Here is a 461,373-nt window from a genome sequence, read left to right as displayed (position 1 = left end):
CTTAACCCGGTGGACCTGGGCCGCATTATCGTGTTGCTGAACCTGGATGTGTCGGCGCTGATGGGCTACACCGGGGCGCTGTACAAAAGTATACTGGGCAGTTTGTGGGGGGTAGGTCTGGCCTTTGGCCTGCTGTTGCTATGGGTCGTGGTACCTTTCCTGAGCTCCAGAAGAATTTTCTCCAGGCGGGATCTATAGTATAAAGTGCCTGCCCCGGCGGGTGTTTCGCATTGGTGTTTTGTGATTTTAGCGCGTAGGGCAGCTGCCCTACGCGTTTTTTTGTCTATTTATACTTTGCGGTACATGGTTTAACTGCCCCTGCCCCTCACGGAGCGAGTCCGGGAGCCGAGACTTAGCTTTTTCGAGGGCCCCTACCCCCAGGCGGGGAGCCTGTAATTATATAGGTTGCATAGCTGCTGCCGTTGCGTGGACAGGTCGCGACCTGTCCCTACAAGTATAAACCCACCCCTGAGAGCTACGCTCGCTAGCTCAAAACTCACGTTTTGGCTAGTCCGGAGGAGGGGAATTGCACAGCAAGCGACTACATCCCCCTGCCCCCTTCCAAGGGGGACTTGGTTCAAGTTGCAAAGCAGCGGCTATCGAACTGATACCCAGTCCTTGGGTTGAGCGCCTTCTAGATTTCTGGTGCCCGCCAAGGGCATTGCGACGTAGGAGCAAAGGAAATGTAGACAGCGCGATGCCAAAGGACGCGGCCCCCCGGCCTGGAGGGAGCCAAAGTATACTATGAAACGAGCAGGTTGTAAAGCCGTGGATGAGCAGCAGCTAGCAAGTATAGCTTGTTTCCAGTTTCGGGAAGCAGTGGCTAAGAGAGGCACAAGCGGACCCTTGCGCCAAGTAAGTGGAAAGTATAAAGTATAGCACCAAAAGTATAAACCGGTAAATATCCGTAGCTATACCTGCAGTAGCCATAAAATTCTCGTGATGAGTACTAATATCAAACATTACCCCCGAAAAATACATCTTTTCCTTGCTAAATTCAGTATGTATGGGTTAGCGGCCACCGCACTGTAAGCTGCTGCTCTTTAAATCGTTAAAGGGCTTTTGTGTCATCTAACCTTTCCAGCCTATGGCCACCACCGACATTACCACCAGCGGGGTGCATCCTGTACACGAGGAGCACGAGCATCATGAGCAGAACTTTTTTGAGAAATACATCTTTAGCCAAGATCATAAGGTAATTGCCAAGCAGTACCTGTTCATGGGTATTTTCTGGGCATTTGTTGGCGGCTTTTTATCGATCCTTTTCCGATTGCAGCTGGGCTGGCCGGAGGCCACGTTCACCTTCCTGGAGCCCATCCTGGGCGGCTGGATCGAGAATGGCAAGTTGAACCCGGAGTTCTACCTGGCCCTGGTGACCATGCACGGTACCATCATGGTATTCTTTGTGCTGACGGCGGGCCTGAGCGGCACGTTCAGTAACTTCCTGATCCCGCTGCAGGTGGGAGCCCGTGACATGGCCTCTGGCTTTATGAACATGCTCTCGTTCTGGATCTTCTTCATCGCCAGCGTTATCATGTTCTGGTCGCTCTTCATCGAGACAGGCCCTGCTGCCGGTGGCTGGACGGTGTATCCGCCGTTAAGTGCGCTGCCTGAGGCTATCCAAGGCTCCGCAGCTGGTATGACGATGTGGCTGATCTCTATGGCCCTGTTTATTGCATCGCAGTTGCTGGGTGGCATCAACTATATCACGACCGTGATTAACCTGCGTACAAAAGGTATGTCGATGACTAAAATGCCCCTTACCATATGGGCGTTTTTTTTTACTGCTGTTCTAGGCCTACTGGCCTTCCCGGTGCTGCTTTCTGCAGCGTTGCTGCTCATCTTCGACCGTAGCTTCGGCACCAGCTTCTTCCTTTCCGACATCTACATCGCAGGACAGGCACTGGCCAACTCAGGCGGTAGCCCGATCCTGTTCCAGCACCTGTTCTGGTTCCTGGGCCACCCGGAGGTGTACATCGTGATCATGCCTGCTTTCGGTATCACCTCTGAGGTTATTGCCACAAACGCACGTAAGCCCATCTTCGGCTACCGCGCCATGATCGGCTCGCTTATGGGCATCGCCGTGCTCTCGTTCGTGGTATGGGGGCACCACATGTTCGTGACAGGGATGAACCCGTTCCTGGGCTCGGTGTTCATGTTCCTGACGCTGATCATTGCCGTACCATCCGCTGTGAAGGTGTTTAACTGGCTGGCCACGCTCTGGAGAGGTAACATACGCTTTACAACGGCAATGATGTTTGCCATCGGATTCGTTTCGCTCTTCATCTCCGGTGGTCTGACGGGCATCATCCTGGGTAACTCTGCCCTGGACATCCAGTTGCACGACACCTACTTTGTGGTGGCCCACTTCCACCTGGTGATGGGTGCTGCCGCCTTCTTCGGCATGTTTGCAGGCGTTTACCACTGGTTCCCGAAGATGTTTGGCCGCATGATGGATGAGAAGCTGGGCTTCGTTCACTTCTGGCTCACCTTTCTGGCGGTTTACCTGGTGTTCATGCCAATGCACTACATCGGCATCGCCGGCTTCCCAAGAAGATACTACAACTGGACAGGATTTGAGACGTTCAACATCTTCACGGATATGAACACATTCATCAGTATTGCCGCTATCATGGGCCTTACGGCGCAGTTCATCTTCCTGTTCAACTTCATCTACAGCATTTTTTGGGGGCGCCGGTCATCTCCTAACCCATGGCACTCCAACACACTGGAGTGGACCACGCCGGTACTACCGGGACATGGCAACTGGCCGGGGCCGCTTCCCACTGTATACCGCTGGCCCTACGATTACAGCAAGCCGGGTGCGCCGGAGGATTATATCCCGCAAACAGTGCCGTACTCGCAAACGGCCTCGTCGAACCTGCCCCACGATAAGGACACTGACTAAGTTATAAGTAATAAGAACACAAGCCGGCCAAAGTATACTTTTATATTTTGGCCGGCTTGTGTTAAAGGGTTTTTATACTTTGGAACCTAGAGCTTACGCCTGCGCATTTCCTTTTGCAGCAATGCCAGCTCGCGGCCCATCTGCCCGGCAATGGAGGTGTTTTCCTCCGCTCGCCGGATAAGGTAAGGCACGGCGGTGGCCACCTCGCCATAGGGCAGGTATTTGGAGGCGTTGTAACCGGCGGCAGCCAGGTTGTAGGTCAGGTTGTCGCTCATGCCGTAGAGCTGCGAGAAATGTATGCGGCTGCGGTGGCTGCTAATGCGCTCCCGCTGTATTCGCTCGGTGAGGTACGTAATACTCTGCTCGTTGTGGGTGGCGGCGCAGAGTTCCACGCGGTGCAGGTTCTCCAGGCAAATGTCGATGGCGTCATTAAAGCTTTTGTCCGTGTCCGCTTTCCGTAGGAACACGGGGCAGGGGTAGTCCTGCGCTTTTGCCCGCAGCTGCTCCTTCTCCAGGTAGGCGCCCCGCACGATCTTGATTCCAAGTATAACAGGCTCGCTTTCGAAGCGGCGCAGGCAGGCCTTCAGGTAAGCCACCCGGTCGGTGCGGTACATTTGCAGCGTGTTAAAGACCACGGCCCGCTCTTGGTTGTAGCGGCGCATCATCTCCTCGGCCAGTTCATCCATCGGGTTTTGCAGCCAGCTTTCCTCAGCATCAATGTACACGGTCACGTCAGCCGCCGCCGCCGCCTGGCAAATCGTATCTAGGCGTGTGGCTGTTCTTTCAAAAGCGCCCTGCTCGTCAGGCGACAGGGTTCGCCTCAGGTGCAGTTTGTTGAAGATGCTGTTGTGGCCGATGCCCGTCAGTTTCACGCTGATGTGGGAGAAGCTCCTGGTGTCGCGGGCCAGGGCAAGGTTACGCAGCACCTCATCCCGCACGGCGTCAAAACCGGCCTCCGTGTTCTGGGCCTCGGCGGCATAGTCCAGCACGGTCTGCACGTGCGCGGCCGACAGCCGCTGCACGGCCTTCTGTGTCTCCTGCACGGTTTCGCCGCCACAGAAATGCTTGTATATCGTGTTTCGTATCAGTCCCTTTATCGGCAGGCCGAGGCGCAGCGCCAGGGTAGTTACCGCACCACCGGCCTTTACGAGGGCGGGCTTGCCCATCATGCTGAACAGGAAGTAGGCCAGCTTCATTTCGCTGTCTGTTTTATTGCAGAAGGTTACCTGCAGGTTCTCCGGGTCGAAACGCCCGGGTAAGAGTTGGGTGGCAGCAGCTTGCTCCATAATATTAAAAGTTAAATCGTTCTTAATCCCAGACTTTAGGTACTACTGTGTCAGTTCGCCTCCCGGGTAAGCTTTGCTGACGAGAAGACGGCCCTGCCGCACGCTGTCGTACGGAGCCAGCAGCCTCAAGTTTGGTAGAAAGGTAGGCAAAGAAATACGGCAGGCGGATGAGGTTGGTCAGCTGCAGAAGTGACTTGCGTCACTTTCAACCAATGGCCCGAGATAGCCGGGCACAGGGATGGACGTAAAGCGTCAGGAGTGATGAATATCATTTTATGCGGGAGGATTTTAGCCTACGTTTGTATTGTCAAATAATAGCCTTATGAACACCCTAACCATAGCCAGGCAGGAACTGGTAAACCCCATGACGTACCCGGAATTTAAGGCGCTTACAGACGAGCTGGTGGCCCGCAACAAGACCACAGGCGAAGAGCAGAGCGAGCAGCGGATCGGCTTTACCAAACTGAACCAGCAGCGTATGAAGCGCGTGGAAAAACAGTTCGTCCTGCAGCCCGAGCTGAAAGCGTTGCTGGACCAGCACCAGCGCCACCTGGAGTGGCTGGTGCTGGTGGAGGCCTGGTGCGGCGACGGCGCCCAGCTTTTGCCTGCCATTGCGGCCATAGCCGGGGAGGCCCCCAGCGTAACGCTGACCGTTTTGCTGCGCGACGAGAACCCGGGCCTGATGGATACCTGCCTCACCAACGGAAGCCGCGCCATCCCGAAACTAATTTGTGTGGATGCGGAAACTGGCGAGCGCCTGTTTACCTGGGGCCCACGGCCAACCGCCATCCAACAGCAGGTAAGGCAGCTGAAAGCCGACAAACCGGACGTGAGCCATGACGAGCTGGTGCAGCAGGTACAGCTGTGGTACGCCAAAGACCGCAGCCAGTCGCTGCAGCAGGACCTGGTGCAGCTGCTGCAGGAGGCCCTGGCCCTGAACGTATAAAGCAGTAAATTATACTTTGCTTGCTGATGTATCCACCTTAACCTTTGTACCATGAAATACGCTTTTATACTTGTGGCTGTGGCGGGCATGCTGTTTTCCTGCTCGCACAGCCACCGCGACCAGGCCAGCCACAGTAAAGCACACGCCACGCTCCCCGCCCTTGCCCTGAATGGCGGGGAGCGCTGGCAGGCCGATGAGCCCACCAACGCCAACCTGCGGCAGCTCCAGCAACTGATGGAGGACTACCTGAACCAACCTGAGGCAGACTCTATAGATGCCATTCATGAGCTGGGGCGCAGCATGCAGCTTGGTTTCCAGGAAGTATTTAAGGAGTGCCGCATGCAGGGCGCCGAGCACGACATGCTGCACGCCTACCTGATGCCGATGCTGAAGGATGTAAAGGCCCTTGAGACGGACAACCCGGCCACGGCGCTTGCCGCCCGCCACCGCCTGGCCGAAAGGCTGGGTGAGTATCAGACATACTTTAAATGATGCCCCAAACCGGAGGAGAAATAGCGGGAGCAAGTATAAACCGGTGGCGGCTTCCGCTACTGTCGGCTTTGCTGAGTCTGGTGGTGATTGCCCTGCTGGGCCTGCTGCTGCGCGGGATGCTGGTGGTCCCAATGACAGGGCTCAACTACAAGTACCTGCTGCATGCCCACTCGCATGCGGCGCTGCTGGGCTGGCTGTACCCGGCGCTTTTTATCGCTTTGCTGCATGCTTACGTGCCCCCGGAGGTGCGCTGCCAGAAAGTATACTTCCGGCAGTTTTGGCTGGCGCAGGCGGCGGTGCTGGGTATGCTGCTTAGTTTCCCGGTGCAGGGCTACGGCGCAGTTTCCATCACGTTCTCCACGGCGCACATCCTGCTGAGCTACTGGTTTATACTTCGTTTCCTGAAAGATGCCAAAGCAGCGCGTGTTAGCCAGGGAGTACACAGGCTGTCATTCAAGTTTGTAAAGGCGTCCCTGTCTTTCCTGGCCCTCTCGTCGCTGGGGCCGTGGGCGATGGGGCCGATCATGGCCACAGGGCACAGCGGCTCGGAGCTCTACTACAACGCCATCTACTTTTACCTCCACTTCCTCTACAACGGCTGGTTTACGTTCGCGGTGCTGGGGCTACTGTTCTGGTTGCTCGAGAAGTATGAGATCGGCTTTAGCCAAAAGTATGGCCTGCTTTTTTTCAGGCTGATGTTCTGGGCCTGTCTGCCGGCTTACCTGCTCTCGGTGCTCTGGATTAAGCCCGATGCTATGGTATACTTGGTAGGAGGGCTGGCCGCGCTGGTGCAGGTGCTGGCGCTGGGTCTGCTGGTGCGGGGGCTGTGGCCGGTGCGCAGGCAGCTCGATACCTTGTTCCCGGGCTGGGGCAGGGGTATGCTGATACTTGCCGCGCTGGCGTTTATACTGAAGACGCTGATGCAGTTCTCCACCGCCTTCCCCTACATGGCCGACCTGGCTTATAACCTGCGCTTCTTCATTATTGGGTACCTGCACCTGGTGCTCATCGGGTTTGTGAGCTTCTTTACACTTGCTTTTTTCGCGCAGCGGGGTTGGGTGAGCTTTGAGCCAGGTATAAGCCGCTGGGGCATGGGCCTGTTCATACTTGCCTTTATAGGCAGTGAGGCACTCCTTTTTGGGCAGGGACTATTCCTGTGGCTGGGGCTGGGCGCTGTGCCAAACTACAATGAGCTGCTTTTCGGGGTAAGCATCCTTTTACCGTCAGGCATCGGGCTGTTCTTCCTTTCCCAACTTCGGCAAAAGCCCCATCTCGCCCCGCTCCAGGCAATTGAGGATGTGGGTAGCCAGGCTGCAACGACAGCAGCACGCGGCTAGGTGATCGCAGCAGCGCAGCAAGTATAAACTGCTTTTACAGCATACTGATTCCGAAGCTAACCAGGAGCGCTATTTTGAGCACCTCGGCACCCATGTAGTAGAAATGAAGCACCGACTTGGGGAGTTCTGCCCCTGAGATAGCCAGCGCAGCCCGCTTGTTCATGGCGGGTAACAGCCAGGCGGGCAGCAGCAGCAACGGGATGTAGAGCAAGTATGAATTGCTGCCGCCCAGGCCACCTCCCGGGAAAAGCAACAGGAAAGAAGCCAGGCCAAGACCCACTCCACGCTGTTTAATGCCTTAAAGACCAGGCGGCCAATACTCAGGCTAATAGGGAAAGTTACGCCCGGCGCCCGGAACTTCAGCCAGGCCTCCATAAAACTGATGGCGCTCACGAATCCCACCCACACAAAGGGGATGGGGATCACACAGGATTCGTAATGCAGGTGCAGGTATGGTTTACAGAATCGACCTGCCGCTGTGTTGCTTGTAGTACTCGATCTTGGAGGCAAACATATCGGCCATTTTCTGTGCGCGCCATTTCGCCTCCTCTGCCTTTTCGCCGGAAAACAGTTCGTCCAACGTGGCATAGAAGATCGAGATCCATCTGTCGAAGTGCTCGGCACCCACAGGCAGCGTGATGTGCTTTGCGCCGGGGCTGCCCTGGTAGGTAAGTTCCTCCAGCAGCACCGTTTGCCAGAAGCGGTACATGATGTCGAGGTGGCGCGCCCAGCGGTCCTGTATCCGCTCGTCGAAGATCGGCCCCAGCAGCGCATCAGCCCGCACGCGGGTATAAAAGGTGTCTACCAGCAGCTTCACGTCATCCAGGGTAAGAATGTCTTGTTTTTGCGTCATCGTATAAAGTTAACGTATAAAAATCGTTTGAAGCAGGATTGGCGGGATGCTCCAGCCTGGCTCTTTCCTAAAAACAGGGGCGAGCAATTAAAAAGTGCCCCCTCCTGTTTCTAGGAGGGGGTGGGGAAGGTAATACCTAGCTGCAACCGAGGCTATTGCCGCAGTTGAGGCATTTGTAGCAGGTGCCGGAGCGGATGGTGATGTGGCCGCAGACGTTGCAGGCCGGCGCGTCGCCCATCATGTTGGCGAGCACCTGCTGCGTTTGTTCCATCAGCACGGTCCGGCTCTGGGATACTACCTTGTAGCTTTTACCATTGCTGGCCGGTGCTGCTACCGGGGGCTCACTTACAGTTTGGGGCAGTGCCTCAGCAGCCATGATCTCCCGCTCTTCCGGCTTCACATGCACCAGGTCGGTGCGGTTGAGATATTCGTAGCCCAGCAGCCGGAACACGTAGTCGAACACCGAGGTGGCCGATTTGATGTTGGGGTGCTCTACGCGGCCGGCCGGCTCGAAGCGGGTAAAGGTAAAGCGGTTCACGAACTCCTCCAGCGGCACGCCATACTGCAACCCCAGCGACACCGAGATGGCAAAGCAGTTGAGGATGGATCGGAACGAGGCGCCCTCCTTATACATGTCGATAAACAGCTCCCCCAGCGAGCCATCGGGGTACTCTCCGGTTCGCACGTACACGGTATGGCCGTCAATCTTGGCTTTTTGCGTGAAACCGGTGCGCTTGTCAGGCATTTTGCGGCGCTCCACCATGCGCGCCAGCTCTTGCCGGAAAACTTCGTTGGCAGAATCGGCCAGGATGGATTGGGCTGCCTGCAGCACCTGCTCGGCGTTATACTTCTCGTCGGCGGATACAGGGGCGCTCGTCTCCTCAGGCTCACCCTTCTCCTCCGTTTGGCTGCTTTTGGAGGTAAGCGGCTGCGAGAGCTTGCTGCCGTCGCGGTAAAGAGAGCAGGCCTTCAGCCCCAGCTCCCACGACAGCTCGTAGCAGCGGGCCACGTCCTCCACGCTCACCTCGTTTGGCAGGTTGATGGTTTTGGAGATAGCCCCGGAGATAAAGGACTGCACGGCCGCCATCATGTAAATATGGCCCTCGGCCTTGATAAAGCGCGTGCCCTTGTTGCCGCAGCGGTTGGCGCAGTCGAACACCGGGTAATGCTCCGGCTTCAGGAAAGGGGCGCCCTCCACGGTCATGGTGCCGCACACGTAGCTGTTGGCTTCGTCTATCTGCCGGGCCGTGAAGCCAAGCGCCTGCAGCAGGTTAAACTGCGGATGGTTATACTTTGCCGACGTATAGCCCAACCTTTCCAGACAATCCGCCCCCAAGGTGTACACACTGAACAGCGAGGCCACATCGTAGGCTTTCGGCAGGGCCGCCTCCAATTGCGCGACCTCCTCCGGCAGGAAGCCTTTTTTCAGCAAGGTCTCCGGGTTGATGTGCGGGGCACCGGCAAAGGTGCCGTGGCCTTTGGCGTAATTCACGATCGCTTCGCGCTGCTCCAACGTATAGCCCAGCTTCTGCAGCGCCACTGGTATGGATTGGTTGATGATCTTGAAATAACCGCCCCCGGACAGCTTTTTATACTTTACCAGCGCGTAGTCGGGCTCCACGCCGGTGGTGTCGCAGTCCATCAGCAGGCCAATGGTGCCGGTAGGCGCGATCACGGTGGCCTGCGCGTTGCGGTAGCCGTACTTCTCGCCCTGCGCCAGGGCCTCGTCCCAGGCGTGCTGCGCAGCCTGTAGCAGGTGTGGCGGGCAAAGCTGCTGGTTCAGCCCAACAGGTTTTATACTTAGGTTTTCATACTTGCCGGCTTCATTATAGCTGGCGTGGCGGTGGTTGCGGATCACGCGCAGCATACTTTCCTTGTTCTGCTCATACTTGGCAAAGGCACCCAGTACGGCGGCCATCTCGGCGGAAGTCTTATAGGCAACGCCCGTCATCAGAGAAGTGATGCCGGCGGCCATGGCACGGGCGGCGTCGCTGTCGTAAGGCAGGCCCTGTACCATCAGCAAAGCGCCCAGGTTGGCATAACCCAGCCCGATGGTGCGGTAGTCGTAGGAGCGCTGCGCCACAACCTCGGAGGGGAACTGCGCCATCAGCACCGAAATCTCCAGCACCACCGTCCAGAGGCGACAGGCGTGGGCAAAGGCGGCCACGTCAAACTCCTGCTTTTCGGTATCAAAAAAGCGCATCAGGTTCAGCGAGGCCAGGTTGCAGGCGGTATTGTCGAGGAACATGTACTCCGAGCAGGGGTTGGAGCCCTGGATCTTTCCCTCGGCCGGGGAGGTGTGCCACTCGTTGATGGTGGTGTCAAACTGCACGCCCGGGTCGGCGCAGGCCCAGGCAGCCTCGGCCACTTGCCGCCACAGCTGGCGTGCAGGTATGGATTTGAGGACGCTTCCGTCGGTGCGGGCGGTCAGGTGCCAGTCTGCGTTTTTATCCAACGCAGCGAAAAAGGAGTTGGGCACGCGTACCGAGTTGTTGGAATTCTGGCCCGACACGGTCTGGTACGCCTCGCCCTCGTAATCGGAGGCGTAGCCGCCGGCAATCAGCGCTGCCACCTTTTTCTCCTCGTCCTTTTTCCAGTTGATGAACTCCTCTATCTCCGGGTGGTCCAGGTCCAGGCTTACCATTTTGGCTGCCCGGCGTGTGGTACCGCCCGACTTGATGGCCCCGGCCGCGCGGTCGCTCACCTTCAGGAATGACATCAGGCCTGAGGAGCTGCCGCCACCGGATAGCGGCTCATTTTTACCCCGGATGCTGGAGAAGTTCGTGCCCACGCCCGAGCCATACTTGAAAATGCGCGCCTCCTGCACCAGCAGGTCCATAATGCCGCCTTTCTGGGCCAGGTCGTCCTCCACCGAAAGTATAAAGCAGGCATGCGGCTGCGGGTGCTCAAACGCCGAGTCCGACTCGCGCAGCTCGCCGGTGGCTGGGTCCACGTAAAAGTGGCCCTGCGCTTTTCCTGCTATCCCATAAGAGGCATAGAGGCCCGTGTTAAACCACTGCGGCGAGTTGGGCGCGGTGTACTGGCCCAGCAGCATGTATACCAGCTCATCATAGAACACCTGTGCATCGTCCTGCTTTCTAAAGTAGCCATACTTCAGGCCCCACTGCTGCCAGCAGTTTACCAGGCGGTGCACCACCTGCTTCACCGACTTCTCGGAGCCGGTGCTGCCATCGGGTTGCGGCACGCCGGCGCGGCGCAGGTATTTCTGGGCCAGGATGTCGGTGGCTATCTGCGACCATTGCGCCGGTACTTCCACGCCCTGCAGCTCGGCCACCACATCGCCGGATGGGTTACGGATAGTGGAGGAGCGGAGCTCGTAGTCGAACTGCTCGTAGGCGCTTTGGCCTTGCTTGGTGAAGTGGCGGGAGAAAGGGAGGCCGGTGCCTGTGGCTGGTTTTTTCATTTGAATATCTGCTGTTTAAGGGTAAAAGGATATATCTATATAGGGATAAGAATGCTAAGCTAAAGGTTACTGCAAGGCGAAAGGATGAGCAAGGTCACCGGTGAATATGACTTCGGTCATTTTCATCGGCTGCCCATAAGGGTATACTTGTACATGCTTTCAAAATAGCTGTAAGCCATGCTTGCAAGGGTTAATTTGAGGTAGCCGCTTAAAAGACGAGCGTTTTTTGAACCCGGGGTAAAGGTAATACGAAAATAAAATAATAAAATACCTTTAACTCTTTTATTTCTGAAAACCGTCTTCTACCTTTACAGCGGTGATTGATTAGAAACCCAAGAGAAACCCAAAAAAATTTACCACAATGGCAATGACACAAACAATAGAAACACTGGACGTAACCGTACTGGAGCCACGCATGAAGCATCCAACCATTTTTCAGTGGTTTGATAACCTGAAAGGGGGAGAGGCCTTCATCATTCACAACGACCACGACCCGAAGCCGCTGTACTACCAGCTGCTGGGCGAGCGCGGCAACGTGTTTAAGTGGGAGTACCTGGAGCAGGGTCCGGAGGTATGGGAGGTACGGATCTCCAAGCTGACGCCGGAGGAAGGAGAGACCGTGGGCGAGCTGGTGGCCAAAGACTTCCGTAAGGCGCAGGTGTTCAAGAAGTATGGCATCGACTTCTGCTGCGGCGGTAAGAAATCCGTGAAGCAGGTGTGCGCCGAGAAGGGCATCAGCCAGGATGAGCTGGAGGCAGAGCTGCTGGCCATGGATGAGGCCGAGAAGGCGCGCGAAGCAGAGTATGATAAGTGGGACCTGGGCTTTCTGGCCGACTACATCGTGAACATGCACCATACCTACGTGCGGGAGTCCATCCCCGCCCTCTATGAGTACACCACCAAGATTGCCCGCGTGCACGGCAGCCGCCACCCGGAGCTGCTGGAGGTGGTAAAACACTTCACCAACGTGGCCAACGAGCTGGAGGCCCACCTGCCGAAGGAGGAGCGTGTGCTGTTCCCATACATCAAGCAGCTGGAAGAAGCCAAGAAGAATGGCGTGAAGCTGGATACGGCGGCTTTCGGTTCTGTTCAGAACCCGATCAATATGATGGAAATGGAGCACGAGAACGCCGGCTCTGAGCTGGAAAAGATCCGTGAGCTGACCAATGGCTATACCTTGCCTGCCGATGCCTGCGCTACCTACACGGTTGCTTTCAAGAAGCTGAAGGAATTCGAGGATGACCTCTTCCGCCACATCCACCTGGAGAACAATATCCTGTTTCCGAAGGCGATTGAGATGGAGAAGGAAGTGTTGAAATAATTAGAGGTTTCACCTCCCCCAACCCCCTCCTAAAAACAGGAGGGGGCACTTTCCTAAACACCCTCCCCTGTTTTTAGGGGAGGGCCGGGGAGGGGTCCTGCAATAACTAATAATACCACGATCATGAAAAAGACGATGGCACCCCAGAAAAGGGACAAAAGCCTGGTTCCGCTGTCACGGGAGCACCACTTTGGGCTGCTGTTTTGTTGGAAGCTGCGCCAGGGGCTGAAGAACGGGACGGACCTGGAGGTGATGCGCACTTACGTGCTTTACTTCTGGAACAACATCCTCAGGGAGCACTGCCAGGAGGAAGAGTGGCTGCTGGAGAGGCTGCTGCCCCACGACGATACGCAACGGGCAAGACTGCAGGAGGAGCACCGCCTGATTCAGGCACTCGTGGAGTTGATAGAGCAGGGTAGCCGCATGAACAGGGACCTGTTTAAAGTGCTGGAGCAGGACCTGGTAGATCACATCCGCTGGGAAGAACGCGACCTGTTCCCCTACCTGCAGGCCGTGGCGCATTCGGATGACCTGGAGCTGGCCGGGCAGCTGCTGAGCCACAAGCACGACCCGCGCGTGGACACGTTTACACCGGAATTCTGGATAAATAAAGCCGGGAAAGAATAGCCATGCAGATAGCAGCCAACACCAAGATATCAGCCCTGATAAAAGAGAACCCGGCTGCCATTGAAGCCATTGCCAGTATAAACCGGCATTTCGAGAAGCTGCGCAATCCGCTGCTGCGCAAGGTGCTGGCCTCCAGGGTAACCATTGCGGATGCCGCCCGCATCGGAGGCTGCGACGTGGAGCGTTTTTATGACAAACTGAGGCCGCTGGGCTTTGCCGTAAGCGAGGAGACAACAAACAAAGGCATGAAAGTGACACCCCCCATACCCGCTACTACCGAAATGCCGGCTTTCCTGGCTCAGCTGCCCGAAGAGCGCCTGCTGCAGCTGGACGTGCGCGCGGATATCGCCTCCGGCAGCGACCCGTTTCGGAAGATAATGGACGCCGTGGATGGAATAGACGAAAACAACGCGCTGCAGATCATCAACACGTTTGAGCCCACACCGCTCATCGCTATCCTTCAAAAGAAAGGCTACGACTACTTTACCGATACAAAGTCGGCAGACTTGATTTATACTTATTTCTGGCTCGGGAACGCAGCTGAGGCTACGGCAGGGGAAAGTATAAAGCCTGCCGGAAACAACTTTGAGGAGGCCCTGGCCGGGTTTGCCGGCAAGGTGAAACGCGTGGATGTGCGCCACCTCGAAATGCCGCAGCCCATGATCACCATTTTGGGCGAGCTGGAAAATCTGCCGGCCGACGAGGCGCTGTATGTGGTGCACAAGCGGGTGCCGCAGTTCCTATTGCCGCAGCTGCAGGAGCGTGGTTGTAAGGTGGCCATAAACGAAGTCGGACCGAACGAAGTATACTTGCTTATTTCCAGAGCGCTGGAAAGAGATGCTTAGGATTTGCACGGCTTCAGGAAGTCTTTTGTCCCTTTGTCGATAGTTCTTTTGTCAATTTTAATAGAATGTAAGCCATGAGCGCTGCCACTACATCTAACTCGCCAGGAAAATGGGTTGTGCTGCCGCACTACGCGTTTGCCGCCCTGGCATTTGTGGCCCTGAGCGTGCTGCTGCTTTTCTCCACCGATGCCTTTGGCGGCCATTATTTCCATCCCAAACTGCTCACGCTGACACATGTGGCGGCGCTGGGCTGGGCGACCATGCTCATCTTCGGGGCGCTGTACCAACTGCTGCCGGTGGTGCTGGAGTGTAGGCTGTACTCTGAGAAACTGGCCGTAGCCGCCTTCGCCTTCCTGGGCGTGGGGTCCATCCTCCTGGCCTGGGCCTTCTGGAACTTTGAGCTGGGCTGGGTGCTGCACGTGGCGGCCTGCAGCCTGGTCATCGCCTTTATACTTTTTAACATCAACGTGGCGCAAACCGCCCGCAAGGCCCCCAAATGGACCGTGGAGTCCGACTTTATCGTTACCTCGGCTATCTGGCTGCTGGTAACCGGGCTGGTGGGGCTGCTGATGGCGGTGAACTTCACGACGCCCTTCCTGCCGGTGGAGCACACGCACTACCTCCAGCTGCACGCCCACATCGGTATGGCCGGCTGGTTTCTGCTGCTCATCATCGGGGTGGGGGCCAAACTGATCCCGATGTTTCTGCTGGCGCACCACGAGGACACTAAAAAACTTAACTGGTCCTACAACCTCATTAACGCGGGGCTGGTCCTCTTTATCATCGATCACCTGCTCTTTCATACATTGCTGCTGCCGGTATATGCGGCGTTGGTGGTGGCTGGCGTGGCGCTCTTCCTTTTATACTTGCGAGAGGCCGCCAAAACCCGCCAGCGCCAGGACATTGACCTGGGCATGAAGCAGACCTTTGTGGCACTGGCCCTGCTTTTGCTGCCGCTTATACTGGTGCAGGTGGTGAGCTCGAGGCTGGCGCTTCCGCAGGCGCTGCTATCATCCGTCTACCTGGTCTATGGTATCTCGGTCTTCCTGGGGTTCATCTCCGCGCTCATACTGGGGCAAACCTTTAAAACACTGCCCTTCATTGTATGGATGCACGCGTACGAGGATTATGTGGGCCGCTTTAAAACGCCGCTCCCCAAAGATATTTACAGCCATGCCCTGCTGCGTTGGCAAAACATCAGCTACCTGCTCGGGTTTATACTTTTAGTGGCGGGTGTGCTGCTCGGCAACGAGCAGGTGATACTTGCCGGGGCCATCGGTTTTACCATTACCTCCCTGCTGTACACGGCCAACGTGTTCCATCTGCTGCTGCATAAAGCTCACGATTTAAAACCTTTTACCTATGGAAACACAAAAGCTGCCTGAGGATTTCGACCTGGAGGTATACGAAGCCCTGAAATATATCATCGACCCTGAAGTGGGCATCAACATCGTGGACCTGGGACTGGTGTACGAGGTGAGCCTGACGGAGGAGGGTGTACTGGCCGTAGATCTGACGCTGACCACGCCGGGTTGCCCCATGAGCGGCACCATCTTAACGGCCACCGAGCAGATCCTTTTAAAGCGTTTTCCGAGCCTCGATGTAAAAGTAAACCTGGTGTGGTCGCCGCCGTGGAGCACCGAGATGATCACCGAGGAAGGCATGCGGCAGCTGGAGGCAAAATCGTAACTTGCGGCCAGGTTAGCGTCAGACGAACAGAGAGATTAAGAAATGCTACTATCAAAGACAACAGAGTATGCCCTGCGCGCCATTGTGTACATCGCCCTGAACGATGCACAGGGGCTTAAAGTGGGGATAAAAGACATTGCCAAGGAGCTGGAGCTGCCGGCGCACTTTATGGGCAAGATCCTGCAGGACCTGGTTCGGAAAGGCGTTATCGCCTCGACGAAAGGCCCCGGAGGCGGGTTCTTCCTGCACAGGCCGGCCAGCGAGATCAGCATATTGGAAGTGGTGCGCACTATTGATGGCCTGGAGGCTTTCAGGAAGTGCGGCATGGGCATGAAGGAGTGTTCCGATACGCACCCCTGCCCGCTGCACGACGACATAAAGGCCTACCGCGAGCAGCTGCTGCAGGTGTTCAGCTCCAAAACCATCCAAACGCTGGTAAATGGTATCAACTCCGGCGAGTACTTTATCACCAACATACAGGAAGTGGAAAACCAGAGCCAGAAACCTTAGGTTGAATGAACAGCAGGATTCGGTTTGAGTCTGCTGTTCTGCGGTCCTTTCCATGTCATAGCAGCTTATAAAGCTTCATCTTTTCGTCTAATAGATAACACCGGTTCAGGAGCGTTTTATACTTCCTGAGCCTCAACAATCTTTGTCATGCTAACTACCCAAACCCGAGGCGCGTTCCTGGAGAAACTCAGCGCCATGAATCCTGGTGCCTTTTCTGAACGGCAGGAGGCCGAACTGCTGGCTGCCGTGGAGGAGATCCGCGAACTGAAGCGCCAGAAAAATGCTGTTATACTTTCGCACTTTTACATGCCCGCTGAGCTGCAGGTAGCGCACACGGACGGCGGCATCGCCGACTTCGTGGGCGACTCGCTGGGCCTGAGTGTGGCTGCCAAAAGCGTGGAGGCGGATCACATCATCTTCTGCGGCGTGAAGTTTATGGCCGAGACCGCCAAGGTGCTGAACCCTGTGAAGCAGGTGTTGCTGCCCAGCTTCGATGCCGGCTGCTCGCTGGCTGAAAGTATAACCGGAGCCGATGTGCGCAAGCTGAAAGAACAGTATCCGGGTGTGCCGGTGGTAGCTTACATCAACACCTACGCCGAGACCAAGGCCGAGGCCGACATCTGCTGCACCTCCCGCAACGCCCTGGACATTGCCCGCTCGCTGGGCGGCGACAGGCTCATCTTTTTGCCCGACCTGTTCATGGGCCGCAACCTGCAAACCAGGATAAAAGCCGAGACCGGCAAGGAGCTTATACTTTGGGAAGGCAAGTGCGAGGTGCACGAGCAGTTCACGCCGCAGCGCATTAATGGACTGAAGCTGATGTACCCCGAGGCGCAGGTGCTGGTGCATTGGGAGGTGCCCGACAATACCGTGGCCGATGCGCTGACCGGTGCCGGCGGCGTGGTAGGCAGCACCTCCGACATCATCCGGTTTGTGGGCGAGAGTAAAACGCGCCAGTTTATACTTGGCTCGGAGTGCGATCTGGGCGCCACGCTGCGCGGCATGTACCCTGAGAAAGAGTTCATCGTTCCCTGCATCAAGTGTCCGCACATGAAGCAGATAACCATTCAGCGTACGTTAGAGGCGCTGCGCTCCATCGGCACAGAAAAAGAGGTGCTGTTCGAGGTAACGCTGGAGGAGGAGATCAGCCGCCGCGCCCTGGCACCGATCGAGCGGATGCTGGCCTTTGCGTAACAATGCTATACTTCGATTACATAGTGCTGGGCAGCGGCATAGCGGGTTTAACCTTTGCCCTGCAGGCGGCCGCACATGGCCGCGTAGCCGTGGTCTGCAAAGCGTCCCTATCCGAAACGAATACCATGTACGCGCAGGGCGGCATTGCTGCGGTGCTGAGCGAAATGGATTCGTTCGAGCAGCACGTGCAGGATACACTGGTTGCCGGAGCGGGCCTGTGTGACGAGGCGGCCGTGCGGTTTATGGTGGAGCGGGCGCCCGAAAGTATAAACTGGCTGCAGCAGCAGGGTGTTTGCTTTGATGGGCATGAAGACAAAAGTATAGCCCTGGGGCTGGAAGGCGGCCACTGCCAGCACCGGATCGTGCATGTAAAAGATCACACCGGCCTAAGCGTGCAGCAGGTGCTGGGCAAGGCCGCCCGGCAACATGCAAACGTCTCTGTGCTGGAGCACCACGTGGCCTTCGAGCTGCTCATGCAGCATAATGCCTGCCAGGGTGTGCAGCTGCTGGACCTGAAGGCCAAAGAAGCCAAAACCGTGCTTGCCAAAGCTGTTGTACTGGCTACGGGGGGCTCCGGACAGATCTACCAGCACACCACCAACCCCTCCATCGCCACCGGCGACGGGCTGGCCATGGCGTACAGAGCAGGGGCTGAGATCAGCAACATGGAGTTCTTCCAGTTCCACCCGACGGCGCTCTACAACCCTGCCTCCAAAGATACTTTCCTGATCAGTGAGGCGCTGCGGGGGGCGGGGGCGGAGCTGGTGCTGCCGGATGGTACGCCGTTTATGCACCGTTACCACCCGCAGGGCTCGCTGGCGCCGCGCGATGTGGTGGCGCGTGCCGTTTACCACGAAATGCAGCAGCATAGCTCGCCCTGCCTCTACCTGGATGCGCGCCAGTTGCCGGAAGGACATGTGCAGCGGCATTTCCCGCTCATCTATAACACGTGTAAAAGGATAGGCATCCTGGCTGAGCGAGACCTTATACCGGTGGTGCCTGCCGCGCATTACCAGTGCGGCGGTGTGGCGGTAGACCTGCATGGGCAAACATCGGTGCCGGGTCTGTATGCCGTGGGGGAGGTGGCCTGCACCGGCGTGCATGGGGCCAACCGGCTGGCCAGCAACTCGCTGCTGGAGGGCGTGGTGTTTGGCAAGGCCGCGGCTGCGCATGCGGTAGCGCAAAAGTATGAGCAGCCGGAAAGTATAACGGCTCCGGAGCTTACCTGCCAGGCGGCTGTGCCACCTGTCTTAGCAAGTATAAAAGAGGAACTGCGGCGCCTGATGTGGGAGAAAGCAGGCATTGAGCGCACTTACGAAAATCTGCTGCAGGCGAAGGAGCAGGTCGAGCAGCTGAGGCTGAAGCTGCAGGAGTGTGCGGCGGCAGGCTCTCCACCTCCGGTAGGGGAGCTGGAGAACCTGCTCACGGTGGCTGCTATCACCATAAACGCCTGCCTGGGCAGAAAGCAGAGCATTGGGGGCCATTACCTTGTGCAGAAACCGGTGCCGGCCGAGGGGCTTGAAATATCTTGGTAAAAATAAAGTTATAATAGTTATATTGATGCGTTACGCCAATTTTCCAGCCGGTTGGTGGGTATATAGGCGCCTTGTGCCTCAGATTAGGAATTGAGTAAAATATTGCTGTATATTAGCAGCGGCTACACTGCCTGTAGTCTCAGATAATTCCTAAAATCAAATTTGATGAAGTATACTTTTGTAAAAGTACTGATGGTGCTGCTGGCAGTGGTTACCATGTCTTCGTGCCATATATCCCGTAAGAAGACGGACAAGAACGGAAAAGTAGTGGTGGTGAGTAAGAGCAAATCTGCTACCCGTAAGGACAACGGCCTGCACAAGGGCTGGTACAAAAATCCGAACAACCCGCATCACCCCAATACTACGAATCCTGGCCATACCAAGCATAAGGGTAACGGCAAAGGCAATACCACCGTGGTAGTAGTAAAAGGCCATAACGCTACAGCCACAAAGGCGAAACCGGGCGCAAAGGGAGGCCAGGGCGGCAAAGGCGCTAAGGCCAAAGGAGGAAACCAAGGCAAAGGTAACAAGGGAAAGAATTAGACAACCGTTACTCCATCCGGTAAAAAGGAGCAGCAGAAACTGTCATAAAGGTTTCTGCTGCTCCTTTTTACGTTAACAAATCGCACTTTTTTAGCAGGATTAAACGTTTAAGGAATAGGCTATCCCTCTAAACTTAACCCTGCTCCTATGGTCAGAGTATTTGCGATGGCGCTGCTGTTGGCAGGCAGCGTTTTTTACAGTGTTCCGGCAGAGGCTTCTGCGGCAGGTGGCCCGGGGCTGAAGAAGCTCTTTCATAAGAAGGGTAAAGCCGGAAAAGCGTTCAAGAAGAATAAGAAGAACACCAAATATTACCACGCCGCAGCCAAAAAGCAGCGTAGGGCCCAGTGGCAGCAGCAGCGCCACCCCATGGTGCCATAGCCGCGTACCTTTGCCTGCCTGGCACCGTATAAGCGCGTATGGCAACAGAAAACACGCACTACACCCGCACCCCGCGCTCCGAGAAGCTGAAGTGGGTAGACCACATCGCTTACCTGATGGACAACCAGTTCCGGTTTCCGGGCACGAACTTCCGTTTCGGTTTAGATCCTATCCTGGGCCTGTTGCCCTTCGCCGGCGATATTGCCTCTTTTGGCGTATCGGCTGTGCTTATACTTACCATGGCGCGCCACGGGGCCAGCGGCAAGCTGGTAGCCCTGATGATGCTCAACATCGGGCTGGATGTGCTCATTGGCAGCATTCCTATCCTTGGCAATATCTTCGATTTCGCCTTTAAGGCCAATGAGCGCAACGTGCGCCTGCTGCGCCGCCACTACGAGGAAGGCAAGTACCAGGGCAGCGGCAAGGGTATTATTATCAGCGTACTGATCGGGCTGGTTTTGCTGGCGGTGTTGCTGGTTTGGGTGCTCTGGCAGGTAGCTGAGTGGCTCTGGCAGCTGGTGGCCTCATACTTCTAAACGACCCAGGCTTCGGGCCATAGCACGGGCTTTCAGGGCGCTTTCCTGCTTGTCCTTTATTTCCAGCATAATGTCCATGTCCAGCCCTTCTGTCTCGGCCAGGAAATCGTGAAAAAGTTGCTCCTCTATACTTTGCACGTGCTTGCCGCGCCGCTCGTTGGGGGCCTGTGAGCTGTAGTCCACCATCAGGATGCCGTCTTTTTCGGGTTGCCAGGTGGTAGCGGCCATCTGCACCGCCTCGCGCATCGGCTCGCCGTTGTTCACGCACTCGTGGTGCAGGTTATCGAAGATCACAGGCATGCCCGTTAGCTCGTGCAGCTGCAGGCAGTCCTGCAGGGTGTAGGTACGGTCGTCGTTCTCCACGCAGAGACGGGCCTTCACGGCATCGGGCAGCAGGGTGTGGTATACTTCAGTAAAGCGTTGTATCGCGGAGGGCTTATCGCCGTAGGCGCCGCCGCCGTGTATCTGCAGCTTGGCGGTGGTGTCCAGTTCCATCAAATCCAGTATACTTCCCTGGTACACCAGCTCGGCTATGCTGTTGCGCACGGTCTTCTCGTTGGGCGAGTTGAGCACCACAAACTGGTCAGGGTGCATGGAGATGCGCATGTGGTTGTTCTTGATGTAGCTGCCCAGCCGCCGGAAGGTCATCTTAAAATGCTCCTGCCAGTTATATTGGTTTACCTCGTGGGAGGCGAAGGGCACCAGGTCGGAGGTGAGGCGGAAGAACAGCAGCCCGTGCTGCACGTTGTACTCCAGGATGCGGCGGAGGCAGGCCAGATTCTGCTCCACCGTCTCGATCAGGCGCTCCTCAGAATAGGAGGCCAGCCGGAAAGTACGGGAAGAGCGGCAATCGAGCGCCTCGTTGATGCAGGGATATCCGATTTTCATGGTGTCAGGGAAACGTATACTCTGAACCTACGAAGCGGCCGATTGTTTGGCTGGTTTACTGATACCCGGTGTTGTCTTTAAAGAAGCGGTTGTAGTCTTGTTTTGCTTTCTCCTGTTCTTCCTTAAGCCGCTCTGCCTCCTGTAACTGACGCTTTGCTGCTTCCTTCGCTAAATATTTCCGAAGCTTTCGTCGCTGCTTGCCTTCCTTGGAAAAGTAGGAGACGGGGTTAGAAAGTAAGGAGGGGGGAGGGGCTGGAACCGGAGGAGGAGGCGTAAGGGCAGGCTTGTTCTCGGGAGGGCGCTTTACCAAGAGAGGTTCGCTGCTTACCTCTACCTCCCGGAGCTGTTGCACATCTTCCTGCAAAACAAAAATAAGCTCCTGCTCTATGCCTTGCTCCTGCTTTACATGATACACCACCGGCTTGAAGCCAACGGCGCGGATAAGGATAGAGTCCTGCGGGACTACCCAGAAACCAAAGCGGCCCCTTGCATCGGTTGTCGTAAGTATGCCGGATCCCAGCCTGGTGACGCCTGCCCCAACGATCGGCGTTTTTTTATCAGGGTGTAAGACGATGCCACTAATTTTGATCTGCTGTCCGTGGGTAGGGAAGGCATGCAGCACGAGCAGGTAAAGCAGGACTATACTTAAGCGTTGGTAGCCGTGCATGAGTCGTTTGTTTTCAGTTGGAGGAGGCGTTTCTATTCATACGAAGGTGATAATGTTTTTATTATATATAGATTGATTTATACTTGAGGGGATGGTGCAAGCGGGCAACCACAGGATGGGAGATCCTCTTTAAAGGACCTATGATGAAGACCAGCCCCAGGTATAAATAAAAGAGGCGCCATACGTGGCGCCTCTTTCTGTCTAGCAGCAGCTCTCTACTGATAGCCGGTATTTTCTTTAAAAAAGCGGTTGTAGTCCTCGCGCTCTTTCTGTCTTTGCTCTGCCGCCTGCTTGTCCAGGTACTCCTGCAGTGCGCGCTTTTGCTTGCCTTCGCTGGAGAACAGGTCGTACATCAGGCTCATGGGGCTGAGGATGGTGGGCGCCGGGGCAGGGGCGGGAGGGGGCGGCTCCAGGCCGGGTATAAAGTTGGGGTTCTTGGTCTGGCTGCTCTGCTCGCGCTTCATGTTGCGCAGGGCGCGGTCGATCATCTCTTGGGAAGGACGGCTGGTTACCTCCACCTCGCCCAGCATTACGCTATCCTCCTGCAGCACTATGTTCACGCGCAGTTCCGACACGGGCAGGACCTTGGGCAAGTATAAAAGCGGCTTAAAGCCGAGCGCCCGGATCATTAGCGTATCCGTCTGGGCCACGTCGATCAGGAATTTGCCCTCCTCATCCGATACCACGCCCATGTTGGTGTTTACCTTCACGATGGTGGCGCCGGGGATCGGCGTGGTGCGATCGGGCTGCAGCACCGTGCCACTTATCCGGATGCTCTTCTGGGCCAGGGAGGGCAGGCTGCAGAGCAGGAGCATCAGCGTAAGAAGGTATAACAGCGGGTGTCTGTGCATGGGGTTCTGGTTGTGCTGCGGGCGTTTGTACTTCACCATGATCAGCCAAAATAATGCCGGCCTCAGGTATAACGGGAGGGGCTACGTAAAATTACAGAATAAATCGGAGAAGGGCTAAAAAAGCAAAAGCCTGCAGCGCAGGTGGCGGCAGGCTTCCGTAAATCATACGTTGTCAGCGGGTTTAGTTCTGATCGTTGCCACTGCCAGTTTCCGAAACATCGCCCGAGCTACTATTTCCGGAGCTGCTGTTGCTATTTCCATTTCCGGAGTTGCCAGTGCCATTACCCGAGCCGGTGTTGCCGCTTTCCGTGCTGCCATTACCTCCTCCTCCTGTGTCTGAGGGGCTATTGGTGGTGTTGCCCACCTCTCCGGATGGGTTAAACTCCTCTGCCAGGTCCCGCAGGCTCCCGTTTGGCGAGTAGTAGATCGTTACCATGCGCACCGCTATGTTGTTTCCCTCCAACTGCTGGCGTACGTCCGCAGGCAATGTTTTGGTGCTGAAAGGATAGTACTGGTTCGGGACCTTGGGGGCGCCGAACATGCCTGGTGCCTCCGTGTGGTACCCGCGTATATGCGCCGGGTTCACCGATTCGTCGTTGTTTGCATCCTGCACCTCAAAAGAGGTGCCTTTCGTGTCTTCTCCGCAAGAGGTGGTGAGCAGCAAGGTGGCCACCGCCGCTACCGGGAATAATATCTTGTTCATGGTTTGTTGATGGTTTTGGTTGTACACGCCCCTTTCCAGCTAAGCTCAGAGGGTGCAATTGGGCTCAGCACTTAAGTACGCTGGCATTGTCTGTAATGTTCAGCAGGCCACCGGGCACAAAAAAAGCGCAGCCGTTGCGGTGCGCTTCTCTGTCAGGTATGGTTTATCTTTTTATCAGGCTTTCTTCAGCTCAAACACGGTGATCTCCGGCAAGAAGCCCACCCGGCCGGGGTAGCCGATAAAGCCCAGGCCGGTGTTCACGTACAGGTGCTGACGCCCTTTTTTGTAGAGGCCCGCCCACTGCTCGTACACATACTGCACCGGGCTCCACTTCAGGCCGGGCACGTTTACGCCAAATTGCATGCCGTGGGTATGGCCCGAGAGCGTCAGGTCGATGTCGTTATACTTTTGGTTGACCTCACCATCCCAATGCGACGGGTCGTGGGAGAGCAGCACCTTGAACGGCACCTCCTCGGTGCCCTGGTAGGCGTTCTGCAGGCGACCATACTTCGGAAAGCCGGCCCGGTTGCCCCAGTTTTCTACCCCCAGCACAGCTATCTGCTCACCGTCCTTCTCAATGATGCGGTTCTCGTTCATCAGCAGCTGCCAGCCCATTTGGCTATGGGTGTCAATCATCTTGCGGAGGTTCTCCGCCTTCGCGTTCTCGTGCGGCCACTCGCGCACATAATCGGCGTAATCATGGTTGCCGAGCACTGAGAACACCCCTTCCTTGGCCCGGATCTCCCGCAAGGTAGGAATATGCGCCTCCACCTCCGAGGCGAGGTTGTTTACCAGGTCACCGGTAAAAAATACGAGGTCCGCCTCCTGCTTGTTAATGAGGCGCACCGCCTCTTTCAAGGGATCGGTGGAGGTGAAGCTGCCGGTGTGCAGGTCCGATATCTGGAGCATCTTATACCCCTCAAAAGCCTTCGGCAGGTTCGGGAAGCGCAGCGTTACGCGCTTTACGCGGTAATCGTAGGCGCCCTTCACCATGCCATAAATAAAAGCCGTGAATGGCACCGCAGCCACCAGCAGGCCCATTTGGTTGAGGAACTTGTGGCGCGAAGGGTCAAAGGCATCGTCTCCACTGGCCGTGTTGATGACGATTTTCCCCAGGCGCAACGCATCATCCATGAGCAGGAAAAGCACCACCACCAGCTTGGAGGCGAAGATGATGAAGAGCGTGCTGGCCAGGTAGGTCTTAAACGTATCGGGCGGCGTACCGCGCGTGGCGGAGGCAAGTATAAATGTGCCTGCCGTGATGACAAAAACTGCCCAATGTATGAAATAGATGGTTTTCTGCGCCGTACCACTCAGGTTGTCGGTAACAGTTTTGATCGCCTGGAATACATAGAGGTCTACCAGAAAAAGGAGTAGGATAATAAGGGCAAATGTTAACATACGTTGCATATCGTGGTAAAACCGCCAGGGGCCGGTAATGTTTGGCGCAGGCGGGCAATCTTCATAGTATAAAAAAAGATAGATGCAGCTTGAACTATTTCAGGATGAAAGTAATTCCTCATGCATCTCCATAAACATCAAATTCTGTACCGTAAGTGAAAGAGAACGAAGCTTCTGCCATACTGCCATACCTGCAGCCGCTCAACATCAAAACCTGGGCCGAGGAAGACCGCCCGCGCGAGAAACTTCTGCTGAAAGGAAAGGCCGCCCTGAGCGATGCCGAGCTCATTGCCATCCTGATCGGCTCCGGCACCACTAAACTGACAGCCGTGGATGTAGGCAAGATCATACTTTCGGCGGTAGGCAACGACCTGAACGAGCTGGCACGGCTATCGGTAAAAGACCTGACAAAGCACCCGGGCATTGGGGAGGCAAAGGCAATCTCCATTGTAAGTGCCCTGGAACTGGGCCGACGCCGCAAGGAGGCCACCGTGGCTGCTAAAACACGCATTACCTGTTCCACCGACATCTACAACTACATAAAGCCGCAGCTGCTGGACCTGCCGCACGAGGAGTTCTGGGTAATCCTGCTGAACCGCGCCAACGTGGTGATGCGGAAAGAAAGCATCAGTATGGGCGGTGTGGCCGGCACCGTGGCTGACCCCAAGATCATCTTTAAAAAGGCCCTGGAGCAGCTGGCAAGCTCTGTTATTCTGGTGCATAACCACCCCAGCGGCAACACCAAACCCAGCGCCGCCGACATCGCTCTTACCAAGAAAATGAAGGAGGCCGGCCAGTTCCTCGACCTGCCCATCCTCGACCACATCATCTTCACCGACACCGACTACTACAGCTTTGCCGACGAAGGACTTTTGTGAGTTAGAAAGTTAGAGAGTTTAGGAGTTAGAGAGTTTGGAAAGTTAAAAAGTCATGATTGAACAGAGACTAAGTAATTTTGAGTTTGCTGAGGCTTTTAAAAGCCGCACAAAGGCTTTTGCTCTGCGCACAATTAAGTTGTATCAGGCGCTGCCGTATAAGCCGGAGGCACAAGTAGTAGGCAAACAACTGATACGTTCGGCAACGGCTGTGGCTGCTAATTACAGGGCAGCTTGTAGAGCAAGATCAGGAGCTGAGTTTTCTGCCAAGATCGGAGTAGTGCTGGAAGAGGCGGATGAATCTTTATTTTGGCTTGAGATATTGGAAGAAGCAGAGATTGTCGCAGCTAATCGTCTAATAGAGTTAAAAAAGGAAGCAGATGAACTAACAGCCATCCTTACTAAAATAAGAAAATCAGCAGCTTTAAAAAAATAACTCTCTAACTCCTAAACCCTCTAACTCTCTAACTCAGAAAGTATTTCCTTTACCCTTCCCACTTCCCCCGTCTCCAGCCTTACCTTGATGCCGTGCGGGTGGGTGGGGGAGTTGGTGAGGATGTCCTGCACGTAGCCTTCGGTGAGTTCGCCGGTGCGCTGGTCCTGCTTCTGTACAATGTTTACGTGGGTGCCAGGTTTGATATTGGCGCGCTTTCTGCCGTCCATGGTCTAAGTATAAAGTATGGTTCCGGCCGCAAGGTACGCAGAAAACCTAAAGGTATTAAGGCCGCGGCTTGGTGATGATGTTCAGATACTGTTCGTCGGAGCTCCAGCGCGTTGGGGTGGTTACCTCAAACTCAGTTACTGCTACTTTCTCTATCTGGCGGAGGTCGGCCAGTAGCAGGGCAGGATCTTTTACATGCTTGCCATTGATGGCGACCGTTAGTTTCTGCTGCTGCTTCGGTACATCGAAGGCGCTGTATACTTCCTCCAGCCGCACCAAGAGCAGTTCCTGCTTCAGCGAGATAATCACAGCGCCGTCTGTGGCTTTCTCCCCGAAGCGCTCCAAAGCCTGCCGGCCTTTCACCACCTCCACGTTTTCTATATCGCCTGGGTTCAGGATAACGGCGCTGGCCGCTGTCTCCTGCTTATTGACCAGTACCAGGGGCTGAGGCGCCGGGTCGTGTAACTGCACAGAGGCCTGGTGTTTTTGCTCAAACTGCTGCGCCTGCGCGCTAAAGCTGAGCCCTAGCACGAACAAGGCCAAAAGGAGATATGATTTCATAGGAAGAGGTTACTTTTTCTGCATCTGCTGAACGGGTTCCTGCATGGTTTTCTGCTCCTGCTCTATCTCAGTAGCATACTTCATATACATCAGGATGCCCGCCACGCCCAGGATGTGGCCTGCAAGTATAAGGTATAGACCCAGGTAGTTGTCAGAAGGTTGCAGCAGGCGCAGTACAATGCCGACAACCGCCAGCAGCGCGGCAAACTTATACAGCATCTTTTCGATAGTCCTGTTTCTCATCTGGCCATGGTTTAAGTAAAACAAGCACACGATACCTGCTGCCATTGCGCAGGAAGTAGGGTGCACTACAGGCACTCTGCCGCCACGGATACTGCAGGCGGCCTACCCAGTTTCTTTCAGCGTAAAGAACCAGCACCCACTCAACGGCTACAAACCAGCTGAGTTACGCTCCTCCTAGTAAGGCTTTTGAAGCAGCTAAGCCGGAAAAGGAGCCGCAGCCATGTATACGTGGCTGCGGGAGTTTGGTACTTTAACATGATAAAGATATATAAAATATTTTTTAAAGTACAAGTTTATCTTCTCCTTTATTCAAAATTGCCGGGTACAAGGTGCTGGTTGTGATGGGCTTACTCCTGCACCAGGTTGCCCAGGTCTGAAATGTGCAACATCCGCAGCATGGATGTCTTTTTGTGCTGATGTTCCTGCATGCGCACCAGTATGTCGTGCAGCAGTTCGATGGCCTGTATGATATGCGGTCCCTTGTTGAGCATCACACAGTCGGCCCGCTGCGACATGGCGGCATCCGTAATCTCGGCCCGCGACGGGCGGCCCTTCTTGGCCAGTGTCTCGAGCACCTGCGTGGCCCACACCACCGGCATGTGCGCTGCCTCGCAAAGCCACAGAATCTCTTCCTGCGCCTCTGCCAGTCGCTGCCAACCACATTCCACCGCCAGGTCGCCGCGTGCGATCATGATGCTGGTGGGGTGCGTCTTCATGGCTGTCAGGAGCAGGTGCGGCAGGTTCCGGAAGCCCTCCTTGGTTTCTATCTTAAGCATGACGCCCAGGTTCCTGGCGTTGAGTCTGCGGAGCTCCTCATGCAGCGCCTCCACGGTGTCGGCATGGTTCACGAAAGACAGGTTTACGATATCGGCGTACCGGGCCACAAATTTCAGGTCATGGCGGTCTTTTCCGGTCAGCCCTTTCATGTGAATCTGGCTGTCGGGCAGGTTGATGCCCTGGTCGGCGCGCAGCCTGCTGCCTTTGTCGCTGGCGTAAGTGATTTTTACCAGCAGCCGGTCCGGGTTTACCTCTTCCAGCACCCCCTCAATTTTGCCATCGTTAAAAAGGATGGGTTGCCCCACCTTGGTCTGCGTAAAGGCCTCTGGCAGGGTGCAGGAGATATGCGCCGGTTGCACCACGTGCCCGTGCTCGTCAAAGGTGGCGGGCTCTCCCGGAATCGGCTCCCGGTCTAACACCAGGAAACTGTCCTTCCTCAGGACGATGGGCAACTCCAGGGCCCTCAGATTCCCGACCTGCGTGGAGCGATCCGTAACGTTTTTGCCTTTCAGGACCAGCTCGGTGCCGGTGTTGATGTAGGAGGTTTTGAGCAGGTGCGCCAGCACCCCCTTTTCCTCCCTCCGGATCACGGTCATGGACCGGTTGCGGCCGCGGGTGTCCTTAAAAGATAGCTTGTCGCCCTCCTGCAGTTGTGCCTGCCAGTTGGAGTCCACCGGCAGCCAGGCATCAGCATCTTTGGGCAGCGGCGCCTCCTGCGGGGCCAGCCATACTTTGGCGGCCTCTGTTATCTGGCCCAGGTTGTCCTGCACCGGGCTTATTACCAGCAGCCTTGGTCCTTCCTTCAGCGGACCAGTGCGCAGCTTGGGGCCCATCAGGTCCATAAGTATCTTACAGGAGATGCCGGTTTCTTTTTCGGCCTTTCGGACGTTCTCCACCATCTTCAGCCATTCCTTCTCCGTATCGTGGGCACAGTTGATGCGGGCGCAGTTCATCCCCGCCTTCAGCAGGCGCGGCAGCAGCTCATACTGGTCGGCCGCCTCAGGGGGGAGCGTAACCATAATGCGGGTAGAGCGCTTATCGGGCTTTGGCCCCAGCAGGGCCTCGGTATGCCTTGCGAGCAGCTCTTTGTTCTCAAAGAACGTTACCGCGAGTTCTCTTTGGGTATCCTGACATTCCCCGATGCGGCACAGGTGCTGGCGTACTGCCTGCAGGCTGGCCAGCACATGCCCCTCAGACCGCCCCAACGACGACAGGCCCAGCTGCGCCAACTGCTCCTGCAGATCCCGGATGTCGTGCTGGCGCAGGGCCAGGTAGTGCAACAGGTTTTTGGAGCTCTTTTTAAACTTTGGATGGACAGCCTCCACGGCAGTGGCAAACTTCTCCTCCAGCGTAACGGCATCATGATGCAGCTGGTCCAACTGGTGTATCAGGTCCTGATAGTGTTCTTTCGTTTTTAGCATGGCTGTGGTTGTGTATAAGGGCATACGACCAGGCATGGAAGGGAGATGATATTGCGAAAGGGCTGCCTGCCGGGCGATAAAGTATACATCCATCTGCTCCATCCATTGAATGGCACCCCAGATGATGAACAGGGGGGAAGGGATAAGGTTTATGCGCCCGCTGCGTAGCCTGGGCAGCAGCTACAAGCCGCCGATGTTGCAGGCAATGTAACGCTTTGCACTACCGGGCTCAACCACCCCAGCCCCTCCTTGTTTAAGGAGGGGAGCCTGTCATTGCTGCTGTAAAGTATAAGTTTCGTGGCAGCTGGTATCGCGCGGACAGGTCGGGACTTGTCCCTACAAAGTATGAAACCGCTCCTCCCAAGAGGGAAATTTTCAGCAGACGATTACATCCCCCTGCCTCCTTCAAAGGGGGGCTACCCCGCCCCAACCCTCCCCTAAGAACAGGGGAGGGAGCTCTGTTCAAGCTCCGTCAGCAGCAGCTATCGAAACTATACCCAGTCTTTGGGTTGAGCGCCTATGCGAGTTTTTCCGGTGTCGAACGCCAGTGAGGCAGCCCGAGGTACGAGGGCAGGAAAAGCTCCCAGCGCGATGCCCGAAGGCGAGCCCTCTCGGGCTGGAGAGCACCAAAGCCAGAAATGAAACGAGCAGGCTGTAAAGCCGTGGATGAACAGGAGCTAATAAGGATAGCTTGGTTAAGGTTGAAGGAAGCAGCGGCTATGGAAGTATAAAGTACAGCCCGCTTCTGAATCAGCAAGTATAAAATTATGGCTCTGTGCGCCAGTTGGGTTGAAAACCCAACGAATAGAAGGACACGGGCTGCAAGCCCGCGCCAGCGGAAGTATGGGCAAAGTACAGCTGAACTATGAAGCTTAGCTCAAGTACAAGTATGGCTCTGCGAGCCAAGTTACAAACTTGACCTCATCGTAGGATACAAGTCTGAAGACTTGCACCATGGAAAAAGGCAAGTATAAAAGTATAACTAAAGTATAACTCGAAGAGGAAAGTATAACCCAGGTATAAAAGTATGGCTTACCCGGACGTGGAAATCTGCAGCAGATGGGAATAGGGGGCCTCTTTTAGGTTCCGGACAAGAACGTCCGAAACAGCGGGAATAGCCAAAGTATAATCCAAGGCTACTGCTGATACAGCATCAGAAGGGGAGAAAGTATAAAACGGCCGCAGCTAAAGTATATTTCAACTGCGGCCGCCGTTATCTTACTTCTTGCCAAGCGGGGCGCCCACGGGCAATCCGCAATCGTGGCCGGGCTCGCCGTGCGGCGGATTAGTGCCGGGAGCCACCGTGGCCTTAGCCGGAATTGGCGACAGGTTCGGCTTCACCAGGTTGGGTTGCGGCGAACCATCCAACGGAGCACCTACCGGGAGGGCGCAGTTATGGCCCGGCTCGCCGTGCGGCGGGTTCAGGGCTACCGCTTGCCCCGGTGCCTGAGCTGGCTGTGCCTGGTTTACGCCGGTTGCCGGTGTTGTGGCAGTGGTGGTGTTCCCGCTGTCGCTATCGGAGCAGCCTGCAAATAAAAGCGCCGAAACTATCAGAAAAGTATAGGGTGCGTTCTTCATGGTGGATGATTTGTTGAGGTATAGTTGTCTGAACATGGACTTATCCCATATAAGTTTCCACGTCGGGCGGAAACTCGTAAAGGCTGTACTATTTATACATTCCGGCGCTAAAGTGCAACAATATCCCGTGCTTCTGCCCAAGTACTTATACTTTGCCGCTACTTTCCTCCCCAAAAATTTACGATCTTTGCACAAACTATAGCCACTAAGTTTTATGCAGAGACCGCTGAGACTTGTTGTCATGGCCGGCCTGGCGCTGGTAATTTTTTACTTCCTCCAGGATGCCCTCTTCAACGACGATAATTACATTAAGCCGCTGCTGAAGGAGCGGGAGGAGAAAGACCTCTCGTTCAGGAGCCGCACCAACAGCCCTTTCGATGCCGCCGGGCGGCAGGCTTTCAAGAACCTGATATACTACGAGCCGAACCTGGACTACCGGGTAAGCGCGAGGGTGGAGCAACTGGCCAGGCAGGATACCCTGCTCATGCCCCTGACCAACGGCAGCTACGAGCCTTACCTGCGCTACGGTACGGCTACCTTCGAACTAGAGGGAGGGGAGCACAAACTGACGCTCTACCGGAAGCTCAGCGGCGAGAACGAGGAGCTTTTTGTACCCTTCACCGATAAGACCAACGGGTTCGAGACCTATGGCGGCGGCCGCTTCCTGGACGTGCCTTTCGAGGAGGGCGATAAGAAGGTGGTGCTGGACTTTAACCGCGCCTACAGCCCCTTCTGCGCCTTTAACCCCGATTACGTGTGCCCGCTTCCTCCCAAGGAGAACCGCCTGGCCATCGCTATCCCGGCAGGGGAGAAAACCTACGAGGCGCCGGAGTAAGGGAAGTATAAGTGGAAATATGAAAGACCAGAGCAGGAGAGGCCGGTGTACTTTCATGACACACGTTCCACGCTTACTGTAGACCTAGGGGCGCTGGAGAAAGGATCACGCTCCTGTAGGCGAACAACACCTGTCAGGTGACCCTATATGCGTTACGTAGCCAGTGCGAATCACACGAATTCGTGATACTTGATACATGCTTCGTAATACGAAAAGAAATTATCCTTAATTTTGGAAAAGATTGGTTTCCGGATTGGAAGCCGACGCAAAACAACAACAGAATAACATGCTGATTTCATTCGACTGGCTGAAACAACTCATACATACTGACAAGACTGCTGAAGAGATAGGAGTGCTGCTGACCAATACCGGGCTGGAGGTAGAGGGGATCTATACCTTTGATCTGGTGCAGGGCGGTCTGGAGGGCATTGTGATCGGGGAGGTGCTGACATGCGAAGCGCACCCGGACGCCGATCGCCTGCGCATCACCACCGTGGACATTGGCGCAGGTGAGCCAAGCCAGATCGTGTGCGGCGCGCCAAACGTGGCCGCCGGGCAGAAAGTGGTGGTGGCCACCGTTAACAGCACGCTCTACCCAGCCGGAGGCGAGCCCTTCAAGATCAAGAAATCTAAGATCCGTGGGGCCGTGTCGGAGGGGATGATCTGTGCCGAGGATGAGATCGGTATCGGGGCTTCGCATGCCGGTATTATGGTGCTGGACACCGATCTGCCGAACGGTACGCCTGCTGCTGAGTTCTTTGGCCTTGGCTCCGATAAGGTTTTCGAGATCGGCCTGACGCCCAACCGCGCCGACGCCGCCTCGCACTACGGTGTGGCCCGCGACCTGCAGGCCCTGCTGGATGCCAAGGCGCAGCTGCCAAGTGTAGAGGCTTTTAACGTAAACAACAGCTCCCGCCCGATTGCAGTGGAGGTGGAGAACACGGAGGCCTGCTCACGCTATGCGGGGATAACAGTCTCAGGGATAAAGGTTGGCCCGTCGCCGGAATGGATGCAGAAGCGCCTGCGTGCCATCGGCCTTTCGCCGATCAACAACGTGGTGGATGTAACCAATTACGTGCTGCACGAGCTGGGCCAGCCGCTGCACGCCTTCGATGCCGATAAGATCAAAGGCGATAAGATTGTGGTGAAAACTGTGGAGGCGGGCACTATTTTCAAAACACTGGATGGCGTGGAGCGCAAGCTGAATACCACCGACCTGATGATCTGCAATGCCGAGGAGCCGATGGCCATCGGAGGTGTTTTCGGTGGCGAGGAATCAGGTGTGACAGACGCAACCACGAGCATCTTCCTTGAGAGCGCCTACTTCTCTCCGGACTCTGTTCGCCGTACCGGGATGGCACATGGCCTGAAGACGGATGCCTCTTTCCGCTTTGAGCGTGGCACCGATCCGAATATGGTGATCACAGCCCTGAAGCGTGCAGTCCTGCTGGTGCAGGAGGTGGCCGGTGGCCAGGTAAGCTCTGAGATTGTGGACGTATACCCGCAACCCATCCAGAACCATGAGGTGAGGCTGAACATTGCCCGTGCGCATACCTTAATCGGGCAGCACATTGGCATAGAGCGCATCAAAACCATTCTTACCGATCTGGGCATCGAGATCACCAGCGAAACCGAAACGGACCTGGTGCTGTCGGTGCCGCCGTTTAAGGTGGATGTTACCCGCGAGGCCGATGTGGTGGAAGAGATCCTGCGCATCTATGGTTTCAACAACATTGCGATGAGCGAGAACCTGGCCACCTCCTACCTGGCCAAGTTCCCGAACCCATACGCCGAGGACGTGACGGAGACGATCATGAGCTACATCGCGGCCAACGGCTTCCATGAGATCATTACCAACTCCATCACCAACTCTAACTACTACAACCCGGCTGGAGAGGCAGAGACGGCTACGCTGGTGAACGTGGTAAACTATAACTCCGAGGACCTGGACGTGCTGCGCAAGAGCATGGTATTCTCGGGCCTGGAGGTGCTGCGCCGCAACATCAACCGCCGCCAGCGCGACCTGAAGCTATTTGAACTGGGCAAAGTATACGAGCAGCAGGACGGAGCCTACAACGAGAGCCGCAGGCTATCCTTGTACATGACGGGCAGCGTGACGGCCGAAAGCTGGAAGCAGCCAAGTATAAAAGCCGCCTTCCACGACTTGGCAGGTGTGGTGCAGAATGTGCTGCGCAAACTCAACGCCGGTGATTTTGAGGTGCAGAACCTGCAGGAGCACAAGTACATGCGTCAGGGGATCGCCTACGTGAAGAATGGAACGGTAGTAGCCGAACTAGGCGTGCTGGATGCCGGTGTAACCCGCTTTATGGAGGTGAAGGAGCAGGTATGGTACGCCGAACTGAACTGGGATTACCTCCTGAAGAAGTATAAAGACAAACTGGTGGCCGGCGAGTTGCCGAAATTCCCGGAAGTGCGCCGCGACCTGTCGCTGGTGCTGGACAAGCATGTGACCTTCGACGAACTGAAGAAGGTAGCCTTTAGAGTGGAGCGCAAGCTGCTGCAGGATGTGAATGTGTTTGACGTGTACGAGGGCGATAAGATAGAGGCCGGCAAGAAAGCCTACGCCCTGAGCTTTACCCTGCAGGATAGACAGCAGACCCTGACCGACAAGGTGATCGACAGCACCATGAGCCGCCTGATGCAGCAATTTGAGAAACAATTGGGAGCTTTTATCCGCAAATAACGTTATGCCCAAGGAAAAGCAAGTACAACAACTCCGGCATATTGAAGATAAGCTGCGAAAACTAATCCAGCGCCATACCGAGGTGCAGCAACGCCTTCTACGCGCGCAGGAACAGGTAAAGCAGCTGGAAGGCTTGCTGGATGATAAAGACCAGCAGATAAAAAATTTTCAAAATCAGGAGAATATTGTTAAAATTGTAGACGCGATAGCAGGAAACGCTGCAAATTCGACAGAGTTGAAGCTTAGGCTGAACGAATATATCAGAGAAATTGATAAGTGTATTGCTTACCTACAAGACTAAGTATGAGCCGCTAAGGCGCTCAGAAAGGCCGGTAAGCATAACCATAAACCAGGCAACGGATGAGTGAATTATCGATCAAGATTCGCATCGCAGAACGCGAGTATCCGATGCGGGTGAAGGAAGAGGAAGAAGAGAGAATCAGAGCAGTCGGAAAGATCCTGAACGAGCGCCTGCGCTTTTACAAGGATCAGTTTGGCATACAGGACAAGCAGGATCTGCTGGCCATGGTGGCGTTTGAGACCATGGCTGAGAAGATGAAGCTGGAGGACGAGCACTCCTCGCATGTATCCCAGGTAGACCAGCAGCTCGACCTTCTGGACGATCTCTTATCAGCAGTGAATAAATAAACGGGAAAGGCCTTTTTAACCTTAGCCTCCGTTTATACTTCGTTTGGGCCCGAAAGCCACACCCAGTCCCCCTTTGCAGGTGCTTGCTATGCGTGATAAACAAACATAAACGCTATAGTTATGCCCGATATCCTTTATATTTTAATTACCGCCCTAGTGGCGCTCGTTGTGGGCGTACTGATAGGGCGCATGATGCTGCAGAAAGTATTTAAGCAGCAGGAGGAGGAGGCTCGCCAGAGAGCCAAGAACATCATCCGCGAAGCGGAGATCAACGCGGAGGCGCTGAAGAAGGACCGCATCCTGGAGGCCAAGGAGAAATACCTGAAGATGAAAGCCGAGTTCGAGGAAGAGTCAAACAAGAAGAAGAACATCATCATCCAGAACGAGAACAAGGTAAAGCAGCGCGAGCAGCAGGTACAGAAGCAGATGGAGCAGGCCAAGCGCCTGGAGTCCGACTTGCAGAAGGAGAAGGAGCAGCTGCACGCGGAGCTGGAGAAGGAAAGAAACCACCTGCATGTGCAGCAGGAGCAGCTGAAGAAGCGCAAGGAAGAAGTGGAGCAGCAGCACGGGGAGGTTGTGGGCCAACTGGAGAGGATAGCAGGGCTGACCGCCGCCGAGGCACGCGAGCAACTGGTGGAGGCCCTGAAGAGCGAGGCTCAGTCCCACGCCTCATCTCACATTAAGGACATTGTGGCGCAGGCCAAGCTTACCGCCACCAAGGAAGCCAAGAAGATCGTTATCGAGACCATTCAGCGTACCGCCGCCGAGCATGCCATTGAGAACTGCGTATCGGTGTTTAACATCGAGAGCGACGACATCAAAGGCAAGATCATCGGCCGCGAGGGACGCAACATCCGTGCCCTGGAAGCTGCCACCGGCGTGGAGATCATCGTAGACGATACGCCTGAGGCAATCATTATCTCGGGTTTTGACCCGGTTCGCCGCGAGATCGCGCGCCTGTCGCTGCACCGCCTGGTGGCCGACGGCCGTATTCACCCTGCCCGTATTGAGGAGGTGGTGACCAAAACACGCAAGAACATTGAGGAGGAGATCGTGGAGATCGGGGAGCGCACGGCCATTGACCTGGGCATCCACGGCCTGCACCCGGAGCTGATCAAGATGGTGGGCCGCATGCGCTTCCGCTCGTCTTACGGCCAGAACCTGCTGCAGCACTCGCGTGAGGTAGCCAACCTTTGCGCCACCATGGCCGCCGAGCTTGGCCTGAACGTGAAGCACGCCAAACGCGCCGGCCTGCTGCACGATATCGGCAAGGTAACGCCGGACGAGCCGGAACTGCCGCACGCCATCATTGGTATGGAGCTGGCCAAGAAGTATAAAGAGCATCCGGACGTATGCAACGCCATTGGTGCCCACCACGACGAGGTGGAGATGACCGCGATGGTATCGCCGCTGGTGCAGGCCTGCGACGCCATCTCTGGCTCCAGACCAGGTGCCCGCCGCGAGATCATGGAGTCCTACATCAAGCGCCTGAAAGAGCTGGAAGAGGCAGCGGTGTCTTTTGAAGGAGTGAACCAATGCTACGCCATCCAGGCCGGCCGTGAGCTGCGCGTGATGGTGGATGCCGACAACGTGTCGGATGAGAAAGCCTCGCAGCTGTCGTACGACATCTCCCAGAAGATCGAGAAAGAGATGCAGTACCCGGGCCAGATCAAGATCACGGTTATCCGCGAGATGCGCGCCATCAGCTACGCTAAGTAAGTTTTCGTATTTGATATTAATAAGGTTGAACCGCCTGCTGCATCTGTGGCAGGCGGTTTTGTTTTACCTGTACTTGCCCCCTGATAACAGGTGGTGGTGAACCTCTATTTCTAAATTTATAACAATGTTAGTATATTCAGTATGCGGTTCGGTTTGGTCACCGGATTGGAGGTTAAACGGAATAAGTCCTTATATACTATAGTTGTAAAAGCAAACACTTAGCCTAAAGGTTGTTCTCAAACCCAAACAAGCGAATCAGACTGAATGAGAAAGGTAGTGTTAGATCTGGCAGTAAGCCTGGACGGCTTTATTGAAGGGCCAAACGGAGAAGTCGACTGGTGTATCATGGACGATGACATGGATTTTGAAGGCTTCCTGTCGGGTATGGACACGATCTTCTACGGCAGGGTGAGCTACGATATGTGGGGCAACTACCAGCCTGACGCAGACGCAAGCGAAGCAGAGAAGGCACTGTGGACAGGCGTTCATGCTAAAAGGAAAGTTGTGTTCTCCAGCCAGGAGCGGCAGGACAGCAATGCTACCTTTATCACCTCGGACGTACCCGCTAAGGTTGCTGAAATCAAACAACAAGACGGTAAGGATATCTGGTTGTATGGTGGAGCAAAACTGATTACTACTTTCATCCATCACGGGCTAATTGATGTTTACCGGATTTCCGTTCATCCAACTGTATTAGGAGCAGGCAAGCCCCTCTTTGTTAACCTGAGAGAAAGAATAAACCTTCAGCTAACAGAAGTTAATAGATTCAGGTCTGGGGTAGTTCAGCTCATTTACGAGCTCAAGGGTAAAGAAGAGCAGGGTTGAGGTTTCATTTTGCCCTGTAGTGTCCCTCCATACTTGCATAAAGTATAAAGCCCCTGCAGAAACTGCAGGGGCTTTATACTTAACTTAGCTTTAGGGATATTATTTGATAATCTTGCTCAGGCCCACCACCACGGCAGCTACACGGATGGCATCGAAAATGCGCGGCTCGGTGGTACCCAATTGCATCACAGAGGCCTCGTGGGAAGTAACGCAGCGCTCGCAGCCGTTGATGGCCGAGATGGCCAAGCTCATCAGCTCGAAGAACTCCTTGCCTAGCACCGGCTTCATCATGATGTTCATTTTAATGCGGGCAGGTTGCTGCTCATATTCCTCCTTGCCGGCGAAGTGGCGGAAGCGGTAGAGGATATTGTTGGTGGCCAGCAGGGAAGCGCAGGCAATGGCCTCGGCTACCTCGCCTTGCTCGGCACCGTTCTCCAGTGCCTTCTCCTCAAAAGCCTTTGCCAGCACATCATTTTCTTCGTTGGCCGCAGCAGCTAGGGCCAGCAAATAAGCCTCTTTAGTACTTAGGGCTTCGCCGCCCAGGGCGCTTTTCAGGTTCACGCGCAGGTCGCGGAGGTAGCGCGACTCGGTTTCGGTCAGTTTTTCCAGGGCAGCGAAGGTGCTCTCCTCTGGCAGGCCCAGGTCTTTTAGTAAATCTATCTTGGTTTCTTGTGTTGCAGTCAGCATGATAAGGGTGATTACAGTTTGGTTGGATTCAAAACTAATTACAAGTATGGCAGCGGGCGGCCAGGCAACAGGAGATCATTCCGGCCGCCGCGCCATACATCAGTCTAAATAAACTATATGAAAAGTGCGCCTAGGGCGCGTGAAGATTAGGCTTCGATGGTTTCCTCGCCTTTCTGCCAGTTGCAAGGGCATAGCTCATCGGTCTGCAGGGCGTCCAGCACGCGCAGCACCTCGGCCACGTTACGGCCCACGTTCAAATCGTTCAGGCTCACCCAGCGGATGATGCCCTGCGGGTCCACGATGTAGGTGGCGCGGTAAGCCACTTTCTCCTCGGCCTGCAGAATGCCCAGCTCCTCCGCCAGCGACTTTGACGTGTCGGCCAGCATCGGGAAGCGCAGGTTGCGCAGGTCTTCGTGGTCGCGGCGCCAGGCGGCGTGCACAAACTCCGAGTCGGTAGAGGCACCGATCAGGATGGCGTCACGGTCGCGGAACTCATCGTAGTTCTTGTTGAACTCGGCGATCTCAGTGGGACATACAAACGTGAAATCCTTCGGCCACCAGAACATCACCATCCACTGCTCGTTGTGGCGGTGGGTTTCGCTGGAGATCTCGAAAAACTCCTTGCCTTTCTCTATGGATACAACAGCCTGCTTTTTAAACTCCGGGAAAACCGAACCAACGGATAAAATTCTATTTTGAGTCATTTTTAAAGTATAAAGGGTGAATTATGTATGAGTTAATGTATAGCTGCCAGTGCAGCTTATACTTTGATGAAATCTTATGTCCTTTGTCAGGTTGTTAGCTCAGGAAGGCGCTCAGCATCCAGAGGGTTTTTTCGTTTTCGTGGATGTCCTCGCTGATGAGGCTCACGGTGCCCTCATCGCCTGTCTCGGCGGCTAGCGTCAGGATCTCGCGCTCCAGGTCGAGTAGGGTGCTCAGGTTCTGGTGCGTGACCTGAACGGTTTCTTTGCCGTCGCTCAGGTTGGCGGCCTCTTGTATGCTGGACACGCGCAGGTACTCCGAGAACGTATGGAGCGGCTGCTGGCCAATCGTCAGGATGCGCTCGGCAATGGCGTCTATCCTGCCGAGGGCAGTGTTGTAGAGCTCCTCAAACTTGTCGTGCAGCTGGAAGAAGTACACGCCTTTGATGTTCCAGTGGAAACCGCGCAGGTTCTGGTAGTATAGGTGGTAATTCGCCAGCAGCTCGTTCAGTTTCTCTGCCACCTGCTTGCTGTCTTTCTTCTGTAGTCCGATGTTCGAAAGTTTTTCCATGTCTTATTTTTTCTGTTATTCTGCGTTCTTGTTGTGACAAAGGTCCTGTTAAAGGCTATATATATCAAATCGATTGTATTTATACTTTGATAGATTGAGTTTATGATGTAGCTTTGTGTAGCCTGAAGTAGAAAGTATAGGCGCTGGATTTTGCATTGAGTACCTTATGACCTTAGTACAATTAGAATACCTGGTGGCCGTAGACACGCACCGCCACTTTGCCACCGCTGCCGAGCATTGCTTTGTAACCCAGCCCACGCTAAGCATGCAGCTGCAGAAGCTGGAGGAAGAGCTGGGCGTGCAGTTGTTCGATCGCAGCCGCGTGCCGGTGCGGCCCACCGAGCTAGGCAAGGATATTATTGCCCAGGCGCGCGTGGTGCTGGCCGAGAGCAAAAAGATACAGGAGCTGGTGCAAAACCAGAAGCTGGAGCTGAGCGGGGAGCTTCGCATCGGCGTTATCCCGACGCTGGCCCCGTACCTGATCCCGCTCTTTATTACCAGCTTTTTGGAGAAGCACCCGCAGGTGCGCGTGGTGGTGCAGGAGCTGCTCACCGACGAGATTGTGGAGAAGCTGAACCACGAGTTGCTGGATGTGGGCCTGCTGGTAACGCCGCTGGCAACGAAAAGCATAAAGGAGCTGCCGCTGTTCTACGAGGCCTTCGTGGCTTACATCAACCCGAAACACCCGCTGGCGCAGCAGTCGCGCATTGCCGCCGATGAGCTGGATCTGAGCTCGCTTTGGGTGCTGAATGAGGGCCACTGCTTCCGGAGCCAGGTACTCAATATCTGCAACCGCGGCGGCAGCGCAGACCCTGGTAGCCACCTTGACTACAAGAGCGGCTCACTGGAGACACTGAAACGCATCGTGGAGACGCAGCACGGCCTGACGCTATTGCCGGAGCTGTCGGTGCTGGAGATGCCGGAGGAGAAGCAGAAGCTGGTGCGCGCCTTTGAGGAGCCGCAGCCGCTGCGTGAAGTGAGCCTGGTGGTGCACCGCAGCTTCCTGAAGAAAAAACTGATCGAGGCGCTACGGAAGGAGATCCTTGACTGCATCCCGGAAAGTATAAAAAACCGCGAGAAGGCGAAGGTGGTGGCGATAAAGTAAAGTTTGTAGGGACAGGTCGCGGCCTGTCCGAAATTCAAGAAACCAAGCTATTGGCACAGCGCGGTGTTAACATCACAGAGCCTAAAAGTATAGAACTATGAAAAAAGTACGCTGGGGAATTATCGGCTGCGGCGACGTGACGGAAGTGAAAAGCGGTCCGGCCTTTAACAAGATCGAGAATTCCGAACTGGTGGCCGTGATGCGCCGCGATGGCGCCAAGGCACGCGACTACGCCGAGCGGCACGGCGTACCCAAGTGGTATGACAAGGCCGAAGATCTTATCCACGACGCGGAGGTAGACGCCGTCTACATTGCCACGCCTCCCGACTCGCATGCTGCTTATACTTTGCAGGTGGCCGCCGCCGGTAAACCGGTGTATGTAGAGAAGCCCATGGCGCTGAACCATGCGCAGTGCCAGGAGATGATAGCGGCCTGCGAGCAGGCGCAGGTGCCGCTTTTCGTGGCCTTTTACCGCCGTAGCCAGGCCCCATTCCTAAAGGTAAAAGAGCTGCTGGAGCGTCAGGCGATAGGAGAGGTTCGGTTCGTAAACATCAAGCTGTACCAGCCTTTGCAGCCGCACCTTTACCAAGAAAACCCGCCCTGGCGCGTAAAGCCGGAGATCTCCGGCGGTGGCTTGTTCCATGATCTGGCCCCGCACCAGCTCGACATCCTTGATTTTATGCTAGGACCAATCGTTTCGGCGTCCGGACAGGCAATTAATCAGGCAGCGTTGTACGAGGCAGAGGACCTGGTGACAGCGCAGTTGAGATTCGAAAACGGGGTGCTGGGCAGCGGTGTGTGGTGCTTTAGCGTGGCCGAACAGCAGCGGGCCGATCGCATAGAGATAATTGGGAGTGCAGGCCGCATCTCCTTTCCGGCATTCGCCCGGGAACCTATACTTCTGGAGACAGCAGCCGGCACCGACGAGTTTCTGCTTCCGTTACCGCAGCATGTGCAGCAGCCTTTTATCCAATCTATTGTAGAGGAGCTGACTGGTAAAGGGAAATGCCCCGGTTCCGCTGCCTCAGCCGCGCGTACTTCGTGGGTGATGGATCAGATTGTGGGGCGGGGAAAGTAAATCAAAAGACCTCGCAGCGTCCGGAGGTCCTGCGAGCGTCTGTTGGGATACTAATTTAAAAGAATTGTCCCCTTGAGGGGACCACAGGGGTGTAAAGCTAGGGAGCAAGTTAACTAAGACAGTGTTGAGGCGCAATCTCCGCAAGTATAAACACCCCTATAGTGCCCTCATGCTCCCCTTATACTTTATAATCCTGCCGAACCATAAACAAAACAGGCTGCCTTTTCGGGCAGCCTGTTCTTATACTTTAAAGTATACTTTCAGAAGTATAACTAAGCGTTGATGCCAGCCTCTTGCAGGGCTTTTACCATTGCGTCACCGATCTCAGCAGGAGACTCCACTACGTGAATGCCATTCTCACGCATGATCTTCATTTTAGCAGCGGCAGTATCGTCTGCACCACCCACGATGGCACCCGCATGGCCCATACGACGACCAGCCGGAGCCGTCTGTCCGGCGATGAAACCAACTACCGGCTTCTTGTTACCGGTTTCGCTGATGTACTTGGCAGCCATAGCCTCGTAGTTACCGCCAATCTCACCGATCATCACGATCGCGTCTGTCTCCGGGTCGTTCATCAGCAGCTCTACAGCGTCTTTGGTAGGCGTTCCGATGATCGGGTCACCACCGATACCGATAGCGGTAGAAATGCCCAGGCCAGCTTTTACGATCTGGTCAGCGGCCTCATACGTTAGTGTACCAGACTTGGAAACGATACCAATACGGCCTGACTTAAACACGAATCCTGGCATGATACCAACCTTCGCTTCGCCTGGCGTAATCACACCCGGGCAGTTAGGTCCGATCAGGGTCACCTCTTTACCTTTCAGGTAGTTTTTAGCAGCTACCATGTCTTTCACAGGAATACCTTCTGTAATGCACACGATAACTTTTATACCGGCAGCGGCAGCCTCCATAATGGCGTCGGCAGCAAAAGCCGGTGGAACGAAGATGATAGATACATCGGCTCCGGTCTTCTTTACAGCCTCTTCCACTGTGTTGAAAACCGGCAGGTCCAGGTGGTTGTTGCCGCCTTTGCCCGGGGTAACACCACCAACTACGTTTGTGCCGTACTCAATCATCTGTGATGCGTGGAAAGAGCCCTCCGAGCCGGTGAAGCCCTGCACAATCACTTTCGAATCTTTATTTACTAAAACACTCATGTGTATCTTATTTTAGGTTGTGTATAGACGGTACTACGATAAGGTTGTGCAAAAATAGGCTTTTTTGCGGCGCTTGCAAAAAATTGTTGCCGCTAATATAGGCCTCGCGCCGGAACCTCAGACCCTTCTGCGGGGTTATGAGGTGGCGATGTCCGGCGGCGCGAAAACGTGTTTTTTCGGGAGTCGCGCAGCCTGCCGCCGCGCCTGTCCTTATGTGCGCAGGGCAATGGTATGGCTTATTTTCTTTATATTTGCACCTAAATCCAAAAAACAGAACAGATGGCATATCTGAATCATATTACCGAAGCGATCGGTAACACCCCGCTTGTAAAGCTGAACAAAGTAACAGACGGTATAAAAGGCACCGTGCTCGCTAAGGTAGAGTACGCCAACCCGGGCAACTCGGTTAAGGACCGCATGGCGATCAGAATGATCGAGGACGCGGAGAAGGCCGGTATCCTGAAGCCAGGAGGTACCATCATTGAGGGCACCTCGGGAAACACCGGTATGGGCCTGGCGCTGGCGGCTATTGCCAAAGGCTATAAATGCATTTTTACGCTTTCCGATAAGCAGAGCAAGGAGAAGATGGACGTGCTGCGCGCCATGGGCGCCGAGGTGGTAGTTTGCCCTACCAACGTAGCCCCCGATCATCCGGACTCATACTACTCGGTGGCCAGGCGCCTGAACGAGGAGATTCCGAACTCTTTTTACCCCAACCAGTACGACAACATGTCTAACACGGTGGCGCACTACGAAACCACCGGACCTGAGATCTGGGAGCAGACCGAGGGCAAAATCACGCACTGGGCAGCAGGTGTGGGCACGGGAGGTACCATCTCCGGCGCCTCAAAGTACCTGAAGGAGAAAAACCCGGACATCGTAACAGTGGGCATTGATACCTATGGCTCGGTGTTTAAGAAGTATAAGGAAACCGGCGAGTTCGACGAGAACGAGATCTATGCTTATGCCACAGAGGGTATAGGGGAGGACATCCTGCCAAAGAACGTGAACTTCGACCTGATCGATACCTTTATCAAAGTTACGGATAAGGATGGCGCCGTAATGACGCGCCGCCTGGCCCGTGAGGAAGGCCTGTTCGTGGGCTGGTCGAGCGGATCGGCAGTGTACGGTGCCCTGGAATATGCCAAGGAGCACCTGAAAGAGGGAGATGTGATGGTGGTATTGCTGCCAGACCACGGCACCCGCTACCTGGGCAAGATCTACAACGACGACTGGATGCGCCAGCAAGGCTACATCGACTAAATTATTGCATGCTAAAGTATAACGGAGGCCCGGCACTTTGTCGGGCCTTTCCCTTTACTACGGCAACATCGGGCGCCTTTTAGAGTATAAGTCTTTCGTCGAGCACGGATTACCGGCTGTGCCGCTAAACAAACAGGCACCTAAAGTGCTTATAGTTTAGCTGTCGGCTTTTTGCTTAAGTATCAGGGGGTAAAGCAGGAAAGAGTTGGATAAATAGCGCGCTTTTAATTGCTCAGATAATTAAAGTTTACATACATTTGCAATAGACCCCAGGATCTTATCCTGGCCCCTGCGCTTACGAGTGATTATAATACTATGAGAAAATTGTCAGGAATCTTACTTATTGATGACGATGACACGACTAACTTCCTGAACCAGCGGCTGCTCGACAGGATGGAAGTTGCAAAGCATATCCGTACTTTTGTGAACGGCAAGCAGGCATTTGATTACCTGTACAATGTGAGTAACAACAACTATGAGGAAGAAAGCGACGAGTACTTCAAGCCCGAACTGATCTTCCTGGACATCAACATGCCGGTGATGGACGGTTTCGAGATGCTGGACCTCTACGAGCGCCTGAACCCGGAGTTCAGGCAAAGGATTATGATGGTGGTGCTGACTACCTCCACGCACCCGCAGGATACGGCCAACTCGCAGAAGTATAATGCCGAGTACCTCATCAAACCCCTGACCGCCGAAAAAGTGAACAACCTGCTGAAGAAGCATTCTGATAGGAATAAGAAGGAAGCTTAACCAAGTATAAAGTATAAAAAAGGCGGGCACTCCCATGGGAGTGCCCGCCTTTTTTATACTTTATACCTTACGTTGCGATGTTTGCGGAAATATAAACTTATCCCTGGTCCCAAGCCTTTTCATCTGGCGCAAGTCTTCAGACTTGTGTCCTATTATGGCGTCGGGTTTGCAACCCGGCTGGCTTGAAAAGCCATACTTATACTTGACTATACTTTACACTTAAGTTGTACTTTGCTCATCCTTCCGCTGGCGCGGGCTTGCAGCCCGTGTCTATTTATTCGTTGGATTGTCAACCCGCCTGGCTTGCTGAGCCATACTTTATACTTCCATAGCCCCTGCTTTCTACAACTTGACACAAGCTATCCTTGCTAGCTACCGCTGATCCTGTAGTTCCCACAAACGTATCGTTGCATTTCCTGCTTTGGCTCCCTCTAGCCCGGGAGGGCTCGTCCTTGGGCATCGCACTGTCTACATTCCCTTTGCTCCTACGTCGCAATGCCTCGCTTGCGCTCGTCACCGGAAATCTAGAAGGCGCTCAACCCAAGGACTGGGGTAGCATTTCGATAGCTCCTGCTATTGCTGTCATCGCGTCCTTGGGGAGAGATCTCTTTAGATTTTCCAGATAGATCTCTCGCCCTGCTCGAGATGACAACAGAAATAGCAGAGCTCCCTCCCCTGTTCTTAGGGGAGGGCTGGGGTGGGGTGAAGCAGAGGGGCAGATGTAGTTTTATACTCTGTCTTTGGCAGATAGTCTTCCGCCCGGAATCCCCCTGATAGCTCCCTTCAGGGCAGGGGTGGTTAATTGCGACTTGGGTTTATATTTATACTTATACTTATACTTATACTTATACTTATAGCGGAACGCTACCGGCTGCCGCACATCCGGCAGAGGCGAGCGAGGGCATACTACTTTACAACCCTCTAACTCCTAAACCCCCTAACTCTCTAACCCTCTAACTTTTCAGCCACCGGCACGAATTGGAAGGTATCGCCGTTGAAAAGCCCCTGATCGCTGAGCTTGAGCGAGGGGATAACGAGCAGCGCCATGAACGAGAGGGTCATGAAGGGCGAGGCCAGCGTGCTGCCCATCTCCTTGCTCATGCGGTCTATGGCCGCGTAGGCCTCCGCTACTTCATACCCATCTTTGGCCGACATGATGCCAGCCACCGGCAGTGGCAGCAGTTGCTCTTTGCCCATGCCCACGGCAGCCACGCCGCCTTTCGCCCCGATGATCAGGTTCACGGCCCGGGCCATACTTTCATCATCCACCCCCACGGCAATAATGTTATGCGAGTCGTGGCCAACGGAGGAAGCGATGGCGCCCTCTTTTAAGCCCACATTTTTGATAAAGGCCACGGCCGGGATCGTGTTCTGGTAGCGGTTCACGACGGCGATCTTGAGCACGTCCTGCGCCACATCCGAAAGTATAAAACCGTTCTCTACGCGCGGCGTTGCCCATACTTGCTTGGTGATCAGCTGCCCGTCAAAGGCCTCAATTACGCGGATTCTGTCCGCATCGCCCACCGGTACCTCAAACTGCTGTGCTACCTTCACGTCGGTATCAAAGTTGTTGATTTCCTCGCTCGGCGTAAACGGTATTTTTGATCTACCACTCTCTGCCACCAGTTCGCCATTAATGTAAGTGGCCAGCACGTTGAAGCTTTCCGGGTTGTCGATAAGTATAAAGTCGGCCGCATCGCCCTCGCGCAGCAAGCCTACTTCCAGCTTGTAATGCTCCACCGGGTTAACGCAAGCCGCCTGCAGCACATGGAACAAGTCGTTGCCCTTGGCCAGCGCACGCTTCACCAGCAGGTTAATATGGCCCTCTACCAGGTTGTCGGGGTGCTTGTCGTCAGAGCAGAACATGATGTTGGGGTAGTGCTCCGGCAGCAAAGGTATGAGCGCCTCAAAGTTCTTGGCGGCACTGCCCTCGCGTATCAGGATCTTCATGCCCACGGCCAGTTTGTCCAGGGCCTCCTCAGCGGTAAAGCACTCGTGGTCGGTGGTGATGCCGGCGGAGGCATAGAGTTTTGCCTGCTCGCCCATGAGCCCGGGGGCGTGGCCATCCACGGCTTTGCCATACTTTTTGGCCAGGTCGATCTTCTCCATCACCTGCGGGTCGCGGCTGAGCACGCCGGGCCAGTTCATCATCTCAGCCAGGTACTTGATCTCCTCGCGCTGGAATAATTTCTCGATGTCGGCGGCCGTTATCTCTGCGCCGGCGGTCTCGAAGGGCGTGGCCGGAACACAGGACGGAGCGCCGAAGTAAAACTTAAATGGTACTTTTTTTCCGTTCTCCACCATGTACTCCACGCCTTTTATACCCAGTACGTTACCAATCTCGTGCGGGTCCGACACGGTGGCCACGGTGCCGTGGGGCACGGCCAGCCGGGCAAACTCGCAGGGTACCAGCATAGAGCTCTCTACATGCACGTGGGCATCCACAAATCCCGGCAAAATGTAATTCGTGCTGTCGGTAGCCTCACGAACTATTTTAGAAATGCGGCCGTTTGACACATGAACCGTGCCTTGGTAAATCTCCTGGTGATGGATGTCGATGATGTGTCCGGAAACAGTATGGTGGGTTTGCATGGGTTGTATCGTTTAGAACTTAAAATTGCCCGTCGGTAGGTGGGCTTAAACCGGCAAATTACCTTATATTTGCATCAAATTCAGTTGCTTTGAGAAAGTTAATTTCATACATCGTTTTAGCGGGCTTCCTGGCCACCGGTACGCTGGCGGGTTGCTCCGGCAAAACCCCGCAGCAGAAAAAAACGGCTAAATACCTGAAGAAAAGCAAGAGCGGCAACGTGCCCTGCCCCTGCGACTCCAACTAATCCCCCTTTTTGATTTCCCTGTTATGAAGAAAATAGTAATCGCGCTCGACGGATACTCCTCATGCGGCAAAAGCACCACGGCCAAACTTGTAGCCGCCGAACTTGGCTATGCTTACATAGATACCGGAGCCATGTACCGAGCGGTTACACTATACTTCCTGAACCATCATATTTCACTTACCAACCCGAAGGAGATAAAGGAGGCGCTCCATAACATCGAAATTGAATTTCATTACAACCCAAAGACAAAACGCAACGAAATATACCTGAATGGCCTGAATGTTGAAGATGAGATCCGTAAGATGTATATCTCCAACATGGTGAGCGAGGTGAGCGTGATACCGGAGGTGCGCCGCGCCATGGTGGCCCAGCAGCAGCGGATGGGGCGCAAGCGCGGGGTGGTGATGGATGGCCGCGATATCGGCACGGCCGTTTTCCCGGACGCGGAGGTGAAGATCTTTATGACCGCTGACGTGGAAACCCGCACCAAGCGCCGCCAGGACGAACTGCTGGCCAAGAAGCAGCTGGTGAACTTCGACGAGATACGCGAGAACCTACTGAAGCGCGACCACATCGACTCGACACGCACTGAGAGCCCGCTTCGCCAGGCAGAGGACGCGCACCTGCTCGACACCTCGCACATGACGATAGATGAGCAGGTGGAGTTTGTAATGGAACATGCAACGGCGCAACTGCTCCGAAACGAGTATGCTGCGCAACAAAACTGAAGGTAGAGAAATGAACGTAACCATAGACAAGAATTCCGGCTACTGCTTTGGCGTAGAGTTCGCCATACAGATGGCCGAGGATGAAATGGAGACCTGCGAGGAATTGTACTGTCTCGGCGATATTGTGCATAACAGCATGGAGGTGCAGCGCCTCTACCAAAAAGGGCTTCGGATCATAGACCGCGACCAGCTGAAAGAGCTGCGCGACTGCAAGGTGCTGATCCGTGCCCACGGCGAGCCGCCGGAGACCTACAAACTGGCACTGGAGAATAACATCGAGCTGATCGATGCCTCCTGCCCGGTGGTGCTGAAACTGCAGAACCGCGTGAAACACGCCTTCGACGCCGGCAAGCCCAGCGATGCGCAGGTGGTGATCTACGGCCAGGTGGGCCACGCCGAGGTGATCGGCCTGGCCGGCCAGACCCGCGACGAGGCCATTATCGTAACCACGGAGGAGGACCTGGAGAAGATCGACTTCACGCGCCCGGTAACACTCTTCAGCCAAACCACCAAGAGCACCAAAGGCTTTTACCATATTAAATCGCTGATAGAGGAGCGCCTGCAGCAGGCTAACCAAGACAGCACCGTTGTGCCAGCTTTTGATGCCAACGACAGCATTTGCCGCCAGGTGTCGAACCGGGAGCCGCAACTGGCCAGGTTCTCTACCGAGCACGACGTAATCGTATTCGTGAGCGGCAAGAAAAGCTCCAACGGAAAGGCGCTATATAGCGTATGTAAGCAGCATAACCCCAACAGCTACTTTGTCGAGAATGAGGAGGAACTGCAGCGCGAGTGGTTTGACGCAGCAGGTAGCGTAGGTATTTGCGGGGCTACCTCCACGCCCATGTGGCTGATGGAGCAGGTGGCAGCCAGTATAAGCACCTTTGAGGCAGAGCAGGTATAAATATTAGCAATTCACTATAAAAGCTTTTTGCTAATTTAGGCTTTGCTTCGGCAAAGCCTTTTTTTATGCATAGAACAACATGAGAACCCTTTTTCGCTATTTCTTAAATGGCCTGCTGATTATCGCCCCCATTGCCATCACCGTGTTCATTGTGGTCGGGATTATAGATTGGCTGAATAGTATTTTCGACCTGGGCATACCGGGCCTGGGCATCCTGCTGATGGTGGTGCTGCTGACGGTAGTGGGCTTTATCGGGTCGTCGTTTTTTGTAAGGCCTTTCCTGGTGGCAGTGGAGACGCTGGTGCACAAGGTGCCGCTGGTAAGCATCATCTACTCCAGTATAAAAGACCTCTTCGATGCCTTTGTGGGCGATAACCAGAAGTTTAACCGCCCCGTGATGGTGAAGATGACCGAAGACTCCGAAAACCACAAACTCGGTTTCGTAACCCAGGATGTGCTGCTGCAGCTTAATGTGGAAGATAAAGTAGCCGTATACTTTCCGCACTCCTACAACTTCTCCGGCGAGTTGTTCCTGGTGCCCAAGCGCAACGTCACCTACCTCGACCTGCCCAGCTCCGAAGTGATGAAGTTTATCGTGTCCGGTGGCGTGTCGAAACTGTAGGGAGTTGGGGAGTTAGAGAGTTTAGGAGTTAGAGAGTTTAGGAGTTAGAGAGTTAAAAAGTGAAGAAAAACGTAGATTATACTTCGCCACATTTTACGGTTTATACTTCCTTATTTACGCTGCGTATTTTATACTTTAAATGAGGGGCATCTTATACTTTGACTCCCAACTTTCTAACTCCCAAACTCTCTAACTCTCTAACTCAAATTGCCTTACCTCATCCAGGATAAATCGAAGCTGCATTACCGTGTGATCGGGCACGGGCGCCGCGTGATGCTGGCCTTTCATGGCTATGGGCAGAGCAGCGGCTATTACCTGCCGATGGAGAAGGCGCTGGGGGGGGATTACACGATTTACGCTTTCGACCTGTTCTTTCATGGGCGCAGCCACCTGCACAAGCACAACATGCCGCTCACGAAGGATTTTCTAAAGGATTTTATAGCGCGTTTCCTGGAGAAGCAGGGGATAGAGGAGTTTTCGCTGATGGGCTTCAGCATGGGCGGCAAGTTTGCCCTTACACTGGTGGAGTGCATGCCGCAGCGCATCCGGGAGCTTTTCCTCATCGCGCCGGATGGCATCAAAACAAGCTTCTGGTATAATATTGCCACCTATCCTGGCTGGCTGCAGCAGCTCTTTAAGCGCACCGTAGTAAAGCCGGAGTTCTTTTTTAAGATGCTGCGGATGCTGCACCGCTACAACCTGGTGCACAAAAGCCTGCTCCGCTTCGCGCATTACCAGATGGACAGCACCCCTAAGCGCCTGCGCGTGTACCGCAGCTGGATCGGCTTCCGCGACCTTAACTTCGACATCCGCAGAATCGTGCAGCTGCTGAACAGGAATAAAGTGCCCGTTACCATGTTCCTGGGGGAGTATGACGAGATCATCTCGCCGAAGCGGGTGGCCGTGTTTATGGAAGCCCTGCACGATGGCGAACTGGTGATCCTTAAAACCGGCCACTCGCACCTGCTGCAGGAGGTGGCGGAGCTGCTGCACAAAAAGCGCACCTCAGATCCGGACTAAGGGTTGATACTGTACTTGCAGGTCTTCAGCGCTTTTCCTGCCGCCTGTCTCAGGTTAAAGCTCTTCTGAGAGGCGTAGTGGTGGCAGCAAATAATAGCGGCCGTCGAGGCGGGCGGTGGTAAAATGCACCTGGAACGGCAGGCCCGAACCTGAGTTCAGGTGCAGCTGCGCCGGAAAAATGATTGCGTTGCGGGTAGGGGGAGTATCGGCGACGATGGTTTCTTTGATGGAGGTTGTCGGCCAGTCCACCTCCAGCGTCGCGCCATTCTGTATCACCTGCCCGAAATCCTTCTGGAAATCCAGGAGCATATCGGTGGGGGAGTAGAGCAGGAGCGACTCCCGCACTGTGGCGGTGCCGAGCTGCATCATTTTGTCATATACCCGCTTATCAGCCAGGTGCTGGCGCAGCAGCTCAAAGTTGTTTTCCTGCAGCGCCTGGTGCAGCAGCAGCGCCAGTACCTCCACACTTTCGGCGCCTGCCTGCTGGTTGAACTCCTGCCGCTGCACAGCCAGCGTATCCGGGTCCTGCGCTGCGGCTGGTGTGGCTACAACTAAAGCTCCTGCTACCATCCCCAAAAATATTTTATCCTTTGCCATTTACCTGCCCTGCCTGTTGCTTAAACATTGTGCCTTTACAGGAGTATACGTACCGTATAAGTTGCCTGGCCTGTGCCACAGCTTGCAAATCCTTCAAATAAAACCTGCGACACATGAAAAAAACACTACGCCTGTTCTGCCTGGGCATCGCCCTGAGTGCTGTAAGTATGGGCTGCGATTCCGACAGCGGAAACAACGACACCACCAAAACAGGGCCAACCGAAAACGAGCAAGCCGAGGATGAGGGTGGCGGTATAAGCCTGCCTACCGGACCTATCGACAAAGACCTGGAGCGCATTAAGCTGCCCGAGGGTTTCCGGATCGATTATTACGCCAAGGATGTGGATAATGCCCGCTCCATGGTGATGAGCGAGTCGGGGATACTGTTTGTGGGCACGCGCGGCGATGACAAAGTATACGCGGTGGTGGACGAGAACAAGGACGGCAAGGCGGACGAGGTCGTGGTGGTGGCGTCGGGGCTGAACATGCCCAACGGGGTGGCACTCCGCAACGGGGAGCTGTATGTGGCCGAGGTTAGCCGCGTGATCAAATTCCCGAACATTGAGCAGACCTTCCGCGACAAGCCAAAGTATGAAGTGGTGAACGATGCGTTCCCGTCCGACACGCACCACGGCTGGAAGTACATTGCTTTTGGCCCGGATGATAAGCTGTACGTGCCGGTGGGTGCGCCCTGCAACATCTGCAAGTCCGAAAAGCCGATCTATGCCTCCATCGCGCGCATGAACCCCGACGGCTCCGGACTGGAAGTATATGCTGAGGGTGTGCGCAACACCGTGGGCTTCGACTGGCACCCGCAAACCAGGCATTTATACTTTACTGACAACGGCCGCGACATGATGGGCGATAACCTACCACCCGACGAGCTGAACCGCGCCACCGAAAAAGGCCAGCACTTTGGCTACCCCTACTGCCACGCCGGCAAAATATCCGACCCTGATTTCGGCAGCCAGGGCAACTGCGCCGATTTCGTGGCACCCGTGCAGAACCTGAGCCCGCATGGCGCGGCGCTGGGCATGAAATTCTACACCGGCAGCATGTTTCCGGCCGAGTATAAGAACCGCATTTTTATAGCCGAGCACGGCTCCTGGAACCGCTCCCAGAAAATAGGCTACCGTGTGATGCAGGCTGTGATGGATGGCAGCGGCAACGTAACCGGCTACGAGCCCTTTGCCGAGGGCTGGCTGGAAGGCGAAGACGATTGGGGGCGCCCGGTGGATGTGCTGGTGATGAAAGACGGCTCGCTGCTGGTGTCGGACGATAAGCAGGGGGCTATCTACCGTATCACGTACGCCAAGTAACCCCTCCCCAACCCTAAGAACAGGGGAGGGGGGGCAGTACTTGTTCCAGCCACCCCTACCCCTCCTTAGCCAAGGAGGGGAGTCTGAAATTACTGCTGTCAAAGTATAAGTTTCATAGGCGCTGTTCTCGCGCGGACAGGTCGCGACCTGTCCGCGCGAGAAGTATGAACCCACCCCTACCCCTCCGAGGAGGGGAATTGTCCGGCAGTCGATTAACATCCCCCTGCCCTTCAAAGGGGGACTTATACTTGTTCCATAGCAAAGGCAGCAGCTATCGAACTTGATCCCAGTTTTTCTGTGAGGCGCCTATGCGAGTTTTTCCGGTGGCGAGCGTGAGCGAGGCATTGCGACGTAGGAGCAAAGGAAAAGCTCCCAGCGCCGAGCAGGAAAACGAGCCCTCTCGGGCTTGAGAGCACCAAAGCCGAAAATGAAACGGTAGGCTTGTGGGAACTAGAGGGTCAGCGGTGGTTTGGAAAGGTTAGCTTGGATCAAGTTGCAGGAAGCAGCGGCTCATGGAAGTATGGCCTAAGCACAAAAGGCACAAGCGGACGCTTGCGCCAGCAGAAGTAAAAAGTATAGCTTTTCAAGCCACCCGGGTTGCAAACCCGACTCCATAATAGGATACTAGTCAGAAGACTTGCACCATGAAAGGGATAAAGTATAAAAGTATAGATGAAGTATAAAATCCTGCTCATTCCTGCATTCTGAAAATCCTGATGCAGACAAGTACAAAGTATGACCTAAGCATAAATCAGATAGCCCAAGTATAAAGCATGGCCTAGCAAGCGAATGAAATTGCAAACCCGACCGGAAAGTAATTCGCAAGTATAAAGACCTGCGCCAGCAGAGGAGGGAAATTAAACAAAGTATAAAACAACAACATCCATGAACCAAAAAGCCAGTTTTATACTTTGTTTAATTTCACCACGGGTAATGCGTAAATCCTGATTATCGCACTATCTTTAACCGCTGATGAGAGAGGAAAAACACAACAAACCCAAGCCGGAAAAAAAGCTGATCGGGCGGCGCGAGCTGGTCTCCTTCCCGGGCCTTGATATCGAAGAGATAGAGGCCAAGGTGGATACCGGTGCCTATACCTCGGCTATCCACTGTTCCGACATACACGAGGAAGTGCGTCCGGACGGCACCAAAGTCATTGCCCTGGACCTGCTGGACCCCTCGCACCCGCAGTACAACCACAAAAAGCTGGAGTTTACCGAGTATGACCTGCGGGAAATAAAAAGCTCGATAGGAGAGCGACAGGAACGCTACGTGATCCGTACCAAGATCAAGATTTTTGAGGAGGAGATAGAAGCTGAATTCTCGCTCTCAGACCGCAGCGACATGAAGTACCCGGTGCTGATAGGCAGAAAGCTGCTGCAGGGCCGTTTTATAGTAGATGTAGCCAAAAAGAACCTGGCCCACAAGTATAAGATCAAACACAAACAGAAATAAAGAGCATTTATGAAAATTGCTATTCTCTCCCGCAACCCAAAGTTGTACTCTACCCGCCGTTTGGTGGAGGCAGCGGAACAGCGGGGGCACCAGGCCGTTGTACTCGACCACCTGCGCTGCGACCTGGTGATAGAGCAGGGTGATCCGCACATCCTCTACAAAGGGGAGCGCCTGACGGATATTGATGCTGTTATCCCGCGCATCGGGGCCTCGGTTACCTTCTACGGCACGGCCGTGGTGCGCCAGTTTGAGATGATGAAGGTGAAAAGCGCCGTGGACTCCCAGGCCATCGTGCGCTCCCGCGACAAGCTCCGCTCGATGCAGATATTGGGCCGTGCCGGCCTGGGGCTGCCCAAGACTGCCTTTACCAACTACTCCAAGGAAACTTCGGGGTTGGTGAAGGAAGTAGGCGGCGCACCGCTGGTGATCAAGCTGCTGGAGGGCACTCAGGGACTGGGGGTAGTGCTGGCCGAGACGCGCAAAGCCGCTGAATCCGTTATTGAGGCATTCCATAACCTGAAGGCGCGCATTATCGTGCAGGAGTTCATCTCCGAGGCCGGCGGCGCCGACATTCGTGCCTTTATCGTGAACGGAGAGGTAGTGGGGGCCATGAAACGCCAGGGCAAGGAGGGCGAGTTCCGCTCGAACCTGCACCGGGGAGGCAAGGCCCAACTCATCAGGCTGAGTCGCCAGGAGAAAGCCGCCGCCTTGCTGGCTGCCAAATCGCTGGGCCTGGGCATAGCCGGTGTGGATATGTTGCAGTCTAAGCGCGGGCCGCTTATTCTGGAGGTAAACTCTTCGCCCGGGCTAGAGGGCATCGAGAAGGCCACCAGCAAAGATATAGCAGGCAAAATTATAGAGTACGTGGAGAAGCTGCCCATCAAGCGATCCAAAAAGAAAGTAAGTGAGTAGCATGCCCGAGACGATTGTTATCAATGGTAGAAGTATAGACCGTGGGGAAAAGGTGCTGACCAAGCTGGTGATCAGCAAGCTGCCCAGCGGTACCGTTATTGAGATCCCTGTTTATGTTTTCCGCTCGGTGCACGATGGGCCGGTGGTACTCTTGATGGCCGGCATGCACGGCGACGAGGTGAACGGCACGGAGATTATCCGGCGCATGCTTGCCAAAAAGATGCTCTATCCGCTTAAAGGCACGATCATCGCCGTGCCGGTGCTCAACATCTACGGCTTCCTGAACTTCTCGCGGGAGGTGCCCGATGGCAAGGACGTGAACCGTAGCTTCCCGGGAAACCGCGACGGCTCGCTGGCCAGCCGGGTAGCGCACCGTTTCATGAAGGAGGTGATGCCCTACGTAGACTATGGCCTCGATTTCCATACCGGTGGCCGCAGCCGCGCCAACTACCCGCAGGTTCGCTGCGTGCTCAGCGACCACAGGAACCAGGAGCTGGCCAATGCCTTTGCCCCGCCGTTCATCATGAACGCCTCTTACCGCCAGGGTTCCCTGCGCAAAGAGGCCGGGAAACTAGGCAAGTCTATCTTGGTGTACGAGACCGGCGAGAGCCTGCGCTTTGATGAGAAAGGTATAAACATGGGCATTGAGGGCTCCTGCCGGGTGCTGCACCACCTAGGCATGACGGCCAGTTGCCCAGAGCCCTCGGAGCCAACGGTCACCTGTATGAAAGACATCTGGCTGCGGGCAAAGAACGCTGGCCTTTGGCGCACCTTCATCAACATTGGCGATTTCGTGAAGAAGAACCAGCACATCGGAAGTATAACCGACCCCTACGGCGAGATGGAGGTACGCCTGAACGCCCCGGCCACGGGCTACGTGGTGGGCCTAAACAACATGCCGGTGGTGAACCAGGGCGATGCGCTGCTGCATATTGCGTTTTAGCCTGCTGAGTTGGATTAAGCAAAAGGAAAAGAAGGAGGCAGCCACGTTTGGCTGCCTCCTTCTTTTTGTATATAGTATGAAATTGGTATAGTTATACTTATCTGTTTTATCTGATTTGATTGCTTGATAATCAAATCAGATAAAAGCCAAAAACTAAACTTAATGCTGATGTTGGAGAAAATTAAAAACTGTAAAACCAGCCCTCCTTTGCTCGTGATTGCAGCAGCGCTTGTTGTCGTGTTTTGTGCAGGGCTGATGGTAGGAGAGTCTATTGGTGAGTTGATCTATAACTTAACACACTAAAACAGCAAGTATAAAAACGGCCCCGCTAAAGTATAGTGGGGCCGTTTTTATACTTGCTGTTTCACTTTACACCCAACGCTTTCGCTCACTGAAGTGGTTACAGCCAAACTGGGCACCGGTTATCATTTCAAACTTTTTAGGCTTCAGGTCGCTTGATGCCTCGTGCACCAGAGGCAGCACGTAGGATGGCTCCAGCGCATGCTGTCCGGTTAGTTCATCGCATACCCCAAAGTCGTTGCTTTGGAGCTGTACTTTATTGGGATCCTGCTCCCAGTGGGTGCAGTGGTTACATGTTGCTTCCATAGGTCTATTGGTTTGTTTATAGTATAGCTATACTTTCCTTTCGCAGCGCTTGTTTGCGGTAAACTCGTATTTCAGCGAAATTTAGAATCAGACTAAACAAGGGACCAGGCTGCGGGCGCAGCTTTGATAAGCAAAGAGGCCCCGCTATACGTTAGCGGGGCCTCTTTTATACTTTGATCGTATGATTTACTAGAACACGTAGCGCACGTGCAGGGCTGTGTCCCAGAAACCACCGCCGCTCGGGATGTTGATGTAGGGCTTGATGTCGGCACCGATGGTGAAGGGGATGTCACGGATGTAGTACTCCAGACCCAGCACGCCGTCTATACCCACGCCCACCACGTCGTCGTGGTAGTGCTTGTGGTGGCGGTCGTAGTAGTGGCGGCCTTCCCAAAAACCGATGTGGCCCCCGATGCCATAGTACCACTGCAGGCCGCTGGCGTTAAAAGCCTGGGCGTGCTTTTCGTACAGCACGGTAAGCACGGTGCCTCTGTACTTAAAGCTTGTGCTCAGGATGCCCTCAATAGCCGCATCGCTCTTGATGAAGTGCTTCACGGTAAGGCCCGAGGCAGCACCACCTCTCAGGCCTATGCCTGTAGAGTAGCCGCTCTGTGCTTGTGCGCCCATGGCGGCGAAAAGTACAAACGCCAGCGCAAGTGTCAGTTTCGTAATAGATCTCATTGCTTTGGTTAAGTTGAAATGTTGCAGTTACTGCGGCAGGCAAGCCCGGCACAGCGACCGCAAAATTACAAGTTCTATTGACTGTTGCACTATATTTATCAGGGAGGGGCTATGTTTTCTCTTCGCTTTTGTAATCCTGCAGGTAAGCAGTTTTCTTGGTGCGGAGCCCAATGAGTTTGAAAAACGAGATAAAGTTCTCTTTGTCAAGCTGAAGCGCTTTGGCAAACGGGTCTTCCTCTTCGGACTCCTCGAAGTCTTTAATATAATGCTCCCGTACCAGCCCCGCTTCCTTCAGCTCTTCGGCAGCCTCTATGTGCACCAGCCCGGTTTTCTCCCAGAGCCTGCGCCACCAGCCCAGCGTATGTATAAAGTACCAGTAATGCTGATAGTCCGCGCGCAAAAATCCAGGTACCTGATCCAGTGATTCAATCTCTTTGGTAAAGCATACATCTACAATGGCAATGCAGCCGCCGGGCTTTATAAAGCGGGCAATGTAGGGCAGGTACTTCTCATCGGTGCCGAAGTAAGTATAGGAGTCCACCACAATCACGGCGTCGAAATATTCCTGGGCAAAGGGCAGGGCGCGGGCATCGGCCTCCAGCGGTATCACCTTATCCTGGCAGTTTTCATGGCAGATGCGCTGGTAGTTGTCGCTGGCAGACACGGCCTCATCCACCGCATACACCGTAACACCAAACTCCCTGGCCAGAAAGATAGAGCTGATGGCTTTGCCGCAGCCCAGGTCCAGCACGCGCATGCCCGGCTTGAGTTGCAGCGATTTGGTGAGGCTTTCGAGGTTAAAGAGCACGTTCTCGCCCATGGAGTGGCGGCGCACCCAGTCAGGGTCGTAGCGCATCGCCTTCGGGAATACGCGTTGCAGGCTTTTGCTGGGCATAGGCATAGTTTTATACTTGCTAAAAGGGCGCTTACGCGGGGAGTGCGGCCAAAGTTAGGAGCCCATACGGGCTATCTCGTCTGATGGGTGTGTATACTTGCCGGCTTGCTCGGCTTTGGCGGCAGCCAGCATGGCACGGGCCACCGTTTCGCCTTCTATAGGTTTATACTTTTCCAGTGGCCCGATCATCAGCCCACTCAGCGGCTTCATCAGCTTGCTTGCCAGATCCTCGCCCTTGCGTTTTTCCTCCCGCTCGCCCAGCAGCAAGGCGGGTCGGAAAATATGGACGGTGTTGAAGGGCTGCTGCTGCACATCACGCTCCATCTCGCCCTTCACCTTGTTGTAGAAGATCATGGAACCGGCATCAGCCCCCATGGCCGATACTACTAAAAACTGTATGGCGCCCTTGCGGGCCGTAATCTCCGCCAGCTGGGTGACATAGGTATGGTCTACCTTATAGAAGTTTTCCTTGGAGCCAGCCTTTTTGATGGTGGTGCCGAGGCAGCAAAAAATATCGTCGGCCACCATATCCGCCGCATAGTCTTTCATCCTGTCGAAGTTGATGACCTGCTGGTCCAGCTTGGGGTGGATGAGCGGCAGTTCGTGGCGGCCAATGGAGATGACCTGGCTATAGCGTTCGCTTCTGAGCAGCAGGGAGAGCAGGTGCCCGCCAACCAGTCCGCTGGCTCCGGCTATCAATGCGGTTCTTACTTTTTGCATGAGGTTCTTTGCTTATGCAGAAAGTACGTTCTTAAGCGCTATATAGTCTATAAAGTATAGCAGTTTCACCGAGAAATTGTTGTTTTGCGGCACAGCAAAGGTATTGGACATGTTATCGAAATAGCGGTTCTCTATCGTATTGGCCCTGTCCTCAATAAAATTCTTCCAAACCACGCGTAGTTCGCTGCCTGGCGCAAAGCGCCAACTATACACCAAATCCATGGTAAAGGTATTGTAGTTGATATCGCTGATGGCGGAAGTATACACATCCTGTTCGGCGGTGGTTGGCTGCAGCAGGCCCTGCTTTGTCAGCTCAAAAAACTCCTTGTACGCCGCCCTGGACCAGTAGTGGCGCATGTTGAGCGTAAGCCCCGAGCGCTCGTTGAAAATATAGGCGCTGCTGATGGTGGTGCTGACGGTGGTGAGGGTGCGGTCGCCGAACAGGATGTGCGTGTTTTGCCCGGCGTCCTCATACTTATCGGCAAAGCCAATGTTGCGCTTGTCTATACTATAGCTGTTGCCGTTCACGATGGAGAGCTTGTCGTTTACGCGGAAGCGCGGGGACAGGCTGAAGGACCAGCTGTTCTGCTCGTAGCGGCGGGAGCGCCAGTAATTGGTGCTGGCATCGAGGGCAAAGCGCCTGCGGTAGTCGCTGCTGAAGCCAATGTTGGAGCTAACCGCCGGCGGCTGCACGAATACCTGCGGAAACGTGCGTGCCTCAAAGTAATTGTACCTTTCGCCGGGGCGCACCGACAGGCCTCCCCACAGGCTGGTAAAGTTGCGGAAGCGCACGCTGCTGCTGGCGCTCAGATCCAGGGAGATAAACTTGCTGGGGTCGTACAGCATGCTGTGTCCTACGCTAAAGCTGTTGTTCCACGAGAGGAACTTCCAAACGGGCTGATAGAAGTTGTAGCTGATACTGGCGCTGGTGTATACTTCGTTGTTGTTGCTCAGGAAGCCCAGGTCGTTTATATCATAGGTGTCCGACTCTACATTATGGTTGATGCCGTAGCGCAGGTTGCCGCTTATCTTGCTCACGTTGACCGAGTACTGGTGTCCCAGCCTTACGCTGTTCCCTTCGTCCTTGCCATACTGCTGGCTCAGGTTGCCGCCGGTGGTCAGGGCAAACATGTTGTTCTTATCGGCAAAGCGCATGCGCAGGCCCGTTACGTTGGCATCGTAGAAGCCGCTGGCGCGGGTCACGTTCGTGTTGGTAAAGGTTACGTAGGAGTTGCGCGGCAGTGTCTGGTCCAGCACAAACACGTTGTAATTGGTAAACGGGTCGGTGAGTACCTGGCGGGTGTTGCCCAGCGAGTCCTCCACGGTGGCGTAGGTGGTGCCGGTAAAGGCGTTAAACAGGCCGATGCCTAGCCCGCGGCGCGTCCGGCCCGATACTTTGGCGGCGTTCAGCAACTGCGTCTCCACCGGGTTGCGGGTGATCTCCTCGCCCTCTCTTAGCTGGTCGGCCACCTGCCCGCGGCCTACGGGAGCGGCCCCGATGCGGCGGGAGTAAAATAATCCTGCCTTGTTGAACAGCTCGGTGCCCTCGGTAAAGAACTGGCGGTTCTCGCTGTATTTCACCTCAAACGGCCCCAGGTTCAGCACCTGGTTATCCGACTGTGTCTGCCCGAAGTCCGGGATCAGGGTTACATCCAGCGTAAAAGCATCGTTGATCCCATACTTCACGTCCATGCCGCCGTTTACCGAGTGGGTAAAGTTTTTGGCGTCGCTCTCGCTGTCTTTAGAAGAATAGTGGTTCACGTAGCCCGATACATAGGGCATAAACTGCAGCCGCACCGGCGCCTTCACGCCTTCGATACCGATCACGCGGCCTGCCTGGTTTATCAAACCGCTCACAGAGTTGTCCACATGGCTCCAGTAGGATTTCTCGCGGTTGCGGCGAATCACGCGCATAAAGTTCACGCCCCAGGTCTGCACCTCGGCCTCCGGAAAACGAATGGCGCTGTAGGGGATGCGCATCTCCACGGTCCAGCCCTCCTCGTGTGTTCTTACGCTGCTTTCCCACACAGCATCCCAGTTCCAGTCCTCGCTCCCCTGCGAGTGCTTGATATCGGTTTGCACACCGGCCGCAGACACCAGAAAGGCAAAGGCGTTTTGCTTGTCGTTATACGTATCGAGGTACACGCCGAACATATCGGAGTTGTTCTCGCCGGAGTCGCGCTGGCCGAGTTGGGTAAGTACAGAGTCGGGGGCGGTGTCGCGCAGCAGGGCACCGATGTACACAGCGTCGTTGTCGTAGAGCATGTATACCTCCGTTTCTTGCGAGGAGGGTTTGCCGTTGAGCGGGTCGTACCGGTAAAAGTTGCGGGCGGGGTTTACCTGTTGCCATACTTCAGGCTCCAGGTGCCCGTCCAGTACGGGCGCCACCTGCGTGCGCATGACCTTGGAGGTTTTGCTGGCTTTGGTTGTTTCTGCTTCTGTGTCGTCGTTGTTGCCGTGGGCGCGCGCGCCACCTGCGCACAGGCTAAGTATAAGCGCGAAAGGTAAAAGTTTAGTAAGCATACGTCAGGGCCACGCCTTGTCAGGGCGGGGTAGGTTTTAAAGTGAGAACGTCAGGTACTGTATGGTAGCGCGTATGCGGGTGGCGGAGAGGCGGGTATTAATCCTTCCGCAGCCGTATACTGTCAGGTTCAATGGTAATCTTTCCGGCCTTGTACAAACTGCCGATAGCGCGCTTAAAAGTTTTCTTGCTCATGCCCAGCGTCTGGTAAATATCCTCCGGCGAGCTGTTGTCGGAGATAGGCATCCAGCCGCTGCCCTGCTCCAAAGAGCGCATGATTTTGTCGGCGGCCTCGTCCTTCTCCTCTTTCTGGTTCACACCCGGCTTGCGCAGCGTCACGTCTATTTTATTATCAGGGCGGATGAGCTTGATGTAGCCGGTGGTCTTGTCGCCGATGCGCAGGTCCTGGAATACCTCATTTTTATAAAGAATGCCCATGTAGGCGCTGTTGATGATCACCTTGATACCGATGTCGGTGAGGCCGGCCACCAGCAGCTGCACCTCGTCGCCCTCACTGAGCTGGATGTCCTCGTTGTGGAGGTACTTGCCGAGTTTGGAGGTGGCCACCACGCGGTCGGAGCTTTCGTCCAGGTACACGTACACGCAGTACTTGCGGCCCACCTGCATCTTGTTTTTCTGGTTGTTGAGCGGCACCAGCAGGTCCTTCTCCAGTCCCCAGTCCAGGAAGGCGCCAAACGGGGTTTCGTCGGTGCAGGTGAGGCAGGCAAATTCGTTTATAGTAGCATAAGGCTCCAGGGTGGTGGCAATCATACGGTCCTCGGAGTCACGGTACACAAACACGCGCAGCTTGTCGCCTACTTTTGCGCCTTCCGGCAGGTACTTGCCCGGCAGCAGAATGTCTCCGTCGTCGGAGGAGAGGTATACGCCAAAGTCCACTTCACGCGCTATCTCCAGCTCGTTGTAATTACCTAAATCAACCATGTTATTATTGCTTACGAGGTGTTTGGTGCAGCGGCTGCACTCCCTTTACAAATCTACTAAAAAGCAGGCGGGCTTAAAAGTTGCAACAATAGATATTAGGGATAAAGTATGCTTGTTGTTGATAAGTCTACGTTTGAGCAGGGTGTTTTATGAATTAAGGGATGAAGCAGGCATTGCTTATACTTGTCTATACTTTTATACTTCCAGCTTCTGGCGCAAGTCTTCAGACTTGTGTCCTGCTGTGGTGTCGAGTCTCTGACTCGGCTGGCTTGGGAAAGCCAACTTTATACTTAGGCTATACTTTTATACTTGTATACTTGCTTCTTACTTTCGCTGGCGCAAGCATCCGCTTGTGTCTCTTTATACTTGAGTTATACTTTTTATACTTGCTGTTCCGGACATCCTTCTGCTGGCGCGAGTTTGCAACTCGTGTCCTACTATGATGTTGGGTTTGTAACCCGACTGGCTCGCAGAGCCATACATTTATACTTCGGCCTTACTTTCCTAGCCGCTGCTTCCCGCAACGTGACACAAGCTATACTTTCTAGCGACCGCTGATCCTGTAGTTCCCACAAGCCTACTGTTGCACCTCTAACTTTGGTGCTCTCCAGCCCGAGAGGGCTCGTCCTTGGGCATCGCGCGGTGTACATTTCCTTTGCTTGACCTGCGGTCTCCGCAATTTCGCTGAAGCGAAACCGGAAATCTACAAGGCGCTCAACCCAAGGACTGGGAATCGTTCAATAGCCACAGCTTTTTTGTCATCTCGAATGAAATGAGAGATCTCTTTAGAATTCCCAATTGATCCCTCACTTCAATCGGGATGACAGGGAAAGTATAGCAAGTACAGAATTCCCCTCCTAGGGGGGGAGGGGTGAGTTTATACGCGACCTGTTCGCGCGATACCAGCGAAATGAAACTTATGCTTCAGCAGCAGCATTTACACAGCTCCCTCTCCTGTTCTTAGGAGAGGGCCGGGGTGAGGTGAATACATGCCCGGAGTTTAGCACCACTTGCTTCAGGGTAAGAGTTGCAAGTGTAAACAGAAACCACCAGTGCAACGGCTGGTAAAGGCAAGTATAAAACCCAAGTTGCGATCTACTCAATGAAGTGCAGGGGTGGGTTAATCGCAACTTGAGTTATAAAGTATAAACCCCGGCAGCTCTCGCCACCGGGGTTTATACTTTATACTTGCTCGGGCCATGTTAAGCCTTCGCTTTCTTCTTAGGCTTGGATTTAGACTCCTCGGCCTCGCCATCCTCCATAATATCGCCAGGGCGGGCAATCAGGCCAATGGAAAGGCTGTCTTCGCCCAAAAAGTGCTCGATGTGGTGGCAGCGGTCCTCGGTCGTCAGCAGAATGCCCTCCAGCAGCGACTTGGTGGCAAAGTCCTCTAGCTCAAATGCCTTCTTGATAGACTTGCGCAGCTCCACGGCAATGGTTTTCTCATCATCCATGTCCTTGTTGAGCATCTCGCGGATACGGAACTCGCCTTCTTCCTCGTGCTCCAGGTAAGCGATCTTCAGCTGGTTGGCCGGGTGGCAGGTAGGGCAGTAGCCCATCACGGTCAGGCGCTCGGCAATGGCGTCGTACTGCTCGTGTATCTGAGTATAATGCTCTTCAAAAAACAGGTGCAGGTCGCGGAACTGCGGGCCCTCCACCAGCCAGTGGTGCTTGTGGTATTGGTTGTATAATACAATAAAGGAAGCCAGGTGGCGGTCCAGCTCTTTGGCCATGGCCGTAGCCGTTTCTTTCGACAGTCCTACCGGGTTTCCTTCATACTCGTTCTTCTCTCTAACTTTTTTCATAGTTGCGTAATTTCTGTTTAGGGTTTACCACCCTATAAACCGGCAAACGCGCCAAAAGGATACGAAAAGCTAGTAAAATTCGGCCACGCCGGGGCGGTCGAACTGGAAGTTGCGGAAGTCGTAGAAGGGCGCCGAAGATTCATACAGCCTGAAATCGCGCATGTTACTGTTGGGCGGCAGCTGCGGGTAATAACCCAGTGTGATTTGTATGGTGCTGAAGGAGGTAAATTCATTCCGGAGCCTGAAGCCGATGCCGTAGCTGCTGTAGGGCTTCTGGCTGAAAGGGGAGCTTTGGTTGCCGTAGGAGAGCCAGGCCAGGTCGGCGTAAACAAAGGTGGCGAGGCGGAAACCCAGCAGCGAGAGCGGCGTGTAGAGGTTGGCCTCGTAGTTAAAGGAGGCCCTGCGGGTGCCGCGCACCAGGTCGGAGCGGAAGCCCCGGATGCCGCTTTCGTTGTTGATGGAGAGCAGCTCCTCGGGGTGACGGTTGATGCCGAAAGTGCCGCGGCCGAGCAGGTAGTGCCGCAGTTTCCAGTTGCCCCACTCAGCCAACCTCGTAATATACATGGTCTCCAGGTCCAGTACACCCTGCTCCCAGCGGTCATCCCGGATAAAAGTGCCGTAGCCAACCCGGCTGTAGAGATAGCCAAAGCTGGTGCCGTACCTGGCAAAGGAGAGCGAGGTGCCAAAATAACGCCGGTCCCACACAGTGCCATCCTGGTAACCGCCCGTAACGGAGAAAAGCGTGCCCACGGGTATGTCCTCTGTCCTGCCGAAACCAAAGATAAAGCGGTCTTTGTAATACTTCCGGATGCTGTAGCCCACGCTGCCCAGCAGCAGGATGTTGTCCTGGAAGTTATCCGTGGGGGTGGTGTTGTAATTGGTGTTGATGACGCGGGTACCAAGTATGATCCGGCCGCGGGGCTCATAGCCCAGGTTGTAGGACTTAAACTTGAGGGTGCGGCCCAGCCAGGCATCCTGCCGGTTATAGCCTACAAAGCCGAAGCGCGCCACCGAGTCGTCGGGCTGGGCTGGCAGCAGGATGCGCTCATCTATCCAACTGGCCCCCACGGCACCCGCATACTTGGTATTGAGCGAGTAAAAATCGCGGTGCAGGAAAAAGCTCTTCTCCTGATAGTAGTTCTCATCCACGTAGGCCACATCGGCGGTGATGTAAGTTCTGCCGATGTTTTCTATGGTATAAAAGCCGGCAGCCTCCCAGGGGCGCGGCCGGTCCAGGTTAAATTTATAAGTGCCCTCTATCTGGTGGCCTTGGCCTAGGAAGTTAAGCTCGCGGAGCGTGATGCGGCCCTTGCCGGAGGAGGGGGTGTAGGAGCCGGATCCGCCCAAGCTAAAGATGTCCCGGGTGATCACGAACACGTCTACGCTGTCGTTGGTGGTGGTCTCTTCATTCACGATAATACGGGCGTCGAGGATGTGGCGCGTCTGGCGCAGCAAACGCTCCGACTCTACCAGCGCCAGCGGCTCCAGCGGCTCCATTTTCCGGAAAAGCAGTTTGTTGCGCACCTCGCCCCGGCCCGTCTTCATGTGCAGCGAGTTGCCGGCCTTCTCAAAGAAGTTGCGGGGGGCCCGCGAGGTGTCGTTGATTGAGTAGCCGAAGGGGTCCAGTGTCAGGATATCGATGTGGCGGACGATCTTATAGTTGTGCAGCTCATACTCTTTCTGGATCAGCTCGGCATCCAGGCCATACACTTCCTCCTCGTTCCGGTCAAAGTCGAGCAGGGCCTTCAGCAGCTTGCCCATAATGGTCTTCCGCTCCGACATCTGCTTCAGGTTTTGGATGATGCGGTCGTTGAAGTTCTGCCTGGTGGTGTCTTGCGGGGGGAGCTGTTGCTGCACCGTATCCTGCGGCTGCACCTGTGCCTGGCACACGCTGACGCAGAGCAGCAGCATGCACAGCAGGCATGCCAGCGACAGCGGCTTTAATGTAGGGTGCAGGTAAGGCATAAGTCGTATGCGCGTGGTGGTCCGGTTTACTTCAACCTCCTAATATAACGCTTTCCGCCGCCGGAAGTAGCTGCAAAGGCCTATAAAATAGCTATACAAGCATGTTTAAGCTTATTTGAGGGAGACTAAGTTATACTTAGGTGTGCTAATAAAATTAGTTTATGAACACTTGTAGATAAGTATGTGGATAAAATATTGCTAAGAATATTGGTTTTATACCAGCAGGGCTGGTATCTTTAACCCGTTGAAAGTACAGAAGCCCAGTGGAATGGAAAACAGATTGATAGAGAAGCTAACAATTTTAGCAGATGCTGCCAAGTATGATGTTTCCTGCTCCTCCAGCGGCGGAAAGCGCAGGAACGAGAACAAGGGGCTGGGCAACGCCGAGGGAATGGGTATCTGCCACAGCTACACCGAGGACGGGCGCTGCGTGTCGCTGCTGAAGCTACTGCTGACCAACCACTGCATTTACGACTGTGCCTATTGTGTCACCAGGCGAAGCAACGATGTGAAACGTGCCGCCTTCACAGTGCAGGAGGTGGTAGACCTGACGATCAACTTTTACCGCCGCAACTACATCGAGGGCTTGTTCCTGAGCTCGGGCATCTTCAAAAATGCGGATTATACGATGGAGCGGCTGGTGCGGGTGGCCAAAAAGCTGCGGCAGGAGCACAGGTTCAACGGCTACATCCATCTGAAAACCATACCGGGTGCCAGCGAGGAGCTGATAAAGGAGGCGGGGCTGTACGCAGACAGACTGAGCGTGAACATTGAGCTGCCCTCAGAAGTGAGCCTGCAGCAACTGGCCCCGGAGAAGAGCTATAAGGAAGTGCTGGAACCTATGGGCAGCATAAAGCGGCAACTGGTGCAGGCCAACGAGGAGAAGAAGCTGTTTAAGTCGGCACCGGGCTTTGCGCCGGCGGGGCAGAGCACGCAGCTGATTGTGGGCGCCTCGGCCGAGAACGACCACCAGATCCTGCAGCTCTCGAGCCAGCTCTACAAAGACTACAGCCTGAAGCGCGTGTACTACTCCGGCTACGTGCCTATCAGCAGCGACAACCGCCTGCCGATCACCACGGAGCCGCCCATTATACGCGAGAATCGCATTTACCAGGCCGATTGGCTGATGCGCTTCTACGGCTTTGAGGCCAGGGAGATTGTGGATGAGCAGCATCCGCACCTGGATCTGGACATAGACCCGAAGCTGGGCTGGGCGCTGCGCAACCGCCACGCGTTTCCGGTGGAGCTGAATACGGCAGACTATGAGCTGATCCTGCGGGTGCCGGGCATTGGGGTAAAAAGCGCACAGAAGATCGTGTCGGCCAGAAGGTTTACGCCGCTCCACTTTGAGCACTTGCGGCAGATGGGCGTGGTGCTGAAGCGGGCGAAGTATTTTATCACCTGCCAGACCAAAAGCCTACAGCGTCAGGAGTATGCGTCGGAGCTTATCCGCAGAAAGATATTGTTTGGCGAGGGATCGGTGCGCAGCACCCTGCTCACCCAACAACTGGACCTGTTTAAGCAGGTAGGTTAACAAACAAAGGGAAAGGAAAGCGGCATGAAAGAGCGAAAGAAGAGATCATCTATACCAAGTTATACTTCCAAATCAATCCAACCGAAGAACGTATTAGTCATGAGAAAGAACCAGAAAGTAGCCCGCGTATCTCTGTACTGCAAACTGAACATGCTAGTGCCGCAGCTGCAGAGCCTCTCGGCGCGCGCCAAGGCCGATGCCGCCGACAAAAGCCGCAACACAGGCAAATAACACCGCCTGCTTTTCTGCCCGGTTTATACTTGAGACATGCACTTTTATACCTACGACGGCACTTTTGAGGGCCTGCTGACGGTGGTGTTCGAGGCGTTTGAGCGCAAGGCCTGGCCCACCAGCATACAGCAGGAGCACCTGGCGCAGCCCAGCATGTTCGGGGAGCATATTACCGTGGTGACGGATGAGGAGAAGGCCGGGCGGGTGTGGCAGGGGCTGCAGAAAAAGCTAAGTATAAACGCGCAGCAGGTGCTTTACCACACCTTCCTGTGGGAGCAGCCTGGCTTTGAGCAAATCCTCTTCGACTACATCAAATTGGTGTTTGGCTCCGCGCAAAGTATAGAAGGTAACTACGCGGCACCCTGTGTGCTGCAGGTGCAGCAGGCGGCCAAACAGGTGCACCGCGAGAAGCACCGCATGGAGGCTTTTGTGCGTTTTCAGAAAACGGCCGACGGTTTATACTTTGCCACCATCTCCCCCGACTTCAATGTGCTGCCGCTGATCGTGCGCCACTTCGAGAAGCGCTACGCCGACCAGCGCTGGGCCATTTACGACACCAACCGCCGCTATGGCGCCTACTACGACCTGAGCCAGGTCTCGTTCATAAACCTGGAGCTGCCCCCGCACCAGCGCCATACTTCCCTGGCGGCGGAAGCCAAAGACGCAGAGGAGGATGTGTACCAGCAGCTCTGGCAGGTATACTTTGATAACGTGAACATTCCAGAGCGCAGGAACCCGAAGCTGCACCTGCGCCACATTCCCCGGCGCTACTGGAAATACCTCTCCGAGAAACAGCCCCGGCAGCTGCGCTAAGTATGGCCTGCAAGATGTATGCCTTCTTTTGCACTAAAGTGAGAGTCAAATTGCACTTACTATGAAACCTTTTTCGACTTCTATGCGTTTATAAGTATATATTATAGTTTAAAAGTAGTGCAGGAACCAAGCCTCGGTGTTCTTTACAACGCTCCGGAGTGCTGCCTGTGTAACCTCATTTTATATTCCACAGATGAATTCACGCGTACGAAAGAAACTCATTCAAGTAGCTCGCGGCAGAGCACACCTCATGTCTTTTCAGAACCTTATTTACGAAGCAGAACTCGGCCTGAACCTCGAAAACCCGCACGAAAAGTCCATGCTGACCGAAGTGATAGATGAGATCTCGGAGCGGGAGTATCGGGAGGGCCGCCCGCTGCTCAGTTCGCTAGTACGGGTAAAAGGGCAGAAGAACCAGGGCGATAGCTTTTTCAGGATGTGTGAGCGCCTGGGCTACGGCAACTGGAAAGACCTCAAGAAGAACTCTCAGTTTATAGAAGAGCAGCGCGAAGCCTGCCGGGAGTTCTGGTCCGACAAAAAGAATTTCACGGAGTACCTGTAAGTATAACTCTGTATAACGCATAAAGCAGTGCGGCAGCCTTATTCTATCTGGCTGCCGCACTGCTTTTTTGTTTGCCCGGTTTCCCCCCGTTCATACTTTCCCGCACCGTACCACACTCCTTCACCACCCTGATTTTACGGCCCGTCTTCCGCCAAAATTATAGCAGCTATGCTATGGGTCGCTGTGTTCTGTTTAAGACTTATACAAGGTAAGCCGGCGCCAAAGTATAAAGGAACTACCACAATAGGATAGGCTTTTTCAAAGTGCCCGGAATGCCGGGCCTGTCTTAATTCTCTTCAGGCATTGCTACAAAAGCGTGCCGCAGCCTCCGTAAGTCCTGTTTTGTAACATTCCGTGAAGATCATAGTGAAAAACTGTTCTAAAAAATTTATTGCCTATTTTGAATATATATAAAAATATGGCTTTCTTTATAGGGAATTATAGTGCTCTCCATTTATATAATGCTAACGAGGTAAGCATTATGGCAGGGCGGCTATAAGTTGACAGGTTCCATGAATTGCACAGCCAACACAGTTATCAACTCTTTTAGCATTGCCTATGAAAGCAAATTTTACAAAACTATTTGTACTGGCCCTTGTTCTGGCCGGTTTTTCCCACCAGGCCACCGCACAGGCCGTTAAATTCGGAAAAGTATCCGAAGATGAGCTCAGGATGAGCGCCTACGACAAAGACACCTCCGCCGCTGCCGTTATCCTTTCGGACTATGGCTTCACCCGTATCGAGTACATCGGGGAACTGAAGGTGGTCTTTGAGCGCCAGATGCGCATCAAGATCTTCAAAAAGTCGGGTTATGATTGGGCCGATGTGGTGGTGCCCTACTTCCAGAAGGGCTCTGCCAAAGAGCGGGTAGGCTCGATAAAAGGGTTTACCTATAACCTGGAGAACGGCAAGGTAACGAAGGACAAGCTGGAGAGCAAAAGCATATTCGACGAGCAGGCGTCAGAGTATAGGCACACTAAGAAGTTTACCATGCCGAACGTAAAGGAGGGCTCGGTGATCGACATCAGCTATACCATTACCTCCGACTCAGAGTTTATCTACACCCTCCGCGACTGGGAGTTTCAGCACAGCATTCCGGTGGCCTGGAGCGAGTACCGCGCCCGCATACCGGGGTACTTCGATTACAAGTTCCTGATGCAGGGATACCACAGTTTGTACAAGAATGAGAGCCTGAAGGAAGCCGCCACCGGCTCCGCCAAGGCATCGCCGGATATGCTTAACAACGCCTACGTGTGGATTATGAAGGACGTGCCGGCGCTAAAAGAGGAGAAGTATATCACCACCATCCGCGACTACCAGTCTAAGATAGAGTTTGAACTGCAGCGCGTGCAGTTCCCAGGCGAGGCCCCCCGCACCATGACCGGCGACTGGCAGAAAGTAACCTCAGACCTTATGACGGCAGATAAGTTTGGCGTGCAGCTAAACCGCAGCAGCTTCTTCAAGAGCGAGCTGGCTGCCATCCAGGGCAAGTATAAAAGCCAGCCGGAGCAACTGGAGGCCATTTTCGACCTGGTGAAAAACCGGATGAAATGGAACGGCAATTACGGGGTCTACGCTAATACCACCATCCGCAAAGCCTGGGACGAGCGCACCGGCACCGCGGCAGACATAAACCTGCTGCTAACCTCTATGTTGCTGGAGGCCGGCTTTGACGCCTCTCCTGTCCTGGTAAGCACCCGCAACCATGGGCGCATCAATACGGCCATGTCGCCGATGGTGAGCAAGTTCAACTACGTGATTTCGCAGGTGCAGGTGGGCGATAAAGAGTACCTGCTGGATGCCACTGATCCGCTGGTAACCGTTGGCGTACTGCCGGCCCGCTGCCTGAACGGGGAGGGCCGCCTGATCAAAAAAGAGGCGGGCCGCTGGGTGAGCCTCACGCCGGGCGCAAACCATACCCGGCTTATCAGCGCCAACCTGACCATGAACAGCCAGGGTGAGATCGTGGGTACCGGCCGCGAGTCTGCCGGGGGCTACCGTGCCATAAGCCTGCGCCGAACGATACTGGAGGAAGGCGAGAGCAAGTATGTCGAGCGCCTGGCCAAGGAGGTGGGCGACTTTAAGCTCCTCACCCCGGAGATCAAGAACCTGAACGACCTGCAAAGCCCGGTGGATATCACCTACGGCATCAACGTAAACGGCAGTGGCCGCTCCAACGACATTATCTACCTGAACCCGATGCTGGGCCGTGGCGAGAAGGAGAACCCGTTTAAGCTACAGGAGCGCCTCTACCCGGTAGACTTCGGCACCCCGATAGACGAGACCTATATCTGTAACTTTACCATACCGGAAGGCTACGAGGTAGAGGAGGCGCCGCAAAATATAGCTCTGAGCCTGCCGGAGAACGGCGGCCGCTTTATGTACATGGTGCAGCAGCAGGGCAATACGCTGCAGGTAATGAGCAGGCTGAACATTAACAAGCCGGTGTTCTACGCTGAGGAGTACCCTATCCTGAAGGAGCTCTACAATCGCATCATCGCCAAGCACGCCGAGCAGATCGTCTTAAAGAAAATAGCAGCAAATTAACCTGACGTATGGCTGAAAGGCTGAAGCTTGCCAGGCTATGTGCCGCCGCAGGCTTCGGCCCGCCGCCTTTTACTAGTTTTATAGATGATCGGCTATGCTACGAACGAACAGAAAGTATAACTGGCTCAGCGCCCTGGTGTGCTGGCTGCTGCTGGCCCCGCAGGTGTTTGCCGGCGGCAATGCAACGCTGACTGAGCTAAGCAAGGAGGCCAATGTGGTTATCCGCTCGGAGGAGACGGTGTTCACCGTAAACTCCGTCAGCAGCGGCACCCGGCGCTTCAAGACCACCATTACCATCCTGAACGAGAACGGCGACCACCGCGCCACGCTCTACGTGCCTTACAACAAAATGAGCAAGGTGAGCAGCATCAGCGGCACCTCGTACGACCGGTTTGGCAATCGTATAAAGAAGCTCAAGAACAGCGATATAAAAGACATAAGCGCCATCAGCAGCATCTCAGTGTATGAGGACAGCCGCGTGAAGATTGCCAGCCTGGAGTACAGCGTGTACCCCTACACCGTAGAGTTTGAGTACGAGGTGGCGCAATCGAACATGATGTTTTACCCGCGCTGGCTCCCGCAGAACGAGGAAAACCTGTCGGTGGAGAAAGCCAGCCTGCAGGTGCAGGTGCCAATAAACACCAAGCTGCGCTACCTGGAGCGCAACCTGCCCGAGAAGGCGAAACTGAGCCAAAGCGCCACCCACCAGATCTACACCTGGCAGGTAAGCAACCTGAAGCCGGTGAGCCGCGAGCCCTATGGGCCAGGCTTCAGCGAGTTGGTGCCGATGGTGCTTACTGCTCCTAGCGAGTTCGAGGTGGATGGCTACAGAGGAAGTATGGAGACCTGGAAGGATTTCGGCCTTTGGCAAAATAAACTGAACGAGGGGCGCGGCAAGCTGCCTGCTGAAACGGTAGCCAAACTGCAGCAACTGACGGCAAACGCCAAAACCACAGAGGAGAAGGTGCGGCTGGTGTATGCGTACATGCAGGGCAAAACCCGCTACGTATCCATACAACTAGGCATTGGCGGCTGGCAGCCATTCGAGGCAAGCTTTGTCGACAGCAAGGGCTACGGCGACTGCAAGGCGCTCTCTAATTATACCCAGGCCATGCTGCAGGCCGTGGGGGTGGAGTCTTACTACGCGCTGATAAACGCCGGGGAGGGCACACCGGATATAAGAACCGACTTCCCGAGCAGCCAGTTTAACCACGTCATCCTTAGCGTGCCGATGGCGCAGGATACCATGTGGCTGGAGTGCACCAGCCAGACCGAGGCAGCCGGCTACAACGGCAGCTTCACCGGCGACCGCCACGCGCTGCTCATCACACCGGAGGGAGGAAAACTGGTGAAGACCACCGCGTACGGCGCCACCGATAACCAGCAGATCAGAAGAATACACGTGAAACTGGCCGAGACCGGCAGCGGCACCGCCACCGTGCGCACCCACTACACCGGCATACAGCAGGAAACCCGCGACAAGGTTATTACCTACCGCAAACCAGAAGACCAACGCAAGTGGCTCTACGAGAACACCTCGGCCCCGCCTTTTGAGATCAGCAAGTATAGCTTTACCCAGAAAAAGGAGCGCGTGCCAAGCGTAACCGAGGAACTAGAGCTGAGCCTGCGCCAGTGCGCCACCCTGAGCGGCAAGCGTATGTTCATTAGCCCGAACCTGATGAGCAAGTGGACGCATGTGCCTAACCAGAAGGAGAAGCGCCTGACCGATGTGGTGCGTACGCTGGCGTACCTGGATGTGGACACGGTGGAAATAGAAGTACCGGCTGGCTACTCGGTGGAGTACCTGCCGCGCGCAATACAGCATACATCCGTGTTTGGCGAGTACAGTGCCTCCGTGAAGGTAGACGGCCAGCGCATAACTTACATGCGCCGCATGCAGATGCACAAAGGCCGTTTCACACCCGAAACGTACACCCAACTGGTGGAGTTTTATAACAATGTGATCAAAGCTGACGCGGAGCAGGTGGTATTCGTGAAGAACCTGCAGTAAGCTGGACCCTCTGAGGTGAAGAAGATGAGAAAGATCATACTTGCAATGCTTGTTATCGGGTTGTGTGCCGGCTGTATGCACCAGAACAAGTTCGGGGAGTTTGGGGAAAAAAGCGGGCGCCTGGAACTGAGCATAAGAGACAATCCTGAACAGGATTTCCGGTTTGGCGACTGCTTTCTGTACCGGGAGGGCGAGGAGCGGTATATGCTGATCGTGACGGGGATGCATCCGGGGGAGTTTACTACTTTTATGCCGGTTGCCGTACCAGCCGTGGATAGTATAGATGAGTTCTCGGTGGGCAAGTTTATGGTAAACTATTACTCCCGCGAACCCGGAATGTTCGACAGGCTGCTGGGTGGGGAGGCACAATATGGCGGCTTCGGCTTCTCCGTTTTTCCGGAGGATCTGCCCCAGATAGCCCGAAACCTGAACTACCTTTTCACGGTGAACCTGAGCCCGGGGAAGATAAAGGAGTTTGGCAGCACGGCCCTCACCACAGATTACCCGCTGGGTTATACCATCCGGTTTTGCCTCGACTTCGAAAGCATGCAGCGTAATGCGCCCGACAGACCCATGGTAGCAAAGCTACCGTTAGAGAACTTGTGTATGTAGGCCTTGCTACAGAATGGTTTCCCTGCCCGGGAGGCCAGGTTTATACTTTAGGAGGCAAAGGAACCTTAATCCCGCTAGTGCGCACTGGCGGGATTTTTTAGCGGTACCAGAAAATATTTCTCAGAAAGCTGCGTCTTTTCAGAAGTGGCTCCGTCATCAGGGTGTAACAAGAACAAAACATCTTAAGAGACAGAGCCATGAAAAGATTTCACGTAAACGTAAGAGTAAAAAACCTGGAGGAATCTACCGCCTTCTATATTGCTTTGTTCGGCACTGAGCCGACCGTGCTGAAACCCGACTACGCCAAGTGGATGCTGGAAGACCCGCGCGTAAACTTCGCTATCTCGCATCACCCGGAAAACGCCGGCATTGAACACCTGGGCATACAGGCTGAGAGCGAGGAGGAACTGGGCGAAGTATACGGTCGCCTGAAAGAAGCCAAAGGGGCCATCCGGGAGGAAGGAAAGTGTACCTGCTGCTATGCCAAGTCGGAGAAGTCGTGGATCACGGACCCGCAGGGTGTGGACTGGGAAGCGTTTTATACTTTCGGAGAGTCCACAGTGTATGGTGAGCCAGTAACAAAATGCTGCCCAGAAACCTCCGATGCCATTTAGTACAGAATAGACTACGGAAAACAAAACCAGCAGCAGGTATACTTTCATACTTGCTGCTGGTTTATATTTACTCCTGCTATAGGATCGATCTATGAAAACCGCAACTCAACATGCTGTGCTGCTAACAGAGATGCTGTCGGAGCACTACCCGCAGGTAAGGGAAATTTACGTACTAGGAATTGCCACCAACAACGCTACCCTGGAGACCAAGGCCCCGGCATGGGAAGAATGGGACAGCAAGTACATGAAGAGCTGTCGCTTGGTGGCCCTGGCTGAAGATGGAATTGTGGCAGGCTGGGGTGCGCTTACGCCGGTTTCGGGCAGGTGCGTGTACAGCGGCGTGGCCGAGGACAGTGTGTACATCCACCCGGAGTATAAAGGCAGAGGCATTGGCAGACTGCTGTTGCAGCGGCTGGTGCAGGAGTCGGAGCTGGCGGGCATCTGGACCCTGCAGGCAGGTATACTTAAAGAGAACGAGGCAAGTATAAAGCTGCATGAGCAGTGCGGGTTCAGGATAGTAGGTTTACGGGAGCGGCTGGGGCAACTGCACGGCCAGTGGCGCGACGTTTGCCTGATGGAAAGAAGAAGTAAGATCGTAGGTGTATAAAATATGGAGAATTGCTGCATCAACCCCACCACCCATTTGCTGCAGGATAGCTGCGCGTCTGTGGCTCCTGTGTTTTTAGCGTACGAGGCGCAGCTGCGAGGTTTTGTGCAGAAGCGTGTAAAGGATAAGGAGGAAACGAACGAGATTTTACAGCAGCTCTACCTGAAACTACACAAGAACTGCGTGCAGTTGCAGGAGGTGCATCACCTGAAAGCCTGGCTTTACCAGGTCACACGTAATACTGTGCACGACTTTTTCAGGGAGAATGGCCGAAGACAACCCTTGGAAGATGAGGCAGAATTGTTCGAACCGGAGGACCTAACGGAGCGAAACCGGCAGGAAGTGGAGGCGTTGGTGGAGCCGCTGATAAACCTGCTGCCCGTAGAGTATGCGGAGGCGCTGCGCCTGAGCGAGCTGGAGGGCGTGAGCCAAAAAGAGATTGCCGAGCGCCTGGGGATATCCTATTCCGGTGCCAAGTCCAGGGTACAGCGGGGGCGCGAGAAGCTGAAGCAGCTGTTCCTGGAGTGCTGCCACCTCGAGCTCAGCCATGACGGCCAGCTGCTTGAAGCAGAAGTAAAGGCTGACTGTAAGGCGCTGCAGGAGCCGGAGAGTTGCTGTGGGAAGTAATCCAGTTATACTTTATTATGGCGCCAGCGTCCGCTTGTGTCGCCTATACTTTCAGAAAAGCTACCGGCAAGGATTAGTTGCGAACTGTTCCTACGAGAGGTATAAATTCCCCCTACAAGTATAAACCCACCCCTGAGAGCTACGCTCGCTAGCTCAAAACTCGCGTTATGGCTAGTCCAGAGGAGGGGAATTGTTCAGTATGCTATTATCATCCCCCTACCCCCTTCCAAGGGGGACTTTTGTTCCTACTCCGTCAGCAGCGGCTATCGAATCTGATCCCAGCCTTTGGGTTGAGCGCCTTGTGAGATCCGGTGCCCGTTAAGGGCATGCCGAGCGAGAGCGAGGCAAGGAGGGAACACAGCGCGATGCCCTTATCGAGGGCCCCTACCCCCAAGACGAGCCCGCTCGGGCTGGAGAGCTCCAAAGCCAGAGGTGAAACAAGTCGGTTGTAAAGCCGTGGATGAACAGCAGCTAGCAAGGATAGCTTGGTTCAAGCAGAAGGAAGCTGTGGCTGTGGAAGTATAAAGTGTAGTTTAAATTTAATACATTCATCATGGCGTAAGCGTCCGCTTGTACCTTTTGCACTTACAGGATGCAACTGTTTCCAGAGTAGTAGGGTCTCATCTTTAAAAGTTTATACTAATGAAATTCAGCAAGTCACTTTTTGTTGGTTTGCTCCTCTTGCTCTGCGGCTGTCGCGATGAGACTTTCGACCAGGAGCCTAGGGAGGGTTGTGAAATGGACAAGGTTATAAAATCAAAAGCGCCTGCAAAGGCAGCAATTGTTGGGAAGTGGGAGTGGGTGGAAACGACTTATAGTTCCAGAGGTGCCGAAAAGGTTACAGAGAATCCACTGACAACGAACAAGACTGTTGTTTATGAATTCGAGCGCGATACGCTGAGTGTTTACGAGAATGATACCCTCGCTGAGAAGCTGGCATATGAAATAAGGCATTGGGGCGAAGGGACCAACACAGTGGATGAGCAGCTAGTAATCATACTTAGACGTGCAAAGACAGGAGAGCACCTGGGAACAAGCATCATGTTCCTGAGCACCGCCTCGACATGCCTGAGACTGGTGAACTCTTACGATGATGCTGGGGGAGACATGCTTTTTAAGAGAGCAGATTAAAAGCCCCCTGACAGCTGCACGAGTAGGGAAGAGCACTATCACACCAAGTTATACTTGTTTCCGTTTATACTTACGTCTGGCGCAAGCGCCTACTTGCGTCTCAATTGCCTAGCATGGAGCAGAAGGCTCGTAACTAGTAACCAACAATCAACAACTAAAACTTATACCGCACCTGCACCTTCACATCCGATCTTCTCGGCCCCTCAATCGTCTCCAGACCGCTGCCTATACTTTCCTGATCACGGTAATGCGTGAGGCCATACTTTACCCATACATCCAGGTCGCGGAGCGGGCGCAGCTGCAGCAAGGTATAAAACCTGGTGCCGCGGCCGCTGAAGGCAGGTATGGAGAAGGCGTAAAGCACGTCGCGCTCATAGGCGTATTGGCGGGTATCATAGCTGTCGGTGTCGAAGAGGGCGTAGCGGGTGCTGAGGCGGATCCTGTCGAACGTAAAATTCAGATCCTGCGAGACAAAGTAGCCCGTTTGCTGCGGCGATTCCTGCTCGTAGGTGCCAAACTGCACCCGTGTTTTCAGGTTGAGCGTGCGGGTGGGCGAGGTTTCGAAGTATAACAGGTAATTCCGCCGCGCGGCCTGCGCCACATAGTCCATGGCAGTGGTATTGCCGCTCAGGTTGCGGCCCTTGCTTTCGTGCCGCATCTGCGCGTAAAGGCTGCTCTGGCGGTTGGGGCGAAAGTATAGCCGCACCAAATACTCCTCCCCATGGGAGGGGGCATCCACCAGGTAGCGCAGCCACGGAAACCTGAACCGATCGTAGTAAGCGGTAATTTCCCACCTGGAAAACGGCTTTATCTTGATGCCGGTGTAAAAGCCCTGCTCGTTGATGTTGCGAGTACCCTCGCCGAAGGCACTGCCATAAAACGTATGGAAGTCGCGGGCGTAGTAGCGGTACAGCATCGACATCTCTACTTGCCTGGACAAATTAGCCACCAGCCCATTTATGCTTCCGAGGCCGCCGCTCTTGCTCATGGCTGTCTCGCCAAACAAGTATACATTTTGCCAGGTGTAGCTGTAGTTGGTGCCCAGGTTGTAGTTGTGGGTGCCGCCAAACTCGAAGCGCTGGTAAGGTGCCCCGGCTTTCCGAATAGCAGAGTTATACTGTGTACCCAGTGCCGTAATGCCTAGAGATAACGTTTTGTCTGCGGACCGGTACTGGGCGCTGCTGCCGTAGACCTGCTCCCGCACGGCGTCTTTGTTAGCCAGCTCGGTGGGGGTGCGGTGGAAACCGGTGGTCTGGATGCCGGTGAAAAACTGCTGTTCCGTGTCCAGCGTGTCGGGCTGCGCCTGCAGGTTGGCGTCTACCAATTTGTTCGAGTAGAAGGCTGTTACATCCACCTTGCCCAACGAATAGGTTACCGCGCCGCCGCGCATGAAGGCGTACTCCAGCACGGAACTGTATGGCCGAATACCCAGGTTTGGCCTGCTCACGGTGGTAATGGTCTCGCCGCCCTTGCCCACGCTGTAGCCTGAAGACAGCAGCAGCCCCTGCCCGAACTGCAGCTGGTAATCGCCCAAGGCAATGGTTTTGAAGCGGCCTTTGTTGTAGAGCTGCAGGTGCAGGGTATAAAAGTCGAAGCCATAGCGGCGGGTGGCGGGGCTCCAGGTAAAAGCTTCGCCGGCGTCCTTCTCGGCGGTGATGCCAAAGCTGTAGTCGCGGGCGTGGCTGATGCGGTAGCGCAAGTATAATTTCTCCGGCGAGCCCAGGTAGCGGGTGGTGGAGCGGCTGCTGGTGTCCACCGAAGTATAGCCGCGGCGCTCCTGCAGCGTGCGCTCATAGCGAAGTATAAGCGCGTTATTATCCTCCCCGACCATGCGCTGCCACAGCGGTCTTGCGTCAGCCTGCAGCCCCGCATCACGCACCTGCACGAAGGGCAACAGGCGGTAAATAGTGGGCAGGTCGAAGCCCGGGATGGCCTGCAGCTCGTAAATGCTCAGCAACTCCCCGTTCTCCTGCAGGTAGTTAAAGTATGATACGATTTGCGGGCGCGAGAGCAAGTATAATGAGGCCAACTCCTCGGGCGTGGTGCGGTTTAAATTGATGGGGCGCTGGTAATACTGGAAAAGCGTTTCGTAGAGGTCTTCGTAGCTGATGTTCTCATCGTCCTGCTCGGCAAAAAGCTCCTGCACCAGCAGGTCCAGGTCGATGTTCTGGCGCGGGTAGTCTTGCGCCAGCAGCGGAGGCAGGCAAGGCAGCACACAGCAAAGTATAAGGAAGCCTTTTCTCATAAGCTCTTATTGCGTATCACGACAGAGGACTATTGTACAGATAAAGCATAAAGTCCCCTCACTCCTCAACTCTCTAGCTATCTCCCCTCCCTCTTAAAAGTATAGCCTATCGAAAGGTGATGGCTGTTGCCGATGGGCGTGGTGGAACCGAAGGCGTAATCTACCTGCAGTTGCCGCGCTTTGAAACCCGCGCCGAAACTGAGGCTGCCGGTAAGGGCACTGAAGCCGGAGCGAAGTATAAACTTCTGCTGCAGCAGCGCGTATTCGGCGCCGGCCTTAAAGTCAGCGTCATGGTCTATGCTTTTCTCTGTTTCGGCGGCTAACAGCAGGTGGGTGGTGGGGCGGTAGGAGAGACCGGCTTTCATCACGGTGGGCAGGCGCTCATCCTCGAAAGAGGCCATCCTTGCCTGGTTCAGGTTATAAGCAAAGGCGCCAACGTATAGCCCGGGCACCACCTCGCCCTGCATTCCTGCCGAAAGCGCCACCGTTTTCTGGCTGCCATACCCCTGCACGGCTACCTGCCACACATCGGCTTTCGCTCCCAGACTGAACTGCCCCAGCTTGTGAGCCACCCCCAACCCGGCATGCTGCTGGCTAAAGAGCGCATCCCCGAACCGGCTCAGACTCAGCCCATAGGTGCCATACTTTTGCGTGGGGAGAACGGCCTGCAGGGCCACTGTGGTGAAGGCGCGCTCCCCAAATCTGTTCTCCGCGTATCCGCCAATGGCCGGTACGGCCATGCTGGCGATACCCGCCGTGTTATTGGCCACTGCCCACACATCCGACACCGTTACCGAAGCGTTGCCCATGCCAGCCGCGCGTGCCCCGAAATTGCACAGTTGTTGCGCCTGTGCCCCAGCTTCCCAAAGTATAAATACCACAAAAAGTATAAGCGTAAGGTGTTGCCTCATAGCTTCAGGTTTGGAGTTCGCTACCTGCTGTAGTACCGCTATAGAATACTATTTAAAGTATAAGATATTGAGTTATAGTGATTTTTGATGATTTACCAGTGTACGGAAGCAGCGCCTTAAATGATGTATTATGTCAATGCAACCTTTAAGTACTTCTATTTAATCGTGCCTAAAGAATTCTGTGTGTTAACATTCATTTAAGGTGTATTGGTACTACTTTATTGTAAAATTGTATTATTGAGATGGAGTTCCCCGAGGTGTAGTACGTAGAATTAAGCTGTAACAGATTGTTCAACAGCTAAAAACGTGCTTATGAAAAAGGTTCTACTACTTAGTCTGATGCTGGTGTTGCTTCTGCCCCTGTCAGGCTATTCGCAAGGAGCCAGAACGGTGTCGGGGCAGGTAACGGACCAGGAGTCTGGGCAGGCGTTGCCAGGTGTGGCGGTAATTGTACAGGGCACTACTGTCGGTACTACAACCGGCGCCAATGGCGAGTATTCGCTCAATGTGCCAGCGGATGCAACTACGCTGGTATTTCGCTTTTTGGGCTACTCCCAGGTGGAAAGGCAGATAGGCAATGCCTCCACCATAAACGTGGCCATGGGCTTAGACTCAGAGCAGCTGCAGGAGGTGGTTGTAACCGCCCTGGGTCGTGAGGAAGAGGAAAGGACCTTAGGGTATGCCACGCAGCAGGTAGGCTCTGAACAGCTAACTCAGGGCCGGGAGCGCAGCGTTGCCAACGCCCTGCAGGGGAAAGTAGCCGGTGTGAACATACAGAGCCAGGGCGGCGGGCCGGGTGCCTCTACCCGCGTGGTTATCCGTGGTGCTAAATCCATCTCCCAAAGTAACCAGGCGTTGTTTGTGATAGACGGCATCCCGATCGATAACGGCAGTGCCGGAACAGGAGACGACCTGAACGCCGGGGTGGACGTGGGCAACCGCGCCAACGATATAAACCCCGACGACATCGAGTCCATCAACATCCTGAAAGGCCCGGCAGCAGCGGCGCTTTACGGTGCCCGCGCCGCCAACGGGGTGATCATGATCACGACCAAGTCAGGCCGAGGGGCCACCAAGAAGGCCGAGATCACCTTCTTGACTTCTTATATGTTTGAGGATATTCTGCGCTACCCAGAGCTGCAGAACCGCTACGGACAGGGCTTCTTTGGAGAGCCGGACCTGCTGGAGAACACCAGCTGGGGGCCTATCTTTACGGGCGAGCTGCTGCCATGGGGCCAGGTAATAGATAACCAGCAGCGTGTAAAGCCATACGTTGCCCTGGAGGACAACATCAAAGAGTTCTTCGAATACGGCTATAACTGGACCAACACCGTGTCGCTGTCCGGCGCCGCCGATAACGCTACCTACTACGCCTCTTATTCCAATACACAGCAGGAGGGTGTAGTGCCCACAACAGAGTACAGCCGCCACTCGCTTGCCCTCAAGGGTACCACGAAGCTTCTCAACAGGTTCAACTCCACAGCCTCCCTGACCTATACCAAGTCGGGCGGCGACTTTGCCCTGACAGGGCAGGGCAACTCGGTTTTCAACCAGATCATCCAGACGCCGCGCGACATTCCTGTCCGGGAGCTGGAAGACCTGGAAAGTCCTTTTAATGACGAGGCGGGTTTCTACTCCCCTTACACGATCAACCCCTACTGGTCGCTGAGGAACCAGACCTATGAAAATGAGGTGGACCGCCTGTTCGGTAATATCACCATAGGGTATGATATTATGGAAGGGCTGAATCTGACCTACCGCATTGGCACGGACTTCTACACCGACCGACGCAAGCAATTTATGGCGATCCGGGATGTGGAGGGGCAGAATGCTGCCAACAACGACAACGGCATGTACCTGGAGCGCCAGATTTATTACAGGGAGGTTAACTCCGACCTGATCCTATCCTACAACAGGGACCTGTCGGAGCTGCTGACGCTGGATCTTTTAATAGGCAACAACATCAATCAGCGGGAGAATGATGACCTGACAGCCATTGCCGACGCGCTGGCCAACAACGAGTTCAGGTCGCTGAGCAACATCATCGGTACGCCGCTCACCACCAGTTTCAGGGATAAGCGAAGGCTGGTGGGGATATACGGGTCGGCAAAGGTGGGCTACAGGAACTTTCTGTGGCTCGAGGTTACCGGCCGTAACGACTGGTCCTCTACTTTGCCTATTGCTGACAACAGCTTCTTCTACCCATCGGTGAACCTGGCATTCGACGCGGCCGAGGCCTTTGGCCTGGCAGAGACCACCCCGATCAACTTTGCCAAGATCCGGGCGAACTACGCCAACGTGGGCAACGACGCGCTGCCTTACAGCACGCGGTCTGTGTTTGTCTCCGGTAACATCAGCGATGGCTTTGCCGGCACTGATCTGAACTTCCCCTTTGCCGGCCTGCCTGGCTTTGAGGTAAGCAACGTGATCGGTAACGAGAACCTGGAGCCGGAGAACACGAGTTCCTGGGAGGTGGGAGCCGACATGCGCTTCTTCAACGAGCGCCTGCGCCTGGATGCGGCCTACTACAACTCTAAGTCCACTGACCAGATCATCAACGTGCCGCTCTCCTTTGCCACGGGCTTCGGCTCCGCCTTTCTCAACGCGGCCACCATCCGGAACGAGGGGATTGAGCTGCTGGTGGGAGGTATCCCCATTGAGGTAGGCGACTTCAGTTGGGACATCAGCGTGAACTTTACCAAAAATGAGAACACGGTGGAGGATGTCGCCGGGGATAACGAGATCTCGCTGGGTGGTTTGGCCTCGGCGGCACTCGTCATCTCAGAGGGGCGGCCCTACGGAACGTTCCTGGCAGAGGACTACCTGCGCGACCCGCAGGGCCGTATCGTGGTGAACGCCTCTACCGGCCGGCCACGCCTGTCTACGGAGCAGACCTACCAGGGCACTATTCAGCCGGATTGGCAAGCGGGCCTGGTGAACACGATCAAGTACAAAGGCCTGCGCATGTCGGTGGTGTTCGATACGCGCCAAGGCGGCAAGATCTACTCCAGAACAAGGGGCACGCAACGCTTTGCCGGCACGGCCCCCGAAACGCTCTTCAACGACCGCCAGCCATTCATTATCCCGAACTCTGTGGTGCAGGTAGGTACCAGCGATGAGTACATCGAGAACACCACACCGCTTACTAACACCAACCTGTACGAATATTGGGGCAACCTGCCTGAGGGCACCAACATCATAGACGCCTCCTTTACCAAGCTCAGGGAGGTAAGCATTTCTTACCAACTGCCCACTACCATCACAGAGAAGACTTTCTTTGGCAACATAGAAGTGGGCCTCTCTGGCCGTAACCTGGTGCTGTGGACTCCGGACGAGAACACCTACATCGACCCGGAAGTGAACAGCTTTGGCAACGGCAACCTGCAGGGCTATGAGTTCAGCAGCTACCCAAGCACCCGCTCCTGGGGGGCCAACCTCAGGGTTACTTTCTAACGAACCGAAGACGAGAAAACCATGAAAAAGCTATCTATAAAAGTGCTTGCTGTACTCTTTGCCCTCTCTCTCGGCTCTACAGCTTGCGATGACTACCTCGATATCAACGTGGACCCCAACAACCCGCCTACTTCCACGCCGGCGCTAACCTTGCCGGCGGCACAGGGCGAGCTGGCCTATGTGCTGGGCAACCAGTTTCAGTTCCTGGGCAATTTCTTCGCCCAGCACTGGACCCAGGCCGGCGCCGCCAACCAGTACTGCGACCTGGAGCTCTATCAGATCACCTCTTCCGATTACGATGCCCGCGTGTGGGGCGAGCTGTACGCGGGCGCCCTGCAGGACTTCCGGTTTGTGAGCGAACAGGCCCAGGAGGATGGCGACCTGAGTGCGGCGGCGATCGGGCGGATCATGGAGGTGTACACCATGCAGGTTATTACGGATGCCTGGGGCGATGTGCCTTACACAACTGCGCTGGGAGGCCTGGAGAATTCCAATCCGGAGTACCAGTCGCAGCAGGAGATATACGACCTGCTTGTCGTCCAACTCGACTCGGCCATGATGCTGATAGATGAGGGAAGCGCCAGCGAGGTCGGAAATGCGGACCTGGTGTATGGGGGAGACATGGACCTGTGGCGCAGGTTTGCCAATACGCTGAAGCTCAAGATATACCTGCGTCAGGCCTACGTGAGACCCGACGTTGCCCAGAGCGGCATACAAGCCTTGTACGCCAGCGGCGCGGAGTTTCTCCAGATGGGAGAGACAGGCGATGTGGAGTTTGCCGACCAGACCCAGAACCGCAACCCCTTCTACCAGACCCAGGTGGTGTTTAGGGGCGGCGTGGACGTGGTAGCCAGCAACACCTCCCTCAATTACCTGCAGGAGACAAACGACCCGCGCATTAACGAGTTTTATGCCCCGGCACAAACGGGCGCGGCAGCCGGCAACTTCGTGGGGGTGGACCAGGGAGTAGAGTGTACCCCTGAGAGGACGGGCGATCAGTCCAATACGGTATCCAAGCCGGGGCCTGCCGTAGCAAGCCCGGCCACAGCGGTTCCTTTTATCTCGGCGGCCGAAAGTTTCTTCCTGCAGGCGGAGGCAGTGGCCCGCGGCTGGACAGGAGGGGCAGGCGGCGAGGCCAGCGAGCTGTATGCACAGGGCATCAGGGCCTCATTTGATTACCTGGGCGAGGATGTGGCACTGGTAGACCAACTGCTGCAGCAGCCCGAGGTAGCCTACCCCGTAGGAGGGGACGTGGAGGCGCAGGTCGAGCAGATCCTCACGCAGAAATGGGTGTCTTTTAATGGAGTGCAGGGCTTTGAGTCGTGGACAGAGTATAGAAGAACCGGTTACCCCAGCTTTATAGAGCCATCGGCTGCCTCCACGCTGGGCGCGGACCTGATCCCCAAGCGCCTGGTGTACCCTAACACGGAAGCGATCCGGAACCAGAATTACCCTGGCTTGATCGAGATAAACGAGCCTGTATGGTGGGACGTGAAGGATTAATGTAGAACCTATAACTCAAGAAAGATGAAAATTCTAACTAAACTCTTCATGATAGCCATACTTTCTGCCTCCGCGCTTCTTTTGTCTGGCTGCGAGAAAGATGATGAGACGGCAGATATCTCGTTCGTTACCACCTACCCGGTTGTATCGCTGATCGGGGAACAGTGGGAAGTGTTACAGGTAGGGGAGACCTTCACAGATCCTGGAATAGAAGCTTTTGAAGGCGAGACCGCCATCGATTACACAACCTCGGGAACGGTGGACACGAGCGTGCCGGGCGTTTACGTCCTGACCTATACCGCTGTTAACCAGGATGGCTTTTCCGCCTCTACCATTAGGTACGTGGGCGTGATCACGCCAGAGGCCGCCGCCATCGACCTGAGCGGGCAGTACCAGCGCACCGCCGGCGCCCTAGGCGTGTCAACCGTTACCCGCATTGAGCCGGGGCTGTACGAAACGGATAACATCGGCGGGGTCGCAGATCCAGGGCCTGCCACGACGGTCAGGTTTTACCATTATGATGTAAACCAACTGGGGGTACCTCCACAGGATGTGCAGGGCAGTGAATTTGCCGCTGTTGATGCCACGGTCATTCCTGGTGAGAGCTACAGTTGGATTGTGATCAACCCTGGCTATGGTACCGCCCTCCGCACGTTTGTTAAACTATAAACCTGTACCGTTATGAAATTGAAATATACTTTACTGCTGACCCTGTTCCTCTCGCTCGGTGCTTTCACCTCCTGCGATGATGATGACGATGAAGATATTGAGTATACCGCCACCTACCCCATCTCGGGCGATTGGGTGGTGACCCTTAACTTAGAGACCGCTCCCGGGCAGTTTGAGCCATTGATCGAGCCTACGGAGGTGCTGATCTACAACACGTCTGCCAATATACCTACGGAGGTATGGGTAGATGATGAGGGCCATATATGGGGTTTTAAGGTAAAGACTCCTATTAACATCGACAACCTGACCTTTGGGGGGGAGAACCTTGAGAATATGTACTATAACTCGCAGGTCACCATCACCGACGGGCAGGTTTTCCTGAATGCCGTGGAAGTGAACAACCTCATGCGGGACAGCATCTACTTCAAGGTTTCATTCAGCGATGACACAGACGCGGAGGGCAACCCCGACCCCTTTGGCACCACTTACCACGTGTACGGCCACCGAAAAACCGGATTCGAGTTTGAATGAACGTTGATTTGCTTTGCTTGGGAAGAGGCAGGCTGCACAAGTCTGCCTTTCTCTCATGCAGCCCCCTGGCAGTATAAACCCCGGCAGAACCCTCAGCTAACCCAAGTATAACGCAAACCTTTATGCGGTTGCTCGCGCTCAGGCTTTTTGTGGCTGTTCTGATGCTCTGCGGGCATACGTATGCGTTGGCGCAAACCGGCAGCGTTACCACCGTACGCGGAACCGTGCGCGACGCCCAGACAGGGGAGGCCATTGCTGGTGCCGCCGTAGTGGTGGAAGGAAGTAGCACGGGTGCCACCACAGACGAAAACGGCTATTTCGAACTGTCCCTGCCTGCCGGAAGCAATGCCCTGTTTATTTCATACTTGGGCTACACCAGGGCAACGGTTCGCCTTAACGGCAACACCACGCTGGACGTGCCGCTGGTGCGGTCGTCGGTGCAGCTATCGGAGGTGGGGGTAGTGGGGCAGAAGCCGGCGCATGACAACATCCGGAGCGTGCAGGGCGGCATCACGAGCCTTAACATCAACACCATTAAATCGGTGCCTGCCTTTCTGGGGGAGGTGGACGTGGTGAAAAGTATAAAGCTGCTGCCGGGCGTGAGCTCGGTAGGCGAGGCGGCAACGGGCTTTAACGTGCGCGGCGGGAGCGTAGACCAGAACCTTATCCTTCTGGATGGCGCGCCGCTGTTTAACAGCTCCCATTTGTTCGGTTTCTTTTCAGTGTTTAACCCCGATGCAGTGGAGGACGTGACGCTCTACCGCGGCGGCGTGCCGGCGCAGTATGGCGGGCGCATCTCCTCGGTGCTGGATGTAAGGCAGCGGGAGGGGAGCCGGGAGGATTTTATACTTAGCGGCGGCATCGGGCTTATTTCTGCCAGGCTGGCGGTGGAGGGACCCATTATCAAAAATAAAACCTCTTTTCTGGTAGCCGGCCGCAGCTCCTACTCCGACTGGCTCTTGCGCAAGATGCCCGACGCAAACCTCCGCAACAGCCACGCCGCTTTCTACGATGCCTCCGCTAAGATCAGCCATAGTTTTAACGAGCGCAGCAAGCTATCGCTTTCCGGTTACCGCAGCTTTGATGAGTTCGGCTTTTCAGGCGATACGCTCTACAACTGGACTACCAACGCAGCCACGGCTGCCTATTCGTACCGCTTCAGCCCCGGCCTCTCCATGAGCCTCAGCGGGGTGTACACGGATTATACTTTTAAAGTGACATCGGAGCAGCGGGTAAATGCCTCGGAGTACAGCAACGGTATCGAACTGAAAAGTATAAAGGCGGATTTTGCCCTGGCCACTGGCAAACACATAATCCACTTCGGGGTGGCAGCCCTGGATTATACGTTTGAGCAGGGCAAACTAACGCCTACCTCGGCCGAATCACAGGTGCTGCCGGTGCAGCTGCAGCCGGAGCAGGCGCTGGAGAGCGCCCTGTACTGGAACGATGAGGTGCGGCTCTCGCCCAAGTTAGCTGTCATGTATGGCCTGCGTTATTCGTTTTACGCTACCTACGGGGCCGGGCAAGTATACCGGTATCAGCCGGGCGTGCCCAAGCAGGAGCGCACGATTATGGATACCTTGCGCTACGGCAGCGGGGAAGTAATCGAGAGTTACCACGGCGCCGAGCCACGTTTCTCGGTGAACTATACTTTGGATGAGCGCAGTGCTGTCAAGCTAGGCTATAACCGCCACCGGCAGTACCTCCACCTCATCTCCAACACCACCACTATCTCACCCACCGACTTCTGGAAAAGCAGCAACACCCACATAAAGCCGCAGATCGGGGACCAGGTGAGCCTGGGCTACTTTCGCAATTTCAGAAAGAACAGCATAGAGGCCTCGGTAGAAGGGTATTACAAAAGAATTGAGCACATGCTGGACTATAAAAACGGGGCCAATTTATACCTGAACCAAACGCTGGAGGCGGATTTGCTGGCAGGCGAAGGCAGGGCCTATGGCGTGGAGGCAAGTATAAGCAAAGTGAGCGGGCGCCTGACGGGCTGGCTGAACTACACCTACGCCCGCTCCGAGATTGCCGTACAGGGCGCAACGGAAGAAGAAACCGTGAACAAGGGCGCGTATTACCCGACCAGCTACGACAAGCCTCATACTTTAAACCTGGTGGGCAGCTACGAAACAGGCAAGCGCTGGCTATTGGCAGCAACCTTTACCTACAGCACTGGCCGCCCCATCACGGCCCCGCTCTCGCATTACGTAATAGGCGATTTCATTGTGCCCCACTTCGGCGACCGTAACCAGCAGCGCATCCCCGATTACCACCGGCTCGACCTGTCGCTGTCGCTGCTGCCGGACAAAGCAAAGGGCAGACGCCGGGAAGGAACCTGGAACCTCTCGCTCTATAACGTGTATGGGCGCAAAAATCCGTACTCGGTTTTCTTCCGGCAAGTATACGGCTCTCCGCCCAGAGCCTACCAACTGGCGGTGGTGGGCGTGCCGCTGCCCTCTATATCCTATGATTTCAAGTTTAGGTAACGCAATATGAAAAGTGGATTTCATCTCATTTTAAGTATAGCCTTGCTGCTGATGAACAGCTGCATTGACCCACTGGACCTGGAGATAGACGACCAGGCGGAAATGCTGGTAGTAGACGGCCTGATCACCAACGAGCCGGGCCCCTACACTGTGCGGCTGAGCCGCAGCAAACCTTACGACAGCTACGCCGACAACTGGAGCGCCGTGGAAATGGGAGCCACCCTTATACTTTCTGACGATAAGGGAAACCAGGAAACGCTCACCGAAACAGCGCCGGGCCGCTACCAGACCAGCGTGGCGGGCCTGCAGGGGCAGCTGGGCAGTACGTATACCTTGAGCATCCGAACCAAAAGCGGAGAAACCTATACGTCTGTCCCCGAAACGCTCCGGCCCGTGCCGCCCATCGATAGTTTATACTTTGAGGTGCGCCCGCAGCAGGTCCTGAACGAAGAAGATGTGGAGGTAACGATCCATGTGGTGGATGTGCTGCTTGATGCCCCAGACCCGGAAACAGAAAAGAACTACTACCTGTGGCAATGGCAGAGCACCTTTCAGGTGAATACTCAGCCCTGGGATTATACTGAAAAAATAAGAGGCGTGCGGGTGCCAAGGCCCAAGGATTGCTGCGAGGTATGCTGGGTGACCGGCCCCACCAACAGCGTAAACGTGCAGGAAGACAGGCTGCTGAACGGCGGCCTCCTGAGCCGGCATGTCGTAACCCAAATCCCCGTAACAGAGCAAGCTTTCGGCACCAAATACCACCTCGAGGTAAAGCAACTCTCTCTTTCGGAGGCCGCTTATGATTTCTGGCGCATTCTGAAGGCCCAGATCGAGAACGGCGGAAGTATACAAGATCCGCCTCCGGCTACCATCATCGGCAACATCACCAACACGGTCACCGGCGAGCGGGCGCTGGGCTTTTTCGGAGCTTCGGCGGTAACCAGGAGCAGCCTGGTCATCCGGCGGGAGGAGCTGGGCGTACGCATCGGGCCATACGTTTTTCCGGATGATTGCCGGGTGATTACCAACAGCACCACCGAGCGGCCAGTGTTCTGGTAAAGTATAAAGGGGTTGTATTGGCTATAACTCAAATTGAGATTTAGAGATACTGTGGAAGTATAAATCTATTACTGACCACTGTCTATCCTCTTCCTCTGGCGCAAGCGTCCGCTTGTGCCGCAGCCTCCTACCACTCGAAACCCTGCTGGCGCGAGTTTGCAACTCGTGCCTACTATGATGTTGGGTTTGCAATCCAACTGGCTTCAAAAGCCATACTTATACTTTATACAGGGCTGTTCCGGACATCCTTGTCCGGAACTAAAGCTACAGCTTACGCGGACTTCCTAGTCCGCGTAAGCTATACTTTATACTTGCCGATTTATTTTTCCCTACCCGCTGCTTCCTTCCACTCGAACTAAGCTATTCTTGCTAGCTTCCGTTCATCCCCAGTCTTACAAACCTATCTTTTCATCTCCAGCTTTGGCTCCCTCCTAGGCCGGGAGGCCTCGCCTTCGGGCATCGCGCTGTGTACATTTCCTTTGCTCCTGTCGTCGCAATGCCTTCGGCACCGGAAATCTACAAGGCGCTCAACCCAAAGGCTGGGAATCATTCGATAGCAAGAGCTGACGGAGCTTGAACTGTACTCTCTCCCTTGTTCTTAGGGGAGGGCTGTGGTGGTATAGTTCTCCTTTGAAGGCAAGGCTGTTTCATTCTGGTAAACTCGCTTGTTATGGCGCGAGCGTCTACGCTCGTGACCGGCTATTTTGGGCCTCCGGCCCAGTCGGATTACAAATCCGACCTCATAAACAAGGCACGGGTTGCAAACCCGCGGCAGCAAGTGGGAATGAAACGGCCCTGCCTTTTGAAGGGGGTAGAGGGATGTAGTCGTGTGCTGAGATGCTCCTGGGAGTAATAAAATAGCTCCGGCCCCTTAAAAGGATAAGTATAAACTTACCTTTTAAGGGGCCGGAGAGGTGCAATCAGGACTTTGGGTTTATGCTTACTCTACGCTCAGCTCATCCACCAGCAGCCAGGTTTCGCGGCCGCCTACCGGATACTGGGCAGGGGCTATGCCTACGTTGCGGGCGGTTACTTTTACGTAGCGCGCCTTGGTAGCCGGGAACTCCGCGGCAACCGTTTTGCGCATAATGCCCTCTTCCTTGCCCGTGTTGCTGATCACCTTCACGGTTTTAAAGTTCTTGCCATCCTCCGACACGGCGTACTCTACCTGCGTTGGCAGGAACACGCGGTAGCCAATGTGCTGCACGTAAGAACTGCTGATCTTGCTGACAGAATGCACCTGCTCCAGATCGATCACAGCTTCCAGGTCATCTTTCAGGTAGCCCAGCCAGTGGCCGTCGTAGTGGTCGGTGGTGCCGTGGATGCCGTTTACCAGGGCAGCAGTGCCCGGCGAGAAGCTGCGGTGCGGCTCCTTGGCCAGCGTTACCTTGCGGTTGAAGGCTTTATGGGCGTCAAATACTTTGGTCGTGGCCTGGCCTACCAGTTGGCCGCCCTTGAAAGAGCCTGCCTTTATCACAGCAGCTTTTGTCAGCTCAAATGGCCCGGTATATTTCTGCGAATTGGCTGTTGGCTCGGAGCCATCCAGGGTATAGTACATGTCTGTTCCGGCAGCATCGGTAGTAAACGTCACCTTGGCGGCTTTGCGCTCCGGAACTACCTGCAGTTGCTGCTTCACCTGGAAAGCGCTCTTGGCGTAGTTGATGCCCATGGCATCGTAGCGCTGGTACTGCTGCTGCATACGCGTTTTAAAGTCTTCCCAGTCTTTCAGGTGTAGCGGCGTCCAGAGCACTTCCGACAGGGCCGAGATGCGCGGGAAAGCCATGTACTCCACATGCTTGGTATTGGGGATGTACTCGGTCCAGACGTTGGCTTGGGCGCCCAGGATGTACTTTTGCTCTTCTTTGGAGAGCTCTGCCGGCGTAGGGTTGTAGGAGTAGACCCTAGAAAGCGGGTTAGCGCCATGAATGGTCACCGGCTCCAGCGCACGGTCGCCCTGGTAGTGGTCGAAGTATACATAGTTGCCGGGCGTCATCACCACGTAATGGTTCTGCTTGGCTGCCTCAATACCGCCTTTCTCGCCGCGCCAGCTCATCACGGTCGCGTTCGGAGCCAGTCCGCCTTCCAGAATCTCATCCCAACCAATGATCTGACGACCCTTGCTGTTGAGGAATTTCTCCATGCGCTGGACAAAATAGCTTTGCAGTTCGTGCTCGTCTTTCAGCCCCTCTTCGGCAATGCGCTTCTGGCATTTGGGGCATTCTTTCCAGCGGGTTTTCGGGGCCTCATCGCCGCCGATGTGGATGTACTCGCTGGGGAACAAGGCGATCACCTCAACCAGCACATCCTCCAGAAAAGCAAAGGTCTGCTCGTTTCCGGCGCAGAAGATATCGTTAAAAATCCCCCACTTGCCTTCTACTTTAAATGGCCCTGCCGTACAGGCCAGCTCCGGGTAGGTTGCCAGTGCAGCCAGTGCATGGCCTGGCATCTCGATCTCCGGCACTACCGTGATGTAACGCTCCTGCGCATACTTCACCACTTCCTTTACCTGTTCCTGGGTATAAAAACCGCCGTGTCGTTTGTCGTCGTAGGTCTGCGGCAAGTCCCAGTAATGGCCGATCAGCGTGCTGTCGCGCCAGGCGCCGATCTCGGTGAGTTTCGGGTGCTTTTTGATCTCGATGCGCCAGCCCTGGTCGTCGGTCAGGTGCCAGTGGAAGGTGTTGAGCTTGTGCATGGCCAGGTAATCGATGTACTGCTTCACAAACTCCACCGGCATGAAATGACGCGTCACGTCCAGGTGCATGCCGCGCCACTCGTAGCGGGGCTTATCGGCTATACGTACCGCAGGGATTATTACCGGCGCCTTGGTGGACTGAGGCGGCAGCAATTGCTTTATACTTTGGGTACCGATAAAAAGCCCATTGGGCTGGTTGGCGGCAAGTATGATTTGGTCAGGCGTTACCTCCAGTGTATAGCCTTCTTTCCCTAAGGTATCGGGCGTAGTGGTAAGGCTGAGCTGGATGACGTTTTTGGCCTTCTTTTTCGGGTCTTTCAGTACGACCTGCGGCTGCACGCCGGTAGCGGTTTTTATACTTTGGGCCAGCTTGTCAGCTATACTTTTCAGCTCCTCGTTTTTAGCCGGCACGTGGATTTTAGTGTCGGCGTTGAGCGTAAATTGGCCGTTTTGTGATGTTAGGTGCTGCGGCTTCGGGATGATGGAGATAGGGCTGTTGCTTTGTGCAAACGTGCCGCCGGTGCCCAGCAGGAAAAAAAGGCTGAGGAACAGGGTGATGTTCTTTCTGAAGTTCATGAAGGTAACAGTGGTGTTCAAACATCAAGAATAAGCAATATTTGATAGAAATGCTAGCGGAGAGGGTTAGAGAGTTGAGGAGTTAGAGAGTTGGGCGTCGGAGGCTGAACCTCTTCTGGTGCTAGTCTTCAGGTTCGCTTCCTTTTATTAGGAGGATTTTGCAACTCGACTGGCTCGCAGAGCCATACCGTATACTTGTCTGAATCAGGATTTACGAGATGAGCGGATTGATAGGATTGCAGTGCCGGGTCCAACCACCCCTGCCCCTCCTTGTCCAAGGAGGGGAGTTCTGTAATTGCTACTGCTGAAGTATAAGTTTCATAGTTTCTGACGTTGGGCGGACAGGTCGCGACCTTCGGGAGAGGTGTAAAGCAAGAACGGCAGCTATCGAAATGATCCCAGTCCTTGGGTTGAGCGCCTTCTATTGATGCGGTGCTGAGCTTGCTCAGCAGCCCGGAACGCCAGCGAGGAGCAGCTTCAATAGGCCGCGCGATGCCCGAGGACGAGCCCTCGCGGGCTAGAGCGAGCCAAAGTATGAAATGAAGCGAGTAGGTTGTAAAGCCGTGGATGAACGGTAGCAAGTAAGGATAGCTTGGTTCCAGTGGAAGGAAGCAGCGGCTAGGAAAGTATAAAGAAGCTATGCAAGTATAACTAGGAACTGTTGTTCTGGAAGCAACCTGCAAGCAGGAAGGATACGCTTGCAGCAGCTTGCCCACAAGATCCTTTCAGGATGACAAAAGAGGGACGGTGTTGTCGCTGTCATTGGCAAGTATAGCAGCAAGTATAAATAGAGTAGAAAGTATAGCTCCAGTAAAGAAGTATAGCCCAAGTATAAGTGTGGCTCTGCGAGCCAGTCGGGTTGCAAACCCGACACCATAACAGGACACGGGTTGCGAACTCGCGCCAGCGGAGGAACTGCAATAGCTAAGTGATGAAGGCACAAGCAGGCGCCTGCGCCATGAAAAAAGACTTGCGCGAGAAAAGGGGAAGATGTCTATACAATTTACTTCACCGGATCATACCCGCTCCCACCCCACGGGTGGCACCGCCCAATGCGCTTCAGCGCCATCCATCCGCCTTTAAACGGGCCATACTTGTTCACCGCCTCCACTGCGTACTGCGAGCAAGTGGGGGTGTAGCGGCAGGCGGCGGGCGTGAGCGGGGAGATCATGTGTTGATATACCCACACCACGCCCAGCACCAGTTTCTTTATTATCCAGGTCATGGTTTGGTTTTTGTAACAAGTAGGCAAAAGGTGGCACTTTTTGTTAAATTTGCCATGGTTTAACTAATCTAAACAAATTTCCATGTTAAAAAGAATCCTTTCACTCCTACTTTTAGTCTCGCTGAGCACGCCGTTCGCGGCCAGGGCAGACGAAGGTATGTGGCTGCCGATGCTCATCAAGCGTCTCAACCACACGGATATGCAAAAACAGGGACTTCAGCTGACAGCCGAAGAGATCTACTCTGTTAACAACTCCAGCCTGAAGGATGCCATCGTACAGTTCGGTGGTTTCTGTACCGGCGAGTTCATCTCCCCTGAAGGCCTGCTGCTGACCAACCACCACTGCGGCTACGGCCAGATCCAGTCGCATTCCACACCTGAGAAAGATTACCTGACCAACGGCTTCTGGGCCACTTCGAAAGACCAGGAGCTGCCAAACGAAGGCCTGTATGTGGACATTCTGCACTACATGGATGACGTGACAGCAAAGGTACTGGAGGGCATCGACAATAACACGCCCGAGGAGCAGCGTGCCCAGTTGATTGCACAGCGTACGCAGGCCCTGGCCAAGGAAGCGGCTGAGAACGGCAAGTATGTAACGTATGTGCGCGACTTTTTCAACGGCAACGAGTTTTACCTGTTTGCCTACAACCGCTACACCGACGTGCGCCTGGTGGGTGCCCCGCCTTCCTCCATCGGTAAGTATGGCGGCGACACCGACAACTGGATGTGGCCACGCCACACCGGCGACTTCGCCATGTTCCGCGTGTACATGGCCCCGGATGGCTCTCCTGCCACTTACAGCAAAGAGAACGTACCTTACAAGCCAGCCCACCACCTGCCTATCAATATCGGCGACAAAGAGCCAGGCGATTTCTCGATGGTATTTGGCTTCCCGGGCCGCACCAAGCGTTTTATGACCTCGCACGGCCTGAAACTGGAGGTGAACCAACTCAACAACTCCCGCATTAAGCTGCGCGACAAGAAGCTGAACCTCTGGAAAGAGGAGATGGACAAGAGCGATGCCACCCGCATCAAGTATGCTTCCAAGTATGCCTCTACGTCTAACTACTACAAATACTCTATCGGCCAGAACGAGGGCATCAAGCGCATGCGCACCATCGAGGGCAAGATTGTGGACGAGGACAAGTTCCAGGCCTGGGCTAACGCCGACGCCGAGCGCAAAGCCACCTATGGCAACGTGTTGAATGATATTGCGGAGGCTTACGCTAACATCGAAAAGTATAACCTGGGTTCTGTGTACCTGAATGAAGCAGTACTAGGCACAGAAGCGCTGCTGATGGCTTACCGCCTCACGCCAGTGTACACTGCCCTGAAGTCAGGCAATGCGGCTGCCGCCAAGAAAGCTGCCGAGGATGTGAAGCCGCGCGTAGACGCCTTCTTCAAAGACTACCATTTGCCAGCTGATAAGAAAGTGTTTGCTGCCCTGATGAAGGCCTATCACGAGGACATTGCCAAAGACCAGCAGCCGGAATCCTTTAAGAAGCTGGTGCAAAAGTATAAAGGCAACTTCGAGAAACTGGCCGACCACGTGTACAGCAACTCGATTGTTGTGAACGAGCAGAAACTGAACAGCTTCCTGCAGAACCCAACGCAGAAAGCACTGGAGAACGACCCGGCTTTCCAGATCGTGAACTCGATTGTAGACAACTACAGGAGCAACATCGCGCCGAAGCTGGCCGAAAGCGAGGCGAAACTGGCAGAGGCGAACCGCCTGTACGTGGCCGGTCTGCGCCTGATGAACCCGGACAAAGTGTTCTACCCGGACGCTAGCTCCACCATCCGCCTGAGCTATGGCACCGTGAAGGACTACAGCCCACAAGACGGCGTACTGTACAACTATTATACTACCCTAGAGGGCACCATGGCCAAGGAAGACCCAAGCAACGAGGAGTTTATCATCCCGGCCAAGCTAAAGCAGCTCTACGAGGCCAAGGACTACGGCCGCTATGCCAACTCCAAAGGCGAGCTGGTGGTTAACTTCATCACCGACAACGACATCACGGGCGGTAACTCCGGTTCCCCGGTGATCAACGGCAAAGGTGAGTTGATCGGCCTGGCCTTCGACGGCAACTGGGAAGCCATGACCGGCGACCTGGTGTACGATCCGGAGTACAAGCGCTGCATCAATGTGGACTCGCGCTACGTGCTGTTCCTGATCGAGAAGTATGCAGGCGCCACGAACCTGATCAACGAGATGACGATCGTGGATGGCGAGAACCCAGGTGCGGGTGATGCTGCCGAGGCTAAAGCAGCAGAAGCCGCCACGCCACAGGCCCAGCTGCTGAATGCCGTAGTAGAAGAGGCAAAGCAAAACCTGGAGCAAGGCAAAACCGAGTTTAAGGTAGATAAGAAGCAAGGCAAAGCCAGAGTTAAACTGCAGGTGAAAGACTAAGCACCTGTTTTGTTAAGTATAAGCAGCGGCGCTGGGGGTATCCTCAGCGCCGCTGTTGTTTTTATGCTTGTTTCTGCGGCTTTGTATCCAACTTAGTCATACTTATTCTTGAGCTGTACTTGATTCCATCTCCTTTCGATGGCGCGAGTTTGTAACCTGTGTCATTTATACTTGCACTACACTTCCCTGAGCCGCCGCTTCCTGTAACTGGAACCAAGCTATTCTTACTAGCTACCGCTGATCCTCTAGTTCCCACCAACCTACCGTTGCATCTCTAGCTTTCTGCCCTCCCAGGCCGGGAGGCCTCGCCTTCGGGCATCGCGCGGTGTTCCCTTCCTTTGCTACCCTTCGGTCGCAATGCCTTCGGCACCGGAATCTCACAAGGCGCTCAACCCAAAGGCTGGAAATTATTTCGATGACCGCTGCTAATGTAACTTCATTCAAAGTCCTCCTTAGAAGGGGGAAGGGGGATGATAATCGTTTGCAGATAATTCCTCTCCCCGGAGGGGCTGGGGCGGGGTTTATACTTTGTAGGGACAGGTCGCGACCTGTCCGCGCAACGGCAGCAACTATGCACTTTATACTTCAGCTAAAGCAATTCCAGGCTCCCCTCCTTGGCTAAGGAGGGGTAGGGGTGGTTGGAAAAGGACGCCACACTTAAGGAACCTGACGCCAAAATCCTGTTTCATCGAAACCATGGCCTTGTAAGTATAAATTATCCTTGGGTTTGTCTAAATAATAGCGGAGGCGTTAGAGCTTTTATGGGCTTTGAAGTATATTTAAGAAACGCTATCCTACTTCCTGCCTATGCTGTTAACCTTACTCACACACCAGTGGAAAGCCGATCTCCGTTCTTCTATTTTTCAGAAGAGTCTGGCGCTCAATATTATCATGGGGCTGCTGATTCTGTACTTCGGCGGTATCTTCCTGTTCCTGGGCTTCAACATCGATGATATCCTGCTGAAAGTGTTCCCAAGCCAGGACCCGATAGTGGTGTTTAACGGGGGCATGCTGTACTATTTCCTGATAGACCTTTTCTTCCGGTTTATGCTGCAGGAGTTGCCCGTGCTGGCGGTTCAGCCTTACCTGCACCTGCCGATAGGTAAAAACAGGCTGGTGCACTTTGTGCTGGTTAAGTCTGTTTTCAGCTTCCTGAACGTGCTGCCGTTGCTGTTTATGGTGCCCTTCATGGTGTCGGCGGTGGTGCCGGCCTATGGCCTGGGTATAGCCTTGGTGTGGCTCCTGGCGCTGGTGGCGCTCACGCTGTTCAACAACTTTGTGCTGCTGTACTTTAAGCGGCAGCTGGCTTCTAAGCCGTTGTACACGCTGGCCTTCGGCGTGGTGGTTTCGGGGCTGATGCTGCTCGATTACTTCGGCCTGCTCTCGTTGAATGAGGCCTCCCGGGCGGCGTTTGGGCAGTTGCTGCAGCAGCCTTGGCTGGTAGCGGTACCCCTGCTGCTGTTGGCTGTAGCTTATGCTCTTAATTTCCGCTTCCTGAAGGAGAACACCTACCCTGAGGAACTGCAGGTGCGCAAGGCGACGCAGGTATCGGGCAGCAACATCGCCTTCCTGAGCCGCTTCGGTGAGACCGGCAAGCTGATAGAACTGGAACTTAAGCTGATCTGGCGCAACAAACGCCCGAAGTCTACGCTGATGATGTCGGTCTTTATACTTTTCTATGGCATGATCTTCTACAAAGAACCTTACTTGGAGGGTTACGCTATGTTGATTTTTGTGGGCTTGATGATGACGGGCATGGCTATGTTCAGCTACGGGCAGTTTGTGCCGGGCTGGCAAAGTGCGCATTTCGATGCCCTGCTCACGCAGCGCATTTCGCCGTACCAGTTCTTCAAAGCCAAGTACTGGATGTTTGTATCGGTAACGCTGCTCACTTACCTTATCACGCTGCCCTACGGCCTGCTCGGCTATAAGATCATCCTCATAAACACGGCGGCGCTTCTCTACAACATCGGGGTGAATGTGTTTATCATCTTTTATTTCTCTGCCTACAACACCTCACGCCTGGACATGAGCCGTGGCTCGGCCTTCAACTGGCAGGGCGTGGGGGCCTCTAAGTTTGTGATGATGCTGCCGCTCATCATTGTGCCGTTGCTCATCTACCTGCCCTTCGGACTGATAGAGGCCCCTTACGTGGGCCTGGCAACCATAGGAGGCCTGGGTTTGCTGGGACTGATTTTCCAGAAGCAACTGCTGCAGTGGTCGGCTCTGTGGTTTGTGAAGCACAAGTATAAACTGGCCACGGGTTTCCGCCAGTCTGAATAGGAGCGTTTAAAAACAAAAGATATGCTAACGATAAAGGATTTACAGAAAGTATACAACGGCACGGTGGTAGTTAACATACCGGAGCTGACGATACATGCCGGCGAGGCGATTGGTTTGGTGGGCAACAACGGTGCCGGTAAAACAACGCTGTTCCGCCTGATATTGGACCTGATCCGGCCTAGCAAGGGCGAAGTGTTCTCCAAAGGCATTAACGTGGCGCAGCAGGAAGACTGGAAAACATACACTGGCTCTCACCTGGACGAGGGCTTCCTGATCGACTACCTCACGGCAGAAGAGTATTTCAAGTTCATTGCCGACCTGCACGGCCTTTCGGACGGTGACATAACCGAGCGCCTGCTGCCCTTTATGGATTTGTTTAACGACGAGATCCTGAACCAGCGCAAGTATATCCGCGACTTCTCGAAAGGAAACCAGAAGAAGATCGGCATTGCCGCCGCCGCGCTCTCCAACCCGGAACTGTTGATTCTGGACGAGCCTTTCGCCAACCTCGACCCCAGCTCCCAAATCCGTCTGAAGAACCTGCTGCGCACCTTGCGCGAGCAGAAGCGCATGACCATGCTCATCTCCAGCCATGACCTGAGCCACGTGATCGAAGTATGCGAGCGCATCCTGATCCTGGAGAAAGGCCAGCTGGTGCAGGACATGCAGACAAACGAAAACACGCTGCGTGAGCTGGAGACTTACTTTACCGTGTAAAGCCCCGGCCGGTTTTAGTATAACGCGATGGTGCTGACAAGAATTTACCAGCCCATCGCTTTATACTTTTAGGGTCACACGTACGCCTTTCCGTAAGGTGTTGTGTACCTCGGCTACCTTGTCTACGTGGTGGGTCAGGGATGCTATTTCCTCTTGCGATTGTTCCGGCGCCAGAATGCTTACCTCGTAGGTAATGTTAGTGGCAGGCTCTCCTTCCTGACCAAATTCGCCGGTAACCATTACTTCTACCAGATCGATAGCCATGTTTCTACGGGCCGCTTCCCGGTACACATCATTGCAAAAGCAGGTGGCCAGCGCCAGGAACAGCAGTTCCCCTCCGTTCACTGCCGAACCGTATCCCTCTGGTTTTGCAGGTAAGCTGACTTGCCTGCTCACGCTGTTGGTAGAGACGGTTGCCTCATGCTGTTCGTAAGCGTTTTTAACAGTGGCAGTTATGGTCATAGCCCTTAACGTTTAGTTGCTCGAATCCTCTTCTAAATGCCGGATCACCCGGCATGGGTTGCCTGCGGCAAACACACCAGCCGGAATGTCGCGGGTCACCACGCTGCCAGCCCCAATAACCGAGCGATGGCCTATACTTACGCCAGGGCAAATTACCACACTGCCGCCTACCCACACATCCTCGCCAATGGAAATGGGCTTGGCGTACTCCAGCCCCGAAGCACGCTCTATGTGGTTAATGGGGTGCGTGGCAGTATAAATTTGCACGTTAGGCCCAAATAGAGTTCTGCTGCCGATGGTTACCTGCGCCACATCCAGCACTACGCAGTTGAAGTTGAAGAATACCCGCTCGCCCACAACCATATTGTAGCCATAGTCGCAGTAGAAAGGCGGCTGCAGCCATAATCCCTGCTGAGCGTTGGGTATCAGCTCTTTCAGAATGCAGGCGCGGTCCTCCACCTCGTCCTCGCGGGAGTCGTTTAGTTTTTTTATGAGCAGCCTGGTGCGCAGCCTGTCGTCGGAGAGTTCTTTGTCGAGCGCGTCGTACAACTCACCGGCAAGCATTTTTTCTTTTTCTGTTTTCATGGATTGGGTGTAAATGGGGTTTTCCCTCTTACGTTGGTGGGAGCTTATAGCTCATATCTTGTTCTATAACTTTTCTAGAATAAGCTCTGATTCTGAAGAATTATCCCTTTGAGGACAAACAAGAACGAGAGTTCACTGTTTGCGAGCATCGCTCAACAGGGGTGTAAAACTACAGAGCGGGCTGCTTGCGTGCGCCAAAACGGGTGAATCTGCAGGTGTAAACACCCCTATAACCTACGGTCGCAAGTTTCGAACTCACGCTCTCATTTGTCCTCAAGAGGATAGTTTAACCCTAAAAAGCCGAATCAGAAAAAGATATGGAACAGGATAAGGCTACAGGCTTGCACCAGCGGAAGCAGTGCTGGAGTGGGAGTTTTCTTATTTATCAGCTTATAAAGATGCAGAACAGTGGCCGTACTACACGGGAAAACAGCAGGAAGGGGAGAAGCTGCCCGTAATCGTTTTGAAGTATAGTTTTCAGTATTTCCGGAAAATGGTAAGCCTTAACTGCGATGCCTCCGCTAGCAACTGCACATGTGTTCCCTCCACATCGTCAAACGCCAATTGGAAGCCGTCTTCGTAGCCATGTTGGTTGGTCATGCGCCAGGTCCAGGCGATCTGCTTCTGCTGGTTCGAGATCTGTGTAAAACTGAACTGCTGCTCCAGTGCCCTGAAGTCCGGCTCCGGAAGTATCGAAAGCATGACCTCGTCCGTTTCCTCATTTACCCCTACCACCAGCCACACTCCCTCTATTTGAAAGGCCACCTGCTGCAGCCAGCCAAACTCCAACTCGTGCAGGGCCAAGGCCTGGGTGACTGCTTTTCCGGTGAAGGAGTCCAGCTTATCAAAAATTTCCATCATCTAAATATAACAAATTATACTTTGCCTTAAATATAGCTGTATCTGAGGAGGAGAATGATTATTTTTACCTTCGTTATACTTGTACCTATGAACCAGGAAGACCACTCGCTCGCAGCACCTTCGGTAGGGTTGCTGTTGCACGTGCTGCGCCAGCAGGGACAGGACGTGGATGGTATTTGCCGGCAGGCGGGGCTGGACCAGCGGCTGGTGCAGGATGTGAACGCCCGCATTCCGGTGGAGACGGTGCAGGAGCTGTGGAACGCGGCCATCGCCGCCACCCAGGACCCGGACCTGGCCCTGCACGTGGCCGAAAGTATAAACCCCACCGCGATGGGCACCATTGCCTACGTGATGATGAACGCGGCCACGCTGCACGAATCGCTGCTGAAGCTGTGCAAGTACCAGGATATTATCTGCGGCGCTATCCGTACAAGCCTGGAGGTGCAGGGAAGGCAGGCGCTCGTAAAACTGCAGGCAGCAAGCCCCGCGCTGCAGCATCCGCGCAACGCCCTGGACTCGGAGCTGGTGATTTATAAAAACGCTTTCTCGGCGCTGGTAGGGCAGGAACTGAAGTATAAACAGGTGCTGTTTGCCTATCCAAAGCCGGAGAGTACACAGGAGCACGAGCGAATTTTTGCAGGGACCGAGCTGGTGTTCTCTGCCAAGTATAGCGGGCTTGTCTTGGAGGCAGATTGCCTGCAGCTGCCGGTGGTAACAGCCAACCCTGAGCTGAACCGGTTCTTCGAGAAGTATGCCGAGGAGTACCTGCAGAAGCTGCACGAGCCCAAAACAATACGGGAGCGGGTGCAGCGTGAGATCGTCCATCTGCTGAAGGGGGAGGAGCCAGGTATAAACACCGTGGCCCGCAGCCTGGCTATGAGCGTGCGCAGCCTGCAGGGCAAGCTGAAAGAAGAAGGCACCACCTACCAAACCCTGCTGGACGAGGTGCGCAAGCAAATCGCCCTAAAGCACCTGCAGGACAACCAGAGCACCATCACCGACATCGCCTACCTGCTGGGTTTCTCGGAGCCAAGTGTTTTCTCCCGCTCTTTCAAGAAATGGACCGGCGTGCCCCCGGCCACTTACCGGCAGCGAATGGCTGTAGCGTAGTAATAGCTTTTCTAGTGCCGGTTAACCCCTCCCAGGAGGGGAATAAGCGTGCAGAACAAATTCCCTACCCAGCAGGGGCCAGGCTAATGGCAGAATAAATCCCAGTATAAGTTCATACCTTTGCCCCCTGCATCCGATACAACCACTTTACCAACACCATGAAAAAGTTACTTATTACCGCCGCATTGGCCGGCTTTATACTTTCCTCTTGCTCCCAAACCCAAACAGATATAGAAGCACAACGTATGGAGTCCGCTACGGAAGCCGATTCCAGCTACGTGGCAAGTATAGACCAGTGGCACGCCACGCGGGTGGAGAACCTGCAGAAGGAAGACGGCTGGTTAGCGCTGGCGGGGCTATACTGGCTGGAGCCGGGCAGCAGCAGCTTTGGCAGTGCCAAGGGTGGCAAGATAGTGTTTCCGGAGGGGACGATAGCCCAGCAGGCAGGCCAGTTCATACTGGAGGGCGATGTGGTGAAGCTGCAGGTAAACCAAGGCGTTGCTATTACGCTGAACGGCGAGCCGGTGCAGCAGGAGGCGGTAGTGTATACTGCCGAGATGGAGCAACCGGCAGAAATGCGCTACGGATCGCTGAAGTGGGTGGTGATCAAGCGCGGCGACAAGTTCGCAGTGAGGCTGTGGGATGCCGAGAGCGAGGCGCGGAAGAGCTTCGCTGGCTTAGAGCGCTACCCGGTGCAGCCGGAGTGGAGGCTGGAGGCAAGGCTGGAGCAGAACCCGCTGCCAAAGCAGATCCCGATCACGAACGTGCTGGGGCAAACTTCGCAGGAGCCGTCGCCGGGGGCGGTGGTGTTTACCGTGGAGGGCCAGCAGTATAGCCTGGATGCCCTGGAGGAGGGCGATGAGCTGTTCATCATCTTCGCCGATAAAACCAACGGCACCGATACCTATGGCTCCGGCCGCTACCTTTACATGCCCAAGCCGGATGCCAGTGGCAAAACCTACATCGACTTTAACAAAGCCTATACACCGCCCTGCGCGTTTACCGGTTACGCCACCTGCCCCCTGCCGCCAAGGCAGAATTTCCTGCCCATCAGCGTAACTGCCGGCGAGAAAAGCAAACATTAGGAGTTGGGGAGTTTAGGAGTTAGAGAGTTAGAGAGTTAAAGAGTTAAAGAGTTAGAAAGTGGCAGGGCACACTTCTGGCGCAAGCTTCCGCTTGTGCCCTGCACCAATTTTATACTTTGGCGGCCCCTAAAGTATAAAGGCCATTGCTGTCCGTGCTTTTCCAAGGCGAAGCTTTTCCACCGTTACTGGTGTTTTCGCCGTTCCGCCATTTCTGCCATTGTTGGTGTTATCACCAACAATCTATACACCGGCAGTCTCTAAAGTATAGCCTACAGCCAATGCCTTGGCAGCTTTTGCTTTCTCAAAGCAAAGCAGTTTCAAACTGCTGCCATAGGTAGCCACGAGCTACGCTAGGCTAAACTTGCGGCAGAAAGTATAAAGACGCAAAGCAGTAGCCCTCTACAACTTTCTAACTCTTCAACTCTCTAACTCCTAAACTCTCAAACTCCCCTGTGCCACGCCAGCGTTTCGGCGATGGCCTGCTTCATTGGGGTGCGCTTTAAATGGGGCAACGTACGGCGCAGCTTGTCGTCGTTTAGCAGGATGGTGTTTTGCCAGAGATAACCCATTTCACTGATCTCACGCATGTTTGTGGAGAAAAGCCCCATCAGCCTGAAAAGCCAGCCCGGGTATACTTTATACCAGGCTTCGGTGCCCGCTGCCTGGGCTATCTGTGCCTGCCACTCCTTTATACTTGCTACCACCTCCCCGGCATAGTTATATTCGGTGTAGGCGTCCTGCAGAGGCAGCTTTGCCAGCTCGTAGAAGGCGTGGGCGGCATCGGGAGTGTAGACCAGTTGGTGTGGTATGTCGTTTCGGTAGAGCCAGGGCATGGGCTTGCCCTTCAGTGCTCCTCTAAAAATAGGCGCTATCCCTTCGTTTAACACGTTTGGGCCCCAGAAGTCGGGTAGGCGCAACGTAACAACACGGCACTTGCCTTGGGCTGCCGCCTGCCGCAGCAATTGCTCCAGCTTTACCCGTATGGCTCCCTTTTTAGTGCTTGGTTTTTGGGGTGTTTCCTCGGTGATGGTGCGGGTTAATCCAAAATTATATATGTTTCCTGGGAAAAAAATCGTAGCTTTGTTTATGGCCGCTGCCTCAACCACGTTTTGCGTTACGCGCTCCATATTGCCTTCCCACTTTCCGTAAGGGTAATTTACCCCATGGAAAATGTGCGTTGCCGCTGCTCCCAGCTTTTTCAGCAGTTCAACGTCCTGCGCGTCTCCTTCCACTAATTGTAGCGTGGGCCAGGGACCAAATAACTTCTGTGCCTTCTGCCTGTTTCGTACCAGTAGCACTACCTGCTGCCAGTGTTGCAAAAGCTCCTGTGTAAAGGCATACCCAATGCTGCCTGTGCCGCCTAGCACTAAAAATCTGGAGATGTCCGTAGCCATATCTATCGGGGTTAAAGGTACGCTGCAAAGGTATTGCTGCCGATAAAAACCATACTTGGCAGATGCCGCAAACAACTTGACCGATTACGCAGAAATTAACCTGAGCGGGTGGCCCCTGAAGGGTAGGCAGCAGGGGCGGCGGAACTATTTCAAGAATATAATTGTAATATATAGTAAAGTTAATATCCTGATCAAGAAAGAAACAATTATGAAAGATACGACAATGGCAAATTCAGTTATCACTTCCGAGCACCTTCAAAAGGCTATCACCTATACGCAGTACCGCGAGATGATCGACAAGCTGCTGGCTGAGAACAAAACCACTGGCAACGATCATTCTGAGGCTATGGTGGCCTATACCCGCATGAACATGCACCGTATGCGCCGTGTGGAGAAAACCGTGTTGGGAAATGAGATGGTGCAGGTGATGCTGAGCGTGCAGACGCCTATGACGTGGGTGGTGCTGACGGAAGCCTGGTGTGGCGATGCGGCACAGAGCCTGCCTACCATTGTGAAAATTGCCGATGCCTCCCCGCTGGTAGAGGTGAAGCTGTTGCTGCGCGATGAGAACCTGGATGTGATGGACGCCTACCTGACCAACGGGGGGCGCTCTATTCCGAAACTCATTGCCCTGAAAACCGATACGATGGAGGTGCTGGGAACCTGGGGCCCGCGCCCTGAGCCAGCCCAGCGACTGTACCAGGAGATGAAGGAGCAGAACCTGCCTTTCAACGAGTTTGCCGAGAAACTGCACGGCTGGTACGCCAAGGACAAAAGCCGCTCGCTGCAGCAGGAGCTTGTCACCCTGATCAATGACTGGTCCAAGATTACTGCGCCGGAAGATATGGCTTATGAGCGTTGCTCGTAAGCCTCCCTGCCTAGAAGTATGAAAGGCTGCCTTTACCGGGCAGCCTTTCTTTTTATCCTATCCCCCGGGCAGGCATTAGCACGAGGCGCCAGCCGTCAGGGTCTTCTATGGTAATGGCACCCTTGGCCTTCCAGTAGGGATTTTCAGGCTCCACTGCCGGGTATCCTATACTTTCCAGGCGCGCCACAATCAGGTTTATACGTTGCTGATCCGGGATATAGAGCACCAGCAGGTTATCCTTGGTGGGGGCAGGGCAGGGGCTGCCGTGTTCATGTTGCGTAAACTCCAGGTGGTACGGAAACCCCGGAAGCCCTACCATAATGCCGTCGTAACCGCTGTGGCTTTCAAACCCTCCGAGTAGGCGCAGGCCAAGGCCAAGGCCCTGGCAGTAGAAACGCGCTACCTCCAGCAGTTTATCGGTGGGGCGGGCTATCCGCACCTGCGCCACCGGCAGTTCCTCAGCCCATACTTCCTGCATCAGTTTAAAGTATAAAAAAACAACTACACTTATTCGGCCGCACTCGTTACCGCTGGCTGCAGGCCCAGCACCTCTACATCCACTATCTTATCACCTACCTCCAGGCGGTGCACCACGTCCATGCCGTCAATTACCTTGGCGAAGATGGTGTAGCGCCCATCCAGGTGCGGGGCGGGGGAGTGGGTGATGAACCATTGGTTGCTCTCGGTGTCCTTGCCGGCAGAGGCCATGCCCACGTAGCCCTCGTAATAATGCATCGGGGTGAACTCGGAGCGGATGGAGTAGTCGGAGCTGCCCCAGCCATCGCCACGCTTATCGCCGCCCTGCGCCACAAAGTTTGGCACCACCCGGTGGAAGTATAAACCGTTGAAGAAGTCCTGCTGCGTGAGCTCCACGAAGTTGGCCACCGAGCCGGGGGCATCCTCCACAAAAAGCTGCAGGGTTATACTTCCTTTCTCGGTGCGTAGCAGCACTTGCTGGTTGGTATGGATGGTTTTCACCAGCTCCCAGTCTATGGGATGGGTAAAGGGGTTCTGCGGCGTTTGGCTTTCCTGCTTGCCGCTCAGGTAGTCAATGGTCTTCTGTAGCTCAATGTTGGTTTCCATATCGCGGGGCAGCTGCAGCTTTTGCTGTGCCTGGTTCAGGAAAGTATAGCTGCTGTACTGGCTGCGCAGGTTAAGCTTCGGGTCGCGGATGGCGGCGGCAGCCATGCCCACCAGGGCCACATCGCCGGAGGCTACGGCATGCCTGAAGATATCGGCAAAGGCAGGTTCCAGTCGCTTGGGGAAGTCAGGCTGCTGGCGCATCAGGATCAGGGCCTCCATGCCGGTGGTGGCAATCACGGGCTCCTCGGCCACAAACACCTGCTCGGCTATAAACTCATGGTTGTTGATGTCGCCGGAGAGGGCTTTGAGCAAATGTGCCTTGTCGTAGGCGGTGCGGGCATTCTGGTACTGCTGCTTGTAGCGCGGGTTCAGGTACACGCGGTTCTGCACCTGGCTGTTTTTCAGGATCACCCAGATCACATTGCTGCGCACGCGGGCATCGAGCAGGTTGGGCAGCACGTTGAGCAGCGCCTGGGCCGGCACGCCGGCGCTGTTGGCAAGCAGAAACTCCGAGGTGGCCACGGCCGTGTTCACGTTCTGATCCTGCAGCGCGGCAAGTATGGCCTTGCTGATCTCGGAGAACTCCAGTCCGCTCATAGAGCGCACCGCACTCAGGCGCACCCGGTAATCGGGGTCGCTCTGCACGATGGTAGACAGAAACGTGGCTTTATCCAGCGCCCTGACCTTGGCCAGTGCCTGCGCGGTAGCCATGCGTACCTCCGGTGCCTTGTCTGATGTGGCGGCGTTCAGCAGCTGTCGGCGGTACTGCGTCAGGTCCAGTTTTGGGGTGCGGGCCAAAAAGTGCGCGGCAGCCAGCCGTGCCTCATAAATGGTGCTGGGAGATAACAGCTCGATGGCCTTCTGCACTACCTGCTGGTTCTGCTGCTGGCGCAGGCCCAGGCGGTACATGCCCCACGCCTGTCCGGCCAGGGCATGGGGGGTAGTGGCTTTGTAAGCGGCCAGAAAATCAGCCGCCTGGGCTGAGCCTACCTTTCCCAGTGCCTGCAGCAGTTGTGCCTGCACCTCTGGGTTCTGCTCCTCCTTAATCCTGTTGATGATCTCCGCCTCGGAGCGGTTATGGCCGATCTGACCCAGGGCATAGGCGCTGGCTTCCCGTACAGACGCAACCGAGTCCTCCAGCATGCTTTGCAAGGCATCCAGGGCAGTGGTATCCTGCACAGAGGCAAAGGCCAGCGCGGCGTGGCGGCGGTAAGAGGTATTCGGGTTGCTGAGGTAGGGCAGCAGCCCCGTGGCATTGCGCTCGTCCTGCAAAGTATAGATTTGCTGCAGGGTTACATCGCCGAACTTGTTGTTGGAGGGCTGCACAGTGCTGGTGGTGCTGCGCTGCAGGGGCAGGTATTGGCAAGAGGCCAGCGTGCCCAGGGCAAGCAACCAGGTATAGCGTATTTTCATGAGGTAAATTCTAAATGGCGCTTTAAGTTACTAAAATGTGCCGACATGCAGCAGGCGCAGGGAGTTTGATATATAAGGAGGTTTTTATATTTTTAGACTGTAAAAGATGTAGCCCCTATGCAGGACACCAGCATCAGCCTTTCTGAAGATGCCTATACGATACAACCCAGCTCGGAGCGGCGCCTGCTGCCGGCGCTTGCGGCCATGGCCTTACAGTTCGTGCTGCTGTATCTTTTCTTTTCCCAGATCTTTTCCCCGGTGCTGGTGCTGCTAAGCCTGCTGGTGCCCGCATACTTTATCTTTAGCGTTTGGTTGGACCGGAATTCGCACTACCGACGGCACCTCACCCGTAGTGGAGCTGGCGCTCGCTGCCTCCCCCGCTGTATGCAGGCAGAGCAGGGTTTTGGTTGGTATAAAGTTGGATATATTAAAATAAACCAGTATAAAGTGCCATTCGTATGAAGGAATCTAGAGGAGCATCAGGTGAACCTGGGACACATACAGAACAACAGGATACGGCAGCAGGTAAAGGAAAAGGTTCTGCATACGACACGCATAAAAGGAGTACAAGTCCACTAAAATAACCTAAGGCAAACGATATGTATGTAAATCTGTATCCGGGCAAGCAGCTGCGGTCCACTAAAAGGACAGTGCTTCTTATTGGTTTGTTCCTGGTCTTGGGGGGAGCATATGCCCTGCTCCGCGAGTTTCTGTGGATTGAGTCGTTCCGTGAGGGGTGGGCGATGGCCAGTGCCGCGATGGTGCTCCTGGGCCTGCTTCCGCTAGCCTATGGTACCGACATGCTTCACTTTAAGGATGCCTTCTTCTCTATGACGCCCGACCGCATGGTGTACCGCCTGACCTTACTGGGCGCTGAGAAAGTGGTGGAGTGGCAGCAGATACAGGAACTGCAGATTACAGAGTACGTGATCAAGTTTATACTTAAGGGAGGCAGTATAACGAAATTGCGCCTGAGCGCTATACAAAAGCCTGATGTGGCCCGCCACGTGTCGCGGAGTATCCATTTGGCCGCCCTGGAGCAGGGCATCATGATCAACGGCGTAAAGCCGTCCCCAACCGCCCCGGCCATGCAGGTATAATCCTCTCCCAGGAAGCAGGCGTGCAACGTATAAAACTGCTCTCCAGGGAATGTAAACCGAACCTTGCTCAGTTAAAACGGGAAATCTGCTTAATACTTTTCCGGCGCTAACCTCCTGATACAACAGACGCGTAAGGGGATTGAAGCTCCTGCCGGGGCAGGTGGTTTACCTTTTTTCTGCCCAAATCCTCCGCTCCTCATTAGCACGAAACCCAAACCTTTGCCAAATTGCGGCCTGAAGTATAGACTATGGCTGAACAGACAAAGCGGGTGTATGGGTTGCAGTTCTGGTTGCTCTGCCTGAGCTCCTTCCTCTTCTTCTCCAGCTTTAACATGATCATCCCGGAGCTGCCCGACTACCTGGCCAGTTTGGGCGGCGAGGAATACAAAGGCCTCATCATCGCGCTTTTCGCGCTTACGGCTGGCCTTTCCCGCCCCTTTAGCGGCAAACTGGCTGACCGAATCGGGCGAGTGCCGGTAATGGTGGTGGGCGGTGTGGTGTGTGTGCTGGCGGGCTTCCTGTATCCGCTGGTGGCCTCTGTGGGAGCTTTCCTGCTGCTGCGCTTCGTGCACGGCTTCTCCACGGGTTTCACGCCTACGGGTAAATCGGCCTACGTGGCCGATCTGGTGCCGGTGGAGCGGCGCGGGGAGGCGATGGGGCTGCTGGGGCTCTCAGGGAGCCTGGGTATGGCCGCAGGGCCTGCGCTGGGCGGCCTTCTGGCAAGTGTGTATACCGCCGATGTGATGTTTTATACTTCGTCGGCAGCGGCCTTTCTGTCGGTAGCCGTGATCTGGCACATGCAGGAGACGGTAGAGCGGCCGCAGAAGTTCAGCCTGGGCCTGTTGCGTATCTCCCGCCGGGAGGTGCTGGAGCCGCGGGTGCTGGCGCCTTCGCTGGTCATGCTGCTCACCTCCTTCAGCTTTGGCACCATCCTCACCATCATCCCCGATTTCAGCACGCACCTGGGTATCCAGAACAAAGGCCTTTTCTTCACCTCCTTCACGCTCTCTTCGCTGGCCATCCGTTTCCTGGCCGGTAGGGCCTCCGACAAGTATGGCCGCGTGGCTGTGCTGCGCGTTAGTTCCGCGCTCCTGACACTGGCGATGCTCGTGATCGGGTTGGTGGCTACGGACACGGGGCTGCTGCTGGCCGGGGTGCTGTTTGGGGTAGCCACAGGTATGAACTCCCCCACCATTTACGCCTGGACGATAGACCTGAGCCACCTCGAGCACCGGGGCCGCGCCATGGCCACCATGTATATCGCCCTAGAGGCGGGCATCGGTTTTGGGGCACTGGGCTCGGGCTGGCTCTACGGCAACCAAAGCAGCAACTTTAGCCTGGTGTTCTGGGCGTCGGGTGTTTTCTCGTTGCTGGCGTTTCTGTACCTGGTGCTGGTGGTGAGGAGGGAGAAAGAGGTATAAGAGACCGCTGTTGCTGATCAGGTTTCTGCCCGTGTAGTTTATACTTGCCGGCCGCCCCCTATCCTCCGCTAAACCTTTTGCTGCTATACTTCCCGGCTGTTGATTGGCCTCGTTTACAGCTGGCTTGTTTCCTCCCTGGCTTTGGCCCCGTAACAAGAGAGGACCGGGCTGAGGTTCATACCTGTACGGACCGGCCGCCCCCTGCCTGTACGGCTATTTACACTGTGCCACCGCAACTGGCTCCAGCACACGCGAACCTCGTGACTAAATGATAATCCTGAGAATCCTCACATCCTGCAAGTCCTGCTCCAAATGGCTTTTGCTGCTGTTTAAACCGTCTATATAGTATAAAAATCATTTTTTCGCGGGGAATCAGTAGAAAAAAATTGTACTTTATTTTAGCCTTTTCCAGGGGCGCTTCGTACAAACCACCACATAATAGTTCTCTTACATCCCATCCGAAGATAAAATCTGCTTGTTGATACTGGCGTTGTTGCTTCTCTACTCAGAGCAGCGGGGAGAGGTATGTGTGTATGTGTAATATCGGAATAATTAAAATTGTGTAGTATGAAGAAGTTTACTTTGAATGTCCTGGGTTGCTGCGTGTTTGGAATCGTGCTGATGAGCTGCGATAAAGCGGAAGAAATGGAAGCGGAGCCGCTGGCGGCGACGCAGAGCCAGAACTTTGGCACCGACCCCTCCAGCTGCGAGATCATTGAGTTTGACGAGTATACCCCTACGGAGGCAAGCAGGGGCGCCATCACCACGGTCTATAGCCAGAACACGCCGGTGAGGGTCGCGGCGCACTACCGTACAAGCAACGGTGGCTACGCCGGGGAAAACGCGGCCCTGCTGTTCGATACCAGTGCCCCGGACCGCAAGAACCAGCAGTTCAGGACACCAAGCCCGGCCGCCATGCGCCCGATGGGCCAGGTGCTGAGCGTGGGGAGCAGCAATGGTAAGACAACGAGCCTGTATGACAAGGGCAGCCGTATTGAGATGGATTTCTCGGCCATGGGCAGCATCAACCTCAAGGGCCTGCACGTGCTCGACATCACTGAGGAGGAGGCTGGTTCTAAGTTGGAGCTGCTGGACAAAGAGGGCAACATACTAAAGACGATGGAGCTGCCCGTAACAGGCGCCTACGGTGCCACCCGCCTGCGCGTGGATACGCCGGGCGTGGTGAAGCTGCGCGTGGTGTTTGGCAATGAGAGCAGCCGCAGCGGCGGCGGTGCCATCGACGTGATCGAGTTCTGCCGCGAGGAAGTATAAGCCAAAGGAGCAGAAGGGAAAGGGAGCCTCTTGAGGCTCCCTTTTTTTGTTGCACACCGCCTGTAAGTGCAGCCCGGGGCTAACAAAACCTCCCTTTTTTTGTTGAGCTTAGAACACGAAATACCGACATACGTTTTAAGAAGATCATGGACAACCAGTTCTTAACCACCTTATTCAAAAGCCACCACCGAGCCAAGCACCAGGTGCCGGCCTCTGCTATCTGCAACCTGGTGGAAGGGGTGCTGCAACTGCTCTTCCCGCCGCTGGCCGATGTGCGCTTCGAGACGGTGCAGGAGCTGGAGGAGTTCAGCAGCGGCCTTAAAGTGAACATGATGCGCATCCTGACAAGTATGGAGCAGGAGCTGCCCATGTCGGCCGAGGAAGTGTCGGAGCGGATGATGCAGGAACTGCCTTACATCTATGACCTGCTGCTGATGGATGCCGAGGCCATTGCCCAGGGCGACCCCGCCGCGCAAAGCAGAGAGGAGGTGATCCGGACCTACCCGGGTTTCAGGGCGGTGGCCATGTACCGGATCGCGCATGCGCTTTACGAACTGCAGGTGCCGCTGCTGCCGCGCGTGCTCACCGAGTATGCCCACGCCCGCACCGGCATCGACATTCACCCGGGAGCCCGGATCGGTACCCACTTCTGCGTCGACCACGGCACCGGTGTGGTGATTGGGGAAACCAGCCAGATCGGCAACCACGTGAAAGTATACCAGGGCGTAACGCTCGGGGCCCTAAGCGTAGACAAGGCCATGGCCAAAATCAAACGCCATCCGACCATTGAGCATCACGTGGTTATTTATGCCGGCGCCACCATCCTGGGCGGCAACACGGTGGTGGGGGCCCATAGTATCATCGGCGGTAATGTGTGGCTCACAGAGAGCGTGCCGCCCCACTCGCGCGTATACCACCGCCCGCAGATAGACGTGCGCCGTTCTGAGGAGCCTGCCAACCTGATCAATTTTTCCATCTGACAAAGTATAAAGCAAAGCAAGTATGAAGATCAACACGATACTGGATTCTATTGGGGCTACCCCCCACATGCGCATCAACAGGCTGTTTAGAGACGATGTGGAAGTATGGATGAAACTAGAGCGCAGCAACCCCGGCGGAAGTATAAAAGACCGTATTTCCCTGGCGATGGTGGAGGATGCCGAACGCAAAGGTTTGCTCACCAAAGGGGGCGTGATTGTGGAGCCGACTTCCGGCAACACGGGCGTGGGGCTGGCCATGGTGGCCGCCGTAAAAGGCTATGATATTATCCTGGTGATGCCGGAGTCGATGTCGGTGGAGCGCCGCCGGCTGATGGCTGCCTACGGCGCCCGCCTGGAGCTAACCCCGCGCGAGCTGGGGATGAAAGGGGCCATTGCCCGTGCCCGGGAGATCTTGCAGGAGAACAGCAACGCCTGGATGCCCATGCAGTTCGACAACGAGGCCAACACACAGATCCATATAGACACCACTGCACAGGAGATTCTGGAGGATTTTCCGGATGGCTTTGATTACCTGATTACCGGGGTAGGCACAGGCGGTCATATAACAGGCGTGGCCAAAGTGCTCAAAAGCAGATTCCCGGACCTGAAAGTATACGCAGTGGAACCCACTGCCTCGCCGGTATTGAGCGGAGGAGAGCCGGGGCCGCACCCGCTGCAGGGCATCGGGGCAGGGTTTATACCTTCCATTATGGATACCACGCTGCTGGATGGCGTGGTGCAGGTGCAGCAGGACGAAGCCTTTGACTACACCCGCCGCGCCGCTCGCGAGGAAGGCCTGTTTGTGGGGATATCCTCCGGGGCCTCGCTGGCGGCTGTGAACAAAAAGCTGGAGGAGGAGATTCCGGCCGGCGCTAAGGTGCTTACCTTTTGCTACGATACCGGCGAGCGCTACCTGTCCGTTGAAGGCTTGTTCGTATAAGTATAAATCAGGTGAAAGTATAAAAGGCCAGTTGCTATACTTTAGCAACTGGCCTTTTATACTTTAGTCGCCGGCTACCAGGGCGGTCATCTGCCAGTTGCCTTTCTTGTTTTTGTTGAAGATAGCGCGGTACCCCACCGGGCTGTGCACGTCGGAGCGGTGCAGGTAGCCCTGCAGCTGCGCGTCGGCGCTCTGCACATGCCACCACTCTTTCTGCGGCGCCCCCTCCGGGTACGATTTGCCGTAATCCACCTTCAGCATCACCTGGTTAAGGGCACACACGGCGGGGGCGTTGGCCACAGGCTCCTCCCGAAGTATGGCCCCCGTTCTTATCACGGCCACATGCATAAAGGCATCTATCGAATCGGGCCAGTTGCTATAGACGTAAGGCAGCGCGTACACTTCCCGGTTGTTCTCGAGGGGATATCCACCACCGAGCTGCAGTAGGTGCTGCAGCAGCAGCCATACTTCTGAGTTGGCGTTTCCGGGGTGCCACTGTCCGGCAAAGCGGCTCCAGCCGCCGTTCTCATCGAAGCCAGTCCTGATGTTGGGGTCCACCAGTTCCTGCAGCTGCTTTGCGTTCTGCGTCTGCACGGCCTGCTCCAGCTGCTGCAGGTACTTCACCAGCCCGGCGTCTGTGGTGGCCGTGTCGGGGGGCAGCAGCAGTGGAGCCTCTACCTGGCAGCTGGATAGGGGAGGTGTTGCTGGGGCTGCCGCTACGGTGTCCTGCAGCGTATCCTGGCTCACGGGCTGTGTCGTTATAGTGGCAGAGGTCAGTTCAGACTCCTGCTGCCGGCAGGCGCTAAGTAGAAGGATAGAGATAAGGGTGATGTAGATTTTTTTCATGGTACGAGATACATAAAAGGTGCCGCTTCTTCAATACTAAGTATGGAAACGGCACCTTTTATACTTTGGTTAGGCTGGCTTATACTTCCAGCAATTCCTGGATGTCGTGGTGCATGGCCTCTTTTACCTTGTGCAGCTCTTCTGCCGAAACGCAGTGGCGCAGTGCCTTGAACACCGACTGGAACGATCTAATGATGTCGCCGTCGGTGATGAAGTCGTTGTTGGCGGCGAAGGCGTTCTTGCTCCGGATAAAGTCTATCCACTCCTGCCCGTCGCGGATCTTTACGGGTACCTGGGCCGGGTTATACTGGTCATAGTAAATGCCCTTCCAGATGATGGGCAGCTGCGCGGCAAAGTGTGCCGCATCGTTCACGGGCAGCCTGTCGCGGATGGCCTGCAACACAGCCCGGAACACACGGCCCGCCTGGTTCAGGTCTTCTGTGTCCAACTCCTCCGCTACTTTCTTAAGCAGATTGATTGCATCCTTCTGATTCTCCTCAAAGTTAAAAGCCATAGCTACCTCCTTTTTTAGTGAAACAAGTCCTATGTGGTACGGGGCCGGGGTAGGGTTGTTTTAGAAAGGAGGGTATATGCAGTGGAGGAAGGGCGATATTTAGGAAGGGAGGAAAGCATTGGCCTGAGGCACCAAGCCTGGTGTATAGCAAGGGTAGACCTGCGGGGAGCCATGCGCGCTGGCCGCCCATCTTGTGCAAAATGCCGGAAGCGCCAGGGGAGCATAAAGGCAACAGCCTCGCCTACCTAATCACAGGCAGGGTAGGGGATGTAAATTTCATAACAACAGGTAATTAAGCTGCGTTGTAAAGAAGTACAAGAAAATCTACCGGCTATGAAGACAACAAAGAACCACACACTGGTGCGCCTCTTGAGGGCCACCGCGGCTATGCTAGCCTTATTGCTTATGGCAGACCAAGCCTGTGCGCAGAAATCCTCCGTCAGAACGGAGGCAGGCGATATTAAGGTGGAGACGCTGGCCCAAAACCTGGATCATCCGTGGGGTATGGCTTTTCTGCCGGACGGCCGGCTCCTGGTTACAGAGCGGGCTGGCACGCTCCGCATACTCGACAAGAATAACAAGCTTTCCGAGCCGCTGGAGGGCACGCCCAAAGTGTTTGCGCAGGGGCAGGGAGGGATGCTGGACGTGGCACTGGACCCTGACTTTGGGCAAAACAACCTTGTTTACCTTTCTTTTGCAGAGCCCGGGGAGAACAACACCGCCTCCACGGCAGTTGGGCGGGGACGGCTGGAAGGAAACGAGATCAAGGACTTTAAGGTGATTTTCCGGCAGGAGCAGAAGGTGGAGGGGCCTAACCACTTCGGCGGGCGCATTGTGTTCATGCCGGACGGGCACCTGGTGCTGACATTGGGCGAGCGCTTCAAGTTTGACCCCGCCCAGGACCTTTCAAACCACTTGGGTACTATTGTGCGCCTAAAACCGGACGGCACAGTGCCGAAGGATAACCCCTTTGTGGGGAAGCAGGAGGCAAGGGATGAGGTATGGTCGTACGGCCACCGCAACATAGAAAGCGCAGCCGTAGACCCGGCCACAGGCAACCTTTGGATCGCAGAGATGGGGCCAATGGGTGGCGATGAGCTGAACCAGCCCCAAGCTGGCAGGAACTATGGTTGGCCGGTGGTAAGCTGGGGCGATAACTACGATGGCTCCAAAATCCCCAAACCATCCACACGCCCTGAGTTTGCCGACGCCGTTATCCATTGGACACCTACCATTTCTCCCTCCGGGATGGTTTTCTACACAGGTAGCATGTATCCGAAATGGAAGGGAAGCGCGCTGATTGGCGGGCTGACCAGCTCAGGTATTGTGCGGGTGCAACTAAACGGCGGCAAGGCGGAGGAAGTGGAGCGTATCCCGCTGACTGTGCGCGTGCGCGATGTGGAGCAGGCCCCAGACGGGTCTATCTACGTGCTGACGGATCAGGATAACGGCAAGGTTCTGAAACTAAATCTGATGAAATAGCCGCAGCCTGTCTCTTGTTTTGTAGGCATGTGCAAAAGCGTCAGGAGATAGAATTGGATCAATCCGAAAACTTGTGGGGCAGTGAAAAAAAGAGCAGCTTTGCGTGCGTATAATTCACCACACACGCTTTTCCCTTGCAAGATCCTTACCTCACTCTTATCCGCTGTCTCTTGCCAGAAGGTATTCTGGAGTACTTCAACGTAACACATGTCCTGCAAGGCCCGGCAGGCCTGCAGCTGCAGTTGGAGGAGAAGAACCTCCTCCCCGAAGTTTATCATGGCCAGCGCTCTGAGTCCAAAGGTTTCCTGCCTGAGATTAAGCTGCAGGATTTCCCTATCCGTGGCCAGCAGGTCACCCTCTGCATCAAAAGACGCCGCTGGCACTTACCTGACTCGGGAGAGGTAATCACCAGAGACTGGAAACTGGTACAACAGGGAACGCGAATGACAAGTGAATTCGCCGCTTTTTTAAAAGCAGCACTTGGATAACACCCCCGTCAGCTGCCGGCAACTGGCCAGCTACTTCCACCTGGACGGCAAACAGCTCCAGGAGCAGTACAAGGAGCACACCAGCCACTTTCACCAATGGGAGCAGCGGGAGCACGCCTCCGACTGGATGCGCTTTCCCCAGAACGTTGGCCAAGAGCTGAGCATTGATGAGACAGCCCTCTCCAATGGAGAGCTCTACACCATCCTGACCAACAAAGCCGCTAAAGGCAGAAAAGGCGCGCTGGTGGCGATGGTCAGGGGCACACAGGCAGAAGACATTATCACAGTGCTGGAAGGCATACCCCAGACGGCCAGAGCCAAAGTCCGGGAGGTGACCCTGGACATGGCCAAGGCTGTGAGAGGCTGCTTTCCCAAAGCTTGCCGGGTCATTGACCGTTTCCATGTCCAGAAGCTGGCTTATGAAGCGGTGCAGGAGCTTCGTATCAAGTACCGCTGGCAAGCCCTGGATGAGGAAAACCAGCGGTTAGAGCAGGCGAAAAGGAGCAGGCAGCGTTTTGACGCGGAAGTACTATCTAACGGGGACACGTTGAAGCAGCTGCTGGCCCGCAGCCGCTACCTGCTCTTCAAGCACCGAAGCAGATGGAGCGCCTCCCAAAAGGAAAGAGCCGATATGCTCTTCTACAGGTATCCGCTGCTGGGCAGGGCCTATGACCTGGCCATGGAGCTGGGCCAGATCTTTACCTATTGCAAAAGCAAGCAGCAGGCATTCAAGCGCCTGGCCATCTGGTACAATGAAGTGGAGGCCTCCGGTATAGACTCCTTTCGCACGGTGGCCCGGTCGGTACAGAATCATTATGAGCACATCCTCAATTTCTTCAATAACCGCAGCACCAATGCCTCGGCCGAATCCTTCAATGCTAAGGTAAAAGCCTTCAGAGCCACCTTCAGGGGAGTCAGAGATACAACGTTTTTCCTCTTCCGACTAGCCAACATCTATGCCTGAGAAGAGCTACCCCACAACTATTCCGCTTGATCCATAGAATTGGTAACGGGCAGTATTGCGGCCGGTTTTCTGGCTGTGAGCCACAGGCAAGTATGGGTTCGATCAAAAATGAAAAAAGGCAACCGCTTTCGCAGTTGCCTTTCGTGGAGAATATCGGAGTCGAACCGATGACCTCTTGCATGCCATGCAGGAAAAGTGCTTTTTCTGATAATTTCCCCTATTTTCATTGGGTAACAAAATACTTAAATGGAACGCATTAAGGGCTATATCTGTTTCTTCTAATATCAACTGTTTTCAGTTATTTTCTAACTCTGTGTGCAAATTGTGTGTGCACAATTTACCTGTGGAAGGCCTATGTTCGACTACTCTGATAACGGAATTACGGTGTCTGCAATGCTGGATACCAGGAGAGCAAACAAGTTTGGATTGTTCCCTGCCAAAATACGTGTTACCTATAAGCGGCAACGCCAATATTACTCAACTGGAAAATACCTGGCTGAAGAAGACTGGGAAAAATTGGCGAGTACTAGGAACAGAGAGTTAATTGAGATAAGAAACTCTGTGCAGGTTACAGCGGAAAAGGTGAGAGATGCTGTCAAAGCGCTCGTTAAAGACGACACGTTTTCATTTGATACATTAAATAAGCGGCTGGGCAATGCTACGGGTGATACGTTGAATACAGCTTTCAAAGCCAAAATTGAAGGCCTGAAAGCAAATGGTAAAGTAAGTACGGCAGATTGGTATAAGTACACGCTGCGTAGTATAGAGCTTTTTGCTGGGAAGCAGGTTAAGTTTTCACAGGTTACTATTGATTGGCTCCTGCGATATGAAAAGAGTTTACTCGAAGAAAATAAGAGCTATACTACCATATCGATGTATATGAGGGCACTGCAAGTAATTGTAAATGAAGCAAAGGCTGCAGGAATAATCAAACCCTCCCAACACCCGTTTGGGAAAGGAAAGTATGAGATACCGCAACACGAAGGCAGGAGCATTTCTTTAACGATTGGAGAGATTGCCAAAATAGTAGACTATCAATGTAAGACAGAAACAGAGGAAAGGTGCCGTGATCTGTGGCTCTTCTCTTACCTCTGTAATGGGGCCAATATCACGGATATATGTAAGCTCAAGTTCTCAAACATCAACAATGGGGAAATTTCCTTTTACAGACAGAAAACATTAGCCAAGGCAAAGAAGAAAAAACAAATACATGCTGTTATAACGCCCGAGATGCAGGCTATTATCAATAAGTGGGGAAACAGCAACGCAGAGCCAAACGATTACATTTTCCCTTTTCTAAGTGGCGACGAAACCCCGGAAGACGAAAGGCGCATCATAAAAAACGTAACGAGCCTGATGAATAAGAAGATGAAGGGTATTGGTAAAGAATTGGGTATTGGTAGTATTAGTACTTATACAGCGCGACATAGTTATGCTACCGTACTCAAGCGCTCAGGGGCTAATCTTGCTTATATCTCTGAGACGCTTGGGCATAATGACTTAAAAACTACTGAAAACTATATGGCGAGATTTGAGAAAGAAGAGCGTCTGAAGAATGCAGCCTTGCTCACCAACTTCAAGAAAGCATCTTGATATGGCTGCCGATGTCAAGTTTACCCAGTTTAATTTAATGCGTCGTTCTGAGGAAGAGGCGCTTTGGGAGCTTCAGAAGCTACTTAATGGTGAAAGTTATAGCCAAGAAAAGATAATTAACTACAGGGGAAGCCAACTTGAGCGGTTCCTAGATGAATTTAAAGAAGTTGTCCTAAGTAATTTAGAACATCCGGTACCGCTTAAGCAATACGTAGAAGAAGTTTACTATAATGGCATTGGTTACCTGTTAACTCAATTTAGGATGCTGCGCGAAAAACGGTTGTTGCAGCTAAATTATGACTATAGTTTTGCAGCAAGAGATAGTGCTTTTACTATTATTGATAGCGGATACATAAGTGGCCTGAGCTTGGCTGCAACGGAGATACTAAGTATAGCTAAAAAATACGGTATTGTGCGCCTTAAGTATGATAGTGACCTCAGGAGGGAGGACTATAACATCTCCGGTGAATACATGCCCCTATTTCAAGATAGGGGTGCATCAGATGCCAATTTGAATAAGGGGGTAGAGAAAGACAGAAATGATGGACCTGAACCTGTTTCTTTTGAAGATTATATAATAACTGAAGGTGAAGAAGAAAAGCAAAAGCTAATGAGCTTCTTGTTGCAAAATTATTCAAACTCCAGTCCTAAGGTGTTTTTTTTATTACTCTGCGCACTGGCAGACCTTGGCCTTATCAGGAGAGATTTCTTTACTAATCAAACAAGTATGCATGCGGCATTATCAAGTACCTTTGGAGATGTAGGGACACGTCAGGCTTATAATAAATGGGTCGGTAAGCTGCAGAATGGTACCAGGCAAGGAGAGGAGGAGCGAATAGCGGGATATAAACGGAAAATTACAGCGGCTCTCAAGGCTAAATAATTTGCTATTTTCTTGCTGCAAGATTTCAGCAAAAAACGCAAGTTCCACCTTCTGCAACTTTGGCTTAAATTAAATTCTAAGCCGATGATTGACAATCCATTTTCAGTAATCGAGAGGCGTTTGAACCGATTGGAAACGCTGCTCCTTGAGCTAAAAGAAAAAAGCTCTACACCAAGAATAACTGAGTCTTCAGACCGCTGCACTTTACCAGATGCGCTGGCGATTACTGGGCTCAGTAAGTCTAAACTTTACAAACTTACCGCTTCCAAGGAGATCCCTCACAAACGATTCGGGCGTCGGTTAGTGTTTTCCCGCAAAGAACTTCTTGCTTGGGTAGAAACCCAAACGGTGGAGAGGAACACTAGCTGTGAGGTCAACCTGCAGTTGGCTAGAAGTGCCAACAATAAAATTAGGAAAGGAGGTAAGCGATGAAGCCGGCAAGTAACCACCTCAGCTTGATGCGCACTGCCTCATACCACTCCCTGTGTCTACGACCACAGGCTGATAACCTAAAACTTGACATTCAGGCAATCAAGGCAGAGGTAGAGCGGCTACAGAACAAGTTCGAGCCCGTGCCGCATGAGCGGCTTCTGGATAGACTGCTGGAGCATGTAGAACGTATTGACTTTCGGCAGTTGGCAGACCTTGATGATAGCAGTGACAAGCTCGCCAAGAAGCATTACCTAGTGGCCTGCGTGGAGCAGGTGCTGAGTATTGCCCGCCGGAACAGTTGGGGGTTATGCCAGCATAACGGGAGTGTGTACCTCTATAACGGGGCTTTTTGGTGCGCGGTAGATGACAGCGAGCTTCAAGTGTTCCTCGGAAGGGCTGCAGAGAAGATGGGAGTCGACAAGTTCGATGCCCGACACTATTCTTTTCAGGAGCAGCTGTATAAACAATTTCTGGCCGCAGCCAATCTGCCGAAGCCAAAGCAACGTTTGGGGGTGGTGCTGGTGAACCTGCTGAACGGCACATTAGAGATAAGGCCGGAGGGGCATGTGTTGCGGGCGCCCCGTCCACAAGACTTCCTGACCTATCAGCTGCCTTTCGCCTACGATCCGAAGGCCGAGGCGCCGATGTTTAGGAATTACCTGAATCAGGTGCAGCCGGACCCAGACAGGCAAAAGATACTAGCTGAGTACATAGGCTCTGTCTTTGTGCCCTCAGGCATGCTAAAGCTGGAGAAGGCCCTGCTGCTTTATGGCTCGGGGGCAAACGGTAAGTCCGTGTTCTTTGAGGTCATCAACTCCATGTTGGGTACCAGTAATGTGTCGAATTTCTCGCTCCAAAGCCTGACAGACTCCAGCGGGTACTACCGCGCTAAAATCGGTGATAAACTGCTAAACTACGCCAGTGAGATAAGTGGGGGCAGGATGCAGCTTGACCTGTTCAAGCAGCTCGTCTCGGGTGAGCCGGTGGAGGCGCGGCTGCCGTATAAGGACCCTTTCACCATTACCAACTATGCCAAGTTCATCTTTAACTGTAACGAGCTGCCCAAGGACGTAGAGCACAACAACGCCTTCTTCCGGCGGCTTCTGATAGTGCCCTTCGAGGTGACGGTGCCTGAGGAGGGGCAGGACAAGGAGTTGGCCAGGAAGATCACTGAGCAGGAGCTGTCGGGGGTCCTAAACTGGGTGCTCGCGGGGCTTGGGCGGCTGATGGAGCAGAAGGGTTTTACCTACTCCGAGGCTGTGGAGAGGCAGCTGCTGCAGTATAAGCAGGGGTCTGACAGTGTGTTGTTGTTCCTGGAGGACGAGGGGTATAAGGCGGATATGGTTAGCAGTATGCCGTTCAAGGCCCTGTACTCAGAGTACCGGGTCTACTGCGTGGAGAGTGGCTACAAGTCCTGCTCTCGAAAGACTTTCAGTGCCCGGCTTACCGCCGCCGGTTACCAGATGGAACGCAAGAATTACGGACAGGCCGTCTACATAAGGAAAAGTAGTTAAACTGGCAGCACTTTCAGCACGTCCAGCACAATCCGGTGCTGGGTGTGTTGGATGTGTGGGCTAATAAAAACATTTATTGCTATGGCAGCCTATCGCTTTACCTTACAGCCGTACAAGGGGTGGAAAACACGCTTTGACTGCCCGAGTTGCGGGGCGCGCAGAAGGTTCACACGCTATATTGACACGGAAACCGGGAATTACCTTGATGAGCGTGTAGGCAGGTGTGATCGGGTAGACAGCTGTGGCTACCACTACACCCCAAAGCAGTTCTTCGAGGACAACCCACTCTTGGGACAAAGCATCGAGTTGTACAGGCAAGTTGACGTTTCACCCAAACCTCACACGCCCAAACCTGTCTCTTATATCCCTGAAGACATATTTAGGCAAAGCCTCCGCCGCTACTCCGAGAACCATTTGGTGTTTTATCTGACACGTAGGTTTGGAGCCGATGTCGCGCAGGATTTAGTTAGCTGTTACCGTATCGGTACCTCCAGCCATTGGGGCGGGGCCACGGTGTTTTGGCAGGTCGATGTTACCGGAAAGGTAAGGACCGGAAAAGTCATGCTGTATGACCCAGAGAAAGGCAAGAGGATAAAGGAGCCGTTCAGTCACATCAACTGGGTGCATAGTGTGCTGCAGTTGAGTGAATTTAACCTGCAGCAGTGTCTGTTTGGGGAGCACCTGTTAGCCTCTGAGCCCACGAAGACAGTTGCCGTTGTGGAGAGTGAGAAAACGGCCCTCATTGCGAGTGTCTACTTGCCGCAATTCGTGTGGCTGGCCAGTGGTGGCCTCTACAACCTGTCCGTGGAGAAATGCCAGGTCCTGAAGGGGAGGAACGTTGTACTGTTTCCCGACGTGAATAGCCTAGAGAAGTGGAGGGAGAAAGCGCAGGAGCTATCTGCCGTTGCTAGTGTGATGGTCTCCGAGATGTTGGAGCGTGGAGCGACTGCAGCAGACAGGCAGCAGGGGATTGACTTGGCAGATTATTTAGTTCGGTTTGATGTTGATATGTTCAGGTGATGGACCCCGCAAAAACGAAAATTCTGCCGTTTTTGTATCGAATAAAAAGGGATCCCATGGTATATATAGGAGAGCCACCACCGGAGAGCCCCTACCCCCACCCCTCCAAAGATCGTTTCCCCACCCCCCTCTTTACATATAAAGCCCAAGGCAAACAGCCTACTTTATTTTTTTTCTAAATTTTTTCAAGCATCAATTGATTGGTTATTAAAGCTTTACTTTATATATGTAAAAATTAGTAGACTGATTACTGAAGCTAAAACTTTCGAAATATAGAATAATGCTATATGTTTGTAGAGTGATTACTGAATAAAATAATATGAAAATGCTACTAAAAGAGCTTGTCGCTATACAAACTGGGGTGTATGCTAAGACGGTGCCTAATGGTGAAGCTACTTACCTGCAAGCCAGTATGTTTGACGCCTTTGGGAAACTGCAGGGGAGTATAGTGCCTAATGTTGTGATTGAGGGTGGTCTAAGCAGGCACCTATTATCAGAAAGTGACGTGCTATTTGTAGCCAAGGGTGCCAATAATTTTGCCGTAGAGTACGATTCTGCCATGGGGCAGGCCATCGCATCATCCATATTTTTAATCTTGAAGCCTATGAAGAAAAGCGTCCAACAAGTATTGCCAGCCTACCTGGCCTGGTACCTGAACCACCCAGTTACCCAAGCGCAACTGAAGCATCAGGCAAGAGGTTCTTCTATACCATCCATTTCTAAAAAGACGCTGGAAGAATTGGAGGTGCCATTGCCAAGCTTAGAGCGACAGCAGCAGGTGCTCAGGATTCAGCAATTACGAAACAGAGAAAAGCAGATTATGCAGCTGTTAGAAGTGCTACGAGAGCAACAAATTCAAAGTCAACTACTATTAGCGGTGCAACAATAATATTAATTTATATATTTATATAATGGAAAAGAAAATTACACAGCAGGAGATTAATAACATAGTTTGGAAAGCGTGCGATACCTTTAGAGGCGTTATCGACCCAAGCCAGTATAAAGACTATATCCTTACCATGCTCTTCTTGAAGTATGTAAGCGATGTGCATAAGGATAAATTTAGCAAGTACTTAGAGAAGTATGACGGTGATAAGGAGCGTGCAGAGCGTGCCATGCGTCACGAGCGTTTTGTGGTGCCCGAGCATTGTACATTTGATTACCTGTACGAGCACCGCAACGAGACCAATATTGGTGAACTGATAAACATTGCCTTAAATGACTTAGAGGAAGCTAACCGTGAAAAATTAGGAGGTGAAGACGGTTCGGGTATTTTCCGTAACATCGACTTTAACTCCAGTAACCTGGGTGACGCTAAGGACAAGAAGACGCGCCTGAAGAATTTGCTGACTGACTTCAGTGATAAGAAGCTGGACCTGCGTCCATCCCATTTGGCTGGTAACGACATCATCGGTGATGCTTACGAATTCCTGATAGCTCACTTCGCTTCTGATGCAGGAAAAAAAGCGGGAGAGTTTTATACCCCAGGTGAGGTTTCTACGCTTATTGCCAAATTGACTAAATCGGCACCTGGAGCTCGTATTTGTGACCCTACTTGCGGTTCGGGCTCGATGTTGATTAAGGCAGGCCGTGAAGTAGGTTCTGATAACTTCTCGCTTTACGGACAGGAAGCCAACGGTAGTACTTGGGCACTGGCTGTAATGAATATGTTCCTGCATGGCTTTGATAATGCTACGGTGCGCTGGGGTGATACTATCCGCAACCCAAAACTGAAAGAGGGTGATGCCCTAATGAAATTTGATACAGTAGTTGCCAACCCGCCTTTCTCGCTGGATAAGTGGGGTGCTGATGAAGCCGCTGCAGACCCACACAACCGCTTTTGGCGTGGGGTGCCACCTATTAGCAAGGGAGATTGGGCCTTTATCTCGCACATGATTGAGACTACCTACGAGGGTAGGGGTAAGGTAGGTGTAGTGGTGCCGCATGGTGTACTGTTCCGTGGCTCTTCTGAGGGTAAGATTCGTCAAAAAGCCATTGAAGAAAACTTGCTGGAGGCTGTGATTGGCCTGCCGTCTAACTTATTCTTTGGTACCGGTATTCCTGCTGCTATCCTAATCTTTAACCGTGGAAAAGGCACTAACAAGAATGTGCTGTTCATAGATGCCAGCCAGCGCTACGAACCAGGAAAGAACCAAAATAGGCTTCGCGAGCAGGATATCAACGCGATTGTAGATACTTACCGACGTTTTAATAGTGGTGAGCTTGAAGCGGGTGTTGTAGAGGACAAGTTTGCCTATGTTGCTACTCCTGAGGAGCTGCAGGAAAACGAGTATAACCTGAATATCCCGCGTTATGTGGACACCTTTGAAGAAGAGGATGCTATTGATGTGCAGGCCGTGCAACAAGAGATTGACAAGTTGGAAGATGAATTGGCAGCGGTGCAGCAGGAAATGAAAAGCTATTTGGAAGAATTGAGCCTATAGATGATGAATGGAGTAATCCCTTATTCAGCTATTGCTGACCTTACTGTGCAGGAAGCAGCTGAGAGAATTATTGCCTCTGAAAAGGTAAGGTATGGCTCTCTTACAATGGAAGATATGGTGCTTAATGGTAACCCTGGTGCTATAGCTTTCTATGACCTGCATAAAGAAGAATATTATGGGCAGGGTATCTACATCATGTTTGACGGTAATACACCTGTGTATGTAGGCAAAGCTAAAAAGCATTTCCTGCACCGCTTTCAGAGCCACTTGTACTACGACCCAAGACCAAATTGGGATTGGAATAAGTTGGTTCGGAGCACAGCAAATAGAAAGCTATCAAACTATAGTGGCGAGTACAACTACGAAGAGTATAGGCAAGCTTTGGATATAGTGCTTTCTTACAATGTAATTCGGCTAAACACATTTGGTGTTCTCGAAATAGGAAGATTAAGTAGGCTTGAGAGTATTATTATGAAAGCTCTTAATCAGTCTTTTCCTAATGACTTGCTTAACGATAGGATAGGTAGAATGCCAAGCCGATTATTATATCAAACACTTTCAAATCTAATGAACTTATGATAGCAGAAGCAGAGGATAAGTTGCTTGAAACGAAATGCATTCCTGTTGGTTGGGAGGTTACAACTTTAGGTAAAGTATGCACTTTTCTTGATGGTAAAAGGAAACCCATAAAAGAAAGTGACAGGGCAATGCGTAGGGGTATTTACCCATATTATGGAGCGTCAGGCATAATTGATTATGTTGATAACTTTATTTTCGATGAAGAGTTGATTCTGTTAGGTGAAGATGGAGCTAATATTCTGAATCGTAGTACTCCTCTTGCGTTTAAGGTGTCGGGCAAGATATGGGTAAATAATCACGCTCACGTACTGCGTCCAAACCAAGATATGGATATAGGTTTCTTAACAGAATATTTGGAGAGCCTAAAGTATGACAAGTATAATACAGGAACTGCACAGCCCAAACTTAACAAAGAAGTATGTTCATCAATCGAAGTAATAAAGCCGCCTTTTGAGGAACAACGCGCCATAGGCACTATATTTTCTACTTGGGATAATGGCATTGAGAAACTGCAGCAGCTAATTGCCGCCAAGCAAAAGCGCAAGAAAGCTCTAATGCAGCAGCTCCTTACTGGTAAAAAACGGTTTAAGGAGTTTACAGATGAATGGCAGGAAGTAACATTAGGGGATGTTTTTAATCGTGTGACACGAAAGAATACAGATGCAAATACCAATGTGCTTACTATTTCTGCTCAAAAGGGATTAATAAATCAGGAGCATTACTTTAACAAACAAGTAGCGAGTGAAACGCTTGATAATTATTTCCTACTAAGGAAAGGAGAGTTCGCTTATAATAAAAGCTACTCTAATGGATACCCTATGGGGGCTATTAAAAGACTGAAATACTATGAGGCAGGTGTAGTTACGACTCTATACATTTGCTTCGGTTTGAAGAATGAAAGTAAGCACTCACCTGAATTTATGGAGCATTACTTTAATGCTGGTTTCTTGAATCGTGAGCTAAAGAAGATTGCACATGAGGGAGGTCGTGCACATGGATTGTTAAATGTAACCCCTGTAGATTTCTTTAACCTAAAATTATCTATACCTGATTTTAGAGAGCAGCAAAAAATAGCTTCCGTCCTTCAAGCCGCAGATAAAGAAATCGAAGTCTTGCAGCAAAAGCTCAATGCACTAAAACAACAGAAAAAAGGCCTAGTGCAGAAGCTCCTGACAGGTCAGGTACGGGTAAATCTAAAAGCAGAACCAGTTAGCTAAACTATGGAAACTCCCTCTTTTCTCGAAGACCACATCAGCCAAATACCCGCGCTGCAGTTTCTGCAGAAAGTAGGCTATACCTACCTGACACAGGAAGAAGCGCTGCAGTTGCGAGGCGGTAAAACCACAGCAGTGTTGCTGGAGGGTGTGCTGCGTCAGCAGCTGGAGTGCATCAACAGCATTACCTACAAAGGCGAGAGCTACGAATTTGTAGACAGTAATATCAAAGCAGGTATACAAGCCTTAAAGGATGTGCCGATGCAGGATGGGTATATGGCAGCTTGTGAGCATGTTTATAACCTGCTTACGCTGGGTAAGGCCCTGGAGCAAAGTATAGAGGGAGACAAAAAGAGCTATACCCTGCAGTATATTAACTGGCAGGACTGGAGCAAGAACGTGTTTCACGTTACAGAAGAGTACAGCGTTATGCGGGCCGCAAGCCAAGACCATTACCGACCTGATGTTGTGCTGTTTGTTAATGGTATACCGCTCTGTATTATCGAGTGCAAGCGCTCTGATATAAAAGACCCGTTGGAGCAGGCCATTTCTCAACATCTGCGCAATCAGCAGGAAGACGGCATACGCTCATTATATGTGTATGCGCAGCTCTGCCTTAGCATTGCCACTAACCAGGCGGCCTACGCTACCAATGCCACCCCCCATAAGTTTTGGGCACAGTGGGAAGAGAAGCCAGCGGGTAAAACCAAACTGGAAAAAGAAACTTCACTCTTAGCCTATAAACAAGAGCTGCAAGTTTTGAAGAACCAGCCGCTGCAGCCTGCACAGCATAAGCATTTGTTTAGCGGTCGCTACGCCTATGTAAGGTACCACTTCGAAGCATTGGAGAAAGACGGGGTAAGGTTTACCAAGCAGGATGAATTGCTATACGGCCTATGCCGCCCGCAGCGCCTATTAGATTTAGTTTATAGCTTCATCGTGTTTGATGGGGGTATCAAGAAAATTGCTCGTTACCAGCAATACTTTGCTATCAACAAAATCAGCAAGCGGGTGCACCATATTCAAGGTGGTAAGCGCCAAGGGGGTGTAATTTGGCATACTCAAGGAAGCGGCAAGTCCCTTACCATGGTAATGTTGGCACAGGCTATTGCCATGGACAAGAGCATTACCAACCCTAAGATTGTACTGGTAACTGACCGCACCGACTTAGACGAACAAATCAGCACCACTTTCAAGAAGTGTGATATGCTGGTAGAACGGGCCAAGACAGGTAAAGACCTGGCAGAAAAGCTGCAAAGTAGGAGTGATGCTGTAGTGACAACCATTATCAACAAGTTTGAAAAGGCAGTCAACAACATAAAACAGCCGCTTACCTCACCTAACATCTTTGTGCTGATTGACGAGGGGCACCGCACCCAGTACGGAACCTTTAACGTGAAGATGGCGCAGGCCCTACCCAACGCCTGTTTCATTGCCTTTACAGGTACGCCTTTGATGAAAAAGGAAAAGAGCACCGCCTCCAAGTTTGGCGGTATCATAGACGAGTACCCGGTAACCAAGGCGGTAGAAGATGGTGCTGTGGTGCCTATTCTGTATGAGGGGCGCCATGCGTTTCAGCAGGTAAGCGCCAATGCTATCGACAATTATTTTCAAATGGTGTCGGAGTCCCTTACTGATTACCAAAAAGCCGACCTGAAGAAGAAATTCAGCCGTGCTGACCAGCTGAACCAGGCAGAACAGAAAATGTATGCTATTGCCTGGGACATCAGCCATCATTACCGCGACAATTGGCAGAGCAAAGGCGAAAAAGGGCAGTTCAAAGCACAGCTGGTTTGCCCAAACAAAGTCGCTGCCATCAAATACAAAGAGTACTTGGATGAAATAGGCTTAGTAAGTTGTGAACTGGTTATTTCAGGGCCGGACGAAAGAGAGGGTGAAGACAGTGCTTTTGGAAAATCAGAGGACAAGGTAAAACAGTTTTGGGCCAAGATGATGAACGAACATGGCACCAAAGAAAAATACGAGCAAAACATCATCAGCCGCTATAAGCACCAGGAAGAGCCCGAAATAATCATAGTAGTCGATAAGCTCCTAACAGGCTTTGACGCTCCGAAAAATACGGTGCTCTACATCACACGTAACCTGAAAGAGCATAAGTTGCTGCAGGCCATAGCAAGGGTAAACCGCCTATACCCAGGCAAAGACTTTGGCTATGTGATAGACTATTATGGTATTTTAGGTCAATTAGATGAAGCGCTCGACACCTATTCAGGATTAGAGGACTTCGATGAAGATGAACTGGCAGGCACCCTGACCAACATTATAGAGGAGGTGAAGAAGCTGCCGCAGCGCCACTCCGAGCTATGGGATATTTTTAAAGCGGTGCCAAATAAGCGAGATGCAGAAGCTTATGAAGAGTTGTTGCGAGATGAAGCCCTGCGTTCAGCTTTCTATGATAAGCTCTCTATTTACGCCCGTACGCTGAAAATAGCGCTTTCATCGCTGGAGTTTGTGACCAAGACAGACCCGAAAGAGGTTGACAGGTATAAAGAAGACGCCGCTTTCTTCCTGAAGCTCCGAGCCTCTGTCACACAGCGTTATTCCGATACAATCGATTTTAAGCAATACGAAAGCCAAATTCAGAAACTAATCGACAAGCATATTCAGACTGATAGAGTTGAGACAGTGGTAGAGCTGGTCAACATCTTCGACAAGGATAAATTCGAGCTGGAAGTAGAAAAGGCCATCGGAGATGCTGCCAAGGCAGACCGTATTGCGTCAAGAACAGCCAAACACATTGCCGAGAAGATGGAGGAAGACCCCGCTTTCTATAAGAAGTTCTCGGAGATGCTGAAAGAGACGATAAAAGAGTACGAAGAAAAGCGCATTTCAGAAGCCGAGTACCTGAAGCGGGCCAAAGAGATGATGGACGCGGTACTATCACATACAGATAATGAAATACCCGCACCGCTCCAGCACAAAGAAATAGCAAGAGCCTATTTTGGCCTCTGTCAAGAGTCTTTGGTTGAAAAGATAGAAGAGCAGGCGAAACGGCTGGAAGTTTCTGTAGCCACCGCCCTTGCCATTGATGCTATTATGCATGAAACCATCTTGGACCAGGGGCAACCCAAAATTGATTGGCACAAGAATAAGGACTTATTAGGCAAGCTCAATATTGATATAGGGGATTACCTGATTGACGAGGTACGTGATAAGTATAAGGTGCCCCTTTCATTTGGTGAGATGGATGCCATTGCAGAGAAGTGTATAGAGGTAGCAAAGATTAGGTATAAGTGATTCAGGATAGCATACAGTTTGGCTCTAAAACCATTTATTTTAAGCTTGTTTACAGTGTCCGTAAGAGTTTAGGTATATCCGTTACCCCAAACATGGAAGTGCTTGTAAAAGCCCCCGTAGATGCTCCAATCGATAAGATAAAGCAGAAGCTGCGGGACAAGGCACCCTGGATTCTAAAGCAGCAAAGTTTCTTCCTGACCTTTCACCCAAAGGCGGCACCTAAGAAGTATGTGAGTGGTGAAACGCACCTATATTTAGGCAGGCAGTACAGATTGAAAGTAATAGAGGGTCCCCTTAATGTAGTAAAGCTGAGAGGCCGTTTCATAGAAGTGACCTGCACGGAAAAGGGTAGGGCAGAAGAGCTGCTAAAGAAGTGGTACCTGGAGCATGCCCGTGTACGGTTTAAACAATATGCAGCCCCATGGATTGAGCGTTTCAAGCTCTACAATGTGGAGCCCTCCAGCATAGTTTTAAGAGAGATGCCTACTCGCTGGGGCAGTTGTACGCCTAAAGGAAAGGTTATCCTAAACCCCGAACTTATCAAGGCACCTAAAGGCTGTATTGAGTATGTGATAGTACACGAAATTTGCCATTTGGTGCACCACGACCACACACAGAAATTCTTTGACCTGCAGGAAAAGGAAATGCCGGACTGGGAGAAGTGGAAAATGCGATTGGAGGTGTTGTTGGCTTAATGGGAGTACAAGCTAAATTTAGTATCAATCCAAAAGACGTGCAATATATTTCCTTTTCTGTGGCCCACAAAAGGTTTTTTCCCTTGAAAACGCAAAGCCAAAAAATGATCAACGTCACTGGTAATCCAACTAGGTATACGGCCTTTGATTGATTTACGAGCTATTTTTTCAAGCCCCATTTTGTGACGGCCACTAGTTATAATTTGTTGCCAATTAAGCTGGCTTAAGTTTCCTAACTGCTTTATAAAAGCACTCAATTCTTCTTTATCACAAGTGCTCAAATCATAATCTTTTGCTAAGTATCTAAAGCAAAACACCGGGTGAGTGGCATCCGGTGTGGTTTGAGTCGTTTCAGGTGTCTTTACTTTTTTCCCCTTGTTGACCCTTGTGTTTTTAATATGCATTACTCTATTTATTCAGTCAGCAATTGCTTAAAATAAACCTGCATTGTATTTAAGTTGATCTCTTTATTCTTCTTCTCGATTGCTTCCAACCATGGGCGTTCTTCGTGAGTCATATGCATTAGCTTCGGTCCGGAAAATTGGCCATAGACATCATTGACTTCTAAAATCAACTCTTCTTCTTCTTCGGTGAGTGATCTAGTAAATTCATAATTATTGGATGGAGATATTACCCCACTACCATTTCCCTTGTAAGCGTGATATAAGTCAGCGACAACAGGGCCATACTGCCACGCTTCAATAGGATCATTAAACATTTTCTCACCATGCATCGCCAGGTTAAAACCTTGTACATAGTACAGTAACTTTTGAATCTTCAAGTTTGTTATGTCACTCGCCTCTGAGTCAGAGAGTCGAAGCAAGTACTCAGCAATATCCTTAGCAGTTAGCATAGCAAACAATATTTATTTTAATATTATGCGAAAATACTATAAGTATTATTAGTATACGCGAGAAATTCGAATTATTTATATTAAGCACAACTAATTTAGTTATGTTGCTAAGAAAATATTGCCTCTGATATATCCTAACATAGGTGTTGTGTGCAAACTGTGTGCACAAAAAAAAAGGCACTTACGAATTTTACCTCATAAGTGCCTGATAATCAGTGTGGAGAATATCGGAGTCGAACCGATGACCTCTTGCATGCCATGCAAGCGCTCTAGCCAGCTGAGCTAATCCCCCGTTTGTGAGCACAAAAATAGCAGAAATATTTTACATGCAAAACATCTTTTCAAAAATATGTAAAAGAAAAAGGGGCAGCTACTGCTGCCCCTTTTAGTAGTAAGTGCTTTATACTTCTTAGTTGAAGATGTAGCGCAGACCAACCTGCATGCTCCAGGTGCTGGATGTTCTGAAAGTGTCACGGAAAGGAGAGTCTGGCAGAATTGTGTTGCCTTCGTTATCGCTCACAGTGATCATGTTGAAGGATGGAACACCTTCAGCAGATACACTAGCCACTTTCAGCAGACCGTAATTATACTGTGAGCCGCTGTTCAGTTCTTTGTAAACCCCCCAGTCAGAGTTGATCATGTTGCCGATGTTCTTCACATCTACGCTCAGCTGTAGGGTATTGCGGTTGTCTCCAATGTTTGTGAATACATCCTGCAGTAATCTGGCATCGAATCTGTGCAGCCAAGGCAGCAGGCCGTTGTTACGCTCTACGTAGCCGCCTCTGCTGTCCTTCAGGAATTTGTCGTTGTCAACAAACTTGTCGAACGCCTCACGCTGTTCCTGGGCTGAAAATTGAACAACACCATTTTTGTCTTTGATGTCTTTGAATATCATCTCGGATGAGTTGCTAGGAATGTACAGCAGGTCGTTGCTTACACCGTCTTTGTTGATGTCGCCGTTGTAAGTATAGGCAAAGCGACCTTGGTGAGCACCTTCATAGAATAAAGAGAAGGTGGTTGCCAGGTGGTTGGCGTACTCTTTACGGTAAGAAAGGCTACCTACCACACGGTGAGGTATTGCAAACTGAGAAATACCCATCAGAAGTTCGTTTGGATCATTGATGGAGTAGTTGTTAGACCAAGCTGAACCAGCGCTAGATCCTGGATTGCCTGTGATATCTTTGGCATATGTGTAAGTATAGAACACGGAGCCGAAGAAGCCGCCTCTTGCAGGAAGAGACAGACCAGCTGTCGCAGATAGGGACTCACCTTTCTTTGTGTTTGTCAGCACGATCGCGTCACCGGTTGCACGGTTGTACTTGGTGAAGTTAACTTCTTTTCCATCAGCGTCTTTATGATTGTTCCAGAAGTCACGCGTATCACCAGAGTTGTTAAGCTTCCCTGGAGCGGGCTTTCTGTTTGCGTTGAACTGGTAAACCCCCTGGATATCCTTTGTGTAGAGGAAGTCGGCAATTGCTACAAGTGGGGTACCCGGGATAGAATAATCAGCGCCTAAGCTGCTTCTCCATACCTGTGGCATTTTAAAGTCGCGGTCAACCAGTGCAAAGCTACCTGGGGCACCGGCCTTAGGAGACTTGATGAACACATCAGACGGACCGTTGTTTACCCAGTACATAGGATCAGGGTTAAAGCGGATTACATCCAGCACATCTGCTTTAACCGGCTCTAAAGTGTTCTGCAGCACGCCGGCGTTCGTTGGCATGTTCGTCAGCCATACAAACGGGATACGGCCAGTGAAGATACCGGTACCACCGCGCAGTTGCAGCGATCCGTCGCCCATTACATCGTAGTTGAAACCAACGCGTGGGGAAAGCAGCACTTTTGATTTTGGCCAGGTGCTGCTAGAGTATTGCTTCTCGTTTCCGTCCGGGTCCAGCAATACCAGGTTGTCAATAGATGGGTTGGCAGTCAGGTCGTTCAGGTAAAGCGGCAGTTCAGCGCGGACACCGGCTGTGATGTCGAGCTGGTTATTTACCGAGAATCTGTCCTGCAGGTAAAGGCCCGCTGTTGCAAAGTTCACACGCGCATAAGGGTCTTGTCCTTCGTATGGGTAAGTGATGGCGTATGAGGTAGGCTTCGCGTTGTTGATAAAATCATCAACAGAAGCATAACGGTAATAAGAAGTAGCGAAACGCTGGTAGCTGTTACCGAACTTCAGCAACTCAAAGCTGGCACCTCCTGTAATGGTGTGCTTGCCGGCCAAGTAAGTCAGGTTGTTGATGAAAGAGTAGTTGTTGTTGATGACGTCGTTACCCTTCGTAAACGGCTCCGTACCGAAGCTCATGTACTGGTCGCCGCCTTCCCAGATATCAACAAGTGGGAAATCTTCTCCGTTTGCTATGCGTGTATCCTGAATGCGGCTGTAAGTTGCCAGGAACTGGTTTGAAAGCTTGGAAGAAAGAGTACTGTTCAACTCTGCTGTAAGCGAGCGAACAGTGTTCTCGAAACCATAGTTTGATTTCTCGAATGCCAGGGAGCTGGAGCTCACACGGTTAGATGAAGAACGTGGGTTAGGGCCAGAGTTACCATTGATAACCTGATCGCTTGTGCCAACCACCTGGTTGTAACGGATGGTGAATTTGTGCTTATCGCTGATGTTCCAGTCTAAGCGCACCAGGAACTTGTTGCTCTCGTTGGCGAACTCGTTCGCGTAGTTCTCATAAGCACCTGGGTTGTAGCCATAATTGCTGATCAGGTGTTCACGAACTCTCTCAAGATCGGTGGCAGTTGTTCTTGCAACGTTGGGGCCAGTCAGGCCAGGGCGAGAAGCCAGCCACGTAATGCCCGGGAAAGTCTCTTTCTCGTGCTCATAGTTGGCAAAGAAAAACAGTTTATTCTTAATGATCGGACCGCCTAAACGAGCACCATAGGTAACGCTTTGGTTATCGTTTTGCTCTGGCAACTCACGGTCGCCAACCTTAGTGCCGATCATATTCTGGTTGCGGAAGAAAGTATAAGCAGAACCAGAGAATTTGTTTGTACCGCTACGCGTAACGGCGTTTACGCCGGCACCTGTAAAGCCAGACTGGCGCACATCATAAGGAGCGATGTTTACCTGAACCTCTTCGATCGCGTCTAGGGAGATTGGCTGTGAACTACCACCTGGCAGCGCGTTGCCGCTCAGACCAAAGGCGTTGTTGAAGTTAGCTCCATCAATCTGCACGTTGTTGAAACGTCCGTCACGACCGGCGAAACCGTTGCCGTTTGCCTGAGGCGTCAGACGTGTGAAGTCGGTAAGGCTACGGGAGATGGTTGGGAGCGACTCGATCTGCTGCGTGCCTACGTTAGTAGCTGCACCTGTTTTGTTCGCGTTGAAAACAGAAGAACGGTCTGCGCTTACCACTACTTCATCCAGCATGCCGCCTGACTCTGCTAAAGAGGCATTGAGTGAATAGGGGCGACCTAACTGTAGCGTAATGTCTGAATAGCTTTTAGCCTGGTAGCCAATATAGCTTACTTCTACGGTATAAGGACCACCCACACGCATGTTCGCGATGTTGAATTGGCCTTCTGTATTAGTAGTAGCACCATAGGTTGTACCCGACGGCTGGTGCGTTGCTCTTACAGTCGCGCCGATCAAAGCTGCACCGCTTGCGTCTTTTACGGTACCGTTAATGCTACTTGTTGTTACCTGGGCCTGTACCCCAGCCACATATAACAACATGAACATTGTGGAGAGTAAGAATTTCTTTAGGAAATTCTGGTAATGTTTGGATGTAACTCTTTGCTTCCTGCTACACCTACTGTTAAGCATAGGCTGCGGAATACTGTAAAAGTTTTTCATAAAATGGGTTGGTTGATTTTTTGCCCGCAAAGGTAACTCCTTAGGGAGGATAATTCCCAACACTAATGTTAACTAAATATTAAAAAAAGGCAGAACCTGCCTCGCTATGCTTTAAAGCCGTTTCATTGGCCTTACTACATCATAATGACTGCTTTGAAATAAAAAAGACGGGATCACTCCCGTCTTTTTGAGCTTTATTTTTAGGTATGCTTAGTTAAAGAGATACCGCAGGCCCAGTTGCCCTTGCCAGCGCGAGGCAAAAGGGGCTATGTTATACCTGACGCTGTTCGGGTTGAAGGTGAAGGTGGGATTGCCCGCATCGTCAAGGCCGGCGTAGCGAATGATCTCGTTGGCTTCGTTGTTGACGAAGTACTCGTGCCCCCAGTCGCGGTTTAGCAGGTTGCCTACGTTAAAAATATCGAACGTGATTTGGAGCGTGTGGCTGTTTTCGTCTGCCTGCAGCACAAAGTCCTGGGAGATGCGCAGGTCTACCTGGTGTGTCCAGGGCATGCGGGCCCCGTTTCGCTCAGCATACTGGCCGCGGCGGTCGCTCAGGTAATCGTCGTTCGAGATAAAGTCGTCTAGCGCCTCCCACTGCTCTTCCGCCGTAAAGGCCAGGCCGCCGGAGGTGAAGGGAATCAGGTTGATCTCGCTCTGGCTACGCGGCACGTAGATCAGGTCATTGGCGAAATTGCCCTCACGGTTCAGATCCCCGTTATACAGGTACGTAAACGGCAGGCCTGACTGCCCTTCATAGAAGAGCGAGATGCCGGTGGCGAGCCAGTCATCGGTGCCATACCTGAACTCATAGCCGGCGCTCGCCACGATCCGGTGGCGCACATCGAAGCGGGAGTAGGAGAGCGGCGGGTCATTGGGGTTGTTGACGATCTGGTTAAACTCATAATTGGAGAGGGCGGTGGAGCTGGTGCCGCTGTTCACGTCCTTCGACTTGCCGTAGGTATAAGCCAGGGTCGTCATCAGCCCCTGTAAGAAGTCTTTGCGCAGCTGCCCTGTAATGCTGTAGCGGTACCCCTTGTCGGTATTATCCAGCAGGATGACGTTAGTATAGTTCTCGTTGATGCGGCGGTCGTTGGGATATACCTCCCGGTTATCGGGACCGCCGGTCAGGGTGCCGGACGGCGCCACCAGGTTCAGGTCCTTGTAAACCACGTCGTTCAGGGTTTTAGAGTAGATGCCCTCCACGGTCAGGAAGACCTCATAGGGTAGGGTGTAATCCACTGCCAGGTTGCTCCGCCATACTTGCGGAAGTTTGAAGTCGTTATCGATCACGTTGATCTCAAAGGTCTGCGGTAGGCTGGGGTCGATGAACTCACCCACATTTTCCACGAAATTGTCAGGGTTGCGGCGGTCTATGGTGCCCAGGATGGTGCCGGTGTTGATAAACTGGTTGGAGAGCCACACAAAGGGGACACGGCCGGTAAAGACGCCGGTGCCGCCGCGAAGCTGCAGCTTCCGATCATCGGTGGGGGTGTAGTTAAAGCCAAAGCGGGGCGCCCACATCAGCTCGCCGCTCGGGGTGCGGTCGGTCTTAAGGCCGGGGTAAAGGCCCTGGAAGTCGCTTTCAAAGCCTGGGTTGCGCTGTGGCTTGTCCGGGAATACGGGAACGTCCAGGCGCAGCCCCAAAGTCAGCCTTAGCTGCTCGGAGAAAGTATACTCATCCTGCACGTAGAAGCCCAGCTGCAAGGCATTGAACTCCGCAGCCGGGGTAGGGTCATTCTCCTGTAGGGAGTAGGTGGCTCGTACGCGCCGTGGGTTGTCGTTATAGAAATCCTCCAGGCTATTGTACTCCCACCGGCCGTTGAGGTTGTTGATGAACAGGTTGCGGAAGCTGAAGAACTCATTGTGCGTGCCGAGGGTAAAGTTATGGCGGCCCAGCAGGTAGGTGAAATTGTCGGTAAACTCGAATATGTCCTGGTCCAGTTCGTTGGCGGTGGAGGAGCGCTGCGAGCCAAACTCAAAATCAGCGATCGGGTCGAAGATGGTGATCTGCGGGAACAGCGCCCCCTGTATCTGCCGGTTCTCCCGGATGCGGGTATAGCCGATGATCAGGTTGTTGGAGAACTCATTCGAGAAGCGGCTGTTGAGCTCCAGCACGGAGCTGTGGGTAACACTGTTAAAGCGGTAGGCGTTGTTGCCGAAGCGGATAAAGTCGCTGCTGCGCGAGATGTTATCGTCGAAGGCATCCACGATGTTGTGGCGCAGGGTCAGCTGGTGCTCATCGCTGATATTCCAGTCCAGGCGGCCAAAGAACTTGTCGCTCTGCGTCTGGCGGTCTATCCGGCCGAAGGAGCCTACATCGTAGCCATAGGTGCTCTGCACAAAATCAGCGAGCTCCTGGGCCACGTCCAGGGGTATCTGCGACTCCGCCGACCCCGGCGCGAAGCGAACCGGCTCCTCAAAACGGGTGGCGTCGTAATTAAAGAAAAAGAACAGTTTATCCTGCTTTATCGGGCCACCCACCCGCACGCCGTACTGATAGTTGCTGAACTCGTCGGCCCGCTCGCGGGGGCCTTCCACGGACTTGCCTATTGTGTTCTCGTTCCGGCCGAAGCCATACACCGAGCCTGTGAATGTGTTCGTGCCGGAGCGTGTCACGGCATTGATGCCACCGCCCGTAAAGTTGCCGAGTTTCACGTCGTAAGGGGCTACCACCACCTGTATCTCCTGTATGGCGTCCAGCGAGATGGGCTGCGTGCCGGCCTGGCCACCGGGGGTGCCGCTGCCGGACAGCCCGAACACGTCGTTGTTCACAGCCCCGTCGATGGTGATGTTGTTGTAGCGGTTGTTGGCCCCGGCGATGGAGTTGCCTGAGGCCTGTGGGGTGAGGCGTGTGAAGTCCTGCAGGCTGCGGCTAAGGGTGGGCAGGTTCTCGATCTGCTCACGTGAAACGTTAGTGGCGGCACCGGTGCGGTCCTGGTTAAATATATCGTTCTGCTCGCCCACAATCTCTACCTCCCCCAGCTGTCTGGCGCTCTCAGCCAGCTCGAAATCCACGCGCGCCGTCTGGCCAAGCGAGAGCGTCACGTTCTCCGCCCGCTGCTCCTGGTAGCCAATATAAGAAGTCGTGACCGTATAAGGGCCGCCGACGCGCATGTTCTGGATATTGTAATAGCCATCAGTGTTGGTGCCGGCTACATACTGTGTATTGGTGGGGGTATGCACGGCGATGACGGTTGCACCCGGAAGCGCCATCCCGCTTTGGTCGCGCACCACCCCGCTCATGGCAGCCGTGGTGCTGCCCTGTGCCCATGCAGGCTGTGGCTGTAGCAGGCAGAAGCAGCAAAATATCAGTAATCTGTAGAAAAGTCTCATAGCACGTAATAACTAATTGAACAACAATTGATTGTATTAGTATTAAGTACGGAGATTTTATGGTTTATAATGTTATTTTATTGTACAAAATATAAATAGTTATATAATGATAAAGTTGTATGACTTTCCATTTGGATTAGAAAACCGGGGGCCGGACGGCCTTGATAAAGATTTTCTGGTAGTAGTCGGAGTACAGGTTGTTCTCGATAACGCCTAGGGAGGTAGAGGCATGTATAAACCGTACATCCCCCGGGCTGTTCACCTCTGTTACCATGCCCACGTGGGTAATATTGCGCTTACTGGTCCCGAAAAACACCAGATCCCCTTCGCGCAGGTCCTTGGTCTCTACCTCCGCACCGTAGCGGCTCTGCTCCTCAGAGGTACGGGGCAGGGCCACATCTATACTTTGAAAGGAGGTGCAGAGCAGACCGGAGCAGTCCATGCCAACGCGGGTAGTGCCGCCCCAGCGGTAAGGAACACCGGTGTAGGAGCGGGCTGTCTCTATGACAGTGGCCACGTCCTTCTCGAGGTTGCGGTTGGGCATCCGCGTGCGGCTGGTACGGTCTTTGGAGTTGCCGCTAACACCGCCTGCGTACCTCTCGCCCCGGCGCCCCGCCTTCTTTTGGGCGCGCTTCTCGGCGGCAATCTCGCGGGCAGACCGGTACTCCTCTCCGCGCTTGCTAAAGGTTGGTTGCGAGGACTGGCAGGAAGCCATCAGCAGCAGAAAAAAGATAAACAGGGCAGAAGTAGTAAAAAGCGATTTCAAAGCGTATTTTGCGAGCAAGTATAACAACATATATTCCATTGGCTAAATTAGGGATTAGTCCAGCCTTTTTAAAATGAAATTTAATCCGATCACACCTGAAGCTGTAGCGGCGTTCGCTCAGATAGTCGGCCAGGAACACGTGCTCCTGCCTGCCGCTGCCGAAGCCATGCTGCGCTACACCCACGACGAGACCGAAGACCTGCGCTATGAGCCGGAGGTGGTGCTTAAACCTGCTAACGCTGGCGAGATAAGCCGTATTATGCAGTATTGCCACGAAAACTACATTCCAGTTACGCCGCGCGGTGCCGGAACGGGCCTGAGTGGCGGTGCACTTGCCGTGCACAGGGGCGTTATACTTTCCACGGAGCGCCTGAACCAGATCATCAGCATTGACGAGCGGAACCTGCAGGCCACGGTGGAGCCGGGCGTTATCACGCAGGTGTTTCAGGAGGCTGTGATTGAGCGCGGGCTGTTTTACCCGCCCGACCCTTCCAGCCGGGGCAGCTGCTTTCTGGGCGGCAACCTGAGCGAGAGCAGCGGCGGGCCGAGGGCCGTGAAGTATGGCGTAACCAAAGACTATGTGCTGAACATGGAGGTGGTGCTGCCTACCGGCGAGGTTACCTGGACCGGTGCCAACGTACTGAAGAATGCCACCGGCTATAACCTCACCCAACTGATGGTGGGCAGCGAAGGCACGCTCGGCATCATCACCAAAATCGTTTTCAAGCTTATCCCGCACCCGCCGCAGAACCTGGTGATGCTGGTGCCTTTCCGGAAAGAGGAGGAGGCCTGTGCAGCCGTGTCCCAGATCTTTATGGCAGGCATTGTACCCTCTGCGATGGAGTTTATGGAGCGTGATGCGATTGAGTGGACCAGCCGCTACCTCGGCCTGGACGTAGCCATGGCGGAGGACGAGCAAGCGCACCTGCTTATAGAATTGGACGGCAACGACATGGACCTGCTCTTTAAGGACGCGGAGCGTGTGTACGAGGTGCTGGAGAAATTTGATGTAGGCGAGATCCTGGTAGCTGACACAGAGAAGCAGAAGGAGGACCTCTGGCGCCTGCGCCGTAGTGTGGGCCACGCCGTTAAGAGCAATTCTGTTTATAAGGAGGAAGATACGGTAGTGCCGCGCGCCGAGCTTCCTGTGCTGTTGCGCGGCGTAAAAGAGATTGGCGCCAGGTATAACTTCAAGTCAGTTTGCTATGGCCACGCCGGCGACGGGAACCTGCACATCAACATTGTGAAGGGTGACATGAGCGATGAGGACTGGAACGACAAGCTTCCCGAAGGCATAAAAGAGATTTTCAGGCTGTGCGTGGAGTTGGGCGGTACCATATCCGGGGAGCACGGCATCGGGCTGGTGCAGCGGAAGTACATCAACATCGCCCTGAACGAGGTGCAGCTGCGGCTGATGCGCGGCATCAAGGAGCTGTTCGACCCACGCGGCATCCTTAACCCGGGCAAGATTTTCTAGTTATACTTTAAAGTATAGCACCGGTATATAATGCAACAGGCGCAGTCTTTAAAAAGCTGCGCCTGTTGCTTTTTATACCGGTTATTCAATACCCCGTGGGTTCTGTGTTTATTGTGTTGAGGTGTATTATTATTTTTATATAGCCCATTTTTTATATATTGCTTACCTAATGTAAGCTCCCATTGATTGACCTTAAACACATAGCCTGTGTGAACAAACTTATTACTGCCATTAGCCTGACCTGGCTGTTAGTGGCGACGCCTGCCTTTGCCCAACGGTTAGAATCCATTGGCAAAGAGCCTCTATTGAAAGTGAACGGCTCCGTTTCCACAAACCAGATATTTTACGGTGCTTCAGGTATTCACAGCCGCAGAGATCCTTATACTTTCTTTGTAAACGGCGGACTAAACCTGGATATATACGGCTGGGTGGTTCCTTTCTCCTTCAGCTACAGCAACCAGACCAAAGGCGCATTTCAACAACCATTCAATCAATATTCCCTGCACCCGTCTTATAAATGGGTGACCGCTCATATTGGCTACCAAAGTATGAGTTTGTCGAGTTATACGGTAAATGGCCATACGTTTAGTGGTTTAGGCGTAGACCTTGCGCCTGAAGGGAAGTGGAAGGTAAGTGCCCTGGCTGGCCGTTTCCAGAAAGCTGTTGACCCGGTACTTGACGAGTTTCGTGCCCCGGAGATTGAACCGGCTTACCAGCGCATGGGATATGGGGTAAAAGTAAGCTATGCGTCCGAAGACCAGTACGATCTTATACTTTTTAAGGCAAAAGACGAGATTAATTCGATATCAGCTGTGCCTGAAGATGTCCTAGTGAACCCCCAGGATAACGTGGTCGTTGGGTTCAACTTTAACAAAAAACTAGGGCAGAGACTCCTGTTAAATGGGGAGATTGGGCTAAGTGCGTTAACAAATAACCTGAAGGCCGCTCAAGACAGTACGTCAGATAAATTCTTGAGCCAAAATTTTCTGCTGGAAACAAATGCCTCGACAGCTTATTATAAGGCTTTTAAAACAGGCTTGCAGTACAACTTGGGTAGAGTAGTGGTTGGGGCGGGCTACGAGCGCATTGATCCGGAGTATAAAACCTTGGGTGCCTATTATTTTGCCAACGACCTCGAAAATATTACAGGTAATATTACTACCCGCTTTTGGCAGGATAAAATAAGCCTGGCCATGCATGCCGGTGTTCAGCGAGATGACCTGCGCAACGATAAAGTAAGCTCTATGAAACGCTTTGTCGGGTCTTTGAACATGGGGGCCAACCTCAACAGCAAGCTCTCCGTCAACGCCAGTTACTCTAATTTCCAGTCCTATGTTAATATAAAAACGGCGTTTGATGAACTAAACAGCCTTACTCCTTACGATAATCTGGACACGCTCAACTTTACACAGATCTCTCAGCAAACCAGCTTAGGGGCAAACTACATCCTGCGCCAGGACCAGAGCAAAACCAGCCTCATCAACCTGAATGTATCGCACATGCTTACTACTGACGAGCAGGGTAGACAAAAGCAAAACACAGGAGGGCAGTTTTATAATTTCAACGGGAGCTATGCGCTTAACCTGGTTCCGCAGCAGGTATCGCTGAATATCGGTGTTAACGCAAATGAAAACAGGGCCGGAGAGATCAGGACAACTACCTGGGGGCCAACCGGAGGTATAAACAAAAGCTTTTTCGACAAGCAGCTGCGGAGCGGGGTGTCCCTGTCCTGGAACCAGAGCGAGACAGCAGGCCAGGGGAGCGCTACGGTTATAAACTCGAGATTCAACAATACGTTCGTCTTCCGCAAAAAACATAATCTGAATTTAAGTCTGGTGATGCTGGTACGCGCTTCGGAAACAGTGGAGGGGGTGGTGCAGCCAAACCGTAACTACAGGGAGTTTACCACCACCCTGGGCTACAACCATAACTTTTAACGAGTAACTACAGGCAGGAACACGTGCTGTTGGTAACAGGCAATAAACAATAGAATGGCAGATACAGGACATAAGGCTATCCAACAAACTCTTACATGCTTTAGCGAGGTAGTATACTTTCTGCTGATAGGGTGTAAAAAGCTTGCCAGGTGCGGTAACATGGCGTTTCTGGCTTTCCTGTTCGCTTATTTACCGGGTGCCCTGCCAGCTATGGCGCAGAAAGTGTATCCTGTAGAGGCTAATCTGCAACTTACTCCTCCTTATAGTTTATACTTGGGTGATTACGCAACAGGTGACGAACGCCTAAAAGTAAACCTCTTCCTGAAAGACCTTACCAAGTCAAACTACCCTGTCCGGCTGAAGCTTAAAATCGAAGGCTTTGGGGTAACCATTGTCTCTAAAAATAACTTTTACACGCCGCCGATTTACCTGGACGGAGGGCAGCTGCATGTGGTATCAGGTCCGGAGTTACAAGACTACTTTAACCCGCAGAACCTGGCATTTCAGGGAATTGACCTGAAGACGTTTAACCGCAACGGCGCGAAACTGCCCGAAGGGGTGTACCGCATCAGCATAGAGGTGGAGGATTATAGCCGCCGGCAGTTGGTATCGAATGCCGGAGCCGCTGTGCTGTCTGCTTTTATGAGTTACCCGCCGGTGATCAATCAGCCTTTCCCCGATGCGAAAGTAACAGCCCTGTTTCCACAGAACCTCGTGTTCCAGTGGATGCCACGCCATACAGCTTCTTTTAATGCTGCTTTTAATATCGTGTACCGGCTACGGCTGGTGGAGGTAAACCCGGCGGGCAGAGATCAGAATGATGCCATGCGCAGCAGCAGGCCCTTGTTCGAGACCATCACCCACCTGACACAATATGTATATGGCCCATCGGAGCCCCAACTGGTGCCGGGCAACACGTATGCGCTGCAGGTGCAGGCGCTGGATGCAGATGGCAAAGATGCCTTTGTGAACCAGGGATACAGCGAGGTGGTGCGCTTTGTATACGGTGAGAAGTGTGCCGTGCCGATCAGCGTACTGGCCCAGCTGCAGGATAAAAACAGTCTGCAGCTAAGCTGGGCACAGTTGCCCATGCAGCAGCGTTACTCGGTGCGTTACCGCGAAGCCAACAACAGCAAAGCCGAATGGTTTGAGCAGGAAGTATATACGACGCAGTTTAACGCCAGAGGGCTAAGGCCCGGCGCTACCTATGAGTACCAGGTAAAGGCAGCCTGCGACTATGGCTACGGCGACTATACCTTGGCACAGCAGTTTACCATGCCAAACGAGGCGGTAACCACCGGCGACATTGTGTGTGGTGAGCCGTCGTCTGTAAAAGCGCCAACAAATAAAGAGCTGCTGCCGCTGCTGCAGCCGGGGATGGTGTTTTTTGCCGGTAGTTTCCCGGTACACGTGACAGAGGTACAGGGCGGAGGAGAACGATTTACCGGAAGAGGCACCATAGGCGTGCCTTACCTGAACAAACTGAATTTTGCCGTTGAGTTCAAAGATATCCAGATCAACACCGACCTGAAGCTCATTAACGGCAAGGTAAGTATAGCTAAGCAATCGCTGGAGCAGTCGCAAGAGGGGGTGAAGCAGGCTATTACCGTAGCGCCTGACGAAAACGGTGTAGTAGAGGCGATCGCCTCCAATGGCCTGCCTACCATTATAGATGTAGCCGTGGCCGTTCCTGCCACCTTACCTACCTATCATGCCAAAGATAAAACGGTCACCTTTACCGGGCTTATAAATAACGGCACCTCGAAAGAGATAACCATTAAGCTGAAGGACGGGCAGCCTCCGCTGCTCTTCCAGGACAAGAACGGGGAAACGTATGAGGTAGCCCAAGATGGTAAGGTAACGCATAAAGGCAAGTTCTCTACAGCAGAGATGCTGGCCGGCGGCGGTCTTACTAATAAACTGCTGTCTACAGACAAGGCTACCGTTGCGTTTATGGCCGCTCCTGATCAAAAGTATGGCCTCGACCTTTTCCAGCAGAGCCTTGCCTCCAACAGCCGCTATAAAGAAGCCTACCAGCAGGTGCCAACCAGCCAGGGCAGTGCGTATGTCTCCTGGAAATCAGTAGAGGCAGGAGCTGGTGATGTGGTCGTGGCGGAAATAACCAATGCTTCGGTTGACCTGGACAAGTTAGAATTCCGCACCGGGAAGGGCGATAAACTGACCAGCGGGCGAAAAGGCAAGCAGTTTACCATAAGCCTAGTGGGCGCCCCCGAAGGAAACGACCGGGAAATCTACGCCTTTTATCCAACCGGTACAGATGGTAAAGAAGGACTGAACCTGGGGAAACTGAACATTGCCAGCTTTAAGAAGATCACCAAAAAGGTAGTGATAGTGCCTGTAAATGGTGCCGGGGAGCATCTGACAGCAGCGGCTATACGCACTCACCTGAACAGCATTTACAAGCAGGCAGTAGTAGACTGGGAAGTTACCACAGCAGATAACTTTATGGCCTACACAGACGGGGAAGATGGCTGGGACTTAGACCGAAACGGGCTTGACGTCGGAAGCAGCAGTATGGCAAGTGCCTACACTGCTGAACAGAAGAAACTGGCAGGTCTGTACGCCAAAAAACATACGCTGCAGGATAAAACATACTACCTGTTCCTGGTAAACAGGTTCTCTGACCCAGGACAGAAAGGGTACATGGTGCGCGGCGGGCAGGTTGGCTTTGTTAAAGTGCCAAGCCACGATCCTGAAACAGATGCCGCTGTGCTGCTCACCATGGCGCACGAACTAGGGCATGGGGCCTTTAACCTGCAGCACACCTGGGAGGTGTATGGGGCAGACACGCAGGGCAGAACCAATAACCTGATGGACTATGGTCTGAATTTGGGAACAGGCTTGTCATATGCTCAATGGAAGTACATGCGCAATCCGGATGTTATCTTCCGTCCGTTTGAGGGAGATGATGAGGGGGCGTATTTAGGGAGTGAGTATTTTATTGCTCTTAACGGTTATCCAATTCATATTCCAGATGCTGATATTGGGGCTTTGCTTGTTCCAGATAAGGATGATAAGACACCTTATCCAGATGGTGCATTATATGGCTTTGAAACAAGTGATAAAATAAAGTATCGTGCAGAAATTAAAGATGGGGTATTTATAGGGTATAAGAGTACTGATCCTAATAAACCTAACGACATACGCAGAGTTAAAAAGTTAACTCAAAAGGAAATATTAGTGCAGTTTATCAAGCAAACTAATAATGATTGTATTTATGAATTCTCCACTGCTTATTATACTACCCCTACTACTCTAAGTGATCGCGTAGCTTCTACTATAAATATTCCTGTAAAGAAAATTGATTCGCAGCAGATTGTTTTAAAGACCTGCCAAGACTTAACAGGTGATGGGAATCATTTATTTAACTACACTAATAGATATTCAGCTGATGATGTTCGGGCTGCCATTAGTGATTTAGTGAAAATATCAGAGAGAGGCCTAACACCTAAAATCTTTGTAACCGATGCCAACTCTCAGTCTGATAGAGTTGCTGATATTAAAAATCAGTTTACCCAACTAGGAGAGAAGGAGATTGCGCTTTGGGTTCATTATGATGAAAGCGGTAAGGCCACTCTGCGAAAGTATCACGTAGGCAAGCAGAATTTACCTGCAGAATCTAAGGGATTATTAGACGTGTTTGGTAAAGTTTTACCAAGTATGGGCAGAGATTTTAACCCTTTAACTGCTGTACTAGATGGGTTAACCGGCCTGATAAAGAATCTGGAGCTTCCCGAGAAGTATTGGAATGCAGGGCATGAAGATTATGATCCTGTTTTCTTTAAAATCTACAGCTACACCAAGGTTGCTCAGGCCGACCTTAGAGTATTTAATGACATAAACGTTGGTGGCTACCCTTCTCAGCAGTTAGAATTTGCATTTGTATCAGGAGCTTACAATGGACTGATACAAACGGTTGCAGGAATACCTGACTTGGGCAGCCTGATCATAAAAGTGATTACCAATGAGGACAATGCCAGAGTAAACTTCTTCGATACTTTCAATAAAATACAAGAGTTCTGCGGGCGCACCAACCTGGAAGTATACATTGCCATACCAAATGCACAGGCAGTAGGCTATGGGAAGTGTTTGTGGGATGTAATTCAAAACCAGTTCACGGAAGGCAATGCCTGCCAGATTTCATACAACTCAGGTAACGCTGTATTCCAAGTAGTGACAGTTGCCATCGCCTTTGCCAAGGTGGGCACGCTGGCCAGGGTTTCAGAGATCATGAACATCCTGGACCCTTTGAATATTACCTTGCAGGCTACATTTAAAGTTGCAAAGCCGATATTTAAGGCAGGAAGAAATTTGTATAAAGTAGGTAAAAGGTATGCTACCGTTGTTATACAGGATGGTAGGTATGTAACACGCTTTACGGATGACGCAGGTAACATATTAAATGATTTTGACCTGGATAGGCTGCAATGGATCGAGTTTACTGATCCTGCTAGTGGGAATCAGATGCGCCTGGGATTGGATATTGAACCGTCTGCGGTTCCTGCAGTAAAAGAACAGCTTGCTTCAGGAAAACTTCAGGTACAGGTTGGGCGTGATCCTAAAGGTAAACAGATAATAATAGATGGCGAGCACGGGTTAGCTGAACTGAATCTGAATGGGGAGCAGCAGTATGGGGTAGTAGCTCGCTTTTTAGATGATCTGTCAGACGCATGGCTAGCAGGATGGAATAAAGAAAGAGTACTTGCTTTCCCGAAGAATGACAGACCACTACCTAGAACGTATTTATCAGAAGAATACATTTTAAGACATATTTCAAAATTTGAAAAAGATGGTGCTGCATTTGTAATTAGAAAACGAGATATTACTCAAGGTAGAAGTACTCTTGCTCCCAGAAAGTTTGTTGGCTTAAAACCTGAAATGGATGTTGTAATATCTAGATTCGAAGAATCAGGGAAAGATTTGAAAGTATTAGTTAATGAACTTGATCTTGGTGATACATACTTTTTGCCCAATGATGAAGTATATTTAGTTACTATTCCTGCTGAACAAAATAAGTTTATCTATGGTATGCCAAACGGTAATGAGTTTGGGGCTTATGATGGGCTGTGGGAGCCGGGAGGTAAAACAAAACACGGGACATTAGAAGCGGTTATAGTAAATCTTAAAGACTTTGACCACAATAATGACTGGAAACAGTTTATAGATATTTTTGGAGCTGAGAATGTTAAACATTTAAAATGAACCCTTTAAAAAAAGCTTTACAAGAAGGCAAGGAAGAATTGTTTGTATTAGGGAAAGACGAATACTTTTACTTAAACAGGGACTGGAATGAACATGATTTTTCCGTAACATGGTATTATATGTGGGAATTTGCAAAGCACGAGGGAGAAAAAAAACTTTATAACTTACTTAATAGAATTTTACTGAGGCTTTTAGTAAGATATGATGACGAACTTATTCTATTAGCTTCATTACGGTATTTGTGGAGCTATTTTATTTATCGTAAGGAGGAAAATAAACTTGAAACCGATTGGAATATCACTCCTGCATTATTAGATAAACTAAAATCTCGTATTAAGGGAGTCGAACAAAATGGAGTATATACTAAGGAGGTTCTTAGAGTTAAAAACCAATTGTTAAAAAGATTTTATTTTGAGCTTTAAGTATAAACTACCAGGAAGATCTACGAAGAGATTAATTATATAGCTTAATTGACAGGAAGTTAAAGATCTAAGCTATTTATTTGAAATATCCAATTTTATTAGTGTTATAACCAACAAGGATTTTGAGATGTAATAAGCTAATCTAAGCTTAGGTAAATTGTTGAGGACTAAGTGGTTTTTAATTTTCTGTAAAAAACTAACAGACTACCTGTTTTTTTAAAATTAATTAATATAGAATACTCCTTCAGCCTCAAATAATCGAGTAACTCTTTCGCTTTTCATTCAATTTCCTCGCACCGCGCTAGCATTTAAACTTTTATCACTATATTCGGAGGCTTGAATATTTGTGAGCCGCCGGAAACACTCTCTGGTTTAAGTTATACTTGAATCGGAGACAAAGCATACTTGAAAACAAACTGTACTATTCTCTCTTCAATGAATGCGTGTTGGGCAGTTCTATATAGGACCTATAGGAACGCTGCATGATAAAACGTTTACGCGCTTTTTCTATTCTTTTGGTTTTCTTGCTGTTAGCCCTGCAGGCGAAGGCACAGGAACCCCTTTCGCTAGAGCAGCACATCGAGCAGCTGCAGCAAACCGTGCAAAACTGCCGGCTGCTTGTTTCAGAGCTTAAGCCAGATAAGCCCCTGCAAATGCCGGTGGGCATTGGCAGCAACACCAGCGATAAACCCCTTATACTGATAGATGAACTGGTGCTGTACCCGGACCGTGCCGAGTTCAAGGCCTATACTGCGCTGCAACTCCCAGGCTCTAGCCAAACCATTTACCTGGCCACACCAGAGCCAGTGGCTTTAAGCTACGATGGCGGCATTGCCGGTATAGCCCGTATGGAGCTGGTAAACAACCAAAAGCTCAGGCTGCCCGGTATGGGCGATGCTAACCTGCAGGTGCAAAAAGGCAATACCTTCCTGGAGTTCGACTGTAGCGGTTTTCGGAGAGCGGGGCTTGGCCTGGAAATAGAAATGCCCTCCAAACTGGTAAAAGAGACTAACGATGAACGTGTAAAAGGTACCACGACCATAGAGTTCTCAGACCTGAACAACCTGCTGGCCTCTATCGCTATAGAGCCGTTCCGGGTAAAGGGCATCAATGGCTTTACCTTTACCGTGTCCGAAGCTGTCATAGACCTCAGCGATCATGCGAATGCGGCAGGTATGGTTTTCCCGCCCGATTATGAGCAAATCTACTTAGCCGATGCCGCCCCTGAACTCTGGCGCGGTGTTTACCTGCGCAATTTGTCTGTCAAGCTTCCCGAAGAACTGAAAGACCGCTCCGTTAACGGCAGAAAAGAAGTCGCAGCCCGTAACCTGCTGATAGATGCCCAAGGTTTGAGTGGTGAGTTTATTGCCAGCAACGTTATCCCTTTCCAGAACGGAGACCTGGGTGGCTGGGCTTATTCTATCGATGATCTCTCGGTAGGGCTGATAGCAAGTCAGCTAAAGTATGGAAGTATGGCTGGCAAACTGAATGTGCCCATTTCCGGTGAGGAGCAGCAGCTGCCTTATACCTGTACCTTTAATCCCGGCAACGAGTACATCTTTAACGTTGCTGCTGCCGATTCTATGGAATTCAAGCTCTTTGCCGCCGGACAGGTAACGTTAGACAGAGGCTCTTTTGTAGAGGTGGCTTTAATAGGTAGTGAGTTTGAAGCAATGGCTAGCCTGAGCGGGCGCATGTCTGTTAAGGCCAGCCTGAGCGGTACCGAAGGCAGCGATAAAACCGGAAACCAGTTTACCCTTGGTGATGTAAAGTTTGAGCAGCTGCTTGTGTCGACCCAGGCGCCTTACCTGCACAGCGGCAATTTTGATTTCACCAGCAGCGTAAAGGTTGGCACCTTCGAAGCAAGTATAAGCAATATCAAACTGGTAAAGCAAAATGAGCTGCGCGGCCTGGGCATCGATTTAAAGGTTGGCCTGATGGGGAAAGCCGACGCCACCAACAGTTTTGCCGCTGACGCCAGCCTGTTGGTGCTGGGCCAGATATCGAATGAGAACGGCCGCCAGCACTATACCTACTCCAAAACCGAATTCAGTCGCATTGGCCTGGACATAGACCAGGGGGCTTATTCTCTGAGAGGCGAGCTTAATTTCTTCCGGCAGGATGCTACGTTCGGCAGTGGCTTTAAAGGCCAGTTGATAGCCAGCATGAAGCCGGGTATCACCGTTGGCGCAACAGCTTTGTTCGGAAGTATAGATGGCCTGAATTACTGGTATGCCGACGCCTTGGCCGAGTTTGCTACGGGCATTCCAATCACTCCTGTCCTGGAAGTAAACGGTTTTGCAGGTGGTTTATACTATGCCGTGAAGCAGAAGCCGGGTAGTGGTGGCAATATAGCTGTTGTAAATTCTCAGACAGGTTTAGCCTATCTGCCAGATGCCACAGCCGGACTTGGAGTAAGGGCAGCTGTGCGCTTTGGCACAAGCGGCAAGCAGGAAATGATGAACGGCAATGTCGGTTTTGAGATGGTTTTTCATAAAGGCGGTGGCCTGAGCCAAATTAACCTGATTGGTAATGTAAACTTCCTGGAAGACCCGCTCCCGGATGTGGGCGGACAACTGAAAGCAGGTTCTAAAGCATTGGCCAATACAGAGCCAGGTTCCGGATATAAGGCATCTGCACACGGTAGTATGAACAAGCGCGGGGCTCTGGCTGCCAGCATGTTCATTGATTACGATTTAGACAACAGCAGCCTGTTTGCCAACTTTGATGCCTACATAAATGTAGCAGGAGGAGCCTTAAAAGGGATTCATACCGGTGGCCTGGCCGGGGAAGGTGTCATTTATTTCGCTCCAAACAACTGGTACATTCATCTTGGTACGCCTCAAACGCCAGTAGGCATAGAACTGGTAGGTTTAGCCAAAACCACCTCCTACTTTATGGCCGGTAAAAACCTGCCAGGCAGCTCTCCGCCTCCGGCAAATGTCTCCCAGATTTTAGGAGGCAGGAACCTGGACTACATGCGCGACCTCAATGCCCTGAACAGCGGTTTGGGAATGGCCTTTGGCTCCAGCCTTCATTTCGATACGGGAAACCTGACCTTCCTGGTGTTTTACGCACGCTTTGCAGCCGGAGCAGGATTTGATGTAATGTTGAAAGACTATGGCAATGAAGCTATGTGTGAGGGTCGTAGTGGCCCTATCGGTATAAATGGCTGGTATGCCAATGGCCAGGTGTATGCCTATGTGCAAGGTAATATTGGCATCAAAGTGAACATCTTTGGCAAAAAGGGAAAGTATGACATCATAGACCTAGGCGTAGCTACAGCATTACAGGCAAAAATGCCTAACCCCACCTGGATGCATGGAACAGTAGGAGGGAACTACCGCATTTTAGGTGGTCTGGTCAAAGGTAAATGCAGTTTCGAATTTACTGTAGGGAGCGAATGCAAGGTAATCGGGACAGACGCTTTTGCAGAGGCTGGTGTTAAGGTAATTGCCGAAGTAACGCCAACAAGTGGAGCTAAAGAGGTGGATGTGTTTGCTATACCACAGGCATTGTTCAATATTCCGGTAGGGGAGCAGTTTTCTATCAGCGATGCAAATGGCAAAAGTATTTTCTTCCGTGCTAAGCTGGATCACTTCCGGGTTAGTGATGGAAGTATAGCGATACCAGGCACTTTAGAGTGGAATACAGACGGAACCGTATTGGCTTTCAACCCAACGGAAGTGCTGCCATCCAACCGCTCCATTTCAGTAACGGCAAAGATCAGCTTCGAAGAAAATAGAAATGGTGCCTGGATACCTTACCTGCTTAACGGTAAGCCTTATGAGGAGCTGATAGGGAATACTTTTGTTTCCGGTCAGGCTCCGGATCATATTCCGGCCAGCAACATAGCCTACAGCTACCCGGTAATGGACCAGCTGAACTACTACAAGAATGAGTCAAAGGCTGGATACATAAAACTCAAACGTGGCCAGGGCTATCTGTTCGACGCACAAAACGATTTCCTCCAGACAGGAAGGCTGCAGGCAGTTACAGGCGAGGTAAAAGAATTTGCTGTTGCCTATGCTGACGGGCAGGTGAACTTCACGATGCCGGAGCTCAGCAACGACAAAGGCTATAAACTGGCGATCATTGCCGTGCCTAAAACAGCCTCAGCCACGATTGAAAGCAATGTAAAGACAGAGGAAGCCACACTGGTTTCTGAAAAAGATTCGGATGTAACGGTAACTACCCGTAAGTCGGTTGGTACCCTTACTAGTGCTGAGGAAAAGCAAACTTTCCTGATGAACTTCCGCTCCAGCTTGTACAGTAGCTTCTCCGAGAAAATGGATAAGGTGACGAATGCATACTCCTACACCAAACCGATCAGAAACGGAGTGACCGAGTTGGGGTACATATTTAGAACCCAGGAGCTGTTTGATGATTTTGAAATAAATGAGGAGGGTAAAGAGACACTGGTAAGGCTGGAAGCAGACCTGACTGGCAACAGCTGGTACCAGGCTTACATTTACCCTTATGTATACCAGAACTACCCTGTGCTGTCAAATCTGACAATCAATTGGCGAAGTCCTGTAGATAAGTTAGGGGCGCCGCCCGTTCGCGCTGTTTATATCAATAATAACAGAAACATCACCGGTTTAAGGTACTCCTCAAATCAGAGCGGGGCTATAGGCGACCTAGCAGTTTTTGTTTATAACCTACCTTACTATATAGAACGCGACTACCATGAGCTACAATGGAAAGTAGCTAATACCTATGCTGGAGGTGGTGCTCATAGTATCCCAGGAACCATGTTGCCAATTATCCAGACAACATTCAGCCCTGTAACCCGTGGGAATTACGTGATCAAGGCCAGCTATACTTTGCCAGGCACCAACAAGGTGACCAGCACAAAACTGATCGTGATTAAAAATGAAGATAAGTATCAATAAGATGGTCATAAGGTTATTGACGGGGTGGGTACTGCTATTGGTAACGCTATCTGCCTCTGCGCAAACAGAGGCAACAAAAATTGCAGTTCTTGCCCGTCCTGCCAAAGACTCCGTTGCGTTGCGGTGGGCTCCGGAGACAGCGGCAGCCTGGCAGTTTCTGAATAGAAATGGCTATACCATACGGCGCTTCACCATTTTAAGAGATGGGAAGTTAATAGATAAGCCTGAGGAACTGCTGCTTACTCCCCGGGCAATTAAGCCTTTGCCATTAGATGCTTGGGAACCGATGGTAATTGCAGACGATAAGTATGCTACCATTGCTGCTCAGGCATTGTATGGTACTGAATTCATGGTAACACAGCAGGCAGACATGGGAGTAGGCGAACTGATGAATAGGCTGCAAGAGAATGAATCCCGCTTTTCGTTCGCGCTGTTTAGTGCCGATCAGTCTTTCGAAGTGGCCCGGATGATGGGTCTGGGATATGTAGATAAAACTGCCAAGCCCAACGAGAAATACCTCTATCGCATTTACCCGGCTCTGGCAGATGAGTTTATCAAAGTAGACACAGGGGGTGTGTTTACCGGCTTTGCTGATTACGCACCATTGCCCAAACCAATTGATCTGCGGTTAGATGCACAGGAAAAAGGGGTTATGGTCAGCTGGAACCAAGAGGTCTTTACCGGCATCTACACCACTTACCTGGTTGAAAGATCTGAAGACAAAGGCAAAACTTTTGTTGCTGTTAACGATGCCCCAGTAGTGAATGCCTCGGCTGGTGCAGTGCAAGAGGCGCGCAGGGCAACAAAACTAGATACCGTTTCTGCTATTGACAGGCGACTGGTATACCGTGTAAAGGGAGTCTCTCCATTTGGGGAGATAGGGCCTCCGTCGGATACAGTCAGCGTCATGGCTTTCCACCACTTAAAAGTGTCTCCTAAGATCGAGCGGGCAGAGGCAATAGATAACAGAATGGTAGAACTAGACTGGAGTATGCCGGTTACCGATGCGGCTATGCTTGGCTTTGATGTGGAACGATCATCCAATCCGGACAATGGGTTTCAGAAACTAAATACGAATAGGTTGAGCGCTGCTACCTTTACTTTAACGGATAAAAATCCGAAGAGTGGCAACTATTACCGGGTACGGGCATATGGGGCATCTGAAGAAAATACGGTGTCGTTCCCGGTATTTGTGCAGTTAGTGGATAGTATACCTCCTGCTGCTCCAGTATTATTGGCTGGTGAAATAACCGAAGAGGGCATTGTAAAGCTCACCTGGAAAGATAATACAGAACCAGATTTACTTGGCTACAGGGTGTACAGGGCCAACAGTCTTAACCAGGAATTTGTGCAGGTCACCAGAAAAGCGGTTGAAGCCGCTGCATATACCGATACCATCCAGGTGAAAACGCTTGCTAAGGCTATCTATTACAAAGTGGTTGCCATCGATACCAGGTTTAATCCTTCCGATTTCTCCGAACCTGTAGAGCTTAAAAGGCCAGATGTGCTGCCTCCGGCTCCTCCTTCATTTACCGGTGTTACCTCAGAAACTTCGGGCGTTCTTTTAGCCTGGAACCGTAGTGCCAGCGATGATGTGGCTAAACAAGAGATTTATCGCACCGAGAATGGCAAAGAAAACTGGGTGCTCTTAGCTGAGTTACCGGACACCACACAGGTTTATGCCGATGCCTCCGCCGATGCAAAAGTGACTTATACTTATAAAGTCCGAGCTATTGATAACGCCACACTTTTCACAGACTCTAAACCATTCTCAGGGAAAAGACTGGATACAGGACTTAAGCCGGCTGTTGCTGCTATCAAAGCTACTGCTGACAGAGAGAAAATGCAGATTGTATTGCGCTGGGATTATAGAGAGGCCGATATCAAAAGTTTTCTTATTTACAGAGCGGAGCCTGGCAAGCCGTTACGCCTCTACAAAACCCTGAGCGCGCAACAAAGTGAACTCCTGGATACAAACTTATACATCAACACTATTTACCAATACCGCATCAAAGTGCTTTTTGCTGACGGCAGTGAAAGCGGCTTTAGTAAGGTGGTTGAGGTGAATTTCTAGAACAGGCTTATGAAGAGAATTTTACTGTTTATTCTTCTTTTTATTTGTGCAAATGCAAAGTTGTCAGCACAAGATAAGATTTATAGGTTTGACTATGATGTATCATTAAGCCCCCACCAATCGCAAGGTAATATAGACTTAGAAGTAGGCAACCAATCCTACTCCTTTGCAACACATCCTCCTGGTTTTGATCCTCAAACTAGTATTGTCACCTATACAGGAACAACACTATTTACTGCACGTCCTTCAACTATTAATGCTTCGTTTAGTGGAGGCTTCCGTAAAGACTTGATCTCAGGTTTATCTACCTGTGATGGTAGCGGTTCGACCTCCTACAGCGAAAGTGTCGTTCTTAACAGTAATGGGATGTTTTCTAGATATTGGGATTTCTATTGTGAGTTCTACGAAGAATATTATGGATACCCGTCTTCAACACGAGTAGATGCAGGTATGCTTACTTTCGCTCTTCAGGAGTTTGAAGTAGAACCATTACACGTATCTACAGAAAGTAACTTTGTCTGTGGAGCGGAGCAGATTACATTAACCCTTCCATACTACTATGACTTCGGGACCGGCAACAACACCTGGTATGTGGGCGATGCTGTAGGTGGGTATACAGCAATCCGAACAACTGCAAGTGGCGTGTCCTCTATCCAGGTTTCGGTGCATGATATTCCAGGTAGCTCTAAATATAATAAATCTTATACCTTTAAAGTAAAAAAGGATGGTGAATCACTTGAGGTTACATCTCCTGGAATCACTTTCTACCCGGCCATTCCCATAAAAGCAACAATCACTCCTACAGATCCCCGCTGTGCGGGAGAATATGGCTCAATTTCATTTAGTAACTTTCTGCGTTCAGATGATACATCGTATAATGTAGCTGAAAATAATCTTATTGTTACGCTTGAGAATCTATCTGGGATAGAAGTTATAAATTATACTGCAACTTCTGATTCGTTTACAGTTCCTAATCTTTCTTCCGGCAATTGGCAGGTTTCAATAGAAAGCTATGACAGAAACTGTAGTGAAATACTGGACACTGTAACTATTCTCGAAGCTCCGGCTCCAATAAGTTTCCCGAAATCTCCTGCTGTTTCCAACTCAACCTGCATAGGCCAACCTGCTACAGTTACTTCAACTGCATCTGGTGGTTCTGGCAGCTATACTTATACTTTAAAGAAAAGCAGTGATAATAGTATAGTTGGCCAAAATAGCACAGGCACTTTTAGTATAGGTAGCGGAGGTGGTTATTACATAGAGGCTACAGACAGTAATAATTGTTCGCATGGTAGTACCGGTGCCTTCACAATTGAGATTCCCGATGCTATTACATTCACAGCTACGGTCAAACCTACCACTGGCCTTGGCCGTAGTGATGGCGGAATTTTTGTAACAGCTCAGGGAGGAGGCGGAGTAAATGAAGGGGAAGTCGCTTACGAATACCAACTCATCGGTGTGAGAGCTTGGCAACGGGAAAACAATTTTACAGATTTACCCAAGGGCACTTACCAGGTACAGGTCCGTACGAGTGAGAATTGCACTTCCAATATCGAAGAAGTTACGATAACTGAGCCTGAGCCTATAACGGTAACTATTGCGAATATTACCGCGGTTAGTTGTAACGGTTATAGCGATGGAAGCATAATGGCTACTGCCCATGGTGGTACTTCAGGCTATGTTTTTGCGCTGAACAGTAATTTTACGGACAGCAATGAAATAGGCAAGTTTCTTAATAAGCCTGCCAAAGCCTATACCGTTTTTGTTAAAGACCGTGACGGGAATATTGCTTCTGTAAATACGTCAATCACCCAGCCTGCCAAGATAAACTTTACTGCTTTAAAAACTGATGTAACCTGCAACGGAGGCTCAGATGGAACGGTAACGGTCACTGCTACTGGCGGTGTTGGCGGATACATGTATTCTTTAGATGGCGGCAAATTTCAGTCAGGCAACAAGTTTACAGGCTTAAATACAGGAACATATGATGTAACCATTCGGGATGATAACGGCTGTGCTATCACCGTTACCAATGCTGTTACCATAGATGAGCCAAGTGCGGTAGCAGTAACTGTAGCTGCTATCGTAGAAGCAACGTGCTATGGTTCGGCTACCGGGGCTGTTACGCTTGCAGCTTCTGGTGGTAGTGGCACAGGATACCAATTTGCTCTAAATTCAGGTGAACTCCAGCCTTCCCCTTCTTTCACAGGTTTAGCCGCAGGTAAGTATACAGCTATCGTTAAAGATGGCAATGGTTGTATTGCCACTACTCCTTTTGAGATTGGGGCGCCTAACGAACTCATCCTCACAGAAGATGTTAGCCAACGAAGAAACATAACTTGTGCTGGTGGTGCTGACGGTAGAATAGTGGTGTCTTCCTCGGAGGGTACAGGGGTTGTCAAGTATAAAATCAGTTCTTCCCCAGTCGAAAACGTGGATGGGATATTTGAAGGGCTTGCCGCAGGCTCCTATACTATAACGGCAACAGATGATAACGGCTGCCCTGCCACTATAAAAGTGACCCTTGCAGAGCCAGCTGAACTGGTGTTTACTTCTACCGTGCAGCATGTAAGCTGTAACTCCGGAAGCGATGGGAGCATAGCCGTTACCCCTACCGGTGGCACCCAACCTTACAGGTATAGTGTCAACAACGGGGCTACTTACCAGACTTCTAACATATTTAATGGATTTTCAGCTGGCACGTATACCATCAGAGTAAAAGATAACAACGGCTGTGAGCGTAGCGGAACCGTTACTATAAGCCAGCCTCAGGGGCTTGTGCTGGAGGTTATAAGTTCCCAAATTATTACGTGCTATGCAGGTAACGACGGGCAGATACAGGTAAAAGCAACTGGTGGCCAAGCTGCTTATACGTATGCAATAGTTGGAGTAGGTGGTGCCAACACAACAGGCCTGTTTGCCAATCTCGCTGCAGGCGATTACCTGATCAGTGCAAAGGATGCCAATGGATGTGAAGCGTTGGTTGATGTTACACTGACACAGCCTTTCCAGGCTTTAGGTGCTACTTTTAACCAGCAAACACCTTCCTATGATGGCGCCAGCGACGGGGCAGTGACAGTACTGGGCAATGGGGGAACCGCTCCTTATACGTATGCTCTGAACGGCGGGGCTTACCAAACAGGAAACACTTTTGCAAATCTATCAGCGGGGCGCTACACAGTTGTCGTAAAGGATGCAAAAGATTGTTTATGGGAACAGCTAGTAATACTCCAGGATCCATCATCGTTGAGGCTGACCGTTACGGTGCAGCAGGATATAAGCTGTAGCGGGGGAAACGATGGAGTTCTGCGGGCAACTGTTGAAGGCGGCGTAGGCCCGTACTTATATAGTATAAATGGAGGAGCCCCAACTTCAACCCCTGTCTTTACTAACCTGGCGGCTGGAACTTACAACATCAGTGCTTCAGATAGTAGGGGGGTAACGGGCAGTGGTGTATACAACCTCGCAGAGCCAAAAAAAATTGAAATTTCGTACCAGCTATCACCTGTAAGTTGCTACAATGGTGCAGATGGGAAAGTAGTGGTATCAGCAACGGGAGGTATAGGGGAACTGAAATACAGTATAAATGGTGTAGATTTTCAGGATAACAACATTTTTGATGGCTTGAAACAGGGTTCTTATACTATCTATGTACAGGATGAGAAAGGCTGTACGGTAAGTAGTACACGAACTATTGCACAGCCTATGCCTCTTACTGTCGATTTACAGGTAACAAACCCTATAAGTTGTATGGGAGGCACTGATGGTAGTATAACGGTACAAGCTAACGGAGGAGATGGTAACTATAAATATAGTATAGACAATGGACCTTATCAGGCATTGGGCACCTTTAGTGGCTTAAAGGCAGGGCTTTATTTTATAAAGGCAGAGGATGGAAAGGGGTGCAGCGTTCAGCAGCAGTTTGAGTTGGCTAACCCGGAAGAATTGAAAATCATGGGTATTCAGGACACCGTACTGTGCAAAGGGCAATCCGTAACGTTTTATGCCGGAAACCCTGGCTCTCGGTATCAATGGGTCTCAGATAAAGGATTTTCATCTACCCAGAGTTCTGTTATGCTGGATCAACCAGGGAATTATAAGCTAACCGTTATTAATGAAGCAGGCTGTGCAGTAACGAAGGCGTTCAAAGTAGATGTGTCTACCACTTTGCTTAAAGCTGATTTTCTGATGTCTTCAGTTGCAAACGCAGGAGACACAATTTTTGTAATCGATGTCTCGAAGCCAACGCCTGCCAGAACCGAATGGATAATGCCGGATGAAGCTAAATTCGTTAACTCTAATGTGTCAGGAACAATAAAACAGGTTGTTTTTGATACTCTTGGCACTTTTACCATACAGATGACAGTAGGGTTAGGAGAATGTGCAGATGCGGTTCATAAAACTATAACCGTATTGCCTAAAGGCCAGACTGCAGATGTGAAAAATGCTCTTGGTTATAAGGAGGAACTCATTAAAAAGTTTGTACTATACCCTAATCCTACTTCGGGCTACTTTAGTGCTTTCATTAATCTTTCGGAGAAGCAGAAAGTAAAATTACAGTTGATAGATTACAGCCGAAATAATGTGATCGAGTTTAAAAATGGAGAAAACGAGAAGGAGTATACTTTTGAATTCAATCACCCTGAGCTGGCTCCTGGAGTTTACATCTTATCATTAGAAGTAAACAAAGAAGTAAAAACGCTTAAAGTAGTCAAACTATAAAAAGCAACAGGCGCAGTTTAAAAAAGCTGCGCCTGTTTTATATAGTAAGTAGTAAGCTCGTGTGTTTGGAAGCGGGAGGCGTGTGTCATGCCCTCCTGCGGCCTTTGGGGGGCTTAGGTCCCTCGGCCAGGTCTTTATACTTGGTTTGGGCCAGTTTGCTGTCCAGGCCACGCAGGTTCTGCCACGATTGCATCAGGTTGGTGTGCGACTCATTTAAGGGCGCCTGTTTGTGGGTGTTCTGGGGTTGATTAGTGTTTTGCGGGACTCTCATAGCATATAATTTATCTTGTGATTGGGATTTCTGTTCTGATGATGCGCCATGCGCTTGGAAAATTGCTTCATCTTTTGAGGTGTCTGTTTTCATTTTTATTAGGTATTAATCGGTTGTTCGTCTGTCACTTCTTGTTTCTTCTGCTCTTCCTTTATAAAATTGCTGACGTAGCCAGCTATTTCCTCTGCATTCTCCTCCTGCAGAAAGTGCCCACCGTCCTCAAAGGGAATCACGTAGCACTCATGGAAGAATTTCCTCCAGCGCTGCAGCGCCTCTATCTTTATCAGCTTATCCCGCTCGCCCCAAAGTATGAGGGTAGGGATGCCCTGAATCTTCTTCCGCTCTTTCCACAGCTCTTCATACCACTTGCTGGCGCCCACCAGTTCGCGGGCACAGGCAAGGTTACGTACCGGCTCCTCGGGGTTGCCCAGGCCGTTCATGTATTGTTTCTTTATCGACTCCGGAAGCTCATCCTCATCCTTGAAGAGCTCATGTATAAGCGTGTTGGTAGAAACGTTTAGCTTGGAATGGAGGAACTTGCCCAGTGGGCCCACCAGGTATTTACTGGCCTTGGTGAAGGCCTGGTGCTTGGATAGGGACCAGGTCCAGGAGTTAAGCATCACAACGCCACGCACATTCTCGGTGTACCTGATGGCGTAGGCCAGCCCGATAGGCGCCCCGAAGTCGTGTACCAGTAAGGTGATATCCTTAAGCTGCAGGTGCTCCATCAGTTGCACGAAGTTTATGGCATGTGCGCGGGGTTTGTAGCTCCAGTCCTTCGGCTTGTCCGACAGGCCAAAGCCTATCATGTCCAGGGCAATGCAGCGGTGGTTCTTGCGCAGTATCTTGATCAGGTTGCGGTACATAAACGACCACGAAGGGGTGCCGTGTATCATCACGATAACAGGCCCCTCGCCCTCATCAATATAATGCATCCTGCCTGCTTCCAGCTCTATATATTTAGACTCGAAGGGGTACTCCTTCTTATCCAGCCAATCCGGTTTCATAGCTTTTAGGGTGATGGTTACTTAACTATACTTCTAAACGGGAGGCGGGTTGTTTCTTAACTCAAAAAAGAGACGCCTTCGGAACAATTTTCAGGGATAGGTGGCGGGCGGGAGGAGTCCCTATAAATAAAGTATAAATTTGGTCATGGTCCTGTTTTGGGTAGCCGCAAGGCCAGCCAATTCTGCAGCTAATGCAGCCCCCCGTGGCAGTGAAAACTTTTTAGGGGTGTTATCTTCTGATTATTATATAGTTATAAGCAGATGTGCAATGGCTGAGCCGCCAGAATGCCATAAATGGCTGTGTACGAGCGAACATTTATACTTTGTAACACGTAACTTGTGCGGGCTGAAGTTGTTGCGGACTCCGGACTCAAGCCGGGTTTCATTGTTTGAATTCTGGCGGAAGGCTAGCGCGTGCTGCAGGGCAGAGGTTGGGGTTTAGGAGATACCTGAAAAGTATAATCCGTTCCGAACGCCCGGAGTACGGTTCTGCTCCCTTCCGCCTTGCCCTCAGCCGGAGTGTAACAAGCATTTTTGCTGTATGATTTGTGCTGAACCGGGATATTTCTGAACTTGCACGGTTCTCAGAACCTGGTGCTGTCTGAACAGTAGAACATCAGGCGCATCTGCCTGTGGTGCCTTGACTTGATTTTATAACTATACCATAAAAAATGTGTCGCAAGGGTTCCGGTAACGGGTCCTTCCGGTACTTAACCGAATTTTTAGCCTTTATAGCATTTACCTATGAGAATAGCAGTAGTTGGCACGGGTTACGTGGGCCTGGTAACGGGCACGTGCTTTGCCGAGGTGGGCATTGATGTGACTTGCATTGACATAGACCAGAAGAAAATAGAGAACCTGAAGCGGGGTATCCTGCCCATCTACGAGCCAGGGCTGGAGGAGATGGTGGTGCGCAACGCCCAGAAGGAGCGGCTCTCGTTCTCCACCGACCTGGCCTCCTCGATCCAGGGCTGCGGCTGCGAGGCCGCCTTCATCGCCGTGGGCACGCCCCCGGGTGAGGACGGCTCGGCCGACCTGAAGTACGTGCTGGCGGTGGCCCGCGAGATCGGCCGTAACATGACCGACTACCTGGTGGTGGTGACCAAGAGCACCGTGCCGGTGGGCACAGCCCAGAAGGTGCGCCAGGCCATCGAGGAGGAATTGGAGGCCCGCGGCGAGCAAGTTCCCTTCGATGTGGCCTCCAACCCGGAGTTTCTCAAGGAGGGCGCTGCCATCGAGGACTTCCTCAAGCCCGACCGCATCGTGGTGGGCGTGGCCTCTGAGCGCGCCGAGAAGGTGATGAAGAAGCTCTACAAGCCCTTTTTGATGAACGGTCACCCGCTCATCTTCATGGACATACCCTCGGCCGAGATGACCAAGTACGCGGCCAACGCCATGCTGGCCACCAAGATCAGTTTCATGAACGACATCGCCAACCTGTGCGAGATCATGGGGGCCGACGTGAACATGGTCAGAAAGGGCATCGGCTCGGACGCCCGCATCGGCAACAAATTCATTTACCCGGGCATCGGCTACGGGGGCAGCTGCTTTCCCAAGGACGTGAAGGCGCTGATCCGCACGGCCGCCGAGAACGGCTACCAGATGCGCGTGCTGCAGAGCGTGGAGGAAGTGAACGAGCGGCAGAAGTCAGTGCTCTACAACAAGATCCACAGCCACTTCGCGGGGGAGCTATCGGGCAAGACCTTCGCCGTATGGGGCCTCTCGTTCAAGCCCAAGACAGACGACATGCGCGAGGCGCCCTCGCTGGTGATCATCCAGAAGCTGCTGGAGCAGGGGGCCAAAGTGCGGGCCTACGACCCGGTGGCCATGCAGGAGGCAAAACATAGCCTTGGCGACTCGATCGAGTATGGCAAGGACGAGTACGAGGCGCTCATCGACGCCGACGCGCTGCTGCTGGTGACCGAGTGGCCCGAGTTCCGCTCGCCTAACTTTAACGTGGTGAGCAAGCTGATGAAGGAGAAGGTGGTCTTTGACGGCCGCAACATCTACGACGCATGCGAGATGCGGGAGAAGGGCTTCACCTACTACGGCATCGGCGTGAAGCAGCAGGTGCCCCAACTAAACCCAACCGTTTAACCCGAGCAATGACCAAGAAAAGAGTACTTATAACCGGAGGAGCCGGCTTCCTCGGCTCCCACCTCTGCGATAGGTTCATCAGGGAGGGCTACCACGTGATCGCGATGGACAACCTGATCACGGGGAGCCTGGAAAACATCGAGCACCTGTTCAAGTTGGAGGACTTTGAGTTTTACCACCACGACGTATCGAAGTTCGTACACGTGCCGGGCCACCTAGACTATATCCTGCACTTCGCCTCGCCGGCCAGCCCGATCGACTACCTCAAGATCCCGATCCAGACGCTGAAGGTAGGCTCTCTGGGCACGCACAACCTACTGGGCCTGGCCAAGGCCAAGAAAGCGCGCATGCTCATCGCCTCCACCTCGGAGGTGTACGGCGACCCGCTGGTGCACCCGCAGCAGGAGGACTACTGGGGTAACGTGAACCCGGTGGGCCCGCGCGGTTGCTACGACGAGGCCAAGCGCTTCCAGGAGGCCATGACCATGGCCTACCACATGCATCATGGGCTGGAGACGCGCATCGTGCGCATCTTCAACACCTACGGACCAAGGATGCGCCTCGACGACGGCCGCGTGCTGCCTGCCTTCCTGAGCCAGGCGCTGCGGGGCGAGCCGCTGAGCATCTTCGGCGACGGCAGCCAGACGCGCTCCTTCTGCTATGTGGACGACCTGGTGGAAGGCATTTACCGCCTGCTGCTGAGCGATTACCACCTGCCAGTGAACGTCGGTAACCCGTCGGAGATCACTATCCGCGAGTTCGCTGAGGAGATATGCCGCCTGACGGGGGTGGAGCTGAAGGTGGAGTACCAGCCGCTGCCCACCGACGACCCGCAGAAGCGCCAGCCGGATATCTCGCTGGCCAAGCAGGTGTTGGGCTGGGAGCCGCAGGTAGACCGGGCCGAGGGCCTGAAGCGCACGCTCGAGTTCTTCAAGGAGAAGATCCTTAACCCGGCCGAGCAGATCGCCTAGCCACTACATGCATCATCATAAAAAGCGAGGGCTGCCGGTTTTTCCGGCAGCCCTCGCTTTTTAAATGTTCTCTAGGGGATATTTATTATCCTTTCTTACTCTCTTTCAGGAATTTCTTTGCCTCTTTGAAATTGGCAGATTTCTTATCGCTGGCTTTCATCACGACGGAGTAATAACTATTGGCCGCTGCCCTGTCTTTCTGCTGCTTGGCGATGCGGGCCAGGTTAAGGTAGGAATTCACGAAATAACCGGAGTCGCGCTCGTTTGTCATCTCGGCATACATAATGGTGTTCTTGTAATGAGCTTTGGCCTTTTCAAAATCGCGGTACTTGTGCTGGTTAATATAGCCCAGGATGTAGGAGGCATAGCGGCCACTTACCGGCTCGTAGCCCGGCATGTCCTGCTCCAGCTTGCTCAAAATTTCCTCTGATACGCGCTCAGCCTTGGTAAAGTGCCCGTTCACAAACAACAGGCGGGCATAAAAGCGCTGGAAATAGGCATTGTCCGGGTATTTCAGGGCCAGGTCTTCGGATACCTCCAGGGCCTCCTGCATCTTCTTCTCCTCGTTGGCCAGTATCTTCATCAGGAAGAGCTTGGACTCCGTGCCGGTGTAGAAACCTGTCTTGGAAACGTAAGACAGCTGCTTTAGCCCCAATCGCTTATCGCCGTTCGGGAAGAAAGCAAGCACGGGGCGCAGCATCGGGTAGTTTTCAGGAATCCAGACGGCGTAGTAGTTAAAAAGCGCCTCTCCAAAGAGGAACTCAGGGCTCAGGCCGTTGCCGGCTTTGGCTTTCTCCAGGAAATCGAGGGAGCGCTTGCTGGCCACCGTGGCTTTGCGCCAGTTGCTGCGCTCAGAGTGCAGCCGCGCGGAAAAACCATAAGACGCCGCCAGGAAAAAAGCCGCTTCTACATTGTTCTCATCCTTGTCATACATGGCTTCTGCCTTCTGAATGGTCGTATCCATATAGGCAAAGAAGATGTCATCATACTTTAGAGTCTGGATATTGGTCGGTACGATCTTCCACCACTGGCTCAGGCCCATCAGGAAGTATGGCAGCGGGTGCTCAGGGTAACGGCGGCGGATCGACTTGAACTGTTTCTCGGCGCGCTCATACTTGAAGTTGTACATGTTATCCACGGCACCCTCCAACTCGTACTGCACGTCTTTGTTCAACAGCAGCATGCCTTTCACCTTCGCTGCGGTCGGCAGCACCTCTACCTCGGTCATGGTAACCTGGCGCATAGCAGAGGAGTCAGTAGGCAAGGCGGGCCTTTGGGCTACTGCTAAAAGGGGGAAAAAGAGCGTGAAGATGGCGGAGATTAAGTTCTTCATGAAGGCCAAAAATTGTAAGTTTGTTCGAGCCTGTTGCTATGTTGGCTTGTCTAATTATAAAAGTACAACAAATCTGATTACTATGAATTCCATAAAGATAAAATAAATATGAAACTTCTTGAAACCCTTTGCCGCATCCATGCCCCCTCTGGCAATGAGCAGAAACTTACAAATTTTCTGCTGGAATACATCGCCGAACATAAAGTTAACTGGAAACGGCAACCCGTTGTGCTGCACGGAGAAGGCTTCCAGGACTGCATCGTGCTGGTGTTCGGCAAACCGAGGAGTGCAATTTTTGCGCATATGGATTCGATCGGTTTTACGGTTCGTTATGGCAAACAACTGGTGCAGATTGGCGGACCGTATCTGGAAACAGGCTATACCTTGGTAGGGGAGGACTCGCAGGGGAAAATCGAGTGCACCCTGAAGTATGACGAGGAGGGACATGAACTGAGCTACGAGTATGAACGTGAGCTGGAAAGGGGCACAGAGCTGGTGTTTAAGTGCGATTTCCGGGAGACGGAGGAGACGGTGCAGAGCTGCTACCTGGACAACCGCCTGGGTGTTTGGTCGGCCCTGCAGGTGGCTGAAACCATGGAGAACGGCATCATTGCCTTCTGCTGCTGGGAGGAGCACGGCGGCGGCTCGGTGGCTTACCTGGCCCGTTACCTACATGAGCATTACGGCGTAACGCAGGGGCTCATCTCCGATATTACCTGGGTAACCGAAGGCGTGCATGCCGGGGAGGGCGTGGTGATCTCGATGCGCGACAGCCTGATTCCGCGCCGGTCTTACGTGCAACGCATCATTAACATTGCCAAAGAGGCTGGTGTGCCTTACCAGCTGGAGGTGGAGGGAGCCGGCGGCAGCGACGCCAAGGAGCTGCAGCGCAGCGCCCATCCCTGGGATTGGTGCTTTGTAGGGGCTCCTGAGGACAATGTGCACACGCCAAACGAGATCGTGCATAAGAAGGATATCGAGAGTATGGTGGCTTTGTATAAAGTGCTGATGGAGAAGCTGTAAGTTTAAAGCTGTTTTTCTGGCGTAAGTGGGAGTGCATTTTCACTCTGTACTTTCGCTGTTCTTGCTTCGGTCTTACTTTATACTTTTCTGGCGCAAGCGTCCGCTTGTGCCTTTGCCTGCCCCTGCTTCGCCTACTATGATGTCGGGTTTGTAACCCGACTGGCTCGCAGAGTCATATTTCAACTTTGGCTATACTTTCATAGTTACTGTTTCCCGCAACTGGAAGCAAGCTATCTTTATTAGCGACAGTTCATCCACGGCCTTACAACCTGCCTGTTTCATTTCTGGTTTTGCCTTCCTCCAAGCCGGGAGGCCTCGTCCTCGGGCATCGCGCTGACTATTGAAGCTGCTCCTCGCTGGCGCTCCGGGCTGCTGAGCAAGCTCAGCACCGCATCAATAGAAGGCGCTCAACCCAAGGACTGGGATCAGTTTGATAGCCGCTGCTGACGGAGCTTCAGCCAAGTCCCCCTTTGAAGGGGGTAGGGGGATGTAATCGTCTGCTGACAAATCCCCTCCTGGGAGGGGCTAGGGGTGGGTTTATACTTTGTAGGGACAGGTCGCGACCTGTCCGCGCAACGGCAGCAGCTATGCAACCTATACTTCAGCAGGAGTAATTACAGGCTCCCCTTCTTAGGCAAGGAGGGGTAGGGGTGGTTGGACCCCGTAACGGGAAACTCCCTCTCCTGTTTTGGGGCAGGGCCTCTTGAGAAAAGGAGAGGGCTGGGGAGAGGTGAAAGCTCCCCTCAGACAAGACTGCCCCGCTACTACAAGCAACTTCTACTTTAGTGCTTGCAGAGCGTTTAGTTGCTCTAGCTACTTTTAAATAAGAATGCCGGAGCTCTAAAAGCCTCCAATTCCTATCAATAGGGCTGTATAATCAGAAATGGTGTTGCGCTTTTAAATCGATGTTGCAACTTGCTAAAGTATAGAAGTATAGGTGAAATCTGCTTCAGCAGGAAAGGGGGAGGGATATTTGGAAAAGTCTACGGAATCACTTTTCTTTAATAACTATATAGAAATATCCCTTTAACCTTTAATCTAACTGAATGGAACCGATTCTTTATGCAATTCCTGGCTTTGGAGTGGCAGCCCTGATCTATACCCTTATCAGGTCGGCCTGGGTGACGAAGCAGCCGAGCGGCAACGAGCGCATGACAGAGATTGCACGCCACATCGCCGATGGCGCCATGGCCTTTCTGAAAGCCGAGTATAAAGTACTTGCCTATTTTGTTATCATCGCCTCCGTGTTCCTCTTCTACCTGGGCTACACCGGCGAGAAATCCCATCCGCTTATTGTGGGCGCCTTTGTGATAGGCGCTGTTTTCTCGGCCCTGGCCGGCTTTATAGGAATGCGCATCGCCACCAAAGCTAACGTGCGTACGGCGGAGGCAGCCCGCAACAGCCTTTCCAAAGCCTTAAGCGTGTCTTTTGCAGGCGGATCCGTGATGGGCATGGGCGTGGCCGGCCTGGCGGTGCTGGGCCTGGGGTCGTTGTTCATACTTTTTTACTACCTGTTTGTACAGAGCCAGGGGGGCGCTGTGAATGGCGTGGAAATGGAGATTGCCCTGGAAGTGCTCACCGGTTTCTCGCTGGGCGCTGAGAGCATCGCCCTGTTCGCCCGCGTGGGTGGTGGTATCTACACCAAGGCTGCCGATGTGGGCGCCGATCTGGTGGGCAAGGTAGAGGCCGGCATCCCGGAGGATGACCCGCGCAACCCCGCCACCATTGCCGATAACGTAGGCGATAACGTGGGCGACGTGGCTGGTATGGGGGCCGACCTTTTCGGTTCTTATGTGGCTACCATACTTGCCACCATGGTGCTGGGCCGTGAGGTAGAGGTATCAGATAACTTCGGCGGGCTGTCCCCGATCATACTTCCCATGCTCATCGCAGGTCTGGGCATCGTATTCTCGCTTATCGGGATGCTGTTCGTGCGCGTGAGTGAGGGCGGCGATGTGCAAGCGGCGCTTAACCGCGGCAACTGGATCTCAGTTATACTTACGGCCGTAGCTTCCTACTTTGTCATTCACTGGCTGCTGCCGGAGAACCTGAACCTTCGTAACTTTGAGTTCACCAGCAACGGTGTGTTCATGGCCGTGATCGTGGGCCTGGTGGTGGGTACGTTGATGAGTATCATCACCGAGTACTACACAGCCATGGGCAAAAAGCCGGTTAACTCCATTGTGCAGCAATCTTCCACAGGCCATGCCACCAACATTATTGCCGGTCTGGCAGTGGGGATGCATTCCACGGTGCTGCCGATCATCGTGCTGGCGGCTGGTATCGTGCTATCTTACGCGGCAGCCGGCTTGTACGGCGTGGCTATTGCGGCGGCGGGCATGATGGCTACCACAGCCATGCAGCTGGCCATTGATGCCTTCGGTCCTATTGCCGACAACGCCGGCGGTATTGCCGAGATGAGCGAGTTACCAAGAGAAGTGCGCGGGCGCACCGACATCCTGGATGCTGTGGGTAACACCACTGCTGCCACGGGTAAAGGCTTCGCCATTGCCTCTGCCGCGCTTACCTCGCTGGCGCTCTTTGCTGCCTTCGTAGGTATAGCCGGCATCGAAAGTATAGACCTTTACAAGGCGCCGGTGCTGGCCGGCCTGTTTATCGGGGCCATGATCCCGTTTATCTTCTCTGCCCTGGCTATTGCGGCGGTAGGCCGTGCGGCTATGGCGATGGTGCACGAGGTGCGGCGCCAGTTCCGCGAGATTCCGGGTATCATGGAGGGCACGGGGAAGCCAGAGTATGAAAAATGCGTGGCCATCTCCACGCAGGCAGCTATCAAAGAGATGATGCTGCCGGGCGCTATTGCCTTGCTGGTGCCGATCATCATCGGCTTTGGCTTCCGGGATGTGTTCCCCGATACTTCCTCTGCCGAGGTGCTAGGTGGTACGTTGGCCGGGGTAACCGTGTCAGGTGTACTGATGGCGATGTTCCAATCGAACGCCGGTGGTGCCTGGGATAACGCCAAGAAATCCTTCGAGAAAGGAGTAATGATTAACGGGGTGATGGAGTACAAGGGCTCTGAGCCACATAAGGCCTCTGTTACGGGCGATACCGTGGGCGATCCGTTCAAGGATACTTCCGGCCCAAGTATGAACATCCTTATCAAGCTCATGTCCATTGTGTCGTTGGTGATTGCGCCGCACATTGCCCTGGAGCAGGAGCCCCCGATTCCGGAGGCGCCGATCGAGCTGGACAGAATCAATATGAACCTGGAGCAGCTGACTCCAGCCACGGCAAGTATAAACGGACAGCACACGGTAACGCTAACGCTGGCAGGCACGGTAAAATAACTTTCGCCGTTAAAAATGAAGATAAGCCCGGCTCCAGGTTGGGCTTATCTTTTATTTTATACTTACCTTTGTTCAAGATCAAACCAATATTACATGGACCCGCGCAAGATTAAGATTCACGATTGCGAGTTTAGCACTTACATTTGTGAAGAGGAGATTATAGCCCGCATCACCATGCTGGCCGAGCAGTTGGATAAGGACTATGCCGAAAAGCAGCCGCTGTTTCTGGCCGTGCTAAACGGCTCGTTTATGTTCGCCGCTGATTTACTCAAGCGCGTTTCCATCCCTTGCGAGGTTTCGTTTATCCGCCTGGCCAGCTACCAGGACATGCAGAGCACGGGGAAGGTAAAGGAGGTATTGGGCCTGACGGAAGACGTACAGCACCGCCATGTAGTGGTGCTCGAGGATATCGTGGATACCGGCCACACGGTGCACGGCCTGTTGCAGCAACTAAAGGAGCGCGGCCCGGCCTCCGTGGAGGTGGCTACCCTGCTCATGAAACCCGATTGCCTGCAGCACCCGCTGGACGTAAAATACGTGGCGCGGTCTATCCCCAATGATTTTGTCGTGGGCTACGGCCTGGACTATAACGGCCTTGGCCGAAACCTGCGCGACATCTACAAGATCGTATCGTAACCCTGCCCTACAGGTAGCGTTAGCAGGCTTCTGAGGCAGGAGGTTACGGGTGCCCGCCAAGCCTCATAAAATCAGAAAGTACAGAGAAATTATACTTATATTTGCTTTTTAATTTAGCGATAAGATATGCTTAACATCGTTTTGTTTGGCCCTCCAGGTGCTGGAAAAGGTACCCAAAGTCAAAAACTGTTAGATAAATACAACCTCATACACCTTTCTACCGGCGATTTGCTGCGTTCTGAGATCGCTGCCGGTACAGCACTTGGCCTGGAAGCGAAAAAGCTGATGGATAACGGCTTGCTGGTGCCCGATGAAGTGGTGATCGGCATGATCGAGAACAAGGTGAAGGAGCACCGCCAGGCTGCCGGCTTCATCTTCGACGGCTTTCCGCGCACAGTGCCGCAGGCCCAGGGGCTTGATAAGCTGTTGCAGGACAACGACACCGAGATATCTGCCATGATTGCCCTGCGCGTGGACGATGAGGAGCTGACTAAGCGCCTGTTGCTGCGCGGCCAAACCTCTGGGCGACCGGATGATCAGAACGAAGAACTGATCCGAAAGCGCGTGCAGGAGTACAACACCAAAACCAGGCCGGTGGCAGACTATTACGCCGGGCAGGGGAAGTTCTTTGCAGTGGATGGCATCGGGGAGATAGAGGACATCTTCAAGGCGTTGTGCCAGCATATTGATGCGTTAAAGGAAAAGCAGGAAGAGAAAAAATAAGCCTAGGGCTTAACACGATTTGGCATCAAGCAACTTTATAGACTACGTTAAGATCTGCTCACGTTCCGGGCATGGTGGCGGAGGTTCCGCACACTTGCATCGGGATAAAAAAACGGCGAAAGGTGGTCCCGACGGGGGCGACGGAGGCCGTGGAGGGCACGTTATACTTCGCGGCAACGCCCAGCTCTGGACGCTGCTGCACCTGCAGTACCGCAAGCACGTCATCGCCGAGAACGGCCTGAACGGTGGCCCGAGCCACTCCTCGGGAGCGCAAGGCAAGGATGAGGTGCTGGAGGTTCCGCTCGGCACCATCGCCCGAAACACCGAGACCGGTGAGATCATGTGCGAGATTACCGAGGACGGGCAGGAAATTATACTTACCCCCGGCGGCCGCGGCGGCCTGGGCAACGCCCACTTTAAATCCCCCACGAACCAGACGCCGCGTTATGCGCAGCCAGGTGAGCCGGGCATAGAGGAGTGGGTGGTGCTGGAGCTGAAGCTGCTGGCCGATGTGGGCCTTGTGGGCTTCCCGAACGCCGGAAAGTCCACGCTTCTGTCGGTCGTGTCGGCGGCTAAACCGAAGATTGCCAACTATGCCTTCACCACGCTGGAGCCTAACCTGGGGGTGGTAGCTTACCGCGACTACAGATCCTTTGTGATGGCCGATATCCCGGGCATCATCGAGGGGGCCTCGGAAGGCAAGGGACTCGGCTTCCGTTTCCTGCGTCACATTGAGCGGAACTCGATGCTGCTGTTTATGGTTTCATGTGAGAGCGCAGACATAGCCGAGGAATATAACGTGCTGCTTAACGAGCTGGAGAAGTTTAATCCGGAGTTGCTGGATAAGAAGCGTATACTTGCCATCACCAAATCCGACATGCTGGACGAGGAACTGGAAGAGGAGATGCGCAAGACCCTGCCGGAGGGGCTGCAGACGGTATTCATCTCGAGCATCACGGGCAAGAACATCACCCAACTGAAGGATTTGATCTGGGATGCGCTAAACAGCTAAAGCATACCCCGGTAAAAGTATAAAACCAGGATCGGTAGAGGCTGCAAAGCTTGCTACCGATTTTTTTTAAGGCGTGAGTGTTGATGGAGTGGATGAGTGAATGTTTAAGATCGATACTATAGCTTATACGTTGTAGCTGTTGCTCCACTTCCCTTCTAACAAGATCACAAGAAGAGAAATACATGCACTCATTCATTCAGCCGCTCATTCAAAATTAATTTGTGTCAACTTGGCACAAACAGGGGTTTGGCAAGACAATTGACAAGACAGTATAGACACATCAACCTAACTTTTTTAAGGCATTATGTCAGATAAAGATATTAAAAAGGAGCAGGAACAAGAGGAATTGCAGAAAAACACTGCCAACGCAACCGCCGATGAAGAGCTGAACCAGGTGGACGAAACAGCCGAAGCCACTTCTTCTGCCGAGATGCAGGAAGATAAGACAGCTGCAGAACTGGCGGAGATGAAAGATAAGTTTGTGCGCCTGATGGCGGAGTTCGAGAACTTCCGTCGCCGTACGGCCAAGGAGCGCCTGGAGCTGACCAAAACGGCCTCCGAGGACGTGATGACCGAGTTGCTGCCGGTGCTCGACGATATGGAGCGCGCGCGCCAGGCCATGGAGGAGAGCAAGGAGCTGGATACGATGCTGCAGGGGCTGGAGCTGGTGTTCCACAAGTTAAAGCACGTAACGCAGCAGAAAGGGCTGAAGGCAATGGAGACAAAGGCGGGCGATGACTTCGACAGCGATCTCCATGAGGCGGTAACGCAGATTCCGGCCCCGTCAGAGGAGTTGAAAGGTAAGATTGTAGATATAATTGAAAAAGGATATACCCTTAACGAGAAGGTGATCCGTTTTGCGAAAGTAGTAATAGGAGCGTAAGCCATGGCTAAGAGAGATTATTATGAGGTTTTGGGGGTAAGCAAAGGCGCCACGCAGGAGGAGATAAAGAAGGCTTACCGCAAAATCGCCATCAAATTCCACCCCGATAAAAACCCCGACGACCCCACCGCCGAAGACAAGTTTAAGGAGGCGGCAGAGGCTTACGAGGTGCTGAGCGATCAGCAGAAGCGCCAGCGCTACGACCAGTTCGGCCACCAGGGCATGAACGGCGGCTTTGGCGGCGGTGGCATGAACATGGATGATATCTTCTCGCAGTTCGGCGACATATTCGGCGGCGGTGGCTTCGAGAGCTTCTTCGGAGGTTCCGGTCGCTCAGGCGGCGGACGCCGCCAGCGCAAAGGATCCAACCTGCGCATCAAGCTCAAGCTCACTCTGGAGGAGATAGCCAACGGCGTAGAGAAAAAGATCAAAGTGAAGCGTTACGTAGCCTGTGCTACCTGCGGGGGCAACGGCGCCAAGAACGGCACCGACATGCAAACCTGCGGCACGTGCCAGGGCTCCGGACAGGTACGTAAGGTGGTAAATACCATGCTGGGACAGATGGTGTCTACGGCAACCTGCCCTACCTGTAACGGCGAAGGCCGCATCGTGACTAATAATTGTAACACCTGCCACGGAAGCGGCAGAGAGTTGCAGGAGGAAGTGATCACGATCAATGTGCCGGGTGGCGTCATGGACAGCATGCAGCTGAGCATGAGCGGCAAGGGCAACGTGCCGGAGCGCGGTGGCGTGCCGGGTGATTTGCTGATCCAGATTGAGGAGGAGCCGCACCCAACCCTGAAGCGCGAAGGCAACAACGTGATTTTTGAGCAATACATTAGCTTTGTAGATGCTGCCCTGGGTGCTGAGGTAGAGGTGCCAACCATCTCGGGTAAAGTGAAGATCAGCATTAAGCCGGGTACGCAAAGTGGCGAGATCTTCAGACTGCGCGGCAAAGGCATACAGGATATCAACGGCTACGGCAAAGGCGACCAGCTGATCCACGTGAACGTGTGGACACCGAAGAGCCTGAGCAGCGATGAGAAAGCGGTGCTGGAAGGCCTGCGTTACTCCAGCAACTTTACGCCTAACCCAGGCAAGAACGAAAAGGGATTCTTTGAGAAAGTGAAGGATTACTTCCAGTAAAAGATCTTCCTGACCTATAGTTTTAGCCCGGCTTTCCGTATACACAGGAAGCCGGGCTTTTTACTTTTTTATACTTTCTCCATCAGGTATAGCCGTGGTTTGGTCCGTTTTATACGTTGCTTTGTCGATTAAGCATCGTGTATCAGCTATATTCTACAGCTTTATAGTTATATTTGAATAAACTAAATCCAAACACCCTTGAGTATTCTGAAGATTGATGGCGTGACTAAAACCTACGCCAACCACACTGCCCTCGACAACGTGAGCTTCGAAATTCCGCAGGGCTGCATTTTCGGCTTGCTTGGTCCCAACGGTGCGGGCAAAACATCGCTCATTCGCATCATTACCCAGATTACGGGCGCCGACAGCGGCAAAATATACTTTAAAGGCGAGCGCCTGAAACCCAATCACATCAAGGATATGGGCTACCTGCCCGAGGAGCGCGGCCTGTATAAGAAGATGAAGGTGGGGGAGCAGCTGCTGTACCTGGCCCAACTCAAAGGACTGAGCAAAGAGGAGGCAACCGCCCGCATCAAAGCCTGGGTAGACCGTTTTGAGATACGCGAGTGGCTGGGCAAGCACATTGAGGACCTCTCCAAGGGGATGCAGCAGAAGGTGCAGTTTATCGCTACGGTGCTGCACGAGCCTTCGCTGATCATCCTCGACGAGCCTTTCTCCGGCTTCGACCCCATCAACGCCAACCTGATAAAAGACGAGATCCTGAGCCTTCGCGAGCGTGGCGCCACGATCATTTTCTCCACGCACCGCATGGAGTCGGTGGAGGAGCTCTGCGATAACATTGCCCTGATCAACCGGGCACAGAAAGTGCTGGACGGGCCCGTGAAGGAGATAAAGGATGCCTATAAAACCGACACCTACCAAATTATAGGCAACGGCCACCTGATGATCACCTCGCCTGATTTTGAGGTGCTCGAGCAGCACGACAACCACGGCATTTTCAGGGCCAACGTGAGGCTGCTGAACGACACTTCGCCCAACGACTTGCTGCGCTACCTGATCCAGCGCGTGGAGGTGCACTCCTTTGTGGAGCTGGTGCCAAGTATAAACGAAATCTTCATCCGAAAAGTAAAGGAAACCCACCATGCATAAAATCTGGCTGATCATACAACGCGAGTACCTGACGCGCGTGCGCAAAAAGAGCTTTATCATCATGACGTTGCTCACGCCGCTGCTGCTGGCCACCTTCATGATTTTGCCGGGCCTGCTCATTGGTATGTCGGATGAGGCGGAGACGGTGATGGTGCTGGACGAGAGCGGCCTTTTCCAGGGCAAGCTGGAGAATAAGGAGGACATCACCTTTATTCCGTTGGCCGGATCGCTGGACCAGGCCAAGCTGCTATACCAGGAAACAGACAACACGGCGCTGCTTTACGTCCCGGAGATGACCATAGAAGACCCCAAGGGGTTTGTGGTGTACGGCAAGAAGAACATCAGCATACAAACGCAGGTGCGCCTGGAGAACATGCTGGAGAAGGAGATTGAGAACCAGCGCTACCTCGCCTCCGGCCTCGACCGCGAGACACTGGATAAGATAAAAGCCGACGTAAAGCTCACGGCAGTTAACCTGAGCGCGCAGGGCGAAAAAGACAACAACGCCATCATTACCTCTATTGCCGGCGTGGTTGGCGCTGTGATCATTTACTTCTTTATTTTCCTGTACGGCGTGCAGATCATGCGCGGGGTGATAGAGGAGAAGACCAGTCGCATCGTGGAGGTGATGATCTCCTCGGTGAAGCCGTTTCAGCTGATGATGGGCAAGATCGTTGGGATAGCCGCCGTGGGCCTGACGCAGTTCCTGCTCTGGATCGTCCTTTCGTTTATAGCGGTAACGGCCGTTTCGGCTGCCTTTGGCGTGGATGCCGCGCCATCACCGGCGGCGCAGTATGCGGCAGGGCAGATGGCCGCGCAGGGTGGGGAGGTAACAGCTCAAGACCCTACCGCTATGGAGAACCCGCAGGGCCAGGATGAGTTTGCCAGCACCTTCAGCGACATCAAATCCAGCTTTGCCAACCTCCCGGTGGCGCTTATTTTCGGATGCTTCCTGTTCTACTTCCTGGGTGGCTACCTGCTCTACGGCTCCTTGTTCGGGGCCATTGGCGCCGCTGTGGATAACGAGACGGACACGCAGCAATTCATGATGCCGATCACTATTCCGCTGGTCATTGCCTTCATCATGTCGTACTCCATCGTGCTCAAAAACCCGGACGGGCCAGTGGCTTTCTGGATGTCCATGATCCCGCTCACCTCGCCGATCGTGATGATGGTGCGTGTACCCTTTGGCGTGCCTGCCTGGGAGCTGCTGCTCTCAATGGGCCTGCTGGTGGCCGGGTTCGTGTTCACCACCTGGATCGCCAGCCGCATCTACCGCGTGGGCATCCTGATGTATGGCAAAAAAGTAAACTACAAGGAGCTGTCGAAATGGCTGTTTTATAGGGTGTAAATCCTCCGACACAAGTATCAGGACATAAGACACAAGACTTTTGGTAATTGCTTCCCAATTTAAACAGCGTATGAAAACGATCGTACCGGTTATCCTTCTGCTGCTCCTGGCTGGATGCCAGAATAAGGCAGATAACAATGCTGCCTCAACTGTTAAAGAAGAGCAACCGGATTATACGTTGCTGCAACAGGAGTTGGAGGAGATATACGATCATGACCAAGGGGTGCGAGATGTGGATTGGGATTCTATCAATGCTGACCCTAGTGCCCAAAGGGCCTATATCCATAAAATGCGGCAAATAGACTCTACTAATCAGACGAAGGTATTGCCTATACTTGAGAAGTATGGGTGGTTGCCAAAGAGCAGAATAGGAGAGAAAGCGGCTGATGCAGTTTTTTATGTGGTGCAGCACTCCAACACAGCGACAATAGAGAAGTACCTGCCACAGATGGAGGAGATGGCCAAGCAGGGGGAGGCAAGCGGTACAGATGCCGCTAAAATGCGTGACAGGTTGCTGATGTGGAAAGGTGAAAAGCAGCTATACGGCACACAGGCAGTCAATTTTATACGAGAGGATGCAAGGCATGCTATCTGGCCGATTGACGATGTAGAAAACGTGAATAGGCGTAGAAAGGCAGTTGGTTTTACAACAACCATAGAAGAATATGCAGCTGAAGCGGGTGTCATTTTCGACCCTAAGGAGGAGTTGCCAGAAGTACGGATTAACTTCGAATAATAGCTTTGATCTAAGAGACTAAGTATAAAGTATAGCGATAGCCGGTGCCTCAGGTGCCGGCTATTTTTATTATCTTGAAGTATAAAATCAGATTTATAAGGCAATGAAGTATAAATTCCTGACACTTCTTTTGATAGCGATAACCACAGTAGCCATGGCGCAGAAAAAGGATAAGCCTGCTTACCGCCTGTTCACGGCGGAGGGTAAAAGTATACACTACGGCAAAATGCTGAAGGAACTGCAGGAGGCGGAGGTTATACTTTTTGGCGAGCAGCACAACGACCCGATCGCGCATTGGCTGCAGCTGGAGGTGGCCAAAGACTTGCACCGGGAGCGCCCTCAGAAATTCGCTATTGGCGCTGAGATGTTTGAGGCCGATGTGCAGTTGGTGCTGGATGAGTACCTGGCGGGGCAGGCGCCGGAAAAGAACTTTGAGCAGGAGGCAAGGCCGTGGCCAAACTACGCCACCGACTACAGGCCGGTGGTGCGCCTGGCCAAAGAGCAGCGCATCCCCTTTATCGCCACCAACGTGCCGCGCCGCTACGCAGCCATGGTTTCCGGTGGTAGCCTGGCCGCGTTAGAAGGCATCTCACAGGAGGCCAGGAAGTATATTGCCCCGCTGCCGATTGCGCTGGATATGGAGCTTCCGGGGTATAAGGGGATGATGGCAATGTTCGGCGGCAACACGCACGGCAACACCAAAAGTATAAACATTGTGCAGGCGCAGGCGCTGAAGGATGCCACCATGGCGCATTTTATACTTGGGCAGGTAGAGCAGGGGAGGCAGGTGCTGCACCTCAACGGCGCTTACCACTCCGATAACTTTGAGGGCATTGGCTGGTACCTCAGGCAGCTCCGGCCACAGGTAAAAACCCGCACCATCACCACCGTGCTTCAGACCAACCTGGAGGACCTATCCGATGAGCATAAAAACAAGGCTGACTTTATACTTGTGGTGCCGGAAAGTATGACGAGAACGTTTTGAGTTAAAGAGTTATATAAGGTTGCCTGCCCTTTTCACCTCTCCCCAACCCTCTCCTAAATACAGGAGAGGGAGCTGTGTAGTTGCTGCTGCTGAAGTATAAGTTTCATTGTAGCTAGTATCGCGCGGACAGGTTGCGACCTGTCCCTACAAGTATAAACCCACCCCTGGCCCCTCCCAGGAGGGGAATCAGCAGTCGGTCATCATCCCCCTACCCCCTTCAAAGGGGGACTTGGTTCAAGCTCCGTCAGCGGCGGCTATCGAAATGATACCCAGTCCTTGGGTTGAGCGCCTTGTAGATTTCCGGTTTCGCTTTAGCGAAATTGCAGAGACCGCAGGTCAAGCAAAGGAAATGTACACCGCGCGATGCCAAAGGACGAGCCCTCTCGGGCTTGAGAGCAGAAAGTATAAATGAAATGAGCAGGTTGTAAAGCCGTGGATCAGCGGCGGCTACTAAGTATAGCTTGGTTCAGGTTGTAGGAAGCAGCGGCTAATAGAGGCACAAGCGGACGCTTGCGCCAGCAGGAGCTATGAAGTATAAACTGGCAAGTATAAAACTATGGCTCTGCAAGTCAGTCGAGTCAGAGACCCGACACCATAGCAGGACACGAGTTGTAAACGCGCGCCAGCAGAAGCCGAAGTTCTACTATAGCCTACAATAACAAAGCCCGGCAGGTGAGGCCGGGCTTTGTCTATCTAAGAGAAAGAAGGTTTTCTTAATTAAGCGGAGAAAGAGCTTCCGCAGCCGCAAGTGCTGCTAGCCTGTGGGTTGTTGAAGGTAAAGCCACGGGCGTTCAGGCCATCCTGGAAATCAACCTCCATGCCCATTACGTACATGCCGTGCTTCTTGTCCATGATCAGCGTTACGCCGTCCAGCTCAAACGTCTCATCAGAATCTTTCGGCTTGTCGAAGCCCAGCAGGTACGAAAGCCCAGAGCAGCCACCGCCCTGCACACCTATGCGCAGGCCATACTCAGCTGGTACGTTCTTCTCCTTCAATATATTTTTAACCTCTTGCAAGGCTTTTTCTGTCAGGGTTATAGGTGCAGTTTTAGTTTCTGTTGCCATAGTATGAATGTCTTTATTTGTAGCCACAAACTTACGCAATATTCTATAAAAATGCTTGCCGGCGCTACATTGTACTTAGTAAACAGGCAAAGCCATGAAATGATTCATGCCCGCAGAATTAATTTTTTGCGATATTTATACCTTCAAAAACAGAGAACATGGTCAACTTTTTCGCTTTACTGATAGAATTGGTGAAACTTGCCCTGCCTGCCCTCGTGCTGGTAGGAGGATTATACTTCTTGCTGCAGAAGCACTACGAGCGCGAAGACCGCCTGCGGGCAGAGCGCGCGCTGCAGAAGGATAGCCGGAACTCCGAGATCATCACCCCGATACGGTTGCAGGCTTATGAGCGCGTAGTGCTGCTGCTCGAGCGCATTACGCCAAGCAACCTGCTGCTGCGCGTAAGTCCGGCCGGGCAATCGGCGGCCGAGTACCACCGCCTGCTGCTTTCTGAGATCAGGAATGAGTTTAACCATAACATGTCGCAGCAGGTGTATATGAGCGAGAAGGCTTGGCAGCAGGTAAACCAAGCCCGCGAGGATGTGGTGAAGCTCATCAACAAAACCTACCAGGAACTACCCGAAGCCGCCCGTGGCACCGACCTGGCCAAGCGTGTGCTGGAAACCGTACTGGTAAACGAGCAGGACCCCACCGCGCAGGCCATTAACCTGGTGAAACAGGAGGTTAGGCAAACGTTTGGCAGCTAGAAAAGTTAGAGAGTTTAGGAGTTGCTTCATCCTGATCTGCTGTAGGCTTAGCACCAATGTGCCAGGTTATACTTCATGTAAGCTTTAAGCTTGCTGCGAGGTTGGAAGTACATTTTAGCAGGATAGCCATACTTTATACTTTGCCAAAGTATAAAGTATGGCTGATGTAGTTATGGGTAGTGCTGGGATATAATTTTCCGCCATTGGCGGTGTTATCAACAACAATGTATACTTCGGCTGTCATCAAAGTATAACGTATAGCCAGCGCCTCGGCTTCCTTGCTTTTTCAAAGCAAAGCAGTTTAAAAACTGCTGCCATACGTAGCCACCAGTTACGCTAATGCTAAACTTGCGGCAGGGAAACGACAAAATATAAATGAGAGCGGCTGGCACTATAAGTAGTGCCAGCCGCTCTCATTTATATTTCAGAAGAGTTAACTCCCCAACTCCCCAACTCCCCAACTCCCCAACTCCCCAACTCCCCAACTCCCCAACTCCCCAACTCTCTAACTCCCTAACTCCCTAACTCCCTAACTCCCTAACTCCCTAACTTTTCTACCTCCTTCAGTTTCTCCAGCAGCCTCGCCACCTGCTCCGGGCTATGGGCCGGGAAGTTGGCGATCCTGATCTGGCTCTCTTTATACTTGCCGTAGCCGCTGCCGACCTGCAAATCATACTTCGCTAAGTGCTTATTCACCTCGGAAGCAGGTATGCTGGTGTTGGCCACGATGGTGGTTTTGGAGCGTTGCTGCAGATTTTCCACGGCTGGTGAAAAGACTTTGCTCTGTTCCAGGAAAGTATAAATCTGGGCTGCCTTGGCCTCTGTTTCCTGGCGGATGGTGGCCACACCCTTGCGGTTCATGTCCTCCAGTACCTTACCGAGCAGGTAGATGTTCAGCACATTTGGTGTCTCCACCGTTTGGCTCAACAAGGCTTTCTCCAGGAGTGCGGGCAAGGTATGGTAGGAGCCGACAGACAGGCCGCTCTCCTGCAACTCGCGGGCTTTGGCCATGCAGCGGTCGTTGGCCAGCCACACGCCCAGGCCGGCGGGCAGGCCAAAACACTTCTGCACCGAAAAGTATACCGAGTCTACCAACGTATAATCGAAGGCGGGATAGGGAAGGGAGGATACCGCATCCACGTAAATAAGCGTATCAGCCGAAGCTTTCTCCCGGAACCGGTTGATGTCTTCTACCGGCATGCAGGCACCTGAGCTGGTCTCGTTTTGGATGAGCGCCACCAATTCCGCCGTCTCGGGCACGTTTATACTTTCCACATCAAAGCCCTGCCCGAACGGCACCTCATGCAGTTGTGCCTCACGGCCCAGTTCTTTTGCGGTTTCGTAAAATCGTTTTGAGAAGGAGCCATTCACCAGGTGGAAGCTCTCCCGCTGCACATTATTCTGTATGGCCCGCTCCCAGATCTCGGTGGCCGACGATACAAAAAACACCTCATACTCATCCGGCAACTGCAGCAGCTCGCGCAGGCCGCTTTCGGCACTGGCGTAGATCTCCTGGAATTGCTTGCTGCGGTGCGAGATGCTACCGATTTTCTGCGCCATCGCCTCCTGCATGTGCTGTGGCACCGTAGGGTACAGCTCCGATGGGCCGGGGGTAAAGTATACTTTGTTGTTCATGGACAATTGAATCAAAATACTATCTAATCCTGGCGCAAGCGTCTGCTTGTGCTTCAGAGTGATAAGTTCTTACACCAAGATATCTTAATAAAGTATGCGGAACTTGATGGTGTGCGGCACCTGTCTCATATCGCTGACCACCTGCTTGTCGTAAGCCTTGTCGATGTCGGTGATCACGTAGCCCACGCGCTCGTTCGTTTTCAGGTACTGGCCCAGGATGTTGACCTGGTTCTTGGCGAGCACCTGGTTGATATTGGCCAACACACCCGGCACGTTGGCGTGAATGTGGATGAGGCGGTGCGCGTTCTTCAGTTCCGGCAGCTGCAGGTTCGGGAAGTTCACGCTGCCATAGGTGTTACCAGAGTTGATATAATCCATGATGCGGTTGGGCACGAAGTTGGCGATGTTCTCCTGCGCCTCAGAGGTGCTCCCGCCCACGTGCGGGGTAAGTATAACGTTGGGCAAACCGCAGAGCTCACTTTCAAACGGATCGTTGTTGGTGGCAGGTTCCTCGGGAAACACATCCACTCCCGCTCCTCTTATTTTGCCCGATTTTATACTTTGCACCAGCGCCTCAATGTCCACCACATGTCCACGGCTCAGGTTCAGGAAAATAGCACCGTCCTTCATGGCGGCAAACTCCGCTGCGCCAAACATGTTTTTGTTCTCCGGGCGGCCATCCACGTGCAGGGTCACGATGTCGACCTTCTCCAGCAATTCGTGCAGGGAGTTTACCTTGCGGGCGTTGCCCAGCTGCAGCTTCTCTATCACATCGTAATAGTATACTTCCATGCCCATGGCCTCTGCCAGCACCGAGAGCTGTGCACCGATGTTGCCATATCCTACAATGCCCAGCTTCTTGTCGCGTACCTCAAAGCTGCCCTTGGCCGATTTATCCCACTTGCCCTGGTGCATCAGGTTGCTCTTGTCTACCACACCGCGGCTCAGCATGATGATCTCGCCCAGCGCCAGCTCCACCACACTGCGGGTATTGCTGTAGGGAGCGTTAAATACCGTAATGCCGGCCTCCAGGCAGGCATCCAGGTCTATCTGGTTGGTGCCAATGCAGAAGGCCCCCACGCACATCAGGCGGTTGGCATGCTCCAGTACCCTGCGTGTAACCTGTGTTTTGCTCCGGATGCCAAGTATGGAAACGTTCTTTATCTTCTCACATAGCTCCTCCTCGCTCAGGGCACCGTTTACGGTTTCTACCTGGTAGCCTTCGTGGCGGAACAGCTCCACGGCCTGCGGGTGAACATTTTCGAGCAGCAGCACACTGATGCGGTTTTTAGGGTAAGATATTGCCATCGGTAATTTATTTTGATACAGGAATTCGTCCAGGCTGGGAGCAATGTGCTCTGCCTTAGCCACCACGCTCTCGCGGGCTATGTTTTCGGTAAAGGCGTAGAATTTATTGGCCAGACCGGCCTCTTTTATCTCATAATCGGTGTAGCCGTCGCCCAGCACGTACACATCGCCCGGAAGCGCCAGCTGCTCCAGCAGTTTTATCTTGCCCTTGTCCAGGCTCAGTGGGTTCTGCTCGTCGAAGCCGGTCAGGTTGCCCAGCTCATCTACCTTAAACGTGTTGGCATACACGTTCTCCTCCTTAATGCCGTATTCTGTTACGATCGGGGTGATAAACTCTTTGAAGCCGCTGGAGATGATGTAGATCTGATCGGCGTACTCCTGCAGGAATTCGCGGTTGCGGCGCACCGAGTCCGATACTTTCTCTTTAAGTATGCCGATGAGTTGCGGCAGGTGGCGCTGGTGTGCCTGCAGCAGGCTGAGGCGCTGTGTCAGCCCTTCAGAAAAAGAACTTTGGCCGGCCATGGCGCTGTCGGTGATCTGCTTTACCTGGTCGAGCAGCTTTTCGCGCTCCGGGTGGTTTTGTAGTGAGATAGCGCCCAGTTCATCCAAGGCCTCTACCTGCGTAAAGGTGCTGTCGAAATCAATGATGAAGTACTTGTCCTTGCTCATGTTAAGGTATGGTTCCTAAAGACTTGAGCTTGTAAGGTATAAAAAAAGAACCGGCCGTGCAGCAGCAGGCCGGTTCTTTTTGATGTTATACTTCTGTGAACTGTCGGTTACAACAGGGCTAATTGTTCTTTGATAATACGCTGGTAAAACTCCTCATACAGCGGCACGATCTTCTGAATATCAAAGTCCATGGCGCGTTGCAGGGCATTGGCCTTAAACTGCGGCAGGTGCTCATCGTCGAGTATGTAAAGGGCGTTCTGCACCATCTCATCCACCGCGCCAACCGGGCTCACAAACCCCGTTACGCCGTTGATGTTGAGCTCGGGTATGCCCCCGGCGTTGGAGGAGATAACCGGCACCTCGCACGACATGGCCTCCAGGGCGGCCAGGCCAAAGCTTTCCTTTTCGGAGGGCATTAAAAACAGGTCGGAGATGGAAAGCACTTCTTCCACGGCCTCCAGTTTACCCAGAAAGCGCACATCCTGGTAAATCTGCAGCTCGCGGCACAGCTTTTCCATTTTCGGGCGCTCCGGTCCGTCTCCTACCATCAGTAACCGGCTTGGTATCTTCTCGTGTACCTTCGCAAAGATCCGGATCACATCCTCCACGCGCTTCACGCCCCGGAAGTTAGAGGTATGCACCAGCAGCTTCTCATTGTTGGGCGCTATGGCCAAACGGAAGTGTTCTTTCTTCTGGCGCCTGAACTTCTCCAAGTCTATAAAGTTGGGGATCACCTCAATGTCTTTCTCTATCTGAAAGAAGTCATAGGTTTCGGCGCGGAGGCTGTCCGATACCGCCGTCACCCCATCCGATTGGTTTATGCTGAACGTTACGACCGGCTCAAAGGAGGCGTCCTTGCCCACCAGCGTAATGTCCGTGCCATGCAATGTTGTGATCACCGGTATGTTGATGCCCTTGGTGCGCAGGATCTGCTTGGCCATATAGGCGGCTGAGGCATGCGGGATGGCGTAATGCACGTGCAGCACGTCCAGCTTCTCGAAACGGACGATGTCTACCATTTTACTGGCCAGGGCCAGCTCATAGGGCGGATACTGAAACAGGGGGTAGGTGGGGATATATACTTCGTGGTAGAAAAGATTCTCGTTGAAGGTATCGAGGCGGGCAGGCTGGCTATACGTGATGAAGTGTACCTGGTGCCCCATCAGGGCCAGGGCCTTGCCAAGTTCAGTGGCTACCACGCCGCTGCCGCCAAAGGTCGGGTAACAGACTATACCAATTCTCATAGTTGGGGATGTATGGCAAAAAAACAAGTGCAGCCCCATTTTGTTGCTGCACCTGCGAAAGTACTTAAATGATTTTACGTTTTGGGCACCATGGCCTTGTAGATCACATCGTGTATCCGGGTGCGGATGTTATACTTTACCAGCTTGTTATTGCTGGCATCAGGGTACACGCGGTTAGACAAGAAGATGTAGATCAGCTTGTTCCCGGGGTCTGTCCAGGCGGCGGTACCGGTAAAGCCGGTGTGGCCGAAGGTGCTTGGCGAGGCCAGGCTGGAGGTAGGGCCGTTGCCGTCCGGCGCAGGCTTATCCCAGCCCAGGCCGCGGCGGCTGCTCTCAAACTGCCTTGCCGCAAACTCCGACACCACCTCATTAGTATAGTACTTGTGCCCGCCGTAGTTGCCGTTGTTCATGTTCATCTGCATCAGGATGGCTAGGTCGTTGGCGTTCGAGAACAGCCCGGCGTGGCCGCCCACACCACCCATCATAGCGGCTCCCTGGTCGTGCACCGTACCCCGGATCAGGTTCTTGCGGAAGTAGTTGTCATCCTCTGTCGGGGCGATGATCTCGCGCGGGTGCTTGAGCAGCGGCGTGTAGGTCAGGGTGCTCAGGCCAAGCGGGGCATAGAAGTTCTGGTCCATGAACTCCTCCAGTGGCTGGTTGAGCATGGTTTCGGCCAGGCGCTTCATGATGTAGAAGCCAAGGTCGCTGTAGGCATAGTCGTAAGTGCCCGTTTTATGCTTCGGCATCAGCGGTGTTTTCACTGTCCAGGCCCACAGGGAGTCCTCCATAGAGTTAATAGAGTATACCCCCGGAATCACCTCGTTCATGTACGTGTCGTTCTGGGTGCTGGCGTAGAAGGTTTCCTTCAGCTTGCGGTTGTCAATGGTCTTCTGCCAGGTCGGGATACCCGGCTTCAGACCGGCCTGGTGCGCCAGGATATCACGGATCACCAGGTTCTCCTTGTTTGTGCCATTCACCTCCGGCAGGTACGTGCCCAGCTTTTCATCCAGGCTGATCTTGCCCTGATCCTTCAAAAACATGATCGCCTGCAGCGTGGCAGCCACCTTGGTGATAGAGGCGATGTCGTAAATGGTGTTCTTGGTCACCGGCTTCACGGCGTCGTAGGTATAGTGGCCGTAAGCTTTGTTGTAGATAACGGTGCCATCCTTTACCACCAGCACCTGCATACCTGGCGTGGCAGCATAGGCAACGGCCTCCGTGGCAATGTTGTCGATCTGGGCCAGGGTTTTGGAATCCATGCCCACGCTCTCCGGCACCCCATACTTCAGGCGGCCCAGGGTAGCGGTGGGCAGGCCGGTGCCGGCCGTATACTTGGCAGAGGCAGAAATCGGCAGCTTGCCCTGGGCGGCTCGGGCACCGAACAGCACCTGCGGCACCAACGATTGTGCGATCGGGTTATCCTCGTAACCGGCCACCAGCCACTTGTTGGCTTCAAAAAGTTTCAGGCTATAGGCGTTGCCCATCACGGCTACCACCACTTTCTTATCGGTGCGCTCGCGCAGGTACTGGATAAAGGCCAGGGTGCCTGTGCCGATGCCATAGTTCTTGGCGGGTGTGCTGTTCATTCCGTGGATGCTCACCACCACCACATCGTTATCCGCCAGCTGCGGGATGATGTTGGTAAAGGCAGAGTCCGGGGCGTAGCGGTCCGGGATAGTGAAGCGGTTGACAGGCGCGTAGTTGGCCATCGTCTCCTGGAAGGTGTTGTTCACGGAGGCGCCCACAGCCACAGAGGCTATACTTAACGTATCCAGGTTACGGAACGGGAGCAGGTTCTTTTCGTTCTCCACCACCGTTACGGCATGCTCGTAGAGTTGCTCCTGCACCACGCGGCTGGCAGGCCGATCGATATCCTGCTCCAGATTCTCCAGCTTTACGGGCTTATACTTGTTCAGGCCGGCCCAGTATTTGGCGTGCAGGATCTTGCGCACGCGCTGGTCTATCTCCGCCTGCGTGATCTGTCCTTTCTTAACTGCCTTCGTGATCTTTTCCACCGCTGTGGGCACATCCTCCGGGAACAACAGTACATCGTTGCCGGCCATCAGGGCCTTCAGATCCAGCTCGCCCGGCTTGTGGTAGCGGCTCACGCCCTGCATGTTCAGGGCATCGGTGAACACCAGGCCTTTATACTTCATTTTCTCCTTCAAAAGGCCCGTCACGATAGGCTTGGACAAGGTGGCTGCCTGATTCTTGGTGGAGTCCACGTTGGGCAAGTATAAGTGCGCCACCATCACGCCCATCACGCCGGCATCGAACGACTGCTTAAACGGGTATAATTCTACCTCCGTCAGGCGCTTCATGTCGTGCTGCAGGATGGGCAGGTTGTAATGGGAGTCGGTGTCGGTGTCGCCGTGGCCAGGGAAGTGCTTTGCCACCGCCATCACGCCGTGGTCCTGCAGGCCGCGGATATAGGCCACGCCATAGCGGCTCACGGTTTCCTTGGACTCTCCGAAGGAGCGGGTGCCGATCACGGGGTTGTTGGCATTGTTGTTCACGTCCAGCACCGGCGAGAAGCTCACGTTCACGCCCAGACGCTTCATCTTCAGGGCTATCTCGCGGGCCATCAGGTACACGTAGCGGTCGTCGTGCATGGCGCCCAGCGTCATCTGGCGGGCAAAGTGCATGCTGCTGTCCAGGCGCATGTTCAGGCCCCACTCGGCATCCATGGCCACCAGCAGTGGCACCTTGGCCTGCCCCTGGAAACGGTTGGTAAGAATGGCCTGGCGCTTGGGCCCGCCCTGCATAAACATCAGGCCGCCAATGTTGTACTGGCTCACCAGGGAGTCGATGTGGCTGACGTGGTTCTGGTCTTTGTTGGAGTAGGCGGCCACCATAAACAGCTGGCCAATCCGTTGCGCAGGGGTAAGCGAGGTAAGCACGCTGTCGACCCATTGCTGTTCCCGGGTGCTCACGATAATCTCCTCTGACGGGTTAAACGACATCAGGGGACCCATGACGAGAAAAACAAGAATCAACACACCTACACTAAAATTCTTCAACATCCTACGCTACTATTTAATTATTGGAACAAGTCAAAATTAAGCCTAATTTTGCACAAGGCGGCTCAGAATTACAGACAATTTCAGCTTGTTTGGCGGCTTTTTTTGCTGACTGGCCTGATAAGTAGAAGGAGGCCCTTGCAACCTATCTGCAGCTAAAGTGGCACTATGGGGTAGTCTTCAAAGTGCTAACGCCACCAGCCCCGGCTTTGATATATTGGTTTGCCATACTTTTTCAGACGAAAAGGAGAGCGAAACCGTTAGCAGAACTTCAGCCCCTGATGTAGAAGCTGTCTGTAAATTTATAATATATTTTTCGCTGAAATAGTTCTGTATTTACAAATAAGAATGAGCAAATATTTGGCCACAATGGCAGAACCGGCCTTATTTCAATAAAGATAAACTATATAGTTAGAAGGAGTTAGAAAAGCGGATGCCCGATATCATACATTTACTGCCTGATTTCCTTGCCAACCAGATTGCGGCTGGCGAGGTGGTGCAACGCCCTGCCTCCGTGGTGAAGGAACTGCTGGAGAACGCCATCGACGCGCAGGCCTCCAGCATCCAGCTGATCGTGAAGGAGGCAGGTAAGCAGCTGGTGCAGGTGGTGGACAATGGGGTAGGCATGACCGAGACCGACGCCCGCATGTGCTTTGAGCGCCACGCCACCTCCAAAATCCGCACCACCGACGACCTGTTCCGCATCCGCACCATGGGCTTCCGGGGCGAGGCCATGGCCTCTATCGGGGCAGTGGCGCAGGTAGAGCTCAGAACAAAGCCAGTCGGGGCCGAAACGGGTACCAGGCTGCTGATAGAAGGCTCCGAAGTGGTGGCGCAGGAGCCGGTGGTTACGCCGGAGGGCACTTCCATCGCCGTCAAGAACCTCTTTTACAACGTACCGGCCCGCCGTAACTTTCTTAAATCCAACGCGGTGGAGATGCGCCACATCCTGGAGGAGTTCCAGCGAGTGGCCCTGGCCTACCCGGATATCGCCTTCTCGCTGCACCACAACGAACTGGAGGTGTTTAACCTGCCCGCCACCAAGCTGAGCCAGCGGATTGTAAGTATACTGGGCAGCACCTACAAAAACCAGATGGCCTACTGCGAGGAGGACACGGGCTTTCTGGTGGTGAAAGGCTACATTGGCAAGCCGGAGCACGCCAAGAAAACGCGCGGTGAGCAGTTCTTCTTCGTGAACAACCGCTTTGTGAAGAGCGGCTACCTGAACCATGCCGTGATGACGGCTTTTGAGGGATTGGTGGCCAAGGAGAACCACCCGTTCTACGTGCTCTTCATCGAGATCGACCCGGAGAAGATCGACATCAACGTGCACCCCACCAAGACAGAGATCAAGTTTGAGGACGAGAAAACGGTGTACGCCATTGTGCATGCGGCCGTGAAGCGCGCCCTCGGCGCCTATAACATTGCTCCCTCGCTGGATTTTGAGCAGGACGTGAATTACGCGCCGCTGCAGCCCATCCGTTTGCAGGGGGGCTTTAACAGCGAGTATGAGCCGGAGCGGAATACCTCTGGCAGTGGCGGGAGTACTTCCTTTCCGGGCTTTACGCCGCCGGCCACCACCAAGCGCGCCGTTTCCAAGGGATGGGAGCAGCTGTATGAGCCGATGAAAGACGTGCAGCAGGAGGAGCGCGCAAGTATGGGCACTTTAGAAACCGGCCTGTTGAGCAATGCCTTCGCTGCCCCGGACACAGCGCCTGCCTCTGCTAAGAAAGCCATCCAGATACACCAGAAATACCTGCTGGTGCAGGTAAAATCGGGGATGATGGTGATAGACCAGCAGGCGGCGCAGGAGCGCATCCTCTACGAGAAGTACATGGCCTCGCTGCAGAAGAAGACCGGGGCCTCGCAGGCGCTGCTGTTCCCGCAAACGGTGGAGCTTTCGCCGGCCGATGCCGTGCTGATAAAGGAGCTGGCGGCGGAGTTTAAGGACATGGGCTTCCAGTTTGAGGACTTCGGCGGCAATACCATCATCCTGAATGGCATACCGGCCGATGTGCTGGCCGCCGACGAAAAAGAGTTGCTGGAGGAGCTGATTGAGCAGTACAAAAACAATTCTGCTACGTTAAAGCTTGATAAAAGGGAGAACCTGGCTCGCGCCATGGCCAAACGGCTGTCGGCGCGCCTGCTGGCACGCATGAGCGACCTGGAAATGAATTCGCTCGTAGACAGGCTTTTTGCGTGCCAGGTGCCGAACTATACGCCCGGCGGCCAGAAAACGCTCGTGATCATGGAGCTAAGCCAGCTGCACGATCTTTTCCTGAAAAACTGATTTTAACTGCTGAATTGTTAAATTGTTGGTTCTGGTTTTTTGACAGGAAACACAACACTACTACTGATCCAAAGTATAGGCTCGGGTCTCAAGCACGGAGCTTATACTTCCAAAAAGAAAAAAACGCATGTTCAATATCACCCCTATGGTCAGGAACCTCCTGATCATCAACGTGGTTGTTTTCCTGTTGCAGATCAACGGCGTGATCAGTCTGGAAACGTTTGCCCTGCACTATTTTGGTTCCGAGTTGTTCCGCCCCATCCAGCTGTTCACCCACATGTTCATGCATGGCGGCTGGTCACACCTGTTCAGCAACATGTTCAGCCTTTTCATCTTCGGGCCAATGCTGGAGCGGTTCTGGGGGCCGCAGCGCTTCCTGGCTTTCTACCTGATAACAGGCCTGGGAGCCAGCTTTTTATACTCCGGTGTGCGGGCCTATGAGCTCAACGGCCTGGAGAGCGAAACAGCCACCTACATGGTGAACCCGGAGCCGATGGCGTTCTATAACTACATGGAGGAACACTACAACGGCCGCTACAACACCGAGTTTGCCGTGGAGTTCCGCCGCAATCCCGACAACCCGACCTACATAGAAGAAAGCAAGGAAGCGGTGCGTTATGTGTTCGGCCAGGTGTTCAACAGCCCGATGCTGGGTGCCTCCGGGGCCGTTTTCGGTATCCTGATGGCCTTTGGCCTGTTGTTCCCGAACCTGGAGCTGTTCCTCATCTTCCTGCCCATCCCCATAAAGGCCAAGTACTTCGTGCTGCTCTACGGGGGGTACGAATTGTATGCCGGCTTTAACCGGGTGCCCGGCGATAACGTAGCACACTTTGCGCACCTCGGCGGCATGCTGTTCGCGTATATACTGGTAAGAATGTGGCAGCGCAACGATTACCGTAACTTCTAAGGCATAATGAGTATAACCGACGATATAAAAAACGCTTTCCGGCAGCCCAACAACACGCTCAAGCAGCTCATCCTCATCAACGTGATGGTTTTTCTGGTTTTCCTGATAATTGGTACGCCATTAAGCTGGATAGGATATGGATGGGTAGAGAAGCTAGTAGTTTATTATCTTTCATTGCCATCCGAGCCAATTGAGTTTCTTACGAAACCTTGGACTTTAATCACGTATTTCTTTACTCACGAAGGATTTCTGCATATACTCTTTAATATGCTGAATCTGTATTGGTTTGGAATGTTAGTGACTGAATATTTAGGAACCAGAAGGTTGTTGAGTCTTTATGTGCTTGGTGGCATAGCAGGAGGTTTGCTTTATATTGCAATGTACAATTTGCTCCCAGGTTTCGCTGAGAAAAGTGCTAACTCCCAATTAATTGGAGCATCAGCTAGTGTGCTTGCAGTAGTAGTAGCTGCAGCTACGCTGTTACCTAATTATACTTTCAATTTGCTCCTAATTGGTCCTGTTAGGATTAAGTACATTGCTGCTGCAATTGTTCTGTTATCTTGGTATTTTGCTCGAGCTAGTAGCGACAACGCCGGCGGCAACATTGCCCACCTGGGCGGCGCCTTTATAGGGTGGCTGTTTGTAAAGCAGCTGCAGCGCGGCAACGACATGGGCCGACCCGTGCTGGCTGTCCTCGATTTTTTTGCGAACCTGTTCAAGCGCAAGCCAAAACTGAAGGTAACGCACAGCAGCTTTACCGGTGGCAGGGCCAAGCCCAACGGCAGGAGCAGTAGCAGCAACGGCCCCATTAGCCCCGACCAGAGCGAGATAGATCGGATCCTCGACAAGATTTCCAGCTCCGGCTACGAGAGCCTCTCCAAGGAAGAAAAGCAAAAGCTCTTCCAGGCAAGCCAGAAAGACTAGCTAACAAAAGCGGCACCTCTCCCAAGAGGTGCCGCTTTTGGTTATGCCTATACGTAGCAAGTAGCAAAGTATGAGGTGCTTAAAGTATGATGGCAGTAGCTGCAGCGGCCTGAGGTAAAACCCTATGGCGGCAGGTAAGTATAAACTGCAATCACACAGACTTTATGACAAGAAGTATAACCAAGTGCAATTTTATAGGGCTGCTGCTCGGCTGTTGGCTGGGCACCCACGCGGCATCGGCACAAATCACCTCACCACCACAGGATAGTATAACCATAGCCATCGCCCCGGATTATAACGACGTGAGCAAGCGCCACCGCTTCTGGTTCGGCGATAATTACCGCGGGCTTTGGGCCACGCCCGTTAAGATGCGGGTTTTAAGGCTGAGCGAGGAACAGGGCGGCATGAAGATACTGCAGCGCGGCGGCGGGCAGCAGACCAAGTCGTTGCGCCTGCAGGACGCCACCGGCAGGGAGTGGGCGCTGCGCACGGTGCAGAAAGACCCGGAAAAGGCCCTGCCCGAGAATCTGCGCGAAACTGTGGCCAAAGATATTGTGCAGGACCAGATTTCGGCCTCGCACCCTTTTGGCGCACTGGTAGTGCCGCCCCTGGCGGAGGCCCTGAACGTGCTGCACACCAACCCCGAGATCGTGTACCTGCCCGACGACCCTGCCTTGCAGGCCGACTCCCTGGCCGCCTATGCCAATGCCGTATACTTGCTGGAGGAGCGGGAGCCAGTCCGGCACGGCGTGGACACCGACAATACCGAGAAGGTGCTGGAGAAACTGAAAGAGGATAACGACGACCGCGTGAACCAGCACGCCGTGCTGCGGGCCAGGCTGCTCGATATCGTGGTAGGCGACTGGGACCGCCACGAGGACCAATGGCGCTGGCGTGACCTGGAGGATGAAGTTGGCAAGATCTACGACCCTATCCCGCGCGACCGGGACCAGATTTTCTTTAAGAACGAGGGCGTAATCCCCAAGATAGGGTCCAGGAAATGGATTATGCCCAAGTTTCAGGGCTTCGACGAGGAGATACGCGGCATAGAGGGCTTTAACTTTAATGCCCGCTACTTCGACCGCATGTTCATGAACCAACTCAGCGAGGAGGTATGGCGCGAGGAGGTGCGCTATGTGCAGCAACAGCTGACAGATAGGTTGATTGATGAGGCCGTGCGCCGCATGCCGCAGCCTATTTACGAGCAGAGCGGCCCCGAGATAGCCCGCATCATGAAGGCCCGCCGCAACAATCTGATGGAGCAGGCGCTTACGTACTACCGTTTCCTGTCGAAAGCGGTGGATGTGCCCGGCTCAGACAAGCATGAGGAGTTTGTGCTGGATTACCTGCCGGGCGGCGACATCAACCTGAAAGTATACAAGATAAAGAAAGACAGCACCCGCGACCGCCTGCTGATGGACCGCACCTTTACCCCGGAGGTCACGGACGAGCTGCGGCTGTATGGCCGTGGCGATGAGGATGTGTTCACGGTGCAGGGCAGCGGCAAATCAAGTATAAAAGTGCGCCTGATAGGAGGGGGCAGCGCCGATGCGTTCAACATCGCCAACAACTTCCGTAACAGCGGTAAGCTGCTGATCTACGACCGCTCAGACGAGGAAAATATACTTCCGGCTAAAAGTATGGCCAAGATCCGCACCTCCACCGACACCATCGTGAACCACTACGACCCGCGCAGCTTTAAGTATAACCAGCTGATGCCGCTGGCCACCGCGGGCTATAATCTGGACGATGGCATTTTGCTGGGGCTGGGCTTTAAGTATACCAAGCACGGTTTCCGGAAGGAGCCCTATGCGGCACAGCACAAATTGATGGTAGGGCACGCCCTGGCTACCAATGCCTTTTTTGGTAATTACGAAGGCGATTTTCCGCACCTGATCGGTAAGTTTGACCTGGGCGTGACGCTGGATGCCAATGCCCCGAACAACACCAACAACTTCTTTGGCGTGGGCAACAACACCGAGTTCATCGACACCGGCAGCAAACCTATCCGCTACTATCGTACCCGCTACGACTTTATAGAGTCGCAGGTGGTATTGCGGCGTCAGCTTACCCCGCGGTTCCAGGTATATGGTGGTGTGACAGGTCAGTTCTTCAGCATGCAGTCAGATGACAATGAGGGGCGCTTCATCAACCTGTACCAGGCAGAAAACCCGGAGGAGAACCTGTTCGAGAGCAAGTATTACGGTGGCCTGGTGGGCGGATTTACCCTGGATACGCGAAATGATGCGGTGCAGCCTTCCAGCGGAGTATACTGGAGCACTCGCCTACGCGGACTGGGCCAGTTAAACGATGAGAAGGAGGAGTATGGGCAGTTGCAGTCGGAGCTGGGTTTCTACTTTAAGCTGAGCGAGAGGCTGGTGATGGCCAACCGTGTTGGCGGCGGCACCACCTACGGCGACCCGGCTTTTTTCCAGCTGCTATACCTGGGCGGCTCCGACAACCTGCGCGGCTACCGCAACTATCGCTTCGCCGGCGAGCAGATGGCCTTCCACAACCTGGAGCTGCGCCTCAAGCTGTTCGACTTCACGTCCTTTCTATTTCCGGGCACTTTCGGCCTGATCGGCTTTAACGACGTAGGCCGCGTGTGGTCAGACAGGGGCGATGACGGCGGCGGTTTGCACCACGGCTACGGCGGTGGCATTTACGTACTCCCGGCAGAGCTCATACTTCTGCACGGGGTAGTCGGATTTTCAGAAGACGGGGTACTGCCGTACTTCTCGGTGGGATTCAGGTTTTAAGATGTGAGAAAATTTTCTGCAGTGCCGGGTCCAACCACCCCTACCCCTCAGAGCTGCGCTCGCTACCTTCGAACTCTCGTTCTCGGTAGTCCAAGGAGGGGAGCCTGTCATTGCTTTATCCAAAGTATAAGTTTCATAGTTGCTGCCGGAAGCGGACAGGTCGCGACCTATCCCTACAAGTATAAACCCACCCCTAACCCCTCCGGGGAGGGGAATTATACTTGCCACACACCTTGTCCTAAAAACAGGAGAGGGTGTTATACTTACTACTTCACCTGTCCACTCAAATGTAGCAACTCCAAACCTGATCCTTGTCCAGAAGACGGTTATCATCCCCCTGCCCCCTTCCAAGGGGGACACGGTTCAAGCTGCATCAGCCAAGGCTATCGAATGATACCCAGTCCTTGGGTTGAGCGCCTATGCGAGTTTTTCCGGTGACGAACGCGAGTGAGGCATTGCGACGCAGGAGCAAAGGAAAAGCTCCCAGCGCGATACCAAAGGACGAGCCCTCTCGGGCTTGAGAGCTCCAAAGTATGAGATGCAACAAGTTGGTTGTTAAGCCGTGGATGGACGGCAGCTAGGAAGGATAGCTTGGTTCCAGTTGCGGGAAGCCGGGGCTAAGAGAGGCACAAGCGGACGCTTGCGCCAGAGAAGTATAAAGTGTAACTCAAGTATAAGCATGGCTCTGCGAGCCAGTCAGGTCACAAACCCGACATCATGCACTAGTTGCAAACCCGCGCCAGCGGTTGGTAAAGCTTGTGTCAAGTTGCGGGAAGCGGAAGCTATGGAAGTATAGCCAAAGTATAACTCAAGTATAGACAGCAACCTTCTTTCCCTAGTGTCGAGGCTGAGGCAACGTGCTCACAAGATCCTTTCAGGATGACAAAATAGGATGAGCGAGTGTTTCCTGCATACTCAGCAAGTACAGAAGTATAAACTCAGCAAATATTAAAGCTAAACCGAAGTATAAAGTATAGCTAGGGCAGGAAAGAACTGCTTTAACTGCACATGCAGTGAGGCATAAAAACAAAAGCGCCGCTCCTTTCCGGAAGCGGCGCTTTCAGTATCAATAAGTATACTTTTATACTTAAGCTTTGCTAGCGTTGATGTTATCCAGCGCCTCCATTACCTCTTTTACGTGGCCACGGGAAGTCTCCAGCAGTTGCTTCTCGTCTTCGTTCAGCTGCAGCTCGATGATCTTCTCGATACCGTTCTTGCCCAGGATTACCGGCACGCCCAGGTACACGCCGTCAATGCCGTACTCACCTTCCAGCTTCACGCAAACCGGGAACACACGGCGCTGGTCGCGCACGATAGCCTCCACCATTTGGGCAGCTGCTGAACCCGGCGCATACCAGGCAGAAGTACCCATCAGTTTCACCAGCTCGCCGCCACCGTTCTTGGTGCGGTCTACAATAGCATTCAATGTCTCCTCGTCGATCAGCTCTGTTACCGGGATACCGCCCACTGTCGTGTAGCGCGGAAGCGGAACCATCGTGTCGCCGTGGCCACCCATCAGCACCGCCTGGATGTCTTTTGGAGATACATTTAGCGCCTCAGCCAAGAACGCACGGTAACGCGCCGTGTCCAGGATGCCGGCCATACCCATCACGCGGGTGCGTGGCAGCTTAGAAGTAATGTGCGCCGCATACGTCATCACGTCCAGTGGGTTAGAAACCACGATGATGATCGCATCCGGAGAGTGCTTTACAATGTTCTCCGTTACCGACTGCACGATACCGGCGTTGGTAGAGATCAGGTCGTCGCGGGTCATGCCTGGCTTTCTTGGAAGGCCCGATGTAATCACCACCACGTCAGAACCGGCGGTCTTGCTGTAATCGTTTGTTACGCCTACAGTGCGCGTGTCGTAAAGGTTGATTGGCGCTTTCTGCCAGATATCGAGTGCCTTGCCTTCGGCAAAACCTTCTTTAATATCCACTAGTACTACTTCGTTCGCGATTTCGCGGTAAGCTAGCACATCGGCGCACGTGGCCCCAACGTTACCTGCTCCAACTACGGTTACTTTCATGGTCGGATATAGTTTTATTATAGTTTGAGATTCGGTTAACTCCTGTAAAATTAGGAAAATCTATTGTAAAAACTTCGTTTTCGTATCAAGTATCACGACACACGTAGCTCGACTTTTTTAATTGACAAAGTACTCTCTGAAGGCGTCGTGATACCTGCTACGTGCTACGTGTGTCGTTTCAGAGAAATCTCCACCACCCGCTCGGTTTTATCGCTTACTTTAAAGCGGTTGTCCAGGCGCTGGCCCACCACCCAGGCGATGGATTGGTCGGATACTAGTACCAGGGTCTGTCCTTTCAGGTTGGCGGGTACTTTCTTGTCTATTAAAAAATCACTGATTTTTTTCTTGCCGTTCATGCCCAGCGGCACAAACCAGTCGCCTTCCTGCCAGCTGCGCAGCTTCAGCGGGAACTTGAGTAGATCGGCGTCCAGGGCGGCTACGTGCGGCTTCGTGTTGAGTTTATACTTGTCGGCATCCACATACTTTATCGAAAAATGCACGTTGCCGGCCTCGGCCTCCGTATCGCCCTCGTTAATAAGGATGCTGCCGAAGCTGCTCAGGTTGCGCGGCGTGATCACGAGCTGGTCGCGGTCTTTTACCAGGGTATGGGTTGGCGAGTCGAACTGTTTGCCGGAGATACCCTCCAATGCCTCCACCAGCTCCAGCACCACGCTGTAGCTGAAGTTGAAGGGGCGCAGCAGCTCGTGCAGCACCACCGGCAGGCCCGTGGCGTTCTGCAGCGGCTTCAACGAAACATACCTGGCTTGCTCCGCCTCCTTTATACTTTGCTCGCGCAGGTTCTCGATGTAGGCGGCCACGATACTTTCGGCATGGCTCACGCGCTCGGCCGTGTGCTGCATCGTCTCCTCCAGGCTGGGGTTTATCTCCTTGAGCACCGGAATCACCTCGTGGCGGATCTTGTTGCGCTGGTATTTGGTGGTCTCGTTGGAGCTGTCCTCGCGCCAGATGAGCTTGCGCTCCGTCACGTATTCGTAAATATCATCCTTGGTAACCGAAAGCATGGGGCGGATGATGTACCCGTTTTTTGGCGGGATGCCGTGCAAACCGGCAATGCCGGTGCCTTTGGTCAGGTGCAGCAATATGGTCTCGGTCAGGTCGTTACTGTGGTGGGCTGTGGCGATGTAGTCGTAACCTTCCTGTTGCCTTACCTGCTCAAACCACGCGTAGCGCAGCGTGCGGGCAGCCATTTGGGTAGAGAGTTTCTCCTGCTCGGCAAAGGCGCGGGTGTCAAAGTTTTCGGTGAAGAAGGGTACATCATACTTTTTGGCCAGCTTTTTGACGAATAGCTGGTCGGCCTCGGCGTCCTCGGCGCGCAGCCCGAAGTTACAGTGTGCCACGGCAAAATCATACTTGAGCTGGTGCAGCACCTCGCAGAGCACCACCGAGTCGATGCCGCCGCTAACGGCCGCTAAAATTTTATCTGTTGGCCCGCAAAGGCCATGGGCTTGTATATAACCTGAAACTTTCTGTAGCATAAAGCAGCGGACGGTAAATTTTTTCTACTTTTGAAGTATAAAATAGACGAAAGACTGTTAGGCAAAGGACAAAAGAACCGGAATCCTTTGCATCATGTCTTTAGTTCTTTGTCTGAGATTTAAATGAACCACACAAAATTACTCTTTTCTCTTGTCTTTACCCTGATTGCGTTCACCGTTTTCGGGCAGAACGGGCGGCAAGGGCAGCCTACACCGCCACGGCCTGTGCTGCAGCAGCAGACCCCGCCGCAGCCGGCACAGCAGCGCCCAAGACAGGGTCAGGGAGAGAAAGTGCCCGTAGACCTGCAGCAGGCCGACAGCCTGATCGGCGGTACCTTTAACGGCCAGCGCATCGATAAGCTCATCGGCAACGTGATCTTTAAGCAGAAAGATGGTACACTTTACGCTGACTCTGTTTATCAGTATAAAGAAAAGAATGTGCTGGAGGCTTTTGGCAATGTGCGCATTAACCAGGCCGATACCGTGAATATCACCGGCAACACCGCCACCTACAACGGCGACACCCGCACCGCAAAGATTATTGGCAATGTGGTGATGCGCGACCCGCGTATGACACTCACCACGCCCAGCCTGGACTATAACCTGAACTCTCGCACCGCCACCTACACCGAGGGCGGCGTGATCGTGGATCCGGAAAACCGCCTCGAAAGCCGCCGGGGCTCCTACAACACACAAACGAAGATGTTCGATTTTCAGCAGGATGTAAAAGTTAGAACCGCTGATTACAACATCAAGGCGCAGAACATGCGCTACAACACCCTTACGAAGGTGGTGTATTTTCAGGGGCCAACCTTTATCGATGGCGAGCAGGGCGATCTGTATGCCGAGGAGGGCACTTACAACACCATTACCAAAGTCTCGAACTTCGGGCGCAACGCCTACATCCTGACCGATGAGTACCGCCTGGGTGGCGATAAGCTATTCTATGACCAGAATACCGGCTATGGCTATGCCCAGCAAAACGTGTCGCTGCGCGCGCTGAAGGACGACGTGATCATACGCGGTGCCATTGGCCGCTACTGGCGCGATAGGGGCGAGGCCAAGGTATACGGCAACGCACTGATGGAAACCGTAATGGAGGGCGATACGCTGTTTTTGTCTGCCGATACGCTCTACTCGCAGGAACCCAGGGGAGCCAGAACGGCAAGTATGATCTATGCTTACCCGAATGTAAAGATCTTTAAATCGGACCTGCAGGGCAAGGCCGACTCGCTGAGCTACAACCGCACCGACTCTGTTATGCACCTAAACGTGAACCCGGTGCTCTGGAGCGAGGAAAGCCAGATGGTGGCCGATACCATCCACGTCCAGCTGCGCAACAAGACTATCGACCGCATGTACATGTACAGCAACTCCTTTATCGCTTCGGAGGATACGCTGCAGAACTACAACCAGGTAAAGGGCCGCGATATGACCGCATACTTTGTAGATGGAGACATAAGACGGGTGAATGTGAACGGCAACGGTGAGAGTTTATACTTTGCCTTGGAGGGCGACTCGGTGCTGACAGGTATGAACAAAGCCATCTGCAGCGACATGACCTTGATGTTTGCGGAAAATAAACTGAAGCGAATATCGTTTCTGGTACAGCCGGACGCCAGCTTTGTGCCGCCGCATGAGCTGGAGGAGGGAGCACAGCAGCTGGAGGGCTTTAACTGGATGGCGGAGTTGCGGCCCACCAAGGAGCAGGTGCTGCTGAAGGCGCCTTTGCCTAAGGTGCAAACCAGCGCAAAACCAGCTGTGAAAGCGCCTGCCGTGAAGGCCACAACCAAAGCCGGCAGCCGGAATAAAGCGGGCAGACCTAAGAAAAACAGGCAGTAGTGAAGAAAGCTGCCCTCCTGGCCGAATCTCTTTTGTAAATCAAATGGATATTCTATAATTTTGCCCGTTCATGAAGATAGGCTTTTTCCATAGTATCGCACTGTTTTGCCTGTTGCTGCTGGCCACCGGCTGTAGTAACTTTCAGCAATTGCTGAAAAGCAACGACGTCAGCAAGAAGTATAAGGCTGCACTGGAGTATTATGAGCAGGAGGAGTATTACCGCGCCTCGCAGCTGCTGGACCAGGTAACCGACCTGATGGCGGGTACCGAGGAGGCGGAAAAAGCCCAGTTTTACCGCGCCAAGGCGCACTTCCTGCAGGGCAACTACATCCTGAGCGATGCGTACTTCCGCAACTTCTACACCACCTACCCACGCAGCCCGTATGCCGAGGAGGCCATGTTCCTGCAGGCACAGTCGCTCTACGAGCAGTCGCCGAGCTACGAGGAGGACCAGACGCCAACCATAACCGCCATCGAGGCGTACGAGGAGTTTTTGGTGCGCTACCCGAACAGCGAGCGCGCGGAGCGAGCCAACAAGGTGCTGGAAGAGCTGTACACCAAACTCGACCGAAAAGACTTTAACCAGGCCCGACTGTACTATAAATTGCGCTACTGGCGCTCAGCAGCGGTAGCCCTGAATATTTTCCTGCAGGAGCACGCCTCTTCCCCGTTTGCCGAGGAAGCAGCTTTCCTGAGACTCGACGCACAGTACCGCTTCGCACAGGAAAGCGTACCGGGCAAGCAGGAAGAGCGCTACGACGTGGCGCTGGATTACTTCCAGGCTTTTGTGGACACCTACCCGGAGAGCAGGTTTAAGCGCGACGCGGAGCGCATCTTCGATGGGGTGCAGACCGCCCTGGCAGCTATCAGAAAAACAAAACAACAGAATTCATAAAGTATACATATATGGCAGTAGTTCCATCATCAATCGTTACCCGCAACATGGCCGACTTTGCAGAGCAAACCGGCAACATGTACATGTCTGTGTCAGTTATCTCGAAAAGAGCTAACCAGATCTCTGTGAAGCTGAAAGAAGAGCTGAACTCCAAACTGGCTGAGTTTGCCACTACCGTGGACAACCTGGAGGAGGTGTTCGAAAACCGTGAGCAGATCGAGATCTCCAAGTACTACGAGCGTCTGCCTAAGCCTACCAGCCTTGCTATCGAGGAGTTCCTGGAAGGAAAGGTATATGTTAGAAAGCCAGACGAGGATACCGAGGAGGACATCAACCTGTAATACAGGCGGATGCTGAAAGGTAAGAAGATTATATTGGGAGTTTGCGGAAGTATAGCAGCCTATAAAGCTGCTCTGCTTGTCCGTCAGCTCGTAAAAGCAGAAGCAGAAGTACAAGTCATTTTGACTGCTTCTGCTTCTGAGTTTATAACCCCTCTGACGTTGGCCACGCTCTCCAGGCGGCCCGTGCTCAGCCAGTTTGTACGGGATGAGACCGGCATGTGGAACAACCACGTGGACCTTGGCCTTTGGGCCGATGCCCTGGTGGTGGCCCCGGCCAGTGCCAACACGGTCGCCAAGTTTGCCAACGGTTTCTGCGACAACCTGCTCAGTGCCACCTACCTCTCGGCGCGTTGCCCGGTGTTTATTGCCCCGGCCATGGACCTGGACATGTACCAGCATCCGGCAGTGCAGAATAATTTTACCAGGCTACGCGGCTATGGGAACCACATTATTGAGGCAGGTTACGGTGAGTTAGCCAGCGGGCTGGTAGGGCAGGGGCGCATGGCAGAGCCGGAGGAGATTGTGCAGGTGCTTCAGAATTTTTTTTCAGGTGACAGAAAGATCGTTTAAAGGCAAAACAGTGCTGCTTACGGCAGGGCCCACACATGAACCCATTGACCCGGTACGCTTTATCGGGAACCACTCCACAGGCAAAATGGGTTATGCCTTGGCAGAGTGCTTTGCCGAGCACGGGGCAAAGGTGGTGCTGGTATCCGGCCCCACAAACCTACGCACCAACCACACCAGTATCGATGTAAAGCATGTGACAACCGCCGAGGAAATGTACCGGGCGGTGCTGAAGCAGGCCGATGCCGCCGATGTCTGGGTATTTGCCGCCGCGGTGGCCGATTACCGCCCCAAGACGGTGGCCGACAAGAAGATAAAAAAAGCCGGCGACGAGCTGACGATAGAGCTGGTCAAGAACGTTGATATTGCAGCAGCGCTGGGCAAGCAGAAAGAAGAGTGGCAGTTTTCGGTGGGCTTTGCCCTCGAAACCGACAACGAAGGTGCCAATGCCCGTGAGAAACTCCGGAAGAAGAACCTGGATATGATCGTGCTCAACTCGCTCAACGACCCCGGGGCCGGCTTTGCGCACGACACGAATAAAATCACCATTATGGAGGAGAACGCCACCCATACGTTTGAACTGAAGAAGAAAAGTGACGTGGCGCAGGATATCGTAAACTTAATCTGGGAGCGGATATATGGCTAAGAAAGTACTTGGTTTGCTGATGCTGATCTTCACCGCCTGGTCTGCCAGGGCGCAGGAATTGCAGTGCGATGTGGTAGTAAACAGCGAGCAGGTACAGTATACGGATCGTCAGTTGTTTACGGAGATGCAGACGCGCATCTCGGAGTTTATGAACAACCGCCGCTGGACCGGCCAGGCCTACCGTCCTGACGAGCGCATCAAGTGCCGCATCCTCATCAACCTGACGGAGATGCCCGAGATCGGAACCTTCCGGGCCAACGTGCAGGTGCTGTCGGTGAGGCCGGCGTACGGCACCGGCTACGAGTCCGTGCTTTTCTCCTTTATCGATAAAGACTGGACCTTCCAGTTCAATGCCGCCCAGCCGCTGGAGTTTGCCGAGAACAATTATACTTCCAACCTGTCGTCGATGCTGGCCTTCTACGCCTACATGATCATCGGGATGGACAACGACAGCTTTGGCCGTTTAGGGGGCTCCCCCGCCTTCGACAGAGCCAGGGCCATACTCAACCTGGCCGCCTCGCAGGGTGCCGGCTACCCTGGCTGGAAAGCCTTCGACAGTAACCGCAACCGCTACTGGCTGATTGACAATGTGCAGGATCCGCAGTTTCTGCCGTTCCGCGAAGGCCTGTATACCATGCACCGCCAGGGGCTGGACCAGATGGCCGAGAAGCCGGAGGAGGCACGGCAGAACGTGCTGGGTATGCTGACCAATATCCAGCGCCTGCAGCAGCAGAAACCCAACTCCGCTATCCTTCGCGCCTTCTTCGATGCCAAAGCCGATGAATTGGCCAACATGTTTAAGGCGGCCGCTCCGGCGCAGAAGCAGCAGGCCTTCACTATCTTATCGCAGGTAGACCCCACCAACAATAGCAAATACGAAGTTTTGCTAAAACGCTAAAATTTTTAGAATTCTGCTAAAAGGGTGTAACTTCGCGGGGCAAAATTTGCTGCCGACTTTATACGTGTGCCCATGGGAAAACGCCAGATCCGTATTTTCAGGAGAGACCTTTTAGATCACCAGTTTGAGCTGTTGCAAAGCCCCGCCGTGCAGGTGGTATTGCGCAGCAGAGTAGTGCTGAACGGGAAGCTGAAGAGGCTGGATGCCAACGGGGCCGAGCTGCAGGACCTGCGCTTCGACTACCATACTTTTCCGCTCGAGCAGGTGGAGGAGATGATCTATGATGTGGAGGCGCCGTATTGAAGTATAAAGTATATGAGCAGAGCCTGGACACAACTGCTGTTCCGGATTTGCAATCCGGAACTCGTGAAAAGCGGATTTGAAATCCGCACGTTTGCCAGTAGCAAAAGCCTTTACCAAGCGGATTACAAATCCGCGGCTAATTGTACCTTCGGGTTGCAAATCCGAAAGAGCGAGAGAAACTGGAAGTTTATACTGTAAGAATACTTCAGAAAATTATAAAAGTATACTTTCCTCGCGCCACTGCTAAACCGAAAAACCTTTCCCAGTTTTTCCGGGAGGCGCCTTGTGAGATCCGGTGCCCGGTAAGGGCAGCCGCAGCGCAGCGGAGGCAGGAGGGAACACAGCGCTGAGTGGGAAAACGAGGCCTCCCGGCCTGGGAGGGCAGAAAGCCAGAAATGAAACGAGCCGCTTTTGGGAACTAGAGGATCAGCGGTGTTTTGAAAGTATAGCTTGGATACGGTTGCAGGAGGTAGGGGCTAAAGTATAAAGGCACAAGCGGACGCTTGCGCCAGAGAAAGTATAAGGTATAGCCCAAGCAAGTATGGCTTTGCAAGCCAGTCGAGTTACAAACCCGATATCATTGATAGGACACAAGTATAAATACTTGCGCCAGTATTTAGAACAAAACAACGGTACATCCCATACTTCAAAAAAAGAACAGAATTACCGAACTTTAGCATAGGCCAAAATCCTTCTTATGTCTATAGTCTTGCGTTATAGTATATGCTGATAGATCTCAAAATAAAGAATTACGCCCTGATCGAGAAACTGGAGATGAACCCCTCGCCGGTGCTCAACATCATCACGGGCGAGACAGGGGCGGGTAAGTCCATTATGCTGGGGGCCATCGGCCTGTTGCTGGGAAACCGCGCCGATACCAAGCTGCTCTTTAACCAGGCGGAGAAGTGCGTGATCGAGGGCGTGTTCGATATATCGAGCTACAACCTGCAGGAGCTTTTCTCCAAGGAAGACCTGGACTTCGACAACCAGTGCATCCTGCGCCGTGAGATCAGCCCGAGCGGCAAGAGCCGCGCCTTTGTGAACGACACACCCGTAACCCTGGACGTGATCCGCAAGATCGGGGAGAACCTGATGGACATCCACTCGCAGCACGACACGCTGCAACTCGGCGACACGAGCTATCAGCTCAACATCCTGGATATTTATGCGGGCAACACGTCCTCGATGGGCAATACCACCTTCGATATCTATGCCGGAAATCTATCTTACCTGCGCAACTACAACGAGAGCTACCGCCAATATAAAAAGCTGGAAAGCGACTATAAAAAACTGACCGACCAGCTGGCGCAGGCGCAGAAGGAGCACGATTACCATGCCTTTCTGCTCAGTGAGCTGGACGAGGCCGGACTGCAGGAGAACGAGCAGGAGGAACTGGAGGAAGAGCTAAAGCAGCTGGAGAATGCCGAGGACATCAAGCTGAAGCTGACCCAGGCGGTGCAGAGCCTCACCGAATCGGAGTTCAACATCACCTCCGCGCTGAAAGACACCGTGCATACCTTGAGCCAACTGTCGGCCTTCTCCAGCAAGTATGAGGAGCTGCGCAGCCGCACCGAAAGCTGCATGATTGAGCTCAACGATATTGCCGGGGAACTGGAAGATGCCGAGCGCAATACCGAGGCCGACCCGGAGCGCACGCTGGAGGTGCAGGAGCGCCTGAACCTGATTTATACCCTGCAGCGTAAGCACCAGGTGCAAAGCAACGCCGAGCTGCTGCAGATCCAGCGCGAGCTGGAAGAGAAGGTAGGTAGCGTACTGAACCTGGACACGGCCATCACCAACACTGAGAAAGCCATGAAAGCCGCCGAGCAGGAGGTGCTGGAGAAGGCTGCCATACTATCGGAGCGCCGCAAAGCCTCTTTCGCTACCTTTGAGGAGGAGCTTTACAAACTGCTGGCGGAGCTGGGCATGCCGAACGCCCGCATCGTGATTCAGCACAACGAGGTAGCGCCATCCGCCACCGGCACCGACGACATCAGCATCCTGTTCAGCGCCAACAAGGGCGCGCAGCCGCAAACGCTGATCAAAGCCGCCTCCGGTGGTGAGTTCTCGCGCCTGATGCTAAGTATAAAGTATATGCTGGCCGATAAAACCGCATTGCCGACCATCGTGTTCGATGAGATTGATACAGGTATATCCGGGGAGGTGGCCGTGAAGGTGGGTAAGATGATGCAGCAGATGGCGCAAAAGCACCAGATCATCGCCATTTCGCACCTGCCGCAGATTGCCGCCCAGGGCGATTCGCACTACTTCGTGTACAAGCACGACACCGAGGACCGCACCATCAGCCGTATTAAAAAGCTGGACGACCAGGAGCGTATCAACGAGATAGCGCACATGATTGCCGGCGCCAACCCGAGCGATAATGCCTATCAAAGTGCGAAAGAGTTGCTTTCACTCTAAGTAGGAATTGCTATATTGCTGCTTCGTTTCCGGGGAAACCGGTAACTATTGGTTAGGGTAAAAAAATAATAACAAAAGACATGTCTTATAATCTTTTAAAAGGAAAGAAGGGAATCATCTTCGGTGCCCTGGACGAAAAATCTATCGCCTGGAAAGTTGCCCTGCGTGCCAAGGAAGAAGGAGCGGAGTTTGTGCTGACCAACGCGCCGATCGCGATGCGTATGGGTGAAATCAACAAGTTGGCCGAGCAGTGCAACGCGCAGATCATCCCGGCAGATGCCACCTCGGTAGAGGATCTGGAGAACCTGTTCACAAAGGCGCAGGAGATACTGGGCGGCAAGATCGATTTTATACTTCACTCCATCGGCTCGAGCCCGAACATCCGTAAAGGCAAAGCCTACGGCGACCTGAACTACGAGTGGTTCCAGAAAACGCTGGACATTTCGGCGCTGTCTTTCCACAAGGTGATGCACGTAGCTGAGAAGCAGGATGCCATGAACGAGTGGGGTTCCGTTGTGGCCCTTTCTTACATCGCAGCACAGCGTGTGTTTCCGGACTATACCGACATGTCGCATGCCAAGGCATTGCTGGAGTCTATCGCCCGCAATTACGGCCACCGTTTCGGCAAGCTGAAGAAAGTACGCGTTAACACCATCTCCCAGTCGCCGACCAAGACAACGGCCGGTACAGGCGTGGGTGGCTTCGATGCCTTCTACGACTATGCAGACAAGATGTCGCCGCTGGGCAATGCCTCTGCCGAGGATTGCGCCAATTACACCATCACCCTGTTCTCGGACCTTACCCGCATGGTAACAATGCAGAACCTGATGCATGACGGCGGCTTCTCCTACATGGGCATCTCCGAGGATATTGTGGACATGATTTCTAAGTAATTTGAAGTTTCGGGAGTGAAGATTTGAACATAATCTTTACTCCCTTAAGTATAAAAAAGTCCCCTGCTAAAGTATAGCAGGGGACTTTTTGTTTAACCCTTCCAGAGAGATTAGGGCTGTTATGCTTTATAGATACTGAGGAAAAGTTCTCCTGTCATTCTGTAAAGAAACCTGGCAAAAGGGAGGGTAAGCAAGGGCTACTTGCCCACAAGATCCTTTCAGGATGACAAAAAGAGAGCGGTAACATACCTTTGCTCTCGCTCGCGTCCCGCGAGCGAGGGGTATCCGGTGCCAGAGGATTCCCTAATCTATACTTACTCCTCCTCCCGGTGCACAGCGGTAAAATCGAAGGCGGGGATGCAGATGGACCAGTACTCGGTCTCATGGTCGTAGGGGTTGGCGTAGCGGATGCGGGCACCCGCTTTGATAAGTATGGATTCGCCGGCGTTCACCTCTACCTCCTCGCCATCGATTTCGATGAGTTTCTTGCCGCGTGTCACGATCGTGATCTCGTCGAACTCCGGTGTCTGGTGCGGCTCGCCCCAATGCGGTGGCGCCACCATGTGCGCTACGCTGAAGGCGCTGGTGTGCGTGGAGGCATTGCCGAAATGCTCCTCTATCAGCTTGCCGTCGGTGGTAGGCACCCGGAACGGCTTGGTCTGCTTAAAATATTTCTTCTGGCTCATCTCTCGTGCTGTTAAAGTATAAACTTACTGCTTGTCCTCGCAGGCGCCTTTGGTGTAGGAGGTAACGCCGGCATTATCGGCCACGCAAGGGTTGCTGTAGGTTTTGCCATCGCAGCCGCACACAGGCTCGTACTGCATGGTGCAAATGGCATCAGGGTTTATCTTGGCTGGGTCGATGCAGGTGGTGGCCTGAGTCGCAGCGTTGTTGTTTACGCAGGAGGCCATGCCCGCGAACGTGAAAATGGAGATCGCAATTACTTTTTTCATAGTTTAGAGTTGTTAAAATTATCTACGTATATAATAGAAACACATGCCGAAATTAACCTGTAAGGCCGCTGCCCGTATGTATCTGCAAGTACAAAAATATAGAAATTAGAACAGATTAAGCCTGTCTTCCGGAACAACCTGTTTGAACCTTCTACTTCTAAAATCAACAGATAACATAAAACTATGAACCAGATCAACAAAGACAGTGATAAGATATTGATTGCCACGCTTGCCGGTATCGGTGTAGGGGTAGCCGCAGGGGTGCTGTTAGCGCCCAAAACAGGCCGCGATGCCAGGGAAGAAGTAATGCGCCAGCTAAACCGCGCCAGCGACGAAGTGAACAGCAGCGTGAAGCGCTGGACGAGTGGGCTTAAAACCAAGCGCAGCCATAACGCCGGAACCCCGCCGCAGGAAGACTACGACCTGGTGATGCACGGCTCTTGGGATGATGTGAAGCGGCAGCTGCGCCAGAACTATGATGAACTTACCGAGGAAGACCTGACGTACGAAAAAGGGCAGGAGCACGAGCTGTTGGACCGCCTGCAAACCCGGATCGGGAAAACAAGAGACGAGATCCAACGCATGCTCTCGGACCTGAACTTTAAGTGGTAAGGTAAGGCGTAACGGCTTGCTCTGATATATTTTATGCGTTACGGGCAACTATAATAGTATCTTTTAGTATAGGTATAACTTAATGTTAGTTTGACCGTTATTAAGGCACAGAATTAAATCAATAAGTATAAAACAGAAAAACGACTATGAAAGACAATAGCGGAAAAGTTTTGCTGGCGATGCTGGCTGGTGCCAGTGCAGGTGTGATAGCAGGTTTGCTGATGGCTCCTGACACAGGCGAGGTTACCCGTACCAGCATAAAAAAATGGGCTGGCAAGATGAGCAAAGACCTGGAGAAAAACCTGCAGGACGGCCTTGAGGAAATCAAGAAGATGAGCGGTGACACCTTTGGCAAGTCCTCGGGTGGCGACAGCGGCAACAAAGGTGGCAACACTGGTGGTGCGGGCTCTTCGGGCTCTTCAGCGACAGGCGGATCAACCTCAGGTGGCAGTTCAACATCTGGTGGATCTAGCTCTGGCGGCGGATCATCGGCCACGGGCAACAGAGGCGGCAACGCTTAAGCCAAGACAAATATTTTTTCGAGGTGACACTACTGCCTGAGAGGTGGCCCTGAGCCGCAACTCGCTGAGGAGGCTGTTGGTGGCACCCGCGGATGCGCCTGCCCTGATCTGGGGCAGGCGCTTTTGTTTTAAAGGCCGCTTTGTTAACCTAAAGCGCTTGCTCCCGTTATAATCATAATAGTTGTGCCTTCGTTAGAAGGCTTTTATGTACCAATTTAAACCAGAACCAAACTATGAGAACTCATATGGAATGCCGATCGCTTGGAGAGAATAAGTCGAATTACAGCACGCATGAGTCTGTGCGCCAGATCAGGCAGCACGGCATCGAACATAAGGCATATAAAGGCAAAAGCAGCAGTGGCGGGGGCGGCGCCCTGGCGTTAGGCTTGCTCGCCGGAGCTGCTGCAGGCGCGCTGGCAGGCGTGCTGCTTGCCCCCGATAAGGGTACTGTGATGCGCAGAAAGGTGACTGACCAGGCTTCTAAGCTGGGCAGCCAGGTAAACAAAGGCTACAGCAGCACCAGAGGCAAAGTCAGTGATTGGACTAGCAAGATAAAGACCGGCAAGTCTGACAGCCAGGCATCGGGCAACGTAAAGAAGAGCCCGTATACCGACCCAGGCAAGTGGGATGACCAGGAGAACCGGAACATGACCGACACCGCCAGGAATTCTCCCACTGTTTAAGGATGGAAGTATAAAAGAAAACCGGCCTGCTATACTTTAGCAGGCCGGTTTTTTTATTGGGTATTTCCTAAAAATTACTTTTTCTCTTCCTCTTTCTTCTCTTGTTTCTCGGGCTTCATCTGCGGGAAGAACAGCACATCCTGAATTGACTGGGAGTTGGTCATGATCATGCTCAGGCGATCGATACCCACACCCAGACCGGCTGTTGGCGGCATGCCGTACTCCAGGGCGCGCAGGAAGTCCTCGTCCAGGGCCATAGCCTCCACATCGCCGCGACGGGCCAGCTCCAACTGCTCCTCAAAGCGGGCACGCTGGTCAATCGGGTCGTTCAGCTCAGAGAAGGCGTTGCAGATCTCCTTGCCATTGCAGATCGCCTCAAAACGCTCCACCAGACCTGGCTTGCTGCGGTGCTTCTTGGCCAGCGGGCTCATCTCCACAGGGTAATCCGTGATGAAGGTCGGCTGGATCAGGTAGGGCTCCGAGGTCTCGCCGAAAATCTCGTCTATGAGCTTGGCTTTGCCCATGGTTGGGTCGGTATGGATGCCCAGCTTTTCGGCTGTCTGGCGCAGGTCCGCCTCTTCCATGTTGGAGATATCGATCTTGGTGAAGTGCTCGATGGCCTCGAACATGGTATAGCGCTTCCAGGGGCGGGCAAAATTAATCACGTTGTCGCCTACTTTCACTTCTGTGGTGCCATGCAGGGCCAAGGCTACTTTCTCCACCATCTCCTCCACCAGCTCCATCATCCAGTTGTAATCCTTGTAAGTGACATAGAGCTCCATTACGGTAAACTCAGGGTTGTGGAAGCGGCTCATGCCCTCGTTGCGGAAGTCCTTGGCAAACTCAAACACGCCGTCGAAGCCACCCACGATCAGGCGCTTTAAGTATAACTCGTTGGCAATGCGCAGGTACAGCGTCATGTCCAGGGTGTTGTGGTGCGTTTTAAACGGACGAGCCGCCGCACCACCATGGATAGGCTGCAGGATAGGTGTTTCCACCTCCAGGTAGCCTTTCTCGGAGAGGAAGCTGCGCATGGTGTTTACCAGCTGCGTACGCTTCTTGAAAGTCTCGCGCACGTGCGGGTTCACGATCAGGTCCACGTAGCGCTGGCGGTAGCGCAGCTCGGGGTCCGTAAAGCCGTCGTGCACGATCTCGTTGCCGTTCTCGTCAATCTCGCGCTTCACGATCGGTAGCGGGCGCAGTGACTTGGAAAGCACCTTCAACTCGGTCACGTGTACCGATATCTCACCTACCTGCGTTACAAAGGCATAGCCCTTGATGCCGATAAAGTCACCGATGTCGAGCATCTTCTTGAGCACCGTGTTATAGAGGTCCTTGTTCTCGCCGGGGGCAATATCGTCTCTGGAAACGTAGATCTGGATGCGCCCGGTGCTGTCCATCAACTCGGCAAACGAAGCTTTACCCATGATGCGGCGGCTCATCAGGCGACCGGCAAGCGTTACTTCCTGGAAGTTGTTCTTCTCCTTATCGAAGTTCTCCTTTATCTCCTTGGCCGTAGCCGTAACTTCAAATGTTTCAGAGGGATAAGGGTTGATGCCCATTTTCTCCAGCTCTTCGCGCTCATGGCGTCTGCGTAGTTCCTGTTCGCTCAGTTGCATGCGATTTATACGATAAGTGATGTGTTCAGATCAAGCTGCAAAATTCGGAAATAATCGGCAGCTTTTAAAGGGTTAATTGCTGATTGTTAAATTGGCTGCTGGTTGCCAGTCCCGGCGTATAAAGTCCGTAGAATCATAGGCTTGTGTACCTTGAAATGAAAAGCTCCTGCAAGTACAGACCTGCAGGAGCCCAAAGAAAAAAAGAAGGTATACCTTAGGCCGCCTGGCCCAGTTCGTAGCCTTCGTTGCCGAGCAGTGGTTTGAGCTGCTGCTCCAGCCTTGTCTCCACAAAAGAGCGCTGCAGGTACTTAGGCAGCTCCTGCACAAACTCGGCATACTTCTGCAGTCCGATGGCCTGCGCCACAAAGCACTCGTGTATGCCGTTGAGGTAGCTTACGATCTGCAGCAGCGACTCGTGGAACAGCTTAAAGTCGATATCAGCCTGCACAAAGCGCTCGATCTCGCGATGGGTGCTGGATATTCGTAGCCGCGCCATCAGGTCGAAGAGTGTGGTGTAGCCGATGCGCCAGGTGAGTTGCTGCCAGTGCTGCGGGCCGAATTTCTGCAATACTTCGCTGGTTTTGTTGCTGCGTATAGCCGTGGCCGCATTGGCTTGCACCTGCTGCCTTACTGCCTTGGCCCGCTGACGGCGCGTAGTGCGCAAAAACTGCCCTATCTGCGACTGCGCCTCCAGCTCTTTGCCCGCAATCTGCAGACCCGGCTTATAGTAAGCCAGCGGCAAACGGTGAACGTTAAAATCGTCGTAATGGCCGGAGGCGTAGAAGCCCATCGCCCGGGGATACGTGTTCTTGACCACCAGTCGCCCTGCCTCGCGCAGCACCCAGGCTTCGTTGTTGGTCTTCAGGCCACGGGTATACAAAAAGGCCTGCAGGCCGGCAAACACCGCATAGTAAGCCTGCGGGAAAGTCCAGTGAAGGGCATTGCGCATATACTCCTCGTCGCCCAGCTCGGCGGTGGCACGCAGCGCGTACTCGGTGCTCCAGCTGTTCAGTAAAAGTTTTTTTATCGCCTCCAGGTCCTGCTCGTTCAGCTCGGGCTTCTGCTCCTGCAGTATGGGCAGCTGCCCTGGCGCCGTGGTTCCGGAGTTCTGGATGTGGTAGTTTATCGCAAAAAAGTAGTTCAGAAACACCTGTGCAGGTATGGATTTCTGCCATACTTTATCCGTGTTTTGTGTTTCCTCCTGATACAGGGAAAGCACCTTGTCTTCGTCTCTCTCTTTCATGTTTATAAAACAATCGTGAGGCTGTATCAGTTGCATAAAAGCAGGGAAAAATACGTTGCACAATGCTTTTATATAGTTGATAATCAAATAGTTGTCAAGTTATTTGAAAAATTATCTGCTAAAGTATAAACGTGGTTTTACAGGAGAGTGGAAGGGCTGTAAAAAGTCCGCTGAAGCAAGTTTTAAGGAGGAGTAAGTAATTGTACTATCCCAATTGTGTGGCCTCTGAAAAAGCGAGCAAATATACTTTGCGGATTCTTGAGGAGAAAGTTAACTAACTCTTCCCGGTCCTTCCAGGTTTTGCAGGACGTGCGGCAGGACTTGAGCCCAGGAGTAGCCTGAAGTGTGAGGCAGAAAGAAGTAGGAAGAGAGAGGAATTTTATGCCTTGTATCCACACCTGCTGCAGAAGCCGGCTTCTACCGTGCTTTTAGACATGTGACTAAAGTATAACCAAGCAGGCGTGTTGGCGGTAAACCAAGTATAAAATTTATACTTACCATGAACATCGTAGACAGACCAGACATAGCCAATAACACACACGCGGCCGTGCTTATCGGCGCAGGGCTCACAAGCTACTTTCTCAATGAGAACAGACCGAAGACGGCGCTCATTCCACCCTTGGCGGGAAGTGCGTTGTTCTTGCTTAGCTCTGGCATGAAGTCCGGCGACAGGAGTGTGGCGCATGCGGCGGTAGGGGTTACCTCACTTCTCAGCATAATGACAGGAGTGCTCTTCTCCAAGGCCATTGCCCCATCTGAAGAAGCGAGGCAAAAGTTTAAGCCCGAAGTACGCCAGCGCAGGGCCAGCGTATTCGGGCTTATGACTTTAACAGGTCTGGCCGCTGTGGGCGTGTATGTGGCCGGCTTTATTCAGAAGCGGAAGCAGGCCGAAAGTATGATCGCTTAGAAACCGGCAGCAACATCATCGCCGCGAGGGTCGGCACCGCCCTCCAGCCTGCCGTCGGGCAGCACCAGGATGGCGTCTACACGGCCGTATTGGCCGCGCTGTTTCAATGTATAGCCTTTGTTTTGCAGCTCAGTACGTACCTGGGCAGGGATGGCATCGGCGGTGTGCTGAATCTCATCGGGCAGCCACTGGTGGTGGAAGCGCGGGGCGGCCACAGCCTGCTGCATCGTCATGTCGTGCTCCAGCACGTTCAGGATGGTCTGGAATACAGAGGTGATGATGGTAGAGCCGCCCGGTGTACCAACTACCATAAACAGTTTGCCATCTTTTTCCAATATGGTGGGCGTCATGGCGCTGAGCATGCGTTTGCTGGGCTGTATGGAGTTGGCTTTCCCACCTATCAGGCCGAACATGTTCGGTACGCCTGGCTTGGCGCTGAAGTCGTCCATTTCGTTATTGAGCAGAAACCCGGCTCCTTCCACCACTACATAGGAGCCATAGCTGCCGTTTATGGTAGTGGTCACAGCGACAGCGTTGCCGGCAGGGTCTACAATGCTGAAGTGGGTTGTCTCTTCGCTTTCGAAAACCGGCAGCTCACCGGCCTTTACCTCTGCCGAAGGTGTGGCCTGCGCCAGGCTCATGGTGCTCATGCGGCTCTTCAGGTACTGCTCGTCCAGCAGCTCTTCCATGGGTACTTCCACAAAGTCAGGATCTCCCAAATAAGTAGCGCGGTCGGCGTATACGCGGCGCTCCGCTTCTGTCATGACCTGAATGGCCTCCGTGCTTTGCCAACCATATTGGCGTAAATCGTAAGGCTCCACCATTTTGAGGAGCTGCGACAGGGCCAGGCCCCCGCTGGATGGAGGACCCATTGAGATCACTTTATAGCCTTTGTAGTCGCCGATGATGGGCTCGCGCCACACCGAAGTATAACGGGCCAGGTCTTCATGCGAGATGATGCCGTTGCCGCGCTGCATCTCTTTTACCAGCAGGTCAGCCGTTTTGCCAGCGTAGAAGCCTTCGCGGCCTTTATCACGGATGCGCTCCAGGGTGCGGGCCAGGTCCGGGTGGCGCAGCGTGTCGCCGGCTTGCCATTCCTGCTCCCGTACCAGGTAGGGGAGATGCTGGTTGTTTTTGAGGAAAGAATCACGCGTGTTGTTCAGGCCTCTGGCTTCTTTCTCCGTTAACACCACGCCTTGGCGGGCCAGGTCTACGGAGGGCTGCACCAGCTCTGCCCAGGGCAGTGAGCCATACTTCTGGTGTATCTTCACCATGCCATCCACAGAGCCCGGTACGCCTGCTGCCAGGTGGCCGTCGGTGCTCAGGCCAGCTACCACGTTGCCTAGGCTGTCCTGGTACATGGTCTCTGTGGCTGCCGCCGGGGCTGTCTCCCTGAAGTCCAGCGTGGCCACCTCGCCGGAATTGCTTCGAGCCACCATAAAGCCGCCGCCGCCAATGTTGCCTGCCGCCGGGTGCACTACGGCCAGGGCGAACTGTGTGGCAATGGCGGCATCATAGGCGTTGCCGCCCTTCTGCATGATTTCCATGCCTACTCTGGAGGCCTCGGGGTGTGCCGATACCACCATGGCTTTCTCGGTGATCAGGCCACGCGCAGCCTCAGGCGCTTCTTTCGTGGTTTTGGTGGCGCAGCCACTTAGCAGGGTAGGGAGCAGGGCCAGCAGCAGCAGCCATATTTTTAACGGGGCTGTTTTAGGGGCGTTCAGGTGCATTTTTATCAGTGTTGATGTTTGGGCACTTAAGATATAAAAAAACGCCAGCTATTACACATAGCTGGCGTTTCTCTTCCTCAGGGTGTTGGCTTACTTCAGGTCTTCCTGGATGATGGCCACGGCCTCCTCCACGTATACGTCCTGCTTCAGGCCTTTCATAAACTCTTTGTTGCGGGCCAGCTTGGCGGTGTCGCCGCCGAGGGCCTGCAGGTCCTGCTGCAGGCGCTTCACGTTCAGCACCGGCACCTCTTTCTGCGCTTCTTCCAGTCGCTTGGCCTCCGCTTCTGCCTTTTTCTCCTCTACCAGGTACTTCTCCAGCTGCAGCGAACGGGTCGTGTTGTCAGACTGCTTTTTCAGGCGCTCAGCGCTCTCCTTTATCAGGCCGAAGCTTTCGTTCTGGGCTACACGCTGCTGGCTACTGGCTTTTACCTGCGAGAGGTTCAGCTTGCCGTTGTTCCATGGTTTATACTTTGCCGGAGCGATCTCATCAAACGGGAGGGCAAAATCCTGCTCCTTCTCCCCAAATTCCAGGTAAGCGTAGGCATCCGGAAGTACAACGTCCGGCACTACCCCGCGCAGCTGTGTCGTGCCGCCGTTAATGCGGTAGAACTTCTGCGTGGTCAGCTTCAGGGCGCCAAATGGCTTGTAGGGGTTAAACTGCGCCGGCAGGGCCTCATCTAGCTCAAAGAACTGCTGCACCGTGCCTTTGCCAAACGTTGAGCTGCCCACAATCACGGCGCGCTTGTAGTCCTGCATGGCGGCGGCCAGAATCTCAGAGGCCGAGGCACTGTTGGAGTTCACCAGTATCACCAGGGGGCCTCCATACTGCACCTGCGTGTCGCGGTCGTCGAGCACTACGGCTTTGCCGGAGGCTGTCTTTACCTGCACGATCGGACCCTGCTCGATGAACAGGCCGGCCATTTCCACGGCATCAGCCAGGGAGCCTCCGCCGTTATTGCGCAGGTCAAGTATAAGTCCCTTCATGCCGGCAGTCTTCAGCTTGTCAATCTCCTTCTTCACGTCGGCACCGCTGAAACGGCCGTTCTTATTTTCGAAGTCGGCGTAGAAGCCCGGCAGCTTGATGTAGCCGATCTTTTCTTTATCCTCTATCAAGGCAGACTGGGCATAGGTTTCCTCAAACACGATCACGTCGCGGATGATCGGGATAACCTTGGTCGAGCCGTCCGGCTTTCTCACTGTCAGGCGTACCTCCGTGCCTTTCTTGCCACGGATCAGCTGGATGGCATCGTCAATGCGCATGCCTTCTATCAGCACAGGGTCTTCAGCGCCCTGAGCCACTTTCTGGATGGCATCGCCTGGCTTCAGCTCGCCCTGCAGGTAGGAGGGGCTGCCTGGTACGATCTCCATCACCTTAATTTGTCCGTCCTTCTCCTGCAGTGAGGCACCTATGCCCTCCAGGCGGCCGGTAAAGTTGATGTCGAAATCAGCCTTGGCCTTCGGCGGGAAGTAGCCCGTGTGCGGGTCGTACACGTTGGTAACGGCATTGATATAAGTGGCGCGGCGATCCTCACGGTTCACCTTGGCCAGGCGCTGGTACAGGTCGTCGTAGGTTTTCTTTACCTTCTCGCGAGCCTCTTTTTCCAGGGCTTCAAAAGATTTCTGCTCCGCCTTCGGGTCTTTCTCCAGCTTCTTCTCCTGCTCCTTCTGCATATCTACCAGGCGAACCAGCGTCTGGTACTTGAGCTGCTTGCGCCATGCTTCCTTCAGTTCGTCCTTGCTTTTGGCAAAGGACAGCTTCTCGCCGTCCAGCTCAATCTGCTCGTTCGTGGAAAAGTCAAAAGGCTTGGCCAGGACCTCTTTGTAGTAGGCCTCAGAGTCCTTGGTGCGCTGCTCAATCAGATCGGCAGACAAGTCAAAGAACTGGAACGAACCCTGACGCAACTCATCGTCGATGGCTGTTTCATACTTTCGTAACTGCTGCACATCAGAGGCAAGCAGGAACTTCTTGTTGTAATCCAGGCGCTCCAGGTATAGTTTAAATACCTTCTTAGAGAAGGCGTCGTCTACTTTTTCAGGTTGGTAGTGGCCGGAGCTAAGGCCCTGCATCAAGGCTTTGATCAGGATCTCGTTCTTACCCTCAGGTGTGTTGCCGTTTTTATAGAGTATGAAGGAGCCCGTCACGAGGATGACGGCCAGTACCGACAGTATGATTTTAAAGCGAGTTGTCAATGATATCATCTATTTATTACGTTGAACTACAGGTTAGATTGCAAAAGTGATGCCGCTTACGCGCTTTGGCATGGTTAAGCATGTAATGTAGGTGAAAAAAACTTTTTATCATAGCTACGCAAGGCTACATCCCACAACAGAGGCCACCTTAAAGTACCATACGTGGTGCGGCGGCTGATATTATAACTGATGGACGGCTTTTTTCGTTTCCGTAAGTATAAACCAAAACGTAACAGCTATGAATAACAACGAAAGAACCATTGATGTTTTACAGGAACTTAATCAGTTTGTAAACGATAGAATTGAGGGCTATAAGCATGCCGCCGAGATCACGAAAGATCCGGCGCACCAGTCTTACTACAAGGACCTGATGAACCAGAGCCGCCAGTTCTCCAGCGAGATCAACAGTACCATCAGCCAGATGGGCGGCAATACACAAACCAACACCACCGCGAAGGGGAAGCTCTACCGTGGCTGGATGGATGTGAAGAACACGGTAGCCGGCAACGATGAGGAGGAAGTGATCAAGTCCAACATTACGGGCGAGGAGTGGGCCCAGAAAGCCTATAACGATGCCCTGGACCACAGGGCGGAGCTTCCGCAGAATGTAGTACAGATGGTGGAGAAGCAGAAACAAGCCTCCCTGGCCACCTGCGAGCGCCTGCGCCAGATGGAAAAATCAGCCGACTAGGAGTATAAATCAACTAAAACAAAAAGGGTTGCCAACTAATGGCAACCCTTTTTGTTTTAGCAAGTGTGGCAGGGAAATTGCCACATTTTGCAGACACAGAATCAGCTATTACATGAAGAACATACTTATATTCGGAGACAGCCTGACAGCTGGCTACGGCTTACCTGCTGCGAAAGCATACCCCAGCTTGCTGCAGGAGCAGCTGCAACAGGAGGGGTACACGGGCTATAGAGTTTTAAATGGCGGCCTGAGCGGCGATACCACCGCCAGCGGCGTGCACCGCATAGACCGCTGGCTGCACGAGCCCATCGCAGTTTTTATACTTGCACTTGGTGCCAACGACGGCCTGCGCGGTATACCTGCCCGCGAAACCAGCCAGAACCTGCAGGAGATCATCAACAAAGTGCGCCAAAAGTACCCGGAGGTAAAGATCATCCTTTCAGGGATGGAGATTCCGGATATCGTGCCGGGGCGCTATGCCGCGGAGTTCCGGAAGCTGTTCAGGGAGCTGGCGCTACAGAATAATACCCACTTTATCCCCTTTCTGTTGGAGGGTGTGGCCGGCAACCGCCTCCTGAACCTGCCCGACGGGGTACACCCGAACGCGGAAGGGCAGAAACTGCTGGCACAGCACACCTGGGGCAAACTGAAAGAGGTACTGTGAAAAGTATAAAAGGCATGGAGGCCGGGGAATCCCCGGCCTCCATGCCTTTTATACTTTATAAATACGGACGTATCCTTAGTTGTCAAGGTTCAGGCCTGTGTCACTGCGCTTAAGCTCTACTTCCTGGCCCTTGGCCTGCTCGTACTGCGCCTGCAGCTCCTTCAGGGTGTTGCGGGCCCACACCGAAAATGCGGTGGCATCCGCCTCCTCTATGTCTTTCAGACCGTCGTCGAACTTATCAATGGCCTCTTGCTGCGCCTCCGTCAGCTGTTCCCAGTACTCCTCGTTAAAGTTCTCCGCCTCGCGTAGCTCGGTCAGGTGCTCCTTGCCCTCCTCCTCCAGCTGCTGTGGCAGGCTGACGCCGTACTGCTGCGAAAGCTCCCGTAACTCCTCCTGCTTGGTTGTATACCAGTCTACCAGGTTCTGGCCATAGGTCTTCACGGCGTCTGAGGCGCCCTGTGCGGCTGCCAACTTGCCGAGTTCTACCTGCAGTATGTTGTTGCGGGCCGCAAACTGCATCAGCTCCTGCTTGTCTTCAGTAAGGGTGGAGTCGGTGCCGGCTACCGTGGCTGTCTGGGAGGTGGTTTCGGCGGTGGTGGTCTCTTCGCCAGATCCGGAGTCGCAGGAGGCAAACAGGAAGGCGCCTGCCGCGCACCAGATGGCTATCCATGTGTTTCTCATAGTTCTTTATGTTAGGATATGATATTGTTATACCCTACTGCATACGAAACTATGGCAAATTGTTTTCTGCGCGGGTGCTGTCCTGGAGCGCAAGTATATTGTGAAGTGTCGGGAGAGACAGCGGCTTGGTGATAAACCCTACCACCACCTCATACTTGCGCGCGCGCTGCAGGTGGTCCTGCTCGTCGTAGGAGGTGAACATGGAGATAAACGTCTTGTGCCGCTCGTTGTACCCCAAGGCATAGTAGCGGTCCAGGAAATCGAAGCCGTCCATAGAGGGCATGCTAATGTCGAGCAGGATGAGGTCGGGAAAGGCGGTTTCCTCCATGGTTTCGGCAGCCCGCAGGAAGTCGAGCGCCTCCGGAACGCTTTGGCAGGTAGATACCAGGCTGCTCACATCGGCATCCTCTAATATGATCTGAGAGAATAGACTGTTGATCTGGTCATCATCTATAATAAGAATGTGTTGTAACTTATACATAAGGGTTCTTACTGCTTATAGGGTGTAGCTGTGTGCACTCGCTTTAAGTCTTCTATGAAAGTAAGGAGGCGAGCCTTGGGTAAGGCCTGCCATGGTTTTTACATTTTGTGTTATAACGACAATCTTAGACCTTATTGTATACTTTTAGGCCCAGACAAACTTTTTTAATTCCTATTTACATCAATGGTAGGTATTTTATACTTTAAGCCAAACCACTTTGTACTATCAAAAGTAATTAATATTATACATATAAAATATGTAAAGTTGTGTATAGTGTGTGGTGCTGGGAGGAGGAAACGCAAAAGCGCCGGGCGCCGCCTGTACTTGGCAGCGCCCGGCGCTTACTATTTGTGAGGTGCGGTTACCTGTTAATAATAGATATGCTCTCCTCTGTTGCTCTGGAAATGCGTTTCAAAGTAACGAACATCCTCCGGATTGTGCGGCTTGAAGCCCAGCACGATGTTACCCTCTTTTACACCAGTCTCATATACCTTGGCTCTCTCCTCAGGTATACCGGCTCCGATCAACGCACCGATCAGGCCACCTGTCAGGCCGCCGGCACCAGCGCCAGCCAGACCAGCCGCCAACGGACCGGCCACCACCAGGCCAAGGCCCGGAATCGCCACGGAGGTACCAATGGCTGCCACGGCACCTATAATAGCACCCAGGGTACCACCAATAGCCGATCCGGCACCGGTGCCCTCCAGCGACTTGTTACCAAGCTCTGTTGTGTCATCCTTGTCCTCTCCTGAGAAGTGGCGCTTTCTGCCCTCCTCGGACATCACCACGTTTATTTCGTCTTTATCATAGCCGCGTGCACGTAGTTCGTCGTAGGCGCGCTCTGCACTCTCTCTGTCTCTAAACATTGCGGTCATCATGCCCGCTTTATCAGTTCTGTCTACCATAGCTTTTTTAGTTTTGGTTTATTTGTTCAAGTATTGCCGGCAGCTACTTAAATGCATTTGCCGGCGTGGTTATTCTTAACGGGTAAGGGCCGCCTATAGTTACGAAGTGTCGCTTGCTACTCTTGTTCTGCAGGTGGGGCAAGTACCTTATCCACAATGTGTACAATGCCGTTGGAGGCTTGAATATCTGATTTTAGAACTGTGGCGTTCCCTACCTTAAGCGTGCCGCCGTTCCGGGTGGCGATCACCTCTTCGCCATAAGCTGTCATCATAGGCATATTGTCCTGCATCTCATCTGTGGTGATGCGGTTCGGTAGTACGTGCGACTGTATGATTCTTTGCAGTTCAAGTTGGTTGCCTGGCTGTTTAAGGACTTCTACCGTACCGGCTGGCAAGGCATCAAAGGCAGCATTGGTAGGGGCAAACACCGTGTAGGGGGCGGGGCTCTCCAGTATGGTGACCATGTCGGCTGCCTTTATCAGTTCCAGGAAGGTAGACAACTCGGGTGTCTGCTGTGCCAGTGCTACAATACTTGGCCGGCGGCCAATCGGATTATCGGCCGAAACGACATCTTTGGGGTTGCCTTCCACCGACATGTCTGTGTCTGGGTCCATAGGGGCCTGTGACCCGGAGGTGTTATCCCTTACAGCCTGCTCCTCCACAGGTGAGTCTACGGTGTTGCCTCCGGCGCTCACGGTGCTATCCATGGTGGCAGAAGTATCGGTACTGGCACAGCCCAAAGTGCCGAAGGAGGCGGCCAGGAGGGCTGCAAATATCTTAAGTGTTCTCATGTTCTATACAAGTTGGTTCATCTCTTTTACCCGATGCAGCGGCAAAATGTTAAGAAGGTTAGGCAGGCGGGCATGTGCTATTGATCTGCCCTAACACCTTCGGCGGTACGGAGCACCTTGTCCACTACGTGCAGCACGCCGTTCGATGCCCTGATGTCTGGCCGTACGATAGTTGCCTCGCCAACGGTAACCGTATGATCATCTGTGCTAACAGTGATGTATTCGCCACCGCTCGTTTCTATACTCTGATTGTTGCTCAGGCCTAGGGAGCTGGTTTCCCGCAATAGCAAGTGGGCCTGCAGCAGCCTGATCAGCCGGGCCTTGTGCTCTGGCTTCATCAGCATGTTAACCGAGTCCTGGGGCCAGCTGGAGAATGCCTGGTTCGTGGGGGCAAGCAACGTCAGGCTTTTCTCCGCCATCAGCGCATCGGTCAGCTCTGCCTGGTCCAGCAGGGTGGAGAAGGTGGAGAGGTTCGGATCCATTGCCGCCAGTTCGGCCAACGTGTACTGTGCCGTGTTCCCCACCTCAGCGAACATCCGGCTATAGTCAATCTCCGTTGTGTCCGGCTCAGCCTCCGCTGCCGCCTGGCCGCCCATGGTCTCGGTCTGGGTGACGGCGACCGCACTGTCTGTACTTGCGGTAGGAGCGCAGCCAGTAAGGCTTGTTGCCGTTAGGGTAATAACTGCCAGGTGGTGCAGAAAGGTACTTTTCATGGTTGATGCTCTTTTGAGGGTGAGGCATGCACGCAAGGTTTTTTATGCACGCGATGCCTATAAATAGAGAAGGCTCCCTTATACGTATAAGAGAGCCTTCGGTGTGGTTATTACGCCAAAGCAGCGTTAGTACCCGATAGGGGAGTCGTCCTGTGCGTCTTTGGGAAGTATAACGCTGTCGATCACGTGGATCATGCCGTTAGAGGCTTCTATGTTGGTTTTCACCAGCTGCGCGCCACCGACACGGATGTTGGTGTTATTCACGCCTACCTCAACCGGAAGGTATGAATCCTCGCCTACCTCAATTTGGGTGTTGTTCTGGAACTGCAGCGATGAAACCTCGTTTGGTAATATGTGGGCCTGCAGTATGGCTTTTAGAAGGGCCTGGTTCTCAGAGAGCACAAGCGCCTCCAGCTTCTCCTTCGGTAGCTTGGCGAAGGCCTCGTTCGTTGGGGCAAGCAGGGTGAACTCCTCTAAGCGATCCAGGTCGTTATTAATGCCTGACTGCTCTACCAGTGTTACAAAGGTAGAAAGGTTCGGCTCCATTCTTGCCAACTCAAGGGCATCGTACTGCTCAGTGTCCTCCACGCTCTCGAACATCTGGTCGATCTCAGTTGTGTTCTCCATCACCAGGGTAGTGACATCAAGAGTGGCTACAGGGGTTACTGCCACTACAGACTCTTCCACTACTACTGTCTCAGGGTCATCGCCGGCCATGGTCTGTGTCTCACTCATGGTCATGTCATCGTCCATAGCGGTAGTGTCGTTCGTTGCGTCATTAGAGCTCGCGCAGCCAAAGCCAAATAGCATGGTGGCAGCAAGAGCCATCGGTATAATCGTTCTCTTTTTCATAGCTTTTCAGATTTTAAAATAGTTGCTCATCAAAATGAGTAATAATTCCAACTATAATAATATAACTGATAAGCGCTGAAAATGTTGAGGTTAGGCGTTTATTTTTATACCCCTATACTTAGTTAGAGTGCAACTGAACCAGAGGGTTATAGCCTCTTACTAATTAATTATACACCTTCACTATAAATATGTAGTCTTTTAGTTTTTTCAGCTGCTGAGGCCTGCTTTGGGCGGAAAGTGCATTATTTTTTGGTAACGCTACTGGCTGCACCTGGCCGGCGCTTGCCAGCTCCTCAATCAACTGCAGCAGGTAAGCTGATTTAATGGCGAAGGCCGCACCTTCCTGCCCCGCCTGCTTGCCACTGATCACGCCGATCAGGTTGCCCTTATCATCCAGCAGCGGACCGCCGCTGTTGCCGGGGTTAAGCGGAATGGAGATCTGGTAGGCTGTTGTATCGCCCTCAAAGCCGGAGGCAGAGCTCAGTGAGCCTTCGCCAAACACGATGTCCTCGCGCGGGTAGCCCAGCGTAAACACACGCTCGCCCAGCTCGCTCTCAATATCCTTGAAGGTATAAGGCAGTTTGCCGAAGCCCTCAAAGTTTTCGTCTGCTATTTTCAGTATAGAGAGGTCGTGTATCTCATCGCGGTAGACTTCGCTCACCTTATACTTCAGGCCGGCCTTATTTTCGATCATGATAGAATCGGCGCCCTCTACTACGTGCGAGCTGGTCACCACATACCCATCGGCGGAGATAGCGAAGCCGGTGCCACTAAAGGTGGCTGGGCGCGGGGGCGCGGGCTTGCTGGCATCGTTAATGCCATTTATGATGGCGGTCTGGGCTTTTTTCAGGCGCTCCACCTCACGGCGTAACTCCACATAACGGGCTGTCTGTTGCTTTACCGGCGCCTTCATCTGCTGCACGCTCCAGAGCGTGCCGAACACCGAGAGCAGGGAAACACTGGCGGCCACGGCAATTGTCTGCTTCTGGCGGTTCCAGTATACTTTCCAGCGGTTCGGGGTGTTGGCCTGCTGTCCGGCCTCCATCTCATGGTGGAGGAGGTTAAGCTGCTGGCGCAGGTGCTGGCGCTTGCCATAGCCTTTCAAGGCCTGCAGCATTTGCCGGTGCTCACGTACCTGCTCTGCCAAGCGTACATCAGCACGCAGCAAGGCCTCAAAGCCAGCCTTCTCCTCAGCGGTCATCTGGCCGTTCAGGTAGCGTTCAATCTCTTCGTATGCGCGGTACTCTAACATCTTAGTCTTCTCCCAGAAAAGTGTTTACCTGGTTATACTTCAGGTTTATAGGTAGCAAAAAATATCTTCTTCAGGCGCTGCAGGCATTTATACTTCTGGTTCTTGGCTGTATCGGTGTTGGTGTAGCCAAACTTATCGGTAATGTCCTGCATGTTCTGCATGCGTATATAATAGTCCTCAATCAGGCTGCGGCACGGCTCCCCGAGCTGCTCCAGGGCATCGCCCATCACTCCGAACTGCCTTTCCTGCTCCTCATGGCGCTGGGTGTCCTCCTCCACGGGCACGAAGTTGTCGGTCTCGTCGAGTTTGGTGGCATAGCGGCCTTTCTCCGCCAGGCGCTTCAGCCAGAGCCTTCGGCATACCGAATACAGGTAGGTCTTGATCTGGCAGGTCAGTTCCAGGCTATTGTCCCGTATCTTCTCATAGAACACGATAACGCCTTCCTGGTAAATGTCCTTGGCCTCGTCATCGGTTCCGCTGTTGCTCAAAATAAAGTGAGAGATCATCGGGAAGTATAGTTTGTACAGGTAAGCCAGCGCTCTCTCGTCGCTGCGCCGGATGCCTTCGATCACCGCCTCATCCGTCTCATACAAACTCTTCTTCATTCCAGTCAAATTTTAATACGCTTAGGGGCGCTTTGTAACCCATCGAAAAAATATTTTTAAAAAATTTCAGAAGGCAGGGTTACCTCTGCCGGTTTTGGGTATGAAGATCAAAATCGAAACCAAAACACTTAATCACAAACACAAAAATGAAAAATTTATTCAAATTCGCTATCGTAGCTCTTGCTCTTGTTACTTTCACTGCTTGCAACGAAGAAGCAACTACTGAAACTGAAGCTGTAGAGACTGAGGTTGTAGAAGAGACTCCAGTTGTTGAGGAAGAAGTAGTAGTAGAAGATGATTCTGCTGCTGTTGAGGCTGACTCTACTGTAATCGAGTAGTTGTAGCAGGAACTACGGCGAATAGCTTATAGTTCTGAAACACACGACGGGCCTTGTGCAACTTGCGCAAGGCCCGTCGCTTTTTAAGGCCAACCGATACGTACTTCTTCTTTTAGACAGGAATGCCGGCTTATACGTTAGCCGGCATTCCTGTTTTTATTTCCTCGCTTTCTTACGGCGCTCAATCTCGCTTTTGATCAGGCTAAACTCGCGACTGCTCTGGCCGGCTATGGCGGTGTTCTCGTTGGCGCGGCGCAGCAGGTAAGGCATCACCTCCACCACCGGGCCGTAAGGCACATACTTGGCTACGTTGTAGCCGGCATTCGCCAGGTTGTAGGAGAGGTTGTCGCTCATGCCGTAGAGCTGGGCAAAGTATACGCGCGGGTCGTTGGGGGCAATGTTGTGCTCCTCCATCAGTTCCATCAGCAGGTAACAGCTGGCCTCGTTATGCGTGCCGTTGCAGAAGGCAATGCGGTCAATATGTTTCACGCAGAAACGCAGGCCCTTGTCGAACAATTTATCCGTGGCCTCTTTTGTCGGGTTGATCGGGCTCGGGTAACCTTCCTGGGCGGCGCGTCTGCGCTCTTTCTCCATATAGGCGCCGCGCACCAGCTTGGCGCCCAGGTAGTAGCCCCCCTTGATGGCATTCTCATGGTCTCGCTGCAGCACATCCAGCCTGTCGTGGCGGTAGAGTTGGTAGGTATTGTAGATGTTGGCCTTCTCCTTGTTGTAGAGCTCCATCATCTCGAGGGTCAGGTTGTCGATCGTGTCCTGTATCCAGCTTTCCTCTGCATCGATGAACACGCGCACATCGCGCTCGTAGCAGTGCCTGCAGATGGCATTCACGCGGTCACGGCCGCGCTCAAAGGCCGCCCGCTCGCTGGCCGAGAGCTCCTGCCTCTTCTGTACCTTTTCCAGTAGGTTAATGTCTATCAGGCCAGTGATCTTGAACACCGAGAAAGGGATGTTCTTGTTGCGGTGCGCCTTCTCGATGGTGTGCAGCAGCTCGTCGCGGGTGGCGTCAAAGCTTTTCTCATCGCCTTCGCCCTCCACCGAATAATCCAGGATGGTGCCGATGTTGTACTTGCCCAGCTCCTGTATGGCACGTTCCGACTCCTCAATGGTCTCGCCGCCGCAGAAGTGGTTAAAGATGGTCGGCTTGATGACGAATTTAACCGGCAGGTGCAGGTTCAGGGCCGTGGTGAGCAAGGCGCCGCCGGCCTTCACAAAGGTGTTGCTGTTCATGGCCTTAAACAGCAGGAACATTTTATATAACTCAGCGTCGGATTTGGATGAAAAGGCGACCGCTGTGTCGTCGAAAGAGACTTTGGAAATCAGGTTCATGTAAGGTTGTATTAGCGGTGCAAAGATAGTGCTTCGGACCTAGCACACAACCATAAACAACGGCTGCAAGCGCTAAATTTATACGTTGCCGAAAGTATAAACCATGGCCGCCACTTTGCTGTTTCGTTTGGAGGGCGCCGCGGTGCGGGCACATGAGCTTAGTTTATACTTTGGCGACTGCCGTTTTTGCACCACAACGGCTACCTTTGTAACAACACATGCAATTGATGAAGTTTAATCCGACACAGTCATTTTTCGCGGGGCTGCGGCAAGGCCAGGGGCACCCGCTGGTGATCGCCGGCCCGTGCAGCGCCGAGAGCGAGGAGCAGGTCATGCAGACGGCCGGGGCGCTAAAGCAGTTGGGCATCCATTTGTTCCGGGCTGGTATCTGGAAGCCGCGCACGCGTCCGGGCAGCTTTGAGGGCGTGGGTACGCAGGGGCTAGCCTGGCTGCACCGCGTGAGGCGCGAGCTGGGCATGAAGGTAGCTACCGAGGTAGCCACCGCCCGCCACGTGGAGGAGGCGCTGAAGCAGGAGATCGACGTGCTCTGGATTGGTGCCCGCACCACCGTGAACCCCTTTGCCGTGCAGGACATTGCCGATGCGCTGCGGGGCGTGGATATCCCGGTGATGGTGAAGAACCCGGTGAACCCGGACTTGGCCCTGTGGATCGGGGCCATTGAGCGGATTTATCATGCGGGCGTGACCGACCTGGCGGCCATCCACCGTGGCTTTTCGTCTTACCAGAAACTCAAGTATAGAAACGCGCCGGTGTGGCAGATACCCATCGAGCTGAAGGCCCGCTACCAGAACCTGCCGGTTATCGTGGACCCCAGCCACATTGGGGGCAAGCGCGAGCTAATCTTCCCGGTGTCGCAGAAGGCGCTGGATCTGGGGTATGATGGCGTGATGATCGAGACGCACCTGAACCCTGAAAAGGCGCTGAGCGATGCGGAGCAGCAGGTAACCCCTGAGGGGCTGAAAGCCATACTAGCCAAACTGCAGGTGCGCAAAACCAATTACGATGACGCCGAGCTGGTAAACCGGGCCGAGGAGCTGCGCCTGCAGATCGACGCTGCCGATCACGACGTTATTGCTGCGCTGGCACGCCGCATGGCGCTGGTAGAGCAAATTGGCGTATACAAGAAGCAGAACAATGTGCAGGTGCTGCAGCTGGAGCGCTGGATGGAGATTTTTAGAACCCGCGGCGAATGGGCCGAGGATGCTGGCCTCCACCCCGCATTCATTGAGGAACTCTACAAGCTGATCCACGTGGAATCTATCCGCAAACAAACCCAGATTTTAGATGGGGTTTAACGCCGGAGTTGCTATATTGCCGGCTTGCGAATGTTTAATTTAAATGGGGGAGGGCTAAATTGCTGGATGGTTAAATGGTTGGTTCCTGATCGCCAAAACTGAGTGGCGACTTATACTTGCAACTCTCCAACTCCCAAACTTTATAACTCTCGAGGATGACTGAATCCATACATATTGGCAGGGATGCGCTTCAGCAGCTGCCGGAGCTGCTGAAGAACCGGGCGTTCAGCAAGGTGGCGGTGCTGGTGGATGAGCACACGCTGCACCACTGCTATCCCATCCTAAAGCCATACCTGCCTGAGCACGACATCATCCAGATCCAAAGCGGGGAGGAACATAAAACCCTGCAGACCTGTGAGCACATCTGGCAGCGCATGACGGAGCTGAACCTGGACCGCTGGTCGGTGCTGGTGAATTTGGGCGGCGGCGTGATCGGCGATATGGGGGGCTTCTGCGCGGCCGTGTTTAAGCGCGGCATCTTCTTCGTGCAGGTGCCTACCACCTTGCTGGCGCAGGTAGATGCCAGCGTGGGCGGCAAAACCGGCATCGATTTCCACGGACTCAAAAACCATATCGGGGTGTACCAGGAGCCGCAGGCGGTGTTCATCAACCCGGCTTTCCTGCAGACGCTGCCGCAGCGCGAGGTAAAGTCCGGCTACGCAGAGATTGTAAAGCATTGGCTGATTGCCGACGCCGATGCTTTTATGGAGCAGCGCCACATCGGCCTGTTCACGGAAGATTGGGAAGGCTTGATCCGCCACTCTGTCAATATAAAGTCCAGGGTAGTGGAGCAGGACCCGCTGGAGGGCGGCCTGCGCAAGATCCTGAACTTTGGCCATACCGTGGGCCACGCCGTGGAGAGCTATTTACTGGAGCAACCGGAGCGAGCCCTGCTGCACGGCGAGGCGGTGGCGGTGGGCATGCTCTGCGAGGCCTGGATCAGCAAAAAATATGAGCTGCTCTCTTCCGAAGAGCTGGATAAGATCGAGACTTTCTTGGCGACCATTTATGAGAAGGTAAAGCTCACGGAACAGGATATCCAACAAATAGCCCTGCTCGCCCTGCAGGACAAGAAAAACACCCGCTCCACCATCAACTGCACCCTGCTGCAAGGCATTGGCAAGACTGTATACGACCAGCCCATCACGGTGCAGGAAATTGTTGAATCACTACGCTACTATACCTTACTATGAGCCAAAGCCTCACCCTTTACCACCCTACCGGCATACTGACCGGAAGTATAAAACTACCTGCCTCTAAGAGCGAAGCCAACCGTGCCCTCATAATCGCCGCCTTGTCGGGGCAGGAGTCGCAGCTGCACAACCTCTCCGAAGCCAACGACACGCAACTGCTCCAGCGCCTGCTAAAGAGCGATGCCGAAACCATAGACGCCGAAGATGCCGGCACTGTCATGCGTTTCCTGACAGCCTACTACGCCGTAACAGGTCAACAGAAAACCCTGACAGGCACCGAGCGCATGTGCCAGCGCCCGATAAAGATTCTGGTGGAGGCGCTACGGGAACTGGGGGCAAGTATAGCATACCTGGGGGAGGAGGGATACCCGCCCCTGAAGCTAAATGGCTTTAAGGGCAGCGGCCAAAAATACCTGAAAGTGCGCAGCGACATCAGCAGCCAGTATATCTCGGCTTTGCTGATGATCGCGCCTTTGCTGCCAGAGGGGCTGGAGCTGGAGCTGGAGGGCAAGATCGGCTCACGGCCCTACATCGAGATGACGCTCTCGCTGATGCAGCACTTTGGCGTAACAGCCGATTTCTCCGGAAACACCATCACCGTGAAGCCGCAGAAGTATAAATCCGCAGCGTTTACCGTGGAGTCTGACTGGTCGGCTTCAAGCTACTGGTACAGTTTAGTGGCGCTTGCCCAGGAGGCAGACATCACGCTGCTGGGCCTCAAGGAGCAATCGTTCCAGGGCGATCGCGCCATTGTGGATATCATGTACCGCCTGGGAGTATATACCGAGTTTATTGAAGGCGGCGTAAGGCTGCTGAAGAAAGAGCACGAGCACCATATTTCCCTCGACTTCTCCGACTGCCCGGACCTTGCCCAAACAGTGGTAGCCCTGTGCGCCGGCATGGGGATAGCGGTTGACATGACGGGGCTGGAGAGCCTGCGCATCAAGGAGACGGACCGTATCCAGGCGCTGCAGATAGAAGTCCTGAGCCTGAACGCATCGCTGCAGGAGGTAACGCCGGGCGTGTTTCACCTGAAGCCGGGCATTCTGCAGAAGAAAGAGCTGTCGTTCCGCACTTACCAGGATCACCGTATGGCCATGGCCTTTGCCCCGCTGGCCCTGCTGCAGCCCGTGGAGATACAGGAGCCAAGTGTGGTGCGCAAGTCATATCCCCGCTTCTGGGAGGACCTGGAGAAGGTGGGCTTTGAGATAAAGTATAAAGCATAGAGAGCCCGTGCAGGAGCGGAAATTATACGGAGACGCCAGGCTGATAGAGCAGCTTCTGAGCAACATGCAGCTGATGGAAGAGGCGGCAGGCGGCTTGGCGGCTGTGTATAAGGATGCTGCTGGCAGGTTCTGGATGAAGTGCTACACCACCGCTGGCGAGCAACGTGGTGGGGGCTACGAGCTGCTGATCAGACTGCCTTTACCTTCTACAAAAGAACTGATTACCGTTGCGGTGGCGTCTCCTTTCGAAGACGAGGCCGTAACGGCTATCATGCGCCTGCTGGAAGAAGAAGCGGTGGAGCAGAAGGATTTCAGGGAAACGTTGGTTCAGCGGCTCGAAGGGCTGAGCCTGGGAAGTATAAGTTTTGAGAAAAAGCAGCGGCTCCGAAAAACCATCACCCTCACCTCGCTGGCAGACCCGATGAACAGGCGGGAGGTGCTGGGAAAAACAGCTGAGGAGGTGCAGGCAGACAAGGCATACTTTGAGGCTGTGTCGGAAAGGGCGCGGCAGGTGCTGCGGAAATTGTAGCGGGTTAGTTAGTTCTGTTGGTTGATGAGGTTCACGATTACCTTTACCATCATATCCTTTTCCGAAGGGTTACTTTCTGCTATCAGCAGTGTAAGGGCAACAAGCGCATTATCGGCAATTCGTTTCCGGCCCTCTGCATCGTAGAGCAGCTGGTTTTTCTCCATAAACCACACAAACAGGAAAGCCGCAATTCGTTTATTGCCATCTGAAAAGGAGTGGTTCTTGACGACAAAGTATAGCAGGTTAGCCGCTTTTTCCTCGGTCGAAGGATATAAATCTTCTCCATCGAAAGACTGATAAATGGTGTTGATCGAGCTTTGAAAGCTTTGGTCTTTCTCCCGCCCAAATAGCTCAGAGCCCCCAAACTTTTCTTTTAGCGTTCGGATGGCTGCCATGGCGCTCCTATAGGTGATCCTGAAAAGCTCCTGCCTATGTGTGCCCGTAATAGTCAGACGTTGATGGTCGTAATCGTCCAGCACATCAAGGGCATACGTGTAGTCGCTGATAACCTGTAGCAAGCCTGCACTTTCATCGCTGGTCAATTCTTTTCGCTGCATCACGTTCTGCAGCAGCTTCACCGTTTGCTTCAGGTCGTTATACTTCTGAGCCTGCTCCCGCAGCCGCTTTTCATTTAAGGTATAACCCTCTACCAGGTGCGTGCGCAGCACGTTGGTAGCCCAAATCCTGAATTGGGTGCCGCGTTTTGAGTTAACCCTGTAGCCCACTGAGATGATCACGTCTAGGTTATAGTAGTCTACTTGGTAAGTTTTGCCATCAGATGCAGTTGTTGCAAATTTTGCAACAACTGCATCACGAATTAGCTCTTCTAACTGAAAAATATTCTTTAGATGCCGAGACATAACAGACTTATCTCTTCCAAATAACTCAGAAAGCTGGTTTAGCGTCAGCCATACTGTTTCCTGTTGGAGTGTAACATCAATAGCGGCCTGCCCAGCCTCTGTTTCATAGATGAAAATTTCACCAATGCCTGTTCCTTCTTCCATAAAGCTGTAAAGTATAAAGAGGATTATTTAAGATAGTGATTTTTTACCTCCTCCACTACCCGCTGCAAATAAGCCGGAGCTTTGGCCAGCCTGCTGCCGTACCAGCTGAACATCTCGCCGTCCACCACTTTTATACTTGCCTGCGGGCACAGCTCCTGAAACTCGGCTACATGCTTTTCTTTAAAGGGATAAGGCTCCGATGATAGAAGTATGAGCTGTGGATTGGCCCGCTGCAGTTGCTCCGGCGAAATCTCCGGGTAGCGTTCCGAATCGCCAAAGGCGTTCATAAAGCCACAGCGGCCAAGCATGTGGTCGATGATGTTGTGGCTGCCCACGGCCATGTAAGGCTTCCGCCAGATAAAGTAAGCCGTTTTGATGCCTGGCTGTACCGGCTGCAGCTGCTCAAAACCCTGTTTTATACTTTGCTCCAGTTCTGTGGCTCTGGCCTCCATGCCTGTTAACCTGCCAACCTGCCGCAGCATCTCCAGCGCATCCTCCAGGGTATAGATATCGCTCATCCATACCTTATACTTCTGCTGCAAAGCCTCAATGCCATCCTTATAGTTCTCTTCCTTATTGCCGATGATCAGGTCGGGCTGCAGGTCATCAATCTTTTCGAGATTAAAATTCTTGGTGCCGCCGATCTTTGCCTTCTGCTTTATCTGCTCTTTGGGGTGGATGCAAAACTTGGTCACGCCCACCACCCGGTCGGCTAAGCCCAGGTCGAATAGAAGCTCTGTTTGGGATGGCACCAGCGATACAATGCGCTGCGGCGGCTGCGACAGCGTGATCTGGTGGCCCATCTGGTCGGTGAAAGTCACGGTGGTAAAGTATGAATGGTTGAACGTTACCTGAACATACGCAGGACAGGGTAGAAAAACAAAACCCTCACAGGCCTTAAGGTGTTGGCGCTGCGAGGGTTTTCACTTGGCTAAAAGTGATGGCTTAGGTCAGGTAGCGGAAATCCTGCTTGTCCTGAATCTTAAGTATGGTTTCGTAGATCATCTTGATCACGTTGTCCACGTCGTCTTTATGCACAGTCTCCACCGTGGTGTGCATGTATTTGAGCGGCAGCGAGATAAGGGCAGAAGCCACGCCGGCGTTGGAGTAGGCAAAGGCATCGGTGTCGGTGCCGGTTGCACGTGAAACAGCCGAGCGCTGGAACGGAATCTCCTTCTCTTGCGCGGTGCGGATAATCAGGTCGCGCACATTGTTCTGCACAGCCGGGCCGTAGGCAATCACTGGCCCTTTGCCGCAGTGGATGTCGCCGCTGTTCTTCTTATCATACATCGGCGACTGCGTGTCGTGGGTTACGTCGGTGATGATGGCCACGTCCGGCTTGATGCGGTGCGCAATCATCTCGGCGCCACGCAGGCCAATCTCTTCCTGCACCGAGTTCACGATGTAAAGCCCGAAAGGCAGCTGGTTGCCATTTTCTTTAAGCTGGCGTGCCACCTCGGCAATCATAAAGCCCCCGATGCGGTTATCCAGCGCACGACCCACATAGTAGCGGTCGTTCATTACGGTGAACTCGTCTTCAAACGTAGCTACGCAGCCCACGTGGATGCCCATTTTCTCCACTTCCTCACGGTTGCTGGCGCCGCAGTCCAGGAACACGGTTTCGATGGTCGGAGCTTTGTCGTTCTCCACCTTGCGCACATGTATGGCCGGCCAGCCGAATACCGCCTTCACCACACCTTTGGCAGTATAAATATTTACCCTTTTAGATGGGGCAATCAGAGCATCGGAACCACCGTTGCGCTTCAGGTAAATGTAGCCTTCCGGTGTGATGTAGTTCACAAACCAGCTGATCTCGTCGGCATGGGCCTCAATCACTACTTTATATTCGGCCTGTGGGTTGATAACGCCTACCACGGTGCCGTAGGTATCAACAAAATATTCGTCAATGTATGGCTTTACATACTCCAGCCACAGTTTCTGGCCCTCCGACTCGAAGCCGGTGGGGGAGGAGTTGTTCAGGTATTTCTGTAGAAAATCAAAAGATTCTTGTCTCATGTAAGGTGATGGTGGTTTAGTTAGTGTCTGATTTCATAGAGGCCCGCGCATCGTTAAAGCTTATCCTTACGCAAAGGCCAAAGTGTAGTATAAGTAATAATTACAACGGAATGTTTCCGTGCTTCTTGCGTGGCAGCGTTACTGCCTTGTTTTCCAACATCTTAAACGCCTTTATCAATTTGGCCCTTGTTTCCGACGGCATGATCACCTCGTCGATGAAGCCGCGGTGCGCGGCGCGGTACGGTGTGGCGAACTTCTCCTTGTACTCCTGTACCTTCTCGGCCAGCTTGGCCTCCGGATCCTCTGCCTGCGCAATCTCGCGCTTAAAGATGATCTCAGCAGCGCCCTGCGCGCCCATGACGGCGATCTCGGCTGTCGGCCAGGCAAAGTTCATGTCGGCCCCAATATGCTTGGAGTTCATTACATCGTAGGCGCCGCCGTAAGCTTTGCGCGTAATCACGGTGATACGCGGAACCGTAGCCTCGCAGAAGGCATAGAGCAGCTTAGCACCGTTGGTGATGATGCCGCGCCACTCCTGGTCGGTACCCGGCAAAAAGCCCGGGACGTCCTCTAGAACTAGAAGCGGAACGTTGAAGCTGTCGCAGAAGCGCACGAAGCGGGCGGCTTTGGTGCTGGCGTTAATATCGAGCACGCCGGCCAGCACGGCAGGTTGGTTGCCCACAATGCCAATGCTGCGGCCACCCAGTCGGGCAAAGCCTACTACGATGTTCTCCCCGAAGTTCTTGTGCACCTCAAAGAAAGAATCAGCATCGATAATGCCCTCGATCACCTCGCGGATATCGTACGGCTGGTTCGGATTCTCGGGGATGATGGTGTCGAGCACCTCGCGGGTTTCGTCGGCCTGCGGCTCGTATGGCAGCGATGGGGGCAACTCCTCGCAGTTCTGCGGGATGTAGCTCAAAAGGGTTTTGATATAGGTGATGCACTCTACCTCGTTGGCGCAGGAGAAGTGCGTTACGCCGCTCTTGGTGCTGTGGGTGCTGGCGCCGCCCAGCTCCTCGGAGGTCACCTCCTCGTGCGTTACCGTCTTCACCACGTTAGGGCCGGTCACGAACATGTAAGACGTGTCTTCCACCATCATGATAAAGTCGGTGATGGCGGGGGAGTAGACAGCGCCGCCCGCGCATGGGCCCATGATGGCCGAGATCTGCGGGATGACGCCGGAGGCGAGCGTGTTGCGGTAGAAGATATCAGCATAGCCACCCAGCGACACCACACCCTCCTGTATTCGCGCCCCACCGGAGTCGTTGAGGCCGATGACCGGAGCACCGTTCTTCATGGCTAGCTCCATAATCTTCACGATCTTCTCGGCATGAGTCTCAGACAGCGAGCCGCCCAGCACGGTAAAATCCTGCGAGAACACATACACCAGACGGCCATTGATGGTGCCGTAGCCGGTTACCACGCCATCGCCCAGGAAGTACTGCTTGTCGAGGCCAAAGTCTTTGGAGCGATGCATCACGAACTTGCCGATCTCCTCGAAAGAGCCTTCGTCCATGAGGAGGTGAATGCGCTCACGGGCTGTCAGTTTGCCTTTCTTGTGCTGAGCCTCAATTCTTTCCTTCCCACCGCCAAGAAGGGCTTCGGCGTTTTTGCGCTCAAGGGTTTGGATCTGGGCCTGTCTGATGTCTCCTGCCATATTATGGGTATAAATGTATGTACAGCTTTTAGGTTAGTTTCCTCAAATTTATAAACTCTGGCGCTAATTACGGTACAGTTGTGGTATTTTTTGGATATGGGGGAGGTGATGTTGCAACATTGCCCCGGCGAGGATAAAATAGCCGGCTCCCAGATTCCGTTAACAAAGTGCCGTTGCAGCACCCCTTGCAGGATTTATACTTGTAACTGCGGTCAGGTCTATGCTTTAGGCAAGTATAAAAGGCATTTTAGCGGCCGAGCATTCTTAATTAGCTGCGGATGTGCTATTTTTGAGGCCTCAAAATAAGGTGGCGGAACCTAAAACCTTGTCCGCGCCTTTTACTTACACTATGGCCAACGAAGTCAATAACCCGATTGCAAAGCGGAAGCGCAAGAAAAAGAGCAGGCTGGTGCCCAGCCTGATAGCCTTAGGCATGTTCCTGTTTGTGAGCTTCTCCTACTATGCCTACCAGATCATGTACACCATGAACGTGGACACCAAGGAACGTGATGTGTATGTGCTCATCCCGACAGGAGCGACCTATAAGCAAGCCATGGACTCCGTGGAGGCAAGCGGCGTGATCATCGACAGGCTCTCGCTGCGCTTTATGTCCAAACTGATGGATTACGACAAGCTCGTGAAGCCCGGCCGCTACAAACTGGAGCATGGCTGGAACAACCGCCAGCTGATCGGGGTGCTGCGCCTGGGCGAGCAAACCCCGCTTAACCTCACGTTCAGCAACGTGCGCCTGCGCAGCCAGCTGGCCACTAAGCTGGCTGCTGACCTGGAAGCAAGCGAGCAGGAACTGGACAGCCTGCTAAACGACCCAGCCTACCTGCAGACCTTCGGCTTCGACACCACCAACATCGTGAGCATGTTCATCCCCAACACCTACCAGGTGTACTGGACGATAACGGCGCCGGAGCTGATGGAGCGCATGAAGAAAGAGTATGACAGGTTCTGGACAGAAGAGCGCAGAGCTAAGGCCGAGAAGCTGGGGCTGACGCCGCAGCAGGTATCCACGCTGGCCTCCATTGTGCAGGCCGAGACGCTGAAGAGCGACGAGAAGCCGCGCGTGGCCGGCGTGTATTTGAACCGCCTGCAGCGCGGCATGCTGCTGCAGGCCGACCCTACCGTTGTGTTTGCCGTGGGCGATTTTACGATCCGCCGCGTGCTCAACAAGCACCTGGTGCACGACTCGCCTTACAACACCTATAAGTATAAAGGGCTGCCGCCCGGCCCCATCAATGTGCCGGTTATCTCCAGCATCGATGCTGTGCTGAATCCGGAGGAGCACAGCTACCTGTACTTCTGCGCCCGGGAGGATTTCTCCGGCTACCACGCCTTCGCTACCACCGTGGCCGAGCACCAAGCCAACGCGCGCCGCTTCCACCGCGCCCTGAACGAGCGGAATATTATGAGGTAAGCTTAATTGTTGGTTGTTAATTGCTAATTGTTGGAGACCAGATGAAGTATAAATTTGTGCCTCCGATGGTGGTTTTATACTTTTCAATAATAAAAATAAAGTCTCTCGTATAGTATTCAAACAATCAACTATTAGCAATCAACAATAAAACTATGTTTGCATCCGACATACAGCTACGCGTGCGCTATGCCGAAACCGACCAGATGGGCTACGTGTACCACGGCAACTACGCCGCCTATTTTGAGGTAACCCGTACCGAAGTTTTCCGCCGCCTGGGTATAGAGTATAAAGAGATGGAGGCCACGGGTACCATGATGCCGGTCTTGGAGCTGAAGAGCAAGTTTATCCGCCCTGCCAAGTATGATGACCTGCTCACGATCAAGCTGTTTGTAAAAAGCAGGCCGCACGGCACACGTATAAAGTTTGAGTACGAGGTGTTAAACGAAGAGGGCACGCTGCTAACCATAGGCGAAACGTTGATGGTGTTTGTGGACATGAAGTCAGGCCGCCCAACGGAGATCCCCGCGCTCATACACGAGAAGTTAGATCCGTATTTTAGTTAATGAGGCTGAACCAGCAATACCTGAAGCGCCGCCGCGCCTACCGCAAGTTCATCGTTTTCCTCAAACGGTGGCGGTTCAACAATGGCAAGTTTTCGGTATATGATGTGGCCGATGTGCTGATAGGGGAGCTGCGCCTGGACTCGATCACCAAGCGCGCCTCGTACATGGCCTTCAACTTTACGCTGGCCACCTTTCCAACGATCATCTTCCTCTTCACGCTCATCCCCTACATCCCCAGCATCCTGTCGCTGGACCTGGGTGAGAGCATCCTCGACTTCATCGCCGATGTACTGCCCGAAGAGATGTATACCGTGGCCTATGGCACGATCGAGGACATTGTGAACAAGCCCCGTGGAGGCTTGCTCTCCTTTGGTTTCCTGTTCGCGCTGGTGCTGTCCACCAACGGCATTATGTCTTTGATGGATGCCTTCGACAAGAAGTACCATACTTTCTACAAACGCACTTACCTGCGTAAACGCCTGATCGCTACCATACTTACCGTCGTGCTCAGTATGATCTTGCTGACGGCGGTGGCCGCTATCTTTTTTGGGCAGTGGATACTGGATGTATTGGTGTTTTATGAGGTGGTGACGGAGAGCTATACGTATACCTTGCTGGTGATTCTCAAGTATGTGGCTATTGTGCTGCTCTTCCTGCTGGCTACCTCGCTTATCTACTATTTTGTGCCGGCCATAGAGGATAAATGGCCCTTCTTCTCGGCAGGAGCGGTGGTGGCCACGGTGCTGATCTTCCTGGTGTCGATGGCCTTTTCGCTCTACATCAGCGCTTTCGACACCTACAACAAGTTCTACGGCTCCATGGGCGCCCTGATCGGTTTGATGATCTGGCTCGACTTCGTTTCCATGATCCTCATACTTGGCTTCGAGATCAACGTCAGCATCGATACGGTCACAAAGCGCCTGGTACGCACCCCCACCACCCATTCAGGTAAAATGGCAAGTATAAAAGCATAAGGTTTATACTTGTGCATGCAGGAAATGCCGGAATAGAAAATTTTTAATTTGAGGATCAATGTGTTGAGCATACCTGCTCTAAACTGAAGAAAAATTTTGACGTATAGTTTTGAAAGTTCGGGGCAGTGCCCTACTTTTGTACACGAATTAAGACAGAGAGTTGGCGGAGTGGTCGAACGCGGCGGTCTTGAAAACCGTTGACTGTAACAGGTCCGGGGGTTCGAATCCCTCACTCTCTGCTGGTAGGAATACCAAAATCAGCTAAAAGCCTGCAAATCAAGAGTTTGCAGGCTTTTTTGTTTTTACCGGACTCCTAAATTTTACACCTTTTCCAATAGTTTAGGTGAGTTGTCCGGTGAGTTCCTCAAACGCCTCCAATGACTCACCGAATAGAGGTGTAACAGATTGATAAACAGGGTGTACGGAAGTTGTACATCTTGACTGCGGTTGACTGCAAGGCTACATTTGTTTAACCTTTTAAGTCACTGTTATGAGTATCAATTTCAGTCTCCTCTTCTATCTGAAGAAACCAAAGAACTACCAAACAGGCCCCGTGCCGATCTACCTGCGTGTCACTGTGGCTGGCAAGCGGGCTGAATTAACCACAAGCAGGTCTGTTGAGCCAGAGAGGTGGATTTCCTCCGTGGGTCGCGCCATAGGCACCAAGGCAGCGGCAAAGTCATTGAACGCCTACCTGGACAACCTGCAGGCGAAGGTGTACGAGGCACACCGCCAACTCGTAGAGGCAGGACTGCCGCTGACGGCGGAGGCCATCAAGAACAAGTTTCTGGGGAAAGTAGAGAAGGGCAAGACGCTGGTGGAGGTCTTCTCCGAGCACAACAGCAAAGTAGCGGCACTGGTCGGGGATGAGTTTGCCCCCGGTACCCTGGAGCGCTATACTACTTCGCTGAAACATACGCAGGAGTTTATGCAATGGAAGTACGGGGTGGAGGACATGGAGATCAAGGACGTTGACCATGCCTTTGTCACCGACTACGAGTTCTACCTGCGCAGCGTACGCAAGTGCTCCAACAATACGGCCGTCAAGTACATCAAGAACTTCGGCAAGATCATCCGTATCTGCCTGGCCAATGGGTGGATTTCCTCGGATCCCTTCGCAAACTATAAATCAAAGATAAAGACCGTGGAGCGGGTGTTCCTCTCAGAAGAGGAGCTGCAGCGGCTGGCGGAAAAAGAGTTCCCTACAGAACGCCTGGCGCAAGTGCGGGATATCTTCCTGTTTAGCTGCTTCACTGGCCTTGCCTACGTGGACGTGCAGAAGCTAAGGCACACGGACTTGCAAAAGGGTATAGACGGGGAGCAATGGATTTATAAGAGGAGACAGAAAACGGATACACCTTCCCGGATTCCCCTGCTGCCAACAGCTCTTCGGATCATCAATAAATACAGACTGCATCCGCAGTGCCTTCATGAAGGGAGGGTGCTGCCGGTGCCGAGCAACCAGAAGATGAACGCTTACTTAAAGGAGATCTCCGCCCTGTGCGGGGTTCAAAAGCAGATGACCTTCCACACCGCCCGCCACACCTTTGCCACCACCGTCACGCTGCTCAATGGGGTGCCGATGGAGAGCGTGTCGAAGATGTTGGGGCACACGAACCTGAGAACCACGCAGCACTATGCCAAAATACTGGATGTGAAGGTGGGGGAGGACATGAGGGTACTGAAGAAGAAATATAACTAAAAAAAGCATAAGTAGTGCAGGTGTTGTTGCATTCACCAGTTAACCTATTTCTTTTGTGTTAACTATTGTTAGAGTTAATGCTAATGTAATTAGTGTTTTTAAATGCTATTCAATAGGCATCTATATATAGTATTTGTATCTTTGATAGTTTCTTCAGCCTTTAAATTCAGGCTCGTTTAGATATGATTATAGAACAAGATTTACAAACAAAGTACACTTTCTCAGGACACGAAAAGTTTCAGTGCAGGCAGCTATGGCTTAAGAAAGGATACGATTACTTAAAATTAAACAAGCTATTTACAGATGAGGATGCTGTAATTGAGTTAGGGGTAGGTAAGAACATGGTTGCTTCTATTCGATTTTGGCTTAAGGCTTTTGGTATAACAGACGCTCAAGACCAAATAACAGAAGTTGGGGAGCTTTTATTGAACGATAATGGGTTTGATGAGTACTTGGAAGATGATGCTAGCCTTTGGCTGTTACACTACCTTTTAGTTAAGACAAGTTTCGCTTCTACCTATTCTTTGATATTTAATGAGTTTAGAAAGGAAAGGCAGGAGTTTAACTCTGATAACTATGAAGCTTTCATCAAGAGAAAATCAGAAGTGGTTTCTGGTCTCAATTTTAACTCTAATACAATCCAAAATGACTTTGATATCTTCAAGAAGATGTATGTGTCTTCTGCAGAAGACTTTAAGAATTTTGATGATAGTTTTATAGGTGTACTTACTGACTTGCACTTAGTAGGTACTGTACAAAAAGAAGAAAGCTATGATACCGATAAAACAAGGAAGAAGACGAGACAAGTCCTTTTTATTAATAATACAGAGAGAGAGAATTTACCTGTAGAAATTTTACTTTACTCTATACTTGATAACCCTAATTACAGCTCTTCTATAAGCTTACCAGCGCTTGAGAATGATTTTAATAGTCCTGGAAATATATTTGCATTAAGCCGAGCTGGCCTTGTGTCAAAAATACAGGAAGCTCAAGAAAAGTACTCTTCAGATATCATCTATACTGATCACGCAGGTATCAAAGAATTACAGTTTAAGAGAAAAGTTGATCCGATAGATATGCTTACTTCTTATTATGAGAAATAATTACACCCCCTCTATCAACATCATTCGTGATATTGATAGAGAAGTTACATATATACCTACACCTAACGCCAAGCGTACAGTAAGCCAAATTATTGAGGACTTTAGAAATGGAGTTCGTTCATTTAATTTAATTGGTTCTTACGGCACCGGTAAATCTTCTTTTCTTCTTGCGCTTGAGCAAAGCTTGAAAGGCACTAAGCCTTACTTTAGCGTGCCCTTCATAAAGGGCCAAAACTTTGGGACACTCAAAATTGTAGGTTCTTACAAGAGCATTATTGAGACCTTTGCTAACAAGCTAAATATACCTGTTGATACAGATGTTACTGATAACATTCTTACGGAGTTAGTTAGCTTCTACAAAGGCTTAGGTAGTCAGCCGTTGCTATTTATTGTGATTGACGAATTTGGTAAGCTTCTTGAATATGCTGCGCAAAATAATCCAGGGCGAGAACTATACTTTGTTCAACAGTTAGCTGAACTTGCAAATGACACAAAGTATAACTTTGTGCTCATAACAACGATTCACCAAAGCTTCGAAAGCTATGGATATGAATTAACTGATTCACAAAGGCAGGAGTGGACAAAAGTTAAAGGAAGGTTCAGAGATGTGACTTTCAATGAGCCTGTTGAGCAGTTACTCTACTTAGCCTCTGAGCACATAGCTGAAGTAAGAACAACTAAAACTAATGAGAACAGCCTTGTACGCTCTTTTGATCTCTTCTTAGAATCTAAAGCCTTTAACTATAATGAAGGCTTTAGTAAAGAATTAAATTCTAAGGTATATCCTTTGGATTTAATATCAGCTAATGTGCTAACGCTCGCACTACAGCGTTACGGACAAAATGAGAGGTCTTTGTTTTCTTTTCTTGAAAGTACGGACCATACTAGCCTCGCACACCACAGGACAGTACAAGATCCTTTCTACAATTTAGCTAATGTGTATGACTACTTACACTTCAATTTCTATTCGTATTTAACGTCGAGGTTTAATGATGACTTTGCAGCTTGGGCTTCAATAAAGTCTTCTATAGAAATTGTAGAGAGAGAATTGATAACTGACCTAGCAGCTTATATAAAGTTAATAAAAGCTATTGGTCTAGTAAATGTGTTTGCAGCCTCTGGTGCAGTTTTAGATAGAAACTTCTGGACAAGCTATGCTTCCTTAAGCCTTGGAATTTCGAACGCGGATGAGCTTTTAAATAGTTTAGAAACAAAGAAGATCATATTCTTCCGCAATTATAGCCAAAGATACATTCTTTTTGGGGGTACTGACCTAGATATCCAAGCTGCAATGAAGGAAGCAGTTGGAAAAGTAAGTGATATCAAAAACATAAAATCAGCACTAGAAAAGTATATTTTATTACCACCTGTCTTAGCTAAAGCTGAATCTTATAAAAAAGGTACTCCGAGAGCTTTTGAATTTGTTATATCTGATTCTCCTATTGATATCCAGCCAAAAGGAGAAGTTGATGGCTTCATAAATCTTATATTCAATGAATCCCTAAGCATTGAAGAACTTCAAGAAGTTTCAGCAAACCAAAAAGAAGCTATTCTGTACGCTTACTATCAAAACTCTGCTGATATAAAGAAACTGCTTCTAGATATTGAGAAGAGTAAGAAGGTGCTAGAAGAGAATGAAGGTGATAGAGTGGCGAAGCGCGAGCTAAGCGGTATCATTGAGCATCAGAAGAAGCTTTTAAACCACTACTTGGTTGATAATCTATATAGTAAAAACTCCGATATAATTTGGTATTGGGATGGACAAAAAGTTAGGCCAAGCTCCAAGAAACAGTTCAACTCATTACTATCAGATATTTCTGAACAAGTATATAAAAGTGCTCCTGTTTTTAAGAATGAGCTAGTTAACAAGCATAGAGTTTCGACTGCCATACATACAGCAAAGAAGAACCTCTTTGAGGCTCTAGTACAACATTATATTGACGTTGAACAAGCATTTGCTCAAGGTAAGTTTCCCCCTGAGAAAACTATATACATAACTCTGCTAAAAGTTAATGGGCTAGAACCAGGAGGGAAAGAAGTTAACATTGCTGCTGACTCTTCCTTTAAAGCCGTTTGGAATCACAGTCTTGCCTTCTTAGAAACAGCAAAGAAAGAAAAGACAAATTTACAGGGGTTGGTCGAGAAATTAGGTAGAAAACCTTTTAAGTTAAAAGAAGGCTTAATTTCATTGTGGGTCCCAGTATTCTTGTTTTTGAAAAGGCATGACTTTGCGCTTTTTGGCAAGGATGGTTATATACCTGAACTTACAGAAAAGAACCTCGAATTAATTTCCAAAGACCCTCAAGACTATTGGATAAAAGCATTTGATTTAGAAGGAGTAAAACTAAACCTGTTCAATAGTTATAGAGAGCTCTTAAATCAGGAAACTAGAGAAATATTTTCAAACCAGGCATTCATAGAAACGATTAAGCCTTTCCTTGTTTTCTATAAGCAGCTTCCAGAGTACTCTAAGAATACGAAAAGATTAACAAAGGAAGCTTTGGCAATAAGAGAGGCAATCATAAAATCGAAAGATCCTGAAGAAACTTTTTTTGTTGCGTTCCCAGCAGCACTCGGTGTGTCAACACAGCAGTTACAAGAGAATGCGTCCTCATTAGATCAGTATGTTCCAAAGTTACAAGAGGCTATTACTGAATTAAGAACAAGCTATGATCGATTATTAAACAGGATTGAAGAATACATACAAAATGAGGTAGTCGGGGACAGCTTAACTTTTAAAGAATATAAAGAGCACCTGCAAAAGAGATTTAAGCAGCTAAAGAAGTACATGCTAGTCGGTTATCAAAAGACTTTCGTGCAACGATTAGGCTCAGAAATAGATGATAGAAAAGCTTGGTTAGAGTCTCTTTGCCAAGCAGTAGTAGGCAAACCTCTAGATACTATAAGCGATAAGGAGGAGATACAGCTATATAATAAGTTTGGATCTCTGATTCTAGAACTAGATAGCTTAACAGAGATTTCTAAACAAGATATAAACGATGAAAAAGAAGAAGTATTAGGTATACAGTTTAATACTTTTGTTGATGGTATAAAGAAGAGTTTAGTTAGATTACCAAAGGATAAAGCATCAGAGATAAATGAGGTAAAGGAGACATTTAAGAAATCTCTGTCAAGTGACTCAAGAGTCAATATAGCTGCTTTAGCTAAACTACTAAAAGAGTTGATTCAGAATGGCTAAAATAAGACATGTATTAGGAATATCGGGGGGAAAAGATAGCGCAGCTTTAGCTATCTATATGAAGGATAAATATCCTAACCTTGATATAGAATACTATACAAGTGATACTGGTAAAGAGCTTGATGAAACGTATCAGTTAATTGAGAATCTAAAGATTTACCTAGGGAAACCAATTCAAATATTAAAGGGTGCTGAAGGCAGTCATTTGGACCCATTTGATCACTTCCTGCAATCTTACGGAGGATATCTGCCTTCGTCGATGTCTAGATGGTGTACGAAGAAGCTTAAGCTTGAGCCTTTTGAAAAGTATGTTGGGGAAGATCTTGTAGTGTCATATGTTGGTATACGAGGTGATGAAGACCGAGAAGGGTATATCTCAAGACGTACAAATATTCAATCGATATTCCCATACCGCCAAAATATTTGGAGTGAAGATGTTATATCTAAATTTCTGAAATTTGAGATAGAAAAAGCTATTGCACTTGCTGATGTTGTAGATCTAGAGAAGAAAAAAGCTGACTTTATAGATGTTCTAGCCAAAGAAGTTACTCCTCGCTATAATCAGCAGAGTAAGCTCGCAGAATTATTTAGTCAAGGAGTTAAGGAGACTAATTACCTCATATTCGAATTCTTAAAGACTACAAGTTACCCATTAGCAAAGGAAAGCGACTTTCCACTGCTTGAGAATGAAGAGGTGATTGTACGTGATGATGTTTTCAGAATTTTAGAGGAGAGTGGTGTAGGTGTACCTTCATATTATAAGAAAGTAGAGTTTGAAGTAGGTGGGAAAAAAGGTCAATATTCCCGCAGCCGCTCTGGCTGCTACTTCTGCTTTTTTCAACAAAAAATCGAATGGGTATGGCTATATGAGCAACATCCTGAGCTTTTTCAAAAGGCACTAGAGTATGAGAAAGATGGCTATAATTGGAACCAAAAAGAAAGTCTTTCGGAGTTGATCAGGCCAGAGAGAATAAAGCAAATAAAAGAAGAGTATATTAAACGCCAAGAGCGCGCTACAGCTACTAAATCACAGTATCTTCTAGATATTTTGGATGATTCGGAAAGTGAAGGCTGTGCTGCTTGTTTTATTTAACTTTCATGAACTATACCACATTAGAATGGTCTGTGAACGACCTTATCAGATTGTACGAAGACGAGAAATTAAACTTATCTCCTTCATATCAACGAAATGATATTTGGACATTACAAGCAAAAAAAAGGTTGATTGATTCAATTAAGATTGGGTACCCATTACCTGCGTTTTTCTTGCATAAGCAGGATAATGAAGTTTATGATATGGTTGATGGTCAACAAAGAACCCGTACATTAATAGGGTATGTTAAAAAATTGTATCCAGACCTTAACAAAGAATATTTTGATGAACAAAATCCCAAAGAAATCTTAGATTATAAAATCTCTGTTGTAGTTATTGGTAAAAGTGATGATGATACAATCGAAGACTTTTATTACAGGGTAAATAATTACGGTTCAAAACTAAACAGGCAAGAAAAGCTTAAAGCTCAAAAAGCTAATAGCATATTTTTAGAGCTTGTTGAAAGTTTAGCCGAAAGCCAAGACTTTAACTCTTTAAACCTATTCAGTGATGCAGCAACTGAAAGGATGATTGATGTTGATTTTATTTCGGAATTAGTCGCTCAAATAAAGTACGACATTACGGACAAAAAGAAATATGCAGATAAGTTATATGATGTAGTTGAAACTCGCGAAGAGGCTAATTCTTTAAAAAACGACTTCTTTGAACTTCTTAGGATTGTTCAAAAGTTCAATAACATCTATCCTATTAATAAAACAAGGTATAAACAGAAAAATGACTTTTATACCCTTTTTGGATTTTTGAAAAGAGTTAAGGATATGGACTATGAGGAATTGGTAACTTTTTACAAAATTTTAGTCGTCATTGGACCAGATATCTTACCATCTAATGATGATTGCATTGCTCTGCAAGAATATGCTTTTAATTGTGTAAGTCAATCTAATTCTTCTGAAGCTCGAGGAGCACGCCTTGCTTTTTTTGAAGAGTTACTTACTAACAATTCTGAAACGTTAAATGAGACTCAGGAAGAAATTTTAGACTTTTATGATCTTGATGAAACTGACTCATTACATGTCCAAGATTATTTAACAATCAATCCTACTTCTATTAATAATAAGAGGAAGGCTCCAATAGTATTCTAGAATGAGGTCAGGTAAAAGTGGCGTTTTCCTTTCAAACGATCCTAGGAAGGATATAATTGAAGTAAAGAACAAAGTTTATTCAATTAGAAGCTTAAGTAACACCTCCTCGAAATCTAAAGGAGGAAATTCTAGTGTTTTTATTGTTCATGATGCAGACGAAAATATAGACAGAGTAATAAAGTTTTCTAAATATCCACGCTTACCTTTATTAACACCAAAGGAAATAAGAGGATTAAACACTTATGATAGAACAAACTATCAGTTTAATAGGAAAAGGAACGCGAGATTTGATCAAGAGGTAGAAGCACTTAAAATTGCCAAAGCAGAAAGCTTCCCAAATATAGTAGAGTTTTATAATGAGGGGGAGTTGAAAGTTGGATCGAATAATTTTCCATACTTTATTATGGAAAAAGCTGAAACTGACCTGAAAGAATTTATTCTTTCAACCACCGATTTAGATAGTCAGTCTCGCATAGGTATCTGTATTGATATTATGCGAGCTGTGAAACAATTACATGGTAAGACAATTTTCCATAGAGATATCAAACCAGATAATATTTTACTATTCACCACAAATAATACTGGGATAAAAAGATGGAAAATTAGTGACCTAGGTTTGATTCATAATGGGAAACGAGAAGATGTATTAGATGAAGTAGGCGAAAAAATCGGACCCTATGGTTGGCTTTCTCCTGAGGCAATGAATAAACATCTTACGGAGAAAACAGATTTATTACATGATTGTATAATTGATGAATTTTCAGATGTCTTCCAATTAGGTAAGGTGTTTTGGTTTATTTTTCAAGGAAACGTACCAATTGGACAAATAAACTTAGAAGACTTTCATCTAGACTTTAATGAGAAGGTTTATTTGTTCAGAGTCATAAAAGGTATGCTTGAATATAATAAAGCGAGAAGAACTAAAATTAGCCAATTAGAAGAGGAGCTAGATTTGTTAGCTCACGAATTTGGTGTGTAAAATTGAAACTTTTAGCACAATAAAGACTACTATATTGTGAGCTCACCCCAAAACAGAATTGTTTTAAAGTAGAGAAACCCCCTTAACTTTGAACAGTTGTTTATGAAAAGGAAAATATTTACCCCCCAGCAGATCGCCAAGATCCTGAAGGAATTCGAAGATGGTAAAAGCGCGGTCGAGATCAGCTGGGAGCACGGCGTGAGCTAGGCTGCTTTTTACAAGTGGCGCCAGTGCTACAACGGCATGGATGCTACCGAGCTCAAGCGTCTCAAGGAGCTGGAGGAGGAGAACCGCCGCCTCAGGGCCATGTACGCTGAGCTGGCCCTGGACCTGAAAGTAGCCAGGGAGATATCGAAAAAAAGCTCTAGCGCCCTGCCAGAAGCGCCAGATCGCGCAGGAGTAGGCTTCCCAGCCCCAGGTCGGGAGACCTTCAAATGCTGCTCCTGGCAGAAGGCCCGCTGGCTCAGGCCACTTTCTTCATACATCTCCACTAAGTGGAGCATTTTCTCTTGATGGGTCATCTTGCTTTTTTTGCCAGCAAAACTAAACCCTGCGCCTTAGGCCGGAAAGATGCACTTGGTCGGGCGGATACGCATCAGCAGGGCGTGCCGGGTACTGAATCTAAGCAAGTGCGTCTACTATTACCAGTGCAAAAAGATAACACTGTCGTGGAAGAGGCACTCCGGCAGAAGGCCGAGTTGCACCCCCAGGAGGGCTTCTGGAAGGCTTATCACCGCCTGCGTAAGGAAGGCCGCCCCTGGAACCACAAACGGGTGCACCGGGTCTGCAAGAAGATTGGTTTGAGTCTCCGCCGGAAAGCCAAAAAGCGGCTACCTGAACGGGTAAAAGAACCTTTGCAGGTGCCAGGGGAACTAGACCACACCTGGTCGATTGACTTCATGAGCGATGCGCTGGCTAACGGCCGCAAGTTCCGCTCCTTCCACGTGATGGACGACTTCAACCGGGAGGCCCTGCACATCGAGATCGACTTCTCTTTGAAGAGCAACCGGGTAGTATGGGTGCTGAACCACCTGATCAAATGAAGAGAAAAGCCACAGCGCATCCGCATGGACAACGGCCCGGAGCTGATCGCCTCGCTGATGGAGGAGTGGAGCCGCATGCACGGCATTGAGTTTCTTTATATCCAGCTGGGCAAACCGACTAAGAACTCCTTTGTGAAGCGCTTCAATGGTACCTTTAGAAGAAATATGCTGGACGTGCACCTGAATGACTCTCTAGATCAGGTGCGGCAGATTGCCCAGGTGTGGCTGAAGGATTACAACCAGATGCGGCCCCATGACAGCCTTCAAGGGATGAACCCGGTGAATTATGCCCGGGCAGCCGCAGGGGGTGTTCACAGTAGATAACCCCTCCAGGATTACCCAAAATGAACACCCATAGTAATAGTGATAGAAGTGATTTTAATTTTGACCTCCTCCCGAAAAACCGGGGAGCCGACACTTTAATAATTTTCAAATTTCATTTATCCTCGGAAATGAAATCAGCTTTAATCTTTGACAAATCATTTAGCAGATCCACAAATAAATATTGGGTATTGTCCAATTCACCATTGTCAAATTTATTTTTGAGAAAGATCAACCCTCCATAAGCATACTCTTCTATAAATGTGACGATTTTTCGAACAACCTCCGCCAACTCCTTCTCATCCATATCCTCTAACTCGTTCCAGTCAAAACCTATCTCATCTGATCTACTAAAAATGGTTAATAAAAGAAAATCAATTAGTGGGGAGGCACTTTTCCAACCTCCAATTTTTTCAAATTTATCAGAGTATGAATTTCCTGTTGGCAATTCGATTCTACTGTCCAGCTTCAGTCCTAAATAAAAAGAATAGACATATAATTCATATAATGGTCCGAACTGGGAGAATTCCCCTTTTTTCTGTTTATTGGCAAGCTTTACAAACAGATATTCCACCGATTTAGGAAATCTTGGATACTTTATAAGTATAATTTCTCTGAATTCACTACTCGTCATTATTTAATTTTTTTATGTTCAGTATAAACTTCAACCTGTTTAAGGTTTCTCGGGATTTGGTTTAAGTACATCGTACTCACACTATTATTTTTCAGAAGCTCATTACCTAATTTATTAAGTTTATTTTCTGAATCACGATCATATAGGTCTTTTATCAAGATGATACTTTGAGGGAACACTTTTTCAGTCTCCTCGAAAAATCCTTTTATAAAACCCTGACCAAATGCGGATAATGGTGCATCTGCTAATAATGGATACAAATAGCCATAAGGATTTACTGAAATGATCGCCATAAGCACCGCTAGTACCTTCATTCTTTGAAAACCTTCTGAAGCCCCAGTTACTTCATTTCCTTGTTCATCTATGTATTTAAAATCTATCGTTCCTCTTGGATTTTTTTCAAATTTTAGAATACCGCCAGCTAATTCATTATACTTGATGAGGTTTTGAAAATGTTGGTTAGCCTCCTTTTCGAGTTTTAGGATCATACCATCAAAAACTCTTACCTTGGTTCGTTGAGCAGCATTTCGCAAATCAGCCGAAATGTCGAGATGTAACTCATATTCTTTAGGCGTATCCTGAGGTCTCATTCTTCCTAATTCATTTTCATCTTTTCTTATTCCTTCATTTAATGATTCTATTCGATTTTTAGCTTTTACGATATCATCCTCAGATTTTTGTAGCCGGGTTAATGCTCCTTTATATTGCGCCATAATTTGACGAGCATCTGCCATATTATCCTCATCACCTATAATTAAGTGAGAACGCTCATCTTTTAAGCTTTTGATCTTGTCTTTTACTTTTGTTATTCGTTCTAATAGTTCTTGCTCCTTTTCTCTAGTTCGAGTAATAGAATGTTGAATTCCTCCTATCCTTCCTACATAAGGTTGGGCTCCTAGCTGAATGTCACCAAAGAAGTCATTTAGATCGTTCTTGAAAATTTGAACTGACTTATTCTGCCCAGAATCCTTCCTGTTCAATAAACTAGCAATGTGTTTCCAGGGGGCAGAATTCTCCGGAGCTGGGCGATCACACACATAGCAGTGCCCCTTATCTATCATAGTTTGCAATGTCACGGAATCTGGTGAATCAGGAGGGAGAAGATTTATTTGACTGTTGGTATCTTCACTTAATATAGCGGCCTTCTTCAAAGTTCGTACTTCCCGATACTTGTTAAGTTTTTCTTTGAAACTTGACACTTCATTTTCACAACCCATTGCAATCCAGCCATAACTGCCATCAAAAAACCGTTCATTTAATTTTTCAACAAGGCGGTCATATTCATCTTTAAGCGTTTTTAGCTTGGCGTTTTGATCTTTGATCTTATCATCAAATTCTTTTCTAGCTTCTGCATTCTCATTTAAACTTTCAAGCTTATCAACTTCAGTCTTATTTTCGGCATATGAATGCTCATATGATTGAAGCTTTTCTAATTCGCTATCTAGAGAATTTTTCTTAGTCTCTTTTTCTTCAAGCTTTTTCAGATAATTCTGGGAAGCAGCATCGTTTGATGCTACTCTTTCATTGAGATCTTTTTCAGCTCTGTCTGCTACATATTTAGTTATCTTTTCTAGTTCATCGTATTTATTAATGTCTGTTAAACTTTTAACTGCTCTATGTAAGCTATCAGCCTGATTAAAATCTATCAACTTATCAACTTCCTCTCCCTGGAAGAGAGAATATTCTCTTAGATTTGGTTGTATAAGTTTATTAAGAATTCTTTTATGCTCGTCATCATCATATACCTCATGGAACTCCAAAAGCTGAATATCTCTCTTTGAAACTTCTAAATCTTTGAAAAAGACCTGCCAATCTGAACCATCAGTGAGTGAAGACTCAGATTTTGACTTTTTTAATCTAAAACCTTTATTTATCCGATATCTAAATCTGTTATCGCTAAATTCAATAGCTACATTGCACTCAATTATATCATTTACAGCTGCTTCATACTTAGCCTTATCTGAACAGACTTTGACTGCCTGATTTTTGATATTCTTTCTGGTTTTTGTATCTGAGTCGAGAACCTCGTCATAAAAAATCCATAGAAAACCGTTAAAAAACTTAGACTTTCCACCGCCATTGTCAGCTACAACTATATTAACTCCTTCTGAGAACTCGTAAGTATTATTCTCAAGCGGACCATAATAATTAAAGAAGTTTTGAAACGATATTTGATTTATAATGGAAGCCATAGTTACCTAATTAGATTTTTGACTTGATTGTAAACTGTAACATCACCATGCATGTCAACCATTTTAGACTTTATAATCACAGCTAAATATTCAATAACTTTGCTTTCATAAGGGGGCGCAAGTTTAGCCTTTTTGATCATTTCTTCCGTGATCTTATATTTTGAGGATAATTCCTCATCACTTAAAATTTCTTTCAACAGATTATCAATCATTTTCTAATTCGTTAATTATTGAATCTAAATCAAGGTCATATGTATCGCATATATCCTGCAGTATTTTTTTTGAATCATAGAAATTCATTGATAAGCTAGCAAAATATGCTACTCTTATTAACTCATTCCTCACCATATTTTTTTCAATGCGGAATAGATTTTGGTTATCATGGCTAGCAGTGGGAGCTACAATCATATCGTATATATATGCAAAATTCTTATCATCATGGATTCTCAATAACCTGCCTCTTCTCTGTATATACTCTCTAGGATTACCTGTGCTACTCGCAAAAATACCCACTTCAGTTCGTGGAATATCTACACCTTCATCTAGCATTTTCATTGCTAAAAGCATATCAATTTTCCCTTCTGAAAATCCTCTTAATTTACTTTTTCGATCTTCAGTTTCTGAAGTATATGTACTTGATCTAAGTTCAGGCTTTACTTCTTGGGCCGCTTTCAAGTATTGATAAACAAATTTCTTAGCGATGTCTTCATTGTTCTCCTCTTCTTTACTAGAGCCTACTGGAACATATGTAAAGACATATTTCAATTTGTCTTTTCTGTCTAACTCTCTTAGAATCTCCTTAAAAGCTGGTATTTTTCGTCTTGCTTGATGAATAATTGTCTTTCTCTTAAGTAAAAGCCTTTCAACTATTGGAGAATCCTTAAATTTCCCCTTTTCAAAATCAAAAAATTTAAGCAGCGTGTTAGAAAGCTCAACATATTCTTCTTTTTCATCTTCGTCAAGATTAACAATTATTGGGTGATAGTAATAGTCAGTAAGACGACCTTCTGCCATAGCACGTTTCATTCCAAAGCTGTAACAAAATGGGGGTTGATCATTAAAAAACTGACATATTGCATTGGTCCCTTCAGGGTCGTACTTTCTGTTTGGTGTTGCACTCAGACCTATTCTTTTTGAAATCTCCAATTTAGACATGACCGCCTTAATTTGGCTGGCCCCCATGTTATGAGCTTCGTCAGCAATTAGTGTAAAGGCCTTCTGAATCTTGGTAAAGTATTTCTGGAACCGATCTGAAGAGAAACTTGCGTAGGTAGAAATAATTATAACATTCTTCTTTAAACCTGCCTTAAAATTTGACGCAAAATTTGGCAAAACTTGCATCCCACTATGTCCACCACCAATAACTATAGTATTTTTGAAATTAAAGAGTGAAACTTCTTCAATCCACTGATCTAACAAAGCTTTTGATGGAACGAGGATTATTGCATAATAGCTATTAGTTTTTCTATACTCTTCAAGAAGACAATTCAGCGAGGTAATAGTTTTTCCAGTGCCAGTTGCCATTGCAAATATTCCCTGATAGTTGTTTTTTACCCAGTTCTCATAAGCATCCGTTTGATAATCTCTTGGACCTTCTGCAAAAGGAAATTTTGGTTCATTTTTAAGGCTGTCGTAGCTAATCTCTAGTTCTTCTAGTAGATTCTGCAGTCTCAGATTGTTGTACACCTTAGTCTTCTTTAATTCAAGTAGCCTTTCCTCTTCAATTAGTAACTCTTCTAAGTCTTTAGCTCCATATTGATCATGAATTATTCCTTTGATTTCAGAGGCATCGATGTAGTCAACATAATCAGCTTTTCCTTGAATCAAGGTATCGAATTCTTCATCACTTATATTGATAAACTCTTTGTCCGATTCTGACACCCAAGATCTTCTTACTGCAATTTCTTCAAGATTTTCTAGGAGAGCCTTAGCAGTAAAATTACAAGAGCCTGTAAAGTGTAATTTATTAAGTCCATCGGAGAAGGTGCCTGACTTGTAGTGTGAAATACCTCTTCCTCCTTTGGGCCTAATTGCAACTATCTGAATTCTGTTTTTCGCTATTAACCATGCTATGCAGTTAAAGAAATGTTTACCATAGTCGCTTAGACTATCTCTAATAGCATTATAATCATTACTGTAATCTCTTATCGAGGAAACATGGCCGTTTTGTCCTTCGACAATAGTTTCCTTATCTTGAATGGAGAGGACATCATTAATCACCATTCTCATTTTACCTCCGTTTGCAATAAAGTGAGCAAAGCCAAGTGCAAGCACATTGATTGCAGAAGAACTAAAGTATCCAAGTAAGAGGTCAAAGGTTTTGCTTTTAGGTAGAGCCTCAATAAAGAAATTTAGGGGATCATTTTCTCTTCCGCTCTTATAAATACACCCTGCCGGAAAATTTATATTGTTAAGCATAAGCTAATGCTCTCTTTATCAAATAATATATTTGTGGTTTTGAATATAAAAATAAATAGCGTAAAGTCTCTTTATTTTGGAAATAAAGAGATGCATATTGGTATGTTATGCTGGTCTATAGGCAAAATCCTCTATATGTAAAAGTACTGGAGTTCTTTTCTTAATGGAAAAAATGTTAAAAATATGTAAAGTATGAAGGAAGACAGTCTAACTACAAAAGGCATGCTGCTAGACATCGGTGCTATGAGAAGAAAGGCCTTAGGGCTGGTTGAGAACGGTAAACCATACAATGTGTTGCTACAGCACATTCTAGCGAAGGACTTCTACTATGATGAGGAACAGACACTGCCTTCGCTGAAAGAATTGGCGGAGGCGTCGGGGCTGAAGAGCGGCAAGGTAAGAAAGTACATTGAAGGTATCTATCATGACCTAGCACTCAATTATGAGACAAAGCAGATGTTTTCCTTCGTTAAGGTACGGTATGAGTTTATCATGCGTGGACGGAGAAAAAGATGGTTAACGCTTGAAGCAGACCATCTGCCTATTGCGCCACGGATAGGAGAGGAAATAATGATGCCTTTTTTCTCAGAGTACTTAGGTACTGCGCGTTTTTACGTGGATGAGGTAAACCATGAGTTTGAGGAAGACGTGCAAGTTGTCAAACTTTGGCTGCGGGAAGGAGATTTTAACGCTTACTGGCACTACAGGAAACATAAGGCGAAGGAGGAGTACGAAATCTCTATCCATGATTGGTTTGATCTAGAGGAGTACCAACTGAAGCGGAAACTGGGAGTTGGGGAGAGGTTCTGGTCAAGGATCGGCAAAGGATAGGTTAAGGAAACAGCCTATAGTTGTAAAAATGAGCAAAATGAGGGGCTATAAAAGCCCCTCGTCAGCTAAAGAGTAGTAACCCTCGCTTGTGAGTATGAGGTGGTCGAGGACGGCGATGTCCAGCAGCTCCCCGCCCTGCTTGATCTTCTTGGTGAGCTGCAGGTCCGCCTGGCTGGGCTTGAGGTTGCCCGAGGGGTGGTTGTGGGAGAGGATGATGCCCGAGGCGCAGGCTTTGAGGGCGGCCACGAAGACGAGCTTGGGGTCTGCCACGGTGCCCGCCACGCCCCCGGTGGAGAGCTCGTAGACGCCCAGCACCCGGTTGGCTCTGTTTAGCAGCAACACCTTGAACTGCTCGACGAACTCTAGTTTGCCCGTGTCCCAGCTTTCCTTCAGGACCCTGTAGGAGTCGGCAGAGCAGGTGACCTGCGGGCGCTCGCTGGGCTTGACGCGGTTGCGGTAGGAGAGTTTGACTTCGGCTACTCTGGCTGAAACGGAGGTTTTAACGATATTTTCCATAATCATCTGGTTTTAGAGTGAGGGAATTGATTATGGTGCCCCTCCAGGCCCCGGGCAACCAAGCCCAGAAGGAAACGGAATAAATGGGGTGTGGGCGGGCCTGCAGGGTTTATGCCGTAGTCTTTTGGGCGCCCCGGCAGCCCGGGGTCTACCTTTGCGCCAACAACAATGACCATGGACTTTTGCATTGAAGTGGCTTCCGGCATGTGCTCCTTTCGGATTCTCGCTCTTTCTTCCTGATCCTTATCAGTTGCCTTTACCACTACCACCGTGCTGTTGGCATGAGGGAAACCCCCGGCGGGCGTTTTCCACTTGCCAACAGCCTTTTAAGTGGGCTTGAGATGATTTGCCGAAGCTTATGCAGACTGTAGGTATCGTAAGACGTTACACGTCCAGCCGGAAGCGGGACGCGGGGTCCTGCCCCGGCCGTTTCCCCGGTCCGGGCTCCTGCGGGGTATCCACGGCCACGAGCAGGCCGTTTACCTCCTGCCTTACCCGCCAGTAATACTCCAGCATATCGTCTTCCGTAGTTGGCTGGGGGAGGGGGACTTGCGGCGGCCGTGCCGGCACCCGGAACTGGGCGTTGAACTCTGTCTTGTTGCTCTCCACGGCGATGCCTGAGAAGCGGCCGAACTGCTCGGACATGAACCTAGCCGTCTTGCTGCTGCTCACCCGGCCGTAGAAGTGGCTGTTGAGCGCCGCGCTCAGCACGTCGGCCTTCTCCTGGCCGTACATGTCCACCAGCTGCGCCAGGTCCTGGCACATAAACACGGTCGCCACCCGGTTGCTCCTGGCCGTGTTGGGCAGCAGCTCCAGGTGGGGGATGAAGACCGTTGGCCCCTCGTCGAGCAAGAGGAAGCTGTGGTGCTTGCCCGGCTGGTTCATCAGCCGGGTCGCCACGGTGATCACCAGGCTGCACAGGGGCGCGTAGGTGCCGGCAAGGCTCGGGTGGCTCCCCAGCGAGAGGACGATGGGGTTTTCAGGGTCGTTGATGTCCAGGGAGAAGTCGTCGCCCCCGAAGAGATAGCAGACCTCGGGCGTGTTGATTTGGGCCACGGCGCCCTGGAGCGTGCCCACCACGCCGCTCACCTGGTTCTCTGCCCCCCGCTCCAGCGCCCCTAGGATGGAGACAGTCATTTGCGCGCACTGCTCGTTCTGCCGGAGCGTCTTCAGCAGCGCCTCGTCCGGGCTGGTGACAAGGGCCAGCACGTGGGACAGGTCGCACATCTCCGGGTGCTCGCATCGCAGGTACCAGATGCAGGCGGTCAGAAGGTCGGTGGCGCTGCGGGTCCAGAAGTCGGGCCTGCGGATGCTCTCCCGCATCAGGTTGCTGACGATGGCCGTGGCGTACTCGCGGGCGTAGCCGGTGTGGGGCAGGTAGCGCGGGTGCAGGGGATTGACGCGGTAGGAGCGCAGCGGCTCGTGGAAATTAAGGAAGTAGTGCGGCAGCGGGTTTTGCTGCGTGGCAAGGAAGCTGTGCATGTCCCCTGTCAGGCTGGGGAACTTGAAGTCGTAGAGTACCCCGCTGTAGCCCTTCCTGGCAAAGCCGCACATCAGGGGCAGGGCGATGCTCTCGCTCTTGCCGCTGCCGGCAGCGCCCACGACCAGTACCCCCCTAAAAGGGTTGTAGAGCCTGATCGGCCCCCGGGTAGTGGAAAGCTCCAGGCTGTAAGGGTGCCTGTCCGACCTCACCCCTTGCACGATCCAGTTCATCCGCCTTTGCAGATACCTAAAAAACCTGTAGAGCCCGTAAACGCCAGTACTTACCAGAAGGCCTCCCAATGTCAGCACCACGCCGCCCGCCACGGCAGGGGCCTGGTGCACGAGCACGAGGAACAGGGCCATGCCGAGAAGCAGGAGCAGCAGGGCGAGGCAGCCGCAGCCGCGGTAATCCCTCAGTTGTCCCTTTCTCATCGCCTGATCCCCCTGTTTTGCCTGCGCCCGAGCTCGGGCGCAGGCCTTTGTTCCTGCTGGTGAATAAATTTCTCTGCCTGCTGTTTTTGCTGTTTCCGCTGCGCCTCCAGCGCCACCCTCTCCCGTGCCTGCTGCCGGATGTCCTTCACGCTCCCCTTCCTGAGGGCATGGCAGTAGGCGAAGCTTTCCCGCTGCTCTCTCTTGTAGCCCGTCTGGCGGTCGAACCTCTCCTCGCAGGCGCTCACGAAGGCCTCCCGGTCAAAGCCGCCCCTTACAGCTCCCTTTCCGGTGCTGCGGTGGTTTGTCATGGGGCTGAGCTTAACCTTATTTTCCATGTCCTTGCGTGAGACGATAAGGTGGGCGTGCATCTGCTCCCGCCCCGTCTGCCCGTCGCGTTCATGGTGAACCTTGCCGTAGTACAGGATGTCTTTCGCGTTGAGCCCCTTGTTGAAGTTAGCGGCATAGGCCGGCAGCACCTCCTCCCGCACATAAGCTTTGAGCGCCCGGGCCTGCTCCTGTTTCGTTTCGCCTAGGTGCTTAAGCTCCTTTTCAGAGGGACTGACGATCAAGGCGTAGAACTTGGCGTCGCTTTTCCCCAGCTGCCCCCTGTTGTGATCGAGGCGGTAGACGGCCTCTCGGGCGCTCACCCGCTCGCGCTCCTGGTCGAAGAAGGGCTCGGCGGCCTGCCCCTCCCTGAGGCGCTCCAGGTCCTCGTGCTGGAGGTAGTTCACGAGGGCCGCGCTGCTGCCCCGGTTGGCGTAGGTGCCGGTACCCCCGCCCAGGATCTTGATGTTCACGGCTGGTCTCCTTCCTGATATAGCTTGGCAAGGTCCTGCAGAAAGCCGCTCTTGTTCTTGGCGTCCACGAGGCGTGCGAGCAATTGGAGCGCCTCCAGCTCGCGCCGCGCGTGTTCAGAAAGCAGCCGCTCGGTGGCCGCCCTGGCGGCAGCGGCTGCCGGCACCAGCGTGTTGAGCTGCCGGACTAAGCCCGCCAGGTGCTCCTCCAGGAGCTGCAGCTGTTTGGCCGTGGCCACGGTGCCCAGGCTATGCTCGATGCGGGCCTCGCTCAGGCTCACGGCCTCGGTCATGGGGCGCAGCAGGTCGCTCTCCTGCTTGCGGATGAAGGCGATGACCTGGTCCACCCGCTTGATGAGGCGGTTCATCTCCGCCGCGGGGCTCTCGTGGGTTGCCGGGTTGAGGCCGTGCTTCTCGAAATAAGTAATTGAGGCGGCGATGCACTCGCCCAAGCCCAGGCCATGGCGGGTGCAGTAGCGCTTGAGCCTGGCGTGCACGGCCTCGGGTATTCCGACTGTCTTCATAAACATTTTTATATAAGTCGTTATTGATAATCAGTTGTTTAGCTTTCTGTTTATAGCCGTCCTACAGATCCAGCGGCAGGCTCGCTCCCGGCAAACCCGCTTTGCAGGCGGCTGGAGGCCTTTCGCCCCGCAGGGCAAGATTGAACCGGACGTGAGTCCTGTTCCATCTTGCTCTTTTCCGGCGGGCTTGCTTCGCACCGCCTCCCGGAAAAGACGGCCCCGCTGGCTTTGACCGGGGGGAGGGGCGTTGCTTGCCTGCCGGGAAAGCTCCCCCGGGACCCGCCGCTCCTGCAGGCTTGCTTCGCGCACCGGGCAGGGCGGCCCTAGGCTCGCCCGGGGCCGGAGTGCGTTGCTTGCCGGAAGGAGCTACCCTGTAGAATGCTGGACAAGAGGAAGGATAGCATTGGAGAAGAGCAGTGGTAGAACCCATATGGCTGGTATGCGGGATAGGGAAAGGCGCGATGAGCGCCTGGTGTTTTTCCTGACTCGTTGCAGTAGATGCGATGGCAGCGGAAGACCTCATGCAGGGTCGTCCTCCATGTCCGGGCTATTGAGGACAGCGAGCAGGCGGATGATTTCGTCCAGGGTCTGCTCGTACTCGGGCTCGACCGAGGTCGGCCCATCCCGCTGAACCCGCAGGCCGAGGAGGCTAAGCCTGACGGCCAGGTCCTTGAGTTCGTCGAACGCGGCGAGCTTAACGGGGGGCAGATCTGCATAGGTTTGCCCTCCAGAGGTCACTGTGATGAGCCACTCGAGCGTGCCCATGCTCGCCGCTTCCGCTTTTCGAAAGATGCGCTGGTCTGCGGCTTCGCCTACAGCCAGGTAATCCCGCTGCTGGACCTCGGCTGCAGGGTTATCCCGCTGGCTTTTCAATGCGTTGGTGTTGGTTTCCATAAGTATGGTTCTTTAAAGTTATGATCCGGTGGTGAGGGAAGTTGGGGTAGGGACATCCCCTGCGCCATAGCGGCTTTCCCTGGCTGGCTCCCTTCAAAGGTGGGGGGGAAAGGCAGGGCGTGTTCACAAGGCATGGCCGAGTTGGGGAAAAGCGGTCCAGGCTGTGGCTCTTTGGGCGGAATAAAGTGAACTTGGCTACTTTTCCGCGGAAATAGCCCAATTCAGGTGAATCTGGTGGGGTTAAGGGGGGAGGGGGAGCTCACCTCCTTGTTTTTTACCCGGTAAAATTGTTTTTCACAAGTTGGGTTCAGCTTGTGAAAAGGGGGAGGTGAAAGTGGGCAACTTCACCCTATAACCAAAACAAGTAAAACGATGTCCGTAGAAATCATCACCAAGCAAGACCTGCAAACCTTCCACCGGCAGCTGCTCGAGGACCTGGCCAGACTGATCGGAATGCAGCAGACCGAGGCGCCGAAGAAGGTGCTCAAGTCCGCCGAGGTGCGGCGCATGCTGCAGGTCTCCCCCTCCACGCTGCAAAAGCTGAGGGTGGAGGGCACGCTGCCCTCGGTCAAGGTCGGGGGCACTCACTACTACCGCCAGGAGGATATCTCCAGGCTGCTGAACGGGAAGGAGGTGCACTCATGGAGGTAAGTGCTCAACTGACGGGCTTTTACAAGAAAGCGGGAGGGGACAGGCGCCTGCGCCGCCCGCACCTGAACCTTTACATGGCCCTGCTGGTCCAAAGCCGGGGCGGCGGGGCTTTCAGGGTGAACAGGAAAGAAGTGATGGGGTGGGCGCGCATCAGATCCCGCACGACCTACCACCGCTGCATCCTGGAGCTGGACAGGTGGGGCTACCTCTACTACCTACCCTCCTACGACCCTTCCTCCAAAAGCCTTGTGTGCATCAGGCCTCTAGCGAAGGAGGGGGAAGCAACCGATACAGCCGGGGACGCAACGGCAATGATGCTGGGCTTTTCCTGGAATTGAGCTATGAATGGGCTAGATCATCATAGCCGAATGCCCTCCAGGAGGATGCGAAGGTGCTGCCGCATTCTTCTGGCATCACCGCTACCAGTAATGGGACGCTGAGAAGAGCCTTTCCTGCAGCGGGAGGGCAGGCAAGTGTTCCTCCTTTTTGATATACCCCCAATACCTTCTATCTTTAAAGCGGTTGTTTGCTACTTGGATGACTAATCGGCGATAGACAAGCTGATTTATGATGGAAGAGAAGGTGGTGCACTTGTAATAAATAATCCTTTGCTTGTGAAAAACAAGCAGTTTTTAATTGGTATTATAAGAAGAAATTTGTAAATTAATTATATGGAAACAGCAGCCAAAAAACGACCGATCCATCTGGGCGACCACGTCCGCAGAATGCGCACCGCCTTAGGCGTGAAGCAATCCGCTTTAGCCAGTGAGCTGGGCACCACACAGCAAAACATCTCCCGTATTGAGCAGGAAGAGGAGGTGGATGATACGACTTTGGAGAGAATAGCAAAAGCATTAGGGGTGACTTCTGAAGCCATCAAAAATTTCACAGAAGAAGGAACAGTTTTCCATATTCAAAATATGCATGATCATTCTTCTGCTGGAGCTGGGGTTGGAAATTGTAATCAACATACCTTTAATTTCAATGCCGTTGAAAAAATTATTGAGCTATATGATGCTTTACTAAAGAGTGAGCGGGAGAAGGTTGAACTGATGGAAAGAATGCTAAAGGATCAAAAGCTAGATTAGTAATTATTTGGTACTTCTATAAAAGTTATGCTGGGATGTAGTTAGCTACCAAAAAGCGGTTTGCCATCAGGTGCTTCTCAAGGCTTTTAGAAAAGGAGGGGGACTTTCTGACCAAGCGGGCACAGCTCTGTATATCAGATGATCCTAATGATCATATTAAGATTGAGAACTCAAGCAGTGGATATACCTTTGTCTCTATTACCCTTTATGAGGTTGCTAATAGGAACATGGCAACTGCTTCAATAACTCCGGAAGAGTTTTTTAGAAATTAATTTAGCTAACAACCATCTTCATTAATGGATAAAGCCATTAAGCTTGTATTAATAATCCTTCTGTTCTTATGTCTATTACAAATGCCATTTGGTTTCTATCAGTTCGTTAGGTTTGCAGCATTTGTTGGTTTCGGGCTGTTAGCCCTACTTCAGCGTGATGGGGGTAACAAGAATGCTGCCTTTATATATGGAGCACTTGCACTTCTATTTCAACCTTTCTTTAAAGTAGTACTTGGGCGGGAGTTATGGATTATAGTAGATGTTGTTGTGGCTTTAGGTCTTGCGCTATCTCTTATAAATGCTTTTAGATCTAAAGCTAATTCTCCCAATAGAAATTAATATAATAGGGGCCACAAATCATATGTTCTAAACTAGTAACCCTTGTCTCGAACTACTAATTATAATGTTCCTGTCAAATTAAGAAACCAGTACCATAAAACATAAGAGGCAGCTTAATATTAAGCTGCCTCTTATGTTTTATGGTTGGTTAGAACCGTTCGTTTCTTGCTTCATTCTCCACTTGTAATAAACCCTTAGGCAAAGATGATACAGTTCCAAAACAAGCCAAACAGTCAGGCGAATCAAATTATATCCAACAATTGCAGCTGATATAAAAGCCATGACAGCAAGCCATATAACTAGTGCGATTACTGCGCCATTTCCTTTTGACTTACCAAATCCTTGACGAAAAGAGAGTCCAGGTATGCCGGTTCTGATCGAAAATCCTCTTGGACCAACTGAACCATATTTTGATCGATAGCTTGGTGTGATGCCCGAACCACTTACGTTCAGCCCCCAACCTCTACTACCTCCTAAACGCTTGTTATACCTAAATCCCATCTTTTCTAAGGAATTTTGAGTTAATTATATTTAAGCAACTAATTCTTTCTCTTCTTCTTTCTCTTCAACCTTAGGCTTCCATACAATAGAAGCGATAGTTGCTGCAAATAATAAGGTTGCAACAACAGATAAAGAAAGAGGAGAAGAGATATGATAAATAGGAGCAATAACCATCTTGAATCCTATAAATGAAAGAATACCTGCTAAACCATACTTTAGGTAGGCGAAGTAGTGCATAAAATTAGCTAGAAGGAAGTATAGAGTTCTTAAACCAAGAATTGCAAATATGTTACTGGTGTAAAGTATAAATGGATCACGGGATACTGTGAATATTGCCGGAATAGAATCAACGGCGAAAATAAGGTCAGTTACCTCTATAACACCTACAACTACTAATAGTAAAGTGCCTACTTTTTTTCCATTCTCAATAGTGAAGAACTTACCCCCATCAAATTTATCAGTAACAGGGAAGATAGATTTGATAATTTTTACGCCAAAGCTTTTAGAGAAGTCCTGCTCATCATCATCATCTCCTCCTAATGATTTTATACCTGCGTACACCAGGAACAGTCCAAATAGGGTAAGAATTATGTTTACTTCATGGAAAGTGTAACCAAGTATTGTAAAATCAGGAAGGTAGGTATAACTGATTATAGTTGCACCAGTAAATATGAATATAGCACGTAGTACAATGGCTCCTACAATACCCCAAAACAGAACTTTATGATGATACTGTTCAGGTACTTTAAAAAATCCGAAAACTAGAATGAAGACAAATAGGTTATCTACAGAAAGAGCCTTTTCTATCAAAAACGCAGTGTAAAATTCAGAAGCTTTTTCTATTCCTAAAAAGGTATAAACTAGACCACCGAATATTGCTGCGAGGCCAATCCAGACACAGCTCCAGATTGCTGCTTCCTTATTTGATATTTTGTGAGCCTTTTTATTAAAAAGGCCTAAGTCGATTAGGAGCATTACTACAACGAGTAATGCAAATCCACTAATGAAGTAAATGTTCGTTACCATTCAGCTAAAAGTAAAATTGTTTGTGTGTTTTATGTTATTTATTTGCCATTGTTACTATTACAACTCTTCCTCCATCTTCTTTTGATAGCAGTAGTTTTTTGCCGTCTGTTATTTCTACCATAGTACCTACTGGAATTTCTTTATCCTCTGTTAGGTCTTTAAGAGATGATAACTTCTGATTCACTAATACCCATTTGCCGTTATGGAATGTGAAATAGCCAACCGGTATCTTTTGCGCTGGAGTAAGCTTCTCATTTCTAATGATGTTTCGGTTGACATGCCATTGAAACAGGTACTGGTTGTTGTAAACCATTAACCTATGGTTCTCAGGTTTCCAGACTGTAGGTTTGAATTGATAGTAAAGGTCTAAAACAGGTAGAGTGCCTTTATGCGCAGTACCGCAGAACGGGCACCTTGGCTTGTTAGAATTATCAAAAACATACCACTTCTGCTCGCAAGATGCATTACTGCATGGCTGCATAAGATCAGTAGTTTTTAATAAAGCATCCTCCCACTCATTTGCCGTAGGACGCTGCATAGGGTTATGCAAACCATCAATAAAGGCCCTATCGAACAGTGCTTTCAAGTAAGGGCCTGTAATGAAGTAAGGAACTTTAGATACGTCTGCCCAAGGTAATTCTTTGGGATTTACCTGATTTAACTTAGGTCTGTTAGACTTATCAGTGGGGTGCTCTATGAATAAAGCTTTCTCACCCATTGATAACAAGTCGTCCTTTTCAGTATCTAAGTCATGCACTTTTCCGCCTTTCAAAGGGTGGCGATAAAGTAGGTACATATAGATCATGACCGCTAAAGCATGCAGGTCGGTCAACCGGTTCGGCAGTTTGCGGTTTGGATCTTTGATGTCTAAGTGTTTTGTAGCCAATACTTCTGGAGCAATAAAATCAGCAGTACCAATCACATCAGGAGGAAACAAGCCAGGTACAACCAGGCCATCTATGTCTATGATAGCAGCTGACTTACTTACAGGGTCAACTAATACGTTCTTGTAAGATAGGTCTGAGTGAGCTAAGCCGGCAGAATGTAAACGTTTAACGCCCCTGGCGATATTAACACACACCTGAAAATAACTTAGCCAATTCCCCAGTTCTGATTCGTCAAGCCTTAGTGGAAACTGTCTATTTCTAAACTTAGGTGAGGCAAACCATTTACCTTCTTTCTCCTTTCCTTTTATTAGGTCGCTTGTCGCATAGCCTTTGTTAAAAAAGAAATTTTTATTGTAGCAGGGTACTATAAGTCCAACCTTTTTGTCCAGTTCAACCATGTCTGTCGGCCAGCAGTACAAATCTTTGTAGTAACTGCCGCCTTCCCGGTTAAAAAAACTGTCGTAGTACTGAGTGACGATCTTCTTAAGTCTTTCTTTAGAATTAAAATCCTGCTGATCACGATAAAAAGCTACTACATAGGACCTGTCTGGACTGAAAAAGACATCTTTCATGCCTCCTCGCATAGGCTCCCCTGTGTCTACAAATTGATAAGACTTGCCGCTGTTGATGATGGAAGCTACAGTTTTAGTATTCATGCTTATCAATTAAAAGATTATGGCTAAAGTTCTGTCATCATGATTGCCCGAGCTCCAGAAGTCCATCCAGTCAGACAATTGTGAAGCTATGTCAGCATTTCCCCTATTGAATTCCACCTTCACGCCGTCTTCGTTCTCGCCGTTCAGATCATTCAGTAGTTCCTGCCATTTCTCCATTTTCTCTAGGTTGGCCTCTACAACAAACTTAGGGTCGTAAATTCCATCTGTCATCAACATTAGGAAGGAGAAGTCATCAATCAGTTTGAAATTAAACCTGGTGTAGAACTTTTCGCTCTTGAATATATCAGGCATGGTAATAAATCTGGTTCCCCCTCCAAACTCACCTACATCGAGCCAGTTCATTAGAGTTACCGAAGACAGATCCTTGTTTATCAAACCTATCGGGCAATCTCCAACTCCAAAAGATAAGATGGCGTACCCATATTCATACTTCTTGAAAAGGGTGAAAATCAAAGTGCTGTGAAGTTCTTTGATAGGAGTTTCATCCTTTGTAGCAAATGCATCTAATTGTTTATGTGCGTATAATGCGGCTTGTCCAAGGGTGTTGTAAACAAAGTAATTGAGCTTCTTCTGAGTCTCTTCCCCTTTACTTTCTACATACTCTTTTAGCAGAATATCAAAATCTGAAAAGCTTTCTTCCGTAAGATGATTAGAGAAATAGTCTACGATACTATTACAAGCGATTTTTGAGCCTTGACGAGACATTTTCGCGCTACCTGCGCCGTCGGCGACAGCAACTACACTCCACCCTGTTGACTCAAAATACTTGTAAGCTAGATCATCCTCTCTGAATGAGCCTACGTTAGCATGTGACCTTCCTCTTTTTGAGGCGGCTACAAGGGTTTTATCTCCGAGCCTTTCGAAGGCCGTTATGTTATCTTCTTTCCAATAATAATCGGTCTTTACACTTTCGATGTTTTTCCATAGAGACTTAGGGTCTGGATTGATGACAATAGGTATGAGTTTCTCATTTAAAGCGGAGTCCTCTGGCTCGCCCTCAACCTTATATTTAAAAGTAACCTTTAAATCGCCACTACGGGTAGGAGTGCCACTGATTACTTTAGTCTCGCAATCATAACATAATCCAACAGTGTCCAAACCTTCAAAATCAGAATTAGTCACATCTCTCCAGTGGAGTTGATCAAAATCTACTAAGGCTTCATATGGCTTTCCTACTGTAGCATTAGGAATGCTTACCGGTTGCTCTTTTATGTCCCTTACTCTATTAATTAATGTCCACTTGTCTGTTAACATCTTTTGGTTCTCTAATATCTGCTTAACTGCTACAGTTATGTTCTCATCTTTTGCGAATTCTTCGAATATGCTCGCCCTGTTAGAGTTTACACTTATATTTTTTCCTGCAAAAAGGGCTTGAATGTAAGGCTTAGTCTCGCTCATATGGAATTTACCCTTGTGTCCTGTTTACCTCAAAACCGCTTTCACCATAGCCATAGGTCCCTTGGCTTTCACACCATGGGCAAGTGTTCAACTGTTCATCTCCTATGCAATGTATGCCGCCACAGTGGCACATGGCAAAACCAATTTGGTTACCGCAACATGGGCATGTGGGTGATCCCATTAGTTCATCAGAATTTATTCTGAAAGTGCCTGCAGTGCTGTCTGATAACTCATAGTAGATATTATCAACCTGATAGGCCCCGATCAATCGATAAGCTAATGTGTCTAACCCTAGACCTGCCACAGTGGCAGGTCGTACAGTTTTCCTGTACTTCATTAGGTAGGGTCTCTTAGTGTTCTGGCACTTTGCAGATAACACTACATAGTTGCTGTCCACAAACTGATTGGGCTGCGGAGACTTGGACAAGTCTATCTTAGAGAGAGTATCTCCATCTATCTCTGCTAGTCCGAAGCCTGTAGAGTTGTTCTCAACACTGATGCTACTTGTTTTTATAGAATCAGTTACCCACTTAAAGAACTGCTTATAGGCGTCCGCATTGGTGTTTTTAAATAGAAGGACATTCTCTGTTAACTGACTAAGTACCTTGGTGTCTGCCTCGTTTCCAAAGGAGATGGCGATCATGTTAGATGAACGCTGCCAATTTTGCCTCCACTCATTAATGGCGGCCTGTGCATCATCCGTTGGTACTCCGTCTGTAAACAAGAAAACTATTGGCTTCCAGTCACCTTTCTGGTCAAGCGTTGTTTTAACTGTATTTTTTCTGAGCTCATACATTAGGTGCCCAAGACCTTTACTCAAAGATGTTCCGCTTCCTATTGGGAATTTAGGAGGGTAGAAGCTAATGATCTCCTGTAAGGGGACGATTGTCTTAGACTGTCCTGCAAACACAATAATAGAAACCCATACAGTTTCGATAGCATAAGGGTCTGTCTTCAGAGCTTTTATAATGGCCGCCAATCCTTCTTCAACCTGTTGGATCGGTTCACCAACCATTGATTCAGAAATGTCAATTAAGAAGTATATAGGAAGTCTTCTCATCTTAGTAATGTTAAGTAGTTTGAAACTAATCCTTGAGTTTATAAAAACAGGTTTTATATGCTAAATGGGTTGGCTCCTCTTATAGTGCCTTTCCGCTCGAAGTGAGTTAGTACCTCTTTTCTATAGGGATTTTATCAAAGAAACAACGGTATGCTGTTTGCTCGCACTATGTGTGCTGAAGTTATTTACTACAGGAAATTTATACTTAGGAGTAGGACTACCAACATTGCAATTTGTGTCATATCAACTGATAACCCTGTTCCAACTTTCAATGGTTTTAGAATTGGTTTTAAAAATTGAATGAGCCTATAGAAAATTTTATCTAAAACTTGAAAAATATCTGAGTAGGGAGTGTGTAGTCTATCCTTATATGGTAATAGCTTGTAATACAAGAAAAGGCCTACAACCATAAAATTTAAGAAAAACTTAAGCATCAGTATCACCAGTGTTTATTTTTTGTTTGAGAAGAATGTTAAAAGGGTAGTACTGCAAGGTTTGGATGTACTGCTGCTTCATTTTTCCTGATGTGATCATATAACTAGGTGAACTTCTGACGGTGGAGCCGGCAAAGCTACGTTCTCAACTGTTCCCATACTTTTATTTCCTTGTTCAATGGTGTCTGAAACCCATTTAAAGAACTGTTTTAGCGTAGAACTGTCTGCTGTGTCTAAGTGTACCACCGTATCAGTCAATTCTTTGAGCATACTGTCATCAGCCAGATGCCCTGCCGCACAACCTACAATCGCTCCAAAATTCAAGGATTTCACCTTCGGAATCATCTCCCTGTACCGTTGCACATCAGAGGGTTTTCCATCCGTGAAAATAAACAACAGTGGGCGCCAGTCACCTTTCTGAGTGGCTGTGCCTCTTCTTATATCTGAAGTTACTTTCTGGAAGAGCAGTTCAAGCGCTTGGCCTGTGTGTGTTGGGCCGCTTTGAGGACATGTTATTTCAGGTAGTTGGAAGCTGACAAGCTCAGTCAATGGCACTACTTCTTTGACTTCTCTATCAAAGGTTATTAAGCTAAGCCACAACGAATCCAAGGCTTGTGGATCTGTTCTAAGGGTATTGACCATTCCACTCAAAGCATTGTTTAACGCCTGAATGGGCTCACCATACATAGAGCCTGAGGTGTCAAGGAGAAAATAAACTGGAAGCCTTCGCATAATGCCTCTAAAGATTACTATGAGAAATTAGCAAGTAGACCTTTACTTTTTCTATATAGACCACTTCAATCTGATTTTAAAAAGGTAAGCCTACTTGCTATGAGAGATCTGAATTGATTAAATGACGATGTTTAACTCTGCGGGTGGTGGAGGAAGTTCGTTTAAACCTACTACTTCCTTACCTGAGTCTTCAACCTTAGTTGAACTTACACCAATTGAGGCTGTCACCCATGTAAAGAACTTAGAAATGCTCTGGCTGTCTGCCGTATCAAGGCTTACAACATTTTCAGTGATTTGCTTCAAAATGTTAGTGTCAGCGCCGTTCCCCGCTGCACATGCTACAGTGAAGGCAACTTTCCTCTTTTTGAATTCATTTAGGCCAGCCTGCCAATCATCGGTAGGAATGCCATCTGTCATAATAAAAACTAGTGGCTTCCAGTCTCCTTTTTGCTCGGTTGTGGTTTTAGCTACTTCCGTGTCAATCTTACTGCTTACCAGCCTTAACGCATCACCAAGGGCAGTCGTCCCCGTTGCCCTGATGTCTACCATTTGAAAGGATGCCAAGTCAGTTAATGGAACAATTTGTTTAGCTGAGCTATCAAAAGTAATCACACTAATGAAAGCGGTTTCAATTGCCTGAGGGTTTTGACGTAATGAACTGATCATTATCTGAACGCCATTTTTAACTGCTTCAATTGGTTCTCCGCTCATTGAGCCTGAAGTATCCAATAGCAGGTAAACGGGTAGTCTTCTCATTTTATAAATATTTTTGTGTTACGGTTACTATTGTCTCTTGAAGCTTTCTGTCTTTAGTTGGCTCCCCAATAGCATTAAATTTCCATTCGCCATTTCTCTTGTAGAAGACCCCCATAACCATGGATACATGACCAGAAAAGCCAGAACCGTTTGCAATATCAAATTTTGCAAACACCTCATTCACCCTAGTTGGAGTGCCTTCATAAATTCTGATAGAGGCAAAGGGGATGGTGCCAAAATCATGGCCTCTGAAGCTGTTTAGTACAAATGCAACATAAGAAACGGCTGGGTTCAGTTTTGAAAAGTCTAATGTGATAACTTCGTTATCGAGACCATCATCACCGTCCATATCACCAGTTAGGTCATCTCCGCTATGGGCAATTGCTCTATCACTGGATCTTAAATTGCCGAAGTAAACCGTATCAAGGTGAAACTTTGATTCATCAAATAATGCACAACTTGCATCCAAGTCCACAGCTTCTTTTGAAGTGCCACCAAAGAAGCTCTTTTTCTCAATTGCCCCCCAGTTGATGCCTACACAAACATTTTGGAGTTTGCTTCCATTGCTTTTCTCAAGGCTTATACGCTGCCCTTTTTGTAGATTTATCGACATATCTCTCTGATTATTGATACCTGTTTAAGTAGTCCTGCAAGCCACCCTTCATGCCTACACCAACCGCTTCAAATTTCCACTTGTCATCGCGCTTATAAATTCTTCCGAACTCAACAGCAGTTTCAATTGAAAAGTCTTCCTCTAGTTCATACTTCAGAATATCCTGGTTTGTATTGCCATCAAAAACTCTTACAAAGGAGTTTCTTACCTGCCCAAAGTTCTGCCGTCTGTTCTCTGCATCATGTATTGTCACGACAACGCATATTTCAGCAACTTTTGAATCAATTCTAGATAAATCTACCAAGACTTGCTCATCATCGCCATCGCCATCACCAGTAAGGTTGTCGCCTGTGTGTTCTACTGCTCCATCAGGTGACTTCAAGTTGTTATAGAACACAAAGTGTTGATCAGATAACAGCTTTTTGTTTTCATCCAGAATGAACAAGGAAGCATCCAAGTCAAAGTCTGTTCCTGTGGATGAATTATTGGTGTCCCATCCAAGACCAATAGTGAATTTTGGAGCGTCAATAGTTTCTCGTTGCCCCTTCTGTAGATTTATAGCCATATTGCTTTTGAATATTGATAAAAGGTTAGATGCTAATTTTTGTTATTTAAGTAAGCGATTACTAGATGTAAGTTTTTAGTGTACTCCTCCATTAAATGGTAATTATTGCTTATTGCATGTTTTACTATCGCTTCGAGTACATCACGCCTAACCTGAGGCAGGAATGTCTGCAGTGAATTGATATCACTATGCAAAATGAATTTGATGATCCTTGTGTTAAGGGTAAAAACTTCAGTATTCACAACCTGAACAAGGTCATTCAAGCCTTTCACAAAAGCATAATTGAGGTAGTTTTCAAAGTTTGGTTCAATCGAAGGATTGGCTAACTCGGCGTAGTAGATAAAGATAAACTCCGCATGTATATCGTGAGAAGTTATCAGTTTCTTTATCACATATTCATGGCTACCGGTTATCTTGATGTCGTCCAATAACAGAACAACCCGATTTGTTAGAAAGCTCTTGTCGATGTGATAAGCGTCTGTTGTAATAAGGTTAACTCTGTCCTCGTAGTTTAGATTGCCGTAATCAGCACTGTATGTCTTGTACCTGTGAATCTTTGACTCTAGCAATGAACTTTTGTTTTTTTCAAACAAATACAGGTTAAGCCTTTCTTTGAAAAAGCTTGTCATCGCGTAAGAGGCTGTAGGGATTGAATTATAGGGACTAGAGATAATTACTATCTCTTTATTACCTAATAATAAATCTTTATGATTTGCTATAAACCCGTCGGCTAGTTCTCTCCCAAAGGCTGCAGCATAGGAGCCATCTCCAAATTTAAATTTACTATAGTGTTCTGGCTGGAAAGGAACATTTTCTGCACAGGTTATTTGATGCTGCGAAAAGGTTGTGATCATTTTAGTCTAGAAATAAGTTACTAAGTGTTTTTCCATTCACAGTAATCAACTGGGCATGAAATCCAAATTTCTTTGCTCCTTCATAGTCCGCTGTTACATTGTCGCCAATATGTAAAACTTGATTTCTACTTACCGGTTGAATAGCTTGAATACTTGTTAAAAGAGTATTATATGCTTCATTAGATGGTTTAGAAAAGCCTATTTCATCCGAATAAATGCAGAAGTCGAAGTAGTCAGCAATGCTCAGTTTCTGCAAAATTTTGTTGACTGTTCTTCCTTTGATAAATGCCGTATTACTGAGGATGTTGAGAGAAAGGCCCTCCTCTTTTAAGTAGGCTAATATTCTTATTGTGTTTGGGTCAATGAGAACAGGATGGTACTTTAAGAAAAGCACCTCCATTTCAGAGTAAAAGCGTTCAAGACTTTCAATGGAAACCGTTTTAGTGTCAACACCTAAATTGTGCAGTATAATCAGGATTATTTCGAAAGTATCTAGGTTTTTACCTAACGTTTCATTAATTGAATTAAACAGTCTATCATAGTCAGCTACTACTGAAACAACAGTTGTTCTGGGTACTTTCACTGAAAAGTGTGTAGCTAACAACTCTGCCCTAAGGGGCTTAAAATCCTTATTAGATCTGATTAGCGTCAACCAGAGATCAAAAGAGATATGCTTTATACCTTTTTGCCTCACAATTATTGGTAGACGTATGCCTTTAGAATGTCAACGAAATTGTCTGTGGCTTGAGGGGTTCCTAAAGCTCTAAACTTCCAGCCACCATCCTTACGATAAGCTTCGGCGAAAACAAGTGAGCACATATTGTTGAAAGCAACTTCTCCAGATAAACTAAATTTTGCAATTTCTCTACCTCTTGCATCAACAGCTCTAATGAATGCATTATCAATCATTCCAAAATGCTGCCCGTTATGGCGTCCCTGGTATATTGTCACTAAGAATAGTATCTTCTGATATTTTTCATCTAGTGATTCTAATTTTACGATAATCTGCTCGTCATCTCCATCTCCAGCACCGGTTCTATTATCACCAGTTAACCATATGTTTCCAGATGGATGCCGCATGGAATTGAAGAAGATTACGTCTCCACCATATAAGCCAACTCTTCTGCCATCGGGTCTTTGTACTGTTTGCCCCAGGTCAGCAACTTTACCATTTTCATCTAACAGGAAAGCAACAGCATCTAGATCGTACTCCGGCTCGTTTCCCCCAAAGAGTTTCCCGAGGAAGCCCCCTTTTTTTCGGACGTCCCAACCTAACCCCATGGTTACTGTAGAAAGGTCAAAGGTTTCACCCCTGTCACTTTTTCTTAAATCAATTGTTTGTCCTTTTACTAAACTAATTGCCATATCACATTAAGTTTGTTTTATTTAATAATCTGACCCTTATAATATTTGCCAAGGAAGTAAGCTAGGTCCTCTTTATAACCTATGCCTGAAGCTTCGAACTTCCATTTGTTGTTTCTCTTGTAAAGCCTTCCAAACTCCACAGCTGTCTCAACTGAAAAGTCTTCCTCGAGCTCGTACTTAGCTATTTCTTGATTACTTGTGTTGTCAACGATCCTTATATAAGAGCTTCTTACTTGTCCAAAGTTTTGCCGCCTTTGAACAGCGTCATGTATCGTAACTACAAAAAGAATTTCTTCTACTCTAGCATCTACTTTTGATAGATCTATTTCAATAGTTTCGTCGTCCCCGTCTTCACTGTTGCCTCCTGTAGGGTCATCTCCTGTATGATGGAGAGCGTGATCAGGTGAGTCGGTATTACCATAGAAAATGAAGAAATCTTCAGCAGGTATAAGACGGTTTGCGTCTATCATGAATGCTGATGCATCTAGATCAAAATCATGACCTGTACCTTCATTTGGATCCCAGCCAAGACCTACACTTATTCTAGATAGTCCAATATCTATCCTTTGTCCCTTTTGTAAGTTAATTGCCATTGTATTGATTTAATTATTAATTATTATTCTTTAGAAGGTCATAGTTGAATTTCTAAAGGACTTATAAAATATATAGGGCACAGTTTTAAATGCCTAATAGAAGACTTGAATACTTCTTAGAAGTGATATTATAATTAAAGGTAGGTGCAGTTTAAGCTTCCTGTGCGTGTGAGTCCTGCTTTGAAGTCATTTAGTTTGTTTTATAGGATTTTTGTTGCGTTATAGGTAATTCAAATGTATATATTATAATATAGGTATGCAATAGCATACAAAAAGTTGTTTTCATTTTTTTGTATATGCTACTCACAGCCTCGAACATACCCATTTTGCAACACGTCTCCGCGACTGAATCGCCTTTCTATGACTGCTTAAAGTAGAAGAAGATCTCTAGCCTCGGTTAAATTTTGATTTCCTCATGGCAATTCGTTTTGTTTTAGTACGGCAATTTGCCCGTTTCCTCTACTTTACAGAGCTCCCCTTTTTCAAAGGGAGGTCATTGGACTGAAGCTAAGTTCATTAGGTGTTACTCTCAATATATAATCTATGGCTGCGGGTGAAGTTGATAAATTGGAAATCTTTCAGTATTTTTAATTCATAGCATTTGCAGTTAATCCGCAGTAAATCAGGCGGTGAGCGATTCGGTGAGTAGCTCTTTGTTCAGGCTTGTAAAGCATTGATTTCCAGCTGGTAGATGAGGTGTGCAAAATCCCTCACTCTCTGCTGGTAGGAATACCAAAATCAGGTAAAAGCCTGCAACTCTTCAGTTGCAGGCTTTTTTGTTTCTACGGGGCTCCTAAAATTCACCCTTTTTCCTGAAGAGTAGGTGAGTTGTCCGGTGAGTTCCTCAAGCGCCTCTATTGACTCACCGAATTAAAGTATAGCTGACTGAAAGGCAAGGTGTACAGTGGTTGTGCGTCTTGACTGCGGATGACCGTATTTTCTTCTCTATTATGCCTCCGAAAGTATAGCCTTCAGTTCATCAAAGCTGTTTTTTAGCGGCACGTTATGTTCCTGCTTTCCCGCAAATTCCTGCAGCCGGGCAGGTATGGCAATGGCTTCTCCCAGCGTTTCTTCCATCACTTCTTTGAATTTGGCTGGATGTGCCGTTTCCAGAAAGACGCCTATAGCTGGCGTTGAGGATTCGGACAGAAATCGTTTAGCTCCGCTGTAGGCTACTGCTCCGTGCGGGTCGAGTAAATAGCCGTACTGCAGGTATACCTCACGAATGGCTTTTCGGGTCTCCTCGTCAGTAAAGGTATAGCCGGTGATGTGCTGGCGAAATTGCTCCTGCTCTCCGTTATACAAGGCTTTCATACGGGCGAAATTGCTGGGGCTGCCCACATCCATGGCATTGCTGATGGTCTGCACCGATGATCGGGGGGAGTATATACCTGTTTCGAGATACTTCGGCACGACATCATTGGCGTTAGTGGCGGCAATAAAGCGGTGCACCGGCAAACCCATGGCGGCAGCCAGCAGGCCACCCGTCAGATTTCCGAAGTTACCACTGGGTACGCTGAACACAACAGGCTTACCCTGCTGCTGCAGCTGACCAAAAGCATAAAAGTAGTAGAACGACTGCGGGATGAGCCGGGCAATGTTGATGCTGTTGGCGGAGGTGAGCAGGTGCTCCCTATTTAATTCGTTGTCAGCCAGTGCCTGTTTGGCCAGTCGTTGGCAATCGTCAAAAGTGCCCTCTACCTCCATGGCCGTGATGTTATCGCCCCAGGTAGTAAGCTGCTTCTGCTGCAGCGGACTTACCTTTCCCTTCGGAAAGAGGATGTATACCTGAATACCCGGTACCTGGTGGAAGCCGGCGGCTACCGCGCTGCCCGTATCGCCGGAGGTGGCCACGATCACCTTCAAGTTATCGCTTTTGTCTTGGGTGAAGTAGGCCATCAGGCGCGACATGAACCGTGCTCCCACATCCTTGAACGCCATGGTCGGGCCATGGAACAGCTCCAGGCTATAGATATCCTTTTCCACTTCCACCAGCGGGATATCAAAGTTTAGGACTTCCTCTACCAAAGGCCTGAGGACATGCGAAGGAACATCTTCGTGCAGAAAAGCAGAGGCTACCGTGAAGGCTATTTCCTGTAGGGATAGTTGATGTAGTTGTTCAAAAAAAGATGCCGGGAGCGCAGGTATAGATGCAGGCATATAAAGGCCTCCATCCTCGGCTAACCCTTTTAATACCGCATGCTGCAGGAGTGCGGGTGCGGCCTGTTTATTGGTGCTGATATAGTGCATTATTCTTTGGCTAAAACGGGTTGCAAATTTTCTATTACTGGCCCCTGCAGGTTGATCTCAGAGACATACACCGTGCTGCCGATCCCTGCATCGGTGAGCTTTGCCTCGAGGGCGGCCGTTACATGGCGGGCAATGGACAGGCTGCTGCACAGGGCGAAAACGGAGGGGCCCGAGCCGGAAATGCCGAAGCCGAGCGCCTGTTGCTCCAGTGCGAGCTGGCGCAGCTCCCGGAAGCAAGGGATGAGCATGGCGCGCATCGGCTCTATTACCACGTCCTGCATGCTCCGACTGATCAGGCTCAGGTCGTTGGTGCAGAAGCCCGCTACCAGTCCTGCTACGTTACCCCATTGCGTCACGGCATCCCGAAGGGGAATCTGCGTCTTCAGGATCTGCCGCGCTTCCCGTGTCGGGATTTCCACATGCGGGTATACCAGCGCGCAAGCCAGTCCCGGTGGTACCGGAAGCCGTACCACATCCAGCGGGCTGTAGCTGCGTACCAGCACCAGGCCGCCCAGCAGGGCAGGTGCTACGTTGTCGGCATGCGCATTGCCACAGGCCAGCCGCTCCCCCTCCATCGCAAAAGGCAGCAGCTGTTCCCTTGTCAGGGGCTGGCCCATTAATTCATTGATCGCCACCAGGCCAGCGACGGCACTGGCAGAGCTGGAGCCGAGGCCGCTGCCAAAGGGCATCTTCTTGTACAGCTCTATACTTACTCCCTGCGCTATACCTAAGTGCCGGAGATAGTTGATCACCACGGCGCTTACCGTATTCTTCTCCGGATCGCGGGGCAGCCGGCCTTCGTCACCCTCCAGCACATCCAGCGTCACTTGGCTGCTGTCGTTGAGGTGCATGATCACTTCATCACCGGGCGCATGCACGGCAAGGCCCAATACATCATAACCACAGCTTACATTGGCTACAGTGGCCGGTGCAAATACTCTTATTGATTTCATAAATGATTACCTTTTTAGTTAATAAGCTGCTACCCGTACCAAATCTGCCAGCACACCGGCGGCAGTTACTTCGGCTCCCGCGCCGGGCCCTTTGATCACCATCGGGTTAAGGCGATAGCGCTCGGTGGTAAAGGAGATAATATTATCGCTGCCGGAAAGGCCGAAGAAGGGGTGTTCCGGACCGGCCATGACTACTTCTATCTTGATCTTTCCTGCCTCTAGTGAACCAATGTAGCGGAGGACTTTTCCAGCAGCGGCAGCCTCTTCTTTTAGGCTGGAAAAGTATGGCTCAGAGTTTTCCAGCTCCTGGTAAAAGGCCTCTACTGTAGGTGCAGCAATGCAGTTTTCCGGAAGAATGGGCTGTATCTGCACATCCTGCAGCTCCACCGGTAAACCTGTTTCGCGGGCCAGGATGAGCATTTTCCGGGCGAAGTCCAACCCACTGAGGTCATCCCGCGGGTCTGGTTCGGTAAAGCCTTTCAGTTGGGCCTCCCTTACCACCTCGGCAAAGGTTTTGTCGCCTTTGTACTCGTTGAAGATGAAAGAGATGGTACCGGAAAGGATAGCCTCTATTTTTAGCACCTGGTCTCCGCTGATGAGCAGGTCGTGGAGTGTCTTGATAACTGGCAGCCCCGCGCCCACGTTCGTCTCAAAGAAATAATCGACCCCATACTTGCGCACCACCTGCTTGTCTTTGTAGTAGTCGGAGAAGGTGCCGCAGTTGCGGATCTTGTTGCAGGTCACGACTGAAAAGCTTTGCTCGAACAATTGCCTGTAGGTGCCAGCCACATGGGTGCTGCCGGTGTTGTCGATAAAAACCGAGTTGGGCAAATTGAGCGACACCGCCCGCTCCATGAAGCGCTCCAGGTTGGCCTGCTCCCCATTTTCCACGAGCTCATCCTGCCAGTTTTTCAGGCTGATGCCGTCACGGTTCCAGAGCATCTGCCTGCTGTTGCAAACCCCTGCCAGGTTGATTCTCAAATGTCGGCTGGCCTGCAGGTGTTCCTGGTGCTCCTCCAGCTGCTTCAGTAGAGTGGCGCCGATGTTGCCGGTACCGCAACAGTAGACGTTCAGCGTTTTTACAGGCGAGAGAAAGAGCGCATCGTGCACAGAGTTGAGTGCCTTGGAGAGGTCTTCGCTGCTCACTACCACCGAGATATTTAGCTCAGAAGACCCCTGTGCAATGGCATTGATATTGACACCGCTCCGCCCCAGCGCGCTGAAAAGCTTGCCCGACAGCCCAATGGCCTGCTTCATGTTTTCCCCGACCACGGCCATTACGCTAAATCCTTCCTCTACCAATGGCTTGGAAAGCTTACCAGTCAGTAGTTCATACCCAAATTCCGCCTCGATGGCGGTACTGGCAGTCAGGGCATCCTCTGGCGACACGGCAAGCGTAATGCTGTGCTCAGAACTAGCCTGCGTGATCAAAATTACGTTTACGCCTGCCTGGGCCAAGGCCGTGAACAAGCGACCACTAAATCCTTTATACCCGACCATGCCGCCACCCTGTACCGTGAGTAAACTGACAGCAGGTATAGAGGTGATGCCTTTCACCAGGGAGCCATTCACAGAGGCTTTAGGGCCGATGGCTGTTCCAGCAAAGGAAGGATTAAAGGTGTTTCTGACCACGATGGGTATTCCCTTGGCAATAGCTGGCAGCATGGTAGGCGGGTGCACTACCTTGGCGCCAAAATAGGAAAGCTCAATGGCCTCGTTGTAAGACAGCTGTTTGAGCGGAAAAGCCTTTTTTACCAGCCGCGGATCTGCTGTCATAAAGCCATCCACATCTGTCCATATCTGTACTTCGTCGGCGCCCACAGCGGCTCCCACCAGGGCGGCCGTATAGTCGGAGCCGCCACGGCCCAGCGTAGTGGTGTTGCCGTGTTGGTCAGAGGCGATAAAACCTGTGATCACGGGAACGGTGCCGGCGTGCTGCCCAAAAAAAGTCTTTGCGAGCTGGTTGGTTAAAGCCTCGTTCACGACGGCTTTGCCGTAATGGCTATCAGTTTTAATAAACTGGCGGGCATCAGCAAAAACCGAGTTGATTCCATGCTGCTTCAGTACATGTGCAATGGTGTAGTTGGAGAGGATTTCGCCATAGGCTACCACCCGGTCGTTGGTTCGGGGAGAAGCTTCACCCAGCGCATGGACCCCTGCCAGTAGTTCTTCTAGCTCGTTGAAGTATAGCCGGAGGCCCAGCAAGGCCACGTTCTGGTGCTTTACCTCCAGCAGGGTCTTCACAAGCTCAAAATGGCGGTCTTCGATCGTTTTCAGTCCGGTCCCAAACTCTTTTCCTGCCGCTGCATCTGTCACGAGCTGCAAGAGGGTATTGGTCACCCCGCTCATGGCCGAACAGACCAAGGCCACCGCCTCATCTTTCTGCTGTTGCTCTTTGACTAGTTGCACCAATGTGCTGATCGATTGCGCTGAGCCAACCGAAGTACCTCCGAATTTTAAGATTTTCATGTTGTACAGGGGTTAAAACAAAAAGGCCTTCCTCATTTTCTGAGGAAGGCCTTTTTGTAGGTTATGACTATGAGATACTAACTCATACTACTTTCAAATTCCTTTCCCCATGTGCAATAGCCTGTCGTCCCGGTAATCGTAATGATCCCGGTGGAAATAATAATAGTGGTAGAAAACAGGTTGTTGCTCATGGATTGCATGGGGGCAATATGAAGCTTTTTTTTCTATATATCCTAATGAGTCCGTTATTTAATATGTTAATGGTCACTATTTTAAAGTGAAGAAGTCGCTCTGGATAGGCAGCAGGAGGAAAGGTAAAGTCATAATCCATTGACCGAAATACGGCTGCAGAGAATGAGGTTCCGGGTCATAATCCAATTTCTTTTGCTGCTGTTCAGTAGTGTGGTTTCCGCTATATGCGGTAACTAGCTTTCCGGGATCAGCCCGTTAAAGAAAGAAACAGGATTCTATAATTGAAGGCCGTTTCCTGCAAAGGCAAAATAATGGTGACCGGTTCAGGGCAAGGCGACTGCAGGTAGAATGGGCATATACAAAATGGTAGCCGTTTTAGTCTTGCGTACGCCTGCCTGTTGTTCAGTCATGGAGCTTTCTCCAAGCTTTTCGCATCATACCTTCATGCTAAAGGTTATCGGAACGGGCCCTGCCTGGCGTCCGAAGAAGTGCAGCCCCTGCTCTTATACTTTTAAGCTATTCAGCAATTGCAGTCTCGGGCGTATAGCTCCACAGGTCGGCTCCGAGCCTGAAGTATAAAACACCGCTCCCGTCCATCGTCAACAGGTCCAGTCCTTCGCGAAGAACATTGACTTCCATGGTTTGTGGGTCAACGGAGAAGAATTTTCGGCCGCCTGTGCCGTATACATTACCGGAAGGATGTGTCACCAGAAAAGCGTCTCGCCAGAGATGAGTTCGTTTGGCCGGCACCTCGTATACTTTAGTTTGCTTTACAACCTGCCTGGAGGCAGGGTCAAAGACAAAAAGGTTGCCATCGGCCATGCCCCATAGTTTCTTGTCAGGACCTTTGATCAGGGCAGTTACGGCCATAATGCCTGGTATCGGGGTGGTTTCGAAGATGGTTTCCCGCTTGTCCGGGTCCCAGCAGAAAAGCTTGCCTTCTTTCTCGGTTGGGGTGATGCCGAGTCCTCCGGAAATACTGGTTCCTCCCCAAATCTTGCCGTCCAGGAAAGCAAGGCACACCGGGGATTGATTCTTTACAACATCAGTATAAGTATGAGTCTCGTCTGTCTCGGAATCATACTCTGCGATCGCGCCACCCAATACCCCATAATTGGGAACAGTGCCAAAGTATACTTTCCTGAGCGAATCAACGCTTAGGATGGCAAAGGGTCTGGATTGCCCCTCTAGCTGCTTGATAAGCCGTGGGTTATTCTGGCTCACGTCCCAGGCGCGTTTGGTGTCATACTTATAAAGCTGCGCAGCGGGGTAAATGCCAAAGTATAGATCATCCCCCTGTTTCGCCATTCCCTCCGACTGTATCAAACCAGAATATTCCACTGTCTTGCCGGATTTGGGGTCATAGGCGGCATTGCCGCCGGCCAGGTACCCGCTCAGCCATACCCTGTCGTCCGGACCATAGAAGATGCTTTGGATATCGATGGGTTGCTTCGGGATGTTCAGGGTGACGGTGGAGGATTTTCTCGTTGCGGGGTTATACTTCACCAGCTGGCCTTCGGTGGTAAATAGCTCCACTTCGTTATTTTTGTTCCAGCGGGCTGCCTTGGTTTTGCCCTTGAAACTCAGCAGGTGCTCGGAGGCTGCATAAGCGCTCGCAGTTAGCTCACTGCTGTATAGGTTGGTGTCTACGGTATAGTAAACAGTAGGGATTTTTTCGGCTTTCAGCAAGGTCCTGACCTCCATCGTGCCCAGTGTTTCCTCCAATTTACCTGTTTTAGCGTCGAAGACCAAGGCTTCCCTGCCCACGCCCTTGTTATTTAGCCACACCAAGAGCTTGGTGCCGGTTTTGGCCTTCACCAGCTTCAGGTTATAGATGGAGCCGTTCTTTTGATAATGCTCTGGAAGGAATTCTCTTTTCTTGCCTGTTTTCAGATCAATCTCCACGACATTGGCCCCAATGTAAACGGCCACGAATAACTTATCTGTTTTCTTGTCATAGGCCAGGAACTGGGCATACTGCTGGTTCTCGACCACCGGCCCCTGGCTCACGTCACTAAAGCCGTCTTTCGGGTGATAGCGGAAAATCCTGCAGCCGGGGTAAGTGCCACCATATATTTCCCCGTTCTTTCCTGCTACCACGTCCCAAACCAGCTTTTCTCCCTCCAGCACGATCCCCAGATTTTCGATTTCCTGCGTACCAGGCATATGTTTAAACAGGTAGCCTTGGGCGCTTGACACGTAGAGCAAGCCGTCGGTAGAGGCAACAATGGCCCAGGAGCCGTCGGTGTTCTCCAACTCCAGGTCAGCAACAAGCTCGTTAGTGGCTAAATCATAGCCAAATAAATGGGCTGGCCTGCCCCTGACCACGCTGTACACATAGGTTTTGCCGTTTTTGCCTTCAACAAAGGCAGAGCCCTGCAGGGTAGCCGAGTGCAGCTGTGGGCCCAGGTTCTTAAAAGTGCCTTTTTCCTGCGCATGGGCTCCCCAGCTAAGGAGCAGCATAAGCAAGGCGAGGTAGAGTTTCTGAATCATAGAAGTATATGGTTTAGTTTTAGCCTAAGGAACGAGGAAGTAGGGGAAGCCTGCCCACCTATAAACAGCCGCTGCTGAACGGCCAGTACGATCAATTTATACTTTGCTTCGGATTCACAGGAGCTCCTGTAGCCAGTTGTGGCTTTGCCCATACGCCAGAGCGAAGAATTGCGGACAATACTATTGATTTTCTATAAAGGTAAGATGCCATGAATTGGAGCTAACCTCTATCTAATATAGTTATAAATTTTAATAGGTAGATAACCTTTTTAATATATTTTAATAAATATTTGCTTTAACAGTTTTTTTGTTCTATTATTCATTACAAATAAGCAAAGATTTTAGATCGGCTTTGGGAAAGTAGGAAGGTAGAGGAAGCAGCAAAGCAGGAATAAAAGAAAAGCTTTTCTCATTAGTGCCATACTTCAGAACCTATTTCACCTTAGTATATCTATAATGAAAAGATCAATTCTATTCCTGCTTTTGATAAGCCTGTTCCTCTCCCTGAAGGAGGCCCGGAGCCAGAGCATTAAAACGGATATCATCATCTGCGCTGACGGTGCGAATGATGTCAACAGTATCCTGGATGCAAACAACTACTCGTACCGTGTTATCGCCAACCCGCTAGAAGCTGTAAAAGCAGCGAAGAAAGGGGGGAATGTGCTCTTTATAGCAGATGGGTACCCAACTAAGCGCCTGTCCCTGCCAAAAGAGGTGGAGAAGTTGATAAACAAAAAAAAGCTGCGGGTATTTGTGGAGTATCCAGCACCCTCAGCTGCCCTGCTGGTAGAAAAGGACTCTCTTAAAACGCAGCTCGAAAGGGCTGTGGTGACCACAAGTAAGATCAAAGGGGTGGATTCACTGGATCTGATCGGCATCCACAACGCCTATGTGGTGAAGTCCACGGCGGCTAACCCGCTTATGATCGTGGCCAAAGTGGCGGGGTTTGACAATGCCCAGTATGGGATTGATGATGTAAAGCATGATCCGTTCCTCTACCAGCAGGACCGCTATCTGGTGGCTACCACCCGCCTGAGCAATGCGCTAACCTCCCGGTTCGGTCCCTTGGACCATGTACGACCGGTGTGGGAACATATCTTCAGCTACCTGTCCCCTGCGGTGAAGTGGGAATTCAAAAACTGGCCCCTGCATGTGGCACCCATGCACGCCAAAAAAGAGACTCTTTCTTCTCAAGACTACCAGCAGGCCATTAAGAAGGGTATAGATTGGTTTTACAAAGGCCGCTTTTTCGTGCATCCTTCCTGGGAGAGCCTTTTCCTGGAAAGACAGGGGGATGGCACTGATGTAGCAGGGCCTCCGCTGGATCATAGCTTGCCGGTGGGTGACGGGTCTTTGGGTGTGCTGGAAGGGCACTTGTCCCGGATACAGGCCGATGGTTCCCAGATCTACCGGTACTGGATGCGGGCAGATTGTAACGCCGAAGTGGCCTATGCGCTGAGCGTGTTGGGGGATTCGTCTGCCAACCATAAGCAGGTGGCGGCAAATCTGCTGGACTATATCTTCGAGGGCTCAAATTTAAGGGCAGGTAACCGTAATGATCCGAAATCTGCCAGCTATGGCCTGGTGGGCTGGAGTACCACGCACCCGCACGTGTACTATGGAGATGATAATGCACGCGTTATATTAGGTGCTTTAGGGGCCTCCGCTCGCTTAAATCAAAGTGATTGGGATAAGTTCATCGCAGAGGCCATCATCGCCAACTTCCGCACTTCAGGGAAAAACGGTTTCCGGGGAGAGCGCCTGGAGGACGCCAACGTGATTAAAGCCGGCCTGGAAGCTATCCAGCAGAACGATCTGGTGTATCCGCACCCGCACTTTGAAGCCTGGATGTGGGCCTGCTACCTCTGGCTGTATGATAAAACGGGCCACCGCCCCTTCCTGGAGCAGTCTAAAAAAGCCATAGCCATCACCATGGAGAAATACCCGAACTGGAAATGGACCAACGGCATTCAGCAGGAAAGAGCCAGAATGGTACTGCCGCTGGCGTGGCTGGTGCGGGTAGAGGATACGCCGCAGCACAGGCAGTGGCTGGACATGATTGCAGGCAGTCTGCTGGAGAACATGGATGAGAGCGGAGCCATCCGGGAAGAACTGGGGGCTGCCGGGGATGGTATGTTTGGTGCCACCAAGTCGAACGCAGACTATGGCAAGCACGAAGCGCCGCTTATTGCCGTAAACGGTGACCCGGTGGCTGACATGCTCTACACCACGAACTTTGCCTTCTTTGCCCTGAATGAGGCCGCGGCAGCCACAGGCGATGCCAAGTATAAAAAGGCCGTGGATAAGATTGCTGATTTCCTGGTACGTATCCAGGTGAACAGCGGTCAGCATCAGGATCTGGATGGAGCGTGGTTCAGGGCCTTTGATTATAACCGATGGGAATATTGGGCCTCTAACGCAGATGCCGGCTGGGGTGCCTGGGGTACGCTTACCGGTTGGACTCAAAGCTGGATTGTGAGCACGCTTGCCCTGCAGCAGCAACAGCAAAGCCTCTGGGATATTTCCAAGAACTCCACCATTAAGACAGAAGCCCAGAAGGCAATCGATGTGATGCTAACCTCTCCGCAGGGACAGGCAAAGCGCTAAGCGCAGCAGCGCCATACTTTAAATGAGTGACCGAAGCATGCTAAAGGAAAAAATTCAGGAGCTGGCCAGGCAGGTACACCCGGAGGTGGTAGGTTACCGGCGTCACCTTCACGCTAATCCGGAGCTGTCTTTTGAGGAGTACAACACCTCGGCTTTTGTCAAAGCTACGCTGGATAAGCTGGGGGTGCCGTGGAGCCCCATGGCAAACACCGGGGTGGTAGGGCTAATCAAAGGAGAGAAGCCTTCGGATGCCGTGATCGCCTTACGGGCTGACATGGATGCCCTGCCTATCAAGGAAGCGAATGAGGTGCCGTACAGGTCTAAACAGGTTGGCGTGATGCATGCCTGCGGGCACGACGCGCATACTTCTTCCTTACTGGGGGTAGCAGCCATTCTGCAGCAGCTCCGCTCGGAATTTGGGGGCACTGTCAAACTGATTTTTCAGCCAGCCGAGGAAAAGATCCCGGGTGGGGCAGCCCAAATGATCAAGGAGGGGGTGCTGGGGTCACCCAAGCCCATGGCCGTGCTCGGGCAACATGTGATGCCCTCCCTTCCTGCCGGGAAAGTAGGGGTACGGCCAGGGAAGTTCATGGCCTCCAGCGATGAGCTTTACATCACCATTACAGGGAAGGGGGGCCATGGAGCGCAGCCGCAGCAGAACATAGACCCGATCGTGATCGCCTCGCAGATTATTCTAAGTTTGCAGCAGATCGTGAGCAGGGCAGCCAACCCCAAAACGCCTACTGTGCTTTCTTTTGGCAAAGTCATCGCGAACGGAGCTACCAACATTATCCCGGATGAGGTCTACATCGAAGGCACCTTCCGCACCATGGACGAGTCATGGCGCAGAGAGGCCCACGGGCGCATGAAGAAAATGGCGGAGGGGATTGCTGAAAGTATGGGGGCGACCTGCGATTTTAAGATACTGCACGGCTATCCCTTTCTCATCAACGAAGAAAAAACCACCGCAAGGTTCCGGGAGTGTGCAGCCCAATACCTCGGGCAGGAGCATGTAGAAGACATTGACATCTGGATGGCCGCGGAGGACTTTGCTTATTACTCCCATCAGGCGGACGCCTGCTTTTACATGCTAGGAGTGGGTAATGATGTCAAGGGGATCACCTCCTCTTTGCATACCCCCACATTTGATCTGGATGAAGATGCGCTGGAAATCGGGGTGGGCCTGATGGCTTTTGTTGCCTTGTGTTTCCTGGATGAATAATAGGATACATTACACGAGAGTACTATTTATGTATGACTTATTAAGCCTTTCAGGCAATTTTCAGAGTATTTTCTTTCAAAGCAGGTGAAATATGGCATCTTGATAAAAAAAATTAAAAAAGTATTGCATTTAAATAAATAAAATTAATATATTTAATCATTACTTACGTATAACATCTACATAACACCCTTCTTATTGATACACTCCACGTGTAGTTGGCTGATGCGGTTGCTGGCGTTACAATAAGAACTTCCTCTTGAATCATAGCTTATGACTGGTCTGCTTCGGTGAAGTGGTTCGGTACTCAGAAATAGCTTTGTTTTTATACTTTCTCTTACCAAGTAGTTTATTGCCGGAAAAGTCTGACTGTGAGAAGATCAGAGTCTCTGAGGAAGTATACTCTTTTGCAGTAACCAAGCGCCAATAGGAAAACCGGATCACCTACATCCGGCTGTTGCTGCTAAAGGATTGAAGTAGCATACTTATTAAGATTATATAGTTCCCGTTTGGATTTATTTGCCACGATGCGCAAGCCTGTGCTAGCACATCGCCTTGCTCACTTATGCTCTTATACTAGCAGAGTAGCATGTTAATGGTTAAACATATAAATAATAGATGTTACTACTTCCAAGTATGAAAGCAAAGCAATTGCAGGGGTATAGTCATTTGTATAAAAGCAATTTATTGAATGATGTTATACCATTTTGGTTAAAGAATTCCCTGGATAAGGAGTATGGGGGCTATTTTACCTGCCTGGATAAGGCCGGCTCTGTATTCGACACCGATAAATTTATGTGGTTGCAGGGGCGCCAGCTCTGGATGTTTTCCATGCTGTACGAAAAGGTGGAGCAAAAGCAGGAATGGTTGGATACGGCCCTGCATGGCGCAGAGTTTCTGATCCAGCACGGGCGAGACGCGGAGGGCAACTGGTACTTCTCCCTGAACCGCGAAGGACAGCCCCTGGTACAGCCCTACAATATCTTCTCCGACTGCTTTGCTGCTCTTGGGTTTGGCGCTCTCTACAAGGCAAAGCCGGAACAAATCTACGCCGACATCGCGGTTGCCACTTTCAATAATATCTTAAAAAGAAGGGATAACCCCAAAGGAGTATACAGCAAGGCCTACCCCGGTACCCGATCTCTAAAGAACTTTTCTCTGCCCATGATCCTCTGCAACCTGTCGCTGGAGCTGGAGCACCTGTTAGGGAAAGAAACCGTGGACACCCTGACCAGAGACATCATCCATGAGGTCATGGAGGTGTTCTATGATTCGGAAAGCGGCCTGATTCTGGAAAATGTATTCCAGGACGGCAGCTTTTGTGATTCATTCGAGGGGCGCGTGGTAAACCCGGGCCATATACTTGAAGCGATGTGGTTTATCGCTGACCAAGCCGTGCGCTTAAAGGATCCGCAGCTTATCCACCGAACAAAGGAGATAGCCTTGCGTGCGCTGGAGTATGGCTGGGATCAGAAGCATAGCGGCATTCTATACTTTAAAGACATCAAAGGCCACCCCACGCAGCAGCTGGAGTGGGACCAGAAACTATGGTGGGTGCATGCCGAGGCGCTGGTTTGCATGCTGAAAGCCTACCTCCACACAGGGGATGAGCGCTGCTGGGAATGGTTTGAGAAACTCCATGCCTATACCTGGGCGCATTTCCCTGATCCCGAAGACGGAGAGTGGTACGGGTACCTGAACCGGGAGGGCAAGCCGCTCCTGACGCTAAAAGGCGGCAAGTGGAAGGGCTGTTTCCACGTGCCCCGCGCGCTGTACCAATGCTGGATGGCCCTGGATGCAATTTTAGAAAAAGAGACCAGTTTAACCCTACAAGAGAAATAGTATGGCCAACGCACCTGTTCAGCAAGTCGTTTTAGAGGAAGAGTCCAAAGGCGTTAAGGTGAACTATACGCCGGCCTTGGTTTCGCTGGCTATCCTTTATTTTATGATGGGTTTCATTACCTGTCTCAACGATACGCTGGTTCCTTTCTTCAAAGAAGGTTTTACCTTAACCTACAGCCAATCCTCCTTAGTGCAGTTCTACTTCTTCCTGACCTATGGGGTGATGTCCATCCCGGCAGGTAGAATTGTGGAACGGGTAGGGTATAAAAAAGGAATGGTACTGGGCTTTTCAATAGCGGCTTTGGGAGCCATGCTTTTCTTCCCGGCCGCCATTATGCACCAGTATTACCTGTTTCTGGCGGCGCTGTTTGTCGTGGCCATTGGCATTGTATTGCTGCAGGTAGCGGCTAACCCCTACATTACCGTGTTAGGGCCGGCGCGAACCGCCTCCTCCCGGCTTACCTTGATCCAGGGGGTAGGGTCTGTCGGCACTACGGTCGCGCCGCTCTTCGGAGCCAGCTTTATCCTCTCAGGTTTACAGGAAGCAGGTGCCTCAAGCGATGCCGTGAAATACCCTTACTTGGGAATAGCAGCCTTATTGGTTGTCATAGCTCTTGTCGTTTCAAGGTTACATCTGCCAACCATTAGGGCTGAGGCAAAATCAGAAGTGCTCTCAGATGAAGGAAGAAGTATTTTTTCTTTCCGTAACCTCAAGCTAGGAGTGTGGGCCATCTTCTGCTATGTGGGGGCAGAAGTGTCCATCGGAACTTTTTTGACCAACTACATTGCTGACACGCTCACCATTACGGAAGAGCAGGCGAACAGCTATGTTGCCTTTTACTGGGGTGGTATGCTGGTAGGGCGCTTGCTAGGTTCGCTGATCTTGAAAACAGTCAGGGCGCAGGTAGTACTTTCTGCCAGCGCGATCACAGCCATACTTCTTATTATTCTGTCTGTAAGCTCAACAGGCAACCTGGCCGTGTGGTCTATGATTGCGGTCGGCTTGTGTAACTCTATCATGTTTGCCACCATTTTCTCCCTGTCGGTAGAGGGGTTAGGGAAGTATACGACCAAGGCCTCCGGTATTCTATCAACCGCTATCGTGGGGGGAGCGATTATCTCCTTTTCACAAGGCTTTCTGATAGACCATTACACTTGGCTCATATCCTTTATGCTGCCGCTGGGGTGCTATCTCTACATCTTGTTTTATGGCGTGAACGGATATCGGCGCCAAAGCCTTTAAGGAGGATTTGATGACGGTGCTTTTTAGTTAGAATCTAACATAAACCAAATAACTCACCTGCTAACAAAATCTTTATGATGAGACTTATACTAACCGGAAAAAGATGGCACTACTGCTGGCTTCTTTTTCTATGCATGGCTGTGCTGCAGCCCGCTGCCTTCGGGCAGGGGCAGGCCGTAAAAGGCAAGGTCCAGGATAGCAAAGGGGTGCCACTGCCGGGCGTGACCGTTGTGGTGAAAGGCACTGACAAAGGAACCTCCACGAATACAGACGGGCAGTTCTCCTTGCCGCAGGCTAAACAAGGCGATGTACTGGTGTTTAGCTACATCGGCTTTGCCAATAAAGAGGTGGCCGTAACAGGAGCTTCGGAACTGAACGTGGTTATGACGGAGGCCGACAACAAGCTCAATGAAGTAGTTGTAGTAGGCTACGGCACCCAGAAGAAAGTGAACCTCACGGGTTCGGTGGCCGTGGTGGAAGGCAAGGAACTCACCAAGCGCCAGGTAGGTTCTACCTCGCTGGCCTTGCAGGGAACTGCACCCGGCGTTAGTGTCCGGCAGCAGTCGGGTGTGCCGGGGGGAGACGGCGGCGGGATCAGCATCCGGGGCGTTGGCTCGATCAATGCGGGTTCTAACCCCCTGATCCTGGTAGACAACGTGGAGATGAGCCTGGACGCAGTGGACCCAAACAGCATTGAAAGTATATCTGTGCTCAAAGACGCCGCTGCCTCCGCTATTTATGGTTCCAGGGCAGCGAACGGGGTGATCCTGATCACTACGAAGCGTGGCAGTGAGGGCGTGAAGGTAAACCTGAGCTCGTATGTGGCAGTGCAGCAGCCGACCGATCTGCCGGAGAAAGTAAACGCTCTGGACCACATGAAACTATGGGATGTGGCCCAAGTGAACAGCGGCCTTCCGGCGGCTTTTACAAAGCAAATTGAAGAGTATGAGCGCCTGGGGCCGGATAACTTCGCCAGGTTCAACACCGATTGGAAAGACCTGGTGCTGACCAATAACGGCCTGATGCATAACCATAACATCAACGTTTCCGCCGGTACCGAGAAGATCAAGGTTTTTGCTTCCGGCGGGTACCTGGACCAGAACGGCTTAACAGCCAACACGGGTTTCAAGCGAACAGACCTTCGCTTCAACACAGACGTGTCGCTGAGCAAAAGGCTGACAGCATCGATGGACCTGGTGCTCAATAATTCGGAACGAACCTGGCCAGGCAACTCCTCCCCAACGGCTATCATCCGCTACATGCTGGGCATGCCGGCCACTGCTCCGGGCCGTTTTGATACCGGCGAGTGGGGAGAGGGCTGGTCTAACTCCAACCCGGCCGCACAGGCCGAAGACGGCGGATTTGACAAGTATATCACGAACAGCCGGATCATCAGCGGAACCCTTACCTACAGGCCCATTGATGACCTAGAGTTACTCGCTAACTACAGCTCCAACCGTGCCACGAGCCGCAACCGCAGGCTGCAGGGGCAGTATGACATCTATGTGCCCGACCTGGCTAACAACAAGCTGGATTTTGCCCGCCCGTGGCCTAACTTCAATGCCATCTTTGACAACTTCGATGAGTCGCAGCGGGACCTTGTAAGGCTCCAGGGTACCTATTCTAAAGCACTGGGAAGCCATAATGTGAAGCTGCTGACAGGCTTTAGCGCAGAAAGCTTCTCTGCCAGCAACATCGATGCCTTTCGGCAAAACCTGATTTCGGAGGACTTCCCATACCTGAGTGCCGGGGACGCAACCGGGCAGTCGTTAGGGGGTGGAGAGTATGAGTTCAGCATGGCTTCCGTATATAGCCGCATTAACTACGACTACGACGAAAGATACCTGCTGGAACTGAATGGCCGCTTTGATGCTTCGTCGAGATTTATCAAAGAGAATTGGTGGGAGCTGTTCCCGTCGGTGTCTGCCGGTTGGAGAATCTCTAACGAAAGTTTCTGGGATAACATATCGAACGTGGTGAACGAGGCGAAGCTGCGGGTATCCTACGGAGCCCTGGGTAACCAGAACGTAGGTTCCTACTACCCAACGTATACTTCCTATGCAAAAGGTACTCCCTACAACTACTACTTCAACAACGCCATCAACAGCGGGTATGCGCTTACGACAGCCGCCAACCCGAACATACAGTGGGAAAGATCGATCATTCTGGATGCTGGTCTTGACCTGGCTCTACTTAACAACCGCCTGAGTGTTACGGCCGATTTTTTTAAGCGCGACATTGATAACATGCTGCAGCTGGACCTTATTCCTGCCTATGTAGGTCTCAACGCCCCTTATGTGAACCTTGGTAAGATGACGAATAAAGGCTGGGAACTGAGCCTGGGCTGGAAAGATGCGGTAGGTGATCTCACCTACCAGGTAACCGGTAATGTGTCTGACGTGAAGAACGAGATCGTCGATCTGGGAGGGCGCGAGTATATTGCGGGTTCACGCATCACGAAAGAAGGCTACGCTTATAACTCCTACTATGGCTACATCGCCGAAGGCCTGTTCCAGTCAGAGGACGAGATAGCCAGTGCACCGCTCCATTATGCCAACACCAAGCCAGGCGATATCCGCTACAGGGATATTAACGGAGACGATAAAATTGATGCCAACGACCGCGCGGTGCTGGGTAACTACTTTCCGCGCTACGAGTATAGCCTGAACCTTTCGGCCCAGTATAAAGGCTTCGATGTAACGGCTTTCTTCCAGGGGGTAGGCAAAATGGACAACTACTTGTCAGGCACTGGTACGCAGCCTTTCTACTCGGCAAGCTTCCAGGGCAGTATCTATGAGCACCAGAAAGATTACTGGACGCCTGAAAACAGAGATGCTGCCTTCCCGCGCCTGACTGCCAACAGCATCACCAATAACTATGTCACCTCCTCTTTCTGGATGCGGGAAAGCTCCTTCCTGAGATTAAAGAATGTGGTGCTCGGCTATACGATTCCCAAATCCCTGACCGACAAGATCAAAGTGGGCTCAGCCAGATTCTATGTTAGTGGACAGAACCTGTTTACCTGGAGCAACTACTTCCCAGGGTTCGATCCTGAGCAAAGAGACACAGGCGGCGAGTTCTATCCCATCATGACGACTTATACTACCGGATTTAACCTAAGCTTTTAAGAAAGATGAAGAATAAATTTCTATACATAGCAGGGCTGTGCGCTTCCTTAACTTTCATGAGCGGGTGTGAAAGCTTCCTGGAGAAAGAGCCCCTGGACTCTCCTGCACAAGGTACTTTCCTGAATAATGAAAATGCGGTGAATGTATCGCTGAATGCCTTGTACCGGTCTGTAAACTGGGACTACGGCTTAGTGCCTTACCAATCGGCTACCGACGCATGGGCCGATATCGCCATCCTGCGGGCAAACGACCTGGGCGAGGGCACCTTCGATACCTATAACTCGCATCCGGCCAATTTGTGGAGAAACGCCTACGTCACCATCCAGCGTGCCAATACGATACTCGATGGCATGGAGCCCCACAAAAATAAAATCCCTGTAGCTGCCTATAACCGCATGCAGGCCGAGACGAGAATTTTGCGGGCATGGGCCTACCATTACCTGGCATTCATGTTCGGAGACGCTCCTTTGATCACCAAGACGCTGACCACAGAAGAGTTCAAAACGCAGGTGCGCACGCCGAAGGCCGAAATCATCGCTTTTATTTACAAGGAGCTGGATGAAGCCGGGTCCATGCTTGACTGGGCACCTACAGAGCGGGGCCGTGTCAGCAGGGCTGTGGCTATGGGCTTAAAGGCGCGCACTGCCCTTTACAACAAGGAGTATACCCTTGCCAAAGCGGCTGCCAAAGAAGTGATCGACGATGCAGGTCTTCAGCTTAACCCGAAATTCCAGGACCTGTTTACGCGCAGCGGACAAAAGCCGAATGCCGGTGGAGAGATCATGTTCGAGATACTGTACACAGACGCGGAGGTGTCGTCCAGAACGAACCTGCCATTGGGTAATGCCGCCCGCGCTTCGGGCGGGCAGTCCGGAAGGTTCCCGTCACAGCGCCTGGTAGACGCGTTTGAGGCAAAAGACGGAAAGCGTATTGACGAATCGGAAGTATACGACCCTCAGAAGCCCCGGGAAAACAGAGACCTCAGGCTAAAGTATACCGTAGCGATGCCGGGCGACACTGTGTCCATGAACCTAGTGACCTTTGTCTTTGACATCTACAACAATACGACCTCTTTCCGCAACGCGGATGGCAGCTGGATGGTGAAGTCTAACGCAGACTTTGACAACCCGTTTGGTCCTGCCAAAAGTGGGGTAGGATACCTGTGGTCGAAGTATACCATGACGGATGAGAATGCCTTTCAGTCGCGGGTGAGCTTTATTCTGATGCGCTATGCCGAAATCCTGTTGACGTATGCGGAGGCCTCCATCGAGTCTAACACCATTGATGAGGCAACCATCGAGGCCATCAACCAGTTGAGGAGCAGGGCCAAGCAGCCGCCTGTACCGGTAGAAATCCAAAACGATCAGAATGAGCTTCGCGAGCTGATCCGAAGAGAGCGCACTGTAGAGTTGGCTGTGGAAGGCTTCCGGTGGTTTGATATTCGTCGCTGGGACATAGCGGATCTGGTGATGCCGGGCAAAGTGGTGGGAATCTCCAAATCCGGCACTGATTTGCCGCCGGTTCCGAATTTCAAGACGACACCAGAGCATGATCTGAACAGCATACCGGACTACAGCGGGCAGCTTGATCAGCGCTACACCCGCGAAACACGCTTCTGGGATCCTAAGCTGATGTTACTGCCTGTGCCGCAGGCAGAGCGAGATATAAATTCTAAGCTCACGCAGAATAACGGTTGGTAGAATTGGTTGCACAACGATCTGCCGGGCTTCGGCCCGAGCAGGTCGTCTGTGTTTTTATTTGTAGATGTACTCCTTTCGGAGGATTTAAGGTTATAACATGAAACGCAGAAACTTTATTGAGCTTCTTACCGCTACTGGAGGCGCTGTGGCCGCGGCCTCTTTGGCTGTTTTCCCGGAGAAAGCACTGGCAGAGGTAAAAAAGGTGATCGAGCCAAATGGCGATGAAACCCTGACGGCAGATGTGGTGGTGGCCGGTGGCGGACTGGGCGGTTTTGCCGCCGCCATGGCCTCGCTCCGCAACAACCAGACGGTCGTGCTCACCGAGGAAACCGATTGGATTGGAGGGCAGCTTTCCAGCCAGGGAGTACCACCCGATGAGCACCAGTGGATAGAGTCGCATGGTGCGACTCAGTTTTACCGTGACTTTAGAAATGCTATCCGGGAGTACTACAAACGCCATTACCCACTCACTGAGCAGGCCAAAAACAATCCGCTGCTCAACCCCGGAGATGGTGCCGTGTCGAGGCTTTGCCACGAGCCACGCGTAGCCGTAGCCGTGTTCAACGACATGATAGCGCCTTACATCAGTTCCGGCAAACTGGTGCTGCTGCTGGAACATAAAATCTCTGACGCCAAAGCAAGCGGAAACAAGGTAAGCGAGCTCACCGCCAAGAGCCTGCGTACGGGCAAAACCACCACGCTGAAGGCGCCATACTTTGTAGACGCCACCGAGCTGGGAGAACTGCTGCCTTTAACCGGAACCGAATTCGTGACCGGGACAGAGTCCAGAAAGGAGACACGTGAGCTTCATGCGCCGGACAAGGCAAACCCCAACAGCAACCAGGCATTTACGGTTTGCTTTGCGATGGATTACGTGCCGGGCGAGAACCATGTGATCGAGAAACCCCGCGACTATGATTTCTGGAGCAACCACATTCCGGACCTGCAGCCAGCCTGGGCCGGTAAGCTGCTGGCCCTGCACTATTCAGACCCACGTACCCTGAAGCCGAAGAACCTGGGCTTTCATCCCGAAGGACTTAAGACAGGGGATATGCTCAACCTGTGGAACTACCGCAAGATCATCAACAAGAACAATTTCAAGGAAGGCACCTACGCCGGAGACATCACCATTGTCAACTGGCCGCAGAACGACTACATGCTGGGCGACCTGATCGGGGCCTCCGAGAAAGACTTCAACAAACACGTGGATGCCGCCAAGCAGCTGAGCCTGTCGCTGTTGTACTGGCTGCAGACAGAGGCGCCCCGCCCGGATGGGGGCAAGGGTTGGCCAGGCCTGCGCCTGCGCAAAGACATCATGGGCACCGAAGACGGTATGGCAAAGTACCCCTACATCCGGGAGTCCAGAAGAATCAAAGCTGTCTTTACGGTGCTGGAGGAGCACGTAGGCAAAGAGAACAGGCTGAAAGTAGCCGGTAAAAAGAACGGCACCACCTCCGCTTCCTTTTACGATAGCGTGGGCACAGGCTATTACCACATCGACCTGCACCCCACCTCCGATAAAGTCAACTATGTGGACTTTGCTTCGCTGCCCTTCCAGATTCCGCTAGGGGCGCTGCTACCGGTAAGGATGGAGAACCTGCTGCCGGCTAATAAGAACATCGGTACCACCCACATTACCAACGGCTGTTTCCGCCTCCACCCGGTAGAGTGGAACATTGGGGAATCGGTGGGCATGCTCATCCCGTTTGCGCGCAGTAAAAATGTGATCCCCAGAAAAGTAAGGGAGGACAAGGCATTGCTAGCCGAGTTTCAGGATTTTATCCGGTCGCAGGGAATTGAAACGGAATGGCCCAAAAATACTTCCTCCGATGAGGCATAAGGCAATAGCAGCCCTGTTTTTCGCAGCGCTGGTCGGTTGCGTTAGCAGCAGAGACCAGGAGGTGATCCGGAAAGAGTACCCCATTGAGTCTACGCTCGAGCTGGGCACTTCGGTGCTGGGGGTAAGCGTGGTGGCCGATAGCCTGGACGTTCCCTGGGACATTGCCTGGGGAGCCGATGGCAGCATCTGGATGACAGAGCTGAAAGGCACCGTGAGCAGGCTGGACCTGAGCACCGGGGAAAAGCACGAGCTGCTTAAAATAGAGGATGTGTGGCATAAGCGAACGGCCGGGCTGTTGGGCATGGCCCTGCACCCGGACATGGAGCGCCACCCTTATGTGTTTGTGAACTATACGGCGCGCGAAGGCAAGGACAGTGTCATTGTCTCCAAGCTTGTCCGGTATACCTATAAAGCCGATACGCTCACCAACGCCAAAACCTTGCTGCAGGTAGAAGGCAACACGGGCCACAACGGAGCGCGCGTGGCTTTTACAAATGACGGGAAGCTGCTGTGGGCCACCGGCGATGCCGTGAAAGATGGGTATGCACAGGACTCGACCATCTTAAACGGCAAAATTCTTCGGATAAATATTGATGGCTCTGTGCCGAAAGATAATCCGATCAAAGGAAGCTACGTCTGGGCGTGGGGTTTTCGGAACATGCAGGGCCTAGCAGTTGCTTCTGATGGGCAGATTTATACTTCTGAACATGGCGATGCGATCGAAGATGAAATCAACCTGGTGAAGCCCTTGCAGAACTATGGTTGGCCCGAGATAGAGGGCTTCCATGACAAGGACAAAGAGAAAACCATCGCGGCAAAGTATCAGCGAACAGAACCCCTAAAGTCCTGGACGCCTACTATTGCACCGGCCGGAATTGCCATGTACGAGTCTGATGCCATCCCGGAGTGGAAAAACGCTATTCTGCTCGGTACCCTGAAAGGCAAGAGCCTGCGGGTGTTGAAGCTGAACGCAACTGGAACAGCCATTACCTCCGAGGAGATTTTCTGGGAGAACCAATACGGCAGGCTTCGGGATATCTGCGTCTCCCCAACGGGTGATATTTATGTAGCCACCAGCAACCGCGACTGGAACCCCTCGCCGGGTTTCCCGAAAGAAAACGATGACCGGATTCTGCTCATTCGAAAAATCAAAAAGTCAGAGATACCGGCACAACTGCTCGCTTCCAATACAAAAGGCGGGGGAGCCGTGACGCAGGAGGTGACAGGGGCAACCTTGTACAGCCAGTACTGCTCCTCCTGCCACAAAGACGATGGCGCGGGCGTTGCCGGCACGTTTCCGCCGCTGCAGGGGGCCGAGCAGGTAACGGGAGACAAAGCCGTGCTGATGAACATTGTGCTCAATGGCTTGTCCGGTCCGATCGTGGTAAAGGGCAGCAAGTATGATCAGGCCATGCCTGCTTTCAGTTTCCTGAAAGACGAGGAACTGGCCAGCATCCTGACCTACATCCGGAGCAGTTGGGGCAACAGTGCCTCCGCTGTAAGTACAGACGAAGTGCAATCCTTTAGAAAGAAATAATGACCGCTCCCGTTACAGAAAAGAAACCCACACGTGATAGTGCCCTGAAAAGGTGGCTGCTCTCTCTTGGTCCTGGTATCATCACCGCGGCCCTGGTTTTCGGCCCCAGCAAGATGACGATCACCTCCAAGATGGGGGCAGACTATGGCTATTCGCTGCTGTGGATTGTTGTGGTGGCCATCTTCTTTATGGTGGTTTTCGCCGGTATGGGGGCGAGGATCGGGGCGGTTAACAAGGGTTCTTTGCTGAGCCTGATACGGCAGCAGTGGGGGAGGCCTGTAGCCATTGCCATCGGTGTGGGTGTATTCCTGGTAACGACCTCTTTTCAGGCAGGAAACTCCATCGGCGTAGGAATCGCTATTGCCGAAGGAACAGGCACCAGCCCGATCTTATGGGTGCTAGTGTTTAATATGTTCGGCATCAGTTTGCTGTTTTTCCGGTCTTTCTACAAAATGCTGGAAAAGCTCATGATCTTTTTGGTGGCCCTGATGCTGTTCTCCTTCGTCACAACCCTTTTTATGGCGGATCCCGATGCGGTTGGGGTGGCCAATGGCTTTGTGCCGGCTGTGCCTATTGGCTCGGCAGGACTGATCATCGCGTTTACGGCCTCCTGCTTTTCCATTGTGGGGGCCTTCTATCAATCTTACCTGGTGCAGGAACGAGCCAAACTCAGTAAGTCCACCGATAAAGACGGCAACATAACCGGCGGCAGTACCACCGGGATCCTTATCCTTGGGGTGATGAGTGCGGTGGTACTGATCTGCGCTGCCTCTGTGCTGCACCCACAGGGAATAAAAGTGGACAGTGCCTCGCAGATGGCCAAGGCGCTGGAACCGTTGTTTGGCGGCAATGCCTCTGCCTTGTTTCTGGCGGGCCTTTTTGGCGCCTCCTTTTCCTCGCTGGTCGGTAATGCAACCGTGGGAGGGTCCTTGTTGGGGGATGCCCTGGGGTATGGCAGCAACCTGAATTCCAAGCAGGTGAAGCTCTTTATTGCCCTGGTTATGGTGGCGGGTGCCACCATCGCCATTCTTTTTGGGAAGCTGCCCCTGGAGCTGATCGTGTTTGCACAAAGCGTGACCATTTTCCTGGTGCCTTTTATCGGGGTGGCGATGTACCTGACCGCAAACAAAGCCTCTGTAATGGGAGAGCACAGGAATAGCCTGATCACCAAGATTTTCGGGGGGCTGGGTTTGCTGCTCCTGATTGGCCTTGCCGTGAGCAATGCCATAGACATGTTGAAATAAGGCTCTGTGCTCCAGAGTATATTCAAGTAGATACGAGATGAAAGATTTAGAAAAACTAGAGTATGAATTGCTGAGTCCCTCCGATAAGCTGCTGCAAGATATGGCCAAGATCAAGGGGGACATTCTACTGCTGGGCATTGGCGGGAAGATGGGGCCAAGTATGGGCAAGCTTGCCAAACGTGCAGTGGAGGAAGCCGGCTTGAACAAACGCATCATTGGCGTTTCCAGGTTCTCGGACGGCGGCCTGCGAGACGAGTTGGAGAGCCACGGCATCGAAACGATTGCAGCCGATCTGCTCAATGAGGATGAGCTGAGGAAGCTACCGGAGGTGGAGAACGTGCTTTATCTGGCGGGCAACAAGTTCGGCACCACCGGCAAGGAAGCCTTTACCTGGGCCATGAACGCCTACCTGCCCGGGCGGGTGGCGGAGAAGTATAGCGCCTCGAACATTGTGGCCTTCTCTACTGGTAACGTGTACCCGCTTGTCCCGGTAACCTCAGGCGGCTTGTCAGAAGAATACCCCGCATCCCCGGTAGGGGAGTATGGCCAGTCTTGCCTCGGCAGGGAACGCATCTTCCAGTACTTCTCGCAAAAGAACAATACCCCTACACTCATTTACCGCCTTAACTACGCCGTTGACTTTCGATATGGCGTGATACTGGAGATTGCCAAGGCCGTGTACGAGGGCCGTGAAATAGACCTACGGACAGGCAACGTGAATGTGATCTGGCAAGGCGACGCCAACGAGATCGCGCTGCGCTCGCTTTTGCACTGCGAGTCCCCGGCTAAAATACTTAATGTGAGTGGCCCCGAGACCCTATCGGTACAATGGGTGGCGGAGCAGTTCGGTCAGCTTTTCGACAAAGAGCCAAAGTTCATGCATGAAGCACAGCCGACCGCCTTGTTGAGCAATGCCTCGGAGGCACATAAACTGTTTGGCTACCCGCGGGTGACCATCCGCGAGATCATCGACATTACCGCGCTATGGTTAACAGAAGGTGGCTCTACCTTTGGCAAAGCGACACATTTTCAGGAAAGAGAAGGGAAGTTTTAATGGCACAGATACTAGATTCAAAACTCAAAGCATTGTTACATGAGGGCACGGTGATTCCAGCGCACCCGCTGGCCCTGAACGCGGATCGAAAACTGGATGAGCGGATGCAGCGCCAGCTGACCCGCTACTACATGGCCAGTGGTGCCGGTGGCGTGGCGGTAGGTGTGCACTCCACGCAGTTCGAGATACGGGATCCACAGATCAACCTCTATGAAACAGTACTACAGCTGGCCGCCGAGGAGGTGGAGAAGGCAAAGTTGGACCGCCCGTTCATCAAGGTGGCCGGTATCTGCGGCCCTACAGCGCAGGCCACAAAAGAAGCTGAAATAGCTTTAAAGTATGGCTATGACATCGGTTTGCTGAGTATGGGCGGTTTGCAAGGCTGGTCAGAAGCGCAGATCCTGGAGCGCGTGCGGGAAGTGGCCCGCATCATGCCCGTGTTTGGGTTTTACCTGCAGCCATCGGTGGGAGGCCGCATTTTTAGCTACGACTTTTGGCTCCAGTTTGCCGAAATCGACAACGTGGAAGCCATCAAAGTAGCCTCCTTCAACCGCTACCAAACCCTGGATGTCATGCGGGCTGTCTGCCACTCCTCGAGAAGAGACGAGATAGCCATGTATACCGGCAACGACGATAACATCATTCCAGACCTGCTGACGGCCTACCGCTTTACCATCAACGGACAAGCCGTGGAGAAAGAGCTTGTGGGTGGTTTGCTGGGGCACTGGGCAGTCTGGACGAGCAAAGCAGTGGAACTGCTGGAGGAGATCAAAGCTTACCGTCAGGATAAAACGGCGGAAGCGGCGGATGCGCTCTTAACCAAAGGCACTGAGGTAACCGATGTGAATGCGGCCATGTTTGATCCGGCGCACGCTTTCCATGGCTGCATTCCGGGCATCCATGAAATATTGCGAAGGCAAGGACTGCTGGAGGGACGCTGGTGCCTTAATCCGAAAGAAGATCTCTCCGAAGGACAGATGGAAGAGATCGATAGGGTCTATGCAGCCTACCCTCACCTGAACGATGACGAATTTGTAAAAGTCTTTTTGAAGAAGGAAAATATCCTGGTATGATGCGCAAGTTAACATATGCTGCGCTGCTCTGGCTGGGAATAGCTTGCCTTTCCCCCGGCTGGGCGCAGACCGCTTCCGGTAAGTATAAAAACCTTGGGCCGCAGGTGTATGCCTCGCTTATCCAGGGGAGTGTTTTTGCCGATGACGCTGCTGGGAAGAGCTATGCCTATACTGTAGTAAGAGGCAGGCCGGCCCATTTTGTTGGCTATAGCCTGGACCCGCTTAAGTTAGTGGTGGATGCAGCGCTCCCTGAAACGGATGGCTCCTGGGATGTGGAGGTATCGACGGATGGAATCGTGTACATCGCAGCCGCCAACGGGGTGCTGTTCCAACATGTGCCGGGCACCGACGCGGTCACAAGCCTGGGCATAGTGCTGCCCGGTGAAAAAGTGATCTGGGACCTGGCTGCCGGCAAAGACGGGGAGATCTTCGGGGGGACTTACCCCGGTTGCCGTGTGTTTCGCTACCACCCAAAAGATGGCTTCAGCGATGTGGGCCGCGGCCCGTTGGTAGAGGACGAGAACTACGTGAGGAGCGTAACCTATCACCGGGAAACCGGAAAAATATACGCAGGCATTGCCTCGCACTCGGCCATGGTGGAACTGGACCCGAAGACAGGCGAGAAAAAGCAGCTTCTTCCTGATCAGGACAGAGACCAGGAGGCCATCTACCACATCAACTTAGTGCATGGCCTGAAAGGTGGCGATAGAGTGTTTGGCTGGCTCACAGGACCAACCGAACGGGTAACTACCATCTATAACCTAAAGACCAGAAAGTTTGAGGCCTATATGCCTACCATGGATGTAAAGTCCATCATCAAAGCACCTAAAGGCTCTAAAGTATACTATACGGCAGGCAAAAAGCTCTACGAGATCGACTACGCCGCAAAAGTGCCGGAGCCGAAAGAACTGGCCAGTACAGAAGGGGAAACCAAAACAGTGCGCTGGGGCAAAAACGGGATGCTATACTTGCTGACGGGAAGCAAACACATCCATACCTTTAACCCGAAAACCGGCCATCTTACGACCGAGAAAGTAGATATCCCAGGCCAGCCGATTGATATTCAATCTATCGGAATAGGGCCTGACGGATTGGTTTGGTCGGGCGGGTACCTGGCGGGTGGACATGCCACCTACAACCCCAAAACCGGAGAGAACAGGCAGTTGCCGGGTTTAGACCAGACAGAGGGGCTGGCAAATCTGGGCACTGAAATATACTTTGGAATCTATGCCAAGGCACGGCTTTATGCCTATGACACCCAAAAGCCCTGGGATTTGAAGCAAAACAACCCCAGGCTGCTGGGGCAGATCAAGGGGCAGGACCGACCGTTTGCCGTGCTGGGTTTGGAGAAACTGAACAAGGTGCTATTCGGCACCGTGCCAGGGTATGGACAATTGGGCGGTGCCCTGGTAGCGTATGACGTAGCTGCCGATAAACTGGAAACCATCACGAACCTTATTCCGGATCAGTCGATTGTGAGCCTGGTAGAAGCAGGAGACTTGGTGATTGGGGGAACTTCCATCTTCGGAGGGCTTGGCGGGAAACCAACCCAAGCCGAGGCCAAAGTCTTTGGGTGGGACCCCGTCCGGAAACAGAAAACGTTCGAGCTGGTGCCGGTGCCCGGCGCGATGGCCATCACCGGTTTGATGAAAGGGCCGGATGGCCATATCTGGGGCTTTGCCGATGGAGACTTATTTGTGCTTGATGTTGCCAAATGCAGTGTCATCTCCACGCACCGGCTGTTTGAGATTCATACCCGACCTTCCCACATCTGGCGCAGCGCTTTTATGATGACACATCCTTCGGGAGTGGTGTATGCCTCTGTCAATGGCAGGTTTTTAAAGATCGACCCTCACACCATGCAGATGACGCAGCTAGAAGAAAATGTAGGGATGCCGGTCATGGATGAGCAGGGTAAGTTATACTTCAAAAGAGGGATGGACCTGTGGCTGTATGAGCCGGAGGCTACTGTAGAGTAAGCCCAGAACCACCTGTAAAGTGCCTGGAAATTAAGTTTAAACCAAAATACATCTTACCGTGAGAGGAAACACCAACCGCCGTTTGTTCCTGAAGTCTGCTACCTTGGCCGGTCTGGGCATGGGGTTGAGCTTGTCGCCTTTGGCTGCGCTGGCCCAGGATGCCAAACCCAAAAAAGGCAAAAGAATAGGCATTATCGGATTGGATACGTCGCATAGTATTGCTTTCACCAAAACGTTCAACGCGCCTGATGCAGGTCCGGAATATGGCGGCTACAAGGTAGTGGCGGCCTACCCGCACGGCAGCAAAGACATTCAGGAAAGTGTGCAGCGGATTCCGGAATACACGGAAGAAATACAGAAGTATGGCGTCAAGATCGTAGACTCGATCAAGCGCCTGCTGTCCGACGTGGATGTGGTGCTGCTGGAGACAAACGATGGGCGGCTGCACCTGGAGCAGGCCCTGCAGGTCATCAAGGCGAAAAAAACGCTTTTCATCGACAAGCCCATGACGGCTTCCCTCAGCGACGCAATCGCCATTTTTGCGGCTGCCGAGAAAGCGAATGTGCCCGTATTCTCTTCCTCGTCACTACGTTTTATGGCCAATGTGCAGGAGGTGATCAACGGGAAGTATGGAAAAGTATACGGCGCTGATACCTACAGCCCGGCCACGCTGGAGAGCACGCACCCGGACCTCTACTGGTATGGTATCCATGGTGTGGAAACACTGTTCTCCGTCATGGGCAAAGGATGCAAAAGTGTTACCCGGTATTACACGGAAGGAGCGGATGTAGTGGTCGGCACCTGGGAGGATAACCGGGTGGGCACTTTCCGGGGACTCCGGGCTGGCAGAACCGACTTTGGTGGTAGTTGCTTTGCCGAGAAGGGCATTGTGTCGTTGGGACCCTTCACAGGATATAACCCCATGCTGGTAGAGATAGCCAAATTTTTTGATACAGGTAAACCACCGGTAAGCCCTGCCGAGACATTGGAGATCCTTGCGTTTATGGGTGCCGCGGATGAAAGCAAAAAGCAGGGAGGTGCTCTGGTGACGCTGGAGGAAATGTTCAAAAAGGCTGGGGCCACCAAGTCCTAAAAAGTATAAAAGTACAGTAACTCTCATGGCAAATTCCACCAGCATTGCCAATGCCCAAAACTTCTAAACCAGTTTTTAAAGCCCACTGTATGATTCAGCTAAAGTATATCGTCCTATTGCTTCTTTTTGCCGCCATGCCGGAAACTGCCGTTTCGCAGCATGTTATACTTAACAAAGGCGTGCCTGGTAACAACACCCGGGATCTGCTGAAGCGGATAGAACAGGACGTGTTAGCTGAGCGACCGGATCTGGTTATTCTTATGGTTGGCACAAACGACATGGTGAACTCTCATAAGCTGGTGGATTATCAGGAATACCGGAGGAATTACCAGAACATCGTCGAGCAGCTAAGGGGACAGGGGGCTGAGATCATAGTGCTGGCCCCGCCTCCGGTGGATGCGGAATATCTATTTGAGCGGCACGACCGAAGCCTGTACAAAGTGGACCCGAATACCAGGATCGAAACTGCCGGAGAGATTGTGAAAGCACTGGCTGCTGAAAATAAAGTACATTTTATAGACCTGAACACCCCTTTTAAAGTTGCTGGATCACCAAGCCGGGAGGAACATTCCCTCATTATCAATGAGCAGAACCTTGGCAAAAGAGACGGCATTCACCCTACACGAGAAGGCTATCAGATGATGGCGAAAATAATTCATACTTACCTGCAGGCAAACGGGCTTTTAGAAGACGATCAGAAGATCATATGCTTTGGGGATAGTATGACTTATGGCAGTTATATGACAGGCGCAGGCACCGCAGAGGGCGACACTTACCCAGCCGTCCTGAAGACGCTTGTTTTGCGCAGCGAATAAAGGGCAACCTGTTATTTGAACAGGTCAAATAGCCTTCAAAGTACCGGCATACCGTGGTTAGTCTTGTGAAAGACGATCAGGATAAAGTATAACGCACAGTTCTTAATACGAAATAGATCATGGAGCCATGCTTCTATACTTATAGAAGCATGGCTTGTCAGGTACCTGTGATAAGGCCATTTTAAGGGCTTTGTCACAGGTAAAGTACCAAGACTTAGGAAGTTGGAGTTTGTGTGATGTAAGGGCAACGAGGTAGTCGTTTTCTATTCCTGAGGCATTGTGGATCATTTTTTTTCTGATAAAAACGAACACTTATAAAGCCTGAATATGAAAAAAAGATGTACCCATCGATGGCGAAGGGGGTTTGCCATCCTATTGCTGTGTTTCTCTGCCTCTGCTACTTACAGCCGGGATACAGAAACCCTACTGTCCCCAGACGTTATACTTCCGGAATGGGTGATGACCGGAAAAGTTGTTTCTGCAAATGGGGAGGCCCTGCCGGGCGTGACCGTGGTGCTGAAGGGCACTTCCCTGGGCACCACCACCGATGCGGGAGGTAACTATTCCTTGAGTATTCCGGATAAGCCGGGCACGCTGGTTTTCTCCTTCATCGGGATGGTGACTCAGGAGGTGCCTGTCAATGGTCCCGGAACCATTAATGTGACCCTGGCCGACGACGCCAAAGCTCTGGAGGAAGTGGTGGTGATTGGCTATGGCACGGTGAAGAAAAGCTCTGTAACGGCGGCTGTTACCAAAGTCGAAAACAACAAGCTGGATCAGATTCCGGCAGGGCGGCCTGAAGCGGCGCTGGCAGGTAGGCTGGCCGGTGTGAACATTACCCAGAACCGAAGTATACCGGGCGCAGCCCCGATCATCCGCGTGCGCGGCGCAGGTTCCATCAGTGCGGGTAACGATCCGCTGGTGGTGATAGACGGATTCCCGGGTGGCAACCTGGAGAGTATCAACATGAACGATGTGGAGTCGATTGAAGTGCTGAAGGATGCTTCTTCGGCGGCCATCTACGGCTCCAGGGGTGCGGGTGGCGTGGTGATCGTGACCACCAAAAAAGGAAGGTCGGGCAAGCCGAAGCTCAATTTCAATGCCTACAGCGGCTTTTCCAAGGCCATGGGGCACGACGACTGGATAAGCGGCCAGGAGTACTATGACTACGTAGTGCGTTACCAGAACCGTGAATTTGTGTGGGCTGGCGGAGACCCTTCCATCCCGGTATGGGGCGATGACCGCCGTCCGGCACAGTACCAGGTGAACCCGGCCATCAAGGAGAACAACATCAACTGGCAGGACGAGGTGTTGCGCACAGCGCCCATGCAGAACTATAACCTCTCGGTGAGCGGCGGCACGGACAACGTGAAGTACTACGTATCCGGAGGCTACAAGAATGAGCAGGGCACCTTGCTCAATACCTGGTATAAAAACTACTCGGTGCGAGCCAACGTGGATGTAAAGGTGAACTCGGCCGTGAACGTGGGCTTTAACCTTAACCCAAGCTTCTCCAACCGCCGTTACTCTCCGCTGGATATTAACCCGCTGGTAAAATACCCGCCATTTGTGGCCCTGCAAAATCCGGACGGCACCTACCCGAAGGCACGTGATTACTGGGGCGTGGTGGTAACGGGCGGTGTGAACCCCATGGCTATCCTGAACGGCTCTTCTTATTATTCTTCTACCATGAATAACATCGGGGAGGCCTATGTGGGCCTGAAGCTGCTGGAAGGGCTGAACTTTAAGTCATCGGTTGGCACCAACATCTCTTACAACACCGCCGAGACTTTCCAGGCTTCCTTCGCTTCGAACGCCGGGGTTTCCTCGGGCTCCTCAGCCGATGCAAGGAACATCAACCTGGTGAATGAGAACGTGCTCAGCTACGACAAAACCTTTAAGGATATACACTCGCTGAATGGTATAGCAGGAGCCTCCTACCAGAAGTATACGAACCGCTTTGCCACGATCGGGGCAGTAGCGGGTAGCTATAATAACGACATCATTGAGACGCTGAACAATGCCATCGTGAACGCTGGTGCCACCAGCACCTCCAAGTCACAGTGGGGGCTGGTGTCTTACTTCACCCGCCTGCAGTATGGCTACAAAGACAAATACCTGTTCTCCGGCTCGATCAGAACAGATGGCAGCTCGCGCTTTGGCCCGAACAACAAGTGGGGTTATTTCCCGTCGGCTTCGGTTGCCTGGAGAGTTTCGGAGGAGAACTTCATGGATGCCATTCCTGCCATCAGCAACCTGAAGCTACGCGCCAGCTACGGTGCCACCGGTAACTTCAACATCGGTGATTTTGACTACCTGGGCCGCGTGGGCAGCGTGAGTTACTCTCCTAACAACCAGTTGGCCAAAGGGCAGGCACAGGTATCATTCGGCAACCCGGAACTGAAGTGGGAAAAGACCAACAGCTACGATGTAGGCGTGGAGCTGGGCCTGTTCGACAACCGCCTTAACGTGGTGGTGGACTACTATGACAAACGCACCACAGACCTTTTATACTTTGTAGGTATCCCGGCCATCACCGGTTTCAGCGACGCGATCTCTAACATTGGCGAGATCAAAAACCACGGTTTTGAGGTGGAGCTCAGTACTAAAAACCTGGTAGGCGCCTTTACATGGGAGACAGACTTTAACTTGGCCCGCAACAAAAACGAGGTGGTGAGCCTGGGCGGCGTGGAGGAAAGAATCTTTACCGATACCTATGGCATGAGCTGGATCCTCAAAGTTGGCGAGCCGATGTTCTCCTACTATGGCTACAGAGCCATCGGGGTGTTGCAGAACGCCGAAGACGTGGCCAACTCGCCTGTCAGAGCGGGTTCTAAGCCTGGTAACACGAAGTTTGCGGATGTAGACGGGGACGGTGAAATCACCCCGGAGGACAGGGTTATACTTGGCAACTTCCAACCCAAGCTGATCATGGGTATGGTGAACAACTTCGCCTGGAAAAACTTTGACCTGAGCATTGCCATGCAAGCCTCGCTGGGGGCCAAAATGTATAACTTCGAGAACGAGTACTACCAGGGTGCCCTGGCCGGGGCCATGCGCCGCTCGCTGGTGGAAACGCAGTGGTGGTCGGAGGCCGAGCCGGGAGATGGTAAAATGCCCGCCAGTGCGCTCAGCATGCTCACTTACCAGACCGCGGCCGACGTGTATATCGAGGACGCCTCTTTCCTGACCATCCGCAACCTGAACCTGGGCTATACGCTGCCCAACTCCATCACGGATAAGCTGCGCATGGACAACCTCCGCCTTTATACTTCGGTGAGCAACCTGTTGATGCTGACCAAGAAGGGCTTCCACGGCTATAACCCGGAGGGCTTTACTGCTGGCGAGATCGGCGGGGTAAACAGCCGCCCCGGTTTTAACAACGGCTCTGAGCCGGTTAACCGTGTTGTGACGTTTGGTGTGAACCTGAGTTTTTAAATTCTTCTAGAAGCGAAATGAAAAGAACAATTTATACTTCGATAGGCACCCTGTGCCTGGCCCTGACTCTGAGCAGTTGCCACGACGAGCTGCTGGAAATGACGCCCCCTTCGGCGCTGACGGAGGTGAACGCCTTCAACAAGGCCAAAGATCTGGATCTGGCCATGCTGGGTGTGTACAACCGCCTGCAGGTCCGCAAGCCCAACGATTACCTGATCCTGGAAATGCCCAGCGATAATTTATATATGTCGAACAACACGGCGGTGGCAGGGGCAAACGAAGCGGATCTGCTGGCCTTTACGCCTGATAACCCGCAGGTGGCTAACTACTGGGAAAACTCCTACAATGGCATCTTCCGGGCTAACGCTGTGCTTGGCAACATCGACAAGCCATTGGATTATGCCAACGGGCAGAAAGACCAACTCATCGGGGAGGCCAAGTTCATGCGGGCCCTGTTCTACTTTGACCTGGTGCGGGCCTTTGGGGGCGTGCCAAAGATCACGGCAACCATCGCCAAGATTGAGGAGTCCAGAACGATCGGCAGAGCCTCAGAGAGCGAGATATATGACCTGATTGAGGAAGACCTGAAAGAGGCGATCACCAAGCTGCCTTTACAGGCCAACATCGCCAAGGGACGGGCCAGCAAGGCGGCAGCGGTAGCGCTACTGGCCAAAGTATACGTTTACCAGAAAGACTGGAATAACGCTAAAACTTACCTGGAGCAGTTCCTCAGCGAGTTCCCCGGGTACGGTCTGGTGAACGACTTCGCCTCGCTCTGGAAATTGGAAACCGAGGACAACCGGGAGGTGATCTTTAGCATCCGGTATGTGGATGGCACGAACGGCCATACGTTGTCCACAGCCTTTATCCCGAACAGCGGTGCTATTGGCGTGGTGTCACGCGGCAACGAGGTGGCACTGCCTTCCTGGAGCCTGCACAAGCAGTACCAGGAGGGGGACACCCGTAAGGCAGCTATCATAAATGAGTTCTGGACACCGCCTTCTACTCCGAATAACCCGCCTATCTGGTATCCTTATGTAAATAAGTATGCGGTACCCCATACGTATGGTTCTTCCGGGTTGGATTTGCCGGTGATTCGTTTTGCCGATGTGGTATTGCTCTACGCCGAAACGCTTTACGAGCTGGGGCAGCCAGATCAGGCGCTGGCGCAACTGAACAGGGTGCGGGAGCGGGCGTTTGGAAGTGCGGCCAGTAACTATACCTTGGCGGATATTTCGAGCAAAGAGGCTTTCTATGATAAACTCTTGCTGGAGCGCCAACTGGAGTTTGCCTATGAGAATGAGCGCTGGTTCGATTTGGTACGCACGGGTAGGTACATGAGCCTTACCCGGGAGGAAAGAGGGTTTAACAACAATACGCAAACGGCCCTGGCTGTAAGCCTGACCCCGAAAGAGCATTTGAGGTATTTCCCGATCCCACAGCGCCAGATTGATCAGTCAGCGCCGGGCGTCCTGACGCAGAATCCGGGGTACTAGTTAATCAATGTTAGCTTTAGTGTGAGAGTGGATTCCTGCCCTGGTGGCGTAGTCTGCAGGGCTACCTCCGGGGCAGGAATTTTTCAAACAGCGCCCGGGCAATCCGAAGTATAAACATACTTGAACAGCCGTATTTCCTGCCTGGGTAAGTATAACATCCACCGAAATGGTATAAACATGAAGAAACAGATCCTCTTATACAGCATAGGGCTTGTATTCTGCAGCTTCCCGGGCTGGGGACAGGTAGAGCAAACGGCTCATACGGCCACGGAGCCCCGGGGAAGGGATAGCGCCCAACACAAAGAGGCAGCAGTAAAAGCTAGTCCTGGAGCCGGAAAGTTTACGGACCTGGGGCCCCAGGTGGGTGCTGCCGCCATTCAGGGAAGCGTGTTTGCCAAAGACGACCAGGGACGGGAAATGGCTTATACCGTGGTGCGCGGGGAGCCGGCACACCTGCTGGGCTACGACGTGCAGACCAATGAGCTGGTGGTGGACCTGCCACTCGAAAAAACGGATGGCGTTTGGGACCTGGCTGTCGCCTCGGACGGTTGGTTGTATGTGCCGAGCGCCAGCGGTTACCTGTTCAAACACCGCCCCGGTACCCAGCAAATAGAGAATCTGGGATACACCCTGCCTGGCGAAACCTACCTTTGGGACTTGGCTGCCGGGAAGGACGGAGAGATTTTTGGAGCAACCTATCCGGGCTGCCGGGTTTTTCGCTACCACCCCAAGGATGGCTTCAGCGATGTAGGAAAGGGACCATTGGTGGAGGGTGAGAAGTATGTGCGAAGTCTCGTGTACCATGAAAAGACCGGAAAGCTCTACGCCGGTGTAGGGTCGCATGCCCACCTGGTTGAGCTGGATCCTAAAACCGGGGAGAAGATCGAGTTTCTGCCCCAAGAATTCAAAGATCATGAGTTTGTGTACAACATGAGCCTGCTGCCCGGCGTGAAAGGGGGCGATAGGCTGCTGGCGTTGATCACCAGTGGAGGGGAAAACAAGAGTCTGGTCATCAACCTGAAGACTAAAAAGGTAGAGCAGGTGCTGGGCAATCTGGATGTGCGCTCTGCCTCGCTTTCGCCGGATAAAAAGCAGGTGTATTATACTTCCAAAGGCAAGCTGTACACCCTTAACCCGACCAAACCAGCAGAGCAGGCAAAAGAAGTCATGGCCACGGCCGGTGCCATTACCATGAACTGGTCCAAGGGGCAGGAGCTGTCGATGATCACCTCGGGAAAGGAAGTTGTCAGGTACCACCCTGCCACAGGAAAGTCTTCGGTCACCAAGTTTGAGGTGCCGGAGCTGCCTATTCCGATCCAGTCTATTTTGAGCGGGCCGGATGGCCGTATCTGGACTGCTGGCTATGTGGCTGGTGGGCACGGGGTATTTGATCCGGCTACGGGTAAAACGCAAACGCTAAAGGGCCTGCACCAAACCGAGGGAATGGCCGTACAGGGCTCCCGGATCTACTTTGGAGTGTACCCGCACGGGCGGCTGTATGTGTATGACACGCAAAAGCCATGGGATATGGCCCAGCAAAATCCCCGGCTGATTCAGCAGGTCCAAGGGCAGAGCCGGCCTTTCGCTATTGCCAGCGCGGAGAGCAAAGGAACCATGTTCTTTGGCATGGTGCCGGAGTATGGCTTGCTGGGCGGCTCCCTGCTGGAGTATAATCCCGAGACCGATAAACTTACGGATCACAAAGCGGTGATGGAGAACCAGTCGATCGTAGCGCTTTGTAACAAAGAGAACTTACTTTTCGGCGGCACTTCGGTGTGGGGAGGCATCGGGGCGCACCCGACCGAGCAGGAAGGAAAGCTCTTTATCTGGGACACTGCAACCGGCAAGAAGGTATTGGAGACCGTGCCCGTGCCAGGGGCCAAGGCGGTTACCTGCCTCAAAATAGCCCCGGATGGTAAGCTGTGGGGCGTGGCGGGGGGAACCCTGTTTACCTATAGCATTGAAGAGAAAAAGGTGCTGACTAGGCACGAGTTATACTTCATCAGCGAGGAGAGGGCCAACAATTTTGTCTGGCGCGACGCTTTCCTGGTGATGCACCCGAACGGCAAGGTGTACGGCACGGCCAATGACGAACTGTTTGTGGTAGATCCTGAGACGATGGACATTCAAAAGCTGGAACAGAATGCTTCCTTGCTGACGCTAGGGAAAGATAACAAGCTCTACTTTAGAAGAGGAACGCACCTGTGGAGCTATGAACCTTGATCAACTTCCGGCGAACAACCTATAAGAAACCCGCTATCGTGAAGCTCATCAAAAGTAAACCCTGCATATGAAGTATGCAGGGTTTACTTTTCTACCAAGTATGATGCAAGTATAAAGTATGGTGCAAGCCTTAAGCCAGATCGAGCAAGCGGTTACGAGCCAGAAGGCACGCACCGATGACCCCGGCCCGGTTGCCTAGCTTGGAAAGCTTGAAAGTAGTGTCGTTGTTGACAAGGCTCAGGGAGCACCTGTTCACAGCGCTCTTGATGGGGAGCCTGATGTATTCTCCGGTGGCAGCTAAACTGCCTCCTATCACCACTAGCTCGGGGTTAAACACATTGATTAGCCCGGCCACAATCCGACCTATTTTCTCCCCTACCTGGGCAATGAGTTCAATGGCCAGTACGTCGTCGTTGTGTGCCGCCTCAATGATATCCTCTAACGTAATCTCGTCTATATGTTGCTTATCCCGCATCACCAGGGTAGAGGAGCCTTCGGCTACTTTCTCTTTAAACATCCGCACAAGCGCCCTGCCGGATGCTTCCGTTTCGAGGCAGCCTTTTTTACCGCAGTGGCAGAGAATCTCGTTATCATAGACAGGCATGTGGCCAAACTCCCCGGAGTACCCGGACTTTCCATAGTATAACTGTCCGTTCATGATGATGCCTGAGCCCAATCCGTGGTCGAGGTTGAGGAACAAGACATGCTTTAAGCCGCCGTCCACCCCTGCGCAGAACTCCCCGTAGGCCATCGCCCTGGAGTCATTCTCCAGGAACACGCGGATGCCCACCTGCGACTCAATGATCTTGCTCAGAGGATCTTCATAAAAATGGAAGAAGCTGTAGCTGTACCCGGTGGTATAGTTAATTCTGCCCGAAAGGTTGATGCCGATGCCCAGGATCTTAGACTTTGGGATAGGCAGATCCTTGATAAACGTGTTGATGATGCGGCACAATTCCATTAAAGACTCTTCACTATTGTTAAGCCTGTAAGGGTAATGCTCCTCGATCTTAACAATATTCTTCTGAAGGTCCGTCAGGCCAATGTTGATGGAATGGGTTTTGACGTCGATCCCTAAGAAGAAGCCCGAGTCGGGGGCAAGGCCATACAGGTTGGGCTTTCTGCCGCCAGTGGAGTCTATCTTGCCATAGTCCTGCACCAAGCCATCGATGATCAATTCATTCACCAGGTTGGTAACCTTGGGAGCGCTCAGATTAAACTCCTTGCACAGCTCGGCAATGGTCGCGTTGCCAACATTGGCAAAATAGGAAATGATGCTCTTCTTCTGGTAGACGTTCTTATACGCTACGCCTGTTATGTGTTCTCCCCCTAATTCTTCCAGGAAAGACTTTCGTATGTTGCTCATTATTTGCCTGTGATGTCTAAAAGCCTATGATCTGATGTTTAGCCACATGTTTTAAATATGCTCCCCATGTTATTATCATAATTTAAATCTGGGTAGGTACTTAAATATTTTTTTTATTAAGATAGTGATTTTGTTTAAAAAAGATATATTTTGTATGAAATAAATAACACGAAAATAATCAGAGGAATTCAATGCATAGGGTTCCGGTAGGGGGGTGCCCATCTTCTCTGCAGCAGCGTCAGCTAGTTAAATCGGAGAATATAAATCAAAGGTCAGTAAGGGGCAGGTAGTGTAGAGGAAATACCGCCACTATAAAATCATTAGAGCCTCGCTTTCGTCTAAAACTATAGCATATGATCTCTCTCTTTGCCTCCGTTGCCGCACTTTTGCTCGGCTATGTATTGTACTCTAAGTTTGTTGAACGAGTATTCGGGGTTGAGCCGGACAGGAAGACCCCGGCCATCACCCTGCGGGATAACGTTGATTTTGTTCCCATGCCTGGATGGAGGATTTTCCTTATACAGTTTCTGAACATTGCCGGCCTGGGTCCCATTTTCGGTGCTGTGGCAGGGGCTATGTGGGGGCCTTCCGCTTTTCTTTGGATTGTACTGGGAACGATCTTTGCCGGAGGGGTACACGACTACCTTTCCGGAATGCTTTCTCTCCGGCACAAAGGGGAAAGTATAACAGAGATCACCGGTTACTACCTGGGAGGTGGCATGAAACAGTTTATGCGGGTTTTCACGGTGCTGCTTATGGTGATGGTCGGAGCTGTCTTCGTCATAGGGCCCGCTAAGATACTGCACGGCATGACGGGCGGTTTTGGGGGCATGAGCCTGTGGGTATGGGCTATCTTTATTTATTATGTCCTGTCTACCGTCCTGCCGATCGATAAGTTGATCGGCCGCATTTACCCGGTGTTCGGGATTGCGCTTCTTTTCATGGCTGCGGGAATAGTGGTGATGATGGTGACGCAGGGCATTCAGGTTCCTGAACTGACGCTTACGAACCTTGCTAACCAGCACCAGGACCCGGAGGGGTTCCCCCTGTTCCCCATGCTCTTTGTCACCATTGCCTGTGGCGCCATATCCGGGTTTCACGCTTCACAATCTCCCCTCATGGCACGCTGCATGACCAGCGAACGGCAGGGCAGAAGCATCTTCTACGGTACGATGGTAACAGAGGGAGTGGTTGCCCTGATATGGGCAGCCATCAGCATGAGCTTCTTTGGCGGAGTTAAGGAACTGAACGAGGTGATGGCAGTGCAGCAGGGGAATGCGGCCTCCGTCGTCAGTGATATATCCAATACCCTCCTCGGGAAAATAGGGGGAGCCTTGGCCCTTCTTGGGGTAGTGGCCGCGCCCATTACCTCGGGCGACACCGCCTTCCGCAGTGCCCGCCTGATCATTGCAGACTTTCTACGCTCCAGGCAAAGCTCCCTGAAAAACAGGCTCCTGATCAGCCTGCCGCTCTTTGCGGTAGGGTATGGCCTAACTTTAATTGACTTTGGAATCGTATGGCGGTACTTCGCCTGGACAAACCAAACGCTGGCAACCGTAACGCTTTGGGTCGTGACGGTGTTCCTGATAAAGGAGGGGAAGAACTTTTGGATAAGCCTGGTGCCGGCTGTATTTATGAGCGCAGTGGTAGTCTCCTACATTCTGCTTGCCCCCGAGGGCTTTCAACTACCCAATGAAATTGCCTACGTCGTGGGTACAGGTGTTGCGGGTCTCCTGCTTTTGACGACTCTGTTGAGGGTGTACCGCCGAAAAACCAAATTAGAGGTAGAACTGGCCGAGTAAAGAAGGAACGCTTGTTGAAATTATCCTCAGAGCCCCACCTCAAGGATAGGGGCGATAATTTTCTGGTTATGGTATCTTGGCAAAGTATACGGAACTGGCAGCGCCTGCCATTTTATAGTTGCAGGCGCAATTGTTACCTCCGGTAAAGTATGAGTTTATCTGCTGGCAGTAAGAGATCTTTCAGAAGTGCGGTTTATTTCGGTGAAGCTTCTAAATTTGCGACCTGTTAGATTTTCACCAAACCCAGTTCTCATGCAAACACCCTCTACCAAGCCAGGTATACCTCCCTTCCAAAAGTATTTGCTGCTACCGCTCTTCCTGCTCACGCTGCTGCTGTCGCAGAAGCAGGCGGCAGCACAGGTTATGTATGAGGGCGGCTCTAACGTGCAGTTGCTTTACGGAAGGCACCTGAACCAGTCCGGCGACCTGGCCACCATCACCTTTGAGCACTTTGGCATGGTGGGCGCATGGGAGCATTTTGGCTTTGCGGACCTCTCCAATGATGTGACCTTGGCCGGACCATCGCTGTATTCGGAGTGGTACCCAAAGCTAAGCCTTAGCCGTGCCACGAAACGGGAGGTAGCGCTGGGACCAATTAGCGATGTGTTGTTGGGCGGCGGAGTGAATGTACTCTTTGGTGGCGATGAGGATTTCTTTGTGTACCTGCTGGGGCCAGCCTTTAAGTTCCGGCTGCCCGGGCAAGGATTGCTGCAGCTCGAAACGTTCTACTACAAGCAGCACGGCTCCGCGTACAGCGGTACGTACCAGTTTACCCCGAGCTGGGATATACCTTTGCCAGCCTCCGAGAAAGTGCACTTACGCTTCCGCGGCTTCATGGACTTCATCGGCGACCGGGGGCCGGGCACTACCCAATTCCTTGCGCAGCCGCAGTTGCTGCTGGACCTAGGCAACCTGCGCGGCAAACCAGGCAAAGTATATGCCGGCACCGAGTGGCGTTACTGGCACAATGTGGTAGGCCTGGAAGGGATTAACGAGTCTGTGCTGCAACTGAACGTGCTGTTCCAATTATAATAGGCTGCAGTTATAGGACAGTCTACGTTTTAGTAAAAGTACTGTGCGAAACTGGCATTAGCTGAGGAGGCTTAGAAGGCCACTTCCTGTTAATAGCATAAGCAGGCAGTACAGCATCTGTATATTGCTTTTTGTTTTCTTTGAACGGTGTCGCTTAAAAAAATATGATACTCCAGGTATCCGCTTACTTTAGCTGGGGATTTACCGTCGTGTAAATCCCCAGCTATAATGTAGGTTGTTGCAAATCCAGTTAGCTCTTATTTCGGCTTCCCCGCCTGGCATGGCTATGCTCACTTTGCGGCAGAAAGACCCATAACCTTTACCCATCTCAGAGCTTAATAGCCCATCTCTTAGGGGGAGATACCTATCCATCTCTACTCTATATCTAAACCTTTTGAGGAGCCTACTAACTTAAAATGGCTGCTTAAAATTCCTGCTCCAACTTTCTGTCTTTAGGAAACCCAATTTTACTCTATGGTTTATGGTTGATCTTATATCTCATGATACTTTTAGATGTAGGTAATTAAGCACTTACTAATAACAATTTGTTAATGTAAATATAATCTGCAATAGAACTTTATTATTATGGCCATATTTTCAAGGTAGTGGCCTGTTTTTTAAAGATTTGTTAGCAAACCTCTTTAGTGATTAGTAAATAAGTAACGAGTTAAACAAGACTTATGAAAAAAAGTTAAAGAAGTTTTGTTAATAAGGTAAAAAAATCACTCCTTTATACGGTGATTGAGTCATAAATCACTAAAGTGTAGCCTGAATAAGTATAATCTAGTCTGGAATTTGATCAACGTCGGCTGAGATAAACTTAAGAAGAGATCTTATTTGTAGGACAAAAAATGGATATCACGCCTCAACGCTATTGGCTATAGTACACGCATACGATCAGCAACTTTAAACAGGAACAGAATCACTACTAAACTCTGATGTTGTTATGAATCAAAATTTACAAGGAAAAAACAATAGAGGCTCCCGTCGGAAATGCTCGCTGCTACTGCTGGCATTGCTGGGGATTGCCCCTTTTGAGGGAATTGTCATTGGGGCGAATGCCACTGCCTCCGTCCCGGTAGTTGCTCTTAACTCCTCCATTCGCGACATGCAGGATGGGCCTGTGTCGGGGGTTGTGAGAGATGAGAATGGGGTGCCGTTGCCAGGGGTATCTGTTTCCTTGAAGGGAACCAATACAGGTACGATCACAAGTGCTGATGGCCGTTTCTCAATTAATGCGGACGGTATTACGCAGCCAGTGCTTGTTTTCTCATACATAGGTTTTGAGAGAAAAGAGGTAGCTGTAGGAAATCAAACTACATTAACAATCTCGCTTAAGGAAGATGCAAAAGCGCTTGAGGAGGTTGTTGTTGTTGGCTATGGTACTCAGAAAAAAGCTAACCTTACAGGTGCAGTGCATCAGGTAGAGGCAGAGGCGCTGGAGGACAGACCCATTACAAATGTGACTTCCGGTCTACAGGGGTTGATGCCGGGTGTAACCATTACAGGGGCCACCGGAGCACCAGGGAACAACGGAGGTGATATTCGCATTAGGGGGATTGGTACCTTGGGTAACGCTACGCCGCTTGTGGTGATAGATGGAATACCCGGAGGTACACTTGACCTGCTAAACCCCAACGATATAGAGAGTGTGTCTGTGCTAAAAGACGCAGCCTCCTCCTCTATATATGGTGTGCGCGGCGCCAACGGCGTTATTGTGGTGACAACTAAAAAAGGCACAGGCGATAAGCCAAACATCTCCTATAACACTTATTATGGGTTGCAGACACCAACAGCATTGCCAGAATTCCTGGGTTCACCAGAGTATATGGAGTTGCTGAATGAGTCGCAGGTGAATGCTGGCAGAAATCCTACCTACTCTCCTGAAGAAATAGAAACTGCACGTAACGGCTCAGACCCGAATTACTTTGCCAATACAAATTGGATTAAGGAGGTGGTTAGGAAAAGCGCACCACAGCAAAACCATAATCTGAGCATTAACGGTGGTGCTAAAAACATCAACTATTTCATGTCTTATGGCTACCTGAAAGAGGGCGGCCTGGTAGTAGGGGATGGCTTCAAGGCTAATAGGCATAATCTGCGAGCCAAGATCAGCACAACCCTGATGGATCGTCTGGATGTTACCGCCAACATAGGCTATATAGACCGGGCTTACTCCGGGCCTGCCACCGGGACGGGACCTATTTATTCTGCTCTATCGATTGTTCCGCTGGTTCCAGTTCGTTTTACAACCGGTGGTTGGGGTTACTTGGGCGGGCAGAGCAATCCGGTGGCTGTAGCCACCGATGGTGGAACCAATGATTTTGGGTCCCAGGAGTTTACAGGAAACCTGAATGCCTCCATTAGTCTGTTCGATGGCTTTAAGCTGAGGGGGCAGTATGGCCTTATCAGTTCAAATTCAAACAGGACCATCTTTACTAAGACAATAAATTACTACAGCCCGGATACGGGGCAAAGGATTTACAGAACCGGCTATCCTAACAAGATTGATACCCGCGATTACAGAAACTTGTACCAGACTTTTATAGGTACGGCGGAGTATGAGAAGCGCTTCAGTGATCAGCATGATGTAAAGCTATTGTTGGGGGCATCGCAGGAAGAAACCATAGGCAACAACTTTGCTGCGACCAGAACTAACCTGGCCTCTCAGTCTCTTGGCCACATCAACTTGGGTACCGAGAATCAACTCAACAGCGGAAGCTCTTCCCAAAATGCGCTACGGTCTGCCTTCGGAAGGGTGAATTACGGTTTCAAGGACAAATACCTGGCAGAGGTTAACTTCCGGTACGACGGTTCTACCAGGTTTGCAAAAGCCGTGCGGTGGGATCTGTTTGCTGCAGCGTCGGTTGGCTGGGTGTTCACCGAAGAAAGCTTCTTTGAAGGCCTGAGGGATGTTGTAGAGTTTGGTAAAATCCGCCTCTCCTACGGAACACAGGGGAATGACCGGGTCGGTGACTTTGCCTACATGGACATTCTGGGCCCGTTTGAGACCATGCCCATTGGCAATGAAATCACCTTTGGTGTTAGGCAAACTGTGGTTGCTAACCAATTGCTAACCTGGGAGTCAGCAACAAAGAAAAACGCAGGTATTGATCTTGCCTTCCTGGGGAACCGCCTAAACATATCAGGTGACTACTTCATAAACGAGACGGATGATATTCTGCTTGTGATCCCGCAGCCTGGCGTGTTTGGTGCTCCAGAGCCTCCTCAGAATGCCGGAAAGGTAGAGAATAAAGGATGGGAGCTCCAATTAGGCTGGAACGAAAAGAAAAATGATTTCCAGTACGGCGCTAACTTCAACATCTCTGATGTAAGAAATAAGGTTGTGGGATTGGGTGGTACCTTAGCTACGTATGGGGATAGAGTTCGCTTGATTGGCGAGCCAATTGATGCATTTTATGGATTGGTAGCTGATCGCCTTGCCCAGGAATCTGACTTCAGGTATGATCCAGAGACTGGTAGCTTTGTACCGGACTTTCCTTATATAAAGGGAGATAAGATTGCCCCTGGCGACATTATCTATAAAGACCTGAACGGGGATGGAGAGTTGACCTTGGAAGAGGACAGAAAGGTAATTGGCAGCCATATTCCAAGGTATACCTATGGTTTCCGTGGCAACATGGCCTGGAAAGGCGTGGACTTTAGTTTCTTCCTGCAGGGAGTAGGAGAAGTGGACGGTTACCTGTATGGATCTGCCCGGCATGCCTTTGCCACAGAGAGTAACATGCCTCAGAAAATACACCAGGATCGTTGGACTCCTGAGAACACCGATGCGAGCTATCCGCGCTTAGCATACCAGTTAGGTCATAACCAAAGGCTTTCTACTTTCTGGCTCGAAGACGCCTCCTATCTTCGACTTAAGAATGTGCAGGTAGGTTATACTTTGCCTGTCAGTCTCACAGAGAAGTTCAGGGTAAGTCGTCTACGTATTTATGCCTCTGCAGACAACCTGCTGACAAAGACTGATTTCTTCTATGGTTTCGACCCGGAGTCTCCGGTAAGTGACGGAAACTTTTACCCGCAAGTGAAGACGTATGTAGTTGGCCTCAATATTAACCTCAAGTAAGCAGTACCATGAAAAAGAGAATATTATACAGCTTAGTACTTAGCGCTTTCCTGTTAGGTTCCTGCGACGATGACTTCCTGGAAAGAGCCCCTCTGGATGAAATTTCAAACGAAACATTTTGGGAGGATGAGGATCAGCTCGTGCTGGCGGTAAATGCGCTATACGCCAATGTAAAGGCGAAAAATACAGTAGACATGGAGAACATGGGGGATAACACCCTATGGCCTTCCTCTACGCAGTATCAGCTCATAGGAAGCGGTAACTTCGGAAATGACTTAAGTACGCTTAATACCGAATGGACCACTCAATACAGAGGTGTGCGCCAGGCAAATGCTTTCCTTGAGAACTACCAGAAAGCAGATGTTGATCCGGCCAGAAGGGAAGCACTGGCAGCAGAGGTGCGTGTTATCAGAGCACTGATGTACAGCTACCTGACCAGCTTCTGGGGTGATGTGCCTTTGGTTAAGAATACCCTCTCCATTGATGAGGTGTATGTGCCACGAAACCCGAAGGAAGAAGTAGTGAACTTTATACTTCAGGACCTGGAGGAAGCTGCTCAGCACTTACCTGCAGAGATCCCGACGGGAGCAAACTTGGGGAGAATGAGCAAAGGGGCAGCCTTAGCCCTGAAAGCAAGGGTTGCCCTCTATAACGGGCGCTGGGATGTGGCAGAAAAGGCTGCTAAGGAGGTGATGGACCTCGGTGTTTACCAGTTGTTTACTTCCGGGGACCCGAGCAGAAACTACTACGACCTATTTACTTATAAAGGCAAGCTGTCTAGGAATAACAACCGGGAAACTATTATTGCCCGGCCACATTTGGAGGATCTGGTTCTGCACAACTTAAGTCGTGAGATTCAGGTGCCTGACCAGGTGGTGCGCTGGAACCCGACGAAGTCATTGGTAGATGATTATTTGATGGAGGATGGCCTTCCTATCGAGATATCCCCCCTATACAGCGTGCAGACGTATGAAGATGTTTTCAAGAACCGTGACCCTCGCATGACGCAAACGATCCTGGAGCCAGGTGCAGCGTGGGGAGGCCGGTATGACGGCAGACCGATCGCAGAAAATGAAAATCCGGATATCTTCATGGTACCCAAGTTTAGCTCCGACAGAAGGGGGGCGGTGACCATTACAGGATACTATTTTACAAAGTATGCTGAGTTATCTACAGTTGGTTTAGTAGGCCGGGACGCAAACGACATACACCTGCTCCGCTACGCGGAGGTTTTACTCACTTATGCTGAGGCAAGGCTGGAGCAGGGTAAGCTGACGCAGGAAGACATCGATATGACGATCAACCTGCTGCGCGACCGTGTGGGGATGAAGCACATGAACCTGGCGGAACTAGCCGAGAACGGATTGGATGTGCGGGAGGAAATTCGCCGTGAGCGCCGCATAGAGCTTGCTCTAGAGGGACAGCGCTACTTCGATATCCTGCGCTGGAAGCAGGGGGAACTACTCGCTCAGGACGTAAAGGGTACCAATGTTAACTGGCTCTCGAACCCTGCTTCTGCGGCAAACCTGCGCAAAGACGAAAACGGTTTTATCGTTGCCTATACCGGGAGAAGCTTTGATCCGTCAAGGAACTACTTGTGGCCGATTCCGCTATCGCAGTTGGAGCGTTTCCCTGACCTAGGGCAAAACCCTGGCTGGTAAAAAATATAGCCTGCTCAAAGGTACTGTAGTCTGAGATGCGCTATAGACGATCTCAGCTACAGTACTTCTAATACTGCAGTTACCAGGCGCGATTTGGCTGCTGCTGAGTTAGCTGGAACAACCTGCCCCATAAAGTTAAGATGGAGGAATTGTTGCCTCTAACATGGGGTGTACAGGTTTTTGAGGAGGTGAATAGCCTAGCGAGTAAGCACCTCATATGAGAGAAGTTCCACTTATCACCAGCCTTTGTTAAAAGATTAAAAGCACTGAAAAAATAGTTATAATGAAAAATGTAAAGATACTCTTACTAGGTCTTTTGATGAGTTTTTCGTTTTTCGCATGTAAAGACGATGACTTGGGAGATCTTTTGCCTCCCGATGTTGATTTCAACTTCACCCCAGCAGCCCCGATAGTAGGGCAGGAGATTCTGTTCTATGCCGACCGTAAAGAGGGGTCTGGGGAAGTAGCTGAGTGGAGCTGGAGCTTTGGCGATGCGGAGGGCTCTACCTCGAAGAAAAGAAACCCCTACTTTACGTTTGCCAGTGCAGGCACCTACCAGGTGACGCTTGTGGTGCGGAATGCAGACGGCGCCCAGCATGAGGTGACTAAAACTGTTGAGGTAGCGCCGCCGCCGAAAGAGTTTCTCGCCAATATCGTTTGGGAGTTCACAAACAATGCGGCCGTAACACATATCAATGAAGGCTCTAGCGCCCCGGTTATTGGCGATGACGGCACCATATATTATCTGGAATCCAGGTTTGGCTCCGTGGGTAATGTGGTAGCCGTAACAGACCAGGGAGAGAATGCACAGTTAAGATGGGCCACAGAATTAGCCGGCTATATTGCCAATGCACCTTCTATTGGTACTGATGGCAGCATATATGTGAATACTTGGGCAAATGACAACATGGTATACAAGTTGAACGGTGCAGATGGGGCTATTATGTGGAGCGGCGCCGGCAGAGGGGCTTCCAATACAACGCCTGCCGTAGATGCCGAGGGCAACATTTATCATGGCTCGAGGTTCACAACTGGCGATGGCGGTGCTTACTCCTGGAGCCCATCGGGCGAGAAGCGCTGGGAAATTATAGGCGTGGGTTCTTTCTATTCTGCTCCTGTTCTCAGTAAGGATGGCAACACTGTTTACTTCTTGAATACGAGCGAGGGTAAAGTATGGGCCATTAATACAGCAGACGGTACCAGTAAATGGACGGAGTCTGTTGGTATGGGCAGTGGCACGCACGGCAGTTCGCTGTCGATGGATTCCGACGGCACGATTTACTATACCACGAATGCGCATGTGGTAGCCATCGCAGACAACGGTGAGACCGGCGCTGTAAAATGGTCTGCCGATGTTAAAGGCGCTGCCCAGTCTGGTGTGGTGATCGGCCCGACCGGTGAACTTTACACTGGTGCCGGAGCAGGACTGGTATCCCTTAACCCGCAGAACGGTGCAGTGAACTGGACTTACCCTATGAGCACCAATGAAAGTGTGCCAGCAGTAGATGTTGAGGGCCGAGTTTACATTGGCTCTTCAGATGGAAAACTGGTGGTGGTGAATGCCTTGGGGCAGCTGCTTAAGGAAATAGAGTTGGGCGATGGTGTGGTAAACTCCCCAACGATAACCGAAGACGGAACAGTCTTTATAGAAGCGACAAGTGGTGCCAACATCAAACTGTTCAAGATAGCGGTAAACGAAAGCGGTCCTGCCGACTCCCCATGGCCAATGAAAGGCCAGGATGTGAAAAGTACAGGACGCGGACGATAAATACGAACAGCAATCTATAGAGATGACTTCCCTGAAAAAGTATAAACCATTCGTCTTGTTGCTCCTGCGTTACCTGCCAGATGGTGATGGATCTGAATGGTTTATACTTTTAAGGCGCCTACATGCTGGTGGCGCATCTTTTAAGTATAGCACCCAAAGTATAAGCTTCATACTTCCAGCTTTCTAATAAGCATACCAATATGAAAAGATCAATTCTGGGATTGATTGCAGGCGCTGCATTCCTAATAGTCTCCTGCGGCAAATCCTCCGACACAACAGACCCTGCTCCAGTAGATAAGCCGGTTGATGGAACAGAAAAAGTAGAATCTGTGAAGGTGATGGCCTATAACATTCATCACTGCAACCCCCCGTCAAAACCAAACCTGATTGACCTGGAAGCTATCGTAACTGCCATCCGTACCGAAAAGCCGGATTTGCTGGCCTTGCAGGAGGTGGATGCTTATACAGAGCGGTCAGGTACTGTTAACCAGGCCCAGGCAATTGCCAGCAAACTGCAGATGAGCTACTTTTTTGCCAAGGCAATAGACTACAAGGGTGGAGAGTATGGGGTGGCGATTCTCTCCAAATACCCCATCTCAGAAACGGTGGTGCACCGGCTTCCGACAAAGGCAGGGAGCGGGGGAGAGGCCCGTGTGTTGGCTACAGCAAAAGTTACCCTGCCTGACGGCACCTTTATACGGTTTGGTAGCACCCACCTGGATGCCCAGTCTGACCCTGCTAACAGACTGCTGCAGGTAGAGAAGATTAATGAAATTGCGGCTGCAGAGGCCCTGCCGCTTATCATTGCCGGCGATTTTAATGCTACGCCCGGATCTAAGGAGATCAATACGCTTGACGAGCGCTTTAAAAGGACTTGCCAGGCCTGTGCTCCGACCATTCCGGCCACCAGCCCAACCAAAGCCATAGACTTTATCGCCTATAAGCACCCCGCCGACAAGTTCAGCACACTTTCACATAAAGTTGTGAATGAGCAGTATGCCTCAGACCACAGGCCTGTGGTGGCTGTCATCGGTATTAACTAGCAGTAATAAAAATAAAAAGGAGTTTGATGGTTTCTGTACCAAAAGCACTGCACTTATCACTGGTGATACTGGCACTTGTTGAGCCAGCAAATGCGCAGCTAATAGAAACGCTAAGAGCTGCTACCATTACGGATACACTGAACAGTTGATCTGGCGACGGCAAGAGGGTTAAATCCATCATGGAGGATATCGGCCTTAGCCCTGTCGCTGACTTTGACTTACATGCAGGTGACTTAGGCGATTTGGGATATGGCGGGTATTTTTAGGAAGTAAAAGCATTATTGGCTTCGAAAAACAGGAGCTTTACTAAAATATATTAAGTAAACATTTATACTTAGTTAAATTTTTTTAAAAAGTATTTGCTTTTAGCTAAATAAATACCATTCTTTAAGTAGTTTATAGCAGCTATGAAATGAGTACTTTAATTCTTGAGAATTCATACTTGGATACGCTCAATAATATTGAAAGGAAGAAGCATACCCAAAAAATCAGGATCGTAAAGCATTTATATGTAAGCGGTCCGAAATCCAACGCAGAACTATGTAATGATTTTCATATAAGTTCTCCCACCTCAGTGGGATTTCTAAACGAGCTTATGGCTGAAGGTCTGGTTGAAAAGCAGGGAAGAGGCAAGTCTGAGGGGGGAAGGAAGCCTGATCTTTACGGGCTTCGAGATAACTCACTGTTTATACTAAGTATAGCTATGGGGCAGTTCAGAACCAAGATGGCTATCTTTGATAATAACAATAATGACATAACCGGGGTGCAGAGCTTCCCAATTCGTATTTCGGAGGACTTGGCGGCAGTAGACCAGTTGCAGGAGCATGTGGCAGCCTTGGTTGCCGGGGCAGGGATCGACCCGGAAAAATTAATGGGTATCGGGATAAGCATGCCAGGGCTGGTCGATTCTATCGAAGGCAACAACTTTACCTACATGCGCACGAACTTGAAATCCGAGTCGCTGCAGGAAATACTGACGCGCAAACTCGGCAAGCCGGTGTTTATCCAGAACGACGTGAAAAGCATTGCCCTTGCCGAACACCGATTTGGTATTGCCCAAGGCAAGAAGGATGTGTTGGTGCTCTCTTTAGACTGGGGTGTAGGCATGGCCATTATCATGAATGGGAAGCTATGTACCGGTACCACGGGTTTTGCCGGTGAGATCGGTCACATTCCGTTTGAAAATGATGGCGTCCTGTGTTATTGTGGCAAGCGGGGGTGCCTGGAAACCGTGGCATCGGGTATTGCGCTTGCCAATATGGCCAAGGAAGGTATAAAGTCAGGCCAGCACTCCTTGTTGAATGAGTTGTCTGACTATGAGATAGATAGCATAGAGCCACAGTTGGTCGTAGACGCAGCCAAAAGAGGCGATCAATATGCCATCAATATCCTGGCAAAAGTTGGAATGAACCTGGGCAAGGGTATTGCCACGCTTATACAGTTATTTAACCCGGAGTTGATCATCCTGGGAGGCAGAATGGCTGAGGCGAAACAGTATATAACCACTCCCATTCAGCAGGCCATTTATACTTATAGTATGGCGCAGCTGAGGGAGAAGACGGAGGTTGCGATAACAAACTTGGGCAAGGATGCCGGAATTTTGGGCTCTGTGGCAGTGGTGATGGAGAATATTTTTCAGGATCAGTTAGCGTCAGAGGGCTGACCCAGCCAGTCGACTACTGGGGCTTCAGAGGCACCTGTCCGTCGGAGTAGTAATGTAAAATAACCTTGCTGCCATAGCTAAACTCGGGTGGGTAAGGAAGTATAAATGAATGATTTTTCTGCTGTAGCCTTACCGGAGTGCCGCAGAAAAACATGGAAGAGCAGTTTTAAGGCAAACGTAATTCATGGCGGAGGAACAGAAAGTAATAGGCATAGATATCGGGGGCACTAAAATCCATATCGGGTTGGTGCAGGACGGTAAAGTGACAAAGGAAATAAGGCTCTCAACTTCTGCAGAGGCCCCCCAGGCCCGCATTTTACAGGAGATAATAGATGGAGTAGAGCAGGTGATAGAGCCTGGCGTGGCAGGTATTGGGATCGGCGTACCGGGGCTGGTGGATGAGGGGCAGGGGATTGTGCACAATGTGCTGAACATTCCCTCCTGGCGGGAGGTGCACCTGAAAACACACCTCGAAGATTTTTTCAAGAAGCCCGTTTTTGTTACGAACGATGCCAACTCCTTTGCCGCGGGAGAGAAGATGTATGGCAAAGGCAAGCCCTATGAAAATTTCGTCGGCGTGACGCTGGGAACCGGCTTTGGTACCGGCATTATTATTGGCAGCAACCTCTATTCCGGTAAGTTCTCAAGCGCAGGCGAATTTGGAGGAGTACCCTACCTTGATAAGACATTGGAGGACTACTGCAGCGGGAAATTCTTCCTGAACAAGTATGGCATGCCTGGTGCAAGGGTGCAAAAACTTGCTCAGGAGGGTGACGAAGCAGCGCTGAGCATCTTAAAGGAGTATGGCCATCACCTGGGTAATGGTATTAAGGTGATTCTCTATGCCATTTCGCCGGAGGCTGTTATCCTGGGCGGTTCTGTCTGCAGGTGCTTCCCCTTCTTTAAGGATGCCATGCTGGAAAGTATAGAGGCTTTCCCCTTTAAGCTTGTGACAGATCAGCTTGTTGTGGAGTGCTCCTCGATGAGTAATTCCGCTATACTGGGGGCTGCAGCTCTTTTCAAGATGAGACACACTGATAGCCTTAAGGGCCATACAGCTTTAGTATAAGACGAAGCCCTGAGATTTCGATACCAGACAATTTAAGCTAAGCATAGCGTGGCCCCGGTCTTTTTGTAAAAGATCGGGAGGTGGAGGCGATTGCTAAAAGCAGGACAAAAGTATGAACTAACAAACGATACATTTAATGAAAAGACTTATACCATTTGTTTCTTTCCTGCTTATTGCTGCAGCTTTTCTCTTGTCCTGCTCTGAGAGGCTCTCCTTATCTGCCAACGGTAACAGGCAGGTAACGGTCATGTCTTATAACATCCACCATGCCAACCCGCCAAGCAAAGAGGAGACAGGGGAGATAGACATTGACGCCATTGTGGCCGCCATAAAGAGGGAAAACCCTGACCTGGTGGCGCTGCAGGAAGTGGATGTTAACACGGGGCGCTCTGGAAATGTGAACCAGGCAGAGGCGATTGCAGCCAAACTCGGTATGGAGGCCTTCTTCGGAAAGGCAATCGACTACGACGGAGGGTACTATGGCGTCGCTATACTTTCGAAGTATCCTTTATCGGAGGCTATTGTTACGCCGCTGCCAGAGGATGCCGATCCAGGAGCAGAAGACCGTGTAATAGCCACCGCGAAGGTAGAATTGCCCGGTGGTTTGGTCATTCGCTTCGGGAGCACGCACCTGGATGTGAGGAGCGCTGAAAACCGGGATCAACAGGTAAGGGCTATAAATTACATGGCCGCCGAGGAAACCATACCCTTTATTGTGGCCGGTGATTTTAACGCCATGCCGGAAAGCAATTCTATTGCTGAGTTGGACAAGGCGTTTACCCGCACCTGCACTACTGACTGCGAGCCGACTATCCCGGTAATCAACCCCAAGAGAGCTATTGATTTTATCGCTTTCTCAAAAAAGTCGCCTTTCAAGGTTGTCTCGCAGCGGGTTATTCCGGAAAGATACGCGTCAGATCACCTACCCGTGGTGGCAACCCTGAGCTATTAGTATTTACCGCTAATGGATGTAAGCTGCAGGAGCGGTATTGGTGCTGCTGATGGTCTCTTCCTGTGCCTCAAAATGGATGCGTAGCACATCTGCGCCAGGGTTGCTGTTACTACTGGTTCATCAATCCTAAGCACGCAGCCTGCCGATGGCCTGATCAGGTGCGTTGTTCCGAGGCTTGGCTCCTATTTCACAGTAGATGGTAGGCAAACGGCTCAACGCAGCCAAATGTTGGGGCACCAAGAAGGGGAGCTGTGACGGTTGCTATCGAGATAAACCACCAGTAGGACCAAGCCATCAAGAGCAGCTACAACGCACGCCATGAGCCTTAGCAGGAAGGGATTGTAACTAATAAAACTACTAACTATCGATTAACCTTAGAAAATGAACTTTTGCCATGAATCGTAGGAGCTTAATAAAATCACTTGGATTGAGTATTGGTGCGGCAGTTATCAGCACCGATGCACTCGCTAAGCTTGGGGAAAACAGATACGGGTACAGAATACCAGCCAACCCTTTGCATAAACCCATGACCAAACCGGTAACTGCGATTACACTTGGGGCTGGTAACCGTGGTACGGTGTACGGGAACTTCGCTGCCAACTTCCCGGAGCAGATGAAGATTGTGGGTGTTGCTGAGCCAATCCAACTTCGGAACGATAGGTATGCTTCCACGCACGCCATCCCCGAGGAAAACCGTTTTGATACCTGGGAGAAGGTTTTTGAGCGGCCAAAATTCGCGGATGCAGTAATTATCTCCACTCCCGATTACATGCACTATGCGCCATGTATGAAGGCCTTGGCAATGGGGTATGATATACTGCTGGAGAAACCGATCGCACCAACCGAGAAGGAATGCCGCGACATCCTGGCGCTAGCTCAGAAGACCGGCCGGATTGTGGCTGTTTGCCACGTATTGCGCTACGCTCCCTACTTTGTGAAGATGCGGGAGTTGATAGGGCAGGGAGCCATTGGCGAGGTGATTAGCGTGCAGCATTTTGAACCGATTGAACATACGCATATGGCCCACTCCTATGTGCGCGGCAACTGGCACAACTCTAAAGAAACTACCCCGATCATACTTGCCAAGTCCTGCCACGACCTTGATATCATTAAATGGGTCATCAATAAGCAGAGCAAGCAGATAGTGGCGATGGGCGATCTGAAGTGGTTCCGCAAGGAAAACGCCCCGGAGGGAAGCACTGCCCGCTGTACGGATGGCTGCAATGTGGAGCGCGAGTGCCCGTATTCTGCTATACGGCATTACCATGATAACCGAAGAAGAACTTCCGTGCTGAACCTGCCAAGCGATAAGAGTAAGCACAGCGAAGTGATTATGGAGCGCCTAAAAACGACTAACTACGGCCGCTGCGTGTACCGCATGGATAATGATCAGCCGGACCACTATGTTACCAGCATCATGTTCGAGGATAACGTAACAGCGAGCTTCTCTATGGAGGCATTTACCTCTTACCATGGCCGCCGGACCCGTATTATGGGATCCATGGGCGATATGGTGGGGGATATGAAGGAACTTGTCATCACTGATTTCCGGACAGGTAAGTCCACCACGTTCGAGCCTAAGGCAGAGGATGTGGAAGGGTATAAGAACAGTGGTCACGGAGGCGGCGACTGGTTTCTGGTCAAAGATTTTGTGCAGGCAGTGGCGCAGCAGAATCCAGCCCTGCTCACTTCTACCATAGATGACTCCATTGAGAGCCATATTATGGGCTTTATGGCTGAAAAGAGCAGAAAGAAGGGAAAGGTGATGCCTATTCAAATGAAACATGTGTAGTTTAGGTGAATAGTGAGTAGAGAAAGCCTCGGAACTTAGTTGTTTTGAGGCTTTTTTCTTTCTCTGATCCTAAAACTGAAAGAGCGTTCACTTCTCTTTGCACTTCCGCCCGGTTCCCACTGATGAACCTTAGGAGCTTGCCGGAGTACCTGCGGTAGGCGCTATTCCACAGCTGTGATTTGCTCTTGTAGGACTTGAGATGATGTTTATCCATCAATTCATGTTAAAAACTAAAGGTTTGCCTTTGAATTTTTAGCAAATACTGATTACTCACTTGGTTTTTTGCAGACTTTAGAATATATTGATTCCTTAAAATGCATACCTGCGGTTAGGCCGGATTCTCTTGTGCCCGTTTTGCTTTAAGGGTGACCCGCTGCCTGGTATACGTTTTAGTCTCATTCTTACATTAACTTAACACTCGGGTTTAAGACCTCACTCTTTACTTATGGCGGAAAATGTATATGACGCAATTGTAGTAGGCTCAGGAATATCTGGTGGCTGGGCGGCCAAGGAGCTTACGCAAAAAGGATTGAAAACAATAATGCTGGAGCGTGGCCGAAACATCGAGCACGTGAAGGATTATGAGAACGCGACAAAGGATCCTTGGGATTTTCCGCACCGGGGGCGGAGAACGCAGCAGATGATCGAGGATTACCCCGTGCTGAGACGCGACTACCCACTCAATGAAACCAACCTGGATTACTGGGTGAACGAGCAGGAGAGCCCCTACACTGAAGTGAAGCGCTTTGACTGGTATCGTGGCTATCACGTAGGCGGGCGCTCCCTGATGTGGGGCCGGCAGAGCTATCGTTTAGCAGACATCGACTTTGAGGCAAATGCCAAGGAAGGCATTGCCGTGGACTGGCCGATCCGGTACAAAGACCTGGCGCCCTGGTACAGCTACGTAGAGAAGTTTGCAGGTATAAGCGGCTCCAGAGATGGCATCCCGCACCTGCCAGATGGCGAGTTTATGCCTCCAATGGAGCTTAACTGCGTGGAGAAAGACGTGGCCCAGCGCCTGAAAGACCACTACAAAGGCAACCGCCACATGATCATTGGCAGGGTGGCCAACATCACCCAGCCGCACCACGATCGCACCAACTGCCAGTACCGCAACAAGTGCTGGCTGGGCTGCCCCTTCGGCGGCTACTTCAGCACGCAGTCGGCTACCCTACCGGCGGCCATGGCTACAGGCAACTTAACCCTGCGCCCCTTCTCTATTGTGACCAAGGTGATCTACGACAAAGACACCAAGCGGGCCAAAGGGGTGGAGGTGCTGGACGCCGAAACGAATCAGACCTATGAGTACTTTGCCAAGGTGGTCTTCCTGAATGCCTCTACGCTCAACACCACCTGGGTGCTGATGAACTCTGCCACCGATGTGTGGGATGGCGGCCTGGGCAGCAGCAGCGGCGTGCTGGGTCATAACCTGATGGACCACCACTTCCGCCTTGGTGCTTCCGGTGTGGCCGAAGGCTACGAGGACAAGTATGTATACGGCCGTCGCCCGAACGGTATTTATATCCCGCGCTTCCGCAACCTCAACGGCGAGAAGCGCGACTACATCCGTGGCTTTGGCTACCAGGGCGGAGCCGGGCGTGAGGGCTGGGGGCGCGAGATAGCCGAGCTGTCGATCGGTGGCGACTTTAAGGACGCCCTGACCGAGCCTGGGAATTGGACCATGGGCATCACCGCCTTCGGCGAAATCCTGCCATACCACGAGAACAAGGTAACACTTGACAAGAACAAAAAAGACAAGTGGGGCCTGCCCGTGCTCGCCATTGACTCGGAGCTGAAAGAGAACGAGATGAAGATGCGCAAGGACATGATGGAGGACGCCAAGGAGATGCTGGAAGCGGCGGGCCTGAAGAACGTTAACTCCTACGACGCCGGCTACGCCATGGGGCAGGGGATCCATGAGATGGGCACGGCACGTATGGGCCGCGACCCTAAGACCTCCGTGCTGAACGCGCACAACCAGGTATGGGACGCCCCGAACGTGTATGTGACCGACGGTGCGGCCATGACATCCGGCGGCTGCCAGAACCCGTCGCTCACCTACATGGCCCTCACGGCCAGAGCGGTAGACCACGCGGTGGGCGAGCTGAAGCGCCAGAACCTCTAAGAAACCATTGCATGCGGGAGACTGAAGTATAGCGTGCCCTCGGCAAGAGCAAACAGCTGCGCCACCTGTACTTCAGCCTTTTTGCCATCCTTTTCTTTTTTAAATCTTACCCTAGAAAACTATGTCCGAGAAAGAGAGTAAGCCATCCCCAAACAACTCCAGAAGGAACTTCATGAAAGTCGGCGCTTTGGCCGCAGCGGGTTTCTTTATAGTGCCGCGGCATGTGCTGGGCAAGGGCTATATCGCCCCAAGCGACAGGCTGATAGTGGCAGGTATAGGCGTAGGAGGGATGGGCGGCAACGATATCAACGGCGTGTTCAACAGCGGCAAGGCCGATATCGGCTTTCTCTGTGATGTGGATGATCGCCGGGCGCAGAAATCAAGGGAGAAGTTCGCTAAAGCCAAGTACTACAAAGACTGGCGCGAACTGTTTGAGAAGGAAGCCAAGAACTTTGATGCCATCACCGTTTCCACCCCCGACCACAACCATGCCGTGGTAACCATGGCTGCCATGCAGCTGGGCAAGCACGTATATGTGCAGAAACCCCTGACACATGACATTTATGAGGCCCGCGTCCTGACCGATGCTGCCAAGCGCTACAAGGTCGTAACGCAGATGGGCAACCAGGGCTCCTCCGGAGATGGGGTGCGCCAGCTGCGCGAGTGGTATGACTCCAAGGCCATCGGCGACGTGCACACCGTGTATTGCTGGACCAACCGCCCCGTGTGGCCGCAGGGCATTCCGTGGCCCGCCACTAGGGCCGAGGTGCCGCAAGGGCTGGACTGGGACCTGTGGCTGGGCACGGCCCCTTACACCGACTATGTCGAGAAGCTGGTGCCGTTTAACTGGCGCGGCTGGTGGGAGTACGGCACGGGCGCCCTCGGCGACATGGGCTGCCATATCGTAGAGCCGGCATTCTCGGTGCTTGACCTCAAATACGCCAAAGACGTGCAGGCCAGCGTGGGCAGCGTGTATGTGGATGAGTTTAAGCGCGGCTACTTCCCGGAAAGCTGCCCGCCCTCCAGCCACGTCACCCTCACGTTTCCTAAATCGGACAAGACCAAAGGCGATGTGACCGTTTATTGGATGGACGGCGGCATTCAGCCGGCGCGTCCGGAGGAACTGGGCCCGGAGGAGGTATTTGGGGATGGCGAGAACGGTATCCTGTTCATCGGCACCAAAGGCAAGATGGTGGCCGGCTGCTACGGCGAGAACCCGCAACTGCTGCCAACAAGCCGCACTGCCAGCTTTAAGGTAAAGGACAAGCATAAACTAACCCGCGTGCCGGGTAGCGCTGGCGGCCACTACAACCAGTGGGTAGAGGCCTGTATCGCCGGCTACGGCAACAAGGAGGTGAGCTCGCCATTCGAGATTGCCGGACCGCTGACTGAGGCGCTGCTCATGGCTAACCTTGCCATCCGTGGCATTGATATCCGTGTGCCGAAAGCAGATGGCAAGGGCTTTAACTACCCGGGCCGCGACAAAAAGCTGCTGTGGGACAACGACCAGATGCGTGTCACTAATTTTGATGATGTAAACAGATTTGTGAAGCGGGAGTACCGCCCGGGGTGGACGCTGAGCGTCTAAGCCCGCAGCTCTGAAAGTATAAAAAGAACCATATCGCTGTAACAACAACACAATGAACAGAAGAGAAGCATTAGGAGCCGTTGGCTGGATACTAGGGGGTGCCCTGATAAGCGCCGACCTGTTGGTGTCCTGTACCGCTAAACCGGTAAAGTATAACGACCTGTTCGACCAGGAGCAGGTAGCTTTCCTGAATGAGGTAGGCGAGACCATCCTCCCTGAGACCAGCACCCCCGGCGCCAAGGCCGCTGATGTGGGAGGCCTGATGGCCGTAATGGTACAGGATTGCTATACCAAGGAAGACCAGCAGGTGTTCCTGGACGGCATCAAGAAAATTGACGAGGCCAGTGAGGACAAGTTCGGCAACAAGTTTATGGAGCTGACGCCGCAGCAGCGCACCGAGCTGCTGACTGCGCTGGATGCCGAGGCTAAGAAATACCAGGCCGAGAAGAAGCCGGAGGACCCGAACCACTACTTCCGCATGATGCGGGAGCTGACGCTGTTCGGCTTCTTCACCTCGGAGGTGGGCGCCACGCAGGCCCTGCGCTACGTGGAAACACCGGGCCGCTACGACGGTTGCGTCCCGTACAAAAAAGGCGACAGAGCCTGGGCCACCTAAGCCAGTAAAGTAATCCCCTCCTCGGAGGGGTAGGGGTGGGTTTATATGTATGAGCATCACCCTAGTATAAAGTATAACGCGCTGCACCTAAGCAATTACCACAAAGTAGGAGCAAAAAGGCAGCAACCAAGTATGACAAAGTATAAATGCAGCCGTACAAGCTTGTATTTATACTTTGTTTATGTGTTTAATCTGCTCCATAACAGGAGTCGAATCTAGTATAAAACTATGTCGAAGAAACTACGCTTAGGGATGATAGGCGGCGGGCAGGGCGCCTTTATCGGGGCTGTGCACCGGATTGCGCTGCGAATGGACGGAGAGTACGAGCTTGTCTGCGGCGCCGTCAGCAGCAACCCCGAAAAGTCAAAGGCCAGCGGCGAGTTGCTGGGCCTGCAGCCGGAGCGGGCGTATACTTCCTTTCAGGAGCTTTTTGAGAAGGAGAAGCAGCTGCCCGAGGAGCAACGCGTGCAGGTGATCAGCATCGTTACGCCGAACCACGTGCACTTTGAGCCGGCCAAACTGGCGCTGGAGAATGGTTTCCATGTGGTGCTCGACAAGCCCATGACCTTTAGCCTGCAGGAGGCATTGGAACTGCAAAAGGTGGCCAAGGCCGCTGGCAGGCGCTTTCTGCTTACCCATACCTACACCGGTTACCCCATGGTAAAGGAGGCGCGCCAGGTGGTGGCCTCGGGCCGGCTAGGCAAGATCCGCAAAGTATACATAGAGTACCCGCAGGGCTGGCTGAGCCGCTTTGAGGAAGGCGGCGGAAACAAGCAGGCCTCCTGGCGCACCGACCCTAGCCAGAGCGGCGTGGCCGGTGCCATGGGCGATATCGGCACCCACGCCTTTAACCTGGCCGAGTACGTGAGCGGCCTTTCGGTGACTAAGATATGTGCCGACATCAATACCGTGGTGGAAGGTCGCCAACTGGACGACGACGGGGCCGTGCTCTTGAAGTTCGACAACGGCGCCAGCGGCGTGCTCATTGCCTCGCAGGTGGCAGCCGGCGAGGAGAACAACGTTAAAGTGCGCGTGTACGGCGAGCACGGCGGTGTGGAGTGGCAGCAAAGCGACGAGAACACCATGCTGCTGAAGTGGCTGGACAAGCCAGCCGAAGTATGGCGCACCGGCGGCGGTTACGTAAGTTCCTTCGCCCAGCACAACACCCGCACGCCAGCCGGTCACCCCGAGGGGTACCTGGAGGCCTTTGCCAACCTGTACCGCAACTTTGCCCTATGCATCAAGGCCGACATGGCCGGCGAGCAGCCGAAGGCCGAGTGGCTCGATTACCCGGGCATAGAGGAAGGGGTGCGCGGCATGGCCTTTATCGAGGGCGTGATCGCCTCCGGCAAATCAGACCAGAAATGGATGGACTTTAGTACAGAAGTATAAGGGGGCGATGCAACGTATACCTTGACACTGTATGCCGAGCTCATTCCCACACCTAAAACGAGAGTATAAACTATGAATACAATCAAAGGACCGGCAGTATTTATTGCCCAGTTCGTGCAGGACACGGCGCCGTTCAACAACCTGAAGGACATCGCCCAATGGGCAGCCAGCCTGGGGTACAAGGGCATCCAGATCCCCACGCACGACCCGCGCTTTATAGACCTGCAAAAAGCCGCCGAGAGCAAGACCTACGCCGATGAAGTAAATGGCATTGTAGCGGAGGCGGGCATCCAGATCACAGAGTTGTCCACGCACCTGCAGGGGCAGCTGGTGGCGGTGCACCCGGCCTATGACACCCTCTTCGACGGCTTTGCGCCGGAGGCGTACCGCAACAATCCGAAGGCGAGGCAGGAGTGGGCCGTGCAACAGCTCAAGCATGCGGCCAAAGCCTCCCAGAACCTGGGCCTCAATGCTTGCGCCACCTTTAGCGGTGCCCTCCTGTGGCCGTACGTGTACCCGTGGCCGCAACGTGCCGCCGGCCTGGTGGAGACAGGTTTCGAGGAACTGGGCAAGCGCTGGACACCAATTCTAGATGTGTACCAGGAGTGCGGGGTGGACCTGTGCTACGAGACCCACGCCGGCGAGGACATCCACGACGGCATCACCTACGAGATGTTCCTGGGGGCGGTGAACAACCACCAAAGCGCCTGCCTGCTCTACGACCCATCGCACTTTATACTGCAGGCGCTCGACTACCTCGAGTTCATCGATATCTACCACGAGCGCATCCGGATGTTCCATGTGAAAGACGCCGAGTTCAACCCTTCGGGAAGGCAGGGCGTGTACGGCGGCTACCAGAACTGGGTAGAGCGCGCCGGCCGTTTCCGCTCCCTGGGCGACGGGCAGGTGGACTTCAACGGCGTGTTCAGCCGGCTCACGCAGTACGATTACAAGGGTTGGGCCGTGCTGGAGTGGGAGTGTGCCCTGAAGCACCCCGAAGACGGAGCCCGGGAGGGAGCCCCTTTCATCCAGGACCACATCATCCGGGTAACCGAGCGGGCCTTTGATGATTTTGCCGCCTCCGGCGTAGACCAGAGCATGAACAAAACTATACTCGGCTTATCCTAATACAGACCACACACTAAACTATATTTCCAGACGATGAAAAAGAACCTGCTTATACTTGGCATTGGCTGCCTGGCCTTTGCCTTCGCCTGCGGCGACTCCAATAACTCCAATGCGACAGAAGAGGGCGGCAGTACCACCAGTTACGACGCTGGTGGTGAGATGGACTCTGCAGCGGGGGCAGCCGTAAGCGCTTCGGCCAAGCAGTCAGAAGTAGACACCAACCGCATGAACATCGGCATCGACCGCAGTGCCGGGGGCGGGGAGGGGGCTGCCGTGGCAGGTAACTTCGAAAAGGGCGCCAAGCTGATTGCTGGCTCCGACTGCCTCGCCTGCCACCAGGAAGAGAAGAAGCTCGTGGGGCCGGCTTATGTAGAGGTGGCCGACAAGTACGAATTCAATGACAAGAACGTGGACTACCTGGCCGGTAAGATCATTGAGGGAGGCGCCGGGGTATGGGGGCAGGTGCCGATGACGCCGCACCCGAACATTTCGAAGGCCGACGCCCAGGAAATGGCACGCTACATCTTATCGCTTAAAAAATAACCACACATGCTGAAGAACTATATTGCAGCCCTTGCGATGCTGACGCTGCTGGGCTGCCAGTCTACCGAACAGGAAACCACCATGGCCGAGAACGAGCAAACCCCAACAACCGCAGCTGACACCGAAGGAGAGTGGACCTCGCTTTTTGACGGCAAGACCACCAAGGGTTGGCACACCTATGGCAAAGACGCCGTGGGCAAGGCCTGGGTTATTGATGATGGTGCGCTGCACCTGGACGCCTCCAACAAGAAGGACTGGCAGACAAACGACGGCGGAGACATTGTAACAGAGAAAGAATATGATAACTTCCACCTGCAACTGGAGTGGAAAGTAGCCGAGAACGGCAACAGCGGCATTATCTTCTACGTGAACGAGGACACCGCCAAGTACAAGTATACCTGGAACACCGGCCTGGAAATGCAGGTGCTCGACAATAACGGCCATCCCGATGCCAAAATTAAGACGCACCGCGCCGGCGACCTCTACGATTTGATCGCCAGCAGCCCGGAGACCGTAAAGCCGGCAGGTGAGTGGAACCAGGTGGAGATCATCAGCGACAATGGCCAGCTACAGTTCTTCCAGAACGGCGAGAAAGTGCTGGAGACCACCCTGTGGGATGACAACTGGCGCCAGATGGTAGCCAAGAGCAAGTTCGCCGACATGCCTAACTGGGGCACGTTCAAGTCCGGCAAAATTGCCCTCCAGGACCACGGCGATAATGTGTGGTACCGCAACATCCGCATCAAAGAGTTATAGCCTCACCCAACCTCACCCTTAAACCGCAGCAACCATGAATTCGCTGACCCGCTTTAAACTATCTTTCATGATGTTCCTGGAGTTCTTTATCTGGGGCGCATGGTTTGTAACACTAGGCACCTTCCTGGGCAACAACCTGAAGGCGACAGAACTCGAAACCGCTAGTGTGTTCTCCACCCAGTCCTTCGGAGCCATCATTGCCCCCTTTATTATAGGGCTTATTGCAGACAAGTATTTCAACGCCGAGCGGATTCTAGGGGTGCTACACCTGATAGGGGCCTTCCTCATGTACCAGATGTACAGCGCTGACAACGTGGGGGATTTCTATCCTTACGTGCTGGCTTATATGATTGCCTATATGCCTACGCTGGCCCTGGTGAACTCCGTTTCGTTCAGGCAGATGCAGAACCCGGAAAAAGAATTCTCCGTGATCCGCGTGTGGGGCACCATCGGCTGGATCGCGGCAGGCCTTTCGATCAGCTACATCTTCCACTGGGACTCGGCCGCAGGAATTGGCGAGGGGCTGCTGAGAAATACGTTCATGATGGCCGGCATCGCCTCCCTTATACTGGGCGTGTACAGCTTCATGCTCCCGAAAACGCCGCCGGTGAAGAGCCAGGAGAAGAGCAGCTCCATCTCCGAGATCCTGGGGCTGGACGCCATCAAACTGTTGCAGAACAGGAACTTCCTTATCTTTTTCATCGCCTCCATCCTTATCTGTATCCCGCTGGCCTTCTACTACCAGAACGCCAACCCCTTCCTGACCGATATTGGGCTGGAGAACCCGACGGGTAAGATGACGATCGGGCAGATCTCGGAGGTGCTGTTCCTGCTGCTGCTGCCGGTTTTCTTCTCCAGGTTTGGCTTTAAGAAAACCATACTGGTAGGTATGGCCGCCTGGGCGCTGCGTTATGTGCTGTTTGCCTACGGCAACGCCGGGGAGCTTTCCTTCATGCTGATCCTGGGCATCGCCCTGCATGGTATCTGCTACGACTTCTTCTTTGTGTCCGGCCAGATCTATACCGATGCCAGGGCAGGGGAGAAGTATAAAAGCTCGGCCCAGGGGCTGGTGACGCTGGCCACCTATGGCGTGGGCATGCTGATCGGTTTCTGGGTGGCCGGCTTTATCAGCGAGTACTACCGGGCGGCAGACGTGGAGAACTTCTGGCAGAGCGTGTGGCTGGTGCCGGCTGGCATTGCCGCCGTGGTAGCCCTGCTGTTCATTGTCTTCTTCCGCGATGACAAAGAGCCTGCCAACACAACCACCAAGCCTTACGGTACCGAAACTGAAAGACAGGAACTGACAAGCTTACCATAAAACACCCTTAACGACATGTCACAAAATACGAGCCGCAGAAGCTCTATTAAAAAAATCATGGCTGGGACAGCCACCATCACCGCGGCCAGCGTTTTGCCCGCACTTACCGCTTGCGCGCAAGAGCAGAAGGCCGCTGAAACCACGAATAAATTGAAAGGAAACATTAATCACGCCGTCAGCCGCTGGTGTTTCGGCCACCTTTCGGTGGAGGAGCTTTGCAAAGAGGCCAAGGCGATGGGCATTAAAGGCATTGACCTGGTAGGCCCGGAAGATTGGCCTATGCTGCAGAAGTATGGCCTGGAGTCCTCGATGTGCAATGGCGCCGAGATTAACCTGGTGGACGGCTTTAACGACAAGCAGTTCCACGCGAAACTGATCAAGAGCTATTCGGAGATGATCCCGAGGGTGGCGAAGGCAGGGTATAAAAACCTGATCTGCTTTAGCGGCAACCGCCGGGGCAAAACCGATGAAGAAGGCTGGAACAACTGCGTGGAAGGCTTGAAGCAGCTGCTGCCGCTGGCCGAGAAGCACAACGTTACCCTGGTGATGGAGCTGCTCAACAGCAAGGTAGACCACAAGGATTACCAGGCGGACAAGACGGCCTGGGGCGTGGAACTGGTCAAAAGGCTCGGCTCCGAAAACTTTAAGCTGCTCTACGACATCTACCACATGCAGATAGACGAGGGCGACGTGATCCGCACCATCCGCAACAATCACCCCTACATCGCCCATTACCACACGGCCGGCGTGCCGGGCCGCAACGAGATAGACGAGACGCAGGAGCTCTACTATCCGGCCATCATGAAGGCCATTGTGGAGACGGGCTTCAAGGGCTATGTGGCGCAGGAGTTTGTGCCCAAGCGGAACGATAAACTTGCCTCGCTCCGGCAGTCTATTGAGATCTGCGATGTATAAGCTGCAGTAAAAAGTATAAATTTCACCTTACTGAAAGATCAACTCCTAACGAGAAAATTATACATGACAACAAGACGAAGTTTTCTGCAGCAGGCAGGTTTGCTGACAGCAGGTATACTCATTGCGCCGAGCTGCATGGTGGCCAAGGCAGACACTAAAAATATCGGCATACAGCTGTACACGCTGCGTGAGGAGTTGCCAAAAGATGCCAAGGGCGTGATCGGGAAGGTGGCCCAGGCTGGGTACAGGGAGGTAGAGACCTTCGGTTACTCTAAGGAGCGCGGCTTTTTCGGGATGCAGCCAAAAGAGTTTTCCGAGCTGCTCAAGCAGCATAACCTGACCGCCCCGAGCGGCCACTTTGGCCTGGATTCATACATTGGGGAGGGAAATGAGGAGGAGCTGAAATCCTATATCGAAGCGGCAAAGGCCGTGGACATGAAGTACATCATCGCCCCATACTTGGGCCAGCAGCTACGCCAGAGCGCCGCTGACTACCAGCGCGTAGCGGAGCGGCTTTCTAAGGCTGGGGAAGCATGTAAGGCCGCTGGTCTGCAGGTGGCCTACCACAACCACGACTTCGAGTTTGAGAAGTTTGGTGACACCACCGGCTATGAGATCCTGCTGAACGAGACGGATCCTGATTTGGTAAAATTCGAACTGGACCTGTACTGGGTTGTGCGCGCGGGCCTGGACCCGGTAGCGCTGTTCAAGCAGCACCCTGGCCGCTTCGAGCTGTGGCACGTGAAGGATATGGACAAGGCAAACCCAAAACTCAATACCGAGATAGGCTCCGGTTCCATCAACTACAAGCAGATTTTTGAAAATGCCGAGACTGCGGGCCTAAAGCACATCATCGTGGAGCAGGAGAACTTTGCTAAAGATCCTTTTGAGAGTATAGCCCAAAGCCACACTTACGTGAAGGATAACCTGCTGTAAGTTTATACTTCCCAGTAAAAATTAAAAGCCAGGCTATACTTCGTGTGTGGCCTGGCTTTTAAGTATAAGTATAAGTATAAGTATAAGTATAAGTGAGCTGAAGTACGGATGCAGCGCGTTCTTCTACAGCTACTAGTATAAGTTGCCCCTTGTTCGTTGTCTAAAGTCCTTTGTTCTTCTCTACAAGTATAAGTACGGCAAGTATAGCTGAAGTATAAAGTATAAATTCCAGTTAACACCTGATCACGTGAAGACACTGGTCAGAGTCAGCGCGGCAACGTTGCAGCGTTCCTCTGTCCAATTCATTCAGGCGCTTGTCTGTTTCCTCAGGGCACTTATTGAGTAGAGAGACTAAATTAGGTTACCTTATTTTGTCATCCTGAAAGGATCCTGTGGGCAAACCGCTTAAGCTTAACCTCATTTTGGTCAAGTCTCTTCCAGAATGACACCCCTTTTATACTTCAATCTAATACTGCCCCATACTTATATCCTTTAGGGTTTCTCGTTTATGGCCTCGGTACAGTGCTTCTTTACCGACCCTTAACCTTGTCAAAATCATCTTTGATGATGTTTATACTTTATCAGACCATATGATATATGGACCGCTTACGAAAGCCTGCAACGATGACGGACAGCAAAAAAAAGCGCCGCCTGGAAAGAATAATCCGGGCGGCGCTGTAAGTCTGGTTTGGCGTAACTTATACCTTTTTGCCGATTTTATGCCCTTTGATGGCATAGAAGAGGATGAACAGGTAGCAAGGCACCATCACCCAATAGGCGTCCTGCGCGTTCCAGGAGTCGGCCAGGGCGCCGTAGGCTAGTGGCACAATGGCACCACCCGCAATACCCATCACCAGCAGGGAGGAAGCCGCCTTCGTGAAACGACCTATGCCTGCCAGCGCCAGTGGCCAGATAGCCGGCCACATCAGGGAGTTAGCCAGGCCCAGCAGCGCGATGAAAGCCACGGATACGTAGCCCGACGTCATGATAGCACCTATGGTGAAGATCACGCCCAGGATGGCGCAGAACTTCAGCGCATCTTCCTGCTTAATGTACTTAGGGATGGTAACGATACCGATCAGGTAACCCACCACCATGGCAGCCATCGTACCACTGGTAAAGAACTTAGCCGTGGTAAGCGGAATGCCCTGCTCCGCGCCGTAGCTGATGATCGAGTCGCCGGCCATCACCTCTACGCCTACGTAAAGGAAAAGCGTTAGCACACCCAGCATCACGTGCGGGAACTCGAACACGCTCTTTTTGCCGGTTGTGGCGGCGGCTACGGCCTCGTCCTCCTCGTCTGTGTCGATCTCAGGCAGGGAAGAGCGGTAGATCCAGATGCTCAGGGCCAGTAGCACGATGATGATACCGATATAAGGTGGAATCACCTCCAGGGCCATCTCGTCCAGGGCAGCGGCGCGAGCGCCGGCTTCCATGCCCGCCACTTCGGCGCGTAGCGCATCAGCCCCCTCCAGGCTCAGGAAAAGGCCCAGTATGATCGGGGCCACGGCGCCGGCCACCTTGTTGCAGATACCCATGATGCTGATACGCTTGGCAGCGCTCTCAGCAGGGCCAACGATGGTGATGTAAGGGTTAGAGGCTGTTTGCAGAATCGCCAGACCGCAGCCAAGCAGGAACAGGCCTATCAGGAACAGCAGGTAAATGCGCGTCATGGCGGCCGGAATGAAGAGCAGCGCTCCCACGGCCATCACTACCAGGGCCACCGACATGCCGTTCTTGAAGCCAAACATGCTCAGGACGCGTGGCGAGATCGGGGTCATCACCAGGTAGGCGATGTAGAAGGCGAAGGTAACGAAGAAGGACTGGAACTTGGTGAGCTCGCAGGCGATCTCCAGGTAAGGGATCAAAAGGGAGTTGAGCCAGGTGACGAAGCCGAAGATGAAGAACAGCGCGCCGATGATGATCATGGCGCCGGTGCTGCCTTGCTGACCCAGCTCCGGCGTAGGCAGCTGGGATTTGGTAGAGGTGTTTGCCATAGTGTCTTTTACTCTGCTTGGTTAAGGTGTTAGAATGTTTATCGTGGTGTATAAGGTTCTGAATCGTTTGGGAAGGGCAGGTAAAGTATACCCCAGCACCCTGTGTTTGGAAGGGTACAGTTATACGTTAACCAAGTTGCTGCACCCGTTCGCTCAAACCTTTCTGATTAGCAATATACTTTTATTTCTGAAACTATCCCGCGTAATCAGGCGCAGTTTGCCGCAACCCTGCAAAAAATATTGTTCAGGAAGCGAAGAAGTGGCTGCTGGAGGTAATTAATCCCAGGCACACGGGCTAGTGTAACTCAGGCAGGGGCAATTGAAAGCTCTGGGGCCACAGCCAGAGCACCAGCAAGCCCCCCGCTAAAACTATCCCGAACAGCATGGCCACCTTGCCGAATACCGCGCGGCTTCCCAGCACGCCCACCAGTCCGGCCTTAAAAGCCAGGTTCGAGAGGGCTGCCACCAGGATAAGTTTCCACCCGTTAGCTGGTTTCAGGTCGCCAACCTGCATCAGGCGGGAGGTGGACAGGGTAATGGCATCCACATCGGTAAGGCCGGAGATAATAGCCACAATGTAGAGGCCGCCGCTGCCGAGCTGGTCTTTGGCAAAGGCCGTGGCCAGTATCACCACGGCATAGACCGCCCCGAAAGCCAGGGCAGTTTTAAGCTGGGCCGGATTTCCCTGCTCCGGCATCGTGTCGTGGTCAGTGCCCTTGAACAGGTACAGCACCACGCCAAGTACGAGCATCAGCAGGAAAACAGCCGCAAGGGGAGGAGCAACGGTAGGGAGAGTATTGGGAGCCACGACGGCCACCTCGGTTATAATGCGGAGGAGGGAAACGGCCGAGGCAATGAAGATGACAAGGGCGGCGAGCATGCTGCTGGTGTCGTTGCCCTTGGTGCGGCGGGCATAGCTCACGGTGGTGGCCGTGCTGGAGATCAACCCTCCCAGGATACCGCCTAGTACCGTGCCCGATTTCTGGCCAAATATCTTGTAGGCAAAGTAACCCAGCAGCCCCAGCCCTACGATAAGCACCACCATGAGCCAGATGTTGTGCGGGTTTAGCACGTTGTAGGGGCCGTAAGTGCGGTCGGGTAGGACGGGGAGTATGACCAGCGAGATGACTACAAACTGCATGATCGCCCGCAGGTCGCTCTGGCCGATCTTGGCGACGATGCCGTGAAGCGTTTCCTTGAGGTGGAGCAGCACCGCCACGGTTGCGCCCACGGCCACGGCTACAGTCGTTTGCCCCAGCACCAGGTAGGCACCCACCACGAACATGAGCAAGGCGGCCGCTTCTGTCGTCAGGCCAATGTCAAAATCAGGGGTTTTGCTGCGCATGATGTTGGCAACGGCCACAAGGGCGGCCAAGCCCAGAATGCCGGCGGCTATGACCCAGCCGCCGAAGTCCTGTGCCAAAAAGCCGGAAAGAGTGCCAAACAGGGTGATGAGCGGAAAGGTGCGGATGCCGGCCAACTGCGACTGATCGTGCTGCCGCTGCAGCCCCACCAGCAGCCCCAGACCCAGCGATATGGCAAGTGTCTTGAATATCTCTAGCTCCATCTCGGTAGATATGAAGAGGGAAGGTACAGCCTTAAAGTATAAAAGTATAGCCATGGCTATACTTTTATACTTTAAAAGTCGGTATGGTTACATTTGGGTTTCCTGCAGCAGGGTGCTGCTCAGCCGTTTCAGCTCAATCTCAGCCGCCTTGGCCTGGTATTGTATATCGATGAGGCGGTTAGAGGCCACCAGCTCGTTGCGCTGTGCCTCGCGTAGCTCGATGGCCGTCAGGATGCCCAGCCTGTAGCGCTCCAGGGCGATCTCGGCGTTCTCCTGGGCCAGTTTCAGGTTGCTTTCCTCCAGCTCCAGCAGTTGCAGGCGGTTGGTGTACTGGCTGTAAGCGCGGGCCAGGTCAGCCTGCAGGCGGTTCTCCTCGCGCTGCAGCTCCAGGTTGGCTGTCTCCAGGTTGATGCGGGCGTTCTGCGCCTGGCGGTTAATGTTAAAGCCGTTAAAGATCGGCACGTTCAGGCTGAGGCCATAGTTGTAGCCGCGGTTCTGGTTAAAGCGGGCCTGAAATTCGTTTAGTGGCTCTGCCTCGGAGCGGCTGAAGTTATAGGCGCTCAGCACGCTCACCGTCGGAAAGCGGCTGGCCCGCACGGACCGGATGTCGAGGTGTGCCAGCTGGCGCTCCAGCTGCAGGCGCTGCAGCAGCGGGTTGGCGGCGTTCAGGCTGTTGGCGGCCACGCTGTAGTTCACCGTTGGGTCCACCATAATGCTGTCCGTCACAACAAAGTCGAGATCGGGGTTGCGGCCCAGCAGTTGGTTCAGGTTGATTTTGGCGTTTTGCAGCGCCTCCTCCTGCAGCAGCAGCTCCGAGCGGTCGGCGTTGTAGTCTACCTGGGCGCGCAGAATCTCCACTTTGGCGCTCACGCCCACCTCATACTGGGCCTGGGCAATCTCCACGCGTGCCTCCGAAATGGCAATGGCATCCTGTATCGCCTTTATCTTAGAAGATTGGCGGGCCACCTCGAAATAACTAGCCGTGATGTCGGCGAGGGTGTTCTCTATCGTCTGCTTTGTAAGCAACTCCCCGGACTTCTCCAGGGCCTTCAGCCGCTCCAGGTTGATAAACATGCCCAGGCCGTCAAAGATCACCCAGTTCAGGTTCACGCCATAGCTCATGTTGTTGGAGCTAGCCCCGTCCCGGACGCGGTCTGGTCCGGTCTGGAACTCCTGCCGCGAGTTGTTCTCGCTGAACGTGCGGGAAGCCCTGCCGTCTACATTGGGCAGAAAGCCGGCGTTACCCAGCGTCACGTTGTTTTCGGAGATGGCTTCCTGCCTGCCGGCAATCCGAATGTCATAGTTGTTTTGTAGTCCGATGCGGATGGCCTGCTCCAGCGAAAGCTGCTCCTGGCTCTGGGCCAGGTTTGGAAGTAGTAGTGCTAATCCGACCAGGAAAAGCGCCGCGGCTCTGTATGCAAACATTTATACTTGATCTATCGCGTTAAAATCCTTTGGCTAAAATACTTAAATAATGGGTTGGCTTGCTTACACATACTCTGGTCTCTTGGCTTCAGCCTCTTCCTCTTCCAGTTCAGCAATCACATTTGCCTCCGCAGAGGAGAAGTAGGAGTAGATCGCGGGAATCACGTAGAGCGTAAGGCCGGTGGCCAGAATCAGGCCTCCTACCACGGCAATACCCATTGGCATACGGCTTTCCGCACCAGTGCCTAGTGCCAGGGCAATAGGCAGGGTACCCAGGATAGTGGAGAGTGAGGTCATCAGGATCGGGCGGAAGCGGGATACGGCGGCATCCGTGGCAGCCTCCAGTTTCGACAGGCCTTCTTCTTTACGCTGGTTGGCAAACTCCACCAGCAGGATGCCGTTTTTGGTTACCAGGCCCACCAGCATGATCATGCCGATCTGGCTGAAGATGTTCAGTGTCTGGTCGAAGTACCAGAGGCTGAGCAAGGCACCGGAAAGGGCGAGCGGCACGGTGAACATGATGATGGCCGGATCGCGGAAGCTCTCGAACTGCGCGGCAAGCGCCAGGTAAATAAGACCCAGTGCCAGCGAGAAGGCAAATAGTAGACTGCCTGAGCTTTCGGAGAAATCCCTGGATTGGCCGGTAAGAGTAGTTTGGAAGGTCTCATCGAGCACTTCGTCGGCAATAGCGTCCATCACCTCCAAACCGTCGCCAATGGTCTTGCCTTTGTTAAGTGTGGCGCTGAAGGTAGCGGCCGCAAAGCGGTTAAAGCGGTATACTTGCGGCGAGGCACTTTCCTCCTTCAGTTGGATCAGGTTGTCGAGCTGGATCAGCTCGCCGGTGCTGCTCTTGACGTAGAGGCTGCGCAGGTCCAGCGGCTCGCTGCGGTTCTCTCGGGCTACCTGCCCCAGGATCTGGTACTGTTTTCCGCCTTTCACGAAGTAGCCAAAGCGGGTGCCACTTAGGCCAAGCTGGATGGTTTGGGCGATATCACGCACGGAAACACCCAGGCTCTGGGCTTTCTCGCGGTCAATCTCCACGCGCAGCTCCGGCTTGTTAAACTTCAGGTTCACGTCCACGAAACTGAAGGTAGGATCCTGCTGGGCCTTCTCCAGGAACGGCGGGATGATCTCGCGTAGCTTGTCCATGTTCTGCGACTGCACCACGAACTGTACCGGTTGGCCGGCACCGCGCCCGCCGCCCAGGCCCTTATCGCCGGAGGCAAAGGCCCTGGCGCCCGGTATCTGGTTGATCAGGGAAGGCATGCTTTCCACAATCTCCTGCTGTGTCTGGCTGCGTTCGTCCGAAGGGACCAAGCGGAGGCGGATAAAGCCCGAGTTTGCGTTGCGCGTCATGGAGGTGATACTGGAGATGCCCTGCACCGAGTCGTTCACCAGGGCGGTCAGCTCGTTCATGTACTCGTCCATAAACTCAAAAGAGGCACCCTCCGGACCTGTGGCGTTTATACGAAGGCCGGCACGGTCTTCCTCAGGCGACAACTCAGACTGCAGGGTAGACATTTGCCACCAGATTGCACCGGCAGAAGCCACAATAAGTATAAAAGCTACCCAGCGCACGCGCATAAAGCTCTCCAGGCTGCGGCGGTAACCACCGGTGAGGGTCTCAAAGAAGGGCTCGGTTTTACGGTAAAACCAGTTGGGTCTTTCCCTGTGCTTGAGGATGCGCGAGGACATCATCGGCGTGAGCGTTAGCGAGACGAAGGAGGAGATGATCACCGAGCCAGCCACCACAATACCGAACTCACGGAACAGGCGGCCGGTGGTATCCTCCAGGAAGGCCACCGGCATAAACACGGCCGCCAGGGCAACAGTGGTGGAGATAATGGCAAAGTAAATCTCCTTGGCGCCGTTCTTGGCGGCCTGCATTGGCCGCTCTCCTTTTTCGATGCGAGAATAGATGTTCTCCAGCATCACGATGGCGTCGTCCACTACCAGGCCAATGGCCAGCACAATGCCCAGCAGGGTGAGCACGTTGATGGAGAAGTCCATTACATACATGATGAAGAAGGTGCCGATAAGGGAGACCGGTATGGCTACCACCGGAATCAGCGTGGAGCGCCAGTCGCGCAGGAACAGGAAGATCACGATCACTACCAGGGCAAAGGCGACGATAATGGTCTCCTGCACCTCGGCAATGGAGGCCCGCACGTACTGCGAGTTGTCGAAGCCGATGGTTAGCTGCAGGTCTTCCGGGATGTCTTTTTTGATGTGCTCCAGGCGTCTGTAAAACTCGTCGGCGATCTCGATCTGGTTCGAGCCCGGCTGCGGTACCAGCACCACGCCGATCATCGGGATGCCGTTGTAGCGGAGCACCGTTTTCTCGTTTTCGGGGGCGAGTTGGGCATAGCCAATGTCGCGGAAGCGGATCAGGCGGTCGGCGTCCTGGCGCACGATTAAGTTGTTAAACTCCTCCGGGGTGGAAATGCGGCCCATGGTCCGCACCGAAAGCTCGGTGGTGGCGCCTTCTATACTTCCCGATGGCAGCTCCACGTTCTGGCGCGCGAGGGCATTTTGTACTTCCAGCGGGGTTACGCGCAGGGCGGCAAGCTTATCCGGATCCATCCACAGACGCATCGAGTAGCGTTTATCCCCCCAGATCATGATCTCACTCACGCCCGGGATGGTCTGCAGCTGCTCCTTGAACACGTTCATACCTATATCAGAGAGCTCCAACAGGGTACGGTTCTCGCTTCGGATACCCAGGAAGAGGATGGGGTTCGCATCAGCGTCGGCCTTGGCCACAGTTGGAGGCTCGGCGTCCTCGGGCAGCCGTCGCTGTGCCCTGGCCACGCGGTCGCGCACGTCGTTGGCAGCCGTTTCCAGGTCCACGTCCAGGTTAAATTCTACAGTAATATTGCTGCTGCCCTCGCTGCTGGTGGAGGTAAGCGTTCGGATACCGGCAATACCGTTGATGGACTCCTCCAGGGGCTCGGTTATCTCAGACTCGATGGTCTCAGCGTTGGCGCCTACGTAACTCGTCCTTACGTTCACAATGGGCGGGTCCACGCTGGGGTACTCTCGCACACCCAGGTAGGTGATGCCTATAAACCCGAACACCATGATCGCGATGCTCATCACGATAGCCAGCACGGGACGTTTTATACTTATATTGGATAAACTTGCCATATAAATCTGTGGTGGGGATTGGAGCTGATAAACTGTACGGTCAGCGGGCTTTTCAACGGTGCGCTTCCGGTCTGCTTGTCTACTCCTGTTAATTTAGCGTACTTCAGTTCGTTTTCCTGGCTTCTTGCTTGTCTCTTTTTCGGCCGTTTCCTGCAAAAGGCAGGTGTAAACAGCTACAGGGGCGTCAGTTAAGGACGATTGCTGCTTTAGGGGCTAGATCGGGTTTTGGCCTGCGGCCCTAACTTTAAACGGTTCTCGTTATACTATTGGCGTTCCTGCACGGCAGATTATTCAGCCACAGTTGTATCCGGCGCGGGAGCCTCTAATGCTTCATCAGCTGTCAGTACTTTGCGTATGTTCAGGTTAGAGCCATCGCGCACCTGCAGAATACCGGAGCGGATGATCGTATCGCCGGGGGCCACGCCTTCCGTAATCTGGATCATCGTTTCAGAACGCTGGCCAATCTTCACCATCTTCGGGACAGCCTTCCCGTTTTTAGACAGGAAAACCTTGTGCCCGGTAGCTTCCGGTATAATGGCTTCTGTCGGGATAAGGATGGCATCATCCGAATCCTGCAACGACAGGCTCACACTTACGAAGGCGCCCGGCTTTACTTCCTCGTTCTTGTTATCGAAAAGGGCGCGCACCTGCAGGGTGCGGGTGCCGGGGTCTATGCCTGGCTGCACGGCGTAAACAGATGCCTCGTATACTTTCGGCATTCCCTCCACCGTGAAGGTAATCTTGTCGCCAGCCTCTACCTGCTGGCTGTAGCGGCCAGGAATGGCAAAATCTATTTTCACAGGGCTGATGTCAACAATGCGGGCAATGGGTGTGGTGGCCGATACGTAGCTGCCCTCGCTCACCTGGCGCAGGCCGATCACCCCATCGAAAGGGGCCCGCACGTAGGCTTTGGCCAGAGTAGCCTTCAGGGCCTGAATGTCGGCGGTGGCGGTAGCCAGTTGGTTGCTTACCTGGTCGTACTCCTGCGCACTGATGTATTCCTTCTCCAGCAGCGTGCGCTGGCGTTCTTCCATGTCGCGGTAGAGCTTTTGGTTAGACTCCAGCTTCTGCAGCTGCGCGCGCATCTCGGCATCGTTCACCGTTACCAGTAGCTGGCCTTTCTTTACATGGGTGCCTTCCTTAAAGTTGATACTTGTAATACGCCCGGCAATCTCGCTGCGCAGTTCCACCTCCTCGTTAGGCAGCACCGTGCCTGTGGTGGAGATCCTGTTCTGAAAAGCTCCCGGTGAAACAACGTATACATCCACGGTTACTTTACGCGCCATGGGGCCGCCACCGCCGCCACCGCCGCCGCCTGCAGTTGCCTGCATCTCCGGCTCGGCCGAAAGCTGCCTGTAAGCTAAGTAACCAACAGCCGTAACGGCTACAAGAATCAGGATAGTTTTTAAGGTTTTGTTCATTTGTGTTTTAACACAGGTTTAGTTAGGAGAGTGCCCGTTATGCATTCATAAGGCAGGGTTACCCGGTTTGGTGGTATTATCCAGGTTAAATATACAGACAACGTTGCGAACAATAAAAGTTGACGTAACTTAAACTCTACAAACCGGCACATCTTAAAGACATAAAACGGTACCGAAGGTTTAAACAGCAGTGATTGAAAATGGCAAAAAAAGATAGCAAGGAGAATTTTTTCCAGAATGTATACGAGGTAGTGCAGCTCATCCCGCGTGGCCGGGTAACCTCATATGGGGCCATAGCCAGCTATTTGGGGGCAAAAGGCTCGGCCAGAATGGTGGGCTGGGCCCTGATCGCCTCCCACCCCATGACTAAGATTCCGGCCCACCGGGTCGTAAACCGTATCGGCATGCTTACCGGTAGCCAGCACTTTGACACGCCCCACGCCATGCAGGAGCGGCTGGAACAGGAGGGGGTGCGCGTAGAGAACGGCCAGGTGGCGGATTTTAGGGAACTGTTCTGGGACCCGGCGAAAGAGTTGCTGTAACAGTAGCCTATCCGGCCCCGGATTTATACTTTAGCAGAAGTTCTACGCCCACTACCCAGCATGTTCCGACACCGAGGGAAAAACCGCACCCTGAAGCATAACCTGAAGCTGGCCTCGCTGCTCTCGCTGGTGGCGGGTATTGTGAACGTGGCGGGTGTATTTGCGCTGCAGCAGCTCACCACTAACGTGACGGGCCACTTCGCCTTCTTTGCCGATGAGGTGGGGCGCCAGAACTTTTCCAACGCCTGGGGCTACCTGCTGTTCATACTTGCTTTTTTATCCGGGGCCATCGTGTCAGGCATCCTGCTGGAGGCAATGCTGCGACGAAACAAGCAGTTTGTATACCTCCCGCCGGTGGGCCTGGAGCTGTTGGTGCTGGTATCGGTGGCGCTGCTGAGCCTGGAGTTTATCCTGCAGCACCGCATTGCCGTGGCCTGCTGCCTGCTCTTTGCCATGGGCCTGCAGAATGCGCTGGTAACCCGCATCTCCAACGCCGTGGTGCGCACCACCCACCTCACCGGCCTATTCACCGACCTGGGCATTGAGATCTCACAGCTGTACTTTTACCGGAAGCAGGAGCAGCAGGAAAAGCTGCGGGCCTCCATCAAGCTGCGCCTCACCATCATCAGTTTCTTCTTTCTGGGTTGTATTGTGGGCGGCTTTGTTTTTTCTGCCTTCGCCATGAAAGCGCTGCTGCTGGCTGCCGCCATCCTGCTAGCCGGCCTGGTGTATGATAGCCTGAAGTATAAAGTGGTGAAACTGAAGCGCAAATACAGGAGGTGAGGCTACCCTGCTGTGCCGGGGGCGCGGCAGGATAACCTGGCTTGCATGCGTAGGGGCGTTACGCGCCCCTACGCATGCAAGCGTAAGACCGGGTATGAAGCAAGGCCAGCCACGCCTATACTATAAAGTAAATATGAATAGGCGTGACAGGCCCTTATCCCTTAGAAGCTAGCAGTATGCTGCGGGGAGTAATAGTCCTGGGATTGGATGCGGTAGTTGCCCTCTTCATCGAGGGTGCGGACTATTTTCAGCAACATGCCCTCGGGCAAGAACACGTAAACATACTCCACGTTGTTGGGACCGCCCCGCTTCAGCCCCTCCGGGTGTGTTAAGGTGATGGAATGAAACTCCGGGTGCCATTGGCCCACCAGGAGCGTGGTGTTTCCGTTCTGCTTGTCTGCCTGTATCAACTCAAACCGCTCCTTCGAGGCTGAATACCCGAAGAAGCACTCCTGCCGTTTTTGGCTGCCGTCCGGCTGCCTTACATAGGTCTTTTCGTGCAGGTAGCTACCCTGGTGGGCTGGGCTTACGTTTGCCTTTCCCGACGACTGGTAGTAGGCATTGCGGTCCGGCTGCCACGAATAGTGACTCACCTGCCAATTACCCGACAGCCGGCGGAGCAGTTTGTGGGCTTCCTCGGAGGTTAATGGTACACTTGTCTGTTCCTGTGCCTGAACTACTGGGGCGGCCGCTGCCAGCAGCACCGCCGCCAACAGGGTAAGAATTACTTTTTTCATAGCTTTATCTTTATATTTAGTGTCGGGTCGCGTGGTTGATCAGGTGTATGTAAGTAGCTGAGCAACACTATAAAGATAAGCTAGAAGACAGGATAGTTGCCTGGCTTTTAGACAAACTCCTGAAAGGGCTATACTTAGGCCTTTTTTCTTTGTGTCAGTTAGCCATGTGTGGGTAAAAGTACCGATGAACTGAGTCAGGAACGTGATGGAATTGGGGAAAAAACAAAGCTAGGGCTCCATCACCAATGTCACCGCATGATATCCTGCAAATACCCCTATGCCGCTCTGTATGTTGTTGGCTACAGGGCCGGGCGGTGTGGCAAAATTATCGCGGTACGACTGTTTGTTAAGTGTTCGGACGTAGTCATAGAACTCGCGCGTAATGTGTGCGATGCGCACGTAGGTAGTATATTGAGGCGGGTTTTCCAGGTCCAGGCGCAGCGTTACAACTTTTCCATCAAATAGCTTATCGCTGAAAAAGTAATGGTCCTCCATCGTGAACTCGTCTTCAAATGGCTCCACTAGTCTCACCCCCACAGATCTTCTGTAGGGCTGTCCGTCAAGATAGCTTGTGTCGGGGGTAAAAGCTTGAATGTAGTAGAAGTTTTCCTGGCCGGGCGTGTCAGCCAAGGTGAAAGTGGCGCTAACGGTAGGACCATCCGACGCTGTGGCGGCTACAGGCGTGGCATTCAGGTTGCTGATAGCTGGTGCGGCGGGGATGTATGTTGTTGCGCTGGCAGTTGGTAAGCCCGGCGCCTCTACCTTCAGTTCATAGTGCTGTAGCGCCTGCGGTTTTTGGTCTGTGCTGTAAGTGCCGTTTCCTTTGTGCTGTAGCGTGTATAGGTGCTGGTCGGCCTGGTATACCTGCACGGTGGCGTTGCTTACCGGCTCGTGCGCTTTGTTGGATAAGGGATTTTGGCTGGGGCTTACCTCCACCGTAAAAAGGCTGTCGGGGTTGATGACGGCGTTTACAACCAACTTCGGTTCGTGGGCCGGAAGCTCCATTTCCACTACCGTTTCGCAGCTGCTTAGTAGCAGCATCAGGCACATCAGCGGCAACGTGAACTTTATCTTTCGCATTTTCATCATTTCTTAAAACTTAAACGCATAGCTAATGGACGGCAGCACCGGAAACAGCGAGACCTTATAAAGACGACGTGAAGAATTGTTTTCGGCGCTTATACTTGGTTGGCTGAGGTGCATGAAGTATGGGTTTTTATGGTTATAGGCGTTGTAAACAGAAATGTTCCAGCTGCGCTCGCCCCATTTTTTCTTCTTGGAGTGCGTCAGGCTCAGGTCCAGGCGGTGGTAAGCGGGCATGCGGTAGTTGTTGCGCTCACCCACGTAATCGACCGTCTCCACCGAGGGGCTCCAGCCGTAGGGGTTATTTACAGGCTCGTTGTAGGCCTTGTAGCTGGCTGCTGGCAATGTAGTGGCGTAGCCGGTGCGGTAAACCCAGCTCCCGCCCACGCGTAGCCTTTCGGTAAGCTGATGGTTGGCAACCAGCGAGATGCTGTGGCGGCTGTCGTAGGTGTAAGGGTACTTCTGATTAAAGTTGATGCTATCCATCTGCCGCCACGACCAGGATAAAGTATAACCGAGCCAACCAGTGGTTTTGCCCTGCCGCTTGCGCAGCAGCCACTCCGAGCCATAGCTCCATCCCCTGCCGCTCACCACGCGCGTTTCGTAAGGGGGCGACACGAAGTTGGCGAAGTTGGTTTCGGGGCCGCTGCGGAAGAACTCACCAATAAAGTCAGCTCCATCCTTAAACTCAGCCACGTCCTGCATTGCCTTATAGTATAAATCCGACGTCAGTTCCCACTGCTGCCCCAATACAGTGGCTGCACCGAATGTGGCCTGCCAGGAGCGCTGCGGTCTCACTTTCTCGGTGGCGGGTACCCAGATATCGGTAGGGGTCCCGGTGGAGGTGTTGCTGAGCAGATGCAGGTACTGGGCCATGGTGGCATAGGAGGCGCGTATACTGATGCCTGTAGCCGAAGTATAGCCCAGCGCCAGGCGCGGCTGCAGTGAGGTATAAAACTCACCATTCACTTCGAATCCCGAGAAGTGCAATCCAATATTTACCTGCAGGCGCTCGCTCAGCTGTAGACGGTCATCGGCATAAGTATAAAACTCGTGCGCCCGGATGGTAGAGAAGGAGTCGGTGGTGAGGGTGAGGCTGTCTGTCCGGAGCGAGGTAACCTCTGGCCGGAACGTGTGGAAAGTATAGCTGCCGCCGAACCGCACGCTGTGCCGGGTGTGGGGCAGGTAATCGAAGTCTGCTTTTGCGCCCCAGTCTGTGATGCCGGAGCTGTAGTCTACGGAGCGGTTGAGCTGTGGGCTTTTTACCTCCGACTGCTGCGCAAAGCGGTAGCGGCTATAAGTGAGGGTAGTGTTGCTGAAGAGCTTCGGGCCGAATGCATGGTTCCAGCGGAGGGCACTGGTGATGTTGCCCCAGCGCATGTTATACTTTTGCTGCTCGGTGCTGGCATAGTTGTAAAACTCCTGCTTATCTGAGAACCTATCCTGGCCGCTGTACAGGCTCAGGTACAACCTGTTGGCAGGGGAGAAGGTATGGTTTACTTTAGCGTTGAGGTCGAGAAAATTGTAGTTGCTGATGTCTTCCCCGCTCATGGCCGCTGCGGCGGCGGCCAGCACGTCTAGGTAAGTGCGTCGGGCCGCTAGCAGGAAAGAGGTTTTCTCATCTTTGATCGGCCCCTCCAGCATCAGCTTGGAAGAAATCAATCCTACGGCGCCCTCGCCGGCGAACTGCTGGTTATTGCCCTCCTTCAACTGCACATCCACCACCGAGGAGAGCCTGCCGCCGTAAGGGGCCGGAAAGCCTCCTTTTAGCAGCTCCACCGATTTAATGGCATCCGGATTAAAGACCGAAAACATGCCCAGCAGGTGCGATACGTTATACACCGGCACCCCGTCCTGCAGGATCAGGTTCTGGTCGGGGCTGCCGCCGCGCACGATCAGGTCAGAGGAGCCTTCGCGGCCACCAAGTATACCGGGCATCAGTTGCATGGCTTTAACCGCATCGGCCTCTCCCATCAGGCGCGGCAACTGCTTTAACTCGGCTCCGCGCATGGTTATCTGGTTAGCCTGCTGCAAGTCCATACCCTTTTCGGCGGTGATGTTTACCTCCTGGATCTGGTTGGAAAGCGGCTGTAGCTGCAGTTGCAGGGTTGTGTCAGCAGTAACATGAGCTATGCTAAGAATAAGCGGTTCATATCCTAGGTAGCGCACCTGCAACTGCACTAGCCCGGCGGGTAAGGTTATACTATAAAAGCCATAGGTATTGGCTGCCGCTCCGGCTGTTCCATTGGTTACCGTGGCCCCTGCCAAACTCTCCCCGGAAGTTGCATCTCTAACGTGCCCACTAACCGTTACCCGCTGCTGTTCCTGCCTTTTCACAGGCCGCAGTATAATCTGGCTCCCAATCAAGGTATAACTTGTGCCGCTATTTTTTAGCAATTCATCCAGCACCTGACGCAGCGGCTGGTTTTCGGCATGGATGCTTACTTGTTGCTGCAGCGGCACCAGGTCGTTGCCGTAGGAGAAGGTGAGATTATACTTTTCAGACAGCTCCTCGAGTACCTGTTGTATGGTGGCGTTGGGTTGATTGAGGGAGACTTTCTGCTCCAGCAGGCCTGCCTGCGCCAGCGCAGCGAGGGCAATGGTTAGCCAGGCTACGCCCAGGCATAGTACACGTTTGTTCATAGGTGAGGTGGTTAAGGTATTAGTGGCAGCCGTTGCCCGCCAACGTATAAGTATGCTCGTCCTGCTTTATGATCTCGAGTTGCAGCGATGCCTCCAGCACCTGCAGCACCTCCTGCAGCTCTGAGTTCTGGAAGGTGCCCGTAAACCGGCAGTTTTCCAGCCCTGGGTGCGCTAGCTGCAGTGTCACCCCGTAGTAGCGCTCCAGCGCCGCCAGTACCTCCTTTAGCGGTTTGCCGCCGAAGTGCAGCTTGCCGCTTTTCCAGGCCCAGGCGTTTTCACCGGCCAATTCATACTTTTCAACGCTGTTTTCCTGTTTCTGAAGTATGGCACCATAGCCAGGGGTAACAATAGCCTGTGCTGAACTTTTAGATGATGTAAAGGCAACCTTGCCCGTGGCCACCGTCAACTCCACCGTCTGTTCATGTGGATAGGCGCGCAGGTTAAAGGAGGTTCCTAGTACTTGTGTTTTACTGTTCTCTGCCTCAATGACAAAAGGCTGCTGCGGATTGCGCTTTACTTCGAAAAAGGCCTCGCCCTCCAGGTGTACTTCCCGCTGCGGTCCGTTAAAATCCGGATTATAAGCAAGTGTAGTTCCTTTATTGAGCCACACCTGGCTGCTGTCCGGAAGTATAACTGCCATTTGCCCACTACCCGACCTTACTACCTCTAGCCCATAGTAAGGCAGGAAGTATAGCTTAGCCAGCCAGGCGATGCCGACAAGCACCACCACGGCAGCGGCCACGCGCCACAGCTGCCGGTGTAGCGGGATAACCTTTGCCTGCTGCGGCTGCAGTTGCGCACGCACTTTTCTCCAGGCGGAATCCGTATCTACTGCTGTGGCAGGGGCGGGTGCCGTGAGCCTCCAGAGCTGCTGTTGGGCCTGGTACTGCTCCCGGTGCTCCGGACTTTGGTTCAGCCACTGGCGCAGCGCCTCCTCCTCGGCGGGTGTGGCCTTGCCTTTAAAGCTCTTGGCAGCGATGTCCCAGTAGCGGCTATCCATGGTTTTGGGCTGAGGTTAAGGTTTTAAGTCTGTGCATAACCTGGCGGCAGTTTTTATCGGTGTTCAGAAGTATGACAGTTGAAAGCGCAGGTACCGCTACCCGCTCACGAAAAAAAACTAAAAAGTAGATGGAGGCACCCCAAAAGCAGGCCCAGGAGCAGCCTCCGAAGTACGGCCAGGGCTTTTTTAATGTGGTTGTCCACGGTGTTGGGAGAGATGTTGAGGAAATCGGCGATCTCTTTATGCGTCATCTCCTCGTGGCGGCTCAGCAAAAACACCTTGCGGCACACAGCCGGCAGAGCATCTATGGCCTGCTGCACCTGCTGCTGTAGCTCCTGCAGGGCCAGGTCTTGGTCTGCCGTTGTAGCGTGGTCTTGCCCCTGTTGGTACTGCTGTGCCAACTCGGTGCGGCGTTTCTGGCTGGTGGTATGGTTCAGGGCTTTATTGAGACAGGCACGATATAAGTAGGCTTCTGGATTCTCCACCGCCTGCCACTGCTCGTTGTTCCAAAAACTAATGAAGACCTCCTGCACCAGGTCCTCGGCTACAGCAGCATCGGACGTGATGCGCTGCATCCGCTGGCACAGGTGCCCGTAATTGCGCCGGAACAGGGCCTCAAATTGAAGGAGCTTTTCTGATTGGTTTGGCATATGTGCGGGTAAACTCAAGCTAAAAGTATAAATTCCTTCGGAAAAAGTAGGAATACAAGATAAGGTAAGGCCCCGGGATCCGGAAAAATAAACCTTTACCGCCCCAAACGCTGTTGGTCAAGCGGAAGCCGCCACTAACGGCACAGGGCTGGCTATCGGTCTAAAACTGTGCAGATAACGGTAGCGGCTTGTACCAGAAAATATACCTTTGTAGTATGGAGATAAAGTTGAGCACGGCCAATACCCTAGAAACCGGCGCCACCTGGAGCCTGCCCGAGGTGCGCAACGTCACGCAGAACCGCCTGCTGCTGCACCTGGCCTTCTGGACGGTGTATGTGGTTTTCTTTGGGCTGCTATACGGTAGTTACATCGATGATTACTACAACGCCTTTATGGTGGAGCTGGTGGAGCTGCCGTTTAAAATGGGGCTGGTATACTTTAACATGTACTACCTGCTGCCGCGCTACCTGCTGCAGAAGCGCTACCTGGAGTTTGTCGTGTACCTGCTGCTGCTGATGGGGGCCATTGGCGCGCTGATGCAGTTCGTGCTGCTGCCTTTCCTTATCCACCCGATTTTCTGCCCCACCACCTGCACCCAAGACACCCTGACCTTCTACCGCTTCGTCAAGAACATTGTGAACATTAACTATGTGGTGGCCATTACGGCCGTGATCGCGCTGCTCAAGAACTGGTACAGCCACCAGCGGGCGGCCCGTGACCTGACGCAGGATAAACTGGAGGCGGAGCTCAAATTCCTGAAAGGGCAGATCCACCCGCACTTCCTGTTCAACACGCTCAACAGTCTGTACGCGCTCACGCTCAAGAAATCGGACAACGCGCCGGAGGTGGTGCTCAAGCTTTCCGGGTTGATGGACTACATGCTGCACGATGCCAACGCGGCCACCATGCCGCTGGAAAAGGAGCTGGAGTACATCAAAAACTACATCGCCCTGGAGCAGGTGCGCTATGGGGAGCGGGTGGAGGTGCAGTTCTCCGCCACCGGAAGTATAGCCGGCAAGCAGATTGCGCCCATGCTGCTCTTGCCCTTCGTGGAGAATGCCTTTAAACATGGCGTTAGCACCGAAACCAAAGATGCCTGGATCAGGATAGATGTGAAGGTGACGGACGAGAAGCTGGTGCTGCTGGTAGAGAACTGCAAATGCATCGACAAAGCAAGCAGTAGCTCCCGCGATATGGCCTCGGGTATCGGCCTTAAAAACCTGCAGCGCCGCCTGGAACTGCTCTACGAAGGTCGCTATGAGCTGGAGGTGGAGGAGGAGGACGATAGCTACTCGGCCCGGTTGGAGATTTTGTTTTAATAAAATTGAAGCCTGCCGCAAGATTTCATCTTGTGGCTTTTGATGGGGCAACCTTTCAGCTTGCGTAAGTATAAACGTGCTCTCTGACGGCCAGTGCAAGCTGAAAGCTTGCTGTCATGGGAAACCACGAGTTGAAAACTCGCGGTAGGCTAGCTGGTCTTGGAGTTTGTCTCCTTACTATAGCCCTCAATGAGAGAGTTAATGTACCAAACGTTCCTTTGTTGAAGATATCTAAACTATGAATAAACTACGCTGCATGATCGTGGATGATGAACCACTGGCGCTGGATGTGCTGGAGACCTTCATTCAGAGGTTGGATAACCTGGAGCTGGTGTGCCGCTGCAACAACGCCGTGGAGGCCTATAACTGCCTGCAAAGCGAGGCCATCGACCTGTTGTTCCTCGATATCCAGATGCCGAAGCTCACAGGTATAGATTTCCTGAAGTCGCTGGCAAGCCCGCCCAAGGTGATCTTTACCACCGCCTACCGCGATTATGCCGTGGAAGGGTTTGAGCTAAATGTGGTGGACTACCTGCTCAAGCCCATTGCCTTCGAGCGTTTCCTGAAGGCTGTTTCCAGGGTGTCGGCTCCGGAGCCGCAGGCAATACAGGCAGCCCCCACTCCCATGCCTGTACAAACCGCCCCTGCAGGGCAGGACTACAAAGAAGCCTTCATTTACCTGAAGGCCGATAAAAAGATGGTGAAGGTGATGCTCTCGGACATTCTCTACATCGAGAGTTTGAAAGACTACATCCGGGTAAAAACGGAGACAAAGGAGATCATCTCGTACCAGAAAATATCCTTCCTGGAGGAAAAACTGCCAACAGATAAGTTCCTGCGCATTCACCGCTCCTTTATCGTGGCTCTCGACAAGATTCAAGCGTTCTCTGCCGCTGCCGTAGACATTGGCCAAACCGAGATACCGATCGGCCGCTTCTACAAAAATGAAGTGCTGCAGGTGCTCAACCAGAATAACCTGTTGGAAAGTTAGAGAGTTAGAGAGTTGGGGAGTTAGAGAGTTTAAGAGTTAGAGAATTTAGTGGTTAGAGAGTTCAACATGTGATTCTGTTGAGCGGAATAGCAATTAACTGTATTTACTCGTAATTTATCTTCAGATTACAAAAGAGGTGAAGTATGGCTGTTCCTGCTCTCATACCTCCCAAATTCTTTAACTCCAAAACTCTCAAACTCCTAAACTCTCTAACTCCAAAGTGTATATCTCCAAGAAGAAGCTGTTTTACCCGATCAGCAAAGGCCTGCGCAGGTACCTGCGCACCTACGACCGCGAAACGAAGCTGCCGGTACTCTACGAGGGCCTGCTCCATTACGCCGACTCTTTCCCGTACTACGACAAACAGGGACACGACACGCTGTGGGAGTCGGTCATGTATGATCAGCAGACGCAGCAGGAGCTAAACCAGGGCCTGACGATGATCTATGCGCTGCTGAAAACTGACGGGGACACGTCGGTGATGGAGCACCTGTATGTGTCGCGGATCGACTACTGTACTTTCGGTAACTCCAACCCGTTCCGGGTGCAGATCATGAACCAGCTCAACGATAACTACGACTACTTTTACGTGAAGCGCGCCGACGCCTCGCGCGTTTACGGGCTGGAGTTGGAGCACATCCTCTCGCCGAGCCGCATTAACTACCTGGTGGATGGCAACACCCTGATAGAGGAGCACATTGCAGGTATCCCGGGCGATGTATTCATTAAGGAGTATGTCAAGCGGCCCAACACCAACAAAGTGCGTATTGCCAAGGAGTTCGTGAAGTTTAACGAGCGGTGCTTTGTGCGCCTGCTGGGCGATATGCGCTCCTACAATTATGTGGTGGATGTTACCCCGGATTTCGAGGATGAGCAGTACCGCGTGCGCCCCATCGACTTTGATCAGCAGTCTTACGAGGGCAAAAAGACCATGTACCTGCCGCAGTTTTTCAAAGACAATAACGTGGTCGTAGACCTGGTGCTGAAACTGCTGAAGCCGGATGTGGTGAGGCAGTATCAGAACGAGGAGCGCACGCTCATGTTCCGGCGCCTTAAATCGGCCCGCTACCGCCTCAAGGACCTCATCGACTGCATGCGCCGCGATACCATATCTACGCCCGAAAAAATAGAGCAGCTACGGCAGGAGCTGGCGCAGCACCACAACGCCAAGGAGTTTCTCAAGTGCCAGTGTATGGGCGATCTGGTGCGGCTCAACCTGAAATTTATACTTGCCAGGGCGCATAAGGTGATGGGGTTTTAGTTATTGGTGCCTGGTTGTTCGTTAATAGAGGACCATCCAACCATCCTTACTCCATCTGGGGTAGTTACTGTAAGGCCACAAGTATAAAATGACTTTCCCTTTGCTCTTCGGGATTCCCTTTGCTCTTCGGGATTGCAAATCCGAAAGAGCGGAGAGTTGTGTCTACTACTTCTGCTTAATCGTTGTAGCAGCGGCCCTTCTCTTGTCATCCTGGAAGGATCCTGGTGGAAGGGAGGTGGAGCGGCAGCTACAAAGCTTATACTTTAGCATCAGTAGTTACAGGCTCACCTCCTGGGGGTAGGGGCCCTCGAAAAGGACAAGTCTCAGATCCCGAACTTGTTTCAGGGGAGAGGTAAGGGTAGTTGGTACTAGCAAAGTATAAACCAGCAACCCAAACCGAACAACGGACAACGGACAATGAAACTACATCCTCTCTAGGTCCTTCCGCGTCCGCTCGCTATCCTCCAGGTTGCCGGTGTTTACGGTGCTGGCTGGCTCAAACAGCAGCACCTCCGCCTCCTGGTTGGCCACAGGTTTGTGCTCTACGCCCCGGGGCACGATCATGAACTCTCCCGGCTTTAGGGTAACTACCTTATCCCGCAGGTGCATCTCAAACGCGCCTTTTATCACCAGGAAGAACTCATCCTCGTGCGCGTGGTGGTGCCATTCGAACGGCCCCAGGAACTTGGCCAGTTTCACCTGCTGGCCATTCAGCTCGCCCACAACGCGCGGGTTCCAGTGGTCGGAGAACTGGCTGAACTTGTCGGCAAGGTTTACTTTATCTATGTACTTTTCCATGCTTCTATACTTTATTCAAACTAATTCTAAATAACAATGCGTTTTTATTTGGACTGGTTCTAAATAGTATTTAGATTTGCACTACAATCGCAGAGCCGGTTAGCTAAGTTACACCACATGATGCATACAGCCACGCAATTACCCGAGATTTATACTTCTGAGGCAGGAGCCGTTTACCAGTGCGATCGCCACAACCGTTTAATGCTGAGTTTTGCAGGCGAGTTAACCATGCTGAAGCTAGACGCTTTTCTGCGCCTGAAGCACGCGGTGGATAGTATAGACCTGGCGGCGATGGCGAGCAACCCGGACCGCTCCTCCGACTTCAGCATCATTACCCTTTGTGGTTGCGACCGCTGCTTCGTGCTGACGCTGACCGAACTGCATACCCTGAAGGAACTGTTGGCCGGAGCCAAGTTTGTGCTGGAACTGAACCGAATGCTGCACGAGTGCCTGGCACCATCCATCGTATAAAACTTAGAGTATTTATAGTTTGAAACACAGAGCACGGCCCCCGAGGCCGTGCTCTTTTTATTTAGACTTCTTCCGAATTTCAGGGGTTTGTTGCGCATGCACAACAAAAGGGCTTACCTTAAGGTATTAATGAGGAGGTGTCAACCATCACCGCATTGTCTAATCACTACCCAAACACCCGGAAATTATGAAAGACTTACTAAGACTGAGAACCTCGCTGAGCGAGACAATAGAGCAAATACTCAACGATCAGATAAAAATGGAGGCGGAGGCCTCGGCCATGTATCTGGCCATGAGCAGTTGGTGCGACCGCAACGGCTTTGATTATAGCGCCGGCTATTTTAAGAAGCAGTCGGATGAGGAGCGCGAGCACATGCTGCGCCTGTTCAAGTTCGTATCCGATATGGGCGGACGCGCCGTGTCGCCGAGCGTCTCCGGTACCCAAATGGAATTCGAATCATTCAGAAGCGTATTTGAGCAGGCGCTGCAGCAGGAGATTGCTGTAACGCAGTCGTTTAACCGCATGGCTGATAAGTGCCAGAAGGAGAAGGACTATGTGACGTTCACATTCCTGCAGTGGTTCCTGAAAGAGCAGATAGAGGAGGAGTATGTGGCCCGCCGCGCGCTGGAGCTTTTCGAGGTTATCGGCGAGGAAGGAACCGGTCTCTACGAGATCGACAAGCGCGTGCCGAAGATCACGTATGAAGACACGTACGAGGATTAGTCATCCTCTTGCATAAGGTAAAATAGCAGTGCGGCCCCGGAGCATTTCCGGGGCCGCACTGCTATTATGGGGTTTCCTGTTGCGGCGCAGATTTAAGGATGTGCTGCTCAAAGGCTTCTTTCGCCTTTCGCTCGTCGGTATAGGGTGTCCAGGCGTTGGCGGGTTGCATGCAGGTAACGGGGGCGTAGTCGCAACGGTCCGTGCAGTCGGTTTTTACCACTTCTACCTGCCCTTTCAGGCCCATCTCCTTTATCATGCCCCTGAAAAGCTTGCTCAGGTCTTTGCCGCCTTTCTTTTTGCACTTGCTGCCCGTGCATACATAAATCACTTTATCGGGTGTATCAAAACTTTTGCTCATGGGTAAGAATACGGTAGTATTACCTGTTAAAGCTTAATTTAGGGAGATAAGTTTCGTTACGCGTTGTTTGTTAACAGTCGTTCTTGAGTAGGTTTTCCAATCCTCTAACGCCCAAGCTGTCTAGTTTTCCAACTTCTGGCATTCCTGCAGCCATACTTTGGCGCTGCCCGGGTCCTCGAAGATGCGCATCTCGAAACGGCCGTGGGTGCGGCTGAGCATATCAGCGGCAGAGGCTGCCGCAAAGGACTCTTGGTTAGCGATATGGGCATAATAACGCAGCCCGGCTGCAATCGCTTTGGGCATCCATTCTTTTTCTATCCAGTCCACGGCTTCGTCCCAGCGGCCTACTAGCTCCCGGTTATCGTTCAGGCCGTAAGGAGAATTGTACGTCTGGAACGCCTCGAGCACCGCTAGGGAACCCTGTTTTACATTCTCCGGGCTTACGTATCCCACCCAGTTGTTGTAGATCCAGTTGTTGGCTGCATCATATGCAACGGTAAGAAACACTTTTCCGGTGGTGGATGTAAGTTCTGCGACTTTAGTCATATGTTTGCGCGTTTACGCCTATGCAAAGATACATAAAGTATAAGACATGTGCCGGAAGCCAGGAGCGGTTCTGTATTAGTGCCGAAGGTGTCGCTCAGCAGTGCGAGGATATGAATTGAGCTGATTAATCCTATCGCTGCCTGTGGAAAAGGAAAAGTTATAGGAATCCCCTATATTTAGTATGAGTATATAGTACCACCTGTTAAACCTTGCCTTAGCCCACGAGTCTATTGATGCATACTACACTAATCTTATCATACCTGACATGAACTTTACGAAAACCAAAGCCGCCCGGCGCCTGGCCGCACACCTGCTGTGCGCACTGCTGCTGGGAGGCACAGCTGCACCTGCTGCACTGGCCCAGGATGCCAACACCGGCTACCAGCGCCCACCCGAAACCATCGCAGCCATTATCGAGGCCCCAAACACGCCGTCGGTAAGTATAAGCGCCAAGGGCGACTGGATGCTGCTGCTCGAGAGCCCGGGCTACCCAAGTATAGAGGAGGTGTCGGCGCCGGAGAGCCGCCTGGCCGGTATTCGCATCAACCCTGCTACCAACGGCCCCAGCCGTGGCTACTACTACAATGGCCTGAAGCTTAAAAAGGTGAGCAACGCCGATGAGTTCGCGATCAAAGGGCTGCCGCAGAACGCGCAGCTCTCTAACGTTACCTGGTCGCCAGACGAGAAGTATATTGCCTTTACCAACACCAAAGTCAATGGCATAGAGCTGTGGATTGCCGACCTGGGAGCTAGAGAGGCTAAAAAGCTGACAGAGGCTGTGGTAAACGATGCCTACAGCGGCCGCCCGTTTGAGTGGCTGTCGGACAGCAGGACGCTGGTAGTAAAGTTTGTGGATGAGAAGCGTGGCGACATGCCGAAGGCAACGCATGTGCCAACCGGCCCTACTATCCAGGAAAATATCGGCAAGGCCAAGCCCTCGCGCACCTACCAGGATTTGCTGAAGAACCGCAACGACGAGCAGCTGTTCGATTACTACATGCAGACGCAGCTGAAGCTGATTTCTGTGGACGGTAAGCAGGAGTCCATAGGGCAAGCCGGCATCATCAAAAGTATAGACGCCTCTCCGGATGGGCAGTACCTGCTAGTGCAGACCATCCAGAAACCCTATTCATACCTGGTGCCGCATTATTACTTCCCTTACAAGGTAGAAGTATGGAATCGCAACGGCCAGGTCGTAAAGGAGCTGGCGCAGCTACCCTTGGCCGAGGATATCCCGATTGCCTTCGATGCCGTGGCCAAAGGCCCGCGTAGTTATAACTGGCGCTCTGATAAACCAGCCACGCTGTACTGGGCCGAGGCACAGGACGGCGGCGATGCAAACAAAGAGGCAGCCGTGCGCGACCACGTATACATGTTGGATGCACCCTTCAACGGGAAGCCTTCCCAACTGGCCTCGACCAAGTACCGTTACCGTGGCGTGATGTGGGGCGAGAACATGGCCATCGTGAACGAGCGCTGGTGGAAAACCCGCCAGGAGCGCAGCACCCTGGTAAACCCTTCCAAAGCATCTGCCAAAGCCACTGTGCTCATCGAGCGCTCTTACGAGGATAACTACAACGACCCGGGCTCGCCGGTGTTCACCAAGAACAAGTATGGCCGCAGCGTGCTGCTGACGGATAAGAAAAAGCAAAACATCTACATGATCTCAGAGGGCGGCTCGCCGGAAGGGAATCGTCCGTTTGTAAGCGAATTCAACCTAAAGTCAAGGAAGGCAGCTATACTTTGGAGATCGGAGGCCCCTTACTATGAGCGCCCGGTGGACATCATCGACCTGAACGACAAGAAGATCATCACCCGAAGAGAGTCTGAAAACGACCCGCCGAACTATTTCGTGCGCGACCTGAAGAAGAAGCAACTGACGCAGGTAACCAAATTCCCGCACCCAACACCACAGCTGGAGGGGGTACAGAAGCAGATGCTACAATACAAGCGCGAGGATGGCGTGAACCTGACGGCTGTTTTATACTTGCCAAAGGACTACAAGAAAGGCGATACACCGCTGCCAATGCTGCTGTGGGCTTACCCGCGCGAGTTTAAGGATGCTGCTGCCGCCGGTCAGGTGAAAAGCTCTCCATACGAGTTTACGCGCATCAGCTGGGGCTCTCCGCTGTTCTGGGTAACGCAGGGCTACGCCATCCTCGACAGGACCGATATTCCGATAGTAGGGGAGGGAGACGCACAGCCAAACGATACCTACGTGCAGCAGCTGGTGTCCAGTGCCAAGGCCGCTATCGACGAGGTAGTGAAAATGGGCGTGGCCGATCCGAAGCGCATTGCCGTGGGAGGCCACTCGTACGGCGCGTTTATGACCGGAAACCTGCTGGCGCACTCCGATCTGTTTGCCGCCGGTATTGCGCGTAGCGGGGCCTATAACCGCACCCTGACACCGTTTGGTTTCCAGGCGGAGGAGCGTACGTACTGGGATGCCCCGGAAGTATACTTCCAGATGTCGCCGTTCTCATTCGCCAACAAGGTAAATGAGCCGATCCTGCTCATTCATGGCGAGGCCGACAATAACTCAGGCACATTCCCGGTACAGAGCGAGCGCTTCTACAACGCCCTGAAAGGCCATGGAGCCACGGCCCGCCTGGTTTTCCTGCCAGCTGAAAGCCACGGCTACCGCGCCAAGGAGTCTGTGCTGCACATGCTCTGGGAGATGGACCAGTGGCTGGAGAAGTACGTGAAGAACCGCCAGGTGCAGTAGGCATCAGGTTTATACTTTAAAAACCGCCCCGGTTAAATTTTTAGCCGGGGCGGTTTTTTGTTTGATAAACTGCTGCGGGTAGCAACAGCTTGCTCGGGCACAAGGTAGCGGCTATAGAAGTATACATAACCTTCTGGCTCATTCCTGGAAACGGGAGGGAGCTCTGTGGTATCAGGTCCAACCACCCCTGCCCCTCCTTAACCAAGGAGTGAGCCTGTCATTGCTGCTGCTAAAGTATAAGTTTCATGGCAGCTGGTATTGCACGAACAGGTCGCGACCTGTCCCTACACAAGTATAAACCCACCCCCCAGCCCCTCCAAGGAGGGGAACTATACTTGCTCCTCTCCCTGTCCTCTCGAGCAGGGCGAGAGGGCTATCCGGAATTCTAAAGAGATCTCTCCCAAAGGTCGAGATGACAAATAGCTGTGGCTATCGATTCTGATCTCAGTCCTTGGGTTGAGCGCCTATGCGAGTTTTTCCGGTGCCCGTTAAGGGCAGTCCGAGGTACGAGGGCAGGAAAAGCTCCCAGCGCGATGCCCTTATCGAGGGCCCCTACCCCCAGGACGAGCCCTCTCGGGCTGGAGAGTACCAAGGTATGAAGTGAAACGAGTAGGCATTAAGGCCGTGGAGGAAAGGCAGCTAGCAAGAACAGCTTGCTTCCAGTTATAGGAAGCAGGGGCTAAGAGAGGCACAAGCGGACGCTTGCGCCAGCAAAGAATACAGTATAACAGCAAGTATAAACTGAAGTATAAAAGTATAGCCCAAGTATAAGCATGGCTCTGCGAGCCAGTCAGGTTGCAAACCCGACATCATAGAAGGCACGGGTTGCAAACCCGCGCCAGCGAGAGGTACGAATGAAGGATGGAAGTATAGCTAAGGTATAAAATCCTGTCCATCCATTCATCCTGAAGATCCTGATGCAGACACGTATAAAGTATCGTCCTGTACCACAAAGTATAAGTGCATCACTAGGATAAACAAAAAGCGCTGCAGAACTGCAGCGCTTTTTCCCTATCATCAGAAGTATAAAATCTACTCCTTCACGATCTTGATGGTATGCGGCACGATCTGGCGCGGCCAGTCGGAGGCATCCACTGGCTCCTGCTCAATTTTCTCCACCACATCCATGCCTTCCACCACTTCGCCAAACACGGTGTACTCGGTGTCAAGTCCCGGCTCGCCGCCTACGGAGAGGTAAGTTTTCTCCTGCTCCGGGGTGTAATCTATGCCGTGCTTCTGCTCGAAGGCCAGCAGCTCCTCTTTGCTTACGGGCTTACCGGTTACGATGTAGAAGTTGTGGGAGGATGACTCCTTGTCCGGGTTGCGCTCGTCGCCGTAGCGGGCCATGGCCAGGGCGCCGCGCTTGTGTATGTATTTGGGATTAAACTCTTGTGGGATTTTGTAGGCCCCCTGTTTCATTTCGCGCTCGTCAGAGTCGCCGCCCTGTACGGCAAAGCCTTTCACCACCCGGTAAAACTCGCCCTGGTCGTAGAAGCCGGCTTTGGTGAGGCGCACGAAGTTGGCGCGGTGCAGCGGTGTTTCCTTGTAAAGGCGCACTTTTATACTTCCGTGGCGGGTGGTGATCACGGCCAGGCTATCGGGGTTGTTGCGGCCAAACTCCTCCAGTTTGGCCACTACGTTCTCGGAGGTTAGCGGTTCCAGCGTCTGCTCCGCATCGGTTGTGGCTTCCGTAGTCTCGCCGTTGGTCTCGTCGGGCGCTTTGTTGCAGCTAAACAGGGGCAGCAGGCAGGCGGCCAGCAGCAGTGGGCGGCCAAAGTAGGATAAGAACTTCTTTCTCATAGTGCTCATACTTTTCTTGTTTACTTAAAGGTAATCGTTTTTAACTATATAGTGTTACGTAATCTTCAGATTTTATCGAGGTTGGTTTGTATTTTATTGTAGTATTCTGATAAGTTTAAATCGATGTTGTCCCGCTTAAATACAAACCCGTATAGAGGTGGTTGCAGGAGCGGTAACAGGGGGTATAGGATGCGCAGCAGCAGGTAAAGTGCCACGGGGAATTTGTGCAAACAAGGATAAACTAAAATATGCGCTGGCTGCCTTATAGGGCAAATTCTATATAGTGTGGATAAATATTTTTATAAAATTATTTGGGTATACTATCCAATATCAATACATTACAGACTATGTTCTATTAAATAATTTTTATCTCACCTTAATTTTTCTCACATGAAAAACAGATTACATTTTAAAAGTGTGATGCGCTCCGTTATGTTGGGAGCGGCGGCAGTAACCTTTTCCTGTACCTTCACCGCCTGCGATAATGAGTCGGGCGACGTGGCAGAACCAGTGGCAGAATTCCAGGCCGAAAGTCAGAATGGTGCAATTATCGCTGGCAAGTACATTGTTGTATATAAGGATGGTGCCAGCCTCCGCGCAAGTGAGGCTGCCTCTTACGAGCAACGTGTGGAGATGGTGCGTGACTTCAGCAAAAACATCATGGCTGAGAACGGCATCAGCAACTTTAAAGTGGAGCAGGCTTACGGCCAGGCTATAAAAGGTGTGGCTGTGGAGATGTCTGCTGAGGAGGCTTCGAAGCTTCGCCAGGACCCGCGCGTGGATTACGTGGAGCCAGACAGAATCGTGATGCTGGCTAAGCCAGGCACAGGTGGTGGCGGCGGTTCTGCCGGCCAGACAGTGCCTTACGGTGTTACGCGTGTTGGCAGCGGAAGCGGAGCCGGTAAAACTGCCTGGGTGATCGACTCCGGCATCGACCTGGACCACCCAGACCTCAACGTAGACGTGGCTAGAAGTATAACTGTATTCACCTCTGGCAGAGATGCCGGCTCGGCTGATGACGGAAATGGCCACGGCACGCACGTAGCCGGTACTATCGGTGCTAAAAACAACACGGTAGGGGTGCTGGGTGTGGCCTATGACGCTACTGTGGTAGCCGTTAAAGTGCTCGACTCGCGCGGTAGCGGTTCCTACTCGGGTGTGATCGCCGGTGTGGATTATGTGGCTGCCAACGGTAAGTCTGGCGATGTGGCCAACATGAGCCTTGGCGGACCTGTTTCGCAGGCCCTGGACGACGCTGTGGTAGCGGCTGCCTCTAAAGGCATTAAGTTTGCCCTGGCTGCCGGAAACGAGAGCACGCATGCCAACAACTCATCCCCGGCCCGTGCCAACCATGCCAACATTTACACGGTGTCAGCGATGGACGCCAACGATCGTTTTGCTTCGTTCTCTAACTATGGCAACCCGCCGGTAGACTACTGCGCTCCAGGAGTGAGCATCAACTCTACCTGGAAAAGCGGAGGCTACAACACCATCAGCGGCACGTCTATGGCGTCTCCGCACGTGGCTGGCCTGCTGTTGCTGGGCAACATCGCCACGGATGGGTATGTTAACGGCGATCCGGATGGTAACGCAGATCCGATTGCGCACCGCTAGGTACGTATAAGTTTAAAGTGAGCTTTTGAAAGGGCGGCCTCAGGCCGCCCTTTTCTTGTTTACAGCTTCTTGCGCATGACGTAATCGTTCATCCAGTAAGGGCCGATCGGGATGTCCTCCTGCTGATGCACCTGGTAGCCGCAGCGCTCATAAAAGCCCTTGGCCGGATTGTGGCGGTTCACGTTCAGGTCAAGCAGGGTAGCTCCCGATAGCTTTACCTCTTGCTCCACGGCCTGCAGCAACGCCTTTCCGTAGCCTTTGCCCTGCGTTTGGGGCAGCAGGTAGATCTTGTTCAGTTTGTATGCCTTGGCAGCCTCGTCTTTAACCGAGAAAGCAGCAAAACCAACAGGCTTTCCGGATTCCTCCAGAATTAGAAACGTCTGCCCCTCCTGCATCTGTCTCTCCAGTGCTTCCCGGGAGTAGATCACCTCAAACATATAGTCAATTTGCTCCTTAGCAAGGATGCTGCCGTACGTTGGCTCCCAGGTGGCCGCAGCCAGTTGCATCAGTAACGGGAGATCGTTGGCGGTGGCCTGGCGGATAAGGGGGCTTCTGCTCATAAGAATACATGTAAACGCTGTGTGCAAGATAAGGGCTGCAGGTATAAATGCCAACGCGCCCGAGACTTTCAACTCCACCCCGAAACCTTATCTTTGTCAGGGCAAGCGCGTATCAACACAAAAAGCAGAAAGTATGAGAGCAGTATACTTAGAGGATATCAACAAGCCATTTACGATAATAGACACAGCCAAACCCACGGCCGGGCCCGGCGAGGTGGTGGTGCAGGTGAAGGCTGCCGCCCTGAACCGCCGCGATGTATGGATACAGAAAGGGCGCTACTTCATCAAGAAATACCCCGCCATACTTGGCTCCGATTGCGCCGGGGTGGTGGCAGAACTGGGCGAGGGCGTGGATAAGATGTGGCAGGGACAGGAGGTGTTCGTAGACCCAGCCACCGATTGGGGTGATAACCCACGGGCACACTCGGAGAAGTTCAGGATACTGGGCATGCCGGAGAACGGAGCCTTTGCCGAGTATGTAAAGGTGCCGGCTGCCAACCTGTACCAGAAGCCGCTGCACCTGAGCTTCGAGGAAGCTGCCGCCCTGCCGCTGGCCGGCGTAACGGCGTACCGCGCGCTGTTCACCAAGTGCCAGCTGCAGCCCGGCGAACGGGTGCTGGTAACGGGGGCAGGAGGGGGCGTGGCCTTGCTGGCCATACAGTTTGCCCTGGCCGCCGGCGCCCAAGTATGGGTTACGTCAGGGGCGGAGGAGAAAATCGGCCTGGCCAAAGACCTGGGCGCAGCCGGAGGTATAAACTACAAAACCGAGAACTGGGGCAAGCTGCTGAAGGAGCAAACCGGCGGCTTTGATGTGCTGATCGACAGTGCGGCCGGCGAGGGTTTTGTGCAGCTGGTGAAGCTGGCCAGGCCGGGCGGGCGCATCGGTATCTATGGCGGCACCACCGGCCTGATCGGGCAGCTAAACCCGGCGGAGCTCTTCTGGAAGCAGCTCTCTATTTTCGGTAGCACCATGGGCACCGCCCAGGATTTTGCCGACATGGTAAAGTTTGTGGAGGAGAAGGAAATTCGGCCGGTGGTGGACATCGTGTACCCGCTGGAGAAAGTGGAGGAGGCCATGCGTTACATAGAGGCCGGGAAGCAGTTTGGCAAGATCGTGCTGCAGGTGGGGTAGATCCCGTGCCTGGCAGCTTAGTTAAAAGTATAAGTGAAGTCCTCCCTAACAGGAGGACTTTCTTTTTGCTATATTAGAGTATGAAGAAATTCTCCCTCATCGGCCTCGCGCTGATTTTGCTAAGTATAAGTATAAATGCTATGGCACAGAACTCTGCCCAAAAGGTGCTGCGGCAGCAAACCGAGGAACAATTAAAAGATATTGTTAGCCGCTCACCGGCCGTTACCGGGCTCGTGGCCGTAGATCTTACCTCAGGCGATACGTTCTCCTTTAACCCGGACGTGGTGTTTCCGCAGGCCAGTGCGATTAAAATTCCCATCCTGATGAACGTGTACCAGCAGGCGCACGAGGGAAGGTTCTCGCTTTCTGATATAAAGAAAGTTTCCCCCGCGGATGTGGTGGGAGGAACCGGAATCCTGAAAGACCTGAAGACAATCCCGTCTACGAGCATTTATGACCTGGGCGTGCTGATGATCACGCTGAGTGATAACACCGCCACCAATTCGCTCATCGACCTGGTCAGTATGAAGGAGGTAAATGCCATGCTGCGATCACTGGGGGCAAAGCAGACGCTGGTGCAGCGCAAGATGATCAACGCGGCAGCCTCTGGCAGGGGCGAGGAGAATCTGTCAACTCCGGCCGACGCGGCCAGGATACTGCAGCTGTTCTACAAGGGCGAGTTCATCGACAAAGCCACTTCCGAGGAGATCATGTCTATACTTAAAAGAACAGACCGCCAGACGAGCAGGTTGGCCGCCGGCCTTCCCGAAGCGGTGCCAATAGCCTTTAAGCCGGGTGTGCTGAATGGTGTTTCTACGGAGTGGGCGCTTGTGCTGCTACCTGAGCGACCCTATGCGGTGGCGGTAATGGAAAGCTATAAAGTGAAGGGGCAGTCGGAAGATACGGTGGAACAGCTGTCAGAGGTGCTTTACCGGTATTTCTGGCGCATGGGCAATGCCACCCGCTACGGCACCTACGTAGATCCGAAGCTGATTAAATAGGAGGCCGACTTTATACTTTAATTAAACTTTATACTTGGGTTGTCATGACGAGATATTTCACTTTCCTGCTGCTCATACTTAGTGCTGCGCTGTGTGCGCCTGTACTGGCCCAGAAGCAGCAAAGCCCGCTGGCGGGAAAGATTATCTGCCTGGATGCCGGGCATGGCGGAACGGCTGCGACAGACAGTTACCGGGCAGGCCCTGCCGGCGAGCGGGAAGAGTGGATAAACCTGCGGGTGGCGCTACTGCTGCAAGAGATGCTGGAGGAGAAAGGAGCCAGGGTGCTGATGACGCGCAGGGCAGATGATAACATTCCGCTGGCAGACCGCGCCAGGCTAGCGGTGGAGAACCAGGCAGACGTTTTCCTGTCGGTGCACCACAACGCCACGGCAGACCCGGAGGCGAACTTTCCGATCATCTATTTCCACGGCAACGCCTCTGAGAACCAGGCGAGCGTGGCTTTAGGGAGGGATGTGGCACAGGCGCTTTCGGCACACTTGTATAAGGGCAACACACCGGTGAGTCTGGTGTCGGACCATACTATTTTCGCGGGGGCCGGCACCAAAGTGCTGCGCGATACCTACGGCATACCCGGAGTGATTGCGGAAGCGTCGTTTTTCACCCATGCAGCGGAGGAGAAGCGGCTGAAGAAGAAAAAGTATAACCGCAGGGAGGCGCAGGCTTATGTGGCAGCGCTGGAAGCGTTCTTCAAAAAGCCGACGCCAGCTATTGCGCCTAAGAACTCAGCGGTGAGCTTCCCGCCCTTCAGGGCGTTTCAGGAGGCCGAGCGCATGAGCGAAACCGCGAAGCTTTGGTATCAGGATTACCGGGAGGGGCTTGAGCTGATGAAGAGGAATGACACGGCCTCTTGGCAGCAGGCCTATGAGCTGTTCACCCGATCCGCCCGCTCGTTCCCTGATTCCTATGTGGCGGAACAGTGTCATGAAAACAGAGCTATCCTTTTAGAGAAGTTAGGCAGAGTCAAAGAGGCAGAGCAGGAGGCCTTGCGGGCACAAGAACATTATGTGCAGGTAGCCGCACACTAATTCCAGTTATCATACCTAACCAATCGTACTATAAACTATACTATACTTTGATGAAACTACTTGTAGGATTATGGCGAAGAACAGCCGTAAAGGCGGGCGCCGTTAGCTTGTGCTTGCTGAGTGCCTGTGCCGGGCAAGCCTTCCAGATTCAGGAGAAACCGATCGTTTTTGACGAGGAACGGCAGCAGCTTTCGCTGGAGTACATGGAGGCCCGGTATAACATGAAGCAGGACGCGCCTTACATTCAACCAAAAATGATCGTGCTCCACTGGACGGCCATTCCCACGCTGGAAAGGTCTTTTGCGGCCATGAACCCGACGCTGTTGCCGGGTGCCCGTACCGAGATCGGCGCTGCAAGTAATCTGAATGTGTCGGCCCAGTTTCTGGTAGACCGGGACGGTACCGTTTACCGCCAGCTCCCGGATACTGCCTTTGCCCGCCACGTGATCGGCTTGAACCACTGTGCCATCGGCGTGGAGAACGTAGGAGGCGGCAAGGAAGGCATGACCAAAGCCCAGCTAAAAGCCAACGAGGACCTGGTGCGCTACCTGAAAAGCAAGTATGACATCGAGTACCTGATCGGGCACTACGAGTACCAGGACTTTGAAGGCCACCCGCTCTGGAAAGAGGTGGATGCCGGCTACAGAACCAAAAAAGTGGATCCGGGCGAGGATTTCATGCAAAAGATACGGGAAAGGGTAAAGGACCTGGGGCTGAAGGGATCGCCGAAGTCTTAAGGTTTAAGTTGTGGGAGGCTGACTTTGTTTTTTGCAGTGCCGGGTCCAACTGCCCTTTTCCCGAAGTAAGACCGGGATCCGAGGCTTGGCTATGGAGGGGAGTTCTGCCTACTCTTCCACTTGTCATTCTGTTAAGAATCTTGATGGAAGGGAGGTGAAGCTGCAGCTACAAAGTATAAATTGCATAGCTGCTGGTGTAGCGCGGACAGGTCGCGACCTGTCCCTACAAAGTATAAACCCACCCCTGAGAGCTACGCTCGCTAGCTCAAAACTCACGTTTTGGCTAGTCCAGAGGAGGGGAATTATCCGCAGGCGATCATCATCCCCCTGCCCCCTTCGAAGGGGGACTTGGCTGAAGCTTCATCAGCCGTGCTATCGAATCTGTTCCCAGTCCTCGGGTTGAGCGCCTTGTGAGATTCCGGTGCCGAACGTGAGTGAGGCATTGCGACGTTAGGAGCAAAGGAAGGGAACACAGCGCGATGCCCTTATCGAGGGCCCCTACCCCCAGGACGAGCCCTCTCGGGCTGGAGAGCACCAAAGTATGAAATGCAACGGTAGGTTTGTGGGAACTACAGGATCGGCGGCGGCTAGAAAGTATAGCTTGCCTCAAGTGGAAGGAAGCAGCGGCTATGCAAGTACAACGGAGTATAGCTCAAGTTTAAAGTATAGCCAAAGTATAACCCAAGTATAAGTATGGCTTTTCAAGCCAGTAGGGTTGCAAACCCAACAAATTAAAAGACACGGGCTGCAAGCCCGCGCCAGCGGAAGGGAAGATGTTTGAGAAGTATAAATGGAGTATAAAATCCTGCTCATCTCTTCATCCTGAAAATCCCGATGCAGACAAGTATAAAAGTACAGCCAAAGTATAAAAAGGCACAAGCGGACGCTTGCGCCAGAGAAGTATAAAGTATGGCTTGCGCAAGTATAGGAATATAGCAAAAGCATAAGTTTGGCAGCGACTATGGTACGACTGCTGACGCAAGTATAAAAAAGGGAGGCGGGCCAATCAGCCCGCCTCCCTTTTTTATACTTTTATACTTCCTGTCTATTGGTTCTCCTGTTCCAGCAGATTCAGCAGGAAGGCATACTGCAAGGCAGTCTCCTTGTAGCGCTGGAAACGGCCGGAGGCACCGCCGTGGCCGGCCTCCATGTTGGTGTGCAGCAGCAGCATGTTGTCGTCCGTCTTCATCTCGCGCAGCTTGGCTACCCACTTGGCCGGCTCCCAATACTGTACCTGCGAGTCGTGGAGGCCGGTGGTCACGAGCATGTTCGGGTATTCCTTGGCCTCTACGTTGTCGTAGGGCGAGTAGGAGAGCATGTAGTCGTAGTACTCCTTGTTGGCCGGATTGCCCCACTCATCAAACTCTCCGGTAGTCAGCGGAATACTCGTGTCGAGCATGGTGGTCACCACGTCCACAAAAGGCACGGCCGCAATCACGCCTTTGTAGAGCTCCGGACGCATATTCACCACGGCACCCATCAACAGTCCGCCGGCGCTGCCGCCCATGGCAAACAGTTTATCCGGGTTAGTGTACTGCTGCTCGATCAGGAACTCTGAGGCGTCGATGAAGTCGGTGAAAGTGTTTTTCTTCTTCAGCAGCTTACCGTCCTCGTACCATTTCCGGCCCATCTCCTGCCCCCCGCGGATGTGGGCGATAGCGTAAACAAAGCCGCGGTCGAGCAGGCTGAGGCGCACGGAGCTGAAGCCGGGGTTCATGCTGTTGCCGTAAGAGCCGTAGGCGTAGAGCAGCGTTGGGTTGTCGCCGTTCAGGGCAAGGCCTTTGCGGTACACCAGCGAAACCGGGATCTTGGTACCGTCGTCGGCAGTGGCGTAGATGCGCTTGGCCTCGTAGTTGTTCGGGTCGAAATTGCCTACTACCTCATCGCGCTTCAGCAGCTCACGCTCCTTGGTCTGCATGTTGAAGTCGTAGGTGGAGTAGGGGGTGGTGAGCGAGGTATAGCCGAAGCGCAGCTCCTTGCTGTCGAAGTCCGGGTTGTTGCCGATGTAGGCGGTGTAGGCCTCTTCCTCAAAATCAATGTAGTAATCGGTCTTGGGGTCTTTCCAGCTTCTGACACGGATCTGGGTGAGGCCGTTTTTGCGCTCCTGCAGCGTTAGGTAGTCCTTGAAGATCTCGATGCCCTCCAGCAGCACATCCTCGCGGTGCGGCAGCAGCTCTTTCCAGTTCTCCTTGCCCGGCTTGTTTACCGGCGTTTGCATCAGCTTAAAGTTCGTGGCGCCATCTTTGTTGGTCACGATGTAGAAGTTGTCACCGAAGTGGTCCACACTGTACTCCAGGCCACGCTCCCGCGGCTGTATCACCTTAAATTTGCCGTTGGGATTGTTGGCGTCCAGAAAGCGGTACTCCTGCGCCATCGTGCTGTGGCTGCCGATCATGATATACTTATCGGACTTGGTCTTGAACACGTAGGTGCTGAAGGTCTCATCAGCCTCGTGGAAGATTTCCTGGTCCTGGGCGGCCGGGGTGCCCAGGGTATGCCTGAAGATCTTGAAAGAGCGCAGGGCCGGATCCTTTACAGAGTAGTAGACGGTCTTGTTGTCGTTGGCCCACACGGCGCCGCCCGTGGTGTTGGGGATAACGTCCGGCAGCAGCTCGCCGGTTTGCAGGTTTTTAAAGCGGATGGTGTACTGGCGGCGGCTCACGGTGTCCTCGCCGAAGGCCAGCAGTTGGTTGTTCGGGCTCACGCTCAGGCCGGCGGCGGCGTAGTAGCTCTTGCCCTCGGCACGCTCGTTGGCGTTGAGCATCACCTGCTCCTTTGCCTCCATGCTACCCTGCTTGCGGGCATAAATCGGATACTCCTTGCCTTCCTCGTAGCGCACAAAGTACCAGTAGCCGTTGTCTTTGTAAGGCACCGAGGCATCGGTCTGCTTGATGCGGCCCACAATTTCGTCGTAGAGCTGCTGCTGCAGTTGCTCGGTATGGCCCAGCATTTTCTGGGTGTAGGCATTCTCCGCGTTTAGGTAATCGATCACCTCCTGGTCTTCGCGGTCGTTGAGCCAGTAGTAGTTGTCGATGCGAGTGTGGCCGTGGGTGGTGAGTTCCTTGGGCTCTTTTTTGGCCACCGGTGGCTGCGGCGCGCTGGGTTCAGCGGCTGTGGCCTCGGTCGTGGCCTGCGCAGGGGCAGAGGTGGCGTTGCCCGTATTACTGGAGGAGCAGCCGGAGCCCGCCACCAGGCAGGCGACCAGAAGCGATGCCGAGGCGGCCGCTTTGGACTTAGGGTATTTCATAGGATGATTCGTTAGTTTTATACTTGTCCGGCAGCAGGCGCTGCTACGGGTGTTTAAATTTATATAAAATCTCCGGCAAACAAAATAAGTATAAAGTTATGCATGCCGAGTTCTTTTTTAGTAACTTGAGCCAATCACAGACCTTAAAGCAAAGTATAAACTATGGCCACACAACAAGAATTCGAGCATGCTGTAGCGAAGTCAAAAACCCTAAGCGAGCGCCCCAGCAACGATGTGCTGCTGAAACTTTACGCCCTGTACAAGCAGGCCACTGAAGGCGACGTAAACACCGAGCGCCCGGGCGGCTTTGACTTTAAGAACATCGCCAAGTGGGATGCCTGGAAAAAGCAGGAAGGCAAAAGCCCGGAAGAGGCTCGCGCAGAGTATGTACAGTTTGTAGACCAATTGGTGGGCTAGCCTTAGCTACCCTCCCCACAGGAAAGCCGCGCCAGGTATGGTTGCGGCTTTTTTATTGCCTTTGCTGGAGCCAACAGCTGGCATGCTGCACAAGAGGCCGCGAGGCAGGGGGTAAGTAGTAGAAGTGCTAACAAGTAAACAAATTATTAGATATCTTATACTTATGCGTTGTTTTGTCGTATACCTGCTGAGATATAGCAAGATAAGTATATCTGACTCACTCCCATTCTACCATCTTAACTGAAATTCTATGAAGAAAAGCTACTTCTTGAAGCTGCTACTGCTGCTTTGGGTGCTGCCGTTTGCCTTGCTTGCTCAGACAAACGTAAGCGGCACCGTAACCGATGCCGGCGCCGGCACCCCTCTGCCCGGCGTCAGTGTGATCGTGGTAGGAACTACCACAGGCACTACCACTGATGCACAGGGAAATTACATGATCGCGCTGCCTGCAGGTGCTAACAAACTTACGTTCTCGTTTCTGGGGTATGTGCCGCAGACGCGGGAGGTCTCTTCGAACATGACAAAACTCGACGTGCAGCTACAGGAAAGAACCACCAACCTGCAGGAGGTCGTGGTGACCGGCCTGGCTACTACCGTGAAAAGGGCTAACGCCGCCAACGCCGTGACTGCCCTGAATACGAAGGAGCTTGTGGGTACCACCAACCCGCAGACTTTGGACGGCGCCATTAGTGGCAAGGTGGTTGGAGCCAATGTGGTAACCAGCTCCGGTGCACCGGGTGGTGGTATCTCGGTGAAAATGCGCGGTATCACCTCCATCTTCGGCGAAGCGGAGCCTCTCTATGTTATCGACGGCATCATCATGGACAACTCCTCGATCTCGAGCGGTCTGAATGCCGTGACGGCGGCCAGCACCCAGGGCAACACCTCGACCCAGGACAACCCATCTAACCGCATCGCGGACCTGAACCCGGACGATATCGAGAGCATCGAGTTCCTCAAAGGAGCTTCTGCCGCGGCTATCTATGGCTCTCTGGCCTCAGCGGGCGTGGTAGTGATCACTACCAAGCGCGGAGCCGTGGGCAAAACGGTGGTGAACTTCTCTCAGGACGTTGGCGTGGCCACGGTATCTAACCTGCTGGGAATGCGCCCGCTTACGGAGGAGCGCGTACGCTCTACCTACAACAACAATGAGGCGATTCTGCAAATGTTCCGGGAGGCCCGGGATGCCGGGCGGTTGATAGACTACGAAGAGGAGCTTTACGGCAACGAAGGGATGCTCTACACCACGCGCTTGAACGTGAGCGGTGGAGACGACAAGACCCGCTTCTTTGTGGGCGGTTTAATACAGGATGAGGAGGGGATTATCAAGAACACCGGGTATGAGAAGAAGTCGCTGCGCTTTAACCTCGATCATACCATCTCCAAGCGTTTCGATTTTAGCCTGAGCACCAACTATATCAACTCCTCCGCCGACCGCGGCCTCACCAACAACGATAACGCAGGCGTTTCCTACGGGGTGGCTTTATCTTCTACGCCGAGCTTTGCGAACCTCTTCCCCGACGAGAACGGCATTTACCCCAACAACCCCTTTGCCTCCTCTAACTTTCTGCAGACCCGCGACCTGATCACCAACAATGAGCTTACCAACCGTTTTATTGGCGGCCTAACCGTAAACGCCTACCTGCACGAAACTGATAAAACTTCTACCAAGCTGGTGCTGCGCGGCGGACTGGATTTTTACAATCTTAAGACCAGAGCGATTTTCCCAAGCCTGCTGCAGTTCCAGTCTAACGGCAACGGCACCAACGGCGCCTCTATCCAGGGCAACAACTATAACCTGAACACCAACTTTGCGGCTTTCCTGGTGAACAACCTTAACCTGGCCGATAACACCTTGTTCCTGACAACCACGGTAGGCGCCACACGCGAGAACTTTAACCAGGACCAGACGCTGAACGTGGCCACCCAACTGGTAGAGGGACAGACAAACCTCGACCAGGCGGGGGCGCTCGATATCTCGCAGACCCGCTTGATCGAACGGAACAAGGGCTTGTTCTTTCAGGAGGAGGTGAACTTCCGCGACCGCATTATTGCCACGGCCGGCCTGCGCCTGGACAAGTCGTCCAACAACGCAGACCCGAACGAGTTTCAAGCCTTCCCGAAGTTCTCGCTTGCGCTGAACGTGGCTAACTTCGACTTCTGGAACGTGGAGGCCGTGAGCCTGCTGAAGCTGCGCAGCGCCTATGGTGAGGCGGGGGGCTTCCCTCCGTTCGGGGCAAAGTATACTTCTTTCGTTCCTTCCAACATAGGTGGCACGCCAGGTGTCATCATCGCCTTGCAGCGCGGCAACAGTAACATTGAGCAGGAACGCCAGAAGGAGCTGGAGGCGGGTATAGACCTAGGCCTGTTCAATAGCAGGGTAATTTTGGAGGCGACCGTGTACAACAAGCAGGTAGAGAACCTGATCTTGTTTCAGAACACTGAGCCTTCCTCCGGCTCTACCACACGGGTTGTGAACGGTGGTGAACTGCGCAACAGAGGTATAGAGTTGGCTCTTAACCTGATTCCGTTGGAAACCCCTAGCCTGAAATGGGACTCGAAGACGAGCTACTGGGTAAACCGCTCCAAGATCACGCAACTCGACATTGAGCCTTTTGCGCTGGGCGCCTTTGGTAGCGGTTACGGAACCTACTTTATAGAAGAGGGAGCATCGGCCACCCAGATTGTGGGGGCAACGGCAGACGGCGAGGTCCGAAAGATCGGCGACGCCACGCCGGACTTCCAGATGAACTTCCACAACTTCTTTACCATCAAGCAGAACCTGACTTTCTCGTTCCTGCTCCACTGGAAGAAGGGAGGGGACAACGTGAACCTGACGCAGCTGCTTTTCGACGCCAGCGGTACCTCGGCAGACTACGACGAGGATGACGACGGCGACGGCGTGATCAACGGAGAGGACAGGCTTAGCTCCGGCACTGCCGAGACGTGGGTGCAGGATGCCTCTTACCTGCGCCTGCGCGAAATCGGCCTTTACTATACTATCCCGAAATCAGCGTTGAGCACCGTGTTCGGCAACCTGCTGCAGAACGTGCGCGTGGGAGCCTCTGCCAACAACCTGTTCACTATCACCGACTATTCTGGCTATGATCCGGAAGTATCCAACTTCGGCAGCAACGGCCTGTCTACAGGTGTGGACGTTACTCCGTTTCCGCCCTCCAAGCGCTACTTCTTCCATTTATCTATTGGCTTTTAATCAAAAGGACCCACCATGAAAAGATATAGAAAACTAACGACCAACGTTCTGGGCTTGCTGGCACTGTGCCTAACCCTGCCCGCCTGCGAAATTGACGACGTACCGGACCCCAACAACTCTACGATTGAGGACATACGGGAGAACACCACCGTGGGGCAGCTTAACAACCTGGTGGTGGGCGCTGAGTCGGGCATGCGTAACAGCTTGGGCACCTACTACGATGCGGTGAGTGTGATAGGCCGGGAGGTGTACCGCTTCTCCGCCTCAGACCCCCGCTTTACCACCGATCTGCTGGGTTCCGGCAGCAACGTGTTAAACAACAACACCTTCTATATTACTAACCCCTGGTCCAGCAGGTACCGGGTGGTGAAGAACCTGAACGTGTTGCTTGACATCTTGAGCGATAACAGCATGGTGAGCGCGGGCAAGATAACGGAAGCGCAGCGGCAGGGATACTTGGGGTTCGCGAAAACTATTAAAGCGCACCAGTTGCTGCTGAACCTGACCATGACTTATGATAACGGTATACGGATAGACGTGAACGACCCCGACAACCTAGGGCCGGTAGTGGGCAGGGAAGAGGCGCTGGCTGCCATTACGGCGCTGTTGGACGAGGCGAAAGGCCATTTGGAACAGGCCGGAGACAGTTTCCTGTTCCCGCTGTCCAGTGGCTTTGCCGGGTTCAACACGCCTGAAACGTTCCTGCAGTTCAACAGAGCCCTTGCTGCAAGGGTGTCCGTGTACAGGGAGAATTGGACTGAGGCCCTGGAAAACCTGGAGGCGTCTTTCTTCGACCTAAACGGGGAATTTGACAGAGGCGTGTACTATATCTTCGGCACAGGTGCAGGCGATCAACTCAACCCGCTTTACTACCCGCAGAATGCGGCGGGGGAGGTGCGTGTGGCACAGCCAACCTTTATCTCGGATGCCACGCCGGGGGATGACCGTCTGTCCAAAGTGTCGCAGCGGGCGCAGGCTGCCACCCAGCGGGGCCTTAGCGGCGCATACGATGTATGGGTGTACAAGAGCAATACGGCCCCAGCGCCTATCATCCGCAACGAGGAACTGATCCTTATCTACGCTGAGGCCAACATTCAGACGGGTGATTTAGAAGAGGCGGTGAATGCACTGAACATCATTCGCACAAGGCATGGCTTGCAGCCATACGGCGGGCCTGTTACCCAGGCGGCGCTGATCGATGAAATGCTCTACCAGCGCCGCTACTCGCTGTTCTTTGAAGGGCACCGCTGGATAGACGTGCGCCGTTACGACCGCCTGGACGAACTGCCCGTGGACCGTGAAGGGGATGACGTGTGGGAGCGTTTCCCGATTCCGTTTGCCGAGAACATTTAGAGACTGAAGTATGAGGCATAAAAAAGGAGCCGTTAGCGGCTCCCTTTTTATTTTCTTTCCTTCCAGGTGTGGCTGCAGTTATAACAAGTATAGCGCCGGCTCATAAACGGCATCGGGATGCCGAGCTCACCTACGTTGTCGGAGCCGCAGTTGGGGCAGACGAGGGCCCGTGGCTGCTCCTGCACAGGCGATGCCATGTCTATACTGTCGTAATCGAACTGGCTGGAGCCCTCCTGTATGCGGGCAAGTATGGCCTTGGCCTCCATCACGTCACCCTCAGTCACTTTCAGCTTCACGCCCCCGACGGCCACGGAGTAGAAAGGGTGCACGCCCACAATGTGCTCATCTCCCAGAAAACAGAGGATGCCCTCTGCCTCCAGGCGACCCTTCAGGATGTGAGCCTCCGTGAGTTCGTTAAACGTGGCGATGGTTACCAGGCGCTCAGCCATACGTATAGGCGTTATTTTTTAGGGGGAAGGTCAAAGGCCTCAGCGTTGTGCTCAAAGTGCCCTTTGTGGGAGCCATCGCAGAAAGGCTTGTTCTTAGACAGGCCGCAGCGGCAGATGGAAACGAGCGTGCGCCCGCCCAGGCCATAGGTGTTCCCGTCTTTGTCTACAATCTCAAAATCCTCGCCCTCCACTCGGAGCGATCCGTTGTTGTTTACTGTTATTTTCGTTTTTGCCATGGTGTTAGGTTGTTTCGTACCCCAATATACTCTATTTCCGGGGATATCTCTGCATTAACGCCGGGGCTGCCATGGATGGTATACAAACAACAGCGGCTCCGGGCATTCGCCCGGAGCCGCTGTTGTTTGTATACCAACCTGTGGTATTAGTTGCTGTACAGGTACTTATACGTCTCGCTCTTGCCATCCGGCGATACCACGGTTTGCGTTAGCGGGTAGCCACGCTCATCATAGGTGTAGCTGTAGCTGTACTTGTAGGTCTTCTTGCTGTTGTGCACCGCTGTAGAGGAGGCCACCAGGTTGTTGGGGCTGCTGGCAGCGCCAGGCTCCGCCAGCGTATGGAACGGGTTCACACTGGAGTCGTAGGAGTTGGTGGTGGTGGAGAACAGCTTGGCTTCCTTCTTGTCGTCTATCACGTACTGCTTCTCCTGGATGTAGTTGCCGTTTGGCAGTACCTCAAACTTCGTGTAAGACTTCAGCTTGCCTTCCCCTTCTCCGTCCTTTCCTTCAAAGATCGATTTTTTCTCAAGCTTGTTGTCTGCGTTGTACTCATAGGTGGCGTAGGCGGTGTACTCCAGCTTGCTGCCGCTGTAATAGGCCATGCTGCTTTTGGTGAGCTGGCCACTGGTGTTGTAGGTAAAGTCCTGCTCCGATAGCAGGGTCTTGCTGCCGCCGGTGTACGTGCTGCTTTTCAGGATGCGCCCCTTCGAGTCGCGCTCAAACTTTTCAAAGCTCTCCAGGTCGCCTGTCTCCACGTCGTAGTGGTTTACCTGGCTCAGCTGCTTGCCTGCAAAGTTATAAGAGGTTACTTCGGCAGAGTCTGCCAGAATGTGGGAGATCATTCCCTGCTCCAGCTCCGGCTGGATCGAGTCATTTTCCTGCTTCTCGCAAGAGCTAAACGCTACCACGCCTAACATCAGCATAGCAGGCATAAATTTGTTTCTCAGGTTCATTGGGCTAAAAGTTGATTTGATGAAACAATACTTGCCGGAAGCCTTCGTCCCGTAAGTCCCACTGAGAACGCAATCCTTTTTTAAATAATTGCACTTGTCCTGAATAAATATTCAGAGGTTAGGTTCTTTGTATATTCCATACTTGCTCTAAGTATTTGTTAAACAGGGTGTTTGTGGTGGTTGTGCCGATGAAAGCAGCAGCTGAAAAAAGTTTGAATCAGCTGTTAAATATGATATTAGGGATATTTTATACTTGTACGTTTCTCAGTTAAGGCTGGCCGAGCGGGCAATGCTCAGCAGCTCGTCGCCGGCGTCTATATTGTGGCGGAGCTCCTCTTTCAGGTTCACCGTTACGCGCAGCGCCTTCAGGCCCTGTACGCCCTGCAGGTCCTCCACCTCCAGGTGCTCCACCTCCCCTTCGGTATACCCCTCTGCCCGCAGGAACTCCAGGTAGCGCAAATACTCCTGCATCGCCTTTTGCTGGGTATACACGATGGCGATCTTGCCGGGCTGCGTCAGCCGCTCCTCGGAGCCGAGAATGTTGGCCTTGTCGATGCGTTTTTTAATGATCTCGTAGCTGATGTTGTTGGCGCCGTCCACGTCAAACTTCTTCTCATCGAGCCTGTAGCGGATGGAGATAGGATCGGCGTGCACCAGTATCAGCTGCGTGATCTCGAGCGGCAGTTTCAGGCTGGCGCGCAGTTTCTGTATGCGGCGGGCAATCTCGCAGGTGAGCATGAGCTGCCACAGGCGCATGTTCTTGAGGTATATGGGCTGGAAGTCGCCGGAGTTCAGCAGCGAGGCCCCGATGTAGATGTTATACTCCACGCCATCGGTTTTATACTTCTCGAAGTAGTGTGGGAAGATCTGCTGCGCCTTCTCCTCCTCCCTGTCCAGGAAGCTGGAGATGGTCTCGTTGATCATGAACAGGCTTTCCTCATAGGCGCGGCGCTTGTTGTAAACAGCCTTATAGGGGTTGTTGATGGCCGAGCGGTAGGCCTGCACGGCCGGTTCTGCCGATGGCTCCTTTCTAAGGAAGTAATCGAAGAGCAGCTCGATCTCAGAGCGCAGGAAATCAAGTATAAGCACCTCGTCGCCCGAGCTAAGCTCGTGCAGGATGCTCAGCGAGAGATTATCTATCTTAAACAGCAGCTCGTCTAGTATGGCCAGCGGCATCTTATCCTTTACGGCAAGTATAACTTCTTTGGCCAGCACCAGTTGCTCGAGCAGGTCACCCTGTATGGCCTTGTTGCGCTCGCTGGCGGAGCTGCGGATGTCAGAGGAGCCGTAGAGCGGATAGATGTCGCGGAAGATGATAGGCTCTATCTCCGGGCTGTTGTTGCGCTCCATTCTCTCCAGCAGGTTAATGGCTGCCTTCGTAAAGCGCCACTCCACAATCGGGTGTATAGCAGTATACTTTTCCTTGATGATGCTCTGGATGCTACTGCGCAGTTCCTCCAGGCTCCGGTTCATGGCCAGGGCAAACAGGGGCAGTATCTCCTTTAGCTTGATGGTGGAGAGGGCGTTCAGCTCGCCGGGGATGGGCGAGGCGAGCTCCATCAGGCCAATGGTGGTGCCCTCGTACTCCAGCGGCGCGATGATGAGGTTGCGGATGCCCATCTCCAGCAGCTTTTGCTCCATGCGGGTGGGGTGGTGCAGCACCTTCAGGTCCTCCACCACCACGGTGTTTCCCTGCTTCATGACGGGCTCATAGATAGAGCCTTTCAGGTCGCTGAGCGACAGGTCGCAGTCCTGGGTAAGTATAAGGCCGCTCCAGATACGGCGGGCGTAGCTGGTGTCGAACTCGCGCAGGTTCGGGCAGGAGGCGAAGCCCAGCTGTATGCCCGGCAGGCCAAAGAGCACGCGCAGCTTTTGCTGCAGGCTCGTAAAGCCTTCCCTGGTACTCACGGAGTCCTTGTCCAGCAGGTCGTAGCGGAGGGAGGAGATGGTCTGCTCCATCGTTACGTCCGTAAAGTCGAAGATGGCGAATCCGCTGAACTCAAAATTGTCGGGCGGCAGCAGCTCCATCCACCTGTCCAGGTTGTTGTAGCGGTTGATGAGGTAGTTTATCTGCTGGGCCTTGAGCGGCTTCACCTCGCCTTTGGCTTTTACCTCCATAAACTTCAGGTCCACATCCACCTTATAATGGCGCGGCAGCCCCGTAAACTTATCGTGGGTGGTAAATACGAAGGGCTCGTTGACCACAAAGTTAGCCTTGTAGAACTTGGCAAGTATGATGGTGTAAGCCTGCAGCGTAAGCCTGAAAAGCAGTGTCTTTCGGTCCAGCTCCAGCCTTTCCGAGGAGTCGGTGCCCTCCAGCAGGCCTAGTTCCTCCAGCTTGGGCGTGGCATAAAAGCTCTGGAACCTGAACGGCACCGAGACGGCCTTGATGTCGTTCTCCCACAGCGCGCCCGGAAAAATGTCCCCCATCAGCACGTCCAGTGTGTCCAGGTGTTTGTCCACTATCGTGATCTCCTCGATGGAGCCCATGAGCTCGGGCGTGTTTCGCAACAGCGTTATCAGATCCCGTATGCGGTCGGCGTTACAGTTGGGGTCGTTCTGCAGCTTCTCCTCCCAGTAAGAAATAAGCGGCGCTAGGCTAAGCGTGGTCTTGAACGGGAAATCGTCTACGCTCAGCTTCACATGGTCGCTGCTGCTTATGGAGACCACCGTCTCGTGGAAGTTGCCTTGTGGGTTATTGCTCATAAAACTGTGCTGCCGCCATACCTGCTTGGCCGTGCCTTAAGCTTAAACGTGTGCCGGGCCTAAAAGTATGGAACAGCTCAACGCATTAGATGTTATGTTTTTAGTGCCTGCCGCAAACTTAGTTTACCTTGAGCAGCAGGAAAATTAAACCGAAAAGCATATGTTTGGCACAATATTTACGGTAGAGGCTTGTTTAAGTTTATAAGTAAAACTCCCTTACTACTATGAAAAGACCTTTGAAGTGGATGTTTACCGCCGTGCTGGCTATCGTTACAGTGGGAATAGTGCAGGCGCAGTCGCAGCTGGAGCGCGACCTGGCCGAGCTGCGTGCCTGGATGCAGCAGCGCAGCACCCAGGCCGACAGTACCATAGCCGCCGAATGGCCCACCGTGAAAAAAGAGTTTAAGGAGCTGACCTACAGCCTGGACAGCAACAGCAAAAAGCTGTCTGAGAAGTCCAGAAACGAGTATAACGGCTATAAGCGGGAGTATGAGGCGTGGGAGGAGCGGCACGAGGGTGAGCTGGTGGACCTGGACGGGCGCGAGCTGGAGCGGTGGGAGCGGGAGATGACCGGCACCACCCACATCAGCAAAATTAAGCCTGTGCACCTGCGCGATGCCTTTAACAGGGCTTTAGAGTATACCCGTGGCTACCGCCAGAACTGGAGCCTACAGGACTGGGCCTATGCCGAGTTTGTGGTAGGGGAGCTGAACAGCCGCAAAGCCGAGGTGCTGGACCTGCTCAACACCGGCGATAAGATTAAGATTGCGGCCCTGCAGGTAGAGTTTGCCACGCTGCAGAAAAGCCGCCAGGCCAAGGATGCCTATGAGGAGCGGAAAAAGGAGAGGCGCTAACGTGTAAAAGTATAAAAACAGGCAGCCCCGGCTTAAGTACAAAGGCCGGGGCTATTTTGTTTCTGGCTGGCTTGTCTCCTTAAATGGCATTCTGGCCTTTGGTGCCGCCAGACTGCTCCTTATTCTCGTTTCGGCCCTGGTTCGGGCTCTTGTTCTTCTGCTGGTCGCTCTGGTGGCGGTTCGCTTTCTTGTCGTCTGAGCTCTTGCCGTGTGGCTGGCTCTGTTTGTTTTGGCTCTGATTATGTCCTTTTGTCATAGCTTGCTGTTTTTTAGATTACAGATAATAACTTGCTGATGCCTGGATGTTCAGTTCATGTACCAGTATAGTTTCCCATTCAATAAACGGCAATAGCAGTCATTTGTTGGCAAACCGGCCTTTGCCAGGCACAGCACCATGGGCATGCCGTAGACCCTGTCTTTCTCTCCGGAATACCATTCCTGCAGCTACAGCTACTCCTGTTGCTTTCTCCCTTAACGTTTTCTCTGCCTTGGCCTGAAACAGGTAGCAGCCAGAAGGGTGGTCCTGCCGGTGATTAACGCTTTTATTAATATGTGTTATAGGTAATTAGCGTTTGGCAAATTGGCTGATTCTGGCGATGATTCAGGTAAGTGCAAGTCTTCCTGAGTATAGTACAGAGGCGGATACTTTAAAGAAGAATTCGACAGAGTAGTAACAGAGGATCAATACCGGGTATTTAGGATTTTTCCGTGTAATTTTTCCTAGTAAACTTATTATCGTCTTATTTTCATGAAAATAAGTATTTAAATACAACTTTTTTTGATTGTAGTGGTATTTAAATTAATGGTGTTATGTAGCAGTTGAGGGTGCAAAAGCGCTAATAGACAGATAGATATAGGATAAGGGGCAAGCCGCCCTTGGCTGAAAGTACAGGCAAGACACCAGACAGCTCCAAAGTGTGGCAGACCTGTAGCATTGCATTTTGTAAAAGGGCTTTTAAGGATACATCTGCTTGCGTGGTTTCTAATAAGTTTAACTATCACTTCTTAACGCCATTATATGAGAAAGCTATACTTTACCTCAGATGGGCCTCCTCAAAGCAGTCTTTTAGGGCTCCTTTCAAAAAAGAAGCTATTAGTAGCTTTGCTGGTAACCTTAAGCTACTCGCAGGGGGTAGCCTGGGCGGAAGCAGCCGTTAGCGCAGGCACTTCTGCTGTAGTGCAGCAGCAGCGGCTAGAGGTTAGCGGCAAAGTTTCAGACGAGCAGGGAGAAGGCGTACCGGGGGCTGCCGTTCTTGTTAAGGGTACAACGGTGGGAGCTACCACGGATGTAGAAGGTAACTTCACGCTCAGCGTGCCCGACCCCAACGGAACGCTGGTTATTTCCTCCCTGGGCTACCAAAGACAGGAGGTGCCCATCAATAACCGGGCTGTAATCAACGTTACGCTTGCTACGGATGTACAGGCCTTAGGCGAAGTGGTGGTAACGGGTTATGGTACACAGCGAAAAGCTGATGTAACAGGGGCTACCGCCACAGTGACTTCCGAGGACCTGAATGCTGGTTTGAACAACAACCCCTTGCAGACCATACAAGGTAAGGTGGCTGGCCTCAACATTGTCTCCGCTAGTGGAGACCCGACCAACAACCGCCCGGCCATCCGTTTAAGGGGCACCTCTTCCCTTAGCGCCAACAGTGAGCCGCTGATCGTGATAGATGGGGTGGCCGGGGCAGACATCAACACGGTGGCGCCGGAAGATATCGCATCCATGGACGTGTTGAAAGATGCATCCGCTTCGGCTATCTATGGCTCAAGAGGTGCCAATGGGGTCATATTGATCACGACCAAGCGCGGTACCGAAGGCAGGATCACTGTGGATGTCAACAGCTATGTCGGAGTAGAGACTGTGGCCAGAACCCTGCCCTTCCTGTCGGCTGATGAGTATGTGGACAGGCTGCGGGAGCAGGGGCTGGACGTGGCGGCAAACGACTATGGTGCCAGGACCGACTGGTTTGACGAATTAACCGAAAATGCCATCAGCCAAAACTATAACCTCGCTGTGTCAGGCGGTACCGACAAGTTTACCTACCGCGGCTCGGTAGTATACCTGGACCAGCCCGGCGTTGCCATAAACTCTGGCTTTGATCGCCTGAACGGGCGCCTCAACCTGAGCCAGACAGCCTTAAACGATCGGGTGGAGGTACAGCTGCTGCTCTCGCAGTTCGTAAGTAATAAAGACTATGTCGATTACTTCCCTTTTCTGCTGGCCGGCAGAATTAACCCTACTTTCCCCGTTTTTAACGACCAGGGCACCTACCTGCAGCCGGGAGTAGAGGGCTTCGATGAATTTAACGGCAACCGCATTCCGGGTGGCTTTGAGATAGAGAACCCCGTGGCACGCATGGAGCAGATCACCAATGAGTCCAGAGACAGACAAACACTCGGTAACCTGAAAGTCTTTGTAGAGCCGGTGACAGACTTGCGGTTGGGTGTAAACCTGTCTAGTAACAGCTTTAACAGTATCTATGGTTTCTTCAGGCCAAGTACGTGGCGCGCAAATAACAACAATGTCGCCTTCGGGTTAAGGTCTGAACGGGAGGTAGTTGACCGGCTGATGGAGCTGACCGCACAGTATAACAAAGTAATCAGTTCGCATAGTTTTGACGTGCTGGGAGGTTATACTTACCAGAAGCTATCAAACGAAGGGTTTTTCTCCGCAAACAGAGGTTTCCCGGACGTGTTCGGATACAACAACCTTGGAACAGGAGACTTTCCGAGTGATCGGGAGGTCGGTTCTTTCCAATCAGAGGCTATTCTGATAGGCTTCTTGGGTCGAATCAACTACTCTTATGACGATAAGTACCTGCTGACAGCTAATATCCGCAGAGATGGCTCTTCCCGTTTCGGGGAGGAGAACCGCTGGGGATGGTTCCCTTCGCTTTCTGTTGGCTGGCGCATCATAGAGGAAGACTTTTTGCAGGGAGTCGGGTTTATCAATGACCTCAAGCTGCGTGTAGGATATGGTGTTACCGGCAACCAGGATGGTATTCCGGACTATGCGGCCCGCCCACTTTATGGCCGCAGCGGCACCTACCAGACAGGCGGGGAGTTTCGCTCTGCCTACAGGCCTTTGCAGAACGCCAATCCGGACCTGCAGTGGGAGACATCCAAAATGTGGAATATCGGACTGGATTTCGCATTCCTGGATGGCCGACTGAGTGGCTCTTTGGAGTTCTATGATAAGGATACGGAAGACCTGCTGTTCGAATACCCGATCGCCATAGGCACCCGTTATGGCTCTCAGAACCTGACGGCTATAGCTCCCAACATACTGGCTAACGTGGGAGAAATCAATAACCGCGGCGTGGAGCTGGCGCTGGATTACCTGGCCGTAGAGACGGATAACTTCCAGTGGCGGACTCTCCTGAACCTTTCGCATAACAGGAACCAGATTGAGTCGCTGAGCTCCGGCCTGTTCCAGTATGACCCTGAAAGCCCCAGAACCTTTGGTAGTTTTGGCAGTGGCCAGGGCGGTATAGCGGCACCTGTGGCGCTGTTGGAGGGCCGCCCGGTGGGCCAGTTTTACGGACCGGTCCTGAGAGGCTACGGCACCAGTGATACAGGGGAGCCCATTTACCTGTGGGAGGACTTCGGAGGCGGAGGCGAAGACCCCTTCGGTGCCGACCGTACGCTCTTGGGAGATGCCAACCCAGACTTGATATTCGGATGGGGCAACACCTTTTCCTACAAGAGCTTCACGCTCGACTTCCTGCTCAGGGGCGCATTTGGGCATCAGATCGTGAACGGGCCTTACATTTACTCTGCCAACCCTAACCGCTTTCCAAGCAATAACGTGGTGGAAGATGCCTTCGACACCGGTATACCGGAAGGAATATCTCCTGCATTTTCAGACCAATGGGTAGAAGACGGGGACTTCATCCGTCTGGATAACTTCCGTCTCTCTTACCGGCTGCCTACTATCTGGAAGCACCTCACTAACGCTTCTGTTTACATTGCCGGCAACAACACGTTTGTGATCACAGATTACCGTGGCATAGACCCTGAACCAAGGCTGGGTGCTACCCGCGATGTATATGGCGGCTCTCAATCAGCCGGCGTGCAGCCTGGCGGTGGCGGTGGTGCAGGCGGTGCCAACCTGACCCCTGCCGAGGCCTCCGCTATCCGGCGGTCTTTAGGGGGAACCGATATCAACACGGGCGATATACTAGCGGCGGGCTTATCGCCTGGTATTGAGCCACTGTCGTTCTACCCGAGAACCCGCACCTTCATCCTCGGAATTTCTTTGACTTTTTAAGGAACGTACCTATGATTTACGAGAGATACCTCATCCATAATTTGATTCCATCATGAGAACATATAAGCGTTTGCAGGTTTTAGCTGTTGCTTCGGTGGCCTCCCTGTGCTGGGGCATACAGTCCTGTACCGATCTTGATTCTGAGGTTTTTGACCAGGCGGAAGCTTCTAAATTTCCCTCTACTGAGGCAGAGCTGCTGTCAACGGTTGGAGCCACCTATGCTGAGCTTCGGGGCTTTTTTGATCCTCCCTTGGTGTTGCTGGAGGCGACCACGGACGAATTGGTCGTACCTACCCGCGGGCCGGACTGGTTCGATAATGGTGCCTGGCAGCAGATGGCCAGGCATGAGTGGACACCCGTGTCACCCGGTCAGATCAACGGATCCTGGGAATGGGGCTACCGCGTCATCGCCAATGCCAATATCAACCTGACCGCGCTCAACTCAAGCGAGCTGGACATAGAGGGTAAGGAAGCCATTGTGGCAGAAGTAAGAATGTTACGCGCTTTCGCCCACTTCTGGATGATGGATATGTTTGGCAACGTGCCGATCATCACAGAAGAGACCCCTCCCGGAAGCCCGACCCAGAACACACGGGAAGAGGTATTTGCATTTGTAGAAAGTGAAATTCTGGCAGCATTGCCTGACCTGAGAGAGGGCAATACGCAGGAATTGTACGGGCGCTTTACAAAGGCTGCGGCCAACACGCTGCTGGCAAAGCTGTACTTAAACTCTGAAGTATATACTGGTGTTCCCAGGTGGCAGGAAGCCATAGATGCCGCTAATGCAGTCATCGAGTCTCCTGTCACTTACATGCTTGTCCCGGATTATTTATCCCTTTTTGCTGTGGATAACGGCACCAATGAGGCCACGTGGGTAGAGAACATCTTCACCATACCTTATGACAGGGTCTTGGCAGGAGGCATGAACCCGCAAATGAGGACGCTGCATTATGCACAGGGGGCGGTGTATGGCCTGAACACAAGCCCGTGGAATGGGTTTGCCACACGGGCCGAATTCTATAACCTGTTCTCTGATAATGACCAGCGCCAGGACATATGGTTGGTAGGGCCGCAGTTAGATAATTCCGGTGACATCATTACGTTTACCGATGCGGTTGATAATCAGAGCAAAGAACTAATCTTCACGCCTGAGATAACATCCCTAGAGAGAGCCTTTGCAAATGAAGGGGTGCGCAATGTAAAGTATGAAGTGCAGCGTAACAACAACCGTACGGACCAGGACAATGACTTTGTAGTATTTCGCTACGCCGATGTGCTCTTGATGAAGGCAGAGGCACTGCTGCGTTTAGGAAACACAGGAGAGGCTTTGGACCTGGTGAACCAGGTTCGTGCCCGTGCCGGCGTTAGCCCGCTCTCGTCCCTGACGTTGGATTTACTTCTGGAAGAACGCGGCAGAGAGTTCGCCTGGGAAGGCTGGCGCCGCAACGACCTGATCCGCTTTGGTAAATTTACCCAGGACACCTGGGAGTTCAAGACCAACACGCAGGAACACAGAAGACTGTTTCCGATCCCTGCCCAACAGCTTGCCAGTAACCCTAACCTGACCCAGAACCCAGGTTATTAATCTTGTGCATAATCCTAATGAATTTTCCGGTACGCAGACAAAATCTGCTTACCGGAAAATTTGAGTTATAGCGACACATCCTACCCTTGTTCTGTCCTTATGAGAATATCCGCACTAACCACCACCCTTATCCTTGCCACCTGTGTTGCCTGCAGCAGGGAAGCACAGCAGAAAGAGGATCCCCTGTTCATGGAACTGGATGCTGCCGCCACGCACGTTGAGTTCATCAATATGGTGGAAAGCAGCGAGGATATGAACATCTTCAACTACCGTAACTTCTACAACGGAGGAGGTGTGGCGATAGGGGATGTGAACAACGACGGGCTGCCGGATATCTACCTTACCTCGAACACAGGTCAGAACAAGCTATACCTGAACCAGGGAGGCTTCAGGTTTGAAGACATTACGGAGCAGGCAGGGGTAGGGGGCAACCAGGCATGGAGCACCGGCGTAACCATGGCCGATGTGAACGGCGACGGCCTGCTGGATATCTATGTCTGCAATGCAGGAGAGGTAAATGGCGACAACCGTAAAAATGAGCTGTTTCTAAACAACGGCCTCTCTGATACAGGTATACCCGGCTTCACAGATAAAGCCACTGCCTTTGGCCTGGATGATGAGGGCTACTCTACCCACGCCACTTTTTTTGACTATGACCGCGACGGGGACTTGGATGTGTACCTGCTCAATAACAGCTCCTACCCGGTCAGCCACCTGGGCTTCACCAATCTTCGGGATCAGCGCAACAAGCTGGGCGGTGACAAGCTGCTCCGCAATGACAAGGGCCTGTTTACGGATGTGAGTGAAGAAGCAGGGATATACGGCAGCCTGATCGGTTTCGGGCTGGGGATTACAATCGGCGATGTGAACAACGACAACTGGCTGGACATTTTTATCTCCAACGATTTTTACGAGCGAGACTACCTCTACCTCAACAACCAGAACGGCACCTTTACCGAAGCCAGCAAGGAGTGGATGCCCCACGAAAGCCTTTCTTCCATGGGCGCAGACATAGCCGATCTCACAAACAGTGGCAACCTGGATATTTTTGTGACCGACATGCTGCCTTGGGACGATGTCAGGCTAAAGAGAACCACTGCTTACGAGAATTACGACCTGCAGCAGCTCAAACTGGCGCGCGATTTCCACCTCCAGTACATGCAGAACATGCTCCACCTCAACAACGGGGACAACACCTTTAGTGAGGTTGCCCGGCTGGCCGGAGTACACGCGACGGACTGGAGCTGGGGCGCGCTGATTTTCGACATGGACAACGATGGCCTGAAAGATATCTTTGTGGCCAACGGCATTTACCAGGACCTGACGGATCAGGACTTTGTAAACTTCCTTGGAAGTGAGGAAACCATGCGTAGAGCGGCAGAAGGCGGTGGGTACAGCTACAACAAGGAACTGATCGAGAAGATGACCTCCACGCCTATCCCTAACTATGCTTTCCAAAACCAGGGGAATCTGCAGTTTACGAATCAAGCTAAAGCATGGGGATTGGGCACGCCCAGCTTCTCCAACGGCGCTGCCTACGGTGACCTGGACAATGACGGAGACTTGGATCTGGTGGTGAACAACGTGAACATGCCGGTCTCCATCTACCGGAACAAAACTTCTGAAAAACTGCAACACCACTACCTGCGCGTCAAACTGAAAGGAGGGCAGGCAAACCTCAACGGGATAGGAGCCAAGGTATACGTGCACCAGCCCCAAAAAACGGTGTACCTGCAGCAGATGCCCAATCGTGGCTTTGAGTCATCCGTAGACCTGACGCTCGTCTTCGGCTTGGGGAAAGAGGAGCAGATCGACTCGGTTCGGGTGATTTGGCCGGACGACAAGATGCAGGTGCTGCAACAGGTAAAGGCAGGTCAGGAGCTCCTGCTGAACTACCAGCAGGCAGACCAACTGCACATACCCGAGGCACTTATACCGGACAAAACTTTTTATGATGCTACCCAGGCCGTAAGGCTAAAGTACGTGCATCAGGAAAGCAACTTTGTGGACTACAACCGCGACGCGCTGCTAAAGCAGATGCTCTCCACCCAGGGGCCAGCACTGGCAACGGGTGATGTGGATGGCGATGGGCTGGAGGATGTATACTTAGGCGGAGCAGCAGGAGGGGCCAAGAAACTGTTCTTGCAGCAGAAGAATGGTACGTTCGAGGAGAGTAGCTGCCGTGTTTTTGCAGAAGACCTGGACGCTGAGGACGTAGCGGCCCAGTTCTTTGATGCAGACGGCGATGGGGACCTTGACCTGATGGTGGTGACCGGTAGCAATGAGTTTATGTCTGAGGCACCTCAGCTGCTGGACAGATTCTATATAAATGACGGTAGAGGGAATTTTGCCAAAGAGAACCGGCTGCCTAACCTGAAGACCAATGCTTCCTGCGTAGCAGCTGCCGACTTTGACCGGGACGGCGACATCGACCTGTTTGTGGGTGGCCGCATGATTCCAAGCGGATACGGCTATGATCCGCCTAGCTATCTGTATGTGAACGACGGAACCGGAAGCTTCAAGAACTACACCAAGCGGTACCTACCGTCCAATGAGTTGGGCATGATCACGGAGGCAGCCTGGGCCGATCTGAACGGAGACAAATACCCGGAGCTTGTCCTGGTGGGAGACTGGATGCCGGTCACTGTATTCGCGAATGAGAAAGGGCAAAAGCTAAACGCTAAAACCGAAGTGCCAAACTCAGCCGGATGGTGGAACACCATGAAGGCTGTCGACTTAGACGGGGATGGGGACACCGATTTCATACTTGGGAACCTAGGCTGGAACAGCCGGATGGCAGCCAGCCTGAAGCAGCCTGTAGAGCTGTACGTGCACGATTTTGAGGACAACGGTACGGTAGAGCAAATCATCACCTGCTATGCAGAAGATGGTAAGGCTTACCCGATGGTACTGAAGCAGGACCTGCAAAGGCAGGTACCCAGTATCAAGAGGAGGTTCATAAAACACCAGGACTATGCCGGCAAACAGCTTCAGGAGATGCTGCCGGAGGAGGAACTGAAAGCGGCAGTAGTAAGAAAAGTGGTTAATCCGAATTCATCCTTTCTGATAAATCAGGGTAATAGTACTTTTTCTCTGGAGGCGCTGCCCGTAGAAGTGCAGTTTTCCCCGATTCATGCTATTGAAACAGTAGATTATAACCAGGATGGGCAACTGGATATTTTGCTGGCCGGGAATTTTTATGATGTGTTGCCGGAGATAGGCCAGTACGATGCCAACTATGGCCTGTTGCTGGAAGGCAGGGGCAATGGCCGGTTTGAAGTAAGAAAGCCGAAGGACACGGGCTTTTTTACAAAAGGACAGGTACGCAGGATGCGGCAGGTGGCCGGGGCTAATGGACAGGTTTATTTCCTCTTAGCAAAGAATAATGCCCCGCTGCAGGTTTTTGGCCTCCAAAACAAGAGACAGAAGATAGCTGCACGGTAAAGGCGGGAATGTAGTTGTTTAGTTTGCCAGCTTATGAAACACGCTCTCATGATACTAACCAAGCATATCAACCAACTGTTAACAATAGGAGGGATTGCGATTGCGGCTTCGCTCTCATTTTCTGGCTGCCAGAGTAAAGCAGCCCAAGGGGAGCCTGCGCTCTTTGAGGCACTGGATTCTACGCAAACCCGCATCAGCTTCGTGAACCAGGTGCAGGACACTGACAAGCTGAACATCCTGAGCTACTTGTATTTTTATAATGGGGCCGGCGTAGCGGCTGGCGACGTGAACAACGACGGATTGGTGGATCTATACTTCGTCTCTAATCAGGGCAAGAACAAGCTATACCTGAACAAGGGAAACTTTACGTTTGAGGACATATCTGAAACAGCTGGTATAGAGGGTTATTCCGATTGGCAAACGGGCGTGGCGATGGCCGATGTAAACGGCGACGGGCTGCTGGACATCTATGTATGTGCAGTGAGCGATTACAAGGGCCTCGAAGGCTCCAATGAGCTATACATTAACAATGGGGCAGGCGCTGACGGCAAGGTGACCTTTACCGAGAGAGCCGCGGACTATGGCCTGGATTTCAGCGGCTTCTCTACGCAGACCACCTTTTTCGACTATGACCGCGACGGCGATCTGGATGTATACTTGCTGAACCATGCCGTGCATACTTCCCGGAGCTACGACCGCGTAAGTGCCCGGAACCTCCGCAGTAACGAGGCGGGAGACATCCTGTTTGAAAACCAGCTGATCTCAGCGGATGGGGAGGCTGTAGCAGGAGTGGCTGTCAAGTTTAAAGACGTAAGTGACAAGGCAGGTATATATGGTGCCGCGATGGGCTATGGGCTGGGCGTAGTGGTGGCTGATATGAACAACGATGGCTGGGATGATATCTATGTGTCTAATGATTTCCACGAAGACGATTACTATTACCTGAATAATGGCAATGGCACGTTTACGGAGAGCGTGAAGGATCATTTTCAGCACCTGAGCAGGTTCTCAATGGGCTGCGACGCCGCCGATATGAACAACGACGGCTACCCCGACCTGATGACGCTGGATATGTACCCGGAAGATGAAGTAGTGGAGAAGACCTCCATGGGAGAGGATCCGCTGGATATTTTCCTGTATAAGCTGCAGTTCGGCTATTATAACCAGTACAGCCGTAACTGCCTCCAGCTAAGCCATGGCGGGGAGCGATTCTCAGATGTCGGGTTAATGGCCGGCGTAGCAGCAACCGACTGGAGCTGGAGCACCCTGCTGGCCGACTATGATAACGATGGCATCAAAGACATCTTCATCACGAACGGTATTGTGCGCCGGCCGAACAACATGGACTACATCAAGTTCGCGTCCTCTGACTCCATGCTCCATGCCCCTGAAATCTCAAAATCGCTGGATCAGAAAGCCATCAGCATGATGCCGGACGGGAAGGTGCACAACTACCTCTACAAAGGAACCGAGAGATTGCGCTTCCAGGATAAATCCCTGACCTGGGGCTTCGCCGAGCCAACAGTATCAAACGGAGCCGTTTACGCCGACCTGGATAAGGATGGCCACCTGGAGCTGATCACCAACAACATCAACCAGCCTGCCGGTATTTACAAGAACAACGGCAATGAGTTGAGTGGCAACAAATATCTTAAGGTACAGCTGAAGGGGGATAAACTGAACACCTTTGGCTACGGCGCCAAAGTGCTGCTCAAGAGCAAAGAAGGGATACAGGTACAGCAGTTGATGCCTGCGCGCGGGTTCATGTCCTCTGTGGAGCCTGTTCTGAACTTTGGCCTGGGCAAAGAATCAAAGGTAGATACCCTGATCGTAATCTGGGGCAATCAAAAAGTTGAGTTACGGACCAACATCCAGGCCAACACTACCCTGGTGCTGGAGCAGTCCGCTGCCCGCGAGGAGGCCAGTGTGTATTACAGTCACTTTGCACCGAAGCACCAGCCATTGTTTGAAGATGTGACAGACGCTTACCAGGTTAATTTCAGACATCAGGAAAATAACTACCTCGAGTTCTATCGGGAAAGCCTGATCCCATTCCAAACCTCCACGGAAGGACCTAAAATAGCTGTTGCGGATGTGAACAGTGATGGCCTGGATGATTTTTACGTGGGAGGAGCCAAGTGGCAGGCCGGCTCGCTCTTTCTGCAGCAGCCGGACGGACGGTTTGTTTCTTCGAATCAAGAGCTTTTCCAGGCAGATTCGGTATATGAGGATGTCGACGCCATCTTCTTTGACGCCAACAACGACAGTTATCCGGACCTGTACGTGGTGAGCGGCGGAAATGAGTTTTATGGGGAGATGCAGGAGCAGTTTGACCGGCTTTACCTCAACGACGGGAAGGGCAACTTCTCGAGGAGCAAGGGCTTGCCTCCCATGTATGATAACAAGAGCTGCGTAAGGGCTTCTGACTTTGACAGCGACGGTGACCTGGACCTGTTCGTGGGAGGCAGAGTGCTGGCGTACCAGTATGGTCATTCTCCCAACTCCTACCTGCTCATCAACGACGGGAAAGGCAACTTCTCAGATAAAACGGATGAGCTGGCGCCTGGGCTTAGCCGGGCAGGTATGGTGACAGACGGTGCCTGGTTTGACTATGACCAGGACGGCGATACGGATTTGGTGGTGGTAGGAGACTGGATGCCGGTAACGGTCTTTGAAAACCAGGGCAACATGCTGGTTAAAGTAACTGGTAGGGAAGAACTGAACCAGACTGTAGGTTTCTGGCAAACGGTGAAAGCCGCGGATTTTGACAACGACGGCGACCCGGACCTGATACTGGGCAACCTCGGCACTAATACAAAATTCAGGAAAAGGGAGGATGTGGCCCTTAGGATGTATGTGAAGGATATTGACGCTAACGAAACACTGGACCATATCCTGGCCTACCGCCTGCATAACGATTGGTACCCTGTGGCCACAAAAGATGAGTTGGGGAAGCAAATCCCACTCATTAATAAGAAGTTTACGACCTATACCGGGTATGCTGGCAAAACTATAGACAAGCTTTTTAATAAGGGCGAGCTTAAAGACGCCCATGTGCTGGAGGTGAATACGTTTGAGTCATTATACCTGGAGAACCTGGGCGCGGGGACCTTCAAAAAGCACCTACTGCCCCGGGAGGCGCAGGTATCCAAGGTCTTCTCTTTCTATGTGGAGGATGTGAACCATGATGGGCACCTGGATATCCTGGCCGGCGGGAATTATTATGGGGTAAGCACTTACCAGGGTAGGTATGATGCCAGCTATGGCGTGCTGCTGGCCGGTGACGGCAAAGGCGGCTTTACAGCAATACCCCCTACCGAAAGCCGGTTCCTGCTGCAGGGAGAGGTGCGTGATATCAAGAAACTGGAGACAGGGAAAGGGGAGTTGATGCTGGTGGCACGTAACAAGCTGCCTTTGCAGCTCCTCCGGAAGTTGAATCCAGATCCTGTGGGGGAGCAGCTGGCATTAGGCAGCAAAGAAGAGCGGCCTGTCGGGGCACAGCCTTAACTGTAGTTGGCTGTTGGGTACTTTATTAGTTGGAGCGACTTTCTAAATTCATCAACAAAAATCTGAAGGCAATGAAGAAGCCATTTACATTTGTTAGCCTCCTCTTTCTTGTTTGGGGAGTTGTGGCTGGCTGCCAGGACAAGAACGCAGACTACAGACAAGCCGCTGCTAATCCTGAATTCCTGCACCGGTCGGTCAAGAAGCTGACGGATATCATCATGCATGATATTTTTTCCCCGCCCGTTGCCAGCAGGATCTATACTTATCCCCAGATAGCTGCCTATGAGGTACTGCTGCATGATTACCCAGCCTATCAGTCGCTGGAAGGGCAGTTGAATGGCTTTGAAGGTATACCGCAGCCCGCCGCTGACTCAGTTTACTGCTTTCCGCTGGCCAGTCTGAACGCCTTTCTGACGGTTAGCCGCAGCCTTATTTTCTCCTCCGATATGCTGGATGCGTTTGAAGAGCAGCTGCACAAGGAATATAGGGAAATGGGCGTGCCGAAGGATGTGTTTGACCGGTCGGTAAGGTATGGCCAAGTAGCAGCGGAAAGCATCCTGGCGTACGCGGCAGAGGATGGCTACAAACAGACCAGAGGCTACCGCCATACTGTGTCTCAGGCTCCCGGCCGCTGGGTGCCTACGCCCCCGGCTTACATGGACGCCGTAGAGCCTTTCTGGTTTAAAGTCCGCCCTTTCGTGCTGGACTCCTGCAGTCAGTTTGCTCCGGCCACACCTTCTGTTTTCAGCACCGATAAGGAAAGCGATTTTTATAAAGACATGCTGGCTGTTTATGAAACCACCAACCAGCTGACAGAAGAACAGCGGGAGATCGCGAGCTTCTGGGACTGCAACCCCTTTGTAATGCACACGGTAGGGCATGTGATGTACGCCACTAAGAAGATCACACCGGGCGGACACTGGATGGGGATCACGGGCATTGCATCACGGAAGGCAGAAGCCGATATGATGGAAACCCTGGAAGCTTACCTGCGGGTATCGGTTTCGCTGGCCGATGGGTTTATCAGCTGCTGGGACGAAAAGTACCGCAGTGACTGCATACGGCCGGAAACAGCCATCAACATGCTGGTAGATGAGAAGTGGGTGCCGCTGCTACAGACGCCTCCCTTCCCGGAGTACCCCAGCGGGCATAGCGTGATATCAAACGCGGCGGCTGTAGTCCTGACCGATCTGTTTGGGCCTTCATTTGCCTATGTAGACTCAACCGAGGTCGCCTATGGCTTGCCTGTCCGGTCTTTTAGTTCCTTTCAGCAGGCCGCTGAAGAAGCCGCCATGAGCCGCCTGTATGGAGGCATCCACTTTATGCCGGCCATTGTGAACGGTGCCGCGCAAGGCAAGGAGGTGGGAGCACATGTCGTTTCAAGGATCAAAACAAGAAAAGAGGCTGTGGCAATCGAAGAGTAGGGGAAATTATTAGAGCAACCCTCATCCATACTTTGTGCGGGGGCGGCCTTCGCTTCTGGCGTCCGTGGTCTGGCGTGCCTAACCGGTGAGCAAGTATGCATTTATGTTTTTTCCCGATGTTGATAACCCCGTGGGGAATTTGTAGATAATGCTGCGCTAAAATCTGTTACTTTTGTAACCCTTAAGTTTTCAATTAACAGATTACCATGCATATCGCGATCGTTGGCAACATTGGCGCCGGCAAAACTACGCTGGCTACCAAGCTGGCCCAACACTTTAACTGGGATCTATACCTGGAGGCAGTGGACAACAACCCCTACCTGAAGGATTTTTACGAGGACATGGAACGCTGGGCCTTCCATCTGCAGGTTTACTTCCTGAACAGCCGCTTTAACCAGGTGCAGCAGATACAGGCCGTTAATAAGGATGTAATCCAGGACCGCACCATTTACGAGGATGCCTACATCTTCGCCAAAAACCTGCACCAGTCCGGCCTGATGAGCACCCGCGACTATGAGAACTACCACGCGCTGTTCCAGTCCATGATCAGCATGGTGAAGGCGCCCGACCTGATGATCTACCTGAAAGCCGACCTGCCGAAGCTGATAGGCCAGATAGAGAAACGCAACCGCGACTACGAAAGCAGCATCAGCATTAACTACCTGCGCAATCTGAACGAGCACTACAACAGCTGGATGGGCAACTATGACCTGGGCAAACTGCTCGTGGTAGACGTAAACAACCTCGATTTTGTGGCTAACCCGGAGGACCTGGGAACAATTATTGAAAAGATACAGCGCGAGCTGTTTGGGTTGTTTTAGAGGCGGGATTTTATACTTTTAAACTTTAAAAAGGGAAGCAACTGCAGTTACTTCCCTTTTTTGTTCTTGCAGCACCGTGTCCAACCACCCCTATCCCTCTCCCGAAACAAGTCCGGGATCCTAGATTTGACTTTTTTGAGGGCACTACCCTCAGGAGAGGAGTCTGTTATTGCTTTAACCCAAGTATAAGTTTCATAGGATCCTGCATCCCGCGGACAGGTCGCGACCTGTCCCTACAAGTATAAACCCACCCCTGGCCCCTCCAAGGAGGGGAATTTCTGTGGCTGCCATTTCAGAAGTATAAGCTTCATGGCATGGGCTATTCAGGGTGATCCCCCTGCCCCTTTCAAAGGGGGACTTAGCTTAAGCGCATAGCAGCAGCTATCCAATGTGATCCCAGTCCTTGGGTTGAGCGCCTTCTATTGATGCGGTGCTGAGCTTGCTCAGCAGCCCGGAGCGGCAGCGAGGAGCAGCTTCAATAGACAGCGCGATGGCCTTATTGAGGGCCCCTACCCCAGGACGAGCCCTCGCGGGCTGGAGAGCACCAAAGCTTGCTATGAAAAGAGCAGGTTGTAAAGCCGTGGATGAACAGTAGCTAACAAGTATAGCTTGGTTCAAGTGGAAGGAAGCAGGGGCTATGGAAGTATAAAATGAGAAAGTATAAAGTATGGCTCGCGCAGATTGCAAATCCGAAAGAGCGGAAGTATGATTAAAGTATAGCTGCAAGTATAAAAGTATGGCTTACGCGGATTAGAAAGTCCGTAGCAGCTTTGGTTCAGGACAGGGATGTCCGGAACAGCAAGTATCAAGTATAAAAAGGCACAAGCGGACGCTTGCGCCAGAAAAAGTATAAAGTATAGCCAAAGTATAAAAAGCCACGGGCAGCGAGGGACCGCGCAACAAATGTCACTATCACCCTGCAGAAAACAGTAAAGAAAGTATAGCCGAAGAACAAACCTCCCCCTTTGCCAAAACCCCAAAAACCACTATCTTCATCAGTAAAACTAATCCTAAACTATCGTATGAAACCACGCCACATACTTTTCGCCTCTGCCCTGGCAGCCGCTACCATGGGCTGTAGCAACAGCAGCACCGATGGCGCAGAGCAAACCACAGAAGCCGTTGCCACAGACGAACTGCAGCAGAAGGTGGACACCTATACTTCGGTGCGCCTTACCGCTGACCTGAGCCACCTGAGCGAGAACGAACGGAAAATGATCCCGCTGCTGATAGAGGCATCGGATATCATGAACAAGCTCTTCTGGTACGAAGCCTACGGCAAGCGCGATTCGCTGCTGACTGCGCTGGACAATGAGGCCGCCCAAAAATATGTACAAATTAATTATGGCCCCTGGGACCGCCTGGACAACAACGAACCATTTATACCGGGAGTAGGACCAAAGCCAGACGGTGCCAACTTCTACCCGGCCGATATGACGAAGGAGGAGTTTGAGCAGGCCAACCTGTCTGACAAGGCCAGCCAGTATACTTTCCTGCGCCGTGATGAGAACGGGAAGCTGATCACGGTGCCGTACCACGTGCAGTTCAGGGAGGAGGTGCAGCGCGTATCGGATCTGCTGAAGCAGGCTGCTGCCCTGGCTGAGGATGCTGGCCTAAAAAAGTACCTGACCCTGCGTGCCGAGGCCATGCTAACAGACAATTACCAGCCGTCGGACCTGGCCTGGATGGACATGAAGACCAACAGGCTCGACCTGGTGATCGGCCCTATCGAGACGTATGAGGACAAGCTGTTCGGCTACAAGGCGGCGCATGAGGCCTACGTGCTGGTGAAGGATATGGAATGGAGCGAGCGCCTCTCCAAGTATGCGGCTTTCCTGCCGGAGCTGCAGCAAGGGCTTCCGGTGCCGGCCCAGTATAAAACCGAGACCCCGGGCACCGACTCTGATCTGAACGCCTACGACGTGGTATACTATGCCGGCGACAGCAACGCAGGCAGCAAGACCATTGCCATCAACCTGCCCAACGATGAGGAGGTGCAGCTGAAGAAGGGTACGCGCCGCCTGCAGCTCAAGAATGCCATGCAGGCCAAGTTCGACAAGATCATGGAGCCGATTGCCGAGGAACTGATCGCGGAGGACCAGCAGCAGTATGTTACCTTCGATGCCTTCTTTGCCAATACCATGTTCCACGAGGTAGCGCACGGGCTGGGCATCAAGAACACGATCAACAACAAAGGCACAGTGCGTGAGGCCCTGAAAGAGCATGCCTCCGCGCTGGAAGAGGGTAAGGCAGATATCCTGGGTCTGTACATGATCACGCAACTGCATGAGAAAGGCGAACTGGAAGGCGACCTGAAGGAGTATTATACGACCTTCCTGGCGGGTATCTTCCGTTCGGTGCGTTTCGGGGCGGCCAGTGCGCACGGCAAGGCCAATATGGTACGCTTCAACTTCTTTAGGGAGAACGGTGCCTTTGAGCGCGATGAGGAAACCGGCAAGTACCGCGTGAACTACGAGAAAATGCGCGAGGCGATGAATAAGCTGTCGGAGAAGATCCTGACGCTCCAAGGCAACGGCGACTACGCTGGTGTGGGTACGCTGCTGAACGAGCAGGGGCAGATCAGCCCGCAACTGCAGGCAGACCTGGACCGCCTGTCGAAAGCCAACATCCCGGTGGATATAGTGTTTGAGCAGGGCACCGAGGTGCTGGGCCTGCAGCAGTAGGGATCAGCTTAGCGACAAAAACAAAGGGCCCGGCATATTGTCAGGCCCTTTGTTTTGAGGGAGCTCTAAAGTGTAATTGTATTTTTATTATATAAAGTATAGCACGGGGTTTGACTGTTCAATAAAGCTGCCATAAAGATTTCTGTGCAACTGTATTAGGGCAACTTCTGAGGGAGTAGCTTGTAAAATTTAGGTGGATGAACTCTATTTCTTAGCTAATAGCCGGGATCCGTGGCGAAGGCAGTGGCTGTAGTAAAGAATATAACAACTTTAAGGATAGGTTAAGAGTATGTTATTGGTGTTTAATAGATTGCAAACCAAAAAGATGAAACAGCGACAATGACCATGAGAAGTTTTTATGATTTTAACAGAAGCAATCCACAGGAGCGCCAGGAACAGTACAAGCATTACCCGGAATTGGCGCTATTTCATATTGCGCTCCGCGAGGAACTGGGGGAGGAAGAGTACAATGCCTTCTATCGCGCCGAGCAGGAAGCACAAAAACGTCCCGTTAACCCAATGTCTCACCAAAGAAAAGGCAAATGGGTAACAGCTTAAGGCAGGCCAGACACAGCATGTAAAAGGCGAACTGTAACAGCACAGTTCGCCTTTTTTGTTTTCTGTAAAGCTAACTTTATTTAACTTTTGATATTCGATAGACCACTACAGAGTCTACTGGGGAAGAGGAAAGATACCAAGGAGGTTTGTAGGAATAGGAGTTGTAAAACCTGACAAAATGCGCGGTGGTAAATACATTCAGTGGGCTTGGTGGGTAAACTACACTTGCTTTTTCCTCTAATACTATGTTATCTGATATTTGCTGTTTTGAAATAACCTCAGGAGAAACTAAGTAATCTCCCTCCTCAGGAGTGGAAACATCAGACTCATAAAACAGCATGCCAGCCTTTTTACTGTACCATTGCCATCCCCAATGCCCGATAGTCCATACTTTACTATTTTGAGGTACTTGCCTTAGGGCTAATGGAACAGCCTTTCTATAAAAATCCGCATAAACCCAATCAGATATACTTAAAACCAAACCTAAGAAGCAAGTTAGAACTATCGATGCTGTAATAGCCTTAGGTGATGCATTTCTAAAGACGTAGCTGCCTGATACAATGAACGGGGGGAGGAGTAGGAGCACATGCCTTGTAGCCATAAATGGTGCATAAACCACAATAAACGCTCCCATTGAAAGCCCCCAAAGTAGTATTAATACAGCCTTTCTGTCAGGAGCCATTCTCTTTGCAGCAAAGAAGAAAAGGATGATAATAAGTAAGCCGTTATAAGCAAAAACTATCCAAAAGAGGCTATGAGGAATTGATCTCACCACAAACCCAAATACCATGAGATAAGCGGCTATTACAACTACAGTAATACTTAGAACTACCATTTTGATTAACCATCTCTTCTCATTCCTCAGGAAGGCGCTGATATACAAGAGAGAAAAGGGAGCAATTCCTCCGATTGTAAGAATAAATGCTGTAAAATTATCGAGGATAAGCCTAAAGGTAACGTCATTCCTTGGTCTGCCTATCAAATGCGAACTGCCAAATTCCATGTAGTTGAGACACGTCCAGACAAGAAGAGTAACTATTGGGATCAAAAGTGCCTTCATCAAATGGACCTTCCTCTTTTCATATATTGCATATACCAATACCAAAATGAGGGGCAGTAACGAATACTTTAGCAACAGACCGATTGTAAGGATACCTGAGGCCAGATACAAATTTCTTGTAGCAAACGCCTCATTTTCCTGCACAAGCAGATAAATGAAAATGACAGATAGACAGAGAATTGGAATATCTATCATTATATTCTGATTCACCAAGAATGCCGGTCCTAAAATAAGAAGGGATGTGCCTATCAATGCAAAGTCCTTCTGGAAGAGGCAGAGGAGTTTGTAAAAATAGATAACGGTCAGTAGGCTGAATACAGACTGTGCAAGGTGCAAAGGAATTTCAGAGAAACCGAACACAGAACCTATTATTGCTATAAAGTAAAAGTATCCAGGAGGTTGATTAAAATGGAAGATTGGCTCACTAGTGTTGTCCCAGTTAATGCTGCCCGACATCGGCTTGAGTGGGTTGAGCTTAATCCACTCAGCAGCTTCTAAATGGAAAACGTCATCAACGTGAAATGCTTTGTTTACATTAATAATGGTTGCCAATACCCATATAAGCAAAAGAACTGTTTGAGGTGATGTGCTTAAGCCTGTTATGGCCCTTCTTGCTTTATTCATAGAATTTATAGAAGTAGGGAAGTATGCTCTATAGCTGCTGCAGTACTAGCCCGGCGCCCTCCTCACCTACCAAAGAGCCAATGGCTATCCCCATGCCGCCCAGACGCACGGCACAGCTTACCCGGTCTGTTACCTTCTGCACTAAGGTAGTTTTGGCGTTCCCGGTGCCCAGGCCCATGATGCCGCTCCAGCGGTGCTCCACCTCAAAAGGTGTGTCCGGGAGGATCACGTCGCGCAGCAGCTCTTCCAACCTGTGCTGGATCAGTTCCGTCAGCCCCAGCTCGGTCGTAGTTTCCGCCTCGAAAGCCAGGTTGCGACCGCCCCCAAAGAGCACCCGGTTGCCGATGTTGCGGAAATAATAATACCCCTTGTCGTAGTGGAAGGTGCCTTTGAGTTTAAGGTTGTCTATAGGCTTGGTGATGAGCACCTGCGCGCGCGCCGGCTGCACCTGCAGCGTGGGCAGCAGCTTCTGAGCAAAGCCATTGGTAGCCACCAGTACGGCCCTTGCCTTTAGGTACAACCCCTGAGCCGTCACAGCAACTACATCCTTCGCATTCTCCTGTAGCGCCTGTACCTCCAGCCCGTTGAGCACCAGCACGCTCATGGATTGCACCTTCTGCGTGAGCGCCAGGATCATCTTACCCGTGTCGATCTGGCCCTCGGAAGTGCTCAGGAGCAGGTGCTGGATACCTTTAAAGCCAAACTGGCTGATCTTAGCGTCTGCGGATTGGAAAACCTGCGGCTCTCCGATGATGTCTTGCAGCTGCCTGTTCAGGTAGGGGAGTTGCTCTACGCAGGCCTTATACAGCTGCTGCTGCTGCGCATCGAACAGCTCGTAGCCTCCCCAACGGTGGTAGTCGATGGTGGCGTCGCCGAGGTTCCGGCGCAGGCGCTGCAGGCCTCTCCAACGGCGCTCTACTAAGCCAAATACCTCCTCCTCGGAGTGGTGTTGCAGGTCGTCGAGCAGTTCAGAGGGGCTGCCAAAGCAGGCAAAGCCGGCGTTCTTGGAGCTAGCCCCGGTAGGCAACAACCCGCGCTCGGCCACCATTACCTTCAGCGTTGGCTGTTGCTGTTTCAGGTGCAGGGCCGCGTTAAGTCCTACAATGCCGCTGCCGATGATCAGCACGTCAATGTCTTTAAAGTAGGTTTCCTGTTCCCAAAAGCTCAGTTGCATAGGCTAGTTGTCTGTCCGGAAGTATGGATGGTCGTAGTTGCGGGCTTCCTGCTCAGCTATTTGTTCGAAGTGGGTTAGCATGATTTCGCGCTCCCCGCTGTTCAGAGCTTTCACGAAAACTCCCTCCGGGGTTTCATAAACGGCATAATTGTGCTGGCCAAAAGGGTAGAGGTTGTTGCTGCGCAGGATCTGGGCCTGCGTCAGGTCTACCTGCTGCCCGCCGGTGGTGGTAATAATGTATCTGCTTTTATCCATGTCTCTTCTAATATACGGCTCAAGGTAGCACTTATTTCGTCGGCCTGGTGCAGCACCATCAGGTGCCCGCCATGCTTTATTTTGATCATGCCGGGCCTGTCATTCAGGGGGAGGATGCGGTCGCGGGTGCCGTGTATCTGTACCAGCCCCGGCAGCACCTCTTCCTGCGGCCAGGCCAGCAGTTGCCCCAGCGACCAGCGCAGCACCTTTTCGTCTATCTCCAGGATGGCGCGCTTCAGCAGTTGTTTCTCTTGCTTCGTGTGCGCCCCGAAGAACAGCGGGGCGATCGGGTGCACGCTTTGCATCAGTTTCAGTGGCATCCAGCGGTGCAGGCCGGTTCTGCCCACGACACGATAAATGGCGGGCAGGGCCTGGCGTGTGGCCAGGCTGGAGATGAGGATGGTCTTGCGCGGCCTCAGGATCTTGCTCAGCTCAATGGCCACCAGCCCGCCATAGGACATGCCGACTAAAATCGGGTCCGGATCGGTGATCTGGTCCAGTAGCCGGTGTACGTACGCGTGCAGGGGCTCGTCGATATGCTCGGGCTCTACCCACTCCACATACTGCTGGGGCACGTACTCGGGCAGCTTGAGGTACTGGAACATGCGCCAGTCGGCCCCCAGCCCGCTAATAAAGTATGCTTTGCTCATGGTATACTTGTACGATGAGAAAGATACTTGTTTTTGGGGAGAAGGGGTAGCGCAGTAAGTATGAAATTAGGCTTTTTCCTTGGCTTTACTCTAAACCGGCCAGTTCATACCGCAGGAACTGCAGGGCGTCCCGTACCGTTTCCTGCGGCAGCTCTTCCATAGGGATATGACCGGCACCAGGGTACATTATCAGCTGCGCCCCTTTTATACTTTGCTGAAAGCGTATGGCATTGGCCGCCGGTACCCAGGCATCGGCCTCGCCCCAAAGTATGAGCGTGGGTGCCTGCACCTGCGCCAGCTTGTGCAGGTTGTCTGAATCTATGGTATTCAGGCGGGCGATAAAGGCGTCTCGATTGCCCTGGCGCAGCAGCATGTCGTGGCTCAGGCTGATGGCCTGCTCGGTAAGTTTGCTGTCGTCGCCGTACACCTCGCGGAGGCTCTTCTCTACAATAAAGCGGGGTGTAATATATCTGAGCGAGTGCTTGAGCAGGGGTGTCTGTGCCAGCAGGAACGGCATGGAGATGCGCTTATCGTTGGCGTTGGTAACACCCGTTGGCGATACGAGGATAAGCTTCTGCACCCGCTCGGGGTGATCGGCGGCAAAGTCGTAGGCAATCTGCCCGCCAAGGGAGCTGCCGGCAATGTGGGCCTGCTCAATACCAAGGCTATCCAGGAAGTGCAGCAGCAGGTCCGCGTAGTACTCGATGGTGTAGGTGTCGGTGGCATTCCGGCCTGTGAGGCCAAAGCCGGGCAGGTCGAGGCGCAGCACGCGGTGGCTTTTGCTTAGTTCGGAGGCCCATCCGTCCCAGGTGTTTAATGAGGCGGCAGTACCGTGCAGCAGTACGATCGGCGTTCCTTTTCCTTCTTCGCGGTAGTGCAGGTTGGCGCCGGCTATACTTTTATACTTTGAGGCCGGGTGCTTATACTTTGCCTCCAGCTCCTGGGCAGGAATATCTGCGCGGATCATGAGCGCGGTGGCAGCCACCAGTATCAGTACTGCCGCTACAGCCATACGTCTTGCTCTGGGTTTCATAGCTTTATCGTTTAGAGACTGGTGTGAAGTATAAATTTATACTTTAAAAGTGTAATTAAGGTGGCTTTGGAGAGGTTTATTTTGGAAGTATAAAAAGCGGGCGATACCAGGAAATAGAAAGCACCAGAAGCTTATGCCCCTTGTGCTTTACGTTTAACTTGCTGGTCTTCTTCCTACTTGTCCAGATCAACCCTTGGCTGCCGCTTGGCCTCCCGGGCGTGCATGGAATCCGATTTCCAGATAGCAGACCAGCCGCCTCCGTAGGTTTCCTCTACCTTTCCTTTTACAAAACTAAGGCCGGTTACCAGGGCGCCCACCAGCATGCTGTTTACTGTGGCAGTGGTGTTGTCGTAGCCTAATACCCAGGGGGCAAGCAGCAGCCAGAGGCCCAGTGGCACGTTGTAAAGGCGCACCACACGGGTAGCTTCCCACCACGAGATGATGGCAAAGCTGGCTATCACCGGCCCTGCGATATGTTCGTTGTCAGTAATGATTTTGATATTACTATAGCCAAGTATGGCCGCCGAGGCCATAAGCCAGATGCCGAGAATTGCGTTGATAACCTGTGCCCACATAGCGCTGTGCTTTAAATTACTTTTCCCTGAACTTCCTTATAGCCCCAAAAGGCCTTCCACATCGATACCCTGGCGTCTTTTACCCGCTTCATGTACTGCAGGCTGGCCAGCATCTCGTCCATGGCCGGGCCGATCATCACCACAGAGATCAGCGCCGTGCTGAGGCAGAGGGTGCACCAGGCGTCGTACATTACCGGCTGCAGCACCACCAGCAGCACACTGACGAAACCAAGCGGCCCGACGGCCAGGCCAAATGCAATCACGATCCAGGGCATGGTGCGCCATCTGCGGATGCCCCCGATCACACCGGCTAGGGCATCCACCAGGTAGCCGATGGCTCCGAGAACCGCGTCCGGCACAGGTAGTATCTGGGAGGTTTTGGAGGTGAGGATCTTCCGGCTGCCGTTGCCGAAGAACGGCTCCCAAACGGTGTCTATTACCTTTAGCTGGAACAGGCCCAGGTAAGTGGCAATGGCAAAACCCACCAGCGCCGCGATGACGATGGGCAGGCGCTGCTGCCATGATGCGGGGTTGTAACTCCACCCGGGTGGTATAGCATCTTCCTTGCTCATATAGCTTTTTGCTGTTGTTCAGTTGGTACTACGTGAGCAGCAGGCGTGCGTTATACTTTGGCTGTATTCCGGCATGTGGTGCAAAGAAAAAGCCTGCAAATGGGTTGCAGGCTTTCTTGTAGGTAATGGCTGTGCTTAGCTTTTAACCTTCCTGAACCTGTTGCCGAACAGGTAGTATACCGGCACGCCCAGCGCCACGATGATGAGCCCCGGCCAGGTGAAAACCGGCTTGTAGATAAGCAGGATAAGGCAGATGCCGGAGGACAGCAGCACGTACAGTGCCGGGAGCACCGGATAGCCAAAGGCCTTGTAGGGGCGGGGCAGGTCCGGGCGCTTCCTGCGCAGCACGAATATCCCAATGATCGTCAGGATGTAGAACAGCATCACGGCAAACACCACGTAATCGAGCAGGTCGCCGTAGGTGCCGGTGAGGCAGAGCAGACAGGCCCACACGCACTGCAGCCACAGCGCTGCGGCCGGTACGCCGTTCTTGTTCAGGCGGCCCATTTTCTCAAAGAACAGCCCGTCTTTGGCAATAGCATAGTATACGCGTGCCCCCGAAAGGATGGCGCCATTGTTACAGCTGAAGGTAGAGATCATGATCAGGATAGCAATGGCCACGGTAGCCTGGTACCCGCCGATCACCTCGGCTGCCGCTGCAGCCACCCGGTCGTTATCAGCAAAGGTGATGCCCTGGCCCAGGGCCGTGGCGGCATCTGGGGAGCCGTGCATCGGCAGCACGAGCAGGTACACTAGGTTGATGAGCATGTATATGCCCATTACAATGGCAGAGCCGATCACCATGCTGAGCACAATGGTGCGCTTCGGGTTTACGATCTCATCGCCCGAAAAGCCAATGTTGTTCCAGGAATCGGCAGAGAAGAGGGCACCCACCATGGCCATGCCCAGGGCAGATACAAGCATTGTGCCCGTAGGCACCGGGGCGGCAGAGCCGCTCGGCCCCCAGAAGTCGGAGAAGTTCGCGGCAACAGCCGTGTCGTTCACGCCGAACAGCAGGCCGAAAATGATAAGCCCAAACAGTGCCACAAGCTTGGTGCTGCCAAAGATGTTCTGGATGAGCTTTCCGCTCTTTACACCCTTGGAATTCATGTACGTCAGGAAGATGATGCTCACTATGGTCAGCAACTGCACGGTGTTAAACTCCAGTCCTGCTACCTGCAGCAGTACATTGTCCTCGCTGAACCAGGGGATGAGCACGCCGGTGAAGCGCGCAAAGGCCATGCCCACGGCAGCAATCACGCCGGTTTGTATCACCAGGAAAAGCGTCCAGCCATAGAGGAAGGCCACCATTTTGTTGTAAGCCTCCTTCAGGTACACATACTGTCCGCCCACTTTGGGGAACATGGACGACAGCTCACCATAGCTAACGGCGCCCACCATGGTGAGAAAGCCGGAGATGAGCCACACCAGCAGCATGTAGCCGGGGCTGACGACGGTGCGGGAGATATCGGCGGTAACGATAAAGATGCCTGAGCCGATCATGCCGCCTGTTACGATCATAATGGCGTCGAAGAGGGTTATCTCGCGCTTAAAGCCGGTTTTGCCCTGCTTCTCGTCCTGTGCTTCTGTTGCTTTGGTAATGTTTTGCATAGTATGGAAAATGGGGACAAAGGTAGGGGTTTTTACCCGCTGTTATGCAACCTCGGACCTGCATGTTCCCGAGATGGTGGCGGAGTATGCCGCTTGCAGTGCAGGCTCATCTAAAAAGCCACTTTAAAGCTTTGATAGTACAGTTTGTTCGTCCTGTTTCCGGCCATGTTCACGGACAAAAAGAACATGTTGGTATAAAACAGTAGTGTTTTATGTAACAGTACTTTGTATTACATAGTACTATAGAGTAAGTTTGCAAGAACAAAATGAAGTTAAACAATTTAAATCTTACTACTATGAAAATCCTCGTTCTTATCGCCGCCTCTATGTTTGGTTTTGGTCTCGCAGTTCAGGAAACTTACAAAGTGCCACAGCCAGAAAAGAAACTTGTTTTACATGAAGCCCCTGCCGTGTTGGAGGAGCCAGTGATGGATGTGATGCTGGATACTGTAGAGATTACAGTAGAGGCTCCGGTAGCGGTTGCCAGTCGATAAGGCAACCGCGGCCGCTGGCCGTTAAGCTGTCTGCTCCAGCTGAGGAGGGTGGCAGGTGAAGAGCCAGTGGAGCGCTTCATCCCGGTGGTTAAAGTTCTGCATCTGTATGCGCGGGGTTATGCGCAAGTACAGGTCGCGGGCCGAAAGACGGCTGAACATATTATTGGAGTAAACGTGGGCCAGGTAACGCAAGCCGGCGTGTATCACCTGCGGCTGCCACTCAAACTCGAGCCAGTCGTTGGCATCCGCCCAGTCGCCGGTTACATTGGTTTTATCGTTAAGCAGCTTATCCGGACTTGGGTAAGTCTGCAACAGGGCCAGGTATACCTTAGATGCCGTGATCACATCTCCGGCAGTTATATGCCCGTTCCACTTGGCCTCAATGTAGCCTTGGTGCAACCGCAGCGTGATGAACACACTTCCTCCCGGGTTTGATAGCTGTATCGGTTTTGGCCAGGCTGCTATCTCGTTCTCAAATTCTGTTGCGTAAGGTGATGCCTTCATTAACTGGTAGTAAATACTGGTTAGCGGAAAAGGCACCCCTCAGGCTGCCTCCCACAAGCCTCCTTTTACGGGCAGTAAGTATGAATGGCTGAAATCGGGAAGAGTAAATTTAAACTCTATATTCGGAAAGTTTAATTTGTGCGCTGCGTCTCCAAAGGTCTTTCCGCTTCTTTCCACCAGCTCAGCCATGGCATTAGGAGGCCTTCGCCCGCCAGCATGCCTTGGTTTAGGCTAGGCTTGCAGCCCTATGGCGGGAGCCTGTTTCAGCAGACAGTTGGTATGCCGCCGTTAGGGGAGTAGCCCAGGTATAGCCTTGGATTATCCCTTAAAAACTTATGCGCACAGCCTTGGCATGGCCTTCCACCGGCTGGCGCTCCAGCACATCACCATCGAACCAGGCCTGTATCTGGTGCCCTTCCCGCAGATCCTCCAGCTTCAGCGCCTCGCCGGTTTCATCCTCTATCAGCGTGTGCTCGTCTATCTTCACGCTGGCGTTGGTGTAGTTGGCTTCTACGCCCTCCAGGGACTTTACCGCTACCACGGCCTTGGCTTTTCCCTCGCCTTCTTTAGAGGTGCGTTTTATATTGGTGATGTAGCCGTACACATCAGGCAACGTGTCGGGCATGCGCTTGGGCTCCTGCCGGCAGGAGAGCAGCCCGGTGGACAGCAGCAGCAGCAGGCTGAGCAGGAAGTAGATCGGTCGTCTCACTATGGTTCAGTTATGGCGTTGTTCAGAAAATCGTGGAGCGGCTTTAGCTGCCGGAGCAGCGGCGGCACCCGCTCTATAAATTGGGGCTGGATTACTTCCTCATCGCTAAAATAATGCAGCACCTGAAACCCTTTATACTTTATAAGCTCCAGTTCCGGGTGTGATCTGTCGTAGCCCCTGGGCGCGTTTCTGGTCTGCTGGCCCCTGAATCCCCCAAAAGAGGCCTTAAACCTAGGCTCATCCAGCAGTTGCTGCAGCTGACCCGGGTTGTAGTCGATCTCCTCCCGTATCAGCCCCAGTTGCCTCGCGCCGGGCTTGCGCATGCCACCCCCAACCCGCGACAGACCCCCGGGCTCCAGCACCAGCACATAGTTGGCAAACGGAGAGTGCCTGCCGCCCGGCGAGATACCCGCCCCGAAGTGTCCTTTATACGGGGCTTCCCCTTTTTTGGAGAAGTCGTTTTTGTTGATCCGGAAAAGGCACTCCTGCACAGAAACCCCTTGCAGCGAGGCATCGAACTGCTGCAGCGCTGCAAGCAGATGCTCCACCAACTCCACAAAGTATGCTTTCGCCTGCAGGTACTCCTCCCGGTGTGCGTCCATCCATACTTTGTTGTTGTGCTGCCGGAGCTGCCGAAGGAAAGAAAGTATAAAGGGAATGTTCATCAGGCAGGAGGAGCGACGTTATCGTTTGGGTGTCTTGGCGTTAAACCAGATCACCCCAATAATAATGGCTATGGCAAGTATGATGATGAGAATGAGTGTCATGGCTCTCTTGGTTAAAGTTTACGGGCGCGTGTAGTTGTGTACTAAGGCTAGCGGCCTATAGTTGCACAAGGGGGCGCAAACGACAGGGAAAACCTAAAAAGCCTGTATTCAGGCCACGCGGAGAACAGTGTCGCCCAGTAAAGCTTTGCGGATGCGGGCATCAGACTGGTAATGGGACAGAAAGTCGCCGCGGCGGCAGGTGGCCGGCTTCGGCTCTTTCATGAGCACCACTTTGGCGCGCTGCCCGACCGTAACAATGCCGATGCCACGGCGCTCGCAGGCAAGCAGCAGCTGCTTGCCCAGGTAATTGTTCCGGAAGGTGAGGCTGCTGATGGAGAGGCCCAGCCACTGCTCATCGGCGGGCGTTTTCTTCAGCTCGTCGAGCAGGTGCAGCAGATGCCGTGTGTGCAGCTGCTTCTCGGCCAGGGAGTGCAGCATGAACATGCCTGCCGCTAAGGCCACGGCAACGGCAAACCCGGCAACAAAGTAGCCCAGCCGCCATCCTGCCACCGTAATCAGCAGCAGCACAAAAAACGAGGAGGCATAGCGAAGCAGGCTCAGGCCGTTCTTCTTGTAGCGCGTCAGGATGCTGGCTATCTGAGGGGAGTTGCGGGTGTGGAGCGAAGCTACGAAAAGCGAGTTGTCCTCCTTCCGGAATGAGAAAAGCCCCTGCACCGTATGCCCCTGCCTGGTCTGTTCTTCCATATCTACCAAAATGTGTTTGGCCCCGAACTGGGCGGAGTAGTGACTGCGCAGGAAGTCGAACGCAAAGTCGTTGATGTTGCTTTCTCTTTGGCTAGGCATGTTATCTGTCACATATAGAAGTAAGGGTATGCAACACCCCTGCAGATGCATGTTTTTACGACATTACACGGGCAAGAGTTAGGGCAAAGGTACGTGGTGCTAGGAAGCTACTAAAAGATATTGGACAAACATAGTATTTAACTAATTTTTTTCCTATAATTTTTCGTGATTTTTTACTGAAAGAGGACACTTTTCGCCGGAGGCTTGCCAGGCAAGCCCTGCACGGCCGGAAGTATAGGGCAGCACAACCGCTGTCTGTTCCGTCGCTTTTGCGCTTTGTCCGCTAAGACAAAATCAGCATATTATACATCCGCAGAAATGCTTAGTTTTACAGTGCTTAGAGATTTTACTGACCCTGGCAGCCACACCAGCTGCTCAAACCTACTATGAAGATGCGCCAATCACTTGTTCGTTCGCTGTTACCGGTTCTTCTCCTGCTGCCCTTGCTGCCCCTGTTGGCACAGGCGCCCGAGAAACCCTCCGCCGCCAAAGTGCTGCAGGACCTGCAGAAGCTGAACGTGCTGGGCAACGTGCTTTACGTAGCCGCGCACCCCGACGATGAGAACACCCGCCTGATCGCCCACCTGGCCAACGAAAAGCTCTACAACACGGCCTACCTCTCCATCACGCGGGGCGATGGCGGGCAGAACCTGATCGGGCCGGAGATAAGCGAGAACCTGGGCATCATCCGTACGCAGGAGCTGCTGCAGGCGCGTCGCACCGATGGCGGGCAGCAGTTCTTTACCCGCGCCAACGACTTCGGCTACTCCAAAAATCCCGAGGAAACCTTTACCATCTGGGATAAGGAGCAGGTGCTGTCGGACATGGTATGGGTTATCCGCAAGTTCAGACCCGATGTGATGATCACCCGGTTCCCGCCTGATGAGCGCGCCGGTCACGGCCAGCACAGCGCCTCCGCCATATTGGCAGAAGAGGCCTTTAAAGCCGCCGCCGACCCGAAGCGCTTTCCGGAGCAGCTGAAGCACGTGGAAGTATGGCAGCCAAAACGGTTGCTGTGGAACACCGGAGTGTGGTCTTTTAAGAGCCAGGAAGAGTTTGAGAAGTATGGCAAGGAGCTGATGAAGATAGATGTGGGCGGCTACAACCCCTTGCTGGGTGAATCCTATGGCGAGGTGGCGGCCCGCAGCCGCAGCATGCACAAGAGCCAGGGCTTCGGGGCCGCCAGCGCACGCGGCACCAGTATAGAGTACTTGCAGCATACGGCAGGGGAGAAGGCGCAGCAGGAGCTGTTCGAAGGGATAAATACCACCTGGAGCCGGGTGAAGGGAGGCGAAAAAGTACAGCAGGCGATTCAGAAGGTTATAGACCAGTATGATCCATCCAAGCCGGCTGCTGTGGTGCCGGCACTGCTGGCCGCCAGGAAAGAGCTGCAAAAGCTGCCAGACAGCCACTGGAAGCACACTAAATCGAAGGAGCTGGAGCAGGTGCTGCAGCATACCATGGGTTTATACTTAGAAGTGACGGCCGATGACTATGCCGCCGCTCCGGGCCAGCCGGTGCAACTGCAGGTGGAGGCTATTAACCGTTCTGAGGTGCCGGTGACGCTGCAACGTATAACGTATAACTTCGCTGGCTCAGACACCACCCTCAACATCCACCTGAAAAATAACGAGCCGCTGGCGTATAGTACCCGCAAAACCTTGCCGCAACGTATGGCTTACACGCAACCTTACTGGCTGCGTGAGAAAGGTACGCTGGGCATGTTCGCCGTACAGGAGCAGCAACTGGTAGGCAAGCCCGAAAATGAGCCAGCCGCCCAGGCTACCTTTACCCTGCAGGTGGCCGGGGAGCCGTTGCAGGTGCAGGTACCGGTGGTGTACAAGCGCACCGACCCGGTGGAGGGCGAGGTGTACCGCCCGTTTGTGGTAACGCCGCCCGTGTTTGTGAACCTGCGGGAGCAGGTGCTCATGTTTGCCAACGGTGAGCCCAAGCAGGTGCAGGTGCTGGTAAAGTCCGGCAAAGAAAGTATAAAAGGCGATCTGAAGCTGGACCTGCCGAAAGGCTGGCGCACCAAGCCTGCTTCCGTGCCTTTTAATCTGGAGGCTAAAGGCGCGGAACAAAGTATAAACTTTATGGTGTATCCGCCTAAAAAGCAGGAGGAGGCCCAGCTGAAGGCCGTGGCCACGGTAGACGGGAAAGCCTATTCGCTGGGGCTGAACGAGATCAACTACAAGCATATACCGGCACAGGTTACGTTTCCGGAGGCGACGGCCCGGGTGGTGAAGCTGGACCTGCAGAAGCAGGGCGATAAGGTGGCCTACCTGATGGGGGCCGGCGACGACATACCGGCCAGTCTGCAGCAGATCGGCTACAACGTAACGCTGCTCAAAGACAGTGACATCCGCCTGAACTACCTGAAGCAGTTTGACGCGGTTATACTTGGTGTGCGCGCCTATAACACTGTCGACCGCCTCCGGTACTACCAGCCCACCTTGCTGGAATACGTGAAACAGGGCGGCAACCTGATTGTGCAGTATAACACGAGCCATGCCTTGGTAATGCCCGAGGTAGGGCCATACCCGCTCCAGCTCAGCCGCTACCGCGTGGCGGTGGAGGATGCTGCCGTGCGCCTGCTAGCCCCCAGCCACCCGGTGCTCAATACGCCAAACAAGATCACGCAAAAGGATTTTGAAGGCTGGGTGCAGGAGCGCGGCTTATACTTCCCCAGCGAGTGGAGCAAAGAATACACAGCCATACTTTCGTCTAACGACCCCGGCGAGCCTTCCCGCGACGGTGGCCTGCTGGTGGCAAAGTATGGCGAGGGCTACTACGTCTATACCGGTTATTCTTTCTTCCGGGAGCTGCCGGCCGGCGTGGCTGGTGCGTACCGCCTGTTTGCCAACATGATCTCGCTGGGAAAAAACAACCGCTCCGGCAACGCTGCCGGGTCAAGTATAAAATAGACATTAGCGTATCAGGTATCACGACACACGTAGCACGTTTTACCTGTGTATGATAAAATCATCGTGCTACTTGATACGTGCTACGAGATACGTTAAAACAATGAAGAACAACCACCCTGTAGACGAAGAGCCACCCATCCAGAAACCACCTTTCTTTAAGAGCTGGGCGGGTATGTACTGGCTGGTGCTGGGCAACCTGGCTTTCCTGATCATCCTGTTTTACATCATCACAAAACTTTACCAATGAGGCCACTCGACTGGATCGTACTGCTGGGCACACTGGGCTTTATTGTGAGCTACGGGGTGTGGAAAACGCGCGGCAGCAAAGACATTGAAGGCTACCTGAAAGGCGACAACAGCATGAAGTGGTGGACCATCGGCCTGTCCATCATGGCCACACAGGCCAGCGCCATCACCTTTCTTTCCACGCCCGGGCAGGCCTATGAGGACGGCATGCGCTTCGTGCAGTTCTACTTCGGGCTGCCCATCGCCATGGTCATCATCTCCATCACGGTGATCCCCATCTTCTACCGGCTTAAAGTATACACGGCCTACGAGTTCCTGGAGAATCGCTTCGATTTGAAGACCCGCTCGCTGGCGGCTTGCCTGTTTCTGGTGCAGCGCGGCCTGGCGGCCGGTATTACCATTTATGCGCCGGCCATCATCCTTTCCACCATGCTGGGCTGGAGCCTGACGGCTACGAACCTGATCATTGGCGTGCTGGTGATCATCTATACCATGTCTGGCGGCACCAAGGCCGTGAGCGTGACGCAGAAGCAGCAGATGGCTGTGATGATGGGCGGGATGATCGTTGCCGGTATTATGGTGGTGCGCTACCTGCCGGAGAATGTAGGGTTGGGGGATGCCGTGGCCGTGGCAGGTAAAATGGGCAAGATGAACGTGGTGGATTTCTCTTTCGACTGGAACGATCGCTATAATTTCTGGTCCGGGCTGACGGGGGGATTGTTCCTCTCGCTCTCCTACTTCGGCACCGACCAGAGCCAGGTGGCGCGTTACCTGGGCGGGAAATCCATCGCCGAAAGCCGCCTGGGGCTGTTGTTCAATGGCCTTCTCAAGATCCCGATGCAGTTCCTGATCTTGTTTATCGGGGTGATGGTGTTCGTGTTCTACCAGTTCAACCAGCCACCGGTGTTCTTTAACGAGGGCACTAAAAGCAAAGTATATGCCACAGCCCACGCCGACGAGCTCCGGGGCCTGGAGGCAAAGTATAACGACATCTTCGCGCAGAAGCAGGAGGCGGTGCAGGGCCTGGTTACTGCGCTGAAAACAGAGGACGAAGCCGCCATTGCCGCCGCCCAGACGCAGGTGAACACTTATACGTCGGCAGGCAAAGATGTACGCGAGCAGGTGAAAGGCGTCATCCAGAAAGCGGTGCCTGACGCTGAGACCAGAGATACGGACTACGTTTTCATCTCCTTTATCATGAAATACCTGCCTGCCGGGTTGGTAGGCCTGCTGCTGGCGGTAATCTTCTCTGCCGCGATGTCGTCCACCGCCTCCGAGCTGAACGCGCTGGCCTCGACCACAGTGGTGGATATCTACAAGCGCTCCGTAAAGCAGGATGGCGACCCGACGCACTACCTGAATGCCTCGCGCCTGTTCACGTTGGCATGGGGCCTTATCGCCATACTCTTTGCTACCTATGCCTCCCTGCTGGATAACCTCATACAGGCCGTGAACATCATCGGCTCCATTTTCTACGGCACGATCCTGGGCATCTTTCTGGTGGCCTTCTACTTCAAGCGCATCCAGGGCAATGCCGTGTTCTTTGCCGCTATATTGGCCGAGGCCGTTGTGCTTTACTGCCACTACTTCACCGACATCGCCTTCCTCTGGTTTAACGTGATCGGCTGCGTGGCGGTGATTCTGTTCGGGTTTATACTTCAGGGCTTGATCGGGAAGAGGAAGAAAGAGCTGGTGGCGTAGCTGTTAATCTACCCACACCTGCTTTCACCCCTCCCCTAAAAACAGGGGAGGAGAATTCAGCAGGTGTAAACCCACCCCAGCCCCTCCCAAGAGGGGAATTATACTTGTCGCTATACTTTATTGTCATCTCGAGTACTCTTGAGGCGGGAGCCGAGCAGAGCCAGCGTAGCTGTGAGAGATCTGTGCGGAATTCTAAAGAGATTTCTCCCGTAGGTCGAAATGACAGTATGGCCACGGCTATCGAACCGAACCCAGCCTTTGGGTTGAGCGCCTATGCGAGTTTTTCCGGTGACGAACGCCAGTGAGGCAGCCCGAGGCACGAGGGCAGGAAAAGTTCCCAGCGCGATGCCCGAAGACGAGGCCTCCCGGCCTGGAGGGAGCCAAAGCCAGAAATGCAACGATAGGTTTGTAAGTCTGGAGGAAGAACAGAAGCTAGTAAGAATAGCCTGTGTCAAGTTGCGGGAAGCTTCGGCTAGGAAAGTATAGCCCAAGTATAAAAGTATAAACATGGCTTACGCGGACTAGGAAGTCCGCAGCAGGCAAAGTTCCTGACAAGAATGTCCGGAACAGCAAGTATAATAAAGTATGGCTCTGTTAACCAGTCGGGTTGAAAACCCAACGAATAAAAGGACACGGGCTGCAAGCCCGCGGCAGCCGTGTTTGGAAGCATAGCTTGTGTCCAGCTACAAACAGCAGCGGCTAAAGTATAAAAAAGCCTTACCTCGGTTTCTGCGCCGCCACAATGTATACCAAACTTCCACCCGCCGACACATACTCCTCTTTCTGCAGTTTCTCCTTCAGCATAATCTTGTTGTAGAGGAGTTTCTGCCAATAGGCATCAAATTTATCTTTGTCGCCACCGCCGGCCATAAAGTAGTTCAGGTTGTCCTGGTAGTCGTAGCCCATAGCTTCGCTTTCAATCCACTGCAGCATCTGCTCCACGCGCAGCATCTTCTCCTGGGTGTCGTAGGGCGGGATGATGGAAAGGGCCTTGTCCGAGATCCACACTTTCACATCCCGCAAACCGGCTTTCAGAAAGAGGTCGGGCACCACGTCGCCAAGCGAGTTAAAGCCTTCGCCCAGGTTTTTCTTGCCTTTCTCGATGCGCAGCTTCACCTCCAGCACCTCCAGCATCGCCTCCACGTTATAATCGGTCTCGCCGTAGCGGTCGAACATGAGGTTGGGCACGAGGTTATTCGGCTCCAGGGCCACCACCCAGCCGCCCGGCTTGGTTACCCGTATCATCTCCTGGATCACGCGCTGCGGGTTTTTCACGTGGATCAGCAGCGTCTGGCAGAGCGTCACGTCAGCAATATCGTCGGGCAGGGGGATGTCGGTGGCGTTTCCCACCTTAAACTCGTAGTCGATGTTCTTGTGGCCAAACTCGCTTTGCGCCCGCTGCCGCGCCTCGGCAATGTAGCCCGGCTCGTAATCCACGCCGTATACTTTGCCGGCGTCGGGCATATATTTGGAGAACTTAAAACCCATCATGCCCTTGCCACAGCCAATATCCACCAGCGTTTGCGTGTAGGGGATATACAGGCGCTCAGCCAGCAGCTCCAGGTAATCCTCGTTCCACCAGTATTCCCGGGCGGGGCCCAGGTGCTCTTCCGAATGCTTCTTCTCTTCCAACAGGTTTATAAGTTATAGTGCCACAAAAAAGCCTCCGGAAGCATACTTACTCCCGGAGGCTTTTATACGTTAAAAGCAAAGATAGCTTTATTTCATCTTTTTCCACTCGGCAATAGCCTTCTCGTTCAGGCGAACATAATCCTGGTTATTGGCTGCCTTAGCCAGTTCCATAGATTTCTCGGCTGTTTTAACGGCGGCTTTGTAGTTCTTCAGCTGTGCCTCAATTTTAGCCTGTGCGTGCAGGTTCCAAAATTTAGGATCCTTTTCGTTGGCCTTTTTCATCCACGCATGGGCTTGTTTCAGGTCGTGGCCTTTTTCAAGGTAATAGTTCGCCGCTGCTGCATACAGGTTCGGGTTCACGTTGGTGCCTTTCACCACGTGCTCGTTTATCTGCGCCATCACTTTGCTGTCTACATCAGTTTTTACCGTGAAAGGCACCACCACATTGTCCCACATGATCTCCACATCTGCCGCATCAGCCTTAAGGTTGGCAAAGTTAATGGTGAAAGACTCTGCTTTACGCGGGTTCGGCTGCGGTTTCACCTTAAAGCGCACCAGGTCCTCGGCCTGGTTGTAGTCCTGGCCGCCATCGCCCCAGTGCTTGGTGTTTTTATGGATGATGATGGTCCACTCGTCCTTGCCCGGAATGGTGTACAGGGCATACTCGCCCGCAGGCACTTTATTTCCCTCAATGGTGACGTCCTCAGAGAATTTGATCTTGGTGGAGGCATTGGCACCAGTGCGCCATACTTGGCCGTAAGGCACCAGGTCGCCGAAAATCTGGCGATCTTTCACTGCCGGACGAGAATAGTCCACGGAGATGGTTCCCAGGCCTACGGCCTGCTCAATTTTCTGCGACGGGCTTGCAGCCGGCATTTTTATACCTTGCGCCTGTGCAGCGCCTGCGCCCAGCATAAGTGCTGCTGACAGGGCAAAGCCGATGAGTGCTTTTTTCATGGTTTTCGATTAGGTTTTAATTTGTTGATGCTGGTGTAATATTACACATTATCTTAAAATTTAACCAGTAGTGCACCCATGATTGCGGAGCTACTGGCCATTGTTTGTGGCGCTGTTTTTTATTCTCTCCGAAGTTTTATACCTTAGCAAAAGTACACGGGGTGCTTGACGACTATAATGTCCTCAGGCTGAGATGATACCCGCAACCTGATCTGGATAATGCCAGCGTAGGAATTGTAACCTCATGGGGTACTTTGCACAAGTATATTCCCTTCTTCCTATCTGCCTTAAACAGTCAGGCTATTTTATAACGCTAAAATACCTGCTGTGAGCAATCTGCAACAACAAAAATTCGACCTGGTAACCCGCGACCTGCGCAAGTGGCAGGGCCGCGAAGAATGGTTTTTTAACCGCGACCACACCGACACCTACGAACTCTGGTATGAGGGCCGCTACAAGCGCGCCGAAGTATGGCAGAAAAAGGTGATCGGTCAGCTAATCAAGAAAGATGAACGTGTAAAGACACTGCTGGAGTTTGGCTGCGGCACCACCCGCTTTACCCGCTGGTGGAAGGAAATCGGGATAGAGGCAAGTGGCGGCGACATCTCGCCTTTTATGCTGGGGCAGGGCGTGCATCTGTTCGACGGCGACCTGGTGCTGGCCGACTCCCACCACATGCCGTTCAAGGATCATACCTTTGATGCCCTGGCCTTTATCACCACCTTTGAGTACTACAAAGACCCCGTGAAGGTGATTCGGGAGGCGGCGCGCGTGGGCAAGTATGGCATTGTGTTCGGCATGATGAACCGCAACTCCCCGAAGGTAGTCAGAAGAAGGGTGCAGGAGATGTTCGGCAAAAATCCTTTCTACGTTACGGCCACTTTTTACACGCCCAAAAAGCTGCTGGCGGTGATAGCGGAAGCCTTACAAGGGAGAGACTATACGATAGAATGGACCGCAACCGGCCTGCCCCAGTGGTTCCCGGTACAGCAGTGGCACCAGCCCTATGGCGATTTCTTTGGTATGTACGTACGCCTAAACGATGCGATATGAGCGCCTTTGACGACAACTCCGGAAAGCTGGCCGTTGCCACTTTTAAAGAGGTGCTGTTGCCGCAAAGCGGGGCGCAGCGGGAGGAGGTGCTGGTTGGCCCCCGGTTTGGGGTAGATACGGCTGTTATTGATTTGGGCAATAATCTCGGAATGGCTGTGTCGAGCGATCCGCTTTCCCTTATACCTTCCATCGGGCTGAAGGAGTCGGCCTGGCTGTCGGTGCATTTGCTGGCCAATGACATGGCTTCTACGGGCTTTGCTCCCATGTATGCGCAGTTTGTGCTCAACCTGCCCACCAGCCTTTCCCTGGAGGCATTCAGGGAGTACTGGGGGTATATGCATCAGTTTTGCCAGGAGATAGGCGTAGCCATTACCGGAGGCCATACAGGGCAGATCGAAGGCCAGAACTCCACCATTTCGGGTGGCGGTACCATGTTTCTGACGGCTCCTCTAAACGAGATACTGACGAGCGACAAGGCCGAGCCAGGAGATATACTTGTCGTCACGAAAGAAACCGCCCTTGTCTCCTCTTCTATCCTGGCCATGAGCTTTCCGGAAACGGTGAAGAACAAACTGGGCTGTGAAGTATGGGAGAATGGGTGCGAGAACTTCTTTCAAACTTCCTCGCTGCCCGATGCCCTGGCTGCCAGGGAGGTGCTCAAAAGCAATACGGAGCTGAAAGCCATGCACGATGTGACAGAGGGCGGCGTCGTAGGGGCTATCTGCGAGATGGCGAATGCCTCCGGCTGTGGCTTCAGAATCTATAACGATGCTCTTCCGGCAGGAGAAGCACAGCTCCAGATAACCCGGCTGTTCGGCATCGACCACCGCTTCTGTGTTGGTGCCGGCTCTATGGTGATGGCTGTAAAGCCAGGGAAAGAGCAGGAGCTTATCTGTCACCTAGCTGCCAAATCCATCAAGGCAACGGTAGTCGGCGAAATGCTGCCGCGGGAAGCAGGTTTCAGGGTGGTGGAGAATAGCGAAGAGAACAAGTTATCCTTCGATGGGAAAGATCCTTATTGGGGGGCATTTTTTAAAGCGCTGAAAGCAGGGTGGAAATGAGAGAGAATAGCAAAATTACCAGTGGAATTTACCTCGTACTGGACCCAAGCATAAACCAGGTGGTGCTGCTACAAAAGGTGCAGGAAGCCTTGGAAGGCGGCGTGAGCGCACTGCAGATCTGGAATAACTGGCCAGCTGACTACAGCGCTGCTGATAAAAAAGCCCTCATCAAAGATTTAGTCGATCTTGCCGGTGCTTATCAGGTGCCTTTGTTGATAAACGAAGAGTGGGAGTTGCTGAAAGACACGGAACTGTCGGGTGTTCATTTTGATGATATTCCGGAGAACCTTGAAGGCATGAAAGCTGCAGTTGGGCGAGATTTTATCACCGGAATTACCTGCAGCAACAACCTGGACGTGATACGCTGGGCCACCGAAAATCAACTCGACTATGTATCCTTCTGTGCGGTGTTTCCTTCGTCCTCGGCGGGCAGCTGTGAGCTAGTACGACCGGAAACGATCAGGGAAGCCAGAGAAATGACACAGATGCCGCTCTTTCTGTCCGGCGGCATCACAACAGAAAACATGCTTGCGCTAAAAGAGCTGGACTTTGACGGGGTGGCGGTTATCTCCGGTATTCTGAACGCCGCTTCTGCCAGGGAGTCCGCTGCGGCCTATCATCACGCTTTAAACAAGTATAAAACATGAATGCATCGCTCTTAAATAAACTGTGCTGCCCCATAGACAAGCACGATCTTAACATACAGATTTTTGTAAAGGACGAAAACGGGGAAATTAAGGAAGGCCTGTTAACCTGCCCCGCGTGCAGGAGGTATTACCCTGTTGTATACGGTATCCCGATTATGACACCAGACGAGTACAGGGAAAAAGCGCTGGAGGAGCCCATTTTGAAAAAGTGGGGCCTTGAATTAGAAGAAGGGGTGGCAAAGAAGCTCCTGCTAAAAGAATAGGAACCGTATGTCCCCCGTCAGAAGCTGCGCCCCACGCTCAGGCCGAAACGGGGCACCACCGCAAGGCCTGGTGTGTCGGATTTATTCTCCGGGGATACAAACGGTGTAACCGCCAGCCTGACCACCAGCCCCCCGCGCGGGTCCTGGTAGCGGAAACCTACGCGGGCAAAATACATGTTCTGCATCAGGTCCGGGTGGTCGGTAAAGCGGCGGGTGTACCCCAGACCGAATTCCACATGATTCTGCGTGCCGCCCACCATGCCCAGGGCCTCCACCGGCACGATGGGGTAGACGCCTGGCTCCCCTTCCTGAAAGAAGAGGTTGGTGCCGATGCCCGCCCGCACGGCAGCCTTAAAGCTATAGCGCTGGTAGACGATTCGGTCGAGGTTGAGGGAGTAGGTATCGGAAGAGCCGCTGATTTCCAGGTAATAGGCGTTGCGGGCCGTAAAGGTGCCGGGGGACCGCTGTGCCTGCGCCAGGCCTGCCAGCAGCAGCAACGAAAGCAGCAAGCAATACTTCAGGGTGAGTTTAGGAATAGGGTGCATTAGGGCCGCTTCTTCAAAAATATGGCCTAAAGTATATCTATAAAACATAAAATCCTACTGCAGCCAGCGCCACAGCAGGATTTTATACTTTGTTTGCTGGATTATTCCTTAGCTTAATTCGAACTGCAGCCGCAGGAGGTTGGCGTACATGCCATCCGGGTTCACCGACAGCACTTCGTGTGGGCCTTCCTCCACAATCTCTCCGTTCTCGATCACCAGGATCTTATCCACCTTCCGGATGGTGGCCAGGCGGTGGGCGATCACGATGGTGGTACGGCCTTTCATCAGCTCGTCCATGGCCTGCTGCACCAGGTGCTCTGACTCGGAGTCGAGGGCGCTGGTGGCCTCGTCCAGTATAAGTATGGCAGGGTTCTTCAGGATGGCCCGGGCAATGGCCACACGCTGCCGCTGGCCTCCGGAGAGCTTAATGCCGCGCTCGCCCACCAGGGTATCAAATCCTTCCGGGAAGGACACGATAAAGTCGTAGGCATTGGCTTTGCGGGCCGCCTCGATGATCTCAGCCTCCGAGGCTTCCGGGCGGCCATAGGCAATGTTCTCGCGAATAGTGCCCCCGAACAGCAGCACCTCCTGCGGCACCACCCCAATGTTTCCGCGCAGCTCGGTCATGTTGATGTGGCGGATATCGTGGTCGTCCACCGTTATACTTCCCCCCGAAAGGTCGTAATAGCGCATCAACAGCTGGATGATGGTAGACTTGCCGGCGCCGCTGGGACCTACCAGCGCGACTTTCTCGCCGGCTCTCACGGTAAAGCTAATATCGCGCAGCACCTGTAAGTCGGGGCGGGTAGGGTAGGAGAAAGCCACATTCCGATAGCTGATGTCTCCGTTCATGCGCGGTATCTGGCTCAGGGCCTTTATACTTTTATCGGTCGGCTCTTCCTCTTCCTGAAGTATTTCCAGAATGCGCTCCGTGGCCCCTAGTGCGGCTTGCACCTTGCCGTAAAGATCTCCCAGGCCGCCCACAGAAGCGCCTATAAACACCGTATAAAGGACAAAGGATACCAAGTCGCCCTGCGCGATATCGCCGTTGGCCACGAGCGTGACACCATACCAGATCACCAGGATGATACCTCCAAAAAGGCCCACGATGATGAACGTGATGAAGGCGCCACGATAATAAGCCCCTTTTATGGCTGTTTTTACAGCTTTGTCCAAGGTAGTCCTGTAGCGCCCTACCTCGAACATCTCGTTGGTAAAGGCCTTCACGGTATTGATCGCCTGGAGCGTCTCTTCTACAATCACGTTCGTGTTGGCCAGCTCGTCCTGTGTTTTCCTGGAAAGCATCTTAATCTTGCGGCCAAATACCAGCGCCAGCGCCACCAGCACCGGAAAGGTGGCCAGCATGAACAGCGATAGCTTGATGGAGGTCCACATGATGACGATGACACCGACGATGAGCGTGGTGATCTGGCGGAAGAGCTCGGCCAGGGTGATGGACATGGCATCCTGCACCTGCGCCACATCCGTGGTGATGCGACTGGTGATCTCGCCCACGCGGCGTTTCTCATAAAAAGAGATAGGCAGCTGCACAAATTTGCTGTAGAGGTCGCGGCGGATGTTGGCCACGGCATTCTCGCTCACCTGCGCAAAAAAGTATACCCTGCAGAAGGAGAAGATGCCCTGCAGCAGGATAACGGCAAAAAGCCCCATAGCGATCAGGTTGATGTCCTGGAGCGGGCTGTTGGCATCGTTGGTGGAGGAGTCAAATAGCTTGCCCACCAGGTAAGGGAAGGCCATCATGGTAAGGCTGGACAACGCCAAAAACACAAGGCCGGTGATGAATTTATACTTGTAGGGAAGTACGTAGCCAAAAATCTGGAGGCCACGGCGAAAACTCTCTTTGGTAATCTTCTTTCTGCCTTCTTTATCCTGTTCGCCGCTAGACCCGAATCCGCGTTTTGCCATTAATTATACGCTGCTTAAAATGTGTAATGGCCTGGCCGGCTATCTGCCTCCGGCTTGCCTGTAAGGTACAGTGGTATAACAGCTAAACCCGCTATATGATGCCACCTCCCCGCAAAATATTGCAAAGGTAAGCAATATGTAGGAAAGTATAGGTGGTTTGTGGTGGATCGACTGTTGCGTTCGTTAGGATAGCGTGCGTAATTGCACTGAATCGCTTCCGGGCTCCTGGTAGACACCTGTAATATAGGTTGGCGCAGGTCTCTTAGGCTGATTCCTGTGGATGAACTCAGGTTTGTGGCTCGGCTGGCTTGAAAGCTAGGCTTTATACTTCAGTTTATACTTGCTCGTTTATACTCTATACTATCGCTGGCGCGGGTTTGCAACCCGTGCCTTCTATGATGTCAGGTTTGTAACCCGACTGGCTAGCAGAACCATAATACTTTTATACTTCATTCTTCCGCTGGCGCAAGCGTCCGCTTGCGCCTTTTTCTACTTGAGCTATACTTCATTGTACTTGCATAGCCACTGCTTCCTTCAGCTTGTCACAAGCTATCCTTGCTAGCTGCTGTTCATCCTAGGCTTTACAACCAACTTGTTTCATCTCTTGCTTTGTTACTCTCAAGCCCGAGAGGGCTCGTCCTCGGGCATCGCGCTGGGAGCTTTTCCTGCCCTCGTACCTCGGGCTGCCTCACTCTCGTTCGGCACCGGAAAAACTCGCATAGGCGCTCAACCCAAGGACTGGGAATCGTTCGATAGCCTCCGCCAACAGAGCTTGAACCAAGTCCCCCTTCGAAGGGGGTAGGGGGATGATAATCGCATACTGAACAAGGAATAGGAACAGGTTCGATAGCTCCCGCCCTTACTGTCATCTCGACCTTTGGGAGAGATCTATCGAGAATTCTAAAGAGATCTCTCCCAAAGGTCGAGATGACAGGGAAGGGTGGCAAGTATAGAAGCTCCCTCCCCTGTTCTTAGGGGAGGGTTGGGGTGGGGTGAAAGCTCCACGCCTTTGCTAAGGAGGGGTAGGGATGGTTGGACCCGGTAGCGGGAAACTCCCTCTCCTGTTCTTAGGAGAGATCTCTTTAGAATTCCAGATAGATCTCTCACCCTGCTCGAGATGACAGGGAGAGGGGCAAGTATAAACTCCCTCTCCTGTTTTTAGGAGAGGGCTGGGGAGAGGTATAATTCCCCTCCTCGGAGGGGTTAGGGGTGGGTTATAGTTGTAGAGACAGCAACTATGAAGCTTATACTTTAGCTAAAGCAGTTACAGGCTCCACTCCTAGTAAAGTCTCAGATCCCGGCCTTGTTTCGGGGCAGGGGCAGGGACAGCCGAGCCATTACCTTGCTCAGAGGTGGTGGGTGCAGATCTCGGATAAGGCTACGAAGGCATATAAAATAAACGCCCTCTCCCGAAGAACAGAAGAGGGCGTTTTAAGGCTTAGCTAAAATTAAGCGGTCGTTTGCTCCTGCGCCAGCTCCAGCTCATCAATCTTACCTGTCGAAACAGCCATCAGGCCAATAAAGGTCAGAAAGCCGTTGAGGATCAGTACCTCGAAGCCGAACTCGTAGCCCCAGAACCAGTCTACGGAGTTGTAGCTGAGGATAAGGGTAAGCAGCGGCGCGATGATGCAGACGGCAGGCACAAATTTGTCGCGCACAGCCCGCTTGGTGTAGATGCCGAAGGAATAGAGGCCCAGCAGGGGCCCGTAGGTATAACCGGCCACCTTGAATACGGCAGTTACCACACTATCATTGTTCAGGATGTCAAAAGCGATGATGACAAGGCCCATTACCACGGAGATACCGGCGTGAACGATGTAGCGCACACGCACACGCTCCTGCTCCGGACGGTCCTTGAAGTTAAGAAAGTCCACGCAGAAGGAGGTGGTTAGTGCCGTAAGCGCCGAGTCGGCCGAGGCGTACGTAATGGCAATGATACCAAGTATGAATATGATGCCTGCAAAGTATGAGAAGTGGTTCAGGGCCAGGAATGGGAACACATCATCGCCGCGCTCTGGAAGGGCGATGCCCTTAGCGTTGGCATAGATGTAAAGCAAAGCACCCAGGGCCAGGAACAGGATGTTTACAAACACCAGAATGATGCTGAACCAGAACATGTTCTTCTGGGCCTCGCCGATGTTTTTGCAGCTCAGGTTCTTCTGCATCATGTCCTGGTCAAGGCCCGTCATCACAATGGCGATGAAAGCGCCGGAGAAGAACTGCTTGAGGAAGTATTTGCTATCCTTGAAATCCCAGTAAAATACCTGTGAGTATTCGCTGGTCTGTATCGTGTCAATCAATCCCTGGAAGCTCAGGTTCAGCTCGTCGGAGATGAGCCAGATGCTGACACCAACCGCCAGCAGCATGGCGGTTGTCTGGAAGGTATCGGTCCAGATGATCGTTTTCATACCACCCCGGAAGGTATACACCCAAATCAGGACAATGGTGATGATGACGGAAACGGAGAAGGGAATACCAAAATCATCGAAAACCGCCAACTGCAGTACTCCCGCCACCAGGAAAAGGCGAATAGCCGCACCCAATGTGCGCGAGAGCAGGAAGAAGGCCGCCCCCGTCTTATACGACCACCATCCGAAGCGGTCTTCCAGGTAAGTATAGATCGAGACCAGGTTCATGCGGTAGTAGAGCGGCATGAGCACCGTGGCAATCACGAAATAGCCCAACAGGTAGCCCAGCACAAACTGCAGGTACGAGAATTCTGCCACCGCCACCATGCCGGGAATTGATACGAACGTCACTCCCGACAGCGAGGTGCCGATCATGCCAAAGGCCACCACATACCAGGGCGAGGAGCGGTTGGCCAGGAAGAAAGTCTCAGAGTCGGAATTACGGCTGGTGAGGTAAGAAATAAAGATCAGGATACAGAAATAGGCAATGATCAGGCCTATGATAAGGGTTGAGGACATAGTGCAAGCAGTGGTTCGTAAACGTTCTAATTCACAAATATAACAAAACTATGCACCTGCGCCACGCTTTATAAAAGGTCCTGTAGCAGCACCGGCTCCCCAATAGCCGGAATCCGCAGCCCCTGCAGCATACCCGAGGCGGCAATCTGCTCCAGCAGGCGCACCGGCTCGCTCGGCGGCTCGTCGGAGAGGTCGTAGGTACCGTAGTGCATGGGTATAAAAGTGCCGCCGTGCAGCAGGTTGTAGGCTTTCACGGCCTCGTGCGGGCTCAGGTGGCTCTTCTGCATCAGAAAAGACGGCTTGTAGGCGCCCACCGGCATCAGGCACACATCCATGGGGCCGAGCAATTCCTCGATCTCCTCAAAGTGCGGGGCAAAACCTGTGTCGCCGGCAAAGTATAGCGTATGGGTGGGCGTCTTGAGCACAAAGCTGCCCCAGAGTACCTTGTTCATGTCCGTAAGGCCGCGGCGGTGCCAGTGCGAGGCGGGCATAAAGTATACTTCCACGCTACCGGGCACCAGGTCATACTTCTGGTACCAGCCCGCCTCCTGATAGGGCAGGTGCGGGTTTATGCTCCGGAGGATATCACCTGCGCGCAGCGGGGCCAGTGCCTTCACCTGTGGGTTGGCCCCGTAAACCGTCTGCAGCGATTTTTTGTCGAGGTGGTCTCGGTGGGCGTGGGAGAGCAGCAGAAAATCGATGTTACGGATATCCTCCGGCGAGCAGGGTGTTCCTACCCGTCTCTTCACCATGGGGATGTCGTACAAAACCGGGTCGGTGAGGAACGTGATGCCGTTAAGGCGAATGAAAAAGGCGGAGTGCCCCAGCCACACCAGCATGTCGCGGTCGTCGTGCAGAAAATTATTTCCTTCCTGTACGTGCGGCGTGTAGTGATCGAGCTTCTTTTGCTCCCGCTGCGGGTTGCGGCTTAGCTGCCACTTCAGCACCTGCTTTAGTTCCGGTTTGAAAAGCTCATCGCCGTTAGCGAAGCGTCCGTTTACAGTTTTGTTGCCTCTGTAGCCGGGTTTAATGGTTTCGAGGCGGTCGTTTTTTATATGGCGAATGTGGTGGTTGTTCTGCTGCAAAGTTTGTCTCCGTTATATTTTCTGGCAAAAGGACGAGGAAGGGAATGCTTACTCCTATACTTATGTCCTCTGGCTTACATCACACTTATATACTTTAGAAACGGCAAAATAGGTTATACAGGGCTTCCTCTGAAATGGCCTATAAAAAAGAGCGCCTCCCTGCAGGTCCAGGGAAGCGCTTTTATACGTGCTGAGGGATATCCTAAGCGCTTACCAGTAGCCGTATCTGCTGCCGTAGGCCGGCGAGTAGAAATGGTTGCCGTAGGGCGAGGCGCCGTCGGTATAACGGATGCCGCCGGTGACGCTCAGGTGCTCCGTGATTTTATAGGTGGCCCTGAAGTCGGCGCCCATGCTGCCGGGGCTGTAAAAGCTGTTGTTAAACTGGTTGGCGGGCACGTTCGAAAAATCGCGCCAGATGTTGCCGCTCAGGATCAGGCGATCGCTGGCCAGGTAATCCACGCCCACACTGGCGATATAGTGGCTGCCGGCGCCGTTGCGGTACAATACCGTAGTACCTTCAGGGCCGGCCACAGGGGTGTTATAGCCGGAAGTATGCACATAGGCCAGGCTGGTGTTTAGCCGGAAGCGGTTGCTGACCTGGTAGCGCACCGAGGGCTCCACATAGGTGGCACTGCCAAAGCCGTTGCTGATGCTGGCCCCCATGTTCAGGCCATAGCTCAGTTTTGGGCCCTGCCAGGCGGGTTTCTCGGGCTTGGCAGGCTCCGACGTGGCTGCGGCTACAGGGGCGGTGGTGGCCGCGGTTGGGTCCGGGGCGGCCTCCAGGCTTGGCTTCACGTCCTGGGCCATACCTTGGCCGGCGTAAAGCAGCCCGGCCGCCAGTAATGTTCTGAATATATTTTTCACGTGGAAATGGCTGAAGTATAAATTCTTATACTAAGGTACGAGGTAGATGGTTCAAAAGCAAAACGAGCATAGCCACTTTAAAGTATACTCCCGCCGCTATTTAGCCTTCGAACCCAGCCAGGCGGTTCGGTAAGCCTCTATTTCGGGTGTCAGCTGTTTGCCTGTACTTTCAAAGGGGATCACCTCCAGCGTCTGCACCTCCTCCAGCACCAGCGTGGTCTGGCGCGGCTGGCCCTGGCGGCTGTAGGTGAGGGCCATACGCTCGCCCGGTTTGCGGTTCTTCAGCGTCTTCTGCAGGTCTTTCTCTTTTCTGATCTTGCGGCCATCCAGCGCCAGGAGCACATCCCCCCGTTCCAGGCCTGCCTTGTAAGCCTCCGAGGTGACGTAAGTGCCATTCGCGATGGTTGCCTTGCCGTCCTTGTAGTCCAGGTACAGCAGGCCTAAAGTCGCTTCGCCCGGTTTGGCCTTGCGCAGCTCCAGCCCGGCCTGAGCCAGCAGCGGGGCATAGTCCGGCAGCTCGCTGCCAAACACGCTTTGCTCAAAGAACCGCTTCGCAAAGGCCGCATCGCCGGTTACCTCCGCCAGCGTTTGCTGCAGGTCGGCCATCGTGTAAGGCTTTTCCGGTGTTCCATACTTTTGCCAGAGGGCCTGCATAAAGTCATCCAGCGTTTTGTTGTACTGCTGGCGCAGGGTCATGTCCAGAGCCAGGCCCAGCATACTGCCGTAGGTGTAGTATGAGATAAAGGTATTGTGGCGGTTTACAGGGTCCACGGAGCGTGCGGCGTCCACGAACGGTGCCTGCTGGCTCATCTCCACCAGGCTGTGGTACTGCCGCCCCGGTGTGAGCAGCACGTAATTGAGATCCCCGGCCAGGTCAGACGCATACTTTTTTAGGTCATAGATGCCGCTGCGGGTCATGGTCAGGTCGCCGTAGTAGCTCGTGAAGCCTTCGGCCAACCACAGCGCCTCGCTCATGTTGGCCTCCTGGAAATTGAACGGCTCCAGCGATGCAGGACGGATGCGCTCCACGTTCCAGGCATGGAAAAACTCATGCGAGACGGTGTTGAGCAGCGGCCCCATGGCAGCGGCCAGTGGCCGGGAGCTGGTCAGGATGGTAGAGTTGCGGTGCTCCATACCATCGCCCACAGCCTGCGGCATGTAGCAGCCAATAAAGGTGTAGCGGCCAAAGTCGAAATCGGGTAACGTTCCGAACACCGCCTGCTGCTCGGCCACAATGGCCTTGGTGTGATCTACGTACTCCTGAAACTGTTCCTTGGTGCCCTGGTGGTGTAGTGCCACCTGTATCGTTTTGGGCTTGCCGCCGTCGCTTACCGTCCACTCGGCAAAATCAAAGTCGCTGAGCTCGGTGGGGCTGTCCATCAGGTACTGAAAATTGGGAGCGAAGTAGGTGTTGCCCTGTTCCTGCCGCAGCTGCGTGGCTACTTTCCAGTTGCTGCCCTCGGGGGTGTGAAACGTAACGTAGGCCGGCGCTTGCTCAAAACCGCGCGCATACATCAGGCTGGCTGGCGCGTTCAGGTGGGCGTGCGTTTCGTCCACGCCGGCATAGGTGCCGTCGGCATGGTCGGCAAACAAGGTATAGCTGATGGAGGCCTTACCGTCGTGACCCAGCACAGCCCACTCGCTGGTGTTCAGGCGCAGGAGCTGCAGGGGCTGCCCCTGCGCGTTGGTAGCGCGCACGTTGTACACATTCTTGGCAAACTCATGGATGGCATAGCGACCCGGCGAGGTACGCGGCATTAACACTTTCAGGGTATCGGTCCGGATATCGGAAAAGGAGACGTTTATCTCGGCCTCGTGGTGTGCTGCGTTTGGGAAGGAGAGCTCATACCTTACCTGCTGCTGCGCTAGTACCGGCTGTGCCATAAGCCCCAGCGCCAGGCCCAGCAGGCCGTATAATGTAGGTTTCATCGGTTAGATCAGTATAGTTGAAAGTATAAATATAAGGATTGACAAATGGGAGAGCAACTCTAATCAGTTAACAGTTATCAGTTAACAATTATCAGTTATGCGTTGCTAGGTACCTCGATCTATATCTACCTCTAAGGAGCAATCTATTACGCCTCTACAACTCCCCAACTCTAACTTTCTAACTTTTTAATTTTCTAACTCCTAAACTCTATAACTCCTTAACTCTTCTAAACGCTTTGGCCTGCACCATGCCGCCGTAAAAGGCCTGGCTATACTGCTGCTCCAGTCCCAGCGCTGTAAAATGGGCGTGGTAATCGGGCAGCTGCCTGGCCTGCACATCGCTCATCAACCCAAAAAAAGTATACATGCCTTTTAGGAGAAGCCGCTGCCACCAGGGCGGGGGCTGCTGCACGGGCCAGAAGTCTGCGAGCAGCCATTGCCCGCCGGGGGCTAAGGATGTGGCCAGTTTACACATGAGCTGGCGCAGGCGCTGTGGCGGGAAAAGGTCCAGCAGGAAGGGGGTGATAATGGCATCGAACTGCTCCTGCGGTTGTATACTTTGCTCGGTGCCCAGCCGGAAGCAGACGCGGCAGCTATGGGGCTTTTTATACTTTTCATACTTTTGCCGGGCGCGCTGCAGCATGGCCGGGGCGGCATCCAGGTATAGTATGTCCAGTTGCTTGCCGGTTTGCAGGAGTTGCTCCAGCAGCCAGCCGGTGCCGCCGCCAATCACCAGTACCCGCGCCTGCTGCGGCACGAAGGGCAACAGGGCCTGTTGCGCCTGCTGCAGCGCCTGGCCATACACCAGCCGCGCCAGGGCATCGTAAAAAGAGGCTACTCGGTTAAATCCGCTGTCGGGGAGCTTGGGCAAAGTATAAACAGTAGGTGCGGGCGCAAAATAGCAACTAGCGGTCGTAATGCTGCTCCACCACGCCTTTTAGTTTCTCAAAGATAAAATCGACGAGCTGTTTGCGCACGCTTTCGGTGTTGCCTTTAAAAACCTCCCGGAACTCCTCTGCCTTGCCGTCATACAGGAAACTGACGAACATCGTGCCCACAGGCTTCTCCTCGGTCTCGGAGCCGCCGGGGCCGGCCAAGCCGGTGGTGGCGATGCTGATATCGGCACCCAGAAGCTTCCTCAGGCCCATGACCAGCTCGTTCGTCACCTGCTGCGACTCAGCGGTGTACAGGTCCAGCGTTTCCTTCTTCACGCCGAGTAGTTTTTGCTTCACCTCGGGCTGGTACACCACCAGGCTGCCTTTGAGAACCTCGCTGCTGCCCTTGGCTTTTACAAATTCAGAGGCCAGCAGGCCGGCCGTGCAACTCTCGGCAAAAGCAACTGTCAGCCCTTTGTCCTTCAGGCCCATCATCAGCTCGGTAAGCTCCTTTTCGTTCATGTTTGATTCGTTAGGTGGTTGGGTGCAGCCTCTTGTACTGCGTTTGGTTGGTGCAGGTTTAGCCTAACTCATAGCGTTCCATCACAGAATAAGTAGGGTGCGGCGAGCCCAGCACCGATTGCCACAGCGCCACCTCCTGCACGGGCAGCTCCAGTGGCTCATCCGAAGTAATGGCGGGCAGCTGCTTCGGGGGCTGCGCGTCTTTGCGGTAGCGGGCCAGGGTAATATGCGGGATGGATTTCTGCGTTTCGGCCGGCTGGCCCATTAGTGCTGCTGTCAGTTCGCTGCTGAGGACCTCAAAGGCCGGGTGCGGGGCAAAGCGTGCCCAGATGAGCCGTGGGTGCCGTGGCTTGGGGCCGGGCTCGGTTCGCTCAAACTGTAAAGTGAACGGCTGGTGGTGCTGCGCCACCCGGGCCACCTGCTCTTTTATGCGTTGGAGCTCCTGTGCCGGCACGTTGCCTATAAAGTAGAGCGTGAGGTGCAGGTTCTGCTGCGGCAAAATGCGCAGGCTCGGGTGCTCAAAATGCGACAGGTGCCCGGTCAGTTTCTCCTGCAGGGCGGTGGGCAGTGGCGCGGCGACAAACAACCTGATGCTGTCTTTCATAGTTTACGTATAGTGAAATCCTGAGAATAGCATGAGCCTGGGCAATTCGTGCCCGGTATGGATACGTTGTAAAAATGAATCTGAAGCGTTATGATACGAACTTTCTATAAACGGATGGTGGCCTCCGCGGCCCTCTTTACTGTGGAGCTGGTCTTTATCTGGCTGCTGTTCCTGGCCTGCATTATTGTGTTTCTCTGGCTTGGGCGCGAGATCATGGCGGGCGACAAGGTATGGCTCGATGAGGCAGGTTTTGCTTTTGCTGCCAACCTGAGCAGCCCCTTTATGGATGGCTTCATCAAGTTCATTACCTTCTTTGGCTCCGGACAGTTCCTCACGCCGGCGGCGCTGGCCCTGATCGCCTTTTACCTGTTTGTGCGCAAACACCGCTGGAACTCCCTCAAAGTGCCGGTGGTAGCGCTCGGCAGCATCACGCTAAACCTCGTGCTCAAGTACTTTTTTGACCGGGAGCGCCCTATGTCGCCGCTCGTAGAGGCCTCGGGTCTCAGTTTTCCGAGCGGCCACAGTATGGTGGCGGCCTCCTTTTACGGGTTGCTGATTTACCTGGCCTGGCACAACGTGCGGGATGTGCGCCTTCGGAACACGCTGATTATAGGGCTTAGCGTTTTTGTGCTTCTGATCGGCTTTAGCCGGATTTACCTGCGGGTGCACTATCCCACGGATGTGTTAGCTGGCTTTGCGGCTGGTTTCCTGTGGGTTATACTGGGGATATCGGTGCTGCACCGCATGGAACGGGTCTCTGGTAAAGAGATCACGCCCATATTGATGGAAGAGCCGGCAGAAAAAGAATAAATTTATGAAGGGGGATGTTGCTTTCTTGAAATCCAGCTACTACTTTTGCACTCCCAATCAACACAAAGGGTTAAAGGGTTTTGGGGACGTTCATTTGATATAGTGATTTATGCGCAAGTGGCGAAATTGGTAGACGCGCTGTCTTCAGGCGGCAGTTCCGCAAGGTGTGAAGGTTCGAGTCCTTTCTTGCGCACACTAAATCATGAAAAGGCTAATCTTTAGAGGTTAGCCTTTTTTGTTTTCAGGCGGATTATACTTTTAGGTGCCCTTACGATGGCGCAAGTGTCTGCTTGTACCTCAGCCTCCTTTAGCCACTGCTTCCTGCTACTTGATACAAGCTATACTTTTATACTTTATACCTATCGCTGGCGCGGGTTTGCAACCCGTGCCTTCTATGGTGTCGGGTTTGCAGAGCCATACTTCATACTTGGGCTATACTTTTATACTTCGGTTTATACTTGCTGGCTTATACTTTCCCTGGCGCAAGCGTCCGCTTGTGCCTTTGCTGCTGATTGCCGCAACTGGAACCAAGTTATCCTTCCTAGCTGCCGCTGATCCACGGCTTTACAACCAACTTGTTCCATAGTATACTTTCTGCTCTCCAGCCCGAGAGGGCTCGTCTTCGGGCATCGCGCTGGGAGCTTTTCCTTTGCTCCTGCGTCGCAATGCCTCACTTACGTTCGGCACCGGAAAAACTCGCATAGGCGCTCAACCCAAAGACTGGGATCAGTTCGATAGCTGCGGCTAACGGAGTAGGAACAAAAGTCCCCCTTGGAAGGGGGCAGGGGGATGTTAATCGGCTGCTGAACAATTCCCCTCCTCTGGACTAGCCAAAACGTGAGTTTTGAGCTAGCGAGCGTAGCTCTCAGGGGTGGTTTCACTCTTGTGCGGACAGGTCGCGACCTGTCCGCGCAACGGCAGCAACTTTAAAACTCATACTTTAGCCAAAGCAGATAGTCCCTTCTTGGATAAGCCCTGAAATCCCAGACTCGTTCCGGGAGAGGGGCAGTTGGATAGGGTACAGCGTACGTTCGCTTACTGCAGGGATGCTTATCGAGGCACAAACATCAGCTTACTAATAATATACCACCCACTCCCCAACCTGCTCCTGCCTATCAAAGTACCCGAGCATCCACTGCCGCTCCTCCGGCAGCTCGTTCTTCACCACCAGCACGGGTTTCTGCTGCAACAGCTCCCTCAGGCGCTGCATGTCTTCGGGGCGTTTTAGCTGCAGCAGCTGCTCGCGCCACTGCTTGTCCTGCTCAAACTGCAGCTCCCGCTCCAGCTTGCTTGTGCCATCGTCCAGGGAGACGATGCTTCTATTCAGCTCGAAAGCCAGCGAGGGCAGCAGCTTGTTATACACAAGGATAGGCCGCTGCTGCAGGTTACGCGCCACAATGACCTCGGCCACCGGGCGGCTGCCGTTGGTAAACTGCGGGTTGTGCGCCAGGAGTTTAGCCGAGTAGGGCAGGAGCAGTGCCGTAAAAACCAGGGCCCCGTACACCAGCTTCTGCTGCTGCTGCCGTTCGCCGGTCCAAAGTATGGCAAACGCGCCCAGGATCAGGACGGGGAAGGTGAGCACCCGCCAGGGCAGGGCAATGCCCACGGGCAGCAGCGGGACCACAAAAAGCGCCACGGCCAGCACCGTAAAGTACACCAGCCCGGCCTTCATTGCTCTTTTGGTAGCCTTTTCAGACATGTTGTGGAGCAGCCACGCTGTTAGCAGCGCCTGCCCGGCAAAGATGGGCAGGATGTAAAGTATCAATTTGGAGCCGGAGAAGGAGAAGAACACCAGCGGCAGGGGTATCCAAAGTATAAAGAGGCGCCTGAGCCTGCCCGGCATCTTTTTGAGCCTGCCCAGCTGTGCCAGCAGGATGGCAGACCACGGCAGGCTGAGCGCAGGGGCCAGCACCAGGTAAAACCACCAGGGCTGGGAGCGGCCAAAGGTTTCGGGGTTGGCGTAGCGCTGCACCGTGTGCTTCAACAGGAAGTAATCCACAAACTGCGGGTCATGCAGCATGAGGTACACGTACCAGGAACTACCCAGCGCAAGGAACAGCAGGAGCGCCGGCAGGTGGTGCCAGCCAGAAGTATGGTGGGTGTCAGAAGTATAATTTCCCCCCACCCCAAGGGCCACCAGCACCGGGAAGATCAGCCCCACCGGGCCTTTGGTAAGGAAGGCCAGCGCCAGCAGCAGGTAAAAAAAGTACAGCCAAAGGGAGGTTGCCCGGGTTTTATACTTTAGCCAGGTAAGGATGGCGGCCAGCTCAAAGGTAGCCAGGAACGAGTCGGTGGTGAGGTTGCGGGCTGAGATAAGCACAGCCGGAATCGTGAGGTATATCACAGCGGCCAGGAGCGCCTGCCGGGAACTGCTGAAAATCTCCTTGCCGATGAGGTACACCAGCCACACCTGAAACACGAGCGAGAGCTGCAGGAAAAAACGCGCCCCAAAGGCATTGGGGCCGAAAAGCTCCATTCCGAAGGAGGTGATGATGTACGTGAGCGGAGGCTTATGGTAATGTTGGATGCCCAGCAGGCGCGGGTGCAGCAAGTCGCCGCTCTGCCACATTTCGCGGCTGATCTCCGCGTAGCGGGCCTCGCTGGTCTCTATCACGCCCCAACTCCCCAGGTTAAACAACAAAAGAAGCAACAACACAAGCAGCAGGCCATAGAGCGATTGGTCTGAGCGGTCTTTGCAGAGTAGCGGCATCGGGTTTAGCTCGTGGTAGAAGGTTTAGGGGCCGACCGCTGTTCGCGCAGCCCAAGCATAAAGTTACGAGTATAAGCCACTACACCAAATATCTGCCCCAGAAAGAGCACCGGGTCCAGGCGCAGCACGGCGTAGGACATGATCATGAGGCTTCCTGTCAGGCTGATGACCCAAAAACCGAGCGGGATGACCGACTCCTGCAGCCTTTCCGAGCACCACCACTGGTACACAAAGCGCATCGTGAAGATGAACTGCCCGGCCCCGCCCCAGGCAATCAAAGCGCCCGAAACCTTGCTGTGCTCCATAATGTAGCTGAAGCTGTAGGTGTCGCTCCAGAGCAGCCAGCCGGTGGCCGCGAACGGAAAGAGCAGGGCGCCCCAGCGCAGGGGCCAGGAAAGCCCCTCCCACACGTGCTTGAGCTTGATGTTGCGCACATAGATGAAGTAGGAAACAAGCTGACCGCCCACGATCACGATATCGTTGCGCAGCGCGCCGTAGGTCATCAAAAGGATGGAGGCCAGCAGGCTGGTGGTCCAGAAGGAGGCGGGGGAGAGCACGCGACCGGCCTTTTCCGACTTTACCCACTGGATGAGGATACGTGCCGAGAATAGCAGCTGCGCCAGCAGGCCCACGCCGTATATCAGCATTTCAGATACGTCCATCAACTACGGCAGGCTGGTTCCTGAATTCTTCTGCGATGCCATACGTGATGTAGCGCTTGCGCATCCATCGGAAGGCGAACGTATCGTTGAGCGGACCCCACAGACGGTTGAAGAGGTGGTACTTGGAGTAGCCCGCGTACCGCTCAAAGTGCTGCACCGGCAGCTGTTTTATTTTAGCCCCCTGCAGCTGCAGCAGCGCCGGCAGAAAGCGGTGCATCCCATCAAAGAAAGGCACCCGTTTGGCGTAGGCAGCGTCCATGATCTTGAGCGGACAGCCCGTGTCTACAATGCCGTCGTTGATCATGTACCTCCTGAAGCCGTTGGCGATTTTAGAGGAGAGCTTCTTGATGAAGGTATCCTTGCGCCGGGCGCGAATGCCGATGACCATCTCGTGGTGGGGCACATGCTCCAACAGCAGCATAAAGTCCAGCGGGGAGGTTTGCAGGTCGGAGTCGATGTAGCCGATGTGGGTGGTCTGGCAATGGTCGATGCCGGCCTTGATGGCAGTGCTCAGGCCGTGGTTGCGGTCCAGGGAAAGGTAGCTGTAGCCGGCGTTGCCGTGGCAGATCCCGCGAATCTGGTCCAGACTGCTGTCGGTGGAGCCATCGTTTACAAAAAGCACCTGCGTAGGCACCGGCGACTGCGCCAGAAACGCGTCCATGGCCTCGCGGAAGCGCTGCAGGCAGCCCTCCTCGTTAAAAACCGGCACCAGCACGGTCAATGATACCGACTCTAAAGTACTATCAGGCATCTGCTTACTTAATTATCTAATGTATAAACTCTTTAACAGCAGCTGCAGAAGCAAAGTTTATACTTTAACCACCGCTTTTAGCTGCGCGTATTTCTTTCAAAAAAGGAGGCACCGGCCCGCCTGAACCTTCCAACGGCCAAGAGCCTTAGACCAGGCGCACGCTGGGCGGCAGCCCCGGTTACTGCACCTCCAACTGTGGCACCTCCTGCACCTGGTGATACGCCTTAAACCATTCGGCAAACTGCTGCAGCCCCTGCGCCAGCGTGGTATGCGGCCGGAAGCCGGTGGCACGCATCAGCTCCTCCACCTCCGCATAGGTAGTTTGCACATCGCCGGGCTGCATGGGCTGCAGATCGAGTCTGGCCTTGCGCTGCAGCAGGCGCTCCAGTAGGGCCACCATCTCCAGCAGCTGCTCGGGTTTATTATTGCCGATGTTGTAGAGCTTGTAAGGCACATCGCAGGTCTCGGGCCGCACCTCCAGCAGCTGCACGATGCTCTCCACCACGTCGTCCACATAGGTGAAGTCGCGCAGCATATCGCCCTGGTTAAAGATCCGGATCGGCTTGCCCTCCACTATTGCTTTTGCGAAGCTGTAGTACGCCATATCGGGCCTGCCCCAGGGACCGTAGACGGTGAAAAAACGCAGTCCGGTAGTGGGGATGCCGTAGAGATGCGCGTAGCTGTGGGCCATCACCTCGTTTGCTTTTTTTGTGGCGGCATAGAACGAGACAGGTGCATCCGTGCGGTGGTTGGTGCTGAAGGGTATTTGCCTGTTCAGGCCATACACCGAACTGGAGGAGGCAAATAATAGATGCTTTATACGATGGTGACGGCAGCACTCCAGCACGTTGGCAAAACCCACCAGGTTGCTGGTCACATACTCCTCCGGATGGTCGAGGCTATGGCGCACACCAGCCTGTGCGGCCAGGTTAACCACTATATCGAAACGGTGTTCTCCGAAGAGCTGCTGCAGGGCTGGCGCATCGGCGATATCAAGCTGCGTGAAGTATAGGTTTGGCGCTTTTATACTTTGGACAAGGGTGCCCTGGCTGATCTCCTCCCGGTTAAAACCCTGCTGGGTCAGCCGTTCATACTTCAGCTCCGGGTCGTAATAGCTGTTCAGGTTGTCGAGGCCCACGACAAGAGAAGCATGTCGCTGCAGGGCCATTACCAGGTGATGGCCGATAAACCCGGCGCTGCCGGTTACAAGTACGCGTGGCATAGCTTCCATCTCTTCACTGCTTCAGGCCTAAGCCCCGTGTAAGGGCTTCTTTCAAGTATAAACAACAAAGCTATTCTCAGAATCTGTAGTAATTCTGTAGCATGTAGTTAGTGATACTATATAATATAATGAAATTGTTATACTTTATTTATGTATACTACGGATTTCAGCATAGATAGTAGCGCGGTATCTACGTTTTTAATGTGGGTGTTCTGCAATAGCAAGTCGTAGTTTGAATGCCTTCTTCAAAGCCATTTAGGAGGTAACCTGGCGGAGGAGCTTCGCAGGGCAGGATTTTCAGGATAGGGGATAGGCAGAGAGGTGCGGGAAGCATCGTCATGCTCCCGCTTCAGGGTAGGCACGTGAGGGTTGGAGAGCTACCAAAGTATACTTTGAAAAAACCACCCGTAGCGCGGCAAATCAGCGGCAGTCGGGGGCGGTAGCAGGGAAGGCAAGGTATAACTGGTTGAGGCTATGTTCTCAGGACGAGTAGCTGCTAAGGCAAAGCTTATATTAAGCTTCCTAAATATAAGGGCTAATGCTTTTATCAAAGGCAGGAAAATCATACTTTTAGAAGTTAATTAGCTGTATCTGACCCTCATGCCTTCTTTTTCCAAAAAACTGCTGCTGTATGTTTTCTTGTTCCTGGCTGCCCTGCCCACCCTTGCCCAGCACCCCGACGAGGTGGAGGCTGTGCGGCAAAAGCTGTTCCAACAGCGGCAGGAGGTGCTCCAGGCACGTTTAGACCCGGCTGAAAAAGCCTCCCGTTTGCTGGAGCTAGGGGCTTGGCAGGAGGCAAAGCTGCTGCTGCAGGGAGCGCCACCAACAACAGGCGTAAGACTGGCGCAGGGAGCGCTGGCCATGCTCGAAAACAGGTTTGAGCAGGCCGGAGCGCTGGTGCAAGGAGTGCTGCAGGAGAAGCCGCAAAACCGGGAAGCCCTGCTGCTGCAAAGCAGGCTGCAGGTGCAGGCCTGGGAGCTGGAGAAAGCCAAAGCCACAGCCAATGCCCTGCTCGCGAAAAACCCACAGGACGAGGAAGCCGCCTTGAGGGTAGGCCGTGTGCTGTTGCTGCAGAAAAAGTATGACGAGGCGTTGGAATGGGCCAAAAAGGTGCAAAGCTGGAACAAAGACAATGCGGCGGCCTGGCTGCTGGAGTCGGATGTGCACTTCTGGAACCAGAAGCCGGAACTGGCCGAGCAACCCCTCATTAACAGCCTGACGCTAGACCCTTTTAACGCTGACGCGCGCTTTAACTATGGCTATGCCATCTGGCGGCGCGTAGATGCCACTCAACTCAACGACATGGCCGCGCAGTGGGAGCTGGCGCTGACGCTGAACCCGCTGCACTACGTGACGCACTGGCACTGGGGCAACGGCCATACCAACCTCACCTACGCCGACTACGCTCAACCCGAGGACGAGCAGGTGCGCGAGGAGCTAAAGACGGCTGATAAGCTACTATCGGAAGACAAGGTAGAAGAGGCGCTGGCTTCGGCGCAGCAGGTACAAGAGAAGTATAAAACCTCGGTGCTGCCCGCCATGCTGCGTGGCTCCGCCTATTACATGGCCTTCGACATGGACCGCCAGGTGCGCCTGGACTCTGCGCAGGCTATCTTCCAGCGCATCCTCCGCAAAAAGCAGCACTACGGACCGGCGCACAACGCCTTGGCCGCCGTTATCAAGCAAAAGCAGCTCACCTACCTGCACAATTACGACTCACTGCAGCAGGTGGTGCAGCAAACGGTGATCAAGGACCCGGTGAACTTTGCCCGGGTGTTTCCGGACGTGACCTATTACCCCGGCGAGGAGGTGCAGCAGATGGTGTGGTCGCAGCTCTACGAAAGCATCGTCTACTTCCCGTTCCTCTCTAAGCAGGGCGAAACCTTCGTGGTGCCGCCGCTGCACGTGGACCTGGCCATTGCCATGAACTCGCCCTACTTCCGGCAGGCCACCACCTTTGATAACCGCCAGTGGATGGATATACGGGGCGTGGGCAGTGGCGCGGCGGCCATCGAGTACGTGGTGCGGGGATCCTACCTGGAGCGCAACGTAGTGCTGCACGAGTATGTGCACCTGTTCCACGGCCGCGTGTTTACCGATGCCGAGAGCCGCCAGGTACGCCGTTTATACTATAATGCCATGGAACAGGGCCGTACCCTGGACTATTACTCTGCCAACAACGAACACGAGTACCTCGCCCAGACCTACCCGGCTTATTTTGAGCCCGTGAAGGTGCATCCGCTCAACCACAAATCCATCAACACCACCGCCGACCTGAAGGCCAAGGACCCGGCGCTTTATACTTTCCTCGATAAGCTGGTGCAGCGGCAGCGGGCCTATCTGGCCGGCGACAAACAGGCCATGGCCAGCAACTGGGCGCAGGTGTACCTGAACCTGGCCAACAAGGCGCAGCGGCAGGATGATCTGCAGAAGGCCGGTTTATACTTAGACAGCGCCCTGGTGTGGGATAAAAAGTACCAGCCGGCCCTGCTGGCCTATGCCGGTGTAGAGCAGCGCCGGAAGAAGTATAAGGAGGCGCAGGCCTGGCTGGAGCAGGCCAAGACGATCAACCCCAATTATGCCCCTATTTACCTGGCCGAGGCCGAGCTGCAGGAAACCATGAAGCGTAATGGCAAGCTTAACGCCCACGACGCGCTGATGAACCAGATAACGCTGTACAAAAAAGCCGCAGAGCTGGAGGACGACCTGCTGATGCAGGCGCAGGTAAATGAGCGGTTCCGTGCGTTCTTTGTGGACTACGGCATGGTGCCGGAGGCCATTGCCGTGGCACAGGCTTACGTAGAAAATGCGCCCACCGTCTCCACCTACCTCCGCGACCGGCGCGATGAGGCCTTGGCGTATGCAAGCTGGCTGAAAGGCACCACCAGTATAGACCCGGAGGCGGAGCAGGAGCTCAAACGGCTGGTGTCGCTGAAGCCGCAGAACTACCACCTGCGCAGGCAGTACGCCGAGGTGCTGGGCACGCAGGGCAAGCATAAAGAGGCTTTCGAAACATTGGCGGAGGCGCAGCGCATCCTGTCGGCGGCCGGCTCGCCGCGGGCCGATTTTATGATACTGATGGCGGCCTACCAGCTGCAGTTGCAGAACCAGGAGGCTGCCCGCCTCGCTATTCAGCCCTTGCTGGAGGGGCAGAAAAAGTGGCAGGAGCAGGAGCGTCACCTGCTGGTGCCGGTGCTGGCCGCCCTGGGGCAGCAGGATAAGGCCAAGGCCATGCTAAAGGAATTCCGCACGCCGGAGACGGTGGTGGAGCTAGCGCAGCTGCAATCGGCGAAGGGCCGCATGTACGAGGCCACCGGCAAACTGAACAGAGCCATACAGACCTATGAGCGCTCCCTGCTGCTGTACCCCTACCAATTGGAGGTGCGGCAGCGACTGGTGCGCCTGCTGCAGCAGAAGGGCCGCACCCGCGATGCCGAGGCTGTGTCTCTTGCCGGGGAGCAGCTGGCGCACTCCTAAACGAATAAACACAACCAATTTCCATTCTTCTAACCAACAATTGTTTACATGAACAAATCTTTACTGAAACAGCTTAGTCTTTTCTTGTTGCTGCTGGCTATGGCCTGTAAGCAGTCGCCGGTGGGGCAGGAGGGAGCCCTGGCCGTGGTGGACCCGGTGGATAACAACACCCAGCCCACGGTGGTATACCTGGTGCGCCATGCCGAAAAGGACATCTCCGACATTAATAACCAGGACCCGGACCTGACGCCGGATGGCAGGGCCCGGGCCGAGGCGCTGCGCGAGTTGCTCAGGCAGGAGCAGGTGGATGCCCTTTACGCCACCAAGTATATCCGCACCAAGAACACCCTGAAGCCCCTGGCCGAGGAGCGTCAGCTGGAGGTGCTGCCCTACGAGGCACACGACTTCAGCGGGCTGAAGAAACGCATCCTGCAGAACCACCAGGGGCAGACGGTGGTGGTAGCAGGCCACTCCAATACGCTGCTGCCTATCTTAGAGGCCTTCGGAGCCAAGCGCCCAGTGCCCGACATCTCGGAGCAGGAGTATGATTACCTGTTTAAGGTGACGCTAGCCAAAGACGGAACGGCCACGGTAGAAACAGACCATTTCGGGGTCAACTAAGGCCAATTCATACTTTTCAGAAGCCCCTGCAGCGCCGCGCGTTGCAGGGGCTTTTCTTTTGCCCGAACACTTGAGGGCGCTGCCACCGTAGTAAGAGCATGCGCAAATTAAGTATAAAAGTAAAGCAGGGGCAGGGACAAGAGGTTAAACGTATAGCCGAGAAGCACGATGGTAAGAACCTGATCGTGCAGCAGGCAGAGGAAGGGGAGTTGGTGACCGTGCACCTGAGCAATGAGCGGGTCAGTAATTTCATCGCAAATCTTAGCAAGTATGAGGAAGCGGAAATCACCCTTGTGCCACGAGGGGTTATCTCCTTGTATCCGCCGCAGGACGATGCGCCAGACCAGGTAACGGACGTGACCTACCGCAGCCCAATTGAGATTTTCCTGGGTGGCTTGCAAAGTGTAGGATCCAAGGTTGGGTTGCTGACTTATGCGGTGGTAGGCGGTATGTTGGTGTGGGTGGGCTTCTACACAAGCACCAGTTACCTGCTGGTAGCGGCCATGCTGGTGGCGCCCTTTGCCGGACCCGCCATGAACGCCGCACTGGGCGCCGCAGCCGGAAAGGGTGCGTTGCTCAAACAAAGCCTGCTGCGTTACTTTATGGCCATCGGGGCCTCTATCCTTATCACATTTATACTTTCGTTTTTGATCGGCCAGGAGCACGCCACGCCTATGATGGTGGAAGTTAGCCACATCTCGCAGGTAACTATTCTGTTGCCGCTGGCTGCTGGCATAGCCGGTGGTATTAATCTGGTGCAGTCGGAGCGGGATAGCCTGGTGGCCGGTGCGGCCGTGGGCATGCTGGTGGCTGCCTCGCTTGCCCCGCCCACGGGGTTGATAGGCATGGCGCTGAACTTTGGGAACTGGCAACTGGTGCGCAGCGGCGTTTTTTTGCTGATCTTTCAGCTGGTGGTGATTCAGTTCACGGCGGCGCTGGTGTTCCGGTACCTGGGCAAGGTTACGGTAAAGGGCGTTCGCTTTGCTGATGGAAAAGAGTCGGTGTTCTGGCTTTCGTTACTGGCCTCGGGGGTGATTATTGCCGGGATGCTGTACTGGCAGTTTGCCAGGCAGCCATCGCTGCAGAAGGCCAGCCTGAGCACGCAGATCACCGAGGTGATGCGCAACGAACTGGAGAAGCTGGAGGATATTGAAACGATTGAGGTCAGCGCCCGCTTTACCCGCGGCACCCTGCCGAACCTGAACCCCGTGATCTGTGAGCTCTACCTCTACAACCGCAATGATTCGGTAACGGATGAGCAGGTAAAGCAGCTGGTGCAGGATGTGCTCTACAAGCGTATCAAAGCCGAGAATTGGAACGCAGACCCAATGTTCACCATCACTTTGCTGGGGTATCCCGGAGAAGAAAAGCAGAACTGACCTTATACTTTATTGGGCGATCACCTGCGTGCCGGCTACGCGGTCGTGGAAGGCGCGACGGACCCTGTCATCGGAACCAACCAGGAAGCGTAAAATGACCAACACGGCAGCTACCGGCCGGAGCAGGAAGCGCAGCGTGGCTGCTCTGAAGCTGATGCGCTCGCCTTTAGGCCCTGTTACGCGCAGGTTCATGAGGTATTTTCCCAGTGTGCCCTGGCAGCGGCAGGTCTCGGTGCCGGCAAAGTATAGCCAGGCCAACACCAGGTGCAGCAGCCGCTCTGGCTTCAGGAAAAGTGCTTCGTCATTGCTGCTGAAGGTAAAAAAATCGGTGATGCCAATCAGCGTGAGCAACAGCAGCACATCTAATGCAAATGCCAACAGACGCGCGCTAAGGTCTGCCAGCTCGGTTTTTTCTTTACTTTGGGTATAGGTAGTCTGCATAGGAAGTACTTATAAGGGTGCGCACCTTTTTATACTTGCAGCTGGCGTGTTGGTTACGGGTGGAAGGGGAGAAATTATACTTTATCCTGAGGGTCTGGGAATTAGGTGTTTGAAATCAGTCATTTATAGGTTTTGGGATTGGCGGAATTATACTTTGCTGCCTGGCTTTTTCGAGGGGAGGAGGCTATAGGCCTTGGCTAAAGTATAAGTGCTGTAGCTGCCAGCACTGGGCGTACAAATAGCGGCTAGCCCCCTGCAAAGTATAAACCACGCCAGCCCGGGGCGCAGATCTCATTTGGGCCCGGGAGGAGAGAAATCACGTGTTTTGTTCAGAATTCCCCTCCTGGGAGGGGAAGGGGTGGGTTAACTTTATACTTGCCGCTTCCCTTTCCGAGAGAGAAAGCTGCGCTGTAGAAGGAAATCCTCTCAAGCCTCTTTACTGCCATTACCCGGGTGCTGGAGCACCAGTGTGCCGGCCAGCTTATCGTGCAGGGCCTGGCGGCGCTCTGTGAAGGCGGCCATCAGGTAACCGATCAGCAGGATGAAACCCGACAGCATTTTGCCGAAGTAGCGGCCGGTGGCGCGGGCAAAGGAAATGCGGTAACCTTCCGTATCCGTCACGAAAATGCCGAAGATCTGTTTGCCCAGCGTAGCCTGGCGGGCAGAGCTCTCGAAACCGGCATAGTATAGCCAGCCAATCAGTGCGGCAAGTCCCTGTATCTTCAGTCGGCCTTCCATATCCGTCAACTCCGGAAGCGTATCAATGTCAAGTATGGGAAGTATAAACAGGTTCATGAAAAAGGAGATGATGAGCGCATCCACAAAAATGGCCGCCATCCGCTTCCAGAAGCTGGCATAGGCAAGGGCGATCGGGTTTTTTTCTTCTTCGTTTTGGTAAAGCTGCATGCGTAAAAGTAGTATTGGCAGCGATGATACAACATCCGGGGCACACCTGCAACAAAAAAGGCTGCCTACACAAGCGGGCAGCCTTTGGAGTATAGTTTCTGGGGATGGATTTTTACGATTTGGCAGCCGGGGTAAAGCGCACCACCTGGTTCTTTGCCGGGGCTTGCGTTCTGAGGAATTTGTAGATGGCCCGCAGGTCTTCCTCCTTCATTCCCGCGTACATGGTCCATGGCATCAGCGTCTGCATCTGGCCCGGCTTTAGTTGCTGGTCAGCATTCTGGTAGGCCTTAAAGCGCTGCAGGAAGGCCTCCTCGCTCCAGGAGCCGATGCCGGTTTCCTCATCCGGGGTGATGTTGGCCGCGCGCAGCACAGAGCCATCCGGGAATTTAAAGTCCATGCCTCCGGCGAATGCGCCCAGGTCAGCATCTTTGGGGGAGTGGCAATCCCCGCAGCCGGCAACCGCTACCAGGTATTTTCCGCGCGATAACTCATTATCCAACACGGTGGGGTTAGTGGCCGCCGGCATTTCGCTGGACGGCATGGTACGCAGGATCAGGTTGAACGGGAAATCGGCCTCCGATTTTGGCACCTCATTACGGATCGGCGCCAGCGTGCGGATGTAGGCAATGATGGCGTAGGCGTCCTGCGTGGTAAGTTGTTTGTAAGAGCCGTACGGCATCATCGGGAAAAGCGGCTCCCCGTCTTTGCTAACGCCCTGGGTCATGGCGCGGTATACTTCACCGTCGGTCCAGGTGCCAATGCCTGTTTCCTTGTCTGGGGTGATGTTCTTGGCGTAGAAGGTGCCCGGAAAGCCCATGTTATGGTCAAACTTGTCGCCGCCCTTACCAAAGGTGCCAGGGATAGGGGGAGCCGAGAGTTGGGAGAAGTCGCGGGTGGAGTGGCAGTCGATGCAGACGGTTACGTGGTTGGCCAGGTAGCGGCCGCGCTCAATCTGCTCTGCCGTGTGCATTACCGTAATGTTTGGGGCAGCATCTACGTTGGGGAAGGCATACTGCAGGTAGATAACACCCGCGGCAATGGCTGCCATCGCTACAACAACAATGTAGCCGACGACTCTCAAGGCTTTTTTCATGATTTCAGGATAGTGTTCAGGTTGAGTCAGGGCATAAGAGTTAAAAAATAAAGTGTAATATTTATAAAATAGATCATAGAATGCAAGCAACCGCACCAGGGGTAGATGAGGTTTTCCGCTTAAGTATCAAAATGTTAAGCCAGCATAAACAAAAAAGCCGCAGACGTATATCTGCGGCTTTTGCTGTATAGAATGGGAGCCTACTTAAAGGTATCCTTACTATCCAAGATCTTAACGTCCGTCACGTTTAACTTGTAGGTCGCGATTTCATCGTCCTCGGCCAGTACTTCCTGCGGGAGCCCTTCCTTCACGAGGTTGGAATAACTCATTGGCGATGGTGTGTTGCTGAGCAGTGCCTGCCTGAGGGGCTCGGCCTCGCTATCGTCGGTAACGATGGTGATAAACATGTTATCCGTCTGCCAGTACTTCTTCACGGCCTTATTCACGTCCTCCACCGTCAGGTTTGCCAGCAGTTGGTCCATCTCCTCGATATAATCCTGGCGGCCATAGAAGCGCGAGTCCATCAAAAAACCCAGTTGCTTCTCGGTAGTCTGGATGTAGAGCTTCATGTAAGAGCGCAGAAACTTGCGGGTAAGTTCAAACTCCTCCTGCGTCATGCCCTTGTTGATGAGGTTGTCGACCTCGCGCAGGGCCAGGCGCAGGGCAAAATGGGCATGGCCCACGTTTATGTCGCTTAGCTCGGCGTACTGCTGCTTCAGACCTTCGGCAATCTGCACCGGCCTAATCCAGAGGGCAAAGTAGTTGGAGGTACGGGGTACGTTCGGGATGGGCAGCTGCACATTGCCGCCGCGGTCGTACCACTCAATGTAAGAGTAGTCGCCGTAGTTCATCGAGCGCGTGGTGCGGATCTTGTCGTAGAGCTTGCCGTAGCTCTTGCGGTGCTCACCCAGGTAAGAGTTGGCCACCATCAGCGCAGCAAAGTCATCGGCAGAGCGCGTTACCGGCATCGGCGTACCCGTGAAGATGGCAGAGCCCAGGGCATCGCTCTTCTGGATAATCTCCACCTGCACCCCCTTCGGCTTGTTCGGTTCCCCGGCCAACGGTATAGTGGGCTGCACGCCGGACAGCTGCGCCACGTCTCCTTTCAGCTGGTTCAGGAAATCCTGGCTATAGTTACCGGCAATGCCGATCATCACGTTGTTTTTGGTGAAGTAGTTCTGCCAGTGGTTTTTTACGTCCTCCAGGGTGATGTTGGGTACGCTGGCCGAGTTGCCTTCTACCATGTGCTGGTAGTTGGTGCCACGGAAGAGCAGGTCTTCCAGCGCCTTTTTGCTGTACTCCTCATCGGAAGAGGCGCGGATCACCTGATCCACGAAGTTCTGCTGGTTCGACTTCACACGCTTAAAATCCTCCTCGGCAAAGGCTGGCTGGAGCATTAGCCCGCGCACGATCGGGTAAAAGTCCTGCAGAAAATCCTGGTGCACGGCAAAGGTGAAGGTGGTGACCTCTTTATCTACGTTGCTGTAGTACTCGGCCGCCCACGGGAAGATCTTGTCCTTTATCTCCGACACCGGCATATCCTTGGTGCCCGACTCTGTGATCATCTGGGCTGTAGTATAAGTGAGTCCTTCTTTGCCCTCCGGGTCTACCATGGAGCCGTTTTTGAACATTAGTTTGATGATCACCTTGTTCGACTCCGGCTGGCGCAACTCCACCACCTTATCCGGGCCGAAGGCGGTGTTAGCGTCAAAGGCCGTGGCTGGTGCTGTGGTCTCTGCGGTTTCTGTAGTGCTTTGCTGGGATGCCTGCGGTTGCTTGGCGCAGGAGGCGGCCAGCAGGGCAACAGGCAGTATATAGGCAGCTATTTTTTTCATGGGTTTCAAATCTTTGTCTGTTATACTTTAAAGTAGGACCAAGCCTTATTTCACCGGCGATTTCTCGGTGGGGGCGATGGTGCCAACCGTCATCGTCTGCGTTACAAAGTATTTCTTGGCGGCATTCATCAGGTCTTGTGCCGTGATGCTGTCGTATACTTTGTAGATGTTGTTGAGCGACTCCGGATCACCGCTAAGCCAGGTAAAACGAGCCAGCGCATTGGCGATGGCATCCGGGCTGTCCATGCTCATGGCAAAGCTATACTTGATGCGCGACTTCGTCTCCTCGATCTTTTTGGCATCTATCGGCTTGGTCTTGGCCTCGTTCAGCGCCTTCATCAGCTCGTCCTTTACATACTGCATGTCATCAGCCTTCAGCACAGAGGCAGACACCTGGATCAGGTTCGGGTCGCGGGAGAACTGCGGGCCGCCGCCGATGAAGCGGGCTTTCTGCTCCTCCACTACCAGCTTGCGGTACAGGTCGGAGTTCTCGGCAAAAAGTATGGTAGTCAGAATGCTCAGCGCTGGCAGGTCCTTATCCTTGTCAGAGAAAGCTGGGCCTTTGAAGTTGAGGCTCAGGTAAGGGGGGAAGCCCTGCTGCTGCACGTGGGCATAGCGGGTTTCGGTCTGCTTCGGCTCGGCAGGGATGCTGGGTTTGTAGGTGCCACGCTTCCAGTCGCCGAAATATTGCTGCGCCAGGCTGTTTACGCGCTCCGGCGTTACATCACCCACCACCAGTATCGTGGTATATTCGGGCCGGTAGAAGCGGTCGAAGAACGTGAGCGAGTAATCGTACTGATTTGGCATGTCCACCACATCCTCGAAGAAGCCCATGGTGGTGTGGGCGTAGGTATGCTTCTTAAAGGCGGTGCTCACGGTTTTCTCATACAGCTGCATGTAGGGGCTGGCGGAGTTCTTAGTATACTCGCCCTTCACGGCGCCGGCTTCAGTCTTGAAATCATGCACGCTGTACTTCAGGTTCTGGAAGCGGTCGGCCTCAATCTCGAACATCTTGTCCAGCATGTCGGCGTTGCCGGTCATGTGGTAGAGGGTGCGGTCTATACTGGTGTTGGCGTTGGCCGCTGCGCCCATGGCCTTCATGATATCGCCGTAGGCCTCTTTGCTATACTTGTCGGTGCCCCTAAACATCATGTGCTCAAAGAAGTGCGCAAATCCGGTTTTGCCTTTCTCCACCTCCTCGCGGGAGCCGGCCCGCACTAAAATGTAGAAAGCGGCCAGGCCCGGGCTGTTGTATGGCACGGTCACTACGTTCAGGCCGTTAGGCAGCTGTTTCTGATGGATGGGGTAGGGCAGGATTTTGTCGTTCTGGCTGCCTTGCTGGGCCACGGCCGTGGTAACGGCAACAGCCAGCAGCAGCAACAGGGCTACTAATTGGTGTCTCATGTTTTTGGGTTTAGGTAATGTGTCAGATACGGTTAGGCATATATATACATGCTAAGTTACTTAAAAGGAGGTGTACGGGCAAAGGTGGTAAACTGATAGAGGTTTCTTCTCGACGAACCATTGGGTTTTGTCTGTAGAGTAGTGAAATCTATATATTCTTTAGGTAAATGAGGTTTTATACTTTTTGCTTTAAATGGCGCAAGCCTTCAGACTTGTGTCCTACTATGGTGTCAAGTTTGCAACTTGATTAGCTTGCAGAGCCATATTTGCTTTGGCTGTACTTTATACTTAATCTGTACTCTGCCCATACTTCTGCTGGCGCGGGCTTGCAGCCCGTGTCTTTTTTTTCGTTGGGTTTGTAACCCGACTGGCTCACAGAGCCATACTTTATACTTGGGCTATACTTCATACTTCTCTGAGGCAAGAGTCCACTTGTGCCTTCGCTTAGCCGCTGCTGTTTGCAACTGGACACAAGCTATACTTGCTAGCTGCCGTTCATCCTCCAGACTTACATACCAATCGTTGCATTTCATACTTTGGCTCCCTCTAGGCCGGGAGGCCTCGTCCTGGGGGTAGGGGCCCTCGATAAGGGCATCGCGCTGTGTTCCCTCCTGCCCTCGTGCCTCGGGCTGCTCAACAAGTTGAGCGCCGGATCTCACAAGGCGCTCAACCCAAGGACTGGGTTCAGTTCGATAGCCCCGGCTATTTGTCATCTCGACCTTGGGGAGAGATCTCTTTAGAATTCCCGATAGATCTCTCGCTCTGCTCGAGATGACAGAGAGTGTGGCAAGTACAGCTCTCTTCCCTGTTCTTAGGGGAGGGTTGGGGAGGGGTGAAGCGGGGCCAGGACTGGGTTTATACTTGTAGGGACAGGCCGCGACCTGTCCGCTCTATGCCAGCAACTATGAAACTTATACTTTAGCTAAAGCGACTACAGGCTCCCCTCCTTCGCCAAGAAGGGGCCCTCGACAAAGACAAGGAGAAGAGGGGTGGTTTGCCCCGGCACCACAGATGATTCCTACACGATAGGTATAAGGATTGCCGCTACTCCGTAAAAAACAACGCCGTAAGGGCTGATACAATAAAGTTTACACCGATGGAAAGCACAATGAAACCCATGATGCGGGAAAGGGCTGCCAAGCCTGATTTGCCCATATAGCGCGTGAGCTGGTGCGAGGAGCGCAGGATGAGGTAGGAAACGACGGCCAGCAACATGATTCCGATCAGAATCATGACCATGTCTATGTAGGAGAGCGAGGTGGTGAAAAGGCCGATGCTTACGGCAATGGCGCCCGGGCCGGAGAGCATCGGCATGGCCAGGGGCGTAAAGGAGATATCATCCTTTAGCTGCCCTTCCTCCACCACATCAGGCGAAATCTT

The 461,373-nt window shown here is 52.5% G+C and carries 371 protein-coding genes, 4 tRNA genes, 3 pseudogenes and 1 riboswitch (2 of these 379 running past the window's edge); of the genes and pseudogenes, 220 read left to right on the top strand and 158 right to left on the bottom strand.

What is annotated here, in order from left to right; genetic code table 11:
• Both OH144_RS14525 and OH144_RS14520 read left to right on the top strand, forming a co-directional pair.
• Positions 1–198: the 3' portion of an ABC transporter permease subunit gene (locus OH144_RS14525; protein ID WP_266202999.1), read on the top strand. Its footprint begins 570 nt before the window's first position; 198 of the gene's 768 nt are visible here — the last part of the coding sequence; the start codon falls outside the window, past its left edge; the stop codon is at positions 196–198.
• Positions 199–1,087: 889 nt separating this feature from the next.
• On the top strand, positions 1,088–2,908 hold the full coding sequence (locus OH144_RS14520; RefSeq protein WP_266202998.1) for a cytochrome c oxidase subunit I: 1,821 nt from the start codon (positions 1,088–1,090) through the stop codon (positions 2,906–2,908).
• 86 nt (positions 2,909–2,994) lie between these two features.
• On the opposite strand, the gene OH144_RS14515 is transcribed toward OH144_RS14520, so the two are convergent.
• Entirely contained in the window at positions 2,995–4,194 is a 1,200-nt protein-coding gene (locus OH144_RS14515) for a proline dehydrogenase family protein (protein WP_266202997.1), read from the bottom strand.
• Between the two features lie 322 nt (positions 4,195–4,516).
• On the opposite strand from OH144_RS14515, the gene OH144_RS14510 reads away from it, so the two are divergent.
• From OH144_RS14510 to OH144_RS14500, 3 genes are read left to right on the top strand one after another with little or no spacing between them, the layout of a single operon-like run.
• Positions 4,517–5,140 carry a thioredoxin family protein gene (locus OH144_RS14510; protein WP_266202996.1) on the top strand — a complete coding sequence of 208 codons (624 nt, stop codon included), beginning with the start codon at positions 4,517–4,519 and terminating at the stop codon, positions 5,138–5,140.
• A 51-nt stretch (positions 5,141–5,191) separates the two neighbouring features.
• Entirely contained in the window at positions 5,192–5,632 is a 441-nt protein-coding gene (locus OH144_RS14505) for a hypothetical protein (protein ID WP_266202995.1), read from the top strand.
• Positions 5,629–6,969, top strand: a complete 1,341-nt coding sequence (locus OH144_RS14500; RefSeq protein WP_266202994.1) for a hypothetical protein — start codon at positions 5,629–5,631, stop codon at positions 6,967–6,969. The genes OH144_RS14505 and OH144_RS14500 overlap by 4 nt, the downstream gene beginning before the upstream one ends.
• Positions 6,970–7,003: 34 nt before the next feature.
• Here the strand turns inward: OH144_RS14500 and OH144_RS14495 are convergent, their stop codons facing one another.
• The 3 genes from OH144_RS14495 to OH144_RS14485 all read right to left on the bottom strand — a co-directional run bounded on the left by OH144_RS14495 (position 7,004) and on the right by OH144_RS14485 (position 11,246).
• Entirely contained in the window at positions 7,004–7,249 is a 246-nt protein-coding gene (locus tag OH144_RS14495) for a hypothetical protein (RefSeq protein WP_266202992.1), read from the bottom strand.
• A gap of 177 nt (positions 7,250–7,426) precedes the next feature.
• Entirely contained in the window at positions 7,427–7,822 is a 396-nt protein-coding gene (locus OH144_RS14490) for a group III truncated hemoglobin (protein ID WP_266202990.1), read from the bottom strand.
• 136 nt (positions 7,823–7,958) lie between these two features.
• The gene (locus tag OH144_RS14485; protein WP_266202988.1) at positions 7,959–11,246 is read right to left on the bottom strand and encodes a vitamin B12-dependent ribonucleotide reductase; all 3,288 of its coding nucleotides are present in this window, start codon (positions 11,244–11,246) and stop codon (positions 7,959–7,961) included.
• A 361-nt stretch (positions 11,247–11,607) separates the two neighbouring features.
• On the opposite strand from OH144_RS14485, the gene ric reads away from it, so the two are divergent.
• The 11 genes from ric to OH144_RS14430 all read left to right on the top strand — a co-directional run bounded on the left by ric (position 11,608) and on the right by OH144_RS14430 (position 20,424).
• The gene (gene ric, locus OH144_RS14480; protein ID WP_266202986.1) at positions 11,608–12,567 is read left to right on the top strand and encodes an iron-sulfur cluster repair di-iron protein; all 960 of its coding nucleotides are present in this window, start codon (positions 11,608–11,610) and stop codon (positions 12,565–12,567) included.
• Between the two features lie 123 nt (positions 12,568–12,690).
• On the top strand, positions 12,691–13,194 hold the full coding sequence (locus OH144_RS14475) for a hemerythrin domain-containing protein (RefSeq protein WP_266202984.1): 504 nt from the start codon (positions 12,691–12,693) through the stop codon (positions 13,192–13,194).
• Positions 13,195–13,196: 2 nt separating this feature from the next.
• On the top strand, positions 13,197–14,039 hold the full coding sequence (locus tag OH144_RS14470) for a DUF2249 domain-containing protein (protein WP_266202982.1): 843 nt from the start codon (positions 13,197–13,199) through the stop codon (positions 14,037–14,039).
• 74 nt (positions 14,040–14,113) lie between these two features.
• The gene (locus tag OH144_RS14465) at positions 14,114–15,424 is read left to right on the top strand and encodes a cytochrome C oxidase subunit I (protein ID WP_266202980.1); all 1,311 of its coding nucleotides are present in this window, start codon (positions 14,114–14,116) and stop codon (positions 15,422–15,424) included.
• Positions 15,402–15,728, top strand: a complete 327-nt coding sequence (locus tag OH144_RS14460) for a metal-sulfur cluster assembly factor (protein WP_266202978.1) — start codon at positions 15,402–15,404, stop codon at positions 15,726–15,728. Before OH144_RS14465 ends, OH144_RS14460 begins: the two co-directional genes overlap by 23 nt.
• A gap of 42 nt (positions 15,729–15,770) precedes the next feature.
• Positions 15,771–16,238 carry an RrF2 family transcriptional regulator gene (locus OH144_RS14455; protein WP_266202977.1) on the top strand — a complete coding sequence of 156 codons (468 nt, stop codon included), beginning with the start codon at positions 15,771–15,773 and terminating at the stop codon, positions 16,236–16,238.
• A gap of 147 nt (positions 16,239–16,385) precedes the next feature.
• Positions 16,386–17,432, top strand: a complete 1,047-nt coding sequence (gene nadA / locus OH144_RS14450) for a quinolinate synthase NadA (protein WP_266202976.1) — start codon at positions 16,386–16,388, stop codon at positions 17,430–17,432.
• A 2-nt stretch (positions 17,433–17,434) separates the two neighbouring features.
• A complete protein-coding gene (gene nadB, locus OH144_RS14445) occupies positions 17,435–18,967 on the top strand; it encodes an L-aspartate oxidase (RefSeq protein ID WP_266202975.1) in 1,533 nt (510 codons plus the stop codon).
• A 165-nt stretch (positions 18,968–19,132) separates the two neighbouring features.
• Positions 19,133–19,510, top strand: coding sequence for a hypothetical protein (locus OH144_RS14440; RefSeq protein WP_266202973.1), 378 nt, complete (start codon positions 19,133–19,135; stop codon positions 19,508–19,510).
• 147 nt (positions 19,511–19,657) lie between these two features.
• A complete protein-coding gene (locus tag OH144_RS14435) occupies positions 19,658–19,888 on the top strand; it encodes a hypothetical protein (protein ID WP_266202972.1) in 231 nt (76 codons plus the stop codon).
• A gap of 38 nt (positions 19,889–19,926) precedes the next feature.
• Positions 19,927–20,424, top strand: coding sequence for a DUF4112 domain-containing protein (locus OH144_RS14430; RefSeq protein WP_266202970.1), 498 nt, complete (start codon positions 19,927–19,929; stop codon positions 20,422–20,424).
• Here the strand turns inward: OH144_RS14430 and uvsE are convergent.
• The 5 genes from uvsE to OH144_RS14405 form a co-directional block, all read right to left on the bottom strand.
• Positions 20,413–21,312, bottom strand: coding sequence for a UV DNA damage repair endonuclease UvsE (uvsE, locus tag OH144_RS14425; protein WP_266202969.1), 900 nt, complete (start codon positions 21,310–21,312; stop codon positions 20,413–20,415). The genes OH144_RS14430 and uvsE overlap by 12 nt on opposite strands.
• Positions 21,313–21,367: 55 nt before the next feature.
• Positions 21,368–21,979 (bottom strand): carboxypeptidase-like regulatory domain-containing protein, encoded by a 612-nt coding sequence (locus tag OH144_RS14420; protein WP_266202968.1) that lies wholly within the window; start codon positions 21,977–21,979, stop codon positions 21,368–21,370.
• Between the two features lie 215 nt (positions 21,980–22,194).
• On the bottom strand, positions 22,195–22,869 hold the full coding sequence (locus OH144_RS14415; protein WP_266202966.1) for a carboxypeptidase-like regulatory domain-containing protein: 675 nt from the start codon (positions 22,867–22,869) through the stop codon (positions 22,195–22,197).
• A 142-nt stretch (positions 22,870–23,011) separates the two neighbouring features.
• A complete protein-coding gene (locus tag OH144_RS14410) occupies positions 23,012–23,533 on the bottom strand; it encodes a hypothetical protein (protein ID WP_266202965.1) in 522 nt (173 codons plus the stop codon).
• Between the two features lie 174 nt (positions 23,534–23,707).
• Positions 23,708–24,934 (bottom strand): metallophosphoesterase, encoded by a 1,227-nt coding sequence (locus OH144_RS14405; protein ID WP_266202963.1) that lies wholly within the window; start codon positions 24,932–24,934, stop codon positions 23,708–23,710.
• Between the two features lie 155 nt (positions 24,935–25,089).
• Here OH144_RS14405 and radC point away from each other — a divergent pair, with 155 nt between their 5' ends.
• Both radC and OH144_RS14395 read left to right on the top strand, forming a co-directional pair.
• On the top strand, positions 25,090–25,812 hold the full coding sequence (gene radC, locus OH144_RS14400) for a RadC family protein (RefSeq protein ID WP_266202962.1): 723 nt from the start codon (positions 25,090–25,092) through the stop codon (positions 25,810–25,812).
• Positions 25,813–25,864: 52 nt separating this feature from the next.
• Positions 25,865–26,245 carry a four helix bundle protein gene (locus tag OH144_RS14395; RefSeq protein ID WP_266202960.1) on the top strand — a complete coding sequence of 127 codons (381 nt, stop codon included), beginning with the start codon at positions 25,865–25,867 and terminating at the stop codon, positions 26,243–26,245.
• 20 nt (positions 26,246–26,265) lie between these two features.
• Here the strand turns inward: OH144_RS14395 and OH144_RS14390 are convergent, their stop codons facing one another.
• From OH144_RS14390 to OH144_RS14370, 5 genes are all read right to left on the bottom strand, one after another.
• Positions 26,266–26,472, bottom strand: coding sequence for a YwbE family protein (locus OH144_RS14390; RefSeq protein ID WP_266202959.1), 207 nt, complete (start codon positions 26,470–26,472; stop codon positions 26,266–26,268).
• A 55-nt stretch (positions 26,473–26,527) separates the two neighbouring features.
• Positions 26,528–27,031 (bottom strand): hypothetical protein, encoded by a 504-nt coding sequence (locus OH144_RS14385; protein ID WP_266202958.1) that lies wholly within the window; start codon positions 27,029–27,031, stop codon positions 26,528–26,530.
• Between the two features lie 9 nt (positions 27,032–27,040).
• A complete protein-coding gene (locus OH144_RS14380) occupies positions 27,041–27,274 on the bottom strand; it encodes a hypothetical protein (RefSeq protein ID WP_266202957.1) in 234 nt (77 codons plus the stop codon).
• 347 nt (positions 27,275–27,621) lie between these two features.
• On the bottom strand, positions 27,622–29,472 hold the full coding sequence (locus tag OH144_RS14375) for a pyruvate kinase (RefSeq protein ID WP_266202955.1): 1,851 nt from the start codon (positions 29,470–29,472) through the stop codon (positions 27,622–27,624).
• A gap of 1,218 nt (positions 29,473–30,690) precedes the next feature.
• Positions 30,691–31,086 (bottom strand): hypothetical protein, encoded by a 396-nt coding sequence (locus OH144_RS14370; RefSeq protein ID WP_266202953.1) that lies wholly within the window; start codon positions 31,084–31,086, stop codon positions 30,691–30,693.
• 178 nt (positions 31,087–31,264) lie between these two features.
• On the opposite strand from OH144_RS14370, the gene OH144_RS14365 reads away from it, so the two are divergent.
• The 6 genes from OH144_RS14365 to OH144_RS14340 all read left to right on the top strand — a co-directional run bounded on the left by OH144_RS14365 (position 31,265) and on the right by OH144_RS14340 (position 37,781).
• Entirely contained in the window at positions 31,265–31,885 is a 621-nt protein-coding gene (locus tag OH144_RS14365; RefSeq protein WP_266202952.1) for a DUF1684 domain-containing protein, read from the top strand.
• A gap of 286 nt (positions 31,886–32,171) precedes the next feature.
• A complete protein-coding gene (gene pheT / locus OH144_RS14360) occupies positions 32,172–34,589 on the top strand; it encodes a phenylalanine--tRNA ligase subunit beta (protein ID WP_266202951.1) in 2,418 nt (805 codons plus the stop codon).
• Positions 34,590–34,593: 4 nt separating this feature from the next.
• A complete protein-coding gene (locus OH144_RS14355) occupies positions 34,594–34,890 on the top strand; it encodes a hypothetical protein (RefSeq protein ID WP_266202950.1) in 297 nt (98 codons plus the stop codon).
• A 59-nt stretch (positions 34,891–34,949) separates the two neighbouring features.
• Entirely contained in the window at positions 34,950–35,237 is a 288-nt protein-coding gene (locus tag OH144_RS14350; RefSeq protein WP_266202949.1) for a cell division protein ZapA, read from the top strand.
• 120 nt (positions 35,238–35,357) lie between these two features.
• Positions 35,358–36,956 (top strand): ribonuclease Y, encoded by a 1,599-nt coding sequence (gene rny, locus OH144_RS14345; protein ID WP_266202948.1) that lies wholly within the window; start codon positions 35,358–35,360, stop codon positions 36,954–36,956.
• A gap of 264 nt (positions 36,957–37,220) precedes the next feature.
• Positions 37,221–37,781 carry a dihydrofolate reductase family protein gene (locus OH144_RS14340; protein ID WP_266202945.1) on the top strand — a complete coding sequence of 187 codons (561 nt, stop codon included), beginning with the start codon at positions 37,221–37,223 and terminating at the stop codon, positions 37,779–37,781.
• 99 nt (positions 37,782–37,880) lie between these two features.
• Here OH144_RS14340 and OH144_RS14335 read toward each other — a convergent pair whose 3' ends face one another.
• From OH144_RS14335 to OH144_RS14325, 3 genes are all read right to left on the bottom strand, one after another.
• Positions 37,881–38,468: a carboxymuconolactone decarboxylase family protein gene (locus tag OH144_RS14335; RefSeq protein WP_266202944.1), complete on the bottom strand. Its 588-nt coding sequence runs from the start codon at positions 38,466–38,468 to the stop codon at positions 37,881–37,883.
• A gap of 146 nt (positions 38,469–38,614) precedes the next feature.
• Complete coding sequence (locus OH144_RS14330; protein WP_266202943.1) at positions 38,615–39,172, bottom strand: peroxiredoxin; 558 nt, start codon at positions 39,170–39,172, stop codon at positions 38,615–38,617.
• 94 nt (positions 39,173–39,266) lie between these two features.
• Entirely contained in the window at positions 39,267–39,740 is a 474-nt protein-coding gene (locus OH144_RS14325; protein ID WP_266202942.1) for a Dps family protein, read from the bottom strand.
• Positions 39,741–39,906: 166 nt separating this feature from the next.
• On the opposite strand from OH144_RS14325, the gene OH144_RS14320 reads away from it, so the two are divergent.
• Both OH144_RS14320 and OH144_RS14315 read left to right on the top strand, forming a co-directional pair.
• Positions 39,907–40,845, top strand: coding sequence for a hydrogen peroxide-inducible genes activator (locus OH144_RS14320; RefSeq protein WP_266202941.1), 939 nt, complete (start codon positions 39,907–39,909; stop codon positions 40,843–40,845).
• Between the two features lie 97 nt (positions 40,846–40,942).
• Complete coding sequence (locus tag OH144_RS14315) at positions 40,943–41,923, top strand: Gfo/Idh/MocA family protein (protein ID WP_266202940.1); 981 nt, start codon at positions 40,943–40,945, stop codon at positions 41,921–41,923.
• 272 nt (positions 41,924–42,195) lie between these two features.
• Here OH144_RS14315 and sucD read toward each other — a convergent pair whose 3' ends face one another.
• On the bottom strand, positions 42,196–43,086 hold the full coding sequence (gene sucD, locus OH144_RS14310; protein ID WP_266202939.1) for a succinate--CoA ligase subunit alpha: 891 nt from the start codon (positions 43,084–43,086) through the stop codon (positions 42,196–42,198).
• Positions 43,087–43,365: 279 nt separating this feature from the next.
• Between sucD and OH144_RS14305 the strand changes: the two are divergent.
• Positions 43,366–44,346: pseudogene (locus OH144_RS14305) on the top strand (PLP-dependent cysteine synthase family protein); the annotation flags it as partial.
• Between the two features lie 318 nt (positions 44,347–44,664).
• Entirely contained in the window at positions 44,665–45,102 is a 438-nt protein-coding gene (locus tag OH144_RS14300) for a response regulator (protein WP_266202937.1), read from the top strand.
• A 945-nt stretch (positions 45,103–46,047) separates the two neighbouring features.
• Here the strand turns inward: OH144_RS14300 and ade are convergent.
• Positions 46,048–47,694 (bottom strand): adenine deaminase, encoded by a 1,647-nt coding sequence (ade, locus tag OH144_RS14295; RefSeq protein WP_266202936.1) that lies wholly within the window; start codon positions 47,692–47,694, stop codon positions 46,048–46,050.
• A gap of 89 nt (positions 47,695–47,783) precedes the next feature.
• Between ade and OH144_RS14290 the strand changes: the two genes are divergently transcribed.
• The 5 genes from OH144_RS14290 to OH144_RS14270 all read left to right on the top strand — a co-directional run bounded on the left by OH144_RS14290 (position 47,784) and on the right by OH144_RS14270 (position 51,213).
• Complete coding sequence (locus OH144_RS14290; protein ID WP_266202935.1) at positions 47,784–47,939, top strand: hypothetical protein; 156 nt, start codon at positions 47,784–47,786, stop codon at positions 47,937–47,939.
• A gap of 23 nt (positions 47,940–47,962) precedes the next feature.
• On the top strand, positions 47,963–48,667 hold the full coding sequence (cmk, locus tag OH144_RS14285; RefSeq protein WP_266202934.1) for a (d)CMP kinase: 705 nt from the start codon (positions 47,963–47,965) through the stop codon (positions 48,665–48,667).
• Between the two features lie 10 nt (positions 48,668–48,677).
• Positions 48,678–49,571 (top strand): 4-hydroxy-3-methylbut-2-enyl diphosphate reductase, encoded by an 894-nt coding sequence (locus OH144_RS14280; protein ID WP_266202933.1) that lies wholly within the window; start codon positions 48,678–48,680, stop codon positions 49,569–49,571.
• Between the two features lie 79 nt (positions 49,572–49,650).
• Entirely contained in the window at positions 49,651–50,193 is a 543-nt protein-coding gene (locus OH144_RS14275; RefSeq protein ID WP_266202932.1) for a DUF502 domain-containing protein, read from the top strand.
• 207 nt (positions 50,194–50,400) lie between these two features.
• On the top strand, positions 50,401–51,213 hold the full coding sequence (locus tag OH144_RS14270) for an alpha/beta fold hydrolase (RefSeq protein WP_266202931.1): 813 nt from the start codon (positions 50,401–50,403) through the stop codon (positions 51,211–51,213).
• Positions 51,214–51,267: 54 nt separating this feature from the next.
• Here the strand turns inward: OH144_RS14270 and OH144_RS14265 are convergent, their stop codons facing one another.
• A complete protein-coding gene (locus OH144_RS14265) occupies positions 51,268–51,783 on the bottom strand; it encodes a hypothetical protein (RefSeq protein ID WP_266202930.1) in 516 nt (171 codons plus the stop codon).
• 140 nt (positions 51,784–51,923) lie between these two features.
• On the opposite strand from OH144_RS14265, the gene OH144_RS14260 reads away from it, so the two are divergent.
• The 5 genes from OH144_RS14260 to OH144_RS14240 all read left to right on the top strand — a co-directional run bounded on the left by OH144_RS14260 (position 51,924) and on the right by OH144_RS14240 (position 56,742).
• Positions 51,924–53,129 carry a PQQ-dependent sugar dehydrogenase gene (locus OH144_RS14260; RefSeq protein WP_266202929.1) on the top strand — a complete coding sequence of 402 codons (1,206 nt, stop codon included), beginning with the start codon at positions 51,924–51,926 and terminating at the stop codon, positions 53,127–53,129.
• Between the two features lie 972 nt (positions 53,130–54,101).
• Positions 54,102–54,584, top strand: coding sequence for an ATP-dependent zinc protease family protein (locus tag OH144_RS14255; protein ID WP_266202928.1), 483 nt, complete (start codon positions 54,102–54,104; stop codon positions 54,582–54,584).
• A 9-nt stretch (positions 54,585–54,593) separates the two neighbouring features.
• A complete protein-coding gene (rimK, locus tag OH144_RS14250) occupies positions 54,594–55,496 on the top strand; it encodes a 30S ribosomal protein S6--L-glutamate ligase (RefSeq protein WP_266202927.1) in 903 nt (300 codons plus the stop codon).
• A 1-nt stretch (position 55,497) separates the two neighbouring features.
• Positions 55,498–56,439: a succinylglutamate desuccinylase/aspartoacylase family protein gene (locus tag OH144_RS14245; protein ID WP_266202926.1), complete on the top strand. Its 942-nt coding sequence runs from the start codon at positions 55,498–55,500 to the stop codon at positions 56,437–56,439.
• A 168-nt stretch (positions 56,440–56,607) separates the two neighbouring features.
• Positions 56,608–56,742 carry a hypothetical protein gene (locus OH144_RS14240; RefSeq protein ID WP_266202925.1) on the top strand — a complete coding sequence of 45 codons (135 nt, stop codon included), beginning with the start codon at positions 56,608–56,610 and terminating at the stop codon, positions 56,740–56,742.
• Between the two features lie 66 nt (positions 56,743–56,808).
• Here OH144_RS14240 and OH144_RS14235 read toward each other — a convergent pair whose 3' ends face one another.
• From OH144_RS14235 to OH144_RS14200, 8 genes are all read right to left on the bottom strand, one after another.
• Entirely contained in the window at positions 56,809–57,045 is a 237-nt protein-coding gene (locus OH144_RS14235; RefSeq protein ID WP_266202924.1) for a hypothetical protein, read from the bottom strand.
• 189 nt (positions 57,046–57,234) lie between these two features.
• Complete coding sequence (locus OH144_RS14230; protein ID WP_266202923.1) at positions 57,235–57,726, bottom strand: hypothetical protein; 492 nt, start codon at positions 57,724–57,726, stop codon at positions 57,235–57,237.
• A 109-nt stretch (positions 57,727–57,835) separates the two neighbouring features.
• Positions 57,836–58,621 carry an SAM-dependent methyltransferase gene (locus OH144_RS14225; RefSeq protein WP_266202922.1) on the bottom strand — a complete coding sequence of 262 codons (786 nt, stop codon included), beginning with the start codon at positions 58,619–58,621 and terminating at the stop codon, positions 57,836–57,838.
• Between the two features lie 54 nt (positions 58,622–58,675).
• The gene (locus tag OH144_RS14220; RefSeq protein WP_266202921.1) at positions 58,676–59,341 is read right to left on the bottom strand and encodes an NAD-dependent epimerase/dehydratase family protein; all 666 of its coding nucleotides are present in this window, start codon (positions 59,339–59,341) and stop codon (positions 58,676–58,678) included.
• Between the two features lie 12 nt (positions 59,342–59,353).
• Positions 59,354–61,864 carry a DUF5916 domain-containing protein gene (locus tag OH144_RS14215; RefSeq protein ID WP_266202920.1) on the bottom strand — a complete coding sequence of 837 codons (2,511 nt, stop codon included), beginning with the start codon at positions 61,862–61,864 and terminating at the stop codon, positions 59,354–59,356.
• Between the two features lie 97 nt (positions 61,865–61,961).
• Positions 61,962–62,804 carry a CvfB family protein gene (locus tag OH144_RS14210; protein WP_266202918.1) on the bottom strand — a complete coding sequence of 281 codons (843 nt, stop codon included), beginning with the start codon at positions 62,802–62,804 and terminating at the stop codon, positions 61,962–61,964.
• 1,202 nt (positions 62,805–64,006) lie between these two features.
• A complete protein-coding gene (locus OH144_RS14205; protein ID WP_266202916.1) occupies positions 64,007–64,609 on the bottom strand; it encodes a Dps family protein in 603 nt (200 codons plus the stop codon).
• A gap of 69 nt (positions 64,610–64,678) precedes the next feature.
• On the bottom strand, positions 64,679–66,574 hold the full coding sequence (locus OH144_RS14200) for a BamA/TamA family outer membrane protein (RefSeq protein WP_266202915.1): 1,896 nt from the start codon (positions 66,572–66,574) through the stop codon (positions 64,679–64,681).
• 268 nt (positions 66,575–66,842) lie between these two features.
• On the opposite strand from OH144_RS14200, the gene OH144_RS14195 reads away from it, so the two are divergent.
• From OH144_RS14195 to OH144_RS14145, 11 genes are all read left to right on the top strand, one after another.
• Positions 66,843–68,108, top strand: coding sequence for a putative DNA modification/repair radical SAM protein (locus OH144_RS14195; protein ID WP_266202914.1), 1,266 nt, complete (start codon positions 66,843–66,845; stop codon positions 68,106–68,108).
• A 99-nt stretch (positions 68,109–68,207) separates the two neighbouring features.
• Positions 68,208–68,339 (top strand): hypothetical protein, encoded by a 132-nt coding sequence (locus OH144_RS14190; RefSeq protein WP_266202912.1) that lies wholly within the window; start codon positions 68,208–68,210, stop codon positions 68,337–68,339.
• Positions 68,340–68,375: 36 nt separating this feature from the next.
• On the top strand, positions 68,376–69,152 hold the full coding sequence (locus OH144_RS14185; protein ID WP_266202910.1) for a TIGR03915 family putative DNA repair protein: 777 nt from the start codon (positions 68,376–68,378) through the stop codon (positions 69,150–69,152).
• Positions 69,153–69,345: 193 nt separating this feature from the next.
• Complete coding sequence (locus OH144_RS14180) at positions 69,346–69,714, top strand: hypothetical protein (RefSeq protein ID WP_266202908.1); 369 nt, start codon at positions 69,346–69,348, stop codon at positions 69,712–69,714.
• Positions 69,715–70,272: 558 nt separating this feature from the next.
• Positions 70,273–72,261: a DUF3857 domain-containing protein gene (locus tag OH144_RS14175; protein ID WP_266202907.1), complete on the top strand. Its 1,989-nt coding sequence runs from the start codon at positions 70,273–70,275 to the stop codon at positions 72,259–72,261.
• A 94-nt stretch (positions 72,262–72,355) separates the two neighbouring features.
• Complete coding sequence (locus tag OH144_RS14170) at positions 72,356–74,272, top strand: DUF3857 domain-containing protein (protein ID WP_266202906.1); 1,917 nt, start codon at positions 72,356–72,358, stop codon at positions 74,270–74,272.
• Between the two features lie 15 nt (positions 74,273–74,287).
• Positions 74,288–74,884 (top strand): hypothetical protein, encoded by a 597-nt coding sequence (locus tag OH144_RS14165; protein ID WP_266202905.1) that lies wholly within the window; start codon positions 74,288–74,290, stop codon positions 74,882–74,884.
• Positions 74,885–75,081: 197 nt separating this feature from the next.
• Complete coding sequence (locus OH144_RS14160; RefSeq protein ID WP_266202904.1) at positions 75,082–75,498, top strand: ArsI/CadI family heavy metal resistance metalloenzyme; 417 nt, start codon at positions 75,082–75,084, stop codon at positions 75,496–75,498.
• 91 nt (positions 75,499–75,589) lie between these two features.
• Positions 75,590–76,105 carry a GNAT family N-acetyltransferase gene (locus OH144_RS14155; RefSeq protein WP_266202903.1) on the top strand — a complete coding sequence of 172 codons (516 nt, stop codon included), beginning with the start codon at positions 75,590–75,592 and terminating at the stop codon, positions 76,103–76,105.
• Positions 76,106–76,108: 3 nt separating this feature from the next.
• Complete coding sequence (gene sigZ / locus OH144_RS14150) at positions 76,109–76,732, top strand: RNA polymerase sigma factor SigZ (protein ID WP_266202902.1); 624 nt, start codon at positions 76,109–76,111, stop codon at positions 76,730–76,732.
• A gap of 642 nt (positions 76,733–77,374) precedes the next feature.
• Positions 77,375–77,863, top strand: coding sequence for a hypothetical protein (locus OH144_RS14145; RefSeq protein ID WP_266202901.1), 489 nt, complete (start codon positions 77,375–77,377; stop codon positions 77,861–77,863).
• A 154-nt stretch (positions 77,864–78,017) separates the two neighbouring features.
• On the opposite strand, the gene OH144_RS14140 is transcribed toward OH144_RS14145, so the two are convergent.
• Together OH144_RS14140 and OH144_RS14135 are read right to left on the bottom strand one after the other, a co-directional pair.
• Positions 78,018–80,108 carry a ComEA family DNA-binding protein gene (locus OH144_RS14140; protein ID WP_266202900.1) on the bottom strand — a complete coding sequence of 697 codons (2,091 nt, stop codon included), beginning with the start codon at positions 80,106–80,108 and terminating at the stop codon, positions 78,018–78,020.
• A 77-nt stretch (positions 80,109–80,185) separates the two neighbouring features.
• Positions 80,186–81,019 carry a PorV/PorQ family protein gene (locus tag OH144_RS14135; protein WP_266202899.1) on the bottom strand — a complete coding sequence of 278 codons (834 nt, stop codon included), beginning with the start codon at positions 81,017–81,019 and terminating at the stop codon, positions 80,186–80,188.
• A 312-nt stretch (positions 81,020–81,331) separates the two neighbouring features.
• On the opposite strand from OH144_RS14135, the gene OH144_RS14130 reads away from it, so the two are divergent.
• The 6 genes from OH144_RS14130 (at position 81,332) to OH144_RS14105 (ending at position 90,729) form a co-directional block, all read left to right on the top strand.
• Positions 81,332–84,472 (top strand): SusC/RagA family TonB-linked outer membrane protein, encoded by a 3,141-nt coding sequence (locus OH144_RS14130; protein ID WP_266202898.1) that lies wholly within the window; start codon positions 81,332–81,334, stop codon positions 84,470–84,472.
• A 21-nt stretch (positions 84,473–84,493) separates the two neighbouring features.
• Positions 84,494–85,975 carry a SusD/RagB family nutrient-binding outer membrane lipoprotein gene (locus tag OH144_RS14125; RefSeq protein ID WP_266202897.1) on the top strand — a complete coding sequence of 494 codons (1,482 nt, stop codon included), beginning with the start codon at positions 84,494–84,496 and terminating at the stop codon, positions 85,973–85,975.
• A 24-nt stretch (positions 85,976–85,999) separates the two neighbouring features.
• Entirely contained in the window at positions 86,000–86,644 is a 645-nt protein-coding gene (locus tag OH144_RS14120; protein ID WP_266202896.1) for an immunoglobulin-like domain-containing protein, read from the top strand.
• 12 nt (positions 86,645–86,656) lie between these two features.
• Complete coding sequence (locus tag OH144_RS14115) at positions 86,657–87,175, top strand: lipid-binding protein (protein WP_266202894.1); 519 nt, start codon at positions 86,657–86,659, stop codon at positions 87,173–87,175.
• Between the two features lie 122 nt (positions 87,176–87,297).
• On the top strand, positions 87,298–89,670 hold the full coding sequence (locus OH144_RS14110) for a TonB-dependent receptor (protein WP_266202893.1): 2,373 nt from the start codon (positions 87,298–87,300) through the stop codon (positions 89,668–89,670).
• Positions 89,671–89,676: 6 nt separating this feature from the next.
• Entirely contained in the window at positions 89,677–90,729 is a 1,053-nt protein-coding gene (locus OH144_RS14105; protein ID WP_266202892.1) for a DUF4249 domain-containing protein, read from the top strand.
• A gap of 940 nt (positions 90,730–91,669) precedes the next feature.
• On the opposite strand, the gene OH144_RS14100 is transcribed toward OH144_RS14105, so the two are convergent.
• Complete coding sequence (locus OH144_RS14100; RefSeq protein WP_266202891.1) at positions 91,670–93,997, bottom strand: glycoside hydrolase family 20 protein; 2,328 nt, start codon at positions 93,995–93,997, stop codon at positions 91,670–91,672.
• Positions 93,998–95,000: 1,003 nt separating this feature from the next.
• A complete protein-coding gene (gene yidD, locus OH144_RS14095; protein WP_266202890.1) occupies positions 95,001–95,222 on the bottom strand; it encodes a membrane protein insertion efficiency factor YidD in 222 nt (73 codons plus the stop codon).
• An 82-nt stretch (positions 95,223–95,304) separates the two neighbouring features.
• Here yidD and OH144_RS14090 point away from each other — a divergent pair, with 82 nt between their 5' ends.
• From OH144_RS14090 to OH144_RS14080, 3 genes are all read left to right on the top strand, one after another.
• The gene (locus tag OH144_RS14090) at positions 95,305–97,638 is read left to right on the top strand and encodes a S46 family peptidase (protein WP_266202888.1); all 2,334 of its coding nucleotides are present in this window, start codon (positions 95,305–95,307) and stop codon (positions 97,636–97,638) included.
• A gap of 807 nt (positions 97,639–98,445) precedes the next feature.
• Positions 98,446–99,921 carry a DUF5687 family protein gene (locus tag OH144_RS14085; protein ID WP_266202887.1) on the top strand — a complete coding sequence of 492 codons (1,476 nt, stop codon included), beginning with the start codon at positions 98,446–98,448 and terminating at the stop codon, positions 99,919–99,921.
• Positions 99,922–99,942: 21 nt separating this feature from the next.
• Positions 99,943–100,638, top strand: a complete 696-nt coding sequence (locus tag OH144_RS14080) for an ABC transporter ATP-binding protein (protein WP_266202886.1) — start codon at positions 99,943–99,945, stop codon at positions 100,636–100,638.
• A gap of 60 nt (positions 100,639–100,698) precedes the next feature.
• Here OH144_RS14080 and OH144_RS14075 read toward each other — a convergent pair whose 3' ends face one another.
• From OH144_RS14075 to OH144_RS14065, 3 genes are all read right to left on the bottom strand, one after another.
• A complete protein-coding gene (locus OH144_RS14075) occupies positions 100,699–101,100 on the bottom strand; it encodes an OsmC family protein (RefSeq protein WP_266202884.1) in 402 nt (133 codons plus the stop codon).
• Positions 101,101–101,112: 12 nt separating this feature from the next.
• Positions 101,113–101,685, bottom strand: coding sequence for a sugar O-acetyltransferase (locus OH144_RS14070; protein ID WP_266202883.1), 573 nt, complete (start codon positions 101,683–101,685; stop codon positions 101,113–101,115).
• Positions 101,686–102,162: 477 nt separating this feature from the next.
• On the bottom strand, positions 102,163–102,546 hold the full coding sequence (locus OH144_RS14065; RefSeq protein WP_266202882.1) for a DUF6334 family protein: 384 nt from the start codon (positions 102,544–102,546) through the stop codon (positions 102,163–102,165).
• 87 nt (positions 102,547–102,633) lie between these two features.
• On the opposite strand from OH144_RS14065, the gene OH144_RS14060 reads away from it, so the two are divergent.
• Together OH144_RS14060 and OH144_RS14055 are read left to right on the top strand one after the other, a co-directional pair.
• Positions 102,634–103,656, top strand: coding sequence for an AraC family transcriptional regulator (locus tag OH144_RS14060; protein WP_266202880.1), 1,023 nt, complete (start codon positions 102,634–102,636; stop codon positions 103,654–103,656).
• A gap of 158 nt (positions 103,657–103,814) precedes the next feature.
• Entirely contained in the window at positions 103,815–104,741 is a 927-nt protein-coding gene (locus OH144_RS14055) for a DUF1684 domain-containing protein (RefSeq protein ID WP_266202879.1), read from the top strand.
• Positions 104,742–105,181: 440 nt separating this feature from the next.
• Here OH144_RS14055 and OH144_RS14050 read toward each other — a convergent pair whose 3' ends face one another.
• Complete coding sequence (locus tag OH144_RS14050; RefSeq protein ID WP_266202878.1) at positions 105,182–106,135, bottom strand: NAD-dependent epimerase/dehydratase family protein; 954 nt, start codon at positions 106,133–106,135, stop codon at positions 105,182–105,184.
• A gap of 208 nt (positions 106,136–106,343) precedes the next feature.
• Between OH144_RS14050 and OH144_RS14045 the strand changes: the two genes are divergently transcribed.
• The gene (locus OH144_RS14045) at positions 106,344–107,003 is read left to right on the top strand and encodes a thioredoxin family protein (protein ID WP_266202877.1); all 660 of its coding nucleotides are present in this window, start codon (positions 106,344–106,346) and stop codon (positions 107,001–107,003) included.
• A 52-nt stretch (positions 107,004–107,055) separates the two neighbouring features.
• On the opposite strand, the gene OH144_RS14040 is transcribed toward OH144_RS14045, so the two are convergent.
• Both OH144_RS14040 and OH144_RS14035 read right to left on the bottom strand, forming a co-directional pair.
• Positions 107,056–107,481: a VOC family protein gene (locus OH144_RS14040; RefSeq protein ID WP_266202875.1), complete on the bottom strand. Its 426-nt coding sequence runs from the start codon at positions 107,479–107,481 to the stop codon at positions 107,056–107,058.
• A gap of 29 nt (positions 107,482–107,510) precedes the next feature.
• Entirely contained in the window at positions 107,511–109,499 is a 1,989-nt protein-coding gene (locus OH144_RS14035) for a peptidylprolyl isomerase (RefSeq protein ID WP_266202874.1), read from the bottom strand.
• 117 nt (positions 109,500–109,616) lie between these two features.
• Here OH144_RS14035 and OH144_RS14030 point away from each other — a divergent pair, with 117 nt between their 5' ends.
• The 6 genes from OH144_RS14030 (at position 109,617) to cysK (ending at position 115,212) form a co-directional block, all read left to right on the top strand.
• Entirely contained in the window at positions 109,617–109,961 is a 345-nt protein-coding gene (locus OH144_RS14030; RefSeq protein ID WP_266202873.1) for a hypothetical protein, read from the top strand.
• 137 nt (positions 109,962–110,098) lie between these two features.
• Positions 110,099–110,599: a hypothetical protein gene (locus OH144_RS14025; protein ID WP_266202872.1), complete on the top strand. Its 501-nt coding sequence runs from the start codon at positions 110,099–110,101 to the stop codon at positions 110,597–110,599.
• A gap of 248 nt (positions 110,600–110,847) precedes the next feature.
• Positions 110,848–112,020 carry an MFS transporter gene (locus tag OH144_RS14020; protein ID WP_266202871.1) on the top strand — a complete coding sequence of 391 codons (1,173 nt, stop codon included), beginning with the start codon at positions 110,848–110,850 and terminating at the stop codon, positions 112,018–112,020.
• Positions 112,021–112,587: 567 nt separating this feature from the next.
• Positions 112,588–113,292 (top strand): hypothetical protein, encoded by a 705-nt coding sequence (locus tag OH144_RS14015; RefSeq protein WP_266202870.1) that lies wholly within the window; start codon positions 112,588–112,590, stop codon positions 113,290–113,292.
• Between the two features lie 146 nt (positions 113,293–113,438).
• Complete coding sequence (gene epsC, locus OH144_RS14010; protein ID WP_266202869.1) at positions 113,439–114,272, top strand: serine O-acetyltransferase EpsC; 834 nt, start codon at positions 113,439–113,441, stop codon at positions 114,270–114,272.
• Between the two features lie 22 nt (positions 114,273–114,294).
• Positions 114,295–115,212 (top strand): cysteine synthase A, encoded by a 918-nt coding sequence (gene cysK, locus OH144_RS14005; RefSeq protein ID WP_266202868.1) that lies wholly within the window; start codon positions 114,295–114,297, stop codon positions 115,210–115,212.
• Between the two features lie 63 nt (positions 115,213–115,275).
• On the opposite strand, the gene OH144_RS14000 is transcribed toward cysK, so the two are convergent.
• Together OH144_RS14000 and OH144_RS13995 are read right to left on the bottom strand one after the other, a co-directional pair.
• Entirely contained in the window at positions 115,276–116,058 is a 783-nt protein-coding gene (locus OH144_RS14000) for a hypothetical protein (RefSeq protein ID WP_266202867.1), read from the bottom strand.
• 79 nt (positions 116,059–116,137) lie between these two features.
• Complete coding sequence (locus OH144_RS13995; RefSeq protein ID WP_266202866.1) at positions 116,138–116,572, bottom strand: DUF2267 domain-containing protein; 435 nt, start codon at positions 116,570–116,572, stop codon at positions 116,138–116,140.
• A gap of 333 nt (positions 116,573–116,905) precedes the next feature.
• On the opposite strand from OH144_RS13995, the gene OH144_RS13990 reads away from it, so the two are divergent.
• The 3 genes from OH144_RS13990 to OH144_RS13980 all read left to right on the top strand — a co-directional run bounded on the left by OH144_RS13990 (position 116,906) and on the right by OH144_RS13980 (position 119,506).
• Positions 116,906–118,054, top strand: a complete 1,149-nt coding sequence (locus OH144_RS13990; protein WP_266202865.1) for a PQQ-dependent sugar dehydrogenase — start codon at positions 116,906–116,908, stop codon at positions 118,052–118,054.
• Between the two features lie 134 nt (positions 118,055–118,188).
• Positions 118,189–118,542 (top strand): ISAon1 family transposase N-terminal region protein, encoded by a 354-nt coding sequence (locus OH144_RS13985; protein WP_456107239.1) that lies wholly within the window; start codon positions 118,189–118,191, stop codon positions 118,540–118,542.
• Positions 118,535–119,506, top strand: coding sequence for an ISAon1 family transposase (locus OH144_RS13980; protein WP_323134730.1), 972 nt, complete (start codon positions 118,535–118,537; stop codon positions 119,504–119,506). The genes OH144_RS13985 and OH144_RS13980 overlap by 8 nt, the downstream gene beginning before the upstream one ends.
• Positions 119,507–119,650: 144 nt before the next feature.
• Here OH144_RS13980 and OH144_RS13975 read toward each other — a convergent pair.
• Positions 119,651–119,724: transfer RNA gene (locus OH144_RS13975), tRNA-OTHER, on the bottom strand.
• A gap of 136 nt (positions 119,725–119,860) precedes the next feature.
• Here OH144_RS13975 and OH144_RS13970 point away from each other — a divergent pair.
• The 11 genes from OH144_RS13970 (at position 119,861) to OH144_RS13920 (ending at position 133,138) form a co-directional block, all read left to right on the top strand.
• Positions 119,861–121,099, top strand: coding sequence for a site-specific integrase (locus OH144_RS13970; protein WP_266202863.1), 1,239 nt, complete (start codon positions 119,861–119,863; stop codon positions 121,097–121,099).
• A gap of 1 nt (position 121,100) precedes the next feature.
• Positions 121,101–121,982, top strand: a complete 882-nt coding sequence (locus tag OH144_RS13965) for a hypothetical protein (protein ID WP_266202862.1) — start codon at positions 121,101–121,103, stop codon at positions 121,980–121,982.
• 84 nt (positions 121,983–122,066) lie between these two features.
• Entirely contained in the window at positions 122,067–122,414 is a 348-nt protein-coding gene (locus OH144_RS13960) for a helix-turn-helix domain-containing protein (RefSeq protein WP_266202861.1), read from the top strand.
• On the top strand, positions 122,411–123,928 hold the full coding sequence (locus OH144_RS13955) for a DNA primase family protein (RefSeq protein WP_266202860.1): 1,518 nt from the start codon (positions 122,411–122,413) through the stop codon (positions 123,926–123,928). Before OH144_RS13960 ends, OH144_RS13955 begins: the two co-directional genes overlap by 4 nt.
• A gap of 51 nt (positions 123,929–123,979) precedes the next feature.
• Positions 123,980–124,948: a DUF6371 domain-containing protein gene (locus OH144_RS13950; protein ID WP_323134729.1), complete on the top strand. Its 969-nt coding sequence runs from the start codon at positions 123,980–123,982 to the stop codon at positions 124,946–124,948.
• A 319-nt stretch (positions 124,949–125,267) separates the two neighbouring features.
• Complete coding sequence (locus OH144_RS13945) at positions 125,268–125,837, top strand: restriction endonuclease subunit S (RefSeq protein ID WP_266202858.1); 570 nt, start codon at positions 125,268–125,270, stop codon at positions 125,835–125,837.
• Positions 125,838–125,859: 22 nt separating this feature from the next.
• A complete protein-coding gene (locus tag OH144_RS13940; protein ID WP_266202857.1) occupies positions 125,860–127,392 on the top strand; it encodes a type I restriction-modification system subunit M in 1,533 nt (510 codons plus the stop codon).
• Positions 127,393–127,971 carry a hypothetical protein gene (locus OH144_RS13935; protein ID WP_266202856.1) on the top strand — a complete coding sequence of 193 codons (579 nt, stop codon included), beginning with the start codon at positions 127,393–127,395 and terminating at the stop codon, positions 127,969–127,971.
• Complete coding sequence (locus OH144_RS13930) at positions 127,968–129,188, top strand: restriction endonuclease subunit S (RefSeq protein ID WP_266202855.1); 1,221 nt, start codon at positions 127,968–127,970, stop codon at positions 129,186–129,188. The genes OH144_RS13935 and OH144_RS13930 overlap by 4 nt, the downstream gene beginning before the upstream one ends.
• A gap of 3 nt (positions 129,189–129,191) precedes the next feature.
• Positions 129,192–132,443, top strand: coding sequence for a type I restriction endonuclease subunit R (locus tag OH144_RS13925; protein WP_266202854.1), 3,252 nt, complete (start codon positions 129,192–129,194; stop codon positions 132,441–132,443).
• Positions 132,440–133,138, top strand: coding sequence for a M48 family metallopeptidase (locus tag OH144_RS13920; protein ID WP_266202853.1), 699 nt, complete (start codon positions 132,440–132,442; stop codon positions 133,136–133,138). Before OH144_RS13925 ends, OH144_RS13920 begins: the two co-directional genes overlap by 4 nt.
• Here the strand turns inward: OH144_RS13920 and OH144_RS13915 are convergent.
• The 6 genes from OH144_RS13915 to OH144_RS13890 all read right to left on the bottom strand — a co-directional run bounded on the left by OH144_RS13915 (position 133,135) and on the right by OH144_RS13890 (position 141,895).
• Positions 133,135–133,542 carry a hypothetical protein gene (locus OH144_RS13915; protein WP_266202852.1) on the bottom strand — a complete coding sequence of 136 codons (408 nt, stop codon included), beginning with the start codon at positions 133,540–133,542 and terminating at the stop codon, positions 133,135–133,137. The two genes, OH144_RS13920 and OH144_RS13915, sit on opposite strands and share 4 nt — an antisense overlap.
• A gap of 8 nt (positions 133,543–133,550) precedes the next feature.
• A complete protein-coding gene (locus OH144_RS13910; protein ID WP_266202851.1) occupies positions 133,551–133,991 on the bottom strand; it encodes a Panacea domain-containing protein in 441 nt (146 codons plus the stop codon).
• Positions 133,992–134,209: 218 nt separating this feature from the next.
• Positions 134,210–134,283 (bottom strand) — tRNA-Ala (locus tag OH144_RS13905).
• A 117-nt stretch (positions 134,284–134,400) separates the two neighbouring features.
• A complete protein-coding gene (locus OH144_RS13900) occupies positions 134,401–137,682 on the bottom strand; it encodes a TonB-dependent receptor (protein ID WP_266202850.1) in 3,282 nt (1,093 codons plus the stop codon).
• A gap of 324 nt (positions 137,683–138,006) precedes the next feature.
• The gene (locus OH144_RS13895) at positions 138,007–141,129 is read right to left on the bottom strand and encodes a TonB-dependent receptor (protein WP_266202849.1); all 3,123 of its coding nucleotides are present in this window, start codon (positions 141,127–141,129) and stop codon (positions 138,007–138,009) included.
• A 136-nt stretch (positions 141,130–141,265) separates the two neighbouring features.
• Complete coding sequence (locus OH144_RS13890; RefSeq protein WP_266202848.1) at positions 141,266–141,895, bottom strand: C40 family peptidase; 630 nt, start codon at positions 141,893–141,895, stop codon at positions 141,266–141,268.
• A 73-nt stretch (positions 141,896–141,968) separates the two neighbouring features.
• Here OH144_RS13890 and OH144_RS13885 point away from each other — a divergent pair, with 73 nt between their 5' ends.
• From OH144_RS13885 to OH144_RS13855, 7 genes are all read left to right on the top strand, one after another.
• Positions 141,969–143,372: an FAD-binding oxidoreductase gene (locus tag OH144_RS13885; protein WP_266202847.1), complete on the top strand. Its 1,404-nt coding sequence runs from the start codon at positions 141,969–141,971 to the stop codon at positions 143,370–143,372.
• Positions 143,373–143,581: 209 nt separating this feature from the next.
• Positions 143,582–145,309 (top strand): hypothetical protein, encoded by a 1,728-nt coding sequence (locus tag OH144_RS13880; RefSeq protein WP_266202846.1) that lies wholly within the window; start codon positions 143,582–143,584, stop codon positions 145,307–145,309.
• A gap of 558 nt (positions 145,310–145,867) precedes the next feature.
• The gene (locus OH144_RS13875) at positions 145,868–150,532 is read left to right on the top strand and encodes a fibronectin type III domain-containing protein (protein WP_266202845.1); all 4,665 of its coding nucleotides are present in this window, start codon (positions 145,868–145,870) and stop codon (positions 150,530–150,532) included.
• Entirely contained in the window at positions 150,529–150,954 is a 426-nt protein-coding gene (locus OH144_RS13870) for a hypothetical protein (RefSeq protein ID WP_266202844.1), read from the top strand. Before OH144_RS13875 ends, OH144_RS13870 begins: the two co-directional genes overlap by 4 nt.
• Positions 150,955–151,436: 482 nt before the next feature.
• The gene (locus OH144_RS13865; RefSeq protein WP_266202843.1) at positions 151,437–155,849 is read left to right on the top strand and encodes a hypothetical protein; all 4,413 of its coding nucleotides are present in this window, start codon (positions 151,437–151,439) and stop codon (positions 155,847–155,849) included.
• Positions 155,830–157,923 (top strand): fibronectin type III domain-containing protein, encoded by a 2,094-nt coding sequence (locus OH144_RS13860; protein WP_266202842.1) that lies wholly within the window; start codon positions 155,830–155,832, stop codon positions 157,921–157,923. The genes OH144_RS13865 and OH144_RS13860 overlap by 20 nt, the downstream gene beginning before the upstream one ends.
• 9 nt (positions 157,924–157,932) lie before the next feature.
• On the top strand, positions 157,933–162,645 hold the full coding sequence (locus tag OH144_RS13855) for a T9SS type A sorting domain-containing protein (RefSeq protein ID WP_266202841.1): 4,713 nt from the start codon (positions 157,933–157,935) through the stop codon (positions 162,643–162,645).
• A gap of 85 nt (positions 162,646–162,730) precedes the next feature.
• Here OH144_RS13855 and OH144_RS13850 read toward each other — a convergent pair whose 3' ends face one another.
• Both OH144_RS13850 and OH144_RS13845 read right to left on the bottom strand, forming a co-directional pair.
• Positions 162,731–162,916, bottom strand: coding sequence for a hypothetical protein (locus OH144_RS13850; protein WP_266202840.1), 186 nt, complete (start codon positions 162,914–162,916; stop codon positions 162,731–162,733).
• 98 nt (positions 162,917–163,014) lie between these two features.
• Positions 163,015–163,923: an alpha/beta fold hydrolase gene (locus OH144_RS13845; RefSeq protein WP_266202839.1), complete on the bottom strand. Its 909-nt coding sequence runs from the start codon at positions 163,921–163,923 to the stop codon at positions 163,015–163,017.
• Between the two features lie 744 nt (positions 163,924–164,667).
• Here OH144_RS13845 and OH144_RS13840 point away from each other — a divergent pair.
• Together OH144_RS13840 and OH144_RS13835 are read left to right on the top strand one after the other, a co-directional pair.
• Positions 164,668–166,020 (top strand): UDP-glucose dehydrogenase family protein, encoded by a 1,353-nt coding sequence (locus tag OH144_RS13840; RefSeq protein ID WP_266202838.1) that lies wholly within the window; start codon positions 164,668–164,670, stop codon positions 166,018–166,020.
• A gap of 8 nt (positions 166,021–166,028) precedes the next feature.
• Entirely contained in the window at positions 166,029–166,991 is a 963-nt protein-coding gene (locus OH144_RS13835; RefSeq protein WP_266202837.1) for a UDP-glucuronic acid decarboxylase family protein, read from the top strand.
• Between the two features lie 85 nt (positions 166,992–167,076).
• On the opposite strand, the gene OH144_RS13830 is transcribed toward OH144_RS13835, so the two are convergent.
• Complete coding sequence (locus OH144_RS13830) at positions 167,077–168,324, bottom strand: tetratricopeptide repeat protein (RefSeq protein WP_266202836.1); 1,248 nt, start codon at positions 168,322–168,324, stop codon at positions 167,077–167,079.
• 108 nt (positions 168,325–168,432) lie between these two features.
• On the opposite strand from OH144_RS13830, the gene OH144_RS13825 reads away from it, so the two are divergent.
• From OH144_RS13825 to OH144_RS13775, 11 genes are all read left to right on the top strand, one after another.
• Entirely contained in the window at positions 168,433–169,347 is a 915-nt protein-coding gene (locus OH144_RS13825) for a M20/M25/M40 family metallo-hydrolase (protein ID WP_266202835.1), read from the top strand.
• 1,046 nt (positions 169,348–170,393) lie between these two features.
• A complete protein-coding gene (locus OH144_RS13820) occupies positions 170,394–172,652 on the top strand; it encodes a sodium-translocating pyrophosphatase (protein ID WP_266202834.1) in 2,259 nt (752 codons plus the stop codon).
• A gap of 93 nt (positions 172,653–172,745) precedes the next feature.
• On the top strand, positions 172,746–173,288 hold the full coding sequence (hpt, locus tag OH144_RS13815; protein ID WP_266202833.1) for a hypoxanthine phosphoribosyltransferase: 543 nt from the start codon (positions 172,746–172,748) through the stop codon (positions 173,286–173,288).
• A gap of 126 nt (positions 173,289–173,414) precedes the next feature.
• Entirely contained in the window at positions 173,415–174,011 is a 597-nt protein-coding gene (locus tag OH144_RS13810) for an adenylate kinase (protein WP_266202832.1), read from the top strand.
• 19 nt (positions 174,012–174,030) lie between these two features.
• Positions 174,031–175,023 (top strand): GTPase ObgE, encoded by a 993-nt coding sequence (gene obgE / locus OH144_RS13805; protein WP_266202831.1) that lies wholly within the window; start codon positions 174,031–174,033, stop codon positions 175,021–175,023.
• A 304-nt stretch (positions 175,024–175,327) separates the two neighbouring features.
• A complete protein-coding gene (locus OH144_RS13800; protein WP_266202830.1) occupies positions 175,328–175,906 on the top strand; it encodes a nucleotide exchange factor GrpE in 579 nt (192 codons plus the stop codon).
• Positions 175,907–175,909: 3 nt separating this feature from the next.
• Positions 175,910–177,052, top strand: a complete 1,143-nt coding sequence (dnaJ, locus tag OH144_RS13795; protein ID WP_266202829.1) for a molecular chaperone DnaJ — start codon at positions 175,910–175,912, stop codon at positions 177,050–177,052.
• Positions 177,053–177,250: 198 nt separating this feature from the next.
• Positions 177,251–178,162, top strand: coding sequence for an ABC transporter ATP-binding protein (locus tag OH144_RS13790; protein ID WP_266202828.1), 912 nt, complete (start codon positions 177,251–177,253; stop codon positions 178,160–178,162).
• Positions 178,155–179,513, top strand: coding sequence for an ABC transporter permease (locus OH144_RS13785; RefSeq protein ID WP_266202827.1), 1,359 nt, complete (start codon positions 178,155–178,157; stop codon positions 179,511–179,513). Before OH144_RS13790 ends, OH144_RS13785 begins: the two co-directional genes overlap by 8 nt.
• Positions 179,514–179,583: 70 nt before the next feature.
• Complete coding sequence (locus OH144_RS13780) at positions 179,584–180,249, top strand: DUF6624 domain-containing protein (protein WP_266202826.1); 666 nt, start codon at positions 179,584–179,586, stop codon at positions 180,247–180,249.
• Positions 180,250–180,352: 103 nt separating this feature from the next.
• Positions 180,353–181,234, top strand: coding sequence for a ChaN family lipoprotein (locus OH144_RS13775; protein ID WP_266202825.1), 882 nt, complete (start codon positions 180,353–180,355; stop codon positions 181,232–181,234).
• Between the two features lie 717 nt (positions 181,235–181,951).
• Here the strand turns inward: OH144_RS13775 and OH144_RS13770 are convergent.
• Positions 181,952–182,299, bottom strand: a complete 348-nt coding sequence (locus OH144_RS13770) for a HesB/IscA family protein (RefSeq protein ID WP_266202823.1) — start codon at positions 182,297–182,299, stop codon at positions 181,952–181,954.
• A 158-nt stretch (positions 182,300–182,457) separates the two neighbouring features.
• Between OH144_RS13770 and OH144_RS13765 the strand changes: the two genes are divergently transcribed.
• Positions 182,458–183,006, top strand: coding sequence for a DUF7935 family protein (locus OH144_RS13765; RefSeq protein ID WP_266202822.1), 549 nt, complete (start codon positions 182,458–182,460; stop codon positions 183,004–183,006).
• A gap of 537 nt (positions 183,007–183,543) precedes the next feature.
• On the opposite strand, the gene OH144_RS13760 is transcribed toward OH144_RS13765, so the two are convergent.
• The 4 genes from OH144_RS13760 to OH144_RS13745 form a co-directional block, all read right to left on the bottom strand.
• Positions 183,544–184,641, bottom strand: a complete 1,098-nt coding sequence (locus OH144_RS13760; protein WP_266202821.1) for an aminotransferase class V-fold PLP-dependent enzyme — start codon at positions 184,639–184,641, stop codon at positions 183,544–183,546.
• 84 nt (positions 184,642–184,725) lie between these two features.
• Positions 184,726–186,618, bottom strand: a complete 1,893-nt coding sequence (gene serA, locus OH144_RS13755; protein ID WP_266202820.1) for a phosphoglycerate dehydrogenase — start codon at positions 186,616–186,618, stop codon at positions 184,726–184,728.
• A 107-nt stretch (positions 186,619–186,725) separates the two neighbouring features.
• Positions 186,726–187,862: an N-acetyl-alpha-D-glucosaminyl L-malate synthase BshA gene (gene bshA / locus OH144_RS13750; RefSeq protein ID WP_266202819.1), complete on the bottom strand. Its 1,137-nt coding sequence runs from the start codon at positions 187,860–187,862 to the stop codon at positions 186,726–186,728.
• A 74-nt stretch (positions 187,863–187,936) separates the two neighbouring features.
• Positions 187,937–190,885 (bottom strand): glycoside hydrolase family 3 N-terminal domain-containing protein, encoded by a 2,949-nt coding sequence (locus tag OH144_RS13745; RefSeq protein ID WP_266202818.1) that lies wholly within the window; start codon positions 190,883–190,885, stop codon positions 187,937–187,939.
• A gap of 430 nt (positions 190,886–191,315) precedes the next feature.
• Here OH144_RS13745 and mutL point away from each other — a divergent pair, with 430 nt between their 5' ends.
• From mutL to OH144_RS13725, 4 genes are all read left to right on the top strand, one after another.
• Positions 191,316–193,172: a DNA mismatch repair endonuclease MutL gene (mutL, locus tag OH144_RS13740; protein WP_266202817.1), complete on the top strand. Its 1,857-nt coding sequence runs from the start codon at positions 191,316–191,318 to the stop codon at positions 193,170–193,172.
• A gap of 145 nt (positions 193,173–193,317) precedes the next feature.
• Positions 193,318–194,079 carry a rhomboid family intramembrane serine protease gene (locus OH144_RS13735; protein WP_266202816.1) on the top strand — a complete coding sequence of 254 codons (762 nt, stop codon included), beginning with the start codon at positions 193,318–193,320 and terminating at the stop codon, positions 194,077–194,079.
• 6 nt (positions 194,080–194,085) lie between these two features.
• On the top strand, positions 194,086–195,003 hold the full coding sequence (locus OH144_RS13730; RefSeq protein WP_266202815.1) for a rhomboid family intramembrane serine protease: 918 nt from the start codon (positions 194,086–194,088) through the stop codon (positions 195,001–195,003).
• A gap of 164 nt (positions 195,004–195,167) precedes the next feature.
• Complete coding sequence (locus OH144_RS13725; protein ID WP_266202814.1) at positions 195,168–197,762, top strand: BamA/TamA family outer membrane protein; 2,595 nt, start codon at positions 195,168–195,170, stop codon at positions 197,760–197,762.
• Positions 197,763–198,849: 1,087 nt separating this feature from the next.
• Here the strand turns inward: OH144_RS13725 and mdh are convergent.
• On the bottom strand, positions 198,850–199,791 hold the full coding sequence (gene mdh, locus OH144_RS13720) for a malate dehydrogenase (protein ID WP_266202813.1): 942 nt from the start codon (positions 199,789–199,791) through the stop codon (positions 198,850–198,852).
• Between the two features lie 164 nt (positions 199,792–199,955).
• Complete coding sequence (gene tilS, locus OH144_RS13715) at positions 199,956–201,287, bottom strand: tRNA lysidine(34) synthetase TilS (protein WP_266202812.1); 1,332 nt, start codon at positions 201,285–201,287, stop codon at positions 199,956–199,958.
• Positions 201,288–201,410: 123 nt separating this feature from the next.
• Here tilS and OH144_RS13710 point away from each other — a divergent pair, with 123 nt between their 5' ends.
• The 9 genes from OH144_RS13710 (at position 201,411) to OH144_RS13675 (ending at position 210,093) form a co-directional block, all read left to right on the top strand.
• On the top strand, positions 201,411–203,129 hold the full coding sequence (locus OH144_RS13710) for an OstA-like protein (RefSeq protein ID WP_266202811.1): 1,719 nt from the start codon (positions 201,411–201,413) through the stop codon (positions 203,127–203,129).
• 70 nt (positions 203,130–203,199) lie between these two features.
• Complete coding sequence (locus OH144_RS13705) at positions 203,200–204,024, top strand: outer membrane protein assembly factor BamD (RefSeq protein ID WP_266202810.1); 825 nt, start codon at positions 203,200–203,202, stop codon at positions 204,022–204,024.
• 11 nt (positions 204,025–204,035) lie between these two features.
• Positions 204,036–204,365 carry a DNA-directed RNA polymerase subunit omega gene (locus OH144_RS13700; RefSeq protein WP_266202809.1) on the top strand — a complete coding sequence of 110 codons (330 nt, stop codon included), beginning with the start codon at positions 204,036–204,038 and terminating at the stop codon, positions 204,363–204,365.
• A 9-nt stretch (positions 204,366–204,374) separates the two neighbouring features.
• Positions 204,375–204,935: a flavoprotein gene (locus tag OH144_RS21530; RefSeq protein ID WP_323134728.1), complete on the top strand. Its 561-nt coding sequence runs from the start codon at positions 204,375–204,377 to the stop codon at positions 204,933–204,935.
• The gene (gene coaBC, locus OH144_RS21525) at positions 204,916–205,578 is read left to right on the top strand and encodes a bifunctional phosphopantothenoylcysteine decarboxylase/phosphopantothenate--cysteine ligase CoaBC (protein WP_323134727.1); all 663 of its coding nucleotides are present in this window, start codon (positions 204,916–204,918) and stop codon (positions 205,576–205,578) included. The genes OH144_RS21530 and coaBC overlap by 20 nt, the downstream gene beginning before the upstream one ends.
• Positions 205,571–206,476, top strand: a complete 906-nt coding sequence (gene porD, locus OH144_RS13690) for a type IX secretion system protein PorD (protein WP_266202808.1) — start codon at positions 205,571–205,573, stop codon at positions 206,474–206,476. Before coaBC ends, porD begins: the two co-directional genes overlap by 8 nt.
• A 72-nt stretch (positions 206,477–206,548) precedes the next feature.
• Entirely contained in the window at positions 206,549–206,779 is a 231-nt protein-coding gene (locus OH144_RS13685; protein WP_266202806.1) for a hypothetical protein, read from the top strand.
• A gap of 723 nt (positions 206,780–207,502) precedes the next feature.
• Positions 207,503–209,200: a DNA repair protein RecN gene (gene recN, locus OH144_RS13680; protein ID WP_266202805.1), complete on the top strand. Its 1,698-nt coding sequence runs from the start codon at positions 207,503–207,505 to the stop codon at positions 209,198–209,200.
• A gap of 80 nt (positions 209,201–209,280) precedes the next feature.
• On the top strand, positions 209,281–210,093 hold the full coding sequence (locus OH144_RS13675) for an enoyl-ACP reductase FabI (RefSeq protein ID WP_266202804.1): 813 nt from the start codon (positions 209,281–209,283) through the stop codon (positions 210,091–210,093).
• Between the two features lie 314 nt (positions 210,094–210,407).
• Here the strand turns inward: OH144_RS13675 and OH144_RS13670 are convergent, their stop codons facing one another.
• Both OH144_RS13670 and OH144_RS13665 read right to left on the bottom strand, forming a co-directional pair.
• On the bottom strand, positions 210,408–210,779 hold the full coding sequence (locus OH144_RS13670; RefSeq protein ID WP_266202803.1) for a cupin domain-containing protein: 372 nt from the start codon (positions 210,777–210,779) through the stop codon (positions 210,408–210,410).
• 24 nt (positions 210,780–210,803) lie between these two features.
• On the bottom strand, positions 210,804–211,046 hold the full coding sequence (locus tag OH144_RS13665) for a Kazal-type serine protease inhibitor domain-containing protein (protein ID WP_323134726.1): 243 nt from the start codon (positions 211,044–211,046) through the stop codon (positions 210,804–210,806).
• A 183-nt stretch (positions 211,047–211,229) separates the two neighbouring features.
• Between OH144_RS13665 and OH144_RS13660 the strand changes: the two genes are divergently transcribed.
• From OH144_RS13660 to OH144_RS13650, 3 genes are all read left to right on the top strand, one after another.
• Positions 211,230–211,658 (top strand): YtxH domain-containing protein, encoded by a 429-nt coding sequence (locus tag OH144_RS13660; RefSeq protein ID WP_266202802.1) that lies wholly within the window; start codon positions 211,230–211,232, stop codon positions 211,656–211,658.
• Between the two features lie 146 nt (positions 211,659–211,804).
• A complete protein-coding gene (locus OH144_RS13655) occupies positions 211,805–212,179 on the top strand; it encodes a YtxH domain-containing protein (protein ID WP_266202801.1) in 375 nt (124 codons plus the stop codon).
• Positions 212,180–212,412: 233 nt separating this feature from the next.
• Positions 212,413–212,862: a YtxH domain-containing protein gene (locus OH144_RS13650; protein WP_266202800.1), complete on the top strand. Its 450-nt coding sequence runs from the start codon at positions 212,413–212,415 to the stop codon at positions 212,860–212,862.
• Between the two features lie 74 nt (positions 212,863–212,936).
• Here the strand turns inward: OH144_RS13650 and lysS are convergent, their stop codons facing one another.
• Entirely contained in the window at positions 212,937–214,481 is a 1,545-nt protein-coding gene (gene lysS, locus OH144_RS13645) for a lysine--tRNA ligase (protein ID WP_266202799.1), read from the bottom strand.
• Positions 214,482–214,695: 214 nt separating this feature from the next.
• A complete protein-coding gene (locus OH144_RS13640; RefSeq protein WP_266202798.1) occupies positions 214,696–215,724 on the bottom strand; it encodes a hypothetical protein in 1,029 nt (342 codons plus the stop codon).
• Positions 215,725–216,223: 499 nt separating this feature from the next.
• Here OH144_RS13640 and OH144_RS13635 point away from each other — a divergent pair, with 499 nt between their 5' ends.
• Complete coding sequence (locus OH144_RS13635; RefSeq protein ID WP_266202797.1) at positions 216,224–216,631, top strand: hypothetical protein; 408 nt, start codon at positions 216,224–216,226, stop codon at positions 216,629–216,631.
• Here the strand turns inward: OH144_RS13635 and ggt are convergent.
• Both ggt and OH144_RS13625 read right to left on the bottom strand, forming a co-directional pair.
• Positions 216,628–218,361 carry a gamma-glutamyltransferase gene (gene ggt, locus OH144_RS13630; RefSeq protein WP_323134725.1) on the bottom strand — a complete coding sequence of 578 codons (1,734 nt, stop codon included), beginning with the start codon at positions 218,359–218,361 and terminating at the stop codon, positions 216,628–216,630. The two genes, OH144_RS13635 and ggt, sit on opposite strands and share 4 nt — an antisense overlap.
• Before the next feature lie 90 nt (positions 218,362–218,451).
• Complete coding sequence (locus OH144_RS13625) at positions 218,452–220,560, bottom strand: carboxy terminal-processing peptidase (protein WP_266202796.1); 2,109 nt, start codon at positions 220,558–220,560, stop codon at positions 218,452–218,454.
• Positions 220,561–220,789: 229 nt separating this feature from the next.
• Here OH144_RS13625 and OH144_RS13620 point away from each other — a divergent pair, with 229 nt between their 5' ends.
• Both OH144_RS13620 and OH144_RS13615 read left to right on the top strand, forming a co-directional pair.
• Positions 220,790–221,242 (top strand): ferritin-like domain-containing protein, encoded by a 453-nt coding sequence (locus OH144_RS13620; protein ID WP_266202795.1) that lies wholly within the window; start codon positions 220,790–220,792, stop codon positions 221,240–221,242.
• 112 nt (positions 221,243–221,354) lie between these two features.
• On the top strand, positions 221,355–221,906 hold the full coding sequence (locus tag OH144_RS13615) for an arylesterase (protein WP_266202794.1): 552 nt from the start codon (positions 221,355–221,357) through the stop codon (positions 221,904–221,906).
• A 75-nt stretch (positions 221,907–221,981) separates the two neighbouring features.
• Here the strand turns inward: OH144_RS13615 and OH144_RS13610 are convergent, their stop codons facing one another.
• The 8 genes from OH144_RS13610 to OH144_RS13575 form a co-directional block, all read right to left on the bottom strand.
• A complete protein-coding gene (locus OH144_RS13610) occupies positions 221,982–222,587 on the bottom strand; it encodes a DUF4142 domain-containing protein (RefSeq protein WP_266202793.1) in 606 nt (201 codons plus the stop codon).
• Positions 222,588–222,636: 49 nt separating this feature from the next.
• The gene (locus OH144_RS13605) at positions 222,637–223,068 is read right to left on the bottom strand and encodes a response regulator (protein WP_266202792.1); all 432 of its coding nucleotides are present in this window, start codon (positions 223,066–223,068) and stop codon (positions 222,637–222,639) included.
• A gap of 368 nt (positions 223,069–223,436) precedes the next feature.
• Positions 223,437–223,973 carry a hypothetical protein gene (locus OH144_RS13600; protein WP_266202791.1) on the bottom strand — a complete coding sequence of 179 codons (537 nt, stop codon included), beginning with the start codon at positions 223,971–223,973 and terminating at the stop codon, positions 223,437–223,439.
• Positions 223,974–224,089: 116 nt separating this feature from the next.
• Positions 224,090–224,764 (bottom strand): fasciclin domain-containing protein, encoded by a 675-nt coding sequence (locus tag OH144_RS13595; RefSeq protein ID WP_266202790.1) that lies wholly within the window; start codon positions 224,762–224,764, stop codon positions 224,090–224,092.
• Positions 224,765–224,841: 77 nt separating this feature from the next.
• Complete coding sequence (locus OH144_RS13590; RefSeq protein WP_266202789.1) at positions 224,842–225,477, bottom strand: fasciclin domain-containing protein; 636 nt, start codon at positions 225,475–225,477, stop codon at positions 224,842–224,844.
• 126 nt (positions 225,478–225,603) lie between these two features.
• A complete protein-coding gene (locus OH144_RS13585) occupies positions 225,604–226,329 on the bottom strand; it encodes a fasciclin domain-containing protein (protein WP_266202788.1) in 726 nt (241 codons plus the stop codon).
• Positions 226,330–226,492: 163 nt separating this feature from the next.
• Positions 226,493–227,581, bottom strand: coding sequence for a S1C family serine protease (locus tag OH144_RS13580; RefSeq protein ID WP_266202787.1), 1,089 nt, complete (start codon positions 227,579–227,581; stop codon positions 226,493–226,495).
• A 32-nt stretch (positions 227,582–227,613) separates the two neighbouring features.
• Complete coding sequence (locus tag OH144_RS13575) at positions 227,614–228,186, bottom strand: RNA polymerase sigma factor (protein ID WP_266202786.1); 573 nt, start codon at positions 228,184–228,186, stop codon at positions 227,614–227,616.
• 146 nt (positions 228,187–228,332) lie between these two features.
• Here OH144_RS13575 and OH144_RS13570 point away from each other — a divergent pair, with 146 nt between their 5' ends.
• Complete coding sequence (locus tag OH144_RS13570; RefSeq protein WP_266202785.1) at positions 228,333–228,524, top strand: hypothetical protein; 192 nt, start codon at positions 228,333–228,335, stop codon at positions 228,522–228,524.
• Between the two features lie 156 nt (positions 228,525–228,680).
• Here the strand turns inward: OH144_RS13570 and OH144_RS13565 are convergent, their stop codons facing one another.
• A complete protein-coding gene (locus OH144_RS13565; RefSeq protein ID WP_266202784.1) occupies positions 228,681–229,868 on the bottom strand; it encodes a proline dehydrogenase family protein in 1,188 nt (395 codons plus the stop codon).
• Between the two features lie 227 nt (positions 229,869–230,095).
• Between OH144_RS13565 and OH144_RS13560 the strand changes: the two genes are divergently transcribed.
• The 4 genes from OH144_RS13560 to OH144_RS13545 all read left to right on the top strand — a co-directional run bounded on the left by OH144_RS13560 (position 230,096) and on the right by OH144_RS13545 (position 234,132).
• Positions 230,096–231,184, top strand: coding sequence for a bifunctional 3-deoxy-7-phosphoheptulonate synthase/chorismate mutase type II (locus OH144_RS13560; protein ID WP_266206343.1), 1,089 nt, complete (start codon positions 230,096–230,098; stop codon positions 231,182–231,184).
• Between the two features lie 155 nt (positions 231,185–231,339).
• Positions 231,340–232,377, top strand: coding sequence for a 3-dehydroquinate synthase (gene aroB / locus OH144_RS13555; RefSeq protein WP_266202783.1), 1,038 nt, complete (start codon positions 231,340–231,342; stop codon positions 232,375–232,377).
• Positions 232,374–233,603: a 3-phosphoshikimate 1-carboxyvinyltransferase gene (locus tag OH144_RS13550; RefSeq protein WP_266202782.1), complete on the top strand. Its 1,230-nt coding sequence runs from the start codon at positions 232,374–232,376 to the stop codon at positions 233,601–233,603. Before aroB ends, OH144_RS13550 begins: the two co-directional genes overlap by 4 nt.
• 7 nt (positions 233,604–233,610) lie before the next feature.
• Positions 233,611–234,132: a hypothetical protein gene (locus OH144_RS13545; protein ID WP_266202781.1), complete on the top strand. Its 522-nt coding sequence runs from the start codon at positions 233,611–233,613 to the stop codon at positions 234,130–234,132.
• A gap of 8 nt (positions 234,133–234,140) precedes the next feature.
• Here the strand turns inward: OH144_RS13545 and rhuM are convergent, their stop codons facing one another.
• From rhuM to OH144_RS13525, 4 genes are all read right to left on the bottom strand, one after another.
• Positions 234,141–235,136 (bottom strand): RhuM family protein, encoded by a 996-nt coding sequence (gene rhuM, locus OH144_RS13540; RefSeq protein WP_266202780.1) that lies wholly within the window; start codon positions 235,134–235,136, stop codon positions 234,141–234,143.
• Positions 235,137–235,159: 23 nt separating this feature from the next.
• Positions 235,160–235,939 carry an ABC transporter substrate-binding protein gene (locus OH144_RS13535; RefSeq protein ID WP_266206342.1) on the bottom strand — a complete coding sequence of 260 codons (780 nt, stop codon included), beginning with the start codon at positions 235,937–235,939 and terminating at the stop codon, positions 235,160–235,162.
• A gap of 142 nt (positions 235,940–236,081) precedes the next feature.
• On the bottom strand, positions 236,082–237,152 hold the full coding sequence (locus tag OH144_RS13530; protein ID WP_266202779.1) for a M42 family metallopeptidase: 1,071 nt from the start codon (positions 237,150–237,152) through the stop codon (positions 236,082–236,084).
• Between the two features lie 100 nt (positions 237,153–237,252).
• On the bottom strand, positions 237,253–238,812 hold the full coding sequence (locus OH144_RS13525; RefSeq protein ID WP_266202778.1) for an acyl-CoA carboxylase subunit beta: 1,560 nt from the start codon (positions 238,810–238,812) through the stop codon (positions 237,253–237,255).
• A 349-nt stretch (positions 238,813–239,161) separates the two neighbouring features.
• On the opposite strand from OH144_RS13525, the gene mltG reads away from it, so the two are divergent.
• From mltG to OH144_RS13465, 12 genes and pseudogenes are all read left to right on the top strand, one after another.
• Complete coding sequence (gene mltG, locus OH144_RS13520) at positions 239,162–240,238, top strand: endolytic transglycosylase MltG (RefSeq protein ID WP_266202777.1); 1,077 nt, start codon at positions 239,162–239,164, stop codon at positions 240,236–240,238.
• A gap of 152 nt (positions 240,239–240,390) precedes the next feature.
• The gene (locus OH144_RS13515) at positions 240,391–240,801 is read left to right on the top strand and encodes an acyl-CoA thioesterase (RefSeq protein WP_266202776.1); all 411 of its coding nucleotides are present in this window, start codon (positions 240,391–240,393) and stop codon (positions 240,799–240,801) included.
• Positions 240,801–241,775, top strand: a complete 975-nt coding sequence (locus OH144_RS13510; protein WP_266202775.1) for a YihY/virulence factor BrkB family protein — start codon at positions 240,801–240,803, stop codon at positions 241,773–241,775. The genes OH144_RS13515 and OH144_RS13510 overlap by 1 nt, the downstream gene beginning before the upstream one ends.
• Before the next feature lie 154 nt (positions 241,776–241,929).
• Positions 241,930–242,014 (top strand) — tRNA-Ser (locus OH144_RS13505).
• 251 nt (positions 242,015–242,265) lie between these two features.
• The gene (locus tag OH144_RS13500; protein WP_266202774.1) at positions 242,266–243,477 is read left to right on the top strand and encodes a site-specific integrase; all 1,212 of its coding nucleotides are present in this window, start codon (positions 242,266–242,268) and stop codon (positions 243,475–243,477) included.
• Positions 243,478–243,659: 182 nt separating this feature from the next.
• A complete protein-coding gene (locus OH144_RS13495) occupies positions 243,660–244,580 on the top strand; it encodes a DUF4007 family protein (RefSeq protein ID WP_266202773.1) in 921 nt (306 codons plus the stop codon).
• Positions 244,570–247,779 carry a hypothetical protein gene (locus tag OH144_RS13490; RefSeq protein ID WP_266202772.1) on the top strand — a complete coding sequence of 1,070 codons (3,210 nt, stop codon included), beginning with the start codon at positions 244,570–244,572 and terminating at the stop codon, positions 247,777–247,779. The genes OH144_RS13495 and OH144_RS13490 overlap by 11 nt, the downstream gene beginning before the upstream one ends.
• On the top strand, positions 247,772–248,872 hold the full coding sequence (locus OH144_RS13485) for a phosphoadenosine phosphosulfate reductase family protein (protein WP_266202771.1): 1,101 nt from the start codon (positions 247,772–247,774) through the stop codon (positions 248,870–248,872). Before OH144_RS13490 ends, OH144_RS13485 begins: the two co-directional genes overlap by 8 nt.
• A gap of 5 nt (positions 248,873–248,877) precedes the next feature.
• Entirely contained in the window at positions 248,878–249,975 is a 1,098-nt protein-coding gene (locus OH144_RS13480; RefSeq protein ID WP_266202770.1) for a DUF262 domain-containing protein, read from the top strand.
• Between the two features lies 1 nt (position 249,976).
• Positions 249,977–250,954, top strand: coding sequence for a protein kinase domain-containing protein (locus tag OH144_RS13475; protein WP_266202769.1), 978 nt, complete (start codon positions 249,977–249,979; stop codon positions 250,952–250,954).
• A gap of 102 nt (positions 250,955–251,056) precedes the next feature.
• A pseudogene (locus OH144_RS13470) lies at positions 251,057–251,354 on the top strand (transposase); the annotation flags it as partial.
• 185 nt (positions 251,355–251,539) lie between these two features.
• Positions 251,540–252,291 (top strand): annotated as a pseudogene (locus OH144_RS13465) (IS3 family transposase); the annotation flags it as partial.
• A gap of 142 nt (positions 252,292–252,433) precedes the next feature.
• On the opposite strand, the gene OH144_RS13460 reads toward OH144_RS13465, so the two are convergent.
• Genes OH144_RS13460 through OH144_RS13445 form a run of 4 tightly spaced genes read right to left on the bottom strand, consistent with a single transcriptional unit; the run spans position 252,434 to position 257,562 of the window.
• Complete coding sequence (locus OH144_RS13460) at positions 252,434–252,952, bottom strand: hypothetical protein (protein WP_266202768.1); 519 nt, start codon at positions 252,950–252,952, stop codon at positions 252,434–252,436.
• Positions 252,952–255,144, bottom strand: a complete 2,193-nt coding sequence (locus OH144_RS13455) for an AAA family ATPase (RefSeq protein WP_266202767.1) — start codon at positions 255,142–255,144, stop codon at positions 252,952–252,954. Before OH144_RS13455 ends, OH144_RS13460 begins: the two co-directional genes overlap by 1 nt.
• Positions 255,145–255,146: 2 nt before the next feature.
• On the bottom strand, positions 255,147–255,356 hold the full coding sequence (locus OH144_RS13450; RefSeq protein WP_266202766.1) for a hypothetical protein: 210 nt from the start codon (positions 255,354–255,356) through the stop codon (positions 255,147–255,149).
• Positions 255,349–257,562 (bottom strand): DEAD/DEAH box helicase family protein, encoded by a 2,214-nt coding sequence (locus OH144_RS13445; RefSeq protein ID WP_266202765.1) that lies wholly within the window; start codon positions 257,560–257,562, stop codon positions 255,349–255,351. The genes OH144_RS13450 and OH144_RS13445 overlap by 8 nt, the downstream gene beginning before the upstream one ends.
• 192 nt (positions 257,563–257,754) lie before the next feature.
• Here OH144_RS13445 and OH144_RS13440 point away from each other — a divergent pair, with 192 nt between their 5' ends.
• Positions 257,755–258,393 carry a hypothetical protein gene (locus OH144_RS13440; RefSeq protein ID WP_266202764.1) on the top strand — a complete coding sequence of 213 codons (639 nt, stop codon included), beginning with the start codon at positions 257,755–257,757 and terminating at the stop codon, positions 258,391–258,393.
• A gap of 45 nt (positions 258,394–258,438) precedes the next feature.
• Here OH144_RS13440 and OH144_RS13435 read toward each other — a convergent pair whose 3' ends face one another.
• The 5 genes from OH144_RS13435 to OH144_RS13415 form a co-directional block, all read right to left on the bottom strand.
• Positions 258,439–258,915 carry a JAB domain-containing protein gene (locus tag OH144_RS13435; protein ID WP_323134722.1) on the bottom strand — a complete coding sequence of 159 codons (477 nt, stop codon included), beginning with the start codon at positions 258,913–258,915 and terminating at the stop codon, positions 258,439–258,441.
• Positions 258,916–259,293: 378 nt separating this feature from the next.
• Positions 259,294–260,823 carry a type IV secretory system conjugative DNA transfer family protein gene (locus OH144_RS13430; RefSeq protein ID WP_266202763.1) on the bottom strand — a complete coding sequence of 510 codons (1,530 nt, stop codon included), beginning with the start codon at positions 260,821–260,823 and terminating at the stop codon, positions 259,294–259,296.
• Complete coding sequence (locus tag OH144_RS13425) at positions 260,820–261,620, bottom strand: DUF5712 family protein (RefSeq protein WP_266202762.1); 801 nt, start codon at positions 261,618–261,620, stop codon at positions 260,820–260,822. The genes OH144_RS13430 and OH144_RS13425 overlap by 4 nt, the downstream gene beginning before the upstream one ends.
• On the bottom strand, positions 261,617–262,141 hold the full coding sequence (locus tag OH144_RS13420) for a BfmA/BtgA family mobilization protein (protein WP_266202761.1): 525 nt from the start codon (positions 262,139–262,141) through the stop codon (positions 261,617–261,619). Before OH144_RS13420 ends, OH144_RS13425 begins: the two co-directional genes overlap by 4 nt.
• Positions 262,142–262,660: 519 nt before the next feature.
• Positions 262,661–263,035, bottom strand: coding sequence for a hypothetical protein (locus OH144_RS13415; RefSeq protein WP_266202760.1), 375 nt, complete (start codon positions 263,033–263,035; stop codon positions 262,661–262,663).
• Positions 263,036–263,407: 372 nt separating this feature from the next.
• Here OH144_RS13415 and OH144_RS13410 point away from each other — a divergent pair, with 372 nt between their 5' ends.
• The 4 genes from OH144_RS13410 to OH144_RS13395 all read left to right on the top strand — a co-directional run bounded on the left by OH144_RS13410 (position 263,408) and on the right by OH144_RS13395 (position 265,385).
• On the top strand, positions 263,408–263,686 hold the full coding sequence (locus OH144_RS13410; RefSeq protein WP_266202759.1) for a helix-turn-helix domain-containing protein: 279 nt from the start codon (positions 263,408–263,410) through the stop codon (positions 263,684–263,686).
• On the top strand, positions 263,677–264,024 hold the full coding sequence (locus OH144_RS13405) for a hypothetical protein (protein ID WP_266202758.1): 348 nt from the start codon (positions 263,677–263,679) through the stop codon (positions 264,022–264,024). The genes OH144_RS13410 and OH144_RS13405 overlap by 10 nt, the downstream gene beginning before the upstream one ends.
• 333 nt (positions 264,025–264,357) lie before the next feature.
• Entirely contained in the window at positions 264,358–264,774 is a 417-nt protein-coding gene (locus OH144_RS13400; RefSeq protein WP_266202757.1) for a helix-turn-helix domain-containing protein, read from the top strand.
• Positions 264,775–265,070: 296 nt separating this feature from the next.
• The gene (locus OH144_RS13395) at positions 265,071–265,385 is read left to right on the top strand and encodes a DUF6804 family protein (protein WP_266202756.1); all 315 of its coding nucleotides are present in this window, start codon (positions 265,071–265,073) and stop codon (positions 265,383–265,385) included.
• Between the two features lie 138 nt (positions 265,386–265,523).
• Here the strand turns inward: OH144_RS13395 and OH144_RS13390 are convergent, their stop codons facing one another.
• The 17 genes from OH144_RS13390 to OH144_RS13310 form a co-directional block, all read right to left on the bottom strand.
• Positions 265,524–265,886 carry a hypothetical protein gene (locus OH144_RS13390; RefSeq protein WP_266202755.1) on the bottom strand — a complete coding sequence of 121 codons (363 nt, stop codon included), beginning with the start codon at positions 265,884–265,886 and terminating at the stop codon, positions 265,524–265,526.
• Between the two features lie 30 nt (positions 265,887–265,916).
• Positions 265,917–266,912 (bottom strand): TerC/Alx family metal homeostasis membrane protein, encoded by a 996-nt coding sequence (locus OH144_RS13385; RefSeq protein WP_266202754.1) that lies wholly within the window; start codon positions 266,910–266,912, stop codon positions 265,917–265,919.
• Between the two features lie 34 nt (positions 266,913–266,946).
• Entirely contained in the window at positions 266,947–268,455 is a 1,509-nt protein-coding gene (locus tag OH144_RS13380) for a helix-hairpin-helix domain-containing protein (protein ID WP_266202753.1), read from the bottom strand.
• A 9-nt stretch (positions 268,456–268,464) separates the two neighbouring features.
• The gene (locus OH144_RS13375; RefSeq protein WP_266202752.1) at positions 268,465–269,874 is read right to left on the bottom strand and encodes a PP2C family serine/threonine-protein phosphatase; all 1,410 of its coding nucleotides are present in this window, start codon (positions 269,872–269,874) and stop codon (positions 268,465–268,467) included.
• 7 nt (positions 269,875–269,881) lie between these two features.
• Positions 269,882–270,934, bottom strand: a complete 1,053-nt coding sequence (locus tag OH144_RS13370; RefSeq protein WP_266202751.1) for a TerY-C metal binding domain-containing protein — start codon at positions 270,932–270,934, stop codon at positions 269,882–269,884.
• Positions 270,935–271,464: 530 nt separating this feature from the next.
• On the bottom strand, positions 271,465–272,100 hold the full coding sequence (locus tag OH144_RS13365; RefSeq protein WP_266202750.1) for a vWA domain-containing protein: 636 nt from the start codon (positions 272,098–272,100) through the stop codon (positions 271,465–271,467).
• 117 nt (positions 272,101–272,217) lie between these two features.
• Positions 272,218–272,856 (bottom strand): vWA domain-containing protein, encoded by a 639-nt coding sequence (locus OH144_RS13360; protein WP_266202749.1) that lies wholly within the window; start codon positions 272,854–272,856, stop codon positions 272,218–272,220.
• A 1-nt stretch (position 272,857) separates the two neighbouring features.
• Positions 272,858–273,469, bottom strand: coding sequence for a TerD family protein (locus tag OH144_RS13355; protein WP_266202748.1), 612 nt, complete (start codon positions 273,467–273,469; stop codon positions 272,858–272,860).
• Between the two features lie 10 nt (positions 273,470–273,479).
• Positions 273,480–274,034, bottom strand: a complete 555-nt coding sequence (locus tag OH144_RS13350) for a TerD family protein (RefSeq protein WP_266202746.1) — start codon at positions 274,032–274,034, stop codon at positions 273,480–273,482.
• Between the two features lie 32 nt (positions 274,035–274,066).
• Positions 274,067–274,888, bottom strand: a complete 822-nt coding sequence (locus tag OH144_RS13345; protein ID WP_266202745.1) for a phosphoribosyltransferase family protein — start codon at positions 274,886–274,888, stop codon at positions 274,067–274,069.
• A 1-nt stretch (position 274,889) separates the two neighbouring features.
• Positions 274,890–275,582 carry an HAD family hydrolase gene (locus OH144_RS13340; RefSeq protein WP_266202744.1) on the bottom strand — a complete coding sequence of 231 codons (693 nt, stop codon included), beginning with the start codon at positions 275,580–275,582 and terminating at the stop codon, positions 274,890–274,892.
• 2 nt (positions 275,583–275,584) lie between these two features.
• On the bottom strand, positions 275,585–276,253 hold the full coding sequence (locus OH144_RS13335; RefSeq protein ID WP_266202743.1) for a TerD family protein: 669 nt from the start codon (positions 276,251–276,253) through the stop codon (positions 275,585–275,587).
• Between the two features lie 17 nt (positions 276,254–276,270).
• On the bottom strand, positions 276,271–276,846 hold the full coding sequence (locus OH144_RS13330) for a TerD family protein (protein ID WP_266202742.1): 576 nt from the start codon (positions 276,844–276,846) through the stop codon (positions 276,271–276,273).
• Between the two features lie 948 nt (positions 276,847–277,794).
• Positions 277,795–279,096: a threonine synthase gene (gene thrC / locus OH144_RS13325; RefSeq protein ID WP_266202741.1), complete on the bottom strand. Its 1,302-nt coding sequence runs from the start codon at positions 279,094–279,096 to the stop codon at positions 277,795–277,797.
• Positions 279,096–280,049, bottom strand: a complete 954-nt coding sequence (locus OH144_RS13320) for a homoserine kinase (RefSeq protein WP_266202740.1) — start codon at positions 280,047–280,049, stop codon at positions 279,096–279,098. The genes thrC and OH144_RS13320 overlap by 1 nt, the downstream gene beginning before the upstream one ends.
• An 18-nt stretch (positions 280,050–280,067) precedes the next feature.
• Positions 280,068–282,518, bottom strand: coding sequence for a bifunctional aspartate kinase/homoserine dehydrogenase I (gene thrA, locus OH144_RS13315; RefSeq protein WP_266202739.1), 2,451 nt, complete (start codon positions 282,516–282,518; stop codon positions 280,068–280,070).
• A gap of 708 nt (positions 282,519–283,226) precedes the next feature.
• A complete protein-coding gene (locus OH144_RS13310) occupies positions 283,227–285,203 on the bottom strand; it encodes a hypothetical protein (RefSeq protein ID WP_266202738.1) in 1,977 nt (658 codons plus the stop codon).
• Positions 285,204–285,659: 456 nt separating this feature from the next.
• On the opposite strand from OH144_RS13310, the gene OH144_RS13305 reads away from it, so the two are divergent.
• The 17 genes from OH144_RS13305 (at position 285,660) to OH144_RS13225 (ending at position 314,734) form a co-directional block, all read left to right on the top strand.
• On the top strand, positions 285,660–287,810 hold the full coding sequence (locus tag OH144_RS13305) for a hypothetical protein (RefSeq protein WP_266202737.1): 2,151 nt from the start codon (positions 285,660–285,662) through the stop codon (positions 287,808–287,810).
• A 37-nt stretch (positions 287,811–287,847) separates the two neighbouring features.
• Positions 287,848–289,032: a M20 metallopeptidase family protein gene (locus OH144_RS13300; RefSeq protein WP_266202736.1), complete on the top strand. Its 1,185-nt coding sequence runs from the start codon at positions 287,848–287,850 to the stop codon at positions 289,030–289,032.
• Between the two features lie 633 nt (positions 289,033–289,665).
• Positions 289,666–290,871, top strand: coding sequence for an AGE family epimerase/isomerase (locus tag OH144_RS13295; protein ID WP_266202735.1), 1,206 nt, complete (start codon positions 289,666–289,668; stop codon positions 290,869–290,871).
• 1 nt (position 290,872) lies between these two features.
• Positions 290,873–292,114: a sugar MFS transporter gene (locus OH144_RS13290; protein WP_266202734.1), complete on the top strand. Its 1,242-nt coding sequence runs from the start codon at positions 290,873–290,875 to the stop codon at positions 292,112–292,114.
• Between the two features lie 74 nt (positions 292,115–292,188).
• A complete protein-coding gene (locus OH144_RS13285; RefSeq protein WP_266202733.1) occupies positions 292,189–295,242 on the top strand; it encodes a SusC/RagA family TonB-linked outer membrane protein in 3,054 nt (1,017 codons plus the stop codon).
• Positions 295,243–295,247: 5 nt separating this feature from the next.
• Positions 295,248–296,942, top strand: a complete 1,695-nt coding sequence (locus OH144_RS13280) for a RagB/SusD family nutrient uptake outer membrane protein (RefSeq protein WP_266202732.1) — start codon at positions 295,248–295,250, stop codon at positions 296,940–296,942.
• A 97-nt stretch (positions 296,943–297,039) separates the two neighbouring features.
• Positions 297,040–298,782 carry an FAD-dependent oxidoreductase gene (locus OH144_RS13275; protein WP_266202731.1) on the top strand — a complete coding sequence of 581 codons (1,743 nt, stop codon included), beginning with the start codon at positions 297,040–297,042 and terminating at the stop codon, positions 298,780–298,782.
• Complete coding sequence (locus OH144_RS13270; RefSeq protein ID WP_266202730.1) at positions 298,772–300,319, top strand: PQQ-dependent sugar dehydrogenase; 1,548 nt, start codon at positions 298,772–298,774, stop codon at positions 300,317–300,319. The genes OH144_RS13275 and OH144_RS13270 overlap by 11 nt, the downstream gene beginning before the upstream one ends.
• Positions 300,319–301,563 (top strand): NRAMP family divalent metal transporter, encoded by a 1,245-nt coding sequence (locus tag OH144_RS13265; protein WP_266202729.1) that lies wholly within the window; start codon positions 300,319–300,321, stop codon positions 301,561–301,563. Before OH144_RS13270 ends, OH144_RS13265 begins: the two co-directional genes overlap by 1 nt.
• A gap of 37 nt (positions 301,564–301,600) precedes the next feature.
• Positions 301,601–302,617 (top strand): NAD-dependent epimerase/dehydratase family protein, encoded by a 1,017-nt coding sequence (locus tag OH144_RS13260; RefSeq protein ID WP_266202728.1) that lies wholly within the window; start codon positions 301,601–301,603, stop codon positions 302,615–302,617.
• Entirely contained in the window at positions 302,617–303,690 is a 1,074-nt protein-coding gene (locus OH144_RS13255; RefSeq protein ID WP_266202727.1) for a dihydrodipicolinate synthase family protein, read from the top strand. Before OH144_RS13260 ends, OH144_RS13255 begins: the two co-directional genes overlap by 1 nt.
• On the top strand, positions 303,687–305,669 hold the full coding sequence (locus tag OH144_RS13250) for a ligand-binding sensor domain-containing protein (RefSeq protein ID WP_266202726.1): 1,983 nt from the start codon (positions 303,687–303,689) through the stop codon (positions 305,667–305,669). Before OH144_RS13255 ends, OH144_RS13250 begins: the two co-directional genes overlap by 4 nt.
• Positions 305,670–305,787: 118 nt before the next feature.
• Entirely contained in the window at positions 305,788–306,762 is a 975-nt protein-coding gene (locus OH144_RS13245) for a Gfo/Idh/MocA family protein (RefSeq protein WP_266206340.1), read from the top strand.
• Between the two features lie 89 nt (positions 306,763–306,851).
• Positions 306,852–307,577 carry an SGNH/GDSL hydrolase family protein gene (locus tag OH144_RS13240; protein ID WP_266202725.1) on the top strand — a complete coding sequence of 242 codons (726 nt, stop codon included), beginning with the start codon at positions 306,852–306,854 and terminating at the stop codon, positions 307,575–307,577.
• Between the two features lie 459 nt (positions 307,578–308,036).
• Entirely contained in the window at positions 308,037–311,015 is a 2,979-nt protein-coding gene (locus tag OH144_RS13235) for a SusC/RagA family TonB-linked outer membrane protein (RefSeq protein ID WP_266202724.1), read from the top strand.
• Positions 311,016–311,032: 17 nt separating this feature from the next.
• On the top strand, positions 311,033–312,511 hold the full coding sequence (locus OH144_RS13230; RefSeq protein WP_266202723.1) for a RagB/SusD family nutrient uptake outer membrane protein: 1,479 nt from the start codon (positions 311,033–311,035) through the stop codon (positions 312,509–312,511).
• A 177-nt stretch (positions 312,512–312,688) separates the two neighbouring features.
• A complete protein-coding gene (locus tag OH144_RS13225; protein ID WP_266202722.1) occupies positions 312,689–314,734 on the top strand; it encodes a ligand-binding sensor domain-containing protein in 2,046 nt (681 codons plus the stop codon).
• A gap of 130 nt (positions 314,735–314,864) precedes the next feature.
• On the opposite strand, the gene OH144_RS13220 is transcribed toward OH144_RS13225, so the two are convergent.
• Positions 314,865–316,100, bottom strand: a complete 1,236-nt coding sequence (locus tag OH144_RS13220) for an ROK family transcriptional regulator (RefSeq protein ID WP_266202721.1) — start codon at positions 316,098–316,100, stop codon at positions 314,865–314,867.
• Positions 316,101–316,453: 353 nt separating this feature from the next.
• Here OH144_RS13220 and OH144_RS13215 point away from each other — a divergent pair, with 353 nt between their 5' ends.
• From OH144_RS13215 to OH144_RS13115, 21 genes are all read left to right on the top strand, one after another.
• Positions 316,454–317,902: a carbon starvation CstA family protein gene (locus OH144_RS13215; protein ID WP_266202720.1), complete on the top strand. Its 1,449-nt coding sequence runs from the start codon at positions 316,454–316,456 to the stop codon at positions 317,900–317,902.
• A gap of 252 nt (positions 317,903–318,154) precedes the next feature.
• Complete coding sequence (locus OH144_RS13210; protein WP_266202719.1) at positions 318,155–318,934, top strand: hypothetical protein; 780 nt, start codon at positions 318,155–318,157, stop codon at positions 318,932–318,934.
• A gap of 946 nt (positions 318,935–319,880) precedes the next feature.
• Positions 319,881–323,021 (top strand): SusC/RagA family TonB-linked outer membrane protein, encoded by a 3,141-nt coding sequence (locus tag OH144_RS13205; protein ID WP_266202718.1) that lies wholly within the window; start codon positions 319,881–319,883, stop codon positions 323,019–323,021.
• 8 nt (positions 323,022–323,029) lie between these two features.
• Positions 323,030–324,682: a RagB/SusD family nutrient uptake outer membrane protein gene (locus tag OH144_RS13200; RefSeq protein ID WP_266202717.1), complete on the top strand. Its 1,653-nt coding sequence runs from the start codon at positions 323,030–323,032 to the stop codon at positions 324,680–324,682.
• 355 nt (positions 324,683–325,037) lie between these two features.
• Entirely contained in the window at positions 325,038–326,450 is a 1,413-nt protein-coding gene (locus OH144_RS13195; RefSeq protein ID WP_266202716.1) for an outer membrane protein assembly factor BamB family protein, read from the top strand.
• Positions 326,451–326,472: 22 nt separating this feature from the next.
• Positions 326,473–326,637: a hypothetical protein gene (locus tag OH144_RS13190; protein WP_266202715.1), complete on the top strand. Its 165-nt coding sequence runs from the start codon at positions 326,473–326,475 to the stop codon at positions 326,635–326,637.
• Between the two features lie 13 nt (positions 326,638–326,650).
• Complete coding sequence (locus OH144_RS13185) at positions 326,651–327,493, top strand: endonuclease/exonuclease/phosphatase family protein (protein ID WP_266202714.1); 843 nt, start codon at positions 326,651–326,653, stop codon at positions 327,491–327,493.
• 703 nt (positions 327,494–328,196) lie between these two features.
• Positions 328,197–329,156, top strand: a complete 960-nt coding sequence (locus tag OH144_RS13180) for an ROK family protein (protein ID WP_266202713.1) — start codon at positions 328,197–328,199, stop codon at positions 329,154–329,156.
• A gap of 184 nt (positions 329,157–329,340) precedes the next feature.
• Positions 329,341–330,225 (top strand): ROK family protein, encoded by an 885-nt coding sequence (locus OH144_RS13175; RefSeq protein ID WP_266202712.1) that lies wholly within the window; start codon positions 329,341–329,343, stop codon positions 330,223–330,225.
• Between the two features lie 136 nt (positions 330,226–330,361).
• The gene (locus OH144_RS13170; RefSeq protein ID WP_266202711.1) at positions 330,362–331,177 is read left to right on the top strand and encodes an endonuclease/exonuclease/phosphatase family protein; all 816 of its coding nucleotides are present in this window, start codon (positions 330,362–330,364) and stop codon (positions 331,175–331,177) included.
• Between the two features lie 526 nt (positions 331,178–331,703).
• Positions 331,704–332,969: a Gfo/Idh/MocA family protein gene (locus tag OH144_RS13165; protein WP_266202710.1), complete on the top strand. Its 1,266-nt coding sequence runs from the start codon at positions 331,704–331,706 to the stop codon at positions 332,967–332,969.
• Between the two features lie 445 nt (positions 332,970–333,414).
• On the top strand, positions 333,415–335,094 hold the full coding sequence (locus tag OH144_RS13160) for a GMC oxidoreductase (protein ID WP_266202709.1): 1,680 nt from the start codon (positions 333,415–333,417) through the stop codon (positions 335,092–335,094).
• Between the two features lie 121 nt (positions 335,095–335,215).
• Entirely contained in the window at positions 335,216–336,682 is a 1,467-nt protein-coding gene (locus tag OH144_RS13155; protein WP_266202708.1) for a Gfo/Idh/MocA family protein, read from the top strand.
• Between the two features lie 52 nt (positions 336,683–336,734).
• Entirely contained in the window at positions 336,735–337,298 is a 564-nt protein-coding gene (locus tag OH144_RS13150; RefSeq protein WP_266202707.1) for a gluconate 2-dehydrogenase subunit 3 family protein, read from the top strand.
• 228 nt (positions 337,299–337,526) lie between these two features.
• Positions 337,527–338,690 (top strand): Gfo/Idh/MocA family protein, encoded by a 1,164-nt coding sequence (locus OH144_RS13145; protein ID WP_266202706.1) that lies wholly within the window; start codon positions 337,527–337,529, stop codon positions 338,688–338,690.
• A 72-nt stretch (positions 338,691–338,762) separates the two neighbouring features.
• Positions 338,763–339,818 carry a sugar phosphate isomerase/epimerase family protein gene (locus tag OH144_RS13140; protein WP_266202705.1) on the top strand — a complete coding sequence of 352 codons (1,056 nt, stop codon included), beginning with the start codon at positions 338,763–338,765 and terminating at the stop codon, positions 339,816–339,818.
• A gap of 33 nt (positions 339,819–339,851) precedes the next feature.
• Positions 339,852–340,361 carry a c-type cytochrome gene (locus tag OH144_RS13135; RefSeq protein WP_266202704.1) on the top strand — a complete coding sequence of 170 codons (510 nt, stop codon included), beginning with the start codon at positions 339,852–339,854 and terminating at the stop codon, positions 340,359–340,361.
• 6 nt (positions 340,362–340,367) lie between these two features.
• Positions 340,368–341,117: a 3-keto-disaccharide hydrolase gene (locus OH144_RS13130; protein WP_266202703.1), complete on the top strand. Its 750-nt coding sequence runs from the start codon at positions 340,368–340,370 to the stop codon at positions 341,115–341,117.
• Between the two features lie 34 nt (positions 341,118–341,151).
• Positions 341,152–342,435 (top strand): nucleoside permease, encoded by a 1,284-nt coding sequence (locus OH144_RS13125; protein WP_266202702.1) that lies wholly within the window; start codon positions 341,152–341,154, stop codon positions 342,433–342,435.
• Positions 342,436–342,450: 15 nt separating this feature from the next.
• Positions 342,451–343,350 (top strand): hydroxypyruvate isomerase family protein, encoded by a 900-nt coding sequence (locus OH144_RS13120; protein WP_266202701.1) that lies wholly within the window; start codon positions 342,451–342,453, stop codon positions 343,348–343,350.
• A gap of 63 nt (positions 343,351–343,413) precedes the next feature.
• On the top strand, positions 343,414–344,286 hold the full coding sequence (locus tag OH144_RS13115) for a sugar phosphate isomerase/epimerase family protein (RefSeq protein ID WP_266202700.1): 873 nt from the start codon (positions 343,414–343,416) through the stop codon (positions 344,284–344,286).
• A 698-nt stretch (positions 344,287–344,984) separates the two neighbouring features.
• Here OH144_RS13115 and OH144_RS13110 read toward each other — a convergent pair.
• The 5 genes from OH144_RS13110 to OH144_RS13090 all read right to left on the bottom strand — a co-directional run bounded on the left by OH144_RS13110 (position 344,985) and on the right by OH144_RS13090 (position 353,843).
• Positions 344,985–346,283, bottom strand: a complete 1,299-nt coding sequence (locus tag OH144_RS13110; protein ID WP_266202699.1) for a sugar MFS transporter — start codon at positions 346,281–346,283, stop codon at positions 344,985–344,987.
• A 295-nt stretch (positions 346,284–346,578) separates the two neighbouring features.
• Entirely contained in the window at positions 346,579–347,904 is a 1,326-nt protein-coding gene (locus OH144_RS13105; RefSeq protein ID WP_266202698.1) for an MgtC/SapB family protein, read from the bottom strand.
• 33 nt (positions 347,905–347,937) lie between these two features.
• Positions 347,938–349,275 (bottom strand): TolC family protein, encoded by a 1,338-nt coding sequence (locus tag OH144_RS13100; protein ID WP_266202697.1) that lies wholly within the window; start codon positions 349,273–349,275, stop codon positions 347,938–347,940.
• Positions 349,276–349,338: 63 nt separating this feature from the next.
• Positions 349,339–352,422 (bottom strand): efflux RND transporter permease subunit, encoded by a 3,084-nt coding sequence (locus OH144_RS13095; RefSeq protein ID WP_266202696.1) that lies wholly within the window; start codon positions 352,420–352,422, stop codon positions 349,339–349,341.
• 287 nt (positions 352,423–352,709) lie between these two features.
• Positions 352,710–353,843: an efflux RND transporter periplasmic adaptor subunit gene (locus OH144_RS13090; RefSeq protein WP_266202695.1), complete on the bottom strand. Its 1,134-nt coding sequence runs from the start codon at positions 353,841–353,843 to the stop codon at positions 352,710–352,712.
• Between the two features lie 200 nt (positions 353,844–354,043).
• Between OH144_RS13090 and OH144_RS13085 the strand changes: the two genes are divergently transcribed.
• Together OH144_RS13085 and OH144_RS13080 are read left to right on the top strand one after the other, a co-directional pair.
• Positions 354,044–354,385: an MGMT family protein gene (locus OH144_RS13085; RefSeq protein ID WP_266202694.1), complete on the top strand. Its 342-nt coding sequence runs from the start codon at positions 354,044–354,046 to the stop codon at positions 354,383–354,385.
• Positions 354,386–354,445: 60 nt separating this feature from the next.
• Complete coding sequence (locus OH144_RS13080) at positions 354,446–355,168, top strand: YoaK family protein (RefSeq protein ID WP_266202693.1); 723 nt, start codon at positions 354,446–354,448, stop codon at positions 355,166–355,168.
• Positions 355,169–355,329: 161 nt separating this feature from the next.
• Here the strand turns inward: OH144_RS13080 and OH144_RS13075 are convergent, their stop codons facing one another.
• From OH144_RS13075 to OH144_RS13055, 5 genes are all read right to left on the bottom strand, one after another.
• Positions 355,330–355,905: a DUF1579 family protein gene (locus tag OH144_RS13075; protein ID WP_266202692.1), complete on the bottom strand. Its 576-nt coding sequence runs from the start codon at positions 355,903–355,905 to the stop codon at positions 355,330–355,332.
• A gap of 228 nt (positions 355,906–356,133) precedes the next feature.
• Positions 356,134–356,985, bottom strand: coding sequence for a DUF4249 domain-containing protein (locus OH144_RS13070; RefSeq protein ID WP_266202691.1), 852 nt, complete (start codon positions 356,983–356,985; stop codon positions 356,134–356,136).
• Positions 356,986–356,997: 12 nt separating this feature from the next.
• Positions 356,998–359,631: a TonB-dependent receptor gene (locus OH144_RS13065; protein ID WP_266202690.1), complete on the bottom strand. Its 2,634-nt coding sequence runs from the start codon at positions 359,629–359,631 to the stop codon at positions 356,998–357,000.
• Between the two features lie 19 nt (positions 359,632–359,650).
• Positions 359,651–360,631 (bottom strand): FecR family protein, encoded by a 981-nt coding sequence (locus OH144_RS13060; protein WP_266202689.1) that lies wholly within the window; start codon positions 360,629–360,631, stop codon positions 359,651–359,653.
• 104 nt (positions 360,632–360,735) lie between these two features.
• Positions 360,736–361,281, bottom strand: a complete 546-nt coding sequence (locus tag OH144_RS13055; protein ID WP_266202688.1) for an RNA polymerase sigma-70 factor — start codon at positions 361,279–361,281, stop codon at positions 360,736–360,738.
• Between the two features lie 215 nt (positions 361,282–361,496).
• Between OH144_RS13055 and OH144_RS13050 the strand changes: the two genes are divergently transcribed.
• From OH144_RS13050 to OH144_RS13040, 3 genes are all read left to right on the top strand, one after another.
• Complete coding sequence (locus tag OH144_RS13050; protein WP_266202687.1) at positions 361,497–362,600, top strand: sensor histidine kinase; 1,104 nt, start codon at positions 361,497–361,499, stop codon at positions 362,598–362,600.
• Between the two features lie 238 nt (positions 362,601–362,838).
• A complete protein-coding gene (locus OH144_RS13045) occupies positions 362,839–363,591 on the top strand; it encodes a LytR/AlgR family response regulator transcription factor (protein WP_266202686.1) in 753 nt (250 codons plus the stop codon).
• A 220-nt stretch (positions 363,592–363,811) separates the two neighbouring features.
• Positions 363,812–364,852: a hypothetical protein gene (locus tag OH144_RS13040; RefSeq protein WP_266202685.1), complete on the top strand. Its 1,041-nt coding sequence runs from the start codon at positions 363,812–363,814 to the stop codon at positions 364,850–364,852.
• Positions 364,853–365,275: 423 nt separating this feature from the next.
• Here OH144_RS13040 and OH144_RS13035 read toward each other — a convergent pair whose 3' ends face one another.
• Positions 365,276–365,650, bottom strand: coding sequence for a cupin domain-containing protein (locus tag OH144_RS13035; protein ID WP_266202684.1), 375 nt, complete (start codon positions 365,648–365,650; stop codon positions 365,276–365,278).
• A gap of 117 nt (positions 365,651–365,767) precedes the next feature.
• Here OH144_RS13035 and OH144_RS13030 point away from each other — a divergent pair, with 117 nt between their 5' ends.
• Positions 365,768–366,121 carry a hypothetical protein gene (locus OH144_RS13030; RefSeq protein ID WP_266202683.1) on the top strand — a complete coding sequence of 118 codons (354 nt, stop codon included), beginning with the start codon at positions 365,768–365,770 and terminating at the stop codon, positions 366,119–366,121.
• 187 nt (positions 366,122–366,308) lie between these two features.
• Positions 366,309–366,845, top strand: coding sequence for a ferritin (locus OH144_RS13025; RefSeq protein ID WP_266202682.1), 537 nt, complete (start codon positions 366,309–366,311; stop codon positions 366,843–366,845).
• A 64-nt stretch (positions 366,846–366,909) separates the two neighbouring features.
• On the opposite strand, the gene OH144_RS13020 is transcribed toward OH144_RS13025, so the two are convergent.
• Together OH144_RS13020 and OH144_RS13015 are read right to left on the bottom strand one after the other, a co-directional pair.
• Positions 366,910–367,203, bottom strand: coding sequence for a (2Fe-2S) ferredoxin domain-containing protein (locus OH144_RS13020; RefSeq protein ID WP_266202681.1), 294 nt, complete (start codon positions 367,201–367,203; stop codon positions 366,910–366,912).
• A gap of 120 nt (positions 367,204–367,323) precedes the next feature.
• On the bottom strand, positions 367,324–367,749 hold the full coding sequence (locus tag OH144_RS13015) for a hypothetical protein (protein ID WP_266202680.1): 426 nt from the start codon (positions 367,747–367,749) through the stop codon (positions 367,324–367,326).
• Between the two features lie 265 nt (positions 367,750–368,014).
• Here OH144_RS13015 and OH144_RS13010 point away from each other — a divergent pair, with 265 nt between their 5' ends.
• Complete coding sequence (locus OH144_RS13010; protein WP_266202679.1) at positions 368,015–370,474, top strand: S9 family peptidase; 2,460 nt, start codon at positions 368,015–368,017, stop codon at positions 370,472–370,474.
• 1,032 nt (positions 370,475–371,506) lie between these two features.
• On the opposite strand, the gene OH144_RS13005 is transcribed toward OH144_RS13010, so the two are convergent.
• Positions 371,507–372,283, bottom strand: a complete 777-nt coding sequence (locus OH144_RS13005) for a peptidylprolyl isomerase (protein WP_266202678.1) — start codon at positions 372,281–372,283, stop codon at positions 371,507–371,509.
• 381 nt (positions 372,284–372,664) lie between these two features.
• On the opposite strand from OH144_RS13005, the gene OH144_RS13000 reads away from it, so the two are divergent.
• A complete protein-coding gene (locus OH144_RS13000) occupies positions 372,665–373,888 on the top strand; it encodes a S8 family serine peptidase (protein WP_266202677.1) in 1,224 nt (407 codons plus the stop codon).
• A gap of 59 nt (positions 373,889–373,947) precedes the next feature.
• On the opposite strand, the gene OH144_RS12995 is transcribed toward OH144_RS13000, so the two are convergent.
• Positions 373,948–374,448 (bottom strand): GNAT family N-acetyltransferase, encoded by a 501-nt coding sequence (locus OH144_RS12995; RefSeq protein WP_266202676.1) that lies wholly within the window; start codon positions 374,446–374,448, stop codon positions 373,948–373,950.
• A 133-nt stretch (positions 374,449–374,581) separates the two neighbouring features.
• Here OH144_RS12995 and OH144_RS12990 point away from each other — a divergent pair, with 133 nt between their 5' ends.
• The 4 genes from OH144_RS12990 (at position 374,582) to OH144_RS12975 (ending at position 378,364) form a co-directional block, all read left to right on the top strand.
• Entirely contained in the window at positions 374,582–375,580 is a 999-nt protein-coding gene (locus OH144_RS12990; protein ID WP_266202675.1) for a zinc-binding dehydrogenase, read from the top strand.
• 80 nt (positions 375,581–375,660) lie between these two features.
• Entirely contained in the window at positions 375,661–376,581 is a 921-nt protein-coding gene (locus tag OH144_RS12985; RefSeq protein ID WP_266202674.1) for a serine hydrolase, read from the top strand.
• A gap of 44 nt (positions 376,582–376,625) precedes the next feature.
• On the top strand, positions 376,626–377,627 hold the full coding sequence (locus tag OH144_RS12980) for an N-acetylmuramoyl-L-alanine amidase family protein (protein ID WP_266202673.1): 1,002 nt from the start codon (positions 376,626–376,628) through the stop codon (positions 377,625–377,627).
• Positions 377,628–377,677: 50 nt separating this feature from the next.
• Positions 377,678–378,364 carry an N-acetylmuramoyl-L-alanine amidase gene (locus OH144_RS12975; protein ID WP_266202672.1) on the top strand — a complete coding sequence of 229 codons (687 nt, stop codon included), beginning with the start codon at positions 377,678–377,680 and terminating at the stop codon, positions 378,362–378,364.
• A 1,045-nt stretch (positions 378,365–379,409) separates the two neighbouring features.
• Here the strand turns inward: OH144_RS12975 and OH144_RS12970 are convergent.
• A complete protein-coding gene (locus tag OH144_RS12970; protein ID WP_266202671.1) occupies positions 379,410–381,611 on the bottom strand; it encodes a S9 family peptidase in 2,202 nt (733 codons plus the stop codon).
• Positions 381,612–381,773: 162 nt separating this feature from the next.
• Here OH144_RS12970 and OH144_RS12965 point away from each other — a divergent pair, with 162 nt between their 5' ends.
• The 3 genes from OH144_RS12965 to OH144_RS12955 all read left to right on the top strand — a co-directional run bounded on the left by OH144_RS12965 (position 381,774) and on the right by OH144_RS12955 (position 386,595).
• Complete coding sequence (locus tag OH144_RS12965; protein ID WP_266202670.1) at positions 381,774–382,028, top strand: acyl-CoA-binding protein; 255 nt, start codon at positions 381,774–381,776, stop codon at positions 382,026–382,028.
• A 250-nt stretch (positions 382,029–382,278) separates the two neighbouring features.
• The gene (locus OH144_RS12960; protein ID WP_266202669.1) at positions 382,279–385,242 is read left to right on the top strand and encodes a SusC/RagA family TonB-linked outer membrane protein; all 2,964 of its coding nucleotides are present in this window, start codon (positions 382,279–382,281) and stop codon (positions 385,240–385,242) included.
• Positions 385,243–385,257: 15 nt separating this feature from the next.
• The gene (locus tag OH144_RS12955) at positions 385,258–386,595 is read left to right on the top strand and encodes a RagB/SusD family nutrient uptake outer membrane protein (RefSeq protein ID WP_266202668.1); all 1,338 of its coding nucleotides are present in this window, start codon (positions 385,258–385,260) and stop codon (positions 386,593–386,595) included.
• A 47-nt stretch (positions 386,596–386,642) separates the two neighbouring features.
• On the opposite strand, the gene OH144_RS12950 is transcribed toward OH144_RS12955, so the two are convergent.
• The 4 genes from OH144_RS12950 to OH144_RS12935 form a co-directional block, all read right to left on the bottom strand.
• Positions 386,643–387,044 carry a putative signal transducing protein gene (locus OH144_RS12950; protein WP_266202667.1) on the bottom strand — a complete coding sequence of 134 codons (402 nt, stop codon included), beginning with the start codon at positions 387,042–387,044 and terminating at the stop codon, positions 386,643–386,645.
• Positions 387,045–387,055: 11 nt separating this feature from the next.
• Positions 387,056–387,280, bottom strand: coding sequence for a CDGSH iron-sulfur domain-containing protein (locus tag OH144_RS12945; protein ID WP_266202666.1), 225 nt, complete (start codon positions 387,278–387,280; stop codon positions 387,056–387,058).
• Between the two features lie 146 nt (positions 387,281–387,426).
• Positions 387,427–388,233, bottom strand: coding sequence for a hypothetical protein (locus OH144_RS12940; protein WP_266202665.1), 807 nt, complete (start codon positions 388,231–388,233; stop codon positions 387,427–387,429).
• 264 nt (positions 388,234–388,497) lie between these two features.
• Positions 388,498–390,939: a GAF domain-containing protein gene (locus tag OH144_RS12935; protein ID WP_266202664.1), complete on the bottom strand. Its 2,442-nt coding sequence runs from the start codon at positions 390,937–390,939 to the stop codon at positions 388,498–388,500.
• 224 nt (positions 390,940–391,163) lie between these two features.
• On the opposite strand from OH144_RS12935, the gene OH144_RS12930 reads away from it, so the two are divergent.
• Complete coding sequence (locus OH144_RS12930) at positions 391,164–391,793, top strand: hypothetical protein (protein WP_266202663.1); 630 nt, start codon at positions 391,164–391,166, stop codon at positions 391,791–391,793.
• Positions 391,794–391,872: 79 nt separating this feature from the next.
• On the opposite strand, the gene OH144_RS12925 is transcribed toward OH144_RS12930, so the two are convergent.
• Entirely contained in the window at positions 391,873–392,049 is a 177-nt protein-coding gene (locus tag OH144_RS12925) for a hypothetical protein (protein WP_266202662.1), read from the bottom strand.
• Between the two features lie 846 nt (positions 392,050–392,895).
• On the opposite strand from OH144_RS12925, the gene OH144_RS12920 reads away from it, so the two are divergent.
• The 8 genes from OH144_RS12920 (at position 392,896) to OH144_RS12885 (ending at position 410,089) form a co-directional block, all read left to right on the top strand.
• Positions 392,896–396,066, top strand: coding sequence for a SusC/RagA family TonB-linked outer membrane protein (locus OH144_RS12920; protein ID WP_266202661.1), 3,171 nt, complete (start codon positions 392,896–392,898; stop codon positions 396,064–396,066).
• A gap of 52 nt (positions 396,067–396,118) precedes the next feature.
• Positions 396,119–397,651, top strand: coding sequence for a RagB/SusD family nutrient uptake outer membrane protein (locus OH144_RS12915; protein WP_266202660.1), 1,533 nt, complete (start codon positions 396,119–396,121; stop codon positions 397,649–397,651).
• Between the two features lie 99 nt (positions 397,652–397,750).
• Positions 397,751–401,095 carry a VCBS repeat-containing protein gene (locus OH144_RS12910; protein WP_266202659.1) on the top strand — a complete coding sequence of 1,115 codons (3,345 nt, stop codon included), beginning with the start codon at positions 397,751–397,753 and terminating at the stop codon, positions 401,093–401,095.
• 48 nt (positions 401,096–401,143) lie between these two features.
• Entirely contained in the window at positions 401,144–404,602 is a 3,459-nt protein-coding gene (locus OH144_RS12905; protein WP_266202658.1) for a VCBS repeat-containing protein, read from the top strand.
• 71 nt (positions 404,603–404,673) lie between these two features.
• Entirely contained in the window at positions 404,674–406,026 is a 1,353-nt protein-coding gene (locus OH144_RS12900; RefSeq protein WP_266202657.1) for a vanadium-dependent haloperoxidase, read from the top strand.
• Between the two features lie 206 nt (positions 406,027–406,232).
• Positions 406,233–406,847: a deoxynucleoside kinase gene (locus tag OH144_RS12895; RefSeq protein WP_266202656.1), complete on the top strand. Its 615-nt coding sequence runs from the start codon at positions 406,233–406,235 to the stop codon at positions 406,845–406,847.
• Between the two features lie 1,022 nt (positions 406,848–407,869).
• Complete coding sequence (locus OH144_RS12890) at positions 407,870–409,531, top strand: dipeptidyl-peptidase 3 family protein (protein ID WP_266202655.1); 1,662 nt, start codon at positions 407,870–407,872, stop codon at positions 409,529–409,531.
• Positions 409,532–409,876: 345 nt separating this feature from the next.
• Complete coding sequence (locus OH144_RS12885) at positions 409,877–410,089, top strand: hypothetical protein (RefSeq protein WP_266202654.1); 213 nt, start codon at positions 409,877–409,879, stop codon at positions 410,087–410,089.
• 76 nt (positions 410,090–410,165) lie between these two features.
• Here OH144_RS12885 and OH144_RS12880 read toward each other — a convergent pair whose 3' ends face one another.
• The 8 genes from OH144_RS12880 to OH144_RS12845 all read right to left on the bottom strand — a co-directional run bounded on the left by OH144_RS12880 (position 410,166) and on the right by OH144_RS12845 (position 417,643).
• Positions 410,166–411,773 carry an ArnT family glycosyltransferase gene (locus OH144_RS12880; RefSeq protein WP_266202653.1) on the bottom strand — a complete coding sequence of 536 codons (1,608 nt, stop codon included), beginning with the start codon at positions 411,771–411,773 and terminating at the stop codon, positions 410,166–410,168.
• Positions 411,774–411,801: 28 nt separating this feature from the next.
• Positions 411,802–412,947 (bottom strand): NAD(P)/FAD-dependent oxidoreductase, encoded by a 1,146-nt coding sequence (locus OH144_RS12875; RefSeq protein WP_266202652.1) that lies wholly within the window; start codon positions 412,945–412,947, stop codon positions 411,802–411,804.
• Between the two features lie 3 nt (positions 412,948–412,950).
• A complete protein-coding gene (locus tag OH144_RS12870; protein WP_266202651.1) occupies positions 412,951–413,202 on the bottom strand; it encodes a hypothetical protein in 252 nt (83 codons plus the stop codon).
• On the bottom strand, positions 413,154–413,852 hold the full coding sequence (locus OH144_RS12865) for an alpha/beta hydrolase (RefSeq protein WP_266202650.1): 699 nt from the start codon (positions 413,850–413,852) through the stop codon (positions 413,154–413,156). Before OH144_RS12865 ends, OH144_RS12870 begins: the two co-directional genes overlap by 49 nt.
• 85 nt (positions 413,853–413,937) lie before the next feature.
• Positions 413,938–414,885, bottom strand: coding sequence for an alpha/beta fold hydrolase (locus OH144_RS12860; protein ID WP_266202649.1), 948 nt, complete (start codon positions 414,883–414,885; stop codon positions 413,938–413,940).
• 173 nt (positions 414,886–415,058) lie between these two features.
• The gene (locus tag OH144_RS12855; protein WP_266202648.1) at positions 415,059–415,460 is read right to left on the bottom strand and encodes an SPW repeat protein; all 402 of its coding nucleotides are present in this window, start codon (positions 415,458–415,460) and stop codon (positions 415,059–415,061) included.
• An 11-nt stretch (positions 415,461–415,471) separates the two neighbouring features.
• Positions 415,472–416,032, bottom strand: a complete 561-nt coding sequence (locus OH144_RS12850; protein ID WP_266202647.1) for a vitamin K epoxide reductase family protein — start codon at positions 416,030–416,032, stop codon at positions 415,472–415,474.
• 135 nt (positions 416,033–416,167) lie between these two features.
• Positions 416,168–417,643 carry an APC family permease gene (locus OH144_RS12845; RefSeq protein ID WP_266202646.1) on the bottom strand — a complete coding sequence of 492 codons (1,476 nt, stop codon included), beginning with the start codon at positions 417,641–417,643 and terminating at the stop codon, positions 416,168–416,170.
• A gap of 296 nt (positions 417,644–417,939) precedes the next feature.
• Here OH144_RS12845 and OH144_RS12840 point away from each other — a divergent pair, with 296 nt between their 5' ends.
• Positions 417,940–418,137: a hypothetical protein gene (locus tag OH144_RS12840; RefSeq protein WP_266202645.1), complete on the top strand. Its 198-nt coding sequence runs from the start codon at positions 417,940–417,942 to the stop codon at positions 418,135–418,137.
• A gap of 21 nt (positions 418,138–418,158) precedes the next feature.
• Here OH144_RS12840 and OH144_RS12835 read toward each other — a convergent pair whose 3' ends face one another.
• From OH144_RS12835 to OH144_RS12820, 4 genes are all read right to left on the bottom strand, one after another.
• Entirely contained in the window at positions 418,159–418,641 is a 483-nt protein-coding gene (locus tag OH144_RS12835; protein ID WP_266202644.1) for a hypothetical protein, read from the bottom strand.
• A 325-nt stretch (positions 418,642–418,966) separates the two neighbouring features.
• Entirely contained in the window at positions 418,967–419,350 is a 384-nt protein-coding gene (locus tag OH144_RS12830; RefSeq protein ID WP_266202643.1) for a DUF3221 domain-containing protein, read from the bottom strand.
• Entirely contained in the window at positions 419,350–420,015 is a 666-nt protein-coding gene (locus OH144_RS12825; RefSeq protein WP_266202642.1) for a DUF2461 domain-containing protein, read from the bottom strand. The genes OH144_RS12830 and OH144_RS12825 overlap by 1 nt, the downstream gene beginning before the upstream one ends.
• A 210-nt stretch (positions 420,016–420,225) precedes the next feature.
• The gene (locus OH144_RS12820; RefSeq protein WP_266202641.1) at positions 420,226–420,921 is read right to left on the bottom strand and encodes a hypothetical protein; all 696 of its coding nucleotides are present in this window, start codon (positions 420,919–420,921) and stop codon (positions 420,226–420,228) included.
• A gap of 392 nt (positions 420,922–421,313) precedes the next feature.
• On the opposite strand from OH144_RS12820, the gene OH144_RS12815 reads away from it, so the two are divergent.
• From OH144_RS12815 to OH144_RS12805, 3 genes are all read left to right on the top strand, one after another.
• On the top strand, positions 421,314–423,845 hold the full coding sequence (locus OH144_RS12815) for a PIG-L family deacetylase (protein WP_266202640.1): 2,532 nt from the start codon (positions 421,314–421,316) through the stop codon (positions 423,843–423,845).
• Positions 423,846–423,945: 100 nt separating this feature from the next.
• Positions 423,946–424,092: a hypothetical protein gene (locus OH144_RS12810; protein WP_266202639.1), complete on the top strand. Its 147-nt coding sequence runs from the start codon at positions 423,946–423,948 to the stop codon at positions 424,090–424,092.
• Positions 424,089–425,792 (top strand): sodium:solute symporter, encoded by a 1,704-nt coding sequence (locus OH144_RS12805; protein ID WP_266202638.1) that lies wholly within the window; start codon positions 424,089–424,091, stop codon positions 425,790–425,792. Before OH144_RS12810 ends, OH144_RS12805 begins: the two co-directional genes overlap by 4 nt.
• Positions 425,793–426,509: 717 nt before the next feature.
• On the opposite strand, the gene OH144_RS12800 is transcribed toward OH144_RS12805, so the two are convergent.
• Positions 426,510–427,424 (bottom strand): class I SAM-dependent methyltransferase, encoded by a 915-nt coding sequence (locus OH144_RS12800; RefSeq protein WP_266202637.1) that lies wholly within the window; start codon positions 427,422–427,424, stop codon positions 426,510–426,512.
• Positions 427,425–427,511: 87 nt separating this feature from the next.
• Complete coding sequence (locus OH144_RS12795) at positions 427,512–428,381, bottom strand: DUF2911 domain-containing protein (protein ID WP_266202636.1); 870 nt, start codon at positions 428,379–428,381, stop codon at positions 427,512–427,514.
• A gap of 147 nt (positions 428,382–428,528) precedes the next feature.
• A riboswitch (TPP riboswitch) is annotated at positions 428,529–428,633 on the top strand.
• Between the two features lie 75 nt (positions 428,634–428,708).
• Between OH144_RS12795 and OH144_RS12790 the strand changes: the two genes are divergently transcribed.
• From OH144_RS12790 to OH144_RS12775, 4 genes are read left to right on the top strand one after another with little or no spacing between them, the layout of a single operon-like run.
• Positions 428,709–429,434, top strand: a complete 726-nt coding sequence (locus OH144_RS12790; protein ID WP_266202635.1) for a class I SAM-dependent methyltransferase — start codon at positions 428,709–428,711, stop codon at positions 429,432–429,434.
• Positions 429,431–430,495, top strand: coding sequence for an AIR synthase-related protein (locus OH144_RS12785; protein WP_266202634.1), 1,065 nt, complete (start codon positions 429,431–429,433; stop codon positions 430,493–430,495). Before OH144_RS12790 ends, OH144_RS12785 begins: the two co-directional genes overlap by 4 nt.
• On the top strand, positions 430,492–431,142 hold the full coding sequence (locus OH144_RS12780) for a thiamine phosphate synthase (RefSeq protein WP_266202633.1): 651 nt from the start codon (positions 430,492–430,494) through the stop codon (positions 431,140–431,142). The genes OH144_RS12785 and OH144_RS12780 overlap by 4 nt, the downstream gene beginning before the upstream one ends.
• The gene (locus tag OH144_RS12775) at positions 431,139–431,405 is read left to right on the top strand and encodes a Trm112 family protein (RefSeq protein WP_266202632.1); all 267 of its coding nucleotides are present in this window, start codon (positions 431,139–431,141) and stop codon (positions 431,403–431,405) included. Before OH144_RS12780 ends, OH144_RS12775 begins: the two co-directional genes overlap by 4 nt.
• Before the next feature lie 17 nt (positions 431,406–431,422).
• Here the strand turns inward: OH144_RS12775 and OH144_RS12770 are convergent, their stop codons facing one another.
• The 9 genes from OH144_RS12770 to thpR form a co-directional block, all read right to left on the bottom strand.
• The gene (locus OH144_RS12770; protein ID WP_266202631.1) at positions 431,423–431,950 is read right to left on the bottom strand and encodes a hypothetical protein; all 528 of its coding nucleotides are present in this window, start codon (positions 431,948–431,950) and stop codon (positions 431,423–431,425) included.
• A 108-nt stretch (positions 431,951–432,058) separates the two neighbouring features.
• Positions 432,059–433,876, bottom strand: coding sequence for an ABC transporter ATP-binding protein (locus OH144_RS12765; protein WP_266202629.1), 1,818 nt, complete (start codon positions 433,874–433,876; stop codon positions 432,059–432,061).
• Between the two features lie 1,448 nt (positions 433,877–435,324).
• Positions 435,325–436,803, bottom strand: coding sequence for a sodium:solute symporter (locus tag OH144_RS12760; RefSeq protein WP_266202628.1), 1,479 nt, complete (start codon positions 436,801–436,803; stop codon positions 435,325–435,327).
• A 68-nt stretch (positions 436,804–436,871) separates the two neighbouring features.
• Complete coding sequence (locus OH144_RS12755; protein ID WP_266202627.1) at positions 436,872–437,888, bottom strand: MBL fold metallo-hydrolase; 1,017 nt, start codon at positions 437,886–437,888, stop codon at positions 436,872–436,874.
• 210 nt (positions 437,889–438,098) lie between these two features.
• A complete protein-coding gene (locus OH144_RS12750; protein WP_266202626.1) occupies positions 438,099–438,752 on the bottom strand; it encodes a hypothetical protein in 654 nt (217 codons plus the stop codon).
• A gap of 96 nt (positions 438,753–438,848) precedes the next feature.
• On the bottom strand, positions 438,849–440,681 hold the full coding sequence (locus OH144_RS12745) for a M61 family metallopeptidase (protein ID WP_266202625.1): 1,833 nt from the start codon (positions 440,679–440,681) through the stop codon (positions 438,849–438,851).
• A 208-nt stretch (positions 440,682–440,889) separates the two neighbouring features.
• A complete protein-coding gene (locus OH144_RS12740) occupies positions 440,890–441,552 on the bottom strand; it encodes a class I SAM-dependent methyltransferase (RefSeq protein WP_266202624.1) in 663 nt (220 codons plus the stop codon).
• Positions 441,553–441,586: 34 nt separating this feature from the next.
• Entirely contained in the window at positions 441,587–442,078 is a 492-nt protein-coding gene (locus OH144_RS12735; RefSeq protein WP_266202623.1) for a CinA family protein, read from the bottom strand.
• Between the two features lie 58 nt (positions 442,079–442,136).
• Positions 442,137–442,682: an RNA 2',3'-cyclic phosphodiesterase gene (thpR, locus tag OH144_RS12730; protein ID WP_266202622.1), complete on the bottom strand. Its 546-nt coding sequence runs from the start codon at positions 442,680–442,682 to the stop codon at positions 442,137–442,139.
• A gap of 90 nt (positions 442,683–442,772) precedes the next feature.
• Between thpR and OH144_RS12725 the strand changes: the two genes are divergently transcribed.
• The 3 genes from OH144_RS12725 to OH144_RS12715 all read left to right on the top strand — a co-directional run bounded on the left by OH144_RS12725 (position 442,773) and on the right by OH144_RS12715 (position 444,078).
• On the top strand, positions 442,773–443,492 hold the full coding sequence (locus tag OH144_RS12725) for a phosphatase PAP2 family protein (RefSeq protein WP_266202621.1): 720 nt from the start codon (positions 442,773–442,775) through the stop codon (positions 443,490–443,492).
• 111 nt (positions 443,493–443,603) lie between these two features.
• A tRNA-Leu gene (locus OH144_RS12720) sits at positions 443,604–443,685 on the top strand.
• 135 nt (positions 443,686–443,820) lie between these two features.
• Entirely contained in the window at positions 443,821–444,078 is a 258-nt protein-coding gene (locus OH144_RS12715; protein ID WP_266202620.1) for a hypothetical protein, read from the top strand.
• Positions 444,079–444,567: 489 nt separating this feature from the next.
• Here OH144_RS12715 and OH144_RS12710 read toward each other — a convergent pair whose 3' ends face one another.
• The 4 genes from OH144_RS12710 to OH144_RS12695 all read right to left on the bottom strand — a co-directional run bounded on the left by OH144_RS12710 (position 444,568) and on the right by OH144_RS12695 (position 448,837).
• Positions 444,568–446,202, bottom strand: a complete 1,635-nt coding sequence (locus OH144_RS12710; protein ID WP_266202619.1) for an ArnT family glycosyltransferase — start codon at positions 446,200–446,202, stop codon at positions 444,568–444,570.
• A gap of 5 nt (positions 446,203–446,207) precedes the next feature.
• On the bottom strand, positions 446,208–446,864 hold the full coding sequence (locus OH144_RS12705) for a lipid-A-disaccharide synthase N-terminal domain-containing protein (protein ID WP_266202618.1): 657 nt from the start codon (positions 446,862–446,864) through the stop codon (positions 446,208–446,210).
• Positions 446,851–447,615 (bottom strand): glycosyltransferase, encoded by a 765-nt coding sequence (locus tag OH144_RS12700; RefSeq protein ID WP_266202617.1) that lies wholly within the window; start codon positions 447,613–447,615, stop codon positions 446,851–446,853. The genes OH144_RS12705 and OH144_RS12700 overlap by 14 nt, the downstream gene beginning before the upstream one ends.
• Before the next feature lie 178 nt (positions 447,616–447,793).
• Positions 447,794–448,837, bottom strand: coding sequence for an NAD-dependent epimerase/dehydratase family protein (locus tag OH144_RS12695; protein ID WP_266202616.1), 1,044 nt, complete (start codon positions 448,835–448,837; stop codon positions 447,794–447,796).
• A 600-nt stretch (positions 448,838–449,437) separates the two neighbouring features.
• On the opposite strand from OH144_RS12695, the gene OH144_RS12690 reads away from it, so the two are divergent.
• The 3 genes from OH144_RS12690 (at position 449,438) to OH144_RS12680 (ending at position 454,314) form a co-directional block, all read left to right on the top strand.
• Positions 449,438–452,314 carry a tetratricopeptide repeat protein gene (locus tag OH144_RS12690; protein ID WP_266202615.1) on the top strand — a complete coding sequence of 959 codons (2,877 nt, stop codon included), beginning with the start codon at positions 449,438–449,440 and terminating at the stop codon, positions 452,312–452,314.
• 48 nt (positions 452,315–452,362) lie between these two features.
• Positions 452,363–452,935 (top strand): SixA phosphatase family protein, encoded by a 573-nt coding sequence (locus OH144_RS12685; protein WP_266202614.1) that lies wholly within the window; start codon positions 452,363–452,365, stop codon positions 452,933–452,935.
• Positions 452,936–453,033: 98 nt separating this feature from the next.
• Complete coding sequence (locus OH144_RS12680) at positions 453,034–454,314, top strand: DUF389 domain-containing protein (RefSeq protein WP_266202613.1); 1,281 nt, start codon at positions 453,034–453,036, stop codon at positions 454,312–454,314.
• A 9-nt stretch (positions 454,315–454,323) separates the two neighbouring features.
• Here the strand turns inward: OH144_RS12680 and OH144_RS12675 are convergent, their stop codons facing one another.
• From OH144_RS12675 to OH144_RS12645, 7 genes are all read right to left on the bottom strand, one after another.
• The gene (locus OH144_RS12675; protein ID WP_266202612.1) at positions 454,324–454,755 is read right to left on the bottom strand and encodes an RDD family protein; all 432 of its coding nucleotides are present in this window, start codon (positions 454,753–454,755) and stop codon (positions 454,324–454,326) included.
• A 426-nt stretch (positions 454,756–455,181) separates the two neighbouring features.
• Positions 455,182–455,661, bottom strand: a complete 480-nt coding sequence (locus tag OH144_RS12670; RefSeq protein ID WP_266202611.1) for an RDD family protein — start codon at positions 455,659–455,661, stop codon at positions 455,182–455,184.
• Between the two features lie 112 nt (positions 455,662–455,773).
• Positions 455,774–456,754 carry a c-type cytochrome gene (locus OH144_RS12665; RefSeq protein ID WP_266202610.1) on the bottom strand — a complete coding sequence of 327 codons (981 nt, stop codon included), beginning with the start codon at positions 456,752–456,754 and terminating at the stop codon, positions 455,774–455,776.
• 200 nt (positions 456,755–456,954) lie between these two features.
• Positions 456,955–458,589 (bottom strand): M16 family metallopeptidase, encoded by a 1,635-nt coding sequence (locus OH144_RS12660; RefSeq protein WP_266202609.1) that lies wholly within the window; start codon positions 458,587–458,589, stop codon positions 456,955–456,957.
• Between the two features lie 45 nt (positions 458,590–458,634).
• Positions 458,635–459,993, bottom strand: coding sequence for a M16 family metallopeptidase (locus OH144_RS12655; protein WP_266202608.1), 1,359 nt, complete (start codon positions 459,991–459,993; stop codon positions 458,635–458,637).
• Between the two features lie 247 nt (positions 459,994–460,240).
• Positions 460,241–460,402: a hypothetical protein gene (locus tag OH144_RS12650; protein ID WP_266202607.1), complete on the bottom strand. Its 162-nt coding sequence runs from the start codon at positions 460,400–460,402 to the stop codon at positions 460,241–460,243.
• 635 nt (positions 460,403–461,037) lie between these two features.
• On the bottom strand, positions 461,038–461,373 hold the 3' portion of the coding sequence (locus tag OH144_RS12645; protein ID WP_266202606.1) for a MarC family NAAT transporter. Its footprint extends 285 nt past the window's final position; only the last 336 of its 621 coding nucleotides appear in the window; its start codon lies beyond the right edge, outside the window; the stop codon is at positions 461,038–461,040.

Source organism: Pontibacter kalidii (genome assembly GCF_026278245.1).
Taxonomy (GTDB): Bacteria; Bacteroidota; Bacteroidia; order Cytophagales; family Hymenobacteraceae; genus Pontibacter; species Pontibacter kalidii.
This window is presented reverse-complemented; position numbering and strand designations above follow the sequence as displayed.

Bases quoted from the DNA above. Each gene is read 5' to 3' on its own strand.
- OH144_RS14520 (WP_266202998.1), top strand. From the start codon at position 1,088: ATGGCCACCACCGACATTACCACCAGCGGGGTGCATCCTGTACACGAG.
- OH144_RS14515 (WP_266202997.1), bottom strand. From the start codon at position 4,194: ATGGAGCAAGCTGCTGCCACCCAACTCTTACCCGGGCGTTTCGACCCG.
- OH144_RS14510 (WP_266202996.1), top strand. From the start codon at position 4,517: ATGAACACCCTAACCATAGCCAGGCAGGAACTGGTAAACCCCATGACG.
- OH144_RS14505 (WP_266202995.1), top strand. From the start codon at position 5,192: ATGAAATACGCTTTTATACTTGTGGCTGTGGCGGGCATGCTGTTTTCC.
- OH144_RS14500 (WP_266202994.1), top strand. From the start codon at position 5,629: ATGATGCCCCAAACCGGAGGAGAAATAGCGGGAGCAAGTATAAACCGG.
- OH144_RS14490 (WP_266202990.1), bottom strand. From the start codon at position 7,822: ATGACGCAAAAACAAGACATTCTTACCCTGGATGACGTGAAGCTGCTG.
- OH144_RS14485 (WP_266202988.1), bottom strand. From the start codon at position 11,246: ATGAAAAAACCAGCCACAGGCACCGGCCTCCCTTTCTCCCGCCACTTC.
- ric (WP_266202986.1), top strand. From the start codon at position 11,608: ATGGCAATGACACAAACAATAGAAACACTGGACGTAACCGTACTGGAG.
- OH144_RS14475 (WP_266202984.1), top strand. From the start codon at position 12,691: ATGAAAAAGACGATGGCACCCCAGAAAAGGGACAAAAGCCTGGTTCCG.
- OH144_RS14470 (WP_266202982.1), top strand. From the start codon at position 13,197: ATGCAGATAGCAGCCAACACCAAGATATCAGCCCTGATAAAAGAGAAC.
- OH144_RS14465 (WP_266202980.1), top strand. From the start codon at position 14,114: ATGAGCGCTGCCACTACATCTAACTCGCCAGGAAAATGGGTTGTGCTG.
- OH144_RS14460 (WP_266202978.1), top strand. From the start codon at position 15,402: ATGGAAACACAAAAGCTGCCTGAGGATTTCGACCTGGAGGTATACGAA.
- OH144_RS14455 (WP_266202977.1), top strand. From the start codon at position 15,771: ATGCTACTATCAAAGACAACAGAGTATGCCCTGCGCGCCATTGTGTAC.
- nadA (WP_266202976.1), top strand. From the start codon at position 16,386: ATGCTAACTACCCAAACCCGAGGCGCGTTCCTGGAGAAACTCAGCGCC.
- nadB (WP_266202975.1), top strand. From the start codon at position 17,435: ATGCTATACTTCGATTACATAGTGCTGGGCAGCGGCATAGCGGGTTTA.
- OH144_RS14440 (WP_266202973.1), top strand. From the start codon at position 19,133: ATGAAGTATACTTTTGTAAAAGTACTGATGGTGCTGCTGGCAGTGGTT.
- OH144_RS14435 (WP_266202972.1), top strand. From the start codon at position 19,658: ATGGTCAGAGTATTTGCGATGGCGCTGCTGTTGGCAGGCAGCGTTTTT.
- OH144_RS14430 (WP_266202970.1), top strand. From the start codon at position 19,927: ATGGCAACAGAAAACACGCACTACACCCGCACCCCGCGCTCCGAGAAG.
- uvsE (WP_266202969.1), bottom strand. From the start codon at position 21,312: ATGAAAATCGGATATCCCTGCATCAACGAGGCGCTCGATTGCCGCTCT.
- OH144_RS14420 (WP_266202968.1), bottom strand. From the start codon at position 21,979: ATGCACGGCTACCAACGCTTAAGTATAGTCCTGCTTTACCTGCTCGTG.
- OH144_RS14415 (WP_266202966.1), bottom strand. From the start codon at position 22,869: ATGGTGAAGTACAAACGCCCGCAGCACAACCAGAACCCCATGCACAGA.
- OH144_RS14410 (WP_266202965.1), bottom strand. From the start codon at position 23,533: ATGAACAAGATATTATTCCCGGTAGCGGCGGTGGCCACCTTGCTGCTC.
- OH144_RS14405 (WP_266202963.1), bottom strand. From the start codon at position 24,934: ATGTTAACATTTGCCCTTATTATCCTACTCCTTTTTCTGGTAGACCTC.
- OH144_RS14395 (WP_266202960.1), top strand. From the start codon at position 25,865: ATGATTGAACAGAGACTAAGTAATTTTGAGTTTGCTGAGGCTTTTAAA.
- OH144_RS14390 (WP_266202959.1), bottom strand. From the start codon at position 26,472: ATGGACGGCAGAAAGCGCGCCAATATCAAACCTGGCACCCACGTAAAC.
- OH144_RS14385 (WP_266202958.1), bottom strand. From the start codon at position 27,031: ATGAAATCATATCTCCTTTTGGCCTTGTTCGTGCTAGGGCTCAGCTTT.
- OH144_RS14380 (WP_266202957.1), bottom strand. From the start codon at position 27,274: ATGAGAAACAGGACTATCGAAAAGATGCTGTATAAGTTTGCCGCGCTG.
- OH144_RS14375 (WP_266202955.1), bottom strand. From the start codon at position 29,472: ATGCTAAAAACGAAAGAACACTATCAGGACCTGATACACCAGTTGGAC.
- OH144_RS14370 (WP_266202953.1), bottom strand. From the start codon at position 31,086: ATGTTCAGACAACTATACCTCAACAAATCATCCACCATGAAGAACGCA.
- OH144_RS14365 (WP_266202952.1), top strand. From the start codon at position 31,265: ATGCAGAGACCGCTGAGACTTGTTGTCATGGCCGGCCTGGCGCTGGTA.
- pheT (WP_266202951.1), top strand. From the start codon at position 32,172: ATGCTGATTTCATTCGACTGGCTGAAACAACTCATACATACTGACAAG.
- OH144_RS14355 (WP_266202950.1), top strand. From the start codon at position 34,594: ATGCCCAAGGAAAAGCAAGTACAACAACTCCGGCATATTGAAGATAAG.
- OH144_RS14350 (WP_266202949.1), top strand. From the start codon at position 34,950: ATGAGTGAATTATCGATCAAGATTCGCATCGCAGAACGCGAGTATCCG.
- rny (WP_266202948.1), top strand. From the start codon at position 35,358: ATGCCCGATATCCTTTATATTTTAATTACCGCCCTAGTGGCGCTCGTT.
- OH144_RS14340 (WP_266202945.1), top strand. From the start codon at position 37,221: ATGAGAAAGGTAGTGTTAGATCTGGCAGTAAGCCTGGACGGCTTTATT.
- OH144_RS14335 (WP_266202944.1), bottom strand. From the start codon at position 38,468: ATGCTGACTGCAACACAAGAAACCAAGATAGATTTACTAAAAGACCTG.
- OH144_RS14330 (WP_266202943.1), bottom strand. From the start codon at position 39,172: ATGACTCAAAATAGAATTTTATCCGTTGGTTCGGTTTTCCCGGAGTTT.
- OH144_RS14325 (WP_266202942.1), bottom strand. From the start codon at position 39,740: ATGGAAAAACTTTCGAACATCGGACTACAGAAGAAAGACAGCAAGCAG.
- OH144_RS14320 (WP_266202941.1), top strand. From the start codon at position 39,907: ATGACCTTAGTACAATTAGAATACCTGGTGGCCGTAGACACGCACCGC.
- OH144_RS14315 (WP_266202940.1), top strand. From the start codon at position 40,943: ATGAAAAAAGTACGCTGGGGAATTATCGGCTGCGGCGACGTGACGGAA.
- sucD (WP_266202939.1), bottom strand. From the start codon at position 43,086: ATGAGTGTTTTAGTAAATAAAGATTCGAAAGTGATTGTGCAGGGCTTC.
- OH144_RS14300 (WP_266202937.1), top strand. From the start codon at position 44,665: ATGAGAAAATTGTCAGGAATCTTACTTATTGATGACGATGACACGACT.
- ade (WP_266202936.1), bottom strand. From the start codon at position 47,694: ATGCAAACCCACCATACTGTTTCCGGACACATCATCGACATCCATCAC.
- cmk (WP_266202934.1), top strand. From the start codon at position 47,963: ATGAAGAAAATAGTAATCGCGCTCGACGGATACTCCTCATGCGGCAAA.
- OH144_RS14280 (WP_266202933.1), top strand. From the start codon at position 48,678: ATGAACGTAACCATAGACAAGAATTCCGGCTACTGCTTTGGCGTAGAG.
- OH144_RS14275 (WP_266202932.1), top strand. From the start codon at position 49,651: ATGAGAACCCTTTTTCGCTATTTCTTAAATGGCCTGCTGATTATCGCC.
- OH144_RS14265 (WP_266202930.1), bottom strand. From the start codon at position 51,783: ATGGTAGCAGGAGCTTTAGTTGTAGCCACACCAGCCGCAGCGCAGGAC.
- OH144_RS14260 (WP_266202929.1), top strand. From the start codon at position 51,924: ATGAAAAAAACACTACGCCTGTTCTGCCTGGGCATCGCCCTGAGTGCT.
- OH144_RS14255 (WP_266202928.1), top strand. From the start codon at position 54,102: ATGAGAGAGGAAAAACACAACAAACCCAAGCCGGAAAAAAAGCTGATC.
- rimK (WP_266202927.1), top strand. From the start codon at position 54,594: ATGAAAATTGCTATTCTCTCCCGCAACCCAAAGTTGTACTCTACCCGC.
- OH144_RS14245 (WP_266202926.1), top strand. From the start codon at position 55,498: ATGCCCGAGACGATTGTTATCAATGGTAGAAGTATAGACCGTGGGGAA.
- OH144_RS14240 (WP_266202925.1), top strand. From the start codon at position 56,608: ATGTTGGAGAAAATTAAAAACTGTAAAACCAGCCCTCCTTTGCTCGTG.
- OH144_RS14235 (WP_266202924.1), bottom strand. From the start codon at position 57,045: ATGGAAGCAACATGTAACCACTGCACCCACTGGGAGCAGGATCCCAAT.
- OH144_RS14230 (WP_266202923.1), bottom strand. From the start codon at position 57,726: ATGAGATCTATTACGAAACTGACACTTGCGCTGGCGTTTGTACTTTTC.
- OH144_RS14225 (WP_266202922.1), bottom strand. From the start codon at position 58,621: ATGCCCAGCAAAAGCCTGCAACGCGTATTCCCGAAGGCGATGCGCTAC.
- OH144_RS14220 (WP_266202921.1), bottom strand. From the start codon at position 59,341: ATGCAAAAAGTAAGAACCGCATTGATAGCCGGAGCCAGCGGACTGGTT.
- OH144_RS14215 (WP_266202920.1), bottom strand. From the start codon at position 61,864: ATGCTTACTAAACTTTTACCTTTCGCGCTTATACTTAGCCTGTGCGCA.
- OH144_RS14210 (WP_266202918.1), bottom strand. From the start codon at position 62,804: ATGGTTGATTTAGGTAATTACAACGAGCTGGAGATAGCGCGTGAAGTG.
- OH144_RS14205 (WP_266202916.1), bottom strand. From the start codon at position 64,609: ATGAAAAAAGTTAGAGAGAAGAACGAGTATGAAGGAAACCCGGTAGGA.
- OH144_RS14200 (WP_266202915.1), bottom strand. From the start codon at position 66,574: ATGCCTTACCTGCACCCTACATTAAAGCCGCTGTCGCTGGCATGCCTG.
- OH144_RS14195 (WP_266202914.1), top strand. From the start codon at position 66,843: ATGGAAAACAGATTGATAGAGAAGCTAACAATTTTAGCAGATGCTGCC.
- OH144_RS14190 (WP_266202912.1), top strand. From the start codon at position 68,208: ATGAGAAAGAACCAGAAAGTAGCCCGCGTATCTCTGTACTGCAAACTG.
- OH144_RS14185 (WP_266202910.1), top strand. From the start codon at position 68,376: ATGCACTTTTATACCTACGACGGCACTTTTGAGGGCCTGCTGACGGTG.
- OH144_RS14180 (WP_266202908.1), top strand. From the start codon at position 69,346: ATGAATTCACGCGTACGAAAGAAACTCATTCAAGTAGCTCGCGGCAGA.
- OH144_RS14175 (WP_266202907.1), top strand. From the start codon at position 70,273: ATGAAAGCAAATTTTACAAAACTATTTGTACTGGCCCTTGTTCTGGCC.
- OH144_RS14170 (WP_266202906.1), top strand. From the start codon at position 72,356: ATGCTACGAACGAACAGAAAGTATAACTGGCTCAGCGCCCTGGTGTGC.
- OH144_RS14160 (WP_266202904.1), top strand. From the start codon at position 75,082: ATGAAAAGATTTCACGTAAACGTAAGAGTAAAAAACCTGGAGGAATCT.
- OH144_RS14155 (WP_266202903.1), top strand. From the start codon at position 75,590: ATGAAAACCGCAACTCAACATGCTGTGCTGCTAACAGAGATGCTGTCG.
- sigZ (WP_266202902.1), top strand. From the start codon at position 76,109: ATGGAGAATTGCTGCATCAACCCCACCACCCATTTGCTGCAGGATAGC.
- OH144_RS14145 (WP_266202901.1), top strand. From the start codon at position 77,375: ATGAAATTCAGCAAGTCACTTTTTGTTGGTTTGCTCCTCTTGCTCTGC.
- OH144_RS14140 (WP_266202900.1), bottom strand. From the start codon at position 80,108: ATGAGAAAAGGCTTCCTTATACTTTGCTGTGTGCTGCCTTGCCTGCCT.
- OH144_RS14135 (WP_266202899.1), bottom strand. From the start codon at position 81,019: ATGAGGCAACACCTTACGCTTATACTTTTTGTGGTATTTATACTTTGG.
- OH144_RS14130 (WP_266202898.1), top strand. From the start codon at position 81,332: ATGAAAAAGGTTCTACTACTTAGTCTGATGCTGGTGTTGCTTCTGCCC.
- OH144_RS14125 (WP_266202897.1), top strand. From the start codon at position 84,494: ATGAAAAAGCTATCTATAAAAGTGCTTGCTGTACTCTTTGCCCTCTCT.
- OH144_RS14120 (WP_266202896.1), top strand. From the start codon at position 86,000: ATGAAAATTCTAACTAAACTCTTCATGATAGCCATACTTTCTGCCTCC.
- OH144_RS14115 (WP_266202894.1), top strand. From the start codon at position 86,657: ATGAAATTGAAATATACTTTACTGCTGACCCTGTTCCTCTCGCTCGGT.
- OH144_RS14110 (WP_266202893.1), top strand. From the start codon at position 87,298: ATGCGGTTGCTCGCGCTCAGGCTTTTTGTGGCTGTTCTGATGCTCTGC.
- OH144_RS14105 (WP_266202892.1), top strand. From the start codon at position 89,677: ATGAAAAGTGGATTTCATCTCATTTTAAGTATAGCCTTGCTGCTGATG.
- OH144_RS14100 (WP_266202891.1), bottom strand. From the start codon at position 93,997: ATGAACTTCAGAAAGAACATCACCCTGTTCCTCAGCCTTTTTTTCCTG.
- yidD (WP_266202890.1), bottom strand. From the start codon at position 95,222: ATGACCTGGATAATAAAGAAACTGGTGCTGGGCGTGGTGTGGGTATAT.
- OH144_RS14090 (WP_266202888.1), top strand. From the start codon at position 95,305: ATGTTAAAAAGAATCCTTTCACTCCTACTTTTAGTCTCGCTGAGCACG.
- OH144_RS14085 (WP_266202887.1), top strand. From the start codon at position 98,446: ATGCTGTTAACCTTACTCACACACCAGTGGAAAGCCGATCTCCGTTCT.
- OH144_RS14080 (WP_266202886.1), top strand. From the start codon at position 99,943: ATGCTAACGATAAAGGATTTACAGAAAGTATACAACGGCACGGTGGTA.
- OH144_RS14075 (WP_266202884.1), bottom strand. From the start codon at position 101,100: ATGACCATAACTGCCACTGTTAAAAACGCTTACGAACAGCATGAGGCA.
- OH144_RS14070 (WP_266202883.1), bottom strand. From the start codon at position 101,685: ATGAAAACAGAAAAAGAAAAAATGCTTGCCGGTGAGTTGTACGACGCG.
- OH144_RS14065 (WP_266202882.1), bottom strand. From the start codon at position 102,546: ATGATGGAAATTTTTGATAAGCTGGACTCCTTCACCGGAAAAGCAGTC.
- OH144_RS14060 (WP_266202880.1), top strand. From the start codon at position 102,634: ATGAACCAGGAAGACCACTCGCTCGCAGCACCTTCGGTAGGGTTGCTG.
- OH144_RS14055 (WP_266202879.1), top strand. From the start codon at position 103,815: ATGAAAAAGTTACTTATTACCGCCGCATTGGCCGGCTTTATACTTTCC.
- OH144_RS14050 (WP_266202878.1), bottom strand. From the start codon at position 106,135: ATGGCTACGGACATCTCCAGATTTTTAGTGCTAGGCGGCACAGGCAGC.
- OH144_RS14045 (WP_266202877.1), top strand. From the start codon at position 106,344: ATGAAAGATACGACAATGGCAAATTCAGTTATCACTTCCGAGCACCTT.
- OH144_RS14040 (WP_266202875.1), bottom strand. From the start codon at position 107,481: ATGCAGGAAGTATGGGCTGAGGAACTGCCGGTGGCGCAGGTGCGGATA.
- OH144_RS14035 (WP_266202874.1), bottom strand. From the start codon at position 109,499: ATGAAAATACGCTATACCTGGTTGCTTGCCCTGGGCACGCTGGCCTCT.
- OH144_RS14030 (WP_266202873.1), top strand. From the start codon at position 109,617: ATGCAGGACACCAGCATCAGCCTTTCTGAAGATGCCTATACGATACAA.
- OH144_RS14025 (WP_266202872.1), top strand. From the start codon at position 110,099: ATGTATGTAAATCTGTATCCGGGCAAGCAGCTGCGGTCCACTAAAAGG.
- OH144_RS14020 (WP_266202871.1), top strand. From the start codon at position 110,848: ATGGCTGAACAGACAAAGCGGGTGTATGGGTTGCAGTTCTGGTTGCTC.
- OH144_RS14015 (WP_266202870.1), top strand. From the start codon at position 112,588: ATGAAGAAGTTTACTTTGAATGTCCTGGGTTGCTGCGTGTTTGGAATC.
- epsC (WP_266202869.1), top strand. From the start codon at position 113,439: ATGGACAACCAGTTCTTAACCACCTTATTCAAAAGCCACCACCGAGCC.
- cysK (WP_266202868.1), top strand. From the start codon at position 114,295: ATGAAGATCAACACGATACTGGATTCTATTGGGGCTACCCCCCACATG.
- OH144_RS14000 (WP_266202867.1), bottom strand. From the start codon at position 116,058: ATGAAAAAAATCTACATCACCCTTATCTCTATCCTTCTACTTAGCGCC.
- OH144_RS13995 (WP_266202866.1), bottom strand. From the start codon at position 116,572: ATGGCTTTTAACTTTGAGGAGAATCAGAAGGATGCAATCAATCTGCTT.
- OH144_RS13990 (WP_266202865.1), top strand. From the start codon at position 116,906: ATGAAGACAACAAAGAACCACACACTGGTGCGCCTCTTGAGGGCCACC.
- OH144_RS13970 (WP_266202863.1), top strand. From the start codon at position 119,861: ATGTTCGACTACTCTGATAACGGAATTACGGTGTCTGCAATGCTGGAT.
- OH144_RS13965 (WP_266202862.1), top strand. From the start codon at position 121,101: ATGGCTGCCGATGTCAAGTTTACCCAGTTTAATTTAATGCGTCGTTCT.
- OH144_RS13960 (WP_266202861.1), top strand. From the start codon at position 122,067: ATGATTGACAATCCATTTTCAGTAATCGAGAGGCGTTTGAACCGATTG.
- OH144_RS13955 (WP_266202860.1), top strand. From the start codon at position 122,411: ATGAAGCCGGCAAGTAACCACCTCAGCTTGATGCGCACTGCCTCATAC.
- OH144_RS13950 (WP_323134729.1), top strand. From the start codon at position 123,980: ATGTGTGGGCTAATAAAAACATTTATTGCTATGGCAGCCTATCGCTTT.
- OH144_RS13945 (WP_266202858.1), top strand. From the start codon at position 125,268: ATGAAAATGCTACTAAAAGAGCTTGTCGCTATACAAACTGGGGTGTAT.
- OH144_RS13940 (WP_266202857.1), top strand. From the start codon at position 125,860: ATGGAAAAGAAAATTACACAGCAGGAGATTAATAACATAGTTTGGAAA.
- OH144_RS13935 (WP_266202856.1), top strand. From the start codon at position 127,393: ATGATGAATGGAGTAATCCCTTATTCAGCTATTGCTGACCTTACTGTG.
- OH144_RS13930 (WP_266202855.1), top strand. From the start codon at position 127,968: ATGATAGCAGAAGCAGAGGATAAGTTGCTTGAAACGAAATGCATTCCT.
- OH144_RS13925 (WP_266202854.1), top strand. From the start codon at position 129,192: ATGGAAACTCCCTCTTTTCTCGAAGACCACATCAGCCAAATACCCGCG.
- OH144_RS13915 (WP_266202852.1), bottom strand. From the start codon at position 133,542: ATGCATATTAAAAACACAAGGGTCAACAAGGGGAAAAAAGTAAAGACA.
- OH144_RS13910 (WP_266202851.1), bottom strand. From the start codon at position 133,991: ATGCTAACTGCTAAGGATATTGCTGAGTACTTGCTTCGACTCTCTGAC.
- OH144_RS13900 (WP_266202850.1), bottom strand. From the start codon at position 137,682: ATGTTCATGTTGTTATATGTGGCTGGGGTACAGGCCCAGGTAACAACA.
- OH144_RS13895 (WP_266202849.1), bottom strand. From the start codon at position 141,129: ATGAGACTTTTCTACAGATTACTGATATTTTGCTGCTTCTGCCTGCTA.
- OH144_RS13885 (WP_266202847.1), top strand. From the start codon at position 141,969: ATGAAATTTAATCCGATCACACCTGAAGCTGTAGCGGCGTTCGCTCAG.
- OH144_RS13870 (WP_266202844.1), top strand. From the start codon at position 150,529: ATGAACCCTTTAAAAAAAGCTTTACAAGAAGGCAAGGAAGAATTGTTT.
- OH144_RS13865 (WP_266202843.1), top strand. From the start codon at position 151,437: ATGATAAAACGTTTACGCGCTTTTTCTATTCTTTTGGTTTTCTTGCTG.
- OH144_RS13860 (WP_266202842.1), top strand. From the start codon at position 155,830: ATGAAGATAAGTATCAATAAGATGGTCATAAGGTTATTGACGGGGTGG.
- OH144_RS13855 (WP_266202841.1), top strand. From the start codon at position 157,933: ATGAAGAGAATTTTACTGTTTATTCTTCTTTTTATTTGTGCAAATGCA.
- OH144_RS13850 (WP_266202840.1), bottom strand. From the start codon at position 162,916: ATGAGAGTCCCGCAAAACACTAATCAACCCCAGAACACCCACAAACAG.
- OH144_RS13845 (WP_266202839.1), bottom strand. From the start codon at position 163,923: ATGAAACCGGATTGGCTGGATAAGAAGGAGTACCCCTTCGAGTCTAAA.
- OH144_RS13840 (WP_266202838.1), top strand. From the start codon at position 164,668: ATGAGAATAGCAGTAGTTGGCACGGGTTACGTGGGCCTGGTAACGGGC.
- OH144_RS13835 (WP_266202837.1), top strand. From the start codon at position 166,029: ATGACCAAGAAAAGAGTACTTATAACCGGAGGAGCCGGCTTCCTCGGC.
- OH144_RS13830 (WP_266202836.1), bottom strand. From the start codon at position 168,324: ATGAAGAACTTAATCTCCGCCATCTTCACGCTCTTTTTCCCCCTTTTA.
- OH144_RS13825 (WP_266202835.1), top strand. From the start codon at position 168,433: ATGAAACTTCTTGAAACCCTTTGCCGCATCCATGCCCCCTCTGGCAAT.
- OH144_RS13820 (WP_266202834.1), top strand. From the start codon at position 170,394: ATGGAACCGATTCTTTATGCAATTCCTGGCTTTGGAGTGGCAGCCCTG.
- hpt (WP_266202833.1), top strand. From the start codon at position 172,746: ATGGACCCGCGCAAGATTAAGATTCACGATTGCGAGTTTAGCACTTAC.
- OH144_RS13810 (WP_266202832.1), top strand. From the start codon at position 173,415: ATGCTTAACATCGTTTTGTTTGGCCCTCCAGGTGCTGGAAAAGGTACC.
- OH144_RS13800 (WP_266202830.1), top strand. From the start codon at position 175,328: ATGTCAGATAAAGATATTAAAAAGGAGCAGGAACAAGAGGAATTGCAG.
- dnaJ (WP_266202829.1), top strand. From the start codon at position 175,910: ATGGCTAAGAGAGATTATTATGAGGTTTTGGGGGTAAGCAAAGGCGCC.
- OH144_RS13785 (WP_266202827.1), top strand. From the start codon at position 178,155: ATGCATAAAATCTGGCTGATCATACAACGCGAGTACCTGACGCGCGTG.
- OH144_RS13780 (WP_266202826.1), top strand. From the start codon at position 179,584: ATGAAAACGATCGTACCGGTTATCCTTCTGCTGCTCCTGGCTGGATGC.
- OH144_RS13775 (WP_266202825.1), top strand. From the start codon at position 180,353: ATGAAGTATAAATTCCTGACACTTCTTTTGATAGCGATAACCACAGTA.
- OH144_RS13770 (WP_266202823.1), bottom strand. From the start codon at position 182,299: ATGGCAACAGAAACTAAAACTGCACCTATAACCCTGACAGAAAAAGCC.
- OH144_RS13765 (WP_266202822.1), top strand. From the start codon at position 182,458: ATGGTCAACTTTTTCGCTTTACTGATAGAATTGGTGAAACTTGCCCTG.
- OH144_RS13760 (WP_266202821.1), bottom strand. From the start codon at position 184,641: ATGAACAACAAAGTATACTTTACCCCCGGCCCATCGGAGCTGTACCCT.
- serA (WP_266202820.1), bottom strand. From the start codon at position 186,618: ATGAGCAAGGACAAGTACTTCATCATTGATTTCGACAGCACCTTTACG.
- bshA (WP_266202819.1), bottom strand. From the start codon at position 187,862: ATGAGAATTGGTATAGTCTGTTACCCGACCTTTGGCGGCAGCGGCGTG.
- OH144_RS13745 (WP_266202818.1), bottom strand. From the start codon at position 190,885: ATGTTGAAGAATTTTAGTGTAGGTGTGTTGATTCTTGTTTTTCTCGTC.
- mutL (WP_266202817.1), top strand. From the start codon at position 191,316: ATGCCCGATATCATACATTTACTGCCTGATTTCCTTGCCAACCAGATT.
- OH144_RS13735 (WP_266202816.1), top strand. From the start codon at position 193,318: ATGGTCAGGAACCTCCTGATCATCAACGTGGTTGTTTTCCTGTTGCAG.
- OH144_RS13730 (WP_266202815.1), top strand. From the start codon at position 194,086: ATGAGTATAACCGACGATATAAAAAACGCTTTCCGGCAGCCCAACAAC.
- OH144_RS13725 (WP_266202814.1), top strand. From the start codon at position 195,168: ATGACAAGAAGTATAACCAAGTGCAATTTTATAGGGCTGCTGCTCGGC.
- mdh (WP_266202813.1), bottom strand. From the start codon at position 199,791: ATGAAAGTAACCGTAGTTGGAGCAGGTAACGTTGGGGCCACGTGCGCC.
- tilS (WP_266202812.1), bottom strand. From the start codon at position 201,287: ATGCTACAGAAAGTTTCAGGTTATATACAAGCCCATGGCCTTTGCGGG.
- OH144_RS13710 (WP_266202811.1), top strand. From the start codon at position 201,411: ATGAACCACACAAAATTACTCTTTTCTCTTGTCTTTACCCTGATTGCG.
- OH144_RS13705 (WP_266202810.1), top strand. From the start codon at position 203,200: ATGAAGATAGGCTTTTTCCATAGTATCGCACTGTTTTGCCTGTTGCTG.
- OH144_RS13700 (WP_266202809.1), top strand. From the start codon at position 204,036: ATGGCAGTAGTTCCATCATCAATCGTTACCCGCAACATGGCCGACTTT.
- OH144_RS21530 (WP_323134728.1), top strand. From the start codon at position 204,375: ATGCTGAAAGGTAAGAAGATTATATTGGGAGTTTGCGGAAGTATAGCA.
- porD (WP_266202808.1), top strand. From the start codon at position 205,571: ATGGCTAAGAAAGTACTTGGTTTGCTGATGCTGATCTTCACCGCCTGG.
- OH144_RS13685 (WP_266202806.1), top strand. From the start codon at position 206,549: ATGGGAAAACGCCAGATCCGTATTTTCAGGAGAGACCTTTTAGATCAC.
- recN (WP_266202805.1), top strand. From the start codon at position 207,503: ATGCTGATAGATCTCAAAATAAAGAATTACGCCCTGATCGAGAAACTG.
- OH144_RS13675 (WP_266202804.1), top strand. From the start codon at position 209,281: ATGTCTTATAATCTTTTAAAAGGAAAGAAGGGAATCATCTTCGGTGCC.
- OH144_RS13670 (WP_266202803.1), bottom strand. From the start codon at position 210,779: ATGAGCCAGAAGAAATATTTTAAGCAGACCAAGCCGTTCCGGGTGCCT.
- OH144_RS13665 (WP_323134726.1), bottom strand. From the start codon at position 211,046: ATGAAAAAAGTAATTGCGATCTCCATTTTCACGTTCGCGGGCATGGCC.
- OH144_RS13660 (WP_266202802.1), top strand. From the start codon at position 211,230: ATGAACCAGATCAACAAAGACAGTGATAAGATATTGATTGCCACGCTT.
- OH144_RS13655 (WP_266202801.1), top strand. From the start codon at position 211,805: ATGAAAGACAATAGCGGAAAAGTTTTGCTGGCGATGCTGGCTGGTGCC.
- OH144_RS13650 (WP_266202800.1), top strand. From the start codon at position 212,413: ATGAGAACTCATATGGAATGCCGATCGCTTGGAGAGAATAAGTCGAAT.
- lysS (WP_266202799.1), bottom strand. From the start codon at position 214,481: ATGCAACTGAGCGAACAGGAACTACGCAGACGCCATGAGCGCGAAGAG.
- OH144_RS13640 (WP_266202798.1), bottom strand. From the start codon at position 215,724: ATGAAAGAGAGAGACGAAGACAAGGTGCTTTCCCTGTATCAGGAGGAA.
- OH144_RS13635 (WP_266202797.1), top strand. From the start codon at position 216,224: ATGAACATCGTAGACAGACCAGACATAGCCAATAACACACACGCGGCC.
- ggt (WP_323134725.1), bottom strand. From the start codon at position 218,361: ATGCACCTGAACGCCCCTAAAACAGCCCCGTTAAAAATATGGCTGCTG.
- OH144_RS13625 (WP_266202796.1), bottom strand. From the start codon at position 220,560: ATGATATCATTGACAACTCGCTTTAAAATCATACTGTCGGTACTGGCC.
- OH144_RS13620 (WP_266202795.1), top strand. From the start codon at position 220,790: ATGAATAACAACGAAAGAACCATTGATGTTTTACAGGAACTTAATCAG.
- OH144_RS13615 (WP_266202794.1), top strand. From the start codon at position 221,355: ATGAAGAACATACTTATATTCGGAGACAGCCTGACAGCTGGCTACGGC.
- OH144_RS13610 (WP_266202793.1), bottom strand. From the start codon at position 222,587: ATGAGAAACACATGGATAGCCATCTGGTGCGCGGCAGGCGCCTTCCTG.
- OH144_RS13605 (WP_266202792.1), bottom strand. From the start codon at position 223,068: ATGTATAAGTTACAACACATTCTTATTATAGATGATGACCAGATCAAC.
- OH144_RS13600 (WP_266202791.1), bottom strand. From the start codon at position 223,973: ATGGTAGACAGAACTGATAAAGCGGGCATGATGACCGCAATGTTTAGA.
- OH144_RS13595 (WP_266202790.1), bottom strand. From the start codon at position 224,764: ATGAGAACACTTAAGATATTTGCAGCCCTCCTGGCCGCCTCCTTCGGC.
- OH144_RS13590 (WP_266202789.1), bottom strand. From the start codon at position 225,477: ATGAAAAGTACCTTTCTGCACCACCTGGCAGTTATTACCCTAACGGCA.
- OH144_RS13585 (WP_266202788.1), bottom strand. From the start codon at position 226,329: ATGAAAAAGAGAACGATTATACCGATGGCTCTTGCTGCCACCATGCTA.
- OH144_RS13580 (WP_266202787.1), bottom strand. From the start codon at position 227,581: ATGTTAGAGTACCGCGCATACGAAGAGATTGAACGCTACCTGAACGGC.
- OH144_RS13575 (WP_266202786.1), bottom strand. From the start codon at position 228,186: ATGAAGAAGAGTTTGTATGAGACGGATGAGGCGGTGATCGAAGGCATC.
- OH144_RS13570 (WP_266202785.1), top strand. From the start codon at position 228,333: ATGAAAAATTTATTCAAATTCGCTATCGTAGCTCTTGCTCTTGTTACT.
- OH144_RS13565 (WP_266202784.1), bottom strand. From the start codon at position 229,868: ATGAACCTGATTTCCAAAGTCTCTTTCGACGACACAGCGGTCGCCTTT.
- OH144_RS13560 (WP_266206343.1), top strand. From the start codon at position 230,096: ATGAAGTTTAATCCGACACAGTCATTTTTCGCGGGGCTGCGGCAAGGC.
- aroB (WP_266202783.1), top strand. From the start codon at position 231,340: ATGACTGAATCCATACATATTGGCAGGGATGCGCTTCAGCAGCTGCCG.
- OH144_RS13550 (WP_266202782.1), top strand. From the start codon at position 232,374: ATGAGCCAAAGCCTCACCCTTTACCACCCTACCGGCATACTGACCGGA.
- rhuM (WP_266202780.1), bottom strand. From the start codon at position 235,136: ATGGAAGAAGGAACAGGCATTGGTGAAATTTTCATCTATGAAACAGAG.
- OH144_RS13535 (WP_266206342.1), bottom strand. From the start codon at position 235,939: ATGGGCCACCAGATCACGCTGTCGCAGCCGCCGCAGCGCATTGTATCG.
- OH144_RS13530 (WP_266202779.1), bottom strand. From the start codon at position 237,152: ATGAGACAAGAATCTTTTGATTTTCTACAGAAATACCTGAACAACTCC.
- OH144_RS13525 (WP_266202778.1), bottom strand. From the start codon at position 238,812: ATGGCAGGAGACATCAGACAGGCCCAGATCCAAACCCTTGAGCGCAAA.
- mltG (WP_266202777.1), top strand. From the start codon at position 239,162: ATGGCCAACGAAGTCAATAACCCGATTGCAAAGCGGAAGCGCAAGAAA.
- OH144_RS13515 (WP_266202776.1), top strand. From the start codon at position 240,391: ATGTTTGCATCCGACATACAGCTACGCGTGCGCTATGCCGAAACCGAC.
- OH144_RS13510 (WP_266202775.1), top strand. From the start codon at position 240,801: ATGAGGCTGAACCAGCAATACCTGAAGCGCCGCCGCGCCTACCGCAAG.
- OH144_RS13500 (WP_266202774.1), top strand. From the start codon at position 242,266: ATGAGTATCAATTTCAGTCTCCTCTTCTATCTGAAGAAACCAAAGAAC.
- OH144_RS13495 (WP_266202773.1), top strand. From the start codon at position 243,660: ATGATTATAGAACAAGATTTACAAACAAAGTACACTTTCTCAGGACAC.
- OH144_RS13490 (WP_266202772.1), top strand. From the start codon at position 244,570: ATGAGAAATAATTACACCCCCTCTATCAACATCATTCGTGATATTGAT.
- OH144_RS13485 (WP_266202771.1), top strand. From the start codon at position 247,772: ATGGCTAAAATAAGACATGTATTAGGAATATCGGGGGGAAAAGATAGC.
- OH144_RS13480 (WP_266202770.1), top strand. From the start codon at position 248,878: ATGAACTATACCACATTAGAATGGTCTGTGAACGACCTTATCAGATTG.
- OH144_RS13475 (WP_266202769.1), top strand. From the start codon at position 249,977: ATGAGGTCAGGTAAAAGTGGCGTTTTCCTTTCAAACGATCCTAGGAAG.
- OH144_RS13460 (WP_266202768.1), bottom strand. From the start codon at position 252,952: ATGACGAGTAGTGAATTCAGAGAAATTATACTTATAAAGTATCCAAGA.
- OH144_RS13455 (WP_266202767.1), bottom strand. From the start codon at position 255,144: ATGGCTTCCATTATAAATCAAATATCGTTTCAAAACTTCTTTAATTAT.
- OH144_RS13450 (WP_266202766.1), bottom strand. From the start codon at position 255,356: ATGATTGATAATCTGTTGAAAGAAATTTTAAGTGATGAGGAATTATCC.
- OH144_RS13445 (WP_266202765.1), bottom strand. From the start codon at position 257,562: ATGCTTAACAATATAAATTTTCCGGCAGGGTGTATTTATAAGAGCGGA.
- OH144_RS13440 (WP_266202764.1), top strand. From the start codon at position 257,755: ATGAAGGAAGACAGTCTAACTACAAAAGGCATGCTGCTAGACATCGGT.
- OH144_RS13435 (WP_323134722.1), bottom strand. From the start codon at position 258,915: ATGATTATGGAAAATATCGTTAAAACCTCCGTTTCAGCCAGAGTAGCC.
- OH144_RS13430 (WP_266202763.1), bottom strand. From the start codon at position 260,823: ATGAGAAAGGGACAACTGAGGGATTACCGCGGCTGCGGCTGCCTCGCC.
- OH144_RS13420 (WP_266202761.1), bottom strand. From the start codon at position 262,141: ATGAAGACAGTCGGAATACCCGAGGCCGTGCACGCCAGGCTCAAGCGC.
- OH144_RS13415 (WP_266202760.1), bottom strand. From the start codon at position 263,035: ATGGAAACCAACACCAACGCATTGAAAAGCCAGCGGGATAACCCTGCA.
- OH144_RS13410 (WP_266202759.1), top strand. From the start codon at position 263,408: ATGTCCGTAGAAATCATCACCAAGCAAGACCTGCAAACCTTCCACCGG.
- OH144_RS13405 (WP_266202758.1), top strand. From the start codon at position 263,677: ATGGAGGTAAGTGCTCAACTGACGGGCTTTTACAAGAAAGCGGGAGGG.
- OH144_RS13400 (WP_266202757.1), top strand. From the start codon at position 264,358: ATGGAAACAGCAGCCAAAAAACGACCGATCCATCTGGGCGACCACGTC.
- OH144_RS13395 (WP_266202756.1), top strand. From the start codon at position 265,071: ATGGATAAAGCCATTAAGCTTGTATTAATAATCCTTCTGTTCTTATGT.
- OH144_RS13390 (WP_266202755.1), bottom strand. From the start codon at position 265,886: ATGGGATTTAGGTATAACAAGCGTTTAGGAGGTAGTAGAGGTTGGGGG.
- OH144_RS13385 (WP_266202754.1), bottom strand. From the start codon at position 266,912: ATGGTAACGAACATTTACTTCATTAGTGGATTTGCATTACTCGTTGTA.
- OH144_RS13380 (WP_266202753.1), bottom strand. From the start codon at position 268,455: ATGAATACTAAAACTGTAGCTTCCATCATCAACAGCGGCAAGTCTTAT.
- OH144_RS13375 (WP_266202752.1), bottom strand. From the start codon at position 269,874: ATGAGCGAGACTAAGCCTTACATTCAAGCCCTTTTTGCAGGAAAAAAT.
- OH144_RS13370 (WP_266202751.1), bottom strand. From the start codon at position 270,934: ATGAGAAGACTTCCTATATACTTCTTAATTGACATTTCTGAATCAATG.
- OH144_RS13365 (WP_266202750.1), bottom strand. From the start codon at position 272,100: ATGCGAAGGCTTCCAGTTTATTTTCTCCTTGACACCTCAGGCTCTATG.
- OH144_RS13360 (WP_266202749.1), bottom strand. From the start codon at position 272,856: ATGAGAAGACTACCCGTTTACCTGCTATTGGATACTTCAGGCTCAATG.
- OH144_RS13355 (WP_266202748.1), bottom strand. From the start codon at position 273,469: ATGTCGATAAATCTACAAAAAGGGCAGCGTATAAGCCTTGAGAAAAGC.
- OH144_RS13350 (WP_266202746.1), bottom strand. From the start codon at position 274,034: ATGGCTATAAATCTACAGAAGGGGCAACGAGAAACTATTGACGCTCCA.
- OH144_RS13345 (WP_266202745.1), bottom strand. From the start codon at position 274,888: ATGATCACAACCTTTTCGCAGCATCAAATAACCTGTGCAGAAAATGTT.
- OH144_RS13335 (WP_266202743.1), bottom strand. From the start codon at position 276,253: ATGGCAATTAGTTTAGTAAAAGGACAAACAATTGATTTAAGAAAAAGT.
- OH144_RS13330 (WP_266202742.1), bottom strand. From the start codon at position 276,846: ATGGCAATTAACTTACAAAAGGGACAAAGGATAGATATTGGACTATCT.
- thrC (WP_266202741.1), bottom strand. From the start codon at position 279,096: ATGCACTATATCAGCACCAATAAACAGGCCGCACCCGCACTCCTGCAG.
- OH144_RS13320 (WP_266202740.1), bottom strand. From the start codon at position 280,049: ATGAAATCAATAAGAGTATTTGCACCGGCCACTGTAGCCAATGTAAGC.
- thrA (WP_266202739.1), bottom strand. From the start codon at position 282,518: ATGAAAATCTTAAAATTCGGAGGTACTTCGGTTGGCTCAGCGCAATCG.
- OH144_RS13310 (WP_266202738.1), bottom strand. From the start codon at position 285,203: ATGATTCAGAAACTCTACCTCGCCTTGCTTATGCTGCTCCTTAGCTGG.
- OH144_RS13305 (WP_266202737.1), top strand. From the start codon at position 285,660: ATGAAAAGATCAATTCTATTCCTGCTTTTGATAAGCCTGTTCCTCTCC.
- OH144_RS13300 (WP_266202736.1), top strand. From the start codon at position 287,848: ATGCTAAAGGAAAAAATTCAGGAGCTGGCCAGGCAGGTACACCCGGAG.
- OH144_RS13295 (WP_266202735.1), top strand. From the start codon at position 289,666: ATGAAAGCAAAGCAATTGCAGGGGTATAGTCATTTGTATAAAAGCAAT.
- OH144_RS13290 (WP_266202734.1), top strand. From the start codon at position 290,873: ATGGCCAACGCACCTGTTCAGCAAGTCGTTTTAGAGGAAGAGTCCAAA.
- OH144_RS13285 (WP_266202733.1), top strand. From the start codon at position 292,189: ATGATGAGACTTATACTAACCGGAAAAAGATGGCACTACTGCTGGCTT.
- OH144_RS13280 (WP_266202732.1), top strand. From the start codon at position 295,248: ATGAAGAATAAATTTCTATACATAGCAGGGCTGTGCGCTTCCTTAACT.
- OH144_RS13275 (WP_266202731.1), top strand. From the start codon at position 297,040: ATGAAACGCAGAAACTTTATTGAGCTTCTTACCGCTACTGGAGGCGCT.
- OH144_RS13270 (WP_266202730.1), top strand. From the start codon at position 298,772: ATGAGGCATAAGGCAATAGCAGCCCTGTTTTTCGCAGCGCTGGTCGGT.
- OH144_RS13265 (WP_266202729.1), top strand. From the start codon at position 300,319: ATGACCGCTCCCGTTACAGAAAAGAAACCCACACGTGATAGTGCCCTG.
- OH144_RS13260 (WP_266202728.1), top strand. From the start codon at position 301,601: ATGAAAGATTTAGAAAAACTAGAGTATGAATTGCTGAGTCCCTCCGAT.
- OH144_RS13255 (WP_266202727.1), top strand. From the start codon at position 302,617: ATGGCACAGATACTAGATTCAAAACTCAAAGCATTGTTACATGAGGGC.
- OH144_RS13250 (WP_266202726.1), top strand. From the start codon at position 303,687: ATGATGCGCAAGTTAACATATGCTGCGCTGCTCTGGCTGGGAATAGCT.
- OH144_RS13245 (WP_266206340.1), top strand. From the start codon at position 305,788: ATGGGGTTGAGCTTGTCGCCTTTGGCTGCGCTGGCCCAGGATGCCAAA.
- OH144_RS13240 (WP_266202725.1), top strand. From the start codon at position 306,852: ATGATTCAGCTAAAGTATATCGTCCTATTGCTTCTTTTTGCCGCCATG.
- OH144_RS13235 (WP_266202724.1), top strand. From the start codon at position 308,037: ATGACCGGAAAAGTTGTTTCTGCAAATGGGGAGGCCCTGCCGGGCGTG.
- OH144_RS13230 (WP_266202723.1), top strand. From the start codon at position 311,033: ATGAAAAGAACAATTTATACTTCGATAGGCACCCTGTGCCTGGCCCTG.
- OH144_RS13225 (WP_266202722.1), top strand. From the start codon at position 312,689: ATGAAGAAACAGATCCTCTTATACAGCATAGGGCTTGTATTCTGCAGC.
- OH144_RS13220 (WP_266202721.1), bottom strand. From the start codon at position 316,100: ATGAGCAACATACGAAAGTCTTTCCTGGAAGAATTAGGGGGAGAACAC.
- OH144_RS13215 (WP_266202720.1), top strand. From the start codon at position 316,454: ATGATCTCTCTCTTTGCCTCCGTTGCCGCACTTTTGCTCGGCTATGTA.
- OH144_RS13210 (WP_266202719.1), top strand. From the start codon at position 318,155: ATGCAAACACCCTCTACCAAGCCAGGTATACCTCCCTTCCAAAAGTAT.
- OH144_RS13205 (WP_266202718.1), top strand. From the start codon at position 319,881: ATGAATCAAAATTTACAAGGAAAAAACAATAGAGGCTCCCGTCGGAAA.
- OH144_RS13200 (WP_266202717.1), top strand. From the start codon at position 323,030: ATGAAAAAGAGAATATTATACAGCTTAGTACTTAGCGCTTTCCTGTTA.
- OH144_RS13190 (WP_266202715.1), top strand. From the start codon at position 326,473: ATGACTTCCCTGAAAAAGTATAAACCATTCGTCTTGTTGCTCCTGCGT.
- OH144_RS13185 (WP_266202714.1), top strand. From the start codon at position 326,651: ATGAAAAGATCAATTCTGGGATTGATTGCAGGCGCTGCATTCCTAATA.
- OH144_RS13180 (WP_266202713.1), top strand. From the start codon at position 328,197: ATGGGGCAGTTCAGAACCAAGATGGCTATCTTTGATAATAACAATAAT.
- OH144_RS13175 (WP_266202712.1), top strand. From the start codon at position 329,341: ATGGCGGAGGAACAGAAAGTAATAGGCATAGATATCGGGGGCACTAAA.
- OH144_RS13170 (WP_266202711.1), top strand. From the start codon at position 330,362: ATGAAAAGACTTATACCATTTGTTTCTTTCCTGCTTATTGCTGCAGCT.
- OH144_RS13165 (WP_266202710.1), top strand. From the start codon at position 331,704: ATGACCAAACCGGTAACTGCGATTACACTTGGGGCTGGTAACCGTGGT.
- OH144_RS13160 (WP_266202709.1), top strand. From the start codon at position 333,415: ATGGCGGAAAATGTATATGACGCAATTGTAGTAGGCTCAGGAATATCT.
- OH144_RS13155 (WP_266202708.1), top strand. From the start codon at position 335,216: ATGTCCGAGAAAGAGAGTAAGCCATCCCCAAACAACTCCAGAAGGAAC.
- OH144_RS13150 (WP_266202707.1), top strand. From the start codon at position 336,735: ATGAACAGAAGAGAAGCATTAGGAGCCGTTGGCTGGATACTAGGGGGT.
- OH144_RS13145 (WP_266202706.1), top strand. From the start codon at position 337,527: ATGTCGAAGAAACTACGCTTAGGGATGATAGGCGGCGGGCAGGGCGCC.
- OH144_RS13140 (WP_266202705.1), top strand. From the start codon at position 338,763: ATGAATACAATCAAAGGACCGGCAGTATTTATTGCCCAGTTCGTGCAG.
- OH144_RS13135 (WP_266202704.1), top strand. From the start codon at position 339,852: ATGAAAAAGAACCTGCTTATACTTGGCATTGGCTGCCTGGCCTTTGCC.
- OH144_RS13130 (WP_266202703.1), top strand. From the start codon at position 340,368: ATGCTGAAGAACTATATTGCAGCCCTTGCGATGCTGACGCTGCTGGGC.
- OH144_RS13125 (WP_266202702.1), top strand. From the start codon at position 341,152: ATGAATTCGCTGACCCGCTTTAAACTATCTTTCATGATGTTCCTGGAG.
- OH144_RS13120 (WP_266202701.1), top strand. From the start codon at position 342,451: ATGTCACAAAATACGAGCCGCAGAAGCTCTATTAAAAAAATCATGGCT.
- OH144_RS13115 (WP_266202700.1), top strand. From the start codon at position 343,414: ATGACAACAAGACGAAGTTTTCTGCAGCAGGCAGGTTTGCTGACAGCA.
- OH144_RS13110 (WP_266202699.1), bottom strand. From the start codon at position 346,283: ATGGCAAACACCTCTACCAAATCCCAGCTGCCTACGCCGGAGCTGGGT.
- OH144_RS13105 (WP_266202698.1), bottom strand. From the start codon at position 347,904: ATGGCTATACTTTTATACTTTAAGGCTGTACCTTCCCTCTTCATATCT.
- OH144_RS13100 (WP_266202697.1), bottom strand. From the start codon at position 349,275: ATGTTTGCATACAGAGCCGCGGCGCTTTTCCTGGTCGGATTAGCACTA.
- OH144_RS13095 (WP_266202696.1), bottom strand. From the start codon at position 352,422: ATGGCAAGTTTATCCAATATAAGTATAAAACGTCCCGTGCTGGCTATC.
- OH144_RS13090 (WP_266202695.1), bottom strand. From the start codon at position 353,843: ATGAACAAAACCTTAAAAACTATCCTGATTCTTGTAGCCGTTACGGCT.
- OH144_RS13085 (WP_266202694.1), top strand. From the start codon at position 354,044: ATGGCAAAAAAAGATAGCAAGGAGAATTTTTTCCAGAATGTATACGAG.
- OH144_RS13080 (WP_266202693.1), top strand. From the start codon at position 354,446: ATGTTCCGACACCGAGGGAAAAACCGCACCCTGAAGCATAACCTGAAG.
- OH144_RS13075 (WP_266202692.1), bottom strand. From the start codon at position 355,905: ATGAAAAAAGTAATTCTTACCCTGTTGGCGGCGGTGCTGCTGGCAGCG.
- OH144_RS13070 (WP_266202691.1), bottom strand. From the start codon at position 356,985: ATGCGAAAGATAAAGTTCACGTTGCCGCTGATGTGCCTGATGCTGCTA.
- OH144_RS13065 (WP_266202690.1), bottom strand. From the start codon at position 359,631: ATGAACAAACGTGTACTATGCCTGGGCGTAGCCTGGCTAACCATTGCC.
- OH144_RS13060 (WP_266202689.1), bottom strand. From the start codon at position 360,631: ATGGATAGCCGCTACTGGGACATCGCTGCCAAGAGCTTTAAAGGCAAG.
- OH144_RS13055 (WP_266202688.1), bottom strand. From the start codon at position 361,281: ATGCCAAACCAATCAGAAAAGCTCCTTCAATTTGAGGCCCTGTTCCGG.
- OH144_RS13050 (WP_266202687.1), top strand. From the start codon at position 361,497: ATGGAGATAAAGTTGAGCACGGCCAATACCCTAGAAACCGGCGCCACC.
- OH144_RS13045 (WP_266202686.1), top strand. From the start codon at position 362,839: ATGAATAAACTACGCTGCATGATCGTGGATGATGAACCACTGGCGCTG.
- OH144_RS13035 (WP_266202684.1), bottom strand. From the start codon at position 365,650: ATGGAAAAGTACATAGATAAAGTAAACCTTGCCGACAAGTTCAGCCAG.
- OH144_RS13030 (WP_266202683.1), top strand. From the start codon at position 365,768: ATGATGCATACAGCCACGCAATTACCCGAGATTTATACTTCTGAGGCA.
- OH144_RS13025 (WP_266202682.1), top strand. From the start codon at position 366,309: ATGAAAGACTTACTAAGACTGAGAACCTCGCTGAGCGAGACAATAGAG.
- OH144_RS13020 (WP_266202681.1), bottom strand. From the start codon at position 367,203: ATGAGCAAAAGTTTTGATACACCCGATAAAGTGATTTATGTATGCACG.
- OH144_RS13015 (WP_266202680.1), bottom strand. From the start codon at position 367,749: ATGACTAAAGTCGCAGAACTTACATCCACCACCGGAAAAGTGTTTCTT.
- OH144_RS13010 (WP_266202679.1), top strand. From the start codon at position 368,015: ATGAACTTTACGAAAACCAAAGCCGCCCGGCGCCTGGCCGCACACCTG.
- OH144_RS13005 (WP_266202678.1), bottom strand. From the start codon at position 372,283: ATGAGCACTATGAGAAAGAAGTTCTTATCCTACTTTGGCCGCCCACTG.
- OH144_RS13000 (WP_266202677.1), top strand. From the start codon at position 372,665: ATGAAAAACAGATTACATTTTAAAAGTGTGATGCGCTCCGTTATGTTG.
- OH144_RS12995 (WP_266202676.1), bottom strand. From the start codon at position 374,448: ATGAGCAGAAGCCCCCTTATCCGCCAGGCCACCGCCAACGATCTCCCG.
- OH144_RS12990 (WP_266202675.1), top strand. From the start codon at position 374,582: ATGAGAGCAGTATACTTAGAGGATATCAACAAGCCATTTACGATAATA.
- OH144_RS12985 (WP_266202674.1), top strand. From the start codon at position 375,661: ATGAAGAAATTCTCCCTCATCGGCCTCGCGCTGATTTTGCTAAGTATA.
- OH144_RS12980 (WP_266202673.1), top strand. From the start codon at position 376,626: ATGACGAGATATTTCACTTTCCTGCTGCTCATACTTAGTGCTGCGCTG.
- OH144_RS12975 (WP_266202672.1), top strand. From the start codon at position 377,678: ATGAAACTACTTGTAGGATTATGGCGAAGAACAGCCGTAAAGGCGGGC.
- OH144_RS12970 (WP_266202671.1), bottom strand. From the start codon at position 381,611: ATGAAATACCCTAAGTCCAAAGCGGCCGCCTCGGCATCGCTTCTGGTC.
- OH144_RS12965 (WP_266202670.1), top strand. From the start codon at position 381,774: ATGGCCACACAACAAGAATTCGAGCATGCTGTAGCGAAGTCAAAAACC.
- OH144_RS12960 (WP_266202669.1), top strand. From the start codon at position 382,279: ATGAAGAAAAGCTACTTCTTGAAGCTGCTACTGCTGCTTTGGGTGCTG.
- OH144_RS12955 (WP_266202668.1), top strand. From the start codon at position 385,258: ATGAAAAGATATAGAAAACTAACGACCAACGTTCTGGGCTTGCTGGCA.
- OH144_RS12950 (WP_266202667.1), bottom strand. From the start codon at position 387,044: ATGGCTGAGCGCCTGGTAACCATCGCCACGTTTAACGAACTCACGGAG.
- OH144_RS12945 (WP_266202666.1), bottom strand. From the start codon at position 387,280: ATGGCAAAAACGAAAATAACAGTAAACAACAACGGATCGCTCCGAGTG.
- OH144_RS12940 (WP_266202665.1), bottom strand. From the start codon at position 388,233: ATGAACCTGAGAAACAAATTTATGCCTGCTATGCTGATGTTAGGCGTG.
- OH144_RS12935 (WP_266202664.1), bottom strand. From the start codon at position 390,939: ATGAGCAATAACCCACAAGGCAACTTCCACGAGACGGTGGTCTCCATA.
- OH144_RS12930 (WP_266202663.1), top strand. From the start codon at position 391,164: ATGAAAAGACCTTTGAAGTGGATGTTTACCGCCGTGCTGGCTATCGTT.
- OH144_RS12925 (WP_266202662.1), bottom strand. From the start codon at position 392,049: ATGACAAAAGGACATAATCAGAGCCAAAACAAACAGAGCCAGCCACAC.
- OH144_RS12915 (WP_266202660.1), top strand. From the start codon at position 396,119: ATGAGAACATATAAGCGTTTGCAGGTTTTAGCTGTTGCTTCGGTGGCC.
- OH144_RS12910 (WP_266202659.1), top strand. From the start codon at position 397,751: ATGAGAATATCCGCACTAACCACCACCCTTATCCTTGCCACCTGTGTT.
- OH144_RS12905 (WP_266202658.1), top strand. From the start codon at position 401,144: ATGATACTAACCAAGCATATCAACCAACTGTTAACAATAGGAGGGATT.
- OH144_RS12900 (WP_266202657.1), top strand. From the start codon at position 404,674: ATGAAGAAGCCATTTACATTTGTTAGCCTCCTCTTTCTTGTTTGGGGA.
- OH144_RS12895 (WP_266202656.1), top strand. From the start codon at position 406,233: ATGCATATCGCGATCGTTGGCAACATTGGCGCCGGCAAAACTACGCTG.
- OH144_RS12890 (WP_266202655.1), top strand. From the start codon at position 407,870: ATGAAACCACGCCACATACTTTTCGCCTCTGCCCTGGCAGCCGCTACC.
- OH144_RS12885 (WP_266202654.1), top strand. From the start codon at position 409,877: ATGAGAAGTTTTTATGATTTTAACAGAAGCAATCCACAGGAGCGCCAG.
- OH144_RS12880 (WP_266202653.1), bottom strand. From the start codon at position 411,773: ATGAATAAAGCAAGAAGGGCCATAACAGGCTTAAGCACATCACCTCAA.
- OH144_RS12875 (WP_266202652.1), bottom strand. From the start codon at position 412,947: ATGCAACTGAGCTTTTGGGAACAGGAAACCTACTTTAAAGACATTGAC.
- OH144_RS12870 (WP_266202651.1), bottom strand. From the start codon at position 413,202: ATGGATAAAAGCAGATACATTATTACCACCACCGGCGGGCAGCAGGTA.
- OH144_RS12865 (WP_266202650.1), bottom strand. From the start codon at position 413,852: ATGAGCAAAGCATACTTTATTAGCGGGCTGGGGGCCGACTGGCGCATG.
- OH144_RS12860 (WP_266202649.1), bottom strand. From the start codon at position 414,885: ATGAAACCCAGAGCAAGACGTATGGCTGTAGCGGCAGTACTGATACTG.
- OH144_RS12855 (WP_266202648.1), bottom strand. From the start codon at position 415,460: ATGTGGGCACAGGTTATCAACGCAATTCTCGGCATCTGGCTTATGGCC.
- OH144_RS12850 (WP_266202647.1), bottom strand. From the start codon at position 416,032: ATGAGCAAGGAAGATGCTATACCACCCGGGTGGAGTTACAACCCCGCA.
- OH144_RS12845 (WP_266202646.1), bottom strand. From the start codon at position 417,643: ATGCAAAACATTACCAAAGCAACAGAAGCACAGGACGAGAAGCAGGGC.
- OH144_RS12840 (WP_266202645.1), top strand. From the start codon at position 417,940: ATGAAAATCCTCGTTCTTATCGCCGCCTCTATGTTTGGTTTTGGTCTC.
- OH144_RS12835 (WP_266202644.1), bottom strand. From the start codon at position 418,641: ATGAAGGCATCACCTTACGCAACAGAATTTGAGAACGAGATAGCAGCC.
- OH144_RS12825 (WP_266202642.1), bottom strand. From the start codon at position 420,015: ATGAACATTCCCTTTATACTTTCTTTCCTTCGGCAGCTCCGGCAGCAC.
- OH144_RS12820 (WP_266202641.1), bottom strand. From the start codon at position 420,921: ATGCCTAGCCAAAGAGAAAGCAACATCAACGACTTTGCGTTCGACTTC.
- OH144_RS12815 (WP_266202640.1), top strand. From the start codon at position 421,314: ATGCGCCAATCACTTGTTCGTTCGCTGTTACCGGTTCTTCTCCTGCTG.
- OH144_RS12810 (WP_266202639.1), top strand. From the start codon at position 423,946: ATGAAGAACAACCACCCTGTAGACGAAGAGCCACCCATCCAGAAACCA.
- OH144_RS12805 (WP_266202638.1), top strand. From the start codon at position 424,089: ATGAGGCCACTCGACTGGATCGTACTGCTGGGCACACTGGGCTTTATT.
- OH144_RS12795 (WP_266202636.1), bottom strand. From the start codon at position 428,381: ATGAAAAAAGCACTCATCGGCTTTGCCCTGTCAGCAGCACTTATGCTG.
- OH144_RS12785 (WP_266202634.1), top strand. From the start codon at position 429,431: ATGAGCGCCTTTGACGACAACTCCGGAAAGCTGGCCGTTGCCACTTTT.
- OH144_RS12780 (WP_266202633.1), top strand. From the start codon at position 430,492: ATGAGAGAGAATAGCAAAATTACCAGTGGAATTTACCTCGTACTGGAC.
- OH144_RS12775 (WP_266202632.1), top strand. From the start codon at position 431,139: ATGAATGCATCGCTCTTAAATAAACTGTGCTGCCCCATAGACAAGCAC.
- OH144_RS12770 (WP_266202631.1), bottom strand. From the start codon at position 431,950: ATGCACCCTATTCCTAAACTCACCCTGAAGTATTGCTTGCTGCTTTCG.
- OH144_RS12765 (WP_266202629.1), bottom strand. From the start codon at position 433,876: ATGGCAAAACGCGGATTCGGGTCTAGCGGCGAACAGGATAAAGAAGGC.
- OH144_RS12760 (WP_266202628.1), bottom strand. From the start codon at position 436,803: ATGTCCTCAACCCTTATCATAGGCCTGATCATTGCCTATTTCTGTATC.
- OH144_RS12745 (WP_266202625.1), bottom strand. From the start codon at position 440,681: ATGAAACCTACATTATACGGCCTGCTGGGCCTGGCGCTGGGGCTTATG.
- OH144_RS12735 (WP_266202623.1), bottom strand. From the start codon at position 442,078: ATGAACGAAAAGGAGCTTACCGAGCTGATGATGGGCCTGAAGGACAAA.
- thpR (WP_266202622.1), bottom strand. From the start codon at position 442,682: ATGAAAGACAGCATCAGGTTGTTTGTCGCCGCGCCACTGCCCACCGCC.
- OH144_RS12725 (WP_266202621.1), top strand. From the start codon at position 442,773: ATGATACGAACTTTCTATAAACGGATGGTGGCCTCCGCGGCCCTCTTT.
- OH144_RS12710 (WP_266202619.1), bottom strand. From the start codon at position 446,202: ATGCCGCTACTCTGCAAAGACCGCTCAGACCAATCGCTCTATGGCCTG.
- OH144_RS12705 (WP_266202618.1), bottom strand. From the start codon at position 446,864: ATGGACGTATCTGAAATGCTGATATACGGCGTGGGCCTGCTGGCGCAG.
- OH144_RS12700 (WP_266202617.1), bottom strand. From the start codon at position 447,615: ATGCCTGATAGTACTTTAGAGTCGGTATCATTGACCGTGCTGGTGCCG.
- OH144_RS12695 (WP_266202616.1), bottom strand. From the start codon at position 448,837: ATGCCACGCGTACTTGTAACCGGCAGCGCCGGGTTTATCGGCCATCAC.
- OH144_RS12690 (WP_266202615.1), top strand. From the start codon at position 449,438: ATGCCTTCTTTTTCCAAAAAACTGCTGCTGTATGTTTTCTTGTTCCTG.
- OH144_RS12685 (WP_266202614.1), top strand. From the start codon at position 452,363: ATGAACAAATCTTTACTGAAACAGCTTAGTCTTTTCTTGTTGCTGCTG.
- OH144_RS12680 (WP_266202613.1), top strand. From the start codon at position 453,034: ATGCGCAAATTAAGTATAAAAGTAAAGCAGGGGCAGGGACAAGAGGTT.
- OH144_RS12675 (WP_266202612.1), bottom strand. From the start codon at position 454,755: ATGCAGACTACCTATACCCAAAGTAAAGAAAAAACCGAGCTGGCAGAC.
- OH144_RS12670 (WP_266202611.1), bottom strand. From the start codon at position 455,661: ATGCAGCTTTACCAAAACGAAGAAGAAAAAAACCCGATCGCCCTTGCC.
- OH144_RS12665 (WP_266202610.1), bottom strand. From the start codon at position 456,754: ATGAAAAAAGCCTTGAGAGTCGTCGGCTACATTGTTGTTGTAGCGATG.
- OH144_RS12660 (WP_266202609.1), bottom strand. From the start codon at position 458,589: ATGAAAAAAATAGCTGCCTATATACTGCCTGTTGCCCTGCTGGCCGCC.
- OH144_RS12655 (WP_266202608.1), bottom strand. From the start codon at position 459,993: ATGAGACACCAATTAGTAGCCCTGTTGCTGCTGCTGGCTGTTGCCGTT.
- OH144_RS12650 (WP_266202607.1), bottom strand. From the start codon at position 460,402: ATGAAGTATAGCCCAAGTATAAAGTATGGCTCTGTGAGCCAGTCGGGT.